Annotated in this window: 410 protein-coding genes, 4 tRNA genes, 3 rRNA genes, 2 other RNA genes and 1 pseudogene (1 of these 420 running past the window's edge); 233 read left to right on the top strand and 187 right to left on the bottom strand. The window is 63.1% G+C overall.

Features of this window, described 5'->3' with window-relative positions; genetic code table 11:
- From livM to IMX18_RS00280, 4 genes are all read left to right on the top strand, one after another.
- Window positions 1–1,296 carry the 3' portion of a high-affinity branched-chain amino acid ABC transporter permease LivM gene (livM, locus tag IMX18_RS00265; protein WP_015271987.1) on the top strand. The gene continues 6 nt to the left of window position 1, outside the view, so only the last 1,296 of its 1,302 coding nucleotides appear in the window; the start codon falls outside the window, past its left edge; its stop codon occupies window positions 1,294–1,296.
- A complete protein-coding gene (locus IMX18_RS00270) occupies window positions 1,293–2,168 on the top strand; it encodes an ATP-binding cassette domain-containing protein (protein WP_010955466.1) in 876 nt (291 codons plus the stop codon). Before livM ends, IMX18_RS00270 begins: the two co-directional genes overlap by 4 nt.
- Window positions 2,165–2,881, top strand: a complete 717-nt coding sequence (locus IMX18_RS00275; protein WP_015271986.1) for an ABC transporter ATP-binding protein — start codon at window positions 2,165–2,167, stop codon at window positions 2,879–2,881. Before IMX18_RS00270 ends, IMX18_RS00275 begins: the two co-directional genes overlap by 4 nt.
- Before the next feature lie 697 nt (window positions 2,882–3,578).
- Window positions 3,579–4,346, top strand: a complete 768-nt coding sequence (locus IMX18_RS00280; RefSeq protein WP_003259040.1) for an SDR family oxidoreductase — start codon at window positions 3,579–3,581, stop codon at window positions 4,344–4,346.
- A gap of 116 nt (window positions 4,347–4,462) precedes the next feature.
- Here IMX18_RS00280 and IMX18_RS00285 read toward each other — a convergent pair whose 3' ends face one another.
- From IMX18_RS00285 to IMX18_RS00295, 3 genes are all read right to left on the bottom strand, one after another.
- Entirely contained in the window at window positions 4,463–5,560 is a 1,098-nt protein-coding gene (locus tag IMX18_RS00285; protein ID WP_015271985.1) for an AGE family epimerase/isomerase, read from the bottom strand.
- A 93-nt stretch (window positions 5,561–5,653) separates the two neighbouring features.
- Window positions 5,654–6,286: an HTH-type transcriptional repressor FabR gene (fabR, locus tag IMX18_RS00290; protein ID WP_015271984.1), complete on the bottom strand. Its 633-nt coding sequence runs from the start codon at window positions 6,284–6,286 to the stop codon at window positions 5,654–5,656.
- 122 nt (window positions 6,287–6,408) lie between these two features.
- Entirely contained in the window at window positions 6,409–6,951 is a 543-nt protein-coding gene (locus IMX18_RS00295; RefSeq protein WP_085720926.1) for a phage infection protein, read from the bottom strand.
- 341 nt (window positions 6,952–7,292) lie between these two features.
- Here IMX18_RS00295 and IMX18_RS00300 point away from each other — a divergent pair, with 341 nt between their 5' ends.
- Window positions 7,293–9,359 carry an AsmA family protein gene (locus IMX18_RS00300; protein WP_085704298.1) on the top strand — a complete coding sequence of 689 codons (2,067 nt, stop codon included), beginning with the start codon at window positions 7,293–7,295 and terminating at the stop codon, window positions 9,357–9,359.
- A gap of 129 nt (window positions 9,360–9,488) precedes the next feature.
- Here IMX18_RS00300 and IMX18_RS00305 read toward each other — a convergent pair whose 3' ends face one another.
- Both IMX18_RS00305 and osmE read right to left on the bottom strand, forming a co-directional pair.
- Window positions 9,489–10,019, bottom strand: coding sequence for a ferritin-like domain-containing protein (locus IMX18_RS00305; RefSeq protein WP_015271981.1), 531 nt, complete (start codon window positions 10,017–10,019; stop codon window positions 9,489–9,491).
- 48 nt (window positions 10,020–10,067) lie between these two features.
- Complete coding sequence (gene osmE / locus IMX18_RS00310) at window positions 10,068–10,409, bottom strand: osmotically-inducible lipoprotein OsmE (RefSeq protein WP_003258245.1); 342 nt, start codon at window positions 10,407–10,409, stop codon at window positions 10,068–10,070.
- A 123-nt stretch (window positions 10,410–10,532) separates the two neighbouring features.
- Between osmE and IMX18_RS00315 the strand changes: the two genes are divergently transcribed.
- A complete protein-coding gene (locus IMX18_RS00315) occupies window positions 10,533–11,423 on the top strand; it encodes an esterase/lipase family protein (RefSeq protein WP_015271979.1) in 891 nt (296 codons plus the stop codon).
- Here the strand turns inward: IMX18_RS00315 and IMX18_RS00320 are convergent.
- A complete protein-coding gene (locus tag IMX18_RS00320; RefSeq protein WP_054572742.1) occupies window positions 11,420–12,292 on the bottom strand; it encodes a DMT family transporter in 873 nt (290 codons plus the stop codon). The genes IMX18_RS00315 and IMX18_RS00320 overlap by 4 nt on opposite strands.
- Before the next feature lie 214 nt (window positions 12,293–12,506).
- Here IMX18_RS00320 and IMX18_RS00325 point away from each other — a divergent pair, with 214 nt between their 5' ends.
- The 3 genes from IMX18_RS00325 to IMX18_RS00335 all read left to right on the top strand — a co-directional run bounded on the left by IMX18_RS00325 (window position 12,507) and on the right by IMX18_RS00335 (window position 14,724).
- A complete protein-coding gene (locus tag IMX18_RS00325; protein WP_025340807.1) occupies window positions 12,507–13,295 on the top strand; it encodes an AraC family transcriptional regulator in 789 nt (262 codons plus the stop codon).
- A 62-nt stretch (window positions 13,296–13,357) separates the two neighbouring features.
- On the top strand, window positions 13,358–13,645 hold the full coding sequence (locus IMX18_RS00330) for a PsiF family protein (RefSeq protein ID WP_102083525.1): 288 nt from the start codon (window positions 13,358–13,360) through the stop codon (window positions 13,643–13,645).
- 71 nt (window positions 13,646–13,716) lie between these two features.
- A complete protein-coding gene (locus IMX18_RS00335; RefSeq protein WP_015271976.1) occupies window positions 13,717–14,724 on the top strand; it encodes an AI-2E family transporter in 1,008 nt (335 codons plus the stop codon).
- Between the two features lie 134 nt (window positions 14,725–14,858).
- Here IMX18_RS00335 and IMX18_RS00340 read toward each other — a convergent pair whose 3' ends face one another.
- Window positions 14,859–16,130, bottom strand: coding sequence for an Hsp70 family protein (locus IMX18_RS00340; RefSeq protein ID WP_013974398.1), 1,272 nt, complete (start codon window positions 16,128–16,130; stop codon window positions 14,859–14,861).
- Window positions 16,131–16,294: 164 nt separating this feature from the next.
- On the opposite strand from IMX18_RS00340, the gene cbpA reads away from it, so the two are divergent.
- Entirely contained in the window at window positions 16,295–17,248 is a 954-nt protein-coding gene (cbpA, locus tag IMX18_RS00345) for a curved DNA-binding protein (RefSeq protein ID WP_217189973.1), read from the top strand.
- A 2-nt stretch (window positions 17,249–17,250) separates the two neighbouring features.
- Window positions 17,251–17,556 carry a chaperone modulator CbpM gene (locus IMX18_RS00350; protein ID WP_015271974.1) on the top strand — a complete coding sequence of 102 codons (306 nt, stop codon included), beginning with the start codon at window positions 17,251–17,253 and terminating at the stop codon, window positions 17,554–17,556.
- Between the two features lie 154 nt (window positions 17,557–17,710).
- Here IMX18_RS00350 and IMX18_RS00355 read toward each other — a convergent pair whose 3' ends face one another.
- From IMX18_RS00355 to cbiE, 17 genes are all read right to left on the bottom strand, one after another.
- On the bottom strand, window positions 17,711–18,226 hold the full coding sequence (locus IMX18_RS00355; protein WP_015271973.1) for a GNAT family N-acetyltransferase: 516 nt from the start codon (window positions 18,224–18,226) through the stop codon (window positions 17,711–17,713).
- A 31-nt stretch (window positions 18,227–18,257) separates the two neighbouring features.
- A complete protein-coding gene (gene urtE / locus IMX18_RS00360) occupies window positions 18,258–18,956 on the bottom strand; it encodes an urea ABC transporter ATP-binding subunit UrtE (RefSeq protein ID WP_013974394.1) in 699 nt (232 codons plus the stop codon).
- Window positions 18,957–19,114: 158 nt separating this feature from the next.
- Window positions 19,115–19,972, bottom strand: coding sequence for an urea ABC transporter ATP-binding protein UrtD (gene urtD / locus IMX18_RS00365; RefSeq protein WP_023660839.1), 858 nt, complete (start codon window positions 19,970–19,972; stop codon window positions 19,115–19,117).
- A complete protein-coding gene (gene urtC / locus IMX18_RS00370; RefSeq protein WP_015271970.1) occupies window positions 19,969–21,048 on the bottom strand; it encodes an urea ABC transporter permease subunit UrtC in 1,080 nt (359 codons plus the stop codon). The genes urtD and urtC overlap by 4 nt, the downstream gene beginning before the upstream one ends.
- A complete protein-coding gene (urtB, locus tag IMX18_RS00375) occupies window positions 21,048–22,577 on the bottom strand; it encodes an urea ABC transporter permease subunit UrtB (RefSeq protein WP_371857134.1) in 1,530 nt (509 codons plus the stop codon). The genes urtC and urtB overlap by 1 nt, the downstream gene beginning before the upstream one ends.
- Window positions 22,578–22,674: 97 nt before the next feature.
- On the bottom strand, window positions 22,675–23,940 hold the full coding sequence (urtA, locus tag IMX18_RS00380) for an urea ABC transporter substrate-binding protein (protein ID WP_013974390.1): 1,266 nt from the start codon (window positions 23,938–23,940) through the stop codon (window positions 22,675–22,677).
- A gap of 487 nt (window positions 23,941–24,427) precedes the next feature.
- Entirely contained in the window at window positions 24,428–25,834 is a 1,407-nt protein-coding gene (gene cycA / locus IMX18_RS00385; RefSeq protein ID WP_015271968.1) for a D-serine/D-alanine/glycine transporter, read from the bottom strand.
- A gap of 237 nt (window positions 25,835–26,071) precedes the next feature.
- Window positions 26,072–27,439, bottom strand: a complete 1,368-nt coding sequence (locus tag IMX18_RS00390; protein WP_182328901.1) for a PepSY-associated TM helix domain-containing protein — start codon at window positions 27,437–27,439, stop codon at window positions 26,072–26,074.
- A 58-nt stretch (window positions 27,440–27,497) separates the two neighbouring features.
- Window positions 27,498–29,549, bottom strand: coding sequence for a TonB-dependent copper receptor (locus IMX18_RS00395; RefSeq protein WP_054573583.1), 2,052 nt, complete (start codon window positions 29,547–29,549; stop codon window positions 27,498–27,500).
- A gap of 68 nt (window positions 29,550–29,617) precedes the next feature.
- Window positions 29,618–30,049: a DUF2946 domain-containing protein gene (locus tag IMX18_RS00400; protein ID WP_217189972.1), complete on the bottom strand. Its 432-nt coding sequence runs from the start codon at window positions 30,047–30,049 to the stop codon at window positions 29,618–29,620.
- A 23-nt stretch (window positions 30,050–30,072) separates the two neighbouring features.
- A complete protein-coding gene (locus IMX18_RS00405; protein WP_054573584.1) occupies window positions 30,073–30,558 on the bottom strand; it encodes a copper chaperone PCu(A)C in 486 nt (161 codons plus the stop codon).
- Between the two features lie 47 nt (window positions 30,559–30,605).
- Window positions 30,606–30,995 (bottom strand): DUF2946 domain-containing protein, encoded by a 390-nt coding sequence (locus tag IMX18_RS00410; protein WP_024087799.1) that lies wholly within the window; start codon window positions 30,993–30,995, stop codon window positions 30,606–30,608.
- 214 nt (window positions 30,996–31,209) lie between these two features.
- Window positions 31,210–32,064: an SPFH domain-containing protein gene (locus tag IMX18_RS00415; RefSeq protein ID WP_013974384.1), complete on the bottom strand. Its 855-nt coding sequence runs from the start codon at window positions 32,062–32,064 to the stop codon at window positions 31,210–31,212.
- Window positions 32,065–32,090: 26 nt separating this feature from the next.
- Window positions 32,091–32,528 (bottom strand): NfeD family protein, encoded by a 438-nt coding sequence (locus IMX18_RS00420; RefSeq protein ID WP_003257542.1) that lies wholly within the window; start codon window positions 32,526–32,528, stop codon window positions 32,091–32,093.
- Window positions 32,529–32,660: 132 nt separating this feature from the next.
- Window positions 32,661–33,383 (bottom strand): cobalt-precorrin-6A reductase, encoded by a 723-nt coding sequence (locus IMX18_RS00425; RefSeq protein WP_015271962.1) that lies wholly within the window; start codon window positions 33,381–33,383, stop codon window positions 32,661–32,663.
- Complete coding sequence (locus tag IMX18_RS00430) at window positions 33,380–34,474, bottom strand: cobalt-precorrin-5B (C(1))-methyltransferase (RefSeq protein WP_191472088.1); 1,095 nt, start codon at window positions 34,472–34,474, stop codon at window positions 33,380–33,382. Before IMX18_RS00430 ends, IMX18_RS00425 begins: the two co-directional genes overlap by 4 nt.
- Entirely contained in the window at window positions 34,467–35,678 is a 1,212-nt protein-coding gene (gene cbiE / locus IMX18_RS00435) for a precorrin-6y C5,15-methyltransferase (decarboxylating) subunit CbiE (protein WP_182328905.1), read from the bottom strand. Before cbiE ends, IMX18_RS00430 begins: the two co-directional genes overlap by 8 nt.
- Window positions 35,679–35,905: 227 nt before the next feature.
- On the opposite strand from cbiE, the gene cobG reads away from it, so the two are divergent.
- From cobG to IMX18_RS00465, 6 genes are all read left to right on the top strand, one after another.
- On the top strand, window positions 35,906–37,237 hold the full coding sequence (cobG, locus tag IMX18_RS00440; RefSeq protein WP_170977521.1) for a precorrin-3B synthase: 1,332 nt from the start codon (window positions 35,906–35,908) through the stop codon (window positions 37,235–37,237).
- The gene (locus IMX18_RS00445; protein ID WP_003257545.1) at window positions 37,230–37,856 is read left to right on the top strand and encodes a precorrin-8X methylmutase; all 627 of its coding nucleotides are present in this window, start codon (window positions 37,230–37,232) and stop codon (window positions 37,854–37,856) included. Before cobG ends, IMX18_RS00445 begins: the two co-directional genes overlap by 8 nt.
- Window positions 37,853–38,587 carry a precorrin-2 C(20)-methyltransferase gene (locus IMX18_RS00450; protein WP_182328907.1) on the top strand — a complete coding sequence of 245 codons (735 nt, stop codon included), beginning with the start codon at window positions 37,853–37,855 and terminating at the stop codon, window positions 38,585–38,587. The genes IMX18_RS00445 and IMX18_RS00450 overlap by 4 nt, the downstream gene beginning before the upstream one ends.
- Window positions 38,575–40,272 carry a precorrin-3B C(17)-methyltransferase gene (gene cobJ / locus IMX18_RS00455; RefSeq protein ID WP_217189971.1) on the top strand — a complete coding sequence of 566 codons (1,698 nt, stop codon included), beginning with the start codon at window positions 38,575–38,577 and terminating at the stop codon, window positions 40,270–40,272. Before IMX18_RS00450 ends, cobJ begins: the two co-directional genes overlap by 13 nt.
- 93 nt (window positions 40,273–40,365) lie before the next feature.
- A complete protein-coding gene (locus IMX18_RS00460) occupies window positions 40,366–41,046 on the top strand; it encodes a hypothetical protein (RefSeq protein ID WP_061303513.1) in 681 nt (226 codons plus the stop codon).
- A 59-nt stretch (window positions 41,047–41,105) separates the two neighbouring features.
- Complete coding sequence (locus IMX18_RS00465) at window positions 41,106–41,759, top strand: hypothetical protein (RefSeq protein ID WP_224765893.1); 654 nt, start codon at window positions 41,106–41,108, stop codon at window positions 41,757–41,759.
- Window positions 41,760–41,766: 7 nt separating this feature from the next.
- Here IMX18_RS00465 and IMX18_RS00470 read toward each other — a convergent pair whose 3' ends face one another.
- The 9 genes from IMX18_RS00470 to IMX18_RS00510 form a co-directional block, all read right to left on the bottom strand.
- Window positions 41,767–42,363, bottom strand: coding sequence for a MarC family protein (locus IMX18_RS00470; protein ID WP_013974374.1), 597 nt, complete (start codon window positions 42,361–42,363; stop codon window positions 41,767–41,769).
- A gap of 174 nt (window positions 42,364–42,537) precedes the next feature.
- Window positions 42,538–45,309, bottom strand: a complete 2,772-nt coding sequence (locus IMX18_RS00475) for a hybrid sensor histidine kinase/response regulator (RefSeq protein WP_100413359.1) — start codon at window positions 45,307–45,309, stop codon at window positions 42,538–42,540.
- A 144-nt stretch (window positions 45,310–45,453) separates the two neighbouring features.
- Window positions 45,454–46,749, bottom strand: a complete 1,296-nt coding sequence (gene purD / locus IMX18_RS00480) for a phosphoribosylamine--glycine ligase (protein ID WP_015271953.1) — start codon at window positions 46,747–46,749, stop codon at window positions 45,454–45,456.
- 182 nt (window positions 46,750–46,931) lie between these two features.
- Entirely contained in the window at window positions 46,932–48,539 is a 1,608-nt protein-coding gene (purH, locus tag IMX18_RS00485) for a bifunctional phosphoribosylaminoimidazolecarboxamide formyltransferase/IMP cyclohydrolase (protein ID WP_015271952.1), read from the bottom strand.
- 81 nt (window positions 48,540–48,620) lie between these two features.
- Window positions 48,621–48,941 (bottom strand): DNA-binding transcriptional regulator Fis, encoded by a 321-nt coding sequence (gene fis / locus IMX18_RS00490; RefSeq protein ID WP_012274390.1) that lies wholly within the window; start codon window positions 48,939–48,941, stop codon window positions 48,621–48,623.
- A complete protein-coding gene (dusB, locus tag IMX18_RS00495; RefSeq protein WP_015271951.1) occupies window positions 48,938–49,951 on the bottom strand; it encodes a tRNA dihydrouridine synthase DusB in 1,014 nt (337 codons plus the stop codon). Before dusB ends, fis begins: the two co-directional genes overlap by 4 nt.
- A 253-nt stretch (window positions 49,952–50,204) precedes the next feature.
- On the bottom strand, window positions 50,205–51,560 hold the full coding sequence (locus IMX18_RS00500) for a DUF3426 domain-containing protein (RefSeq protein ID WP_054573588.1): 1,356 nt from the start codon (window positions 51,558–51,560) through the stop codon (window positions 50,205–50,207).
- 42 nt (window positions 51,561–51,602) lie between these two features.
- On the bottom strand, window positions 51,603–52,481 hold the full coding sequence (gene prmA / locus IMX18_RS00505; RefSeq protein WP_015271949.1) for a 50S ribosomal protein L11 methyltransferase: 879 nt from the start codon (window positions 52,479–52,481) through the stop codon (window positions 51,603–51,605).
- Window positions 52,482–52,679: 198 nt separating this feature from the next.
- Window positions 52,680–53,135 carry a MaoC family dehydratase gene (locus tag IMX18_RS00510; protein WP_054573589.1) on the bottom strand — a complete coding sequence of 152 codons (456 nt, stop codon included), beginning with the start codon at window positions 53,133–53,135 and terminating at the stop codon, window positions 52,680–52,682.
- 143 nt (window positions 53,136–53,278) lie between these two features.
- Between IMX18_RS00510 and IMX18_RS00515 the strand changes: the two genes are divergently transcribed.
- Genes IMX18_RS00515 through IMX18_RS00525 form a run of 3 tightly spaced genes read left to right on the top strand, consistent with a single transcriptional unit; the run spans window position 53,279 to window position 54,954 of the window.
- Window positions 53,279–53,641: a CidA/LrgA family protein gene (locus IMX18_RS00515; RefSeq protein WP_003257558.1), complete on the top strand. Its 363-nt coding sequence runs from the start codon at window positions 53,279–53,281 to the stop codon at window positions 53,639–53,641.
- The gene (locus tag IMX18_RS00520; RefSeq protein ID WP_013974365.1) at window positions 53,638–54,354 is read left to right on the top strand and encodes an LrgB family protein; all 717 of its coding nucleotides are present in this window, start codon (window positions 53,638–53,640) and stop codon (window positions 54,352–54,354) included. The genes IMX18_RS00515 and IMX18_RS00520 overlap by 4 nt, the downstream gene beginning before the upstream one ends.
- Before the next feature lie 9 nt (window positions 54,355–54,363).
- Window positions 54,364–54,954: an LON peptidase substrate-binding domain-containing protein gene (locus tag IMX18_RS00525; protein WP_054573591.1), complete on the top strand. Its 591-nt coding sequence runs from the start codon at window positions 54,364–54,366 to the stop codon at window positions 54,952–54,954.
- A 111-nt stretch (window positions 54,955–55,065) separates the two neighbouring features.
- On the opposite strand, the gene IMX18_RS00530 is transcribed toward IMX18_RS00525, so the two are convergent.
- Window positions 55,066–56,382, bottom strand: a complete 1,317-nt coding sequence (locus IMX18_RS00530) for a bifunctional DedA family/phosphatase PAP2 family protein (RefSeq protein WP_061303521.1) — start codon at window positions 56,380–56,382, stop codon at window positions 55,066–55,068.
- Window positions 56,383–56,385: 3 nt separating this feature from the next.
- The gene (locus IMX18_RS00535) at window positions 56,386–57,054 is read right to left on the bottom strand and encodes a DNA-3-methyladenine glycosylase (RefSeq protein ID WP_015271945.1); all 669 of its coding nucleotides are present in this window, start codon (window positions 57,052–57,054) and stop codon (window positions 56,386–56,388) included.
- A gap of 327 nt (window positions 57,055–57,381) precedes the next feature.
- Between IMX18_RS00535 and IMX18_RS00540 the strand changes: the two genes are divergently transcribed.
- The 13 genes from IMX18_RS00540 (at window position 57,382) to IMX18_RS00600 (ending at window position 69,803) form a co-directional block, all read left to right on the top strand.
- On the top strand, window positions 57,382–58,653 hold the full coding sequence (locus IMX18_RS00540; RefSeq protein ID WP_015271944.1) for a glutamate-5-semialdehyde dehydrogenase: 1,272 nt from the start codon (window positions 57,382–57,384) through the stop codon (window positions 58,651–58,653).
- Window position 58,654: 1 nt separating this feature from the next.
- Window positions 58,655–59,314: a nicotinate-nucleotide adenylyltransferase gene (gene nadD / locus IMX18_RS00545; protein ID WP_217189970.1), complete on the top strand. Its 660-nt coding sequence runs from the start codon at window positions 58,655–58,657 to the stop codon at window positions 59,312–59,314.
- A gap of 43 nt (window positions 59,315–59,357) precedes the next feature.
- Entirely contained in the window at window positions 59,358–59,777 is a 420-nt protein-coding gene (gene rsfS / locus IMX18_RS00550; protein ID WP_013974359.1) for a ribosome silencing factor, read from the top strand.
- Between the two features lie 10 nt (window positions 59,778–59,787).
- On the top strand, window positions 59,788–60,255 hold the full coding sequence (rlmH, locus tag IMX18_RS00555) for a 23S rRNA (pseudouridine(1915)-N(3))-methyltransferase RlmH (protein ID WP_003249722.1): 468 nt from the start codon (window positions 59,788–59,790) through the stop codon (window positions 60,253–60,255).
- Window positions 60,256–60,271: 16 nt separating this feature from the next.
- Window positions 60,272–62,161, top strand: coding sequence for a penicillin-binding protein 2 (mrdA, locus tag IMX18_RS00560; protein WP_015271942.1), 1,890 nt, complete (start codon window positions 60,272–60,274; stop codon window positions 62,159–62,161).
- A 38-nt stretch (window positions 62,162–62,199) separates the two neighbouring features.
- Complete coding sequence (gene rodA / locus IMX18_RS00565) at window positions 62,200–63,303, top strand: rod shape-determining protein RodA (RefSeq protein WP_015271941.1); 1,104 nt, start codon at window positions 62,200–62,202, stop codon at window positions 63,301–63,303.
- Window positions 63,304–63,320: 17 nt separating this feature from the next.
- Window positions 63,321–64,331, top strand: coding sequence for a lytic murein transglycosylase B (mltB, locus tag IMX18_RS00570; protein ID WP_015271940.1), 1,011 nt, complete (start codon window positions 63,321–63,323; stop codon window positions 64,329–64,331).
- A complete protein-coding gene (locus tag IMX18_RS00575) occupies window positions 64,331–65,332 on the top strand; it encodes a septal ring lytic transglycosylase RlpA family protein (RefSeq protein ID WP_013974354.1) in 1,002 nt (333 codons plus the stop codon). Before mltB ends, IMX18_RS00575 begins: the two co-directional genes overlap by 1 nt.
- Window positions 65,333–65,601: 269 nt before the next feature.
- The gene (locus tag IMX18_RS00580; protein WP_013974353.1) at window positions 65,602–66,762 is read left to right on the top strand and encodes a D-alanyl-D-alanine carboxypeptidase family protein; all 1,161 of its coding nucleotides are present in this window, start codon (window positions 65,602–65,604) and stop codon (window positions 66,760–66,762) included.
- Between the two features lie 73 nt (window positions 66,763–66,835).
- Window positions 66,836–67,111: a DUF493 domain-containing protein gene (locus IMX18_RS00585; RefSeq protein WP_003249736.1), complete on the top strand. Its 276-nt coding sequence runs from the start codon at window positions 66,836–66,838 to the stop codon at window positions 67,109–67,111.
- Window positions 67,111–67,758: a lipoyl(octanoyl) transferase LipB gene (gene lipB / locus IMX18_RS00590; RefSeq protein WP_013974352.1), complete on the top strand. Its 648-nt coding sequence runs from the start codon at window positions 67,111–67,113 to the stop codon at window positions 67,756–67,758. The genes IMX18_RS00585 and lipB overlap by 1 nt, the downstream gene beginning before the upstream one ends.
- A gap of 2 nt (window positions 67,759–67,760) precedes the next feature.
- Window positions 67,761–68,777: a lipoyl synthase gene (lipA, locus tag IMX18_RS00595; RefSeq protein WP_015271939.1), complete on the top strand. Its 1,017-nt coding sequence runs from the start codon at window positions 67,761–67,763 to the stop codon at window positions 68,775–68,777.
- Window positions 68,778–68,864: 87 nt separating this feature from the next.
- Entirely contained in the window at window positions 68,865–69,803 is a 939-nt protein-coding gene (locus IMX18_RS00600) for a S66 peptidase family protein (RefSeq protein ID WP_015271938.1), read from the top strand.
- 134 nt (window positions 69,804–69,937) lie between these two features.
- Here IMX18_RS00600 and IMX18_RS00605 read toward each other — a convergent pair whose 3' ends face one another.
- The 5 genes from IMX18_RS00605 to leuS form a co-directional block, all read right to left on the bottom strand.
- Window positions 69,938–71,254 (bottom strand): lytic murein transglycosylase, encoded by a 1,317-nt coding sequence (locus tag IMX18_RS00605; protein ID WP_015271937.1) that lies wholly within the window; start codon window positions 71,252–71,254, stop codon window positions 69,938–69,940.
- A gap of 60 nt (window positions 71,255–71,314) precedes the next feature.
- Entirely contained in the window at window positions 71,315–71,479 is a 165-nt protein-coding gene (gene arfA, locus IMX18_RS00610; protein ID WP_003257578.1) for an alternative ribosome rescue factor ArfA, read from the bottom strand.
- Window positions 71,480–71,682: 203 nt separating this feature from the next.
- The gene (holA, locus tag IMX18_RS00615) at window positions 71,683–72,720 is read right to left on the bottom strand and encodes a DNA polymerase III subunit delta (protein ID WP_024087789.1); all 1,038 of its coding nucleotides are present in this window, start codon (window positions 72,718–72,720) and stop codon (window positions 71,683–71,685) included.
- Between the two features lie 39 nt (window positions 72,721–72,759).
- Complete coding sequence (locus IMX18_RS00620; RefSeq protein ID WP_015271935.1) at window positions 72,760–73,365, bottom strand: LPS-assembly lipoprotein LptE; 606 nt, start codon at window positions 73,363–73,365, stop codon at window positions 72,760–72,762.
- Between the two features lie 60 nt (window positions 73,366–73,425).
- A complete protein-coding gene (leuS, locus tag IMX18_RS00625; RefSeq protein WP_015271934.1) occupies window positions 73,426–76,032 on the bottom strand; it encodes a leucine--tRNA ligase in 2,607 nt (868 codons plus the stop codon).
- A gap of 227 nt (window positions 76,033–76,259) precedes the next feature.
- On the opposite strand from leuS, the gene IMX18_RS00630 reads away from it, so the two are divergent.
- Together IMX18_RS00630 and IMX18_RS00635 are read left to right on the top strand one after the other, a co-directional pair.
- Window positions 76,260–76,574, top strand: coding sequence for a hypothetical protein (locus IMX18_RS00630; RefSeq protein ID WP_003257582.1), 315 nt, complete (start codon window positions 76,260–76,262; stop codon window positions 76,572–76,574).
- Between the two features lie 135 nt (window positions 76,575–76,709).
- Window positions 76,710–77,471 carry a YdcF family protein gene (locus IMX18_RS00635; protein ID WP_015271933.1) on the top strand — a complete coding sequence of 254 codons (762 nt, stop codon included), beginning with the start codon at window positions 76,710–76,712 and terminating at the stop codon, window positions 77,469–77,471.
- A gap of 155 nt (window positions 77,472–77,626) precedes the next feature.
- Here IMX18_RS00635 and lnt read toward each other — a convergent pair whose 3' ends face one another.
- The 4 genes from lnt to IMX18_RS00655 are packed head-to-tail and all read right to left on the bottom strand — an operon-like array spanning window position 77,627 to window position 81,482.
- Complete coding sequence (gene lnt, locus IMX18_RS00640; RefSeq protein ID WP_013974344.1) at window positions 77,627–79,144, bottom strand: apolipoprotein N-acyltransferase; 1,518 nt, start codon at window positions 79,142–79,144, stop codon at window positions 77,627–77,629.
- Between the two features lie 8 nt (window positions 79,145–79,152).
- A complete protein-coding gene (locus tag IMX18_RS00645) occupies window positions 79,153–79,992 on the bottom strand; it encodes a CorC family transporter (RefSeq protein ID WP_003257584.1) in 840 nt (279 codons plus the stop codon).
- Between the two features lie 25 nt (window positions 79,993–80,017).
- Window positions 80,018–80,491, bottom strand: a complete 474-nt coding sequence (ybeY, locus tag IMX18_RS00650; RefSeq protein ID WP_015271932.1) for an rRNA maturation RNase YbeY — start codon at window positions 80,489–80,491, stop codon at window positions 80,018–80,020.
- Complete coding sequence (locus IMX18_RS00655; RefSeq protein WP_013974342.1) at window positions 80,484–81,482, bottom strand: PhoH family protein; 999 nt, start codon at window positions 81,480–81,482, stop codon at window positions 80,484–80,486. The genes ybeY and IMX18_RS00655 overlap by 8 nt, the downstream gene beginning before the upstream one ends.
- A gap of 276 nt (window positions 81,483–81,758) precedes the next feature.
- Here IMX18_RS00655 and IMX18_RS00660 point away from each other — a divergent pair, with 276 nt between their 5' ends.
- On the top strand, window positions 81,759–82,085 hold the full coding sequence (locus IMX18_RS00660) for a DUF1820 family protein (RefSeq protein ID WP_013974341.1): 327 nt from the start codon (window positions 81,759–81,761) through the stop codon (window positions 82,083–82,085).
- A gap of 3 nt (window positions 82,086–82,088) precedes the next feature.
- Here IMX18_RS00660 and IMX18_RS00665 read toward each other — a convergent pair whose 3' ends face one another.
- The 4 genes from IMX18_RS00665 to IMX18_RS00680 form a co-directional block, all read right to left on the bottom strand.
- The gene (locus IMX18_RS00665) at window positions 82,089–82,634 is read right to left on the bottom strand and encodes a tetratricopeptide repeat protein (protein ID WP_003257587.1); all 546 of its coding nucleotides are present in this window, start codon (window positions 82,632–82,634) and stop codon (window positions 82,089–82,091) included.
- Between the two features lie 289 nt (window positions 82,635–82,923).
- Window positions 82,924–84,207, bottom strand: coding sequence for a glutamate-1-semialdehyde 2,1-aminomutase (gene hemL / locus IMX18_RS00670; RefSeq protein WP_013974339.1), 1,284 nt, complete (start codon window positions 84,205–84,207; stop codon window positions 82,924–82,926).
- Window positions 84,208–84,222: 15 nt separating this feature from the next.
- Entirely contained in the window at window positions 84,223–84,846 is a 624-nt protein-coding gene (gene thiE, locus IMX18_RS00675) for a thiamine phosphate synthase (RefSeq protein WP_003257589.1), read from the bottom strand.
- Window positions 84,847–84,859: 13 nt separating this feature from the next.
- Entirely contained in the window at window positions 84,860–85,657 is a 798-nt protein-coding gene (locus IMX18_RS00680) for a hydroxymethylpyrimidine/phosphomethylpyrimidine kinase (RefSeq protein WP_015271931.1), read from the bottom strand.
- Between the two features lie 265 nt (window positions 85,658–85,922).
- Here IMX18_RS00680 and IMX18_RS00685 point away from each other — a divergent pair, with 265 nt between their 5' ends.
- The 4 genes from IMX18_RS00685 to IMX18_RS00700 all read left to right on the top strand — a co-directional run bounded on the left by IMX18_RS00685 (window position 85,923) and on the right by IMX18_RS00700 (window position 92,044).
- Window positions 85,923–87,911: a sensor histidine kinase gene (locus tag IMX18_RS00685; RefSeq protein ID WP_054573599.1), complete on the top strand. Its 1,989-nt coding sequence runs from the start codon at window positions 85,923–85,925 to the stop codon at window positions 87,909–87,911.
- Window positions 87,912–88,067: 156 nt separating this feature from the next.
- On the top strand, window positions 88,068–89,720 hold the full coding sequence (locus IMX18_RS00690) for an acyl-CoA dehydrogenase family protein (RefSeq protein ID WP_054573600.1): 1,653 nt from the start codon (window positions 88,068–88,070) through the stop codon (window positions 89,718–89,720).
- 215 nt (window positions 89,721–89,935) lie between these two features.
- On the top strand, window positions 89,936–91,399 hold the full coding sequence (gene amn, locus IMX18_RS00695; protein ID WP_015271928.1) for an AMP nucleosidase: 1,464 nt from the start codon (window positions 89,936–89,938) through the stop codon (window positions 91,397–91,399).
- A gap of 6 nt (window positions 91,400–91,405) precedes the next feature.
- Entirely contained in the window at window positions 91,406–92,044 is a 639-nt protein-coding gene (locus IMX18_RS00700; protein WP_015271927.1) for a pseudouridine synthase, read from the top strand.
- Between the two features lie 136 nt (window positions 92,045–92,180).
- Here IMX18_RS00700 and IMX18_RS00705 read toward each other — a convergent pair whose 3' ends face one another.
- Together IMX18_RS00705 and IMX18_RS00710 are read right to left on the bottom strand one after the other, a co-directional pair.
- Window positions 92,181–92,384, bottom strand: coding sequence for a DUF2788 domain-containing protein (locus IMX18_RS00705; protein WP_013974331.1), 204 nt, complete (start codon window positions 92,382–92,384; stop codon window positions 92,181–92,183).
- Between the two features lie 54 nt (window positions 92,385–92,438).
- Window positions 92,439–92,915 carry an Lrp/AsnC family transcriptional regulator gene (locus IMX18_RS00710; RefSeq protein WP_003249795.1) on the bottom strand — a complete coding sequence of 159 codons (477 nt, stop codon included), beginning with the start codon at window positions 92,913–92,915 and terminating at the stop codon, window positions 92,439–92,441.
- A 394-nt stretch (window positions 92,916–93,309) separates the two neighbouring features.
- On the opposite strand from IMX18_RS00710, the gene IMX18_RS00715 reads away from it, so the two are divergent.
- The gene (locus IMX18_RS00715; protein ID WP_015271926.1) at window positions 93,310–94,095 is read left to right on the top strand and encodes a DUF6515 family protein; all 786 of its coding nucleotides are present in this window, start codon (window positions 93,310–93,312) and stop codon (window positions 94,093–94,095) included.
- A 207-nt stretch (window positions 94,096–94,302) separates the two neighbouring features.
- Here the strand turns inward: IMX18_RS00715 and IMX18_RS00720 are convergent, their stop codons facing one another.
- The gene (locus IMX18_RS00720; protein WP_100413350.1) at window positions 94,303–95,175 is read right to left on the bottom strand and encodes a cation diffusion facilitator family transporter; all 873 of its coding nucleotides are present in this window, start codon (window positions 95,173–95,175) and stop codon (window positions 94,303–94,305) included.
- 22 nt (window positions 95,176–95,197) lie between these two features.
- Complete coding sequence (locus IMX18_RS00725) at window positions 95,198–95,617, bottom strand: hypothetical protein (protein WP_013974328.1); 420 nt, start codon at window positions 95,615–95,617, stop codon at window positions 95,198–95,200.
- A 116-nt stretch (window positions 95,618–95,733) separates the two neighbouring features.
- Between IMX18_RS00725 and hrpB the strand changes: the two genes are divergently transcribed.
- A complete protein-coding gene (gene hrpB / locus IMX18_RS00730) occupies window positions 95,734–98,262 on the top strand; it encodes an ATP-dependent helicase HrpB (protein ID WP_054573602.1) in 2,529 nt (842 codons plus the stop codon).
- Between the two features lie 36 nt (window positions 98,263–98,298).
- On the opposite strand, the gene IMX18_RS00735 is transcribed toward hrpB, so the two are convergent.
- A complete protein-coding gene (locus IMX18_RS00735; protein WP_015271922.1) occupies window positions 98,299–98,955 on the bottom strand; it encodes a YciC family protein in 657 nt (218 codons plus the stop codon).
- A 166-nt stretch (window positions 98,956–99,121) separates the two neighbouring features.
- Here IMX18_RS00735 and IMX18_RS00740 point away from each other — a divergent pair, with 166 nt between their 5' ends.
- From IMX18_RS00740 to IMX18_RS00750, 3 genes are all read left to right on the top strand, one after another.
- Window positions 99,122–99,877 (top strand): DUF2076 domain-containing protein, encoded by a 756-nt coding sequence (locus IMX18_RS00740; protein WP_054573604.1) that lies wholly within the window; start codon window positions 99,122–99,124, stop codon window positions 99,875–99,877.
- A gap of 162 nt (window positions 99,878–100,039) precedes the next feature.
- Window positions 100,040–100,519, top strand: coding sequence for a LabA-like NYN domain-containing protein (locus tag IMX18_RS00745; RefSeq protein ID WP_015271920.1), 480 nt, complete (start codon window positions 100,040–100,042; stop codon window positions 100,517–100,519).
- 9 nt (window positions 100,520–100,528) lie between these two features.
- Entirely contained in the window at window positions 100,529–101,134 is a 606-nt protein-coding gene (locus IMX18_RS00750) for a 3'-5' exonuclease (RefSeq protein WP_039613572.1), read from the top strand.
- On the opposite strand, the gene IMX18_RS00755 is transcribed toward IMX18_RS00750, so the two are convergent.
- Window positions 101,131–101,580, bottom strand: a complete 450-nt coding sequence (locus IMX18_RS00755; protein WP_015271918.1) for an Lrp/AsnC family transcriptional regulator — start codon at window positions 101,578–101,580, stop codon at window positions 101,131–101,133. The two genes, IMX18_RS00750 and IMX18_RS00755, sit on opposite strands and share 4 nt — an antisense overlap.
- Window positions 101,581–101,734: 154 nt before the next feature.
- Between IMX18_RS00755 and yedA the strand changes: the two genes are divergently transcribed.
- Both yedA and rhlE1 read left to right on the top strand, forming a co-directional pair.
- On the top strand, window positions 101,735–102,655 hold the full coding sequence (gene yedA, locus IMX18_RS00760) for a drug/metabolite exporter YedA (protein WP_054573605.1): 921 nt from the start codon (window positions 101,735–101,737) through the stop codon (window positions 102,653–102,655).
- A 55-nt stretch (window positions 102,656–102,710) separates the two neighbouring features.
- Complete coding sequence (gene rhlE1, locus IMX18_RS00765; protein WP_013974320.1) at window positions 102,711–104,042, top strand: RNA helicase RhlE1; 1,332 nt, start codon at window positions 102,711–102,713, stop codon at window positions 104,040–104,042.
- Between the two features lie 126 nt (window positions 104,043–104,168).
- On the opposite strand, the gene IMX18_RS00770 is transcribed toward rhlE1, so the two are convergent.
- The 3 genes from IMX18_RS00770 to pmrG form a co-directional block, all read right to left on the bottom strand.
- A complete protein-coding gene (locus IMX18_RS00770) occupies window positions 104,169–105,410 on the bottom strand; it encodes a TIGR03862 family flavoprotein (protein WP_100413347.1) in 1,242 nt (413 codons plus the stop codon).
- Between the two features lie 148 nt (window positions 105,411–105,558).
- Window positions 105,559–106,473, bottom strand: coding sequence for a histone deacetylase family protein (locus tag IMX18_RS00775; protein ID WP_061303542.1), 915 nt, complete (start codon window positions 106,471–106,473; stop codon window positions 105,559–105,561).
- 173 nt (window positions 106,474–106,646) lie between these two features.
- Entirely contained in the window at window positions 106,647–107,333 is a 687-nt protein-coding gene (pmrG, locus tag IMX18_RS00780) for a lipopolysaccharide core heptose(II)-phosphate phosphatase PmrG (protein WP_100413346.1), read from the bottom strand.
- A gap of 179 nt (window positions 107,334–107,512) precedes the next feature.
- Here pmrG and IMX18_RS00785 point away from each other — a divergent pair, with 179 nt between their 5' ends.
- The 4 genes from IMX18_RS00785 to IMX18_RS00800 all read left to right on the top strand — a co-directional run bounded on the left by IMX18_RS00785 (window position 107,513) and on the right by IMX18_RS00800 (window position 110,860).
- Window positions 107,513–108,082 carry a GNAT family N-acetyltransferase gene (locus IMX18_RS00785; protein WP_013974316.1) on the top strand — a complete coding sequence of 190 codons (570 nt, stop codon included), beginning with the start codon at window positions 107,513–107,515 and terminating at the stop codon, window positions 108,080–108,082.
- 147 nt (window positions 108,083–108,229) lie between these two features.
- On the top strand, window positions 108,230–109,099 hold the full coding sequence (gene tesB / locus IMX18_RS00790; protein ID WP_025340733.1) for an acyl-CoA thioesterase II: 870 nt from the start codon (window positions 108,230–108,232) through the stop codon (window positions 109,097–109,099).
- Window positions 109,096–109,686 carry an HAD family hydrolase gene (locus tag IMX18_RS00795; protein WP_013974314.1) on the top strand — a complete coding sequence of 197 codons (591 nt, stop codon included), beginning with the start codon at window positions 109,096–109,098 and terminating at the stop codon, window positions 109,684–109,686. Before tesB ends, IMX18_RS00795 begins: the two co-directional genes overlap by 4 nt.
- Before the next feature lie 163 nt (window positions 109,687–109,849).
- Complete coding sequence (locus IMX18_RS00800) at window positions 109,850–110,860, top strand: zinc-dependent alcohol dehydrogenase family protein (protein WP_054573609.1); 1,011 nt, start codon at window positions 109,850–109,852, stop codon at window positions 110,858–110,860.
- A gap of 148 nt (window positions 110,861–111,008) precedes the next feature.
- Here IMX18_RS00800 and IMX18_RS00805 read toward each other — a convergent pair whose 3' ends face one another.
- Window positions 111,009–111,716: a FadR/GntR family transcriptional regulator gene (locus IMX18_RS00805; RefSeq protein ID WP_217189969.1), complete on the bottom strand. Its 708-nt coding sequence runs from the start codon at window positions 111,714–111,716 to the stop codon at window positions 111,009–111,011.
- 261 nt (window positions 111,717–111,977) lie between these two features.
- On the opposite strand from IMX18_RS00805, the gene IMX18_RS00810 reads away from it, so the two are divergent.
- The 3 genes from IMX18_RS00810 (at window position 111,978) to gabP (ending at window position 116,640) form a co-directional block, all read left to right on the top strand.
- Window positions 111,978–113,330: an MFS transporter gene (locus IMX18_RS00810; RefSeq protein WP_015271909.1), complete on the top strand. Its 1,353-nt coding sequence runs from the start codon at window positions 111,978–111,980 to the stop codon at window positions 113,328–113,330.
- A 19-nt stretch (window positions 113,331–113,349) separates the two neighbouring features.
- On the top strand, window positions 113,350–114,696 hold the full coding sequence (gudD, locus tag IMX18_RS00815; protein ID WP_054573611.1) for a glucarate dehydratase: 1,347 nt from the start codon (window positions 113,350–113,352) through the stop codon (window positions 114,694–114,696).
- A gap of 552 nt (window positions 114,697–115,248) precedes the next feature.
- Window positions 115,249–116,640: a GABA permease gene (gene gabP / locus IMX18_RS00820; protein ID WP_217189968.1), complete on the top strand. Its 1,392-nt coding sequence runs from the start codon at window positions 115,249–115,251 to the stop codon at window positions 116,638–116,640.
- Window positions 116,641–116,697: 57 nt separating this feature from the next.
- On the opposite strand, the gene IMX18_RS00825 is transcribed toward gabP, so the two are convergent.
- Entirely contained in the window at window positions 116,698–117,561 is an 864-nt protein-coding gene (locus IMX18_RS00825; protein ID WP_217189967.1) for a LysR family transcriptional regulator, read from the bottom strand.
- Window positions 117,562–117,764: 203 nt separating this feature from the next.
- On the opposite strand from IMX18_RS00825, the gene IMX18_RS00830 reads away from it, so the two are divergent.
- A complete protein-coding gene (locus IMX18_RS00830; protein ID WP_217189966.1) occupies window positions 117,765–119,303 on the top strand; it encodes an MFS transporter in 1,539 nt (512 codons plus the stop codon).
- Window positions 119,304–119,369: 66 nt separating this feature from the next.
- On the opposite strand, the gene IMX18_RS00835 is transcribed toward IMX18_RS00830, so the two are convergent.
- Window positions 119,370–120,245, bottom strand: a complete 876-nt coding sequence (locus IMX18_RS00835; protein ID WP_054573615.1) for a BrxR family helix-turn-helix transcriptional regulator — start codon at window positions 120,243–120,245, stop codon at window positions 119,370–119,372.
- Window positions 120,246–120,365: 120 nt separating this feature from the next.
- Here IMX18_RS00835 and IMX18_RS00840 point away from each other — a divergent pair, with 120 nt between their 5' ends.
- The 3 genes from IMX18_RS00840 to IMX18_RS00850 all read left to right on the top strand — a co-directional run bounded on the left by IMX18_RS00840 (window position 120,366) and on the right by IMX18_RS00850 (window position 122,582).
- Window positions 120,366–120,626, top strand: coding sequence for a hypothetical protein (locus IMX18_RS00840; RefSeq protein WP_054573616.1), 261 nt, complete (start codon window positions 120,366–120,368; stop codon window positions 120,624–120,626).
- A gap of 127 nt (window positions 120,627–120,753) precedes the next feature.
- Entirely contained in the window at window positions 120,754–121,221 is a 468-nt protein-coding gene (locus IMX18_RS00845) for a hypothetical protein (RefSeq protein WP_054573617.1), read from the top strand.
- Complete coding sequence (locus IMX18_RS00850; RefSeq protein ID WP_054573618.1) at window positions 121,218–122,582, top strand: hypothetical protein; 1,365 nt, start codon at window positions 121,218–121,220, stop codon at window positions 122,580–122,582. Before IMX18_RS00845 ends, IMX18_RS00850 begins: the two co-directional genes overlap by 4 nt.
- A 450-nt stretch (window positions 122,583–123,032) precedes the next feature.
- Here IMX18_RS00850 and IMX18_RS00855 read toward each other — a convergent pair whose 3' ends face one another.
- From IMX18_RS00855 to IMX18_RS00880, 7 genes are all read right to left on the bottom strand, one after another.
- A complete protein-coding gene (locus tag IMX18_RS00855; RefSeq protein WP_054573619.1) occupies window positions 123,033–123,296 on the bottom strand; it encodes a DUF3077 domain-containing protein in 264 nt (87 codons plus the stop codon).
- 23 nt (window positions 123,297–123,319) lie between these two features.
- Complete coding sequence (locus IMX18_RS27880; protein WP_054573620.1) at window positions 123,320–123,562, bottom strand: hypothetical protein; 243 nt, start codon at window positions 123,560–123,562, stop codon at window positions 123,320–123,322.
- A 353-nt stretch (window positions 123,563–123,915) separates the two neighbouring features.
- Window positions 123,916–124,310: a transfer-messenger RNA gene (ssrA, locus tag IMX18_RS00860) on the bottom strand.
- A gap of 99 nt (window positions 124,311–124,409) precedes the next feature.
- A complete protein-coding gene (locus tag IMX18_RS00865; RefSeq protein WP_013974305.1) occupies window positions 124,410–124,706 on the bottom strand; it encodes a hypothetical protein in 297 nt (98 codons plus the stop codon).
- 275 nt (window positions 124,707–124,981) lie between these two features.
- Complete coding sequence (locus IMX18_RS00870; protein WP_061551375.1) at window positions 124,982–127,792, bottom strand: FAD-binding and (Fe-S)-binding domain-containing protein; 2,811 nt, start codon at window positions 127,790–127,792, stop codon at window positions 124,982–124,984.
- Window positions 127,793–127,867: 75 nt separating this feature from the next.
- Complete coding sequence (gene lldD, locus IMX18_RS00875; RefSeq protein WP_013974303.1) at window positions 127,868–129,013, bottom strand: FMN-dependent L-lactate dehydrogenase LldD; 1,146 nt, start codon at window positions 129,011–129,013, stop codon at window positions 127,868–127,870.
- Window positions 129,014–129,076: 63 nt separating this feature from the next.
- Window positions 129,077–130,747: a lactate permease LctP family transporter gene (locus tag IMX18_RS00880; RefSeq protein WP_015271872.1), complete on the bottom strand. Its 1,671-nt coding sequence runs from the start codon at window positions 130,745–130,747 to the stop codon at window positions 129,077–129,079.
- A gap of 256 nt (window positions 130,748–131,003) precedes the next feature.
- Here IMX18_RS00880 and IMX18_RS00885 point away from each other — a divergent pair, with 256 nt between their 5' ends.
- A complete protein-coding gene (locus IMX18_RS00885; RefSeq protein ID WP_013974301.1) occupies window positions 131,004–131,771 on the top strand; it encodes an FCD domain-containing protein in 768 nt (255 codons plus the stop codon).
- 126 nt (window positions 131,772–131,897) lie between these two features.
- Here the strand turns inward: IMX18_RS00885 and smpB are convergent, their stop codons facing one another.
- Window positions 131,898–132,380, bottom strand: a complete 483-nt coding sequence (gene smpB / locus IMX18_RS00890) for an SsrA-binding protein SmpB (RefSeq protein ID WP_013974300.1) — start codon at window positions 132,378–132,380, stop codon at window positions 131,898–131,900.
- A 162-nt stretch (window positions 132,381–132,542) separates the two neighbouring features.
- On the opposite strand from smpB, the gene IMX18_RS00895 reads away from it, so the two are divergent.
- Window positions 132,543–132,977, top strand: coding sequence for a type II toxin-antitoxin system RatA family toxin (locus IMX18_RS00895; RefSeq protein WP_003258078.1), 435 nt, complete (start codon window positions 132,543–132,545; stop codon window positions 132,975–132,977).
- Window positions 132,978–133,038: 61 nt separating this feature from the next.
- On the opposite strand, the gene IMX18_RS00900 is transcribed toward IMX18_RS00895, so the two are convergent.
- Entirely contained in the window at window positions 133,039–133,572 is a 534-nt protein-coding gene (locus IMX18_RS00900; protein ID WP_015271871.1) for an outer membrane protein assembly factor BamE, read from the bottom strand.
- A 97-nt stretch (window positions 133,573–133,669) separates the two neighbouring features.
- On the opposite strand from IMX18_RS00900, the gene fur reads away from it, so the two are divergent.
- On the top strand, window positions 133,670–134,074 hold the full coding sequence (gene fur, locus IMX18_RS00905; RefSeq protein ID WP_012274258.1) for a ferric iron uptake transcriptional regulator: 405 nt from the start codon (window positions 133,670–133,672) through the stop codon (window positions 134,072–134,074).
- Window positions 134,075–134,280: 206 nt separating this feature from the next.
- On the opposite strand, the gene recN is transcribed toward fur, so the two are convergent.
- A complete protein-coding gene (gene recN / locus IMX18_RS00910; protein ID WP_061551376.1) occupies window positions 134,281–135,954 on the bottom strand; it encodes a DNA repair protein RecN in 1,674 nt (557 codons plus the stop codon).
- Window positions 135,955–136,145: 191 nt separating this feature from the next.
- On the opposite strand from recN, the gene grpE reads away from it, so the two are divergent.
- The 8 genes from grpE to IMX18_RS00950 all read left to right on the top strand — a co-directional run bounded on the left by grpE (window position 136,146) and on the right by IMX18_RS00950 (window position 146,560).
- Entirely contained in the window at window positions 136,146–136,703 is a 558-nt protein-coding gene (gene grpE, locus IMX18_RS00915) for a nucleotide exchange factor GrpE (RefSeq protein ID WP_003258073.1), read from the top strand.
- A 101-nt stretch (window positions 136,704–136,804) separates the two neighbouring features.
- Window positions 136,805–138,730, top strand: coding sequence for a molecular chaperone DnaK (dnaK, locus tag IMX18_RS00920; protein ID WP_025340708.1), 1,926 nt, complete (start codon window positions 136,805–136,807; stop codon window positions 138,728–138,730).
- 197 nt (window positions 138,731–138,927) lie between these two features.
- On the top strand, window positions 138,928–140,052 hold the full coding sequence (gene dnaJ, locus IMX18_RS00925; RefSeq protein WP_013974296.1) for a molecular chaperone DnaJ: 1,125 nt from the start codon (window positions 138,928–138,930) through the stop codon (window positions 140,050–140,052).
- Window positions 140,053–140,065: 13 nt separating this feature from the next.
- Complete coding sequence (gene dapB, locus IMX18_RS00930) at window positions 140,066–140,872, top strand: 4-hydroxy-tetrahydrodipicolinate reductase (RefSeq protein ID WP_061303584.1); 807 nt, start codon at window positions 140,066–140,068, stop codon at window positions 140,870–140,872.
- A 327-nt stretch (window positions 140,873–141,199) separates the two neighbouring features.
- Window positions 141,200–142,336, top strand: coding sequence for a glutamine-hydrolyzing carbamoyl-phosphate synthase small subunit (gene carA, locus IMX18_RS00935; RefSeq protein ID WP_013974294.1), 1,137 nt, complete (start codon window positions 141,200–141,202; stop codon window positions 142,334–142,336).
- A gap of 105 nt (window positions 142,337–142,441) precedes the next feature.
- Window positions 142,442–145,663: a carbamoyl-phosphate synthase large subunit gene (gene carB / locus IMX18_RS00940; RefSeq protein WP_015271865.1), complete on the top strand. Its 3,222-nt coding sequence runs from the start codon at window positions 142,442–142,444 to the stop codon at window positions 145,661–145,663.
- Window positions 145,660–146,142, top strand: coding sequence for a transcription elongation factor GreA (greA, locus tag IMX18_RS00945; protein WP_170976259.1), 483 nt, complete (start codon window positions 145,660–145,662; stop codon window positions 146,140–146,142). The genes carB and greA overlap by 4 nt, the downstream gene beginning before the upstream one ends.
- The gene (locus IMX18_RS00950; protein ID WP_052261053.1) at window positions 146,120–146,560 is read left to right on the top strand and encodes a hypothetical protein; all 441 of its coding nucleotides are present in this window, start codon (window positions 146,120–146,122) and stop codon (window positions 146,558–146,560) included. Before greA ends, IMX18_RS00950 begins: the two co-directional genes overlap by 23 nt.
- A gap of 141 nt (window positions 146,561–146,701) precedes the next feature.
- Here the strand turns inward: IMX18_RS00950 and yhbY are convergent, their stop codons facing one another.
- Entirely contained in the window at window positions 146,702–147,010 is a 309-nt protein-coding gene (gene yhbY / locus IMX18_RS00955) for a ribosome assembly RNA-binding protein YhbY (protein ID WP_003249945.1), read from the bottom strand.
- Between the two features lie 102 nt (window positions 147,011–147,112).
- On the opposite strand from yhbY, the gene rlmE reads away from it, so the two are divergent.
- The 16 genes from rlmE (at window position 147,113) to IMX18_RS01035 (ending at window position 163,094) form a co-directional block, all read left to right on the top strand.
- Entirely contained in the window at window positions 147,113–147,739 is a 627-nt protein-coding gene (gene rlmE / locus IMX18_RS00960; RefSeq protein ID WP_015271862.1) for a 23S rRNA (uridine(2552)-2'-O)-methyltransferase RlmE, read from the top strand.
- 203 nt (window positions 147,740–147,942) lie between these two features.
- The gene (ftsH, locus tag IMX18_RS00965) at window positions 147,943–149,847 is read left to right on the top strand and encodes an ATP-dependent zinc metalloprotease FtsH (RefSeq protein ID WP_015271861.1); all 1,905 of its coding nucleotides are present in this window, start codon (window positions 147,943–147,945) and stop codon (window positions 149,845–149,847) included.
- A gap of 8 nt (window positions 149,848–149,855) precedes the next feature.
- Window positions 149,856–150,707, top strand: a complete 852-nt coding sequence (gene folP, locus IMX18_RS00970; RefSeq protein WP_015271860.1) for a dihydropteroate synthase — start codon at window positions 149,856–149,858, stop codon at window positions 150,705–150,707.
- Between the two features lie 16 nt (window positions 150,708–150,723).
- Complete coding sequence (glmM, locus tag IMX18_RS00975; RefSeq protein WP_061551381.1) at window positions 150,724–152,064, top strand: phosphoglucosamine mutase; 1,341 nt, start codon at window positions 150,724–150,726, stop codon at window positions 152,062–152,064.
- Window positions 152,065–152,129: 65 nt separating this feature from the next.
- Entirely contained in the window at window positions 152,130–152,885 is a 756-nt protein-coding gene (gene tpiA / locus IMX18_RS00980; protein WP_217189965.1) for a triose-phosphate isomerase, read from the top strand.
- Between the two features lie 4 nt (window positions 152,886–152,889).
- Entirely contained in the window at window positions 152,890–153,288 is a 399-nt protein-coding gene (gene secG / locus IMX18_RS00985) for a preprotein translocase subunit SecG (protein WP_015271857.1), read from the top strand.
- Window positions 153,289–153,309: 21 nt separating this feature from the next.
- A tRNA-Leu gene (locus tag IMX18_RS00990) sits at window positions 153,310–153,395 on the top strand.
- A gap of 100 nt (window positions 153,396–153,495) precedes the next feature.
- Window positions 153,496–153,572, top strand: a tRNA-Met gene (locus tag IMX18_RS00995).
- Between the two features lie 130 nt (window positions 153,573–153,702).
- Window positions 153,703–154,161, top strand: coding sequence for a ribosome maturation factor RimP (gene rimP / locus IMX18_RS01000; RefSeq protein ID WP_003249960.1), 459 nt, complete (start codon window positions 153,703–153,705; stop codon window positions 154,159–154,161).
- Window positions 154,162–154,220: 59 nt separating this feature from the next.
- Window positions 154,221–155,702: a transcription termination factor NusA gene (nusA, locus tag IMX18_RS01005; RefSeq protein ID WP_003258062.1), complete on the top strand. Its 1,482-nt coding sequence runs from the start codon at window positions 154,221–154,223 to the stop codon at window positions 155,700–155,702.
- A 27-nt stretch (window positions 155,703–155,729) separates the two neighbouring features.
- Window positions 155,730–158,270, top strand: coding sequence for a translation initiation factor IF-2 (gene infB / locus IMX18_RS01010; protein WP_015271856.1), 2,541 nt, complete (start codon window positions 155,730–155,732; stop codon window positions 158,268–158,270).
- A 116-nt stretch (window positions 158,271–158,386) separates the two neighbouring features.
- On the top strand, window positions 158,387–158,785 hold the full coding sequence (gene rbfA, locus IMX18_RS01015) for a 30S ribosome-binding factor RbfA (protein WP_015271855.1): 399 nt from the start codon (window positions 158,387–158,389) through the stop codon (window positions 158,783–158,785).
- Window positions 158,786–158,788: 3 nt separating this feature from the next.
- A complete protein-coding gene (gene truB, locus IMX18_RS01020) occupies window positions 158,789–159,706 on the top strand; it encodes a tRNA pseudouridine(55) synthase TruB (protein ID WP_013974284.1) in 918 nt (305 codons plus the stop codon).
- Between the two features lie 147 nt (window positions 159,707–159,853).
- Window positions 159,854–160,123, top strand: coding sequence for a 30S ribosomal protein S15 (gene rpsO, locus IMX18_RS01025; RefSeq protein ID WP_003249971.1), 270 nt, complete (start codon window positions 159,854–159,856; stop codon window positions 160,121–160,123).
- A 250-nt stretch (window positions 160,124–160,373) separates the two neighbouring features.
- A complete protein-coding gene (gene pnp, locus IMX18_RS01030; RefSeq protein ID WP_015271854.1) occupies window positions 160,374–162,479 on the top strand; it encodes a polyribonucleotide nucleotidyltransferase in 2,106 nt (701 codons plus the stop codon).
- A gap of 264 nt (window positions 162,480–162,743) precedes the next feature.
- On the top strand, window positions 162,744–163,094 hold the full coding sequence (locus IMX18_RS01035; protein ID WP_013974282.1) for a BON domain-containing protein: 351 nt from the start codon (window positions 162,744–162,746) through the stop codon (window positions 163,092–163,094).
- Between the two features lie 78 nt (window positions 163,095–163,172).
- Here IMX18_RS01035 and IMX18_RS01040 read toward each other — a convergent pair whose 3' ends face one another.
- Window positions 163,173–163,475 (bottom strand): heme-binding protein, encoded by a 303-nt coding sequence (locus tag IMX18_RS01040; RefSeq protein ID WP_100413849.1) that lies wholly within the window; start codon window positions 163,473–163,475, stop codon window positions 163,173–163,175.
- A gap of 60 nt (window positions 163,476–163,535) precedes the next feature.
- Here IMX18_RS01040 and IMX18_RS01045 point away from each other — a divergent pair, with 60 nt between their 5' ends.
- Window positions 163,536–163,949, top strand: a complete 414-nt coding sequence (locus IMX18_RS01045; RefSeq protein WP_010955354.1) for a VOC family protein — start codon at window positions 163,536–163,538, stop codon at window positions 163,947–163,949.
- Window positions 163,950–164,070: 121 nt separating this feature from the next.
- Here IMX18_RS01045 and IMX18_RS01050 read toward each other — a convergent pair whose 3' ends face one another.
- From IMX18_RS01050 to dksA, 13 genes are all read right to left on the bottom strand, one after another.
- Window positions 164,071–167,007 (bottom strand): DUF748 domain-containing protein, encoded by a 2,937-nt coding sequence (locus IMX18_RS01050; protein WP_100413850.1) that lies wholly within the window; start codon window positions 167,005–167,007, stop codon window positions 164,071–164,073.
- Window positions 167,008–167,085: 78 nt separating this feature from the next.
- The gene (locus tag IMX18_RS01055; RefSeq protein WP_015271851.1) at window positions 167,086–167,955 is read right to left on the bottom strand and encodes an oxygenase MpaB family protein; all 870 of its coding nucleotides are present in this window, start codon (window positions 167,953–167,955) and stop codon (window positions 167,086–167,088) included.
- A 42-nt stretch (window positions 167,956–167,997) separates the two neighbouring features.
- On the bottom strand, window positions 167,998–169,932 hold the full coding sequence (gene acs / locus IMX18_RS01060) for an acetate--CoA ligase (protein ID WP_054573645.1): 1,935 nt from the start codon (window positions 169,930–169,932) through the stop codon (window positions 167,998–168,000).
- 242 nt (window positions 169,933–170,174) lie between these two features.
- Window positions 170,175–171,839 carry a glucose-6-phosphate isomerase gene (pgi, locus tag IMX18_RS01065; RefSeq protein WP_015271849.1) on the bottom strand — a complete coding sequence of 555 codons (1,665 nt, stop codon included), beginning with the start codon at window positions 171,837–171,839 and terminating at the stop codon, window positions 170,175–170,177.
- Window positions 171,840–172,066: 227 nt separating this feature from the next.
- Complete coding sequence (gene panC, locus IMX18_RS01070) at window positions 172,067–172,930, bottom strand: pantoate--beta-alanine ligase (protein ID WP_013974275.1); 864 nt, start codon at window positions 172,928–172,930, stop codon at window positions 172,067–172,069.
- Entirely contained in the window at window positions 172,927–173,727 is an 801-nt protein-coding gene (panB, locus tag IMX18_RS01075) for a 3-methyl-2-oxobutanoate hydroxymethyltransferase (RefSeq protein WP_015271848.1), read from the bottom strand. The genes panC and panB overlap by 4 nt, the downstream gene beginning before the upstream one ends.
- A 262-nt stretch (window positions 173,728–173,989) precedes the next feature.
- The gene (gene folK, locus IMX18_RS01080; RefSeq protein WP_013974273.1) at window positions 173,990–174,469 is read right to left on the bottom strand and encodes a 2-amino-4-hydroxy-6-hydroxymethyldihydropteridine diphosphokinase; all 480 of its coding nucleotides are present in this window, start codon (window positions 174,467–174,469) and stop codon (window positions 173,990–173,992) included.
- Complete coding sequence (locus IMX18_RS01085) at window positions 174,466–175,854, bottom strand: polynucleotide adenylyltransferase PcnB (protein ID WP_015271847.1); 1,389 nt, start codon at window positions 175,852–175,854, stop codon at window positions 174,466–174,468. The genes folK and IMX18_RS01085 overlap by 4 nt, the downstream gene beginning before the upstream one ends.
- A gap of 839 nt (window positions 175,855–176,693) precedes the next feature.
- On the bottom strand, window positions 176,694–178,136 hold the full coding sequence (locus IMX18_RS01090; RefSeq protein ID WP_100413853.1) for a sigma-54-dependent transcriptional regulator: 1,443 nt from the start codon (window positions 178,134–178,136) through the stop codon (window positions 176,694–176,696).
- Window positions 178,137–178,140: 4 nt separating this feature from the next.
- Window positions 178,141–181,116 (bottom strand): sensor histidine kinase, encoded by a 2,976-nt coding sequence (locus IMX18_RS01095; RefSeq protein WP_167506607.1) that lies wholly within the window; start codon window positions 181,114–181,116, stop codon window positions 178,141–178,143.
- Entirely contained in the window at window positions 181,100–181,276 is a 177-nt protein-coding gene (locus tag IMX18_RS01100) for a hypothetical protein (RefSeq protein ID WP_003250005.1), read from the bottom strand. Before IMX18_RS01100 ends, IMX18_RS01095 begins: the two co-directional genes overlap by 17 nt.
- A gap of 245 nt (window positions 181,277–181,521) precedes the next feature.
- Window positions 181,522–182,409 (bottom strand): tRNA glutamyl-Q(34) synthetase GluQRS, encoded by an 888-nt coding sequence (gene gluQRS / locus IMX18_RS01105; RefSeq protein WP_015271844.1) that lies wholly within the window; start codon window positions 182,407–182,409, stop codon window positions 181,522–181,524.
- Between the two features lie 64 nt (window positions 182,410–182,473).
- The gene (gene dksA / locus IMX18_RS01110; protein WP_003259209.1) at window positions 182,474–182,917 is read right to left on the bottom strand and encodes an RNA polymerase-binding protein DksA; all 444 of its coding nucleotides are present in this window, start codon (window positions 182,915–182,917) and stop codon (window positions 182,474–182,476) included.
- 210 nt (window positions 182,918–183,127) lie between these two features.
- Between dksA and IMX18_RS01115 the strand changes: the two genes are divergently transcribed.
- Together IMX18_RS01115 and sfsA are read left to right on the top strand one after the other, a co-directional pair.
- Window positions 183,128–184,300 (top strand): pyridoxal phosphate-dependent aminotransferase, encoded by a 1,173-nt coding sequence (locus tag IMX18_RS01115; RefSeq protein ID WP_015271843.1) that lies wholly within the window; start codon window positions 183,128–183,130, stop codon window positions 184,298–184,300.
- Window positions 184,300–185,013, top strand: a complete 714-nt coding sequence (gene sfsA / locus IMX18_RS01120; RefSeq protein ID WP_013974266.1) for a DNA/RNA nuclease SfsA — start codon at window positions 184,300–184,302, stop codon at window positions 185,011–185,013. Before IMX18_RS01115 ends, sfsA begins: the two co-directional genes overlap by 1 nt.
- Here the strand turns inward: sfsA and IMX18_RS01125 are convergent.
- Window positions 185,003–185,320: a Rieske (2Fe-2S) protein gene (locus tag IMX18_RS01125; protein ID WP_015271842.1), complete on the bottom strand. Its 318-nt coding sequence runs from the start codon at window positions 185,318–185,320 to the stop codon at window positions 185,003–185,005. The genes sfsA and IMX18_RS01125 overlap by 11 nt on opposite strands.
- A gap of 148 nt (window positions 185,321–185,468) precedes the next feature.
- On the opposite strand from IMX18_RS01125, the gene IMX18_RS01130 reads away from it, so the two are divergent.
- The 4 genes from IMX18_RS01130 to IMX18_RS01145 all read left to right on the top strand — a co-directional run bounded on the left by IMX18_RS01130 (window position 185,469) and on the right by IMX18_RS01145 (window position 189,203).
- Window positions 185,469–186,353 (top strand): heme/hemin ABC transporter substrate-binding protein, encoded by an 885-nt coding sequence (locus IMX18_RS01130; protein WP_043935916.1) that lies wholly within the window; start codon window positions 185,469–185,471, stop codon window positions 186,351–186,353.
- Between the two features lie 50 nt (window positions 186,354–186,403).
- A complete protein-coding gene (locus tag IMX18_RS01135) occupies window positions 186,404–187,387 on the top strand; it encodes a FecCD family ABC transporter permease (protein WP_161551540.1) in 984 nt (327 codons plus the stop codon).
- Window positions 187,387–188,154 carry a heme ABC transporter ATP-binding protein gene (locus tag IMX18_RS01140; protein WP_015271839.1) on the top strand — a complete coding sequence of 256 codons (768 nt, stop codon included), beginning with the start codon at window positions 187,387–187,389 and terminating at the stop codon, window positions 188,152–188,154. Before IMX18_RS01135 ends, IMX18_RS01140 begins: the two co-directional genes overlap by 1 nt.
- Before the next feature lie 167 nt (window positions 188,155–188,321).
- Window positions 188,322–189,203, top strand: coding sequence for a ChaN family lipoprotein (locus IMX18_RS01145; RefSeq protein WP_054573648.1), 882 nt, complete (start codon window positions 188,322–188,324; stop codon window positions 189,201–189,203).
- 178 nt (window positions 189,204–189,381) lie between these two features.
- Here the strand turns inward: IMX18_RS01145 and IMX18_RS01150 are convergent, their stop codons facing one another.
- Together IMX18_RS01150 and IMX18_RS01155 are read right to left on the bottom strand one after the other, a co-directional pair.
- On the bottom strand, window positions 189,382–189,660 hold the full coding sequence (locus IMX18_RS01150) for a TfoX/Sxy family protein (RefSeq protein WP_013974260.1): 279 nt from the start codon (window positions 189,658–189,660) through the stop codon (window positions 189,382–189,384).
- 177 nt (window positions 189,661–189,837) lie between these two features.
- A complete protein-coding gene (locus IMX18_RS01155; RefSeq protein WP_054573650.1) occupies window positions 189,838–191,400 on the bottom strand; it encodes a bifunctional aminoglycoside phosphotransferase/ATP-binding protein in 1,563 nt (520 codons plus the stop codon).
- Window positions 191,401–191,516: 116 nt separating this feature from the next.
- On the opposite strand from IMX18_RS01155, the gene mrcB reads away from it, so the two are divergent.
- From mrcB to yfiB, 20 genes are all read left to right on the top strand, one after another.
- Complete coding sequence (gene mrcB, locus IMX18_RS01160; RefSeq protein ID WP_023661650.1) at window positions 191,517–193,838, top strand: penicillin-binding protein 1B; 2,322 nt, start codon at window positions 191,517–191,519, stop codon at window positions 193,836–193,838.
- A gap of 15 nt (window positions 193,839–193,853) precedes the next feature.
- Window positions 193,854–194,672, top strand: coding sequence for a tetratricopeptide repeat protein (locus IMX18_RS01165; RefSeq protein ID WP_039615235.1), 819 nt, complete (start codon window positions 193,854–193,856; stop codon window positions 194,670–194,672).
- A complete protein-coding gene (locus IMX18_RS01170; protein WP_015271835.1) occupies window positions 194,672–195,004 on the top strand; it encodes a YqcC family protein in 333 nt (110 codons plus the stop codon). Before IMX18_RS01165 ends, IMX18_RS01170 begins: the two co-directional genes overlap by 1 nt.
- A gap of 408 nt (window positions 195,005–195,412) precedes the next feature.
- Window positions 195,413–197,137 (top strand): acetolactate synthase 3 large subunit, encoded by a 1,725-nt coding sequence (locus IMX18_RS01175; RefSeq protein WP_015271834.1) that lies wholly within the window; start codon window positions 195,413–195,415, stop codon window positions 197,135–197,137.
- A gap of 1 nt (window position 197,138) precedes the next feature.
- Window positions 197,139–197,630 carry an acetolactate synthase small subunit gene (gene ilvN, locus IMX18_RS01180; RefSeq protein WP_003250040.1) on the top strand — a complete coding sequence of 164 codons (492 nt, stop codon included), beginning with the start codon at window positions 197,139–197,141 and terminating at the stop codon, window positions 197,628–197,630.
- 53 nt (window positions 197,631–197,683) lie between these two features.
- Window positions 197,684–198,700 carry a ketol-acid reductoisomerase gene (ilvC, locus tag IMX18_RS01185; protein ID WP_013974255.1) on the top strand — a complete coding sequence of 339 codons (1,017 nt, stop codon included), beginning with the start codon at window positions 197,684–197,686 and terminating at the stop codon, window positions 198,698–198,700.
- A 150-nt stretch (window positions 198,701–198,850) separates the two neighbouring features.
- Entirely contained in the window at window positions 198,851–199,702 is an 852-nt protein-coding gene (gene pssA / locus IMX18_RS01190) for a CDP-diacylglycerol--serine O-phosphatidyltransferase (RefSeq protein ID WP_100413855.1), read from the top strand.
- Window positions 199,703–199,781: 79 nt separating this feature from the next.
- On the top strand, window positions 199,782–200,795 hold the full coding sequence (msrP, locus tag IMX18_RS01195; protein ID WP_015271833.1) for a protein-methionine-sulfoxide reductase catalytic subunit MsrP: 1,014 nt from the start codon (window positions 199,782–199,784) through the stop codon (window positions 200,793–200,795).
- Window positions 200,795–201,391 carry a protein-methionine-sulfoxide reductase heme-binding subunit MsrQ gene (msrQ, locus tag IMX18_RS01200; protein WP_015271832.1) on the top strand — a complete coding sequence of 199 codons (597 nt, stop codon included), beginning with the start codon at window positions 200,795–200,797 and terminating at the stop codon, window positions 201,389–201,391. Before msrP ends, msrQ begins: the two co-directional genes overlap by 1 nt.
- A gap of 672 nt (window positions 201,392–202,063) precedes the next feature.
- Window positions 202,064–203,600, top strand: a 16S ribosomal RNA gene (locus IMX18_RS01205).
- Window positions 203,601–203,685: 85 nt separating this feature from the next.
- A tRNA-Ile gene (locus IMX18_RS01210) sits at window positions 203,686–203,762 on the top strand.
- 24 nt (window positions 203,763–203,786) lie between these two features.
- A tRNA-Ala gene (locus tag IMX18_RS01215) sits at window positions 203,787–203,862 on the top strand.
- Window positions 203,863–204,105: 243 nt separating this feature from the next.
- Window positions 204,106–206,997 (top strand): 23S ribosomal RNA (locus IMX18_RS01220).
- Window positions 206,998–207,128: 131 nt separating this feature from the next.
- Window positions 207,129–207,244 (top strand): 5S ribosomal RNA (gene rrf / locus IMX18_RS01225).
- The 16S, 23S and 5S rRNA genes sit together here with 2 tRNA genes alongside, the layout of an rRNA operon.
- A 178-nt stretch (window positions 207,245–207,422) precedes the next feature.
- The gene (recC, locus tag IMX18_RS01230; protein WP_015271831.1) at window positions 207,423–210,905 is read left to right on the top strand and encodes an exodeoxyribonuclease V subunit gamma; all 3,483 of its coding nucleotides are present in this window, start codon (window positions 207,423–207,425) and stop codon (window positions 210,903–210,905) included.
- Entirely contained in the window at window positions 210,902–214,579 is a 3,678-nt protein-coding gene (recB, locus tag IMX18_RS01235; RefSeq protein ID WP_191472133.1) for an exodeoxyribonuclease V subunit beta, read from the top strand. The genes recC and recB overlap by 4 nt, the downstream gene beginning before the upstream one ends.
- Entirely contained in the window at window positions 214,576–216,651 is a 2,076-nt protein-coding gene (gene recD, locus IMX18_RS01240; protein WP_015271829.1) for an exodeoxyribonuclease V subunit alpha, read from the top strand. Before recB ends, recD begins: the two co-directional genes overlap by 4 nt.
- 195 nt (window positions 216,652–216,846) lie before the next feature.
- Entirely contained in the window at window positions 216,847–217,413 is a 567-nt protein-coding gene (yfiR, locus tag IMX18_RS01245; RefSeq protein WP_043935908.1) for a regulatory sequestration protein YfiR, read from the top strand.
- Entirely contained in the window at window positions 217,410–218,681 is a 1,272-nt protein-coding gene (gene dgcN / locus IMX18_RS01250; protein WP_015271827.1) for a diguanylate cyclase DgcN/YfiN, read from the top strand. The genes yfiR and dgcN overlap by 4 nt, the downstream gene beginning before the upstream one ends.
- A 4-nt stretch (window positions 218,682–218,685) precedes the next feature.
- On the top strand, window positions 218,686–219,177 hold the full coding sequence (gene yfiB, locus IMX18_RS01255) for an outer membrane lipoprotein YfiB (protein WP_015271826.1): 492 nt from the start codon (window positions 218,686–218,688) through the stop codon (window positions 219,175–219,177).
- 904 nt (window positions 219,178–220,081) lie between these two features.
- Here the strand turns inward: yfiB and IMX18_RS01260 are convergent.
- Window positions 220,082–221,032 (bottom strand): LysR family transcriptional regulator, encoded by a 951-nt coding sequence (locus IMX18_RS01260; RefSeq protein ID WP_100413988.1) that lies wholly within the window; start codon window positions 221,030–221,032, stop codon window positions 220,082–220,084.
- A gap of 132 nt (window positions 221,033–221,164) precedes the next feature.
- Here IMX18_RS01260 and IMX18_RS01265 point away from each other — a divergent pair, with 132 nt between their 5' ends.
- Together IMX18_RS01265 and mmsB are read left to right on the top strand one after the other, a co-directional pair.
- Window positions 221,165–222,691: a CoA-acylating methylmalonate-semialdehyde dehydrogenase gene (locus IMX18_RS01265; RefSeq protein WP_061303619.1), complete on the top strand. Its 1,527-nt coding sequence runs from the start codon at window positions 221,165–221,167 to the stop codon at window positions 222,689–222,691.
- A 10-nt stretch (window positions 222,692–222,701) separates the two neighbouring features.
- Complete coding sequence (mmsB, locus tag IMX18_RS01270; RefSeq protein WP_015271823.1) at window positions 222,702–223,589, top strand: 3-hydroxyisobutyrate dehydrogenase; 888 nt, start codon at window positions 222,702–222,704, stop codon at window positions 223,587–223,589.
- Window positions 223,590–224,069: 480 nt separating this feature from the next.
- Here mmsB and IMX18_RS01275 read toward each other — a convergent pair whose 3' ends face one another.
- From IMX18_RS01275 to dmeF, 4 genes are all read right to left on the bottom strand, one after another.
- Window positions 224,070–225,047 carry a hypothetical protein gene (locus IMX18_RS01275; protein ID WP_015271821.1) on the bottom strand — a complete coding sequence of 326 codons (978 nt, stop codon included), beginning with the start codon at window positions 225,045–225,047 and terminating at the stop codon, window positions 224,070–224,072.
- Window positions 225,048–225,057: 10 nt separating this feature from the next.
- Complete coding sequence (locus IMX18_RS01280) at window positions 225,058–225,546, bottom strand: Hcp family type VI secretion system effector (RefSeq protein ID WP_003258410.1); 489 nt, start codon at window positions 225,544–225,546, stop codon at window positions 225,058–225,060.
- A gap of 307 nt (window positions 225,547–225,853) precedes the next feature.
- Window positions 225,854–226,198, bottom strand: coding sequence for a cupin domain-containing protein (locus tag IMX18_RS01285; RefSeq protein WP_003258412.1), 345 nt, complete (start codon window positions 226,196–226,198; stop codon window positions 225,854–225,856).
- Between the two features lie 96 nt (window positions 226,199–226,294).
- Window positions 226,295–227,236: a CDF family Co(II)/Ni(II) efflux transporter DmeF gene (gene dmeF / locus IMX18_RS01290; RefSeq protein WP_015271820.1), complete on the bottom strand. Its 942-nt coding sequence runs from the start codon at window positions 227,234–227,236 to the stop codon at window positions 226,295–226,297.
- Between the two features lie 70 nt (window positions 227,237–227,306).
- Between dmeF and IMX18_RS01295 the strand changes: the two genes are divergently transcribed.
- Window positions 227,307–227,582, top strand: a complete 276-nt coding sequence (locus tag IMX18_RS01295) for a metal/formaldehyde-sensitive transcriptional repressor (RefSeq protein WP_015271819.1) — start codon at window positions 227,307–227,309, stop codon at window positions 227,580–227,582.
- 216 nt (window positions 227,583–227,798) lie between these two features.
- On the opposite strand, the gene IMX18_RS01300 is transcribed toward IMX18_RS01295, so the two are convergent.
- The 7 genes from IMX18_RS01300 to IMX18_RS01330 all read right to left on the bottom strand — a co-directional run bounded on the left by IMX18_RS01300 (window position 227,799) and on the right by IMX18_RS01330 (window position 234,532).
- Window positions 227,799–228,731: a phosphatidate cytidylyltransferase gene (locus IMX18_RS01300; protein ID WP_015271818.1), complete on the bottom strand. Its 933-nt coding sequence runs from the start codon at window positions 228,729–228,731 to the stop codon at window positions 227,799–227,801.
- Between the two features lies 1 nt (window position 228,732).
- Window positions 228,733–229,356 carry a lysophospholipid acyltransferase family protein gene (locus IMX18_RS01305; RefSeq protein ID WP_015271817.1) on the bottom strand — a complete coding sequence of 208 codons (624 nt, stop codon included), beginning with the start codon at window positions 229,354–229,356 and terminating at the stop codon, window positions 228,733–228,735.
- 10 nt (window positions 229,357–229,366) lie between these two features.
- A complete protein-coding gene (locus IMX18_RS01310; RefSeq protein WP_015271816.1) occupies window positions 229,367–229,798 on the bottom strand; it encodes a hypothetical protein in 432 nt (143 codons plus the stop codon).
- A complete protein-coding gene (locus IMX18_RS01315) occupies window positions 229,795–231,126 on the bottom strand; it encodes a phosphatase PAP2/dual specificity phosphatase family protein (protein WP_015271815.1) in 1,332 nt (443 codons plus the stop codon). Before IMX18_RS01315 ends, IMX18_RS01310 begins: the two co-directional genes overlap by 4 nt.
- Window positions 231,127–232,881 carry a bifunctional alpha/beta hydrolase/class I SAM-dependent methyltransferase gene (locus IMX18_RS01320; RefSeq protein WP_217190101.1) on the bottom strand — a complete coding sequence of 585 codons (1,755 nt, stop codon included), beginning with the start codon at window positions 232,879–232,881 and terminating at the stop codon, window positions 231,127–231,129.
- A 30-nt stretch (window positions 232,882–232,911) separates the two neighbouring features.
- On the bottom strand, window positions 232,912–233,517 hold the full coding sequence (locus IMX18_RS01325) for a CDP-alcohol phosphatidyltransferase family protein (protein WP_015271813.1): 606 nt from the start codon (window positions 233,515–233,517) through the stop codon (window positions 232,912–232,914).
- Window positions 233,518–233,650: 133 nt separating this feature from the next.
- A complete protein-coding gene (locus IMX18_RS01330) occupies window positions 233,651–234,532 on the bottom strand; it encodes a LysR substrate-binding domain-containing protein (protein WP_100413986.1) in 882 nt (293 codons plus the stop codon).
- 77 nt (window positions 234,533–234,609) lie between these two features.
- Here IMX18_RS01330 and IMX18_RS01335 point away from each other — a divergent pair, with 77 nt between their 5' ends.
- Window positions 234,610–235,374 carry a sulfite exporter TauE/SafE family protein gene (locus tag IMX18_RS01335; RefSeq protein WP_015271811.1) on the top strand — a complete coding sequence of 255 codons (765 nt, stop codon included), beginning with the start codon at window positions 234,610–234,612 and terminating at the stop codon, window positions 235,372–235,374.
- On the opposite strand, the gene IMX18_RS01340 is transcribed toward IMX18_RS01335, so the two are convergent.
- A complete protein-coding gene (locus IMX18_RS01340; protein WP_003258316.1) occupies window positions 235,364–235,678 on the bottom strand; it encodes a putative quinol monooxygenase in 315 nt (104 codons plus the stop codon). The two genes, IMX18_RS01335 and IMX18_RS01340, sit on opposite strands and share 11 nt — an antisense overlap.
- A 156-nt stretch (window positions 235,679–235,834) precedes the next feature.
- On the opposite strand from IMX18_RS01340, the gene mdaB reads away from it, so the two are divergent.
- The 3 genes from mdaB (at window position 235,835) to ggt (ending at window position 239,179) form a co-directional block, all read left to right on the top strand.
- Window positions 235,835–236,425: an NADPH:quinone oxidoreductase MdaB gene (gene mdaB, locus IMX18_RS01345; RefSeq protein ID WP_015271810.1), complete on the top strand. Its 591-nt coding sequence runs from the start codon at window positions 235,835–235,837 to the stop codon at window positions 236,423–236,425.
- Window positions 236,426–236,497: 72 nt separating this feature from the next.
- Window positions 236,498–237,394, top strand: a complete 897-nt coding sequence (locus tag IMX18_RS01350) for a LysR family transcriptional regulator (protein ID WP_015271809.1) — start codon at window positions 236,498–236,500, stop codon at window positions 237,392–237,394.
- A gap of 117 nt (window positions 237,395–237,511) precedes the next feature.
- Window positions 237,512–239,179: a gamma-glutamyltransferase gene (gene ggt, locus IMX18_RS01355; RefSeq protein ID WP_217190100.1), complete on the top strand. Its 1,668-nt coding sequence runs from the start codon at window positions 237,512–237,514 to the stop codon at window positions 239,177–239,179.
- Window positions 239,180–239,313: 134 nt separating this feature from the next.
- Here ggt and IMX18_RS28310 read toward each other — a convergent pair whose 3' ends face one another.
- The 3 genes and pseudogenes from IMX18_RS28310 to ypfJ all read right to left on the bottom strand — a co-directional run bounded on the left by IMX18_RS28310 (window position 239,314) and on the right by ypfJ (window position 242,367).
- Window positions 239,314–240,177: a methyl-accepting chemotaxis protein gene (locus tag IMX18_RS28310; protein WP_404940927.1), complete on the bottom strand. Its 864-nt coding sequence runs from the start codon at window positions 240,175–240,177 to the stop codon at window positions 239,314–239,316.
- Between the two features lie 39 nt (window positions 240,178–240,216).
- Window positions 240,217–241,233, bottom strand: a pseudogene (locus IMX18_RS28315) (methyl-accepting chemotaxis protein); the annotation flags it as partial.
- 246 nt (window positions 241,234–241,479) lie between these two features.
- Window positions 241,480–242,367: a KPN_02809 family neutral zinc metallopeptidase gene (gene ypfJ, locus IMX18_RS01365; protein WP_015271806.1), complete on the bottom strand. Its 888-nt coding sequence runs from the start codon at window positions 242,365–242,367 to the stop codon at window positions 241,480–241,482.
- 227 nt (window positions 242,368–242,594) lie between these two features.
- Between ypfJ and pcaH the strand changes: the two genes are divergently transcribed.
- Window positions 242,595–243,314 (top strand): protocatechuate 3,4-dioxygenase subunit beta, encoded by a 720-nt coding sequence (gene pcaH, locus IMX18_RS01370; protein ID WP_003251597.1) that lies wholly within the window; start codon window positions 242,595–242,597, stop codon window positions 243,312–243,314.
- Window positions 243,315–243,324: 10 nt separating this feature from the next.
- Entirely contained in the window at window positions 243,325–243,930 is a 606-nt protein-coding gene (pcaG, locus tag IMX18_RS01375) for a protocatechuate 3,4-dioxygenase subunit alpha (protein ID WP_015271805.1), read from the top strand.
- Window positions 243,931–244,057: 127 nt separating this feature from the next.
- Here the strand turns inward: pcaG and trmA are convergent, their stop codons facing one another.
- From trmA to IMX18_RS01390, 3 genes are all read right to left on the bottom strand, one after another.
- The gene (gene trmA, locus IMX18_RS01380) at window positions 244,058–245,143 is read right to left on the bottom strand and encodes a tRNA (uridine(54)-C5)-methyltransferase TrmA (RefSeq protein WP_015271804.1); all 1,086 of its coding nucleotides are present in this window, start codon (window positions 245,141–245,143) and stop codon (window positions 244,058–244,060) included.
- Window positions 245,140–246,435: an NCS2 family permease gene (locus IMX18_RS01385; protein ID WP_015271803.1), complete on the bottom strand. Its 1,296-nt coding sequence runs from the start codon at window positions 246,433–246,435 to the stop codon at window positions 245,140–245,142. Before IMX18_RS01385 ends, trmA begins: the two co-directional genes overlap by 4 nt.
- Before the next feature lie 281 nt (window positions 246,436–246,716).
- Window positions 246,717–247,937, bottom strand: a complete 1,221-nt coding sequence (locus IMX18_RS01390) for an MFS transporter (protein WP_015271802.1) — start codon at window positions 247,935–247,937, stop codon at window positions 246,717–246,719.
- Window positions 247,938–248,281: 344 nt separating this feature from the next.
- Here IMX18_RS01390 and IMX18_RS01395 point away from each other — a divergent pair, with 344 nt between their 5' ends.
- From IMX18_RS01395 to IMX18_RS01405, 3 genes are read left to right on the top strand one after another with little or no spacing between them, the layout of a single operon-like run.
- Window positions 248,282–249,718, top strand: coding sequence for a cytochrome ubiquinol oxidase subunit I (locus tag IMX18_RS01395; RefSeq protein ID WP_023662143.1), 1,437 nt, complete (start codon window positions 248,282–248,284; stop codon window positions 249,716–249,718).
- A 3-nt stretch (window positions 249,719–249,721) separates the two neighbouring features.
- The gene (cydB, locus tag IMX18_RS01400) at window positions 249,722–250,729 is read left to right on the top strand and encodes a cytochrome d ubiquinol oxidase subunit II (protein WP_015271800.1); all 1,008 of its coding nucleotides are present in this window, start codon (window positions 249,722–249,724) and stop codon (window positions 250,727–250,729) included.
- Window positions 250,730–250,738: 9 nt separating this feature from the next.
- Window positions 250,739–250,894 (top strand): DUF2474 domain-containing protein, encoded by a 156-nt coding sequence (locus IMX18_RS01405; protein WP_013974218.1) that lies wholly within the window; start codon window positions 250,739–250,741, stop codon window positions 250,892–250,894.
- Window positions 250,895–251,213: 319 nt separating this feature from the next.
- Here IMX18_RS01405 and IMX18_RS01410 read toward each other — a convergent pair whose 3' ends face one another.
- Window positions 251,214–252,338 carry a methyltransferase gene (locus IMX18_RS01410; protein WP_217190099.1) on the bottom strand — a complete coding sequence of 375 codons (1,125 nt, stop codon included), beginning with the start codon at window positions 252,336–252,338 and terminating at the stop codon, window positions 251,214–251,216.
- 96 nt (window positions 252,339–252,434) lie between these two features.
- Window positions 252,435–253,142 (bottom strand): autoinducer binding domain-containing protein, encoded by a 708-nt coding sequence (locus tag IMX18_RS01415; protein WP_054572788.1) that lies wholly within the window; start codon window positions 253,140–253,142, stop codon window positions 252,435–252,437.
- Window positions 253,143–253,354: 212 nt separating this feature from the next.
- Here IMX18_RS01415 and IMX18_RS01420 point away from each other — a divergent pair, with 212 nt between their 5' ends.
- Entirely contained in the window at window positions 253,355–254,131 is a 777-nt protein-coding gene (locus IMX18_RS01420) for a ferredoxin--NADP reductase (RefSeq protein ID WP_217190098.1), read from the top strand.
- 134 nt (window positions 254,132–254,265) lie between these two features.
- On the opposite strand, the gene mscL is transcribed toward IMX18_RS01420, so the two are convergent.
- On the bottom strand, window positions 254,266–254,685 hold the full coding sequence (gene mscL, locus IMX18_RS01425; RefSeq protein WP_015271796.1) for a large-conductance mechanosensitive channel protein MscL: 420 nt from the start codon (window positions 254,683–254,685) through the stop codon (window positions 254,266–254,268).
- 176 nt (window positions 254,686–254,861) lie between these two features.
- On the opposite strand from mscL, the gene radA reads away from it, so the two are divergent.
- A complete protein-coding gene (gene radA, locus IMX18_RS01430) occupies window positions 254,862–256,232 on the top strand; it encodes a DNA repair protein RadA (protein WP_003251626.1) in 1,371 nt (456 codons plus the stop codon).
- A gap of 176 nt (window positions 256,233–256,408) precedes the next feature.
- Here radA and IMX18_RS01435 read toward each other — a convergent pair whose 3' ends face one another.
- Window positions 256,409–257,926: a nucleobase:cation symporter-2 family protein gene (locus IMX18_RS01435; RefSeq protein WP_013974213.1), complete on the bottom strand. Its 1,518-nt coding sequence runs from the start codon at window positions 257,924–257,926 to the stop codon at window positions 256,409–256,411.
- Between the two features lie 263 nt (window positions 257,927–258,189).
- Window positions 258,190–258,552 (bottom strand): PilZ domain-containing protein, encoded by a 363-nt coding sequence (locus IMX18_RS01440; RefSeq protein ID WP_013974212.1) that lies wholly within the window; start codon window positions 258,550–258,552, stop codon window positions 258,190–258,192.
- A 178-nt stretch (window positions 258,553–258,730) separates the two neighbouring features.
- On the opposite strand from IMX18_RS01440, the gene IMX18_RS01445 reads away from it, so the two are divergent.
- The 3 genes from IMX18_RS01445 to yjiA all read left to right on the top strand — a co-directional run bounded on the left by IMX18_RS01445 (window position 258,731) and on the right by yjiA (window position 262,171).
- A complete protein-coding gene (locus tag IMX18_RS01445) occupies window positions 258,731–260,797 on the top strand; it encodes a carbon starvation CstA family protein (protein ID WP_217190097.1) in 2,067 nt (688 codons plus the stop codon).
- Window positions 260,798–260,810: 13 nt separating this feature from the next.
- A complete protein-coding gene (locus IMX18_RS01450) occupies window positions 260,811–261,008 on the top strand; it encodes a YbdD/YjiX family protein (RefSeq protein ID WP_013974210.1) in 198 nt (65 codons plus the stop codon).
- Between the two features lie 185 nt (window positions 261,009–261,193).
- On the top strand, window positions 261,194–262,171 hold the full coding sequence (yjiA, locus tag IMX18_RS01455; RefSeq protein WP_015271793.1) for a GTPase: 978 nt from the start codon (window positions 261,194–261,196) through the stop codon (window positions 262,169–262,171).
- On the opposite strand, the gene IMX18_RS01460 is transcribed toward yjiA, so the two are convergent.
- Window positions 262,131–263,618 carry a methylenetetrahydrofolate reductase C-terminal domain-containing protein gene (locus IMX18_RS01460; protein WP_015271792.1) on the bottom strand — a complete coding sequence of 496 codons (1,488 nt, stop codon included), beginning with the start codon at window positions 263,616–263,618 and terminating at the stop codon, window positions 262,131–262,133. The genes yjiA and IMX18_RS01460 overlap by 41 nt on opposite strands.
- A 315-nt stretch (window positions 263,619–263,933) precedes the next feature.
- On the opposite strand from IMX18_RS01460, the gene metE reads away from it, so the two are divergent.
- On the top strand, window positions 263,934–266,225 hold the full coding sequence (gene metE, locus IMX18_RS01465) for a 5-methyltetrahydropteroyltriglutamate--homocysteine S-methyltransferase (RefSeq protein ID WP_217190096.1): 2,292 nt from the start codon (window positions 263,934–263,936) through the stop codon (window positions 266,223–266,225).
- A gap of 136 nt (window positions 266,226–266,361) precedes the next feature.
- On the opposite strand, the gene IMX18_RS01470 is transcribed toward metE, so the two are convergent.
- Entirely contained in the window at window positions 266,362–267,540 is a 1,179-nt protein-coding gene (locus IMX18_RS01470; protein ID WP_054572760.1) for an acetyl-CoA C-acetyltransferase, read from the bottom strand.
- A 176-nt stretch (window positions 267,541–267,716) separates the two neighbouring features.
- Here IMX18_RS01470 and IMX18_RS01475 point away from each other — a divergent pair, with 176 nt between their 5' ends.
- From IMX18_RS01475 to IMX18_RS01490, 4 genes are all read left to right on the top strand, one after another.
- Window positions 267,717–267,983 carry a PepSY domain-containing protein gene (locus IMX18_RS01475; protein ID WP_003260712.1) on the top strand — a complete coding sequence of 89 codons (267 nt, stop codon included), beginning with the start codon at window positions 267,717–267,719 and terminating at the stop codon, window positions 267,981–267,983.
- Window positions 267,980–268,513: a cytochrome b/b6 domain-containing protein gene (locus tag IMX18_RS01480; RefSeq protein WP_015271788.1), complete on the top strand. Its 534-nt coding sequence runs from the start codon at window positions 267,980–267,982 to the stop codon at window positions 268,511–268,513. The genes IMX18_RS01475 and IMX18_RS01480 overlap by 4 nt, the downstream gene beginning before the upstream one ends.
- 243 nt (window positions 268,514–268,756) lie before the next feature.
- Window positions 268,757–269,968 (top strand): enoyl-ACP reductase FabV, encoded by a 1,212-nt coding sequence (gene fabV, locus IMX18_RS01485; RefSeq protein WP_015271787.1) that lies wholly within the window; start codon window positions 268,757–268,759, stop codon window positions 269,966–269,968.
- A 167-nt stretch (window positions 269,969–270,135) separates the two neighbouring features.
- A complete protein-coding gene (locus IMX18_RS01490) occupies window positions 270,136–271,044 on the top strand; it encodes an alpha/beta hydrolase family protein (RefSeq protein ID WP_015271786.1) in 909 nt (302 codons plus the stop codon).
- 128 nt (window positions 271,045–271,172) lie between these two features.
- Here the strand turns inward: IMX18_RS01490 and IMX18_RS01495 are convergent, their stop codons facing one another.
- From IMX18_RS01495 to IMX18_RS01510, 4 genes are read right to left on the bottom strand one after another with little or no spacing between them, the layout of a single operon-like run.
- Complete coding sequence (locus IMX18_RS01495; protein ID WP_003260709.1) at window positions 271,173–271,514, bottom strand: HopJ type III effector protein; 342 nt, start codon at window positions 271,512–271,514, stop codon at window positions 271,173–271,175.
- A complete protein-coding gene (locus tag IMX18_RS01500; protein WP_003260708.1) occupies window positions 271,507–271,803 on the bottom strand; it encodes a DUF1244 domain-containing protein in 297 nt (98 codons plus the stop codon). The genes IMX18_RS01495 and IMX18_RS01500 overlap by 8 nt, the downstream gene beginning before the upstream one ends.
- 9 nt (window positions 271,804–271,812) lie before the next feature.
- On the bottom strand, window positions 271,813–272,550 hold the full coding sequence (gene folM / locus IMX18_RS01505; RefSeq protein WP_015271785.1) for a dihydromonapterin reductase: 738 nt from the start codon (window positions 272,548–272,550) through the stop codon (window positions 271,813–271,815).
- Window positions 272,551–272,583: 33 nt separating this feature from the next.
- On the bottom strand, window positions 272,584–273,144 hold the full coding sequence (locus tag IMX18_RS01510) for a putative antibiotic biosynthesis monooxygenase (protein WP_015271784.1): 561 nt from the start codon (window positions 273,142–273,144) through the stop codon (window positions 272,584–272,586).
- A 219-nt stretch (window positions 273,145–273,363) separates the two neighbouring features.
- On the opposite strand from IMX18_RS01510, the gene IMX18_RS01515 reads away from it, so the two are divergent.
- On the top strand, window positions 273,364–274,296 hold the full coding sequence (locus IMX18_RS01515) for a MerR family transcriptional regulator (RefSeq protein WP_015271783.1): 933 nt from the start codon (window positions 273,364–273,366) through the stop codon (window positions 274,294–274,296).
- Here IMX18_RS01515 and IMX18_RS01520 read toward each other — a convergent pair.
- Entirely contained in the window at window positions 274,281–274,898 is a 618-nt protein-coding gene (locus IMX18_RS01520; protein ID WP_015271782.1) for a hypothetical protein, read from the bottom strand. The genes IMX18_RS01515 and IMX18_RS01520 overlap by 16 nt on opposite strands.
- A gap of 56 nt (window positions 274,899–274,954) precedes the next feature.
- The gene (locus tag IMX18_RS01525; RefSeq protein ID WP_054572763.1) at window positions 274,955–275,383 is read right to left on the bottom strand and encodes a PAS domain S-box protein; all 429 of its coding nucleotides are present in this window, start codon (window positions 275,381–275,383) and stop codon (window positions 274,955–274,957) included.
- A gap of 128 nt (window positions 275,384–275,511) precedes the next feature.
- Between IMX18_RS01525 and IMX18_RS01530 the strand changes: the two genes are divergently transcribed.
- Window positions 275,512–275,967 (top strand): flavodoxin, encoded by a 456-nt coding sequence (locus tag IMX18_RS01530; protein ID WP_217190095.1) that lies wholly within the window; start codon window positions 275,512–275,514, stop codon window positions 275,965–275,967.
- 147 nt (window positions 275,968–276,114) lie between these two features.
- Here the strand turns inward: IMX18_RS01530 and IMX18_RS01535 are convergent, their stop codons facing one another.
- The gene (locus IMX18_RS01535; RefSeq protein WP_015271779.1) at window positions 276,115–276,996 is read right to left on the bottom strand and encodes a LysR family transcriptional regulator; all 882 of its coding nucleotides are present in this window, start codon (window positions 276,994–276,996) and stop codon (window positions 276,115–276,117) included.
- 96 nt (window positions 276,997–277,092) lie between these two features.
- Here IMX18_RS01535 and IMX18_RS01540 point away from each other — a divergent pair, with 96 nt between their 5' ends.
- The 4 genes from IMX18_RS01540 to IMX18_RS01555 all read left to right on the top strand — a co-directional run bounded on the left by IMX18_RS01540 (window position 277,093) and on the right by IMX18_RS01555 (window position 280,372).
- Window positions 277,093–277,479 (top strand): CidA/LrgA family protein, encoded by a 387-nt coding sequence (locus IMX18_RS01540; protein ID WP_015271778.1) that lies wholly within the window; start codon window positions 277,093–277,095, stop codon window positions 277,477–277,479.
- Window positions 277,469–278,155: an LrgB family protein gene (locus IMX18_RS01545; RefSeq protein WP_015271777.1), complete on the top strand. Its 687-nt coding sequence runs from the start codon at window positions 277,469–277,471 to the stop codon at window positions 278,153–278,155. Before IMX18_RS01540 ends, IMX18_RS01545 begins: the two co-directional genes overlap by 11 nt.
- A 176-nt stretch (window positions 278,156–278,331) precedes the next feature.
- Entirely contained in the window at window positions 278,332–279,237 is a 906-nt protein-coding gene (locus IMX18_RS01550; protein WP_039613040.1) for an alpha/beta fold hydrolase, read from the top strand.
- A gap of 220 nt (window positions 279,238–279,457) precedes the next feature.
- Window positions 279,458–280,372 (top strand): SDR family oxidoreductase, encoded by a 915-nt coding sequence (locus IMX18_RS01555; RefSeq protein ID WP_015271775.1) that lies wholly within the window; start codon window positions 279,458–279,460, stop codon window positions 280,370–280,372.
- 353 nt (window positions 280,373–280,725) lie between these two features.
- On the opposite strand, the gene IMX18_RS01560 is transcribed toward IMX18_RS01555, so the two are convergent.
- Window positions 280,726–281,508 carry an IclR family transcriptional regulator gene (locus tag IMX18_RS01560; RefSeq protein ID WP_054572766.1) on the bottom strand — a complete coding sequence of 261 codons (783 nt, stop codon included), beginning with the start codon at window positions 281,506–281,508 and terminating at the stop codon, window positions 280,726–280,728.
- A gap of 174 nt (window positions 281,509–281,682) precedes the next feature.
- On the opposite strand from IMX18_RS01560, the gene hmgA reads away from it, so the two are divergent.
- The 3 genes from hmgA to maiA are packed head-to-tail and all read left to right on the top strand — an operon-like array spanning window position 281,683 to window position 284,925.
- A complete protein-coding gene (gene hmgA / locus IMX18_RS01565; RefSeq protein WP_100412784.1) occupies window positions 281,683–282,984 on the top strand; it encodes a homogentisate 1,2-dioxygenase in 1,302 nt (433 codons plus the stop codon).
- A 3-nt stretch (window positions 282,985–282,987) separates the two neighbouring features.
- Window positions 282,988–284,280: a fumarylacetoacetase gene (fahA, locus tag IMX18_RS01570; protein ID WP_015271772.1), complete on the top strand. Its 1,293-nt coding sequence runs from the start codon at window positions 282,988–282,990 to the stop codon at window positions 284,278–284,280.
- 12 nt (window positions 284,281–284,292) lie between these two features.
- Window positions 284,293–284,925 (top strand): maleylacetoacetate isomerase, encoded by a 633-nt coding sequence (gene maiA, locus IMX18_RS01575; protein ID WP_015271771.1) that lies wholly within the window; start codon window positions 284,293–284,295, stop codon window positions 284,923–284,925.
- Here the strand turns inward: maiA and IMX18_RS01580 are convergent.
- Window positions 284,919–285,725: a SirB1 family protein gene (locus IMX18_RS01580; RefSeq protein ID WP_013974185.1), complete on the bottom strand. Its 807-nt coding sequence runs from the start codon at window positions 285,723–285,725 to the stop codon at window positions 284,919–284,921. The two genes, maiA and IMX18_RS01580, sit on opposite strands and share 7 nt — an antisense overlap.
- Before the next feature lie 124 nt (window positions 285,726–285,849).
- Between IMX18_RS01580 and IMX18_RS01585 the strand changes: the two genes are divergently transcribed.
- Window positions 285,850–286,869: a Leu/Phe/Val dehydrogenase gene (locus IMX18_RS01585; RefSeq protein WP_015271770.1), complete on the top strand. Its 1,020-nt coding sequence runs from the start codon at window positions 285,850–285,852 to the stop codon at window positions 286,867–286,869.
- A 238-nt stretch (window positions 286,870–287,107) separates the two neighbouring features.
- Here IMX18_RS01585 and IMX18_RS01590 read toward each other — a convergent pair whose 3' ends face one another.
- A complete protein-coding gene (locus IMX18_RS01590; protein ID WP_003260692.1) occupies window positions 287,108–287,371 on the bottom strand; it encodes a YebG family protein in 264 nt (87 codons plus the stop codon).
- Between the two features lie 600 nt (window positions 287,372–287,971).
- On the opposite strand from IMX18_RS01590, the gene IMX18_RS01595 reads away from it, so the two are divergent.
- Window positions 287,972–288,442 (top strand): phosphate-starvation-inducible protein PsiE, encoded by a 471-nt coding sequence (locus tag IMX18_RS01595; protein WP_013974183.1) that lies wholly within the window; start codon window positions 287,972–287,974, stop codon window positions 288,440–288,442.
- 3 nt (window positions 288,443–288,445) lie between these two features.
- Here the strand turns inward: IMX18_RS01595 and IMX18_RS01600 are convergent, their stop codons facing one another.
- Entirely contained in the window at window positions 288,446–288,736 is a 291-nt protein-coding gene (locus tag IMX18_RS01600; RefSeq protein WP_015271769.1) for a DUF3509 domain-containing protein, read from the bottom strand.
- Window positions 288,737–288,857: 121 nt separating this feature from the next.
- Window positions 288,858–289,205: an HPF/RaiA family ribosome-associated protein gene (locus IMX18_RS01605; RefSeq protein WP_003260689.1), complete on the bottom strand. Its 348-nt coding sequence runs from the start codon at window positions 289,203–289,205 to the stop codon at window positions 288,858–288,860.
- 233 nt (window positions 289,206–289,438) lie between these two features.
- Between IMX18_RS01605 and IMX18_RS01610 the strand changes: the two genes are divergently transcribed.
- The 6 genes from IMX18_RS01610 to IMX18_RS01635 all read left to right on the top strand — a co-directional run bounded on the left by IMX18_RS01610 (window position 289,439) and on the right by IMX18_RS01635 (window position 295,814).
- Window positions 289,439–289,744: a DUF3649 domain-containing protein gene (locus tag IMX18_RS01610; RefSeq protein WP_013974181.1), complete on the top strand. Its 306-nt coding sequence runs from the start codon at window positions 289,439–289,441 to the stop codon at window positions 289,742–289,744.
- Entirely contained in the window at window positions 289,741–291,318 is a 1,578-nt protein-coding gene (locus IMX18_RS01615) for a PepSY-associated TM helix domain-containing protein (protein WP_217190094.1), read from the top strand. Before IMX18_RS01610 ends, IMX18_RS01615 begins: the two co-directional genes overlap by 4 nt.
- Window positions 291,318–291,644 carry a DUF3325 domain-containing protein gene (locus IMX18_RS01620; protein ID WP_015271767.1) on the top strand — a complete coding sequence of 109 codons (327 nt, stop codon included), beginning with the start codon at window positions 291,318–291,320 and terminating at the stop codon, window positions 291,642–291,644. The genes IMX18_RS01615 and IMX18_RS01620 overlap by 1 nt, the downstream gene beginning before the upstream one ends.
- Window positions 291,645–291,666: 22 nt before the next feature.
- On the top strand, window positions 291,667–292,224 hold the full coding sequence (locus IMX18_RS01625) for an RNA polymerase sigma factor (RefSeq protein WP_015271766.1): 558 nt from the start codon (window positions 291,667–291,669) through the stop codon (window positions 292,222–292,224).
- Window positions 292,221–293,204: a FecR family protein gene (locus tag IMX18_RS01630; RefSeq protein WP_054572769.1), complete on the top strand. Its 984-nt coding sequence runs from the start codon at window positions 292,221–292,223 to the stop codon at window positions 293,202–293,204. Before IMX18_RS01625 ends, IMX18_RS01630 begins: the two co-directional genes overlap by 4 nt.
- Window positions 293,205–293,423: 219 nt before the next feature.
- On the top strand, window positions 293,424–295,814 hold the full coding sequence (locus IMX18_RS01635; RefSeq protein ID WP_015271764.1) for a TonB-dependent siderophore receptor: 2,391 nt from the start codon (window positions 293,424–293,426) through the stop codon (window positions 295,812–295,814).
- A gap of 90 nt (window positions 295,815–295,904) precedes the next feature.
- On the opposite strand, the gene IMX18_RS01640 is transcribed toward IMX18_RS01635, so the two are convergent.
- Window positions 295,905–296,780 carry a helix-turn-helix transcriptional regulator gene (locus tag IMX18_RS01640; RefSeq protein ID WP_015271763.1) on the bottom strand — a complete coding sequence of 292 codons (876 nt, stop codon included), beginning with the start codon at window positions 296,778–296,780 and terminating at the stop codon, window positions 295,905–295,907.
- Window positions 296,781–297,053: 273 nt separating this feature from the next.
- On the opposite strand from IMX18_RS01640, the gene IMX18_RS01645 reads away from it, so the two are divergent.
- Window positions 297,054–297,956: a DMT family transporter gene (locus tag IMX18_RS01645; RefSeq protein WP_061303666.1), complete on the top strand. Its 903-nt coding sequence runs from the start codon at window positions 297,054–297,056 to the stop codon at window positions 297,954–297,956.
- Window positions 297,957–298,082: 126 nt separating this feature from the next.
- Here the strand turns inward: IMX18_RS01645 and IMX18_RS01650 are convergent, their stop codons facing one another.
- The 3 genes from IMX18_RS01650 to IMX18_RS01660 form a co-directional block, all read right to left on the bottom strand.
- Window positions 298,083–298,628: a hypothetical protein gene (locus tag IMX18_RS01650; protein WP_015271761.1), complete on the bottom strand. Its 546-nt coding sequence runs from the start codon at window positions 298,626–298,628 to the stop codon at window positions 298,083–298,085.
- A 204-nt stretch (window positions 298,629–298,832) separates the two neighbouring features.
- Window positions 298,833–299,807, bottom strand: a complete 975-nt coding sequence (locus IMX18_RS01655; RefSeq protein ID WP_061303668.1) for a 2-hydroxyacid dehydrogenase — start codon at window positions 299,805–299,807, stop codon at window positions 298,833–298,835.
- 216 nt (window positions 299,808–300,023) lie between these two features.
- Window positions 300,024–300,971, bottom strand: a complete 948-nt coding sequence (locus tag IMX18_RS01660) for a LysR family transcriptional regulator (RefSeq protein WP_015271759.1) — start codon at window positions 300,969–300,971, stop codon at window positions 300,024–300,026.
- A gap of 191 nt (window positions 300,972–301,162) precedes the next feature.
- On the opposite strand from IMX18_RS01660, the gene IMX18_RS01665 reads away from it, so the two are divergent.
- Genes IMX18_RS01665 through IMX18_RS01680 form a run of 4 tightly spaced genes read left to right on the top strand, consistent with a single transcriptional unit; the run spans window position 301,163 to window position 305,942 of the window.
- Window positions 301,163–302,692 carry an efflux transporter outer membrane subunit gene (locus tag IMX18_RS01665; RefSeq protein ID WP_015271758.1) on the top strand — a complete coding sequence of 510 codons (1,530 nt, stop codon included), beginning with the start codon at window positions 301,163–301,165 and terminating at the stop codon, window positions 302,690–302,692.
- Entirely contained in the window at window positions 302,689–304,866 is a 2,178-nt protein-coding gene (locus IMX18_RS01670) for an FUSC family protein (RefSeq protein WP_015271757.1), read from the top strand. The genes IMX18_RS01665 and IMX18_RS01670 overlap by 4 nt, the downstream gene beginning before the upstream one ends.
- A gap of 4 nt (window positions 304,867–304,870) precedes the next feature.
- A complete protein-coding gene (locus IMX18_RS01675) occupies window positions 304,871–305,071 on the top strand; it encodes a DUF1656 domain-containing protein (RefSeq protein WP_003257154.1) in 201 nt (66 codons plus the stop codon).
- A 10-nt stretch (window positions 305,072–305,081) separates the two neighbouring features.
- Complete coding sequence (locus tag IMX18_RS01680; protein ID WP_013974168.1) at window positions 305,082–305,942, top strand: efflux RND transporter periplasmic adaptor subunit; 861 nt, start codon at window positions 305,082–305,084, stop codon at window positions 305,940–305,942.
- A 105-nt stretch (window positions 305,943–306,047) separates the two neighbouring features.
- Here IMX18_RS01680 and IMX18_RS01685 read toward each other — a convergent pair whose 3' ends face one another.
- The gene (locus tag IMX18_RS01685; RefSeq protein WP_015271756.1) at window positions 306,048–306,497 is read right to left on the bottom strand and encodes a universal stress protein; all 450 of its coding nucleotides are present in this window, start codon (window positions 306,495–306,497) and stop codon (window positions 306,048–306,050) included.
- Between the two features lie 272 nt (window positions 306,498–306,769).
- Between IMX18_RS01685 and IMX18_RS01690 the strand changes: the two genes are divergently transcribed.
- The 5 genes from IMX18_RS01690 (at window position 306,770) to IMX18_RS01710 (ending at window position 312,919) form a co-directional block, all read left to right on the top strand.
- A complete protein-coding gene (locus tag IMX18_RS01690; RefSeq protein ID WP_015271755.1) occupies window positions 306,770–307,678 on the top strand; it encodes a LysR family transcriptional regulator in 909 nt (302 codons plus the stop codon).
- A 227-nt stretch (window positions 307,679–307,905) separates the two neighbouring features.
- Window positions 307,906–309,447, top strand: a complete 1,542-nt coding sequence (locus tag IMX18_RS01695; RefSeq protein WP_100412777.1) for an MFS transporter — start codon at window positions 307,906–307,908, stop codon at window positions 309,445–309,447.
- 28 nt (window positions 309,448–309,475) lie between these two features.
- Window positions 309,476–310,537 carry an HlyD family secretion protein gene (locus tag IMX18_RS01700; protein WP_015271753.1) on the top strand — a complete coding sequence of 354 codons (1,062 nt, stop codon included), beginning with the start codon at window positions 309,476–309,478 and terminating at the stop codon, window positions 310,535–310,537.
- Entirely contained in the window at window positions 310,534–311,985 is a 1,452-nt protein-coding gene (locus IMX18_RS01705; RefSeq protein ID WP_015271752.1) for an efflux transporter outer membrane subunit, read from the top strand. Before IMX18_RS01700 ends, IMX18_RS01705 begins: the two co-directional genes overlap by 4 nt.
- A 139-nt stretch (window positions 311,986–312,124) precedes the next feature.
- Complete coding sequence (locus tag IMX18_RS01710) at window positions 312,125–312,919, top strand: SDR family NAD(P)-dependent oxidoreductase (RefSeq protein WP_217190093.1); 795 nt, start codon at window positions 312,125–312,127, stop codon at window positions 312,917–312,919.
- A 68-nt stretch (window positions 312,920–312,987) separates the two neighbouring features.
- On the opposite strand, the gene IMX18_RS01715 is transcribed toward IMX18_RS01710, so the two are convergent.
- The 15 genes from IMX18_RS01715 to yaaA all read right to left on the bottom strand — a co-directional run bounded on the left by IMX18_RS01715 (window position 312,988) and on the right by yaaA (window position 332,305).
- Window positions 312,988–313,800 carry an SDR family oxidoreductase gene (locus IMX18_RS01715; protein WP_100412776.1) on the bottom strand — a complete coding sequence of 271 codons (813 nt, stop codon included), beginning with the start codon at window positions 313,798–313,800 and terminating at the stop codon, window positions 312,988–312,990.
- 151 nt (window positions 313,801–313,951) lie between these two features.
- A complete protein-coding gene (locus IMX18_RS01720; RefSeq protein ID WP_100412775.1) occupies window positions 313,952–314,416 on the bottom strand; it encodes a multidrug transporter in 465 nt (154 codons plus the stop codon).
- A 98-nt stretch (window positions 314,417–314,514) separates the two neighbouring features.
- Window positions 314,515–315,969: a mannose-1-phosphate guanylyltransferase/mannose-6-phosphate isomerase gene (locus tag IMX18_RS01725; protein ID WP_015271748.1), complete on the bottom strand. Its 1,455-nt coding sequence runs from the start codon at window positions 315,967–315,969 to the stop codon at window positions 314,515–314,517.
- A gap of 35 nt (window positions 315,970–316,004) precedes the next feature.
- The gene (locus IMX18_RS01730) at window positions 316,005–316,652 is read right to left on the bottom strand and encodes an alginate O-acetyltransferase AlgF (RefSeq protein ID WP_013974158.1); all 648 of its coding nucleotides are present in this window, start codon (window positions 316,650–316,652) and stop codon (window positions 316,005–316,007) included.
- 16 nt (window positions 316,653–316,668) lie between these two features.
- Window positions 316,669–317,826, bottom strand: a complete 1,158-nt coding sequence (locus tag IMX18_RS01735) for an alginate O-acetyltransferase (protein WP_015271747.1) — start codon at window positions 317,824–317,826, stop codon at window positions 316,669–316,671.
- 10 nt (window positions 317,827–317,836) lie between these two features.
- The gene (locus IMX18_RS01740; RefSeq protein ID WP_015271746.1) at window positions 317,837–319,294 is read right to left on the bottom strand and encodes an MBOAT family O-acyltransferase; all 1,458 of its coding nucleotides are present in this window, start codon (window positions 319,292–319,294) and stop codon (window positions 317,837–317,839) included.
- 195 nt (window positions 319,295–319,489) lie between these two features.
- Window positions 319,490–320,593 (bottom strand): mannuronate-specific alginate lyase, encoded by a 1,104-nt coding sequence (locus tag IMX18_RS01745; protein ID WP_217190092.1) that lies wholly within the window; start codon window positions 320,591–320,593, stop codon window positions 319,490–319,492.
- Window positions 320,594–320,600: 7 nt separating this feature from the next.
- Window positions 320,601–322,043 (bottom strand): alginate O-acetyltransferase, encoded by a 1,443-nt coding sequence (locus IMX18_RS01750; RefSeq protein WP_013974155.1) that lies wholly within the window; start codon window positions 322,041–322,043, stop codon window positions 320,601–320,603.
- Window positions 322,044–322,056: 13 nt separating this feature from the next.
- The gene (gene algG, locus IMX18_RS01755) at window positions 322,057–323,616 is read right to left on the bottom strand and encodes a mannuronan 5-epimerase AlgG (protein WP_015271743.1); all 1,560 of its coding nucleotides are present in this window, start codon (window positions 323,614–323,616) and stop codon (window positions 322,057–322,059) included.
- Window positions 323,617–323,631: 15 nt separating this feature from the next.
- Window positions 323,632–325,110, bottom strand: a complete 1,479-nt coding sequence (locus IMX18_RS01760; RefSeq protein WP_013974153.1) for an alginate export family protein — start codon at window positions 325,108–325,110, stop codon at window positions 323,632–323,634.
- The gene (gene algK, locus IMX18_RS01765; RefSeq protein ID WP_039613016.1) at window positions 325,107–326,534 is read right to left on the bottom strand and encodes an alginate biosynthesis TPR repeat lipoprotein AlgK; all 1,428 of its coding nucleotides are present in this window, start codon (window positions 326,532–326,534) and stop codon (window positions 325,107–325,109) included. Before algK ends, IMX18_RS01760 begins: the two co-directional genes overlap by 4 nt.
- Before the next feature lie 12 nt (window positions 326,535–326,546).
- Window positions 326,547–327,713, bottom strand: coding sequence for an alginate biosynthesis protein Alg44 (locus IMX18_RS01770; RefSeq protein WP_013974151.1), 1,167 nt, complete (start codon window positions 327,711–327,713; stop codon window positions 326,547–326,549).
- A 36-nt stretch (window positions 327,714–327,749) separates the two neighbouring features.
- Window positions 327,750–329,231 (bottom strand): glycosyltransferase family 2 protein, encoded by a 1,482-nt coding sequence (locus IMX18_RS01775; RefSeq protein ID WP_031324250.1) that lies wholly within the window; start codon window positions 329,229–329,231, stop codon window positions 327,750–327,752.
- 73 nt (window positions 329,232–329,304) lie between these two features.
- Complete coding sequence (locus tag IMX18_RS01780) at window positions 329,305–330,621, bottom strand: nucleotide sugar dehydrogenase (protein ID WP_003257136.1); 1,317 nt, start codon at window positions 330,619–330,621, stop codon at window positions 329,305–329,307.
- 904 nt (window positions 330,622–331,525) lie between these two features.
- Window positions 331,526–332,305 (bottom strand): peroxide stress protein YaaA, encoded by a 780-nt coding sequence (gene yaaA, locus IMX18_RS01785; RefSeq protein WP_013974148.1) that lies wholly within the window; start codon window positions 332,303–332,305, stop codon window positions 331,526–331,528.
- A 136-nt stretch (window positions 332,306–332,441) separates the two neighbouring features.
- On the opposite strand from yaaA, the gene IMX18_RS01790 reads away from it, so the two are divergent.
- From IMX18_RS01790 to moaE, 5 genes are all read left to right on the top strand, one after another.
- The gene (locus tag IMX18_RS01790) at window positions 332,442–333,569 is read left to right on the top strand and encodes a polysaccharide deacetylase family protein (protein WP_137137707.1); all 1,128 of its coding nucleotides are present in this window, start codon (window positions 332,442–332,444) and stop codon (window positions 333,567–333,569) included.
- A 365-nt stretch (window positions 333,570–333,934) separates the two neighbouring features.
- Window positions 333,935–335,329 carry a PhoH family protein gene (locus IMX18_RS01795; RefSeq protein ID WP_013974146.1) on the top strand — a complete coding sequence of 465 codons (1,395 nt, stop codon included), beginning with the start codon at window positions 333,935–333,937 and terminating at the stop codon, window positions 335,327–335,329.
- A 116-nt stretch (window positions 335,330–335,445) separates the two neighbouring features.
- A complete protein-coding gene (moaC, locus tag IMX18_RS01800; RefSeq protein WP_013974145.1) occupies window positions 335,446–335,916 on the top strand; it encodes a cyclic pyranopterin monophosphate synthase MoaC in 471 nt (156 codons plus the stop codon).
- Complete coding sequence (gene moaD, locus IMX18_RS01805) at window positions 335,916–336,161, top strand: molybdopterin converting factor subunit 1 (protein WP_015271739.1); 246 nt, start codon at window positions 335,916–335,918, stop codon at window positions 336,159–336,161. Before moaC ends, moaD begins: the two co-directional genes overlap by 1 nt.
- A gap of 2 nt (window positions 336,162–336,163) precedes the next feature.
- Entirely contained in the window at window positions 336,164–336,610 is a 447-nt protein-coding gene (moaE, locus tag IMX18_RS01810; protein WP_013974144.1) for a molybdopterin synthase catalytic subunit MoaE, read from the top strand.
- 128 nt (window positions 336,611–336,738) lie between these two features.
- Here moaE and rhlB read toward each other — a convergent pair whose 3' ends face one another.
- Together rhlB and IMX18_RS01820 are read right to left on the bottom strand one after the other, a co-directional pair.
- Window positions 336,739–338,202: an ATP-dependent RNA helicase RhlB gene (gene rhlB, locus IMX18_RS01815; RefSeq protein ID WP_054573302.1), complete on the bottom strand. Its 1,464-nt coding sequence runs from the start codon at window positions 338,200–338,202 to the stop codon at window positions 336,739–336,741.
- Window positions 338,203–338,303: 101 nt separating this feature from the next.
- Window positions 338,304–338,960 (bottom strand): alpha/beta hydrolase, encoded by a 657-nt coding sequence (locus IMX18_RS01820; protein WP_015271737.1) that lies wholly within the window; start codon window positions 338,958–338,960, stop codon window positions 338,304–338,306.
- A 331-nt stretch (window positions 338,961–339,291) separates the two neighbouring features.
- Between IMX18_RS01820 and IMX18_RS01825 the strand changes: the two genes are divergently transcribed.
- The 4 genes from IMX18_RS01825 to IMX18_RS01840 all read left to right on the top strand — a co-directional run bounded on the left by IMX18_RS01825 (window position 339,292) and on the right by IMX18_RS01840 (window position 343,449).
- Entirely contained in the window at window positions 339,292–340,320 is a 1,029-nt protein-coding gene (locus IMX18_RS01825) for an amino acid ABC transporter substrate-binding protein (protein ID WP_015271736.1), read from the top strand.
- 67 nt (window positions 340,321–340,387) lie between these two features.
- Entirely contained in the window at window positions 340,388–341,566 is a 1,179-nt protein-coding gene (locus IMX18_RS01830; RefSeq protein WP_085721005.1) for an amino acid ABC transporter permease, read from the top strand.
- Between the two features lie 10 nt (window positions 341,567–341,576).
- The gene (locus tag IMX18_RS01835) at window positions 341,577–342,674 is read left to right on the top strand and encodes an amino acid ABC transporter permease (protein ID WP_013974139.1); all 1,098 of its coding nucleotides are present in this window, start codon (window positions 341,577–341,579) and stop codon (window positions 342,672–342,674) included.
- A gap of 10 nt (window positions 342,675–342,684) precedes the next feature.
- Window positions 342,685–343,449: an amino acid ABC transporter ATP-binding protein gene (locus IMX18_RS01840; RefSeq protein WP_003251792.1), complete on the top strand. Its 765-nt coding sequence runs from the start codon at window positions 342,685–342,687 to the stop codon at window positions 343,447–343,449.
- 121 nt (window positions 343,450–343,570) lie between these two features.
- On the opposite strand, the gene algW is transcribed toward IMX18_RS01840, so the two are convergent.
- A complete protein-coding gene (gene algW / locus IMX18_RS01845; RefSeq protein ID WP_015271734.1) occupies window positions 343,571–344,731 on the bottom strand; it encodes a Do family serine endopeptidase AlgW in 1,161 nt (386 codons plus the stop codon).
- Window positions 344,732–344,898: 167 nt separating this feature from the next.
- Between algW and IMX18_RS01850 the strand changes: the two genes are divergently transcribed.
- The 3 genes from IMX18_RS01850 to cysN all read left to right on the top strand — a co-directional run bounded on the left by IMX18_RS01850 (window position 344,899) and on the right by cysN (window position 348,806).
- Window positions 344,899–345,657, top strand: a complete 759-nt coding sequence (locus IMX18_RS01850) for a Nif3-like dinuclear metal center hexameric protein (RefSeq protein ID WP_015271733.1) — start codon at window positions 344,899–344,901, stop codon at window positions 345,655–345,657.
- A gap of 313 nt (window positions 345,658–345,970) precedes the next feature.
- On the top strand, window positions 345,971–346,888 hold the full coding sequence (gene cysD, locus IMX18_RS01855; protein WP_013974136.1) for a sulfate adenylyltransferase subunit CysD: 918 nt from the start codon (window positions 345,971–345,973) through the stop codon (window positions 346,886–346,888).
- A 16-nt stretch (window positions 346,889–346,904) separates the two neighbouring features.
- Entirely contained in the window at window positions 346,905–348,806 is a 1,902-nt protein-coding gene (cysN, locus tag IMX18_RS01860; RefSeq protein WP_015271732.1) for a sulfate adenylyltransferase subunit CysN, read from the top strand.
- A gap of 212 nt (window positions 348,807–349,018) precedes the next feature.
- On the opposite strand, the gene IMX18_RS01865 is transcribed toward cysN, so the two are convergent.
- From IMX18_RS01865 to IMX18_RS01875, 3 genes are all read right to left on the bottom strand, one after another.
- Window positions 349,019–349,282, bottom strand: a complete 264-nt coding sequence (locus tag IMX18_RS01865) for a bacteriocin immunity protein (RefSeq protein ID WP_015271731.1) — start codon at window positions 349,280–349,282, stop codon at window positions 349,019–349,021.
- Window positions 349,279–351,537, bottom strand: coding sequence for an S-type pyocin domain-containing protein (locus tag IMX18_RS01870; protein WP_217190091.1), 2,259 nt, complete (start codon window positions 351,535–351,537; stop codon window positions 349,279–349,281). Before IMX18_RS01870 ends, IMX18_RS01865 begins: the two co-directional genes overlap by 4 nt.
- A 112-nt stretch (window positions 351,538–351,649) precedes the next feature.
- The gene (locus IMX18_RS01875; RefSeq protein WP_015271729.1) at window positions 351,650–352,129 is read right to left on the bottom strand and encodes an Lrp/AsnC family transcriptional regulator; all 480 of its coding nucleotides are present in this window, start codon (window positions 352,127–352,129) and stop codon (window positions 351,650–351,652) included.
- A gap of 127 nt (window positions 352,130–352,256) precedes the next feature.
- Here IMX18_RS01875 and IMX18_RS01880 point away from each other — a divergent pair, with 127 nt between their 5' ends.
- Entirely contained in the window at window positions 352,257–353,453 is a 1,197-nt protein-coding gene (locus tag IMX18_RS01880; RefSeq protein WP_015271728.1) for a methionine gamma-lyase, read from the top strand.
- Between the two features lie 162 nt (window positions 353,454–353,615).
- Here IMX18_RS01880 and IMX18_RS01885 read toward each other — a convergent pair whose 3' ends face one another.
- Window positions 353,616–354,050 carry a Z-ring associated ZapG family protein gene (locus IMX18_RS01885; protein WP_003257164.1) on the bottom strand — a complete coding sequence of 145 codons (435 nt, stop codon included), beginning with the start codon at window positions 354,048–354,050 and terminating at the stop codon, window positions 353,616–353,618.
- A gap of 135 nt (window positions 354,051–354,185) precedes the next feature.
- Here IMX18_RS01885 and IMX18_RS01890 point away from each other — a divergent pair, with 135 nt between their 5' ends.
- The 3 genes from IMX18_RS01890 to zapE all read left to right on the top strand — a co-directional run bounded on the left by IMX18_RS01890 (window position 354,186) and on the right by zapE (window position 357,457).
- The gene (locus tag IMX18_RS01890) at window positions 354,186–354,821 is read left to right on the top strand and encodes an alpha/beta hydrolase (RefSeq protein WP_015271727.1); all 636 of its coding nucleotides are present in this window, start codon (window positions 354,186–354,188) and stop codon (window positions 354,819–354,821) included.
- A 25-nt stretch (window positions 354,822–354,846) separates the two neighbouring features.
- Complete coding sequence (locus IMX18_RS01895) at window positions 354,847–356,196, top strand: tryptophan--tRNA ligase (protein ID WP_015271726.1); 1,350 nt, start codon at window positions 354,847–354,849, stop codon at window positions 356,194–356,196.
- A gap of 166 nt (window positions 356,197–356,362) precedes the next feature.
- Window positions 356,363–357,457, top strand: a complete 1,095-nt coding sequence (gene zapE / locus IMX18_RS01900) for a cell division protein ZapE (protein WP_015271725.1) — start codon at window positions 356,363–356,365, stop codon at window positions 357,455–357,457.
- A 119-nt stretch (window positions 357,458–357,576) separates the two neighbouring features.
- Here the strand turns inward: zapE and IMX18_RS01905 are convergent, their stop codons facing one another.
- Together IMX18_RS01905 and IMX18_RS01910 are read right to left on the bottom strand one after the other, a co-directional pair.
- The gene (locus tag IMX18_RS01905; protein ID WP_169774643.1) at window positions 357,577–358,497 is read right to left on the bottom strand and encodes a GlxA family transcriptional regulator; all 921 of its coding nucleotides are present in this window, start codon (window positions 358,495–358,497) and stop codon (window positions 357,577–357,579) included.
- A 310-nt stretch (window positions 358,498–358,807) separates the two neighbouring features.
- Window positions 358,808–359,848, bottom strand: coding sequence for an NADP(H)-dependent aldo-keto reductase (locus IMX18_RS01910; RefSeq protein WP_015271724.1), 1,041 nt, complete (start codon window positions 359,846–359,848; stop codon window positions 358,808–358,810).
- A gap of 257 nt (window positions 359,849–360,105) precedes the next feature.
- Between IMX18_RS01910 and rplM the strand changes: the two genes are divergently transcribed.
- The 7 genes from rplM to IMX18_RS01945 all read left to right on the top strand — a co-directional run bounded on the left by rplM (window position 360,106) and on the right by IMX18_RS01945 (window position 364,970).
- Window positions 360,106–360,534 (top strand): 50S ribosomal protein L13, encoded by a 429-nt coding sequence (gene rplM / locus IMX18_RS01915; RefSeq protein ID WP_003260798.1) that lies wholly within the window; start codon window positions 360,106–360,108, stop codon window positions 360,532–360,534.
- A 14-nt stretch (window positions 360,535–360,548) separates the two neighbouring features.
- On the top strand, window positions 360,549–360,941 hold the full coding sequence (rpsI, locus tag IMX18_RS01920; RefSeq protein WP_003260797.1) for a 30S ribosomal protein S9: 393 nt from the start codon (window positions 360,549–360,551) through the stop codon (window positions 360,939–360,941).
- 262 nt (window positions 360,942–361,203) lie between these two features.
- The gene (gene petA / locus IMX18_RS01925) at window positions 361,204–361,797 is read left to right on the top strand and encodes a ubiquinol-cytochrome c reductase iron-sulfur subunit (protein ID WP_015271723.1); all 594 of its coding nucleotides are present in this window, start codon (window positions 361,204–361,206) and stop codon (window positions 361,795–361,797) included.
- A complete protein-coding gene (locus IMX18_RS01930; protein ID WP_003260795.1) occupies window positions 361,797–363,008 on the top strand; it encodes a cytochrome b in 1,212 nt (403 codons plus the stop codon). The genes petA and IMX18_RS01930 overlap by 1 nt, the downstream gene beginning before the upstream one ends.
- The gene (locus IMX18_RS01935; protein ID WP_013974125.1) at window positions 363,008–363,787 is read left to right on the top strand and encodes a cytochrome c1; all 780 of its coding nucleotides are present in this window, start codon (window positions 363,008–363,010) and stop codon (window positions 363,785–363,787) included. Before IMX18_RS01930 ends, IMX18_RS01935 begins: the two co-directional genes overlap by 1 nt.
- Window positions 363,788–363,904: 117 nt before the next feature.
- Window positions 363,905–364,528: a glutathione S-transferase N-terminal domain-containing protein gene (locus IMX18_RS01940; protein ID WP_015271722.1), complete on the top strand. Its 624-nt coding sequence runs from the start codon at window positions 363,905–363,907 to the stop codon at window positions 364,526–364,528.
- Between the two features lie 10 nt (window positions 364,529–364,538).
- Entirely contained in the window at window positions 364,539–364,970 is a 432-nt protein-coding gene (locus tag IMX18_RS01945; protein WP_015271721.1) for a ClpXP protease specificity-enhancing factor, read from the top strand.
- Between the two features lie 51 nt (window positions 364,971–365,021).
- Here IMX18_RS01945 and IMX18_RS01950 read toward each other — a convergent pair whose 3' ends face one another.
- The 5 genes from IMX18_RS01950 to IMX18_RS01970 form a co-directional block, all read right to left on the bottom strand.
- Window positions 365,022–365,240, bottom strand: coding sequence for a YgdI/YgdR family lipoprotein (locus tag IMX18_RS01950; protein WP_003260792.1), 219 nt, complete (start codon window positions 365,238–365,240; stop codon window positions 365,022–365,024).
- Between the two features lie 163 nt (window positions 365,241–365,403).
- The gene (locus IMX18_RS01955) at window positions 365,404–365,982 is read right to left on the bottom strand and encodes a BON domain-containing protein (protein WP_015271720.1); all 579 of its coding nucleotides are present in this window, start codon (window positions 365,980–365,982) and stop codon (window positions 365,404–365,406) included.
- The gene (locus IMX18_RS01960) at window positions 365,979–366,572 is read right to left on the bottom strand and encodes a phosphoheptose isomerase (RefSeq protein WP_012274070.1); all 594 of its coding nucleotides are present in this window, start codon (window positions 366,570–366,572) and stop codon (window positions 365,979–365,981) included. Before IMX18_RS01960 ends, IMX18_RS01955 begins: the two co-directional genes overlap by 4 nt.
- Before the next feature lie 86 nt (window positions 366,573–366,658).
- The gene (locus tag IMX18_RS01965; RefSeq protein ID WP_039613002.1) at window positions 366,659–367,030 is read right to left on the bottom strand and encodes a YraN family protein; all 372 of its coding nucleotides are present in this window, start codon (window positions 367,028–367,030) and stop codon (window positions 366,659–366,661) included.
- On the bottom strand, window positions 367,030–368,847 hold the full coding sequence (locus tag IMX18_RS01970; protein ID WP_015271717.1) for a penicillin-binding protein activator: 1,818 nt from the start codon (window positions 368,845–368,847) through the stop codon (window positions 367,030–367,032). Before IMX18_RS01970 ends, IMX18_RS01965 begins: the two co-directional genes overlap by 1 nt.
- A 267-nt stretch (window positions 368,848–369,114) precedes the next feature.
- Between IMX18_RS01970 and rsmI the strand changes: the two genes are divergently transcribed.
- The 18 genes from rsmI to lpxC all read left to right on the top strand — a co-directional run bounded on the left by rsmI (window position 369,115) and on the right by lpxC (window position 388,453).
- Window positions 369,115–369,909: a 16S rRNA (cytidine(1402)-2'-O)-methyltransferase gene (gene rsmI, locus IMX18_RS01975; protein WP_230384974.1), complete on the top strand. Its 795-nt coding sequence runs from the start codon at window positions 369,115–369,117 to the stop codon at window positions 369,907–369,909.
- A 67-nt stretch (window positions 369,910–369,976) separates the two neighbouring features.
- Window positions 369,977–370,336, top strand: an RNA gene (gene rnpB, locus IMX18_RS01980) — RNase P RNA component class A.
- A gap of 308 nt (window positions 370,337–370,644) precedes the next feature.
- Entirely contained in the window at window positions 370,645–371,100 is a 456-nt protein-coding gene (gene mraZ / locus IMX18_RS01985; RefSeq protein ID WP_004575120.1) for a division/cell wall cluster transcriptional repressor MraZ, read from the top strand.
- Window positions 371,097–372,044 (top strand): 16S rRNA (cytosine(1402)-N(4))-methyltransferase RsmH, encoded by a 948-nt coding sequence (rsmH, locus tag IMX18_RS01990; protein WP_015271715.1) that lies wholly within the window; start codon window positions 371,097–371,099, stop codon window positions 372,042–372,044. The genes mraZ and rsmH overlap by 4 nt, the downstream gene beginning before the upstream one ends.
- Window positions 372,041–372,334, top strand: coding sequence for a cell division protein FtsL (gene ftsL, locus IMX18_RS01995; RefSeq protein WP_003260787.1), 294 nt, complete (start codon window positions 372,041–372,043; stop codon window positions 372,332–372,334). The genes rsmH and ftsL overlap by 4 nt, the downstream gene beginning before the upstream one ends.
- A complete protein-coding gene (locus IMX18_RS02000) occupies window positions 372,334–374,076 on the top strand; it encodes a peptidoglycan D,D-transpeptidase FtsI family protein (RefSeq protein ID WP_161551483.1) in 1,743 nt (580 codons plus the stop codon). Before ftsL ends, IMX18_RS02000 begins: the two co-directional genes overlap by 1 nt.
- Window positions 374,073–375,563 (top strand): UDP-N-acetylmuramoyl-L-alanyl-D-glutamate--2,6-diaminopimelate ligase, encoded by a 1,491-nt coding sequence (murE, locus tag IMX18_RS02005; RefSeq protein WP_170976258.1) that lies wholly within the window; start codon window positions 374,073–374,075, stop codon window positions 375,561–375,563. The genes IMX18_RS02000 and murE overlap by 4 nt, the downstream gene beginning before the upstream one ends.
- Window positions 375,556–376,923: a UDP-N-acetylmuramoyl-tripeptide--D-alanyl-D-alanine ligase gene (locus IMX18_RS02010; protein WP_191472157.1), complete on the top strand. Its 1,368-nt coding sequence runs from the start codon at window positions 375,556–375,558 to the stop codon at window positions 376,921–376,923. The genes murE and IMX18_RS02010 overlap by 8 nt, the downstream gene beginning before the upstream one ends.
- A complete protein-coding gene (gene mraY, locus IMX18_RS02015; RefSeq protein WP_015271711.1) occupies window positions 376,923–378,005 on the top strand; it encodes a phospho-N-acetylmuramoyl-pentapeptide-transferase in 1,083 nt (360 codons plus the stop codon). Before IMX18_RS02010 ends, mraY begins: the two co-directional genes overlap by 1 nt.
- Window positions 378,006–378,011: 6 nt before the next feature.
- Window positions 378,012–379,358 (top strand): UDP-N-acetylmuramoyl-L-alanine--D-glutamate ligase, encoded by a 1,347-nt coding sequence (gene murD / locus IMX18_RS02020; RefSeq protein WP_061303698.1) that lies wholly within the window; start codon window positions 378,012–378,014, stop codon window positions 379,356–379,358.
- Window positions 379,355–380,569: a putative lipid II flippase FtsW gene (ftsW, locus tag IMX18_RS02025; RefSeq protein ID WP_233467730.1), complete on the top strand. Its 1,215-nt coding sequence runs from the start codon at window positions 379,355–379,357 to the stop codon at window positions 380,567–380,569. Before murD ends, ftsW begins: the two co-directional genes overlap by 4 nt.
- Complete coding sequence (gene murG / locus IMX18_RS02030) at window positions 380,559–381,638, top strand: undecaprenyldiphospho-muramoylpentapeptide beta-N-acetylglucosaminyltransferase (RefSeq protein WP_015271708.1); 1,080 nt, start codon at window positions 380,559–380,561, stop codon at window positions 381,636–381,638. Before ftsW ends, murG begins: the two co-directional genes overlap by 11 nt.
- Window positions 381,631–383,079, top strand: coding sequence for a UDP-N-acetylmuramate--L-alanine ligase (gene murC / locus IMX18_RS02035; protein ID WP_013974110.1), 1,449 nt, complete (start codon window positions 381,631–381,633; stop codon window positions 383,077–383,079). Before murG ends, murC begins: the two co-directional genes overlap by 8 nt.
- Entirely contained in the window at window positions 383,076–384,032 is a 957-nt protein-coding gene (locus IMX18_RS02040; RefSeq protein ID WP_015271707.1) for a D-alanine--D-alanine ligase, read from the top strand. The genes murC and IMX18_RS02040 overlap by 4 nt, the downstream gene beginning before the upstream one ends.
- Before the next feature lie 4 nt (window positions 384,033–384,036).
- Window positions 384,037–384,906: a cell division protein FtsQ/DivIB gene (locus IMX18_RS02045; RefSeq protein ID WP_012274056.1), complete on the top strand. Its 870-nt coding sequence runs from the start codon at window positions 384,037–384,039 to the stop codon at window positions 384,904–384,906.
- Between the two features lie 14 nt (window positions 384,907–384,920).
- Window positions 384,921–386,177: a cell division protein FtsA gene (gene ftsA, locus IMX18_RS02050; RefSeq protein WP_015271706.1), complete on the top strand. Its 1,257-nt coding sequence runs from the start codon at window positions 384,921–384,923 to the stop codon at window positions 386,175–386,177.
- A gap of 55 nt (window positions 386,178–386,232) precedes the next feature.
- Window positions 386,233–387,429: a cell division protein FtsZ gene (ftsZ, locus tag IMX18_RS02055; RefSeq protein ID WP_003260772.1), complete on the top strand. Its 1,197-nt coding sequence runs from the start codon at window positions 386,233–386,235 to the stop codon at window positions 387,427–387,429.
- A 112-nt stretch (window positions 387,430–387,541) separates the two neighbouring features.
- A complete protein-coding gene (gene lpxC / locus IMX18_RS02060; RefSeq protein WP_003260771.1) occupies window positions 387,542–388,453 on the top strand; it encodes a UDP-3-O-acyl-N-acetylglucosamine deacetylase in 912 nt (303 codons plus the stop codon).
- A 47-nt stretch (window positions 388,454–388,500) separates the two neighbouring features.
- On the opposite strand, the gene IMX18_RS02065 is transcribed toward lpxC, so the two are convergent.
- On the bottom strand, window positions 388,501–388,956 hold the full coding sequence (locus tag IMX18_RS02065; RefSeq protein ID WP_015271705.1) for a DUF721 domain-containing protein: 456 nt from the start codon (window positions 388,954–388,956) through the stop codon (window positions 388,501–388,503).
- A gap of 392 nt (window positions 388,957–389,348) precedes the next feature.
- Between IMX18_RS02065 and secA the strand changes: the two genes are divergently transcribed.
- The 4 genes from secA to IMX18_RS02085 all read left to right on the top strand — a co-directional run bounded on the left by secA (window position 389,349) and on the right by IMX18_RS02085 (window position 395,216).
- Window positions 389,349–392,084 carry a preprotein translocase subunit SecA gene (gene secA / locus IMX18_RS02070; protein WP_015271704.1) on the top strand — a complete coding sequence of 912 codons (2,736 nt, stop codon included), beginning with the start codon at window positions 389,349–389,351 and terminating at the stop codon, window positions 392,082–392,084.
- Window positions 392,085–392,280: 196 nt separating this feature from the next.
- Window positions 392,281–393,498, top strand: coding sequence for a bifunctional glutamate N-acetyltransferase/amino-acid acetyltransferase ArgJ (gene argJ / locus IMX18_RS02075; RefSeq protein ID WP_023662147.1), 1,218 nt, complete (start codon window positions 392,281–392,283; stop codon window positions 393,496–393,498).
- A 144-nt stretch (window positions 393,499–393,642) separates the two neighbouring features.
- Complete coding sequence (locus IMX18_RS02080) at window positions 393,643–394,275, top strand: glutathione S-transferase family protein (RefSeq protein ID WP_054573312.1); 633 nt, start codon at window positions 393,643–393,645, stop codon at window positions 394,273–394,275.
- Window positions 394,272–395,216 carry a Nudix family hydrolase gene (locus tag IMX18_RS02085; RefSeq protein ID WP_015271701.1) on the top strand — a complete coding sequence of 315 codons (945 nt, stop codon included), beginning with the start codon at window positions 394,272–394,274 and terminating at the stop codon, window positions 395,214–395,216. Before IMX18_RS02080 ends, IMX18_RS02085 begins: the two co-directional genes overlap by 4 nt.
- A 143-nt stretch (window positions 395,217–395,359) precedes the next feature.
- On the opposite strand, the gene IMX18_RS02090 is transcribed toward IMX18_RS02085, so the two are convergent.
- The 3 genes from IMX18_RS02090 to IMX18_RS02100 are packed head-to-tail and all read right to left on the bottom strand — an operon-like array spanning window position 395,360 to window position 398,914.
- Window positions 395,360–395,926 (bottom strand): cob(I)yrinic acid a,c-diamide adenosyltransferase, encoded by a 567-nt coding sequence (locus IMX18_RS02090; RefSeq protein ID WP_015271700.1) that lies wholly within the window; start codon window positions 395,924–395,926, stop codon window positions 395,360–395,362.
- A gap of 1 nt (window position 395,927) precedes the next feature.
- Window positions 395,928–397,958 carry a sensor histidine kinase gene (locus IMX18_RS02095; protein ID WP_013974101.1) on the bottom strand — a complete coding sequence of 677 codons (2,031 nt, stop codon included), beginning with the start codon at window positions 397,956–397,958 and terminating at the stop codon, window positions 395,928–395,930.
- A 38-nt stretch (window positions 397,959–397,996) separates the two neighbouring features.
- A complete protein-coding gene (locus tag IMX18_RS02100) occupies window positions 397,997–398,914 on the bottom strand; it encodes a putative 2-dehydropantoate 2-reductase (RefSeq protein WP_217190090.1) in 918 nt (305 codons plus the stop codon).
- 100 nt (window positions 398,915–399,014) lie between these two features.
- Between IMX18_RS02100 and IMX18_RS02105 the strand changes: the two genes are divergently transcribed.
- From IMX18_RS02105 to IMX18_RS02115, 3 genes are all read left to right on the top strand, one after another.
- Entirely contained in the window at window positions 399,015–399,500 is a 486-nt protein-coding gene (locus tag IMX18_RS02105; protein WP_013974099.1) for a YajQ family cyclic di-GMP-binding protein, read from the top strand.
- 114 nt (window positions 399,501–399,614) lie between these two features.
- Window positions 399,615–400,457 carry a mechanosensitive ion channel family protein gene (locus IMX18_RS02110; protein WP_015271698.1) on the top strand — a complete coding sequence of 281 codons (843 nt, stop codon included), beginning with the start codon at window positions 399,615–399,617 and terminating at the stop codon, window positions 400,455–400,457.
- 211 nt (window positions 400,458–400,668) lie between these two features.
- The gene (locus IMX18_RS02115; protein ID WP_015271697.1) at window positions 400,669–401,913 is read left to right on the top strand and encodes an MFS transporter; all 1,245 of its coding nucleotides are present in this window, start codon (window positions 400,669–400,671) and stop codon (window positions 401,911–401,913) included.
- A gap of 115 nt (window positions 401,914–402,028) precedes the next feature.
- On the opposite strand, the gene IMX18_RS02120 is transcribed toward IMX18_RS02115, so the two are convergent.
- Window positions 402,029–403,576, bottom strand: coding sequence for an AmpG family muropeptide MFS transporter (locus IMX18_RS02120; RefSeq protein ID WP_013974096.1), 1,548 nt, complete (start codon window positions 403,574–403,576; stop codon window positions 402,029–402,031).
- Between the two features lie 43 nt (window positions 403,577–403,619).
- A complete protein-coding gene (locus tag IMX18_RS02125; protein ID WP_003260756.1) occupies window positions 403,620–403,973 on the bottom strand; it encodes an MGMT family protein in 354 nt (117 codons plus the stop codon).
- 166 nt (window positions 403,974–404,139) lie between these two features.
- On the opposite strand from IMX18_RS02125, the gene IMX18_RS02130 reads away from it, so the two are divergent.
- From IMX18_RS02130 to groL, 5 genes are all read left to right on the top strand, one after another.
- A complete protein-coding gene (locus IMX18_RS02130; protein ID WP_043935899.1) occupies window positions 404,140–405,150 on the top strand; it encodes a DUF481 domain-containing protein in 1,011 nt (336 codons plus the stop codon).
- 149 nt (window positions 405,151–405,299) lie between these two features.
- Window positions 405,300–406,031 (top strand): HugZ family pyridoxamine 5'-phosphate oxidase, encoded by a 732-nt coding sequence (locus IMX18_RS02135; RefSeq protein ID WP_015271695.1) that lies wholly within the window; start codon window positions 405,300–405,302, stop codon window positions 406,029–406,031.
- 67 nt (window positions 406,032–406,098) lie between these two features.
- Entirely contained in the window at window positions 406,099–406,560 is a 462-nt protein-coding gene (locus tag IMX18_RS02140; protein ID WP_015271694.1) for an FxsA family protein, read from the top strand.
- Window positions 406,561–406,807: 247 nt separating this feature from the next.
- Entirely contained in the window at window positions 406,808–407,101 is a 294-nt protein-coding gene (locus IMX18_RS02145) for a co-chaperone GroES (protein WP_003260750.1), read from the top strand.
- Between the two features lie 48 nt (window positions 407,102–407,149).
- On the top strand, window positions 407,150–408,790 hold the full coding sequence (groL, locus tag IMX18_RS02150; RefSeq protein WP_013974091.1) for a chaperonin GroEL: 1,641 nt from the start codon (window positions 407,150–407,152) through the stop codon (window positions 408,788–408,790).
- Window positions 408,791–408,991: 201 nt separating this feature from the next.
- Here the strand turns inward: groL and IMX18_RS02155 are convergent, their stop codons facing one another.
- Complete coding sequence (locus IMX18_RS02155) at window positions 408,992–409,720, bottom strand: phosphatase PAP2 family protein (protein ID WP_015271693.1); 729 nt, start codon at window positions 409,718–409,720, stop codon at window positions 408,992–408,994.
- Between the two features lie 183 nt (window positions 409,721–409,903).
- Here IMX18_RS02155 and colR point away from each other — a divergent pair, with 183 nt between their 5' ends.
- The 5 genes from colR to IMX18_RS02180 all read left to right on the top strand — a co-directional run bounded on the left by colR (window position 409,904) and on the right by IMX18_RS02180 (window position 413,616).
- Window positions 409,904–410,587: a two-component system response regulator ColR gene (gene colR / locus IMX18_RS02160; protein WP_003255215.1), complete on the top strand. Its 684-nt coding sequence runs from the start codon at window positions 409,904–409,906 to the stop codon at window positions 410,585–410,587.
- Window positions 410,577–411,887, top strand: a complete 1,311-nt coding sequence (locus tag IMX18_RS02165) for a sensor histidine kinase (RefSeq protein WP_015271692.1) — start codon at window positions 410,577–410,579, stop codon at window positions 411,885–411,887. Before colR ends, IMX18_RS02165 begins: the two co-directional genes overlap by 11 nt.
- A gap of 107 nt (window positions 411,888–411,994) precedes the next feature.
- Window positions 411,995–412,678 carry a class I SAM-dependent methyltransferase gene (locus IMX18_RS02170; protein ID WP_013974088.1) on the top strand — a complete coding sequence of 228 codons (684 nt, stop codon included), beginning with the start codon at window positions 411,995–411,997 and terminating at the stop codon, window positions 412,676–412,678.
- 6 nt (window positions 412,679–412,684) lie between these two features.
- Window positions 412,685–413,386: a lipopolysaccharide kinase InaA family protein gene (locus IMX18_RS02175; protein WP_013974087.1), complete on the top strand. Its 702-nt coding sequence runs from the start codon at window positions 412,685–412,687 to the stop codon at window positions 413,384–413,386.
- Window positions 413,383–413,616 carry a hypothetical protein gene (locus tag IMX18_RS02180; RefSeq protein WP_025340525.1) on the top strand — a complete coding sequence of 78 codons (234 nt, stop codon included), beginning with the start codon at window positions 413,383–413,385 and terminating at the stop codon, window positions 413,614–413,616. Before IMX18_RS02175 ends, IMX18_RS02180 begins: the two co-directional genes overlap by 4 nt.
- 107 nt (window positions 413,617–413,723) lie before the next feature.
- On the opposite strand, the gene IMX18_RS02185 is transcribed toward IMX18_RS02180, so the two are convergent.
- The 11 genes from IMX18_RS02185 to IMX18_RS02235 form a co-directional block, all read right to left on the bottom strand.
- Entirely contained in the window at window positions 413,724–416,768 is a 3,045-nt protein-coding gene (locus IMX18_RS02185) for a multidrug efflux RND transporter permease subunit (RefSeq protein ID WP_015271690.1), read from the bottom strand.
- A gap of 12 nt (window positions 416,769–416,780) precedes the next feature.
- Entirely contained in the window at window positions 416,781–417,929 is a 1,149-nt protein-coding gene (locus IMX18_RS02190) for an efflux RND transporter periplasmic adaptor subunit (protein ID WP_015271689.1), read from the bottom strand.
- Between the two features lie 230 nt (window positions 417,930–418,159).
- Window positions 418,160–419,257 (bottom strand): DUF1513 domain-containing protein, encoded by a 1,098-nt coding sequence (locus tag IMX18_RS02195; protein WP_015271688.1) that lies wholly within the window; start codon window positions 419,255–419,257, stop codon window positions 418,160–418,162.
- Window positions 419,258–419,259: 2 nt separating this feature from the next.
- Complete coding sequence (locus tag IMX18_RS02200; protein WP_015271687.1) at window positions 419,260–420,324, bottom strand: imelysin family protein; 1,065 nt, start codon at window positions 420,322–420,324, stop codon at window positions 419,260–419,262.
- 20 nt (window positions 420,325–420,344) lie between these two features.
- Entirely contained in the window at window positions 420,345–421,772 is a 1,428-nt protein-coding gene (locus IMX18_RS02205; protein ID WP_015271686.1) for a di-heme oxidoreductase family protein, read from the bottom strand.
- Window positions 421,773–422,049: 277 nt separating this feature from the next.
- Window positions 422,050–423,387, bottom strand: coding sequence for an imelysin family protein (locus tag IMX18_RS02210; protein ID WP_013974080.1), 1,338 nt, complete (start codon window positions 423,385–423,387; stop codon window positions 422,050–422,052).
- A 156-nt stretch (window positions 423,388–423,543) separates the two neighbouring features.
- Entirely contained in the window at window positions 423,544–425,598 is a 2,055-nt protein-coding gene (locus IMX18_RS02215; RefSeq protein ID WP_015271685.1) for a putative bifunctional diguanylate cyclase/phosphodiesterase, read from the bottom strand.
- Window positions 425,599–426,023: 425 nt separating this feature from the next.
- Window positions 426,024–426,992 carry a TauD/TfdA family dioxygenase gene (locus IMX18_RS02220; protein WP_054573316.1) on the bottom strand — a complete coding sequence of 323 codons (969 nt, stop codon included), beginning with the start codon at window positions 426,990–426,992 and terminating at the stop codon, window positions 426,024–426,026.
- A 29-nt stretch (window positions 426,993–427,021) separates the two neighbouring features.
- The gene (locus IMX18_RS02225) at window positions 427,022–427,759 is read right to left on the bottom strand and encodes a TSUP family transporter (protein WP_043935892.1); all 738 of its coding nucleotides are present in this window, start codon (window positions 427,757–427,759) and stop codon (window positions 427,022–427,024) included.
- A gap of 190 nt (window positions 427,760–427,949) precedes the next feature.
- Window positions 427,950–430,406 (bottom strand): membrane-bound PQQ-dependent dehydrogenase, glucose/quinate/shikimate family, encoded by a 2,457-nt coding sequence (locus tag IMX18_RS02230; RefSeq protein WP_191472165.1) that lies wholly within the window; start codon window positions 430,404–430,406, stop codon window positions 427,950–427,952.
- A gap of 212 nt (window positions 430,407–430,618) precedes the next feature.
- On the bottom strand, window positions 430,619–431,521 hold the full coding sequence (locus tag IMX18_RS02235) for a GntR family transcriptional regulator (protein WP_015271681.1): 903 nt from the start codon (window positions 431,519–431,521) through the stop codon (window positions 430,619–430,621).
- A gap of 92 nt (window positions 431,522–431,613) precedes the next feature.
- Between IMX18_RS02235 and IMX18_RS02240 the strand changes: the two genes are divergently transcribed.
- Window positions 431,614–432,363, top strand: a complete 750-nt coding sequence (locus IMX18_RS02240) for a hydroxypyruvate isomerase family protein (RefSeq protein WP_217190089.1) — start codon at window positions 431,614–431,616, stop codon at window positions 432,361–432,363.
- Between the two features lie 117 nt (window positions 432,364–432,480).
- Here the strand turns inward: IMX18_RS02240 and IMX18_RS02245 are convergent, their stop codons facing one another.
- Both IMX18_RS02245 and IMX18_RS02250 read right to left on the bottom strand, forming a co-directional pair.
- The gene (locus IMX18_RS02245; protein WP_013974076.1) at window positions 432,481–433,077 is read right to left on the bottom strand and encodes a superoxide dismutase; all 597 of its coding nucleotides are present in this window, start codon (window positions 433,075–433,077) and stop codon (window positions 432,481–432,483) included.
- A gap of 283 nt (window positions 433,078–433,360) precedes the next feature.
- Entirely contained in the window at window positions 433,361–433,960 is a 600-nt protein-coding gene (locus IMX18_RS02250) for a LysE/ArgO family amino acid transporter (protein ID WP_003258234.1), read from the bottom strand.
- A 97-nt stretch (window positions 433,961–434,057) separates the two neighbouring features.
- Here IMX18_RS02250 and IMX18_RS02255 point away from each other — a divergent pair, with 97 nt between their 5' ends.
- The 3 genes from IMX18_RS02255 to IMX18_RS02265 all read left to right on the top strand — a co-directional run bounded on the left by IMX18_RS02255 (window position 434,058) and on the right by IMX18_RS02265 (window position 436,950).
- On the top strand, window positions 434,058–434,948 hold the full coding sequence (locus IMX18_RS02255; protein WP_015271679.1) for a LysR family transcriptional regulator ArgP: 891 nt from the start codon (window positions 434,058–434,060) through the stop codon (window positions 434,946–434,948).
- Between the two features lie 49 nt (window positions 434,949–434,997).
- On the top strand, window positions 434,998–435,993 hold the full coding sequence (locus tag IMX18_RS02260; protein ID WP_015271678.1) for an NAD-dependent epimerase/dehydratase family protein: 996 nt from the start codon (window positions 434,998–435,000) through the stop codon (window positions 435,991–435,993).
- Window positions 435,994–436,080: 87 nt separating this feature from the next.
- Entirely contained in the window at window positions 436,081–436,950 is an 870-nt protein-coding gene (locus IMX18_RS02265; RefSeq protein ID WP_015271677.1) for a hypothetical protein, read from the top strand.
- 123 nt (window positions 436,951–437,073) lie between these two features.
- Here IMX18_RS02265 and IMX18_RS02270 read toward each other — a convergent pair whose 3' ends face one another.
- Both IMX18_RS02270 and IMX18_RS02275 read right to left on the bottom strand, forming a co-directional pair.
- On the bottom strand, window positions 437,074–438,123 hold the full coding sequence (locus IMX18_RS02270) for an alkene reductase (protein WP_015271676.1): 1,050 nt from the start codon (window positions 438,121–438,123) through the stop codon (window positions 437,074–437,076).
- Between the two features lie 17 nt (window positions 438,124–438,140).
- Window positions 438,141–438,443, bottom strand: a complete 303-nt coding sequence (locus IMX18_RS02275; protein WP_015271675.1) for an ArsR/SmtB family transcription factor — start codon at window positions 438,441–438,443, stop codon at window positions 438,141–438,143.
- Between the two features lie 150 nt (window positions 438,444–438,593).
- Here IMX18_RS02275 and IMX18_RS02280 point away from each other — a divergent pair, with 150 nt between their 5' ends.
- Window positions 438,594–439,178 carry an acyl carrier protein phosphodiesterase gene (locus tag IMX18_RS02280; protein WP_015271674.1) on the top strand — a complete coding sequence of 195 codons (585 nt, stop codon included), beginning with the start codon at window positions 438,594–438,596 and terminating at the stop codon, window positions 439,176–439,178.
- A 61-nt stretch (window positions 439,179–439,239) separates the two neighbouring features.
- On the opposite strand, the gene IMX18_RS02285 is transcribed toward IMX18_RS02280, so the two are convergent.
- Window positions 439,240–440,028 carry a lysophospholipid acyltransferase family protein gene (locus tag IMX18_RS02285; protein ID WP_085721029.1) on the bottom strand — a complete coding sequence of 263 codons (789 nt, stop codon included), beginning with the start codon at window positions 440,026–440,028 and terminating at the stop codon, window positions 439,240–439,242.
- Window positions 440,028–440,783 (bottom strand): L-ornithine N(alpha)-acyltransferase, encoded by a 756-nt coding sequence (gene olsB / locus IMX18_RS02290; RefSeq protein WP_015271672.1) that lies wholly within the window; start codon window positions 440,781–440,783, stop codon window positions 440,028–440,030. The genes IMX18_RS02285 and olsB overlap by 1 nt, the downstream gene beginning before the upstream one ends.
- A 160-nt stretch (window positions 440,784–440,943) precedes the next feature.
- On the opposite strand from olsB, the gene IMX18_RS02295 reads away from it, so the two are divergent.
- The 6 genes from IMX18_RS02295 (at window position 440,944) to IMX18_RS02320 (ending at window position 445,791) form a co-directional block, all read left to right on the top strand.
- Window positions 440,944–441,831 (top strand): acyl-CoA dehydrogenase middle domain-containing protein, encoded by an 888-nt coding sequence (locus IMX18_RS02295; RefSeq protein WP_015271671.1) that lies wholly within the window; start codon window positions 440,944–440,946, stop codon window positions 441,829–441,831.
- 172 nt (window positions 441,832–442,003) lie between these two features.
- The gene (locus IMX18_RS02300; RefSeq protein ID WP_102083291.1) at window positions 442,004–443,083 is read left to right on the top strand and encodes a serine hydrolase domain-containing protein; all 1,080 of its coding nucleotides are present in this window, start codon (window positions 442,004–442,006) and stop codon (window positions 443,081–443,083) included.
- Entirely contained in the window at window positions 443,080–443,376 is a 297-nt protein-coding gene (locus tag IMX18_RS02305) for a hypothetical protein (protein WP_013974066.1), read from the top strand. Before IMX18_RS02300 ends, IMX18_RS02305 begins: the two co-directional genes overlap by 4 nt.
- A 44-nt stretch (window positions 443,377–443,420) precedes the next feature.
- Window positions 443,421–444,002, top strand: a complete 582-nt coding sequence (locus IMX18_RS02310; protein ID WP_015271669.1) for a YceI family protein — start codon at window positions 443,421–443,423, stop codon at window positions 444,000–444,002.
- 1 nt (window position 444,003) lies between these two features.
- Window positions 444,004–445,161 (top strand): phospholipase D-like domain-containing protein, encoded by a 1,158-nt coding sequence (locus IMX18_RS02315; protein ID WP_015271668.1) that lies wholly within the window; start codon window positions 444,004–444,006, stop codon window positions 445,159–445,161.
- A gap of 51 nt (window positions 445,162–445,212) precedes the next feature.
- Window positions 445,213–445,791 (top strand): DJ-1/PfpI family protein, encoded by a 579-nt coding sequence (locus IMX18_RS02320; protein ID WP_015271667.1) that lies wholly within the window; start codon window positions 445,213–445,215, stop codon window positions 445,789–445,791.
- Window positions 445,792–445,915: 124 nt separating this feature from the next.
- Here IMX18_RS02320 and IMX18_RS02325 read toward each other — a convergent pair whose 3' ends face one another.
- Window positions 445,916–446,314: a nuclear transport factor 2 family protein gene (locus tag IMX18_RS02325; protein ID WP_015271666.1), complete on the bottom strand. Its 399-nt coding sequence runs from the start codon at window positions 446,312–446,314 to the stop codon at window positions 445,916–445,918.
- Between the two features lie 115 nt (window positions 446,315–446,429).
- On the opposite strand from IMX18_RS02325, the gene IMX18_RS02330 reads away from it, so the two are divergent.
- Together IMX18_RS02330 and IMX18_RS02335 are read left to right on the top strand one after the other, a co-directional pair.
- Entirely contained in the window at window positions 446,430–447,020 is a 591-nt protein-coding gene (locus IMX18_RS02330; RefSeq protein ID WP_013974061.1) for a GNAT family N-acetyltransferase, read from the top strand.
- The gene (locus IMX18_RS02335; RefSeq protein ID WP_015271665.1) at window positions 447,017–447,895 is read left to right on the top strand and encodes a carbon-nitrogen hydrolase family protein; all 879 of its coding nucleotides are present in this window, start codon (window positions 447,017–447,019) and stop codon (window positions 447,893–447,895) included. The genes IMX18_RS02330 and IMX18_RS02335 overlap by 4 nt, the downstream gene beginning before the upstream one ends.
- A 121-nt stretch (window positions 447,896–448,016) precedes the next feature.
- Here IMX18_RS02335 and IMX18_RS02340 read toward each other — a convergent pair whose 3' ends face one another.
- Window positions 448,017–449,540: a fumarate hydratase gene (locus IMX18_RS02340; protein WP_013974059.1), complete on the bottom strand. Its 1,524-nt coding sequence runs from the start codon at window positions 449,538–449,540 to the stop codon at window positions 448,017–448,019.
- Window positions 449,541–449,788: 248 nt separating this feature from the next.
- On the opposite strand from IMX18_RS02340, the gene IMX18_RS02345 reads away from it, so the two are divergent.
- Window positions 449,789–450,709 (top strand): iron-sulfur-binding ferredoxin reductase, encoded by a 921-nt coding sequence (locus tag IMX18_RS02345; protein ID WP_061303721.1) that lies wholly within the window; start codon window positions 449,789–449,791, stop codon window positions 450,707–450,709.
- A gap of 139 nt (window positions 450,710–450,848) precedes the next feature.
- On the opposite strand, the gene pyk is transcribed toward IMX18_RS02345, so the two are convergent.
- Window positions 450,849–452,303 carry a pyruvate kinase gene (gene pyk / locus IMX18_RS02350; RefSeq protein WP_013974057.1) on the bottom strand — a complete coding sequence of 485 codons (1,455 nt, stop codon included), beginning with the start codon at window positions 452,301–452,303 and terminating at the stop codon, window positions 450,849–450,851.
- Window positions 452,304–452,446: the final 143 nt, after the last annotated feature.

The following is a 452,446-nucleotide window of genomic DNA, read 5'->3' on the forward strand; positions in this document are numbered from 1 at the left end:
ATTGCCAAAACTGCCTCTGTTCCTGAAACCAAAAGTTTCGATATCAAACGCAGCCTGCTGGAGACCATCGTCGCCGGCCTGCTGGCACTCATCGTGTTCGGTCCTGTCGTTGGCGTGGTGCTCGACGGCTACACCTTCAACGCCGAGCCGCGGCGTGTGGCCTGGCTGGTTGGCGGGGTGATGCTGGGGCGCTTCCTGCTCAGCCTGTACCTGCAGACGGCCGCCGGCTCGCGCATGCTCCAGGGCTTCGAAAGCGGTGGCTCGGGAGTGCATGTGCGCGCGCCGAACTACGTATCGCGGCTGCGCTATATCATCCCGGCGCTGGTGGTGATCGCCATTGTCTTCCCGATCTTCGCCAACAAGTACCTGCTGACCGTCGTCATCCTCGGCCTGATCTACGTGCTGCTGGGCCTGGGGCTGAACATCGTGGTCGGCCTGGCCGGCCTGCTCGACCTGGGCTATGTGGCGTTTTATGCCATCGGCGCATATGGCCTGGCGCTGGGTTATCAGTACCTTGGCCTGGGCTTCTGGAGCGTGCTGCCACTGGCGGCCATAGCTGCGGCGCTGGCGGGGTGCATACTCGGTTTCCCGGTGTTGCGGATGCACGGCGACTACCTGGCGATCGTGACCCTGGGCTTCGGCGAGATCATCCGCCTGGTGCTGAACAACTGGTTGTCGTTCACCGGCGGCCCCAACGGCATGCCGGCACCGGCGCCGACCTTCTTCGGCCTGGAGTTCGGCCGTAGGGCCAAGGACGGTGGGGTACCTATCCACGAGTTCTTCGGCTTCGATTACAACGCCAACCTCAAGTTCGTGTTCATCTACGCGGTGCTGTTCATCGTCGTGCTTGCAGTGCTCTACATCAAGCATCGCCTGACCCGCATGCCGGTCGGCCGTGCCTGGGAAGCGCTACGCGAAGACGAGATCGCCTGCCGCTCGATGGGCCTGAACCACGTACTGGTCAAGCTCTCGGCGTTTACCCTGGGTGCCTCCACCGCCGGCTTGGCCGGGGTGTTCTTTGCCACCTACCAGGGCTTCGTCAACCCGTCGTCGTTCACCTTCTTCGAGTCGGCGCTGATCCTGGCCATCGTCGTGCTCGGTGGTATGGGCTCGACCGTAGGCGTGGTGATTGCCGCCTTCGTGCTGACCGTGGCACCCGAGCTGCTGCGCAGCTTCTCCGAATACCGCGTGCTGCTGTTCGGTGTGTTGATGGTGCTGATGATGATCTGGCGACCGCGTGGGCTGATCCGCATCAGCCGTACCGGTGTGACCCCGCGTAAAGGAGTGGCGCCATGAGCGACGATATCATTCTCTCGGTCGACAACCTGATGATGCAGTTTGGCGGCATCAAGGCGCTCAGCGATGTCAGCCTGAAGGTCCGGCGCAACCAGATCTTCGCCCTGATCGGCCCCAACGGTGCGGGCAAGACCACCGTGTTCAACTGCCTGACCGGGTTCTACAAGGCCAGTGGCGGGCGCATCGAGCTGAACGTGCGCGGTAGCCACACCAACGTCATCCAGCTGCTCGGCGAGCGCTTCCAGGCGGCAGACTTCGTCTCCCCGGCGCGCTTCGCCAACCGCATGTACTACAAGATGTTCGGCGGTACCCACCTGGTCAACCGCGCCGGCCTGGCACGCACCTTCCAGAACATTCGCCTGTTCAAGGAAATGTCGGTGGTGGAGAACCTGCTGGTGGCGCAGCACATGTGGGTCAACCGCAATCTGCTGGCCGGGGTACTCAACACCAAGGCCTACCGCAAGGCCGAGAGCGACGCGCTGGACCACGCGTTCTACTGGCTGGAAGTGGTCGACCTGGTCGATTGCGCCAACCGCCTGGCTGGCGAGTTGTCGTACGGCCAGCAGCGCCGCCTGGAAATCGCCCGGGCCATGTGCACGCGGCCGAAGATCATCTGCCTGGACGAACCGGCGGCTGGCCTGAACCCACAGGAAACCGAGGCCCTCAGCCGCATGATCCGCGTGCTGCGCGACGAGCACGACATTACCGTGGTGCTGATCGAACACGACATGGGCATGGTCATGAGCATTTCCGATCATATCGTGGTGCTCGACCACGGCAACGTGATTGCCGAAGGCGCGCCGCAGGATATCCGCCACAACCCGACGGTGATCGCCGCCTACCTGGGTGCAGATGAAGAGGAACTGGTATGAGTGCACCCATTCTGGAATTGAAGGACCTGGACGTGTTCTACGGCCCTATCCAGGCGCTGAAGAAAGTCTCGATGCACATCAATGAAGGTGAGACGGTCAGCCTGATCGGCGCCAACGGCGCTGGCAAGTCGACCCTGCTGATGTCGATCTTCGGCCAGCCGCGGGCGGCGTCGGGGCATATCGTGTACCGCGGCACCGACATCACTCGCAAGTCGTCGCATTACATTGCCTCCAACGGCATCGCCCAGTCGCCGGAAGGGCGCCGGGTGTTCCCCGACATGACGGTCGAGGAGAACCTGATGATGGGTACCATCCCCATCGGTGACAAGCATGCCGACGAAGACATGCAGCGCATGTACGAGCTGTTCCCGCGCTTGAAAGAGCGGCGTAACCAGAGGGCCATGACCATGTCTGGTGGCGAGCAGCAGATGCTGGCAATTGCCCGCGCGCTGATGAGCCGGCCAAAGTTGTTGCTGCTGGACGAGCCATCGCTGGGGCTGGCGCCGATCGTGGTCAAACAGATCTTCTCGACCTTACGTGAATTGGCCAAGACTGGGATGACCATCTTCCTGGTGGAGCAGAACGCCAACCATGCGCTGAAACTGTCGGACCGGGCTTATGTGATGGTCAACGGGCAGATTCGCATGAGCGGGACGGGTCAGGAGCTGTTGGTCAACGAAGAAGTGCGCAACGCCTATCTCGGCGGGCATTGAGTTGCATTCGGGGGCCGCTTTGCGGCCCATCGCGACACAAGGCCGCTCCTACAGGCAATCTGCGATTCCATGTGGTATCGCGGCCCCTTGTAGGAGCGGCCTTGTGTCGCGATGGGCTGCAAAGCAGCCCGATTCCAAATGTGGACAACTTGTAGCGGGCCTGCCTCCATACACTCCAGCATCCCTTCGCAAGCCCTTGTTTCCACAGGCCCGATCTTTTCCACGGTTAATGTGGAACCGCCTGTGGAAAACATGGTGGCATCTCGCTCAAACCCTTTGATACCAAGCCCTGCAGAGTCATGATCGTTTTTTGATCAATTGCACCTTGTGGATTATTTTCCAAGGTTTTTCAAAGCCCTGCATTCATTCCAGGCGTTGCGAAAAGCCTGTGGATAACCCTGTGAAAAAGCCTTGGACAGACCGCTGCAGACGGCATGCTTGAAAGCCTTGCGCCATCACCGAAAAGATATCCACCGACCATAAGTCGCTGAAAGGGTTCCGTACCGTGGACAAGTTGCCCCCAATCCGTGGGGAAAGCCTTGTGGATAACGTGCGCATAGCTGGTGCCGAGCCGTCTGCTGTAAGGGTTTGCCACATATGATCAAAAAATGAACAGTATCCCGGGCGGGTTGCTGCAAGCACGCGGCGCGGGCATGCTGCAAGACTGCCGATGACAATCCACCGTGAGGAACAGAGCATGACGTCCACCGTATTCATCACTGGCGCGACTTCCGGTTTTGGTGAGGCCACTGCCCGCCGTTTTGCCGAAGCTGGTTGGAAGCTGGTGCTCACTGGCCGCCGCAAGGAGCGCCTGGACGCCCTGTGCGCCGAATTGTCGGCCAAGACCGAAGTACACGGCCTGGTACTCGACGTGCGTGACCGCAAAGCCATGGAGCAGGCCATCGCCAACTTGCCGGCTGGCTTCGACAAGTTGCGCGGCCTGGTCAACAACGCAGGCTTGGCGCTAGGGGTGGACGCGGCGCAGAACTGCAGCCTGGACGACTGGGAAACCATGGTCGACACCAACATCAAGGGCCTGATGTACACCACCCGCTTGCTGCTGCCACGGCTGATCGCCCATGGCCGTGGGGCGTCGATCCTCAACGTAGGTTCAGTGGCGGGCAACTACCCGTACCCAGGCAGCAACGTGTATGGCGGCACCAAGGCCTTCGTCGGCCAGTTCTCGTTGAGCCTGCGCTGCGACCTGCGGGGTACGGGCGTGCGCGTGAGCAATATCGAGCCGGGCCTGTGCGAGAGCGAGTTCTCGCTGGTGCGCTTTGGCGGTGACCAGGCCAAATACGACGCCACCTACGCCGGTGCCGAGCCGATCCAGCCGCAGGACATTGCCGAGACCATCTTCTGGATCCTCAACCAGCCGGCGCATATCAATATCAACAGCCTCGAGCTGATGCCGGTGAGCCAGGACTGGGCAGGGTTCTCGATCGACCGGTCGGCCAAGGCCTGATCAAAAGGCGGGGCCGCTTTGCGGCCCATTCGCAGCACAAGGCTGCTCCTACAGGATTGGCACTGGTTTCAGGTGCGCCGCTTTCCCTGTAGGAGCAGCCTTGTGCTGCGAAAGCGTCAGCCCAGGCGCTGCAACCCTTCCAGGCAAGTCGCCAAGTGGTAGGGAGTAGTCGAAGGCATATCATGCCGGCTGACACTGCCTTGCCCATCCCGGCACTCATACCAGCCCGCCTCACGCAGGAACCGCGTTTCCAGAGCCTGCAACTGCCCGGCAAGCTTGCTCTCGCCCCCTGTCCGCAACACCAGCGCCCGCAGGTATTCCGCCTGTGCCCAGATCCGCTGGGTGGCGTCGAGCACCCGGCCATCCACATCCAGCATCGCCAGCACAGCGGCATCCTTCACCCCGTATTGCTCGGCGTAGCCGAAAGCCCGGTCGATGGACGCATGCAGCGGCGTATCTCGCAGCAGTGGCGAGGTATGCAGGAGGTAGAACCACTCGAACTGGTGCCCCGGCTCGAACCAGTTATCCACAGTGCCGCGTGGCTTTTCCAGCATCAGGCCGTGGGCGGGGTCGATGAAGTGTTCCTGCAGCGCGTCGCACAGGTGCAGCAACGACTGCTGGGCATGCTTGTCGTCACGCACCGCCAGCACCTGCAGGAAGGCTTCGGCCAGGTGCATCTGCGGGTTTTGCAGCGGGCCGCTGCCAAGGTCTGCCCAGTCTTCAGCGAGGCTGGCTTCGTACAGGCCGTCGTCGCGGGCGAACTGCTGGTCGATGATGTCCAGCGCGGCGTTCAGCGTGGACTCCACCAGGTTTTCACGCACCTTGCCCCAGTAGTGCGCACAGGCGAAGACGATGAACGCGTGGGTGTAGAGGTCCTTGCGTCGGTCCAGCGGTTTGCCCTGGGCGTCGATGCTATAGAACCAGCCGCCGTGTTCGGCGTCGTGGAAGTGCTTCTGCAGCGAGCGGAACAAGGCGGCCGCACGCTCGGCTGCACCCGGTTGCCCGATGCGGCTGCTGAACAGGTAAAGCTGCCTTGCGCAGGCCATGGCCCGGTAGCGCTGCACCGGCAATGGCTGGTGCTGGGCATCCAGTGCCTCGTAAGGCAGGGCCATGTCGGCGTTCCAGCCCGGGCCTTGCCACAACGGCACGATGCGTTCGGCGAAGTGCTGGTTGAAGCGGGCCAGTTCGGGCAGGGTGGGGCGGGGGTCGGACATTTCGGCGCTCGTCGCTGTCGGGCAGGGCGCCATGGTAGCAGAACTGGGTTGTGGGTAGCCTGTGCCAGCCTCTTCGCGGGCACAGGCTACCGATCAGCCCGGGTTGCCAAGCCCCTGCCAATGCCGCGCCCCTACGAAGATGAAGCGCAACTGCTGGGTGATCTTTTCCTGGGGCGTCAACGCCTGTGGATAACCCGCTTCGGGGCTGTCGATAAGCTCTGGCAGGGTGGCGAACACGGTTTTCACCACCAGGTCGGCCATCACCGCCAGCGCGGCGCTGTCCAGGTGCTGCCAGCGCTTCATCCGCGCCAGGTCGGTGGCCAGGTCGTCGCTGATGTCCTGGCGCAAGCGGGCAATGGCCTGGCGTACGGCCTGTGAACCGCCGTACTGCTCACGGGCGAGGAACAGGAACTGCGCACGGTGGGCGGCGACCACATCGAGAAAGATGCGCACCGAGGCGTCGGTGATGCCGCCCAGTTCGAATTCGTTCTGGCGCACCAGGCGGATGGTCTGGCGGAAGGTAGTGTCGACCTCGGCAACCAGGGCCAGGCCCAGGGCGTCCATGTCGGAAAAATGCCGGTAGAAGCCGGTGGGTACGATGCCGGCCGTCTTTGCCACTTCGCGCAGGCTGATACTGCCGAAACCACGGCCACTCTCCATGAGCTGGCAGGCAGCATCGAGTAGGGCCTGGCGGGTCTGTAGCTTCTGTTCGGCGCGCGGCAGCATGGTGCGGGTTTCTATGGCGGTAAGGCAGGGCACTCTAGTGAAAAAAACAAAGCCCGGTCAATGGACCGGGCCTGGAGGGGAGCTGGCGTTGTGACATAGATTGTTCTTTTCGGTCATGGCGATCAGCTCACACGGCTGATTTCAACCAGGCGATCGGAACCACCCTCGGCAACACGGCCAGTACGTTCGATCAGGCGATCGGAACCACCCTCGGCAACGCGGCCAGTACGTTCGATCAGGCGATCGGAACCACCCTCGGCAACGCGGCCAGTACGTTCGATCAGGCGATCGGAGCCACCCTCGGCAACGCGGCCAGTACGTTCGATCAGGCGATCGGAGCCACCCTCGGCAACGCGGCCAGTACGTTCGATCAGGCGATCGGAGCCACCTTCGGCAACGCGGCCACTACGTTCGATCAGGCGATCGGAGCCACCTTCGGCAACGCGGCCACTACGTTCGATCAGGCGATCGGAGCCACCTTCGGCAACGCGGGCACTACGTTCGATCAGGCGATCAGCACCACCTTCAGCAACGGTCTTCAGCGGCTGGGCGATTTCAGCAGCGCTGGAGCGCGATTCGGCGGTCAGGTGTTGCTCGTCGGCTGGCAGGGCAAAAGCGTTGGCAGCCAGGATGGACAGGGTCAGGGTCAGCAGATGGCGTTTCATGATTTCGGTGCTCCTCTCGGGGGCTGGAAAGTGGGTACGGAGCCAATGCTACGCCGCGTAACGCCAGAGAGAAGTTCATACGGGTAATGGTAACAATCGACCGTATTGATAGAGATTTGAAACTGCTCTAGAAAGCACTTTACAGGCCGTTAGATGGCAATTTGATGGTGCTTTTTGCAGGTAACACGCACGGTCTGGCGCGACGATTTGCTGAGCAAAAGGCCAGGAAAAACTTCGCTATCATGGCGCCATCGATAAAACCCCACGGGTTTTCATCAGTCCGAGATATTGAGTGCCACCGCTGCACCTGTTCTGTGCCATACCGCAAGGAGAATCACGCAATGACGCGTCCCGCCAGAATCCTCGTCTGGACCTTCACCAGCCTGCTGACCCTGCTGGCGATCCTGGTGGTGGTGATTGCCACCTTCGACTGGAACCGCGTCAAGCCCCTGCTCAACGAGAAAGTCTCCGAGGCCCTGCAGCGGCCCTTCGCGATCAATGGCAACCTTGCCGTGGACTGGCGCACCGAACCAGAAGAGGGGGGCTGGCGTGCCTGGGTGCCCTGGCCGCACTTCATTGCCGAAGACCTGACCCTGGGCAACCCCGAGTGGCTCAAGGAACCGAAGATGGTCGGCCTGGAGCGCGTGGCGTTCCGCCTGGCGCCGCTGCCGCTGCTGTTCCAGCAGATCAGCATCCCGCGCATCGACCTGACCAAGCCCACAGCCAGCCTCACCCGCCTGGCCGATGGCCGCGCCAACTGGGCCTTCGACTTCGGCCCCAAGGATGAAAACGCAGAGCCTTCCAAATGGCAGCTGGACATTGGCGCCATCGGCTTCGACCAGGGCAATGTCAGCTTCGATGACCAAACCCTGAAAACCAGCATGAAGGTGCAGATCGACCCGCTGGGCAAGCCTGTCCCGTTCAGCGACATCGTTGGCAAGGCCAGCGCCGAGAAGGCCGGTGCCGCACAGGACTACGCCTTCGGGCTCAAGGCCCAGGGCCGCTACAAAGGCCAGCCAGTGTCCGGCACCGGCAAGATCGGCGGCCTGCTGGCCCTGCAGGACGCCAGCCAGCCGTTCCCGCTGCAGGCTGACGTGCGCATCGCCGACACCCATGTGGTGCTCGCCGGCACCCTGACCGACCCGCGCAACCTAGGTGCCCTCGACCTGCGCCTGCGCCTGTCCGGGGCCAGCCTGGGCAACCTCTACCCGCTGACCGGCGTAACCTTGCCCGACACCCCGGCCTACTCCACCGACGGCCACCTCAGCGCCAACCTGCACGCGGCGCAAGGGGCGACCTTCAACTACCAGGGCTTCAACGGCAAGATCGGTGACAGCGATATCCACGGCGACCTGGCCTTCGTTGCCAGCCAGCCACGGCCCAAGCTGTCCGGCAACCTGGTGTCCAACCAGTTGCTGTTCAAGGACCTGGCGCCGCTGATCGGCGCCGACTCCAACGCCGAGCAGAAGGCCCGTGGGGGTGCCAGCAAACAGCCGGCGGGCAAGGTGCTGCCGGTGGAAGAGTTCCGCACCGAGCGCTGGCGCACGATGGACGCCGACGTCACCTTCGCCGGCAAGCGCATCGTGCACAGCGCGCAACTGCCGTTCAACGACCTGTCGGCCCACGTGATCCTGGAGGACGGCCTGCTGCGCCTGGAGCCCCTGCGTTTTGGCGTGGCTGGCGGCAACCTGGCTTCCAGAATCCGCCTGGATGGGCGCAACGTACCGTTGCAGGGGCGTGCCCGGCTGACGGCGCGGGGCTTCAAGCTCAAGCAGTTGTTCCCCTCCTTTGCGCCGATGCAGACCAGCTTCGGTGAGTTGAATGGCGATGCCGATATCACTGGCCGGGGCAACTCGGTGGCCGCCTTGCTGGGCACGGCCAATGGCGACCTGCGCATGCTGATCAACGATGGTGCCATCAGCCGCAGCCTGATGGAGATTGCCGGGTTGAACGTGGGCAACTATGTGGTCGGCAAGCTGTTTGGCGATGAGGATGTGAAGATCAACTGCGCGGCGGCTGACGTGGGTATCAAGGATGGCCTGGCGACCACGCGCCTGTTCATCTTCGATACCGAGAACGCGATCATCTACATCAACGGCACGGCCAATTTCGCCACGGAGCAGCTGGACCTGAAAATTACCCCCGAATCGAAAGGGTTGCGGCTGTTCTCGCTGCGTTCGCCGCTGTATGTGCGCGGGCCGTTCGCCAAGCCCAGTGCCGGGGTGCAGGCGGTGCCGCTGGCATTGCGCGGAGCGGGAATGGTGGCGTTGGGCGTGGTTGCCGGGCCGGCGGCGGGGTTGCTGGCGCTGATTGCGCCTAGCAGCGGGGATGATCCCAACCAGTGCACGCCGCTGTTGCAGCAGATGAAGGCGGGCAAGGCGCCGGCGGTGGTGAAAGAGCGGAAATAGCAGGGGGCCGCTTCGCGGCCCATCGCGACACAAGGGCGCTCCTACAGGGAATCGCGCAAATCTGCCGAGACGTGATCCCTCTGTAGGAGCGGCCTTGTGTCGCGATGGGGCGCAAAGCGCCCCCAGCAATTACAAGCCTTGCAACAGGTCGGACATATCGTCCGCGTGCTCTTCTTCCTGCGCGAGGATGTCTTCAAAAATCCGCCGCGTAGTCGGGTCTTTATCCCCAATGTACCGAATGATCTCGCGATAGCTATCGATGGCGATCCGCTCCGCCACCAGGTCTTCCAGCACCATCTCTTTCAATGAAGTGCCCGCCACATATTGGGCATGGGACCGCTTGCTCAGGTTGTCCGGGTTGAAATCCGGCTCTCCACCTAACTGCACGATCCGTTCGGCAAGCTTGTCGGCGTGCTCGGCTTCCTGATTGGCATGCTCGAGGAATTCATCGGCAGCCACGCTGGCCTTGATGCCGCTGGCCATGAAGTAGTGACGCTTGTAGCGCAGCACGCAGACCAGTTCGGTGGCCAGTGAATCATTGAGCAGGCGCAGGATCTGTTGGCGATCAGCATCGTAACCCTCGGTCACCGCGCCTTGCTCGACATGCTGACGGGCACGTTCGCGCAGGGTTTGTACATCGGTCAGTTCATTCGCATTCATGTTCATCTCCTGGAACATCAGGGTGGTCATGGATATGGCCTGGAAGGCTTAGGCGCCGTGGACGGCGTCGCTGTCTTCTTCGCGTTGTTTGCAAGTCTTGAAGCCCTTGGCGTCGACATGGCCGGTGGCGTCGAAGCGCACGTAGTAGGGCTGCTGGTGGCCATCGTGGTTGAGGATGTAGTCGTTGCAGGTGCCGCCATGGGGGAGGTCGATGACGTTGGACGGACTGCCGCCGATGGCGATGACTTTCTGCATGGTCATGCCTTTTTCCACCTGCTTGACCAGCGGTTCGTCGCGGTAGGTGACGTAGTCCACCGGGTTTTCCGGGCGGCTGCCGCAGGCGACGAGGGTGGCGCTTGCCAGAAGGATTGCCAGGGTCTGCTTGTACATGGTCCCGCTCCTTGCAAAGGGTCTGTGTGGTTTGGAACCGCAGCGCGCGCCGGGAGTTCGATTGCGATGGTCATCAAGGCCGCTGTAGTGTTGGCCGGTCGTCCACGGAAAGGGGCTGGGGCAATGCAGCAGGAATTGGCCACGCGATACCCGTTGGTGCTGGTGCCGGGCATGCTCGGTTTTGTCCGGGTAGTGCTCTACCCCTACTGGTTCGGCATCGTGCCGGCCCTGCGCCAGGGCGGGGCGCAGGTGTTCCCGGTGCAGGTTTCGCCACTGCATTCCAGCGAGGTGCGCGGCGAGCAGTTGCTGGCCATCATCGAAGACATCTGCCTGCGCACCGGAGCGGAAAAGGTCAACCTCATCGGCCACAGCCAGGGTGCCCTGAGCGCGCGCTACGCGGCTGCCAGGCGGCCCGGGCGGGTGGCTTCGGTCACTTCGGTGGCGGGGCCCAACCATGGCTCGGAACTGGCCGACTACCTGGAGCGTACGGCACCGGGCGATTCCCCGCAGGGGCGCATCCTGAAGGCTGTGCTGCATGGCTTGGCCGTGCTGCTGGTGTGGCTGGAAACCGGCTGGCGCCGCGACCCGCTGCCGGTGGATGTACACGCCTCGCACCAGTCGTTGACCAGCGCCGGGGTGGCGCTGTTCAACCAGGCTTATCCACAGGGGTTGCCAGACACCTGGGGTGGGGAAGGGGCCTATGAGGTCGATGGCGTGCGTTATTACTCCTGGTCCGGCACCTTGCAGCCCGGCCTGACCGACCAGCGGCGCAACCGTTTCGACGGCAGCAGCCACTTCTGCCGCCTGTTCGCGCGCAGCTTTGTCAAGGAAAAGGGCTATTGCGACGGAATGGTCGGGCGCTTCAGTTCGCACCTGGGGCAGGTGATCGGCGACGATTACCCGCTCGACCACCTGGATATCGTCAACCAGTCGCTTGGTGCGGTGGGCAAGGGTGCCGAACCGGTGCGGCTGTTCACCGAACATGCCGCCCGGCTCAAGGCGGCAGGGCTCTAGCGACGGATCGGTGTGGTCCAGCGCTCGGCCAGCACCACGCCCGCCAGGGTCAGCAGGCCGCCGACCAAGTGATAGCGGGCCAGCTGCTCGTCGAGCACCACGGCGGCGATCAGTGCCGTGACCAGCGGCAGCAGGTTGAAGAACAGCGTGGTGCGGCTGGGCCCCAGGCGGTGCACGGCCTGCATCCACACCAGGGGCGCGATCATCGAGGCCAGCACGCAGGCGTACAGCACCAGGCCGACGTTGCGGCTGTTCAGGCCAGTCTTGTCCGACAGCAGGAACAGCGGCAGCAACACGACGATGGCTACCAGCACCTGCAGGTACAGCAGCTGCATCGGCGGCAGGCGCAGCTGCCATTTCTTCAGCAGGAAGCTGTATAGCGCATAGGCCAGTGTAGCCACGAGCATCAGCAGGTCGCCGCTGTTCAGGCCTTGTTGCAGCAGGCTGGCGGGGTGGCCGGCGCTGACCACTTCAAGCACGCCGAAAAATGACACCAGCGCGCCCAGCAGGGCACCGTAGCTCAGGCGCTGGCCCAGCCAGGCGATGGACAATGCCAGTGACATCAGTGGCATCAGCGAAAGGATGATGCCCATGTTGGTGGCGCTGGTGATGCCGGCGGCAAAGTAGGCCAGGCTCTGGTACAGCGCCATGCCCAGCACGCCCAGCACGAAAACCTTGCCCAGGTGCGGGCGAATGGCCGCGCGATTGCGCCACACGGCGGGCAGCAGGAACGGGGTGAACAACAGCGCGGCCAGCAGCCAGCGGTAGAAGCCGATCTCGGCGGGGTGGATGGCGCCGGCGGACATCTTGGTGACCACGGTGTTGCCGGCCCATATCAGGATGGCGGTCAGGGGGAAGAGGTAGTTCATGTAGCAGGTTACTCGTTTTGGACTGATTGGGGCTGCTTTGCAGCCCATCGCGACATACAGGTATCGCACAGGCCCGGAAGGCAACGCGGGTCCCTGTAGGAGCGGCCTTGTGTCGCGATGGCCTGCGCAGCAGGCCCCGATGGCAGCCATTATCAACTGTCTGTCCACAAGCCTATACTCCTATCCAGACAACCCACCCCGCAAAGCAGACAGCATGCCGCGCAAATACCTCGATATTCCCCAGTTCACCCGGCTCCCGGCCCCGGTGTACTTCCGCCACGACGAGTTCGGTGCCGACACCCGCAGCGCCCTGCATCGCCACGCCTGGGGCCAGCTCAACTACACCGCCCACGGCGTGATGCACCTGGAGGTAGCTGGCCAGCACTTCCTGTCGCCGCCGCAATACGCCGTGTGGGTGCCGCCCGACACCGAGCATGGTTGCTACAACCCGCAGGCCATCGTCTACCGTTCGGTCTACCTGGACCGCAGCCTGTGCGCCGCACTGCCGCAGCAACCGTGCAGCCTGATGATCAGCGACATCCTCAAGGCCATCCTCGCCGACTTCGCCCGGCGCGACCTGCGGGTGGCCGAGGGCGAGCGCGACCAGCGCCTGGTGCAAGTGCTGCTCGACCAGTTGCTGCTGGCGCCCACCCAGGCCTGCTACCTGCCGTTTGCCCACAGCGAAGGCTTGCGCCAGGTGCTCGATGCCCTCGGTGCCGAGCCGGGCGACAACCGCCCGCTGGCCGACTGGGCCGCCAAGGTGCATGTCAGCGAACGTACCCTGGCCCGCCAGTTCCTGCGTGAACTGGGCATCAGTTTTGGCGAATGGCGCCTGCGCCTGCGCTTTCTGCGCGCCATCGAAGCGCTGGAGGCCGGCCAGCCGATCCAGGCCATCGCCTTCGACCTGGGTTACAGCAGCGCCTCTGCGTTCATCGCCATGTTCCAGCGCCAGGCCCAGTGCACGCCCGAGCAATACCGCCGCCAGGCACGGGCAGGGCGTTGAAATTCTTGGCTACACTCAGCTCGACCCCCGTGCATCGGGCGCGGAGCCAAGGAGACTACTCCATGAAAGTGCTGCAAATCCCCTTACTGGTGTTGGCGGTGTTGTTCAGCGCCCAAGGCTTCGCCGCCAATACCGCGCAGCAGGAAAAGATGAAAACCTGCAACGCCGACGCCACCGCCAAAGCCCTCAAGGGCGATGAGCGCAAAGCCTTCATGAGCACCTGCCTGAAGAAGGAAGTGCCGCAAACCCAGCAAGAAAAGATGAAAACCTGCAACGCCGACGCCACCACCAAGGCCCTGAAGGGTGACGAGCGCAAAGCGTTCATGAGCGACTGCCTGAAGAAGAAATGACCTGCGCCTATGCCTGCAGACGTAAGGCTGGCAGACTGCGGGTCTTTCCCGTTGTCTGCCGTTGAGGCTGTATGACCTTCACCCCCCGCCAGGTCACCCTGGCCAGCTGGATCATCGTGTTTGCCGGCCTGTTGCTGGCGTTGCCCCTGAAATTGCTGCCAAGCCTGCTGGCCGGCCTGCTGGTGTTCGAGCTGGTCAACATGCTCACGCCGCGGCTGCAGCCGCTGCTCGCCGGGCAGCGCGCCCGCTGGCTGGCTGTGGCGCTACTTGGCACGCTGGTGGTCAGCACCCTGACCCTGCTGTTTGCCGGTGCCTTCAGCTTTTTGCTGCACGAGGCGGAAAACCCCGGGGCCTCGCTGGACAAGTTCATGGCCCTGGTGGAGCGCGCCCGTAGCCAGCTGCCGCCGTTCATCGAAGGCTACCTGCCGGCCAGTGCGGCGGAGTTCAAGGTGGCCATCGGTGACTGGATCAAGAGCCACCTGAGCGACCTGCAGCTGGTGGGCAAGGGTATGGCGCACATGTTCGTCACCTTGTTGATCGGCATGATCCTCGGTGCCATAGTCGCCTTGCAGCGCATCCCCGACATATCCCGGCGCAAGCCGCTGGCAGCGGCGCTGTTCGAGCGCCTGAGCCTGCTGGTGAAGGCGTTTCGCAACATCGTCTTCGCGCAGATCAAGATTTCGCTGCTCAACACTACGTTCACGGGCATCTTCCTGGCCGTGGTGCTGCCGATGTTCGACGTGCACCTGCCGCTGACCAAGACGCTGATCGTGCTGACCTTCCTGCTGGGCCTGCTGCCGGTGATCGGCAACCTGATGTCGAATACCCTGATCACTATCGTCGGCCTGTCGCTGTCGATCTGGGTGGCGGCGGCGGCGCTGGGTTACCTGATCGTCATCCACAAGGTCGAGTACTTCCTCAACGCGCGGATCGTGGGCGGGCAGATCAGTGCCAAGTCTTGGGAACTGCTGCTGGCGATGCTGGTGTTCGAGGCGGCATTCGGGCTGCCGGGGGTGGTGGCGGGGCCGATCTACTATGCCTACCTGAAGAGTGAGCTGAAGCGGGCCGAACTGGTCTGATCTTCACCAGCCTGTACCGGCCTCTTCGCGGGCTTGCCCGCTCCCACAGGTACTGCACAGGCCTTGGGTACTGTGCGGTCCCTGTGGGAGCGGGCAAGCCCGCGAAGAGGCCGGCACAGGCTGAAGAGCCTGGCTCAGGCTACGCCGTAGCGCTTGCGCGCCTCGATGGCCAACCCGCTACCAATGCTGCCAAAGATGTTGCCTTCCACATGCCGCGCATTCGGCAGCATCGCCGACACGCTGTTGCGCAGCGCCGGAATCCCGCTGGAACCGCCGGTGAAGAACACCGTATCGACCTGGGTCTCGCTCACTCCAGCCTTGGCCAGCAGTTCGCTCACGCTACCACGCACCCGCTCCAGCAACCCTTCGATAGCCCCCTCGAACAGCGCTCGGGACAGGTCCACGCCCAGATCGCGCTCGATGCGGCCTAGGTCGACGTGGCGGCTCTGCTGCTCGGTCAGCTCGATCTTGCTGGCCTCCACTTCCATCGCCAGCCAGTGCCCGGCACGCTCTTCGATCAGCTTGAACAGGCGGTCGATGCCCAGCGTGTCCTCGATGTCATAGCGCATGCTGCCCAGCGCCAGCTGCGACTTCTGCGAGTACAGGGCGTTGATGGTGTGCCAGGTGGCGAGGTTGAGGTGATAGCTGGTCGGCATCAGCGCGCCGCTCTTCATGCGGCTGCCGTAGCCGAACAGCGGCATCACGCCCTGCAGGCTCAGCTGCTTGTCGAAGTCGGTACCGCCAATGTGCACACCGCCGGTGGCGAGGATGTCGCTCTGGCGCTCGGCCACCAGGTGGCGCTCGGGCGACAGGCGGATCAGGGTGAAGTCCGAGGTACCACCGCCGATGTCGACGATCAGCACCAGCTCTTCGCGGCTGATGCTCGACTCGTAGTCGAAGGCCGCGGCAATCGGCTCGTACTGGAACGACACATCCTTGAAGCCGATCTTGCGCGCCACTTCGGCCAGGGTGTCCTCGGCCTCCTGGTCGGCGGCCGGGTCTTCGTCGACGAAGAACACCGGGCGGCCCAGCACCACCTGCTCGAACTCCCGCCCAGCAGCGGCCTCTGCGCGTTTTTTCAGCTCGCCGATGAACATGCCCAGCAGGTCCTTGAATGGCAGGGCACTGCCCAGCACGCTGGTGTCGTGCTTGATCAGCTTGGAGCCCAGCAGGCTTTTCAGCGAACGCATCAGGCGGCCTTCGTAGCCTTCCAGGTATTCGTGCAGTGCCAGGCGGCCATATACCGGGCGACGCTCCTCGATGTTGAAGAACACCACCGAGGGCAACGTGATCTTGCCGTCTTCCAGGGCAATCAGCGACTCGGCGCCTGGGCGGTGCCAGCCGACCGTGGAGTTGGAGGTGCCAAAGTCGATGCCCAGGGCGCGGGCCGGGGATACGTCAGACATGGGGAATGAGCTTCCGGAGGCAAAACGGCCGCGCAGTGTATGCCAGTTGGCTACAGAATCAAGACCGATCGTCTGCCATGGAGCAACCCCAAGGTGGTCTTGAAAGGCTATGCTTGACCCCTATCTTCTCTTGCAACACGCACATTCACATTGGTGATCCATAGATGGACTTCAAAGACTATTACAAGATACTCGGCGTAGAGCCCGCGGCGGACGAAAAGGCGATCAAGGCCGCGTACCGCAAGCTGGCGCGCAAGTATCACCCCGATGTCAGCAAGGAGCGCGACGCCGAGGAAAAATTCAAGGAGGCCAACGAGGCCTACGAAGTGCTGGGCGACGCGCAGAAACGTGCCGAGTACGATGAAATCCGCAAGTACGGTGGCCAGCATGGCCGGCCGTTCCAGGCGCCACCGGGCTGGGAGAATCGTGGCGGTGGTGGCGGTTTCGAAGGCGGCGATTTCTCCGACTTTTTCAGCTCGATCTTTGGTGGCCGGGGGGGCAACCCGTTCGGTGGTGCCCGGCAGCAGCAACGCAGCGCCGGCAGGCGGGGGCAGGACGTGGAGCTAGAACTGGCGGTATTCCTTGAAGAGACCCTGAGCAAGGAGTCCAAGCAGATCAGCTTCCAGGTGCCGCAGACCAATGCCATGGGCCAGCGCACCGGCTTCACTACCAAGACCCTGAACGTGAAGATCCCGGCCGGTGTGACCGACGGCGAGCGTATCCGCCTGAAGGGCCAGGGCGCGCCGGGTAGTGGTGGCGGGGCCAATGGCGACCTGTTCCTGACCATTCGCATGGCACCGCACCCGCTGTTCGATGTCGAAGGTCATGACCTGATCATCACCGTGCCGCTGGCACCGTGGGAGGCAGCACTGGGCGCCAAGGTGGCCGTGCCGACCCTGGACGGCAAGATCAACCTCACCATCCGCCCCGACAGCCAGAGCGGCCAGCGCCTGCGCGTACCGGGCAAGGGCTTGGCCAACAAGAGTGGCGAGCGTGGCAACCTTTACGCGCAACTGAAAGTGGTCATGCCACCAGCATCCGACGAGTCTGCCCGCGAACTGTGGAGCAAGCTTTCCGAGAAGGCTGCGTTCAACCCGAGGACACAATGGAGTAAGTGATCATGAGCAGCACCCTGATCGTTCAACTGGACATGCGTACCTTGTGTCAGGAGGCCGATCTCACGGCTGACTGCGTGATCGAAATCGTCGAGCACGGCATTGTCGAACCTTCCGGGCGAACGCCGGAGGACTGGTTGTTCGACGATCAGGCGCCGTTGCTGGCCAAACGCGCGGCGAAGCTGCATCAGGAGCTGGAACTGGAGTGGGAAGGGGTGGCGCTTGCGCTGGAACTGCTGCAGGAAGTGCGGCAGCTGCGCAGCGAGAACAGCATGCTGAGGCAGCGGTTGGGCAGGTTTACCCAGATGTAGGCCGTTGCGGCTAACCCCTGTAGGAGCGGCCTTGTGTCGCGATGGGCTGCGCAGCAGCCCCGGCAATCTTGAGATGAAGCAAAGATCTGGGGCCGCTTCGCAGCCCATCGCGACACAAGGCCGCTCCTACAGGGATCGTGTGAGGCCTGGTTTCTCAACTGGGTTCTGCCCCCGGGTTCAGCACCAGCTGCATGAAGGTCAAGTCCAGCCACCGGCCAAACTTCACCCCCACCTGCGGCATCTGCCCGGTCACCACGAAGCCCAGCCGCTCGTGCAGGCGCACCGACGCTGCATTGCCGCTCTCGATGGCCGCCACCATCACATGCTTGCCACACTCGCGCGCACGCTCGACCAGCGCTGCCATCAGCACTGGCCCCAATCCCTTGCCGCGCTGATCGCCACGGATATACACCGAGTGTTCCACGGTGTTGCGAAAGCCCTCGAACGGCCGCCAGTCGCCAAACGACGCATAGCCCAGCACACCGCTCCCGTCCACCGCCACCAGGATCGGGTAGCCCTGCTGCGCCCGTGCGGCGAACCAGGCCAGGCGGTTGGCCAAATCCACCGGGGTTTCGTTCCAGATCGCCGTGGTGTTGCGCACCGCGTCGTTGTAGATGTCGAGGATGCCTGGCACGTCGGTAGGCAGGGCGTCGCGGATTTCATGACTCATGACAGCGTCTCGCAGGGTCGTTGCTTGCAGATTAAATGGTTACCAGCCCACGCACACCCTCGGCTTGCATGTTTTCGCCACGGCCCCGCTGGATGATCTCGCCACGGGCCATCACCAGGTACTGGTCGGCCAGCTCCTCAGCGAAGTCGTAGAACTGTTCCACCAGCAGGATGGCCATGTCACCGCGCTCTGCCAAGCGACGGATGACAGCCCCAATTTCCTTGATGACCGAAGGCTGGATACCCTCGGTGGGCTCATCGAGGATCAGCAGCCGCGGGCGGCTGGCCAGGGCACGGCCGATTGCCAGCTGTTGCTGCTGGCCGCCGGACAGGTCACCGCCACGGCGTTGCTTCATTTGTTCCAGCACGGGAAACAGTTCGTAGATGAAGGGCGGTACCTCCCGAGCTTCACGGGCGGGGAAGCGCGAAAGGCCCATCAGCAGGTTTTCCTCGACGGTGAGGCGCGGGAAGATCTCGCGGCCTTGGGGCACGTAGGCGATGCCGGCGTGGACCCGTTGCTGGGGCTTGAGGCTGGTGATCGGCTTGCCTTCCCATTCGATGCTGCCGTCGCGGGCCGGGACCAGCCCCATCAGGCAGCGCAGCAGGGTGGTCTTGCCCACGCCGTTGCGGCCCAGCAGGCAGGTGACTTCGCCGACCTTGGCTTCGAAAGACAGGCCCCGGAGGATGTGGCTGCCGCCGTAATACTGGTGCAGGGTGTCGATCTTGAGCATGTGTGTATTCCTGAAATTGTTGCTGTGCCTGTGCCGGCCCTTTCGCGGGCTTGCCCGCTCCCACAGGTACTACACAGGGCTCGAAAACTGTGGGTTTCCTGTGGGAGCGGGCAAGCCCGCGAAGAGGCCGGTACAGGCTTCAAAAATTCAAATGCCGGTCACCGGCCCAAGTAGACCTCGACCACCCGCTCATCCGCCTGCACCTGCTCCAGCGACCCTTCCGCCAGCACGCTGCCTTGGTGCAGCACGGTCACATGGTCGGCAATGCTGCCGACAAACCCCATGTCGTGCTCCACCACCATCAGCGAATGCTTGCCAGCCAGCCCCTTGAACAGCTCGGCGGTGAACTCGGTCTCGGCATCGGTCATGCCCGCTACCGGTTCGTCCAGCAACAGCAGTTGCGGCTCCTGCACCAGCAGCATGCCGATCTCCAGGAACTGCTTCTGCCCATGCGACAGCAAGCCCGCCTGGCGCTGGGCCAGCGGCAGCAGGCGCAAGGTGCCCAGCACCTCCTCAATGCGTTGGCGCTGCTCCCCACCCAAGCGCGCTGCCAGGCTGGCCCATACCGACTTGTCGGTCTTCAGCGCCAGCTCCAGGTTTTCGAACACCGTCAGCGCCTCGAACACCGTGGGCTTCTGGAACTTGCGGCCTATGCCGGCCTGGGCGATCTGGTATTCGCTCATGCGGGTCAGGTCGAGGGTGTCGCCAAAATAGGCCGTACCGCTGTCAGGCCTGGTCTTGCCAGTGATCACATCCATCATCGTGGTCTTGCCGGCACCGTTGGGGCCGATGATGCAACGCAGCTCGCCCACGCCGATGTACAGGTTCAGCGCGTTCAGCGCCTTGAAGCCATCGAAGCTGACGCTGATGTCTTCCAGGCTCAGCACCGTGCCGTGGCGGGTGTCGAGGCCGGTCTTGCGGCTTTGGCCCAGGCCGATGGCGTCGCGGCTGGCGCCGAGGTTGTCGAACACCGGTTCGAGCATGAATTCCGGGTGTACCGGGGGCACGCCTCTCATGGCTGGCTCCTTTTCTTCAACAGGCCGACCACGCCCTTGGGCAGGTACAGGGTGACGAGGATGAACAACGCGCCGAGGAAGAACAGCCAGAACTCCGGGAAGGCCACGGTGAACCAGCTTTTCATGCCATTGACCAGACCGGCGCCGAGCAGCGGGCCGATCAAGGTGCCGCGCCCGCCCAGGGCCACCCACACGGCGGCTTCGATGGAGTTGGTCGGCGACATCTCGCTGGGGTTGATGATGCCCACCTGCGGTACGTACAGCGCACCGGCCAGGCCGCACAGTACGGCGCTGAGCACCCACACCAGCAACTTGAAACCACGTGGGTCGTAGCCGCAGAACATCAGGCGGTTTTCGGCGTCGCGCACGGCGGTGAGCAGGCGGCCGAACTTGCTGCGGGTCAGGCCCCAGCACAGGTACAGGCTGGCCAGCAGCAGGCCGACGGTGAGCAGGAACAGCACTGCACGGGTGCCTTGGGCGGCAATGTCGAAGCCAAGGATGGTGCGGAAGCTGGTAAAACCGTTGTTGCCGCCAAAGCCGGTTTCGTTGCGGAAGAACAGCAACATGCCGGCGAAGGTCAGCGCCTGGGTCATGATCGAGAAGTACACGCCCTTGATTCGCGAGCGGAAGGCGAACCAGCCGAACACCAGCGCCAGCAGCCCGGGCGCCAGCACCACCAGGCACAGGGCCCAGGCGAAATGCTGGGTGCCAGCCCAGTACCACGGCAGCTCGCTCCACGACAGGAAGGTCATGAACCCTGGCAGGCCGTCACCGGCGGCCTGGCGCATCAGGTACATGCCCATGGCGTAGCCACCGAGGGCGAAGAACAGCCCGTGGCCCAGTGACAGCAGCCCGGCGTAGCCCCAGACCAGGTCCAGGGCCAGCGCGACGATGGCGTAGCAGAGGATCTTGCCGACCAGGGTCAGGGTGTAGGCCGACACTTGCAGGGCATGGTCCGCCGGCAGCAGCGACAGCAGCGGCAGGGCCACAAGCAACAGGACGACGACGGCGGCGATGGCCAGGGTCAGGCGTGGCCCGGCCTTTTGCGTAGCGGTGACAAGCAGTGGCTGGTTCATCAGTCGATTACCCGTCCCTTGAGGGCGAACAGGCCTTGCGGGCGCTTCTGGATGAACAGAATGATCAACGCAAGGATGAGGATCTTGCCGAGCACGGCGCCGATCTGCGGCTCCAGCAGCTTGTTGGCGATGCCAAGGCCGAAGGCTGCCCACAGGCTGCCGGCCAACTGGCCGACGCCGCCGAGCACCACCACCAGGAACGAGTCGATGATGTAGCTCTGGCCCAGGTCCGGGCCGACGTTGCCGACCTGGCTCAGGGCCACGCCACCAAGCCCGGCGATGCCCGAGCCGAGGCCGAAGGCGAGCATGTCGACGCGCCCGGTGGACACGCCGCAGCAGGCGGCCATGTTGCGGTTCTGGGTGACCGCGCGCACGTTCAGGCCCAGCCGCGTGCGGTTGAGCAGCAGCCAGGTGAGCAGTACCACGGCCAGGGCGAAGCCGATGATCACCAGGCGGTTGTATGGCAGTACCAGATTGGGCAGCAGCTGGATGCCACCCGACAGCCAGGCCGGGTTGCTGACTTCGACGTTCTGCGCGCCGAACAGCAGGCGGATGGCCTGGATCAGGATCAGGCTGATTCCCCAGGTCGCCAGCAGGGTTTCCAGAGGGCGGCCATACAGGTGGCGGATTACCGTGCGCTCCAGCGCCATGCCGACGCCGGCACTGACGGTGAAGGCCACCGGCAGGGCGATCAGTGGGTAGAACTCGATGGCGCCAGGGGCGTAGCGTTGCAGCAGTACCTGGACCATGTAGGTGCTGTAGGCGCCGAGCATCAGCATTTCGCCGTGGGCCATGTTGATCACCCCGAGCAGGCCGAAGGTGATGGCCAGGCCAAGGGCTGCCAGCAGCAGGATCGAGCCCAGCGACAGGCCGCTGAAGGCCTGGCCGAGCAGTTCGCCGGCCAGCAGCTTGCGCTGCACCTGGGCCAGGCTGGTTTCGGCGGCGGTGCGCACGCCCGGGTCGGTTTCCGCGTTGGGTTGCAGCAAGGCTTCGAGGCGGGTGCGGGCCAGCGGGTCACCGGTTTCGCCGAGCAGGCGAACGGCGGCCAGGCGTACTGCCGGTTCGCTGGCGCCCAGCTGCAGGTTGGCCAGGGCCAGGCCGAGGGCGGCATGCACGGCGGCATCCGGTTCGCTGGCGAAGCGCCGGTCGAGGAAGGCCATTTGCGCCGGTTGCGCGCTTTTCTGTAGTTGTTGGGCAGCGGCCAGGCGGATGTCGCTGTTGTCGCTGAGCAACTGGTGGCTGGCCAAGGCATTGTCGATCAGGCCACGCAGGCGGTTGTTCAGGCGCACCTTGCGCGTGTCGTCGGCGGCGATGCGGCCTTGGCGCAGGTTGTCCAACAGGGCCAGGCGTGCGGTATCGGGTTGTGCGGCCCAGCCTTCGAGCAGGCGGGCTTGCTCGGCGGGCTTGGCAGCGAGAAAGAATTCGCCCTCGCTGGCCTGGGTTGCCAAGGGCATCAGCAGGAGCAGGGTGAGCAGCAGTCTGAGCATGCGGGTAATCCTGGAAATCGGCGGTGGATTCTTCGCGGGCATGCCCGCTCCCACAGGTACGGTGCACAGTTTGAAAATTGTGCGGTCCCTGTGGGAGCGGGCGTGCCCGCGAATGGGCTGCAAAGCAGCCCCAGTGCACTCAGTTACCTTTCACGGCGTAATCAGGGCGCTTGTCGTTGCCGGGAATGAACGGGCTCCATGGCTGCGCCCGCAGCGGTTGCTCGGTTTCCCACACCACGCTGAACTGCCCGTCATCCTGGATCTCGCCGATCATCACCGGCTTGTGCAGGTGGTGGTTGGTCTTGTCCATGGTCAGGGTGAAACCGGACGGCGCCTCGAAGCTTTGCCCGGCCAGTGCCTCGCGCACCTTGTCGACATCGGTGGACTTGGCTTTCTCCACCGCCTGCGCCCACATGTGGATGCCCACGTAGGTGGCCTCCATCGGGTCGTTGGTCACCGCCTTGTCGGCGCCTGGCAGGCCCTTGGCCTTGGCGTAGGCTTTCCAGTCGGCGACGAACTTCTGGTTGACCGGGTTATCCACAGACTCGAAGTAGTTCCACGCCGCCAGATGGCCCACCAGAGGCTTGGTGTCGATGCCGCGCAGTTCTTCCTCGCCCACCGAGAAGGCCACCACTGGCACATCGGTGGCCTTCAGGCCCTGGTTGGCCAGCTCCTTGTAGAACGGCACATTGGAATCGCCGTTGACGGTGGAAATGACGGCTGTCTTGCCGCCAGCAGAGAACTTCTTGATGTTGGCGACGATGGTCTGGTAATCGCTGTGGCCGAACGGGGTGTACACCTCTTCGATGTCCTTGTCGGCCACGCCCTTGCTGTGCAGGAAGGCACGCAGGATCTTGTTGGTGGTGCGCGGGTAGACGTAGTCGGTGCCCAGCAGGAAGAAGCGCTTGGCGCTGCCGCCGTCCTCGCTCATCAGGTACTCAACGGCCGGGATGGCCTGCTGGTTGGGCGCGGCGCCGGTGTAGAACACGTTCGGCGACATCTCTTCACCCTCGTACTGCACCGGGTAGAACAGCAGGCCGTTGAGCTCTTCGAACACTGGCAGCACCGATTTGCGCGACACCGAGGTCCAGCAACCGAACACCACTGCCACCTTGTCCTGGGTTAGCAGCTGGCGGCTCTTTTCGGCGAACAGCGGCCAGTTGGAGGCCGGATCGACCACCACCGGCTCGAGCAGCTTGCCGTTCACGCCGCCCTTTGCGTTGATCTGCTCGATGGTCATCAGCGCCATGTCCTTGAGCGAAGTCTCGGAAATGGCCATGGTCCCCGAAAGCGAATGCAGGATACCGACCTTGATGGTTTCGGCGGCCTGGATGCTCCAGCTCAGGCCCATTGCGGCGATCGATGCGCTAAGGGTGAAGGCCTTGATCAGACTGCGTCGCTTCATGTGCTCTCTCCGCTGAGTTTTTATGTGTTGGGCAAGCGGGGAGGGGTGTTGCAAGGGGTGTGCCTAACGGCGGAAGGTGCGCAATAGAGGGGTTGTGCGAGGTGTTGGGGCGTTGGCTGGATCCAGGTTGGTGCCTGATGGATTTATGTGCACAGGATTGGGGCCGTTGCGCGGCCCATCGCCGGCAAGCCAGCTCCCACCTAGACCGCATCGGCCTCGAGCCATGCGCTGTCCCTGTGGGAGATTGCCCAGCCCTTTGGGCTGCGCTGTCGCGCAGAGAACCAATATCGCTCGTCTGACGCGTCCTTTGTAGGAGCAGCCTTGTGCTGCGAAGAGGCCGGTAAAGCCAATAGACAGGCTTTGTCAGCCCCGGCCTCTTCGCAGCACAAGGCTGCTCCTACAGGACTTCGCCGAACCAATGAGTCATGTGTTGTTCTATGAGAGCTGGCTTGCCGGCGAAAGGGCTGCAGAGCAGCCCCCAGGGGCATCAGCCGTTACGCACAGCCGTGCGCGGATGACGCTTGCTGCGCACCCCCTGATAGGTCACCGCCAGCAGCACAAACCAGATCGGCGTCACCAGCAATGCCGCGCGGGTATCGTCTTCCAGGCTCAGCAACACCAGGATGAAGGCAAAGAACACCAGGCACACGTAGCACATGAAACGCCCGCCGGGCATCTTGTACTTCGACGCATGGTGCAGTGCCGCGCGGTGCTTGCGGTACTGCAGGTACGACAGCAGGATCAGCGTCCAGACGAACATGAACAGCACCGCCGAAACGGTGGTGACCAAGGTGAATGCCTCGATCACGTTCGGCACCAAATAGATCAGCACTGCACCCAGCAGCAGGCAGGTGCAGGAGAAATACAGGCCGTTGGCAGGTACCGAGCGGCTCGACAGTTTTTCGAAGGCCTTGGGCGCGTCACCTTCCTGGGACAGGCCGTAGAGCATGCGGCTGGTGGAGAACACGCCGCTGTTGGCCGACGAAGCCGCCGAGGTCAGCACCACGAAGTTGATGATGCTCGCCGCCGCCGGCAGGCCGGCCAGCACGAACAACTCCACGAACGGGCTCTTGCCTGGCACCACGTCGCGCCATGGGGTCACGGCCATGATCGCGATCAGCGCCAGCACATAGAACACGATGATGCGTACCGGGATCGAGTTGATCGCCCGCGGCAGGGTGCGCTCCGGGTTCTTCGCTTCGGCGGCGGTTGTACCCACCAACTCGATGCCGACGAAAGCGAACACGGCGATCTGGAAGCCGGCGAAGAAGCCCATCAGGCCATTGGGGAACATGCCGCCGTCATTCCACAGGTTGGCCAGTTGTGCGGTGCGCCCGCTGGGCGAGGTGAAGCCGGTGATGACCATGTACAGGCCGGTGGCGACCAGGCCGATGATGGCGACGATCTTGATCAGGGCGAACCAGAACTCCATTTCACCGAACATCTTCACCGTCACCAGGTTCAGCGACAGCAGCAGCCCTACGCAGGTCAGCGCCGGTATCCACTGCGGCAGTTCAGGGAACCAGAACTGTGTATAGGCCGCGATCGCGACCACGTCGGCGATGCCGGTGACCACCCAGCAGAACCAGTAGGTCCAGCCGGTGAAGTAGCCTGCCCAGGGGCCGAGCAGGTCGGCGGAAAAATCGATGAACGACTTGTAGTTGAGGTTCGACAGCAGCAGTTCGCCCATGGCGCGCATGACGAAGAACAGCATGAAGCCGATGATCATGTAGACGAAGATGATCGACGGCCCGGCCAGGCTGATGGTCTTGCCCGAGCCCATGAACAGGCCGGTACCGATCGCTCCACCGATGGCGATCAGCTGGATGTGGCGGTTGGTCAGGTTGCGTTGCAGATGCTGTTCATCTGGCGCTGTGGGTGAGGTTTGCGTCATAGGCTGCATTCCGTTGGACGGTCGGTCGTCTTGTCAGAGGTAGCCGGCTAGGCTAACACGCGCGTTCCAGTTCGGGGCGCGACAGATCGACTCGACTTTTGGGTAGCAGAGTTGTGCCTGTGCCGGCCTCTTCGCGGGCTTGCCCGCTCCCACAGGGACCGCGCTGCCCTCAGGCTTGGCGCAGAAACTGTAGGAGCGGGTTTACCCGCGAAAGGGCCGGCACAAACGAAGCAAGGCTCAAGCGCTGGCCAGCACCCGGCCGCGCCTCACCACCAAGCTATCCACCATCCACATCACCACCATCGACACCCCCACCAGCGGGAACATCAACCCCAGCACCAGCATCACCCCCACCGCTACTTTCCAGCGCGGCAAGTCATGGCGCAGCGGCGGCACACCCAGCCCGCCGGCCGGCCTGCGCTTCCACCACATCACCAGCCCGCTCACCGAGCCCAGCAAGATCATCAGGCACACCAGCAGGATGATGATCTGGTTGAACGCCCCGAACATCTTGCCTTCATGCAGCATCACACCCAGCTCGGTGGCACGGGCGACCGGGCTGTAGTCCTGCCAGCGCACATCGGCCAGCACCTTGCCGGTGTACTGGTCGACATGCAGGGTGGCGTCGTTGCGCGGGTCGTCGGCGAACACAGCAATGGTGAACACGCCATCGGCCGTGGTCGGCGCGGTAATGCTGTAACCCGGTTCGACCTGGCGCGCGGTAGCGATGTCTTCGACCTGCTGCAGGCTTATCTGTGGCGCTGCCGGCGCGCTCGACATCATGTGATGCCCGGCATGTTCGGCGTGTGCACCGGACTGCGGCATCGGCGTGTTTTCCATCGCCCACGGCACGGTCTGGCGGTGCGCGCTGTTGAGTTCACCCGCCTGTTGGTCCGACTTGGGCACGTCGTTCCACATGGCCGCCGGAAAGCGGTTCCACAAGTCGGCGTACTGCTTGCCCCACAGGCCGGTCCAGGTCATGCCGCTGACCAGCATCAGCAGCAACAAGGCTGAGCCCCAGAAACCGGTCACCGCATGCAGGTCGCGCCAGAACAGTCGGCCGCGTGCCGAGAGCCGTGGCCACAGCACGCCAGCGCCATTGCGCCCGCGTGGCCACCACAAGTACAGGCCCGACACCACCAGCACGATGCCCCAGCCCGCGGCCAGTTCTACCAGGCGGTCACCGACCGTGCCGACCATCAGTTCGCCATGCAGGGCGCGGGCGATGGCCTGCAGGTTCTGCTTGCCATCCTGTTCGCCAAGGACTTTGCCGCTGTAGGGGTCGACGAACACGTTCAGTTCGCGCCCGGCGTCATGCACCACGAATTGTGCGCTGCGTTCGGCGTCCAGCGGCGGCAGGTACTGGCCAACGTGGCCCTCGGGGTAGGCCTTGCGCACCTCGGCCAGCATCGTGTCCGCGCCCTGTCGGTGGTGGCCGGCTTCGACCACCATCAGCTCGCGGTACAGCAGCGGGTCGAGCTGCGGCTTGAACAGGTAGATGATCCCGGTGATTGCCAGCAGGATCATGAACGGGGCCACGAACAGCCCCGCATAGAAGTGCCAACGCCAGGCCAGGTTGTAGAAGTTGATGCGTGTTCCTCTCATGGGAACCTCCTGTTTGACCAGCAGATGGGCGCGACCTGCGCCGCGCCCGTTGTTGTTGTCAGAAGCTGAAGTCGACCTTGGTCCAGAAGGTCCTGCCTGGCTCGTTGACCGGCTGTGGATCGCTAGCCGGGTAGCCGAACCCGGCGTTCCCGGCCAGGTTCAAGTGCTCGGCGTAGGTCTTGTCGAACAGGTTGTCGACCCCCGCGCTGAGCTTGAGGTGGTTGCTTACCTTGTAGGCGCCATTGATTGAGAACACGCCGAAGCCGGCGCTGTTGTCGTAGTCCTTGCCGACCACGTTGCCCTGGTTCTCGGCGATGCGGTTCTGCGCCGCCACCAGCCGCCACAGTGCGCCGACGCTCCAGACATCGCGGCTGTAGGTCAGGCCCAGGCGGCTTTCCAGAGGCGGCATTTGCGGCAGTGCTGTGCCGTCACTGCTGTTCTTGCCCCAGGCGTAGGCCAGCGTGGCGTCGGCCTTCCAGTTTTCCGTCAGCTGGTAGGCCGCGCCCAGTTCGCCGCCCATGATGCGGGCGTCGATGTTGCGAGCCTGGGAGCTCATTCCCTGGTAGTCGAACAGGATGTAGTCGCGGATCTGCCCGATGTAGCCAGATGCCCAGGCTTCCATGCGCTCGTCACGGTACTGGACACCGAAGTCGAGCTGGGTGGTCTTCTCTGGTTTGATACCGTCGAAAGCATTGGCCGCACCGGGTGGTGCCAGCTTGGGCGAGAACAGCTCCCAGTAATCGGGGAAACGCTGGGCATGACCAAGGCCGATGTACGTGGTGGCCGGGATGGCTGCCAGGTCGTGCTCGTAGCGGACGAAACCGCTGGGCAGGGTATCGGCGCGGGTGTCGCCGTTGGTGGCGCTGGTTGCGCGGAAGTCGCGGGCCGAGGCGCGGTCCAGGCGGGCACCGGTAATCATGCGGTCCTCACCGCTGACGTACCAGGTCAGCTCGCCGAAGGCACCGTAGTTGTGGAAGTCGGCGTCCTTGGTCCAGGCCTGGCCCTTGTGCGCGTCCACACCCATGCCGCCGCGTTTGCGATGTTCGTTGGTCTGCGCGTCGATGCCGCCGATCAGTTGCACATCGGCCCAGCGCCAGGTGGCCTTGATGCGTGCGCCCATGGTGCGGCGGTCGACGTTGCTGACCATCGGCATGCCCATCATGCCGCTGCCCGAAGGCGTGCGCAGGCTGTAGTTGTCCATCACGTGGTCGGCGTAGTTGTAGTAGACCTGCGCCTCGACCTTGTCGAGCACCTCGCCGAGGTTGGATTTTTCGAAACGCAGGCCCAGGCTTTCGCGTTTGAACTGCGAGCCGTCCATGCCACGCCCGGCATAGCGGGCCTCACCATCGCCCTTGCCGGCGGTGAGTTCCAGCAGGGTGTCCTGGTCGGGGGTCCAGCCGAGGGCGACATCGCCATTCCACTTGTCCCAGCGTGACGGCACGGTGTTGTCATCGCCGTCATGGTAGTCGTCCGAGCGCGACTGGTTGCCGACGAAGCGGGCGTAGGCCTGGTCGTTGCCGGCGGCGGTGTCCAGCACCTTGTCGAAGCGGCCGTTGGAGCCGGCCAGCAGGCTGGCGTTGACCCGGCTGCCGAGGGTGCCGAACTTCTCCGGCTCGCGCTCGAAGAGGATGGTGCCCGCCGAGCCGCCCGGGCCCCAGATCACGCTTTGCGGGCCTTTGATCACGGTCAGGCGGTCGTAGGTTTCCGGCGAAATGTACGACGTGGGGGCATCCATGCGGTTGGGGCAGGCGCCCAGCATCAGGCCGCCATTGGTGAGGATGTTCAGGCGCGAACCGAACATGCCGCGCAGTACCGGGTCGCCGTTGGTGCCGCCGGCGCGGATGGCCGAGAAGCCGGGGATGGTCTTCAGGTAGTCGGCGCCGTCGCTGGCCGGCACCGGCTGGCGCGGGTCTTTCGGGTTGGTGACCACGGTCAGCGGCGAGCTCGGGGCCACGGCGGTGATCACCGTCGGGCTCAGCTCGGGGGCGTCGTGTGCATGGCCTTCATGGCCTGGGTCGGCGGCCAGGGCCACGGGCGCGAGCAGCGAGCCGCACACGGCGGCGATGGTCCCACGCAGGGACAAGGCAAAAACAGGGGTGCAGCCGGACATAATGATTCCAGTCGATCAGTCATGAGTCAGCGCGAAGCCTCCTGGCTTCGTGCGCAAAAAGTGTGGGTTCAGACGTTGATCGAGGAAGGTGGGGCGCGGCTGCGCGCGCCGGGGAATACAGCCTGCCGGGCATGGCCCTGGCGCGTGGGTGCGAACAGGTGGGTGGTGGGTACGACGCTGCCGGCACTGAGCGGGCTGAGGGCCTGGGGCAGGGCCGGGCAGTTGAACAACAGGCTGCAGTAACCGCACTTTTCCCACATCACATGCAGCTGGCCATCGCCAGTCTGGCCGTGATGGGTGTCGCCGCCATGCTGATGGGCGGTGGCCATCGGCATGTCCATCGGCATGCTCATGCCGGCGTGGTGGTCCATCGGCATCGACTGGGAAATCAGCGGGCCGATGAAGATCATCCACATGGCGAACAGGCTCAGCCATCCGCCACCGGCGCGCCTGCGGTCAGGGCGAGTGGTACGGCTGATGCTGTTGCGCGGCAGGCTCATGGCGAGTGCCTTTCAGCGGCTGATCAGTGCGCGTGTTCGTGGGCTTGCGGCTGGTCCGTCGGCGCCTGCTTCTGCACGGCCACATCGACGGTGATATCGCCGGCCTTTTCGAAGTGCAGGGTCAACGGGAAGCGCTTGCCGTCGCTGAGCAGGCTGCGGTCCTTGGGCTGCATCAGCATCACATGGTAGGCGCTGGGGGCGAAGGTCAAGTCCTTGCCGGCGGGCACCACCACGCTGGGTATCTGCTGCATCTTCATGGCACCGCTGGCGCTCATGGCATGCTCGTGCAGTTGTGCGTCATCGCTGATGGGGCTGTCGACACCGAGCAGGCGGTCGTCGGCCTGGCCATTGTTGTGCACCACGAAATACGCCGCGACGTTGGGGGCGTTGGGGGGCAGTTGCAGTGACCAGGGGTGGGCGATGTGCAGGTCACCCACGCTGTATTCGTGGGCATTGGCAAAGGCGCCGGGCAGCAACAGGGCGGCCATGACGAGGGCGTGCTTGAGCATGGTGAATCTCCGTTTCTGTTCAGGTTCAGGCAGACAGCGTGAAGAACTCAGGCCAGCGGAGAGGCACGGGGGTTGAGCGCCGGCCAGAGTTGGCGCGGCGTGGCGTGGTAGTCGGCGGGTGGCGGCAGCAGGCCGGCCAGCAGTATCGGCGGGTTGTGCAGCTGCGGCGGGTAGCCGGGCAAGGCCAGCAGTGGCGCGGCACCGGAGCAGCACCAGCAATTCATCATGCTGGCGCTGTCGTCGCTTTGCGGGCCGAGGTCGATCTTGGCCAGGGCCTGGACGTCGACCTTGGCCTTGTTGGCCATGCTGGAACAGAAGGCCCCCCACAGCAGCTGCTCGGCCGGGCCCTTGGGCGCGGCGGAAGACAGCGGCATGGCCAGCAGGTTGAACAGCACTGCAAGGCAGGCTATCCAGGCGATGTGCCGACGTGGGGGCATGGAGAGATCCGGTCAGGAATCGTGGTGGGTATTGTAAGGCGGAGTATAGGTAAAAATGGCGGGGTGCGGTGAAGTGACGCAGGCCGGGCCCTTCGAGGGGCAGCTTTGCAGCCCAATCGCCGGCAAGCCAGCTCCCACAGGGACCCGCACAGATTTCAGGGCCTGTGTTAAACCTGTGGGAGCTGGCTTGCCGGCGATGAAGATCAAGGTACCCTCAAGCCTTGTTGCGGCCCATCAACCCACGCACGGTCTCCTGCAGGTCTGCCGGCAGCACCACCACCTTGGCATTGCTGCTGCCCGCCAGGTTCTCCATGGCCCCCACATAGCGCTCGCCCAACAGGTACATCGCCGGCACGGTCTCGTTGCCGACCGCGTCCTTGACCAGCGAAATCGCCCGCGCCGAGGCCTCGGCCAGGCTGATCTGCGCTTCGGCATCCAGCCTGGCAGCCTGCAAGCGTGCTTCTGCTTCCAGAATCGCCGCCTGCTTGGCCCCTTCGGCACGGGTCACGTCGGCCTTGCGCTCACGCTCGGCTGCCGCCTGGCGCTCCATGGCCAGTTGCATGTTCTCCGAGGGTTTGATGTCCTGGATTTCCACCGAGCGTACGGTCACGCCCCAGTCTTCGGTCTGCTCGGACATCGCCTCGCGCAGGCGCGCCTTGATCTGCTCGCGGCTGGACAGCGCTTCGTCCAGGTCCATGGCCCCGACGATGGCGCGCAGCGAGGTCATGGTCAGGCTGGTGACGGCGAACGAGAAGTCCTGCACGCCATAGGAGGCCTTCTGTGGGTCGACCACCTTGGCGAAGCACAGGGCGTTGGCGACGATCACGGCGTTGTCCCGGGTGATGATTTCCTGCTGCTGCACATCGAGGATGATGTCCTTGGTAGGCAGGCGATAGGCGACCACGTCCATGTACGGGATGACGATGTTCAGGCCGGGCTTGAGCGTGCTCTGGTAGCGGCCCAGGCGCTCGACGACCCATTCTTCGCCCTGGGGCACGATGCGCACCCCTTTGAACACGGTGATCAGGACGAACAGGGCGATGGCGACGACGACGATGAGGCTGGTCATGATGCGAAATTCCTTTTAGTGCGGATTCAGGCCCGAATGACCCGGGCGGTGTTCCCTTCGATGGCGGTCAGGCGTACCCGCTCGCCGGCCGCGATCTCGCTGTCGGCGATGCAGGTCCATTCCTCGTTGCCGAGGATAGGCTTCTGGAAGCGCACACGGCCTTTCTGGAACTCCGAGACACCAGCAGTCAGCAGCCCCACTTCACCGATCACGCTTTCGGCGGTCCAGCGCACGTCTGGTTGCTTGCGCCGGAACAGCTTGAACCACAGTGCCGTGGTGACTGACGACATCAAAACCCACAGCAGCACCTGCATGTCCAGTTGCAGGCTTGGGGCGGCCAGCGAAATGAGCGATACCAGCACGGCGCCGATGCCGAACCAGAGGATGAAGAACGTCGGCAGGACCAGTTCGAGCAGGATCAGCGCGATGCCGAAGACCAGCCAGATCCACCATTGCATTTCCATATGGGTAGCGCCTTCCGGGGGAGAGTGCCGAGTTTAAGGCAGCAGTGCGGCACATGGCCACTTCATGGTTTGCAAGAAAAGTCCGAACATACTGTAGGCCACAGGGGGGCTGCAGTGTGCTTGCGACATTTGTTACTGCAGGTCGAGTGCCGCAGCCAGGTCGGCTGGCGAATCGAATGCCCGGTCCACATCCGGCAAAGCCGGTCGCTTCAGGATCAGCACAGGTATCCCCAGCTCCCGCGCCACCTCCAGCTTCGGTTCGGTCGCTACGCTGCCGCTGTTCTTGCTGATCAGCACATCGATCTTGCGGCGCTGGAACAACGCCCGCTCATCCTCGATATGGAACGGCCCGCGCGCGCCAATCACTTCGCAGCGATCGTTGCCAGGGCACGTTTCCAACGCACGCAAGGTCCAGAACTGCTCCAGCGGTATCTCGTCCAGATGTTGCAGCGGCTCACGCCCGAGCGTGAACAATGGCCTGCGAAACGGCTTGAGTGCCTCGATCAACCCCGCCCAATTCTCGACTTCGCGCCAGTCGTCCCCCGCTTGTGTCTGCCAGGCCGGGCGGCGCAAGGCCCAGCACGGAATACCGGCCAAGCGTGCGGCGTTGGCCGCGTTGCGGCTGATCTGCGCGGCATAGGGATGGGTAGCATCGATCAGCAACGTGATGCCTGCATCGTGCAGGTAGTTCGCCAGCCCTTCGGCACCGCCAAAGCCGCCGACCCGAACCTGGCATTGCAGGTCCTGCGGCACCCGGCCGATGCCCGCCAGGCTGTAGACATGCTGCGGGCCCAGGCGGCGAGCGATGGCCAGGGCTTCGGTGACGCCGCCCAGCAGCAGGATGCGCCCGTTCATTGCACACCCGCCCGGCCGACGATGCCACCCTGGCGATCGATGGCGAACACCTCCACCTGCACCTGCGCCGGCACCACGCTGCGGGCGAAGGCCAGGGCGTGGGCGCACACCGCGTCACCCAAGGGAATGCCGGCTGCATGGGCCAGTGCCAGGGCCTGTTGGCTGGTGTTGGCAGTAATGATCGATGCCTGCAGCGCTGCGTCGGCGCCGATGTCCGCCGCCCAGCCGGCCAGTTGCGGCAGGTCGATGCTGGAATGACGGCTGTGCAGGTCCATGTGCCCGGCAGCCAGTTTGCTGATCTTGCCGAAACCGCCGCACAGGGTCAGGCGTGGCACCGGTACCTTGCGCAGGTGCTTGAGCACCGCACCGACGAAGTCGCCCATTTCGATCAGGGCTATTTCCGGCAGGCCATAGACGCGGCGCATGGTGTCTTCGCTGGCGTTCCCGGTGCATGCGGCGATATGCGTGTAGCCGTTGGTGTGGGCGACATCGATGCCTTGGTGGATCGAGGCAATGTAGGCCGCGCAGGAAAACGGCCGCACGATGCCGCTGGTGCCGAGGATCGACAGACCGCCGAGGATGCCCAGCCGCGGGTTCATGGTCTTCAGGGCCAGTTGCTCGCCGCCCTGCACATTGACCGTGACTTCGAAACCGCCGGGGTAGCTGCATTCGTCTGCCAAGCGTTGCAGGTGGTCGCTGATCATGCGCCGTGGCACCGGGTTGATGGCCGGCTCACCCACCGCCAGCACCAGCCCCGGGCGGGTCACGGTGCCGACGCCGGTGCCGGCGACAAAACGGATGCCCGGTTCGGCCATCAGGCGCACCTGGCTATAGAGCAGGGCGCCATGGGTCACGTCCGGGTCGTCGCCGGCGTCCTTGAGCGTGCCCGCTTCGGCACCTTGGCTGGTGAGGCGGCAGAACTCCAGGCGCATCTGCACCACCTTGCCCTTGGGCAGGGTGATGCTGACGGCGTCGCTGCTCTCGCCTCCCAGCAGCAAGCGCGCTGCCGCCAGGCTGGTGGCAGTGGCGCAGCTGCCGGTGGTCAGGCCGCTGCGCAGGGGGGCGGGCTGTTCGCGGGTTTCTTCACGCATTGGCGGGTTTCACCACGTCCAGCAAGGTGATCGGCAGCGCCTGGCGCCAAGTGTCGAACGCGCCCAATGGCTGGGCATGGGCGACATGGATGCGGGTCAGCTCGCCACCGTGGCGTTCACGGAAATGCGCCAGGGCCAGTTCGCTTTGCAGGGTCACCGCATTGGCTACCAGCCGGCCGCCGGGGCGCAGGCTTGCCCAGCACAGGTCGAGCACACCTTCGCGGGTGACGCCGCCACCGATGAAGATCGCATCCGGTTGCTCCAGGCCTTCCAGCGCCGCTGGTGCCTTGCCGCGGACCAGTTGCAGGCCGGGTACACCCAACGCATCGCGGTTGTGTTCGATGAAGCCCTGGCGGCCTTCGTCGGCCTCGATGGCCAAGGCGCGGCAGGCCGGGTGGGCGCGCATCCATTCGATGCCGATCGAGCCGCAGCCGGCGCCCACGTCCCACAGCAACTCGCCGGGCTGTGGTGCCAGGCGGGCCAGGGTGATGGCGCGGACATCGCGCTTGGTCAGTTGGCCGTCATGCCGGAAGGCGCTGTCCGGCAACCCGGCCAGTCGGTGCAGGCGCGGGGCCTCGGGCGTGGCCAGGCACTCGATGGCTACCAGGTTGAGCGCGGCGACATCGCTGTGCGGCCAGTCCTGGGCGGTGCCGGCCAACTCACGTTCGTCCACGCCACCCAAGTGTTCGAAGACTCGCAGGCGGCTTGGCCCGAAGCCCCGCTCGCGCAGCTGCGTGGCAATTGCTGCCGGGCTGTCGCCGTCGTTGCTCAGCACCAGCAGGCGCACGCCGCTGTGCAGATGGGCATTGAGCGCAGCCAGGGGCCGAGCGACCAGCGATACCACCTGCACGTCCTGCAGTGGCCAGCCCAGGCGGGCGGCGGCCAGGGCGCAGGAGGAGGGCATCGACAGCACGCGTATTTCAGCGGCGGGCAGTTGGCGCGCCAAGCTGGCGCCGACGCCGTAGAACATCGGGTCGCCGCTGGCCAGCACGCATACTGGCTCACCGCGCAGAGCCAGGACCGGGGCCAGCGAGAACGGGCTTGGCCAGCCCAGCCGTTCGCCGGCCACGCAGCGTGGCAGCAAGGCCAGCTGGCGCGGGCTGCCGAAGATCCGCGCAGCGCCCAGCAGCGCGCGCCGGGCCTGCTTGCCCAGGCCGCTGAAGCCGTCTTCGCCGATACCTACTACTGTCAGCCAGGGTGCCATGGATACCTCTTCAAGACCCTGGGGCTGCTGTGCAGCCCATCGCGACACAAGGCCGCTCCCACAGGGAATGGTGATCCCTGTGGGAGCGGCCTTGTGTCGCGATGGGGTGCGCAGCGCCCCCAAAATTTCTGCTCAAACTCGAATGATGCTCGACCACCGGCTTTTCATGCCGCCGGACAAAGCAGGCATAATACCGCGCCTTCTACACTCAAGCGCATTTTCACAGATTGCCGGACGCCCCTTTGACCCAGGCCCATGCCTCCCATGTATCGCCCCGTCCCTCGGCCTGCCCGGGGTTGTGGCGCATCGTCAGTGCCCGTGATGGCGGCATCTGCCGCATCAAGCTGCCGGGCGGCCTGCTGCTGGCCGACCAGGCCGACGCAGTGGCGGCGGCTGCCGAGCGTTTCGCCGGTGGCGTGATCGAGGCCACCAACCGCGGCAACCTGCAGATTCGCGGCATCGGCAGCGACCATCGCGGCCTGGTCGAGACACTGCTCGCTGCCGGCCTGGGCCCACGTGATGCCGCCGGTGACGATGTGCGCAACCTGATGCTCAGCCCGCTGGCCGGGCATGACCCGGCGATGCTGCTGGACGCTCGACCGTTGGCCGGGCAGATCCTCGACCTGCTGGAGGGCACCCCGCGCTTTCACCAGTTGTCGGCCAAGTTCGCCGTGCAGCTGGATGCCGGCGAAAACCTGGCCATGCTCGAACACCCCCATGACCTGTGGCTGTCTGCCCTGCGCCTGGGGCAGCAGACCTGGCTGGCGTTTGGCCTGGCAGGTTGCCCGGCAGACGGCCAGGTGCTCGGTGCGGTGCCGGCGGACCAAGGCCTGGTGCTGGTGCGTGCGGTGCTGGAGCGCTTCCTCGACCTGGCCACCCCGGCACAGTCGCGCATGCGCCAGTTGCTCGAGGTATGTTCGGCAACCGATTTCATCGACGGGCTTGGCCTGGCCATCCGCCGCGATGCCGCCGTGCTCGCATGGCGACGTGAACCGCGCAGCGCCTCGTGGCTGGGCGTTCTGCCCCAGGCGCAGGGCATCGCCTTGGGCGTTGCCCCGCCGCAGGGGCGCCTGACCCCGGCCATGCTGCGTGGCGCTGCGCGCGTTGCCCGTGAACATGGCGATGGCAGCCTGCGCCTGAGCCCCTGGCAAAGCCTGGTGCTGACCAACTTGCAAGCGCAACACATCGACCACGCCCAGGCCGGGTTGTCCGCACTGGGCCTGCTATGCCATGACCATGAGCCACTGGCACGCATAAGCGCCTGTACCGGCGCCAGTGGCTGTGCCAAGGCCCTGGGCGAGACCAAGGCCGACGCCGTCACCCTGGCCGCACTGCTCGGCCCTGGTGTGCCCGGCAGCGTGCACTTGTCCGGTTGCCCCCGATCCTGCGCCGTGGCCCATGTTGCCCCGGCCACCCTGCTGGCCCGCGCGCCGGGCCGTTACGACCTGTACCTGCGTGATGCGCGCCAGCCGGGCTTCGGCGCCCTGCGCGCCACCGACCTTACCTTGAATGAAGCAGGCGCCATGCTCGACCTGCCGACGGAGCACCTTGATGATTGACTACATCCGCGATGGTCAGGAGATCTATCGCAATTCCTTCCGGATCATCCGCGAGGAAGCCCGACTCGAGCGGATCCCCGCAGACCTCGAAAAGCTCGCCGTGCGCGTGATCCACGCCTGTGGCATGGTCGACGCCATCGATGGCCTGCAGTTCTCCGAAGGCGCCGGCCGGGCCGGACGCGAGGCGTTGCTGAACGGCGCGCCGATCCTGTGCGATGCGCACATGGTCGCCGAAGGCATCACCCGCGCCCGGCTGCCCGCCGACAACAAGGTCATCTGCACCCTGCGCGACCCGAGCGTACCGGGCCTGGCGAAAGACGCCGGCAACACCCGTTCCGCCGTGGCCCTGGAACTGTGGCGGCCGCACCTGGAAGGCAGTGTGGTGGTGATCGGCAATGCGCCTACCGCACTGTTCTATCTGCTGGAAATGCTCGACGCCGGCGCCCCGAAACCAGCACTGATCCTCGGCTTCCCGGTCGGCTTTGTCGGTGCCGCCGAGTCCAAGGCGATGCTCGCCGCCGACAGCCGTGGCGTGCCGTTCGTGATCATGCAGGGCCGCCTGGGCGGCAGCGCGATGGCCGCAGCTGCGGTCAACGCCTTGGCCACGGAGGTGGAATGATGGCGCCGCGTGGACGTCTGCTGGGCCTGGGCGTGGGCCCTGGCGACCCAGAACTGATTACCCTCAAGGCCCTGCGCCTGCTGCGTGAAGCGCCAGTGGTTGGCTACTTCGTGGCCAAGGGCAAGCGCGGCAACGCCTTCGGCATCATCGAGGCGCACCTGCAGCCCGAGCAGACCCTGCTGCCGCTGGTCTACCCGGTAACCACCGAAGCGCTGCCAGCGCCGCTGTCCTATGAACAGGTGATCAGCGACTTCTACGACGAGGCCAGCGTGCAGGTAGCCGAGCACCTGGATGCCGGCCGCGACGTGGCGGTTATCTGTGAAGGCGACCCGTTCTTCTATGGTTCCTACATGTACCTGCACGACCGCCTGGCGCAGCGCTACGAGGCCGAAGTGATCCCCGGCGTCTGCTCGATGCTCGGTGGCGCCTCGGTACTGGGCGCGCCGCTGGTTTACCGCAATCAGAGCCTGTCGGTGCTGTCTGGCGTGTTGCCGGCCGAAGAGCTCAAGCGTCGCCTGGCCGACGCCGACGCGGCGGTGATCATGAAGCTTGGCCGCAACTTCCCCAAGGTGCGCGAAGTGCTGGCCGAACTGGGCCTGGACGGGCGTGCGCTGTATGTGGAGCGGGCGACCATGGCCAACCAGAAAATCGTGGCGCTGGACCAGGTCGACCCACAGTCGTCGCCGTACTTCTCGCTGATCATCGTGCCGGGTGAAAAATGGCAGGGCTGAACATGCACCAGGCACCGGCGATCGTCATCCTTGGCCAGGGCAGCCTGGCCACGGCGCAGCGTATCCAGCAGTGTTATCCACAAGCATCGATCCATGGCCTGGAAGGCCGGGTCGAGGGTGCCGACCTTTGCTACACCGCGTTCGGCGATACCCTGCGTGGGCTGTACCAGCAGAACACGCCGATCATCGCCCTGTGCGCGGCGGGTATCGTCATCCGCAGCCTGGCCAGCCTGCTCAGCGAGAAAGGTGTCGAGCCACCGGTACTGGCCGTGGCCGAAGACGGCAGTGCCGTAGTGCCGTTGCTTGGTGGCCTTGGCGGTGTGAACGTGATGGCGCGCGAAATCGCTGAAGCACTGGGCGTTGCTGCGGCCATCACCACCAGTGGCGAGCTGCGTTTCGGCACCTGTCTGCTGAACCCGCCACAGGGCTATGCGCTGGCGGATATCGAGCAAGGCAAGCGCTTTGTCTCCGACCTGCTGGCTGGCGAGGCGGTGCGCATCGAAGGTGACGCGCCGTGGCTGCAACAGGCGCAGTTGCCTGCCAGCGAGGCGGCTCGGCGTACCATCCATGTGGGGCACCAGGCCCGCCCGGCCAGCCGCGACGAGCTGCTGATCCACCCGCGTTCGGTGGTAGTGGGTGTTGCTGGCGGTAGCCTGGCCAGTATCCGGGCGGCATTGCAGCAGGCCGGCATCGCCGAGCCTGCAGTGGCCTGCCTGCTGGCCGATGAGCAAGCCATGGCCGACAGCGCCCTGCATGAGGCCGCACAGACCCTGGGTGTTGCCTTGCGCTTTGCTGCCAGGACGCATGATCTGGCCGGGATGGTTGCTGCGGCATTGCCTGCTGCGCAGCTGATCGAGGTGGCAGACGTGGTCATCGCGGTGGCGCCTGCCCCGGTCGAGGTGGCGCAGATCGGTCGTCGTCGGGGTCGTCTGGCGGTCATCGGCCTGGGGCCGGGTGCAGCCGAGCTGATGGTGCCGGCGGTCAAGGCCGAGCTGGCGCAAGCCGAGGATGTGCTCGGTTACGAAACCTACGTGCGCATGGCCGGGCCGTTCCGTGACGACCAGGTGCTGCACTGCACCGACAACCGTGAAGAGATGCAGCGTGCCCGGCATGCCTTCGAACTCGCGGCCCAGGGCCGTTCGGTGGTGGTGGTGTCGTCGGGCGACCCGGGTGTGTTCGCCATGGCAGCTGCGGTACTTGAAGCGTTGCACGCGTCCACGGACCCGGCCTGGCACCGGGTGGATCTCGAGATCCTGCCGGGGGTGTCGGCCTCGCTCGCGACCGCCGCCCAGGCGGGTGCGCCGCTGGGGCATGACTTCTGCGTGATGTCGCTGTCGGACAACCTCAAGCCGTGGTCGATCATTGAAAAGCGCCTGGACCTGGCGGCCCAGGCTGACCTGGTGCTGGCGTTCTACAACCCGATTTCCAAGGCAAGGCCGCACCAGCTCGGGGTAGCGCTGGAGGTCGTGCGCCGGCACCGCGAGGGTAACACGCCTGTAGTCCTTGGCCGTGACATCGGTAGGCCGGGGCAGACGCTGAAGGTCGTCACATTGGCCGAACTGCTGCCGGAAATGGTCGACATGCGCACCATGGTGCTTGTCGGCTCATCTACAACCTGCGTGTTTCCTCGCTTGTCGGGCGGGGCGTGGGCCTACACCCCGCGTTGGTACCCGTCGGCTGACTAGTTGCACCGGAAACCCTTCAGCGCGCTGCATCCTGGGCGCGCTGGCTAAGGTGGTCGCCCCTGACTCGGGGGGCAACCATCTAGGAGTTTCCACATGTCCACAGAAACACAAGTCACTGCGACCGACACAGCCATCCTGGTCGAAGGCAACCTGCTGGCCTGCGGCGCAGGCATGTCTTCGCAAAGCCGTCATGACGTAAAGAACGCCTTCCACTTTGCCACCTTGGTGGCTGACAAGTCCTTCGATGCCGAAAAACAGAGCAGGGAGTGGTACGACCGGTTCATCGATGTCATGCGTGATCTTGGCTTTACCATCCCTCGTCGCACCTTCGAGCTGGAAACCTCTGCCGAGTTGTCTGTCACCGTAGGCGCTGTCGCTATACGGGCGATCGGTGCGGTCGGCAATGCAGTGCTGGGTGGTACCAAGTTGGGTGTGCTGGCCAAGGCGGCTTTCGACAAACTCACCACCGTCGAAAATGACGTCAAGGTGGTCGATCACAAGCGCAAGAACAAGGTCAGGGGCATGGTCGGGATGGCCGCCTGCGTCGAAACCGACAACAACGATGTGGTCATGGTGGTGAGCTGCATCCAGGCCTCTGCCCCCAAACTGGAGGATGACATCCTGGGTATCCAGTGGAAGCTGGAAAAGACCGAGTACTACGCCGGCATGGCTGTGCTCACCCTCAACACTTTCGTCTACGACAAGGTCCGCGAAACCGTGGAAAACAAACTCGGCGTGCGCAGCGTCGAGAACGTTCTCCAGTACGACATCTGATTGCAGGGCGGCGTTGTTGCAACGCCGCCTTGTTCGGCTCTTTGTGACGAGGCAATGCAATGGACAGAACAGCTGAACAACTGATGTTGATTGGCGGGACGGCATTACTGTATCGCGCGGACGCTGGCCAGATTCAACGCCAGGCTGCCTTCGACTCCATCCTTTACGCCCAGTTGGTGGCCAACAGGAATGCGGGGTCACGCTTTGACAACTATGAAGCCTGGTATGACGCCTATCGCGAGGCATACCGGCAACTGGGCTGGATCAAGCTGGCCAGTACGCATGACTTGAAACAGCTGGGGCAGCCCGCGCGCAGCGCGCAGATACAGCCACTCGAGGCGTGGCTGACGATGCGCTCGATCCGTCATGAGGCTGTGCTGGCTGCAGTAAGAAGTGGCCTGGGCCGATCGATCGAAGGTTTTCGTCACCAGCTGAAGTTCAGCACGCAGGGTTCGCAGCTGGTGATCGAGCTTGGCTTGCTCAAGCCGGGCCCGGTCCTCGATCTTTGCAGTATCACCTTCCAATTCGACGCACCGATCGCCGGCATACCCCAGGACATGCTGCTGGTCGAAAAGGCGCTGGAGGGTGAAGCCGGGTTCAATGGCGTTTCCTTGCAGCTGGATAACGGGCGTTTCCAACATCAGCGAGATGAGCTGGAGGCATTGATGAAAACCAAGGATGCACAAGGGGAGTATCGGTTCGACCTGCATTAGGCAATGGCTATGGCGCCAGGTAGCCTTTGATACCGGTAAAGATGATTTGCGCAGCCAGGGCGCAGACGAACAGCCCCATCAGCCGGCTGACGATCTGCAGGCCCTGGTCGCCGAGTATGCGCTCGATACGGTGCGACAAGTACAGCACCAGGCCGACGGTGAAGCTGGCCAGGGCGATGCTGATGATGGCCAACAGCTTGTCGTCCCAGTGCGGGTGGCCGACGCCCATTACCAGCAGTGCACCGATGGTGCCCGGGCCGACGGTGAGCGGGATGGTCAGCGGCACGATGGTGACATCCTGCTGGACGTTGTCGGCCTGTACCGCAGACTTGCCTTGGGCCATGCCCAGTGCCGAAATGAACAGCACACTGCCAGCGCCGATGCGGAAGGCGTCGGCGGTGATGCCGAAGATGCCGAAGATCGCCCGACCGAACAGGTACAGCAGGACACTGGCGATGAGTGCGGCGATGGCCACCTTCCATGCCAGCTGCTTGCGCTCCTTGCTGGAATGGCCGCGGGTCAGGCTGATGAAGCACGACAGCACGAAGAACGGGCTGTAGAGCACGAGCATTTTCAGGTAGACGCTGAACAACTCATGGAGCATGGGGAAGCCCCTGGCAGGAAAGGTGAGGGGAAGTGTATCAGTAGGATCGTGGTTGTCTTCACTGGCCTAATCGCCGGCAAGCCAGCTCCCACAGGTACTGTGCATATCTTGAGATCGGTGCGGTCGGTGTGGGAGCTGGCTTGCCGGCGATGAGGCCAGTACAGGCAGTACAGGTCAGGAACTATGCACCGGATCCACCTTGGCTTCCCGGTGGTTGGCCCAGTACTGGATCAGCTCTCGCAACTGCGACAGTTCCACCGGTTTGGCCATGTGCCCGTCCATGCCCGCCAGGCGGGCGCGTTCCTTGTGTTCGGCAAGTATGTGCGCGGTCAGCGCCACCACCGGGGTGCGCTGGCGCTGGTTGGCGGCTTCCCAGGCGCGCAGCTGCTGGGTGGCCGAGAAACCGTCGAGTATCGGCATTTCGCAGTCCATTAGCACCAGGTCATAGCGCTGCGCCTTCATCGCCTGCAAGGCCTCTTCACCATTGCTGGCGGTGTCGGGCTCGAGGTTGAGCTTGCCAAGCATGCCGCGGATCACCTTGGTCGAGATGCTGTTGTCCTCGGCGACCAGCACGCGGAAGTCGTCGGGCAGGTCCAGTGCCTGGGGGATGCCAGGCAAACTGGCCGGTACGGCTTGCTCGCGGCCGCGCTGGGCCAGCTCTTCGGCCAGGGTGGTTTTCAGTGTGTAGCCGGCCACCGGCTTGGCGAGGATCCGCTTGACCCCTGCGTTGCGCGCAATGACCTTGCTCGGCGCGTTGCTGATACCGGTGAGCATCACCACCAGGATGTCGTGGTTCAGGCTCGGGTCTTCCTTGATCTTGGCGGCCAGCTGCATGCCGGTCATGCCCGGCATGTTCTGGTCCAGCAGCACGGCATCGAAGTAGTCGCGCAGGTGGGCCTTGGTGCGCAGCAGGGCCAGTGCTTCCTTGCCCGACGGGACCGCGCTGACGTTCATGCCCCAGGCGCTGCACTGCTGTACCAGCACCTTGCGGCAGGTGTCGTTGTCGTCCACCACCAGTACGCGAGCATCACGCAGCGGGCTGTCGAGGTCGGCCGGTGGTTGTTCCAGGCGCGAAGGGTCCAGCGGCAGGGTCAGCCACAGGGTATTGCCCATGCCGCTGCTGCTCTTGATGCCGAACTCGCCCTGCATCAGCCCGATCAGCTGCTTGGCGATGACCAGCCCCAGGTGGCCGCCCAGCTTGTTGCTGGACAGGAAGTGGTGGCTGTGCAACTCGGCCTGCAGCAAGGCTTCGCGGTCAGCGGCCGGCAACGGTTCGCCGCTGTCCTGCACGGCGATGCGCAGGCGCGGTACCTCGCCGCGCTGGTCCAGCGCCACTACCAGCAGGATCTCGCCCTGGTCGGTGTTTTTCAGGGCATTCTCCAGCAGGCTCGACAAGGCCTGGCGCAGGCGCGTCGGGTCGCCGCTGATCACCCGTGGTACCTGCGGTTGGGTGAAGCTGATCAGTTCGATGTTCTGCTGTTCGGCCTTGGCGCGGAAGATGTTCAGGCAATCTTCGATCAGCGCGTTGAGGTCGAACTGCACGTCATCGAGTTCGATCTGCCGGGATTCGAGCTTGGAAATGTCGAGAATCTCGTTGATCAGCGTCAGCAGTTCGTTGCCGGCGCTGTGAATGGTCTGCACGTAGTCGCGTTGCTTGACCGACAGCGGCGTGCCCAGAAGTAGCTCGGTCATTCCCAGCACACCGTTCATGGGGGTACGGATTTCGTGGCTGATCTTGGCCAGGAACTCGGCCTTGGCGTTGATTTCGGCATCGCTGGCGGCCAGTGCGCGGCTGGCGCTGAAGCGCTCCTCGCTAATGCGCCGCAGGCGTTCACTGACGGCCAGGTTGAGCAGCAGGCCGCTGGCCACGGTCAGGCCCAGCAGGATGCACAGCAGCCAGGGCGTCGAGGTACGGGTCAGGCCCAGCAGCGCTGGCAGCAGCACCAGGCCACCGAGGTTGAACACCACCATGGCCAGACTGAACAGACGTGCGGGCGCATAGCCCTTGTACCAGTGGTAACTGCTGACCAGCAGCATGCTCACGCTGCCCAGGGCCATCAGGGCGTAGGTCATCAGGTTGAGGGGCAGGGTGTCGACGAACAGCAGCACCAACCCGCTCACCCCGACCAGCAGCATCTCGCCCTGCAGCAGACGGTTTAGCCGTGGCGAGTTGCATGGCGAGAAGAAATGCTGGGTGAAACCCAGCCCCGCCAGGCCGGCCAGGACCAGCGTCAGGTATGCGGCGGGTGTTTGCGCGCTATGCCAAACGTGCCACCAGGGGCCACTGAGGTTCAGCAGGATCAGGCCGCTGAGCAGCATCAGGCCGTGGTACAGCGCCAGAATCAGGGTGGTGCTGGAGCGGCTGTAGAGGAAGCGGATCAGGTTGTGCATGATCAGCATCACCAGGCCGCCGAACAGCATGCCGAACAGCAGTGGCTGGCGTTGGTCGGAGGCTGCCACGGCCGCAGGCTCCAGGCTGATGGCCGGGCGCAGCTGGTGCTCGGAAACCAGGCGCAGGTAGATATCCAGGGGTTGCTTGCTGTTGGGCAGGGGTAGTACATGGTCGCTGCCACGCAGGGTCGGGCTGGCATTGCCGGCCTGGCGCCCGTGGTGCAGCTGACGCAGAAGCTTGTCGCCCTCGAGGGCGTAGAGGTCCAGGCCAGAAAGGTCTGGGGCGAAAACCCGCAGCAGTTTTTCCTGCTCGCCGGGCTCCAGGCGGTAGTGCAGCCACAGGGCCTGTTCCGCAGGAGCGGCATCCAGGTCGGCCAGTACCAGCGGGCTGAACTGGTTGCGGTAACGTTCGGAGCGCACGTCGCTCAGTTGCAGGTTGGCCTGTTCGTCGAGCATAACGGCCCAGCCTCCGTCATGTTCGGCCGCCGCCGGGAACATGCAGAGCAAGGTCAGCAAGCTGACGATCAGAGCTGAGGCAATCCGAAGCCGACGCACTACGAAATCCCTTCTTAGCCTAGGTGCCGGGTATTAACTATGCGCGGCGCGCCAAGTCGAAGGCAAGGCCCCTTTGGGCCCTGTCGACGAGCCGGATGCCGCAGGCGCAAGGTGCTGGAGCGCACTGCGGCAGCCCGGTACAACTTACTGCTGGTGCTCACCGCGTTCGCGGGCGATGGCCCGGTAGCCGATATCGGTGCGGTAGAAACTGCCGTTCCAGCTGATTTCCTTGGCCAGGCGGTAAGCCTGCTGCTGCGCGTCGGCAACGGTGCTGCCCATGGCGGTGGCACACAGCACGCGCCCGCCGTTGGTAGTCACCTTGCCATCCTTGAGCGCAGTACCGGCGTGGAACACCTTGCCTTCGATCTTCGCGGCAGCGTCCAGGCCGTTGATCACGTCACCCTTGGCGTAGTCGCCCGGGTAGCCGCCGGCAGCCAGCACCACGCCCAGGCTCGGGCGCGGGTCCCACTGTGCTTCGACCTTGTCCAGCGCCTTGGCGAAGGCGGCCTCGACCAGCAGCACCAGGCTCGACTCCAGGCGCAGCATGACTGGTTGGGTCTCAGGGTCGCCGAAGCGGCAGTTGAACTCGATGACCTTGGGGTTGCCCGCCTTGTCGATCATCAGGCCGGCGTAGAGGAAACCGGTGTAGACGTTGCCTTCCTCGGCCATGCCGCGCACGGTCGGCCAGATCACCTGGTCCATCACGCGCTGGTGCACTTCGGCGGTGACCACCGGGGCAGGGGAGTAGGCACCCATGCCGCCGGTGTTCGGGCCGGTGTCCTGGTTGCCGACGCGCTTGTGGTCCTGGCTGGTGGCCATGGGCAGCACGTTCTGGCCGTCGACCATGACGATGAAGCTGGCTTCCTCGCCGTCGAGGAACTCCTCGATCACCACGCGGGAGCCCGCATCGCCGAAGGCGTTGCCGGCCAGCATGTCACGCACGGCGGCTTCGGCTTCTTCCAGGGTCATGGCGACGATCACGCCCTTGCCCGCGGCCAGGCCATCGGCCTTGATCACGATCGGCGCGCCTTTTTCCTGCAGGTAGGCCAGCGCCGGCTCGATTTCGGTGAAGTTCTGGTAGTCGGCGGTCGGGATCTTGTGTCGCGCCAGGAAGTCCTTGGTGAAAGCCTTGGAGCCTTCCAGCTGGGCCGCGCCCTTGGTCGGACCGAAGCAGTCCAGGCCGCGGCTGCGGAACAGGTCGACCACGCCGATGACCAGCGGTGCTTCCGGACCGACGATGGTCAGGTCGACGTTCTTCTCGGCGAAGTCAGCCAGTTGCTCCAGGGCGCACACGTCGATGGCGACGTTCTCGCACTTGGCTTCAATGGCGGTGCCGGCGTTGCCCGGGGCAACGAAGACTTTCTCGACGCGTGGGTCCTGGGCGACTTTCCAGGCCAGGGCGTGCTCACGGCCGCCGCTGCCGATGATCAAAACTTTCATGTCAAAACCTCGAATTTTGTCTGGCCGATCCCGCTTCCTGTAGGAGCGGCCTTGTGTCGCGAAAGGGGCGCGTAGCGGCCCCAGGTTTTCAGCTTCACAGCAGAAATTGCTGGGGCCGCTTTGCGGCCCTATCGCGACACAAGGCCGCTCCTACAAGGGCCGGCGATCGGCCCTGCATCTGTTTAGTGGCGGAAGTGGCGCATACCGGTGAAGACCATGGCGATGCCGGCTTCGTCAGCGGCAGCAATCACCTCGGCATCACGCATCGAACCACCCGGCTGGATCACGGCGCTGATACCCACTTTAGCCGCATTGTCGATGCCATCACGGAACGGGAAGAACGCATCCGACGCCATGACTGCACCCTGCACCTGCAGGCCGGCATGCTCGGCCTTGATTGCAGCAATGCGCGCGGAGTTGACGCGGCTCATCTGGCCGGCGCCGACGCCGATGGTCTGGCGCTGCTTGGCGTAGACAATGGCGTTGGACTTGACGAACTTGGCCACTTTCCAGGCGAACACCAGGTCGTTGATCTCTTGCTCGGTTGGCGCACGCTTGGTGACGATCTTCAGGTCATCGGCAGTGATCATGCCGATATCGCGGCTCTGCACCAGCAGGCCACCGTTGACGCGCTTGAAGTCCCAACCGGCAGCGCGCTCGGCAGGCCACTCGCCGCACTCCAGCAGGCGTACGTTCTGCTTGGCGGCAACCACTTCGCGGGCAGCCTGGGAAATTTTCGGGGCGATGATCACTTCGACGAACTGGCGGTCGACGATGGCCTTGGCGGTTTCGCCGTCCAGTTCGCGGTTGAAGGCGATGATGCCGCCGAACGCCGACTCGGTGTCGGTTGCGTAGGCCAGGTCGTAGGCCTTGCGGATGCCGCCTTCGTCTTCAGGTACCACGGCCACGCCGCACGGGTTGGCGTGCTTGACGATGACGCAGGCCGGCTTGACGAAGCTCTTCACGCACTCCAGCGCGGCATCGGTGTCGGCCACGTTGTTGAACGACAGTTCCTTGCCCTGCAGCTGGATGGCGGTGGAAACGCTGGCTTCGCCTTTCTTCGCTTCTACGTAGAACGCCGCGCTCTGGTGCGGGTTTTCGCCGTAACGCATTTCCTGGGCCTTGACGAACTGGCTGTTGAAGGTGCGCGGGAACTCGCTGCGGCCTTCAGTGCTCAGGGTTTCTTTGGCCTGGTCGATGGTGCCCATGTAGTTGGCGATCATGCCGTCGTAGGCAGCAGTGTGCTCGAACGCCTTGAGCATCAGGTCGAAGCGCTGGGCGTAGGTCAGGCCACCGGCCTTGAGGCCTTCGATGATGCCGGCGTAGTCGCTGGCGTTGACCACGATGGCCACGTCCTTGTGGTTCTTGGCAGCCGAGCGGACCATGGTCGGGCCGCCGATATCGATGTTCTCGATGGCGGTCGGCAGGTCACAGCCAGGCTTGGAGATGGTGGCTTCGAACGGGTACAGGTTGACTGCTACCAGGTCGATCGGCTTGATGCCGTGCTCATTCATGATGGCGTCGTCGGTGCCGCGACGGCCGAGGATGCCACCGTGGATTTTCGGGTGCAGGGTCTTGACCCGGCCATCCATCATTTCGGCGAAGCCGGTGTAGTCGGCCACTTCCACCGCGTTGACGCCGTTGTCCTTGAGCAGCTTGTAGGTGCCGCCGGTGGACAGGATCTCGACACCGAGCTGCTGCAGCTCACGGGCAAATTCGAGGATACCGGTCTTGTCGGAGACGCTGATCAGGGCGCGGCGGACTGGCAGGCGGGTAGTCTGGTCGGTCATTTCGGGTTCCAATAACGCGGTGGAGTCAGCAAAAAAGGCGCCTCTGTTCAGGGAGCCGCCTTTTCTGGTTGGGATTCTGGCTTACAACAAGTCGTACTGCTTGAGCTTCTTGCGCAGGGTGCCTCGGTTCAGCCCGAGCATCTCGCTGGCCTTGGTCTGGTTGCCCTTCACGTAGTTCATCACGCTTTCGAGCAGGGGCGCCTCGACTTCGGAGAGCACCAGGTTGTACACGTCCGTCACGGTCGCGCCTTCCAGGTGGGCGAAGTAGTTGTGCAGCGCCTTCTCGACGCTGTCGCGAAGGGTCTGGCCCTCCTCGCTCGGCGTGTTGAGGTGCTGTTTCAGGTTGGCGTTGTCGCTCACGGGCGTTGTTCCACTCACAAATGTCTCGGTCATCATCGTCATGCGGCCACCCCTTGTCCGTCCTCTGTCTCAAGGCTCTGTCGACGTTCGCTGAAAAACGCGCGAACGTTGGCGCACTGCGCTTGTGTGTCTTCCAAAGCGTTGAACCGGGAGCGAAACTCCTTGCCGCCGGGTCGTGTTGCCAGGTACCAGCCAACGTGCTTGCGGGCGATACGTACGCCCATCACATCGCCATAGAAGGCATGCAGCGCGGCCAGGTGCTCCAGCAGGATGCGTTCCACTTCCTCCAGCTGCGGCGCTGGCAGGTGTTCGCCAGTGCGCAGGTAATGCTCGATCTCGCGAAAGATCCATGGCCGCCCTTGGGCGGCCCGGCCGATCAACAGGCCATCGACCCCGGTGGCGTCCAGCACCGCCCGGGCCTTTTCTGGCGAGGTGATATCGCCGTTGGCAAAAACCGGGATCGACACCGCCTGCTTGATGGCAGCGATGGTGTCGTATTCGGCTTCGCCGGTGTACAGGTCGGCGCGTGTGCGGCCATGCACCGCCAGCGCCTGGATGCCGGCCTGCTCGGCAATCTTCGCCACGTTCAGGCCGTTCTTGTTCGCCCGGTCCCAGCCGGTGCGGATCTTCAGGGTCACCGGGACGTCCACGGCGCCGACCACGGCGTGGAGAATCTCGCTGACCAAGGCTTCATCTCTCAATAAAGCAGAGCCTGCGGCTTTGTTGCAGACTTTTTTTGCCGGGCAGCCCATGTTGATATCAATGATCTGGGCGCCTGCTTCGACGTTGGCCTTTGCCGCCGCTGCCATCATCTGCGCATCACCACCGGCGATCTGTACCGAGCGTGGCTCGGGATCACCTTCATGGATGCGGCGCAGGCTCGACTTGCGGCTGTTCCAAAGGCTCATGTCACTGGAGACCATTTCCGACACCACCATGCCGGCGCCCAGGCGCTGGCAAAGTGTACGGAAAGGCTGGTCCGTGACCCCGGCCATGGGCGCGAGGATCAGGTTGTTGCGTAGTGTGTATGGGCCGATGCGTACCGCCGACATAGGTGATCCCTGTTGTGGGGCCGAATCTTGGAGTTCGAAAAAGGGTTGGCATGATACCCGCTCTCGGTGACCGGATAAAGATGGATTTGGATAAAATCTGAACAGTTGTCGGCTTATGACTTTTGGTATGGGTGAGGTCCAGGACCTTGCGCGGCCCCTGTGGGAGCGGGCCTGCCCGCGAAGCAGGCGGCGCAATGGATGGCACGGGCTTCGCCCGTGTTCGCGGGCACGCCCGCTCCCACAGGGCTGCTGGTTATTCCGGCGAACGGAAGCTCAGGCTGTAATTAACGGCCTTCGGCCCTGGGTCGAGGATGTCCAGGGCGATATGGATCGGGGTCTGGCTTGGCATTTCGCCGCGCCCGGCCAGTTCGCCGGACAGGTATTCGCTGGGCTTGAAGCGACGGCTGGCGATCAGCTGGCCATTGAGGTCGGCGAAGCGCAGCTCCAGCAGCGGGAACGGCTGGGCGAACGGCGCGCGGTTGTAGATGATCGCATCGACGATCAGAGCGCCCTTGAAGTCCGGGTGGCTACGAACCACCAGGTTGCTGCTCTTGATTCGGGCGATATCGACGCGGGTCGGCACCTCGCAGCCGACCAACGGGCAGATTTGCTGGAAGATCGGCCGGTATTGGTCCTGGCGGGCCATTTCGTCGAAATGGAACCAGACGTACTGGAACGCAAGCAAGCCAGCGGCCAGCAGTGTCAGGAAGCCCCACAACAAGCGCTTGCCCCAGTTGGGTGCGGGCTGTTCCCAGCCTAGTTGCAGGGGGTCGTCGACCACATCTACCAGCGGCTCCTTGCGCGCCGGGCGCTCGGCTTTGCCGGCTAGGCCTGGTTCAAGACGTTCGCCGGGCAGCGGCTCGACAGGTTCGTCGTCGCGCGCTGACAGGTGCAGCTCCAGTGGCTCGTCGTCGCGGGCGCTCAGGCCCCGTACAGGGGCCTCATCATCGGCGGCCCGCAGCGGTTCGTTGAATTCGGGGTGGTCATCGATTGCGGCGGTACGGTGTACCGGTGGTTCGTCGTCGATGTCCAGGTCAAGATTGCCACCTAACGTCGGCTCGGTACGCGCGCCTGGGGCGGGTTCCAGGTCCAGCTCCAGGGGCTCCGGCTCCCGCAGCACGGGCGTGGGTTCTACTGCCTGTTGCGGCTCGAACGGCTCATCGGTTGCCGTACCGAACAGGTCGTCGGCATGTTCGTCCGGGTGCAGTTCGTCACGCCTCGCCTGCAGGCCGTCGTCCTGGCTTGCCGGGCGAGCCGAGGCCGGTTGGCCGCGGCGCTCCAGGCGCTCCAGTTCCATGTCGAGGTCGAGCGCTTCCAGCGCCTGGGTGGTGAGCGCCCAGTCCTCGTCCGAGGGGGCGCTGGGCTCGCTGGCGACTGGCTGGGGTGCGATCGCCGGTTCGACCAGCGGTTCGGCAGGTGCAGCTGGCATCGGCACCGCAGGTGCGCTGGCTCCGCTGGCGCGGTTCTGCTCCAGCAGCTGCCTGGCGGCGTTGAACACCTGCAGGCAGTGGCCGCAGCGCACTACACCGCGGGCCACGCTCAACTGGTGGTGGGTGACGCGAAAGCTGGTCTGGCAATGCGGGCACTGGGTGACGAAACTGTCGGTCATGCGGCAATCCGGGAGCTGTGCAGAAAAGTATTCTAGGCCCGCTTAACGGCGGCGACCACTGATGCGCACCCAGCCATCGCGAACGACGATCGGGTCCAGTTCGAAGTCGGCGGCATAGGCTGCGGCCACTTCCTCACCTTGCTCGGCGAGGATGCCCGACAGCGCCAGCAGGCCACCTGGGCGGACCAGGCCGGACAGTTGCGGTGCCAGCGACACCAGCGGGCCGGCGAGGATGTTGGCGACCAGCACATCGGCCTGCATGGCCGGCATGTTCTCTGGCAGGTACAGCGCCAGCTTCTCGTCGGCGATGCCGTTGCGCTGGGCGTTGTCGCGCGAAGCCTCGATGGCCTGTACGTCGATGTCGGTACCGACCGCCTCACGGGCGCCCAGCAGCAACGCGGCGATGGCCAGAATGCCGGAGCCGCAGCCGAAGTCCAGCACCTGGGTGCCTTCGAGCTGCTGGCCGTCGAGCCATTCCAGGCACAGTGCGGTGGTGGGGTGGGTACCGGTGCCGAACGCCAGGCCGGGGTCGAGCAGCAGGTTCACCGCGTCCTGTTCCGGGGCCTCGTGCCAGCTTGGCACGATCCACAGGCGGCGGCCGAAGCGCATCGGCTGGAAGTTGTCCATCCAGCTGCGTTCCCAGTCCTGGTCCTCGATCACCTCGGCCTGGTGCTCGGGCAGTTCGGCAGCGGTCAGCAGGCGCAGGTGGGCGAATACCTGCTCAGGATCGGCATCGGCCTCGAACAGGGCCAGCAGGTGGGTGTGCGACCACAGCGGAGTGGTGTTGAGGTCTGGCTCGAAGATCGGTTGATCCTCGGCATCCATGAACGTGACCGAGACGGCACCCACTTCGAGCAGGGCATCTTCGTAGGTTTCGGCTTGTTCCGGGCTGATGGCCAGGCGTACTTGCAGCCAGGGCATGGCGGGCACCTTTGGTAAATCGACAGGGGCAGCCCTAGGCTGCGCGAAGGCTGGCAGTTTACGCGAGTGCGGGGGATTTGTGGATCTGGGCTGCTGTGCAGCCCGTTCGCAGCACAAGGCTGCTCCTACAAGAGATCACATACCCCTGTAGGAGCAGCCTTGTGCTGCGAATAGGGCGCGAAGCGCCCCCGGAATGCGTCAGACAAAACAGAGGGAAAGCGACTCAGCTATATAAGCAGGCTTCTCTTCTCCCTCGATCTCCAGCGTGGCAATCGCCTTTAGCAGCCATTGCCCTGGTTTCTTTTCCGTCACTTCGGCCAGGTCCACCTTCAGCCGTACCTGGCTGTCGACCTTGACCGGCTGGATGAACCGCACGCTGTCCAGCCCATAGTTCACCACCATCTTCAGCCCTTCCGGCAGAACCAGGATGTCCTCGATCAGCTTGGGAATCAGCGACAATGTCAGGAAACCGTGGGCGATGGTGCTCCCGAACGGGGTTTTTGCCGCCTTTTCCGGGTCAACATGGATGAACTGGAAATCGCCCGTGGCTTCGGCGAACAGGTTGATGCGTTGCTGGTCGATCTTCAGCCAGGCCGAGCGGCCCAGTTCCTTACCAACGTACTGCGAAAGCTCTGTAACCGGTACATGGGGCATCGCGGACTCTCCGGGCTGTCAGTTGGTACGAAAGTGCAAGATCAGCACGGCGAACCGTTTCAGTCAAGTTGCACGTTTTTCGACGAATATCGGTATATGACGGCACATGCTTATAATGGCGGCCATGCCCGAGGGAGATGCTTATGCTGTTGCGTGGTTTGACCTGGCTGGTGCTGTTCCAGCTGCTGGGGACGGCAATCAACCATCTGTTGGTGCCGTTTCTGCCGGGGCCGATCATCGGCCTGTTGCTGCTTTTGTTCTTCCTCATGGCCCGTGGTGAGGTGGGCAAGCCGCTGAACGAGGCCGCCAGCAGCCTTCTGCGTTACCTGCCGCTGTTGCTGGTGCCGCCAGCGGTGGGGGTGATGGTGTATGCCAGGGATATCGCCGCCGACTTCTGGGCCATTGCCGGTGCCTTGCTGATCTCCTGCCTGGTGACCCTGGTGTTCGTCGGCGTGTTGATGCAAAAGCTCATCCACCGTCAGGGCCGGAGCGAGGAGCAGCCATGATGCTCGACTGGCAAGGCGCACTGGATGCGGTCGTTCATCATCCCTTGTTCGGTATCGGCATCACGCTTGGGGCCTACCAGGTGGTGCTGGCGGCCTACGAGAAGACCCGCTGGATCTTCCTGCAGCCGGTACTGGTCTCGATGCTGCTGGTGATCGGCGTGTTGCTGGTGTGTGGCATCGACTACAGCGAATATCGCAAGAGCACCGAAATCATGAACATCCTGCTGGGGCCTGCCACCGTAGCCCTGGCTGTGCCGCTCTACCTCAACCTGCGGCGTATCCGACAGCTGTTCTGGCCCACATTTACTACGCTGGTAGTCGGAGGCCTGTTCGCCACGCTGTGCTGCCTGTTGCTGGGCTGGTGGTTCGGTGCCGAGCACATGATCCTGATGACCATGGCGCCGAAGTCGGTCACTTCGCCGATCGCCATGCTGGTGGCTGAGCAGATTGGCGGCGTGGCTGCCCTGGCGGCGGTGTTCGTGCTGATTACCGGGGTTATCGGGGCAATCTTCGGTCCGGCGCTGCTGAGCCGTTTTGGCGTGCATAGCCCCGAGGCCCGTGGCATGTCTTTGGGCGTGACCGCGCATGCAGTGGGCACTTCGGTGGCCCTGCAGGAAAGTGACGAATGCGGCGCCTTTGCCGCGCTGGCGATGAGCCTGATGGGGGTGGCCACGGCGGTGTTCCTGCCGCTGGCGGTCAGCCTGGTGGCTTGAGGACTTGTGATGACGCTACCGCTGTTTCCTCTCAATACCGTGCTGTTTCCTGGTTGTTTCCTCGATTTGCAGATATTCGAGGCACGCTATCTGGACATGATCGGGCGCTGCATGAAGCGGGGCGAAGGTTTTGGTGTGGTGTGCATCCTCGAAGGCGAGCAGGTCGGCAAGGCGCCGCCGGTGGTCGCCTCGATCGGCTGCGAGGCAGTGATCCGTGACTTCGTGCAGCAGGATAACGGCTTGCTGGGGATCCGCGTCGAAGGTGTGCGGCGCTTCAACCTGGACAGTACCGAGGTGCAGAAGGACCAGTTGCTGGTGGGGCAGGTGCAATGGCTGGCGGAGCAGGCGGACAGCCCGTTGCTGGAGGCGGACGAAGACCTGCTGGCGTTGCTGGTGGCCCTGGGCGAGCACCCCATGGTCGAAGCGCTAGACATGCCGCGCCCGGTGGATGGGCGCCAGGCGTTGTCCAATCAGTTGGCGTACCTGCTGCCGTTCATGGAAGAGGACAAGCTGGATTTGCTGAGCCTCGACTCGCCGCAGGAGCGGTTGGGGGAGATCCAGAAGCTGCTGGAGCGGATTCAGGGTGAATTGTTTGCCTGATACTGCTGTGTTGCCAGTGCCGGCCTCTTCGCAGCACAAGGCTGCTCCTACAGGCTGACGAGAGCCCTGTAGGAGCAGCCTTGTGCTGCGAAGAGGCCGGTAAACGCGACATCAATATTGATACCGCAGCAAAGCCTGCGGCAGCGCATGCATGGCAAAGAACGCCAGCAACGCGACACACGCCGGCAACACCAGCCACCACACCCGCAGCGGCAAGGCTGGCAGGGTCTGGTGACGCTGCACCAGTGCCAGGCTGAGCGCGCACACACAGCACGCCAGCAAGGCCCCGGCGAGGATGTCGGTCGGCCAGTGCGCCCCCAGGTACACCCGTGACAGGGCAATCGCCAGCGCTGGAATACAGCCCAGCATCACCCAGGTCAGGCGCATCCGCGGCGGCTGCCCGCGACCGGCCAGCACTGCCATTACCAGGAAGAACGCAAACGACGCCGAACTGTGCCCACTGGGCATGCTGTAGCTGGTCAGCGGGTCGCTCAGCACTTCCGGGCGGGCCCGGGCGAACAGCCACTTCAGCGTGCCGTTGGCAAACGCCGTACCCATCAGTGCGCCCGCAGCGAACATGGCATGCCGCCACTGCCGAGCAAGCAGCAGCAGGCCCGTCAGCAGCCCGCCGAGGAATAACTGGGTGCGGAAATCGCCCAGCCGGGTCACCAGCACCACGGCGCCATCGATGGCCTGGCTGCGGTGCTCCTGCACCAGTGTCATCACGCCCTGGTCGAACTCGTGCAGGTAGGGCCAGCCGAGGAAGACCCCGGTCAAGGCCAGGAAACTCATGCCTGCGATCAGCCGGGTGCCGTGGCGTTGATCACGAATGCTGGTGTTCAGGCTCAGCCCGATGATGACTGCCAGGGTGCCGGCGATGATCCCGGCATCCAGCCAGAAGCCTTCCGGCAAGGGCAGGCGCATGGCTGCGCCGGTAGCCCAGCCGGGCAGCAGGTAGGCCACTGCCCAGCCGGCACCGGCCACCAGGCTGACGGCGATGAAGCGCGGCAGCGGCATGTCGAACATGCCGGCGACCATTGGCAGCATAGGCCGCAGCGGCCCGATGAAGCGCCCTACCAGCAGGCTGGCGATGCCGTAGCGCTGGAAGTAGGCCTCGGCGCTGCCGATCCATTCCGGATGGTGGCGCAGCAGGGGCAGCCTGCGAATGTTCTGGTGGAAGTACTTGCCCACCGTGTACGACAACGCATCGCCCACCAGGCCACCGAGAAAGCCCAGCAGCAGCGTTTCGCCCAGGCTGAAGGCGCCGCTGCCGGCCAATACCGCGACCGCGAACAGCAGCACGGTGCCTGGCACGATGATGCCGGCAATGGCCAGGCACTCGATGCAGGCCACCAGGAATATCGCCAGGCCAAGCCACTGCGGGTTGGCGCTGAGCCAGCCAGTCAGGCTGTCGAGCCATTGGCCCATGGTTCAGCTTCCTTGTTCCAGAATGAAGAAGTCGCGGCCTTCGACTTGGCCGCGACGTAACGGGTTCCGCGTGCAGAAACGGGCGTACTCAGCATCGACGAAACGGTAGGGCAGGTGCTCGTCGCGGCCATGCGGGATGCCCAGGCGGGCGGCCTGGATCACCCGTGGCACGATGTTGCCGCAATCCTCCACGTACAGGCGCTCGGCGTCAAAACGCTGGGCGTCCCAGTGCGGCACCTTCAGGCCCAGGGCCCGGCACAGCAAGGTCTGGCCCGCGCACAGGCGCTCGGGCGGGCGGAGGTTGCCGCTGGCATCGGGGTTATTCAGTTGCATCTGTGCCAGGCTGTTCGGCCCCGAGCGGGCGTCCTGCCAAGGATAGGCCGACTTGATGAGCACCGCGTTGCCTGGCCCGTGGGCGCTGAAGTTCAGCGAGTCGCCGCCGCGCGCGTAGTACATATAGATGTGCCCGCCATCGAGGAACAGCGCCTTGCGCTTTTCGGTGTAGCCGAGCGAGGCGTGGCTGCCTTTGTCGGTGAGGTAGTAGGCCTCGGTCTCGATGATGCGCGCGGCCAGCCACAGGTCGCCGTGGCGATGGCGGATGACTTTGCCCAGCAGGGCCTTGGCCAGGGTCTGGGCGTCGCGGTCGAAAAAGCTGTCGGGCAAGGCTGGCATGCGGGCGGTTCGTGGCTGGGACGGCGGGGATGATAGCAATGAATAGCTTAATCGAGGCTGAATCGAGTGGGATGTTGGCAGTGCCGGCCCTTTCGCGGGCTCGCCCGCTCACAGGTACCTCGGAGGTCCCAGGCCTTGTGCAATCCCTGTGGGAGCAGGTTTACCCGTGAAAGGGCACTGACAGGAGATAGAAATTTCGATAACCCCGGTTACATCTTTCCTACACAATGCCCCAGCCATTTTCTACCATCCGCCACCCGCCGCTGGGCGTACACCTGCGCGCCAGTTATAATCAGCCGATTTCCCCTTCGCCAAGACACCGAACCCATGACTGAGTCCGTTCTTGACTATATGACCCGCCTGGGTCGCGCTGCCCGTGAGGCTTCCCGGGTGATCGGCCGTGCCAGCACCGCGCAGAAGAACCGCGCCCTGCAAGCTGCCGCCGATGCGCTGGACGCCGCTCGTGCAGAGCTGACCGCTGCCAACGAGCTGGACCTGGCCGCCGGCCGTGCCAATGGCCTGGAGCCCGCGCTGCTCGACCGCCTGGCGCTGACCCCGGCGCGTATCGACGGCATGATCACCGGCCTGCGCCAGGTGGCCAGCCTGCCGGACCCGGTCGGTGCCATCCGCGACATGAGCTACCGCCCATCCGGTATCCAGGTCGGCAAGATGCGCACGCCGCTGGGGGTGATCGGGATCATCTACGAATCGCGCCCGAACGTGACCATCGATGCCGCCAGCCTGTGCCTGAAGTCGGGTAACGCGACCATCCTGCGTGGCGGCTCCGAAGCCATCCACTCCAACCGCGCCATCGCCACCTGCATCCAGCGTGGCCTGGCCGCCGCCGGCCTGCCGGCAGCCGTGGTGCAGGTGGTCGAGACTACCGACCGCGAAGCCGTGGGCGCGCTGATCAGCATGCCGGAATTCGTCGACGTCATCGTGCCGCGCGGTGGCCGTGGCCTGATCGAACGCATCAGCCGCGATGCTCGCGTGCCGGTGATCAAGCACCTGGACGGTATCTGCCACGTCTACGTCAGCCAGCATGCCGACCTGGACAAGGCCTGGCGTGTGGCGTTCAACGCCAAGACCTACCGCTACGGCATCTGTGGCGCCATGGAAACGCTGCTGGTCGACCAGCAGGTGGCCGAGCGCTTCCTGCCGGAAATGGCCCGCCGCTTCCAGGAGAAGGGCGTCGAGCTGCGTGGCTGCGAGCGCACCCGGGCGATCATCGAGGCCAAACCGGCCACCGAGGCCGACTGGCACACCGAGTACCTGGACGCGATCCTGTCGATCCGTGTGGTCGACGGCCTGGACCAGGCCATCGAGCACATCAACCACTATGGCTCGCACCACACCGATTCGATCATCAGCGAACACCAGGCTGAAGCCCGCCAGTTCATGGCCGAGGTCGACTCGGCGTCGGTCATGCTCAATACCCCGACCTGCTTCGCCGACGGCTTCGAGTACGGCCTGGGTGCGGAAATCGGCATTTCCACCGACAAGCTGCATGCCCGCGGCCCAGTCGGCCTGGAAGGCCTGACCTGCGAGAAGTACGTGGTGATCGGTGACGGCCAGCTGCGCGGCCAGGAGTCCTGCTGAGTTGAGCAAGGCCCAGGCAGTCCGGCGCATCGGCATTCTTGGCGGCACCTTCGATCCCGTGCACATCGGCCACCTGCGCAGCGCGCTGGAAGTGGCCGAGTTCATGGGGCTGGACGAACTGCGCCTGCTGCCCAACGCCCGGCCGCCGCACCGCGACACCCCGCAGGTGGCCGCGCAGGACCGCCTGGCCATGGTGCAAGGCGCTGTACAGGGCGTGCCCTGCCTGAGCGTGGATGCCCGCGAACTGGCGCGCGACAAACCGTCGTACACCATCGACACGCTGGAATCGATCCGCGCCGAACTGGCCGCTCACGACCAGTTGTTCCTGGTGCTGGGCTGGGATGCCTTCTGTGGCCTGCCCGGCTGGCACCGCTGGGAAGAATTGCTGCAACACTGTCACATCCTGGTGCTGCAACGCCCGGATGCCGACGTAGAACCCCCTGACGAGCTGCGCAACCTGCTGGCTGCGCGCTCGGAGAGCGATCCCACCGCCTTGTCCGGCCCGGCGGGAAACATTTCGTTCGTCTGGCAGACGCCGCTTGCGGTGTCGGCTACACAGATCCGACAGCTGCTGGCCAGCGGCAAATCGGTGAGGTTCCTGGTGCCGGACGCCGTACTGGCCTACATCGAGGCGCACGAACTGTATCGTGCACCTAACTGACGGTGCCTCTGGCGCCTCATCCAACGAGTTGAACGAGTTTTATATGACCAAGCAGAAAATCCACGGCGAAGAACTGGTTGCCCTGACCAAGGCAGCGCTGGAAGACGTCAAGGCCCAGGACATCCAGGTCATCGACGTGCGCGAAAAGCACAGCCTGACCGACTACATGATCATCGCCACCGGTACTTCCAACCGCCAGATCAATGCGATGCTGGAAAAGGTCCGCGAAGCGGTCAAGGCCAAGGGTGCCCAGCCGCTGGGTGAAGAAGGCAAGGGCGACAGCGACTGGGTGCTGCTGGACCTGAACGATGTCATCGTGCACATGATGACCGCCGCTGCCCGCCAGTTCTACGACCTGGAGCGCCTGTGGCAGGGTGCCGAGCAAAGCCGTGCCGCCGATGGCAAGCACCACAGCCCGGACCATGCCCACGAGTACTCCGATAAGCTCAAGGACCGGGAATAAGGAAAGCGCTGTGCGTCTGCGCCTGATCGCGGTCGGCTCGCGCATGCCGAAGTGGGTCGAGGAAGGCTGGCATGAATATGCCAAGCGCCTGCCCGCCGAGCTGTCGCTGGAGCTGGTGGAAATCCCGCTGAACACCCGTGGCAAGAATGCCGACGTCGCCCGCCTGATCCGTCAGGAGGGCGAAGCCATGCTGAGCAAGGTTCAGCCAGGGGAACGCATCGTCACCCTCGAGGTCCATGGCAAGCCCTGGAGTACCGAGCAGTTGGCGACCGAGCTGGACCGCTGGCGCCTGGATGCGCGCACGGTGAATTTGATGGTGGGCGGCCCGGAAGGCCTGGCGCCCGAGGTCTGTGCGCGCGCCGAGCAACGCTGGTCGCTGTCGCCGCTGACCTTGCCGCACCCATTGGTAAGGATACTCATCGGCGAGCAGATCTACCGCGCCTGGACCGTGCTGTCCGGGCATCCTTACCATAAATGAGCCTGTAAGCAGTCCGATGTCGCAGCCGATCCGTCTCAAGGACCACGAGAAAGACGCCCGCCTGGTGCGCAACCGCGTCGTGGTCGGCGCAGTCGCGATCATGCTGCTTATCTGCGTGCTGATTGCGCGTCTGTACTACCTGCAGGTCATCCAGCACGACTATCACTCGACGCTGTCGGAGAACAACCGGGTGCATGTGCAGCCGATCCCGCCGACCCGCGGGCTGATCTTCGACCGCAACGGGGTGATCGTCGCCGACAACCGGCCCAGCTTCAGCCTGTCGATGACCCGCGAACGTGCGGGTAACTGGCAGGAAGTGCTGGATACCATCGTCGAAGTGCTGGAGTTGACGCCTGACGACCGCGCCCTGTTCGAGAAGCGCATGCGCCAGGGCCGCAGGCCGTTCGAGCCGGTGCCGATCCTGTTCGAACTCAACGAAGAGCAGATCGCCCGTGTGGCGGTGAACCAGTTCCGCCTGCCGGGCGTGGAAGTGGTGGCCCAGCTGGTGCGCCATTACCCGCAGGGCGCGCATTTCGCCCATTCGGTGGGGTATGTGGGGCGGATCAACGAGAAAGAGCTGAAAACCCTCGACCCGGTGAACTACAGCGGCACCCACCACATCGGCAAGACCGGCATCGAGCGCTTCTACGAAGCCGACCTGCATGGCCAGGTGGGCTACGAGGAAGTCGAGACCAACGCCCGAGGCCGTGTGCTGCGGGTGCTCAAGCGCACCGACCCGAAACCGGGCAAGGACATCGTGCTGAGCCTGGACATCAAGCTGCAGGAGGCCGCCGAGGCTGCCCTGGGGGGCCGGCGTGGTGCGGTGGTGGCGCTCGACCCGCGTACCGGCGAGGTGCTGGCGATGGTCAGCCAGCCCAGCTTCGACCCCAACCTGTTCGTCACCGGCATCGGCTTCAAGGCCTATGCCGAACTGCGCGACTCGATCGACCGACCGCTGTTCAACCGCGTCCTGCGCGGCCTGTACCCGCCAGGTTCGACCATCAAGCCGGCGGTGGCCATCGCCGGCCTGGACAGCGGCGTGGTCAATGCCGGCAGCCGGGTGTTCGACCCGGGCTACTACCAGCTGCCCAACTACGACCACAAATACCGTAACTGGAACCGTTCGGGCGATGGCTGGGTCGACCTGGACACCGCGATAATGCGCTCCAACGACACCTACTTCTACGACCTCGCCCACAAGATGGGCATCGATCGGCTGTCCAGCTACATGAACAAGTTCGGCATCGGCCAGCGGGTTTCCCTCGACATGTTCGAGGAATCCGCCGGGCTGATGCCATCGCGTGAATGGAAGCGCGCCACCCGCCGCCAGGCCTGGTTCCCCGGCGAAACCCTGATCCTCGGCATCGGTCAGGGCTACATGCAGGCCACGCCGCTGCAACTGGCCCAGGCCACTGCGCTGATCGCCAACAAGGGCGTGTGGAACCGCCCGCACCTGGCCAAGACCATCGAAGGCCAGCCGCCGGTGGACGACAACCCCATGGAAAACATCGTGCTGCGTGACAAGTCCGACTGGGCCAAGGTTACCCATGGCATGGAGCAGGTGATGCACAATGCCCGCGGTACCGCACGCAAGGCGGCCATCGGCTCGCAATATCGCATTGCCGGCAAGAGTGGTACCGCCCAGGTGGTGGCAATCAAGCAGGGCGAGAAGTACGACCGCAACAAGCTTCAGGAGCGCCACCGCGACCACGCCCTGTTCGTCGCCTTCGCCCCGGCCGAGGACCCGAAGATCGTGGTTTCGGTGATGGTCGAGAACGGGGAGTCCGGCTCGGGCGTCGCCGCCCCGGTGGTGCGCCAGGTGATGGACGCCTGGTTGCTCGACGAAAACGGCCGGCTCAAGCCCGAGTTCGCGCCTGCCACGGTTACCCAGGAATCAGCCCTGTGATGAACAATTTCGATCGCATGCTCTCCAGCGAGGATGTGATGCGTCGGCGCGCCAGCTTTCTGCAGCGCATCCACGTCGACGGCCCTTTGCTGATCATTCTGCTGACCCTCGCGGCCGGCAGCCTGTTCGTCCTGTATTCGGCCAGTGGCAAGAACTGGGACCTGCTGCTCAAGCAGGCCACCTCGTTCGGCATCGGCCTGGTGTCGATGTTCATCATCGCCCAGCTGGAGCCGCGCTTCATGGCTCGCTGGGTGCCGCTGGCCTACCTGGCCGGGGTGCTGTTGCTGGTGGTGGTGGACGTGATGGGCCACAACGCCATGGGCGCCACGCGCTGGATCAACATCCCCGGGGTGATCCGCTTCCAGCCCTCGGAGTTCATGAAGATCATCATGCCGGCGACCATCGCCTGGTATCTGTCCAAGCGCACGTTGCCGCCGCATCTGAAGCATGTGGCGATCAGCCTGGTGCTGATCGGCGTGCCGTTCATCCTGATCGTGCGCCAGCCCGACCTGGGTACGGCGCTGCTGATCCTCGCCTCCGGGGCTTTCGTGCTGTTCATGGGCGGGCTGCGCTGGCGCTGGATCCTCAGCGTACTGGCGGCTGCGGTGCCAGTGGCGGTGGCGATGTGGTTCTTCGTCATGCATGACTACCAGAAGCAACGGGTACTGACCTTCCTCGACCCGGAAAGCGACCCGTTGGGCACTGGCTGGAACATCATCCAGTCGAAGGCGGCGATCGGCTCGGGCGGTGTGTTCGGCAAGGGCTGGCTGCTCGGCACCCAGTCGCACCTGGATTTCCTGCCGGAAAGCCACACAGACTTCATCATCGCCGTGCTCGGCGAGGAATTCGGCCTGGTCGGCATCTGCCTGCTGCTGATCGTCTACCTGCTGCTGATCGGCCGTGGCCTGATGATCACCGCCCAGGCGCAGACCCTGTTCGGCAAGCTGCTGGCGGGCAGCCTGACCATGACCTTCTTTGTGTACGTGTTCGTCAATATCGGTATGGTCAGCGGCCTTCTGCCCGTGGTGGGCGTGCCGCTGCCCTTCATCAGCTATGGCGGAACTTCGTTGGTGACGCTGCTGTCAGCGTTTGGCGTTCTGATGTCGATCCACACGCACCGCAAATGGATCGCTCAGGTTTGAATAAGGTGAAGAATTTCATGCAAGCAGTGCGTAACTGGGCTGCCCGTTGTGCGCCGTGGATCGGCGCGGTGGGCCTGTTCGGCGCTGTACAGCTGGCCCATGCCGGCGATTATCAGGGCTCGCCGCAGGTGGCCCAGTTCGTTGGCGAAATGAGCCGCGACTATGGCTTTGCCCCTGAGCAGCTGATGGGTGTGTTCGCGGAGGTGCAGCGCAAGCAGTCGATCCTCGACGCCATTTCGCGCCCGGCCGAACGGGTAAAGCCGTGGAAGGACTACCGGCCGATGTTCATCACTGACGCGCGTATTGCCCGCGGTGTGGACTTCTGGCGCCAGCACGAAGCGGTGCTGGCCCGTGCCGAGCAGGAATATGGCGTGCCGGCGCAGTACATCGTTGCCATCATCGGCGTGGAAACCTTCTTTGGCCGCAACACCGGTAACTACCGGGTGATCGATGCCTTGTCGACCCTGGGCTTCGACTACCCGCCACGGGCGGAATTCTTCCGCAAGGAGCTGCGCGAGTTCCTGCTGCTGGCCCGTGAGGAACAGCTCGACCCGCTGACGCTCAAAGGCTCCTACGCTGGTGCAATGGGCCTGCCGCAGTTCATGCCGAGCAGCTTCCGCAACTTCGCGGTGGACTTCGACGGCGACGGCCACATCAATATCTGGAACAACCCGGACGATGCCATTGGCAGCGTGGCCAGCTACTTCAAGCGCCACGGCTGGGTGCCCGGCGAAGGTGTGGTCAGCCGCGCCTGGGTGGACGGTGGGCGCGCCGACGAAGGCCTGACCACCGGCATCGAGCCGGTAAAAACCGTTGGGGAGTTGCGCACGCTTGGCTGGTCGGTCCATGATTCGTTGCGCGATGATCTGCCGGTTACCGCCTTCCGTCTCGAGGGCGACAATGGCCCCGAGTACTGGATGGGCCTGAAGAACTTCTACGCGATCACTCGCTACAACCGCAGCGTGATGTATGCCATGGCGGTGCATCAGCTATCGGAACAGCTGGTTCAAGCACGGGGCGTCAAGTAATGCGCGCAATCATCTCTGGCAAATCTTTCAAGCTGCTCACCTGCCTCGCCGTGGGCGTGGTGCTGGCCAGCTGTTCGTCCAACCGCCCGCCCCAGCAAAGCAGTGGCAACGTGGTGCGCACCCAGCCGGGCCTGGACATCAACCGCGCGCACAAGGACGGCGCGCCGTGGTGGGACGTGGATGTGAACAAGATCCCCGACGCCACGCCAACCGTGCACACCGGCAACTACAAGGCCAACCCGTACACGGTATTGGGCAAGACCTACTACCCGATGCAGGACTCGCGCAATTATCGCGCGGAAGGTACCGCGTCGTGGTATGGCACCAAGTTCCACGGCCAGAACACCGCCAACGGCGAGCTGTACGACCTGTACGGCATGAGCGCGGCGCACAAGACCCTGCCGCTGCCGGCCTACGTGCGGGTGACCAACCTGGCCAACGGCCGTAGCGTGATCTTGCGGGTAAACGACCGTGGGCCGTTCTATTCGGACCGCATCATCGACTTGTCCTATGCCGCGGCGAAAAAGCTCGGTTATGCCGAGATTGGCACCGCGCACGTGCGCGTCGAAGGTATCGACCCGCAGCAGTGGTGGGCCCAGCGTGGCCAGACGCCACCGATGGTGCTGAAGGAGCCCCAGGTGGCCCAGACCCAGGCGATCCCGGCCAGTACCGGGCGCGTCGAGCAATGGACCCCGCCGCCCCAGCAGCATGCAGCGCCGGTGGTGCCGGTGCAGGTGGCCGGCAACAACGTGCCGGCCGGCAGTGGCGGCAGCTTCCTGCAGGTGGGTGCCTTCGCCAACCCGGACGCCGCCGAACTGCTGCGCTCCAAGCTCAGCAGCATGGTCAGCGCGCCAGTGTTCATCAGCTCGATCGTGCGTAACCAGCAGACCCTGCACCGCGTGCGCCTCGGGCCGATCAACAGCCAGGGCGAGATCCAGCAAGCGCAGGACAGCATCCGCCTGGCGAACCTTGGGCAGGCCAAGCTGGTCACAGCTGACTGACCGCGTTGCCTTCTTCGCGGGCACGCCCGCTCCCACAGGGCATGCGAAACCCTGTGGGAGCGGGCGCGCCCGCGAAGAAGGCAACACCAAACTGTCGGTTTTGTCATGAATTGACGGGCGCGGGCATGTACAATGTCGGCTTTTGCCCGCAGCGACATAAAGCCGCACATTGCGAGCCAGGCCTACGGCCGCAAAAACTAGACTGACTGGCGCTGGGCACATGATCTTGCCCAGGGAACATCAGACCATTAGCGATTTTCGAGAGACGGATGAACATCACCAACCTTGCCAAACGACTTTGCCTGCCCGTACTGCTGATGATCACGCCTGCCGCCTTCGCGGCTGAGCAGATGACGCCGGCGCCACCGCAACTGGCAGCCAAGTCCTACGTACTCATGGATGCGTCCAGCGGCAACGTGCTGGTCGAGAACAACGGTGACGAGCGCCTGCCGCCTGCCAGCCTGACCAAGCTGATGACGGCCTACATCGCCACCCTGGACATCCGTCGCGGCCAGATCGGTGAAAACGACCCGGTTACCGTCAGCGAAAACGCCTGGCGGACCGGCGGTTCGCGCATGTTCATCAAGGTGGGCAGCCAGGTGACCGTCAGCGACCTGCTGCACGGCATCATCATCCAGTCCGGCAACGACGCCTCGGTCGCCCTGGCCGAGCACATCGCCGGCAGCGAAGACGCCTTCGCCGACATGATGAACAAGACCGCTGCCGACCTGGGCATGGCCAACAGCCACTTCATGAACCCGACCGGCCTGCCGCACCCGGACCATTACTCGTCGGCCCACGACATGGCTACCCTGGCCCGTGCGATCATCAATGTCGACCCGGCCCACTACGCCATCTACTCGCAGAAAGAGTTCTTCTGGAACAACATCAAGCAGCCAAACCGCAACCTGCTGCTGTGGCGTGACAAGACTGTCGACGGCCTGAAGACCGGCCACACAGACGAAGCCGGCTACTGCATGGTGGCTTCGGCCGTTCGCGATGGCCAGCGCCTGATCGCCGTGGTCTTCGGCACCAACAGCGAGCAGTCGCGTGCTGCCGAGACCCAGAAGCTGCTGACCTATGGCTTCCGCTTCTTCGAAACCCAGACCTTCTACCAGAAGGGTACCGAGCTGACCAAGTCGCCGGTCTGGAAGGGCGCGACTGGCGAAGTGAAAGCTGGCCTGGCCAACGACCTGACCCTGACTATGCCTAAAGGCCAATTGAAGCGCCTGCAGGCTTCGATGACCATGAACCCGCAGCTCACCGCGCCAATCGCCAAAGGTGACGTGATCGGCAAAGTGGAAGTCAAACTGGACGAGAAAGTGGTTCACAGCGCCGACCTGATCGCCCTCGATGGCGTCGAGGAAGGTGGTTTCTTCCGCCGTATGTGGGATAGCATCCGTCTATTCTTCTACGGGTTGTTCAACTGATACGTGACCTGCATGCCCCCGCGTATCCTGCGGGGGCGTTGTTGTTGCCACGGCTTACGAGGCCGTTTCCGCCATGAGCGAACCAGACGTCAAGTCGCACAAGATCGAATTCCCCTGCGACGATTACCCGATCAAGGTCATCGGTGACACCGTTGTCGGCTTCAAGGACACGGTGATCGAGATCCTGAGCAAGCACGCGAAGGTCGACCTTTCCACCCTGGCCGAGCGCCAGAGCAAGGAAGGCAAGTACACCACCGTGCAATTGCACATCGTTGCCGAAAGCGAGAACCAGCTGCACGATATCAACAGCGCCCTGCGCGCTACCGGCATCGTGAAAATGGTGCTCTGATGTCCGCCTGCCTCGGTTTTCGCGAGCTTGGCCTGCAGCCCTACGAACCGGTGCTGGAGGCCATGCGTCGCTTCACCGAGCAGCGCAGCCCGGACAGCCAGGATGAAGTCTGGCTGGTCGAGCACCCCGCGGTCTTCACCCAGGGCCAGGCCGGCAAGGCCGAGCACCTGCTGGTGCCGGGCGACATCCCGGTAGTGCAGACCGATCGCGGTGGCCAGGTGACCTACCATGGCCCCGGGCAGCTGGTGGCCTACCTGCTGCTGGATGTGCGCCGGCTGGGCTTTGGCGTGCGTGAGCTGGTCAGCCGTATCGAGCAGACCCTCATCGACCTGCTCGCCAGTTACGATGTCCAGGCCGCGGCCAAACCCGATGCCCCGGGCGTCTATGTCGACGGAGCGAAAATCGCCTCCCTCGGCCTGCGAATCCGCAACGGCCGTTCGTTCCACGGCCTTGCCCTGAACGTGGACATGGACCTCGCGCCATTCCGCCGAATCAACCCCTGCGGCTATGCGGGGCTGGCGATGACCCAGCTGCGCGACCTGGCAGGCCCGATCGAACTCGACGAGGTCAGGACAAGGCTGCGCGGACAGCTGGTCAAGCACCTCGACTACGCTGAGCAGACGACCCTCACGGGCGGAATCGACTGAATATGACAACTGTGCAAGAAGCCGTGCCGAACCTGATACCTACCCAGGATGCCACCCCGCGCCAAGCGCCGAAGAAGGTGGAAGCCGGGGTTAAGCTGCGTGGTGCCGAAAAGGTGGCGCGCATTCCGGTGAAGATCATCCCCACCGAAGAGCTGCCGAAGAAGCCCGACTGGATCCGCGTGCGTATCCCGGTGTCGCCCGAGGTAGACCGCATCAAGCAACTGCTGCGCAAGCACAAGCTGCACAGCGTATGCGAAGAGGCATCCTGCCCGAACCTGGGCGAGTGCTTCTCCGGTGGTACCGCCACCTTCATGATCATGGGTGACATCTGCACCCGTCGTTGCCCGTTCTGCGACGTTGGCCACGGCCGGCCGAAACCGCTGGACCTGGACGAGCCGAAGAACCTGGCCATCGCCATCGCCGACCTGCGCCTGAAGTACGTGGTGATCACCTCGGTGGACCGCGACGACCTGCGTGACGGTGGTGCCCAGCACTTTGCCGACTGCATCCGCGAAATCCGTGCGCTGTCGCCGGGCGTACAGCTGGAAACCCTGGTGCCGGACTACCGTGGGCGCATGGATATTGCCCTGGAGATCACCGCGCAAGAGCCGCCGGATGTGTTCAACCATAACCTCGAGACCGTACCGCGCCTGTACAAGGCCGCGCGCCCGGGTTCGGACTACGACTGGTCGCTGGACCTGCTGCAGAAGTTCAAGCAGTTGGTGCCGCACGTACCGACCAAGTCGGGCCTGATGCTCGGCCTGGGCGAGACCGACGAGGAAGTGATCGAAGTGATGCACCGTATGCGCGAGCATGACATCGACATGCTCACCCTCGGCCAGTACCTGCAGCCGTCGCGCAGCCACCTGCCGGTGCAGCGTTTTGTTCACCCGGACACCTTCGCCTGGTTCGCCGAGGAAGGTTACAAGATGGGCTTCAAGAACGTCGCTTCCGGCCCGCTGGTGCGTTCTTCGTACCACGCTGACCAGCAGGCTCACGAAGCCAAGATCAAGCTCTGAGCCAAGCACAGAGCCACGCATGCCGATGCGCGCCGAAGGGCGGCATCGGCATTTTTGTTTGTGCCACACGCGCTGCAAGGAGCCGCGATGAATTGCGCCGAAACCTTCCAACCCAGCCTGCCAGCCGCGCTGCCGCGTGATGCCTGTTTTGCCATTGTCGCCCCGGCGGGCGCGGCGCGGCTGGATACGCACAAGGTCAACCAGTGGTTCGTTGATAGAGGCTACAGCTGCCGCATCTATCCGGGAGCCCTTCAGGCCCAAGGCTATCTGGCGGGGCCGGACCGGCAGCGGTTACAGGACCTGCATGATGCCTTTGCCGACCCGGCCATCGACGCCATTCTGTGCATGCGTGGGGGGTACGGCAGCATGCGCCTGCTCGACCAGCTCGATTTCGAACTGATCCGGCGCAACCCCAAGCCACTGATCGGTTACAGCGACATCACCGCGCTGCACACGGCGATCTACCGGCATACCGGGCTGCTCACCTTCCATGGCGGGATGCTCAATGCCGACCTGCTGGGGGCCAAGTTGCCGCCAACCGAGACTTCGTTGCTGGCGCAGCTGGGTGGGCATGTGCGGGCAGGGGAGCAGATCGTGCACCCTGCTGACTTCGCATTGAGCAGCGTGCTGCATGGGGTGGCCAGCGGGCCGCTGCTGGGCGGCAACCTGTCGATGCTGGGCGCGACCCTGGGGACGATTGCCGAGCTGGATACGCAGGGCTGCATCCTGTTCATCGAGGACGTCAACGAGCCGCTTTACCGGGTGGATCGCTTGCTGACCCAGCTGCGCCTGGCAGGCAAGCTGGAGGGGGTGAAGGGTGTGCTGGTGGGGGACTTTGCCGGGATTACCACTGCGGCGTTGACGCCCCTGCTGGAGGATATCTTCGCGCCGCTGGGTGTGCCGGTGCTGGCCGGGTGGCGCAGTGGGCATTGTGACCCGAATGTGTGCTTGCCGTTGGGGGCTCGTGTAAGGCTGGACAGTGATCGGCAGAGCTTGCTGCTGGAGCAGGATCTTTTCCAGGCTTGAGATTGTCGGGGCTGCTTTGCAGCCCATCGCGACACAAGGCCGCTCCTACAGGAGACCGCGTTACCCCGATGGTTCGCGATCGCTTGTAGGAGCGGCCTTGTGTCGCGATGGGCTGCAAAGCAGCCCCAAGATTCTCACTGCTGACGCAGGCTCTCGAGCAGCTTGTGCGTCGGATACCCATCTGCCGGCCACCCCAGCCCCTGCTGGGCATTGCGGATCGCCTTGCGGGTATTGGCGCCAATGATGCCATCGGCATTGCCGGCTTCGTGCCCATTGCTGTTCAGCAGGTTCTGCAGCTCCATGCGCTCGCTGCGGCTGAGCGGCAGGTCTTCTTTCGGCCAGCTGCCGGCAATGAAGCCCCAGCCCGTGAAGCGATCACCCAGCAGGCTTACCGCCAGCGCGTAGGATGACGAGTTGTTGTACTTGAGGATGGCGCGGAAGTTGTCCAGCACCAGGAACGCCGGGCCACGCGCGCCCGCTGGCAGCAGCAGGGCGGCAGACAGCTGGTTGCTGCCCACTGGCAACTGGGTACCGGCAGGCAGTTTCACGCCCATCGCCAGCCACTCGCTCACCGGCTTGCGCAGGGCGCCATCGGCCTGCCAGTAATCGAAGCCAGGCGGCACCTGGACCTCGAAGCCCCACGGCTGGCCACGTTTCCAGCCCGAGCTCTGCAGGTAGTGCGCGGTCGATGCCAGGGCGTCTGCCGTGCTGTTCCAGATGTCACGGCGGCCATCGCCGTCGAAGTCCACGGCATGGGTGTTGTAGGTGGTCGGGATGAACTGGGTCTGGCCCATGGCGCCGGCCCACGAGCCACGCATGGCCTCAGGCTGGATGTCGCCATGCTGGATGATCTGCAGCGCAGCGATCAGCTGGTCCTGGGCGAACTGCGGGCGGCGGCCCTCATAGGCCAGGGTGGCCAGCGAGCGGATCACCGATTTGCTGCCCTGGAACTGGCCGAAGTTGCTCTCCATGCCCCATACCGCGACCAGCACCTGGCGATCGACGCCATAGCGTTGCTCGATGCGGGTCAGCAGTTCGGCGTTCTGCTCCAGCAGCTTCTTGCCGTTGCGTACACGCAGGGGCGACAGGGCGCCTTCGAGGTATTCCCATACCGGGCGGGTGAACTCCGGCTGGCTGCGATCAGCCTTGATCACGTCCATGTCGGGGGTGACGCCGAGGAAGGCGCGGTCGAAGGTGTCCTGCGAAATGCCGGCTTGCAGGGCTTGCTGGCGAAAGCCCGCTTGCCATTGCGCGAAGGTTTGCAGAGGCTGGATTTCAGTGTTGGTGTCGGGCGTCGTGCCGGGCAGGGTCACCACCGGGGCAGGCTGGGCGGGGGCGAGCGGCAGGGCATCGGCGGCGGTGGGCTTTTCTGCGCAGGCCACGAGCAGGATGAAACTGGAGGCCGCGATCAGCTGACGGGTTTTCCAGCGGGGGAGAAGACTGAGGAGCATTCACAGATCCAGAATTGCAGGTCAGGTGATGACCATACCATGCCTGCGCTTTCGATGCTTTCATGCAGCCAAAAAGTAGGAAGCCTCCCAATCTCTCGATTGGAAGGCTTCGCGGCGGTAGCTGCCTTTGCCCTTGTTCGGCTGTTCCTGGCGGCAGCGGAACAGCGGTTGGGCGATGATCGACTTGGCCTTGTTGGGGCCGTGCTTTTTCGGCTTTTTGCTCATGGCGGGATTCCCGGGTTGGGTGGGTTTCGCGGCGCACTGTAGGGCTTGGGGCAGGGTGGGGCCAATTGATTGTGTTTATGGTTCGAGATGTTGGGGACATTGCAGCCCTGTGGGAGCGGGCGTGCCCGCGAACACCGGCGAAGCCGGTGCCATCCACCGTGTCGCCTGATTCGCGGGCATGCCCGCTCCCACAGCGGCCCCAGTTACTCGGGAGGCAGTGCCAGGCGCTGGCCGGCCATCAGCAGCGACAAGCGCGCCAGGCCGGTCCACGGCGAGCCCTCTGCCTGGCCCTTGATCTGTGCATCAATACGCTGGGCATCCTGCAGCAACTGCGCCCAACGCTGCGCCGACAGGCGCTGCAGGGCCTTGCTGACCAGTGGCCGGCGTTTGTCCCAGACCGGTGGGCGGGCCTGGCTGAAGGCCTTGTCCAGCGGTACACCCTGGCTGAACTGCTGGGCCAGCCCCGCCAGTTGGCGCAGCTCTCGGGCCAGGGCCCAGAGAATCACTGGTGGCTCCACGCCTTCACCGCGCAAGCCTTCGAGCATACGCAAGGCATGCGCAGCTTCGCCGTTGAGAATGGCATCGACCAGGCCGAAGACATCGAAGCGGGCGCTGTCGGCGACGGCGGCCTGCACGGTCTCCACGGTGATCTGGTTGCCCTCGGCAAGCAGTTTGAGCTTTTCGATTTCCTGTGCGGCCGCCAGCAGGTTGCCTTCCACGCGCGCGGCAATCAGGTCGACGGCGTCACGCTGTGCCGACAGGCCGGCCTGCTGCAGGCGCTGGTTGATCCACTGCGGCAGCTGGTGCACATCCACCGGCCAGATCTGGATGAACTGGCAGTGGGCACCTTCGATCAGCGCCTTGCCCCACTTGGTCTTCTGTGCGCTGCCGTCGAGCTTGGGCAGGCTGACCAGCAGCAAGGTGTCTTCGGCAGGGTTGGCGCAGTATTCCATCAGCGCAGCAGCGCCCTTGTCACCGGGCTTGCCCGAGGGCAGGCGCAATTCCAGCAGGCGGCGCTGGGCGAACAGGGACAGGCTGGCGCCAGCCTGGAGCAGGGTGCCCCAGTCGAAGTTGGCGTCGGCACTGAAGACCTGGCGTTCGTCGAAGCCCTGCTGGCGCGCGGCGTTGCGGATGGCGTCGGCGGCTTCCTGGCACAGCAGCGGGTCGTCGCCGCTGACCACGTAGACCGGTGCCAGGGCGCCTTGCAGGTGCTTGTTGAGTTGGGCGGGGGCGAGCTTCATGGGGAACAGGCGGGGCACCCGAGGGTACCCCGCTCGGGCTTAGTTGCCCGGTACTTCCAGTGGCGACTGCTGAGGCGTTTCGGCCTGCTGGCGGCGAGCGGCCTCCAGCGCAGCGGCTTCGGCTTTGGCACGCTCGTCGGCTTGACGCTGCAGCTCGTCCAGCTGGGACGGGGTCAGCATCTGCAGGCGAACGACCATGGCGTTGACCAGGTCGCGACGCATTTCTTCACGGGCACGGTTGGCTTCCTGTTCGGAGCCGGTGATGTTCGAGCCGTCCCGCAAGTAGATCTTGCGCACTTCCACCTTGTCGCTCATCAGCTCCAGGTTGTTCAGGCCCTGGATGCTGTAGTTCAGCACGGTGGTCAGCTCGTACTCGGCGGTACGGTTGCCACTGTTGTAGGTCGCCGAGCGCTCGCGCTCCTGCTCGTTGGTCAGCACCAGGCGGTACGGTGCACCAGCGTGCACGTTGACGCCGCTACGCTGCAGTACTTCACGCAGCTGGACCACGGTCGGGCCGTAGGCGTTGCGTGCGCTTACGTCCATTTCCTTCACGCTCAGCTCGGTGGAGCCGGTGCCACGCAGCTGGAAACCGCAGGCGCTGAGCATGACCGCCAGGCCAATTACCAGCAAATTGCGTTTGATCATGTTGTTGCTCCCTTGTGGGCCTGTTCGCCCGCCCGCAGTGCCTGCGGGCGGGCGTTGCCATCAGTTGGCGACGATGTTGACCAGCTTGCCCGGAACCACGATGACCTTGCGGATGGTCAGGCCATCGATGAAGCGCAGGACGTTCTCGTTGCTGCGCGCGGCGGCTTCGATTTCTTCGCGGCTGGCGGCGGCCGGCATTTCGACCTGGCCACGCAGCTTGCCGTTGACCTGCACCACCAGGGTGACGGTGTCCTGTACCAGGGCTGCCTCGTCGACGGCTGGCCAGCTGGCGTCGATGACTGCCTGCTGGTGGCCCAGCTGTTGCCACAGCTCGTGGGAGATGTGCGGGGTGATCGGAGCCAGCAGCAGGGTAACGGCCTCGAGGCCTTCCTGCAGCAGGGCACGGTCCTGCTCAGTGGCCTGCGGGGCCTTTTCCAGCACGTTCATCACGGTCATCACCTGGGCGATGGCGGTGTTGAACTTGTGGAACTGGCCTACGTCGGTGCTGGCCTGCTTGATGGCGGTGTGGATGGCGCGGCGGATGACCTTCTGCGCGTCGTCCAGGGCGGCGACATCCAGCTTGCCCGGCAGGCCTTGGGCCACGTGGGCCTGGGCCAGGCGCCAGACGCGGCGCAGGAAGCGACTGGCGCCTTCGACGCCGGAGTCGGACCATTCCAGGCTCATGTCGGGCGGCGAGGCGAACATCATGAACAGGCGGCAGGTGTCGGCGCCGTACTGGTCGATCATCGATTGCGGGTCGACGCCGTTGTTCTTCGACTTCGACATCTTCTCGGTGCCACCGATTTCCACCGGCAGGCCGTCGGTCTTCAGGCGGGCGCCGATGATCTTGGCCTTGGCATCGCGCTCGACCTCGACATCGGCCGGGTTGAACCAGTCCTTGCCGCCGTTGCTGGCCACACGGTAGTAGGTTTCGGCGACCACCATGCCCTGGGTCAGCAGGTTCTTGAACGGCTCGTTCGAGGTGACCAGGCCTTCATCACGCATCAGCTTGTGGAAGAAGCGCGCGTACAGCAGGTGCAGGATGGCGTGCTCGATACCGCCGATGTACTGGTCGACCGGCAGCCAGTGGTTGGCCGCTTTCGGGTCGACCATGCCACCTTCGTAGTTCGGCGAGGCGTAGCGGGCGAAGTACCAGGACGACTCGACGAAGGTGTCCATGGTGTCGGTTTCGCGCTTGGCCGCGGTGCCGCATTTCGGGCAGCTGCACTCGTAGAATTCAGGCATGCGCGCCAGTGGCGAACCGGCACCGTCCGGCACCACGTTTTCCGGCAGGGTGACCGGCAGCTGGTCTTCCGGCACCGGTACGTCGCCGCAGGACGGGCAGTGGATGATCGGGATCGGGCAGCCCCAGTAGCGCTGGCGGCTGATACCCCAGTCACGCAGGCGGAACTGGGTACGCGATTTGCCCAGCTCCTTGCGGATCAGGGCGGCTTCGATGGCGTCGAAGGCACCGGCAAAGTCCAGGCCGTCGAATTCGCCGGAGTTGATCAGCTGGCCGTGCTCGCCATAGGCGGCCAGCCACTCGCTGCCGACTTCGTCGCCAGCGCTGGTGCGCACCACGGCCTTGACCGGCAGGTTGTACTTGTGGGCGAACTCGAAGTCGCGCTCGTCGTGGGCCGGCACGGCCATTACGGCGCCATCGCCGTAGTGCATCAGCACATAGTTGGCGACCCATACCGGCAGCTTCTCGCCGGTCAGCGGGTGCTCGACCAGCAGGGAAGTGGCCATGCCCTTCTTCTCCTGGGTGGCCATGTCGGCTTCGGCAACGCTGCCGCTCTTGCACTCTTCGATGAACGCCTGCAGCGCCGGGTTGCCCTGGGCGGCCTGGGTGGCCAGCGGGTGTTCGGCGGCGACGGCGACGTAGGTGGCGCCCATCAGCGTATCGGGACGGGTGGTGAACACCTTGAGGGTGCCTTCGTGGCCGATGCTGGCCATGTCGTACGGGAACTGCACTTCCATGCCGCGCGACTTGCCGATCCAGTTGCGCTGCATGGTCTTGACCTGCTCAGGCCAGCCCGGCAGCTCGTCGAGGCTTTCCAGCAGCTCGTCGGCGTAGTCGGTGATGCGGAAGTAGTACATCGGGATTTCGCGCTTCTCGATCAGCGCGCCCGAACGCCAGCCACGGCCGTCGATGACCTGCTCGTTGGCCAGTACGGTCTGGTCCGCCGGGTCCCAGTTCACGGTACCGTTCTTGCGGTAGATGATGCCTTTCTCGAACAGGCGGGTGAACAGCCACTGCTCCCAGCGGTAGTAGTCGGGCTTGCAGGTGGTGACTTCACGTGCCCAGTCGATGGCCAGGCCCAGGCTCTTGAGCTGGGTCTTCATGTAGTCGATGTTTTCGTACGTCCACTTGGCCGGGGCGACGTTGTTCTTCATCGCCGCGTTTTCCGCGGGCATACCGAATGCGTCCCAGCCCATCGGCTGCAGGACGTTCTTGCCCAGCATGCGCTGGTAGCGGGCAATCACGTCACCGATGGTGTAGTTGCGCACGTGGCCCATGTGTAGCTTGCCGCTCGGGTACGGGAACATCGACAGGCAGTAGTAGGTGTCCTTGCCTGGCTGTTCGGTAACAGCGAACGATTGTTGCTCGTCCCAGAACTTCTGGGCGGCGGCTTCGATATCACGGGGCGTGTATTGTTCGTGCATGGCTACTTTTTGCTGAGAGGGAAGAGACCTTGTTCCAGGCAGCGGAACCTCGCTGCGTCCGGCACTCCGGTGTCGTTTAGAGTGAACGCCGTAGCATACAGCAGCGCCGCGCATCGTGGGAAACCTTCGTTGCGAATGCCCGCTGGTCGCGGCACACGGCTGCTTTTTTCAACGACGCTAAGCTCAGGTGTGGGGGGAGATATTCTTATCTTCAATGAGGTGAACGGATGGGAGAGACGCAGCTACCCGCAATCAGACCGGAGCTATACGAACGCCTGATCGACCGGCTTGGCCTGGCGCTGGAAGTGGCCAGGACCTCGGTGCGATTGCGCGACGAAATGCCAGCCGAGCTGGAGTTGCGTGGCCTGAGCCACGCAGAGTTCGAACTGATCAAGGCCTACCTGGATTCTCTCCCGGAGCGCCACAATGCCTGTGTCGGCAGTTACCCACAAGCGGAGCCGACATCGGCCAAGATCATCTGGCTCAAGGACAAGAAACGCCCCGCCAGCACGGCGAGATCCAGGACGCTGCCGCATCGCTAGCCGTTCAGGACGCCAGGCGCAGGCTATCGCGCGCCGGTTCTTAAATTTTGCACAGCTCACGATCGGCGCCGGCCACACCCTTGTTGACCGGCGTCGATCCTTCTAGGCTGCACACCTGCCAAGGAGGTGTGGCCAATGTCGATCCGATTCTTCGTCAAACAATGGCTGATGCCGCCAGGCGTCCTGTTCCTGCTGCTGCTTGTGGCGTGGTGGCTGCGCCGCCGTCGGCCCCGGCTGGCAGCGCTGTGCTTTGCCCTGGGCCTTGGTGGCCTGTGGCTGATGAGCCTGCCGCTGGTGGTACAGGAAACCGCTCGTGTGCTGGAGACGGAAGCGCCGTTGGCGGTAAGCGATTGGGCCGGCCTGGCAAGCCGGGCAGATGCCATCGTGCTGCTGGGCGCGGGGCGTGAGCGGGGTGACCCGGCCTGGGGTGGTGGCGACCAGCCCACAGCCACGGCGCTGGAGCGCATGCGCTTTGCCGCACGGCTGGCCAAGGCTTCGGGCTTGCCGGTGTTGACCAGTGGCGGGTTGCACTATGGCTCGCCGCCGAGCGAGGCGCAGTTGATGGCTGATCGCCTGCGTGAAGATTTCGGTGTCGAGGTGAAATGGCGAGAGGAGGGCAGCCGCACGACCTGGGAAAATGCCCGGCTGACGGCCAAGGTGCTGCAGCCGTTGGGGATTCGCCGGGTGGTCGTGGTGACCCAGGCCTGGCACATGCAGCGCTCGCGCTGGAGCTTCGAGCAGGCGGGGTTCGAGGTGGTGCCGGCGCCAGTCGGGTTCCTCGGGCGCGATCATGCGCGGCCGTTCGGCGGGTTGCTACCGGAGAGCCGGGCGATGTGGCAGAGCGGGCAGTTGCTCAATGAAGTGGCTGGGTTGGTGGGGTATCGGCTGTTCTACTGATTTACCGGCTTACGCGATCCCTTGTAGGAGCGGCCTTGTGTCGCGATGGGCTGCATGGCAGCCCCAGATTTCAGCTTCTATGCCGGGAATGCCGGGGCCGCTTTGCGGCCCTATCGCGACACAAGGCCGCTCCTACAGTGATCTGCGTCGCCTGGTTAAACAGTCTTGGCTATTCGCCCAGCCAGCAACGCCCAACCCAGCAGCAATGCACAGACTATCGCCAGCGGCCACGACCGCCATTGCAGGTACGGCGTCAGCTTCTGCATCGGCACCACCTCGCCATACAGCACCGCCTGCTGGAACTGCGGTACCTGCGTGGTAATGCGGCCAAACGGGTCGATCAGCGCGGTCACGCCATTGTTGGTGGCGCGGATCATCCAGCGCCCGGCTTCCAGCGCGCGCATCTGTGCCATCTGCAGGTGCTGCAGCGGGCCGATCGAGGTACCGAACCAGGTGTCGTTGCTGATGGTCAGCAGCAGGTCGCTGCGGGCCGCCAGGCCTGCGGCGAATTCGGGGTAGACCACTTCGTAGCAGATGTAAGGCGCAATCTGGTAGCCCTTGGCCTGCAGCAGCGGCTGGTCTTCCGGCCCGCGGGCGAAGTCCGACATGGGCAGGTTGAAGAACTCGATCAGGCCACGCAGCATGTCCTGCAGCGGCACATACTCGCCAAAAGGCACCAGCTTCTGCTTGAGGTAGGTGCCATCGCCTTCACCAGTGACAGTGATGCCGTTGTAGTAGCGGCGCTGGTGATGCACCACTTCACGCACCGGCACGCCGGTAATCAGCGCCGAATGCCGCTCGGCGGCAAACCGGCCCATCACGTCGATATAGCCTTGGGCCTGGTCCTTGAGCACCGGCACCGCGGTTTCCGGCCACACCAGCAGGTCTACCGGCCTGGAGCTGAAGCTCAGGTCACGGTACAGCGCCAGTTGCGCATCGATGTGCGCCGGGTCCCATTTCAGGTCCTGCTCGACGTTGCCCTGGATGGCCGCCACTTTCAGTGGGTCGCCCGCCGGCTTGGTCCAGGCATGGCCCTTGAGCGCCAGGCCCAGCACCCACGGGGCCAGCAACAGCAGGCAGCCCACCGCGAGGAACGAGGGGCGGGCGCGCAGGCGGTGCACGTTGCACAACAGGGCAGCGGTCAGGGCCAGTGCGAAGGAAATCAGCCACACGCCACCCAGCGGTGCCAGGCCGGCGAGCGGGCCGTCCAGCTGGCTGTAGCCGGCGTAGAGCCAGGGGAAGCCGGTCAGGAACCAGCCGCGGAAGGCCTCTTGCAGCAGCCACAGGGCGGCAAAGCACAAGGCGTCGGCCAGTGGTGCTTCGGTGCGGCGCAGCCAGCGTGCCCACAGCCAGGTGGGCAGGGCGAAGAACCAGGCCAGGGCGGCGAAGAAGGCCAGCAGCAGCAGGATCGCCAGCAGCGGCGAGGCACCGCCGTAGGTATTCATGCTGACGTAGATCCACCAGGTACCGGCACCGTACAGGCCGAAGCCGAACCACCAGCCGCGCCACATGGCCTGGCGCGGGCTGAGCTCGCGCAGGCCGAGGTAGAGCAGGGCGATGGACAACACGGCCAGGGGCCAGATGTCGAAAGGCGCCAGGGCCAGGAGGGTGGAGGCACCGGCCGCCAGGGCCAGCAGGTTACCGGGCCAGCCGGGGCGGGTGATCCAACGCATGTTTGTCCTTAACGGGTGATCGGTGTCAGGCGCAGCAAGTGTATCCGCCGGCTGTCGGCATTGAGAATACGGAACTTGTAAGGGCCGATCTCGGTGGTCTCGTTGCGCTTGGGCAGGTGACCGAAGGCGCTCATTACCAGGCCGCCGACAGTGTCGAACTCGTCATCGGAGAATTCGCTGTCGAAGAACTCGTTGAAGTTTTCGATCGGGGTAAGCGCCTTGACCAGGAAGTCACCGCTGGGCAGCGGTTTGATGTAGCTGTCTTCCTCGACGTCGTGCTCGTCCTCGATGTCGCCGACGATCTGCTCCAGCACGTCCTCGATGGTGACCAGGCCGGCCACGCCGCCGTACTCGTCGATGACGATGGCCATGTGGTTATGGTTGGCGCGGAACTCGCGCAGCAGCACGTTCAGTCGCTTGGACTCGGGCACGAAAGTGGCCGGGCGCAGCAGGTCCTTGATGTTGAAGCTGTCGCCATTCTCCTTAAGGATCAGCGGCAGCAGGTCCTTGGCGAGCAGGATCCCGAGCACATCGTCATGGCTTTCGCCGATCACCGGGTAGCGCGAGTGCGCGGCGTCGATCACCGCCGGCAGGAACTCGCGGGGCGACTGGCTGGCCTTGATGCTGATCATCTGCGAACGCGGCACCATGATGTCGCGAACCTGCAGGTCGGCCACCTGGATGGCGCCTTCGACGATGGTCAGCGCTTCGCTGTCCAGCAGTTTGTTCTGATGGGCTTCGCGCAGCAGTTCAAGGAGTTGCTGGCGGTTTTTCGGCTCATGGGCAAAAGCCTGGGTCAGTTTACCCAGCCAGGACTTCTGCCCGTTGCTCGATCGATCTTCGCTCATGGCGGTTCTCGTGATCCTTCGTGTATCAGTGTGTGATGGTGTCGGTTTCATCGTCGGCGTACGGGTCTGGATGACCCAGTTCTGCCAGCAATTCCCGTTCCAGGCCTTCCATTTCCTCGGCTTCCTCATCTTCGATGTGGTCGTAGCCGAGCAGGTGCAGGCAACCGTGTATGACCAGGTGCGCCCAGTGCGCTTCCAGCGACTTGCCCTGTTCGGCGGCTTCGCGCTCGACCACTGGCACGCAGATCACCAGGTCGCCCAGCAACGGGATATCGAGCAGGTCGTCGGGGACGTCGGCCGGGAACGACAGCACATTGGTCGCGTAGTCCTTGTGCCGGTAGGTGTGGTTCAGCTCGCGGCCTTCGGCTTCGTCGACCAGGCGAATGGTCATTTCCGAATCGGCGCTGCGCTGGCGCAGGGCCAGTTCGCACCAGCGGCGAAAGGCGGTGTCATCCGGGGCGGCAGCATCCGTGGCCCGTTGAATATCGAGTTCAAGCATCTTTGCCGGGCGCCTCGGGCTTGGCCTGGCGGGCATCGAAGCGGTCGTAGGCCTCGACAATGCGCTGCACCAGTGGGTGACGAACCACATCTTTGGGTTGGAAGTGGGTGAAGCTGATCCCCGGAACGTCCTTTAGCACCTCGATGACGTGTGCCAGGCCTGACTTGGTACCGCGGGGCAGGTCAACCTGGGTGATGTCACCGGTGATGACCGCGGTGGAGCCAAAGCCGATACGGGTAAGGAACATCTTCATCTGTTCCAGCGTGGTGTTCTGGCTCTCGTCGAGGATGATGAAGCTGTTGTTCAGGGTGCGGCCACGCATGTAGGCCAGCGGCGCGATCTCGATCACCTGGCGCTCGATCAGCTTGGCCACATGTTCGAAGCCGAGCATTTCGTACAGGGCGTCGTACAGCGGGCGCAGGTACGGGTCGATCTTCTGGGCCAGGTCGCCGGGCAGGAAGCCGAGCTTTTCGCCCGCCTCTACCGCAGGTCGCACCAGCAGGATCCGGCGCACCTGTTCGCGTTCCAGCGCGTCCACGGCGCAGGCCACGGCCAGGTAGGTCTTGCCGGTACCGGCCGGGCCGATGCCGAAGTTGATGTCGTTGGCCAGGATTTCCTTGACGTAGCGTTGCTGGTTGACCCCGCGCGGGCGGATGTTGCCCTTTCGCGTGCGCAGCGACACGCTGACCTCGTTGACGGCCGGGTTGTCGATGTTCTCGACGGTCGATTCCTGCAGGTACAGATGCACGGTTTCCGGCGACAGGTCGCTGGCCTTTGTCTCGCGGTAGAGACGGCGCAGCAGTTGTTCGGCAGCGGAGGTGGTCTTGGGTTCGCCGATCAGTTCGAACTGATTGCCGCGGTTGCGGATCTCGATGGCCAGGCGCTGTTCGATCAGGCGCAGGTGCTCGTCGAACTGGCCGCACAAGTTGGCGAAACGGTGGGCCTCGAAGGGTTCGAGGATGAAGCGATGGGGTTGTATGGGTGCGTTCAAGGTCGTTTTTAGCCGCTCGACGGCAATGGATGTGAACTCAAGAATAACCCTTGAATGGCAGTGGCGAAAGCACTGAAACGTTCAACGGTATGTATGGCCTGTTCCGGCCCTATCGCCGGCAAGCCGGGCTCCCACAGATACTGCACAGGCCTGAAGCTTGCGCAGTACCTGTGGGAGCTGGCTTGCCGGCGATCAGGCCGGGACAGGCAACACAGATCAGCAAACCTGTCTGCTATGATGCCCGTCTTTTCTTACGCATGTGTTATCCCGACGAACATGAGCAAACGCGAACCTGCCATCTATAAAGTGATCTTCCTCAACCAGGGGCAGGTCTTCGAGATGTATGCCAAGCAGATCTACCAGAGCGACCTGTGGGGGTTCCTGGAAATCGAGGAGTTCGTGTTCGGCGAGCGTTCGCAGCTGGTGGTGGACCCGAGCGAGGAGAAGCTCAAGAGCCAGTTCGATGGGGTGATCCGCAGTTTCGTGCCGATGCACTCGATCGTGCGCATAGACGAGGTGGAGCGCCTGGGTACGGCGAAGATCAGCGAAGCCAAGGGCGGCGGCAACGTGATGCCGTTCCCCATGCCGATGCCGGAAAAGTAACCCTCAGGGGAGTGGCGAGAACGGCGTGCGCCCTTCGGCGTTCTGCAGTTCCAGCAGGTACTTGCGGAAGATCTGGCCAAGCACCTGGGTGGCATGCTCCAGCTCGTCGCGGGGCATTTGCTCGGTCACTTCGTCGGCCATGTCCAGCGCATCCTCGGCGCCGTTGACCGCGGCCATCTTCAGCAGGATGTAGGCCTGCACATTGTTGGCCTTGACCCCTTCGCCACGGAAGAACATGGCGCCCAGGCGATACTGGGCCTCGGCATGGCCTTGCAGCGAGGCCTTTTCGAACCAGTTCAGGGCTTTGCCCAGGTTTTTCGGCGTTTGCGTGTAGTAGTACTCGCCCAGTTCGAATTGCGCCTGGGCATCCCCCGCCGTTGCCGTCTGCTCACAAGCCTTGAGGGCGTTTGCCAGGTCTTCAGGCTGGACATTCAAGGTGCAGCGGCCCGTCGCCGGAATCAGCAACGAGTTACCGCCCTCCGCCAGGGCCAGCAGGGGCTGAAGAAGCAACAGGCAGCCCAGGGTCAGGGCGCGGCCGGTGCGGTTCATGGGGATCGACTTACCTCTGCAAAGCTGCGGCCAATGTCTCTGGTGGCACATTATGGGATAAGCAGCGCCAACCTTACAAAGTTTTACTCGAATTTCTGCTTGGTTGGGGAAGTCAGCTGATTGTGCATGGGTATTTGTTGCCTGTGCCGGCCTCTGTGGGAGCGGCCTTGTGTCGCGAAAGGGCTGCGAAGCAGCCCCAGCAATCTGTGCATTACTGCTGAAGTGCTGGGGGCGCTTTGCGGCCCTTTCGCGACACAAGGCCGCTCCCACAAAAGCGCGGTGCTGCGCGCTATTTCAGGGCTGCAAAGGCCTTTTCAGCCGCATCCAGGGTGATCTGCAGCTCCTTGTCGCCATGGGCGATGGAGGTGAAGCCGGCCTCGAACGCGCTCGGCGCCAGGTACACGCCACCATCGAGCATCAGGTGGAAGAAGCGCTTGAAGCGCTCGGCATCGCTGGCCATCACGTCTTCGAAGGTGACGATGTCGTCGGCACCGCTGAAGTACAGGCCGAACATGGCTCCGGCCTGGGTGGTGACGAACGGCACGCCAGCGGCATCGGCGCGCTGTTGCAGGCCGTCGAGCATGCGGCTGGTGTAGTCGGTCAGCTCGGCGTGGAAGCCCGGGCGGCTGATCAGCTTCAGGGTGGTCAGGCCGGCGGCCATGGCCAGCGGGTTACCCGATAGGGTACCGGCCTGGTAGACCGGGCCGAGCGGGGCGATGCAGCCCATGATTTCACGCTTGCCGCCGAAGCAGCCGACCGGCATGCCGCCGCCGACGATCTTGCCGAAGGTCGACAGGTCCGGCTTGATGCCGTAGTGGCCCTGGGCGCCGCCGAGCGAAACGCGGAAACCGGTCATCACTTCGTCGAAGATCAACACCACGCCGTGCTTGTCGCACTGCTCGCGCAGGCCTTCGAGGAAGCCTGGCGCCGGCGGTACGCAGTTCATGTTGCCGGCTACCGGCTCGACGATGATGCAGGCTACGGTCTGGCCGACTTCGGCCAGGGTTTTCTCGACGGCGGCTATGTCGTTGAACGGCAGGGTCAGGGTGTGCTTGGCGAAGTCCGCCGGCACGCCCGCCGAGCTTGGCACGCCCTGGGTCAGCAGGCCGGAGCCGGCTTTTACCAGCAGGCTGTCGGAGTGGCCGTGGTAGCAGCCTTCGAACTTGATGATGGCGTCACGGCCGGTGTAGCCACGGGCCAGGCGGATGGCGCTCATGGTGGCTTCGGTGCCCGAGCTGACCATGCGCACCATCTCCATGGATGGCACCAGCGAGCAGACCAGGTCGGCCATCTCGGTTTCCATGGCGGTCGGGGCGCCATAGGACAGGCCGTGCTCCAGCTGCCTGCGTACCGAGTCCAGTACCTCCGGGTGGCCGTGGCCGAGGATCATCGGGCCCCAGGAGCCGACGTAGTCGACGTAGCGCTTGTCATCCTCGTCAACGACGTAGGCGCCTTCGGCATGCTTGAAGAACAGCGGCGTGCCGCCAACGCTCTTGAAAGCGCGGACCGGTGAGTTGACGCCACCGGGGATGTGCTTCTGGGCTTGGGCGAACAGGGCTTCGGAACGGGACATGGGGGTTCTCTCGAATCAGGATGCGAACAAGGCGTTGAAGGCGCGGGCGCGGCGGGTGACTTCCTGAGCGCTGTCGGCACCGAACAGGCCGTGGATCACCGCCAGCAGGTCGGCGCCATGGGCGACCAGCGGGGCGGCGTTGTCGAGGGTAATGCCGCCGATCACCGCGATCGGCAGTTTCACCTGGGCGCGGGCCTGCTCCAGCAGTTCGATGTTGGCAGCGGGTGCACCCGGCTTGGTGACGGAATTGAAGAAGCGGCCAAAGGCCACGTAGCTGGCGCCTTCGCTGGCAGCCTGCGCGGCCAGCTCGAGGCTGGCGTGGCAGGTGGAGCCGATGATTGCCTGGCGGCCGAGCAATGCGCGGGCCGGGGTCAGCGGGCCGTCGGTCTGGCCCAGGTGCACGCCGACGCCCAGGCGCGCGGCCAGTTCGGCGTCGTCGTTGATGATCAGCTGAGTGCCGTAGCGCTCGCAGAGCTGCATAAGCCCTTCAGCTTCGCGCAGGCGGCGTGCCGCGTCGTCACTTTTGTCGCGGTACTGCAGCAGGCATACGCCGCCTTCGAGTGCCGCCTCGACATGGGACAGGAAACGGCCAGCGAGCAGCTGGCTGTCGGTGATGGCGTACAGACCGCGTAGCTTCATTGGAGGCCTCGTGTCAGGAGCAGAAATCCAGCGGCAGGCGGCGCGGCACGAACTGGCCCTTGCCCAGCTGTTCGGCGTCACGCAGGGTGCGCCAGGTGTAGTCCAGGGCGCTGCGGACGGCGCTTTCCAGCTGCTCGCCAAGGGCCAGGCGGCCGGCCAGGGCGCTGGCCAGGGTGCAGCCCGAGCCGTGGTAGCTGCCCGGCAGGCGCTGGCAGGTCCAGGTGTGGTGCTGGCCGTCGCGGCTGTACAGGCGGTTGTGAATTTCGTCTTCGTCGCCGTGACCGCCGGTAATCAGCAGGTGTCTACAGAACGGCAACAGTTTCTCGGCACACTCGTCGGCAGTGCCTTCGGGCAGTTCGGCAAGGATGCGGGCTTCGGGCAGGTTCGGCGTGGCGATGGTCGCCAGCGGCAGCAGGCGTTCGCGCAGGGCGTAGCCCACTTCGTCCTTGCCCAGGCGGCCACCACCACCGGCACGCAGCACTGGGTCGCAGACCAGTGGCAGGTGCGGGTGGGCGGCCAGCAGTTCGGCGACGGTGTCGACCATTTCGATCGAACCGAGCATGCCGAGCTTGACGGCGGCCACCGTAGAGTCGGCCAGCACTGCGTTGGCCTGGGCCAGCACCCACTCGCGGTCGAGCACGCGGAAGTCGGAAACGTTGACGGTATCCTGCACGGTCAGGGCGGTCACTGCGGGTGCGGCGTGACAGCCTTGGGCGATCAGGGCTTCGATATCTGCCTGCAGGCCGGCGCCGCCACTGGGGTCGTGGCCGGAGAGACAGAGGACAACGGGGCGGGAGCTGTAGATATTCATGGTCGGCGAGCTTACCACCAATCCTGTTTGGGCGGATCGTCCTACAAATGAGTTTTGTTGATCATAAGGTCAGATTTTTGCCGGTTGAATTTCTGAAAGCATTGATTTAGAGCCTTTTCTTTGTGATTGGATATGGTCGATTGCCAGCTTGCGAAGCTATGCTAGAGTGCTCGGATAACTCTACAAACGGGTTCTGCCGGATCGTGTCGTCTCAAACGGATGGGAGGCAACCGCGACTCGACTGGACAGGCCATGCTGGGGCTGTATGCGCTATTTGCTGATTGTGCTTCTGGGCTTGCTGCCCGTGCTGGCCGGGGCAGTCGATTTCGACGCAGCTACCCGGCATCTTCCGCTGGGCAAGGCCATGCAGGTTTATGAAGACCCTGATGGCAGTGCCAGCATCACCCAGGTCAGTGCCCCTGATTTCGCCAAGCATTTTCGCCCCCACCACAAAGACGTGTTGAACGCCGGTTATTCCACCTCGGTGTTCTGGCTCAAGGTCGAACTGCGCCCTGTCGCCGCGCCTGACGCCGCCCCACGGCAATGGCTGCTGGAGTTGGCCTACCCGCCGCTGGATCACCTCGAGCTCTACCTGCCCGACGGCAGCGGCAGTTACCGCCTGGCCCGGCGCACCGGCGACGCCTTGCCCTACCACAGCCGTCAAATACTGCAGAACAACTATCTGTTCGAACTGCAGCTGCAGCCTGGCCAGGTGACCACCGCCTACCTGCGCCTGCACAGCCAGGGCTCGGTGCAGGCGCCGCTGGCGCTTTGGTCTGCCCAGGCCTACATGGAGGAGCAGCCCACGCGCCTGTATGTGCTGGGGATGATCTACGGCGTGTTGCTGGTGATGCTGGTGTACAACCTGTTCATCTACCTCAGCGTGCGCGACGTCAGCTACCTCTACTACATCCTCTATATCGCCTCGTTCGGCTTTTACCAGGTGTCGGTTAATGGCGCCGGTGTGGCCTACTTCTGGCCGGACAGCCCGTGGTGGGCAAATGCCTCGACGCCATTGTTCATCGGTTCCGCAGGCCTGTTCGGTTGCCAGTTCGCCCGGCATTTCCTGCAACTTGGCAGCATCAGCCGTGCTTTCGATCGGCTGCTGCAGTTGCTGATGCTGGGTGGCGCGCTGGTCATGGTGCTGGCGGTGACCATGCGCTACGGTGTCGCTTTGCGCATGGCCACGGTGCTGGCGTTGCTGTTTACCGTGAGCATCTTCGCTGCCGGGCTGTATGCCTGGTGGCGTGGCTTGCGCGTGGCACGCTGGTTCATCATCGCCTGGACTGCGTTCCTGCTCGGTGGGCTGGTCAACACCCTGATGGTGTTGGGCTACCTGCCGAACGTGTTCATCACCATGTATGCCAGCCAGCTGGGGTCGGCGCTCGAGGTTGCCTTGCTGTCGCTGGCGCTGGCTGACCGCATCAACAGCCTGCGCGAGCAGCAGGCGCAGGCCTTGCGTGAAACCGGGCGCACGCTGGAGCAACTGAACCTGCAACTGGCCAGGAGCAACCGGCTGAAAGACGAATTCCTGGCCAGCGTTACCCATGAGCTGCGCACGCCGATGAATGGCGTTATCGGCTCGCTGGAGCTGATGCATACCCTGCCGATGGAGGCCGAGATGGCCCAGTACCACCGCACGGCGGTGGGCTCGGCCCAGGGCATGATGGATATGGTCGATGCCATACTTACCCTCTCCGAACTACAGGCCGGCCGCCTGCGCGCGCAGCCGGCGCCATTCAGCCTGCGTGACCTGCTGCAGGGCGTACGTGCCGGTTATGCCGGGCAGGCTTTGGGCAAAGGCTTGTACCTGAGCCTGGACATCCCGGCCGATGTGCCGGACGGGTTGCAGGGCGATGCTCAGAAGCTGGCCCGCTGCCTGGGGTGCCTGGTGGACAACGGTTTGAAGTTCACCCACCAGGGCGGGGTGATGATCCAGGTGCGCGGGCGCCGGGTGGGGCCGGACGACCTGGCGCTGACCTTCATGGTCAGCGACAGCGGTATCGGCTTCGATGATCTCGATCAGGCGACCCTGTACCAGCGCTTCTTCCAGGTCGATGGCTCGATGACCCGGCGTTATGGCGGGCTGGGGATTGGTTTGTCGATTTGTCGGCAGATGGGGGAGTTGCTGGGGGCGAAGTTGTCGCATGAATCGACGCGGGGGTTGGGCAGCCGCTTCGAGTTGAGTTTGAACATGGCTATTGCGCAGGTGCAGATGAGCCCGCACATACTGCAGGCGCGGCAGTCGCTGTGAAGGCATGGCATTTGGTTGTGGCAAACACCTCTCAGCCCCGCTGCATCCTCAACATATGCGCCCCCCACCACATGTTTAGTCATTAATGTCACTTTGACTGACCCACGGGGAGTGCTTCACTGGGGCTCTCAAGCTACCCGGATCCAGGAGCCCCCGATGAACCTGCACCAGTACGCTGAAACCCACGAAGTCACCAACCAGCCACCGCCCCTCGACGGTGCCAACCTGTACCGTCTCGACCTTCCGCTACAGGAATGGTCGCGGCGTTTCGGTGCGGGTTGGGCCGAATCGCGGATCGATGCCTACGGGGCACTGGCCGGCGGCCCGCTGATGCAGGCGGGCTTTCTGGCCAATGCGCACAAGCCGGAGTTCAGTAGCCACGACCGCTACGGCCATCGCATCGACCTGGTCGAGTTCCACCCCGCCTACCACGAACTGATGCGCACCGCCGTCGAGCACGGCCTGCCGTCGCTGCCATGGGCCGAACCCCGCCCAGGCGCCCATGTGGCACGGGCTTCGATGACCTATCTGCACAGCCAGGCCGAGGCCGGTACCGGCTGCCCGCTGACCATGACCTTCGCCGCCGTGCCAGCGCTGCGGCTGCAACCCGAACTGGCCGAATACTGGCTGCCGAAAATCCTCGCCTGCGAGTACGACCCGCGTAACGTCGGCGACCGTCACAAGGCCGGAGTCACCCTGGGCATGGCCATGACCGAGAAGCAGGGCGGCACCGATGTACGGGCCAACACCACCCGGGCTTATCCAGTCGGCGCCGCAGGCCCGGGCCAGGCCTACGAACTGGTTGGGCACAAGTGGTTCTGCTCGGCGCCGATGTGCGATGCCTTCCTGACCCTGGCCCAGACCGAAAAAGGCCTGAGCTGCTTCCTGCTGCCGCGTCACCGCCCGGATGACAGCCGTAACCAGTTCTATATCCAGCGCCTGAAGAACAAGCTGGGCAACAGTTCCAACGCCTCCAGCGAGGTGGAATTCCGCGGTGCCCTGGCTTGGATGGTCGGGGAAGAAGGGCGGGGCGTGCCGACCATCATCGAAATGGTGGCCATGACGCGCTTCGACTGCATGGTCGGCTCCAGCGCCCTGATGCGCCAGGCGCTGACCCAGGCGACCCACCATTGCGCGCACCGCAAGGTCGGCGGGCGGCTGCTGAGCGAGCAGCCGTTGATGCAGAACGTGCTGGCCGACCTGGCGTTGGAAAGCGAGGCCGCGCTGGCCCTGAGCCTGCGCATGGGGCAGGCGCTGGAGCAGCTGGAAGACCCGCAGCAGGCGCATTTCGCCCGGCTGGTCACGGCGGTGGGCAAGTACTGGATCTGCAAGCGCGCCCCGGCCATGATCAACGAGGCCGCCGAGTGCCTGGGCGGGGCGGGTTATGTGGAAGACAGCATCCTGCCACGGCTGTACCGCGAAGCGCCGGTCAACTCCACCTGGGAAGGCTCGGGCAATGTGCAGTGCCTGGACGTGCTGCGGGCCTTGTCCAAGGAGCCGGGGGTGCTCGATGCGCTGTTTGCCGAGCTGGGCGATGGGCACGGGGACCCGCGCCTGGCGGCGCACATCGGCAACCTCAAGGGGGCGTTTGCCGACACTGGCGACATGCAGTACCGCGCGCGGCAGCTGACCGAGGATATTGCCCTGGCGCTGCAGGCCAAACTATTGCTGGAGGCGGGCAATGCGGTGGTCAGTGATGCGTTTATCGACAGCCGCTTGACGGGGGGCGGGCGCGTGTACGGGGCGTTGCCGCGGGGTGTGGATGTGGAGGCATTGGTGGCCAGGGCTACGCCAACACAGGACCTGTAGGAGCGGCCTTGTGTCGCGATAGGGCTGCGAAGCAGCCCCAGGGGATCAGCGCAGATGCACAAATTGCCGGGGCTGCTTTGCAGCCCTATCGCGACACAAGGCCGCTCCTACAGGGACCAGCGCAGGCCTGCTGATTAACACCGATCAATGGGGGTGTATTTAGCCAAGAAGGCAGGCAAGATGGTTCACATGCATGTCCAGACAGGAAGCACAGTGTGAGCCAAGCTTTTGTAGTCGTTGATACCCCCGAACAGGCCGTCGACCGTCTGGCGGCCCTGCATGACCAGGCCACCGGGGCCCTTAGCCAGGCCCTCAAGCGTTACCTGAAGGACCGTACCGAGCCGGGCGCCGAAGAGCGCGACCTGTTCCGCTACCCGGCGCTGCGCCTGACCTATTACAGCCATGGTGAAGTCGCCGCTACCACGCGGGCCTACGCCAAGGTCCAGGTGGCCGGTACCTACAGCGTCACCATCACCCAGCCGGCTGCTTTCCGTGGCTACCTGCTGGAGCAACTGCGCCCGCTGATGCACGACTACACCGTCACGGTAGAGGTCGGCGTCAGTGAACAGAACATCCCTTACCCCTACGTGGTCGACCAGGGCGACGAACTGGCCGGCAGCGGCATCACCGCCGCGCAGCTGGCGCGGGTGTTCCCCAGCACCGACCTGTCGGCTGCGACCGACAACATCGCCGACGGCCTGTATGACTGGGGCAGTGCCGAGACTCTGCCGCTGGCGCTGTTCGATGCCGCGCGGGTCGACTTCTCGCTGCGCCGTCTGGTGCACTACACCGGCAGCGACTGGCGCCATGTGCAGCCATGGATCCTGTTGACCAACTATCACCGCTATGTCGACCAGTTCATCAGCCACGGCCTCGACCAGTTGCGTGACGACCCACGCTTCGTGCGCATGGTGCTGCCGGGCAACGTGGTGATCGAAAAGGGCATGGACCACGGTGAAACCCAGGCCCTGGTGGCAAGCGTGGTCTGGCACCGCTACCAGATGCCGGCGTACCACCTGATCGCCGCTGATGGCGACGGCGTCACGCTGGTCAACATCGGCGTCGGCCCGTCCAATGCCAAGAACATCACCGACCACCTGGCCGTGCTGCGCCCGCACTGCTGGCTGATGATCGGCCACTGCGGCGGCCTGCGGCAGTCGCAGACCATCGGCGATTATGTGCTGGCACACGCCTACATGCGCCGTGACGGCATTCTTGACCGGGTGGTGCCGCCGAACATCCCGATTCCGGCCCTGGCCGAAGTGCAGCTGGCCTTGCAGGAAGCCGCCGCGCAGGTCACCGGCGAGCGTGGCGAACAGCTGAAGAAGCGCCTGCGCACCGGCACCGTGCTGACCTACGACGACCGCAACTGGGAGCTGCGCTGGGCCCAGGAGCGGCCGCTGATCAACCTCTCGCGTGCCGTGGCGGTGGACATGGAAAGCGGTACCATTGCCGCCCAGGGTTACCGCTTGCGCGTGCCGTACGGCACCTTGCTGTGTGTGTCCGACAAACCGCTGCACAGCGAGATCAAGCTGCCGGGTTCGGCCAACGCCTTCTATAACCGGGCGGTCAGCCAGCATCTGAAGATCGGCATTGCCGCCCTCGACTTGCTGCGCACCGAGCTCAACTCGCTGCACTCGCGTAAACTGCGCAGTTTCGATGAGCCGCCGTTCCGCTGAGGATCCATGTCACTGCCACCCCGTTCCAAGCCGCGCCGCCCCCAGGCGCGGCCTGCCGCAGGCCCGCGTCGCCAGCCCAAGGCGCCACCGGCCGAGCCGCGCCTGATCCTGTTCAACAAACCGTTCGACGTGCTGACCCAGTTCAGCGACGGCGACGGGCGCGCGACGCTCAAGGACTACATCGACATCCCCGGCGTGTACCCGGCCGGGCGGCTGGACCGCGACAGTGAAGGCCTGTTGCTGCTGACCAACGATGGCGGCCTGCAGGCGCGCATTGCCGACCCGAAGCACAAGCTGGCCAAGACTTACTGGGTTCAGGTGGAGGGGGAGCCGAGCGAGGAGCAGTTGCAGCGCTTGCGCGATGGCGTGGAACTGAACGATGGGCCGACCTTGCCGGCCGAGGCGCGGCACCTGGACGAGCCCGAGCTGTGGCCGCGCAACCCGCCGGTGCGTTTTCGCAAGAGCGTGCCGACCAGCTGGCTGGAGCTGGTTATTCGCGAAGGGCGTAACCGCCAGGTGCGGCGGATGACGGCGGCGGTGGGGTTGCCGACCTTGCGCCTGGTGCGGGTGCGGATTGGCGACTGGGCGCTGGATGGGTTGGAACAGGGCTGCTGGCGCGAAGTCCCGGCGAAGTTGCAGCGCTAGCGGGGGCCGCTTTGCAGCCCATCGCGACACAAGGCCGCTCCTACAGGTGCAGCGCGAACTCAGGCATTGTGCGATCCCTGTAGGAGCGGCCTTGTGTCGCGAAAGGAGCGCAAAGCGCTCCCGGCTTTCTTGAGCCTTACACCCCTTCGAGAAACCCCACCACCACGCTCTTGATGATAAAGGCCAACACCCCCAGCCCCAGTACGAAGAACAGGATCAGCGTCCCGAACCGCCCGGCCTTGGACTTTTTCGCCAGGTCCCAGACGATGAAACCCATGAAACCGATCAACACGGTGACCAGGATGATCATCATCCACTCTTCGAATACGGCGGGATCCATCGGTGTTCTCCAGGCGGGTTGAGCGTCCGATTATACGCCTGCTGGCGCAGGCAATTAACGCAGGTGGGTCAAGGGCAGCTCGGTGCTGGCCAGCACCTGGTTCAGCACGAAGCTCGAACGCACGCTGGTGACGCCTTCAATGCGGGTCAGGCTGCCTAGCAGCAGTTTCTGGTAGTGGTCCATGTCGGGCACCACCACCTTCAGCTGGTAGTCGGCATCCATGCCGGTGACCAGGCTGCATTCGAGCACCTGTGGCAGGTTGCGGATGGCCGCCTCGAAGGTTTCGAAACGTTCCGGGGTGTGGCGGTCCATGCCGATCAGCACGTAGGCAGTCAGGCTCAGGCCCAGCTTCTTGCGGTCGAGCAGGGCTACCTGGCGCGAGATGTAGCCATCGTCCTCCAGTTGCTTGACCCGACGAGAGCATGGCGAAGGCGACAGGCCGATGCGTTCGGCCAGTTCCTGGTTGGAAATGCGCGCATCGCGCTGCAATTCGGCGAGGATACTCAGGTCGTAGCGGTCAAGTTTGCTCATGGGTTATGCCTTTTCTGTTCAGATTGCGATGAATTATCAATCCAGGGTGAAAAATTGCGCAAGTGCTATTTATCTGAGCAATCTTCGCAATCATCTGTCGCAACCTGTCCGGTATCTTTATCCACAGAATCACTGCCCGGACATCAGTCCACGGCGACGCGCCCTAGGCGGGCGGTCGCGGCCAGCCATCCAACAGGATCTGCAGGCCCCCGGGCTACATACCTTCCAGAAGACGGTGTGAGGTGAGCCGGCGCCACAAGTGCCGAGCACGGACGACAATTCCTGAAGGGAGGCCCTGTGGCCTCCCTTTTTTCATGTCCGGAATTTAATTGGCGTGCGTGACAGGCGCGGTAGACTGGCTGTGGTTGCCGTATTTTCTACCGAGAGGAACAGCATGAAGTCGCGCATCTGGCAGTTGGCAGGTGTTGGTGTGTTGGGGTTGAGCATCAGCCTTGGGGCCATGGCCGAAGGGCCGGGCGAGGGGGCGCCGGGCCGCTCGCTCAATTCGCGTGACGAAGTGCAGCAGACCCAGCCGCCACGACAGGGCTATTACCAGGATATTCCCCGCCGTCATGGCGATAACCGCCATGGGGAAGCCGGTGGCCCGGGGCAACGGCCCGGCGGTGACTGGCAAGGGCGCCCGGATGGTCATGGCAATGGCTGGGGGCCGGGGCCGCAGTATCGCCCGGGGCACACCATCGATCATTTCCCGGACCGCTACTGGAAAGTGCCCTACCGTGGCGATGACTACTTCTACTCCGGTGGTTACTGGTATCGCCCCCATGGTGGCCGTTATGTCGTGGTGAGCCCGCCCTACGGCGTGCGGGTCGACTACCTGCCGCCTTATGCGCGGGAAGTCTGGTTGGGCGGGGCGCTGTTCTTCCTGGTGGCCGATACCTATTACCAGTACCTGGCCGACAGCCGCGAGTACGTGGTGGTCAACCCGCCGGTTGCGGCGCCGGCACCTGTAGGCGGTGGGTATGACGTGGTGGCCTACCCGATGTATGGGCAAGGGCAGGAGCAGCAGGACCAGGACCGTTACCAGTGCCACCGCTGGGCGGTGAGCCAGTCAGGCTTCGACCCGGCGACGGCGGCTTATGCGCCGCCGGCCAATGTGGCGGACAACTACCGGCGGGCGCTGGGCGCTTGTTTCAGCGGCCGAGGCTACAGCATCAACTGAGCCAGATGTGCTGCCTGTCCCGGCCCTATCGCCGGCAAGCCAGCTCCCACAGGAACTGCACCGGCCTGAAGCCATGTGTAGTGCCTGTTGGAACTGCCTGTCCCGGCCCTATCGCTGGCAAGCCAGCTCCCACTGGTATTGCGCATGCCTTCAGGCCGGTGCGGTTCTTGTGGGAGCTGGCTTGCCGGCGATAGGGCCCTTGCAGGTTCACACCGGATCCGCGTGCACCATCACATCCGCCTGTGGATAACGCTGGCGGATCACCTTCGAGGCCTCCACGCACAAGGCATGCGCCTCATGCAGCGGCAACTGCCCCGGCATCTCCAGATGCAACTGCACGAACCACTGGTTGCCCGACACCCGTGTACGCAGGTCGTGCACGCCTTTGACCCCAGGAATGGCCAGCACCAGCGCAGCCATGGCCTCGCCGACATCGCCGGGCAGTTCCTGATCCATCAGGATGGCCGTGCTTTCCCGTGCGATCTGCAGCGCGCTCCAAAGGATATAGACAGCGATGCCCAGGCCGAACAGCGCATCCAGCTGCGGCCAGCCAAAGCGTGCCAGCAGCAGGGCCAGCAGGATGCTGCTGTTGAGCAGCAGGTCCGAGCGGTAATGCAGGGAGTCGGCCCGCACCGCCGTGGAGCCGGTCAGGCGGATGACCTTGTGTTGCAGTGCCAGCAGGGCAAGGGTCAGCACCAGCGACAGCAGCATTACCCCGATACCGACGGCGGTATCGCCCAAGGGTTGCGGGGTGTGCAGGCGTTCAACCGCCTGCACCCCGATCAGCACCGCACTGACCCCGATGAACAGCGCCTGCGCCATACCGGCCAGGGCTTCGGCCTTGCCATGGCCGAATCGGTGGTCGTCGTCGGCCGGGCGCAGGGCATAGTGCACGGCGAGCAGGTTGAGGAACGACGCAACGGCATCCAGTGCCGAGTCGGTCAGCCCGGCCAGCAGGCTGACCGAGCCGCTCAGCCACCAGGCCAGCGCCTTGCTCAGGACCAGGATACTGGCCACCGCCAGCGATGCGCGCGTGGCCAGGCGTAGCAGGCGCTGGTGTTCAGCCGAGGTGGTCATCATCCGTGGGCAGTGTCCTTGTGCTTCAGGCTGCCGGCACCAGGCCCAGGCTGGCCAACTGCTCGATGCTGCCGCGATGCTGGATCAGCCGTGGGTCGTTCAGCGGCAGGCGCTGGCCCAGTTCGCTTTCCAGAATGGCCTGCAACTTCAGGTTGTCGACCTTGCCATCGGGGCTCACGGCCTCGCGCAGTTTGACCGGGTCAACCTGGGCGGATCGCCCGCCCGAGTAATAGATGGCGCCCGTGGCAAAGTCGATACCGAAGGCGATCAGCCCCGGGATCACGTAGAACAGGATGCCGATCGCATCCATTGCGGCAACCACTGGGTCGATCTTGCCGCCGATCTGGCCGCGCCGTTCCGGGTAGAGAATGGTGCCGCAGGCGGTCAGTTGGGTCAGCAAGGTGACGATGAGGGCGCCACCGATGACGCGGGTTGGGATGCGCATGTAAATCTCCGAAAAGGTATCCAGCAGGGCAAGCGAAGCGCCTGCACCTGAAGCTAAGACCATGATAGAGCAGGCTGGGTTCGCCGTTATACTCGCGGGACTGTTCGAGGACCACCATGATTTCATTACCGATCGATGCTGTCTTGCCCGCCCTGCGCCAGGCCCTGGAAAACCGTGACGAAGCGGTGCTCGAGGCGCCACCTGGCGCGGGCAAGACCACCCGCGTGCCGCTGGCGCTGCTCAACGAGCCGTGGCTGGCCGGGCAGAGCATTCTCATGCTCGAGCCCCGCCGCCTGGCAGCGCGGGCTGCGGCCGAGCGCCTGGCCAGCGAGCTGGGCGAAAAGGTCGGCGAGACCGTGGGCTATCGCATCCGCCTGGACAGCAAGGTCGGGCCGAAAACCCGCATCGAGGTAGTGACCGAAGGCATCCTCACCCGCCGCCTGCAGGCCGACCCGGCGCTGGAGGGTGTGGGGCTGGTGATTTTCGACGAATTTCACGAGCGCAGCCTTGATGCCGACCTGGCCCTGGCATTGAGCCTGAATGGCCGGGAGTTGCTGCGGGACGACCCGCCGCTGAAGGTTTTGCTGATGTCCGCGACCTTGGAGGGCGAGCGCCTTTCGCGGCTGCTGAATGATGCCCCGGTGGTGAGCAGCGAAGGCCGCATGTACCCCGTCGACATCCGTTGGGGGCGGCCTTTCCAGCCGGGTGAGTTCATCGAGCCTCGGGTAGTGGACAGCGTGTTGCAGGCACTGGCTGACCAGACCGGCAGTTTGCTGGTATTCCTGCCGGGTCAGGCCGAGATCCGCCGGGTGCACCAGAGCCTGCAGGAAGCGTTGGGCGAGCGTCCCGAGGTCCTGCTCTGCCCGCTGCATGGCGAGCTCGATCTCGACGCCCAACGTGCGGCCATCGACCCGGCGCCCAAGGGCCTGCGCAAGGTGGTGCTGGCCACCAACATTGCCGAGACCAGCCTGACCATCGACGGCGTGCGCGTGGTGATCGACGCAGGCCTGGCCCGGGTACCGCGTTTCGACCCCGGCAGCGGCATGACCCGCCTGGACACCCAGCGCATCTCCCGCGCCAGTGCTACCCAGCGCGCCGGTCGCGCCGGCCGCCTGGAACCCGGCGTATGTTATCGCCTTTGGTCCGAGGCCCAACATGACCAGCTGGCCGCCCACGGCAGCGCCGAGATCATGCAGGCCGACCTGGCCGGCCTGGCCCTGCAACTGGCACGCTGGGGCGTTACGCCCGAGCAGTTGCGCTGGCTCGACCAGCCCCCCACTGCAGCCTTCACCCAGGCCCAGGACCTGCTGGCACGGCTCAATGCCTTCAAGCCCGGCAGCCGTGACAACCTCAGCGAACACGGCCTGGCCATGGCCGAGCTGCCCGCGCATCCACGTATTGCGCATTTGCTGTTGCGCGGCCAGGACCTGGGCCTGGCACAGATGGCCTGTGATGTGGCTGCGCTGCTGGGCGAGCGGGATATCCAGCGCGGCGGTGGCGCCGACTTGCACAGCCGGCTGGCGCTGGTCAGTGGCGAGAGCAGGACCGCCCGTGGCAGCCACGGTGGTGTGCAGCGTGCGCGCCAATTGTCCCGCCAGTACCGTGGCATGCTGCGTGGCAAACCAGGCGTGCCGGTTGCGGACCCCGATCACCCGCGCTGGCTGGGCGCGCTGCTGGCGCTGGCCTACCCCGACCGCGTCGCCCAGCAGCGCCGCGAGGGCGGTGCGGAATACCGGCTGGCCAACGGCCGGGCGGCGCTGTTTGCCGAAGTCGATGCACTGATGAAGTGCCCGTGGCTGGTGATCGCCGACCTGGGTAGCCGCCAGGGCCAGCGCGAAGAACGCATCTATCTGGCCGCCGAGTTCGATCCGGCGCTGTTCGAGGGCGTGCTGGCCGAGCAGGTCGAGCGGGTCGATATCCTCGATTGGGACGAACGCGAGCAGGTGTTGCGCGCAGAACGTCAGGTCAAAGTCGGCGAGCTGGTGCTCAGCCGCGAACCGCTGCCCGGCCTGGATGACGAAGCGCGGGCTCGCGCACTGCTTGGGCTGGTCCGGCGCAAAGGCCTGAACCTGCTGACCTGGACCCCCGAGCTGCGGCAATGGCAGGCGCGCGTGGCCTTGCTGCGTCAACTGGACCTGGCCAAAGACGGCCACAGCGAATGGCCCGACCTGGCTGACGAGGCCTTGCTCGCCAGCCTGGAAGACTGGTTGCAGCCCTACCTGGGCAAGGTGTCGCGCCTCAGCCATTTCGCCGCACTGGACTTACCGTCGATGCTGCGCAACCTGTTGCCCTGGCCGCTGCCGCAGCGCCTGGAGGAGCAGGCCCCCGCGCACCTGGCGGTACCGTCCGGCTCGAACATCCGCCTGGACTACAGCGAAAACCCGCCGATCCTCGCGGTGCGCCTGCAAGAGCTGTTCGGCCTGGCCGAAACTCCACGCATCGCCAATGGCCGCCAGCAGGTCAAGTTGCACCTGCTGTCACCGGCACGCCGCCCGGTGCAGGTGACCCAGGACCTGGCCAATTTCTGGCGTACGACCTATGCCGAGGTGAAGAAGGATCTGAAGGGGCGTTATCCGAAGCATTACTGGCCGGATGATCCGCTTGTGGCCGAAGCCACCGCTCGGGCCAAGCCTCGAGGGACGTGACAACAGCGTTTTCCGGTCAAGCGATGAGCCTGGGCATCACGCCCCGGCTTCGCCTTCCAGCAACATGAACAGGCGGTACAGCACCACGGTGCTGAACAACTGCAGGAAGCCGCTGAGGCTGTCCATGGCCAGCTCCATGCCAGGCGATGGCTCGGGGAAGGCCATCAGCAGCAGGCCGTCGATCAGCCAGATCGGCGCCAGCACACCTACGACACAGATCATGATGCGCATGAAGTGGCCGGTGGTCATGCGTGCGCTCTCGCGCATCGACTGCACCACCGGCAGGCCGCGCAGCACCAGCAGGTACTCGGCGAACACAAGGTTGATCATGATCCACACGCCCGGAAAGATGAACAGCGCCAGGCCGGCCATGATCAGCAGCGAGCTGATCAGGATCAGCAGGGCCAGCTGCGGCCACAGTTGCACGGCGCGGGCGAACAGGTCGCGCTTGGCGATTTCCTGGCCGTTGCTGCGGGTGTCGAGGTACAGGATCAGCGCGGCGCTGTACAGCGGGTAGAACAGCAGGCTGATCAGCATGCCGTAGGCCGGCGATGCCTGGTCGCCCATCTGCCGGTACAGCAGCTGGGTGAGCAAGGCTTCCAGCACCACCAGCGGCAGGCACAGCTGGAGGATGCTCGGCAGGTGGCGGCGGAAGAAGTACAGGGAGTCGCGCAGGACGCTCAGCGGATTCATCAGTCTACATCGCATGGCAGTAAAAACAGGGGCATAACTTTAGCCCAAAGCAGGCCTGGGGCTGTCACTTGCTGAAAAAAGTTTCACGCCGCCGGTGATTGAATCCCACGCCTGTACGCCCCATCTTTGACGCTGTCCGTTGTCCGCTACCCCACGAGGTCGCCCCATGAATACTGAAGAACAAACCCTGATCGACGGCCTGTTCGGCCGCCTCAAGCAAGCCGAGGACCCGAGCCAGCCACGCGATGCGCAGGCCCAGGCATGCATCGAGGCGCATGTGCGTCAGCAGCCGGCGGCGCCTTATTACATGGCCCAGGCGATCCTGGTGCAGGAGGCAGCGATCAAGCGCCTCGACGAGCAGAACAAGCAACTGGAAGCCGAACTGAAGCAGGCCCGTGCCCAGGCCGAGGCCGCCCGTGCCGGCAGCGCGCCGAGCAATGGCGGTGGTGGTTTCTTGTCCAGCATCTTTGGTTCGTCTGGGCGCAATGCGGCCCCGGCCGTGCAACCGCAGCGTCCCGCTGCAGCCCCCGTGGCATCTGGCGGTGGCTGGCGTGAGCCGTCGGCGCCGGGCTTCTCCCAGCCACAAGCGCAGCAGCCTGGCTTTGGCGCTGCGCCGGCCCGCAGTGGTGCCAGCAGCTTCCTCGGCGGCGCGATGCAGACTGCGGCCGGTGTGGCGGGTGGTGTGTTGCTGGCGCAGGGCATCAGCAGCCTGTTCAACCACAACTCGCAGCCGGAGGAGGTGGTAGAGGTGATCAAGGAAGAGCCGGCGCCGGCCAGCGACAGCGGTGGCTGGAACGACTCGGGGGCGCAGCAGCAGGTGGCTGACAACAGTGGTTGGGGCAGCGACCAGGGTGGTTATGCCGACAGCGATTATGGCAGCGATGATGGCGGGTTCTTCTCGGACGACGATTCGTACGTCTGACAGGTCTGGCATACTGCTGGCAATTTTGGGGGCGCTTTGCGCCCCTTTCGCGACACAAGGCCGCTCCTACAAGGGTACGCGAACCCCTGTAGGAGCGGCCTTGTGTCGCGAAAGGGCTGCAATGCAGCCCCCAGCATTCCAGGCCGACCAAGGGGTTCCAAGGTGAAAAAGATCGCGCTGTTCGCCGATGTGCAGAACCTCTACTACACCGTGCGCCAGGCCCACGGCTGCCATTTCAACTACACCGCCCTGTGGGCCGATGTCAGCAGCGAAGGTCAGATCGTCGAGGCCGTGGCCTATGCCATCGACCGTGGCGACAGCAAACAGCAACAGTTCCAGCAGATCCTGCGCAACCTCGGTTTCGATGTGCGCCTCAAACCCTTCATCCAGCGCAGCGATGGCTCGGCCAAAGGTGACTGGGATGTGGGTATTACCCTGGATGTGATCGACGCCGCCAGCCGCGTCGACCAAGTGGTACTGGCCTCCGGCGATGGCGATTTCGACCTGCTGCTGGAGCGGGTGATACAGCGCCATGGCACCGAGGCAGTGGTGTATGGTGTGCCCGGGCTTACCGCACTGTCGCTGATCCGTGCCGCCACCCGTTATGTGCCCATCGAGGGTGCGCTGTTGCTCAAACACTGAGGCCCCTGCATGGAACGTATCGCTGTCATCGACTTTGAAACCACCGGCATCAGCCCCGGCGCCGGCTGCCGCGCCACCGAGGTGGCGGTGGTGATGCTGGAGGGCGGGCGCATCGTCGAGCGCTACCAGAGCCTGATGAACGCGGGTGTGCCGGTACCGGCATTCGTCGCCGGGCTCACTGGTATCACCACCGCCATGCTGCGCAGTGCGCCGCCGGTGGACAAGGTGATGAACGAAGTGGCCGAGTTCGTTGGTGGCACCCCGTTGCTGGCACACAATGCCGCCTTCGACCAGAAGTTCTGGGACTACGAACTGGGCCGCATCGGCCGTAGCCGCAGCCAGGCCTTCGCCTGCTCCTTGCTGCTGTCACGGCGCCTGTTGCCGGCGGCACCGAACCACAAACTGGGCACCCTGACCCGCTGGGCCGGGCTGCCGGATACCGGTACCGCGCACCGGGCCATGGCCGATGCCGAAATGGCCGCCAACCTGCTGCAACACCTGGCTGGTGTGCTGCGCCAGGGCCATGGTGTACAGCAACTCTCGCACGACCTGCTCTGCCGCCTGCAGAAAACCCCGGCCGCCAAGGTTCGTGAAACCCTGGCCAGGTTCTGTTAGGGCTTCTTCTCCAGTTGCGCCAGCGGCACCCGCCGCTCCACAGCGCTGGAGAGAATGATCGAGGTCTTGCTGAAGCCGAACTGCGCGACCCGGTTGATCAGCTCTTCAAGCTCCGGCATCGAACCCACCGCTGCCTGCATGATGACGCAGGGGTCGCCGGTTACCCGGTGGCATTCGGTCAATTGGGGGATCTGGGTCAACGCTTCGTAGGCCTGCTGGTTGCCGTGGCTGGCCAGGCGCAGTTCGATCACGCACTGGATCGGCAGGCCGATCTTGCTCATGTCGACCTTGGCCTGGTAGCCGGTGATAACCCCGCTGGCCTCGAGCTTGGCCACCCGCTCGGCCACCGCCGGCGCCGACAGGTTCACCTGGCGCGCCAGTTGCGCGAAGGTGGCGCGGCCATTGTCGAGCAGGGCGGCGAGCAGCATGCGGTCGTACTTGTCCATGGGTTATTCCTGCCTGGTTTCGATTCGATTGAAAAGCATCCGAATAACCATGCAATGCAAAGTGTTCGGGTAATTTAAAGCTGTTTTGTAACTTAAGTTTACACGGTGGCCTTTCTAAACTAAGCCACCCGTAAACGGATTTCGAGTGTTTCCCATGCCTGCCTCCCGTCGCTTCCCGTTGTTGCTCATTGGCGCTTTCCTGGCTTTGTACCTGGTCTGGGGCTCCACCTACCTGTTCATTCGCATAGGCGTCGAGAGCTGGCCACCGATGCTCATGGCCGGGGTGCGCTTCCTGATTGCCGGGGGCCTGCTGTATGGCTTCTTGCGCTGGCGCGGTGTGCCGGCACCGACCTGGCCGCAGTGGCGGGCTGCGGGGGCGATCGGTTTCCTGCTGCTCAGCTGTGGTAACGGTGGCGTGACCGTGGCCGAGCATGCCGGTGTGGCCTCGGGCGTCGCTGCGCTGGCGGTGGCGACGGTGCCGCTGTTCACGTTGCTGTTCGGCCTGCTGTTCGGGCACCGCAATTCGAAGCTGGAGTGGGCGGGGATCGCCCTCGGGTTGGTGGGTATCGGCCTGCTGAACCTGGGCTCCAACCTTCAGGCAAGCCCGATTGGCGCGGCGCTGATCATCTTTGCGGCGGCGTCGTGGGCGTTCGGCTCGGTGTGGAGCAAGACCTTGCCGCTGCCCCAGGGGCCCATGGCCAGCGCCGCGGAAATGCTCGTTGGTGGCGCTGTGCTGCTGCTCGGCAGCGCGCTGTCTGGCGAGCGCATGACGCAGATGCCGACCGCTGCCGGCTGGGGGGCACTGGCCTACCTGGTGTTGTTCGGTTCGATCCTGGCGTTCAGTGCCTACATGTACCTGCTCAAGCACGTGCGCCCGGCAGCTGCCACCAGCTATGCCTACGTCAACCCGGCAGTGGCCGTGCTGCTGGGTATCGTCTTTGCCGGTGAGCAGATTGGTGCCGAAGAGTGTGTGGCCATGGCGGTGATCATCGGCGCGGTGGTGCTGATCGGCCTGCCGCAGTGGCGCAAGGCACCTGAGCCGGCGCAGCCATTGAAAGGCGAAATCTGCAAGTAGGCAGGGGTGATGCGGTAAACTTGCCGCCTTCGCTGAACCCCCTGACGGTATTGCCATGAATTTCGCCAAACTCGGCCTGATCGAACCGCTGCTGCGCACCCTGCAGCAACTGGACTACACCACCCCGACCCCGGTGCAGGCCAAGGCCATCCCCGCCGTGCTGGCCGGCCGCGACCTGATGGCCGCGGCCCAGACCGGCACCGGCAAGACCGCGGGCTTTGCCCTGCCTGTGCTGCAGCGCCTGGCGCTGGAAGGCGAAAAGGTGGCCAGCAACTCGATCCGCGCGCTGGTGCTGGTGCCCACTCGTGAGCTGGCCGAGCAGGTGCACAACAACGTGCGCGAGTACGCCGAGAACCTGCCGCTGAGCACCTACGCGGTGTATGGCGGGGTCAGCATCAACCCGCAGATGATGCGCCTGCGCCGTGGCGTCGACCTGCTGGTGGCCACCCCGGGGCGCTTGCTCGACCTGTTCCGACAGAACGCCGTGAAGTTCAACCAGGTGCAGACCCTGGTGCTGGACGAAGCCGACCGCATGCTCGACCTGGGCTTTGCCGAAGAGCTGCAGTCGGTGTACGCCGCGCTGCCACGCAAGCGCCAGACGTTGCTGTTCTCCGCCACTTTTTCCGACCAGATCCGCATGCTGGCGGGGCTGGCCCTGAACGACCCGCTGAGCATCGAAGTCAGCCCGCGCAATGCCACGGCCACCAGCGTCAAGCAGTGGCTGGTGCCTGTGGATAAAAAACGCAAGGTCGACCTGTTCTGCCACCTGCTGCGCAAGCAGCGCTGGAAGCAGGTGCTGGTGTTCGCCAAGACCCGTAATGGCGTCGATCAACTGGTGGAGCGCTTGCTGGCCGAGGGTGTGAATGCCGACGGTATCCACGGTGACCGCCCGCAGGCCACTCGCCAGCGCGCGCTGGACAGCTTCAAGGCCCGCGAAATCCAGGTGCTGGTGGCGACCGATGTGGCGGCCCGCGGCCTGGATATCGATGACTTGCCGCTGGTGGTCAACCTTGACCTGCCGATCGTTGCCGAGGATTACGTGCACCGCATCGGGCGTACCGGGCGGGCGGGCAACAAGGGCGAGGCTATCTCGCTGGTGTGTGCCGATGAAGTGCAGCTGCTGGCGGCGATCGAAGTGCTGACGCGGCAGACCCTGCCGCGTCATGAAGAGCCGGACTTCATCCCTGACCACCGGGTGCCGATGACCGACGCCAGTGGCCAGGTGATCAAGAAGCCGAAGAAGCCCAAGAAGCCGAAGGAAAACAGCGCCAAGCGCGGGTTGGGGCGCTGGATGGACAGCGCTGAATCAGGCAGTGCGGAGCCGGCGGTGAAGGCAGTGCGCAAGGTGCCGAGCTTCAATGGTGGGGCGCGCAAGCGTAAGCCTTGATTGCCTGACCTGGCCTCATCGCCGGCAAGCCGGCTCCCACAGGTACTGCGCTGCTCTCAAGGCCACTGCTGTACCTGTGGGAGCTGGTTTGCCGGCGATGGGTTGCAAAGCAGCCCCGACAATCTGTCAGGAAACCCGCATAACCCAATTCGCCGCCGCCCGTCCGGCGCGCAAGCCGCTGGCAAAGCACGCTGTCAGCAGATACCCCCCAGTCGGCGCCTCCCAGTCCAGCATCTCGCCTGCACAGAACACCCCCGGCATGCCCTTGACCATCAAGCCTTCATCCAGCCCCTCGAAACGCACCCCACCCGCGCTACTGATCGCTTCATCCAGCGGCCGCGTGCGTACCAGTGTTATCGGCAAGGCCTTGATCGCTTTCGCCAAGGCATCAGGGTTGGCAAAGGTCGCCTGATCGGTCAGCTCGCGCAGCAGCGCAGCCTTGACCCCATCGATACCCAGCTGGCTGTGCAGGTGCTTGGCCATGGAGCGCGAACCCCGTGGTTTGGCCAGCGCCTGGGCAATCTTGTCCACAGGCTTGTCCGGCAACAGGTCGAGCAGCAACACCCCGTGGCCCTCACGGTTGATGGCCTCGCGCACCGGCGCTGACCATGCATACACCAGGCTGCCTTCCACACCCTGCGCGGTGAGGATGAACTCGCCCTTGCGCGGCACGCTGCCAGGAACGCTAAGGGCAATGTTCTTCAACGGCGCACCGGCGAACTTGTCCTTGAGCAGCGCGCTCCAGCCTGCCACTTCAAAACCGCAGTTGCTGGGCTGCAAGGGTGAGATATCCACAGCCCGTTCGGCCAGCAGCGGCTGCCAGCTACCGTCCGAGCCCAGTCGCGCCCAGCTGCCGCCACCCAGCGCCAGCACCACCACGGCAGCCTTCACCAGCCGCTCGCCTTGTGGATAAGCAACCCGCAATGCACCTTCGGCATTCCAGCCCAGCCAGCGGTGACGGGTGTGGATAACTACTCCGTTGTCGCGCAGGCGCTTGAGCCAGGCGCGCAGCAGTGGCGCGGCTTTCATGTCGGTGGGGAACACCCGGCCCGAGGTGCCGACGAAGGTTTCGATGCCCAGGCCGTGAATCCACTGGCGCAAGGCGTCGGCATCGAAGTCGTGCAGCAGCGCAGCGATTTCGCCCTGGCGCTCGGCATACCGGCTGACGAACGCCGGGTAGGGCTCGGAATGGGTGATGTTCATGCCACCGACACCCGCCAGCAGGAACTTGCGGCCCACCGAAGGCATGGCATCGAACACCTCGACCGCCAGGCCCGCCTGGGCCAGTGCTTCGGCGGCCATCAGGCCGGCTGGGCCGCCGCCGATGACGACAGCGAGGGGAGGGGAGGCGGGGCTCAGATCAGGCATGGTGGGCAGCAGGCTGTGGAAAAGAGGCGCATTCTAGCGCAGCGCGGCCTGCAGAAGTACTGCTCAAAAAATGATCAGAGCTTTGCAGGCCTTGCCTGTAAAGGGCTGCAGCGCCTTTCCCGCAGGTTATCCACAAGCGGTTCCACAGTCATTGTGAACAACCGATGACGCGTGCCGCGCTGTGATGAAGGATGCCGTGGCGCCTGGCCAGGGCTGCGCGGTCCTTGCTGTAGCCACCGCCGATCACGCCCACCACCGGGATGTCGCGGCCCAGGCAGTGGCGCAGCACCGCTTCGTCACGGGCGGCAACACCTGCATCGGTCAGTTGCAGATAGCCCAGGGCGTCGTCCTTGTGCACATCGACCCCGGCGTCGTACAGCACCAGGTCGGGTCGATAGAGTGGCAGCAGGTAGTTGAGGGCGTCGTCCACCACCTTCAGGTAGGCCATGTCGCCCATGCCGCGCGGCAGGGGGATGTCCCAATCGCTTTGTGCCTTGCGCGCCGGGAAGTTCTGTTCGCAGTGCAGCGACACGGTGATGGCGTCTGGTGTGTCGTGCAGGATGCGCGCGGTGCCGTCACCCTGATGCACATCGCAGTCGAAGATCAGCACCCGGTGTACCCGGCCAGCCTCCAGCAGGTAGTGGCTGATCACGGCCAGGTCGTTGAAGATGCAGAAGCCGGCAGGGTGGTCGTAATGGGCGTGGTGGGTACCGCCGGCAAGGTGGCAGGCGATGCCGTGCTGCAGCGCCATCTCGGCGCTCAGCAGCGAGCCGCCTACGGCGCGCACGGTACGCCGGGCCAGGGCCTCGCTCCAGGGCAGGCCGAGGCGGCGCTGGTCCTCGCGTGACAGGTCACCGTTCATGTAGCGCTCGATGTAGCTGCGGTCGTGGGCCAGGGCGAGGATGTCGTTGGGGCAGATGTCCGGGCGCAGCAGGGCTTGGTCGGTGGTCAGTCCGCTGTCGATCAAGTGGTCGTGCAGCAGGCGAAACTTGTCCATGGGGAAGCGGTGTTCGGCAGGGAACTCCGGGCTGTAGTCTTCGTGGTAGATCAGCGGCAACGGCATGGGTGGGGTCGCAATCGGGGCCAGTGCTGATCTTGCCATGGCTGGAGACTGCTGTGGGAGAACCTGCCTGGCATCAATCTCCTGGCCAGCGCCGGCCTTTGTAGGAGCGGCCTTGCGTCGCGAAAGGGCTGCGCAAGGCCGCTCCTACAGGGCGTGTTTGCCACGAGGGGGCGTTATTTCGTGGTACTGGCCAGCACCCGTTGCCAGTCCGGCTCGTTCAGGCGGCCGAGGATGCGCGTCTTGCCATTGCCATCCACCGAAACGAACAGCGCACTGGCATAGCCGCTCTCACGCTCGCCCCCCGCAACTTTCTGCTGGCGGGCAAAATGGTCGATGCAGCCGTTGTGGGTCACCAGCACCAGGTTATGCCCCGGTCGTTTGTGTGCCAGCGCTTCGCTGGCGAACTGGCTGTCACAGCTTTCCAGCCAGTCCTCACTGGCCACCGCCTGGCCAAGGATGAAATGCGCGGTTTGCCGTGTGCGCAGTTTCGGGCTGCTGAGCATATCGGCGTTGTTCAGGCCCAGCTGGTGCAGCCCTTGGCCAACATGTCCGGCAGCCTGGCTGCCGGCCACGGTGATGCCGGCGGGGTCGTCCAGGCACGGGCCGGGGGCGCTGTCGCAGCGCTCGGCGTGGCGGATCATCACGATCACCGCACCGTCGGCCCAGTCCTGCAGCAGGCCGCTGTCACTCAATTGTCGTTCGTTGCCAAGGTCCACGATGTGCGTCCTCGTCGCCAGCCAGGTGCTCAACGCCGCCACGACCATGCACAGGCCAAGGGCGGCACCGAGGGCTTTGCGGGTCAGGCGTCGCTTGCGCCGGGCGTGGATGGCAGGGTGCCCCAGGGTGTTGCTCGATAGCATGCGTTGCTCCGTTGGCATGGTCGCGGCTGGCGCGACGGTGTTGGCTGGCATCCTGCCAACAGGCCTGTCGGGGGGCGGTGAAGGGCGTGTGAAAATTGCATTCGGGCACGCCGGCTAGGTGAAACCTGCACCCGCGCCTACGCTGTAAACTGCAAGACGGTAAAACCGGAGCACGCCCGATGACCCCTATCCTGCAACTGGAAAGCGCGCGGCTGGTACTGCGCCAATGGCACGACGACGACCTGCGCGAGTTCGCCGCCCTGTGTGCCGACCCGCAGGTGATGCGCTACTTCCCGGCGCCGCTGACACGCCTGGAGGCAGCCGCGCTGATCGGCCGCGTGCGCGGGCATTTCAATGAGTACGGCTTTGGCCTGTGGGCCCTGGAGCGCAAGGACAGTGGTGCCTTCATCGGCATGACCGGGTTGTTGCACGTGGGCTTCGATGCCGATTTTGCGCCGGCGGTGGAGATCGGCTGGCGCCTGGCACGCCGCCACTGGGGCCTGGGTTTCGCCAGCGAGGCGGCGTGGACATGCCTGCGCTGTGCTTTCGCCCAATTGCGCCTGGAGGAAGTGGTGTCGTTCACTAGCGAGAGCAACCTGCCCTCGCAGAAGGTCATGCAGGCCATCGGTATGCAGCAGGACCTGAATGGCAGTTTCGAACACCCGCGCCTGCCCGTGGGCCATCCGCTGCGCCCGCATGTGCTGTACCGCATCGATCGAGCTCACTGGGAGCGTACCCTGCGCGCCTGAATGCATGGCCATGCCCGGCGCGAATGACAAACCCTGTATCATTTCCCTAATGGAGGGCGCTTGCCGCAAGATGTTCAGCGCCTATGAGATCGAGCGCCGCCTGGACGGCGCATCGCGAGCAAGACTCGCTCCTACGGAGAACCCCCGATGAGTCATGTGTTGGACGACCTGGTCGACCTGTTGAGCCTCGAGTCCATCGAGGAGAACCTGTTCCGTGGCCGCAGCCAGGACCTGGGCTTTCGCCAGCTGTACGGCGGGCAGGTACTGGGCCAATCGTTGTCGGCGGCCAGCCAGACGGTCGAGGATGCACGCCATGTGCATTCGTTGCACGGCTACTTCCTGCGCCCTGGCGATGCCAGCCTGCCGGTGGTGTATTCGGTGGACCGTGTGCGCGATGGCGGCAGCTTCAGCACCCGGCGGGTGACTGCGATTCAGAAGGGCCAGCCGATCTTCACCTGCAGCGCCTCGTTCCAGTACGACGAGGAAGGTTTCGAGCATCAGGCGCAGATGCCCGAGGTGGTCGGCCCGGAGAACCTGCCCACTGAAGTCGAGCTGGCCCGGGCCATGGCCGACCAGTTGCCCGAACGCATTCGCGACAAGGTGCTGTGCGCCAAGCCGATCGAGATCCGCCCGGTCACCGAGCGCGACCCGTTCAACCCCCAGCCTGGCGACCCGGTGAAGTACGCCTGGTTCCGCGCCGACGGCAACCTGCCCGATATTCCCGCCCTGCACAAATACATGCTGGCCTACGCCTCGGACTTCGGCCTGCTGACCACTGCGTTGCTGCCCCATGGCAAATCGGTGTGGCAGCGTGACATGCAGATCGCCAGCCTCGACCATTCGCTGTGGTTCCATGGCAACCTGCGTGCCGACGAGTGGCTGCTGTACGCCACCGACAGCCCCTGGGCGGGCAATGCCCGTGGCTTCTGCCGCGGCAGCATCTTCAACCAGGCCGGGCAACTGGTGGCGTCGTCGTGCCAGGAAGGCCTGATTCGCCACCGCAAGGACTGGGCATGAGCCTGGGCGAGGTGCGCAACTGGGTGTTCGACATGGACGGCACCCTGACCGTGGCCGTGCACGATTTTGCCGCCATCCGCGTGGCGCTGGATATCCCGGCCGAGCACGACATCCTCACCCACCTGGCAGCTTTGCCGGCGGACGAGGCGGCGGCCAAGCATGCCTGGCTGCTGGAGCACGAGCGTGATCTGGCAATTGCCTCCACGGCGGCCACCGGGGCGGTGGAACTGGTGCGCGAGCTGGCCCAGCGTGGTTGCCGGCTGGGCATTCTGACCCGCAATGCCCGTGAGTTGGCGCATGTGACGCTGGAGGCCATCGGCCTGGCGGACTGCTTCCCGGTGGAGCACATTCTGGGGCGTGACGAAGCAGCGCCCAAGCCAAGCCCGGATGGGCTGCTGAAGATTGCCAATGCCTGGGGTGTGACACCGGGTGAGTTGGTGATGGTGGGGGATTACCGGTTTGATTTGGACTGTGGGCGTGCCGCAGGGGCGCGCACGGTGCTGGTGAACCTGCCGGACAATCCGTGGCCGGAGCTGGTGGATTGGCATGCGGCCGATTGCCGGGCGCTGAAGGTGATGCTGGGCTGAATCTTGTGTTGGGAATGTGGGCCCTATCGCCGGCAAGCCAGCTCCCACAGGGACACCACTAGAGCTGAGACTTGTGTAATACCTGTGGGAGCTTGCTTGCCGGCGATAGGGCCGGACCTGTCTATGCTGAACCCCAATCTTTTCCCTGAACGGAGACCTATCCATGACCAGCAAGGCCATCTACGTAAAACCCGGCGGCGGCTACGACAAGGTCGAGGTCGGCACCTGCGAGGCCTCTTCACCCGAGGCCGGCGAGATCACCGTGCGCCTGCACGCCAGCTCTCTCAACTACCACGATTTCGCCGTTGTCAGCGGCATGTGGGGCCCGAGCGAGCGGCGCATCCCCATGGCCGATGGCGCTGGCGAAGTGGTCGCGGTGGGGAGCGGCGTCACCGAGTTTCAGGTCGGCGACAATGTGGTCAGTACCTTTTTCCCCGACTGGCTCGACGGCCAGGCAAATGTGGAAGGCTTCGCCAAGGTGCCCGGCGACGGTATCGATGGTTACGCCCGTGAACAGGTCACCGCTCGCGCCACCGCCTTCACCCTGGCGCCCAAGGGCTTCAGCCATGCAGAAGCTGCCACGCTGACCACGGCCGGTCTCACGGCTTGGCGCGCGCTGATGTGCGACGACCACCTCAAGCCCGGCGATACGGTGCTGGTGCAGGGCACCGGCGGTGTGTCGATCTTCGCCCTGCAGTTTGCCAAGCTGGCCGGCGCGACGGTGATCGCCACCTCTTCCAGCGACGCCAAGCTGGAGCGCCTGAAGGCCCTGGGTGCCGACCACCTGATCAACTACAAGAGCGTCCCGGCGTGGGGTGAGAAAGTGCGCGAGCTGACCGGCAACCGCGGCGTCGATCATGTGATCGAAGTGGGTGGCGCGGCGACGCTGGAGCAATCGATGATTGCCGCGCGCATTGGTGGGCACGTGTCGTTGATCGGCATCCTCACCGGCGTGGCCGGGCAGTTGCCGCTGGTGCAGGCGCTGGTGCGGCAGATACGCCTGCAAGGCGTGCTGGTGGGCAGCCGCGCCCAGCAGCAGGCGATGGTGCGGGCGATCGATGCCAACGGCCTGCGGCCGGTGGTGGACAAGCATTTCGAGCTGGAGCAGATCGTCGAGGCGTTCCGTTATCAGGAGAGCAACCGGCATTTCGGTAAAATCTGCCTGACCTGGTAACAGGGCCTGATGCGGTTCTCTTTGTAGGAGCGGCCTTGTGTCGCGAAAGGGCCGCAAAGCGGCCCCCGGCCTGCAATTCTGTAGCTGAAATCGAGGGGCTGCTGTGCAGCCCTTTCGCGACACAAGGCCGCTCCTAAAGGGGATCGTGTCAGGCCTGTTCGGGCAGTAGTCGGTCGCGGCTATTGGACAGGTGCAGGCACACCGCTGCCCGCGCCGCGTCCGGATCCTGCCGGCGGATGGCATTGAGGATCGCCTCATGCTCGAGGTTGGCCAGGTACGCCTGCCGCGCCAGCTTCGCCCCGCTGCGTTCGGCCAGGGCCATGCGGTTGCGCGGGATCAGGCCGTTGCCCAGCTGCAACAGCATTTCAGTGAAGTACAGGTTGCCAGTGGCCTCGGCAATCAACAGGTGAAAGCGCCGGTCGGCCTCGATGCAGCTGTCGCCAGCGGCGGCCAGGTCCTGGTAGTCATCCAGCGCCTGGCGCATGCGCCTCAGGTGCCCCTCATCACGACGTAGCGCGGCCAAGGCGGCGGCCTGGCCTTCCAGGCCGATGCGCAGCTCCAGCAGGTCGCGCACATTCGCCGCGCTTTCCGCAGCGATGCGCAGGCCGGCCTGGGCCTGGCGCTCCATCACGAACGTACCGATACCGTGGCGTGGCTCCACCAGCCCCGAGGCCTGCAATTTCGACAGGGCCTCGCGGACCACGGTGCGGCTCACCCCGTGCTCGCGCACCAGGCTGTTCTCCGAGGGCAACTTGTCGCCTGGCTTGAAGGTGCCCAGCAAGATCTGTTGGGTCAGGCTGGAGACCAGGTCATGGGCACGGCTGTGGCCGCGCTTGTAGGCTTGTTCGGTGGCCATGGTGTGATCCGATTGTTGTTGTACTTGTACGACAAGTTAATCGATAAAAATATTTTTTGCCGATTTTTCCTGCGGTCAAGCCAGCGAGTAGTTTGTCTGTTTTTGCAAGATCGACGCATATAGGCTTTGCGTTAGCTTGTATTTTGTGATTTTGCCGATGTTGTTGATCTTGTCGTACAACTTCGCTGCGCATATGCTCCTCCCCACTGCCATGTCAGACAACCTCGACCCGCACAAAAACAATTAGTGGGAGATCCGCAAGTGAACGATACCCTCGCTCCGTCTGCCCGGAATGAAGGCGACGCCCTGGCCAGCGCCGTGGCCAAGGTCAAGCGCCACGTCCTGCCGCTGTTCGTCATCATGTTCATCGTCAACTACCTGGACCGCGTCAACATCGGCTTCGTCCGCCCCCATCTGGAAAGCGACCTGGGCATCAGCGCCGCGGCCTATGGCTTTGGCGCCGGCCTGTTCTTCATTGGCTACGCGTTGTTCGAAGTGCCCTCGAACATGCTGCTGCAGAAGGTCGGCGCAAGGCTGTGGCTGACCCGCATCATGTTCACCTGGGGGGTGGTGGCCACGGCCATGGCCTTCGTGCAGAACGAAACCCAGTTCTACGTGCTGCGCTTTCTGCTGGGGGTTGCCGAAGCGGGCTTCTTCCCCGGGGTGATCTACTACTTCACCCGCTGGCTGCCGGCCGCCGAGCGTGGCAAGGCGATTGCCATCTTCCTCAGCGGCTCGGCATTGGCGTCGCTGATTTCCGGGCCGCTGGCCGGCGCGCTGATGCAGATCCAGGGCCTGGGCATGCATGGCTGGCAGTGGATGCTGTTCATCGAAGGCATGGCCTCGGTGACGCTGTGCTTCTTCGTGTTCTTCTGGCTCGACTCCAGGCCGCAGGACGCCAAGTGGCTGAGCCAGGCCGAGCAGGAAGCACTGGTGGCCGCCATCGATCGCGAGCAACTTGAGCGCGAAGCGGTCGGCGCGGTCAGGCCATCGGCCTGGAGCCTGCTCAAGGACCGCCAGATCCTGCTGTTCTGCCTGATCTACTTCTGCATCCAGCTGACCATCTACGCCGCGACCTTCTGGCTGCCGAGCATCATCAAGCGCATGGGTGACCTCAGCGACCTGCAGGTCGGCTTCTTCAACTCGATCCCGTGGCTGATCTCGATCCTGGCCATGTATGCCTTCGCCGCCGGCTCGGCGCGCTGGAAGTTCCAGCAGGCCTGGGTCGCAGGTGCGCTGGTGATCGCTGCCATCGGCATGTTCATGTCCACCACGGGTGGGCCGGTGTTCGCCTTTGTCGCGGTGTGCTTCGCGGCCATCGGTTTCAAGTCGGCGTCGTCACTGTTCTGGCCGATCCCGCAGGGCTACCTGGATGCCCGCATCGCCGCAGCGGTGATCGCGTTGATCAACTCGGTCGGCAACCTCGGCGGCTTCGTCGCCCCCACCACCTTCGGCCTGCTGGAGCAGCAGACCGGTTCGATCCAGGGCGGCCTGTACGGCCTGGCGGTGACCTCGGTGCTGGCGGCCATTGCCATCTTCTTCGTACGCACTCGCCCAAAGGGCGTCCCTTCCGATGACCTCAAGGCCCCTTCGGCCCTGGGTCAGAGCCATTGATGACTGCGAGACAACAACCATGAACATGCAGACCCTTCACACCAGCACCCCCGTGGTCACTGATCTGCGCGTGATCCCCGTCGCCGGGCACGACAGCATGCTGCTCAACCTCAGTGGTGCCCATGGCCCGTTCTTCACCCGCAACGTAGTGGTGCTGCGTGACAGCGCCGGCAATACCGGGTTGGGCGAGGTGCCCGGCGGCGAGAAGATCCGCCAGACACTGGAGGACGCCCGCAGCCTGGTGGTCGGCCAGCCGATCGGCCATTACCAGCGCGTGCTCAATGCCATGCGCCAGACCTTCGCCAACCGTGACTCGGCTGGTCGCGGCCTGCAGACCTTCGACCTGCGCATCACCGTGCATGCGGTGACGGCCATAGAGTCGGCGCTGCTCGACCTGCTCGGCCAGCACCTGAACGTGCCGATAGCGGCACTGCTGGGCGAGGGGCAGCAGCGCGAGGCGGTGAAGATGCTCGGTTACCTGTTCTACATCGGCGACCGCCAGCAGACCGACCTTGCCTACCGCAACGAAGCCGATGCCGAGGATGACTGGTTCCGCCTGCGCCACGAAAAGGCCCTGACCCCGGACGCGGTGGTGCGCCTGGCCGAGGCCGCCAAGGCGCGCTATGGCTTCAGCGACTTCAAGCTCAAGGGCGGGGTGTTGCGCGGCGAGGAGGAGATGGAAGCGGTAACGGCGCTGGCCGAGCGCTTCCCCGAAGCCCGCATCACCCTCGACCCGAATGGTGCCTGGTCATTGAAGGAAGCCATTGCCCTGTGCCGCGACAAGCACGATGTGCTGGCCTATGCCGAAGACCCGTGCGGTGCCGAGAACGGCTACTCGGGCCGTGAGGTGATGGCCGAGTTCCGCCGCGCCACCGGCCTGCCCACCGCCACCAACATGATCGCTACCGACTGGCGGCAGATGGGCCATGCGATCCAGTTGCAGTCGGTGGACATTCCGCTGGCCGACCCGCACTTCTGGACCTTGCAGGGTTCGGTACGGGTGGCGCAGATGTGCAACGACTGGGGGCTGACATGGGGTTCGCATTCCAACAACCACTTCGATATCTCGCTGGCAATGTTCACCCAGGTGGCGGCTGCGGCGCCGGGGGAAATCACTGCGATCGACACCCACTGGATCTGGCAGGACGGTCAGCGCCTGACCCGCGAGCCACTGCGCATCGTCGACGGGCATGTGCACGTGCCGGCGCGGCCGGGGCTTGGGGTGGAGCTGGATGAAGACCAGTTGGCCAAGGCGCATGAGTGCTACCGCAACATGGGGTTGGGTGCGCGGGATGACAGCGTGGCAATGCAGTTCCTGATTCCGGGGTGGAGCTTCGATAACAAGCGGCCTTGCCTGGTGCGTTGAGGCATAGGGCCCTTTCGCGATTCCTGTTGCTAGTCCGGTGCTTCGAGCGTACCGGGCAGGCGTAGGCAGACGCCTGGCAACAGAGGCCCCGGGAGACCGGGGCTTTTTTGTGGCTGGCAGAAAGTGGTGATGGCTGCACCGGCCCTTTCGCGGGCTTGCCCGCTCCCACAGGTACACCACAGGTTTGAGGGGCGTGGAGTAACTGTGGGAGCGGGCGAGCCCGCGAAAGGGCCCGTACAGCCACAACACACCCAAATGAAAAACAAAAGCTCCAGACGGCCTGGTGACGGGATCGGGTATGCCATTCACGACTTCTGACGTTAATGGGGATGCCCTGTCGTGATCGAACAGTTCCGGGGCGTTCTCGTGTAATTTCCCACAGCCCTGCGGGGCTTAAATGAAGCCCGACCTGCACTGACACGTTGCTCTGTGACGCGTGCCAAATATCAACAACAGAGCGCGAGTAACGTGTCGACTTATTGATTTCAAAGGAGATATTTTCGCCTACACCTGCCCGTCCATCCTTGTGTCAGTAAAAAGAGAACAACATCAATGAACACCGTGGGATCTGATGGCAACCTTGCACAAGGTTTCAAGCCACGTCACGTAACGATGCTGTCCATCGCCGGCATCATCGGCGCCGGACTTTTCGTCGGCTCTGGCCACGCCATCGCGGCAGCCGGGCCAGCTACCATAATTTCCTATTTCGTGGCCGGGACCTTGGTGGTACTGGTCATGCGCATGCTTGGCGAAATGGCCGTGGCACACCCGGACACCGGATCGTTTTCCACCTACGCCGAGCAGGCCATCGGCCGCTGGGCCGGCTACACCATCGGTTGGCTGTACTGGTGGTTCTGGGTACTGGTAATCCCGATCGAAGCGCTGGCCGCCGGGCATGTGCTGAACGCCTGGTTCCCGCAGGTGGACAGCTGGATATTCGCCCTGGCTTCGGTGCTGCTGCTGGCTGGTACCAACCTGTTCAGCGTGGCCAAGTACGGTGAGTTCGAGTTCTGGTTCGCCATTCTCAAGGTCACGGCCATTCTCGGTTTCATCGGCCTGGGTTTCGCCGCAATTATGGGCTGGCTGCCCAACCGCGAGGTCAGCGGCCTGAGCGGCTTGATGGCCGAGCACGGCGGCTTCGCGCCGAAGGGCTGGTCGGCCGTGGTTGGTGCGTTCATCACCGTGATGTTCAGCTTCATCGGCACCGAAGCGGTGACCATCGCCGCGTCCGAATCGAGCGACCCGTCGCGCAACATCGCCAAGGCCACTCGCTCGGTGATCTGGCGCATCAGTACCTTCTACATCCTGTCGATCTTCGTGATCATTTCGGTGGTGCCGTGGAACGACCCGCAGCTGGCGGTGGTGGGCTCTTACCAGCGTGCGCTGGAGATCATGAACATCCCCAACGCGGCCTTCATGGTCGACCTGGTGGTGCTGGTGGCAGTGACCAGCTGCATGAACTCTTCGATCTACATTGCCTCGCGGATGATGTACTCGCTGGCCAAGCGCGGTGACGCACCGGCCATGCTCAACAAGACCTCCAAGGTCGGTGTGCCACGCGCTGCGGTATTCGGCAGCACGTTGATCGGCGCGGCCATTGCCATCCTCAACTACTTCGCGCCGAAGGGCGTGTTCGAGTTCCTGCTGGCCAGCTCCGGCGCCATTGCCTTGCTGGTGTACATGGTCATCGCCATTTCGCAGCTGCGCATGCGCCGTCGCCTGGAGCGGGAAAACACCGAGCTGAAGTTCCGCATGTGGCTGTTCCCGTACCTGACCTGGGCGGTGATCCTTTTCATTGGCGGGGCACTGGCGGTCATGATGTTCACGCCTGAACACCGGGCGGAAGTGAGCTCGACATTGGGCCTGGCGATCGTGATTTCCTTCCTGGGGATCGTGACCACGCGGGGCAATGCGCAGCCTGTGGGGGTGCGTTCGATGGGGTGATTGAGTTCACCTGGCGGTAGGGCAAAGGGCACCAGTGGATGGGTGCCCTTTGTTTTTTCAGCCTTTCATCATCTTGATGTATCTGATTGCCGCCGGCGCTTTCTCGAAGCGCCGGTGGATCAGGCTAAGCCACGAGCTGGCCTGGCAGTCGACAATACGCCGGTAGTGCACCTGCGGCAGGCTGATGCGCTGCACCACCGATTCTGGCACCACTGCGATGCCTTGGCCGAGTGACACCAGGGTGATCACCGCCACCAGGCTGCCCGGCTGGGGGCCGAGCCTCGGGACGAAACCACCTTGTGCTGCCACTTCCAGCGTGCCGGAGATCTGTTCGGGCAGGATGAAGGTTTCATTGGCCAGGCGCGAGGCCGGGATCTGCGGCACTTCATTTATCCGTGAGCTGGCGGGCAGGGCGAGGACGAAACCTTCCTGGTGCAAGGCGATAGCTTCGAGTTCCTCGGGCAGCTCCATCGGTGAGCGCACATAGGCAAGGTCAAGCAGGCCGTCGCGGACCATGCCGGGCAGTTCGGCCATGGGCAGTTCGCGAATGTTCAGGCGTACGCGGGGGCAGGTTTCGCTGTAGCGGCTGACTTGCTGCTGGAGCATGCCCGAGTACGCGGCCGAAGCCACATAGCCCAGTTCGATGCGCCCGCTTTCGCCTCGGGCGGCCCGTTGCGCGCCCAGTTGTGCAGCATCGAACTGGCGCACGGCATGTTCGGCTTCGATCAACAGCGCCTGGCCCGCTGCGGTGAGGTTGACCTCGCGCTGGTTGCGCTCGAACAGGCGCACGCCCAGTTCGCGCTCCATGTCCTGGATCTGCCGGCTGAGGGTGGGCGGGGCGATGCCCAGCTGTTCGGCAGCACGGGTGAAATGACCGTGGCGGGCGACGCAGATGAAGTAGCGGAAATGGCGGATTTCCATGAGTGTTACCTGCAGGGTAATGACGCGAGCCGCCGTGGCTAACAAGCCTGGGGGCTGGTGGCGTTATGGTGAGGCCAACACTACAAGGCTGGTGGCTTGGCGGCAAAGGCTGCCTGGGAATTGCAGGGGACCGCTTTGCGGTCCATCGCAGGCAAGGCAGCCCCGGCGATTTGACCAACCAGCCCTGCATCCGGAGCCTCACCATGCCCTCTGCGCGTTTCACCCTGCTCACCGCCTCCCTGGTCTGTGCCCTGATCATCCTCGACACCAACATCGTCGCGGTCAGCCTGCCCAGCATCGCCCGCGACTTGTCCGGCTCGTTTGCCGATATCGAATGGGTGGTCAGCGCCTACCTGCTGGCCTTTGCCGCCTGCCTGCTGCCCGCTGGCAGCCTGGCCGACCGCTTTGGCCGCCGCCGCATGCTGCTGCTCGGCCTGGCCCTGTTCGGCATCGCCTCGCTGGCCTGTGGCGCGGCGCCCAACCTGCTGTTCCTCGACCTGGCCAGGGCAGCCAAGGGCGTTGGCGCGGCATTGCTGCTGACCTCGGCCCTGGCCGCGATCGGCAACCGCTTCCACCAACCCCAGGACCGCATGCGCGCCTGGGCCTTCTGGGGCGCCTGCATGGGCGCCACCATCACCTTTGCGCCGCTGCTGGGCGGGTTGATCGCCAGCACCCTTGGCTGGCGCTGGATCTTCTACATCAACCTGCCGTTGGTGGCAGTGCTCGCAGTGATGGTGTTGCGCAGTGTCGAAGAGTCCCGCGACACCGCTGCGGCCCGGCTCGACCCATGGGGCAGCCTGACTTTCGCCGGCAGCCTGGGTTACCTGATCTGGGCAATGATCGATGCCAACCAGGTGGGCTGGGGCAGTGCGCAAACCCTGGGACGGCTGGTGATCAGCGCCTTCCTGTTCGGCCTGTTCGTCATGGTCGAGCGCAGCCAGGAACGGCCGATGATCGACCTGCGGCTGATGCGCAGCGGGCGCTTCGTTGGCGCCTTGCTGGGGATGTTTGCCTATGCTGCCTGCGCCCAGGTGATGATGACCCTGCTACCGCTTTACTTGCAGAACGGCCTGCAGCTGTCGGCCCTGGCCGCAGGGGCGGGCATGCTGCCGTTTGCCGTGGCCATGCTGCTGACGCCACGCCTGGGTATGCGTCTGGCTGCACACTTGAGCCCGGCGCAGGTGTTCGCGCTAGGCCTGGTATTGGTCGGGGCGGGTAACCTGCTGTGTGCCTGGGCCACGCAGCAGGGCGGTTACGGTGCATTCGCCCTGGCCAGCCTGGTGCTGGGTGCTGGCGCCGGGCTGCTGAATGGCGATACGCAGAAGAACATCATGGCTTGCGTGCCGCGTGAGCGCACCGGCATGGCTTCGGGGTTGAGCACAACCACGCGGTTCGGGGCGATTGTGCTGGCAATCGGAGGGCTGGGTGGTGTGCTGGCTTCGCGTAGTGGGCAGTTGCTGTATGAGGCCATGGCTGCCGTGGCGCCTGGGCAATCGGGCCAGGTTGCCGCGATGACTACCCGGGTTGCTGCGGGTGATTTGCAGGCGGCGTTGGCGTTGCTTGAGCCTGGGTTGCGGGAAACGCTGGCACCTTTGGCTCGCCAGGCGTTCGTCGGGGGCTTCGAAGCTGTGTTGCAGGTCGCCGGTGTGGCGGCGCTGCTGTTCGCGATGCTGGTTGGCGTGTTGCTGAGCCGGCCGCTGCCGGCCGTGCCGGAAGTGTTGCTGGCTGAGAGGCAGTCATGAAGCGGGCGGCGGGGCATCACGACACAGCGACTGGGGCATCAAGCCCCTCGACGCGGCATTCGACAATCAGTCATTCAACAGCCATGGCTTCAGTTCCTTGAGGTTGCTCACCACCAGTTGCTGCGCCTCGGGGAGTACTGCCAGGTTGCGGTGGTCGATCAGGTAACGCTGCAACACGTACTTCACCAGTGCCCTGCGGCTGGGCACCACCAGTTGCCCCTGCGTCATGCCGAAGTCGGTTTCGATGATTGCCTTCTGCGCCGCGTTCAATCGCCCGTCAGGTTCGAAGATGATCGGCACCTCGACATTCCAGTCTTCGTCCTGCTCGCGTGTGTTCGGCGATTGGTCGAGCAAGTCTGGTTGCCCACGCAGGCGGCTGAGGACGAAGTCGCGATACTGGCCGTTCTTTTCGCAGTAAGCCCTCACGTGCCAGCGCATGCCGGTGTAGACCAGCGTGTGCGGGGCGATGAGGCGCACTTCCACGTTGGGGGTATTGAAGGACACGTATTCGGTTTCCAGGCGCAGGCCTTCACGGCAGGCCTTGAGCAAGGGACGCAGGACTTCTGGTCGGATGGGGCGGTCCGGCACTTCCAGCACCCGGGTATGCGCGTAGGCCAGTGCCAGCCCGTCGATGTGCGGGGCCCGCTCATTGTTCTGATAAAGCAGGTGCAGGTAGGCGCTGGCGCTGTCGTCGATGAACAGCGGCTTGAACTGCTTGCTCGGTACATAGCCCTTTAGCTGCTTGTCATATGTCAAGTTCTTGGGCGCATGTTCGGTGATGTAGGTATTGATGTCCTTCGACGCCTGCTGGCGGCTGATGCCAAAGCTCTGTATCAGGTGGCCCGTTGTCAGCCGGCCTTCCCACCAGGCAACGGTCTCGATCAAGCGATAGCGAAGTGCCAGGTCCCAGCGTACCTGCTCGATGGATTGCTTGCGTTTCATACCCTCTCCATGTGCGCGATTACTTTACCTGTATAAGTCTACATTCTAGACCTGTCGTTTAACATTACATATCGTGTCGCTGTCTTTGAAACGAATTGAAGTCAGCAAAGGAAAGTGGACATGACTATGTCTGAAGCGGTTTCGACAGGGGCGTTGGTGTTGATTGGGGTAATCCTGGCGGTGCTCCTGATGCAGTACATGAAGTTGCGTGAGCTCTGGCAGCTGGCCCTGGCATGCCGTCACAACGCACGATGGGCACGGATTAGGGAGATGGAAAACCGTGAGCTGCGTTCGGCGCGGCGTGCCGACCAGGCGCACATCGCGCAGTTGCAGCGCAAGTTGGTGTTGTTGCAGAGCCTAGTCGCTGCAGAAAAAGGGTAGGGACCTTATCAACAGGCTTGGATGAGTCAAAGGATCATATTTTCAATTCTATGGTAGGGGGTGATGGCATTTTGCCTTGCCATAGGGTATTTCTTAGTCTCCCGCAACATTTCAGCCAAGGATGCATATGGACAACGTTGAGATCAATCGAGTCAAGACTGAAGCTTCTCGCCAGGTTAAAAACATTCTGGATCAGCTTGAGAATGACTATCCAGGGATTACGGAAGGGCTTGCAGCGGCACTGGGCTCGTCAGCGGGTGCTGCAGGTTCACTGGGTGCCTTGTATTTGCTTGGCTATACAGGCCTTTCTGCGGCAGGCATCAGCTCCGGCCTTGCTACTGCAGGTGCCTTGGTGGGCGGTGGGATGGTAGCGGGTATCGGTGTATTGGCAGCCCCCATTGCCCTGCTGGGTGTGGGTGGTTATGCGCTGATGAAAAAACGTAAAAACGCGAAGCTTGCGGCGTCTTTGGGCGAAGCTATCGCGAAGCTCTATAACATTCAGGAGCGCTTGCTGAGTAACGCCGAGACATTCAAGGCTGAAATTGCCATGATCAAGCAAACCATCGAAATGCTTACTCGGAAGAAACCGTCGTGAGTAATGAGCTGTATCAGGATGAATTGAGCGCTCTTGCCTTGTTGAATCAGCGCTCGCAGGCGATTGAAACGTCACATGCAGAGATTGCCACCGATATACAGCTCCTCCAGGCACAATTGTTGGCACTTGCCGGTACGTTGGATACCACGACTGATAGTTTGAACACTGTCGTGACCGAAATACCCCTCACTGTTATAGCTTCCAGTGAGCCGATCACACTGGATGATATCTATGCGCAAGCGCGTCAGAACCATCCGGATGCCAGGCTCAAGGACGTTCTGGACGAAAGCGATTTTGATGCTATCGACGCAAGACTCACCGCTCGCTTAGGCGCATTCAATGCGAAGTACAACCTCGATGAGTGGGACTATGCGATAGCGGGTTGCAGCGGGTTATTAGCGGGAGTGCTCGATCTGCTTTTTGTGCGGCCTCCGCCTAAACCTGGAACGAAATGGGATACGCCGGTAGACGGTACCTTCAACAAATGGGTACAAGACACTTTGAACACTTGGCTACCTCCAGAGCTTTCCAAAAAGTTAGGTGAGAAATACAAGATCGGCGCTCCGGACAGCTCTGTCTGGACTGATCTTATTGGTGCCCCGGATAAGGTCCTCAACCCGATCAACCACCGACTTCGTTCGTTGGCTCATGACCCCGTTCTCGGTTTTTTCTACGGGGTGTATGACATGATTCATGGAACTTGCACCGTGGTGGTCAACGGCGAGGTACGCCAGATCCCGAGCACGAAGGGGCCGACTGAGGGAGGCCTGTTCCAGCTGCTGGGAAGAATGTTTGGCCATCTGCTTTCCGATGTAAATGCCCCTTCAGCCAAGGGGAACCGAGGGATGGGCTTACCGGCCCCCTTCATGGGGCTGCTGCGGATGTTCGAGAACGTGAACATCAACGGCGAATCCTTCGGCAAGCAGATCGAGTGGATGTACGTGAAAGGCTACGATTTCAGACAGTTCCTTGTGACGAGCATCCCGGCTGCGATCATGGAAGTCATCATGAGGGTGTTCTACGTAGTCAAACAGGTTGCGGTCAACGGGGCCACTATTGCAGATGCATTATTGGACACGCTGCCCGGAAGAATGAACCCGCGCTTTCGCATCATGTTAGCGCTTGCCTACGGTGCCAGCAGCGCGGTGAATGCCGGGCGGATGTACGCCACGCAAAATCTTTTAAACCTGAACTATGCGGCGTGGATGGGGCTTTTCTGGAATGGCGCTCACGCTATCAAATGGACCTTGTACGGTCGGCATATGAAGTTCTGGAGTGAAGTCGAGCTTGCGGAGATTGATGAGTTGCTGGATTACACGCAAAAGCTGAATGGTTTGGCTGAGCGTGCCGCTAAGCTCTAGGGCGACGGGTATCCCAAGGACGGCGCTTCTATCAAACAAAAGTAACCACAGTTCTTACCAAAGAAAAACAGGTGCGCGGGGTCAATGGCGGCGAAGTGTTCGCTCTTTTATACGATGTAGTCACAGCAAGCTGTGCCGACAGGTACTAATGCCAATGTCATTTGGACACTCTCTCATTCGGGAGCAAAGCTGCACACCAGTGCAGACTAAGACCTCTTTCCCGCTAATTGGGAACCATAGCAAAGCAATCGGCGGCTGACCTATCCGGATCAGTCACCGAATCCACATAACGCACTGTTCGGCGGATAATTTGTGCGGTTTCATCCGCGAACACCGGCGCAGCCGGTGCCATGTACCGCGTTGGATTATTCGCGAGTAAAACCGCAGGGTAATGAGCGAACCCGTCTGTGAACTGGTTGCTCTGCAGCTGCGCTGGCTGAAGTGAGATGGCTAGCGCATCATGCCCAGCTCCGCATCATCCAGCAGCGCCTTGCCCAAAGCGCAAAGGTAATGCGCGGCCCAGATCAGTTTTGGCTTGTCTTCCATCAAACCGTCGATGGTCAGGTCCCGCGCATAGCCCATCAGTTCCGAAGCTTGCTCGCGGGCGTTCTGGCAGGGAATGCCGGACTCGATGCGGAACAGTGGGTGAGTCTGGTTTTCACCTTGGTAGAAGATGGTTTTACCGACTGTGCATTTGGTGTCTTCGATGTCCATTGATCGATCTCCCTGGTAGTGATTCAGTGCACGGCTTGCGGGCCCGCTGGCTTGTGTATGTGTGCCAGCGCTGACTCTAGAAGTTTGCGCAGAGCTTCAAGCTCTTGCGTTGACGCCATGATCAACAATGACGCAGGCGATCGCGGCTGCATCAGCATTGCCTGCCGGGCTACGGCTTCGGCACAGAGTGCGTAGTCCGAGGCCAACATGATGGTGTCTTCCAAGGAAAGGGGAAGGTGGGGTGGATCGGGGACTATTTTCAGCATTTTTGGTCCTCAGTGGAGCGACCAGCGCTTGCTGTCAAACAAGTGGTGGCAGCCGTGTATGGGTTGACAGACCGGTGAAGACCAAACCGGCGCACACGAGGTGCCCCACACACAGCCGCCATAGGCAAAACCGTGTGCTTGGTCGTCATCAGCCTGTCAAAGCTGGTCGTTGATGTACAACGACCCGACGAGACTAAAACTCTGAAAAAACGACCGCAACGGAAAACAGGCGCTGGGAGTATCTTTGGGAAACGTCCTACGCGGAAGGGGTTAAATCTGATTTTCCGGGCTCGCTCAACTCAAAAAACCAGGCACAAAAAAAGACGCCCGAGGGCGTCTTCTTCTTTGGAATTTGGTGGAGCCGGGGGGATTTGAACCCCCGTCCGCCAGTACTCCGCTGTCGGTACTACATGCTTAGCCGTGTCTACTGAGTTAATCCGCAGCCGCCCGACGGGCAGGGTGCTTTGGACGAGTTGGGTAAGTTTTAGTCGCTTTGCCCCCAACGTGCTACACGACGATCCTGTTCTGTATGACAATCATTTCGGGTTTACAGGCATCCCCTGATGATTGCTGGAGCCGAAGCTACCAGAAGGTCGGGCTCGGCTGCTTACGCAGCGAGAGCGTACTCCGCCTCGAAGTTTTCGTCATTGGCAACTATAGAAAGTTGCAACAGTGGATTTACGAGTTCTGTTACCAACTCGGCATGCACCTAGAGTTTCGCTACCGGCGTCGAATCCTGATCGGCCCCACACTAGCTCTAAGCTAACGCACCTTACGGTACGTGAGGCTGAGTATACGCCATTGCGCGGGCGACGTCGACAGCCGGTCCGGTCGCCCGCTTTTGGGCTCACGCGCCGCTACCGCCGCCGCTGGTGCCGCTGCCTTTCTCCGTTTTTTCCAACCGCTCCAGGACTTTGCTGGTGATGGCGATGCATTCCTTGGTGTCCCCCGATGCCTGGGCAGCCTTGGCTTTGTCGACGTGCTCGGTGATGGCCTTGTCCAGGCCTTCGGAGGTAGCGCCGGCGGTGGCCATGCTGTCATCGATCTTTTGCAGGTTGGCGGTGCAGAGGTCTTCGGCGGCGAATACCGGCGAAGCCAGCAGGGTGGCGGCCGCGAACAGGGCCGAAAGCGCGGTACCTTTCATGGGAGTCTCCTTCTGGGCCTCTGGAAGGTGGGCCTGTAAGGGTGGACTGCGGGGGATTGGCGGGGGTTCAATCGGGATGGTACCGGCTTTGCCGGTGTTCGCGGCTGAAGCCGCTCCTACAGGTACAGCGTGGGCCCAAAGCCGGCGCGGTACTTGTGGGAGCGGGCGTGCCCGCGAAGCAGGCTGCGCGGTGTATGGCACCGGCTGCGCCGGTGTTCGCGGGCATGCCCGCTCCCACAGGGATTGCGGCAGCTATCAGGTTTTGCGTTAAACGGTCATATGCTGCGTGGCCGGGTGACGCGGTCTACAAGGTAGACCAGCCCGTGGTAATCGATGCCACTATGGCTGGACAGGCCGATCTCGCAGGTGCGGCTGGTGGAGATGCCTTCGCTGCAATATTGCACCGCATCCTTCAGGCTGCGCAGCGAGTGGGCGTTGAGCTCGGGGGTGGTGAAGCCTTTGTCACCGGCAAAGCCGCAGCAATGTATGCCCTCCGGGATCACCACCTGTTTGCTGCACCGCCGCGCCAGGTCGATCAGCGCCTGGCTTTCGCCCAGGTGCTGGGTGCTGCAGGTCACATGCACGGCCACTGGTTCGTCCTGGGGGGTGAACTCCAGGCGCTCGAGCAGGTGGGTGCGGATGAAGCGCACTGGGTCGTACAGGTCCAGCCGGGTGTCGTCCAGGTCCTGCACCAGGCGCAGAGTGCAGGGGCTTGTATCGCAGTAGATAGGGTCGAGGCCGCCGCGGCTGGCGTGCAGCAGGGCGGCAAGCAGTTCCTGGCGTTTGTGTTCGGCCTGCTCGGGGTAGCCCTTCGAGGCGAACGGTTGGCCGCAGCACAGGCTGTCGGCGTTGTCAGGGAACACCACCTGGTAGCCGGCCTTTTCCAGCAGGGCGCGGGTCTTGTCCAGCAGCGAACTCTGCTCACGGTCGGCATAGGCCGGGCCCATCACCCGCGAGACGCAGGCAGCCAGGTACACCACGCGAGGGCGGGCGTCGTTGCTGGCCGGGCCGAAGTCCAGTGGGCGCAGTGGTTGTGGCATCGCCGGGGTCCACTTTGGCAGGCGGCCTTTGCTGGCTTTGTGCAGCGAGGCGCTCAGGCGGCCCAGGCGTGGGGCGCCGAGCAGCTTGCGTGCGGTATTGGCGGCGGTCAGGGTCAGGCGCGCGCCGCCCAGGGCGGTGTGGAAGTGTTCGGCCAGCCAGTCGGCGGTTTTTTCGTGTTCGGCGGCCTGGCTGCGCAGTTTCTTCACCAGTTCGCCGGTGTTGATGCCAACCGGGCAGCGCTGTGCGCACAGGCCGGTGGCGGCGCAGGTGTCGATGCCCTGGTACTGGTAGGTCTGGCGCAATTCCCGGGTGTCGATGCCGGCGCGCTGTTTGGCCTGGATGTCACGCCACATGACGATGCGCTGGCGTGGGCTGAGGGTCAGGCCTTTGGAAGGGCACACCGGTTCGCAGAAGCCGCACTCGATGCACTTGTCGACGATCTCGTCGGCAGCGGGCAGCGGCTTGAGGTTCTTCAGGTGAATGTCCGGATCTTCGCTCAGCACCACGTCGGGGTTGAGGATGCCGTTTGGGTCGAGCAGGCGCTTCAGCTTCCACATCAATTGGTAGGCGTCATGGCCCCATTCCAGCTCCACAAACGGTGCCATGTTGCGCCCGGTGCCGTGCTCGGCCTTGAGCGAGCCGCCGAACTCCACCGCCACCAGTTGCGCCACATCGTCCATGAAGGCCTGGTAGCGTGCGACTTCCTCGGCGCTGTTGAAACCCTGGGTGAAGACGAAGTGCAGGTTGCCTTCCAGGGCGTGGCCGAAAATGATCGCTTCATCGTAGCGATGCTTGTCGAACAGCTGGATCAGGCGGTTGACGCCTTCGGCCAGTTGCTCGATGGGGAAGGTGACGTCTTCGATGATGACGGTGGTGCCGGTCTGGCGTACGGCGCCGACGGCGGGGAAGGTGTCCTTGCGGATTTTCCACAGCTGGTTGTACACGGCGGGGTCTTCGCTGAAGTCCACCTGCTGTTCCAGTGGGAAGTCGGCGATCGAGGCCATCACCTGTTGCAGCTGTTCATGCAGCAGGCTCTGGCTGGCGGCACGGGACTCGATCAGCAGGGCGCAGGCGTTGTCCGACAGGCCTTTTACCCACAGTGGCATGCCGGGCATGTTCTGCACCGAGCGAAGGCTGCGGCGGTCGAGCAGTTCAACGGCCGAGACCGGCTGGCGCTTGAGCACGGTCACCGCGCGGCAGCAGCTTTCCACGCTGGGGAAAACCAGCAGTGCGCTGGCTTTGTGCGGGTGGTCGGGCACGGTGTCGTAGGTGACGGCACTGATGAAGCCCAGGGTACCTTCGGAGCCGACCAACAGGTGCTGCAGGATATCCAGCGGTTGGTCGTAGTCCACCAGTGCGTTCAGCGATAGGCCAGTGGTGTTCTTCAGCCGGTATTTGTGCCGGATGCGCTCGGCGAGTGCAGTGTTGGCGCGGGTCTCGCGGCCCAGGCGGGCCAGTGCTTCCAGCAGGCCGGCGTGGCTGGCCTCGAACGCGGCGACGCTGGCCGGGTCTTCGCTGTCCAGGCGCGTGCCGTCGGCCAGCACCAGGCGCAGGCCGGCCAGGGTGTGGTAGGTATTCTGCGCGGTGCCGCAGCACATGCCGCTGGCGTTGTTGGCGACGATGCCGCCGATCTTGCAGGCGTTGATCGACGCCGGGTCGGGGCCGATCTTGCGCCCGAAGGGAGCCAGCCAGGCATTGGCCTGGGCACCGATGACGCCGGGCTGCAAGCGGATCTGCTCGCCTTGGCCGCGGATTTCGCGGCCGTTCCAGTTATCGCCCAGCACGATCAGCACCGAGTCACTGATGGCCTGGCCGGACAGGCTGGTGCCGGCGGCGCGGAAGGTGACCGGCACCCGCTCGCGCTGGGCCAGTTTGATCAGGCCGACCACTTCGTCTTCTGACTCGACGCGCACCACCAGCTTGGGGATCAGCCGGTAGAAGCTGGCATCGGTGCCGAAAGCCAAAGTGGAGGTGGGGTCGTCGAAGCGGCGTTCGGCGGGGATCAGGCGCTCGGCATCACGCAGGAACGCGGCGGGCAGGCTCATGCAGTCTCCTCGCGGGGCCGTGGCGTCTGTGCGCCCCATGCCCCGGGTCAATCAGGCGGTCGTTCTTGCGGGCGGTCAGGCGCCCAGTTCGCGTACCAGCGAGTCGCGGGTGATCTCGCTGATCGACTTGGCGCCGGTCAGCACCATCGCTACGCGCATTTCCTTTTCGAACAGCTCCAGCAGGTTTTTCACCCCGGCCTGGCCGTGCACGGCAAGGGCGTAGAGGAAGGCGCGGCCGATCAGTACGGTGTCGGCGCCGAGGGCGATCATGCGCACCACGTCGAGGCCGCTGCGGATGCCGGAATCGGCGAGGATCTTCAGGTCACCTTTGACCGCATCGGCAATTGCCGGCAGGGCGCGGGCGCTGGACAGCACGCCGTCGAGCTGGCGGCCGCCGTGGTTGGACACGACGATGCCGTCAGCACCGAACCTGACCGCATCGCGGGCGTCATCGGCATCGAGAATGCCTTTGATGATCATCGGGCCGTCCCAGAACTCGCGGATCCACTCCAGGTCTTTCCAGGAGATCGACGGGTCGAAGTTGTTGGCCAGCCAGCCGATGTAGTCGGCAAGGCCGGTGGGGTTGCCACGGTAGGTGGAAATGTTGCCCAGGTCGTGTGGGCGCCCCATCACACCGACATCCCATGCCCACTCGGGGTGGGTCATGGCTTGCAGCACGCGGCGCAGCGGGCCGTTCTTGCCGCTCATGCCAGAGTGGGCGTCGCGGTAGCGGGCGCCGGGTGTCGGCATGTCGACAGTGAACACCAGGGTCTTGACCCCGGCGGCCTTGGCCCGCTCCAGGGCGTTGCGCATGAAGCCGCGGTCCTTCAGCACGTACAGCTGGAACCACATCGGCCGGTCGATGGCCGGGGCCACTTCTTCGATCGGGCACACCGACACCGTGGACATGGTGAACGGAATGCCGTGGGCCGCCGCCGCACGTGCCGCCTGCACTTCACCACGGCGGGCGTACATGCCGGTGAGGCCGACCGGGGCCAGGGCCACCGGCATGCTCAGGGTTTCGTCGAACAGCTTGGTCTGCAGGCTGAGCTCGGACATGTTCTTCAGCACGCGCTGACGCAGGGCAATGCTGGCCAGGTCCGAGACGTTGTGGCGCAGGGTGTGCTCGGCGTAGGCGCCGCCGTCGGCATAGTGGAACAGGAAGGGAGGCAGCTTGCGTTGGGCCGCGGCGCGATAGTCGGTAGAGGCAGAAATGATCATGGATTCTCGCAGCGTTGCGTGTGGGGATTGCCGGGCGCGCGACGGCGCCCGGCCCCTTTCACTTTAGTGATGAACCAGCATGCCGGTCAGCCAGTAGGCCTGGATCAGAGTGATCAGGCCGACGATGGTGGCGAAGAACAGGCTGTGCTTGACGGTGAAGCGGAACAGGTCGGATTCCTTGCCAACCAGGCCGGTGGCGGCGCAAGCCACGGCGATCGACTGCGGCGAGATCATCTTGCCGGTCACGCCGCCGCTGGTGTTGGCCGCTACCAGCAAAGTGTCGTTGACCCCGATCTGGTGCGCGGTGGTGGCCTGCAGCGAGCTGAACAGGGCGTTGGACGAGGTGTCGGAACCGGTCAGGAACACACCCAGCCAGCCGAGGAACGGCGAGAAGAACGGGAACGCGGCACCGGTACCGGCCAGCACCAGGGCCATGGTCGAGGACATGCCCGAGTAGTTGGTGACGAAGGCGAAGGCCAGCACCATGCCGATCGACAGGATTGGCCAGCGCAGCTCCCAGAAGGTTTCCTTGAAAGTGGTCAGACCAGTTTTGAAGTTGATCTTCAGCACGGCCATGGAGATCAGCGCCGAGAGGAAGATCGCGGTGCCGGTGGCAGAGATCGGGTCGAGCTTGAACACCGCTGGCATGGCGGTTGGCGCGGCGACGATCGGTGCGGTCTTGATCACCAGTTGGTCGAGGTGCGGGATGGCGAAGTTGAACACGAAATTGTACATCGCGCCGCCCGGGGCGAAGGCCGCCTTGAACGGTTTCAGGGTCCAGATGGTGACCAGCACGGTGAGGATCAGGAACGGCGACCAGGCCTTGAAGATCTCGCCAAAGCTGTAGGGGCTTGGTTGGCTGCCGCTTGGCTGGACCACGGCGGCACCGACGCTGCCCTTGGCTTCGGCGAACGAACGCTTTGGCTGCCAGACTTTCAGGAACAGGGTCAGGGCGATCAGGCTGGCCAGGGCCGAGGTGATGTCCGGAAGCTCCGGGCCGATGAAGTTCGAGGTGAAGTACTGGGTGACGGCGAAGCTCAGGCCGGCGACCAGGGCGGCAGGCCAGGTTTCCTTCACGCCACGCAGGCCGTCCATCATGAATACCAGCCAGAACGGTACGAACAGCGACAGCAGCGGCAGCTGGCGACCGGTCATGGCGCCAATGTGGAAGGCGTCGATACCGGTGACCTGGCCGGCCACGATGATCGGGATGCCCAAGGCGCCAAAGGCCACTGGCGCGGTGTTGGCGATCAGGCACAGGCCGGCGGCGTACAGCGGGTTGAAGCCCAGGCCCACCAGCAGCGCGGCAGTGATTGCCACCGGTGCACCAAAGCCCGCCGCACCTTCCAGGAACGCACCGAAGCAGAAACCGATCAGCAGCACTTGCAGGCGCTGGTCGTCGGTAATCGACAGCACCGAACTGCGGATCACTTCGAACTGGCCGCTCTTGACCGTGAGTTTGTACAGGAACACCGCGGCAACGATGATCCAGGCAATCGGCCAGAGGCCGTAGAGGAAGCCATAACCTGCAGCGGCGAATGCCATGTCGACAGGCATCTGGAAGGCGAAGATCGCCACCAGGATCGACAATGCGAGGGTGATGCTGCCGGCCACGTGGCCTTTGAGGCGGAACACCGCGAGGGCAAGGAAGAAGAAGACGATGGGGATGACCGCCGCCAGTGCGGACAGGCCAAGACTACCAAGCGGACTATAGATTTGTTGCCAGGTTTGCATATGGGGTGGCCCCTAATTGTTGTTGGTCAGGCACTGGCATTGGATAATTGGTAAGACCAATTTACAATGGCTGGGCGCTAGGTTAAAAGCGTCTTCGTGGGTGTGTCAATTTGTCCCGTGCAAAACTTTGGTCGTGTGCCGATGAGTGGGCATCTGATGGGCGGGGAAAATCGTCGCCTGGTGGGTGTTTGCAAGGCCCGGATCGGCGAGAATAGGCGCCCCCTGAAATCTGCCGGGGGTTTGTGGAGAGCATGTGATGGTTTTTGATCAGGTCCGCCAACGGCGCCTGTCCGACGACATCGTCGATCGGTTGGAAGGGATGATTCTGGAAGGTACGCTGACCTCGGGTCAGCGGCTGCCGGCCGAGCGCGTCCTTGCCGAGCAGTTCGGCGTGTCCCGCCCATCACTGCGTGAGGCGATCCAGAAGCTGGTGGCCAAGGGGCTGCTGGTCAGCCGCCAGGGTGGGGGCAATTTTGTCGCCGAGTCTCTGGGGTCCACTTTCAGCGACCCATTGCTGCAACTGCTTGAGCACAGTGCCGAGGCGCAGCGTGACCTGCTCGAATTCCGCCATACCCTGGAGGCGTCCTGCGCCTACTACGCGGCCCAGCGCGCCACCCAGCCGGACCGGGCGCGCCTCAAGGCGGCCTTCGATGCGCTGCAGGACTGCTATGCCAGGGCCGACGAAGTGACCCGGGCGGAGGAAGGCGCGGCCGATGCGCGCTTCCACCTGGCGATTGCCGAGGCTAGCCATAATGCCGTGTTGCTGCACACCATTCGGGGCTTGTTCGACCTGCTCAAGCGCAACGTGGTGACCAACATCGGCGGCATGTACCAGCAACGGACCGAGACCCGGGACATGCTGATCAGCCAGCACCGGGAGCTGTACCTGGCGATAGTCGAGGGCAGGGCGGAGGATGCGCGGGAAGTGTCCAGCCGGCACATTCTGTATGTGCAGGAGGTGCTGGAAGAGGCGCATGAAGAAGCGCAGCGAGTGGCGCGGGCGGAGCGGCGTAGCGGGCGTTGAGATCGGTGTTGGATTCTTCGCGGGCTTGCCCGCTTCCACAGGATATGCGCCGGACCCGAAGGCGGCGCGATACCTGTGGGAGCGGGCGAGCCCGCGAAGAGGCCGGAGCAGGCTGAAGAAGAGGTATTACTCTTCCTTGCCCTTGTTCCGCACAGCCCGCTGCAGCTCGCGGTTGGAATCGCGCTCGCGCATGGTGTCGCGCTTGTCGAATTCCTTCTTGCCCTTGCCGAGTGCGATTTCGCACTTGATCAGGTGCTTGCTCCAGTACAGCGCCAGGGCCACGCAGGTGTAGCCTTTTTGCGCCACGGCCGCTTCCAGGCGCTCGAGCTCGCGCTTGTTCAGCAGCAGCTTGCGAGTGCGGATGGGGTCGGCTATGACGTGGGTGCTGGCCGTGGTCAGCGGGGTGATGTGGCTGCCGAACAGCCAGGCCTCACCGTCCTTCAGCAGCACGTAGCTGTCAGTCAGGTGCGCCTTGCCGGCTCGCAGGCTTTTTACTTCCCAGCCGGACAGGACCAGCCCGGCCTCGAACTTGTGTTCGATGAAGTAATCGTGTCGCGCCTTCTTGTTCTGCGCGATGGTCCCGGTCGGATGTTTCTTTTGTTTAGCCATAGGGGCGGCATTATAGGCAGTCGCCGCGTCGTCGGCTATGGGATTTCGGTGTGCTTGAGCCACTGCAATGAATACCGGACAATACAGCCCCTGTCTTTGCGACAGAACCTGTTTTCGGCACGCTGCGAAGCGCCGCCACCCAGCCTTGGAAGTGATGCCTGGATGACTACCCATATTCAACGCTCCGCCCTGCTGCCGTATCCCGCCCAGGCGCTCTACGATCTGGTCAACGATGTGGCCAGCTACCCGCAGTTTCTGCCTTGGTGCTCGGCCTCGACGGTGATCGAAGCCAGCGACACGCACATGCGTGCCAAGCTCGAAGTGGCCAAGGGCGGCATGAGCCAGCACTTCGTCACGCGCAATGTACTGGTGCCGGGGCAGTCTATCGAGATGAACCTGGAGGAGGGGCCGTTCACCCAGTTGCATGGCCTTTGGGTGTTCAAGCCGCTGGGTGAAAAGGCCTGCAAGATCAGCCTGGACCTTTCGTTCGACTATGCTGGCCCGCTGGTGCGCGCGACTTTGGGGCCGCTGTTCAACCAGGCGGCAAATACGCTGGTGGATGCCTTTTGCCAGCGTGCCAAGCAACTGAATGCCTGACTGAAACAGCGGCAACAAAAAGCCCGGACCAGGTCCGGGCTTTTTTGTATCTGCTCGCCGCTTATTGAGGCGAGGTTTCCAGCGGCGCTGGAGTCGGGACCGGGGTGGTCTCGATGGTGTCGATTTCGCGCTGGATGGATTCTTCCACCGAGCCTGGCTTGGCCGGTTTTTCTTCAGGCTGCGCGGTTGGCTGCTCTGGCTGGTTGGCCGGGCTGACCGTGGTGTCGCTGCTGCCGCCGAGGATTTCCTGGTCGCGGCTGACGCCTGGCATGAAGTCGCCGGACAGACTCACCAACTGGTCGCTTTCGTTGAAGAACACGCTCATGCGTTCTTGCTGGCGTTTGCCGCCGCCTGGCTGCAGGCTGTACAGGTAATCCCAACGGTTGGTGTTGAAGGTGTCCTGGATTAGCGGGTTACCCATGATAAACCTTACTTGCCGGCGGGTCATTCCGGGGCGCAATTGGTCTATCATGTCTTGCGTAACGACATTGCCCTGCTGGATGTCGATTTTGTAAACCCCGGGAAACGAGCAACCGGCGAGTGCGAGCAGTCCCACTAGGGTGAGGCTGGTTAGCAAGAGCTTGGTGTTTTGCATCGGTGGGCGACTTCCACTATCTTGGCTGGACAACGTAAACCCCGATCATACCCGTATTAAGAGAAGCTGCGAAGCAGCATCGGCGAGAAAGCTGACCATGGTTGAAAATAGCGAATTGCGCAAAGCCGGTCTCAAGGTGACCCTGCCTCGAGTCAAGATCCTTCAGATGCTCGACTCTACCGAGCAGCGTCACATGAGCGCCGAGGATGTCTACAAGGCGCTGATGGAGGCTGGCGAGGACGTGGGCCTGGCCACCGTCTACCGCGTACTGACCCAGTTCGAAGCGGCGGGTCTGGTGGTTCGCCACAACTTCGACGGCGGTCATGCGGTGTTCGAACTGGCCGATGGCGGTCATCACGACCATATGGTCAACGTGGATACCAGTGAAGTCATCGAGTTCATGGATGCCGAGATCGAGAAACGCCAGCGCGAAATCGTGGCCGAGCATGGCTACGAGCTGGTGGATCACAATCTGGTCCTGTACGTACGTAAAAAGAAGTAACGATTTTTATCGTTATGAATGACAAAGGCGACCTTCGGGTCGCCTTTGTGCTTTCGGGGATCTTGAGCGCGGCGATGGGCCTTGTAGGAGCGGCCTTGTGTCGCGAAAGGGCTGCGCAGCGGCCCCAGGTTTTCAGCTTCGCAGCATAGATTGCCGGGGCCGCTTTGCGGCCCTTTCGCGACACAAGGCCGCTCCTACAGGGAGTGTCAGGCCTTGCCGCTTACCACCATCTTGCGCGCATGCGCCAGGGATTCCTTGGTCAGGTCTATGCCGCCCAGCATCCTCGCCACTTCCTCGACCCGCTCGCGCTTGCCCAGATTGGCCACGGCGGTGTGGGTAGTGTCGCTATTGCGCACCTTGTGTACGAACAGGTGGTGATGACCTTGTGCTGCTACTTGCGGCAGGTGGGTTACGGTCAGCACCTGGCCTCGCTCGCCCAGGCGGCGCAGCAATTGGCCGACGATTTCGGCAGTAGGCCCGCCGATACCGACGTCGACTTCGTCGAACACCAGGGTGGGAATGCGCGAGGTCTGCGCGGTAATCACCTGGATCGCCAGGCTGATGCGGGACAGTTCACCGCCTGAGGCCACCTTGGCCAGGCCCTTGAGCGGTTGGCCAGGGTTGGCGCTGACCAGTAGCTCGATCTGCTCCAGGCCATGGGGCGAAAGGTCTGCTCCTTCATTGGGTGTAAGTGCGATACAGAAGCGCCCGCCAGGCATGCCCAGGCGCTGGATCTCCTGCTCGACGGCCACCGCCAACTGCTGGGCAGCCTGCTGGCGCAGCGCGCTGAGCTCGAGCGCCTTCTCTTTATAATGCTGGGCGAAAGCGGCCAGTTCTTCACCCAACCGCTCGATCGACTCGTCACTGGCGTTCAGGCCCTCCAGCTCTTCCATCAGTTGCTGCTGCAGGTGGGGCAGTTCGGTTGGGTGCACTCGGTGTTTGCGTGCCAGCGTATAGATAGTGTCGAGGCGTTCTTCCAGTGCCTGCAAGCGCATGGGGTCGGCGTCGAAGTTGTCGAGGAAACGGTTGAGCTCGCCCACGGCTTCCTCGACCTGAATCTGCGCGCTGGCGATCAGGTTGGCCGCTTCGCCCAGTGCCTTTGGCGAGTTGGGGGCGGCACCCAGGCGGTTGAGGCTGGAGGTGAGGGCGCTGAGCACGTTGCCCGAATCGCTTTCGCTGCACTGGTCGATGACCTGGCGGCAGATGCCGAACAAGGCTTCGGCGCTGGTCAGGTTCTTGTGTTCCTGCTCCAACTGCTCCAGTTCGTATTCACCCAGGCCGAGGTTGTCCAGTTCCTCCAACTGGTAGCTCAGCAGCTGATGGCGGGCGCGCTGCTCATCGCCGGAGTTGGACAGGCGCTCCAGCTCCAGGCGGGTCTGGTTCCAGCGCTTGGCCGCCAGCTGTACCTGACGGGCCAGGTCGACGGCGCCGGCGTACTCGTCGAGCAGGCGGCGATGGGTGTCGGTCTTGAGTAGTGACTGGTGCTCGTGCTGGCTGTGGATATCGATCAGCAGCTCGCCCAGTGCCTTGAGGTCGCCGAGCGGGCAGGGGGTGCCATTGATGTAGCCGCGGCTGCGGCCTTCGGCGGTGATCACCCGGCGCAGGATGCACAGGCCGTCGTTGTCCAGGTCACGCTCGGCCAGCCAGGCATGCGCCTCGGGGATGTCCACCAGGTCGAAGGTGGCGAGGATGTCTGCCTTGTCCGTGCCGGGGCGCACCACGCCACTGTCGGCCCGGTCGCCCAGGGCCAGACCGAGGGCATCAAGCATGATCGATTTGCCTGCACCGGTCTCACCGGTGATGACGGACATGCCTCGGGCGATCTCGAGGTCGAGGTGCTCGACAATCGCGTAGTTGTGAATGGACAGGTGCACCAGCATGGGGCGGCTCCCGAAAGTCAGGTCTGGTTATTTATACAGTACTTTTTTCAGGCCTGCCAATGCCCCTTGGCAGATTCTGTTGCAGCCGGGAAAACGACCTTGCCCCTTGAAGCTGGTTTTTCCGGCCCCATATAGCCGACATCAAAGGCGAGCCTGGCTCGCAGTCCACAAAATTGCGCAGGAGAGACCCCATGGCTGACGAACAGCTGAACGAGAAAGACCTTAACGTCGAAGAGACCGGTGCAGGTAATGCTGCCGATGCCCGCGTCCTGGAACTCGAGGAGCAGCTGGCCGCCGCCAAGGACCAGGCGCTGCGCGCCGTTGCCGACGTGCAGAACGCTCGTCGTCGTGCCGAGCAGGATGTCGAGAAAGCCCACAAGTTTGCCCTCGAGAAGTTCTCGGGCGACCTGCTGCCGGTGATCGACAGCCTGGAACTGGCCCTGGCGCACTCCAGTGCCGACGATGAGCATGTCAAGCAGATCCGCGAGGGTGTCGAGCTGACCCTGAAGATGTTCCAGGACACTCTCAAGCGCTACAACCTCGAAGCAGTCGACCCGCACGGCCAGCCGTTCAACCCAGAGCACCACCAGGCCATGGCCATGCAGGAAAACGCCGAAGTGGAGCCGAACAGCGTGCTGAACGTGTTCCAGAAGGGCTATCTGCTCAACGGTCGTCTGCTGCGCCCCGCCATGGTGGTGGTCAGCAAGGCGCCAAGCGCGGCGCAACCCTCGATCAATGAAAAGGCTTGAAATCCATCCGGGCATCCCCATCTAGGTGTCAAGCCTTCAAGTATTACCGCAGTTGGCCAAAGTAGTCGCTGCTACCAAATTCAAGTTTCGGGAGAGTTAACATGGGTAAAATCATCGGTATCGACCTGGGGACCACCAACTCGTGCGTCTCTGTTCTGGAAAACGGTAACGTCAAGGTCATCGAAAACGCCGAAGGTGCGCGTACCACCCCTTCGATCGTGGCCTACGCCAATGACGGCGAAATCCTGGTTGGTCAGTCGGCCAAGCGTCAGGCGGTCACCAACCCGCACAACACTCTGTTCGCAGTGAAGCGCCTGATCGGCCGCCGCTTCGAAGAAGATGTTGTACAGAAAGACATCAAGCTGGTGCCTTACAAGATCGTCAAGGCCAGCAATGGCGACGCCTGGGTACAGGCCAGTGGCAAGGACATGGCTCCGCCGCAGATCAGCGCCGAAGTCCTGAAGAAAATGAAGAAAACCGCCGAAGACTACCTCGGCGAGCCAGTTACCGAAGCGGTCATCACCGTTCCGGCCTACTTCAATGACAGTCAGCGTCAGGCCACCAAGGATGCCGGTCGCATCGCTGGTCTGGATGTAAAACGCATCATCAACGAGCCGACTGCCGCTGCACTGGCTTACGGCATGGACAAGGCCAAGGGCGACCACACCGTCATCGTTTATGACCTGGGTGGTGGTACCTTCGACGTTTCGGTCATCGAGATTGCCGAAGTCGACGGTGAGCACCAGTTCGAAGTACTGGCTACCAACGGCGACACCTTCCTGGGTGGCGAAGACTTCGACATGCGCCTGATCGACTACCTCGTCGACGAGTTCAAGAAAGAGTCCGGCATGGACCTGAAGAACGATCCGCTGGCACTGCAGCGTCTGAAAGAAGCCGCTGAAAAGGCCAAGATCGAACTGTCCTCCGCTCAGTCGACCGACGTAAACCTGCCTTACATCACTGCAGACGCTACCGGTCCGAAGCACCTGAACGTGAAGATTTCCCGCGCCAAGCTGGAATCGCTGGTCGAAGACCTGGTTGCCCGTACCATCGAGCCTTGCCGTATCGCCCTGAAGGACGCCGGTATCGATGCAAGCAAGATCGACGACGTGATCCTGGTCGGTGGCCAGACCCGTATGCCGCTGGTGCAGAAAGCCGTTGCCGACTTCTTCGGTAAAGAAGCGCGCAAGGACGTCAACCCGGACGAAGCCGTGGCCATGGGTGCTGCCATCCAGGGCGCGGTGCTGGCTGGTGACGTCAAAGACGTACTGCTGCTGGACGTCAGCCCGCTGACCCTTGGTATCGAAACCATGGGTGGCGTGATGACTTCGCTGATCGAGAAGAACACCACCATCCCGACCAAGAAGTCGCAGGTGTTCTCGACTGCCGACGACAACCAGGGTGCCGTGACCATTCACGTGCTGCAGGGTGAGCGCAAGCAGGCTGCACAGAACAAGTCGCTGGGCAAGTTCGACCTGGCTGACATTCCGCCGGCTCCACGTGGCGTTCCGCAGATCGAAGTAACCTTCGACATCGACGCCAACGGCATCCTGCACGTCAGTGCCAAGGACAAGGCTACCGGCAAGTCGCAGTCGATCGTGATCAAGGCCAACTCCGGCCTGTCGGACGAAGAGATCGAGCGCATGGTGCGTGACGCCGAGGCCAACGCCGAGGAAGACCGCAAGTTCGAAGAGTTGGCCGCTGCCCGTAACCAGGGTGATGCGCTGGTTCACTCGACCCGCAAGATGGTCGCTGACGCTGGTGACAAGGTTACCGCTGAAGAGAAAACCGCCATCGAGGCTGCCGTTGTTGCCCTGGAAGCCGCTGTCAAAGGCGACGACAAGGCTGCCATCGACGCCAAGGTCGAAGAGCTGTCCAAGGTATCGGCACCGGTTGCCCAGAAGATGTACGCCGAGCAGTCGGCCGAACAGCCACAGGGCGGCGCACAGCAGGCCGAGCCGGAAGCCAAGCACGATGACGTGGTTGACGCTGAGTTCGAAGAAGTGAAAGACAACAACAAGCAGTAATCCCTGCATGTTGTCGGCCGGTTCACCGCCGTTTGGTGGTGAGCTGGTAGGATGTCGCCGCGCGGGGGCTTGCTCCCGCGTTGGCGTATCTGGAATTCGAGAATTTTTACAGCATCTGTCGGTGGCCCTGGTGGGCAAAGGGCGGGTGCTGATGGCGCGGCGTAGATGCCAGACGCCCAACAAGGTGCAAATGACCTATGTCCAAGCGTGATTATTATGAGGTATTGGGTGTCGAGCGCGGCGCCAGCGAATCAGACCTCAAGAAGGCTTACCGTCGCCTGGCGATGAAGTACCATCCGGACCGCAACCCAGGCGACAAAGAGTCGGAAGACAAGTTCAAGGAGGCCAACGAGGCCTACGAAGTGCTGTCTGACGCCAGCAAGCGTGCTGCGTTCGACCAGTACGGTCATGCGGGTGTGGACCCGAGCATGGGTGGTGGTGGCGCAGGTTTCGGTGGTGCCAACTTCTCCGACATCTTCGGCGATGTGTTCAGCGACTTCTTCGGGGGTGGCCGCGGCGGCTCGCGTGGTGGTGCCCAGCGCGGCAGTGACCTGCGCTACACACTGGAACTGAACCTGGAAGAAGCGGTACGTGGCACCACGGTCAGCATCCGTGTGCCCACGCTGGTCAACTGCCAGCCGTGCGACGGCTCCGGTGCCAAGAAGGGCTCGACCCCGTCTACCTGTCCGACTTGTGGCGGTATCGGCCAGGTGCGCATGCAGCAAGGCTTCTTCTCGGTACAGCAGACCTGCCCGCGCTGCCATGGCCAGGGCAAGATCATTACCGATCCATGCACCTCGTGCCACGGCGAAGGCCGTGTCGAGGAATACAAGACGCTGTCGGTCAAGGTGCCGGCAGGTGTCGATACCGGCGACCGCATCCGCCTGTCGGGCGAGGGCGAGGCCGGTACCCATGGAGGCCCGACTGGCGACCTGTATGTGGTGATCAACGTGCGTGAGCACGAGATCTTCCAGCGTGATGGCAAGCACCTGTACTGCGAAGTGCCGATCAGCTACACCGATGCCGCCCTGGGTGGCGAGCTGGAAGTGCCAACCCTCGATGGTCGGGTGAAGCTGAAGATTCCGGAAGGTACCCAGACCGGCAAGCAGTTCCGCCTGCGCGGCAAGGGTGTTGCCCCGGTGCGCGGTGGTGGTGCGGGTGACCTGCTGTGCCGCGTGGCGGTGGAAACCCCGGTCAACCTCAGCCGCCGCCAGCGCGAGTTGCTCGAAGAGCTGCGTGATTCGCTGGAAGGCGATAGCTCCCACTCGCCCAAGGCCAGTGGCTGGTTCGATGGCGTGAAGCGCTTCTTCGGCGATCTCTGACAAGGAAATGGCTATGCGACGTATTGCAGTGATGGGCGCGGCAGGGCGGATGGGCAAGACCCTCGTCGAAGCCGTGCAGCAGCAGGCTCCCCAGGCGGGCCTGACGGCGGCGATCGACCGCCCGGACAGCTCGCTGGTAGGGGCTGATGCTGGTGAGCTGGCGGCCTTGGGCCGTATTGGTGTGCCGATTTCCGACGACCTGAGCAAGGTGGTCGATGAGTTCGACGTGCTGATCGACTTCACCCACCCTTCGGTAACCCTGAAGAACCTGGCGTTCTGCCGCAAGGCGGGCAAGGCCATGGTCATCGGCACCACTGGCTTCACCCCAGAAGAGAAGCAGCAGTTGGCCGAAGCCGGCAAGGAAATCCCGATCGTCTTCGCCGCCAACTTCAGCGTCGGCGTCAACCTGTGCCTGAAGCTGCTGGATACCGCAGCGCGCGTGCTGGGTGACGATGTGGATATCGAAATCCTCGAAGCGCACCACCGGCACAAGGTCGATGCGCCGTCGGGCACCGCACTGCGCATGGGTGAAGTGGTTGCCCAGGCACTGGGTCGCAACCTGCAGGAAGTGGCCGTGTATGGCCGTGAAGGGCAGACCGGTGCACGTGACCGTAAGACCATCGGCTTTGCCACCGTGCGTGCCGGTGATGTGGTGGGTGACCATACCGTGCTGTTCGCTGCTGAAGGCGAGCGCGTCGAGATTACCCACAAGGCTTCCAGTCGCATGACCTTCGCCAAGGGCGCCGTGCGTGCGGCGCTGTGGCTGGACGGGCGTGTGCCTGGCCTGTATGACATGCAGGATGTGCTCGAGCTGCGTTAAGCAGTTGGAGTGGTGTTGGCTTCTTCGCGGGCTTGCCCGCTCCCACAGGGATAGCGCCATGCCTGAGGGCAACGCTGTACCTGTGGGAGCGGGTTTACCCGCGAAGAAGCCGGCGCCGATGTCAGCCTGTCGCATTGATGTGTTTTAGAGGCACATCCGCGGTAGACCGAAAACGCACTTTTCTGTAAGCTACAGCTTTAGTGTGTCCACTAAAAGCGCGCAGCGAATTGAATTCAGCACATGAAAGCGGGGTGACGTGTCCATACGTCACTCCGCTTTTTTGCAACCTGCGATCGCCCTTTCATGCTTGATTTACGGGAGGTCTTCTTGACAAAGCCAGCCATACTCGCCCTTGCCGACGGCAGTATTTTCCGCGGTGAAGCTATCGGTGCCGACGGTCAGACCGTTGGTGAGGTGGTATTCAACACCGCTATGACCGGCTACCAGGAAATCCTTACAGACCCTTCCTATGCGCAGCAAATCGTTACCCTGACCTACCCGCACATCGGCAATACCGGTACTACCCCGGAAGACGCCGAGTCGAACCGCGTCTGGTCCGCTGGCCTGGTCATTCGTGACCTGCCGCTGCTGGCCAGCAACTGGCGTAACACCCAGTCGCTGCCTGAGTACCTCAAGGCCAACAACGTCGTCGCCATCGCCGGCATCGACACCCGTCGCCTGACCCGAATCCTGCGTGAAAAGGGCGCTCAGAACGGTTGCATCCTCGCCGGTGACAACATCAGCGAAGAAGCCGCCATCGCCGCTGCCCGCGCTTTCCCGGGTCTGAAGGGCATGGACCTGGCCAAGGTCGTTTCCACCAAGGAACGCTACGAGTGGCGCTCCAGCGTGTGGGAACTGAAGACCGACAGCCACCCGACCATCGAAGCCGCTGACCTGCCTTACCACGTGGTCGCCTTCGACTACGGCGTCAAGCTGAACATCCTGCGCATGCTGGTTGCCCGTGGCTGCCGCGTGACCGTGGTGCCGGCCCAGACTCCGGCCAGCGAAGTGCTGGCACTCAACCCGGACGGCGTGTTCCTGTCCAACGGCCCTGGTGACCCCGAGCCTTGCGACTACGCCATCCAGGCGATCAAGGAAATCCTCGAGACCGAGATCCCGGTATTCGGTATCTGCCTGGGCCACCAGCTGCTGGCCCTGGCTTCTGGCGCCAAGACCGTGAAAATGGGTCATGGCCACCACGGTGCCAACCACCCGGTCCAGGATCTGGACACCGGTGTGGTCATGATCACCAGCCAGAACCACGGCTTTGCCGTTGACGAGGCCACCCTGCCGGGCAACGTCCGCGCCATCCACAAGTCGCTGTTCGACGGCACCCTGCAGGGTATCGAGCGTACCGACAAGAGCGCGTTCAGCTTCCAGGGCCACCCTGAAGCGAGCCCAGGCCCGACCGACGTCGCGCCACTGTTCGATCGTTTCATCGATGCCATGGCCAAGCGCCGCTGAGCATCCTGCTTCAAGGCCCCGGGCCGGCTTGCGCCGCGCCCGGAAGCGCCTGACCCAGATTGTTCAAAGCGGCTTGCCGACTGACCCCGGATTTGAGTGACAACCATGCCAAAACGTACAGATATCAAAAGCATCCTGATTCTCGGCGCTGGCCCGATCGTGATCGGCCAGGCCTGCGAATTCGACTACTCCGGCGCCCAGGCCTGTAAAGCCCTGCGCGAGGAAGGTTTCCGCGTCATCCTGGTGAACTCCAACCCAGCCACCATCATGACCGACCCGGCCATGGCCGACGCCACCTACATCGAGCCGATCAAGTGGCAGTCGGTGGCCAAGATCATCGAGAAAGAGCGCCCGGACGCACTGCTGCCGACCATGGGTGGCCAGACTGCACTGAACTGCGCCCTGGACCTGGAGCGCCACGGCGTTCTGGAAAAGTTCGGCGTGGAAATGATCGGTGCCAATGCCGACACCATCGACAAGGCCGAAGACCGCTCGCGCTTCGACAAGGCCATGAAAGACATCGGCCTGGAGTGCCCGCGCTCCGGTATCGCCCACAGCATGGAAGAAGCCAACGCCGTCCTCGAGCGCCTGGGCTTCCCGTGCATCATCCGTCCATCGTTCACCATGGGCGGCACCGGTGGTGGTATCGCCTACAACCGTGAAGAATTCGAAGAAATCTGCGCCCGTGGCCTGGACCTGTCGCCGACCAAGGAACTGCTGATCGACGAATCGCTGATCGGCTGGAAGGAATACGAGATGGAGGTGGTCCGCGACAAGAAGGACAACTGCATCATCGTCTGCTCGATCGAGAACTTCGATCCGATGGGCGTGCACACCGGTGACTCGATCACTGTCGCCCCGGCACAGACCCTGACTGACAAGGAATACCAGATCATGCGCAACGCCTCCCTGGCGGTGCTGCGTGAAATCGGTGTTGAAACCGGCGGTTCCAACGTGCAGTTCGGTATCTGCCCGAACACAGGCCGCATGGTCGTGATCGAGATGAACCCGCGCGTTTCGCGTTCCTCGGCGCTGGCCTCCAAGGCCACTGGCTTCCCGATCGCCAAGATCGCTGCCAAGCTGGCTGTCGGCTACACCCTCGACGAACTGCAGAACGACATCACCGGCGGCCGCACCCCGGCGTCCTTCGAGCCGTCGATCGACTACGTCGTCACCAAGCTGCCGCGCTTCGCCTTCGAGAAATTCCCGAAAGCCGACGCCCGCCTGACCACCCAGATGAAGTCCGTGGGTGAAGTCATGGCCATCGGCCGTACCTTCCAGGAGTCTCTGCAGAAAGCTCTGCGCGGCCTGGAAGTCGGCGCCTGCGGCCTCGACCCGAAAGTCGACCTGGCCAACCCCGAAGCCAGCAGCATCCTCAAGCGCGAGCTGACCGTACCGGGCGCCGAGCGTATCTGGTACGTGGCTGACGCCATGCGTGCCGGCATGACCTGCGAGCAGATCTTCGACCTGACCGGCATCGACATGTGGTTCCTGGTGCAGATGGAAGACCTGATCAAGGAAGAAGAGAAGGTCAAGACCCTGGCCCTGTCGTCGATCGACAAGGACTACATGCTGCGCCTCAAGCGCAAGGGCTTCTCTGACCAGCGCCTGGCCAAGCTGTTGGGTATCACCGACAAGAACCTGCGCCGTCACCGCCACAAGCTGGAAGTGTTCCCGGTGTACAAGCGCGTCGACACCTGCGCTGCCGAATTCGCTACCGACACCGCCTACCTGTACTCCACCTATGAGGAAGAGTGCGAGGCCAACCCGTCGACCCGCGACAAGATCATGATCCTGGGTGGCGGCCCTAACCGTATCGGCCAGGGTATCGAGTTCGACTACTGCTGCGTACACGCCGCACTGGCGCTGCGTGAAGACGGTTACGAGACCATCATGGTCAACTGCAACCCGGAAACCGTCTCCACCGACTACGACACATCCGACCGCCTGTACTTCGAGCCGCTGACCCTGGAGGACGTGCTGGAAGTGTGCCGTGTCGAGAAGCCGAAAGGCGTGATCGTCCACTACGGTGGCCAGACCCCGCTGAAACTGGCCCGCGCCCTGGAAGAAGCCGGCGTACCGATTATCGGTACCAGCCCGGATGCCATCGACCGCGCTGAAGACCGCGAGCGCTTCCAGCAGATGGTTCAGCGCCTGAACCTGCTGCAGCCGCCAAACGCCACCGTACGCAGCGAAGAAGAAGCCATCAGCGCTGCTGGCGGCATCGGCTATCCGCTGGTAGTGCGCCCGTCCTACGTACTGGGCGGCCGTGCCATGGAAATCGTCTACGAGCTGGACGAGCTCAAGCGCTACCTGCGCGAAGCCGTGCAGGTGTCCAACGACAGCCCGGTACTGCTCGACCACTTCCTCAACTGCGCCATCGAGATGGACGTGGATGCGGTGTGCGACGGCACCGATGTGGTGATCGGCGCCATCATGCAGCACATCGAGCAAGCCGGCGTTCACTCCGGTGACTCGGCGTGCTCGCTGCCACCTTACTCGCTGAGCAAGGAAGTGCAGGACGAAGTCCGCGTACAGGTCAAGAAAATGGCCCTGGAACTGGGCGTGGTCGGCCTGATGAACGTGCAGCTGGCCCTGCAGGGCGACAAGATCTACGTCATCGAAGTCAACCCGCGCGCTTCGCGTACCGTGCCGTTCGTCTCCAAGTGCATCGGCACCTCCCTGGCGATGATCGCGGCCCGCGTCATGGCCGGCAAAACCCTGAAAGAGCTGGGCTTCACCCAGGAAATCATCCCTAACTTCTACAGCGTCAAGGAAGCCGTCTTCCCGTTCGCCAAGTTCCCGGGGGTTGACCCGATCCTCGGCCCTGAGATGAAATCGACCGGTGAAGTCATGGGTGTCGGTGACAGCTTCGGTGAAGCCTTCGCCAAAGCCCAGATGGGTGCCAGCGAAGTACTGCCGACCGGCGGTACCGCATTCATCAGCGTGCGTGACGACGACAAGCCGCAAGTGGCTGGCGTTGCCCGCGACCTGATTGCCCTGGGCTTCGAAGTGGTCGCCACTGCCGGCACCGCCAAGGTTATCGAGGCGGCCGGCCTTAAAGTGCGCCGCGTGAACAAGGTGACCGAGGGTCGCCCGCACGTGGTCGACATGATCAAGAACGACGAGGTGTCGCTGATCATCAACACCACCGAAGGCCGCCAGTCGATCGCCGATTCCTACTCGATTCGTCGCAATGCGCTGCAGCACAAAATTTACTGCACCACCACCATTGCGGCCGGTGAAGCCATCTGCGAGGCGCTGAAATTTGGTCCGGAAAAGACCGTTCGCCGCCTGCAGGATCTGCATGCAGGACTGAAAGCATGAGCATTACCAAGTACCCGATGACCGTCCAGGGCGCTCGCGCCCTGGAAGAGGAGCTGCTCTTCCTGAGCAAGACCGAGCGCCCGCGCCTGAGCCAGGCCATTGGTGAAGCGCGCGAACTGGGTGACCTGAAGGAAAATGCCGAGTACCACGCTGCTCGTGAAGAGCAGGGCATGGTCGAGGCGCGTATCCGCGATATCGAAGGTCGCCTGCAGAACTCGGTGGTGATCGATGTGACCACCATCCCTCACACCGGCAAGGTGATTTTCGGTACCACCGTGGTACTGGCCAACACCGAAACCGATGAAGAGGTGTCCTACCAGATCGTCGGCGAGGATGAAGCCGACGTGAAACAGGGCAAGCTCTCGAGCGGAGCGCCGATTGCCCGTGCCATCATCGGCAAGGAAGAAGGTGATACTGTCGTCGTCAAGACGCCTAGCGGCACGGTCGAGTACGAGATTGTCGAAGTCAAGCACATCTGACCGGCGCCTGCGGGCGCCATCCCTCGAGGGGATCCTCTGGCAGCTGGCCCAGGTTTTCTGGGTCGGCGGCTTGTGGGTGTTTCACGTGGGGTTGGTGCCCGCGCTCAAGGTCAGTGGCCTGGCGCCGCTGCTGGTGCAGGATGTCGCCGGGCAGATCGACCGCTGGTTGATCGGCGTGGCGCTGCTTGGCTTGTTGACCCAGCTGGCAGTGCTGGCAAGGGTGGACGGCCTGTCGGCCTGGTGGCGGCAGTTCCGCGGCCAGATGCTGCTGCTCGGCTTCGGTGCCTGCGTGGGGTATTACACCTTGCGCTACGGTATTTCCGTTGGCGAGCGTTGGCAGCTGCTCTGTTTCCTGGTGCTGGGCTTTTCCGGCATCGTGCTGGTGGCCCAGCCGGTTCCGGTCAAGGTGCGCCGCTAAGCGGCTCGAGATCGCTGGGGCCGGTTCGCGGCCCATTGCCGGCAAGCCGGCTCCCACACCGACCGCATCGAATTCAGGCCATGCGCCGTACCTGTGGGAGCTGGCTTGCCGGCGATGGGCTGCGCAGCAGCCCCTTTGCCGTTACTTGTAACGGTGGATATTGGACAGTTGCTTGTTCGGCTGTGGGTTCTTGCGGTAGATCAGCGCTTTCTTGCCGATGGTCTGCACCAGTTCGGCACGGCCGGCCTTGCACAGTTCGGCAATGGTCTCGGCGCGCTCTTCGCGGTCTTCCGAGCGAATTTCGACCTTGATCAGCTCATGGTCGACCAAGGCGCGCTCCAGTTCGGCGATGACGCCTTCATTCAAACCGTTGCCAGCGACGATCAGGACCGGCTTCAGGTCATGACCAATGGACTTGTATTGCTTCTTCTGCTCGTTATTGAGCGGCATAATCTGACCCTTTCCGTCTGATTCTGTAAAATTGACCGGCATTTTACCCGAGGGCCACCGGCTCCGCCCAGTCAATCACGACGCATATCATCGAGGTGCCCCGTGGTACAACGTTCCAAAAGCAGCGCAAACTGGCTGCGAGAGCATTTCAACGATCCTTTTGTGAAACAGGCACAAAAGGACGGCTACCGCTCGCGTGCGAGCTACAAACTGCTGGAGATCCAGGAAAAGGACCGGCTGATCCGCCCAGGTATGAGCGTGATCGATCTCGGCGCTGCTCCTGGTGGCTGGTCGCAGGTGACCAGTCGTCTGATTGGTGGCCAGGGCCGCCTGATCGCGTCCGACATCCTGGAGATGGACTCGATCCCCGATGTGACCTTCATCCAGGGCGATTTCACCCAGGATGAAGTGCTGCAGCGCATTCTCGAGGCCGTCGGCGATTCGCACGTAGACCTTGTGATTTCCGACATGGCCCCCAATATGAGTGGTACGCCTGCGGTGGACATGCCGCGTGCCATGTTCCTCTGCGAGCTGGCCCTCGATCTGGCAACCCGCGTGCTAAAGCCCGGCGGCGATTTCCTGATCAAGATTTTCCAGGGCGAAGGTTTTGACGTGTACCTCAAGGACGTGCGCAGCAAGTTCGACAAGGTACAGATGCGCAAGCCGTCGTCGTCGCGTGACCGTTCCCGCGAGCAGTACCTGCTGGGCAGGGGTTTCAAAGGGGCATGAAAGGCGTGAAGCGTGGTCGCCGATAGTTATTTCCAATCGGCCGCCGCGTCAGGATCGTCCGAACTTCGTGTAGTCTTGCTTTCACAAAGGGTTACAGACGGTGCCTGCGGCTGCGTAGGTAATGTAGTAAGTTAGGGCGATGAATATCATGCGAGGAACGGCTGCGTCGTGCGCCGACCTCAGAGGGTAGCGAATTGAACGACATGGCAAAGAATCTGATCCTGTGGTTGATCATCGCAGCTGTCCTGGTGACAGTGATGAACAACTTCTCCAGCCCTAACGAGCCGCAGACCCTCAACTATTCCGACTTCATCCAGCAGGTCAAGGATGGCAAGGTCGAGCGTGTGACCGTCGACGGCTACATCATCACCGGCAAGCGCGCCGATGGCGACAATTTCAAGACCGTGCGTCCGGCCATTACCGACAACGGCCTGATTGGCGACCTGGTCGACAATCACGTCATCATCGAAGGCAAGCAGCCTGAGCAGCAGAGCATCTGGACACAGCTGCTGGTAGCGAGCTTCCCGATCCTGGTGATCATCGCCGTGTTCATGTTCTTCATGCGCCAGATGCAGGGCGGAGCGGGGGGCAAGGGCGGGCCGATGAGCTTCGGCAAGAGCAAGGCGCGCCTGTTGTCTGAAGACCAGGTCAAGACCACCCTGGCCGACGTTGCAGGTTGCGACGAAGCCAAGGAAGAAGTCGGCGAGCTGGTCGAGTTCCTGCGCGACCCGGGCAAGTTCCAGCGCCTGGGCGGTCGTATCCCGCGCGGCGTGCTGATGGTCGGCCCGCCCGGTACCGGTAAGACCTTGCTTGCCAAGGCCATCGCCGGCGAAGCGAAGGTGCCATTCTTCACCATTTCCGGTTCGGACTTCGTGGAAATGTTCGTCGGTGTCGGTGCCAGCCGTGTGCGCGACATGTTCGAACAGGCCAAGAAACACGCCCCGTGCATCATCTTCATCGACGAGATCGACGCCGTTGGTCGGCACCGTGGCGCAGGCATGGGTGGCGGTCACGACGAACGTGAGCAAACCCTCAACCAGTTGCTGGTGGAGATGGACGGCTTCGAGATGAACGATGGCATCATCGTCATCGCCGCTACCAACCGTCCGGACGTGCTCGACCCGGCGCTGCTGCGCCCCGGCCGCTTCGACCGTCAGGTAGTGGTGGGCCTGCCGGACATTCGTGGTCGTGAACAGATCCTCAAGGTACACATGCGCAAGGTGCCGGTCGGCGAGAACGTCAACCCGGCGGTCATTGCCCGTGGTACCCCTGGCTTCTCCGGTGCGGACCTGGCCAACCTGGTCAACGAGGCCTCGCTGTTTGCCGCGCGCGCCAACAAGCGCCTGGTCGAAATGAAAGAGTTCGAACTGGCCAAGGACAAGATCATGATGGGCGCCGAGCGCAAGACCATGGTCATGTCCGAGAAAGAAAAGCAGAACACTGCCTACCACGAGGCTGGCCACGCCATTGTCGGTCGCCTGGTGCCTGAGCACGATCCGGTCTACAAGGTTTCGATCATTCCGCGTGGCCGTGCCTTGGGCGTGACCATGTTCCTGCCGGAAGAAGACCGCTACAGCCTGTCCAAGCGCGCACTGATCAGCCAGATCTGCTCGCTGTACGGCGGCCGTATCGCCGAGGAAATGACCTTGGGCTTCGACGGCGTCACTACCGGTGCGTCCAACGACATCATGCGTGCCAGCCAGATCGCCCGCAACATGGTGACCAAGTGGGGCCTTTCCGAAAAACTCGGGCCGCTGATGTACGCCGAGGAAGAAGGTGAGGTGTTCCTGGGTCGCAGTGCTGCGAGCCAGCACGCCAGCGTTTCCGGCGAAACCGCCAAGCTGATCGACTCGGAAGTGCGCAGCATCATCGACCAGTGCTACGCCACGGCCAAGCAGCTGCTCACCGACAACCGTGACAAGCTCGATGCCATGGCCGAAGCGCTGATGAAGTACGAGACCATCGACGCCGAGCAGATTGACGATATCATGGCTGGCCGTACCCCCCGCGAACCGCGCGACTGGGATGATGACTCGGCTTCGGGCAAACCAGCTGCCCAGGGTGATCGCCCGGAATCGCCGATCGGCGGTCCAGCGGCTCAACACTAAGGGCATCTATGAGCTCAGTGCAGTACCCGACCCGGTTGCCTTGCGGCAACCGGGTTCTTGATTTGTCGCGTACCCATGTCATGGGTATTCTCAATATCACCCCTGATTCCTTCTCCGATGGCGGGCGCTTCAACCAGCGTGATGAGGCGTTGCGTCATGCCGAAGCTATGGTTGCCGCAGGTGCCACGCTGATCGACATCGGCGGAGAGTCCACGCGGCCGGGTGCGCGCGCGGTATCGGTGACCGAGGAGCTGGAGCGGGTAGCTCCCATGGTCGAGGCGATCAACAGCCGCCTCGATGTGGTCATCTCGGTCGATACCTCCACGCCAGCCGTCATGCGTGAATCGGCACGCCTCGGTGCAGGGTTGATCAACGACGTGCGTGCCCTGGAGCGCGATGGCGCCCTGGACGCAGCCGCGGATACCGGCCTGCCGGTGTGCCTCATGCACATGCGTGGCGAGCCGGGTAACATGCAGGACGACCCGCATTACGAAGATGTGACCGCCGACGTTACGCGCTACCTTGAACAGCGAATGGTCGCCTGCGCCGCGGCGGGCATCGACGCAAACAGAATCATCCTTGATCCGGGCTTCGGTTTCGCCAAGACACTGTCGCACAATCTGAGCCTGTTCAAGCACATGGAAGCGCTCTATCGCCTTGGGCGCCCGCTGCTGGTGGGTGTTTCACGCAAGAGCATGATCGGCCTGACGCTGGAACGTCCGGTTGGCGAGCGGTTGTATGGCAGCCTTGCGCTGGCGGCGTTGGCCATGACCAAGGGGGCGAGCATCCTTCGTGTCCATGACGTGGCCGAAACCGTTGATGTGGTGCGCATGATCGCTGCGGTGCAAAACGCCGAATAAGAACATTGGAGTCCCTATGAGCAGAAAATACTTTGGTACCGACGGCATTCGTGGCCGCGTCGGCGAATACCCGATCACGCCTGACTTCATGCTGAAGCTTGGCTGGGCGGCCGGCATGGCCTTCCGCAAGCAAGGCCACTGCCGAGTTCTGGTTGGCAAGGACACGCGTATCTCCGGCTACATGTTCGAGTCCGCACTCGAAGCCGGCCTGTCCGCGGCAGGTGCCGATGTGATGCTGCTCGGGCCGATGCCTACGCCGGCCATCGCCTACCTGACGCGTACCTTCCACGCCGAAGCCGGCATCGTCATCAGCGCCTCGCACAACCCGCACGATGACAATGGCATCAAGTTCTTCTCGGGCCAAGGGACCAAGCTACCGGACGAAGTCGAGTTGATGATCGAGGAATTGCTCGATCAGCCGATGACCGTTGTCGAGTCGGGCAAGCTGGGCAAGGTTTCGCGCATCAACGATGCAGCCGGCCGCTACATCGAGTTCTGCAAGAGCAGTGTGCCGACCAGCACCAGCTTCGACGGCCTCAAGCTGGTTGTCGATTGCGCCCACGGTGCCACCTACAAGGTCGCGCCAAGCGTTTTCCGCGAGCTGGGTGCCGAAGTGACCGTGCTGCATGCCCAGCCAGACGGCCTTAACATCAACGAAGGCTGCGGCTCGACTCACATCGAATCGCTTCAGGCAGCAGTGCTGGTAGGCCATGCCGACCTGGGCATTGCCTTTGACGGTGATGGCGACCGCGTGCTGATGGTCGACCACACCGGCGCCATCGTTGATGGTGACGAACTGCTGTTCATCATTGCTCGCGACCTGCAGGAGCGTGGCAAGCTGCAGGGCGGGGTGGTGGGCACGCTGATGAGCAACCTGGGCCTGGAGCTTGCGCTGAAGGAACTGGATATCCCGTTCGTGCGGGCCAAGGTCGGTGACCGTTACGTCATGGCTGAGTTGCTGGAGCGTGAGTGGCTGGTCGGTGGTGAAAACTCCGGTCACGTCGTGTGCTGCAATCACACCACCACTGGTGACGCGATCATCGCTGCGCTGCAGGTGCTGATGGCACTCAAGCGCCGTGGCGAAACCCTGGCCCAGGCTCGTCAGGCCCTGCGCAAGTGCCCGCAGGTGCTTATCAACGTGCGCTATGGCGCCAGCAAGGTCGACCCGCTGGAGCACCCGGCGGTCAAGGAAGCCAGTGCCAAGGTGACCGAGGCCTTGGCAGGCCGCGGCCGCGTGCTGCTGCGAAAATCCGGTACCGAGCCGTTGGTGCGGGTGATGGTCGAGGGCGAGGACGAAAGCCAGGTGCGTGCGCACGCAGAAGCGTTGGCCAAACTGGTCGGCGAAGTTTGTGTCTGAAGGCGCTTGCCAGCGCAGATAGGGTTGGGTACTATCTGCGCCCACTTTGACCGACGAGGTAAAGCATGCGTCGCCCTATGGTAGCTGGTAACTGGAAGATGCACGGTACCCGCGCTAGCGTCGCTGAGCTGACCGAAGGCTTGAGAAATCTGGCCTTGCCGAGCGGAGTGGAAGTCGTTGTATTTCCACCGGCCTTGTTCATCAATCAAGTGATCGATGGTCTGGCAGGTAAGGAAATTACTGTCGGCGCACAGAATTCTGCAGTACAACCCGAACAGGGTGCGCTGACCGGAGAAGTTGCTCCGGAACAGCTGGTTGAAGCAGGCTGCAAGTTGGTGTTGATTGGTCATTCGGAGCGTCGCCAGGTCATTGGTGAAACCGAGGAAGTGCTCAATCGCAAGTTTGCAGCGGCCCAGGCCAAAGGTTTGAAGCCAGTGCTTTGCATCGGGGAAACCCTTGAAGAGCGCGAGGCTGGCAAAACGCTCGAAGTTGTCGGGCGTCAACTAAGCAGTATCATCGAGGCATTCGGTGTTAAGGCTTTTGCCAATGCAGTAATTGCCTATGAGCCTGTATGGGCCATCGGTACCGGCCTTACGGCCACGCCACAGCAGGCCCAGGATGTGCACGCAGCCATCCGTAGCCAGTTGGCGGCAAAAGATGCTGAAGTGGCTGCGAAGGTGCAGTTGCTCTACGGCGGCAGCGTGAAGGCGGCCAATGCGGCCGAACTGTTCGGCATGCCGGATATCGATGGGGGGCTCATTGGTGGAGCTTCCCTGAACGCAGACGAATTCGGTGCAATTTGTCGCGCCGCAGGAAACTGAACAAATGCTGGAAACAGTCATCGTTGTTTTTCATCTGTTGGCAGCGCTGTCGCTTGTAGTGCTGGTTCTGTTGCAACAGGGTAAAGGTGCGGAAGCAGGTGCATCTTTCGGCGCGGGTGCTTCAAATACCGTGTTCGGGAGCCAGGGTTCTGCAACGTTTCTGAGTAAATTAACTGCTATACTCGCTGCCACTTTCTTTTTGACAGCACTTGGGTTAGGATACTTCGCGAAGCAACAAGCTCACCAGCTTAGCCAAGCAGGTCTTCCAGATCCAGCAGTGCTAGAAGTGAAAGAGCCGCAGAAACCGGCAGTTAATGATGATGTACCGGTGCTCCAGCAGCAGAAGAGCGAAACCACTCCTAACACGGGTGATGTACCTCCTCCGGCACAAGAGCAGAAGTAACGGGTTTCAAGTAGTAGTATTGCCGAGGTGGTGGAATTGGTAGACACGCAACCTTGAGGTGGTTGTGCCCATAGGGTGTAGGGGTTCGAGTCCCCTTCTCGGTACCAATTAAAGCTTGAGAGCCCGCTTTAGCGGGCTTTCTTGCAGGTGAAGGTTCGGATTTGACCCTCAAGAGGGTTCGGTCTTATACTTTTGCCCCAGCTTTGTCGCGGGGTGGAGCAGCTTGGTAGCTCGTCGGGCTCATAACCCGAAGGTCGTTGGTTCAAATCCAGCCCCCGCAACCAGCTTCAGCGGAGCCCCTTTTCAGGGGCTTTTTGCTAACCGAACAGTTTTCGGCGTCGTTGTCCAACGGCGCTTTCAGGGATGGGCGCTTCGCCCATTTTTTATTTGCACAGCATGCACGAGGGGGTTCAGGTGTCGAGCAAGCTAGAACAGTTGCAGGCCTTGTTGGCCCCGGTTGTCGAGGGTCTGGGCTATCAATGCTGGGGGATCGAATACGTTTCCCAGGGTAAGCATTCGGTACTGCGCATCTACATCGACAAGGAAGGCGGCATCCTGGTGGACGACTGCGAAGCGGTCAGCCGTCAGGCCAGCGCAATTCTCGATGTGGAAGATCCGATCAGCAGTGAATACACCCTCGAGGTGTCTTCTCCAGGCATGGATCGCCCACTGTTCACTCTGGAACAGTTTGCCTCGCATGCCGGCGAACAAGTGAAGATCAAGCTGCGCTCACCCTTCGAGGGTCGTCGTAACTTCCAGGGCCTTCTCCGCGGTGTGGAGGAGCAGGATGTGGTGGTCCAGGTGGACAATCAAGAATTCCTGTTGCCGATCGACTCGATCGACAAGGCCAATATTATTCCCAGTTTTGACTGAGACGTGCCGGGCCCGGCGGACTATCCGGGCCCAATGGCTTGCGCAAGGCGAGGCGTACGATGAGCAAAGAAGTACTGCTGGTTGTTGAATCGGTATCCAACGAAAAAGGTGTACCGCCCGGCGTCATTTTCGAAGCGCTGGAAGTGGCACTGGCCACTGCAACCAAAAAACGTTTTGAAGACGAAGTCGACCTGCGTGTGGAAATCAACCGCCACACCGGTAGCTACGAGACCTTCCGTCGCTGGACCGTGGTCGACGAAGCCGATCTTGATGATCCGGCGATCGAGACCTGGTTGAGCAAGATTCACGAAACCCACCCTGAAGCCAAGGTTGGTGACGTGATCGAAGAGAAGATCGAGTCCATCGAATTCGGTCGTATTGCCGCCCAGACCGCCAAGCAGGTCATCGTGCAGAAGGTCCGTGAGGCCGAGCGTGCCCAGGTGGTCGATGCCTACCGCGAGCGCGTTGGCGAGATCATCTCCGGTACCGTCAAAAAGGTTACCCGCGACAACGTCATCGTTGACCTGGGCAACAACGCCGAGGCCCTGCTGGCCCGCGAAGACATCATTCCGCGCGAGACCTTCCGTGTTGGCGTGCGCCTGCGTGCGCTGCTCAAGGAAATTCGCACCGAGAACCGTGGCCCACAGCTGATCTTGTCGCGCACCGCGCCACAGATGCTGATCGAGCTTTTCCGCATCGAAGTGCCGGAAATTGCCGAGGGCCTCATCGAAGTCATGGCTGCATCCCGTGATCCGGGTTCGCGAGCCAAGATCGCCGTCCGCTCCAAGGACAAGCGCATCGACCCGCAAGGCGCCTGTATCGGCATGCGTGGTTCGCGCGTCCAGGCCGTATCCGGGGAGTTGGGTGGTGAGCGTGTGGATATCGTCCTGTGGGACGATAACCCGGCGCAGTTCGTCATCAACGCCATGTCGCCGGCTGAAGTCGCGGCGATCATCGTTGATGAAGATGCCCATGCCATGGACATCGCCGTTGCCGAGGACAACCTGGCCCAGGCCATTGGTCGTGGCGGTCAGAACGTTCGCCTGGCCAGTCAGCTGACCGGCTGGACCCTGAACGTGATGACCGAGAAGGACATCCAGGCCAAGCAGCAGGCCGAAACCGGTGACATCCTGCGCAATTTCATCGATGAACTGGAAGTCGACGAGGAGCTGGCCCAAGTGCTGGTCGACGAAGGCTTCACCAGCCTCGAAGAAATTGCCTACGTACCGTTGGAAGAAATGCTCAACATCGATGGCTTTGACGAAGATATCGTCAACGAGCTCCGCGCTCGAGCCAAGGACCGTTTGTTGACCAAGGCCATCGCTACCGAAGAAAAACTGGCAGACGCCCATCCGGCTGACGACCTGCTCTCCCTCGAGGGTATGGACAAGGACCTGGCGGCGGAACTGGCGGTGCGCGGCGTGGTTAACCGCGAAGACCTGGCCGAGCAGTCGATCGACGATCTGCTCGACATCGACGGCATCGACGAAGAGCGTGCCGGCAAGTTGATCATGGCCGCCCGAGCCCACTGGTTCGAGTAATTAGGCGCGGCCTGAGGAGAGAAGTGCATGACGCAAGTCACGGTGAAAGAACTGGCCCAAGAGGTCGAGGCACCGGTAGAGCGCCTGCTGCAGCAGATGCGTGAGGCAGGTCTGCCGCACACCGACGCCGGTCAGGTAGTGACCGACAATGAGAAGCAGACCTTGCTGACTCATTTGAAGAGCAGCCACAAGAGCAAGGCGGAAGAGCCGCGCAAGATTACCTTGCAGCGCAAAACCACCAGCACCCTGCGTGTCGCCGGTAGCAAGAGCATCAGCGTAGAAGTACGCAAGAAGAAAGTATTCGTGCAGCGCAGCCCGGAAGAAATCCAGGCTGAGCAGAAGCGTGAGCTGGAAGAGCGCCGCGCGGCTGAAAACGCCGCTCGCGACAAGGTCGAGGCCGAAGTTCGCCAGCGCAACGAAGAGCAGGCTCGCCGTCAGGCCGCCGAAACCGCTGCTGCAGCCCCTGCGCCTGCCGCCAAGCCAGAGGCGGCACCTGCCGCTGCCCCGGCCCCGGTAGTTGCCGACGCCCCGGCGTCCGAAGACGCCGCAGCCCGTGCTGCCGAGCGCAAGAAGGACGAAGCCCGTCGCAACGAAGGCCGCACCCGTGACGAAGACCGTCGTGGTGGCGAGCGTCGTGGCGAGGCCCCGCGCGTGTCGATCAAGGTCAAGGTCAAGGAGAAGGAAAAGGCTCCGACTCCTCGCGCCGCACCGCGCACCACCGATGAAGAGAGCGATGGCGTACGCCGTGGCCGCGGTGGCAAGAGCAAGCTGAAGAAGCGCAACCAGCACGGCTTCCAGAACCCGACCGGTCCAGTCATCCGTGACGTGACCATCGGCGAGACCATCACCGTCTCGGAACTGGCCCAACAGATGTCGGTCAAGGCCGCTGAAGTGGTCAAGTTCATGTTCAAGCTGGGTACCCCGGTCACCATCAACCAGGTGCTCGACCAGGAAACCGCTCAGCTGGTCGCCGAAGAACTGGGCCACAAAGTGACCCTCGTCAGCGATACCGCCCTGGAAGACTCCCTGGCCGAATCGCTGAAGTTCGAAGGTGAAGTCGAATCGCGTGCGCCGGTCGTTACCGTCATGGGTCACGTTGACCACGGTAAGACCTCGCTGCTCGACTACATCCGTCGTGCCAAGGTTGCCGCTGGCGAAGCCGGTGGTATTACCCAGCACATCGGTGCCTACCACGTGGAAACCGACCGCGGCATGGTCACCTTCCTCGATACCCCAGGCCACGCTGCGTTCACCGCAATGCGTGCCCGTGGTGCCAAGGCTACCGACATCGTCATCCTGGTGGTGGCAGCGGACGACGGCGTGATGCCGCAAACCCGCGAAGCCGTTCAGCATGCCAAGGCAGCTGGCGTTCCGCTGGTGGTTGCAGTGAACAAGATCGACAAGCCGGGTGCCGATATCGATCGCATCCGCAACGAGCTTGCTGTCGAAGGCGTGACCTCCGAGGACTGGGGTGGTGATACTCCGTTCGTCAAGGTTTCGGCCAAGATGGGTACCGGCGTCGACGAACTGCTCGAGGCTGTCCTGCTGCAGGCCGAGATCTTGGAACTGACCGCTACCCCGACCGCTCCAGGTCGTGGTGTGGTTGTCGAATCTCGCCTGGACAAGGGCCGTGGCCCGGTGGCGACCATCCTGGTTCAGGACGGTACCCTGCGTCAGGGCGACATGGTCCTGTGCGGTTCCAACTATGGCCGCGTGCGCGCCATGCTCGACGAGAACGGCAAGCCTGTGAAGGAAGCCGGCCCGTCGATCCCGGTCGAAATCCTCGGCCTTGACGGTACCCCGGAAGCCGGTGACGAGCTGTCCGTGGTTGCCGACGAGAAGAAGGCTCGTGAAGTTGCCCTGTTCCGTCAAGGCAAGTACCGCGAGGTCAAGCTGGCCCGTGCTCACGCTGGCAAGCTGGAAAACATCTTCGAGACCATGGGTCAGGAAGAGAAGAAGACCCTCAACATCGTCCTCAAGACCGACGTGCGTGGTTCCCTGGAAGCACTGCAGGGTTCGCTGTCGGGCCTGGGCAACGACGAAGTTCAGGTGCGCGTGATCGGTGGCGGCGTCGGTGGTATCACCGAAAGCGACGCCAACCTGGCGCTGGCTTCGAATGCAGTACTATTCGGCTTCAACGTGCGTGCCGATGCCGGCGCGCGCAAGATCGTCGAGCAGGAAGGTCTGGATATGCGTTACTACAACGTGATCTACGACATCATCGAAGACGTCAAGAAGGCCCTGACCGGCATGCTCGGCAGCGATGTTCGCGAGAACATCCTGGGTGTCGCCGAAGTACGTGACGTGTTCCGTTCGCCGAAGTTCGGCGCCATCGCTGGCTGTATGGTCATCGAGGGTACCGTGTACCGCAACCGTCCGATCCGCGTACTGCGCGAAGACGTTGTGATCTTCGAAGGCGAACTGGAGTCGCTGCGTCGCTTCAAGGACGACGCCTCCGAAGTGCGTAACGGCATGGAGTGCGGTATTGGCGTGAAGAGCTACAACGACGTCAAGGTCGGCGACAAGATCGAAGTCTTCGAGAAAGTCCAGGTTGCTCGTACCCTTTAAGGGTGAGCAGGGCGCCAGCCCCCGCCGCAGGGCGGTGGGCAGTGCCTCAGTAGGTAGCGCCCGGTCAGGCTTCAGCCTGACCGGGCGTTTGCCGCTTTAAGTTACAGGTAGCAAGAATGGCAAAAGAATATAGCCGTACCCAACGCATCGGCGACCAGATGCAGCGCGAGCTGTCGGAGCTGATCCGCCGTGAAGTCAAAGACCCGCGCGTCGGCCTGGTGACCATCACGGCCGTCGATGTCAGCCGTGATCTTGGCCACGCCAAGGTGTTCATCACCGTGATGGGCCAGGACGGCGCCGACGCCGTACCGCAGACCCTCAAGGCCCTGACCAGCGCCGCGAGCTTCCTGCGCCTGCACCTGGGCCGTGTGATGCAACTGCGCAGCGTGCCGCAACTGCATTTCCACTTCGACGAAAGCGTCAGCCGTGGTGCCCACCTGTCGGCACTGATCGAGCGCGCGGTCGCCGAAGACCGTCTGCACAAGGATGGCGACAAGCTGGACGCCGAGGAGTAAGCGGTGGCCCAGGTCAAACGTATCCGCCGCAACGTCAGCGGCATCATCCTGCTCGACAAGCCGCTGGGCTTCACCTCCAACGCCGCCCTGCAAAAGGTGCGCTGGCTGCTCAATGCGGAAAAGGCCGGGCACACCGGCAGCCTCGATCCGCTGGCAACCGGCGTGCTGCCGCTGTGCTTTGGCGAAGCGACCAAGTTTTCGCAGTACCTGCTCGATTCCGACAAGGGCTACGAAACGGTCATGCAGATGGGGCAGACTACCAACACCGGCGATGCCGAAGGTGAAGTGCTGCAGACCCGTGAGGTGACCGTTGGTCGCGCCGACATCGAGGCCCTGCTGCCGCGTTTTCGTGGCCAGATCAGCCAGATACCGCCGATGTACTCGGCGCTCAAGCGTGATGGCCAGCCGCTTTACAAGCTGGCACGTGCAGGAGAGGTAGTGGAGCGCGAGGCGCGTTCTGTTACTATTGGCCGCTTGGAGTTGCTCGAGTGCGAAGGCACCCGTGCACGGCTGAGCGTAGGATGCAGCAAAGGCACCTATATCCGCACCCTGGTGGAGGATATCGGTGAGGCCCTTGGCTGCGGCGCCTATGTCGCCGAGCTGCGCAGGACCCAGGCCGGGCCTTTCGCGCTGGCACAGACGGTCACCCTCGAGGAACTCGAACAGGCCCACGCCGAAGGTGGCAACGAAGCGCTCGACCGCTTCCTGATGCCTTCGGACAGCGGCCTGCAGGACTGGCCACTGGTGTGCCTGTCCGAGCACAGTGCGTTCTACTGGCTGCATGGGCAGGCGGTACGCGCGCCGGATGCGCCACAATTTGGCATGGTCCGGGTACAGGATCACAATGCGCGCTTCATCGGTATCGGTGAAGTGAGCGAAGACGGGCGCATTGCGCCGCGTCGACTGATTCGGTCGGAATGACCGAAACCGCGGGGTCGGGCAATTGCCAGGCCCCACGGCACCAAGGGTGGCTGTCAGTAGGCACGGTCACACCTTTTTTATTAATACAGGGATTTGTCCCTGGCCTATTGGACCCCGCATGCGGGATCCGTTATCAGGAGAAGCCAAATGGCCCTCAGCGTTGAAGAAAAAGCTCAGATCGTTGCCGAATACCAGCAAGCCGCCGGCGATACCGGTAGCCCGGAAGTGCAGGTTGCTCTGCTGACCGCCAACATCAACAAGCTGCAAGGCCACTTCAAGGCCAACGACAAAGACCACCACTCCCGTCGTGGTCTGATCCGTATGGTCAACCAGCGTCGTAAGCTGCTGGACTACCTGAAGGGCAAAGACACCACTCGTTACAGCGCCCTGATCGGTCGCCTGGGTCTGCGTCGCTAATAGCGGCTTGGCCAGTGGTGTGCATGGCGTGTCGCAGGCTTCGGCAGGGCTGTTTTGCAGTGCTGCCGTTGGACACGCCACGCGTATCTCCGAGGTTGGCAGCCTGGCAATGCTGAGCGGATTTTCCGCTTGGTGCCAGGCTCCCAGCCTCGTGTTGTATCTGGACGGTCAATGGGGCCGATTCCCCGTTCTGCCCAAGAATTCGCAAGAAACCAGTTCCCCCAGAGCCACTGAAAAAAGGTAGGAAACCGTGAACCCGGTAATCAAGACATTCCAGTTCGGTCAGTCGACCGTTACTCTCGAAACGGGCCGTATTGCCCGTCAGGCAACCGGCGCCGTGCTGGTTACCGTCGACAACGACGTCACCGTGCTGGTGACCGTGGTCGGTGCCAAACAGGCCGATCCAGGCAAGGGCTTCTTCCCGCTGTCGGTCCACTACCAGGAAAAGACCTACGCCGCCGGCAAGATCCCGGGTGGCTTCTTCAAGCGTGAAGGCCGTCCTTCCGAGAAAGAGACCCTGACCTCGCGCCTGATCGACCGTCCGATCCGTCCGCTGTTCCCGGAAGGCTTCATGAACGAAGTGCAGGTTGTCTGCACCGTGGTTTCCACCAGCAAGAAGACCGACCCGGACATCGCTGCGATGATCGGTACCTCGGCCGCCCTGGCCATCTCCGGCATTCCGTTCGAAGGCCCGATCGGCGCCGCTCGCGTTGCCTTCCACGAAAGCACCGGCTACCTGCTGAACCCGACCTACGAGCAACTGGCTGCCTCGAGCCTGGACATGGTCGTTGCCGGTACCGAATCGGCTGTACTGATGGTTGAGTCGGAAGCCAAAGAGCTGACCGAAGACCAGATGCTGGGCGCCGTGCTGTTCGCCCACGACGAATTCCAGGCCGTGATCCAGGCCGTCAAGGAACTGGCTGCCGAAGCCGGCAAGCCGACCTGGGACTGGCAGCCAGCCCCGGCCAACGTCGAGCTGATGAACCTGGTACGCGCCGAGTTCGGCGAAGCCGTTTCGCAGGCCTACACCATCATTCAGAAGGCTGACCGCTACAACCGCCTGGGCCAGCTGCGCGACGAGGCTGTTGCCCGTCTGAGCAACGAAGAGACCGGCCCGTCCGCCAGCGCCATCAAGGAAATCTTCGGCGAGCTGGAATACCGCACCGTCCGTGAGAACATCGTCAACGGCAAACCGCGTATCGACGGTCGTGACACCCGCACCGTGCGCCCGCTGAACATCGAAGTCGGCGTATTGCCGAAGACTCACGGTTCGGCGCTGTTCACCCGTGGCGAAACCCAGGCCCTGGTCGTTGCGACCCTGGGTACTGCCCGTGACGCCCAGCTGCTGGACACCCTGGAAGGCGAGAAAAAAGACCCGTTCATGCTGCACTACAACTTCCCGCCATTCTCGGTGGGTGAGTGCGGCCGCATGGGCGGCGCTGGCCGTCGTGAAATCGGCCACGGCCGTCTGGCCCGTCGTGGCGTGCAGGCCATGCTGCCGAGCGACAGCGAGTTCCCGTACACCATCCGCGTGGTATCGGAAATCACCGAATCCAACGGTTCCAGCTCCATGGCTTCGGTCTGTGGTGCTTCCCTGGCCCTGATGGACGCTGGTGTACCGATGAAGGCACCGGTTGCCGGTATCGCCATGGGCCTGGTCAAGGAAGGTGACAAGTTCGCCGTCCTGACCGACATCCTGGGTGACGAAGACCACCTGGGCGACATGGACTTCAAGGTAGCCGGTACCGCCAAGGGTGTTACCGCGCTGCAGATGGACATCAAGATCAACGGTATCACCGAAGAGATCATGGAGATCGCCCTGGGCCAGGCCCTGGAAGCGCGCCTGAATATCCTCGGCCAGATGAACCAGATCATCGCCCAGTCGCGTAGCGAGCTGTCGGCCAACGCCCCGACCATGATCGCGATGAAGATCGACACCGACAAGATCCGTGACGTCATCGGTAAAGGCGGCGCCACCATTCGCGCCATCTGCGAAGAGACCAAGGCTTCGATCGACATCGAAGACGATGGCTCGATCAAGATCTTCGGCGAAACCAAGGAAGCGGCAGATGCTGCCAAGCAACGCATCCTGGGCATTACCGCCGAAGCCGAGATTGGCAAGATCTACGTCGGCAAGGTCGAGCGCATCGTCGACTTCGGTGCGTTCGTAAACATACTGCCTGGCAAGGACGGACTGGTGCACATCTCCATGCTGAGCGATGCTCGCGTCGAGAAAGTCACCGACATCCTGAAAGAAGGCCAGGAAGTCGAAGTACTGGTACTGGACGTGGACAACCGCGGCCGTATCAAGCTGTCGATCAAAGACGTTGCCGCGGCCAAGGCCTCGGGCGTCTGATGATTGCCTCGTAGTAGAAAGAAAGGCCCCGCAAGGGGCCTTTTTTTATGGCTGTACGGAACCTTTTGCGGACTTGCATCTTGCAAGTAGTTTTATCGTGCGGATTGCAGAATGCACGACATCGGCCAAATCTAAATTTGGCTAACTTGTTGATTTAAAAGGAAACAAGCGAGACGGAAAAGCTGGCACAGCGCATGCAACTACCTCCATATCTGACGCCAGGACATACGGCGCAGACCTTTCGAAAAAACAGGAGTGACTCACATGAAGAAGTTCGCCATTGCTGCCGCTACTGCTACCGCCCTGACCCTGACCATGGCTAACGGCGCATTCGCTGCGGAGCCAACCCAGGCTCCAGTCATGTTGGCTGCCAACACCGTGGATAACGCCAAGCAGGAAGGTTCCGACACCTGGATCACTACCAAGGTGAAAGCGGACCTGCTGACTGAAAAAGGTATTCCAGGCAGCGACATCAAAGTCGAGACCAGCCAAGGCGTCGTCTCGCTGTCGTCTGACGTGGCGATCACTCAATCCCAGAAAGAAGAAGCAGTACGCATCACCAAGAACATCAAAGGCGTGAAAAGCGTCATGTCTGACGGCCTGAAAGCCGAATAAGGAATGTCCCGTCGGCCAAACGGATTTGGCCACCTTCGCTCCGAGCCCCGGCTATTTGCCGGGGCTTTTCATTGGCGGCTAGTACACCGGGTTACGCGCGATCACATCGCTCTCGAAGCATTCTTGCTCGACGATCAGCGGCTCGACCAATGGCCGGCTATCGCGAAAGTGCGCGGTTTGGGTATGCGCTTCATAGGCTGCATCGTCGCGGTAGATCTCGTACAGGTAGATCACCTCCGGGTCGACCCGGTCTTGCGACACATCGAATGCCAGGCAACCAGGTTCAGTGGCGACTGAGGCCGCGGCATTGACCTTGATCGCAGTGAGAAAATCCTCGGCGCAACCGGGCTTCACTCGGGTCTTGATGAACAGGCTATACACAAGGTTCTCCTTTTGTTTTAAATTCTACTGTGAATTGTATACAAAAATGGAGCTTCGCCAATGTCCGAATTGCCTGCACGCCCTGGTCGCTTGAACGGCCTGCGCCATATTGCCTTGTTGGTGCCCAACCTGGAGGAGTGCGAACGCTTCTACGTCGATGTGCTGGGCATGGAGGTGCTGAACCGCGCCAACGAAGACCTGGTGTATCTCACTTGTGGTAACGACAACCTGTCGCTGGGGCGCGGGGCAGGGGCGGCCAATGGTTTGCAGACCCTGGACCACTATGGGTTCATCGTCGATAGCGTGGAGGAGCTGGAGGCCTGGTACCAGTATTTCAAGGCCCATGGAGTGACCCTGCTGGACCGGCCGTTCAACCATGGTGACGGGGCGCGCAGCTTCCACCTGCTGGACCCGGCAGGGAACAAGGTGCAGCCGTTGTACCACCCGGCGGTGTCGGGGCAGCGGTTGGTGTGAAGCCTGTACCGGCCTCTTCGCGGGCTTGCCCGCTCCCACAGGGACCGTACACAGTTCAAGGCCTGTGCAGTACCAGTGGGAGCGGGCAAGCCCGCGAAGAGGCCAGACCTGCTAGTAGAAGTTATTCGGCATCCAGATGCATCGGCGTCACCACCCGACCATCGCTCTCGGCCTGGCCCAGACTGGTATCGATGAAGTACACCCGGTCATCTTCCAGCTGGCCTTTGTCTACCAGGTAATCCTTGATGCTGCTGGCCCGCTCCTGGCCAAGTGTGCGCAGCAGCGCAGTACTTTCGGCCCAGGACTTGATCACCGCCTCGCGCAGCTTGGCGGTGCGCTCGTCGCGGCCCAGTTGCTCCCATTCCGCAGGCGGCTGTTGCTTCAGGCGGTTACGGTAGATGCCTTCGAGCATCGCCGGTTTTTCGCTGTCGTCGACCACCAGCATCGAGGCATTGGCCGGCACCTTGTCACCGCGGCGCTGCAGGATCTTGTACCAGGTGGCCTGGTACTCACGCTCCAGGCGCTGCTGGGCGATCAGCGGGCCGTCGCTGGCCTGGGCGCTGGTGCCTTCGATTTCCAGGCGCAGCTCCGGGCGTTCCTTCAGGGCCGACGCCAATTTGTCCAGCGATGCCTGGGCGTCGCCACTAAGCTCGCTGGAGCCCGGGGCGAAGGACACATTGCCCAGATCTTCCGAGCCACCGCCGGCAACCAGCCCGCCAATGAACTTGAACGGCGCCTGCGCCGCACGCAACACCAGGTTGCGCAGGGTTTGCCAGACGATCGGCATCACGCTGAACTGCGGGTTGTTGAGGTCTCCGGATACCGGCAGCTCGATCGAGATCTTGCCTTCTGTATCCTTCAGCAGTGCCACCGCCAGGCGGATAGGGAGGTCCACTGCGTCCGGGCTGTCGACCTTCTCGCCCAACTGCAACTGCTCAACCACCACCTTGTTCTCGGCCTTCAGCTGGCCATTGGTGATCAGGTAATGCAGGTCGAGGTTGAGCCGGCCCTTGCGGATACGGAAGCCGGCGAACTTGCCGGAGTAGGGGGTGAGTGTGGTCAGCTCGACCCGCTTGAAGCTGGTGGCGATGTCCAGGCTGGCCAGCGGGTTGAACGGGTTGAGGGCGCCTTTGATGGTGACCGGCGCGTAGCGGTCGACCTTGCCCTTGACGTCGACCTTGGCCGGCACAGGCTTGCGGTTGTCGATGGTGCCGATTCGACCGTTCAGCTGCTGGATGGCCGTGGCGAAGTTGGGGGTGAGGGACAGGTCGGCGAAGTTGGCCGAGCCGTCGTTGATGTCGATCTGGCCTATGTGGATGCCCAGCGGCTTGTCGTTGCCGGCGGAGGCCGGCTTGGCCTGGCTGGTCGCCGGGGCGCCGGCCGGCTGCGGGATCAGCAGGTCGTTGATGTTGGTCGTGCGGTCTTCGTTGATGATGAAACGCGCATAGGGTTGCAGCAGGGTCACTTTGTCGATCGACAGCGCATCGCCGTGCACGTAGGACAGGCCGTCGACGTTCACCTGTTGCCATTTGACGAAGTCACGGCTCTTGATGGTGTCGAGGGTGTGCAGCTGGCTGACCTGTGCCTTGCCGGCAACACTGAAGGCCAGTGGTGAGGTGTTCTTCAGGTCGACCTTGAGGTCGCTGGCGAGCATGCCGCTGCGCAGCTCCAGCAGGATGAACGGGCTGATATAGGCCTGGGCCACTCGCAGGTCGATATCGCGGGTGCTCACGTCCAGCTTGGCCCAGATGGGCGCCAGGTTGACCTGGCCGGCCGCCTGAAGCTTGCCTTGCTTGCCCACGCCGGTATCGAGCTTGAGGGTAAAGGGCGACTTGTTGAGACTGTCGAAACCTTGCAGGTCGGCGTTGAGCGGGCCGACGTCGAGGGCCACCGGCTCCTTCTGAGTACGGTCCGCCAGGTGCACCAGGTAGTTACGCAGTTGCACGTCCTTGAGCAGCACCTGCCAGGGTTTGCTCGGCTCCTTGGCGGCTTGCTGTTCGGGCGTGGGCTCGGCGGCGGCCGGTTCGGCCTTTTCCTTCGGCGTAGCCTTGGCCGGCTGGCTGGCGAACAGTTTCTGCCAGTCGAGCTGGCCGTCCTTTTCCAGCGCGGCCCAGGTTTCCAGTTTTTCGCTGCGGATCTTGCCCACGGTGACCAGCTGCTTGACCAGGTCGACCGAGGTTTCGCTTACTTCCAGGCTGGCCAGGCGTGCCAGCGGGCGGCCATCCGGGGCCTTGATGGCAAAGGGGGCGATGCGCACCGACGCGTTGTCCAGCAACAGTTCGGTCTGCTTGGCGAGGTTGAGCTTGTAGTGGGTGTCGAGGCTGACCACGCCGTCTTCCAGCACCAGTGGCACGGCATCGCGCACATAGGGCCAGAATGCCTTCATCTTGCCTTCGGTGATCTTCAGTGTGCCTTCAGAGGCGATTGGCGCCAGGCTAAGGGTGCCTTTCCAGTCGATGCGCCCGCCGTTGGGGCCGATGGCCACCAGGGTCATGTCGGCATTGTCGTTGGGCAGGGTGCTGAGGTTTTTCAGCTCCAGGTTCATGTTGTCGTAGAGGAACTCGATCGGCTCGCTCGGGCGCAGGTCCTCGAAGTGCAGGTAGCCATCGCTGAGCTTGATGCTGCCGATGCGTAGCGGGAACGGGTCGCTGGGTGGCTCGTCAGGCTTGGCTTCGCTGGCTGGCAGTTTGAACAGGCGGGTCAGGTTGAGAGTACCGTCCTTGGCGAACAGCACTTCGTTGCGCGGTTTGACCAGTTCCACTGCATCCATGTGCAGGGCACCGCTCCACAGGCTGTCGAGCGAAAGGTTGGCGTACAGCCGGTCGAAGCCGACCTGCTCCTTGCCAGGCTCGCCGATCTGCAGGCCCCACAGTGTCAGTTCGAGGCTGAAGGGGTTGAGTTCGATCCGTTCGAGGTGGGCAGGCACGGTTGCGTATTGGGCCAACTGTTGGTTGGCGATGCGCAGCGCGACACCGGGGAGAACGAAAAAGCCAAGAAGGCTGTAGAGGGCTACCAGGGCCAGCAGTGCGCCAGCGGCGCGAGTCAATCCTTTGTACATGTGTCGCTTCGTCTGTCTAAGCAGGAGAGCTTGGAGTATGGCACGTTAAATCAGTTCCGCTGAGGCGACCAGTTGACCTCATTCGATGCCCATGCGCCGTTTGGCCCGGTGCGCTGAGCCGTCGCGCATCGCCCAGCGCAGTACTGGCGCGGTGCGTTGCAGGCCCAAGCGGATCATGCGCCGCTGCAACGGACCGTGCTGTAGCCCGAGCATGGTCTGGGCCCAGCCCGGCAGCAGGTCGATGCCGGCGTGCAGCATCAGCTTGCCCACCGGCTGTGCCAGGCGGCTGGGGGCGGGGGCATCGAGCAGGATGCCGACCACCTCATGGCTGCGTGCGTCGCAGTGCAACTGGGGGCGCATGCGCTGCAGATAGTCCTCGACCTGCTGGCACGAGCGCGGCACGTCGCGGGCGCCAAGGCGCTCGGCAATCAATGCGATCTCTGCGTAGTAGGCATCCTGCTCGGCGCGCGCTAGTTGCGGGTTGCGGTAACGCAGGTGGGCGGCGAGAAAGCTGCTGACTTCCGCCACGTGCACCCAGGTCAGCAGGTCCGGGTCGCTGGCCGCATACGGGCGGCCATCCGGCGCGGTGCCGGTTACCTGCAGGTGGATGGTGCGCACCTTGTCGATCAGCCACTCGGCATCGCGGGTGGCGCCGAAGGTGGTGCCGGAGATGAATTGGCTGGTACGGCGCAGGCGGCCGAGCAGGTCTTCACGGAAGTTGGAATGGTCCCACACCCCGGCCAGGGCCAGCGGGTGCAGCAACTGCAGCATGAGGGCACTGATGCCACCGACCAGCATGCTCGGGAAGTCGCCATGTACCCGCCAGCTGATGCTGTGCGGGCCGAACAGCCCGGGGTCGCCCTTGGGCGATTCCAGGTCGAGCTGGCCGAGGGCCAGCCCGGTAAGGCTCATGACCTGGGTTTCGATGCGGCGGCGAAGGGCTTCCATGGCGACCTGTGGTTCAGGGCGGCCATGGGCAACGGCCGCCGGTTACTGGTTGAGGCGTTTGTCGATCAGGCCCTGCACCACGCTGGGGTCGGCCAGGGTCGAGGTATCGCCCAGGTTGTCGAGTTCGTTGCAAGCGATCTTGCGCAGTATACGCCGCATGATCTTGCCTGAGCGTGTCTTGGGCAGCGCCGGAGCCCACTGGATCAGCTCGGGTTTGGCGAAACTGCCGATTTCCTTGCTGACCAGGGCCAGTAGCTCGGCCTTGAGCGCGTCGTCCGGCGTTACACCATTCATCGGTGTGACGAAGGCGTAAACGCCTTGGCCCTTGAGGTCGTGGGGGTAACCGACCACCGCCGCTTCGGCAACGCTGTCATGCAGCACCAGCGCGCTTTCCACTTCGGCGGTACCGATACGGTGACCGGAAACGTTGATCACGTCATCGATACGCCCGGTGATCCAGTAGTCTCCATCGGCATCGCGGCGGGCACCGTCGCCGGTGAAGTAATAGCCGGGCATCGGCTTGAAGTAGGTGTCGACCATGCGCTGATGGTCGCCATAGACGCTACGGATCTGCCCGGGCCAGCTGGCCTTGATCACCAGCAAGCCGGCACCGGGGCCTTCGATGAGCTTGCCCTTTTCGTCCAGCAGCACTGGTTGCACGCCGAACATGGGCTGGGTGGCACAGCCGGGCTTGAGCGACTGCGAGCCGGGCAACGGGGTAAGCATGATGCCGCCGGTTTCGGTCTGCCACCAGGTATCGACGATGGGGCAGCGCTTTTGCCCGACTTCTTCGAAATACCACTCCCAGGCTTCCGGGTTGATTGGCTCGCCGACGCTGCCCAGCAGGCGCAGGCTCTGGCGTGAAGTACTCTGCAGCGGCGCGGAGCCTTCGCGCATCAGCGCGCGCAGGGCGGTCGGGGCGGTGTAGAAGATGTTCACCTTGTGTTTGTCCACCACTTGCCAGAAGCGCGAGGTGTCCGGGTAGTTGGGCACGCCTTCGAACATCAGCGAGATCGCGCCATTGGCCAGCGGACCATAGACGATGTAGCTATGGCCGGTGACCCAGCCGACATCGGCGGTGCACCAGAACACCTCGCCGTCACGGTAGTCGAACACCACCTTGAAGGTGAGGGTGGCCTGCAGCAGGTAGCCGCCGGTAGTGTGCAGCACGCCTTTGGGTTTGCCGGTGCTGCCGGAGGTGTAGAGGATGAACAGCGGGTCTTCGGCACCCATCGGCTCGGGACTGCAGTCGTCGCCGGCCTTTTCCGTTGCCTCGTGGTACCAGAAGTCACGGCCTTCGGCCCAGACGACATCGCCGCCGGTGCGGCGCACCACAAATACGCTGCTGACCGCAGGGCAGCTGGCCAGGGCCTTGTCGACGTTCTGTTTCAGCGGGATGCGTTTGCCGCCGCGCACGCCTTCATCGGCAGTGATCACCGTACGGCAGTCGGCATCAAGGATACGGTCGCGCAGGGCATCTGGCGAGAAGCCGCCGAACACCACCGAGTGGATGGCACCGATGCGGGTGCAGGCAAGCATGGCGAAGGTGGCCTCGGGGATCATCGGCATGTAGATGCACACCCGGTCGCCTTTCTTTACCCCGCGTGCTTTCAGCGCATTGGCCAGGCGGCAGACCTGGCGGTGCAGTTCGCGGTAGGTGATGGCCTTGGAATCCTTGGGATCGTCGCCTTCCCACAGCAGGGCAGTCTGTTCGCCGCGTCGGGCCAGGTGGCGGTCGATGCAGTTGTAGCTGACGTTGAGCTGGGCGCCGTCGAACCAGCGGGCGCTGCCGGTCTTCAGGTCGCATTGCTGCACGCTCGACCAGGGCTTGATCCAGTCCAGGCGCTTGGCCTGTTCGGCCCAGAAGGTGTCGGGGTCATCCACCGACTGGCGGTAGAGGCGGCGGTACTCGTCGGGGGTTAGGGCGGCGGACTGGCTGACGGCCAGGGCCTGAGGGTAGTTGCGGATATCGAACATGGCGGGTGGTCCTGCTCTTGTAAGGGGCGATGGACTGCAACGGCTATTCGATAGGACAGTGTAGCCAGAGGTGATGTTCCTTGAGGGTAGACTCGGTCCCTGTAGGAGCGGCCTTGTGTCGCGATGGGCCGCAGAGCGGCCCCGGGATTTCAGCGCTGGCGCATCAATTGTTGGGGCCGCTCTGCGGCCCATCGCGACACAAGGCCGCTCCTACACGGAGCGACCGTGTGACGGCTTTGGGATCAACCGCGGTGACGGCCGCGGAAGTAGTTGATCAGGCCTTGGGTGGAACCATCTTCGGCGCTTTCTTCCAGGCTGCCGACCAGGCGTTGGTAAACGCCCTTGCCCAGCTCCTTGCCTAGCTCCACGCCCCACTGGTCGAAGGCGTTGATGCCCCAGATCACGCTCTGCACGAACACCTTGTGCTCGTACATCGCCACCAGCGCGCCCAGGCGGCGCGGGCTGATGCGTTCCACCACCAGGGTGTTGCTCGGACGATTGCCTGGGATCACCTTGTGCGGGGCCAGCTTTTCGATGTCCGCTTCGTTCAGGCCTTTGCCACGCAGCTCTGCCTCGGCTTCCTCGCGGGTTTTGCCCAACATCAGCGCCTGGCTCTGCGACAGGCAGTTGGCGTACAGCCACTGATGATGGTCGGCCACCGGGTTGAAGCTCACCACCGGCACGATGAAGTCGGCCGGAATCAGCTGGGTGCCCTGGTGCAGCAGCTGGTGGTAGGCATGCTGGCCGTTGCAACCGACGCCACCCCAGATAACCGGACCGGTGTCGGTCTTCACCGGGGTGCCGTCCTGCAGCACGCTCTTGCCGTTGGACTCCATGTCCAGCTGTTGCAGGTGCTTGGTAATGTTGCGCAGGTAGTGGTCGTACGGCAGGATCGCGTGACTCTGGGCGCCCCAGAAGTTGCCGTACCACACGCCCAGCAGGGCCAGCAGCACCGGCATGTTCTTGTCGAACGGCGCGGTCTGGAAGTGCTGGTCCATGGTGTAGGCACCGGACAGCAGTTCCTTGAAGTTGGCGGTACCGATGGCCAGGGCGATCGGCAGGCCGATGGCCGACCACAGCGAGTAGCGCCCGCCCACCCAGTCCCACATCGGGAAGATGTTTTCTTCGCGGATGCCGAAGGCCACGGCGGCGGCCTTGTTGCTGGAAACGGCGATGAAGTGGCGATACAGCTCGGCTTCCGAACCGCCCTGGGCCAGGTACCAGGTACGGGCGGCTATGGCGTTCTTCAGGGTCTCGAGCGTGTTGAACGACTTCGACGAGACGATGAACAGGGTGGTTTCGGCGCGCAGGTTGGCCGACAGCTCGTGGAACTCACTGCCGTCGATGTTCGCCAGGTAGTGGCAGCGCACGCCGCGCTGGGCGTAGGGCAGCAGCGCCTCGGACACCAGTTCGGGGCCGAGGAACGAGCCGCCGATGCCGATGTTGACCACGTCAGTGATCGGCTTTTCGCTGTAGCCACGCCACAGGCCGTCGTGAATGCGGCCGACCAGTTCGGTGATCTGGTTGAGCACCTTGTGCACTTCCGGCATGACGTTCACGCCGTTGACGCTGAGCTTGTCGCCTACCGGACGGCGCAGGGCGGTGTGCAGCACCGGGCGACCTTCGGAGGCGTTGATGATTTCGCCGCTGAACATCGACTTGATGGCGTCCTGCAGGCCCACTTCGTTGGCCAGGTTCACCAGCAGGTCGCGGCTTTGTTCGGTGATCAGGTTTTTCGAATAGTCGAGGAACAGGCCGCAGGAGCTCAGGGAGAACTGGTCGAAGCGCTTGGTATCGGCGGCGAAAGCTTCGCGCATGCTGAAACCTTGCATGGCGTCGCGGTGTTGCTGAAGCGCCTGCCAGGCGGGCAGGGCCGTGACATCGTGGGGTGTGCGGTAATACGCCATTGCGCGGGGTTCCCTTGGTGCGTGGTGAGACCTTGGACACGGCACTCATTGCCGGGTTCAGGCTGGCACCATTATAGGCAAAGGCCACTTGCAGGGAATGGGTAAGGCGGGGGAATTTGGGGGCGCTTTGCGCCCCACTCGCAGCACAAGGCTGCTCCTACAGAAGAAGGTGGTTTCTGTAGGAGCAGCCTTGTGCTGCGAATGGGCTGCAAGGCAGCCCCAGGCCGTTACGCGGTCTTCTCTTCCAGATGAAGGTACAGGTTGTCGATCAACCGTGTGTTACCCAGGTAAGCCGCCGCAATCACCACCAGATCACGATCATCGATCATCGCGGGTCGCAGGCTTACCGCATGACGCACCTCAAGGTAATCCGGGCGGAAACCCGCGGCGGTCAACTGCGCCTTGCCTTCGGCAACCAGTGCGGCAAAGTCCCGCTGGCCATGGCGGATGGCCCCAGCGATATGCTGCAGCGTGCGGTACAGCGCAGGTGCCGTAGCACGCTGCTCCGGCGTGAGGTAGCCGTTACGCGACGACAGCGCCAGGCCGTCCTCGGCCCGCACGGTGGGCTCGCCGATGATCTGGATCGGCATGTTCAGGTCGCGCACCATGGCGCGGATAACCGCCAGCTGCTGGAAGTCCTTTTCACCGAACACGGCAAGGTCGGGCTGGACCATGTTGAACAGCTTGCTGACCACGGTGGCCACGCCTTCGAAATGACCGGGCCGGCTGGCGCCGCACAAGCCTTCGGAAAGGTGGGGTACGCTGACGCGGGTTTGCACGCTCATGCCGTCGGGGTACATCTCTTCGACGCTGGGCGCGAACAGCAGATTGCAGCCAGCCTGAAGCAGGCGCTCCTGGTCGGCGGCGAGGGTGCGCGGATACTTGTCGAGGTCTTCGTTGGCGCCGAACTGCAGCGGGTTGACGAAGATGCTGGCGACCACGAAATCGGCGCGCTGCGCAGCCTTGGTTACCAGGGCGGCATGGCCGCTGTGCAGGTTGCCCATGGTCGGCACGAAGCCGATGCGCTTGCCTTCACCGCGGGCGCGGGCGACAGCGGCGCGCAGTTCGCGGACGGTCTTGACTGTATTCATGCACTGAACCCGTGTTCGCTGCCTGGGAAGCTGACTTGCTTGACCGCCTCGACGTATGCGACGAGGGCGCTGTGGATATCCGGCTGGCCTTGCATGAAGTTCTTCACGAACTTCGGTACGCGGCCGCTCAGCGACAGGCCGAGCATGTCGTGCAGGACCAGTACCTGGCCATCGGTGCCGCTGCCGGCGCCAATGCCGATCACCGGGATGGATACGGCACTGGTGATTTCCGCCGCCAGTTCGCTGGGCACGCATTCGAGCAGCAGCATGGCCGCACCGGCCTGTTCCAGGGCGATCGCGTCGGCGCGCATCTGCCGGGCCTGGGCTTCCTGGCGGCCCTGGACCTTGTAGCCGCCCATCACGTTGACAGTCTGCGGGGTCAGGCCCATGTGCGCGCATACTGGCACACCACGCTCGGCCAGCAGGCGGATGGTCTCGGCAAGCCAGGCAGCGCCTTCGATCTTGACCATGTGGGCGCCGGCCTGCATCAGCGTGGCGCTGTTGGCAAAGGCCTGCTCCGGGGTGGCATGCGCCATGAACGGCAGGTCGGCGAGGATCAGCGCGCCGTCGTTGCCACGTTTGACGCTGGCTGTATGGTAGGCCATGTCCGCGGTGGTTACCGGCAGTGTGCTGTCGTGGCCTTGCAGGACCATGCCCAGCGAGTCGCCCACCAGCAACACTTCGACACCGGCCTGGCTGGCGGCCTTGGCAAAGGTGGCGTCGTAACAGGTCAGCATGGTGATTTTTTCACCCTTGGCCTTGAGGCCATTGAGGGTGGTCAGGGTTACTTCAGGCATGTAGGAAATTCCTCGTTCAGGCGCTGTAAGAAACGACTGCATTCAACGCGTGTAGTCATTTTCCGGAGCGGCACATCATCGCGCGTGATGTTCGGGCACAGGTCCGTCCGGGCCTAAATACGGGTATGCGGCACTTTGGTGCCACACGGGACGCCTATAGTCGTGAGCGAGGTGGGGGAAGTCAATCACCCTGTTACCGCATTGTTACGATCAGGGTGTTACTGGCGTTACCGCGCCAGTGTGCAAGGCTGGAACGCCCGGTTTACAGGCGTTCCAGGCCGACGAACGGGCAGTCGTCAAGCAGTTGCGCAAGGGCGCGGCCGTCGGCCAGGCGGAAATCGCCCGGTACCAGTTCCGCCAGCGGGTACAGCACAAAAGGCCGGGCATGCATGTGGTAATGCGGCACTTTCAGGCGCGGCTCATCGAGCACCTGGTCGCCGAACAGCAGGATGTCCAGGTCCAGTGTGCGCGGGCCCCAGCGTTCCTTGCGCACGCGGCCCTGATCGTTCTCGATGGCCTGCAGTGCATCGAGCAGGGCCAGCGGTGGCAGGGCGGTGTCCAGGGCGGCGACGGCGTTGGTGTAGCGCGGCTGGCCGGGCAGCAGCGAATCGCTGGTATACAGGGCCGAGGCCGCCACCAGGCGTGTGGCTTCGACCTGGTCGAGGGCCTGCAAGGCGCTGCGCAGCTGCTCGGCAGGTGCGTCCAGGTTGCTGCCCAGGCCGATATAGGCGCGGGTACTCACTCGAACGCCTCGTCGCCACTGCGCTTGCGCTTGCCACCGCTGCGCTTGCGTTTGCGCGGGCCGGCGCCGGTGCCTTCGTCACGGCTGCCCAGTTCGCGGATCATCTCGCGACGCTCGCTGTCGTTGGCATCCTGGTAGTCGGTCCACCACTGGCCGAGGTCGTCGGTTTCTTCCCCGGCGCTTTCGCGCAGCAGCAGGAAGTCGTAGCCGGCGCGGAAGCGCGGGTTGTCCAGCAGCATGTCGGCGCGCTTGCCGCTGCGGCGTGGCAGGCGCTCCTGCATGTCCCAGATCTCGCGGATCGGCAGGGTGAAGCGCTTGGGGATGGCGATACGTGCGCATTGTTCGGCGATCAGGTCGTGGGCCGCACCGTTCATGGCCGGGATAGGCGGCACGCCTTGGTTCTGCAGGTGCAGCACGCGAGCCGGGAGGGCTGGCCACAGCAGCGCGGCGAAGAGGAAGGCCGGGGTTACCGGTTTGCCTTGCTTCACGCGCAGGTCGGTGTTGTTCAGCGCTTGGCTGATCAGCGTGTGGGTGTAGGTCGGGCGCTCGTCCAGGGCATGCGAACTGGCCGGGAACAGCGGCTCGAACAACTGAAGGTCGACCAGCATTTCGAAGACGATGGCGCCCTGGCCGGAGAGGAACAGCTTGAGGCTCTCTTCGAACAGGCGCGCTGGCGGAATTTCCCGCAGCAGTGGGGCCAGCTCTCGAATCGGCTGGACCGTGTGTTTTTCGATGCCGAAGTCGAGCTTGGCGGCGAAGCGCACCGCGCGCAGCATGCGCACCGGGTCTTCCTGATAGCGGTGGGTAGGGTCGCCGATCAGGCGCAGCAAGCGGTTGCGGATATCGTGCACGCCGTTGGCGTAGTCGAGGATGCGCTCGCTGACCGGGTCGTAGTACAGGGCGTTGATGGTGAAGTCGCGACGTTGCGCGTCCTCTTCCAGGGTGCCGTACACGTTGTCACGCAGAATGCGGCCACTGGCATTGTGCGACGAACGGTGGCTGTCGCCCTGGTCGTCTTCCGAATGGTGGGCGCGGAAAGTTGCGACTTCGATGATTTCACGTCCGAAATGCACGTGGACCAGCTTGAAGCGGCGGCCAATGATGCGTGCGTTGCGGAACTCGGCACGGACCTGTTCAGGGGTGGCACTGGTGGCGACGTCGAAGTCTTTCGGCGTGATGCCCAGCATCAGGTCGCGGACACAGCCACCGACCAGGTAAGCCTGGTAACCGGCGCTCTGCAGGCGTTCCACGATGTTCACCGCATGGCGGCTGAATTGGTGGCGTTGCAGCGAGTGCTGGCTCTTGTTGATCACCTCAGGCGTGGTGCGCCTGTGGTGCGGGCCCGGTACGGGCGGGCGGAACGACTGGAACAGCTTCTTCAGCATGGGATGCACTGTTTGAAGGAATGTTCGGCCAAGAATAGGAGAATGGCCGCATGATGGGCGGGGATTCTAGCATTTACTCAAGGAATGGTGTAGGCGGGTAGCAGGATGCCTGCCAGAAGGGTAGAAACGACAAGGGGAGCCTAAGCTCCCCAAGAAGTCGTTGCGTGCTCTTATTGTTTTTCTGCTGGGCTTCTTGTTTTTGTTGAGTGCCCTGTCCACAAATCTCGAAGCTTGTGGACGACCCCCAATCCAGGGGTTAAGAGCAAACGGATTGCTTTGGTCGCTGATGTCACGTTGATCTGTCGATCCAACCAGTTCAGGCGCTGCTTTTTAGTGCAGTTTTTGTTGTTCTCTGCCTGGTTGTGGGGCAAGCCCCAAACACGCATCCTCTCCAAAAGAATCAGTTAGCTGCGCCTCCGCCGTCTTGTTTTTATTGTGCGTGAGCCGTTTCGTCTTGTTCTTATTCTGAGTTGCAGTGCTTGTTATTGTTCTTGTACCAGACATATAGCAGGTGCCGTGCCAACTTTTGCAAACCCAGTAAGATCAAGGGCTTGGAGGTGGTGAGCAGTTTTTCAGCGGTCGAAAATGTCGAAATTTCGTTACCGTACGCCTCGGGAACTGTTACGGCGGAAAGCTTGGGTAACAGATTTTTGCGGGGGCTAATGTGTTACCGGGGTGTGTGCGCTGGCTTTGCTGGCCCTTTCGCGGGCACGCCCGCTCCCACAGGGGATGCACCACCCTTTAGGGCAGTGAAATTCCTGTGGGAGCGGGCATGCCCGCGAAGAGGCTGGAGAGGTTGTAGATAGGGGCAGGAGGAACCTCCCGCCCAGGCAGCGTGGTTATTCGCTGGTAGCGTTGCTCTTGCGTCGCGGGATGCCCAGGCGCTGGCGGCGTTCCCACAGGCACTTGCGGCTGACCCCGAGCTTGCGGGCCAGCTCGGTCTCGGTCATGTGGTCCTGGTGCTCGAGCACGAAGTGCTGGAAGTAATCTTCCAGCGACAGGTCCTCGGTAGGCTCATGGCTGGCATTGGCCGTACTGGCCCCGACCAGGGCGTTATCGAGGATTTCGTCCTCCTCCAGGTCACCCAGCTCGATGTCGATGCCCAGCAGGTCGGCGGAAATTTCTGCGCTCTCGCTGAGGATCACCGCACGCTCCACGGCGTTTTCCAGCTCTCGCACGTTACCCGGCCAGCTGTAGTGACGAATGGCCTGCTCGGCTTCGGCCGAGAAGTGCAGGTCGTCGCGGCCAATGCGCGCGCTCTGGCGGGCGAGGAAAGCGCTGGCGATCTCGTTGACGTCGCTGCCGCGCTCGCGCAGGGCAGGCAGTTTCAGGGCGATCACGTGCAGGCGGTAATACAGGTCTTCACGGAACTGGCCGGCCTTGGCCAGGTTCTTCAGGTCGCGGTGGGTCGCGGCGATCAGGCGTACATCGACCTTTTGCGACTGTACCGAACCCACCCGGCGAATCTCGCCTTCCTGCAGCACGCGCAGCAGGCGGGCCTGGGCTTCCAGCGGCAGTTCGCCGATTTCGTCGAGGAACAGGGTACCGCCATCGGCAGCCTCCACCAGGCCAGCGCGCCCGGCGCTGGCGCCGGTGAACGCGCCTTTCTCGTGGCCGAACAGCTCGGACTCGATCAGTGTCTCGGGGATGGCCGCGCAGTTCACCGAAATCATTGGTGCCTTGGCCCGACGCGACAGGTTGTGCAGGGCGCGTGCGACCAGCTCTTTGCCGGTGCCCGACTCGCCCTGGATCAACACATTGGAGTCGGTGGGCGCGACCTTGCGGATCTTGCTGTACATGTCCTGCATCGGCGGGCACGAGCCGATGATGCCGATTTCGCCATTGGCGGCCGCCGCGCCGCCTTTGTCGGCGGTGGCGGCCTTGCCATTGGTGGCGCGTGGCTCGGCCGCCGGTGCGGCAGCCGGGGCGTTCTGCCGGTCGCGCAGGATACGCGCCACCGCTTGCAGCATCTCGTCGTGGTCGAAGGGCTTGGCGATGTAGTCCACCGCGCCCATTTTCATCGAGTCTACCGCCGAGCGCAGGCTGGCGTAGCTGGTCATGATCAGTACCGGGGTGCCTTGGCCGAGCTTGATCAGTTCGGTGCCGGGTGCGCCTGGCAGGCGCAGGTCGCTGACGATCAGGTCGAAGGTGGCAATGCTGAAGCGTTCCTGGGCTTCCTGCACCGAGCCGGCTTCGCTGACCTGGTACTGGTTCCGTTCGAGCAGGCGACGCAAGGCCGAGCGGATGATGGTTTCGTCTTCGACGATCAGAATGTGCGGCATTGATTCAATTCTCTCGACGGTCTCGAATTTCAGGGGACGTCGCTACGACATGCCGGGGCAGGGTCACGCGGATCCGGGTGCCACGTTGCCGTTCGATATCGGCCGGGCTGTCGATGGTGATTTGCCCATAATGCTCTTCCACGATGGAATAGACCAGAGCAAGCCCCAGTCCGGTTCCTTCGCCCGGGTCCTTGGTGGTGAAGAAGGGTTCGAACAAGCGGTCCATGATGTTCTTCGGGATCCCGCTGCCCTCATCTTCGACGATCAGGTCGACGGTGTGCTCGCTGACTTCGCTGCGCACGCGCACGGCGCTGCCAGGCGGCGAGGCGTCGCGGGCGTTGGAGAGCAGGTTGATCAGCACCTGGGCCAGGCGCTGCGGGTCCCCTTCGGCCCAGTGCTCCGGGTCGCAGAGGTTGAAGAACTGTACTTCGAAATTGCGCCGGTTCAACGCCAGCAGACCGATGGCGTCCTGCGCCACTTCGGCCAGGCATACCGGTTCTTCGCTGTTCTGGTGGCTGCCGCCGGCATGGGCGAAACTCATCAGCGACTGGACGATGCGCGATACCCGCTTGGTCTGTTCGAGAATCTGGCTGGACAGCTCGATGATTTCGCCATCGCCCTCACGCTCTTCGCGCAGGTTCTGCGCCAGGCAGGCGATGCCGGTGATCGGGTTGCCGATTTCGTGGGCCACGCCGGCGGCCAGACGGCCGATGCTGGCCAGGCGTTCGGAGTGCACCAATTTGTCTTCCAGGGCCTGGGTTTCGGTAAGATCCTCCACCAGCAGTACCAGGCCGCTGTTGCCCGGGGCCAGCGGCTCGTCGATGGCCGCCTTGTGCAGGTTCAGCCAGCGCGGCTGGCCGTCCAGCGCCAGGCGCTGCTTGTGCAGGTGCTCGTCTGGCACGTTGATGAAGCCTTGTAGCAGGCCGCGCCAGGGTTCGCTGATGGTGACCAGGCGCGAGCCGACCACGTGCTTGGCGGCGATGCCGGTGAGCTCTTCCATGGCCTTGTTCCACATCAGGATTTCCTGGTCCTTGGCCAGCGAGCAGACGCCCATGGGCAGTTCCTGCAGGGTCTGGCGGTGGTAGCGGCGCAGGGCGTCGAGCTCGGCGGCCAGGCCGGTCAGGCGGGAGTGGTAGTCTTCCAGGCGGCTTTCGATGAAGTGGATGTCCTCGGTCACGTAGTTTTCGTTACCGGACTTGTACGGCAGGAAGGTCTCGACCATGTCCTGGGCCACGCTCGGCCCCATCAGGCCGGACAGGTTGGCCTCGATGCGGTCGCGCAGGCGGCGCAAGGCATAGGGGCGGCGCTCGTCGAACGGCAGGTAGAGATCGCGCAGGGCCTGTTCCACTTCCTTCTGTGCGGCCTTGGCGCCCAGCGGCTTGGCCAGTTGAGTGGCGAACTCCTGTGGCGAGGCGGCGTGCAGCTCGCGGCGTTGCGGGCGGCGCACATTGTCCACTGCGCAGGCTTCGGCGGCGCTTACCTCTTCGTTGCTGGCGTTGGTGAACAGCGAGATCAGGGTGAACAACAGCACGTTGGCCGCCAGCGAGGCGATGGCCGCCATGTGCCAGCTGGTGTCGTCCAGCACGTAGATCATGTCCAGCAGCGGGATGTAGAAGCCCTGCAGGTTGCCCAGCAATGGCAGCAGCATGGTCACCATCCACACCAGGGTGCCGGCCAGCAGGCCGGCGATGAAGCCACGGCGGTTGGCAGTCGGCCAGTACAGCACCGACAGCACGCCCGGCAGGAACTGCAACGTGGCCACGAAGGCGACGATGCCCAGGTTGGCCAGGCTCTGGTGGTTGTTCTGGGTTAGGTAGAACATGAAGCCCGCAGTGATGATGGCGACGATCAGCGCGCGGCGGGTCCACTTCAGCCAGCGGTAGATGTTGCCTTCGGCCGGCGGCTGGTACAGCGGCAGCACCAGGTGGTTGAGGGCCATGCCCGACAGCGCCAGGGTTGTGACGATGATAAGCCCGCTGGCGGCCGACAAGCCGCCGATGTAGGCCAGCAGCGCCAGTGCCTGGTTGTTGGCGGCAAGCCCCAGGCCCAGGGTGAAGTATTCGGGGTTGGTGGTGGCGCCCAGGCGCAGGCCGGCCCACAGCACCAGCGGCACGGCCAGGCTCATCAGCAGCAGGAACAGCGGCAGGCCCCAGCTGGCGCTGACCAGCGAGCGCGGGTTGAGGTTTTCGGTGAAGGCCATGTGGTACATGTGCGGCATGACGATGGCCGAGGCGAAGAACACCAGTAGCAAGGTGCGCCATGGACCTTCCTGCAGCGGCGTATGCAGAGCGGCCAGGGCGGTCTGGTTCTGCAGCAGCCACACTTCCAGTTCGTGCGGGCCGCCGAACACGCCATACAGGGCATACAGGCCGATACCGCCCAGGGCCAGCAGCTTGATCACCGACTCGAAGGCGATGGCGAACACCAGCCCTTCGTGCTTTTCGCGTGTGGCGATGTGCCGCGAGCCGAAGAAGATGGTGAACAGGATGATGAGCGTACAGAAGGCGAAGGCCACACGTGCCTTGACCGGCTCACCGGTAAGGATACTGATCGAGTCTGCTACCGCCTGGATCTGCAGGGCCAGCAAGGGCAGAACGCCGATGAGCATGATGATGGTGGTCAGCGCCCCGGCCCAGGTGCTGCGAAAGCGGAACGCCAGCAGGTCGGCCAACGAGGACAGCTGGTAGGTACGGGTGATCTTCAGGATCGGATAGAGCAGCACTGGCGCCAGCAGGAACGCGCCGGACACCCCCAGGTAACAGGCAAGGAAGCCGTAGCCGTACTGGTAGGCCAGGCCCACCGAGCCATAGAAGGCCCAGGCACTGGCGTATACGCCCAGCGACAGGGTGTAGGTCAGCGGGTGGCGAATGATCGAGCGCGGGATCAACCCCCGCTCGCTGATCCAGGCCACACCGAACAGCACCATGAGGTACGCGGCGCTGATCAGGATCATCTGGGTCAGGCTAAAGCTCATCGGCATCTCGTTGGCTCTGCAGGATGAAGGTGACGACGATCAGGATCAGCCAGAGCAGGTAAGGGCGGTACCAGGCTCCGGTCGGTTCGATCCACCAGTCCATGATGGCCGGGGAGAACAGGTAGATCCCCACGACCAGAAGCAGGACCAAACGATAGATGTACATGCTGGCCTCGATGGTTGGGCGCTGCGGGCTTGGACTTATTATTGGCGCAAATGGCTGGGCGGATGCTAGCGGGAATCCATGGTGTTCGCCAAGAGGTTGAATTTATTGGGCTTTTGTTTTTGAGGGGTGGGTTGCCTGTTCTGGCCCTATCGCCGGCAAGCCAGATCCCACAGGGTCACCACAGGATCTGAGTGCTGCGCTGTACCTGTGGGAGCTGGCTTGCCGGCGATAGGGCCGGGCCTGCCTCAGCGCAAATCAGCCTCTGGCACCGTGGTCCGCTGCGCAATCGCCTCGGGCCGCCACTGCTTGCGAGCTACCGCCAATACCTCCGCCGGCGTTGCCTGCAACAACTCGGGGTCGGCTTTCTGCCCCAGCGCCCGCAGCGCCCGCAGCAACAGCGGTGTCGCCTGGTCCGCCTGCAGCGGCGGCGAGCGGTACGACTTGCCCAGCTTGTGCCCGTCCGGCTGCACGATCAGCGGAATATGCAGGTAACGTGGCTGCGAGAAGCCCAGCAACTCTTGCAGGTACAGCTGGCGCGGGGTGTTGTCGAGCAGGTCGGCGCCACGCACGATGTCGGTAACACCTTGCCAGGCATCGTCCAGTACCACCGCCAGTTGGTAGGCATACAGCCCGTCGCGGCGCTGGATGACGAAATCGCCCACTTCACGCCCCAGGTGCTGCTGGAACTCGCCCTGTACGCGGTCGGTAAAGCGGTAGATCAGCTCTGGCACGCGCAGGCGGATCGCCGCGCCATCCCTAGCATGCCCGGCATTGCGGCAAAGGCCCGGGTAGATACCGTTGTAACCCTCAAGCTGCTTGCGCGAGCAGGTGCAGGCGTAGGCCAGGCCCATGTTGAACAGGCGGTCGACTACCGCGGCATAGGCATCGTGCCGCTGGCTCTGGAACACCACTTCGCCGTCCCACTCCAGGCCGTAGCGCTCCAGGGTCTGCAGGATCGCATCGCGAGCACCGGGCATTTCCCGAGGCGGGTCGGTGTCTTCCATGCGCAGCAGCCAGCGGCCGTTCACGGCGCGGGCATCGAGCCAGGAGGCGAGGGCGGCGACCAGCGAGCCGAAGTGCAGGAAGCCGCTGGGCGTGGGGGCGAAACGCCCGATGTAGCTTGAGTGGGTCATGGTCAGGCTGGGCATATAAATGAAACGGGGCGCATGATGCGCCCCGTTCAGGTGGAAAGAAAGATCAGCCTTTGCCGACCGTCTTTTCCTTTTTCTCGGCGATTTCCTTGCAGTCGAAGCACAGGTCGGCGGTAGGGCGGGCCTCCAGGCGACGCAGGCCGATCTCGATGCCGCACGATTCGCACCAGCCGTACTCGTCGGCCTTGATCTTGTCGAGGGTCTTGTCGATTTTCTTGATCAGCTTGCGCTCGCGATCGCGGTTGCGCAGCTCCAGGGCGAATTCTTCTTCCTGGCTGGCACGGTCGGCCGGGTCGGGGAAGTTGGCTGCCTCGTCCTTCATGTGGTCCACAGTGCGGTCCACACTGGTCATCAGCTCTTGCTTCCAGGCGCCGAGAAGCTTGGTGAAGTGCTTCTTCATGGGCTCGCCCATGTACTCTTCACCTTTGGATTCTACGTAGGGCTCGACACCGTACATGGTCTGGGCTTTTTGCTTTTCTACGGTGGACATGAATAGACCGCCTCTCACTCATCTGATCCAATGCGCAGGCTGCTCCATCTCCGGCACCCGCCGGCCCTGCGACTGCGAGCCGCCGAACTTACCAGATAGATCGGGGGTGCGCTACCCCGCCCGATCCTGGTAATTGACAGCGGCCTGAGCCGCACGTTCGGTGGCGTGCAGAGGTAGAATCTCCAGTTTAGACCCAATTGAGAGAAGGTCATGGCCCACCCCTACAGTGCGCGCAGCCGCGCCATCGAACCCTTCCACGTCATGGCGCTGCTGGCCCGGGCCAACGAGCTGCAGGCGGCCGGGCACGACGTGATCCACCTGGAAATCGGCGAGCCGGACTTCACCACGGCCACGCCCATCGTTGCCGCCGGCCAGGCAGCATTGGCCGCCGGGCACACCCGCTACACCGCCGCACGCGGCCTGCCGGCACTGCGCGAAGCCATTGCCGGGTTCTATGGCCAGCGTTACGGCCTGAGTGTCGACCCTGAACGCATCCTCATCACCCCGGGTGGCTCCGGTGCGCTGCTGCTGGCCAGCAGCTTGCTGGTAGACCCAGGCAAGCACTGGCTGCTGGCCGACCCAGGCTACCCGTGCAACCGCCACTTCCTGCGCCTGGTCGAGGGCGGGGCGCAGCTGGTGCCGGTGGGCCCGGACGTGAATTACCAGCTGACTGCCGACCTTGTCGACCGCTACTGGGACAAGGACACGGTCGGAGCCCTGGTCGCCTCGCCGGCCAACCCGACCGGTACCGTGCTGGGGCGTGACGACCTGGCCAGCCTGTCCCGCGCCACCCGTGAACGGCACGGCCATCTGGTGGTGGACGAGATCTATCACGGGCTGACCTATGGCATGGACGCGCCCAGCGTGCTGGAAGTGGACGACTCGGCATTCGTCCTGAATAGTTTTTCCAAGTATTTCGGCATGACCGGTTGGCGCCTCGGCTGGCTGGTGGCGCCTCCTGGCGCGGTGGCCGACCTGGAGAAGCTGGCACAAAACCTGTACATCAGTGCGCCAAGCATGGCCCAACATGCCGCGCTGGCGTGTTTCCAGCCCGAAACCCTGGCCATTTTCGAGGAGCGCCGCGCCGAGTTCGCCCGCCGCCGCGATTACCTGTTGCCTGCCTTGCGCGAACTGGGCTTCCGCATTGCCGTCGAGCCGCAGGGGGCGTTTTACCTGTATGCCGATATCAGTGCCTTTGGCGGTGACGCGTTCGCCTTCTGCCGGCACTTCCTGGAGACCGAGCACCTGGCCTTCACCCCGGGCCTGGACTTCGGCCGTCACCTGGCCGGCCACCATGTGCGCTTTGCCTACACCCAGAGCCTGCCGCGCCTGGAAGAGGCGGTGCAGCGGATTGCTCGCGGCCTGCGGAGCTGGCAAGGCTGATGCAGTTCCATCCCCCACTCGAACAGGGCCGCCTGCTGCGCCGCTACAAACGCTTTCTGGCGGATATCGAACTGCCCGGCGGCGAACAACTCACCATCCACTGCCCCAACACCGGCTCCATGCTCAACTGCATGCGTGAAGGCGGGCAGGTGTGGTTCAGCCGCTCCAACGACCCCAAGCGCAAGCTACCGGGTACTTGGGAAATCAGCGAAACCCCGCAGGGGCGGCTGGCCTGTGTGAATACCGGGCGGGCCAATGCGCTGGTCGAAGAGGCCCTGCGTGCCGGCATCATCGCCGAACTGGCCGGCTTCAGTGCGCTAAGGCGTGAGGTGGCCTACGGCGAGGAAGGCAGCCGCATCGACTTTCGCCTGGAGTTCGACGGTGCCCCGGCCTATGTCGAGGTCAAGAGCGTGACCCTGGGCTACCCAGCCAGCACGGTCGCGGCCTTTCCTGATGCGGTGACCCAGCGCGGCGCCAAGCACCTGCGAGAGCTGGCGAAGTTGGCCAGGCAAGGCGTGCGGGCTGTGCAACTGTATTGTGTGAACCTGACCGGTATCGACGCGGTGCGCCCGGCCGAGGAAATCGATGCGGCTTATGCCCAGGCCCTGCGCGCGGCAGTTTCAGATGGAGTGGAGGTGCTGGCCTACGGCGCACGCCTGGACTCCGAAGGCATTGTCATCGACCGCCGCCTGCCGGTGCTGCTTACCCCTTGAGCCAGATGCCCTGGCTGTCCTCGTGGCAGCCCAGGGCCTGCAGTTGCTCGCCCTCGCACGGCCCGGCCACGCATTCTCCACTTTCGATCAGAAACAGCGCGCCATGATGGGCGCAGTGAATCAGGCTGGCGCTGTCATCGAGAAACGCATCTTCCACCCAGTTCAGCGGGATACCGCGGTGCGGGCAACGGTTGCGGTAGAGGTACACCTGGCCCTGGCGGCGCACGCCGAACAGTTCGATGCCGTCTACGCTGAAGGCTCGGCTATGGCCTTCGGCCAGGCCGTGGGAGGTACAAAGGAAGTGCATGGCAAGGACGACTCGTGGAACAAGTGATGGCTTGACGCTTCAATGCGAATAATTATCAAATTGTCCATATTCGCTGCGCCCGGCTGCCTATGGTGCGCAGTTCCGTCGCTCGCCACAAGGCGCGCGGCTCGCCTGCAGAAGGAACCCGATGATGCGCCGTCCTGTCGCCTTGCTCGCTCTGTGCGCGAGCGTTGTGCTGTCCACCCAGGCCCTGGCGGCCGAGCTGCCGCAGCGTTGGGTCAGCGCTGGTGGCGCACTGAGCGAATGGATCAGCGCTCTTGGCGGTGAAGCGCGCTTGGTGGGTGTGGACACCACCAGCCAGCACCCGCAATCGCTGAAGTCACTGCCTAGCGTCGGCTACCAGCGGCAGTTGTCTGCGGAAGGCATTCTCAGCCTGCGCCCAGATGTGCTGGTGGGCACCGAAGAAATGGGGCCGCCACCGGTACTGGCGCAAATCCGCAAGGCTGGCGTGCGGGTCGAACTGTTCTCCAGCAAAGCCGAGGTGGCGGCGGTGGATGAAAACCTCAAGCATCTGGGGCAATTGCTGGGCGCAGAAGAGCAGGCCGCGGTCTTGGCGTCGGGTTACCACCAGCAGCTCGATGCCTTGCAGGCCAGGGTCAGGCAGGCCCAGGCCGGGCAGAAGGCGCCAGGAGTGTTGCTGCTGGTCGGGCATGCGGGTGCCAAGCCGCTGATCGCCGGGCAGGGTACCGCCGGCGACTGGCTGCTGAGCCAGGCAGGCGGGCGCAACTTGGCAGAACATCAGGGCTACAAGAATTTCTCCAGCGAAGCACTGGCTGCGCTGGACCCGGATGTGATCGTGTTTTCCGACCGGGCGCTGGCCGATGACGAAGCCTTGAAGGCGTTGCTGAAAGAAAACCCCGCGCTGGCGACCTCGCGCGCCGTGCGAGAGAAACGCCTGGTATCGCTTGACCCGACACTGTTGGTCGGCGGGCTCGGGCCACGCCTGCCGGCAACACTTCAGTTGCTTGCGGCTACCTTCTATCCGGCCGCCAAGATCAGCCTCTCCCAATGAAACAACGCGTCCAGCCACGCACACTGTTCGTTTGCCTGAGCCTGTTGTGCCTGTTGGCGGTGTGGTTGTCTTTGGCCCTGGGGCCGGTCAGCCTGCCGCTGTTCGATACCCTGCGTGCCGGCTTGCGCCTGCTGGGGTTGCCCATTGCCGCTGACGGCCTGCAGCAGGCCGAGATGATCCTCGGCCAGATCCGCCTGCCGCGCACCTTGCTGGGGTTGGCGGTGGGCGCGGTGCTGGCGCTGTCTGGTGTGGCCATGCAGGGGCTGTTCCGTAACCCGCTGGCCGACCCCGGGCTGGTAGGGGTTGCCGCCGGAGCAGCGGTGGGCGCGGCGGTGGCCATCGTTGGCGGCAGTTGGCTGGGCGGCATGCCGGATGTGCTTGCCCCTTACCTGTTGTCGGTGTGCGCTTTCATCGGCGGGCTGGGCGTGACTGCGCTGGTTTATCGTCTGGGGCGACGCGACGGCCAGACCAACGTCGCCACGATGCTGCTGGCCGGTGTGGCCATGACCGCGCTGGGCGGTGCTGCCGTGGGGCTGTTCTCCTACCTGGCCGACGACGCCACGCTGCGCACGCTGACCTTCTGGAACCTGGGCAGCCTCAATGGTGCTAGTTACCAGCGGCTGTGGCCTTTGCTGCTGGTGGCTGCGGGCGTGGCAGTGTGGCTGCCACGTCGGGCCAAGGCGTTGAATGCCATGCTGCTTGGTGAATCGGAGGCGCGTCACCTGGGCATTGACGTGGAGCGGCTCAAGCGCGAGCTGGTGTTCTGCACGGCGCTCGGCGTGGGTGCGGCGGTGGCGGCAGCAGGGCTGATCGGTTTCATCGGCCTGGTGGTGCCGCACCTGGTGCGCCTGCTGGCCGGGCCTGATCACCGTGTGGTGCTGCCAGCTTCCTTGTTGGCTGGCGGTGTGCTGATGCTGTTCGCCGATTTGGCGGCGCGGCTGCTGCTGGCGCCTGCCGAGCTGCCGATCGGCATCGTCACGGCCTTTATCGGCGCACCGTTCTTCCTGTTCCTGCTGATACGAGGGCGCAGTTGATGTTGCAAGCCGAGGGGCTGTACTTGCGGCGGGGCAGCAACGAAGTGCTGCATGACATTCATCTGCAGCTGAGCCAGGGGCAGGTGGTGGGCGTGCTCGGCCCCAACGGTGCCGGCAAGAGCAGCCTGCTAGGAGTACTGTGTGGTGAGCTGGCGCCCGATCACGGGCGGGTGACGCTACAGGGCAGGCCACTGGCGGACTGGGCAGGGCAGGAGCGGGCCAGGCGCCTGGCGGTGTTGCCGCAGGTGTCCAGCCTGGGGTTCTCGTTCCGGGTCGAGGAAGTGGTGGGCATGGGGCGCATGCCCCATGGCACCGGGCAGCGGCGCGATGCTGAAATCGTCGAAGCGGCCTTGCGGGCAGCGGATGCCTGGCACCTGGTGGAGCGCAGTTACCTGGCGTTGTCTGGCGGCGAGCGGCAAAGAGTGCACCTGGCTCGGGTGCTGGCGCAGCTGTGGCCGGGCGAGGCGGGTACAACCCTGCTGCTGGACGAGCCAACCTCGATGCTCGACCCGTTGCACCAGCACACCACCCTCGAAGCCGTGCGCCGCTTTGCCGACCGTGGCGCCGCGGTGCTGGTGATCCTGCATGACCTGAACCTGGCGGCGCGCTACTGTGATCGTATCCTGCTGCTGGAGCAGGGGCGCTGCCATGCCTTTGCCGCACCGTCAGCAGTGCTGACGCCGGCGGCGTTGAAGGCGGTATACGGGATCGACGTACTGGTACAGGCGCACCCGGAGCGTGGGCATCCGCTGATCATCACTCGCTAACGCTGGCGCGATCTTTGTAGGAGCGGCCTTGTGTCGCGAAAGGGCTGCAGAGCAGCCCCGGCAATTTGTGCATCACTGCTGAAAATCTGGGGCCGCTTTGCGGCCCTATCGCGACACAAGGCCGCTCCTACAAGGGCTCGTGCAGACCATGAATGGAGATACTGCCCATGCGACATCCGCTGCTGTCCGCTTTCTTGCTGTGCCTGGTGCTGGTACTGGGTGGCTGCCAGGCCAGCCTGCCACCGCCGCCCGCCTGGCAGAGCAGTGAGGGGCGCAGCCATGCCGAGCTGGGGCATATCGTCGATCTTGCCAAAGGCCAACTGATCAGCCCTGAGCAACTGGTGCAGCGCCTGTCTGCCGCCCCCCGGGTGCTTGTCGGCGAGAAACACGACAACCCTGACCATCACGCACTGCAGCTGTGGCTGCTGCGCGCCCTGCAAGACCAACGTGTGCAGGGCAGCCTGCTGCTGGAAATGCTGCAGCCTGAGCAACAACCGCTGCTGGACAAGCTCGCGGGGCAACCATTACCGGCAGACCTGCCCAGGGCCATGGCTTGGCAGGACGGCTGGGATTGGCAGCTGTACGGGCCAATCGTGACCGAGGCTTTGCAGCAGCGGGTGCCTGTGCTGGCCGCCAACCTCTCGCCCGGCGAGATGCGCCAGGCCTATCGTCAGCCGGCTTTGTTACCGGGCGAACGCTCCAATGCGCCGACGGTCAAGGCCGCCTTGCTGGAGCATGTGCGTGCCGGGCATTGCGGGATGCTGCCAGAAAGCCAGTTGCCGGCGATGCTGGCCGTGCAGCAGCAGCGCGACCGGCGCATGGCCGAGCGCTTGCTGGCGGCGCCGCAGCCAGCACTGCTGCTGGCCGGGGCCTATCACGTGCGCAAGGACCTGGGTGTACCGTTGCACTTGGCTGACCTGCAAGCGCAGGGGGAGAGCAAGGTGCTACTGCTAGCTGAGGTTGGTGAGCAGGTCGAGGCAGGCGAGGCTGATTTTGTGTGGTACACGGCAGCGATGCCGGAGCAGGACTATTGCGCGCAACTGCGGTGACGGGGCTGTAAAAGGCAAAAAAAGACCCGGCAAATTGCCGGGTCAATAACCGTGATTAGCCTGATGAGGAGATAATCTGAGAGTCCGAACCAGGGGCTCTTAGCTTATCCAACCAGTCTCGCGACCAGTTGTGATAATCATAACTATTCTCATTTCGACGTCAATCCCTTTCCCGAGATTATTTCTGATTTTTTTGCGCAGGGCTTTTCGCATCCAGTTGTTGGTTGAGCGCTTCTTTGCGCTCCAGCGGCAAATCGTTCCAGTGCATGTCCAGCAGGGCGCCTTCAATGGCATACAACAGCACCTTCGATGCGCGGAACCCTCGTGTCTTCACGGCCTGGTACGCACCTACCGCGCCCAGGCGGCGCAGATCCGATGCACTGTGGATGCCGGCTGCATGCAGCCACTGCGCAGAGGTCTTGCCAAGGTTCTTCAGATGCTGCAATTCATCGTTCATCGAGCCTCCTTGCGATGGCTGAACGGGGATTGGGGGATAAATCGCGAGCAGGTCAGAGAGGAGTGTAGCGGGGGATAGGAAATGCGCGGCCTTTTGCCATAGGGGGCGACGAGATGTCCTGTGCCGGCCTATTCGCGGGTTCATCCGCGAAGTGGCCGGTCCAGGAAAACGCTGAACTTACAGCCCAGGCAAGCGCTGGCGAATCTGCTCGATCACTTGGTCCATGCTCCCGGCGCTCTGGGTATCGACGCGGGTGCTCTGCACCAGCTCTTGTGCACTCAGCGGCTCACGGCTGGCCTGCTGGGTCTTGACCACTTCCAGGGTGGCATCCGACGGGTCGGTGTTTTCTGCCCGGCGCTGTTCCAGCCAGCTGGCGATGACCGCTTCTGGCGCATGGCAGTCGAGGATCAGGAACGGCACGCCCGTCTGGCTGGCGATGTCCGCCGCGGCCTGGCGCTGATCACGTTTGAGGTAGGTGGCATCCAGCACCACCGGGAAGCCGGCCCGCAGTACGGTCGCTGCCACCTCGTGCAGGCGCTGGTAGGTCGCGACACTGGCGTCCTGATCATAGATGCCGGTACTCAGCTGGCCAGCCTCAGCCTGCTGCTGTTCACCGAACAGGCGCTTGCGCTCCACATCCGAACGCACGCGGACGGCGCCAAGGGCTTCGACCATGCGCATGGCCACGTGGCTTTTGCCCACAGCCGAAACACCGTGGGTAATGGCCAGCAGGCGCGACGGGATGGCGCTGTAGCTTTCTGCCAGGTTGGCATAGTTGCGGTAGGTGCGAAGAGTGGTGGCGCGCTGCACGCCATCGGCATCGGCTGGCATGCTGAACAGTGCAACCTTGGCCCGCACCAGCGCGCGGTAGGCTTTGTAGAAGTTGAGCAGTTCCAGGCCTTCGTAGTCGCCGGTCAGTTCCAGGTACTGGCTGATGAAGCGGCGGGCCAGGCATTTCAGGCCGCGGTCTTCCAGGTCCATGGCCAGGAAGCCGGTATCGGCGTACACATCGGTCAGGCGGAACGGTTCGTTGAACTCGATGCAGTCGAAGATCACCACCTTGCCGTCGATCAGGGTGGCGTTGCCCAGGTGGATGTCACCGTGGCACTCACGGATGAAACCATTGGCCTTGCGCTTTTCCAGCAGGCCATGCAGGCGCTCGAAGCTGCTGCGTGCCCAGGCCTGCAGGGCGTCGAGTTGCTGCAGGTCGGCCTTGTCGCTGAGGAACGGGCGAATCTGCTCGAAGTTCTGCTCCACAGGTGCCATCACGCTGTCCGGCGTGCCCAGTGGGTGCTCCACCGGCACGCGTGGGGCCTGCAGGTGGAACTCGGCGATCTGCCGGGCCATCTGGTCGATGTGCGCGGCGTTCAGTTCACCATTGGCCTGCAGGGTGTTGAGCATCTGCCCCTGGGGGAACTGACGCATCTTCAGCACGTACTCGATGGCTTCGCCTTCACCGCCGATCTGCGGCGCATCGACGCTACCGGTTATCGGCAACACTTCAAGGTACAGGCCGTCGGTCAGGCGCTGGTTCAGGCGCAATTCTTCGTTACAGAAATGCCGGCGCTGGTCCAGGCCAGTGAAGTCGAGGAAGCCGAAGTTCATCGGCTTCTTGATCTTGTAGGCATACTCGCCGGTGAGCAGGACCCAGGAGATATGCGTCTCGATGAGCTGGAACCCATCCACGGGGTGAGGGTACAGGGCTGGGTTCTGCAACGCAGTGATAAGGGCTTGGCTCACGGGAAATCCTTCCGGGGGCAGGGAATTCGAATGCGCCATTATGGTCAATGGTGCCGTCCCTGCCTACCGCCGGGGGCGTCTGCCCAGCCTTTATAAAGTGCGTATAATCCGCCGCCATGACCCGAACTCGAAATCCCCGTACCCCTCAGAAACGCCCGACCGGCCGCTCCCGCGCCTGGCTGGGCTGGGCTTTGAAGCTCAGCCTGGTCGGCCTGGTGATAGTCGCCGGCTTCGCGGTTTACCTCGATGCCGTTGTCCAGGAAAAGTTTTCCGGCAAGCGCTGGACCATCCCGGCCAAGGTGTATGCCCGGCCGCTGGAGCTGTTCACCGGCCAGAAACTGAGCAAGAACGACTTCCTCACCGAGCTGGACGCGCTCGGCTACCGGCGTGAAAGCGCGGCCAACGGCCCGGGAGCGGCGGCAGTCAACGGCAACACCGTCGAGCTCAATACCCGTGGCTTCCAGTTCTACGAGGGCATGGAGCCGGCGCAGTTCGTGCGTGTGCGCTTCTCCGGCGATTACGTGGCGGGCCTTTCCGGCGCCAACGGCAAGACGCTTGACGTAGTGCGCCTGGAGCCGCTGATGATCGGCGGCATCTACCCGAAAAACCTCGAAGACCGCATCCTGATCAAGATCGACCAGGTACCGCCCTACCTGCTCGAAACTCTGGTGGCGACGGAAGACCGCGATTTCTACAGCCACTTCGGGGTGTCGCCCAAGTCCATCGCCCGAGCCATGTGGGTCAATACCTCGGCAGGTTCCATGCGCCAGGGTGGCAGCACCCTGACCCAGCAGTTGGTGAAGAACTTCTACCTCACCAGCGAGCGCAGCCTCAGCCGCAAGCTGACCGAGGCGATGATGGCTGTGTTGCTGGAGCTGCACTACGACAAGCGCGAGATCCTCGAGGCCTACCTCAACGAGGTGTTCGTCGGCCAGGATGGTCAGCGTGCAGTGCACGGCTTCGGCCTCGCCAGCCAGTTCTTCTTCAGCCAACCGCTGTCGGAGCTGAAATTGCACCAGATCGCTCTGCTGGTGGGTATGGTCAAGGGGCCGTCCTACTACAACCCGCGTCGCTATCCGGACCGCGCCCTGGCCCGCCGCAACCTGGTGCTCGACCTGGTGGCCGAGCAGGGCGTGGCCAGCCAGGCAGAAGTCGATGCAGCGAAGAAGATGCCGCTGGGCGTGACCAAGCGCGGCAGCCTGGCAGACAGCTCGTTCCCGGCCTTCCTCGACCTGGTCAAGCGTCAGCTGCGCCAGGACTACCGCGATGAAGACTTGACCGAAGAAGGGCTGCGCATCTTCACCAGCTTCGACCCGATCCTGCAGATGAAGGCCGAAACCTCGATGAGCGAGACCTTCAAGCGCCTCGCGGGGCGCAAGGGGGCGGACGAGGTTGAGTCGGCGATGGTCGTGACCAATCCGGAAACCGGTGAGGTGCAGGCGCTGATCGGCAGCCGCCAGGCCGGCTTTGCCGGCTTCAACCGCGCCATTGATGCCGTGCGGCCGATCGGTTCGCTGGTCAAGCCGGCGGTGTACCTGACCGCGCTGGAACAACCGACCAAGTACACCTTGACCAGTTGGGTGCAGGACGAGCCGTTCTCGGTCAAAGGTGCCGACGGCCAGGTCTGGCGCCCGCAGAACTACGATCGTCGCCCGCATGGCACCATCTACCTGTACCAGGGGCTGGCCAACTCCTACAACCTGTCGACTGCCAAGATCGGCCTGGAAGTGGGTGTGCCCAACGTGATCAAGACCATTGGCCGGCTGGGAGTGAACGTTGACTGGCCAGCCTTCCCGGCCATGCTGCTGGGTGCCGGCGGCATGTCGCCAATGCAGGTCGCGACGATGTACCAGACCATCGCCAACGGCGGCTTCAATACCCCGATGCGCGGTATCCGCAGCGTGCTCACCGCCGAGGGCGAGCCGCTAAAACGCTACCCGTTCCAGATCCAGCAAACCTTCGACCCGGGGGCTATCTACCTGGTGCAGAACGCCATGCAGCGGGTGATGCGCGAAGGCACCGGCCGCTCGGTGTACAACACTTTGCCGCGCAATCTCACCCTGGCGGGCAAGACCGGTACCAGTAACGATTCGCGCGACAGCTGGTTCTCCGGGTTCAGTCAGGACCTGCTGGCCGTGGTATGGATGGGTCGTGACGACAACGGCAAGACGCCATTTACTGGTGCCACCGGCGCCCTGCAGGTGTGGACCAGCTTCATGAAGAAGGCCGACCCGCTGCCGCTGGACATGCCGCAACCGGACAACGTGGTGCAGGCCTGGATTGACCCGTACAGTGGCCATGGGTCTGATGGCAGCTGTCCGGGAGCGGTGCAGATGCCGTATATTCGCGGGAGTGAACCGCCCGCCGGCGCGACCTGTGGCGGCGAGCAGGATCCAGTTGAATCGGTCATGGACTGGGTCAAGGGCTGGATGAATTAAGCACAGGCTGCATTGATGAGGTGTGACGTGAACAAGTGGCTGTTTCCTGCCGTGACGGCGCTGGCTGTGCTCCAGGGGTGCGCCAGCGTCCCGCGCGGCAATATTCCGGTGGTCGACTCGAGCACCCGGGTGTCCAACAGCGAACGCGTGACGGCCAATCGCTCTGCGGGTGGCTATAACGCAGGTACCGCGCAGGCTCAAACGCTGCCTGAAGACTCCGGCGTGACCGTGATGATCCCACAGGGCGCTGGCGCTTCGGGCATCCAGACGTTCCCGGCGGCCAATGGCGCGGCGCCAATCAGCACCTCGCCGATTACCCCGGGGCCGATCACCCCAGGCCCAATTACCACTGGTCCGGTCACTTCGGCACCAATGACCACCAATCCAAACCCGATCGCCGACGAACCCTTCGACATCGCGGCGATGAACAGCGCCCCGCAAAGCACCAGCGCGCCAACCGGTATTCCGCGTAGCGGTGCTGCTACCGGTGGCCTGTCGGCCGACGAGCAGCTGGACGGCCCGGTGCTGGCGCTGCTGACCACCGCGAAGACCCAGCAGGGCAGCGGTGACTTCAACGGTGCCGCATCGAGCCTGGAGCGTGCTCAGCGCATTGCCCCGCGCGAGCCACAGGTACTGTACCGTCTGGCCCAGGTACGCCTGTCGCAAGGTGATGCACCGCAGGCCGAGCAGTTGGCGCGTCGTGCTTTGACTTACGCCAACGGCCGCCCGAGCCTGCAGGCCGAGCTGTGGAACACCATCGCCCAGGCCCGCGAGAAGCAGGGTGACAGCGCTGGTGCCGCACTGGCCCGGCAAAAGGCACGGGTCAATTCGTGATGATCGAGCAGCGCATTCTGGATGTTGCCGACCACCTGCTGCTGATCGAACGAGAGCTGCAGGTGCAAGGCTGGTGGGATGACGAGCCGCCAAGCGATGAGGCACTGGCCAGCACGGTGCCTTTCGCAGTCGATACCCTCAGTTTCGAGCAGTGGCTCCAATGGATCTTCCTGCCGCGGATGAAGATCATCATCGAGCTGGGCCACCCGCTGCCTAGTGCGTCCGGCATCCTGGTAATGGCTGAAACGGTATTTACCGACCGGCCAGAGCAAAGTCGTGAGCTACGCCGCCTGTTGGCAGCATTTGACCAATTGATTGCTCCTTCCGCCTGATTTCTTCAGTTTTTCCTTCAAGGGCCGCAGATTGTGGCCCTTTTTTGTGGAAATCTTATTTATTCTGCTGCTGAAGCGATTTTTAGTGGTGGCAGGGATTCATCTTGGGGAAAAATTGGCAATAATTTTTCTTGACTTGTTGGCGCCGAATCAGAAGAATCCAATCTCCGCTGTAGAGGGACTGCCAGAAGCAGACCCGCTAAGCAGATCATGAGGCGCACACCCGCGCCGACCTGTTACACCCCGCAACGCGTTACCTCGCGCTGGGTGGGAAAACCCCGCAACACTCTGGGGCGCTCCCAATACTTGCTCAGTCAGTGCTGACGTTCGCTCATGCTCTGCTTGGCAGTAAACCTATTAAGACCCGTCCAGTGAGGGCGGTATTCTGGCGTTTTAGAGGTGAACAACGTGGAGCTTTTATCTGGCGCTGAGATGGTCGTCCGCTTCTTGCGTGACGAAGGCGTTAAGCACATCTACGGGTACCCTGGTGGTGCTCTCCTGCATGTTTACGACGCGCTGTTCAAGGAACCGGAAGTCGAGCACATCCTGGTTCGTCATGAGCAGGCAGCTACCCATATGGCGGACGGCTACGCCCGCGCCACCGGCAAGGCCGGCGTGGTGCTGGTAACCTCCGGCCCGGGCGCGACCAATGCCATTACCGGTATTGCCACCGCCTACATGGATTCGATTCCGATGGTCATCCTGTCCGGGCAGGTGCCTAGCACCATGGTGGGTACCGATGCCTTCCAGGAAACCGACATGATCGGTATTTCGCGGCCGATCGTGAAGCACAGCTTCATGATCAAACATGCCAGCGAAATCCCCGAAGTTCTGAAAAAAGCTTTCTACCTGGCGCAATCCGGTCGCCCAGGTCCGGTCGTGGTCGACATTCCAAAAGATATGACCAACCCGGCCGAGAAGTTCGAATACGTCTATCCGAAAAAGGTCAAGCTGCGCTCCTATAGCCCAGCGGTACGCGGCCACTCCGGCCAGATCCGCAAGGCTGCAGAGATGCTGCTGGCGGCCAAGCGCCCGATCGTCTACTCCGGTGGCGGCGTGATCCTCGGTGGTGGCTCCGAAGCCCTGACCGAAATCGCCAAGTCGCTGAACCTGCCAGTCACCAATACCCTGATGGGGCTGGGTGGCTTCCCGGGTACCGACCGCCAGTTCCTCGGCATGCTCGGCATGCACGGCAGCTTCACTGCCAACATGGCCATGCATCATGCCGACGTCATCTTCGCCGTCGGTGCCCGTTTCGACGACCGCGTGGTCAACGGCCCGGCCAAGTTCTGCCCGAATGCCAAGATCATCCATATCGACATCGACCCGGCGTCGATCTCCAAGATGATCAAGGCCGACGTGCCGATCGTCGGCCCGGTCGACAGCGTGCTCAGCGAAATGCTCGGCATCCTCAAGGAAATCGGCGAGCAGCCTGACAAGGCGGCGCTGGATGCCTGGTGGAAGCAGATCGACGAATGGCGTGGCAATGGCGAGCTGTTCCCTTACGACAAGGGTGACGGCAATGTCATCAAGCCGCAGAAAGTCATCGAGACTCTGTGCGAAGTGACCAATGGCGATGCCTTCGTCACCTCCGACGTGGGTCAGCACCAGATGTTCGCGGCGCAGTACTACCGCTTCAACAAGCCGAACCGCTGGATCAACTCCGGTGGCCTGGGCACCATGGGCTTCGGTTTCCCGGCGGCGATGGGCGTCAAGCTCAACTTCCCGGACCAGGACGTGGCCTGCGTGACCGGCGAAGGCAGCATCCAGATGAATATCCAGGAGCTGTCCACCTGCATGCAGTACGGCCTGCCGGTGAAGATCGTCAACCTGAACAACGGTGTGTTGGGCATGGTCCGTCAGTGGCAGGACATGGCCTACAACGGTCGTCACTCGCACTCGTACGTCGAGTCGCTGCCTGACTTCATCAAGCTGGCCGAGGCCTATGGCCATGTGGGTATCCGCATCACCAGCCTGAAGGACCTCAAGCCGAAGCTGGAAGAAGCGTTTGCGATGAAGGACCGCCTGGTGTTCATCGACATCGCGGTTGACCGCAGTGAGCACGTCTATCCGATGCAGATCAAGGATGGCTCGATGCGTGACATGTGGCTGAGCAAGACGGAGCGTACCTGATATGCGGCACATCATCTCCCTGCTGCTGGAAAACGAACCAGGTGCGTTGTCCCGCGTGGTCGGCCTGTTCTCCCAGCGTAACTACAACATTGAAAGCCTGACCGTGGCGCCGACCGAAGACCCGACCCTGTCGCGTCTGACGCTGACCACCGTTGGCCATGACGAAGTGATCGAACAGATCACCAAGAACCTGAACAAGCTGGTCGAAGTGGTCAAGCTCGTCGACCTGTCGGAAAGCGCTCACATCGAGCGTGAACTGATGCTGGTCAAGGTCAAGGCCACCGGTGCCCAGCGCGCCGAGATCAAACGCACCACGGATATCTTCCGTGGCCAGATCGTCGATGTGACTGCCAGCGTGTACACCGTGCAGCTGAGCGGCACCAGCGACAAACTGGACAGCTTCATCCAGGCGATCGGCACTGCATCGATTCTCGAAACCGTGCGCAGCGGCGTTACCGGCATTGCCCGTGGCGACAAAGTGCTCAGCATCTGAATTCAAATTAGCGATGGCTCCGCAGGGGCCGAGATATAACCAGGGGTATTTTCATGAAAGTTTTCTACGATAAAGACTGCGACCTTTCCATCATCCAGGGTAAGAAAGTCGCCATCATCGGTTACGGTTCCCAGGGCCACGCTCAGGCGTGCAACCTGAAGGACTCCGGTGTAGATGTCACCATCGGTCTGCGTAAAGGTTCGGCCACCGTTGCCAAGGCAGAAGCCCATGGCCTGAAAGTGACCGACGTTGCCTCTGCCGTCGCTGCTGCCGACCTGGTCATGATCCTGACCCCGGACGAGTTCCAGGGCCAACTGTACAAGCAGGAAATCGAGCCGAACATCAAGAAGGGCGCTACCCTGGCCTTCTCCCATGGCTTCTCGATCCACTACAACCAGGTTGTTCCTCGTGCCGACCTCGACGTGATCATGATCGCGCCGAAGGCCCCGGGCCACACCGTTCGCTCCGAGTTCGTCAAGGGCGGCGGTATCCCTGACCTGATCGCCATCTACCAGGACGCCTCCGGCAACGCCAAGAATGTTGCCCTGTCGTACGCTTCGGGCGTAGGCGGCGGCCGTACCGGCATCATCGAAACCACCTTCAAGGACGAGACCGAAACCGACCTGTTCGGTGAGCAGGCTGTTCTGTGCGGCGGTACCGTAGAGCTGGTCAAGGCCGGTTTCGAAACCCTGGTCGAAGCTGGCTACGCGCCGGAAATGGCCTACTTCGAGTGCCTGCACGAACTGAAGCTGATCGTTGACCTCATGTACGAAGGCGGCATCGCCAACATGAACTACTCGATCTCCAACAACGCCGAGTACGGTGAGTACGTAACCGGTCCGGAAGTCATCAACGAAGAATCCCGCAAGGCCATGCGCAACGCCCTGAAGCGCATCCAGGACGGCGAGTACGCGAAGATGTTCATCTCCGAAGGTGCTACCAACTACCCATCGATGACCGCCAAGCGCCGCAACAACGCCGCTCACGGCATCGAAATCATCGGCGAGCAACTGCGCTCGATGATGCCGTGGATCTCGGCTAACAAAATCGTCGACAAGACCAAGAACTAAGTCTTATCGAAAGATGAAAAACGCGGCTTCGGCCGCGTTTTTTCGTTCTGACAGTCAGCTTCTGGTATAAAGCAGACCAGTGGCCTGCCGTCAGAACCTGTTTTGCAGGTCCGTGTCGAACATTTTCCATCCTGTTGCAAGGTACCCTCCATGAGCGAACGTCCCGAAGAGCCGAACAAGCCCTCCGACGCCGAAAGCCTGCTACCTGTCGATGAGCACGTTGAAGAAGGGCATGACGCCGAAGGGCGCAAGGTACGCCATCGTGGCATCTACCTGCTGCCCAACCTGTTTACCACCGCCAACCTGTTTGCCGGTTTCTATTCCATCATCAGCTCGATGAGCGCGCAGAGCGCCCTGAGCGCCGGTGACCCTCGCGAGGCGAGCAAGTACTTTGCCTTCGCTGCGATCGCCATCTTCGTGGCCATGGTGCTCGACAGCCTGGATGGTCGTGTCGCGCGCATGACCAACACACAGAGCGCCTTTGGTGCCGAGTACGACTCACTGTCGGACATGGTTGCCTTTGGTGTCGCTCCGGCCTTGCTGGCCTTTGGCTGGGCGCTGGGCGACATGGGCAAGGTTGGCTGGATGGTTGCCTTCATCTATGTGGCCGGTGCAGCACTGCGCCTGGCACGCTTCAATACCCAGGTCGGCACCGCCGACAAGCGCTACTTCATCGGCCTTGCCAGTCCTGCTGCTGCGGGTGTGGTCGCGGGTACCGTGTGGGCGTTCAGCGACTACGGCATCCAGGGCTCCAAGCTGTCGTTCCTGGTGGCGCTGCTGGTGGCTGCTGCCGGCATGCTGATGGTCAGCAACATCAAGTACAACAGCTTCAAGGAGCTGGACCTGAAGGGGCGTGTGCCGTTCGTGGCTATCCTGGCCGTGGTGCTGGTGTTTGCCGTGGTGTTCAGCGACCCGCCGCGTATCCTGCTGCTGATCTTCCTCGCCTATGCGGCTTCGGGCCCGATTCAGTTCCTGCTGAAGTCACGCCGTCGCAAAGCGTGACAATCATTTAATGCTGGAATAACCCGCCGGCTCCATAGTCTTACTGGTACATCCGTTATCCAGTGCTGTGGAGCCGCTCATGCTCATCAAGCTTCCCAGGTCTTCCGAGTGCAAGGCGTCGGAGATCACCCCCGAAGGCATCTATCTCTCCCGTCGTACCCTGCTGGGTGGCTCGTTGGCTGGCCTGGCCCTGGGCGCTTTGCCGAGCATGGCGCGCGCAGCTGAAGCCAGCCGATACGCCGATGTCGAGGCGGGCAGGGCGCCTGGTTGGTTCAATGAAAAGCTCGCAGCTACCCGATGGCAGGCAGTAACGGTCAAGGGTGAGGCAATCACGCCGTTCAAGGATGCCACCCACTACAACAACTTCTACGAGTTCGGGCCTGACAAGGGCGACCCGGCGGCCAATGGCGACAGCCTGAAGACCGAACCGTGGAGCGTTGTGGTCGATGGCGAAGTGGGTAAGCCCGGCCGCTATGCGCTGGAGGACTTCGTCAAACCGTACCAGCTCGAGGAGCGCATCTACCGGCTGCGGTGCGTGGAGGCGTGGTCGATGGTCATTCCGTGGCTGGGCTTCCCGTTGGCGCAGGTGCTCAAGCAGGTCGAGCCGACATCCAAGGCACGTTATGTGCGCTTCGAAACCCTGAAAGACCCGGAGCACATGCCGGGGCAGCGTTCGGGTTTCGCCTTGATCGACTGGCCTTATAGAGAAGGCTTGCGCCTGGATGAGGCAATGCATCCTTTAGCGATCCTGGCGGTCGGGATGTATGGCCGGGAGCTGCCCAACCAGAATGGCGCGCCGTTGCGGCTGGTGGTGCCGTGGAAGTATGGCTTCAAGAGCATCAAGTCGATCGTGCGTATCAGCCTGGTGGCGGAGCAGCCGGGCACCACCTGGGAAGGGCTGGCGCCGGATGAATATGGGTTCTATGCCAATGTGAACCCGACGGTCGACCACCCCCGTTGGAGCCAGGCGCGTGAACGGCGGCTGCCCAGCGGGCTGTTCAGTCCCAATGTGCGGGAAACCCAGATGTTCAATGGCTATGCCGATGAAGTGGCGTCGCTGTATACCGGGCTTGATCTGCGGAAGAACTATTGATGCGTTACCCCTGGTTTCGTCTGGCCATTTTCATCGTGGGATGCCTGTTCCCAGTCTGGTGGTTGTATGAGGCGGCGATGAATGTGCTAGGGCCTGATCCCGGAAAGATCATGATGGACCGGCTTGGGCTCGGGGCGCTGACCTTCCTGCTGGTTACCTTGGGCATGACGCCGCTGCAGAAGCTGACGGGATGGTCGGGCTGGATCGTGGTGCGCCGGCAGTTGGGGTTGTGGGTGTTTGCCTATATCGTGCTGCACGTCCTGGCTTACCTGTTCTTCATCCTTGGGTTGGACTGGGGGCAGTTGGCGGTGGAGTTGCGCAAGCGGCCATACATAATTGTGGGTGCGCTTGGGTTTCTTGGATTGCTGGCCCTGGCGGTTACCTCGAATCGGTATAGCCAGCGGCGGTTGGGAGCGAGGTGGAAGAAGCTGCACCGGTTGGTGTACGTGATACTTGGGTTGGGTTTGCTGCATTTTCTGTGGATCGTGCGCTCGGATTTGCGGGAGTGGGCGATTTATGCGGTTATTGGGGCTGTGTTGATGGTGTTGCGGGTTCCTGCTGTTGCGCGGGTGCTGCCCAGGATTGGCCGGAGATAGGGGAGGGGCAAGGGCCTGTCTTGAGATGGCATTGCCTTTGAAATGTGCCTGCCTTGAGTTTTCTGGCGCCTGTGAGATCGAGCGCCGCCCGCGCGGCGCTCGATCTCACAGGCGCAGAAGGTGTTGTGGCGAGCACCTGGTAGCCTTGATAAGGTCTTCGCCTGGAACATTTCAAATAAATGAAATTAACCCTTGACCGCCTTCTGAATCCCCTTATAATGCGCCCCACTTCCAGCGACGCCGGAACGACAAACTCCTTGATTTTCAAAGAGTTAGATAGTTGAAGCGAAGTTGAAAGGGCTACGATCAAATGATCGGCAGCGGTTGAGATGATGGTTGACAGCGCTTCTAAACGCTGTATGATTCGCCTCCCGCTGCGAGAGATCGCGGTAAGTCAAGTGTTTGAAGCTAAACGAGTTTCTCGCAAAAAACTTCAAAATAAACGCTTGACAGCAAATGAGGAAAGCGTAGAATGCGCGCCTCGGTTGAGACGAAAGGCTCTTAACCAAACGCTCTTTAACAAATCGAATCAAGCAATTCGTGTGGGTGCTTGTGAGTACGGACTGATAGTCACAAAGATTATCAGCATCACAAGTGGCCATGCGAGAAATCACATAGTCATTTGAGATTGCTGAGCCAAGTTTAGGGTTTCTTAAAAACCCAAGCAGTATTGAACTGAAGAGTTTGATCATGGCTCAGATTGAACGCTGGCGGCAGGCCTAACACATGCAAGTCGAGCGGATGACGGGAGCTTGCTCCTTGATTCAGCGGCGGACGGGTGAGTAATGCCTAGGAATCTGCCTGGTAGTGGGGGACAACGTTTCGAAAGGAACGCTAATACCGCATACGTCCTACGGGAGAAAGCAGGGGACCTTCGGGCCTTGCGCTATCAGATGAGCCTAGGTCGGATTAGCTAGTTGGTGAGGTAATGGCTCACCAAGGCGACGATCCGTAACTGGTCTGAGAGGATGATCAGTCACACTGGAACTGAGACACGGTCCAGACTCCTACGGGAGGCAGCAGTGGGGAATATTGGACAATGGGCGAAAGCCTGATCCAGCCATGCCGCGTGTGTGAAGAAGGTCTTCGGATTGTAAAGCACTTTAAGTTGGGAGGAAGGGCAGTAAGTTAATACCTTGCTGTTTTGACGTTACCGACAGAATAAGCACCGGCTAACTCTGTGCCAGCAGCCGCGGTAATACAGAGGGTGCAAGCGTTAATCGGAATTACTGGGCGTAAAGCGCGCGTAGGTGGTTCGTTAAGTTGGATGTGAAAGCCCCGGGCTCAACCTGGGAACTGCATCCAAAACTGGCGAGCTAGAGTACGGTAGAGGGTGGTGGAATTTCCTGTGTAGCGGTGAAATGCGTAGATATAGGAAGGAACACCAGTGGCGAAGGCGACCACCTGGACTGATACTGACACTGAGGTGCGAAAGCGTGGGGAGCAAACAGGATTAGATACCCTGGTAGTCCACGTCGTAAACGATGTCAACTAGCCGTTGGAATCCTTGAGATTTTAGTGGCGCAGCTAACGCATTAAGTTGACCGCCTGGGGAGTACGGCCGCAAGGTTAAAACTCAAATGAATTGACGGGGGCCCGCACAAGCGGTGGAGCATGTGGTTTAATTCGAAGCAACGCGAAGAACCTTACCAGGCCTTGACATGCAGAGAACTTTCCAGAGATGGATTGGTGCCTTCGGGAACTCTGACACAGGTGCTGCATGGCTGTCGTCAGCTCGTGTCGTGAGATGTTGGGTTAAGTCCCGTAACGAGCGCAACCCTTGTCCTTAGTTACCAGCACGTTATGGTGGGCACTCTAAGGAGACTGCCGGTGACAAACCGGAGGAAGGTGGGGATGACGTCAAGTCATCATGGCCCTTACGGCCTGGGCTACACACGTGCTACAATGGTCGGTACAGAGGGTTGCCAAGCCGCGAGGTGGAGCTAATCTCACAAAACCGATCGTAGTCCGGATCGCAGTCTGCAACTCGACTGCGTGAAGTCGGAATCGCTAGTAATCGCGAATCAGAATGTCGCGGTGAATACGTTCCCGGGCCTTGTACACACCGCCCGTCACACCATGGGAGTGGGTTGCACCAGAAGTAGCTAGTCTAACCTTCGGGAGGACGGTTACCACGGTGTGATTCATGACTGGGGTGAAGTCGTAACAAGGTAGCCGTAGGGGAACCTGCGGCTGGATCACCTCCTTAATCGACGACATCAGCCTGCTGATGAGCTCCCACACGAATTGCTTGATTCATTGTAAAAGACGATGCTGTAACGCGACCCTGTTATAGGTCTGTAGCTCAGTTGGTTAGAGCGCACCCCTGATAAGGGTGAGGTCGGCAGTTCAAATCTGCCCAGACCTACCATTACATGGTTCAGCCGTAGAATACGGGGCCATAGCTCAGCTGGGAGAGCGCCTGCCTTGCACGCAGGAGGTCAGCGGTTCGATCCCGCTTGGCTCCACCACTTTCGCCGTACGCAGTAGCTTGTCAGAACTTAGAAATGAACATTCAGTTCGAATGTTGATTTCTGACTTTTGTCAGATCGTTCTTTAAAAATTCGGATATGTGATAGATATAGACTGATGACCAGTTTCACTGCTGGTTAATCAGGCTAAGGTAAAATTTGTGAGTTCTGCTCGAAAGAGCAACATGCGAATTTTCGGCGAATGTCGTCTTCACAGTATAACCAGATTGCTTGGGGTTATATGGTCAAGTGAAGAAGCGCATACGGTGGATGCCTTGGCAGTCAGAGGCGATGAAAGACGTGGTAGCCTGCGATAAGCTTTGGGGAGTCGGCAAACAGACTGTGATCCAGAGATCTCTGAATGGGGGAACCCACTCAGCATAAGCTGAGTATCTTGTACTGAATACATAGGTGCAAGAGGCGAACCAGGGGAACTGAAACATCTAAGTACCCTGAGGAAAAGAAATCAACCGAGATTCCCTTAGTAGTGGCGAGCGAACGGGGACCAGCCCTTAAGTTGATTTGAGATTAGTGGAACGCTCTGGAAAGTGCGGCCATAGTGGGTGATAGCCCCGTACACGAAAATCTCTTATCAATGAAATCGAGTAGGACGGAGCACGAGAAACTTTGTCTGAATATGGGGGGACCATCCTCCAAGGCTAAATACTACTGACTGACCGATAGTGAACCAGTACCGTGAGGGAAAGGCGAAAAGAACCCCGGAGAGGGGAGTGAAATAGAACCTGAAACCGTATGCGTACAAGCAGTGGGAGCCTACTTTGTTAGGTGACTGCGTACCTTTTGTATAATGGGTCAGCGACTTATATTCAGTGGCGAGCTTAACCGAATAGGGGAGGCGTAGCGAAAGCGAGTCTTAATAGGGCGTTTAGTCGCTGGGTATAGACCCGAAACCGGGCGATCTATCCATGGGCAGGTTGAAGGTTAGGTAACACTGACTGGAGGACCGAACCGACTACCGTTGAAAAGTTAGCGGATGACCTGTGGATCGGAGTGAAAGGCTAATCAAGCTCGGAGATAGCTGGTTCTCCTCGAAAGCTATTTAGGTAGCGCCTCATGTATCACTCCAGGGGGTAGAGCACTGTTTCGGCTAGGGGGTCATCCCGACTTACCAAACCGATGCAAACTCCGAATACCTGGAAGTGCCGAGCATGGGAGACACACGGCGGGTGCTAACGTCCGTCGTGAAAAGGGAAACAACCCAGACCGTCAGCTAAGGTCCCAAAGTCATGGTTAAGTGGGAAACGATGTGGGAAGGCTTAGACAGCTAGGAGGTTGGCTTAGAAGCAGCCACCCTTTAAAGAAAGCGTAATAGCTCACTAGTCGAGTCGGCCTGCGCGGAAGATGTAACGGGGCTCAAACCATGCACCGAAGCTACGGGTGTCATCTTTGATGACGCGGTAGAGGAGCGTTCTGTAAGCCTGTGAAGGTGAGTTGAGAAGCTTGCTGGAGGTATCAGAAGTGCGAATGCTGACATGAGTAACGACAATGCGAGTGAAAAACTCGCACGCCGAAAGACCAAGGTTTCCTGCGCAACGTTAATCGACGCAGGGTTAGTCGGTCCCTAAGGCGAGGCTGAAAAGCGTAGTCGATGGAAAACAGGTTAATATTCCTGTACTTCCAGTTATTGCGATGGAGGGACGGAGAAGGTTAGGCCAGCCTGGCGTTGGTTGTCCAGGTTTAAGGTGGTAGGCTGAAATCTTAGGCAAATCCGGGATTTCAAGGCCGAGAGCTGATGACGAGTTGCCTTTAGGCGACGAAGTGGTTGATACCATGCTTCCAAGAAAAGCTCCTAAGCTTCAGATAACTGGGAACCGTACCCCAAACCGACACAGGTGGTTAGGTAGAGAATACCAAGGCGCTTGAGAGAACTCGGGTGAAGGAACTAGGCAAAATGGCACCGTAACTTCGGGAGAAGGTGCGCCGGCGAGGGTGAAGGACTTGCTCCGTAAGCCCATGCCGGTCGAAGATACCAGGCCGCTGCGACTGTTTATTAAAAACACAGCACTCTGCAAACACGAAAGTGGACGTATAGGGTGTGACGCCTGCCCGGTGCCGGAAGGTTAATTGATGGGGTTAGCGCAAGCGAAGCTCTTGATCGAAGCCCCGGTAAACGGCGGCCGTAACTATAACGGTCCTAAGGTAGCGAAATTCCTTGTCGGGTAAGTTCCGACCTGCACGAATGGCGTAACGATGGCGGCGCTGTCTCCACCCGAGACTCAGTGAAATTGAAATCGCTGTGAAGATGCAGTGTATCCGCGGCTAGACGGAAAGACCCCGTGAACCTTTACTATAGCTTTGCACTGGACTTTGAATTTGCTTGTGTAGGATAGGTGGGAGGCTTTGAAGTGGGGACGCCAGTTCTCATGGAGCCATCCTTGAAATACCACCCTGGCAACTTTGAGGTTCTAACTCAGGTCCGTTATCCGGATCGAGGACAGTGTATGGTGGGTAGTTTGACTGGGGCGGTCTCCTCCCAAAGAGTAACGGAGGAGTACGAAGGTGCGCTCAGACCGGTCGGAAATCGGTCGTAGAGTATAAAGGCAAAAGCGCGCTTGACTGCGAGACAAACACGTCGAGCAGGTACGAAAGTAGGTCTTAGTGATCCGGTGGTTCTGTATGGAAGGGCCATCGCTCAACGGATAAAAGGTACTCCGGGGATAACAGGCTGATACCGCCCAAGAGTTCATATCGACGGCGGTGTTTGGCACCTCGATGTCGGCTCATCACATCCTGGGGCTGAAGCCGGTCCCAAGGGTATGGCTGTTCGCCATTTAAAGTGGTACGCGAGCTGGGTTTAGAACGTCGTGAGACAGTTCGGTCCCTATCTGCCGTGGACGTTTGAGATTTGAGAGGGGCTGCTCCTAGTACGAGAGGACCGGAGTGGACGAACCTCTGGTGTTCCGGTTGTCACGCCAGTGGCATTGCCGGGTAGCTATGTTCGGAAGAGATAACCGCTGAAAGCATCTAAGCGGGAAACTTGCCTCAAGATGAGATCTCACTGGGATCTTGAATCCCCTGAAGGGCCGTCGAAGACTACGACGTTGATAGGTTGGGTGTGTAAGCGCTGTGAGGCGTTGAGCTAACCAATACTAATTGCCCGTGAGGCTTGACCATATAACACCCAAGCAATTTGCTAGCGCAGATTGCGGTGGTGAAGACGAAACAACCGAAAGTTCGCAACATCACAAATATCGCATATCCGAATTCGCTGGGCTGTCCATCTGGACATTCTGGCAACAGAATTTCTTGACGACCATAGAGCATTGGAACCACCTGATCCCATCCCGAACTCAGCAGTGAAACGATGCATCGCCGATGGTAGTGTGGGGTTTCCCCATGTGAGAGTAGGTCATCGTCAAGATTCATTTCGCAAAACCCCTATCTGCACATGCAGGTAGGGGTTTTGTCTTTCTGGCCAATAAGCCCAGACCTGTACAACTCTCCTCTGTGGGAGCTTCAGCCTGATGGCACTCGGCCCTATCGGGCATCCGCGTGATATCGTGCCCTCTCAGCCCCCAGCGCCAGCCAGAGACCTCCCGATGCCCAACAGCACTCACCTCCACCCCGGCTTCATGATCGTCCACGGCAACCGCCTCGACGACCTGCGCAGCCTGGTGGTGAGCTGGATGCGTCGCTATCCCTTGGCACCTCTGGAAAACGAAATCGCCCTGGTGCAAAGCAATGGCATCGCCCAATGGCTCAAACTGGCGCTTGCCGAAGACCCTCAGGACGATGACCAGGGCGGCTGTGGCATCGCCGCCGCCATCGATGTGCAACTGCCAGGCAGCTTCATGTGGCAGCTTTACCGCAGCGTGCTGGGCCGTGACGAAATTCCCGAAGTCTCCCTGCTCGACAAGGCACCGCTGACCTGGCGTCTGATGCGTCTGCTCCCGGCTTTGATCGAACGTCCCCATTTCGAGCCGTTGCGACGCTTCCTCACCGACGACAGCGACCTGCGCAAGCGTTACCAGCTCGCCGAGCGCCTGGCCGACCTGTTCGACCAGTATCAGGTCTACCGCGCCGACTGGCTCAAGGACTGGGCCGCTGGCGAGCACATCCTCAACACCGCCCGCGGTGAACGCAAGGCGCTGCCCCCGGGCAACCGCTGGCAGGCCGAGTTGTGGCGTGCATTGCTGGAGGATGTTGGTGAGCAGGGCATGGCGCAGAGCCGTGCCGGCGTACATCAACGCTTCATCGAACGGATCAACAGCCTGAAGCAGGCACCTGCCGGTCTGCCGGCCCGGGTGATCGTATTCGGTATCTCCTCGCTGCCAGCCCAGGCCCTCGAGGCACTGGCCGGCCTGGCACGCTTCAGCCAGGTGCTACTGTGCGTGCACAACCCCTGCCGCCACCACTGGGCCGATATCGTTGCCGACAAGGACCTGCTGCGCCACCAGTACAAGCGCCAGCAACGCAAGCAGGGCATGCCCTTGCAACTGGACGACCAGTCGCTACACCAACATGCCCACCCTTTGCTGGCCGCCTGGGGCAAACAAGGCCGCGACTACATCAACCTGCTCGACAGCTACGATGACCCCGGCAGTTACCAGGGCGTGTTCAGCGACGGTCGAATCGACCTGTTCAGTGAGGGCTCGCCCACCACGCTGCTCAACCAGTTGCAGGACGACATCCTCGAACTGCGTCCGCTCGCCGAAACTCGTGAGCAGTGGCATCCAGTCGACCCAGCGAAGGACCGCTCGATCCGCTTCCACATCGCCCACAGCCCGCAACGCGAAGTGGAGATCCTCCACGATCAGTTACTGGCCCGGTTCAGCGCAGACCCAACCCTGCGCCCACGTGACGTGATCGTCATGCTGCCGGCCATCGATACCTACGCGCCACATATTCGCGCCGTATTCGGCCAGTTGCAGCGCAACGATCCGCGCTACATCCCGTTCACCCTGACCGACCAGGGCCAACGTGGCCGCGAACCCTTGTTGATTGCCCTCGAACACCTGCTCAAGCTGCCGGACAGCCGCTTTGCGGTCAGCGAAGTGCTCGACCTGCTGGATGTGCCGGCAGTCCGCGCCCGTTTCGGCATACGCGAAAACGATCTGCCCACACTGCACCGCTGGATCGAGGGTGCCGGCATCCGTTGGGGCCTCAATGCCGAGCAGCGGGCCAGCCTGGGCTTGCCTGCTGGGCTGGAACAGAACAGCTGGCGGTTCGGCCTGCGCCGCATGCTGCTGGGTTATGCCGTAGGCGTGGGTGAGGCCTGTGACGGCATCGAACCCTACGATGAAATCGGTGGCCTGGATGCGGCGCTGATTGGCCCGCTGGTCGCCTTGCTCGACGCGCTCGAAGTGGCCGGCCAGGCCTTGTCCGAGCCTGCCACTGTCAGCCAGTGGGGGGAACGCCTGCATGCCTTGCTGCAAGTGTTTTTCCTGGCCGAGGGCGAGCGCGACGAGTTCCTGCTGGTGCAGTTGCAGGATCTGCGTGATAGCTGGCTCGAGGTGTGCGAGGCCGTCGGCCTGCAAGACCCATTGCCGCTGACCGTAGTGCGCGAAGCCTGGCTGTCGGGCCTCGACCAGGGCAAGTTGTCCCAGCGCTTCCTCGCCGGCTCGGTGAACTTCTGTACCCTCATGCCGATGCGCGCCATCCCGTTCCGGGTGGTCTGCCTGCTGGGCATGAACGATGGCGATTATCCCCGCGCCCAGCAGCCGCTGGACTTCGACCTGATGGCCAGCGACTACCGCCCCGGTGACCGCTCGCGCCGTGAGGATGACCGCTACCTGCTGCTCGAAGCGCTGTTGTCGGCCCGCGACCAGCTGTATGTCAGCTGGGTCGGGCGCAGTATCCGCGACAACAGCGAACGCCCGGCCTCGGTGCTCATCGGCCAGTTGCGCGATCACCTTGCAGCCGGCTGGCAGCTGGCAGGCGCGGAGCAGGGGCAGCCGGCAGAACCAGGCGAGCAACTGCTGCACGCACTGACCCAGGAGCACCCGCTGCAACCGTTCAGTTCACGCTACTTCCAGAAGGGCAGCCCGCTGTTCAGCTTTGCTCACGAATGGCAGGTGTTGCACCAGCAGGGCCAGGAGGACCAGCAGGCTGACCCCGGCCTACCGCCATACCATGACGAGGAGGCCTTGAGCCTGACCCAGCTGAATGACTTCCTGCGCCACCCGGTGCGGCATTTCTTCAGCCAGCGTCTGAAGGTGTACTTCGAAGCGCTGGAAGCACCGACCCCGGACGAGGAACCCTTCGTCCTCGATACCCTGCAACGATACGGCGCCAGTGAAAGCCTGTTGGGTGCAGCGCTGGCCGAGCCGGACAATGCCGAACAGGCCCTGCAGGCGCAAGCCCGGCGCTTGCAGGGCTGTGGCGTGCTGCCACTGGCCGGCTTTGGCGAACTGCTGCAGCGCGAGCTGATCGAGCCCCTGCCAGACCTGCTGCAACGCCACCGCCAGCTATTGCAACGCTGGCCGCAGCTGGTCGAGGGGGCATTGCCCGTGCATTTCGAGCACGGCCCACACCGCCTCGAAGGGTGGCTTGGGCGGGTATTCCAGGCAGATGACCAGAGCCTGCTCAGCATCACCACCGTACCCAACACTATCAGTGCCGGGCGTAACGCCCTCAAGTGGCACCGCCTGATCGCGCCCTGGGTCACGCACCTGGCGGCCTGCGCGGCGGGCTACCCCTATAACAGCGCGCTGGTGGCCAGCGACCTGACCCTGCTGCTTGAGCCACTGCCGCAAGCGCAGGCGGCGCAATTGCTGGGCGACCTGCTGGTAGCCCGTCAGGCGGCGATGAATGCGCCGTTGCCGGTCGCGGCCAAGACCGCGTTCGCTTGGCTGGCCCAGGACGATAGCGACAAAGCCCTGGCTGCTGCCGCCCGCGCCTACGAAGGCGACGAGCGCACCAGCTTCGGCGAGCGCAGTGAAAGCATCGCCCTGGCCCGGCAGTTCCGCGACTTTGCCGCACTCACCGCTGATGAAACCTTCGAAGGCTGGTGCGAAGCCTTGTACCGCCCATTGTTCAACGCCCCGTGGCAGACCCTGGGCAACCCGGAGAAAGGCGCATGACCCAGGACCGTCCCCTGGCACTGAGTTTCCCCCTGCATGGCAGCCAGCTGATCGAGGCCAGCGCCGGCACGGGCAAGACCTTCACCATTTCGGCGCTGTACCTGCGTCTGATCCTCGGTCACGGTGGCGAGCAGGGCTTCAACCGCGAGCTGCTACCACCGCAGATCCTCGTGGTGACCTTCACCGACGCCGCCACCAAAGAGCTGCGCGAACGTATTCGCGCCCGCCTGGCCGAAGCTGCGCGGTTCTTCCGTGGCGAGCTGGAGGCGGCCGACCCGCTGTTACACCAACTGCGTGACGACTATCCGGAAGAAGCCTGGCCACGCTGTGCCGGGCGCCTGGAAATTGCCGTGCAGTGGATGGACGAGGCAGCGGTATCGACCATCCACGGCTGGTGCCAGCGCATGCTGCGCGAACATGCCTTCGACAGCGGCAGCCTGTTCACCCAGACCCTGGAAACAGACCACAGCGAACTGCTGGGTCAGGTCATGCGCGACTACTGGCGGCGCTTCTGCTACGGCATGCAAGGCGACGCGCTGGCCTGGGTGCGTGGCCACTGGGGCAGCCCCGACGACTTGCTGCCGCGGATCCGCCCGCTGTTCGGTCGCGTGCGCGTCCAGCACGATGGGCCCGAGCCGGCGGCACTGATCCAGGCATCGCTGCAGCAGCGTGGCGAGCAGTTGGCCCGGCTCAAGGCGCCTTGGGCGCAATGGGCCGAGGAATTGCGCCAGATCTGCCGTGATGCACTGGCCGCCAAACAGGTCGATGGCCGCAAGATGCAGGCCCGTTACTTCGAGCCCTGGTTCGACAAACTCTGCGCCTGGGCCGCAGACGAACAACTGGTGGAACTTGACCTGGGCACCGGCTTTACCCGCCTGACCCCAGCGGGCATGGCCGAAGCCTGGAAGGGCGAGCCACCCGAGCACCCGGCCCTCAATGCCATGCAGAGCTTGCAGCAACAGTTACAGGCCCTGGACAGCCCGGATGCCCCATTGCTCGAGCATGCCGCCAACTGGGTAGCGGCACGCTTCGAAGTGGAGAAGCGTCGGCGTGCGGAAATGGGCTTCGACGACATGCTCCTGCGCCTGCAGCATGCCCTGGCCAGCGAGGCCGGCGAGCGCTTGGCCAGCCTGATCCGCGAACAGTTCCCGGTGGCGTTGATCGACGAGTTCCAGGACACCGACCCGGTGCAGTACGGCATCTTCGAGCGCATCTACCAGATCAGCGAAAACCGCGCCGAGACCGGCCTGTTCATGATCGGCGACCCCAAGCAGGCGATCTATGCCTTCCGTGGCGCCGACATCTACACCTACCTTGCCGCCCGCCGTGCCACCAGTGGTCGCCTGCACAGCCTGGACACCAACTACCGCTCCAGCAAGGCCATGGTCGCGGCGGTCAACCAGGTGTTCCTGCAGGCCGAGGCGCGTGAGGCAGGGCGTGGCGCATTCCTGTTCCGCGAGGCTGATGACAACCCGCTGCCGTTCATCGAGGTCCGCGCCAAAGGCCGTGGCGAACAGCTGTTGATCGACGGTGAAGCCTGCGCAGCCCTGCAATGCTGGCATCTGGAAAGCGAAGAGCCGGTCTCCGGCAGCGTTTACCGGCAGCAGCTGGCAGCCAGTTGCGCCAGCCATATCGTCGCCTTGCTCAATGGCGGCCAGCAAGGCACGGCTGGTTTCCAGAATGCCGAGGGCGAACTACGCCCGTGCCTGCCATCGGACATCGCCATCCTGGTGCGCGATGGCCATGAAGCGCAGATGGTCCGCGCCGAGCTTGCCGCGCGCGAGGTGCGTAGTGTGTACCTGTCCGACAAGGACTCGGTATTCGCCGCCCAGGAAGCCCACGACCTGTTGGCCTGGCTAAAGGCCTGTGCCGAACCCGACTCGGAGCGCCTGCTCAAGGCCGCCCTGGCCAGCCTTACCCTCGATCTGTCGCTGGCTGCGCTGGACCGCCTGAACCAGGACGAGCGGGTCTGGGAAGACTGGGTCATGCGTTTTCGCCGTTACCGCGACACCTGGCAGCGCCAGGGCGTGCTGCCGATGCTGCGGCACCTGCTGCATGACTTCCAGCTGCCGCGCACGCTGATCCGCCGCAGCGATGGCGAGCGGGTGCTGACCAACCTGCTGCACCTGGCCGAGCTGCTGCAACAGGCCGCCGGCGAACTGGACGGCGAACAGGCGCTGATCCGCCACCTGGCCGAGCACCTGGCCAGTTCCGGCCAAGCTGGTGAAGAGCAGATCCTGCGCCTGGAGAGTGACGAGCAGTTGGTGAAAGTGGTAACCATCCACAAATCCAAGGGCCTGGAATACCCCTTGGTCTACCTGCCGTTCATCTGCACCAGCAAACCGGTGGACGGCAGCCGCCTGCCGTTGGCCTGGCATGATAGCCAGGGCAACGCCCATCTCACTCTCACACCAGACCAGGAACAGATCGACCGCGCCGACGACGAGCGCCTGGCCGAAGACCTGCGCCTGCTCTATGTGGCCCTGACCCGTGCCCAGCATGCCTGCTGGCTGGGTGTCGCCGACCTCAAGCGGGGCAACCAGAAGAGCTCGCAACTGCACCGCTCGGCGTTCGGCTACCTGCTGGGAGGCGGCCTCGCCCTGCCGGGCTCGCAACAACTGACAGACTGGTTGCAGGCCTTGGCTGCAACTTGCCCGCACATCAGCTGCCCGGGCCTACCGTCGGCAGATGAGCAGGTATATCGCATGCCGCACGCCGAGCATGAGCTGCTGCCTGCCCGCAAGCCGCGCCGCGCGGCGGGGGCCGAGCATTGGTGGATTGCCTCGTACAGTGCCCTGCGCGTCGGCGACCAGACCCTCGGTGCCGACAGTTCCCAGGCCCAGCAGTTACTGGATGATGAAGTGGTCGATACCCAGATGCTGCGCGAGGTCCCGGCCGACAGTGGCGATATTCACCGCTTCCCGCGCGGGCCCAACCCCGGCACCTTCCTGCATGGTTTGCTGGAATGGGTTGGCCGCGAGGGTTTCAGCCAGGTCAGCGGCAATGCACGGCTGATCGAGCGAACCGTTGGCCAGCGCTGCAACCGTCGTGACTGGACCGGCTGGATCCCCACCCTGACGCACTGGCTGCAGCGCCTGCTGGGCGAAGCGCTGCCGTTGCCGGGCAACCACCTCGGTGTGACGCTCGGGCAGCTGCGCCACTACCAGATCGAAATGGAGTTCTGGTTCGCCAGCCACCAGGTCGATGCCGAACAACTCGACCGCCTGGTGGCACGCCACACCCACCCCGGCCTGGCCCGCCCGGCGGCGCAGCCGACTGTGCTCAATGGCATGTTCAAAGGTTTCATCGACCTGGCTTTCGAGCTGGACGGGCGTTACTACGTGACTGACTACAAGTCCAACTGGCTGGGCCCGGACATTCAGGCCTACGATGCCCCGGCCATGGAAAAGGCCATCCTCGAACATCGCTACGACCTGCAGTACGTGCTGTACCTGCTGGCCCTGCATCGGCAGTTGCGCGCCCGCCTGCCTGACTACGACTACGACCGCCATGTCGGCGGCGCCCTGTTCATCTTCCTGCGAGGTGCCAGCAGCAGCGGCCACGGCGTTTACCACGCCAAGCCACCGCGTGAGCTGATCGAAAGCCTCGATGCGCTGTTCCGTGGTGAGCACCCGCCCGTGCAGCAGGACCTGTTTGCCGGAGCCGTGATATGAGCCGAAGCCTAGTCGACCTGTTGCCCACCCCGCTGCACGCCGAGCACCTGCTTGCATTGGCGCCACAGCATGACAGCGGTGACCTGTTGCAACTGCTCGACCGCTGGGTAGAGCGCGGCTGGCTGCGTGCCCTGGACCGAGCGTTCGTATCATTCCTGGAGGAGCTAGCCCCCGGTAGTGACCCACTGCTGTTGCTGGCCGCCGCCCTGGCCAGCCACCAACTGGGCCACGGCCATGTCTGCCTCGACCTGCAGCAGACCCTGGCCGAGCCCGATTTCGCCCTGTCCTTGCCGCCTGAAGGCGACGCCTTGACCGGCCCCTTGCTGCTGCCTTCGCAGTTGCTCGCCGACCTCGACCTGCACGCCTGGCGCCAGCGCATTGCCGCCAGTCCGCTAGTGGCCGCCGGCGATACTTCGGGGCAGCAAGCGCGGCCTTTGGTGCTCAGCGGAGAGCGCCTGTACTTGCGCCGTTACTGGAGTTACGAGCGGCGCATCGACCATACACTTCGCCAGCGCCTGACCCAGTCCGAAGCGCCCCCGGCCGACTTGCGTGGCCGCCTGGCGCAGCTGTTTGACGGTGGTACGCCGGCTGGCCAGGTGGACTGGCAGAAGCTCGCCTGCGCCCTTGCCACCCGCGCAGGCTTCAGCATCATCACCGGCGGCCCCGGCACGGGCAAGACCACTACCGTGGTACGCCTTTTGGCCTTGCTGCAGGCGCCGGCGGTGGAGCAGGGCAGGCCATTGCGCATTCGCCTGGCCGCGCCGACCGGCAAGGCGGCTGCGCGCCTGACCGAATCCATTGGCCAGCAGGTCGAGCGCCTGCAGGTCAGCGCCCAGGTGCGCGGGCAGATCCCCACCGAGGTCAGCACCGTGCACCGCCTGCTCGGCAGCCGCCCCGGTTCGCGGCACTTCCGCCACCATGCCGGCAACCCGCTGCCGTTGGACGTGCTGGTGGTCGACGAAGCGTCGATGATCGACCTGGAAATGATGGCCAACCTGCTCGATGCCCTGCCGCCACGGGCACGCCTGGTACTGCTGGGCGACAAGGACCAGCTGGCCTCCGTCGAGGCCGGTGCGGTACTGGGTGACCTGTGCCGGGATGCCGAGGAGGGGTGTTACTCGCCAGAGACCGAGGCATGGCTGGAGCAGACCGGTGGCGAATCGCTGGCGGGCATCGGCCTCAAGGCCGGCGATGAGCAACGTAATCCGCTTGCCCAGCAAGTGGTGATGCTGCGCTTCTCGCGGCGTTTTGGCGAAGGTAGCGGCATTGGCCAACTGGCCCGGCTGGTCAATCGCCAGGACTCCCACGCGGCCCGCAACCTGCTGGCCACGCCGCCGCCCGATGTGCATAGCCTGGCCCTGAAGCACGAACAGGACCGCGCCTTCGACCGCCTGCTGCTCGACGGCCTGAACCGCGGCAGCGACGGCCCGCAGGGTTATCGCAGCTACCTGCGTACCCTTGGCCGTTTCCGCCCGGCACTCGATACCGCCGTTGATGACCCCGCGTGGGAGCAATGGGCGGGCAAGGTGCTGCACAGCTTCGAAGACTTCCAGTTGCTGTGTGCGGTACGCCGCGGCGCCTGGGGTGTCGAAGGCCTCAACGAGCGGGTGGCGCGGGTACTGCACAATGCCGGGCTGATCGACAGCCAGCAGCCCTGGTACGAAGGGCGGCCGGTGCTGGTCACCCGCAATGACTACGGCCTGGGCCTGATGAACGGTGACATCGGCATCGCCCTGCGTCTGCCGGATGAGCGCGGCGAACCCTTGCTGCGCGTGGCCTTCCCGCGTAACGACGGCAGTGGGGGCGTGCGCTTCGTCCTGCCCAGCCGGCTGAACGAAGTGGAAACGGTATTCGCCATGACCGTGCACAAGTCCCAAGGCTCAGAGTTCAGCCACACCGCGCTGGTGCTGCCGGATGCGCTCAACCCGGTGCTGACCAAGGAACTGGTATACACCGGCATCACCCGCGCCAAGCATTGCTTCAGCCTGGTCGAGCCTCGTCAGGGTATTTTCGAAGAGGCGGTGGCGCGCAAGGTGCGGCGTATTTCCGGGTTGATGCTGGAGCAGGTGTAGGACCGATAAGGCCCTATCGCCGGCAAGCTCCCACAGGTGCAGCGCAGTTTTCAAGGGCTGTGGAGTCCTTGTGGGAGCTGGCTTGCCGGCGATGGGGCCATCAATCCCCATGCACAAAGCTGCTCGTACCTACATTGATGCGGCCATGTGCTATCGTTGCGCCGATATCGGAAAGGACCTTAAGAGATTTCCCACATGAACGTGGCCGCAAGGCGAGTGACGAGATGTGTGCTTTCGCTATTGCTGGCCGCCCTGTTCCTTTCCGCAGGTCCGGCCCAGGCAGACCCCGCCATGACTGCCGCCCAGGCGCAGCAACGTGCCAAGGCGGTCACCCAGGTGGTGTTGGGCATCTTCAGCTACGCCCGCTGGCCCGTCGAACCTTCGCCCTTGCGCCTGTGCCTGGTCGGCCCGACCGAATACGCCGATGACCTGATCAAAGGCCATGTGCAGGAGTCTGGCCGACCGCTGCAGGTGCGGCGGCTGCTGGCAGACGATAGCCAGGTCGCCCAGGCCTGCGACGCCATCTACATTGGCAAACTCGACCAGGGCCAGCGCGACCGGCTGTTCGAGCGCGTCAGTGGCCACCCGGTGCTGAGCATCAGCGAGGCAGACGACCCGTGCACGGTCGGTAGCCTGTTCTGCTTGCGGGTCAGCGACCAACAGGTAGCCTTTGAAGTCAACCTGGACTCGGTGGCACGCTCCGGCGTGCACATTCATCCCAGCGTGCTGCAATTGTCGCGGCGCCGGGCGGTGCAACCATGAAACCAACCCGCAAGCGCGGCGTGCGCCCGACCCTGCGCTCGGTGCTGGGCCGTGGCCACCTCAGCGTCGCCTTGCTCGCCGTGGGCCTGGCCGGCATATCCCTGACCCTGCTGGGCGTGCTCGCCTTGCGTGTCTACGCCAACGACAACCTGCACCTGATCGCCCGCTCGATCAGCTACACCGTGGAAGCGGCGGTGGTGTTTGACGACAGCGCTGCGGCCAATGAGTCGCTGGCGCTGATTGCCAGTACCGAGGAAGTGGCCGAAGCCAGGGTCTTCAACAACGAAGGCGAGCAGCTGGCGCATTGGCAGCGCAGCGATACCGGCGTGCTCGCGCGGCTGGAGGCGCAGGTGGCCACCGCCTTGCTGGATGAGCCGATCAACCTGCCGATCACGCACCAGCAACAGCAGGTCGGGCGCATCGAGCTGGTTGGCCAGGGGAGAAGCCTGTTGCTGTTCCTGTTCAGCGGGTTGGCCGGCATTCTGTTCTGCACGGTGCTCAGCGCCCTGGCTGCCCAGTACCTGTCGCGGCGTCTGCTAAGCGATATCGTCCGCCCGCTGCGCGGCCTGGCCAGTGTCGCCCACGCTGCCCGCCGCGAGCGCCGTTTCGACCGGCGCGTGCCGGAAGCGCCGATTGCCGAGCTCCACGAACTGGGCAATGACTTCAATGCCCTGCTGGATGAGCTGGAGGTATGGCACAGCCACCTGCAGAACGAAAACCAGACCCTGGCGCACCAGGCCAGCCACGACAGCCTGACCGGCCTGCCCAACCGCACCTTCTTCGAGGGGCGCCTGAGCCGCAGCGTGCGCAATGCCGAACGGCAGCAGGATCACCTGGCGCTGCTGTTCCTCGACAGTGACCACTTCAAGCAGATCAACGACACCCTCGGCCATGCTGTCGGCGACGAAGTGCTGATAAGCGTGGCCGACCGCGTTCGCGCCCAGCTGCGCGAGCACGACCTGGTAGCGCGCCTGGGTGGCGATGAGTTCGCCGTGCTGCTGACGCCTTTGCATTCGCGCCAGGACGCCGAGCACATTGCCGAGAAGATCGTTGCCAGCATGAAGTTGCCGGTGCAGCTGGACAGCGGTCGCAGTATCGCCACCTCGTTGAGTGTCGGTATTGCCTATTACCCGGATGACGGCGCCGACCCCGCCAGTCTTCTGAATGCCGCCGATGCGGCGATGTACCAGGCCAAGCGCAAACGCCGTGGCCATTGGCAAGTGGCGCAGACGGAACGGTCCGCCAGCGAAATCAAGAACAGGAGTTGAACCCGTGATACAGGCTTTGCGTTTCCCCCTTTGGGTCTTGTTGCTCGCCGTGCTGGGGCTGACCGGCTGCCAGAGCGCTCCGCCCAAAGGCCTGACCGCCGAGCAGATTGCCGTGCTCAAGCGTGAAGGCTTTACCCCGACCGACGAAGGCTGGGCCTACGATTTGTCCGGCAAGGTGCTGTTCGGCAGCGACCTGGACAGCCTCAACAGCCAGAGCCAGGCGATTGTCGAACGCATTGGCAAGGCACTGCTCGGCGTTGGCATCCAAGGTGTGCGGGTGGATGGGCATGCCGACTCGTCCGGCAAGGTGGCGTATAACCAGCAGCTGTCCGAGCGCCGCGCACAGAGCGTTGCCAAGGCGCTGGTCGGGGTAGGCATGCCGGCGCAGAACATCCAGTCCCGCGGGCTGGGCAGCAGCCAGCCGGTGGCGAACAACCGCACCAGCGCCGGGCGCACCGAGAACCGGCGGGTGTCCATTGTGGTGGCTTCCTACTGACCACAGCCTCCCAGGCCAGCATATCCGCGTGTAGGGGCGGGCTTGCCCGCGAAGCAGGCAACGCGTTGTCTGGCACCGGCTGTTCCGGTGATCGCCGGCAAGCCGGCTCCCACAGGTACAGCACCTGTCTTGAATCCAGCACAGTACCTGTGGGAGCGGGCAAGCCCGCGAAGCAGGCGACTCGGTGTCTGGCACCGGCTGTTCCGGTGATCGCCGGCAAGCCGGCTCCCACAGTTACAGCACCTGTCTTGAATCCAGCACAGTGCCTGTGGGAGCGGGCAAGCCCGCGAAGCAGGCGACTCGGTGTCTGGCACCGGCTGCGCCGGTGATCGCCGGCAAGCCGGCTCCCACAGTTACAGCACCTGTCTTGAATCCAGCACAGTGCCTGTGGGAGCGGGCAAGCCCGCGAAGCAGGCGACTCGGTGACTGGCACCGGCTGCGCCGGTGTTCGCCGGCAAGCCGGCTCCCACAGGTACAGCGCCTGTCTTGAATCCAGCACAGTGCCTGTGGGAGCGGGCAAGCCCGCGAAGCAGGCGACTCGGTGACTGGCACCGGCTGCGCCGGTGTTCGCCGGCAAGCCGGCTCCCACAGGTACAGCACCTGTCTTGAATCCAGCACAGTGCCTGTGGGAGCGGGCAAGCCCGCGAAGCAGGCGACTCGGTGACTGGCACCGGCTGCGCCGGTGTTCGCCGGCAAGCCGGCTCCCACAGGTACAGCACCTGTCTTGAATCCAGCACAGTGCCTGTGGGAGCGGGCAAGCCCGCGAAGCAGGCGACTCGGTGACTGGCACCGGCTGCGCCGGTGTTCGCGGGCACGCCCGCTCCTACAGGTCCTGCGCATGCCTTGAATCCGGCGCAGACCTTGTGGGAGCTGGCTTGCCGGCTATGGGCTACGCAGCAGCCCCTCATTCCTGAGCAAAGCGCATCTCCCGTGTCTCCCCCATCAACAACGGTGCATTCGCCTCGGTCACCCCTCGGATGTAATCCCACAGCAGGGTAATCCGCTTCAACTTCCTCAAATCCTCCCGGCAATACATCCAGAACTGCCGCGTCACCTCGATCTCCTCCGGCAGCACCGTCACCAACCGCGGGTCCTGTGCGGCGAGGAAGCACGGCAGAATTGCCAACCCACGTCCTTGCAAAGCTGCCGTGTACTGGGCAATCACGCTGGTACTGCGCAAATGCGCGCTGGCGCTGGGGATCAGGTTGGCCAGGTACAGCAGCTCCGAACTGAACGCCAGGTCGTCCACGTAGCTGATGAACGGGTGCCTGGCCAGGTCCGCGATCTGGTTGATCGGTGCATGGCTGTCCAGGTAGTCCTGGGTCGCGTAAAGCCGCAAGCGGTAGTCGCACAGCTTGCAGCACACATAAGGCCCATGCTCCGGCCGCTCCAGGGCGATGACGATGTCCGCCTCGCGCTTGGACAGGCTGATGAAGTGCGGCAGCGGCAGGATGTCCACCGAAATCGCCGGGTAGGCATCGACGAAGTGGCTTAGCTGCGGGGTGACGAAGAAGCTGCCGAAGCCTTCGGTGCAGCCCATGCGCACATGCCCCGACAACGCCACGCCCGACCCGGATACCTGCTCGCAGGCCATGTGCAGCGTGCTCTCGATCGACTCGGCATAGCCCAGCAAGCGCTGGCCCTCGGCGGTGAGGACAAAGCCGTTGGTCCGGGATTTCTCGAACAGCAAGGTGCCCAGCGCCCCCTCCAGCGAGGTGATGCGCCGCGACACAGTGGTGTAGTCCACGCTCAGGCGCTTGGCGGCGCTGCTGGCCTTGCGCGTACGCGCCACTTCAAGGAAGAACTTCAGGTCGTCCCAGTTGAGCGCGCTCAGGGATGTAAGGTCTTTTTGCATGATGATCCGGTTTTTTTGTGCGTTCTTGTTGGATGTTTGCACATCTATACTCGAAACAAGCCTCAGGACGCCACCTCGCGTTTGCACGGCGCTGGCGATCTCGTCCCGACAATAATTCCAAGGAGAACGCAGATGAACGCACCGCAATCCCCTACCCAGACCAAAATCGAGCAGGTCAAGCTGCTGATCGACGGCCAATGGGTCGAGTCCGCGACCACCGAATGGCGCGACATCGTCAACCCGGCCACCCAAGAGGTGCTGGCGCGCGTACCGTTCGCCACCGTCGAAGAAGTCGACGCGGCCGTGGCCGCTGCCCAACGTGCCTTCCAGACCTGGCGTAACACGCCGATCGGTGCGCGCATGCGCATCATGCTCAAGCTGCAGGCGCTGATCCGCGAAAACACCAAACGCATCGCCCAAGTCCTCAGTGCCGAGCAGGGCAAGACCCTGGCCGACGCCGAAGGCGATATCTTCCGCGGCCTGGAAGTGGTCGAGCACGCCGCCTCCATCGGCACCCTGCAGATGGGCGAATTCGCCGAGAACGTTGCCGGCGGCGTCGATACCTATACCCTGCGCCAGCCGATCGGCGTGTGCGCCGGCATCACCCCGTTCAACTTCCCGGCGATGATCCCGCTGTGGATGTTCCCCATGGCCATCGTCTGCGGCAACACCTTCGTGCTCAAGCCGTCCGAGCAGGACCCGCTGTCGACCATGCTGCTGGTCGAACTGGCGCTGGAAGCCGGCATACCGGCTGGCGTGCTCAACGTGGTGCATGGCGGCAAGCAAGTGGTGGATGCCATTTGCACCCACCAGGACATCAAGGCGATTTCCTTCGTCGGCTCCACTGAAGTGGGCACCCACGTGTACAACCTGGGCAGCCAGCACGGCAAGCGCGTGCAGTCGATGATGGGCGCCAAGAACCACGCGGTGGTGCTGCCCGATGCCAACCGCACGCAAACCGTCAACGCCCTGGTCGGTGCCGCCTTCGGTGCAGCAGGCCAGCGCTGCATGGCCACCTCGGTGGCGGTGTTGGTGGGCAAGGCCCGTGAATGGCTGCCGGATATCAAGGAAGCGGCCAGCAAGCTCAAGGTCAATGCCGGCTGCGAGCCAGGCACCGATGTCGGCCCGGTGGTCTCCAAACGCGCCAAGGAGCGTGTGCTGGGCCTGATCGAAAGCGGCATCAAGGAAGGCGCCAAGCTGGAACTCGACGGCCGTGACGTCACGGTACCGGGCTACGAGCAAGGCAACTTCATTGGCCCGACCCTGTTCTCGGGCGTGAAGACCGACATGCAGGTCTACACCCAGGAAATCTTCGGCCCGGTGCTGGTGACCCTGGAGGTCGACACCCTCGACGAGGCCATCGCCCTGGTCAACGCCAACCCGTTCGGTAACGGTACCGGCCTGTTCACCCAGAGCGGCGCGGCAGCGCGTAAGTTCCAGAGCGAAATCGACATCGGCCAGGTCGGTATCAACATCCCGATCCCGGTACCGGTACCGTTCTTCAGCTTCACCGGCTCGCGTGGCTCCAAGCTCGGCGACCTCGGCCCGTACGGCAAGCAAGTGGTGCAGTTCTACACTCAGACCAAGACCGTCACCGCCCGCTGGTTCGATGACGACAGTGTCAACGATGGTGTGAACACCACCATCAGCCTGCGCTAAGGAGAGAGTCATGCGTATCGCATTCATTGGCCTGGGCAACATGGGCGCACCCATGGCCCGCAACCTGATCAAGGCCGGGCACCAACTGAACCTGTTCGACCTGAACAAGGCTGTGCTGGCCGAGCTGGCAGAACTGGGCGGGCAGGTCAGCCCGTCGCCCAAGGACGCGGCGGCCAACAGCGAGCTGGTGATCACCATGCTGCCGGCTGCTGCCCATGTGCGCAGCGTGTACCTGAACGAAGACGGTGTGCTGGCGGGCATTCGCCCCGGCACGCCGACCGTGGATTGCAGCACCATCGACCCGCAGACGGCGCGTGATGTGTCCAAGGCCGCAGCGGCCAAGGGCGTGGACATGGGCGATGCACCGGTGTCCGGTGGCACCGGCGGCGCGGCGGCAGGCACCCTGACCTTCATGGTCGGTGCCAGCACCGAGCTGTTTGCCACCCTCAAGCCGGTACTGGAGCAGATGGGCCGCAACATCGTGCACTGCGGTGAAGTCGGCACCGGGCAGATCGCCAAGATCTGCAACAACCTGCTGCTGGGTATCTCGATGATCGGCGTGTCCGAGGCCATGGCCCTGGGCAACGCGCTGGGCATCGACACCAAGGTGCTGGCCGGCATCATCAACAGTTCGACCGGGCGTTGCTGGAGCTCGGACACCTACAACCCGTGGCCGGGCATCATCGAAACCGCGCCGGCATCGCGTGGCTATACCGGTGGCTTTGGCGCCGAGCTGATGCTCAAGGACCTGGGGCTGGCCACCGAGGCTGCACGCCAGGCGCATCAACCGGTGATCCTGGGGGCCGTGGCCCAGCAGCTGTATCAGGCCATGAGCCTGCGCGGCGAGGGTGGCAAGGACTTCTCGGCGATCGTCGAGGGTTACCGCAAGAAGGATTGACGAGCGAGGACTTTATCGCGGGCCGGGCGGCCTTCCCTCTGTAACTGCGCACCAGAGGGGAGGGGGCCCGTACTGCGATGTTTTTTGAGCATTATTTAGGCATGGGGGGTAAGTAATACATGAAAATTCCCAAACCAAAAAATGCGATAGTCAATATCAAAAGCGAGGAGCCTATGAAGATTAGGAGGGTCTTGATTTTTGAAGGTAGATTATTTATTTCCTTGATGTCAATGAGGTTTTTTCGTGCATAGATTTTAGGAATGAGCAGTATGAATGATATATTCGTTAGTCGAAAGAATTTTCCCATCAAGCCAGCATGTAGCCAGAGTTTTTTTTCGCCGGTTATTGCATTGCAATTTAATAAAAATCCTTCAATGTAATCAATTTTGCGATGAGCGATATATATTGTTAATGCCAGGTTCAAGAAAAGTAAAGTTGTGACTGTCATGCTGTAGACTAAAAAAATCCAGTGCATGATTGTCATTTTGCGACTGCCTCGTATAGAAGTTCCCCAGCCCAGGCGCCTGCTTCATTCCCAAATTTTCCGCCTGCCATTCCCCCCACTGTACCGCCGAATATCCCACAAGCGAGTGCTCCGGTTCCACCTGTCGCTACGCCAAACACCACGCTGCAAGCAGCACCAAGAATAAGCTTGCCACTGGCTGCCCCAGCAGTAGTACCCAACAAGCCCAAGGTTAATGAACTAATCTCGACATAATGCGCCTTTTTGCATTCCTCCTCGCGTCCGAGCGTACAGGCTTTATGTATCTCCAGGCCCGTGGCAGCGACGTCTAATGCAATCCCTACATACGTTCCTTTCTTGATCAAATTAGCAGCCGTCGCCACGCCTGAGACTTTGTTGGCATATCCTGCAATCTCGCCGGTATGCAAATAACTCTTTGTGGATATCCCCAGCGTCCTTTTGATCGAGCCTTTGTTCCTTATCCCGGAACCATAAGCCGCCAGCTTGTTCAGCTGCTCATCCAACTTCATGAACAAGACGGCACGCTTTGCATAGAACTGATCGCGAGCCGCCATGGCCCCTGACCCGAGATGCTGTTGATGCAGCTTCTCGATATCCATCAAGGTGGCCTCGATAGCTTTCAGGTGCTTGCTCCACCCTTCACTGACTACACCAGCGCCCACAGATGCATGCGCGATGAGGCTCTTCAAGGTCTCGAAATTGTCCAGGAAAAAGTTATCCACACCTTGGCCGTTGCGCATCAGCCCCATGTGCGCAATCGTCGCCTGTCTCATCATCCAGGCTTCCTGGCTGGTGCAGGAAGCCGTGGTGGGATCGCCGATGATGATAAGTTCACCGCTACGGACCACAGTATTGGCGATGTGCGAATTCAGCACGTCAAACTTTTCCAGGGAATGACCGGTCAGCGCCAGGTCGGATTTCAGCCTATGATAGTTTTGCAGCTTGAGATTGAGAAACGCCCGGGCTTCAGACATAGCCTTGTCCTCACGCGTATTTCTTGTTGCCGATCCGGTCCCAGCCGCCGGCGATATTGCCGCCACCGGCGCCATCAATGCGCCGCTGCTGGGTATAGGTGGTCTTGATCCGGCCGTAGTTGAGCTGCACTACTTCAAGCGGTACGCCGGTGTCCACGCTCTGCGAATACTCGGCGATGATCACTTCCTCGAGGATGATTTCGTAGTACTTGAGTTTGTCACCACCCGCGCGGCAGAGTGCCAGTTTCACTTCCTTGAGGTGCTGCCCGGTGCAACTGGCCTCCATCAGTTTGCAACTGGCACTGTCGAGGTATTTGGTGAAAGTGAAGTTGGTGACAGAGGTACGGCCGGAAGTGGCTCCGCCAGTAGAACTTGCAGTGGCAGATGTGCTTTGGCTGACGCCGAAATCGTAGCCAAGCACTTCAATCCATTTGCTGTATTGCTTGTCCAGTGCTTCGCCTGGAATGTTGTCGATCTGAATGTAGGCGTCGAAAGCCACGTTTTCTTCTCCCTGGCAATTGAATCAATTGGGTATTGCTGCCCGGTGACCCGGATGATGTGCAGAGCCTAGGCCTGCGATGAGTCGGGGGCAATACTTCAGGGGATGAAGAGGTGCAGTTCAGAAATGGACTACAAATGAAGGGGGGAAGCTGAATTCATATGTCAAAAAATGTAACTGTTATCCTTGCAATAGGGTGATGTTTATTAAACTTCTGGTTGCCTTATTCATCATGTTGAATTGCGAGCAGAGTCATGTGGGAGTTTTCACTCATCCCACATGACCCAAACCAAGGTCCGCTTATGAATCAAGCAAAGACAAAGTACTTGCGCACGGTCTCGACCACTTCCCAGGTGCCTTTCATCCCCGGTTCGATCACGAACACATCACCCGCTTTCAGGTGCTTCGGCTCTTCGCCTTCCGGGGTGATGATACAGTAGCCATCAAGGAAGTGGCAGAACTCCCACTTCTCGTAGTTGACCTCGAACTTGCCCGGGGTGCAGATCCAGGTGCCCATGATCTTGCTGCCGTCGGCCGACAGGTAGGCGTTGAGGTTGACGGTGTGCGGATCGCCGCCGATGCGCTTCCACTTGGTGGCGTCCACGACCGGCGTCGGGCAGGTTTCGCGCAGGACGGTGATGAAATCGGACATGGCACAACTCCTGGTGACTGGCTGAATGACTCGTCACCATAGGGCCATCGGCCGAGCCGCAGTTGCCTGGGCTCGACGTCCAGCTGTCTGGTCGCGCTATGCCAGGCGGTTGACCTCGACGGTGATGTGTGCCAGTTCTTCGTGTACGCCCAGGGACTGGCGCACGCTGTCGGCGCTGAGTTCGGCCCGGGCGGCCAGGCCGAGAATGCAGGCGTACTGGTCTTTGCCCACGCGCCACACGTGCAGGTCGGTGATGCTGGCCGGCACCGGCAGCTGCGCGACCACCTCGCGGATTTCCTCCACTACCGGCGCGTCCATCTCCGCATCCAGCAGCACTCGCCCGGTATCGCGCAGTAGCCCGCGGGCCCACAGCGCCACCAGCAGCGCACCGACCAGGCCCATGACCGGGTCGAGCCAGCCGGCGCCCCAGTACTTGCCGGCCAGCAGGGCGACGATAGCCAGCACCGAGGTCGCGGCGTCGGCCATCACGTGCAGGTAGGCCGAGCGCAGGTTCAGGTCGTGGTGATGGTGGCCATGGTCATGGTGATGGTCGTGGCCATGGTGGTGATGATCGTGATGGTGATGGTCGTCACGCAGCAGCCAGGCGCAGATCAGGTTGACGGCCAGGCCCACGGCGGCGATGAAGATCGCCTCGTCATAGTGGATCGGCCCCGGTGCCAGCAGGCGCTCCACCGACTGGAATGCCATCAGCCCGGCCACGCCCAGCAACAGCAGGGCGCTGGAGTAGCCGCCGAGAATCTCGATCTTCCAGGTGCCGAAGGCAAAGCGCCGGTCGCCGGCATAACGCCGCGCGGCGGCATAGGCCAGCAGCGACAGGCCCAGGGCCAGGGCGTGGGAGCTCATGTGCCAGCCGTCGGCTAGCAACGCCATGGAATTGAAGAACCAGCCCCCGGTAATTTCCGCCACCATCATTACCGCGGTCAGCCACACGGCCAGGCGCGTCTTGCGCTCGGCGCTCAGGTTGCTGGTATGGAACTGGTGGCTGTGCTGCCAGCGGTCTGAGGTTTGTGTTGCCATGGTTTATCATGCTCCCGGAACGTCGAGAAATATACTATACCCCAGTATACCTAGCATGGTGTGAAACCCAATGGCACATACCCTGAAGAGCAAGAAGCAGCTGCTGACCCGGGTGCGCAAGATCAAAGGCCAGGCCGCCGCCCTGGAGACAGCGCTGGAGCAGGACAAGGACTGCCTGGCGATACTGCAGCAGATCGCCGCCGTGCGCGGTGCGGTGAACGGGCTGATGGCCGAAGTGATGGAAGGGCATATCCGCGAACACCTGGTGGCGGAAGGGCTGAGTGCCGAGGAGCGGCAGGACGAGGCGGACAAGGTGGCGACGTTGCTGCGGTCGTACCTCAAGTAGCAGACCGGCCAAGCTATGGCGATACGGATACTCCTGGGGGGTATAGGTGCCCGATGGTACTTGCTGATTTCTTACGTGTCAGAAGGCATGTGCTTACTTTGCCATCCGATCAGTCCGCTTAGTGCTCGCCTTTAGTTTTCCAGTGCCTGTGAGATCGAGCGCCGCGCGGGCGGCGCTCGATCTTACGGGTACTAGAAAGTTCAAGGCGAACACGTTCTACGCCCACCAATACCGCACAAAGTGGAAGAACACCGGCGCGGCAAAGCACACCGAATCCATGCGGTCGAGCATGCCGCCGTGGCCTTCGATCATGTGCCCCCAGTCCTTCACCCCACGGTCGCGCTTGATCGCCGACATCACCAGCCCGCCGAAGAAGCCCATGGCGTTCACCGCCAACGCCATCAGCGCGGCCTGCCAGAAGGTGAACGGGGTGATCCAGCACAGCAGGGCGCCGATCAGGGTGGCCAGTGCCACGCCGCCGGCCAGGCCTTCGACGGTCTTGGATGGCGACAGGTTGGGCGCTACCTTGTGCTTGCCGAACAGCTTGCCGCACACGTACTGCAGCACGTCGCTGATCTGCACCACAAGGATCAGCCAGGCAATCAGCAACAGGTTGCGGCCCTCGTAACCCGGGATGTCCAGGGTCATCAATGCCGGCACCGACGACACGCAGTACACCGCGATCATCAGCCCCCACTGCACCTTCGAGGCGCGCTCGAGAAAGCGCGTGGTGTCGCCGCCGAAGCTGGCCAGGATCGGCAGCAACAGGAACAGGTACACCGGGATGAAGATACTGAACAACCCGTACCAGTCCATGGCGATCAGCACGTACTGCACCGGCAGTGCCACATAGAACGCAGCCACCAGTGCCGGGTAGTCGCTGCGCCGGGTCGGGGTGAGCGTCATGAACTCGCGCAAAGCATAGAACGACACGCCGTAGAACAGCACGATCACGCCGTACTTGCCGAACAGGAAGGCGATGCCGATCACCAGCACCATCACCCACCAGGCGTTGATGCGGGCGTTGAGGTTGTCGATCACCGCGTGCGGTGCCGGGCCGGCGCGCCATTTGAGCAGGCGGCCGATCACGCTGGCGAGCAGCAGCAGGGCGCCGATGCCGGCAAACAGGGAAAGGGTGTTGTCGTCCATCTCAGGCATCCTTGGGGGCCAGGTTCAGCAGGGCCTGGCTGGCCCGCTCGAGAAAGGCTTGCTTGCTTTCATCCGCCTGCAGGTGCAGCGGCTCGCCAAAGCTCAATGTGCACAACAACGGCAACGGCAGGGCGCGCCCCTTGGGCATCACCCGGTTGAGATTGGCGATCCACACCGGCACCAGTTCGACTCCAGGGTTGGCTGCTGCCAAGTGATACAACCCGCTCCTGAACGGCATCAGCGGCTCGTCGCCGAGATTGCGGGTGCCCTCCGGAAAGAAGATCAGCGAGTCGCCCTGGGCCACTGCTTCGAGGATCGGCTGCAACGGGCTGCCCTGGCCGGGGCTGTGTTGCCGGTTGATCAGCACACCGTTGAAGACCTTGCGGATAAGAAAATCGCGAATGCCCGGCTTGGCCCAGTAATCGGCACCGGCTACCGGACGGGTACGCTTGCGCAGCGGCTGCGGCAGCGAGGCCCACAGCAGTACGAAATCACCATGGCTGCTGTGGTTGGCGAAATACAGGCGCTGCACCGGCAGCGGCGTGCAGCCCAGCCACAGGGCGCGGGCGCCGGTGATCAGGCGGGCGGCGGAAGTGATGAGGTAGGCGGTCAGGTTGGCGAGCATGGATCGGTAGTCATCCCTTCAAAGGCAGTGTCAGCAGGGTAGCCAAAGCCAGCGACAGCTGCAGGCCCAGGTACACTGCCTGGCGGCGTAACAGGGTCAGCGCGGCCCGGCTACGGGCAGGCCATGCTCGGGTGTCGGCGGCCTGCGGTTTGAGTTTCAGCTCGAACAGTGCGTGGTCCAGGGCCTGGGTGTCCGCCGCCAGGTCGCGGCTGGCGGCGAGGTGGGCGAACAATTGGGCATCGATGGCCACACGGATGGCCCAGTACTTGTGCAGCACGCCTAGTACCAGCAGCGCAATGCACAGCAGGCTGGCCAGCGGTTGCAACTGGGCTCCCAGCAAGGGCGCCAGGCCGTAGGCCAGGGCCAGCAGGGTGAGGCCGTCCGACAGGCGTTCCAGTTGTTTGCCACAGCCCAGCAGGCTGGCCACCACGTACAGCGTCATGGTTGTGTCCCTAGCCGTTGCAAGGCTTGGCGATGTGCGCTGTGCAGGACCACGCCGGGGCGGGCCTTGCGGATCAGCGCCTCGGCCTGGCGAGCATCACTGCAGCGGCCCGTGAGTACCAGCCAGGCTGCCACGGCGCTGGCGCTGCGCGAATAGCCCAGGGCGCAGCAGACCAGCACCGGGCCTTGCGAGCGCAGGCGTTCGATGGTGACGGCGGCTTGGTGCAGCAATGGGCTTTCCGGGGCGATCAGGTCCAGGGTAGGAAAACATGCGTAGCCAACGGCGGACGCGACCTGTGTAGGAGCGCTGTCCTGAACATGGCACGGTAGCTCTGCGCACAAATCGACTACCGCAGCGAACTGCGCGTCACACCCAGGAATCCGCCCAAGGTAGACGCCATCACACACTTCATCCGCCTGCGTGTGCCGCCATGTCCACAACCGCGAGTTGACCCACGCCCCAATCAGGTAGGGTGCCAGCAGCCAGCTGGCTGCATTCGACAAGCGCCCATCGGCGCCTTTCTGGAACCCGCCCGCACCGAGCACGCCATAGTTCAGCGCCACCAAAGCCAGCGACACGGCCGGCCAGGTCAACCACAGCCAGGCGCCGCCCAACGCAACGGCAGGCACTGCGCACAGCAGCCCACCCACTGTATAGAACAACGCCAACCGCCAACACTTGGCATCCCGCGCAAGGCGCACCTGCTGCCAGGGCAGTTGCCCTTGATGTGGCCACAACCAGACGCAGACGAACCCCGCCAATGCCCCTGTCGGCACGTCGATGAAATGGTGCTGCCAGGTGGTCAGTACCGAGACCCCGATCAGTGCCATCCAGCCATGCATCAGCCAACGCCAGGGCTGGCGCTGCACGTGCCGGGCAAACATCGTCCAGATGATCACCAGCAGGGCAATATGCAGCGAAGGCGCCTGGTTGAACGGCTTGTCGAAGCCCATCAGCACATCGAACATCCAGCCGAACACCCCGCCCAGTTCCGGCCGCTCGAAGGTGAAGCGCAGCGGCCAGAGCAGGAAGCAGCTGACGCTGATCAGCTGCGCGGTTAGCAGCGCCAGCGCGTGCCGGTCCATTTCCTGGCGCGTGCGTGGCAGCAGGAAGGACAAACCGTAGAGCAGGTCGATCGACCAGTACGGGATGATCGTCCACGGCCACAACGGCATGCGGCTTTCCCAGCCGAACACCAGGCTGCCGACATCACTGCGCCCGGCGGTATGGTTGTTCGCCAGCCCGTAACTAAGAAAAAACAGCGGCCCCAGCAAAAGAAGCCAGAACACGCCTCGGCGGATCAGCCGGGGCTCGCGTGATGGGCTCATTCAGCGCACCCGTTGTGCCAGGCTGACGCTGAAAATGCCCCATTCATCGATGCGTTGGGCCAGCTTGCGGAACCCCGCCGCTTCTACCAACTGGTCCATTTCGGCCTGGCTGCGGCGACGCATGACCCAGGCCTCCCCGCCGCGGTGGCTGGTGAGGGCGCGGGCGATCATTTCCAGTTGCGGGTGCCACGGCTGGCCGGTGTAGACCAAATAGCTGCCATCTTCCAGCGCATCGGCCAGGCCGGCCAGCGAGTTACCTGCCAACTGGTTGCTGGCGAACAGTTCGTACAGGCCGGAGACCACGGCCAGGGTCGGTGGTTGTTCCAGGGTCGCCAGGCTCTGGCGGTCGAAGGCATCGCCCTGGACGAAGCGGGCGATGTCGGTCAGGCCTTTTTCTGCAATCAGTGCGCTGCCTTGCTGCACGTTCAGTTCGCTGTAGTCACGCAGCAGGATCGAATCCGGCAGTTGTTCGAGCTCCTGCAGGGCCTCGAGAATGTAGCGGCCATGGCCGGCGGCGATATCGACGATGTGCACCGGCCGCTGCTGGTCGCGCAGGCGGACGATGGCCAGGCGCAGCAGTTCCTCTACGTGCAGCTTGCGCTGGCGGATGCCGCGCCAGCCGATGGCGTCGAGGTAGTTCTGGTCGATCAGGCGACCGAGCTTGCCTTTGCCGGTCGGCTGGTTGCGGTACACGTAGTCCAGGGTACTGCCCGAATCGAAACCGGTATCGAAACCCAGCTTCACACCTTCGGACAGCCCCTTGCCCAGCCGCAGCCCGGCACGGGTAGCACGCCAGTAAAGGTCGCGGGGCGAGTTGCGCGGCAGCGGTGCGGCCAGGCTTTCGGCCTCGGCGCAGCTGGCGCCGGTCTTGTCGGCATCGAGCAGTGATGGCAGGGCGGCGGGGCTGGCGAAGCAATGTTCGACAAACCGCTCGATGCGCCGCAAGGCATGGGCCCTGTCACGCTCGCCAAGGGTGTCGTGGAAAAAACCTGGCAGGATGTGCATTTCCTTGCGCGCACTGCCCAGGCGTTCGAAGAAGCGTTCCTGCGGTTGGCGTTCGACCACGAAGTCGGCACCGGACACCAGCAGTTGGGTTGGCAACTGAATGGCCTGGGCATCCGCCACCACCCGGTCGGCGGCTTCGTACAGGCCCAGCAGCATGGTTACCGAAATCGGCCGGCTGATCAGCGGGTCGGCCACGTACGACATGACCCGTTCGGGGTCGTGGGTGAGCAGGCGGGGCTTGACGTAGCTGTTTACGAAGAAGTTTCCGCGCAAGGCTTTCAGCAGTTTCAGGCCGGTGCGGGCGAACGGCACATACAGTTTGACCTTGAACGCTGGCGAGGCCAGCACCAGGCAGCGCACCTTGGGCGCGTAGTCGTGGGCCCAGGTGGCGACGAGCACGGCCCCTACGCTCTGCGCCAGCACCACCAGGTCCTGTTCGGCGATGCCATGGCTGGCCTGGATGTGCTCGATGAAGGTCTGCACATCGCGCACGCTGGTGGCGAAGCCCGGGCTGTCGCCACGCGCGCCCGGCGAATGGCCGTGGCCGCGGGCATCCCAGGCGAAGAAATCGTAGCCCGGCATGTCCAGCTCGTCGGCCAGGTGTGCCATGCGCCCGCCGTGTTCGTGGCCGCGATGGAACATCACCACGGCCCGGCGTGGCTGGTGTTGGTTACGCGTGGCAGGCCAGTGACGGTAATACAGCTCGACGCCGTCATGGGTGGAGAAGTGCAGCGCTTGCGCTTGGCGCATGGTCGACATCCTTTTGCGACGGCAGTGGGCTCAGCGGGTTTCGGCCAGCCCCTGGCGAACCCGGTTGTAGAGGGTATAGAGCGAGAGTGCGAGGATGACCAGCAACAAGCCGTTGAGCCAGGTGCCATTCAGCAGGCCTAGGGCGACACCGGTACCCAGCACACCGAAGGCAAAGGCCCGGTCGCTCTTGCCCATTGGGCCATCGTAGCGCCGTGAAGCACCGGCCAGTGGGCCCATGACACCGGCGTATTCGCTGAAGGTGGCGCTGAGCACCACGAGCACGACCAAGGTTGGCGATACACCGGCCAGCAGGGCGAAGGGCAGGTACAGCGCGGCATCGGCGATCACGTCGCACAGTTCGTTGAGGTAGGCACCGAGGGTGGATTGCTGGCCGAACTCACGGGCGAGCATGCCGTCGACGGCGTTCAGTGCCATGCGCAGCAGCATCCAGACTGGCACCAGAATGAACAGCCAGGTGAGATGGGGCAGGGCAGCCAGCAGCAGGCCCAGCAGGATCGACAGCAGGGCGGCGGCGACAGTGACCTGGTTGGCGGTGACACCGCGGTCGTGGAGGCGCTGGACAGCAGGGCGGAGCATGGCCTGGAAGCGCGGTTTGAGCTGGTAGATCGATGCCACTGGAAAGTCCTTTTCGGTGGTGCGATGGGAGGATTGTGTGCGAGCGGCTAAAAAAATGCACTTACTGTGCACGCTCCTACATCGATCGCGTTGGCTTCAAGTCATGCGCAGTACATGCAACATACTGATCGGGTCAGCGGGTGAGGGTGGTTACCAACCCTGCGGCATACCCCGGCAATGCCGCAAAATCGCGTGCACACACCAGCAACCGGCGATTGGCCCATGGTTCCGTCAGCGCCACCCAGTGCAACGGCAACACCCCTTGCCAACGCTTCACCGCCGCCAGCGGCACCACCCCCACCCCGGCCCCGCCCGCAACCATGCGGATCACGCCATCGAACCCTTCGGCACGCACCCGAACCCGCATGCGCCGCCCCTCGCGCAGCGCCTGCTCTTCCAGGTACAACGCCAGTGCACTGCCGGTACCCAGGCCGACATAGCCATGGGCCAGGCTATCGATAAAGCTCGGCGCTACCTCGCTGGCCAGTGGATGGCGCTGCGGCGTTACAAGCACCAGTGGGTCTTCGCGAAACGGCCGGGTCTGCAGGTGCTCGCTGGGGGCGGCGGTCGAAACTATGCCCAGGTCCGCCATGCCCTGGGTAATCGACTGCACGATGCGCAGGCTCGGCAACTCCTGCACATCCACGCTGACGCCTGGGTTTTCAGCCAGGTAGCCGGCCAGCAGCTCCGGCAGGTACTCCGTGAGTGCAGCCGTGTTGCACAGCAGGCGCACCTGGCCCTGCTGCCCTTGAACGTACTGGCCCAGGTCGAACTGCAGGCGCTCGACCTGCTGCGATATCAGCCGGGCATGCTGCAGCAGTGCCTGGCCGGCCAGAGTTGCTTGCACGCCACGGCGGTTGCGTTCCAGCAAAGGGATGCCCAGCGAAGCCTCCATGGCGCGGATCCGCGCACTGGCTGCTGCCAGCGAAAGATGGCTGCGGCTGGCACCGGCGGTGATGTTGCCGCACTCCAGGGTGTGCTGGAACAGCCTGAGGTCGATCAGATCGAAATGCATGTGGCTCTGTCCTGGCAAGAGTCTGGCTGAGTATATGGCAGATTTTCAGCCCGGCTGGCGCACGCCATTATCGGCCTATGAATACCTTGCTCGCTTTCTACCAGAACATTGGCCCAGCGCTGTCGCTGCTGGTGGTACTGACTTTCCTGCTGGCCGGCGCGGTGAAGGGCTTGATCGGCCTCGGCCTGCCGACAATCGCCATGGGCCTGCTGGGCCTGGCTATGTCACCGGCGCAGGCTGCGGCATTGCTGATTGTGCCTTCGACCCTCACCAACCTCTGGCAGCTGGCCAGTGGGGGGCACCTGCGGAGGTTGCTGGCACGCCTGTGGCCGATGCTGGCGATGATCTTCGTCGGTACCTTGCTGGGCAGCGCCTGGCTGGGGATCAACAGCGGCCCTTGGGCCGCACATGCACTGGGCGCGGCCTTGATGGTGTATGCGCTGTACGGGCTGGTCGGTCCGGGTCTGCGCCTGGCACCGGGGCGGGAGCCTTGGCTGGCGCCGCTTTGCGGGCTGGTCACGGGCGTGGTCACGGCGGCGACCGGGGTGTTCGTGATACCGGCTGTGCCCTACCTGCAGAGCCTGGGTTTGAATCGGGATCAGATGGTCCAGGCCCTGGGCCTGTCGTTCACGGTTTCGACCCTGGCCCTGGCCGTTGGCCTGGCCGGGCAGCATGTCCTGGGTGGCCAGGCGCTGGGTGCTTCGCTGCTGATGCTGGCGCCGGCCTTAGTCGGCATGCTGGCCGGCCAGTGGCTGCGTCAGCGCATCAGTACGCCGCTGTTCAAACGGTGCTTCTTCATCGGCCTGGCCGCGCTCGGCGGCCATTTGCTGATCAGCGGTTAGCGCTTGATGCGCTGAGCATGTCGATCATCTGGATGTCGAAATCGCGTTCCAGGTAGTCCATGCGTTTTTCGAAGAACGCGGTCATGTGCGGCAGTGCCGAATGCACATCCAGCGCTGCCTTGTCGGCCCAGACCTCGAAGAACACGAACAGGCTCGGGTCCTGCTTGTCGCGCAGCATGTGGTACTCGATGCAGCCCGGCTCCTGGCGGCTTGGCTCGACGTAAGCGCGGAACAGCGTTTCGAACGCTTCAGCCATTTCCGGGCGGGTCTTGGCTTTGAGGATGAAGGCGTACTGCTCACTCATGGGTCGCTACTCGGTGATGGGAGGTGATGCGATTCTAAGGCAATAATGCATTATTGATTCGTGACTTCAGGTCAATTGTATTTTGCCGCTGCATTACTGTATCCCGCGCCCGCGAGCCCCTAACCTGCCGGCCTGAATTTTTTCCGCGAGGCCCGCATGAAGAAGATCCTTTTGCTCAACGGTGGTAAACAGTTCGCCCACTCCGACGGTCGTCTGAACACGACCTTGCACGAAGCGGCCATCGCTCACCTGGACCGGGCCGGTTTCGATGTACGCCAGACCTTCATCGACGGTGGCTATGATGCCCAGGAAGAGGTGGAGAAGTTCCTCTGGGCCGATGTGGTCATCTACCAGATGCCCGGCTGGTGGATGGGTGCGCCATGGACCGTTAAAAAGTACATCGACGAGGTGTTCACCGCCGGCCACGGTAGCTTGTATGCCAACGACGGCCGTACCCGTGCGGACCACTCGCAGAAGTACGGCAGTGGTGGCCTGGTGCACGGCAAGCAGTACATGCTTTCGCTGACCTGGAATGCACCGCAGCAGGCATTCGACGACCCTAGCGATTTCTTCGAGGGCAAGGGGGTGGACGCGGTGTACTTCCCATTCCACAAGGCCAACCAGTTCCTCGGCATGACCGGGTTGCCGACTTTCCTGGCGGTGGATGTGATGAAGCGGCCTGATGTGCCGGCTGCTTTGGCAGCCTATGAGGCGCATCTGGACAAGGTGTTTGGCAAGGCACAGTAAGGTTTTTCTGTGCTGGACTTGGCCTAGACAAGCGGCTATCTATTCCGGCAGAGACCAACCGCAGGCGCAGATGTGAAAACCCGATCCGAAGAGCTCCAGGTATTCGTCACCGTCATCGACTGCGGCTCGATTTCCGCTGCTGCCGAGCAGATGGGCCAGACCCCGTCTGCCGTCAGCCGTACCCTGTCGCGCCTTGAAGGCAAGCTGGGTACCACGCTGGTCAACCGCACCACCCGGCGCATGGACCTGACCGAGGAGGGCCGCTTCTTCCTCGAGCGCGCGCGGTTGATCCTGGAACAGATGGACGAGATGGAAGAGCGACTGTCGATGAACCGCCAGACCCCTACCGGGCGCCTGCGCATCAACGCCGCCGCGCCGTTCATGCTGCATGCCATCCTGCCGTGGATCGGCGAGTTCCGCCGCCAATACCCTGGTATCGAACTGGAACTCAATACCGACGACTTGATCATCGACCTGCTGGAGCAAAGCACCGATGTGGCGATCCGCATCGGTGAACTGGCCGACTCCAGCCTGCACGCACGCAGCCTGGGATGCAGCCCGGTACAGGTGCTGGCCAGCCCGGCCTACCTCGAGCAACACGGCACGCCGCAGCGGGTCGAGGACCTGGCCAACCACTGCCTGCTCGGCTTCAGCCAGCCCGAATCGCTCAACCATTGGCCACTGCGCCATGCCCAGGGGGACCGCTGGAGCATTCGCCCGTCGCTGATCGCCTCCAGCGGCGAGACCTTGCGCCAATTGGCGCTGGCCGGCGAGGGCATCGTCAGCCTGTCGCACTTCATGACCCACGAGGACATTCGCGCCGGGCGCCTGCAAGTGCTGCTGAGCGAAGCCAACAACGGCTATCGCCAGCCGATCCATGCGGTGTACTACCGCAACACCCAGCTGGCGCTGCGTATCCAGTGCTTCCTCGATTTCATCCAGCGCAAGTTGGCGATGTACGCCAGCTGAGTTGCCTGAACGCGACAGGTCCTGTCCACGGGCGGCGAAACTTCCTGCGGTTGATTGCACAGTCGAAGCGCTTCGGCCTTACTGACTGCTCAACAAAAACAACACCAAGGAAGTGTCATGCGTATTGCTCCGTTCCAGTACCTGGCTCTCACAGCCACGATCCTGAGCTGTTCCACGGTCCATGCCGCCAATCTTGAGGGCGGCGCAGTGGCCGCGCCCGATCAATATGGTGCACAGGTGGCCGCCGATATCCTCAAGAAAGGCGGCAACGCGGTGGATGCGGCAGTGGCCACGGCTTTCACCCTGGCGGTGACTTATCCCGAGGCTGGCAACATCGGCGGTGGCGGGTTCATGACCCTGTTCGTCGACGGCAAACCCTACTTCCTCGATTACCGCGAAGTCGCGCCCAAGGCCGCCACGCGCAACATGTACCTGGACGAAAAGGGTGAGGTCATCGAAAACCTCAGTCTGGTCGGGGCACGTGCTGCTGGCGTTCCGGGCACGGTGATGGGGTTGTGGGAGGCGCACCAGAAGTTCGGCAAGCTGCCCTGGAGCGAACTGCTGACCCCGGCCATCGGCTATGCGAAAAACGGCTTCAAGGTTGCGGCCAAGCAGTACCAGTACCGCAACGACGCCCAGGGCATGTTCAAGACCGCGACCAATTTCAACGACTACTTCGGCAACATGAAGGTCGGCGAGCTGTTCAAGCAACCGGAAATGGCCCAGACCCTGGAGCGCATCGCCGACAAGGGCGTGAGCGAGTTCTACCAGGGCAAGACCGCAGACCTGCTGGTGGCGCAGATGCAAGCCGACAAGGGCCTGATCACCAAGCAAGACCTGAAGGACTACAAGGCCGTATGGCGCGAGCCAATGGCCGTGAGCTGGCGTGGCAATGTGGTCTATACCGCGCCACCGCCAAGCTCCGGTGGTGTAGCCCTGGCCCAGCTGCTGGGTATCAAGGAAAACCGCGCGGCGGACTTCAAGGGTGTGGCGCACAACTCGGCGCAGTACATTCACCTGTTGGCCGAGATCGAGAAGCGCGTGTTCGCCGACCGCGCCGACTACCTTGGCGACCCGGCCTTCACCAAAGTGCCGGTGGATCAGCTGGTGGCCAAGGACTACCTGGCCAAGCGCGCCGCGCAGGTCAACCCGAAGGCCATTTCCGATACCGACAAGGTCAAGCCGGGCCTGGAACCGCACCAGACCACGCACTTCTCGATCGTCGACAAGCAGGGCAATGCGGTCAGCAACACCTACACCCTCAACCTCGACTACGGCAGTGGTGTGGTGGTGAAAGGCGCCGGCTTCCTGCTCAACGACGAGATGGACGATTTCAGCGCCAAGCCGGGGGCGGCGAACGCCTTTGGTGTGGTAGGTGGCGATGCCAATGCTATCGCCCCGGGCAAGCGCATGCTGTCGTCCATGAGCCCCAGCCTGATGACCCGCGATGGCAAGGTCGAGCTGGTCATCGGCACTCCGGGTGGCTCGCGGATCTTCACCTCGATCTTCCAGGTGATGAACAACCTGTACGACTACGACATGCCGCTGGACAAGGCGGTGGCGGCGCAGCGCGTGCACCATCAGTTGCTGCCCAAGGACACCATCTACTTCGACAGCTATGCGCCGCTGACCGGGCCGGTGGCTGATGAACTGAAGAAGATGGGCTATGTGCTGGAGGACCAGGGCTGGGAGATGGGGGATATCCAGGCGATCCGGGTTGATGGGACGAAGCTGGAGACCGCTTCGGATCCGCGTGGGCGTGGGGTAGGGATGGTCATCAAGTAAGCGGTCGTCAGTGCCGGCCCTATCGCCGGCAAGCCAGCTCCCACAGGTACGGCGCAGCCCCGAGGCTTGTGCTATTCCTGTGGGAGCCTGGCTTGCCGGCGATGGGCCGCAAAGCGGCCCCCGGGGTCTTCAGGTCAGACGCGGAACTGGCTGACCAACGTCTGCAACTGCCCACCCAACCGCGCCAACTCCACGCTGGACGCCGCCGTCTCGTCACTGGCCGCCGCCGTCTGCTCCGACACATCGCGTACATTCAGGATGCTGCGGCTGATCTCCTCCGCCACCGCACTCTGCTGTTCCGCCGCCGCGGCAATCTGCTGGTTCATCGACTGGATGCTCGACACCGTGCTGGTGATGCTCTCCAGCGAAGCCCCGGCCTTGCGCGCCAACTCGACGCTGCTGTCGGTCAGGGTACGGCTGCCGTGCATGGCCGTAGCCACTTGCTGGGTCCCATGCTGCAGGCTGGCGATCAGTTCTTCGATCTCTTCGGTGGATTTCTGCGTGCGTTGGGCCAGGCCGCGCACTTCATCGGCAACCACGGCAAAACCACGGCCTGCCTCGCCAGCACGCGCCGCCTCGATCGCTGCGTTCAGCGCCAGCAGGTTGGTCTGTTCGGCCACCGACTTGATCACGTCCATCACGCTGCCGATCTTCTGGCTTTCCTGCTGCAACAGGTTCATGGCTTCGGTGGAACGGTGCATTTCTTCGGCCAGGCGTTCGATCTGGCCAATTGCTTCGCCTACCACGCGGTCGCCGGCACGGGCTTCGTCATCGGCACCGGTGGCAGCATGCGAGGCCTGCTCGGCATTGCGTGCCACTTCCTGAACGGTAGCGGCCATTTCGTGCATTGCGGTGGCCACCTGGTCGGTCTCGACCTTCTGGCTGTTGGCGCCGGCGCTGGTCTGCTCGGTCACTGCCGACAATTCCTCGGCAGCGCTGGCGATCTGGGTGACGCCATCGCGGATGCCGCTGATCAGCTCGCGCAAAGTGGTGCCCATGCGGGCGATGCCTTGTTGCAGCACGCCCAGTTCGTCGCGGCGGGTGACGCGCAGGTGCTGGGTGAGGTCGCCGCTGGCGATCTTTTCAACTGCCACCATGGTGTCGCGCAATGGGCGGGTGATCTGCCGGGTGATCAGCACTGCCGCCAGCACGCCGACCAACAGCGCCAGCAGCGTGGCGATGGCCTGCAGGCTGCGGGCCTGGGTACTTTCCATGTCGCGGCGCTGCAGCTGGATCTGGTACAGAGCGTCGCTGCGCTTGACGATGTCGGCACCCTGAACGGTCATCTCGGCGCGCGCAGTGGTGATGTTGGCGACCGCATCGCGGAATTGACGCACGGCTTCACGGTAGGCCAGCACCGAGCCTTCGAACTGTCGCAGGCGCGTGTCTTCGGCCGGCAGCTGGCGCTTGAGGTTGTCGATTTCGGCCAGGGCGGTGTCCAGCTGGCGCAGGGCTGCCTGCTCGTTGGCAGCGCTGTTTTCGGCAATGTAGCCGCGTACGTCGATGCGCACCTGCAGCAGTTGCTGGCGGGCCTTGCTGATCAGCTGGTACTGGGCCAGGCGCACGCTGTCGGCTTCGGGGCGCGCCATGACTTCCTGGCTGAGGGCGTCCATGGCCTGGTCGGCACGGCTGGCCGAGCCGTCCATGGCCGTGCGCGCGGTGCGGGTGGCATCGTAGCCCTGGCGCATCTTGTTCAGCGACACCTTGTAGGCGCTGATGGTCTCGCCCAGTTCACCCAGCAGCTTGATGTTTTCCGGGCTCTTGAAGGTGCTGGCCAGGTAGGCCTGTTGCTTGCTGAAGGCGTCAAGCTTGGTCTGGGTGTTGGCGGCGGCAGCATCGTCACCGTTGGCGATCATGTACTGCAGGCGCGCAATGCGCAGGTCGGTCAGGTCCTTGTTGAGCTGGCCGATATCGCCCATCCAGTTGCTGCGGTCAATCAGGCTGCCCAGGCTGGTCCAGCCGGTCAGGGCCAGCAGGCCGGTGAGGATCAGTACCAGGCCGAAGCCCAGGCCTAGTTTGAGGTTGACGCTGATGTTGGCGAACCAGCTGTTCATGCACGCTCTCCAGAAGTTGTTTTCGCTCGCTTGATCTTCGATCGCCAGGCGTTGTTGTTCTGGATGCCCGCTGATTCGTGCAGGGGTTATCGGCAGTGATGGAGGAAGCTGAAACGCTTTTTCAGCAGATTTGTAACTGGCTTGATTGGGGCTGCCTTGCAGCCCTTCGCGGTGGATGGCACCGGCTTTGCCGGTGTTCGCGGCTAAAGCCGCTCCTACAGGGATCGCGTCGGTTTTGGAAGCTATTCAAAGGTTGCGCGCGCTGAAGGTATCGCAGCGGTTCACCTCACCCTCGGCAAACCCGGTCTTGAACCAGCGCACCCGTTGCGCTGAGGTGCCGTGGGTGAACGAGTCTGGTACCACGCGCCCGCGGCCTTGCTGCTGCAGGCGGTCATCGCCGATGGCATTGGCCGCGTTCAGGGCCTCTTCGACGTCGCCCGGCTCCAGCCAGTTCAGGCGCTTCTGCGCCTGGTAGGCCCATACACCGGCCAGGCAGTCGGCCTGCAGTTCCTGACGCACCAGCAGGCCATTGTCGCCTTCCATGCGCTGGCCGCTGCGGCGCGCGGCATCGACCTTGGCCGACACGCCCAGCAGGGTCTGCACGTGATGGCCGATTTCGTGGGCGATCACGTAGGCCTGGGCAAAGTCGCCGGCGGCGGCGAAGCGGGTTTCCATTTCGCGGAAGAACGACATGTCCAGGTAGACCCGTTGGTCTGCCGGGCAGTAGAACGGCCCCACCGCCGCCGAGGCAAAGCCACAGGCCGAATTGACCTGGCCGCTGAACAGCACCAGCTTGGGGTCGCGGTACTGCTTGCCGCCCTCGGCGAACAGGGCTTTCCAGGTGTCTTCGGTATCGCCCAGGATCGAGGCGACGAACTCGGCCTGCTGGTCGTTGGCCGGCGGCGCCTTGCCGCCCGCGCTGCTCGGTGCCTGCTGTTGTTGTTGCTCCATCTGGCCGGCGAGCTGGCCAAGAATCTGCAACGGGTCCTGGCCGGTGAGCCAGCCGATGCCGACAATCAGCAGCACCGCACCAAGCCCTAGCCCCTTGCCGCCGCCGAAACGCATGCCGCCGCCACCACCTTCGCCTCGGGCATCGACCACATTGTCGCTGCGTCGACCTTTTCGCCAATCCATGAATGCTCTCCGGAGCGTGAAACAAGAAGACAAAGATTAGTCCACGACAGCGGCGAGTGTCAGGCCAAGGTGCTTATGCATAACCAAATGGTTATGTTTGATGTGGCTGATTTCAATATTCATTGCGCGCTACCTGCCTGAAACTGCATGTGGGAGCGGGCTTGCCCGCGACAGGGTTTCAAATAATCCCCCCGCGCATTTCCATAATTCCAAGAGAGGAAACCGGCATGCCCGCCCAGGACAACAGCCGCTTCGTGATCCGTGATCGCAACTGGCACCCGAAAGCTCTTACGCCTGACTACAAGACGTCCATTGCCCGTTCGCCACGCCAGGCACTGGTCAGCATCCCGCAGTCGATCAGCGAAACTACCGGCCCGGACTTTTCCCACCTGGGCTTCGGCGCCCATGACCATGACCTGCTGCTGAACTTCAACAACGGCGGCTTGCCGATCGGCGAGCGCATCATCGTTGCCGGCCGTGTCGTCGACCAGTACGGCAAGCCTGTGCCGAACACCCTGGTGGAAATGTGGCAAGCCAACGCCGGCGGCCGCTACCGTCACAAGAACGACCGCTACCTGGCGCCGCTGGACCCGAACTTCGGTGGCGTCGGCCGCTGCCTGACCGACCGTGATGGCTACTACAGCTTCCGCACCATCAAACCGGGCCCGTACCCATGGCGCAACGGCCCGAACGACTGGCGCCCGGCGCACATCCACTTCGCCATCAGCGGCCCGTCGATCGCCACCAAGCTGATTACCCAGCTGTACTTCGAGGGTGACCCGCTGATCCCGATGTGCCCGATCGTCAAGTCGATCGCCAACCCGCAAGCCGTGCAGCAGTTGATCGCCAAGCTCGACATGAGCAACGCCAACCCGATGGACTGCCTGGCCTACCGCTTCGACATCGTGCTGCGCGGCCAGCGCAAGACCCACTTCGAAAACTGCTGAGGACCCCGCCATGCCAATCGAACTGCTGCCGGAAACCCCTTCGCAGACCGCCGGCCCCTACGTACACATCGGCCTGGCCCTGGAAGCGGCCGGCAACCCGACCCGCGACCAGGAAATCTGGAACCGCCTGGCCAAGCCGGACGCGCCGGGCGAGCACATCCTGCTGATCGGCCAGGTGTATGACGGTAACGGCCACCTGGTGCGCGATTCGTTCCTGGAAGTGTGGCAAGCCGATGCCAACGGCGAGTACCAGGATGCCTACAACCTGGAAAACGCCTTCAACAGCTTTGGCCGCACTGCCACCACCTTCGATGCAGGTGAATGGACCCTGCACACGGTCAAGCCGGGTGTGGTGAACAACGCTGCGGGCGTGCCGATGGCGCCGCACATCAACATCAGCCTGTTTGCCCGGGGGATCAACATCCACCTGCACACGCGGCTGTATTTCGATGACGAGGCCGAGGCCAATGCCAAGTGCCCGGTGCTCAACCTGATCGAGCAGCCGCAGCGGCGCGAGACCCTGGTGGCCAAGCGTTGCGAGGTGGACGGGAAGACGGCATATCGCTTCGATATCCGTATTCAGGGGGAAGGGGAGACGGTGTTCTTCGACTTCTGAGTTGGACCTCGGGGGCCGCTTTGCGGCCCATCGCGACACAAGGCCGCTCCTACAGGGAATCGCGTTCCTCCTGTAGGAGCGGCCTTGTGTCGCGATGGGCTGCAAAGCAGCCCCGGCGATCTGAAGGTCAGCGCCGAACCAGCAAAACCCCACTCTCCATATGGTGGGTATACGGGAACTGGTCAAACAACGCACACCGCTCGATGCGGTGAGTGTCCTGCAGCTGGGCAATGTTCGCCGCCAGCGTCTCCGGGTTGCACGAGATGTACAGGATCCGCTCGAAACGCCGGGTCAGCTCGCAGGTATCCGGGTCCATCCCCGCCCGCGGCGGGTCGACGAACACCGTACCGAACTCGTAGCTCTTAAGGTCGATGCCTTCCAGCCGGCGGAACGGCCGCACCTCATTCAGCGCCTGGGTCAGCTCTTCTGCCGACAGGCGCACCAGCCGCACGTTATCTACAGCGTTCTCGTCGAGGTTGCTCAGCGCGGCATTGACCGAGGTCTTGCTGATTTCCGTGGCCAGCACCTGGCGCACGCGGGTGGCCAGCGGCAGGGTGAAGTTGCCGTTGCCGCAGTAAAGCTCCAGAAGGTCGTCCTTGCGTTCGCCCATGGCCTCGAAGGCCCAGCTCAGCATCTTCTGGTTCACCGCGCCGTTGGGCTGGGTGAACGCGCCTTCCGGCTGGCGGTAGCTGAACACACGGCCAGCGACTTCGAGTTTTTCCACCGCGTAGTCTCGGCCGATGACCAGGCGTTTGCCCTTGGAGCGGCCGATAATGCTGACGCCCAGGTCTTCGGCCAGCTGCCGTGCGGCCGTTTCCCACGCCTCGTCCAGCGGGCGGTGGTAGCACAGGGTGACCATGGCATCGCCAGCCAGGGTGGTGAGGAACTCCACCTGGAACAGGCGGTTGCCCAGCTCCTCGCTGGCCTGCCAGGCCGCCTTCAGGCGCGGCATCAGTGCATTGATGCGCTGGCTGGCGATAGGGAAGTCCTCGATCAGGATCGCCTTGTGCTTCTCGCCCGGGGCGAACATGGCGTAGTGGCGCTGGCCATCCTCGCGCCACAGGCGGAATTCGGCGCGCAGGCGGTAATGCTCGCGCGGCGAGTCGAAAACAGCCGGCTCCGGCGCGCCGAACGGCGCCAGCAGCTCGCGCAGCCGGGCCACCTTGGCGTCCAGCTGGGTGGTGTAGGAGGAGGGGTCGAAAGCAGCACTCATGCGTTGAACCAGCCCAGCTTGATGACGAACAGGATGGAAAGGATCACCAGGGCCGGGTTCAGGTCGCGGTGGCGGCCGGAGATCAGCTTGACGGCGGTCCAGGAAATGAAGCCGAAGGCGATGCCGTTGGCGATCGAGTAGGTCAGCGGCATGGCCAGGGCGGTCACTACCACCGGTGCGGCTTCGGTGACGTCGTCCCAGTTTATTTCCGCCAGGCCCGAGGCCATCAGCACCGCGACGAACAGCAGCGCCGGGGCGGTGGCGAAGGCCGGCACGCTACCGGCCAGCGGGGCGAAGAACAGCGCCAGCAGGAACAGCACGGCGACCACGATGGCGGTCAGGCCGGTGCGGCCACCGGCGCTCACGCCCGCTGCGGATTCGATGTAGCTGGTAGTGGTCGAGGTGCCCAGCAGGGAACCGGCCATGGCGGCGGTACTGTCGGCGATCAGGGCACGGCCCATTTTCGGCATGTGGCCGTCCTTGCCCATCAGCCCGGCGCGCTTGGCCACACCGATCAGGGTGCCGGAGTTGTCGAACAGGTCGACGAACAGGAAGGCGAAGATCACGCTGACCAGGCCCACGTCCAGCGCGCCGGCGATGTCCAGTTGCAGGAAGGTCGGGGCCAGCGAAGGCGGCATGGAGACCACGCCGCCGAAGGGCGTCACGCCCATCAGGATCGAGGCGATGGTTACGGCGAGTATGCCGATCAGCACGGCACCGCGCACTTTCAGCGACTCAAGGCCGACGATCAGGAAGAAGCCCAGGGTGGCGAGGATCGGTGCCGGCTGCTTGAGGTCGCCCAGGCCCACCAGGGTGGCTGGGTTATCGACGACGATGCCTGCGTTATGCAGGGCGATCAGTGCCAGGAACAGGCCGATACCCGCGGCAATGGCCGAACGCAGCGGCAGCGGGATGCTGTTCACGATCCATTCGCGGATGCGGAAGATCGACAGCAGGAAGAACATCACCGCCGACAGGAACACCGCACCCAGTGCCACCTGCCAGGTGTGGCCCATGTGCAGGACCACGGTGTAGGTGAAGAACGCGTTCAGGCCCATGCCCGGCGCCAGGGCGATCGGGTAGTTGGCGATCAGGCCCATGGTCACCGAGCCGATGGCCGCGGCCAGGCAGGTGGCGACGAAGATCGCGCCCTTGTCCATGCCGGTCTCGCCGAGGATGCTCGGGTTGACGAACAGGATGTAGGCCATGGCCAGGAAGGTGGTGACGCCCGCGAGAATCTCGGTGCGCACATTGGTGTTGTGTGCTTTTAGTTGAAACAGCCTTTCCAGCATGCCCGCTCCCCAAGGCGCCCCCGGCGCCATGAATATATCGACCCCATCAGCAAAGCACAGACCGTACCGGTTGCCGTGGTTTTGTGTGGGGCGGAAAAAAGCCGCGCATCATACCAGCATGCTCGGCGGGGGCCTATGGCCGTTGGGGAATGGGTTCTCTATAGCCTGTACCGGCCCTATCGCCGGCAAGCCAGCTCCCACAAGTACTGCACAGGGTTCGGAAACTGTGGTGTACCTGTGGGAGCTGGCTTGCCGGCGATAGGGCCAGAACAGGCCTACGATCAACCGTTATGCAATCGATCTCGCTTGGCCAGTGTCGGGAACAGCTTTATCCACACCCCAGTCACCACCAAAGTGCCCACCCCACCCAGCACCACCGCCGGCACTGTGCCAAACCAGTGCGCGGTCACCCCCGATTCGAACTCGCCGAGCTGATTCGAGGCACCAATGAACAAGCCGTTCACCGCACTCACCCGCCCGCGCATTTCATCCGGCGTCTCCAATTGCACCAAAGCGCCGCGGATGACCATGCTGATCATGTCCGCCGCGCCCAGCACCACCAGCACTGCCAGCGAGAACCAGAACGAGGTAGACAGGCCGAAGGCAATGGTCGCCACGCCGAACACGCCCACTGCCGTGAACATGGTCCGCCCCACGTTGCGCTCGAACGGGAAGCGCGCCAGCCACAGCGACATCAGCAACGCCCCCACCGCTGGCGCAGAGCGCAGCAGGCCGAGGCCCAGCGGGCCGGTCAGCAGGATGTCCTTGGCGAACACGGGCAGCAGCGCGGTGGCCCCACCCAGCAGTACGGCGAACAGGTCCAGCGAGATGGCGCCGAGGATGTCGGGCCGGCTGCGGATGAAGCGGATGCCGGCCAGCAACGATTCGATGCTGGCGCGCCCGCGCTGTGCCACCTGGCCGCGTGCCTGCAGGCTCAGGGTCAGCACGCAGGCGATGGCGTAAAGGGCCACGGTGGGGCCGTATACCCAGATGCTGCCGAAGGCATACAGGAAGCCGCCTACCGCCGGCGCCACGATGGTTGCCGATTGGGTGGCCGATGCCGAAGCCGCCACCGCGCGTGGGAAGAGCCCGGCTGGTACCACGTTGGGCAGCAGCGCCTGGGTCGCCGGCATTTCGAACGAACGCGTGGCACCGAGCAGGAAGGCAAGAGCAAAGATCAGCTCGCGGGTAACGTTGTCGGTGGCACTGCCCAGCGCCAATGCCAGGGCTATCAGCCCCTGCAGGCTCTGGCACAGCGCAGCGACCTTGCGCCGGTCATAGCGGTCGGCGACATGCCCGGTGTGCAGCATGAACAGCACCCGTGGGGCGAATTCGACCAGGCCGACCAGGCCCAGGTCCAGCACATTGCCGGTCAGCTGGTAGAGGTGCCAGCCAATGGCCACGGTGAGCATCTGGAAGCCGCTGGCGGTGAACACGCGGGCCAGCCAGAAGGCCAGGAAAGGGCGGTGGTGACGCAACAACTGCGGTGCGGAATCGGACATCGGAAACCAGGGGCCTCGGCGCAGTAGAGGGGGGCGCAGCGTATCATCTGTTTGTAACAAACAGTTACTGTTTGCCGGGGACGGCACTTTTTCTCGTCTCATGAAAGGGGGTGGGGCAACCGGTCACGCGGCAATCAACCACACGGCCCGGCGGGCCATTCAGGACTATGCTTCCTAGCAATCGTTGATCTGGGTCAATCGTTCCAGATGTAACGATCGGGCCCTTGGGCCGAAATCCCTGCGATCGAACAGAACAATTCCAACGCGCCGCACTCGACTACCGTGGGGGCAGTGGGCGACGGGGCCAGCGGCCCGGACGCCGGATTATCTGAAGAGGAAGCACCATGTTCGGAATAGAGGCCTTAGAGCTCGCCCGAATGCAGTTTGCCTTTACCGTGTCGTTCCATATCCTGTTCCCGGCCATTACCATTGGCCTGGCGAGCTACCTGGCAGTCCTCGAAGGCCTCTGGCTGCGGACCAATAACCAGGTCTACCGTGACCTCTATCACTTCTGGTCGAAAATCTTCGCCGTCAACTTCGGCATGGGGGTGGTCTCCGGCCTGGTCATGGCCTACCAGTTCGGTACCAACTGGAGTCGTTTCTCCGACTTCGCCGGCGCTATCACCGGCCCGCTGCTCACCTACGAGGTATTGACCGCGTTCTTCCTGGAGGCTGGCTTCCTGGGGGTCATGCTGTTTGGCTGGAACCGTGTCGGCCGTGGCCTGCACTTCTTCTCCACGGTGATGGTGGCGCTCGGCACCTTGGTCTCGACCTTCTGGATCCTCGCCTCCAACAGTTGGATGCAGACCCCGCAAGGTCACGAGATCATCGACGGCCGGGTTGTGCCGGTGGACTGGCTGGCAGTGGTATTCAACCCCTCGTTCCCCTACCGCCTGATGCACATGGCCACTGCCGCATTCGTTTCCACCGCGTTCTTCGTCGGTGCCTCGGCGGCCTGGCACCTGCTGCGCGGACGTGACAACCCGGCCGTGCGCAAGATGCTGTCTATGGCCATGTGGATGGCGCTGATCGTCGCCCCGATCCAGGCGGTGATCGGTGACTTCCATGGCCTGAACACCCTCAAGCACCAGCCGGTGAAAATTGCTGCGATCGAAGGCCACTGGGAGAACGTGCCCGGCGAGCCGACCCCGCTGATCTTGTTCGGCATCCCCGACATGCAGGCCGAAACCACCCGCTTCAAGCTCGAGATCCCGGCACTCGGCAGCCTGATCCTGACCCACAGCCTGGACAAGCAGGTGCCGGCGATGAAGGAGTTTCCGCCCGAAGACCGGCCCAACTCGACCATCGTCTTCTGGTCGTTCCGGATCATGGTCGGGCTGGGTTTCCTGATGATCTTCGTCGGCCTGTGGAGCCTCTGGCTGCGCAAGCGCGGCACGCTCTACACCTCGCGGCCGTTCCTGTACCTGGCCCTGTGGATGGGCCCTTCCGGACTGATCGCGCTGCTGGCCGGCTGGTTCACCACCGAAATCGGCCGCCAGCCCTGGGTGGTGTATGGCCTGATGCGCACGGCAGACGGTGTGTCCAACCACAGTTACGCCCAGCTCGGCTTCACCTTGGTGGCCTTCGTGGTGGTGTACTTCGCCCTGTTCGGTACCGGTCTTGGCTACATGATGCGCCTGGTGCGCAAAGGGCCGCGGACCGGTGAGGGTGACGAGCACAACCCTGGTGGCCCTGGCACCAAACGCACGCCGGCGCGGCCGCTGTCCGCCGCCGATGATGGCCGAGAGGCCAACTCCGCCAGCCTGAGCAAGGGGAACTGAGCCATGGGTATCGACCTTCCGCTGATCTGGGCCGTGATCATTATCTTCGGCGTCATGATGTACGTGGTGATGGATGGTTTCGACCTGGGGATCGGCATGCTCTTCCCGTTCGTCAAGGGCGAGCATGACCGTGATGTGATGATGAACACCGTCGCCCCCGTTTGGGATGGTAACGAGACCTGGCTGGTGCTGGGCGGTGCCGGGCTGTTCGGGGCGTTCCCGATGGCTTACTCGGTAGTGCTGGAGGCCCTGTACCTGCCATTGATCCTGATGCTGATCGGTCTGATCTTCCGCGGCGTGGCCTTCGAGTTCCGCTTCAAGGCCAAGGCCGACAAGCGCCACATCTGGGACAAGGCGTTCATCTGGGGCTCGTTGATCGCCACCTTCTTCCAGGGCGTGGCGCTGGGTGCGTTCCTCGAAGGTTTCAAGGTGGTCGACCGGCATTTCGCCGGTGGCACCCTTGACTGGCTGACCCCGTTCAGCCTGTTCTGTGGCCTGGGGCTGATCGTTGCCTACACCCTGCTGGGCTGCACTTGGCTGATCATGAAGACCGAAGGGGCGCTGCAGCAGAAGATGCACGACATTGCCCGGCCGCTGGCGCTGGTGCTGCTGGTGGTGATCGGCATTGTCAGCCTGTGGACACCGATCGCCTACCCGCAGATCGCTGAGCGCTGGTTCAGCATGCCTAATCTGGTCTGGTTCATGCCAGTGCCGATCCTGGTGCTGGTAACCTTCTACGGGTTGCTCAAGGCGGTGGCGCGCAATGCGCACTACACGCCGTTCCTGCTGACGTTGGTGCTGATCTTCCTCGGCTACAGCGGCCTGGGCATCAGTCTGTGGCCGAACATCATCCCGCCGTCGATCTCGATCTGGGATGCCGCGGCGCCACCGCAGAGCCAGGGCTTCATGCTGGTGGGCACACTGTTCATCCTGCCGTTCATCCTCATGTATACCTTCTGGAGCTACTACGTGTTCCGCGGCAAGGTGACCCATGAAGACGGCTATCACTAGGAGGGCTGCATGATGACCGGCAAGCCTGGCTTGGAGGAGAAGAAACCCCTGTGGCAGCGGTTGGGCTGGCTGCTGCTGATCTGGGCGATGAGCGTGGCGGCCCTGGGCGTGGCGGCCTACGTGATGCGCCTGTTCATGGGGGCTGCGGGGCTGACCACCCATTGAGGTAAGCCTGCTCTGGCCCTATCGCCGGCAAGCCAGCTCCCACAGGTAAGTCACTGTCCTTGAATGCAGTGCAGTACCTGTGGGAGATTACCCAGCCCTTTTGGGCTGTGCTGTCGCGCAGAGAACAAATATCGCTCGTCTGACGCGGCCTTTGTAGGAGCAGCCTTGTGCTGCGAAGAGGCCGGTACAAGCAACAGACAGGCTTTGTCAGTACCGGCCTCTTCGCAGCACAAGGCTGCTCCTACAGAACCTCGCCGAACCAATGAGTCATGTGTTGTTCTATGAGAGCTGGCTTGCCGGTGATAGGGCCGGTACAGGCTTACTTGCGGGCTTTCAGGATAACGAACTTGGGCGTTGCCGCCACCTGTTCCACCCCCCGGAACAACCGCGCCAGCTTGCTGTGATAGCCCAGGTGCCGGTTACCCACGATATACAGCGCCCCGCCCACCACCAACGCCTCACGCGCCTGCTGGAACATGCGCCAGGCGAGGAAATCGCCCACCACCTGCTGCTGGTGGAACGGCGGGTTGCACAGCACCACGTCCAGCGACTGCTTCTCTACCCCCGCCAACCCATCGGCTGCCTCGAACACCGCCGGGCGCTCGCCCAGCGCGGCCTGCCAGTTCTCCCGCGCCGATTGCACCGCCATGTACGACTCGTCGACCAGGGTGTACTGGGCATCCGGGTTGGCCAGGGCGCTGGCTATCGCCAGCACGCCGTTGCCGCAGCCCAGGTCCGCCACCCGCGCGCGGCCCAATTCGCGGGGCAGGTGCGGCAGGAACGCCCGCGTGCCGATATCGAGCCCCTCCCGGCAGAACACGTTGGCGTGGTTGAGCAGCTCCAGCGCCGGCGCGTCGAGGCGGTAGCGGCTAGGGTAGGGCGAGCGGGCGACCGGCCGTTCGGCCACCGTCGCGGTCAGCAAGCGGGCCTTTTTCTGCGCCAGCGAGGCTTGCACCGGGCCGATGTACTTCTCCATCAGGTCTCCGGCCGCCCGTGGCAGGTGCTTTATCATCGCCCCGGCAATCACCTGCGCACCGGGTGCCAGGTGGCCCTGCAGGCGGATCAGCTGTTCTTCGAGCAGGGCCAGGGTCTTGGGCACGCGCACCAGTACCCGGTCGAACGGGCCTTGCCAATGTTCGCTGGCCGGCACGAACGGCACGCTGTCGAACGGCAGGCCATTGCGTGCCAGGTTCTTTTCCAGTGCCAGGTGCGCCAGGTGCGAATCGCCACTGCTGACCACCTGCAGCTTGCCTGCCAGGCTGGAGGCCAGGGCACCGAAGCTGTCATTGAGCACCAGCACCCGGCAGTCGGCCCCTGGGGCCTGTTCGTGCAGCTGCGCAAGCAGGTACTCGTCGGCGGCATCGAAAGCCTGCAGCGGGTCGTTGGCCTGTTCCGGCTGGCGGATCAGGTCGAGTTCGGCGTAGGGGGTGGTCAACAGGGGCATGGCGTCTGGCTCGGGTACGAAACTGCCCGTTGCGGTTCGCCCCGGGCTTTGCCGGGCGATTCTACAGGGCTTTGCCCAAGGTCGCAGGTTTGAAGGTCAGATCCAGCCACGCATGACGGCGATGGCGATGGCGCCGGCCTTGTTGGCGGCGTTGGTCTTGGTGATGACACTGCGGATATGGAAGTTCACCGTGCTTTGCGACAGTGACAGGATGCAGGCGCACTCGGCGGCGGTCTTGCCGGCGGCCGACCATTTCAGCACTTCCAGCTCCCGCTCGCTCAGTTTCGGCTGCGGCGGGCATAGTGCAGTGAGGTGATGTGCGCTGATCACCTCATGCAGTTTGTGACTCAACCACTGCACATTGCCGGCTTTTCTGTAGAGTTCGACAATACTGATGGGCCTGGTGGACCTGGCCACGCTTATCTGGCTTTCGTTGTGCTGCTGGTCGTGCAATGACTGCGTCCAGCCATGGCGCAAACCGCTCTGGCAGGCAGCTTCACGAAATAGCGGAGCCCCGCGATACAGGTCATCGGTCCATAGCACAGGCATGGTGGATTTGTGGCTCAAATCGGCAGCCGGGTCCTGCTTGTGCAGGTCATCGCGCTGGTAGCGCTCGATCCATTCTTGGGGGTAGTTGCTGTACAGGAACAGGTGGGGTGTTTGCGTAGCGATCTGGATGCGAATGTTCAACCCCAAGTACTCCATGCCCAGATCCTGCACCATATGTACGGCCATGCCGAACAACTTCTGTGGGCAGCGTTCGGCGTCGAACGCACGAAGATACTCGGGTCTCCAGTGGCGCATCTGAAATACTCCTTGAGCCTCAGGTCCAGTCCGTTTGGGTGCCCGCATGATTGTAGGAAAGGACCTACCAATGTGCTGAGATTTTTTTGTTATAGCGGTCAGGATCCGATGCGACTTCGGCAGGATCGCCGCAGACGAGGCCCTACAAAGCAGTGGTTTTTATCCGCGTCACTTTGCGCGACACTGTGCGCACGCCAAACCTGGAGCCCGATATGACCGCTAGCGCCGAAAAGTTCACCCGCCAGACCCTGCTCGATGTTCAGCCACTCACGCCGAACCTCTTCAGCCTGCGGGTTACGCGCGATGCGGGGTTCCGCTTCCGTTCCGGCCAGTTTGCCCGCCTGGGTGTGACCAAGGCCGATGGCAGTGTGGTGTGGCGCGCCTATTCCATGGTCAGCGCGCCCCATGACGAGCACCTCGATTTTTTCTCCATCGTGGTGCCAGGCGGCGAGTTCACCAGCGAACTGAGCCGGCTGGGGGCAGGCGATACCCTGCTGATCGACCGCCAGGCCTTCGGCTTCCTTACCCTCGACCGCTTCGCTGGTGGCCGTGACCTGTGGTTGCTGGCGACCGGTACTGGTATTGCGCCGTTCATGTCGATCCTGCAGGACTTCGAGGCCTGGGAGCGTTTCGAAAACATCAAGCTTGTGTACTCGGTGCGCGAAGCGAAAGAGCTGGCCTATGTGGACGAGATTGCCGGGCTGGAGCAGCGCGATTACCTGTCCGAATTCGCCGGCAAGTTGCAGTTCATTCCGGTGGTGACCCGTGAACAGCACCCAGGGGCGTTGAACCAGCGGATTACCACGCTGATCGAGAATGGCGAGCTGGAGAAGGCGGCGGGGCTGGAACTGTCGCCGGAACATTCGCGGGTGATGCTGTGTGGCAACCCGGAGATGATTGATGAGACGCGCAAGGTACTGAAGGCGCGCGACCTGCAATTGAGCCTGAGCAAGCGGCCGGGGCAGGTGGCTGTGGAAAACTACTGGTAAGGCCGTTGGGGCCGCTTTGCGGCCCATCGCGACACAAGGCCGCTCCTACAGGAACCGCGATTCCTGGGAGATGCAAAAACCTTGTAGGAGCGGCCTTGTGTCGCGATAGGGCTGCAAGGCAGCCCCCGGCAATCTCAAGGCAAGCGGTTCTGGTTCTGCGCCTTGAGAAGGTCGCGAATCTCGGTCAGCAAGGTCTCTTCTGCAGTTGGCACAGGCGGTGCAGTCGGCGCCACGGCCTCTTCACGCTTGAGCTGGTTGATCGCCTTCACCCCCATGAAGATGGCAAAGGCCACGATCAGGAAGTCGATCACGGTCTGGATGAACTTGCCATACGCCAGCATCACCGCCGGAACGTCACCTTCGGCAGCCTTCAGGGTAATTGCCAGGTCGCTGAAGTCCACGCCACCGATCAACAGGCCCAATGGCGGCATGACCACGTCACCGACGAAAGACGAGACGATCTTGCCGAAGGCCGCGCCGATGATGATACCAACCGCCATGTCGACGACATTGCCTTTGACCGCGAAGGCCTTGAATTCACTGATCATGCCCATGTTTGGTTCCTTGTAACAAAAGGTAAGGTTTACGCAGTGTAAGCCACTCAAACGCTTCATGCGTTGTGTTCAGGGCCACAGACCGCTGTTAGAACGAATAGTTTTGTCGCATCCCGAGGCGTTCGAGGCACGTCCAGCTCGGCTATCATGGCGGTTTTTTCCAGGAGACCCCAGCCATGGCCAAGGCCAAGCGCTTGTATGGCTGCACCGAGTGCGGTGCGACCTTCCCCAAATGGGCCGGCCAGTGTGGCGAATGCGGGGCCTGGAACACCCTGGTCGAGACCATGATCGAAAGCGGCGGTGCCGCTGCGCCCAGTAGCGGCCGTGCCGGCTGGACCGGGCAGCAGGCGCAGATCAAGACCCTGGCCGAAGTCAGCGTCGAGGAGATCCCGCGCTTCACCACCAGCAGCACCGAACTGGACCGCGTGCTGGGCGGTGGCCTGGTGGATGGCTCGGTGGTGTTGATCGGTGGTGACCCCGGCATCGGCAAATCGACCATCCTGCTGCAGACCTTGTGCAACATTGCCGTGGGCATGCCGGCGCTGTATGTGACCGGCGAGGAGTCGCAGCAGCAGGTGGCCATGCGCTCCCGGCGCCTGGGCCTGCCCCAGGACCAGCTCAAGGTGATGACCGAAACCTGCATCGAGACCATCATCGCCACGGCCCGCGTCGAGAAACCGCGGGTCATGGTGATCGACTCGATCCAGACCATTTTCACCGAGCAGCTGCAATCGGCACCCGGCGGCGTGGCCCAGGTGCGCGAAAGCACGGCGTTGCTGGTGCGCTACGCCAAGCAGAGCGGCACGGCGATCTTCCTGGTCGGCCATGTGACCAAGGAAGGTTCGCTGGCCGGCCCGCGGGTACTCGAGCACATGGTCGACACCGTGCTGTATTTCGAGGGCGAGTCCGATGGCCGCCTGCGCCTGCTGCGGGCAGTCAAGAACCGCTTTGGCGCGGTCAACGAGCTGGGTGTGTTCGGCATGACCGACCGGGGCCTGAAGGAGGTGTCCAACCCCTCGGCGATCTTCCTCAACCGCACCCAGGAGGAAGTACCGGGCAGCGTGGTGATGGCGACCTGGGAGGGCACCCGGCCGATGCTGGTGGAGGTGCAGGCGCTGGTCGACGACAGCCACCTGGCCAACCCGCGCCGGGTGACCTTGGGCCTTGACCAGAATCGCCTGGCAATGTTGCTGGCGGTGCTGCACCGCCACGGCGGTATTCCCACCCATGACCAGGACGTGTTCCTCAACGTGGTGGGTGGGGTGAAGGTGCTGGAAACCGCTTCTGACCTGGCGTTGCTGGCGGCGGTGATGTCCAGCCTGCGCAACCGGCCCCTGGCCCATGGCCTGCTGGTGTTTGGCGAGATCGGCCTGTCTGGCGAGGTACGGCCGGTGCCCAGTGGTCAGGAGCGTTTGAAGGAGGCCGCCAAGCATGGTTTCAAGCGGGCCATCGTGCCCAAGGGCAATGCCCCGAAAGAGGCTCCGGCCGGGTTGCAGGTGATTGCCGTTACCCGGCTGGAGCAGGCTCTGGATGCGTTGTTCGAATAGTTTGTCGCCTGTACCGGCCTCTTCGCGGGCACGCCCGCTCCCACAGGATCACCTCAGTCTCCGAAACTTGTGCAGTCCCTGTGGGAGCGGGCGCGCCCGCGAAGAGGCCGGTACAGGTAAATGAAAAAGGGGCCGACGATGCGCATCGGCCCCCCACCTCACCGCTCAGTCAGCGGTCAATGCTCGGCAACCGCACTGCGCCTGACCGTTTCATTGCCATGCTCGTCCAGTTCCAGCATCGGCACCTCATTACCCTCGGCATCGAACAGCTTGCCATCCTTGAAGTAGTCGCCATCACGCAGCGCTGAAATGTCCGAGTACTGGATGGTGCGCTCGTACGCGGCGGCAAACACCGACTGCTGGTCCGAGTTGCCGGCGGTGAAGTGGTTGAAGATCAGGTTCAGCAGGATGGCCATGATCGCCGCCGAGCTGATGCCCGAGTGGAAGATGGTCTCGAACCAGTTCGGGAAGTGGTGGTAGAAGGTCGGTGCGGCAATCGGGATCATGCCGAAGCCCAGCGAGGCAGCGACGATGATCAGGTTGACGTTGTTCTTGTAGCTGACCTTGGACAAGGTGCGGATACCGCTGGCTGCCACGGTGCCGAACAGCACGATGCCCGCGCCACCCAGTACCGGAGTAGGGACTGCGGCAATCACCCGGCCCATGATCGGCAGCAGGCCGAGCACCACCAGGATCAAGCCACCGGTGGCCACCACGTAGCGGCTCTTGACCCCGGTCACGGCTACCAGGCCGACGTTCTGGGCGAACGCGCTCTGGGTGAACGAGCCGAAGATTGGCGCCAGGATGCTCGATGCCATGTCGGCGCGCAGGCCATTGCCCAGGCGTTTGGAGTCGACCTTGGTGTCGATGATCTCACCCACGGCGAGGATGTCGGCCGAGGTTTCCACCAAGGTCACCATGATCACGATGCACATCGACAGGATCGCGGCGATGTGGAATTCCGGCATGCCGAAATGGAACGGCGTGGGGAAGGCGAACATCGGGCCCTCTGTGACCTTGCTGAAGTCGGCCATGCCCAGCGCCCAGGCGATCAGGGTGCCGACCACCATGGCCAGCAGGATCGACAGGCGTGAAATCGCCGCGCTGCCCAGCTTGCTCAGCAGCAGCACGATGGCGAAGGTCAGGGCCGCCAGGCCGATGTTGGCCACGCTGCCGAATTCCGGCGAGGCGCTGTTGCCACCCATCACCCAGCGAGCGGCCACGGGCATCAGGGTCAGGCCGATGGTGGTGATGACGATGCCGGTCACCAGCGGCGGGAAGAACTTGGTGATGCGCGAGAACACCGGGGTGATCAGAAAGCCGATCAGCGATGCTGCCATGACCGCACCGAGCACGCCCGGCAGACCACCGCCGCCCTCGCTGCTGAGGATTGCACCCATGGTTGCCACGCCGGCGAACGAAACGCCCTGCACCAGCGGCAACTGGCAGCCGAAGAACGGCAGACCGAGGGTTTGCAGCAGGGTGGCCAGGCCACCGGCAAACAGCGAAGCGGCGATCAGCATGCCGATTTCGGCACCGTTCAGGCCCGCGGCCTGCCCCAGGATCAGGGGTACCGCGACGATCCCCCCGTACATGGTCAGCACATGCTGCAGACCATAGGCCAGGTTGGCACCAAGGCCGAGGTTTTCATCCTCGGGGCGCTTGGCGGGAGACGTGCTAGGGGACGTAGTCATGGAGCAGGCTCTCTGTTTATTGTTGTGGTGCTACTGTAGACACTTCCTACAAATGATTGCCACAAGAATTGTATACAATATTTTGATCGGAGCGCGCACAAGAGCGCCCGCAAGGTGTGCGAGAGCTCAATGCAGAAGGCGTACCAACTTGTCAGAGGCTGTACTAGAGGGGTGTGTACAAAGCGCTGCTACCCAGGCTTAAAGCTGTCTGGGTAGACAGGAAACAAAAGGTGGGGAAGCGATTAGCTAGCTAAGAGATTTCATTATTCGATCAGTTCGCGCAGCTCACGCATCATTTCGGTGCTGTCGGCCACGTTCAATTCCACAAGACGGTGCAGATGGCTCATCGAATCGAGGTCGATGTACAAGCAGATGAAACCCAGGCGGTCTGGTTCCTCATGGCGTAGTTCAACCTGCATCTGCACGCGTGCATCGGGGCCCAGGTGAATGATGGCATCGAAGTCCTGGGTCAGGTCGACATCCCAGTTGGCCGGTCGTTCGATCAGCAAACCCTTGAGGGAAAGGTCCAGCAGCTTCGCAGGCCAGCGTCGCAGGCCCTGGCGCAGCTCGGTGGGGGCGTCGAAATCGATGCGCTGGAAACGGCGGCGTTCGTCGTGGTCGCTCATGGGTTAGATCCTCGCATAGGTCTTCAGGTGACATCCTGACTATAGTTAGAGTGGTATGTACATCAGGTACCGCAATCTGGCCGCAGAGGCTCTAGACCAAAGCAAGTGTGGCAATGCGCGATGACTCGCCCTAGACTCGATGGGCGGTCTTTTCCAATCCACCAGCTGGAAGCAAACCATGAACAACAATAATAGCCTGCTACGCCACATTCCGTGGCTGGCGCTGGCAGTCATAGGAGCCTGTGCGCTGGGTGTGGTTGCCCTGCGTCGCGGCGAGGCGATCAATGCCTTGTGGATCGTGGTCGCGGCAGTGGCCATCTACCTGGTCGCCTATCGTTACTACAGCCTGTTCATCGCCACCAAGGTGATGCAGCTCGACCCTCGCCGTGCCACCCCGGCGGTGCTCAACAACGACGGCCTGGACTACGTTCCGACCAACAAACACATCCTCTTCGGTCACCATTTCGCCGCCATCGCTGGCGCAGGCCCCTTGGTCGGCCCGGTACTCGCCGCGCAGATGGGCTACCTGCCCGGTACGCTGTGGCTGATCGCCGGCGTGGTGCTGGCCGGTGCGGTGCAGGACTTCATGGTCCTGTTCCTGTCCACCCGCCGCAACGGCCGCTCGCTGGGCGACATGGTGCGCGAGGAGATGGGCCGCATTCCAGGCACCATCGCGCTGTTCGGTTGCTTCCTGATCATGATCATCATCCTTGCGGTGCTGGCATTGATCGTGGTCAAGGCCCTGGCCGAAAGCCCTTGGGGCATGTTCACGGTGATGGCGACCATCCCGATCGCGATGTTCATGGGCATCTACATGCGCTACATCCGTCCGGGCCATATCGGTGAGATATCGGTCATCGGCGTGGTGCTGCTGCTGGCTTCGATCTGGCTGGGGGGCCAGATTGCCGCAGACCCGACCTGGGGCCCGGCGTTTACCTTTACCGGTGTGCAGATCACCTGGATGCTGGTGGGCTACGGTTTCGTCGCCGCGGTACTGCCTGTATGGCTGGTACTTGCGCCACGTGACTACCTTTCGACCTTCCTCAAGATCGGCACCATCGTCGGCCTGGCCATCGGTATCCTGATCATCGCGCCCGAGCTGAAGATGCCGGCGCTGACCCAGTTCACCGACGGCACTGGCCCGGTGTGGAAGGGCACCCTGTTCCCGTTCCTGTTCATCACCATCGCCTGTGGTGCGGTGTCCGGCTTCCACGCGCTGATCTCCTCGGGGACCACGCCGAAGCTGCTGGACAACGAAACCAACGCTCGCTACATCGGCTACGGCGGCATGCTGATGGAATCGTTCGTTGCCATCATGGCCATGGTCGCCGCCTCGGTGATCGAACCAGGCGTGTACTTCGCCATGAACAGCCCGGCCGCGTTGGTCGGTGCCGATGTGGCGTCGGTGGCGCAGACGGTCAGCAGCTGGGGCTTCCTGATCACCCCTGAGCAACTCGAGGCCACTGCCCGCGACATTGGCGAGCACACCGTGCTGGCTCGTGCCGGTGGTGCGCCGACCCTGGCTGTGGGTATCGCGCAGATCCTGCACCAGGTGCTGCCGGGTGAAAACACCATGGCCTTCTGGTACCACTTCGCGATCCTGTTCGAGGCGCTGTTCATCCTCACCGCAGTGGACGCCGGCACCCGTGCCGGGCGCTTCATGCTGCAGGACCTGCTGGGCAGCTTCGTGCCGGCGCTCAAGCGCACCGAATCGTGGACTGCCAACCTGATCGGTACTGCCGGCTGCGTGGCCCTGTGGGGCTACCTGCTGTACCAGGGCGTGATCGACCCGCTGGGTGGCATCAATACCCTGTGGCCGCTGTTCGGCATTTCCAACCAGATGCTGGCGGGTATCGCCCTGATGCTCGGCACCGTGGTGCTGATCAAGATGAAGCGTCAGCGCTACGTCTGGGTCACCCTGCTGCCGGCCGTGTGGCTGCTGATCTGCACCACCACTGCCGGCCTGATCAAGCTGTTCGATCCGAACCCGGCAGTGGGCTTCCTGGCCCTGGCCAAGAAGTACAGCGCCGCGCTGGACGCCGGCCAGGTACTGGCCCCGGCCAAGGACATCGGGCAGATGCAGCACGTGATCTTCAACGCCTACACCAATGCCGGCCTGACCGTGCTGTTCCTGGTGGTGGTGTTCAGCGTGCTGTTCTTCGCTGTAAAGGTCGGCTTCGCCGCCCTCGGCCGCAAAGAGCGCACCGACAAGGAAACCCCGTTCCAGGCCCTGCCTGACGCTTGAGAGGACTGCTGCGATGTTCAACGACCTGGGTCGACTGGGTAAATACCTGGGGCAGGCAGCCCGCCTGATGGTCGGCATGCCCGACTACGACAACTACGTCGAGCACATGCAGACCAAGCACCCGGACAAGCCGGTCATGACGTACGAGGAGTTCTTCCGCGAACGCCAGGAAGCGCGTTACGGCGGCAAGTCCGGGCCCAAGTGCTGCTAAGTCCAGGCTAGCGCGGTGCTATGTAGGAGCGGCCTTGTGTCGCGATCGGGCCGCAACGCGGCCCCGGCAATTTTGGCTGCGAAGCTGAAAATCCGGGGCCGCGTTGCGGCCCGATCGCGACACAAGGCCGCTCCTACATGGATCGCGCTCTCCCCGTCCATTTCACTGCACAGGAGATGTTCTGCGTGCAGACGCCTATCCCCGTAACCGTACTCACTGGCTTCCTCGGTGCCGGCAAGACCACCTTGCTCAAGCACATGCTCAAGGCCGAGCACGGCCTGAAGATCGCCGTGATCGAAAACGAATTCAGCGAGGCCGGCATCGACAGCCAGCTGCTGGGCGACGAGCCGGTGCAGGTGATGACCCTGGCCAATGGCTGCGTGTGCTGCAGCATCCACGGCGACCTGACCCGCGCCTTGTACCTGCTGCTCGAACGCCTGGATGCCGGCGAGATCGCCTTCGACCGCCTGGTAATCGAATGCACCGGCCTGGCCGACCCGGCGCCGGTGGCCCAAACCTTCTTCATCGACGAGGAACTGCGTGAGCGCTACATCCTCGATGGCATCATCACCCTGGTCGATGCCGCCCACGCCGAGCTGCACCTGACCCAGACCATCGCCCAGGCCCAGGTCGGCTTTGCCGATCGCCTGCTGCTGAGCAAGACCGACCTGGTCGAGCCCGCTGCGGTGGAGGCCCTGCGCGAGCGCCTGGCCCGCATCAATGGCCGGGCGGCGATCCGCGTGGTCGAGCATGGTCGCATCGACCTGGCCGAGCTGCTGGATGTGCGTGGTTTCAACCTCAACCCCGATCTGGGCGCGAACCTGAAGCCAGCGCTACGCCCGTTGCTCAAGCCCGCTACCCCGGACCGGATCTCCACCTTGGTGCTGCGCACGGAAAGCGCGCTGGACATCGACCGCCTCAGCGACTTCATGAACGAACTGCTGGAAACCCACGGCAAGCAGCTGCTGCGCTACAAGGGCGTGCTGAACATTGCCGGTGAAGCGCGCAAGCTGGTGTTCCAGGGTGTGCTCAAGCTCTATGGCTTTGACTGGGACGCCGAGTGGGCCGAGGGTGAAACTCGCGAGAGCGTGATGGTGTTCATCGCTGACGAATTGCCCGAGGCTACGATTCGGGCTGGGTTCGAGGCGCTGGCTGCGGGCTGAGCTGACGCGGCGTCTGGGCCTGGAACCACTGCGGCCATGAGCTGCGGTGGCGTGTCTCGAGCTCGATGCACGGGATCAGGCGCTCGGTCAGCAGCGCCGTCTGCCGCACCGCCTTGGCGGTGCGGTACTTGACGCTGTGGATGCATTCGCGGTCGCCGAACTCGCAGCGGTTCAGCGCGGTGCCGCCGCAGGGGCCGTTGGCCAGGCCCTTGGGGCAGGTTTCCGGGCAGATGTACAGGGTGTCTTCCAGGCGGCAGCGGCCACAGGTTTCGCAGCCTACCAGCGGGTGCTTAACCGCGTGTTCCACCTTGTGCAGCACCTGTGCGCCAAGGCGTGTAGCCCACATCGGTTGGCGCACGGCCCAGCCAAATGCCTTGCTCAGGCTATTGCGGCGGCTGAACAGCAGCGAATGCATGCCGTGCATCAGGTGATAGCGCGCTTTCTCCTTGAACGAGGCATCGACCCGTGACTCGCCCTGGCGCCAGCTTGCCTGCGGCGGATGGAAGCTGACTGCCGGCAGGCCGGGCATCTGCCAGCTGGCCTGCCAGGCCGGCGCCCATTGTTCCAGTGTGTGGATTTGCGCCTGCCAGTGCTCGATGCGTGCCTCCAGGGCCAGCAGTTGCTTGAGTTCGTGAACCCCCGACAGATGCACGCCGGCGTAGCCCATCAGCTTCACGCCGATGATCTGCAAGGCCAGGCGGTCGACGCTGCGCGCCTGGGCAAAGGCCTTGGACTGCGCCGCTTCCGCTTCCAGCATGTCGCGCATGGACGGCGTGACGGTCACGCCGGCCACGTGTTCGAGCATCGTCGCGCGCCCGTGAGTGAGGCTCATCAGGCAGGCCAGCATCGGCCTGGGCGCGGCCTGGCGGTTCATCCAATGCATGGCTTCCTGGTGTTTGCCGGCATCGAAGCCCAGTTGCAGGGTGAGGAAGTCGGCGCCCGCCGCCAGTTTTTTCTCGGCCTTGAAGTATTGGGCACCGCCTTCGTCCTCGCAGTACTTGAACGGGTTGAGCGCCGCGCCAAGCAGCCAGTGTGGGCAGGCCTGGCGGGCGATCTGCAGGGCTGCGACCGATTCCAGGTAGCGCACCGGGCGTTGGCCAGGCTGGTGGCCGGGCAGGCGGTCGCCGGTAAGCAGCAACAGTTGGTCGAGGCCTGCGGCATCCATGCGTTGCAGTTGGGCGAGCAGGTGGTGGCGTTCGCGGTCCTTGCCGGAGAAGTGCGGCAGGGCGGGTACCGGGTTGCTGAACGAGGCGAGGGCGTCCAGTGGCGACATGTCCAGCGGGCTGCCGACGCGGTCGCCGATTGCCACGGTCATCGGCCAGCCGCACAGGTGCGCACGGGCCAGGATCGCGTCCATGGCGGCGAAGCGCTCTGTGGAGGGCTTGGGGACGAACTCCATGACGCAGACGAAGGTTTTTTCGCGCAGCGCGGTTTTCAGCAGGCTCATGGGGCCGGGTACCTGATTTGGTCAGGCTGGCATTGTGCGGCAGTAGGCGGGTGCGGTCATGTCCGGATGCGCAGGCTGGTGCTCTGAATGAGACATCCGGGCTTGCCTGTGCCGGCCCTTTCGCGGCTAAAGCCGCTCCCGCAGGGTGGCGCGGTACCTGTAGGAGCGGCTTTAGCCGCGAAAGGGCCCGTACAGGCAGTACAAATTCACGAACATGAATAAATCTTGAGTTCATATCAAATTTAATGAGTTTGTCTCAAGATGAAAGTGCCCGGAAAATCCCCTCATTCATTTATGCATGCTGAGGGACAAGACATGGCACTGGCACACAACCTGGGCTTTCCACGTATCGGCCGCGACCGCGAGCTGAAAAAGGCCCAGGAAGCCTTCTGGAAGGGCGAACTCGACGAAGCCGGCCTGCGCGCCGTCGGCCGCGAGCTGCGTGCCCGCCACTGGCAGGTGCAGAAAGACGCTGGCATCGAACTGCTGCCGGTTGGCGACTTCGCCTGGTACGACCAGGTGCTCACCCACTCGCTGACCTTCGGCGTGATCCCGCAGCGCTTCCGCAGCCACGACGCTGCCAGGCCCACTCTCCAGACCCTGTTCGCCATGGCCCGTGGCGCCGTGGGTGACAATTGCTGCGGCGGCGCGCACGCCCAGGAAATGACCAAGTGGTTCGACACCAACTACCACTACCTGGTCCCCGAATTCACTGCCGACCAACAGTTTGCCCTGAGCTGGGAGCAACTGTTCGAAGAAGTGGCTGAAGCCCAGGCCCTGGGCCATGCGGTCAAACCGGTGGTAATCGGCCCGCTGACCTACCTGTGGCTGGGCAAGGCCAAAGGTGGCAATTTCGACAAGCTGGAGCTGCTCGACCGCCTGCTGCCGCTGTATGACCAGATCCTCAACCGCCTGGCTGCCCAGGGCGTGGAGTGGGTGCAGATCGATGAGCCGATCCTGGCCCTGGACCTGCCTCAGGACTGGAAGAATGCCTACGAGCGCGTCTACAACATCCTTCAGCGGGCGCCACTGAAGAAGCTGATCGCCACCTACTTCGGCGGCCTGGAAGACAACCTGGGCCTGGCCGCCAACCTTCCAGTCGATGGCCTGCACATCGACCTGGTGCGGGCGCCCGAGCAGTACCCGACCATCCTCGACCGCCTGCCGGCCTACAAGGTGCTGTCGCTGGGCCTGGTCAACGGCCGCAACGTCTGGCGCTGCGACCTGGAAAAGGCGCTGGAGGTACTGCGCCATGCCCATGAGCGCCTGGGTGAGCGGCTGTGGGTGGCGCCGTCCTGCTCGCTGCTGCACAGCCCGGTGGACCTGAACCGTGAAGACCAGCTCGATGCCGAACTGCACAGCTGGCTGGCCTTCGCCGTGCAGAAGTGCCATGAAGTGGCGCTGCTGGCCAAGGCCATCAATGCCCCGCACGCCGCCGACGTGGCCGCCGCATTGGCCCAGAGCCAGGCCGTGCAGGCCAGCCGCGCCGCTTCGCCGCGTATTCACAAGCCTGGCGTGCAGGCCCGCCTGGCAACCATCAAGCCCGCTGACAGCCAGCGAAAATCAGCCTTTGCCCAACGTATCGTCAAGCAACGTGCGGGGCTCGACCTGCCGGCGTTCCCGACCACCACCATCGGTTCGTTCCCGCAGACCTCGGCGATTCGTCTGGCACGCCAGGCCTACAGGCAGGGCAAGCTGACCGAGGCCGATTACGTCGAGGCCATGCACAGCGAGATCCGCCATGCGGTGAAAATCCAGGAGGACCTGGGCCTGGATGTGCTGGTGCACGGCGAGGCCGAGCGCAACGACATGGTCGAGTACTTCGCCGAGCAGATCGATGGCTATGTATTCACCCGTTTTGGTTGGGTGCAGAGCTATGGTTCGCGATGTGTGAAGCCTGCGGTGATCGTTGGCGACCTGAGCCGGCCGAAGGCCATGACCGTGGAGTGGATCACTTATGCCCAGGGCCTGACCAGCAAGGTGATGAAGGGCATGCTGACCGGCCCGGTGACCATGCTGATGTGGTCGTTCCCGCGTGAGGACGTGAGCCGCGAAGTGCAGGCGCGCCAGTTGGCGCTGGCGATCCGCGACGAAGTGGTCGACCTGGAAGCGGCGGGTATCAGGATCGTGCAGATCGACGAAGCGGCGTTCCGTGAAGGCTTGCCGCTACGCCACGGCGCCTGGGCCCATTATCTGGAGTGGGCCACCGAGGCCTTCCGCCTGTGTGCTTCGGGGGTGCGTGACGAAACCCAGATTCACACCCACATGTGCTACAGCGAGTTCAACGACGTGATTGAGTCGATCGCGGCGATGGATGCCGACGTCATCACCATCGAGACCTCGCGGTCCGACATGGAGCTGCTGGCGGCTTTCGAACGGTTCGCCTACCCCAACGAGATCGGCCCGGGTGTGTATGACATTCACTCGCCACGGGTGCCGACCCGTGAGGAAATGGTCAAGCTGCTGCACAAGGCTGCCCAGCGTATCCCGGCCGAGCGCCTGTGGGTCAACCCGGATTGCGGGCTGAAGACCCGCGGCTGGCCGGAGACCGAGGCAGCGCTGGTGAACATGGTCGTAGCTGCCCGCGAGCTGCGTGCCACTGCCTGATTTTCTTGTTGCCTGTACCGGCCTCTTCGCGGGCTTGCCCGCTCCAACAGGGATATCACTGGATTCAGCTCAGTGGGGTCCCTGTGGGAGCGGGCAAGCCCGCGAAGAGGCCGAGCCTGCTTGAGTCAGTCCGAGATCACCGCTCGATTGCCAAGGCCACGCCTTGCCCGCCACCAATGCACAGGGTTGCCAGGCCTTTCCTGGCGTCCCGCTTGATCATCTCGTGCAGCAGGGTCACCAGCACCCGGCACCCGGACGCACCAATCGGGTGGCCAAGGGCAATCGCCCCGCCATTCACGTTGACCCGCGTGGCATCCCATTCCAGCGCCTTGCCCACGGCCAGCGCCTGCGCGGCAAAGGCTTCATTGGCTTCGATCAGGTCCAGCTCGGCCAGTTGCCAGCCGGCCTTGTCCAGGCAGCGCTGGGTGGCCGACACCGGGCCGATGCCCATGATCGCCGGATCTACACCGGCACTGGCGTAAGCCGCGATCCTGGCCAGCACCGGCAGGCCCAGGGCCTTTGCCTTGGCGGCGCTCATCAGCAGTACGGCGGCGGCACCGTCATTCAGGCTCGAGGCGTTGCCAGCGGTGACGCTGCCGTCCTTCTTGAACGCCGGGCGAAGTTTGCCCAGGGATTCAGCGGTGGTATCCGGGCGTGGCTGTTCGTCCCGCGCGAACACCTTGGGTTCTCCCTTCTTCTGCGGCAGCACGATCGGGGTGATTTCATCATCGAAGCGGCCGGCTTCCATCGCCGCCACCGCCTTGCGCTGCGACTCGGCGGCGAAGGCATCCTGCTGCTCACGGCTGAGGCCGTACTGGTCCACCAGGTTTTCGGCGGTGATACCCATGTGGTAGTCGTTGAAGGCATCCCACAGGCCGTCGCTGATCATGCTGTCGATCAGCTGGCCATGGCCCATGCGCTGGCCGGTGCGGGCCGCCGGCATCACATAAGGGGCAAGGCTCATGTTCTCCTGGCCACCGGCGATTACCACCTCGGCATCACCGCAGCGAATGGCCTGAGCGGCTAGGTGCAGTGCCTTCAGGCCCGAGCCGCAGACCTTGTTCAGGGTCATTGCCGGCACGCTGAAGGGCAGGCCGGCCTTGATCGCGGCCTGGCGTGCCGGGTTCTGCCCGGCGCCGGCGGTAAGCACCTGGCCGAGGATGACTTCATCGACCTGCGCCGGGGCCAACCCGGTCTGTTCCAGCAGGCGCTTGATCACGGCGGCACCGAGGTCTACTGCAGGCACAGTGGCCAAGGCGCCCTGGAAGCTGCCGATGGCGGTACGGGTTGCGGCGACGATGACCACGTCGTTCATGTTGTTGTTCTCCGTGCGATGGGCGTAATGCCTCAAGCATCGGTGGCTTTGGCTCATTTGTTAAGTTTGTTTTTCTTTGCGATTGATGTGTAAAGCAAATGAATGAGCGCGAAGCGACCTGCGGAACTATGCTCAGGGATGCGCTATTACACTCATCTGGATGGGAGCACATGCCCATGCGTACATTGATCGCCATGACCCTCCTGATCGGCAGCAGCGCCGCATTCGCCGCCACCGAATGCACCACCGCTGACAAAAGCACCTGGCAGGATCAGGAAAAATTCCAGGCGCAGCTCAAGGAGCAGGGCTACAAGATCAACAAGTTCAAGGTCACCAAGGGTAACTGCTACGAGATCTACGGTTTCGACAAGGATGGCAAGAAGGTCGAGATCTACCATGACCCAGTGACGGGCAAGGCAGTCAAGACCGAGTACCACGATTGAACAGCGACGGCACGGTACAGCTGTGGGACCCCCTGCTGCGGCTGTGCCACTGGTCGATCGCCGTGGTGTTCTTCGCCAACTACTTCTTCAACGAAGAGGGTGAAGGCTGGCACCAGTGGCTGGGCTACTACGCACTAGCCGTTGTGGTGGTGCGTGTGGTCTGGGGCTTTGTCGGGCCACGCAGCGCGCGCTGGGCCGATTTCTGGCCATCCCCGGCAAGCCTGGTCGGACATGCCCGTGCGCTGCTGCATGGGGGGCTTGACCATCATATGGGGCATTCGCCGATTGGCGCCCTGGTGATGGTGCTGATGCTGACTTGTATCGCCGGCCTGGGCCTTACCGGGTGGGCGTCGCAGGAGGTGGACGCACTGTTTGGTGTCGACTGGCCGATGGACCTGCACAGCTGGCTGGCCAACGCGCTGCTGGTGCTGGTTTGCGTGCATGTGCTGGCGGCAATCTACGAGAGCGTGCGCATGCGGGAAAACCTGCCGTGGTCGATGATCACGGGGCGCCGTCGGCACCGCGATTGACGTTGGCAGCCACTTCCCGGCTGAACCTGCTCCCACAGCTACTGCGCAGCCCTCAAGATCTGCGCGGTCTCTGTGGGCAGGTTTACCCGCGAGGAGGCCGGCACAGGCAAACCTTGGTTTTGAATCCCTTTGATCACCCCGTAATATGTGTCGGATAACCTGCGGGGGTAGTCTCACCCTCTGATCAACCGGAATCGCCCATGGCGGCGCTTCCCCCGGCATAAACCTGACGAGGTACAGACATTGGCCATCATTCATCCTAAGGTCCGCGGTTTCATCTGCACCACGACTCACCCGAAGGGCTGCGAGCTCAACGTCCGTGACCAGATCGAAGCCACCCGCAAGCTGGGCGTGCGCGAGGATGGCCCGAAGAAGGTTCTGGTCATCGGTGCTTCCAGCGGCTACGGCCTGGCAGCTCGCATCACCGCGGCGTTCGGCTTCAAGGCCGACACCTTGGGCGTGTTCTTCGAAAAACCAGGCACCGAGACCAAGGCCGGCACCGCTGGCTGGTACAACGCTGCAGCCTTCGACAAGTTCGCCAAGGCCGAGGGCCTGTACAGCAAATCGATCAATGGTGACGCCTTCTCCGACGAAGCTCGTGCCAAGGTCATCGAACTGATCAAGAACGAAATGGGCGGCAAGGTCGACCTGGTCATCTACTCGCTGGCCTCGCCAGTGCGCAAGCTGCCGCAGACCGGTGAACTGGTGCGTTCGGCCCTGAAGCCGATCGGCCAGCCGTACAAGTCGACCGCCATCGACACCAACAAGGACACCATCATCGAGGCCAGCATCGAGCCGGCTACCGAGCAGGAAATCGCCGATACCGTCACCGTCATGGGTGGCCAGGACTGGCAGTTGTGGATCGACGCCCTGGCTGGCGCCAACGTGCTGGCCGAAGGCGCCCGCACCGTGGCCTTCAGCTACATCGGCAGCGACATCACCTGGCCGATCTACTGGCACGGTGCGCTGGGCCAGGCCAAGCAGGACCTGGACGAAACCGCCCTGCGCCTGGACAAGAAGCTGGCCGGTGAAGTCAAGGGCGGCGCCAACGTGGCGGTGCTGAAGTCGGTGGTTACCCAGGCCAGCTCGGCAATCCCGGTGATGCCGCTGTACCTGTCGATGGTGTTCAAGATCATGCAGGAGAAGGGTGTTCACGAAGGCACCCAGGACCAGCTGGACCGCATGTACCGCGACCGCATGTACCGTGCCGACGGCGCGCCGGCCGAGGTCGACGAGAAGGGCCGCCTGCGCCTGGACGACTGGGAACTGCGTGATGACGTGCAGGACGCTTGCAAGGCGCTGTGGCCACAGGTGACCACCGAGAACCTGTTCGAGCTGACCGACTATGCCGGTTACAAGAAGCAGTTCCTCAACCTGTTCGGCTTCGAGCGCGCTGACGTCAACTACGACGAAGACGTGGCTACCGATGTGAAGTTCGACTGCATCGAGCTGTAATCGCTGCCGGCCTGTACCGGCCCTTTCGCGGGTAAACCCGCTCCCACAGGGATCCCTTTTAACTTGAGGGCTATGGAGTACCTGTAGGAGCGGGTTTACCCGCGAAGAGGCCGGTACAGGCTATAAAATCTTTGCTAGCTTTGGCGCACAACAACAGGGAATGTGCCATGAGCAGCCTCACCCAACCCGCCACTGCCTTTCGCCACACCGCAGCCGACGGCTACAGCCTCGGCGGTTTCCGCTGGCGCCACGCCCGACCTGACCCCCAGCGCCCGCTGGTGATCATCAACGCTGCCACTTCGGTACGCTGCCACTACTACTCGCGTTTCGCCGACTACCTGTTCGCCCAGGGGTGCGATGTGCTGACATACGACTACCGTGGCATCGGCGAATCCCGTCCGGCCTCGCTGCGTGGCTTTCAGGCATCCTGGAGCGACTGGGGCCGGCTGGATTTCGAAGCCATGCTGGTGAATGCAGCAGAACATTTCCCCGGCCAGCCGGTGGATGTGGTGGGGCACAGTTTTGGCGGCTGCGCAGTGGGGCTGGCACCGTCGGCGCACAAGGTACGCCGGGTGGTGATGGTTGGCGCGCAATTCGCCTACTGGCGCGATTATGCGGCTGACCAGCGTTGGCAGCTGTTCTGCAAGTGGCATGTGGTAATGCCGCTGCTCACCCGTGTGTTCGGTTATTTTCCCGGCAAGCGTCTGGGTTGGCTGGAGGATACGCCATCCGGCGTGGTGCACGATTGGACCACCCGTACCCCGCGCTATGAGCACCGACCCAGCGGGCGTGCACTGGAGGCACTACCGTTCGCCCAGGTGCGGGCGGCGACGCTGGCCATCAGCCTGACCGATGATCCCTTTGGTACCGTGGCGGCGACCGAGCGTTTGCTGGGTTATCTGCAGGGCGCCGAGCGCCAGCACCTGCGTATTGCGCCTGTGGATATCTCGGTCGATGAAATTGGCCATTTCGCGTTCTTCCATGACCGCTTTCGCGAAAGTTTGTGGCCGGTGGCCTTGCAGTGGTTGCAGCAGGGTGGCTTGGCGGGAGGGGTGCCGGGAACCATCATCAGCTGAGGTTGGTTTCGAGATTTTGGGGCCGCTCTGCGGCCCTATCGCGACACAAGGCCGCTCCTACAAGGGAACGCGGTCTTCTGTAGGAGCGGCCTTGTGTCGCGATGGGCTGCAAAGCAGCCCCGGCTATCTCAAGCCTTGCGCGCAAGCGGCAGCTCGGCGAACTTGACGCCCGCCAGCCCATGCTTGATCAGCGCACGGATATTGCCATGGTCGCTGCCCTCGGGCGTGGCCACCACGTCACGGTAGTGCTCGCCAAAGGCCAGCAGCGCTTCCTGGTCGCTCAGCCCTTCCAGCAGCGCCAGGCCCAGGGTCTTGCACGAACCTTCGTTCTGCCCGGCTGCATTCGCCACGCCGCCATTGTCGAAGGCCTGTGGCTGGTAGCTGTAGTTGTCGGCAATGAACGCCAGGGTGTCGGCAAACACGTGTTGGCCGCTGGCCAGGCTGGCGCGCAGGGTGTTCAGGTCAGTCACGAGGTTTTCCTTTTTCGAACGCCGCTTGTTGGTCGGCGCTGGCTTCTTTCTGGTATTGGGCTTTCCACTCGGCGTAAGGCATGCCGTACACCGCTTCGCGGGCGTCATCCAGGCTCAGGTCGAGCTGGCGCTCGTCAGCCGCGGCCTTGTACCACTTGGACAGGCAGTTGCGGCAGAAGCCGGACAGGTTCATCAGGTCGATGTTCTGCACGTCGGTGCGCTTCTGCAGGTGTTCGACCAGGCGCCGGAACGCGGCGGCCTCGAGTTCGAGCTGTTGCTGTGGGGTCATGGGCTTCTCTCAGGTCATGCGGTTCTTCAGGTGGCGGCCACCGTTGATGACCACCTGGCTGCCGGTGCTGTACTGGCTGGCGAGCAGGTACTTGACCGTCTCGATCAGCGGGCCGGCGCCGGGTTCGAACTCCAGCAGGGCCTTTTTCAGGGTCTGCTGGCGGTAGGTTTCGTCACCCCCTTCCTTGAGGATCAGCAGCCCGGGCAGGATACCGTTCACACGCACCTTGGGCGCATATTTTTCGGCGAAAGACAGCACCATGTTCTGCAACGCGGCCTTGGTCGCGGCGTAGCCGATGTGGCTTTTGCTGCCGCGCGAAGAGGTTTCGTCGCAAATGTGGATGATGTCGGCCTTTTCCACCTTGGCCAGCAGGTCGCCCAAGGCCAGGTTGAGGTGGTAGGGCGCTTCGACGTGAAGGCGGAACATGGTCTCGAGGTTGTCGAGGCCATCGTCGAGCCACAACGAGGCGTTGTGGATGATCGCGCGCAGGCCGTCGTAATGGTTGTGCAAGTAGTCGATCAGGGCCTGTCGATCGGCCAGCTGGCACAGGTCAGCCTGGAACTGCACGATGTTCGGGTGAGCCGCTTGTGGCTGGACGCTGCGGCTGGCACTGACCACCGTATGGCCGGCCTGCGCCAGTTCAAGGGCCAGGGCCAGCCCGACGCGCTGGCTGGCTCCGGTAACGAGAATGGGGCTGTTCATGTTCGGGGCGGTCAACTTGTCTGTCCTTTGGTTGCCGCCCAGCATACCCGAACTGTCTACCGCGTGTACGGCCTGGCCTCAGCGGCTGCGCAGGGCGCCGGCAGGGGCGGGGGACGCATGCAGCCAGCCGGCCAGCAGACGGGTGGACAGGGGGATGAACAGGTAGACCATCACCGGCGTCAGGCCCAGGGTGCTGAGCAATACCCGTGGTACCAGGTCCAGCGCAGCGAGCCAGTGGCCGAACACCAGGTTGAACACCAGCGAGACCGGGAAGAAGGCCAGCCAGATGGCCACAGCCTGCTTCCAGCGTGGTGGTTTTTGCACCATGTTGGTGCCAAACCAGTCGTCGATGCCGCTCACGCGCGCTTCCTTGGGGCGTTCGAAAAGGCCGTTGCCGCGTTGCAACCAGGCCCGACGCGAGGCGGAATGTTCCCAGGCATGCAGAGTCGGCTCGTCGCTGAAACGGAAGATGATCTGGAATTCGTCGCTGTCGCGGGGTGGCGCGAGGATGCCCGAGCCAAGGTAGCCGGGGAAGTCGGTGGCCAGCTGCTCGCCTTCATGCAGCCAGGCCAGCAGGTCCTGGTAGCGGCCATGGGCGGCGCGGCGCGACACCATCAAGGTGACGGGTGGGGTAGACATCGTGTATCTCCTGGCAACGGGGCTGGCGGGTAGCCGGCCCCTTTGGCTGAGTGGCCCGGGGTGGTGGGCGACACAGGCATGCATGCAAGAATCGGGCGCGGATTATCGCCCATCTGCGATCTTCGGCAACTGTAAGCCGGCAAACGGTTGCGCCCCAGCGCCTGGTATTGCCGTAGTAGACTAGGTGTTCAACTTGGACACACAGGGAACCCCGTGCAGATGAACGAACAGGGACTGAATCCGGTAATCGATGCGGGCCTCGCGCAGGACCTGTTTCCGATCCGTGAGGTTTCCCGCCTGACTGGCGTCAATGCCGTGACCTTGCGCGCCTGGGAGCGCCGCCACGGTCTGATCCAGCCTACCCGCACCGACAGCGGCCACCGCCTGTATTCCCAGGCCGACATCGATGACATCCGCCGCATCCTTGGCTGGCTGGAGCGCGGCGTTGCGGTAAGCAAGGTTGCCAGCATCCTCGCGCGCGACCATGCCCGTGCCGGGCAGGCAGGTGTCGCGACTGGCGCATGGGGGCGCTGGCAGCAGCAAATTCGCCAGGCGTTACAACGTTTTGACCTTGTCGGCCTGGACCGCCTGTTCGACGAGGTATTTGCCGCCTGCACCCTGGACCAGGTATTCAGTGAAGTGTTCATGCCTGTGTGGCATGACCTGGCGGCCGGTCAGGGCGGCTACGGGCAGGCCAGCGAGTGGCTGTTCCTCGATCAGTTCCTGCGTGGCCGGGTGTATACCCGCTTGCAACTCGCCCGCGCGCCGCGCAGCCGCATGGTGCTGCTGGCGCCATTGCCGGGGCAGTGCCACGAGTTGGATTTGCTGGTGACCAGCCTGACCTTGGGCTGCGATGAAGTTGGCGTGACGCCACTGGCGAGCGCGCAGCCGCTGGCAGAACTGGCACTGGTCTGCGAACGCCTGAAACCGGATGCCCTGGTGCTGTTTTCCCATCAGCCGCCCACGACGGAGCTCACACGGCGGCTGACGCGCCTGGTGGCTGGGCTGGAGTGCCCGTTGTTACTGGCGGGTGAAGCGGCGGAACTGGCACAGGACAGCCTGGCTGGCAGCCCGATCGCTTGCCTGGGTGCGCAGGGTAGCGTGATGCGCCAGCGTTTGCGGCAGTTTCTGGCCGGTCAGTTCGATACCTGAGTGTGTAGCTCGGGGTGGGCCCGGCGATGGGCCTGGAGGATGTAGTCGCGCAGGCGTTCGATCTCTTCGGCCGGGCTTTGGCTGAGGTCGTAGGCTGCCAGGTCCGGGCCGATGCGCCGGCCCAGCACGCCATGCAGTTCGATGGGGGGGATGCCATCAGGGGCGAAGCGCAATTCGAAGTGGGCTGGTGCCGCTGGCAGGCCACGGACTTCCAGCAATGTACCCTTGAACGAGATCTCGCGAACCCACAGGCCAGTTTCCTGCCCATGGGCATCGAGCAGTGCGCTCGGCTTCTCCATCGACAGGCGCCAGGGGCGCAGCATGGGGCCGTCCTCGTAGATTTCCGGTGAGCCCAGTTGCAGGTGCAGGGCGTGGAACTCGTCTTCCACCAGTTGCAGCGGGAAGCTGATTTGCTGGTTGTTGAACTGGGCCTGCAGGGTTACCTGCTCGTTGGCCACCAAGCGGGTGAGCAAGCTCTGGATGCGGCGGTCGCCATTGACCAGCAGGCTCGACATGGGGTCGGCCAGGTTCAACTGCGGCGAATGCTGCATGTTCTGTATGAAATCCAGCTCGTCCTGGGTCAGGAGCGCTTCTGCTTGCATGATCGAACTCGATGGCGATTTCTTCAACGGGATTGACCGTGCGTGGCGTACTTGGTTCAGGTGCGTTCGTCGGGTTTCGGACGAACGCGCAGTTGCGCCAGTTCCCGCTCCAGTTCGACCTGGCGAGTGACGTCTTTCTGGATACCGATGAAGTAGGTGCGCTGTTCGGCGTCGTGCCTTACCGGGGTGATCGACAGTTCGTTCCAGAAAGCGCTGCCATCCTTGCGGTAGTTGCGCAGCACTTCGCGGCACGGTCGGCCTTCGGCCAGGGCCTTGCGGATGCGGGCGCGGCCAAGCTGGTCGCGGTCGTCGGCCTGCAGGAAGCGGCAATCCTGGTAGAGGATTTCGTCACGGCTGTAGCCGGTCAGGCGTTCGAAGGCCGCGTTCACGTAGATGAGGATGGTGTCGTCGCCTTCCTGTTCGGCGACCACGATGCCGTCATTGGACGCATCGACCATGGATTGCAGTAGTTGCGCGTTGATCATGTTCGGGCCATTGAATAAACAAGGGTGCGAAGCAGGGCTTAGGATGGTGACTTTGGTAGAGGCGGCCTTTTGCCAGCGCCGGATGCTAGTATCCTACGTTTTCACTCAGTTTCGGAATCCACTACCCGATGAAAGTCGCCATTATTTCCGGATCGGTCTACGGCACCGCCGAAGAAGTCGCCCGTCACGCTGAATCGCTGCTCAAGGCTGCGGGCCTGGAGGTCTGGCATGCGGCGCGCGCCACCTTGCAGGACCTTGAAGGTTTCGCCCCCGACGCCTTGCTGGCCGTGACCTCGACCACTGGCATGGGCGAACTGCCGGACAACCTCATGCCGTTGTATTGCAGCATTCGCGATACCCTGCCTGCGGCCTGGCGTGGTCTGCCGGGTGCGGTGATTGCCTTGGGCGACAGCAGTTATGGCGATACCTATTGCGGTGGTGGCGAGCAGATGCGCGAACTTTTTGCCGAACTGGGCGTGCGCGAAGTGCAACCGATGTTGCGCCTGGATGCCAGCGAGACGGTGACTCCGGAGGCGGATGCAGAGCCTTGGTTGGCTGAGCTTGTTCAAGCACTGAAGGCCTGACTCGAGGCTTCACGCGAGCCCTTGTAGGAGCGGCCTTGTGTCGCGAAAGGGCTGCAAAGCAGCCCCTGGATTCGGCAGCGCAGCAGATATTGCTGGGGCTGCTTTGCAGCCCTTTCGCGACACAAGGCCGCTCCTACAGGGATCGCGTCAGCCGTGATGTTTGCGTAGTAAAGACAACCACGCCTGCGCCGCCCGTGACAGATACGCCCCGCGCCGCCAGATGAACGCGATATCCCAACGCAAATCCGCCGGTGAGCGAAGGGGCAGGCGCACCACACCGGGGCGCCCCAGCGCTTTCGCCACCACACGGGGCAGCAACACCACACCCTGGCCCGCCGCTGCCAGCGCCGTGAGGAAATCCGCCTGGCCACTGCGACCGCCTTCCTTGGGGGTAAAACCCTGCTGCTGGCACGCCTTCAGCAGCCGGTCATTGAGCACGAAGCTGCGTTGGTAAAGCAGGAACGGGGTATCGGCCAGCTGCCACAGATCTACCGCTTCCTGGCCTGCCAGCTCGTGCCCGGCAGGCAACAGTGCATCCATTGGCTCGTTGCAGAACGGCTGGTAGTCGAACGCCTCGTCACTGGGCGTCAGGCTGCCTCCCAGTTCCAGTTCGCCACTTCTGACCGCCTGTTCGATGCTGCGACTGCCACCTTCTAGCAAGTGGATTGCAATGTTCGGGTGACGCCGCCGATATTCGGCGAACAACCCGGCGAACAGCGCGTCGCTGCCCAGCATCGGCAGGCCCAGCCGCAGTTCGCCGCGGCTCATCTGGCTGAGGTCGTCCAGTTCGCCGAGCAATGCCTGACGTTGACGCAGCAAGGCTTCGCCGCGCTCCAGGACGATGCGCCCGGCAGCGGTCAGGTGCAACTGCGAGGCCTGGCGCTCCAGCAGCGGCTGGCCCACATCTTGCTCCAACTGAGCCACCTGCTTGCTCACCGCCGACTGGCTGATGTGCAGGGTCTGCGCGGCCTGGGTAAAACCGCCGCGGTGGACCACTTCGATAAAGCTGCGCAGCTGTTTGAATTCCATGATCACAATTCCATTCTGGAATGTTGTTCAGTCTAACAATTCGCTTCTGGCCTAGGCAGCCAAAACTTAAAATGAGGGCCTGTAGAGGACCCCCCCATGAAACCTGCGTTGTTGAAAAAAGCCCTGCGCCTGCTCGTCGAGCTGGCGATCCTCTGTGCTCTGTTCCTGCTCGGTGGCCAGCTTGCCACTTGGTTGGGCTGGCCGATTCCTGGCGGAGTGATGGGCTTGGCATTGCTGCTGTTGCTGTTTGCCTCAGGTGTGCTCAAGCCAGCCATGCTGCAACTGGGCGCAGGCTGGCTGATGGCTGAGATGCTGCTGTTCTTCATTCCGGCGCTGATGAGCCTGCTCGATTATGGCGCTCTGATCCGTGACGAGGGCTGGCGCATCCTGCTGGTGATTGCCGTGAGCACCCTGACGGTAATGGTGGTGACCGCGTTGACTGTGGAACTGGTGTGCCGCTGGAGGTTGCGCCATGAGCCTTGAACCCATGCCGCTGTTCTGGCTGGCCCTGACCTTGCTGGCGTACCTGGGCAGCCGCTGGCTGTACCGGCGCAGCGGGCGCTACCTGCTGTCGCCGCTGATCCTGGTGCCGGTACTGTTGCTGGCGGTGGCCGTGCCGCTGCACACCGCTTATGCCGAGTACGCCCGCAACACCCACTGGCTGATGAGTGTGCTTGGCCCGGTGACCGTGGCATTTGCGGTGCCGATCTGGCAGCAACGGGCCATGCTGGCGCGCCACTGGCCGGCACTGATGATGGGTATGGTCGCCGGTAGTAGCGCTTCGATCGCCAGTTCCTGGGGGTTGGCTCATATGTTGGCGCTGGACAGCGCGACCAGCCTGTCGCTGGTGCCGCGTTCTATCACCACGCCCTTTGCCATGCCACTGGCCCATGACCTGGGTGGCGTACCGGAGCTCACGGCGGTGTTCGTGATGTTCACCGGCGTACTGGGCGCCATGCTCGGCGGCGTGCTACTGCGCTGGTTGCCGTTGCGCACGCCGCTGGCGCGGGGCGCGCTGTTCGGTGTGGGCGCCCATGGTGCCGGTGTCAGCCGGGCACAGGAGGTAGGCCGGGAGGAGGGTTCGGTGGCCGGCCTGGTCATGGTCCTGACCGGGCTGTTGAACCTGTTCGCGGCACCGCTGCTGGCTGTGCTGCTCTGACCGTTCGTGCCACTGACTCGCCAAGTCATCAAGCTGGCTGGCAACGCAAGTTCCAGCCCATGGGCTGCTGGCTAGACTCAGCCTCGACATAGAGAGCACATGTAAGTGCCGAGGTGACATGCAATGACCGCAGCCTTGCTCTATTCCGCCAACACCACTTCACCGGGACCGTTCTGATGCCCATGGCCGAAATTCCATTGTGCGTCTGGCGTACCCGGGGACAGAGTTTCAGCTTCCGGGGCCAGAGCATCCGTTACTGGACCGCAGGGCAAGGAGAGCCCCTGCTTCTGTTGCACGGTTTCCCCACCGCCAGCTGGGATTGGCACTACCTTTGGGGGCCTTTGGCCCAGCGCTTCCGGGTTATCGCCTGTGACATGCTCGGCTTTGGCGATTCGGCCAAACCGGTCGATCACGTGTATAGCCTGATGGAGCAGGCCGACCTGCAGCAGGCTTTGCTCGCCGAGCTGAAGGTCGACCAGCCGGTGCATCTGTTGGCCCATGACTACGGCGGCAGTGTGGCCCAGGAAATGCTGGCGCGGCATCATGAACAGCGCGCCAGCATTGCCAGCTGCGTGTTCCTGAACAGCGGGCTGTTCCCCGAAAGCTGCCGCATGCTGCTGGTACAGAAGCTGTTGCTCAGCCGCCTGGGCTGGCTGGTAGGGCGCTCGTTCGGTCGCGACGACCTGGTGCGCAACGTGACCCAGGTCTACGGCCCTTGCACCCACCCTAGTGAAAGTGCGCTGGATGACTTCTGGAGCCTGATAGCCGCCAACCGTGGCACGCGCATCCTGCACAAGCTGGTGGGTTATATGCCAGAGCGCAGGTTGCACCGGGACCGCTGGGTTGGCGCGATGCAGCACGAAGGCGTGCCGCTGCGTTTCATCAATGGCGTGGACGACCCGCTTTCCGGCGCACACATGGTGGAGCGCTACCGGCAACTGGTGCCGGAGCCGGACACCGTGCAGTTGCAGGGCATCGGCCATTACCCGCATACCGAAGCGCCGGTGCAGGTGCTACGCCATTACCTGGCCTTTCGTGAACAACCGCTGAGCTGTTTCCAGCAGAAAGTGGCGTGGTCCTGACAGGGCCTCATCGCCGGCAAGGCGGCTCCCACAGGTACAGCGCATGCCTGGAGGCCGGCGCGGTTGGTGTGGGAGCTGGCTTGCCGGCGATGGGCCGCAAAGCGGCCCCATAACCATCGTGCTGCGTTATTGCCAGGCATTCAGCCTGCGTGAGCTTGATTGTCCGCCCGCCGCTGGCGGCGGACACTCGGCCTACCTGAACCTGCCTGGAGCCATGAGCATGAGCGAGCCTGTCTGTCTGCAAGATCGCGTGGTGATAGTCACCGGAGCCGGGGGCGGCCTGGGCCGTGCCCATGCGCTGCTGTTCGCTGCCCGTGGTGCGCGGGTGGTGGTCAACGACCTCGGCGGGTCCACCCACGGTGAAGGTGCCAGCGCCTCCGCCGCCGACCGGGTAGTAGAGGAGATCCGCGCTGCCGGGGGCAGTGCCATTGCCAACCATGATTCGGTCAGCCACGGCGCGCGTATTGTCGAGCAGGCCCTGGACAGCTTCGGCCGGGTCGATGTGCTGGTGAACAATGCCGGCATCCTGCGTGACAAAACCTTCCACAAGATGGAAGACAGCGACTGGGAGCAGGTGTATCAGGTGCATGTCGAGGGGGCTTACAAGGTCACCCGCGCCGCCTGGCCGCACCTGCGCGAGCAGAACTGGGGGCGGGTGATCTTCACCGCTTCCACGTCCGGCATCTACGGCAACTTCGGCCAGGCCAATTACGGCATGGCCAAACTGGGCCTGTATGGGCTGACACGTACCCTGGCGATCGAAGGGCGCAAGCACGGCATCCTGGTCAACGCCATCGCCCCCACGGGGGGCACCCGCATGACCGAAGGGTTGATCCCGCCCCAGGTGTTCGAGCGGCTCAAGCCTGAGCTGGTCAGCCCGCTGGTGGTGTATTTGGGCAGCGAGCAGTGCCAGGGCAGTGGTGAGCTGTTCGAAGTGGGTGGCGGTTGGGTGGGCAAGGTGCGTTGGGAGCGCAGCCTGGGGGTAGGCTTCGATCCGCGTGAAGGCTTTACTCCGGAGCAGGTGGCGGAGAACTGGGCACGGATTGGCGACTTCGACGGGGCAGTGCACCCACAGGACAGCTTGCAGGCGTTGCAGCAGATGATGGCCAACTTGCAGAAGTATCCGCTGGGCTGAGCTTTGTACTACCTGTGCTGGCCTCTTCGCGGGCTTGCCCGCTCCCACAGGGATATCACTGCCCTCAGGCTTGGTGATATCCCTGTGGGAGCGGGCAAGCCCGCGAAGAGGCCAGCACAGGCGACGGAAATTTTCAGGGCAGATAAAAAAGGCCGCTGCAAGCCGCAGCGGCCAATCGAGACGTCAGATCAAGGAGCTTCAAAATCTACGTCGGTGAACCTCGCAGGCCTGAAAGGCGGGGGGGAGAGCCCTTCATGCCGGCCAGTGAGTTAAGAATAAGCGCCTGATCCTGCAGGAAAAATAGCCGCTTATGACATTCACCTTTACGTATCGGGCAATAGTGCCGAAGGCGCTCAGTCGGCGGGCGAATAGCCCATGCGCCAGCTGGTTTCCCGTGCTGCTGCCAGCAACCGTTGCGCCGCCGGACCATGCTCGTCGGCATGGAAGATCGAGGTCGGCCCGACCACCGTCATCACCGCGGCGATCTGCCCCATGGCATTGAACACCGGGGCCGACAGCGCATCCACGCCCGGCATCAACAGCCCGTGCACATGGTGCAGGCCACGTTCACGAATGCCCGCCAGTACTGCCTGGTAGTCGGCGGCGCTGTGCTGCAGGGCGGCCAGTTCCCGGTCACGCAACTCCACGGTCTCGCGCTCGGGAAGATAGGCGGCGAACACCAGCCCGGTGGACGAAGTGAGCAGCGGCAGAACCGAGCCGATCTGCGTTACCACCGTGACCGCGCGTACTGCCGGCTCGATGCTGACCACTGTCGCGCCCTGGTTGCCCCATACGGCAACGAAGCAGCTCTCGTTCAGTTCATCGCGCAGCTGTGACAATGGCAGCGCGGCAATCTTCAGCACATCGATGCTGCCCAGCGCCGCCAGCCCTACCCGAAGAGCCTCGCGCCCCAGGGCGTAATGGTTGGTGGCCGCATCCTGTTCGGCAAAACCGCTGGCGATCAACGCCTGCAGGTAACGGTGCACCTTGCTCGCTGGCATCTGCACATGTTCCGCCAGACGCGACAGGGAGGTGGACGGGGAGAGCTCGGCAAGAGCCTTCAGGATGTCGGTGCCGACCTCCGCCGAGCGGACTTTCTGCTTGCCGTTGTCGGCGGGGGAGCTGGCTTTTGCCATGGACATCTTCTTCCGGATTCTTCGAGTCGCGCCTTTATAGCTTGACGCATTGCCCGTAGCAAATTACGTTATTCGTAATCTGATTACGATAAAAACAATGCAGACGCGCTGCCACCCCGCCCCGGGCCAGCAGCCAGCTGCCAGCAACGGCTCGGCCAGAGCCCGGAGGCATCGATGAATCGCGATACGTCACCCGACCTTCACTACCTCAGCGGCTTCGGCAACGAGTTTGCCAGCGAAGCGCTGCCAGGGGCCTTGCCGGTCGGGCAGAACTCGCCGCAGAAGGCGCCCTATGGGCTGTACGCCGAGCTGCTCTCGGGGACGGCGTTCACCATGACCCGCAGCGAACTGCGCCGCACGTGGCTGTACCGTATTCGCCCATCTGCCTTGCATCCCCGTTTCGAGCGCCTGGCGCGCCAGCCGCTGACCGGCCCGCTGGGGGCCATCACCCCCAACCGCCTGCGCTGGAACCCCCAGCCGATCCCCGACGAACCGACCGATTTCATCGAGGGCTGGCTGCCCATGGTGGCCAACGCCGCTGCGGAAAAACCGGCCGGCGTGAGCATCTACATCTACCGCGCCAACCGGTCGATGGAGCGGGTGTTCTTCAACGCCGACGGTGAACTACTGCTGGTGCCGCAACAGGGCCGCCTGCGCATTGCCACCGAACTGGGGGTGATGGAAGTCGAGCCGCTGGAAATCGCGGTCATCCCGCGTGGCATGAAGTTTCGGGTGGAACTGCTCGACGGCGAGGCCCGCGGCTATATCGCCGAAAACCACGGCGCGCCGCTGCGCATCCCGGACCTGGGCCCGATCGGCAGCAACGGGCTGGCCAACCCGCGCGACTTCCTCACCCCTGTGGCGCGCTACGAAGAGGCCGATGGCCCGGTGCAGCTGGTGCAGAAGTTCCTGGGCGAACATTGGGCCTGCGAACTGCAGCACTCGCCACTGGACGTGGTCGCCTGGCATGGCAGCAACGTGCCGTACAAGTACGACCTGCGTCGCTTCAACACCATCGGTACGGTCAGCTTCGACCACCCGGACCCGTCGATCTTCACTGTGCTGACCTCGCCGACCAGCGTGCATGGCATGGCCAACATGGACTTCGTGATCTTCCCGCCACGCTGGATGGTGGCCGAGAACACCTTCCGTCCACCATGGTTCCACCGCAACCTGATGAACGAGTTCATGGGCCTGATCAATGGTGCCTACGACGCCAAGGCCGAGGGCTTCCTGCCGGGTGGCGCCTCGCTGCACGGGGTTATGAGCGCCCATGGCCCCGACGCCGAAACCTGCGAAAAGGCTATTGCTGCCGACCTGGCACCGCACAAGATCGACAACACCATGGCCTTCATGTTCGAGACCAGCCAGGTGCTGCGCCCGAGCCTGCAAGCCCTTGAATGCCCGCAGTTGCAGGCCGACTACGATAGTTGCTGGGCCACCTTGCCGAGCACCTTCAACCCGAACCGGAGATAACCCATGAATCAGACCGCCATTGCCCGTAGCTGGGTCGAGCACGCCAACGGGCACAGCGACTTCCCGCTGCAGAACCTGCCGTTGGGCATCTTCAGCCGGCCGGGTGAAGCCAAGCGCTGTGGCGTGGCCATCGGCGACGCGATCCTCGACCTGGAGGCGGTGCTGGCCGCAGGCCTGTTCGACGGTGCCGCCAAGGCCGCGGTCGAGGCCACCCGTGGTGGGGTCTTGAACGCATTCTTCGCCCTCGGCCGCGGTGCCCGCGTCGCCCTGCGCGAGCGCCTGCTGGTGCTGCTGGGCGAACACAGTGAACATAAGGCGGCACTGCAGGCCGCCCTGTACCCGGCCAGCGCCTGCCAGCTGCATGTACCGGCGCAGATCGGTGACTACACCGACTTCTACGTGGGCATCGAGCACGCCAAGAACGTGGGCAAGCTGTTCCGCCCCGACAACCCGCTGCTGCCCAACTACAAGTACGTGCCGATCGGTTATCACGGCCGTGCCTCGACCATCCGCCCGTCCGGCACCGATGTGCGCCGGCCCAAGGGCCAGACGCTGCCGGCCGGGCACACCGAGCCAAGCTTCGGCCCCTGCGCGCGCCTGGACTACGAGCTGGAGCTGGGTATCTGGATCGGCCAGGGCAACGACATTGGTCAGGCGATCCCGGTAGGCGATGCCGCCGAGCACGTGGCTGGCCTGTGCCTGCTCAACGACTGGTCGGCGCGCGATATCCAGGCCTGGGAATACCAGCCGCTGGGGCCGTTCCTGTCCAAGAGCTTCATCACCACCATCTCGCCTTGGGTAGTTACCGCCGAAGCGCTTGAGCCGTTCCGTTGTGCCCAGCCCTCACGCCCGGAAGGCGACCCGCAGCCACTTTCGTACCTGCTGGACAAGCGCGACCAGGCCGCTGGTGCATTCGATATTGAGCTTGAGGTACTGCTGCTGACCGAGCGCATGCGCGAGCAGGATCTTGCCCCGCACCGCCTGACCCTGAGCAACACCCGCAGCATGTACTGGACCGTGGCGCAGCTGGTCGCGCACCACAGCGTCAACGGCTGCCAGTTGCAACCGGGCGACCTGTTCGGTTCGGGCACGCTGTCGGGCGCCACTCCAGGTTCGTTCGGCAGCCTGCTGGAGATAACCGAAGGGGGCAAGCACCCGGTGGAACTGGCCAGTGGCGAGGTGCGCAAGTTCCTCGAAGACGGCGACGAGATCATCCTGCGTGCCCGCTGCGTGCGTGATGGCGTGGCCAGCATCGGTTTCGGTGAATGCCGCGGCACGGTCATCGCGGCCAACTGAGGAGGCACGGGCATGGAGCTGTACACCTATTACCGTTCCACCTCGTCCTACCGGGTGCGCATTGCCCTGGCGCTGAAGGGGCTGGCCTACCAGTCCGTGCCGGTCAACCTGTTGCAGGGTGAGCAGCGCGGTTCGGGCTATGTCGCGGTCAACCCGCAGGGCCGCGTGCCGGCCTTGCGCACCGATGGCGGTGAGCTGCTGGTGCAGTCGCCGGCGATCATCGAGTACCTGGAGGAGGTTTATCCACAGCCCGCGCTGCTGCCTTCTGCGGCCGAGGCGCGCGCCAAGGTACGGGGCGTGGCGGCGATCATCGGCTGCGACATCCACCCGCTGCACAACGTAAGCGTGCTCAACCGGCTGCGCCAGGCCGGCCAGGACGAAAGCCAGGTCAACCAGTGGATTGGTCACTGGATCAGCCAAGGGCTGGCGGCAGTTGAGCAACTGATAGGCGATCATGGCTTCTGCTTCGGCGATGAGCCGGGCCTGGCGGATGTCTATCTGATCCCGCAGTTGTACGCGGCCGAACGCTTCAACATCGACCTCGACAGTTTCCCGCGCATCCTTCGGGTTGCCGCCCTTGCGGCCGAGCACGCGGCGTTCGCCCAGGCCCACCCCGCCCTGCAGCCGGACAGCCCGGCTCAGTGAATGGAACGGTTCGCCGCCGGAAGCTTGCCGATACGTTCGGAAAGCTTCAGGCGCTGGACCGGGTCCTCTGTCAGCAATAACGCATGCTCCAGATCAAAGCGCTCGGCCTGCGGGCAATCCAGATGCTGGTATAGCGAAGCGCGAGTCACATAGTCGCTGACCTGCACCGGGCCCAGTTGCATGACCCGCTCGGCATCGATCAGTGCCGCCAGGTGGTTGTCGTTGCTTATATGCAACTGGCGCAGGTTGCGTGACAGGCGTTGCAGCATCTGCAGCGGGCTGGCACTGCGCATGTGTTCGGCAGTCAGCGCTACATGCGGGCCGAACTGGCGAGCCAGCAGCTCACGGCAGTCGTTGGGGTAGAGACGCCGGCCGCCACAGGGGTCAAGCAGGTGATCGGCACCCGGCACGCGCAGCAGGAAATGGCCAGGGAAGCCTACGCCCTCAAGGGGTATGGACAGACGCCGGGCCAGTTCCAGGGCGAGGATGGCAAGTGTCAGTGGTTGGCCACGGCGGCGTTGCAGCACCTTGTCCATCATCGCGGCATGCGGGCGCAGCGGGTGATATTCATCCTGCTGGAAGCCCAGGGCATTGAGTTGGCGCAGCAGTGGCTGTGCCAGTTCGCACAGCGGCAGCATCGGCAGATTGGTGCTTATCTCACGCTGCAGGTCATGCAGCTTGGCAAGGCTGGCCGCGGGCTCGACGCTTCGGTCGTGCTCGGCGGCAATCCATAATGCGGCTTCCAGCAGGGCGACGGGCTCGCGTTCCAGGCAGGCCAGGCAGGCTTGACGTGGCTTCATGGGGCTTCTCCACACACGTTTGAGTATTAGCCGTGGCGCGCGGTTTCGTCCAGTGGTCCGGCGGCGCTACCAGCCCAAGGGCCGTGCCTATACTGGAAAGAGCACCTCGTAGGGGAGCCTGTCGATGTTCGCGCTGATGCAAAGCACCCGTACCCAGTCGCTGCACTTGTTCACCGATCCGCCTACCGGCCTGAAGGCTGTGGTGGTGATCCACAGCGAGCAGTTGGGCCCCGCCATGGGCGGTTGCCGCTACCTGCCTTATGCCGATGATGAAAGCGCCATGACAGACGCCATTCGCCTTGCCCAGGGTATGAGCTACAAGGCGGCGCTGGCTGGCCTGCCATTGGGGGGCGGCAAGGCGGTGATCATGCGCAACCCGCATGTGGAAAACCGTGCCGCGCTGTTCGAGGCCTTTGGCCGCTTCATCGACACCTTGCAAGGGCGCTTCATCATCGCCGTGGACAGCGGCACCTCGACCCTGGACATGGACTGCATTGCCCAGAGCACACCGCATGTGACCAGCACCACGGCCTCGGGTGACCCCTCACCGCATGCGGCGATGGGGGTTTTTGCTGGCATTCGTGCCACCACTTCGTTCCGCCTTGGCAGTGATGACCTGCAAGGGCTGCGGGTTGCGGTGCAAGGGCTGGGCAATGTCGGTTATGCGCTGGCGGAGCAGCTGCATGCGGCAGGGGCGGACCTGCTGGTGAGCGATCTGGACCCTGGACGAGTGCGGCTGGCGGTGGAGCAGTTCAATGCCCATCCGGTGACCAACGATGCGTTGATCAGCACCCCTTGCGACATCTTTGCCCCTTGCGGTGTGGGGCCGGTGTTGAACGGGCAGAGCGTGATGCAGTTGCGTTGTGCGGCCGTGGCGGGGGCGGCGAACAACCAGCTGACCACCTTGCAGGTAGCCGACCAGTTGGAGTCGCGCGGGATACTGTATGCGCCCGATTACGTGATCAATGCCGGTGGGTTGATCTACGTGGCACTTACCCATCGTGGCGAAGACCTGGGCACCATCACCGCGCACCTGGCGCGGATACCTTCACGGCTGACCGAAGTGTTTGGCCATGCACAGGCAGAGAAGCGCTCGCCGGCGCGGGTGGCGCAGATGTTGGCGGAGCGGTTGCTCTACGGCTGATGTAATTTGTGTTCTTGCACTGGCCCTATCGCCGGCAAGCCAGCGCCCACCCCTGTCGCGCCGACTTGTAGGAGCAGCCTTGCGCTGCGAAGAGGCCATTACTGCCGAAGAATATCTGTTGCTCAACTACCCTCTTCGCAGCACAAGGCTGCTCCTACAGGGTAATGAGGTGACCTGAGCAATGGAGCAAGCCATGTACCCCCGTGGAGCTTGCTGGCGATGAGGCCAGTGCAGGCAATTACTCGGCCGCTGGCGCTTCGAGCAACTCGGCCAGCGCATCCGGCTGGCTCTTGAACGCCCGGGCGAACACATCGCGGTTTTTGGCCATGTAGATACCGGCTTCCTCGACCTGTTTCTCGCTCAGCGAGGGCACTGCCTTGTGCAGTACTTCGGCCAGGCGCTCGGCCAGTTCGAGCATCTTGTCGTGACGGTCTGCTTCGGCCTTATCCATGAACAAGCGCTCCGGGTCGCGGCTGCTGCGGTACACCACTTCGACGGCCATTCATCACCTCTATGCCTTTTGCTGGTTGCGTTTCGATTTGCTGTATCTATATACAGTAATGGCAATGTTGATTGCTTCGCAAGCAGAAATTGTAGCGTGGTGCAGAGCGCTTACTGCTTCATGCCCAACTCAGCATCATCCATCAGCGCCTGGCCATCCGGGCACTTTCGCGGGTTTACCCGCGAAGAGGCCAGCCCAGACAACGCAACACTCAAACCTCAGTGCAAACTCCGAGGCTCAGCGGGCATCTGCACCTGAACCAGTGCCGACTCAAGCAAAGCCCGCAACGTCTCCAGCTCATGCATTGAGGTCATCATCAAATCAAAGCCGGTCGCTGTTTGGCAGCGACGATCCGAGACTAGTGCTCATCCCCGAACACCACAATGGCAGGGAGTATCTTTGGGAAATGCCCTACAAGGAAGGGGTTAAATCTGATTTTTCCCCAGCGCATGGTCGTGTTTCTGGCAACTTGCCACGCCTCAAGGTGCCTTGCGGCAATCGGTCGCCTTCCAAGGCAGGGGCCTGGCCCTTTAACTGCATGGCACAAGCGTCACACCGGTGACGCATCATCCTTCAAGACGTATCGGGGAATGGAACATCGTGAACATCAAATGGGCAGAAAAGCTGCGAAAGGGGCTGCACGGCTCGGCCGACTCGCTGGGAAACCTGTGCGTCGAGGCATTCCATTACCTGGCGCTGTTCGGCATTGGCGCGATCACCGCCTATGCGGCGGTGATGACGTTCCTCGACATGCTCGGCAAGGGCGGGGTCAGTGTCGATGACATCCTGCTGCTGTTCATCTACCTGGAGCTGGGGGCGATGGTCGGTATCTACTTCAAGACCAACCACATGCCGATCCGCTTCCTGCTGTACGTGGCCATCACCGCGCTGACCCGCCTGCTGATCGGCGACGTCTCGCACCACAAGGCGCCGGACGTAGGGCTGTTGTACCTGTGCGGTGGCATCCTGTTGCTGGCGTTCGCGATCCTGGTGGTGCGCTACGCCTCGTACCGCTACCCCTCGACCAAGGTACTGGATGCCAGCGGCAAGGAAGTGGAGGAGGGCAAGTAGCCCTCAGTTGGCGATGAAAAGGCGCGGCTCGTGGCGGGCGTCACGGGTCAGCGCGGCCAGCACCTGAAGGGGGTTCTGGTTGTGCTCGATGGCCAGGCCCAGGCGGATGCTGTCGATCACCCGCTGCAGGCGCACCGGGTCATTGCGCTGGGCCTGGGTGATGAGGCGCTTGGCGACCACGCCAGCGTCGTCGGACAGGGTCAGCATGATGCTGCCGTCGAGGTTTGCAATGCTCAGGTTGACCCGGTATTCGGGGGCGAATGCAGCACTGATTCGTTCGAATGGGTTGTTCATGGTCATGCTTCTGCGCTGAATGAATGCAGAAGTTGACCGGGGAAATTACCTGTTGGTTCAGCGCCATCGATCGATACAAACGAAAACGCCCGGCATCAGGCCGGGCGTCTTGTGTTGCCGATCAGGCGTCTGGGTCACTCAGTTCCAGGGCGCCGCGCTTGCTGCGCAGTTTGCCGTAGAAGTGTTCCAGCGCGTGGTTGAGCTTGGTGGCGGCACCATCGACCGCCTGGTCCAGCGAAGTGGCGGTGTGGGTCACGGAAATCGGTTGATGGCCTTTGGGGCGAGCCTCCATCTGGCAGCGTTTGTCATGCGGTCCGGGCTTGGCGCCGTTCTCGTCGCGCAGGTGGACCTCGATGCGGGTGAGGTCGTCTTCGTAACGTTCCAGCGAGTTCTGCAGTGTGCTGCGGACCCACTGGTCGAGCCGGGCGTTGCCTTCGAAATGGTTGCTGCTGTTGACCTGGATTTGCATGATTCAATCCTTATTCAGCTTGCTCGCATGGAGACGCGCCTAGGCCTCTGAGACCCTTGGTATTTCTGCGTCTCTTGACTCTAAGGTCAGGCAACGGCGAAACGAATTCAAGCCCTTTTTGAAAATAAATTTCTTGTTGCATTCAAGGCAGCAGGCGACTCATCGCGTGGCCTTTGCTTATGAGAATTGAAATCATTATTATTGCAGCCCCGAAAACGCCCGGACCATCGCACATGACGCGCAAAACCGCCGGTCTCTCGCTCAGCTATCGCCTGGCCGTGACGTCACGCAGCCTTGCCGCGCTGCTGGGTGGCTACCTGCTGGCGTCCGTGGCCAGCGTCTGCATTTCCCTGGTAGCGCCGCTGCCACGGGTCGATGCCACGCTCACCGGCCTGCTGCTGTCATTCGTTTTCTACCTGCTGGCGTTCATCTGGTGCTTTGCCTGCCGCAGCGCTTTGCGCGCCTGGCTGGGCGTACTGGCGCCAAGCGTGCTGCTGGGGGTGATCAGCGGGTTGGCATACTGGATGAAAACCCCATGAAAGAAGGCTTCCGCCAGGCCATGGCCTGGCTGCACACCTGGACCGGCCTGATCTTCGGCTGGCTGTTGTTCGCCATCTTCCTCACCGGCACGCTGTCGTATTTCAAGGAAGAAATCACCCACTGGTCGCAGCCAGAAGTGCGCAGCCATGCATTGGACCCGACCCATAGCCTGGAGGTGGCCCAGCGGTACCTGCAGGACAACGCCGGGCATTCGGGCACCTGGCTGATCCGCATGCCCAACGCACGCGAGGCCGCCTTGAACGTGGGTTATCGCGACCCAAATGGCGGGCCACGCGGTTTCGTCACCAAGACCCTTGATACCCAGACCGGGCAGCCGGTGGCGGCACGCGACAGTCGCGGTGGCGAGTTCTTCTACCGTTTCCACTTCCAGTTGCAGATGCCACACCCTTTCGGCCGATGGCTATCGACGTTGTGCGCCTTCATCATGCTGTTGGGGCTGGTCACCGGCATCATCACCCATAAGAAAATCTTCAAGGAGTTCTTCACTTTCCGTCCAGGCAAGGGCCAGCGCTCCTGGCTGGACGGGCACGACGCCATTGGCGTGCTGGTGCTGCCCTTCCACCTGATGATCAGCTACAGCAGCCTGGTGTTGTTCATGTACATGGTGATGCCGGCGGGCATCATGGCCAGCTACGGCAATGACACCGGCAAGTACTTCAACGAACTGTTCGGCCGTAACAATGCGCCCAAGGCGGCCCATGTGGCCGCGCCGCTGGTACCGTTGCCGAGCCTCTATGCCAAGGTGCAGGACCTGCAACCGGGCGCGCGTATCGGCCGTATCCAGGTGGAAAATGCCGGCGACAGCAATGCCCGCGTTACCTTCACGCAATCGGCTGCCGACCACGTGGCTTACCGGCGTAGCGCCAACTGGACCTTCGATGGCGTCAGCGGTGCTCTGCTGGGCCAGGGCAAACCGGAGAGTGGGGCAATGATGACCGCCTTCAGCTTTGCTGGCCTGCACATGGGCAATTTCGCCGGGCCCTGGCTGCGCTGGCTGTACTTCTTCTTTGGCGTGGCCGGTACTGCGGTGATTGGCACCGGCCTGGTGATGTGGCTGGGCAAGCGCCAGCTCAAGCATGCCAGAAGCGAACGCCTGCCGGGCGAACTGCGCCTGGTCGAGGTGCTCAATATCGCCAGCATGAGCGGCCTGTTGCTGGCCGTGGCGGGCTTCTTCTGGGCCAACCGCCTGATCCCGATGGGCGTCGAAGGCCGCGCCGATTGGGAGGTCAATGCCTTCTTCTGCGCCTGGGGCCTGTCGCTGGTGCACGCCGTTCTGCGCAGTGGGCGGCGGGCATGGGGCGAGCAACTGGCACTGGGCGCGCTGGCCTTCGCCTTGCTGCCGCTGCTTAACGGCCTGACCACCGGCCAGGGCCTGAACCATTCGCTACCTGCGGGTGACTGGGCCATGGCTGGTTTCGACCTGACAGCGCTGGGCACCGGCCTGTTCCTGGCCTGGTTGGCCGGCAAGATGTTACACAGCCCGAAGGCTGTGGCCATGCGGGCCCCTCGTGCGGCAAGGAAGCCAAGCACTGAGACGGCGGAGGCGAGCTGATGCTGGGTAATGCACTGATCGCTTACGCCGGCTTCGTTGCCCTGTGCCTGGCCATGGAGAAGCACTTCGTCGACCTGCTCGGGCGCAAGCCGCGCCCCGGGCAGTTGCGCCTGTTGCGCAGCGCCGGTTGGCTGTTGCTGGTGCTGTCGCTGGTGCTCAGCGTGCACCTGCGGGGCTGGGCCCATGGCTTGGTGGAGTGGACCGCAGTGATGATGGCCGGGGTGACCCTGTGGGTGTTCGGCCTGCCATACCAGCCCCGCCTGTTGCTGGGCCTGGCCGCCGCCAGCGTGGTGCTGGGGCCGTTGCTGGCCGTGTTCGCCGAGTGACCAGGTGAGCGAGCCGGGCGACATGATCGAGGCGGATGCCGAAAGCGGCGGTGGGCGTGCGCGCTTCGTCCAGGTGTTCCAGGCCCAGCGGGCACGCATGGAGGCCCTGGTGAGCCGCCGGGTAGGCTGCCGGGCCACGGCATCGGACCTGGTCCAGGAGCTGTTCCTGCGCTTCTGGCGTCGCCCTGAGGTCAAGGTCGAGGCGCTGGATACCTACCTGCTGCGTTGCGCCGGGAACCTCGCCATCGACCACCTGCGCAGCGAAGGCAGCCGCGAGCGCGCAGCCGAAGCTGTGTTGCCGCTGGATGAAGCGGCCATGGCCCAGGCCCCGGAACAGGCCGTGGAGGTCGATCACGACTTGCAGCGCATCGACGCTGCCTTGCGCGCCTTGCCCGAGCGCACCCGGCAGATCTTCCTGCTCAACCGTATCCACGGCTGCAAGTACGGCGAGATCGCCAAGGCCATGCAACTGTCCCAGAGTGCTGTGGAAAAGCATATGATGCGCGCCCTCGAAGCGTGCAAGGCGAGTGTTGCCGAGCCCGCGTCCACCCCACGCCGGCCAGGGAGTGCCCGTCGATGAGCCGATTACCGCCGATCACCGAGGCGCAGTCCCGGGCTGCACTGCAATGGCTCAGCCGCATCAACGAGCAGCCTGCGCAAGCCGAGGGCGCGGCGTTCAAGCGCTGGCTGCTGGCCGAACCTGGGCACCGTGAGGCCTACGCCCAGGCCCAGGCGCTGTGGCAGAACAGCGCCGCCCCGGCGGCGCGCCTGGCCGCTGAAGAACAGGAAAGCCTGCAACGTTACCTGGATGCGATGGCCACGCCACCGGCCAGGCACCCCTGGCGGCAGCGGGTCGCGGCGCTGGCGGTGGCTGCGTGCCTGGTACTGGCCGTGGGCGTTGCCGGTGGTTGGCACCCGGCCCTGTGGCTGCAGGACCTGCAGGCCGACTACAGCAGTGCTGGTCAAGTTCGCCAGGTGACCTTGGCCGACCAGTCGCAGGTGACGCTGGATGCGGGGAGCGCGATTGCAGTCGATTTTGTGCAGGGCGAGCGCCGCGTGCGGTTGTTGCATGGCGCGGCGTACTTCCAGGTCACGCATACCGGCACGCCGTTCGTAGTGGAAGCTGCCGGTGGCGAGGTGCGCGTGCTTGGCACCCAGTTCGAAGTGCGCGAGCAGGACGAGGGAGCCCAGGTCACTGTGAGCAGCGGGCGGGTGGCGGTGAGCCCGGCGCCGGGCGCAGCAGCGCGTGAACTGACGGCCAACCAGCAGGTGGCCTATGCTGCCGGCCAAGTCGGCGACACCCTGGCGGTGGATAGTGACAACCGCCTGGCCTGGCGCCAGGGCTGGCTGAATTACTACCAGGTGCCGCTGGCTCAGGTGGTCGAAGACCTGGGGCGCTATTACCCGGGGCGCATCCTGTTGCTCGAGGATGAGTTGGGGCAGCGCAAGGTCAGTGGCAGTTTCCCCGTGGCCGAGCCGTTGCTGGCGCTGGATTCGCTGGGCAAGGTGATGGGCTTTTCGCGGCAGACTTTGCTGGGGCGGTTGACTGTCATCCGTTAGTCGCCTGTGCCGGCCTCTTCGCGGGCACGCCCGCTCCCACAGGTACTGCACTGGATTCGAAACTTGTGCAGTCCCTGTGGGAGCGGGCGTGCCCGCGAAGGGGCCGGCACAGGGAAAAAATTTTTTCAGGCAACGGGTGAGGTAACAGGACGTGGCATCCGTGTAATGAGTGGAAGTGCGATTCATTCGCAGTCACATCCCTCTCACAGGTCAGCGTCCATGAAGTTCACCCCGCGTTGCGTCCCTCTCTGGTTCGGCCTTTCCGCGTTCCCGGCATTCGCTGCCGCTCCCCTGGCCTGCGCCGTCGAGCAACAGCAGGTGTACCCCTTCGCCCAGCCGGCGCAACCCCTTGCCCAGGCACTCAGCGCCTTCAGCCGCACCACCGGCCAGAGCGTGGTCTACACCCTGGAACTGCCAGGTGTGCAGGCGCCGGCATTGAACGGCAGGTTCAGCGCCGAACAGGCCCTGCAACAGCTGCTGGGCACTACCGGGCTGGCCTGGCGCCGCGTCGATGCACGCACGCTCACCCTCGAAGCAGTGGACACCTCCGGCGCCCTCAACCTGCAGGCCATCACCGTGACCTCGCAACTGGACGACTACAGCTACCAGCCCCCGGCTACCGCCTCGATCATGCGCGGGCAGGGCCCGAGCCAGGACATCCCCCAGGCCATCAATGTGGTGCCGGCCCAGGTCATCCGTGACCAGGCCCCACGCAATCTTGATGACGCTCTGGCCAATGTCAGCGGCATCACCCAGGGCAACAATTTCGGTGGCACCTCCGATACCGTGATGAAGCGCGGCTTCGGCGACAACCGCGACGGCTCGATCATGCGCGATGGCATGCCCATCGTGCAGGGCCGCAGCCTCAACGCCAGCACCGAGCGGGTCGAAGTGCTCAAGGGCCCGGCCTCGCTGCTGTACGGCATCCAGGACCCGGGCGGGGTGATCAACGTGGTCAGCAAGCGCCCGCAACTCGAGCAGTACAACGCCCTGACCGTGCGCGGGTCGACCTACGGCAGCGGCAAGAACGGCAGCGGTGGCGGGTTCGACAGCACCGGCGCGCTGGGCGACAGCAACTTCGCCTATCGCCTGATCGTCGACCACGAAGATGAGGACTACTGGCGCAACTACGGCGTGCACCGCGAATCGCTGGTAGCGCCGTCGCTGGCCTGGCTGGGCGAAGACACCCAGGTGGTACTGGCCTACGAGCATCGCGAGTTTCTCTACCCCTTCGACCGTGGCACGGCGTTCGGCAACAACGGCCACCCGCTGGACATCCCTGCCACGCGGCGCCTGGACGAGCCCTTCAACGACATGGAAGGGCGCTCCGACCTGTACCGTCTGGAAGTCGACCACCGGTTTGCCGATGACTGGAAGCTGCACTTCGGCTACAGCTTCAACCGCGAAACCTATGATGCCAGCCAGGTGCGGGTGACCGGCGTGAATGAAAAAAGCGGCACGCTGTCGCGCAGCATCGACGGCACCCACAACGCCATGAGCCGTGACCAGTTCGCCACCCTGAGCCTGGCCGGTAATGTGCAACTGGCCGGGATGCAGAACGACCTGCTGTTCGGCATCGATCACGAGGACCGCAAGATTTTCCGCGGTGACATGATCCGGCAGACCGCCCAATCCACCTTCAGCTATATGAACCCGGTCTACGGGCAGGAAGTGGAGGGCACCACCGTCAAAGCCAGTGACAGCGACCAGACCGACAAGCTGCGCACCGACGCGTTGTTCGTGCAGGACGCGCTGCACCTGGATGATCACTGGATCCTGGTGGCTGGTGCGCGCTTCCAGCAGTTCGACCAGTACGCTGGCCGTGGCCGCCCTTTCAAGGCCAACACCGACATCAATGGCCAGGCGTGGGTGCCGCATGCAGGTATCGTCTACAAGGTCGATGATCAACTGTCGTTTTATGGCAGCTATAGCGAGTCGTTCAAGCCCAACTCGACTATCGCGCCGCTGGTCGGCAATGTGGTGCTCGACTCGTCGGTGGCGCCGGAGGAGGGCAAATCGTGGGAACTGGGCGCCAAGCTCGACATGCCGGGCCGCCTGACAGGCACTCTGGCGTTGTTCGATATCACCAAGCGCAACGTGCTGGTTTCCAACTTTGATACCAGTACTCGTGAAACGGTGTACAGCAATGCCGGGGAGGTCGGTTCACGGGGCGTTGAGCTGGACCTGACTGGCCAGCTGAGCGAGCGATGGAGCCTGATTGGCAGCTATGCCTACACCGATGCCAAGGTGACCAAGGACCCGGCCCTGCAGGGCAACCGCCTGCAGAACGTGGCCCGGCACAGTGGTTCGCTGTCGGCGGTGTATGACTACGGCAGCCTGTTCGGTGGCGACCGCTTGCGTCTCGGTGCCGGTGCAAGGTATGTCGGCGAGCGCGCGGGTAACTCGACCAACACCTTCGACCTGCCGTCCTATACCGTGGCCGATGCCTTTGCCAGCTACGAGACCAGGCTCGACGAGCACAAGGTGCTGCTGCAGCTGAACGTGAAGAACCTGTTCGACAAGGTTTACTACAGCTCGGCGGTGAACCAGTACTTTGTGGCCATTGGCGATGCGCGGCAGGTGAGCTTGTCCAGTACCTTCGAGTTCTAGGCCAGCCTGAACCGGCCTCTTCGCGGCTAAAGCCGCTCCCACAGGTACTGCACTGCCCTTGAGGGTGGCGCGGTCCCTGTGGGAGCGGCTTTAGCCGCGAATGGCCGTACGGTATTCGCCAGGCGTTGCTCCGACCGCCTGGCGGAACCGGTTGCTGAAATGGCTGGCACTGGCAAACCCGCACAACAGGGCAATTTCCCCCAGCGGCATTACCCCCAGCCGCAGTAGCTGGCAGGCCCGATGCAGCCGCCGGGCCAGCAGGTACTGATGCGGCGGCAGCCCGAAACTGGCGCGGAACATGCGCGCAAAGTGGTATTCGGACAGGTTGCAGCGCAAGGCCAGTTCACCCAGGGTGATGGGCTGGTCGAGATGCGCTTCGATGTAGTCGACCATTTGCCGGCGCAGGCTCGGTGCCAGCCCGCCTTTCAGGCGCAGGCCCTGGCGCAGCCCAACCTGGTTGAGCAGCGCATGGTCGACGATCTCGTGCGCCAGGCTGCTGGCCAGCAAGCGTTCGCCAGGTTCATCCCAGTCCAGGGTTATCAGCTGGCGAAAGCGCTTGGCTTGCTGCGGGTCGTCGAGAAAGGTCGCTTCCCGCAGTTGCAGCTCACGCGGTTCACGGTCGAGCAGGCGCACGCAGCCCAGGGCGAATTGCGTTTCGCTGACATACAGGTGCGCCAGGCGGATCGCGCCATTGACCACCCAGTTCGATTCCTGCCCGGCCGGCATCACGCACAGCTTGTCGGGCGCCCCTTTATCGCCGGGGCGCTGGCGGCGGAAGGTGCCGGTGCCGTCGGCGATGTAGCACGACAGGGTGTGATGGCTCGGTGCCTGGTAGTCGCGGGCATCGTCGCGGTTGCTCCACAACGCCGCCGCCAGCCCGTCGCCCAGGTGCGCGCTCAGCTCCAGCCGGGCGTGGGGCGAGGCGTGCATGGCGTTGAACACTTGCAGCTGGGTGAGTGGGGTCATGGGCGGTTCCTCTTGCCAGCCATCCTACTGCGCCTTGGGCAGGCTTACAGCAACCCGCGGGACAAATGCGCAAGTTTGTGCAAGCCGGGGAGGGGCCCCCGGAAGAAACTGGAGGCCTCGGCGAGGGCTGCGCCCTCGATCGCAGGCAAGCCAGCTCCTACAGGGACCGCGCCAGCCTGGAGCTTGGCGCTGTACTTGTGGGAGCTGGCTTGCCGGCGATTGGCCGCATCGCGGCCCCGGGATGCATGGTCGATCGCCTGAGGAGCTCCACCGATGAACCTGTCACTCTACTTGCTAACGGTCCTGATCTGGGGCACTACCTGGATCGCCCTGAAACTCCAATTGGGCGTGGTCGCCATTCCGGTCTCGATCGTCTACCGCTTCGCCCTGGCCGGGCTGATCCTGTTCGCCTTCCTGCTGCTCACCCGCCGCCTGCAGCCAATGAACCGGCGTGGCCACCAGATCTGTCTGGCCCAGGGCCTGTGCCTGTTCTGCGTCAACTTCATCTGCTTCCTCAGCGCCAGCCAGTGGATTGCCAGCGGCCTGATCGCCGTGGTGTTCTCCACCGCCACCCTGTGGAATGCGCTCAACGCGCGGATCTTCTTCGGCCAGAAGATCGCCAGCAATGTGCTCGGCGGCGGCGCCCTGGGGCTCCTTGGCCTGGGGCTGCTGTTCTGGCCCGAGCTGTCCCACCACGCGGCCAGCCGCGAAACCCTGTACGGCCTTGGCCTGGCCCTGCTCGGCACGCTGTGCTTCTCGGCTGGCAACATGCTGTCGAGCATGCAGCAGAAGGCCGGGCTCAAGCCCATGACCACCAATGCCTGGGGCATGGTCTACGGGGCGGTGATGCTGGCGGTGTTCTGCGTGGTCAGCGGTGTGCCATTCAGCATGGAGTGGAACGTGCGGTACATCGGCTCGTTGCTTTACCTGGTGGTGCCGGGCTCGGTGATCGCCTTTACCGCCTACCTGACCCTGGTCGGGCGCATGGGGCCGGAGCGGGCAGCTTACTGCACCGTGCTGTTCCCGTTGGTGGCATTGAATGTGTCGGCGGTGGCCGAGGGGTATCAGTGGACGGCGCCGGCCTTGTTGGGATTGGTGGCGGTGATGGCGGGGAATGTGCTGGTGTTTCGCAAGCCCAAGAGCCGAGTCATTAAGGCCGCTGGGCTAGCGAAGTGAAGCGTACATAGCTTGCACCGGGCACCTCTTGAGCTTGCCAAGAGGTGCCTAGTGCAGGAAGTTCTCAAAAGAGATTGTTCTTGACTCCGGGGCCTCGAGCCATAAGCAGCTCTGCCGCGGGAATATCTAGTCAGCGTCAAGGATGATTACTGCAAACCCCGGAATTTTATCGTGGCGTTTGTCGAATGCAAGAATGGCTGTAGGTGTAGGCTGGTCGCCGGAACTATAGTAATCGCCGTTCTGCTTCATTCGGCCATTACCGGCCAGTGTATACCAAGCTGTATGTTCTTCTGGGACTTTCGTCCATCCGCTATCGAAGATGTTTACGAGAAATTCCAGCCGTTTCTGGTCGTTGTCGGTCTTTAGCTCAAGCTTGTAACTGACCGGTCGAGGGAGGTTGGATATTAGTATGGTCGCATTGTAATATTTTCCATCTTCGAAAGCCGTCACAATGTCCTTTTTGAAAAACGAAATGATATCGGAGCTATCTCCCTTTGCAATACTATCTGGGGCGGTGTAAGTGGCAGCTCCTCCGTCCTTTCCCAGCAGTGTCCCTAGCTTCTCTCCTTCTAGAACCCATTCTGGGTTCTTCAAGGATGAAAAGAGGCTGATTTCGTATTGCGGGCTTACAAAGCTAATGTCTGGTCTGATAGTGCCAAGATTAGATTCCATCATACACCTCCAATTTTTGAGGTGTTATTGTTGCTGCGGTTCGCTAGAAGATGAACTGGCAGTTTTATCAGTTGCGGAACAGCTTCAGATACGTTCCTGTCGCGTATGGCTTTGAATCTTATTCGTGGCGCGCTCCGTACACACACACACACAGAGCGCGCCGTAAAAGTTAGGTGGCCCGTTTCAACAGATGTGGGGAAGCGATCAACTCCTCCACACCTGCGGGTTCACGAGGTCCCGCGGCCGTTCACCCAGCAGCGCCGCACGCAGGTTGTCGATTGCCCGGTTGGCCATGGCCTCGCGGGTTTCGGCAGTGGCCGAGCCAACGTGTGGCAAGGTCAGGGCATTGGGCAGTTTGAACAGCGGCGAGTCGCTCAGCGGCTCTTTCTCGTATACATCCAGGCCCGCACCGCGAATGGTGCCGTTCTGAAGCGCCTCTATCAGCGCCGCCTCGTCCACCACCGGCCCGCGGGCGATGTTGATCAGGAATGCGCTTGGCTTCATCAGTTGCAACTCACGCGCACCGATCAGCTTGCGGGTGGCATCGGACAACGGCACAACGATGCAGACGAAGTCGGCTTCGGCCAGCAGTTGCTCCAGGCTGCGAAACTGCGCGCCCAGCTCTTGTTCCAGCGCGGTCTTGCGGCTATTGCCGGAATAGATCACCGGCATGTTGAAACCGAACCGGCCGCGACGTGCAATGGCGGCACCGATGTTGCCCATGCCGACGATACCCAGGGTCTTGCCGTGCACATCGCTGCCGAAATGGGCCGGACCTACGGTGGCCTGCCAGTTGCCGGCCTTGGTCCAGGCATCCAGCTCGGCGGTGCGGCGGGCGCAGCCCATGATCAGCGAGAAGCCCAGGTCGGCGGTGCTTTCGGTCAGCACGTCGGGGGTATTGGTCAGGGCGATGCCGCGTTCGTTGAAGTAGTCCAGGTCGTAGTTGTCGTAACCGACCGACACGCTGGATACCACCTCCAGCCTGGCCGCCCCTTCGAGTTGCGCCCGGCCGAGCTTGCGGCCAACGCCGATCAGGCCATGGGCCTCGGGCAGGGCTTCGTTGAACTGGGCGTTGATATCGCCGAGCTTGGGGTTCGGCACGATCACGTTGAAGTCTTGCTGCAGGCGTTCGGCCATGGCCGGGGTGATACGGCTGAAGGCCAGGACGATCTTTTTCATCGGCAACTTCTTCTCTGCAAGGCTAGGGGAATGCCGGGCAGTTGACCGCGATGCGGTCATTCGCAGCACAAGGCTGCTCCTACAAGGGGCAGGCGCTGGGCCTTCTGTAGGAGCAGCATTGTGCTGCGAATGGAGGGCGGAGCCCTCCCAGGGGCCTGGCGCTGGAAACAATGGTTAGCAACCTACCATTGTCCGCCCCCGCAATGCAGCAGCTTTTTAGTTGGCGATCATCACCTGATGGGTTTTCAGGTCTGCCTCATGCGCCGCGAGAATCTCCGGCAGCGAGTTGCGCAGGTACTCCACCCAGGTCTTGATCTTGGCATCCAGGTACTGCCGCGACGGGTAGATGGCGTACAGGTTCAGCTCCTGCAGCCGGTACTCGGGCAGCACCCGTACCAGGCTGCCATCGCGCAGGCCGTCGATGGCCGAATAGATCGGCAGCACGCCCACGCCCATGCCGCTGCGGATGGCGGTCTTCATGGCATCGGCAGTATTGACCATGAACGGCGAGCTGGTGATGTTGACCATCTCCTGGCCTTCCGGCCCGTCGAACAGCCATTTCTCCAACGGGATCACCGGGCTGACCATGCGCAGGCAGGCGTGCTTGAGCAGGTCGGCAGGCTTGTGCGCAACGCCGTGGCGGGCAATGTAGGCGGGCGAGGCGCAGACGATGCTGTAGGTGATGCCCAGGCGCTGGGACACGAACCCCGAGTCGGGCAGTTCGGTGGCCAGCACGATGGACACGTCATAGCCCTCGTCGAGCAGGTCAGGCACGCGGTTGGCCATGGTCAGGTCGAAGGTCACGTCCGGGTGCGATTCGCGGTAGCGGGCGATGGCGTCGACCACGAAGTGCTGACCGACCCCGGTCATCGAGTGCACCTTCAACATCCCGGCCGGGCGGGCATGGGCGTCGCTGGCCTCGGCCTCGGCTTCTTCGACATAGGTAAGAATCTGTTCGCAACGCATCAGGTACCGCTTGCCGGCTTCGGTCAGCGCAATGCGGCGGGTGGTACGGTTGAGCAGCCTTGTTTGCAGATGGGCTTCCAGGTTGGAGACCGCCCGCGACACGTTCGCGGTGGTCGTATCCAGTTGCCCGGCGGCAGCGGTAAAGCTGCCGAGTTGGGCTACGCAACTGAAAGCACGCATGTTTTGCAGGGTGTCCATGGGTCACTCTCGATGTAGAGGACAAAATTGTGTCACGAAGTAACGTAAAAGAGATGAAAAGTTGCCTTCGACCAAAGGCGGATTATCGCCGTTTTGGTAACAAAGATTCGCAGGAATCCACGCTTATCGCCAGTGCTGACGCCCCCTAGAATTGCCCGGCCTCTTCACCTCTTCCTCGGGAAATCGCAGCTGTGCCGCGTCGCATCATCAGAACGCTCAATGCGTTCAGTGCCTGTGCCCTTGCCCTCACCTTGAGCGGCTGTATCGGAACCTGGGGCATTGCCCCGCAAAGCAAGACGCTGCAAGCCAACACCCTGACCACCGACGCGGCCATACGCGAAGCCGCGACCGACGCCCACTGGCCCGATCAACAATGGTGGCGCGCCTATGGCGACCCACAGCTGGACCGCTGGGTTGCCCTGGCCGTGGCCGGCAGCCCGAGCCTGGCCATGGCTGCGGCGCGGGTACGCGAAGCCAGGGCCATGGCCGGTGTGGTCGAATCGGCGGAAAAGCTCCAGGCCAATGGCCAGGCCGCGCTCAAGCGCCACAACTGGCCTGAAGACCAGTTCTACGGCCCGGGCGCACTGTCCGGCGCCAACACCTGGGACAACAACGCCGCGATTGGCTTCAGCTACGCGCTCGACCTGTGGGGCCGCGAACGCAATGCCAGCGAGCAGGCCGTGGACCAGGCGCACATGAGCGTGGCCGAAGCCCGCCAGGCGCAGCTGGAGCTGCAGAACAACGTGGTGCGCGCCTACATTCAGCTGAGCCTGCACTTCGCCCAGCGCGATATCGTCAAGGCCGAGCTGGAACAGCAGGAGCAGATCCTGGCCCTGGCCAAGCGCCGTCTGGATGCCGGCATCGGCACCCACTTCGAAGTCAGCCAGGCTGAAGCGCCGTTGCCGGAAACCCACCGCCAGCTCGACAGCCTGGACGAAGAAATTGCCCTGGCCCGCAACCAGCTGGCCGCCCTGGCCGGCAAGGGCCCGGGGGAGGGCGCGCAGTTGCAGCGCCCGAGCCTGGCCCTGGCCGCGCCGCTGAAGCTGCCGTCGAACCTGCCGGCCGAACTGGTCGGCCAGCGCCCCGACGTGGTCGCCAGCCGTTGGCAGGTGGCCGCCCAGGCGCGTGGCATCGATGTTGCCCACGCCGGCTTCTTCCCCAACGTCGACCTGGTCGGCGGCCTTGGCTTCATGGCAACCGGTGGTGGCCCGCTGGAATTCCTCACCGGGCGCAAGTTCAACTACAACGTCGGCCCGGCCATCAGCCTGCCGGTCTTCGATGGTGGCCGCCTGCGTTCGCAACTGGGCGTGGCTTCGGCGGGCTATGACGTGGCCGTGGCGCGCTACAACCAGACCGTGGTCGGTGCGCTGAAGAACATCTCCGACCAGCTGATCCGCCGTGAGTCGATGAAGGAGCAGTCGCACTTCGCCGCCGAGTCGGTCGCGGCCGCGCAGAAAACCTACGACATCGCCATGGTTGCCTTCCAGCGTGGCCTTACCGACTACCTCAACGTGCTCAATGCGCAGACTTTGCTGTTCCGCCAGCAGCAGGTGCAGCAGCAGGTGCAGGCCGCGCGCCTGATTGCCCATGCCGAGCTGGTCACTGCCCTGGGCGGTGGCTTGCAGGCTGGTCAGGATGCGCCGAAAGAGGAGCGCCAGGCCGCACCGAAAACCCCGGCCACCCTGGCCATTTTCGACAAGAAGCCGGATAACGCCGAATGAGCACTTCCAGTTTGCCCGTGCGCTGGCTGCAGAGCCTGGAATGGCGCCGGGGTTTCTTTGCCTGGGCGCGCACCGACGGGGTGACCTGGGTGTACATCTTCAAAGTGCTGGCCGCTGCGTTCATCACCCTGTGGCTGGCCATGCGCCTGGAGTTGCCGCAACCGCGCACGGCGATGATCACCGTGTTCATCGTCATGCAGCCGCAAAGCGGGCATGTGTTCGCCAAGAGCTTCTACCGAGTGCTCGGCACCCTGGCCGGCTCGGCGATGATGGTGGCGCTGATCGCCATATTCCCGCAGAACACCGAGCTGTTCCTGCCCAGCCTGGCCCTGTGGGTAGGCCTGTGCTCGGCCGGTGCCATGCGCTACCGCACTTTCCGCGCCTATGGCTTCGTGCTGGCCGGCTATACAGCGGCGATGATCGGCCTGCCGGTGCTGCAGCACCCCGACCAGGCTTTCATGGCGGCGGTATGGCGGGTGCTGGAAATTGCCCTGGGCATTCTGGTGTCGACCTTTGTCAGCGCCGCGATCCTGCCGCAGTCGGCCAGTGCCGCCATGCGCAACGCCCTGTACCAGCGCTTTGGCGTTTTCGCGGGGGTGGTGGTCGAGGCCCTGCGCGGCGAAAGCCAGCGGGACCGCTTCGAGAGCAGCAACGTGCGCTTCGTCGCTGAAGCAGTGGGCCTCGAGAGCCTGCGCAACGTCACCGCCTTCGAAGACCCGCACATGCGCCGGCGCTCTGGTCGCCTGGTGCGCATGAATAGCGAGTTCATGGCCATCACCACGCGCTTCAATGCCCTGCACCGTTTGCTGGAACGCCTTCGCGCCCGCGGCCCGCTGCAGATCGTCGGCGCCATCGAGCCAGGCCTGAACACCCTGGTGGAGCTGTTGCAGCCTTACGTGGGCCGGGCGCTGACCGACGCCGATGCGCTGCGCCTGACCCTGGAGCTGGCCGCCTACAAGGAAGGCTTGCAGGCACAGGTGCGCGGCTTGCGCGCCGAGTACCTGGCAACCGAGCCGAGCGAGTCCGACCTGCTCGACTTCCACACTGCCTTCGAGCTGCTCTACCGCTTCGTCGACGAGATGTACAGTTATGCCGAAACCCATGCCTCGCTAGCCGCGCACCGGCACGAACGCGAGCAGTGGGATGAGCCCTACGTGGCGCAGACCAGCTGGCTGGTATCGTTGGCCGCCGGTGTGCGCGCCTCGGCGGTGCTGTTGTTGCTGGGCAGCTATTGGCTGCTCAGCGACTGGCCCAGCGGCGCCATGATGACCCTGATCGCCACCGTCACCGTGGGCCTGTCGGCGGCCTCGCCGAACCCCAAGCGCATGTCGTTCCAGATGGCCTGCGGCACGGCGATTGGTGCCGTCGTCGGCTTCTTCGAAACCTTCTTCGTGTTCCCCTGGATCGACGGTTTCCCACTGCTTTGCATGGTCCTGGCGCCGGTGTTCGTGCTGGGCGCGTTCCTTTCGTCTCGGCCGGCGTATGCCGGCTACGGCATCGGCCTGCTGGTGTTCTTCGCCATCGGCTCGGTGCCGAACAACCTCACCGTGTATGACCCGTACACCTTCATCAACGACTACATCGGCATGGTCATCGGCATGTTCGTCTGTGCCGCTGCCGGGGCGATCATCCTGCCGCCCAACAGCCGCTGGCTGTGGAGCCGCCTGGAGCAGGAACTGCGCGAGCAGGTGCTGTTCGCCATCAGCGGGCGCCTGCGCGGCCTGGGTTCAGCCTTCGAAAGCCGCACCCGTGACCTGCTGCACCAGGCCTATGGCCTGGCAGCCGGCAAGCCACAGGTACAGAGCCAGTTGATGGGCTGGATGTTCACCGTGCTGGAAATCGGCCATGCCATCATCGAGCTGCGCAAGGAGCAGGCCCGCGCGCCGGTGCATCCGGCCTACGCCGAGTCGCAGCCCTGGCGCCAGGCGATCCGCGTGATGGGCCGTGCCCTGGCCCGGTTGTTCCTGCAGCCCAGCGCCAGCAACCACGAACGCGCGCTGGTGGCAGTGGACCACGCCATCGCCCGCGTGCAGGCCACCGACGAGCCCTTCGCCCGCCACTTCGACACTTCGGTGCTGCGCCGCGCGCAAAGCTACCTGCACTTCATCCGATCTTCCCTGCTCGACCCACAGTCGCCGTTGGCACCGGCGAAAGGACTGCACGATGCTCCCTGAAACCATGCCCCGTGAAATCGCCTTCCATGGCGTGTACATGCCCACCATGACCTTGATGTTCCTGTTCGCCCTGGGCCTGGCCTGGGGCCTGGACCGGTACATCGCCAGCCATGATGGCTACCGCTTCTTCTGGCACCCGGCGCTGCTGCGCCTGAGCCTGTTCGTCTGCCTGTTCGGCGCCCTGGCGCTGTCGCTCTACTGGTGAGAATCCTTCGATGAAAAAGTTCTTCAGCCTGATCGCCACCCTGTTGGTGCTTGCCGCTGCCGTGGTGATCGGTCGCCAGTTGTGGCTGCATTACATGACCACGCCTTGGACTCGCGACGGCCGTGTGCGTGCCGACATCATCAACGTCGCTGCCGACGTGCCTGGTTATGTGGTGGATGTGCCGGTCAAGGACAACCAGCGGGTGAAGAAGGGCGACCTGCTGATCCAGATCGACCCTGAGCACTACCAGCTGGCGGTCGACCAGGCAAAGGCGCAGGTTGCGTCGCGCAAGGCCACCTGGGAGATGCGCAAGGTCAACGCCAAGCGCCGTGCCGACATGGACAACCTGGTGATCTCCAAGGAAAACCGCGACGACGCCAGCAACATCGCCAACTCCGCCCAGGCGGACTACCAGCAGGCCCTTGCCGAGCTGGCTGCCGCCGAACTGAACCTCAAGCGCACCCATATCGTGGCCACGGTGGACGGCTACGTGACCAACCTGAATATCCACAAGGGTGACTATGCGCGTACCGGTGAAGCGGTGATGGCGGTGGTCGACGAGAATTCGTTCTGGGTATACGGGTTCTTCGAGGAGACCAAGCTGCCGCATGTGAAGGTGGGTGACCAGGCCGAGCTGCAGATGATGAGCGGCGAGCGCATCAAGGGCCATGTGGAGAGCATCGCCCGCGGCATCTACGACCGCGACAACCCACAAAGCCGCGAGTTGATCGCCGATGTGAACCCGACCTTCAACTGGGTTCGGCTGGCGCAGCGGGTGCCGGTGCGCATTCATATCGATGAAGTGCCGGACGGGTTTTTGCTGGCGGCGGGGACGACTTGTACGGTGGTGGTGAAGCCGAGCGAGGGATGATCCGGGGTGAGGTGGTGCAGCTACTGGCCTCTTCGCGGGCTTGCCCGCTCCCACAAGTGATGCGCCGCTCTTGGGGCTGGCGCAAATCCTGTGGGAGCGGTGCAGTTAGCTCGCTGCCCCTACCAATACTGGCACCTTCACCCGATCAATCACCTTCGTGCTGATCGACGGGTCCAGCATCCGCCCCAACCGCGACAGGTGGCGGTGGCCCATGATGATCAGTTCACAATTCAGTTCCTGCGCCTTGGCCACGATCGCCTCGACCGGATGCCCGGCCACCATGCAGCCCTGGCTGGCGAAGCCGGCTTGCTGCAACTCGCGCACCGCCTCGGCCACGGCCTGGTCGGCCTGGTGCTGCTCTTTGCAGGCGGCGGGGTATTCTTCCAGTTCTTCTGTGGTGTAAGGCGCGGGTTGGTCGTGGACGGCGAAGGTAGAGTCGATGGCCAGCAGCACATGCAGTTCGTGTTCGCCGGGGCGGCAGTAGTGGCGGGCGAGGGTGAGCAGGGCAGTGGATGCAGGGGAGGCGTCGATGGCGATCAGGACGGGGCTGGGCATGCGGAATCCTTGTTTCAGGCTGGCTAATCATTTGCCTGTACCGGCCCTATCGCCGGCAAGCCGGCTCCCACAGGTACTCCGCATTGCCCAAGGGCTGTGTTGACCCCGTGGGAGCTGGCTTGCCGGCGATAGGGCCAGTACAGGCACTGCAAATCTTATGACCCAATCACCGTCCAAAATAAATGCCCCACCACGCACGAGCGCATTGCGTCTGGTGCAATCCAGCAACCTGCTACCATCGCCATCTCCCACAGCTGTAACGGAAAACGGCCATGCAACTCCCGGACATGAACCTGCTCGTCGCCCTCGATGCCCTGCTCGACGAAGGCAGCGTGGTCGGCGCGGCGCAGCGCATGAACCTCAGCCCGGCGGCGATGAGCCGGACCCTGGGGCGTATCCGCGATGCGTTGGGTGACCCGATCCTGGTGCGCGCCGGCCGTGGCCTGGTGCCGACGCCGCGGGCGCTGGCCCTGCGCGAGCAGGTGGCGGCGTTGGTGGAGCAGGCCGGCGAGGTGTTCCGCAGTGGCGACGAGGTCGACCTGCCCAAGCTTGACCGGGCCTTCAACATCCGCACCAACGACCTGTTCATCGCCCTGTACGGTGCCCAGTTGCTGCGGCGCATGCACGAACAGGCACCGCGCACGGTGCTGCGCTTCGTGCCGGAAAGCCCCGGCGGCGATGACGACAGCGTGCTGCGCGACGGGCGTACCGACCTGATCATCAGCTCGACCGTGGACCTGGGGCCGGAGATCAAGGTACAGAGCCTGTTCCAGACCTACTATGTGGGCCTGGCGCGGCGCGACCACCCGATCTTCGAGCAGCCGATCACGGCGCACAGTTTTGCCAGTTATCCACAGATCAGCGTGTCCCGCCGTGGACGGGCCAATGGGCCGATCGATGTGGAGCTGGCCAACTTCAAGGTGCAGCGGCGGGTGGCGCTGATTACCCCGAGTTTTCACTCGGCGCTTTTCTCGCTGCCGGATTCCGACCTGATCCTGCCGATGCCGGCCAACATCCTCAACAGCGTGCACAAGCTCGGGCTGCCGCTGCGCTCGTTCGAGATCCCGGTGCCGCTGGAGCGAGTGACCGTGCTGCAGGCATGGCACCCACGGTTTCACAATGACCCGGCACATCGGTGGTTGCGGCAGACCCTGAAGGCCTGTTGCAGCGTTGACCCTTGATTGCCTATGAGGGCCTCATCGCCGGCAAGCCAGCTCCCACAGGATCGTTGCATATCTCGAAAACTACGCAGTACCTGTGGGAGCTGGCTTGCCGGCGATAGGGCCAGACCTGCAAAAGGCGGATTGCGTCCAGCGCAACATAAACCTACCGATAAGTCAGTTTTCGTCAGCATTCGACCTTCTTAGACTTGCTCCAGTCGCAAATTTGTTGCTGGAGATGTCTGCCCATGAGTTCCCTGTCCGCCCCGTCTGCCGCGATTGCCGCCGCCCCCGCGCCGGCCGCGCCTGCGCAGACTGCGTTCGGCCTGCAGGTAGTGGTCGGGCTGTTCGGTGTGCTGCTGGCCGTGTTGTGCGCGGGCCTCAACGAGTCGGTAACCAAAATCTCCCTGGCCGATATCCGTGGGGCCATGGGCATCGGTGCCGACGAAGGCGCCTGGCTGCTGGCGGCCTACAGCGCCGCCTCGGTTTCGGCCATGGCCTTCGCGCCATGGCTGGCCACCACGTTCTCGCTGCGGCGCTTCACCATGAGCGCCATCGGCCTGTTCGCGGTGCTCGGCCTGCTGCAACCGTTCGCCCCCAACCTGCACAGCCTGATGCTGCTGCGTGTGCTCCAGGGCTGCGCCTCTGGCGCCTTGCCGCCGATGTTGATGAGCGTGGCCCTGCGCTTCCTGCCTCCGGGCATCAAGGTCTATGGCCTGGCCTGCTATGCCCTCACCGCCACCTTCGGCCCCAACCTCGGCACACCGCTGGCAGGGCTGTGGACCGAATACGTCGGTTGGCAGTGGGCGTTCTGGCAGATCATCCTGCCCTCGGCGCTGGCCATGTTCTGCGTCGGTTGGGGCCTGCCGCAGGACCCGCTGCGCCTGGAGCGCTTCAAGCAGTTCGACTGGCGCGGCGTGCTGCTCGGCCTGCCCGCCATCAGCTGCATCGTACTGGGCCTGTCGCTGGGTGACCGCTGGGGCTGGTTCGATTCCCCGCTGATCTGCTGGCTGCTCGGCGGTGGCCTGCTGTTGCTGGTGCTGTTCATGTACAACGAATGGTCCGAGCCGTTGCCATTCTTCCAGTTGCGCATGCTGTCGCGGCGCAACCTGAGTTTCGCTCTGGTGACCCTGGCCGGTGTGCTGATCGTGCTCTCGGGCGTGGGCAGCATTCCGTCGGCCTATCTGGCGCAGATTCAGGGCTACCGCCCGGCGCAGACCAGCCCGCTGATGATGCTGGTGGCCATGCCGCAGCTGGTGGCCCTGCCGTTGACGGCGGCGCTGTGCAATATCCGCGCAGTGGACTGCCGCTGGGTGCTGGGGATAGGCCTGGCGATGCTGGCTGTGTCCTGTGCCGGCAGCAGCCTGCTGACCAGCGAGTGGATCCGTGGCGATTTCTACCCGTTCTACCTGCTGCAGGTGTTCGGCCAGCCAATGGCAGTGCTGCCGCTGCTGATGCTGTCCACCAACGGCATGACCCCGCAGGAAGGCCCGTTCGCCTCCAGCTGGTTCAACACCGTCAAGGGCCTGGCCGCGGTGATCGCCGGTGGCCTGCTGGACGCCCTTGGCACCCTGCGCCGGCACTTCCATTCCAACCACCTGGTGGACAGCCTGGGCAACGCCCCGCTGGTCGACGGTAACGCAGCCGGCCTGGCCAGGCGCATCCACGACCAGGCGCTGGTGCTGACCTCGGCCGACCTCTACCTGGTCATGGCCTGCATTGCCGTGGCCCTGATCTGCCTGATTCCTTTCGTGCCTACCCGGGTCTATCCGCCGCGCGCGGTGGCCTGAACCCTGGATGAATTCGAGAACCACTTAAATGACCAACAACCGCAAAACCCTGTTCATCGGCTCGGTGCTTGCCGTGGCCGTCCTGGCTGCCATCGTCGGCCCGTGGATGTTCGGCAGCGACCACCGCCAGAGCACCAATGACGCGTATGTTGTCGCCGACTACACCGTGGTCGCGCCCAAGATCGCCGGTTTCATCAAGGAAGTGCTGGTGGAGGACAACCAGCAGGTCAAGGCTGGCCAGTTGCTGGCTACCATCGATGCCCGTGACTACCAGGCCGCGCTGGATGCCGCGCAGGCGCAGTTGCTGGTGGCCCAGGCGCAAAGCGCCGATGCCCGTGCCACGCTCGAGCGCCAGGCGTCGCTGATTGCCCAGGCTGAGGCTGCAGTGAAAGCGGCCCAGGCCGAAGCTGCGTTCGCCGACCATGAGGTCAACCGCTACAGCCGCCTGGCCGAGCAAGGTGCCGGCACCGTGCAGAACGCCCAGCAGGCACGCAGTGGGGTCGACCAGGCCCGCGCACGCCTGGCCAATGCCCAGGCGGCACTGGTCGCGGCGCGCAAGCAGGTGGATATCCTTACCGCCCAGGTGGCCAGTGCCGACGGCCAGCTGAAGCGGGCCGAGGCAGGGCTGGAAAAGGCCCAGCTCGATCTGTCCTACACCCGCATCACCGCACCGGTGGACGGCATGGTCGGCGAGCGTGCCTTGCGTGTCGGTGCCTACGTCAACCCGGGCGCCCGCCTGCTGTCGGTGGTGCCGTTGCAGCAGGCCTACGTGGTCGGAAACTTCCAGGAAACCCAGCTGACCCACGTACAGCCTGGCCAGGCCGTGAGCATCAGCGTCGACACCTTTGCCGGTGAGAAGCTGCAAGGCCATGTGGAAAGCATCGCCCCGGCCACCGGCGTGACCTTCGCCGCGGTCAAGCCGGACAACGCTACCGGCAACTTCACCAAGGTGGTGCAGCGCATCCCGGTGAAGATCGTTTTCGATGACGGCCAGCCGCTGCTTGCCCGCCTGCGCGTGGGCATGTCGGTGGAAGCGACCATCGACACCCGTGGTGACAAGCTGGACGGCAAAGAGGTAAGTGCACGATGAAAGCGGCGTTACGCTTGAGCCCGTTGCTGCTGGCCGTATTGATGGCCGGCTGCACCTTGGGCCCTGACTTCCAGCGCCCTGACAGCCAGGCCCCGCAACAGTGGGCGCCGCTGCAAGGCGAGGCGGCGGCCAGCCAGCCCCAGGCCGAACCGCTGGAACTGCGCTGGTGGGAGAGCTTCCACGACGCCCGCCTGAGTGCTTTGATCCAACGCGTTGCCGAGCGCAACCTCGACCTGCAGATGGCCAGCGCCCGCCTGCTGCAAAGCCGCGCCCTGCGCAGCACCGTGGCTGCCGACGAAGTACCGTCAGTGGACGTGAACGCCGGCTACAGCCGCTCGCGCAATAGTGCCGAAGGCCTGAGTGACCCGTCCGGCAAGGCGGGCAAGGAAGCCTTCAACCTCTGGCAGGGTGACCTTGTGGCCGGCTGGGAGCTGGACCTGTGGGGCCGTGTGCGGCGCCAGGTCGAGGCAGCCGATGCCACGGTCGAAGTGGCCGAGAACGACCGCCGCGGCGTGCTGTTGGCATTGCTTTCGGAAACCGCCGGCAACTATATCCAGTTGCGCGCTGTGCAGCACACCATCGATGTGACCCGCGACAACCTCAAGGTCGCCCAGCACAGCCTGAAATTGTCCGAAAACCGCCAGGCCGAAGGTGTCGCCACGCGCCTGGACGTGGCTCAGGCCAGTGCCCAGGTCGCCTCTATCGAGTCACGCCTGCCTAGTCTGGAAGCGCGGCGCGACGACCTGATCAACGCCCTCAGCCTGCTTGCCGCCGAACCACCGCGCAGCCTGCAGGCCGAGTTGCTGCAGGGCGGCGAACTGCCTGCGCCACAGCAGAAGTTCGCCATTGGCTTGCCGTCCGAACTGGCCGAACGCCGCCCGGACATTCGCCAGGCCGAGGCTCGTTTGCATGCTGCCACCGCCAGCATTGGCGTGGCCAAGGCCGACTTCTACCCCAGCATCCGGCTGTCGGGCAGTGTCGGGTTCCAGGCCATGCAGCTGTCCGATTTCGGCGCCTGGGATTCACGCCGCTTCGCCTTCGGGCCGCAGCTGTCGCTGCCGATCTTCGAGGGTGGCCGGCTCAAGGGCACCTTGGAGCTGCGCGAGGCGCAGCAGCAGGAAGCGGCGCTGAACTACCGCAAGGTGGTGCTGGGTGCCTGGCATGAAATCGACGATGTGCTGCGCCTGTACAACGCCAGCCAGCTGCGCCGCGACCACTTGGCCGAGGCGGTGCGGCAGAACCGCATCGCCCTGGAAACTGCCCAGCGGCAGTATGTGGAAGGGGCGGTGGACTTTCTCAATGTACTGACGGTGCAGGGGGCTTTGCTGGCCAGCGAGGAGCAGTGGATCGACAGTTCTGCGGCGGTGTCGCAGGCGCTGGTGGGGCTGTACAAGGCCCTGGGTGGTGGCTGGCAGGCGTTTGACGAGCAGCCTGTGAAGAAAGTGTGATGTTTTGGGGCCGCTTTGCGGCCCATCGCGACACAAGGCCGCTCCTACAGGAGATCGCGTCCGCATGTAGGAGCGGCCTTGTGTCGCGATGGGCTGCAAAGCAGCCCCGGCAATTGTCCTGATTACCGAGGAGGCACAGATGCACATTTCCCTGAACGGCAAGCGCGCCATCGTCAGCGGCTCCACCGCCGGCATCGGCCTGGCCATCGCCATCGGCCTGGCCGAGGCGGGGGCCGAAGTGGTCCTCAACGGTCGCACCCAGGCCCGGGTCGACGAAGCCCTCAAAGTAGTGCGCGAGCGCCTGCCGCAGGCGCGCATCATCGGCATCGCTGCCGACCTGAGCACCCAGGCCGGTGCGCAGACGCTTTTCAAGCAGGTGCCGCACACCGACATCCTGGTCAACAACCTGGGCATCTTCGAGCCCAAGCCGTTCTTCGAGATCGAGGATGAGGACTGGCAGCGTTTCTTCGACGTCAATGTGCTCAGTGCCGTTCGCCTGTCACGCCACTATGCCCCGGGCATGGCCGAACGCAAATGGGGGCGAGTGATGTTCCTGTCCAGTGAGTCGGCGCTGCAGATCCCGACCGAGATGATTCATTACGGCATGACCAAGACTGCGTTGCTGGCGGTGTCGCGCGGGCTGGCCGAGACCCTGGCCGGCACCGGGGTGACGGTGAATTCGGTGCTGCCGGGGCCTACGCGTTCGGAAGGTGTGGGCGACTTCTTTGCCAAGCTGGCCGAGGAGCAGGGGGTGTCGACTGAAGAGCTGGAGGCCAACTTCCTTGCCGAGCACCGGCCGACCTCGCTGATCAAGCGACTGGCGACAGTGGAGGAGGTGGCGAACATGGTGGTGTACCTGGCGTCGATGCAGGCCAGTGCCACTACCGGGGCTGCCTTGCGGGTGGATGGCGGGGTGCTGCGTTCCATTGCCTGATCTGTTTTGCCTGTACTGGCCTCTTCGCGGGTTTACCCGCGAAGAGGCCAGTACAGGCAACCAATCAATCAGAGCGGGCGCAGCAGGCCAAACCGCTTGCGCAACGCCCAATCCATCACCCGTCGCGGCAGTAACCGGGCCATCAACGGCAAAGCCGTACTGCCGTTCCCCAACCGCACCACCGCCGGCACCGGCGACTTCCCGACCGCTGCCAACACGCCCTGGGCAAACACTGCCGCCGAGGTGGGCTTGTCCTGCGAAGCCCGTGCCCGTGCCTGCACGTGCTCGCGCAACGGCCACCACGCCGAATCCGCCGCCAGCACCTGCTCGGCCTGGCGCTGGGCATTGCTGGCGAACTGCGAGGCAATCGCCCCTGGCTGCACTTCCATAACCTGCACACCAAACGGCGCCAGTTCCAGGCGCAAAGCATCGCTCAGGGCATGCACGGCGGCTTTCGAGGCGCAGTAGGCGCCGGCGAACGGAGTGACCAGCACGCCTGATACGCTGCCGATGTTCACCACCAGGCCCCGTGAGCGGCGTAGCTGTGGGAACAATGCGCGGGTAACGCCGACCACGGCGAAGACATTGGTTTCGAACTGCTGGCGCAGGGCATCCACACCGCCATCGAGCAGCGGGCCCATGGCGCCGTAGCCAGCGTTGTTGATCAGGATATCGAGGTTTTCCAGTTCCTCGGCCAGGCGGCCCAGTGCCTCGCTGTCGTTCACATCAAGTAGCCGGGCGGTGAAGCCGGCGGCGTTCAGTTGCTCGACATCCTCAGGTTTGCGGGCGGTGGCCCAGACGTGGTGGCCGGCATCGCGGAAGGCGTCGGCCAGGGCGCGGCCGATGCCGCTGGAACAACCGGTGATCAGGACGGTGGGCATGGTTGGGGCCTGTTGTCAGGGGAAGTTGGTGTTGCCTGTGCCGGCCCTTTCGCGGGCTTGCCCGCTCCCACAGGAACTCCACAGCTCTTGAGTACTGTGCAGTACCTGTGGGAGCGCGCAAGCCCGCGAAAGGGCCGGTACAGGCGATACATTAGTTGGCAAACGTACCTTGCAGATGCTCTGCACGAAACTCCAGGGTCTGCGGCCGGTACCCGGAGCGCAGTGGCGGCAGCGGCAGGCAGTCCTTCCACTCGGCCCCTGGCTGCAGTTCACCCGGCCCACGGTAGCGCGGGGCGTTGTAGGTGTTCTCCGCCAGGTTCACGGTATCGCCCGGCGCATACGCCGCCACCCGCCAGCGCAGCTCGGTCAGCGGCACGTCGTTACCGTTCTTCATGCGCACCTGCAGGGCGCGGTCGGCGGGGCAGTGTTCGGGGGCGTAGCTCAGGCGCAGGTCCAGGCGGGCCAGTTGCGAGGTTTCGCGGGTGTCCTGCCAGACGACGAACAGGGCCACCAGGCCCAGGCCACAAACGGCTGCCAGCGAGATCGGCAGGGCCTTGGCCGGGTAGCGCAACAGCAGCACCAGCCAGGTGAGGATGAGGAAGGCACCGATGATCATGGGACGTGCAGACCTTGATTGCGCGGGGTCTGACCATCGTAGCCCGAAATGGAGAGTGGCTCAAAAAGCGGGGCCGCAATGCGGCCCCAGGGGTTGCATTACTGCGCGATGGTCTTCACCGAAACACCACGCTCGATGGGTGTAGAGGTACGTCCATACACATCCTCGAAGCGCTCGATGTCATCCTCGCCCAGGTAGCTGCCGGATTGCACTTCGATGATCTCCAGCGGGATCTTGCCCGGGTTGCGCAGGCGGTGCACCGATGCGATCGGGATGTAGGTCGACTGGTTCTCGGTCAGCAGGAACACGTTCTCGTCACAGGTCACCTCGGCGGTGCCGGACACCACGATCCAGTGCTCGGCACGGTGGTGGTGCATCTGCAGCGACAGGCTGGCGCCCGGCTTGACGGTGATGTGCTTGACCTGGAAGCGGCCGCCCATGTCCACCGAGTCGTACGAGCCCCACGGGCGATACACTTCCAGGTGGTTCTGGGTTTCGCTGCGGCCCTGCTCGTCGAGGGTCTTGACCATCTGCTTGACGCCCTGGACCTTGTCCTTGTGGGCAATCATCATGGCGTCCTTGGTCTCGACCACCACGATGTTCTCCAGGCCGATCACCGACACCAGCTTGCCGTTGCCGTGGATCATGCAGTTGTGGCTGTCCTGCACCACCACATCGCCCTTGGTGACGTTGCCGTTGTCGTCCTTCTCGTGCACTTCCCACAGCGACGACCAGCAGCCCACGTCGCTCCAGCCGGCCGACATCGGCACCACGCAGGCGCGCTGGGTCTTTTCCATCACCGCGTAGTCGATGGAGTTGTCCGGGCAGCAGGCGAAGGTGGCTTCGTCGATGCTCAGCACATCACCGTCTTCCTGGCTGCGCTCCAGGGCCAGCACGCAGGTGTCGTAGATGTCGCCGTCGTGCTTCTTCAGCTCTTCGAGGAAGCGGCTGGCACGGAACAGGAACATGCCGCTGTTCCAGAAGTAGCCGCCGGCCTGGACGAACTCGGCGGCGCGTTTTTCGTCGGGCTTTTCGACGAACTGCGCCACGCGCGCCACGCCTTCAGGCAGCAGGGCGTCCTGGCTGGAACGGATGTAGCCGTAGCCGGTTTCCGGCTTGGTCGCCGGCACGCCGAACAGCACCATCTCGCCACGCTCGGCGGCCACGGTAGCCAGGGCCAATGCGCGCTGCAGGGCCTTCTGGTCATCGATCACGTGGTCGGCGGGCAGCACCAGCATCAGCTCGTCGCGGCCTTCGTTGACCAGTTTCATGGCAGCCATGGCCACGGCCGGCGCGGTATTGCGGCCGAACGGTTCCATCAGGATGCCTTGGGTTTGCAGCTTCAGTGCGGCCAGTTGCTCCTGGACGATGAACTTGTGGTCCTTGTTACAGACCACGATCGGCGTGTCCATGCCTTCGAACACCAGGCGCTCGAGGGTTTGCTGGAACAGTGTGTGTTCACCGGTCAGGGCCAGGAACTGCTTGGGGAACTGCTTTCGCGACAGAGGCCACAGACGGGAACCGCTACCACCAGAAAGAATTACCGGGATCATCATGTTTCTCCAATAGTCGTTGAGAGGCAGGGGAATCAGTTGCTAGCCACGGGGCGAGTTACCCACACCGGCGACAAGGCGTTGCCGGAACCCGTTACGTACAGCACTGCGGCTTCGCCGCGCTCCAGGGCGACGGGTTTGACGTCACCCACTTTCTTGTCTCCTTGGAACAGCGCCAGGTTGACCTTGACCGGGTTGATTTCGCGTTCGCCGCGGCCGTTGGCGGCCACCGGCTTGACCACTTCGGTCTTGCCGTCGGCGGTCTTCAGGGTCAGTTGCTGGTCACTCAGGTTCTGCACGCGAACCAGGGCTTTCTGCTTGTTCTTGAACGGCGGCTCTTCGATCAGCTGCGGGTTGCCGCTGGCGCTGTTGACCAGGGTGTAGTACTTGTCCGCAGCCAGCTTGACCGGCACGCTCTTGCCACCGACCTGAGCGGTGTAGTCACCCCCTGGCAGGAAGCTGAAGTCACTGCTGCCCTGTGCACCAACCTGTTTGATCTGGGTGTTGCCGACCGAAGCTGCCGCCGGTGCGCTGGAAGCGTTGTAAAGGCGCACGAAGGTCGAGCCTTTCGGCGCGCTCGGGCCATACAGTGCGGCGTCGGCGCCGGCGAAGGCCTGCATGGAGGCCAGGGACAGGCCGGCAGCGAGGGTGAGGGCTTTGGCAATGGAAGTCTTGGTAGTCATATGTATGTTCCTCTGATTAGTGGTTAGTCCGGGTGGACGACAAAGCCAGGTTTTCTTCGGATTTACGGGTGTTCTTCAGCTGGGCGATCCACTGTGGATCGAAGCTGCTGAGGTCGTTCTTCATTGGCAGATAACGTTCGGGGAATTCCCACACCACCACTTGGGGTGCGGCGTTCTTGAAGGCATCGCTTTGCAGGTACTTGAGCATCGGCAGCAGCGGGCCATGGCCGTCTTCGGCGTAGTTGGCCACATCGCTGCGCAGGGCCTGCTGCAGCGCGCCGAGGAAGTTCCAGTGCGGGTTGGCGCTGTAGCTGGTGCCCACCAGTGCAACCGGGATCTGCGTGTCGGCGAACAGTGCGTCACCGGCTTCACCTTCGGTCTCGACCGGGCGAGTGGTGCGCTGCTGCAGGTTGTCCGGGGCCGGCAGCAGGTTGCTGAACAGCGGGTCCAGTGGCAGGAAGTTGGTCAGGTCGCCCTTGTATGGCGCGGTGCTGCCGGCTTCGGTGATGAACGCCTGCGGGTCGCCGTTGAGCAGGCTCTGGCGGCTGACCGCTTCGGCCAGTGCCTGCGCAGCCACTTCGGCGCCCATCGGCGTCCAGTGGGTGTCGGTGCGCAGGAACACCTGGCCGCGCGCCTTGGCCTGCTCCATGGGTGCCAACAGGTCCGGGGCGAACACGTTGGCCTGGCGTGCCTGGGCATGGAACTGGTTGTACAGGTCGTCATGCAGACTGGTCGGCAGTTCCGTGCCCAGGTATTCGGCGTACACCCGCGCCTTGGCTGGCACGATCGCCAATACAAGCTGGCTGCCGTGCTGCTGCAAGGTGTCACGCACGCCACGGATCAGCGCCAGGTTTTCCTGCATCAGCTGCTCGGCACCGGCGGTGGGCTTGAACTCTTCGTCACTGAACAGCCACTGGTCGCGGCCCAGTACCACGCCGGGGCGGCCTTCGTTGAACAGCTTGAAGTCCATCGCCGCCCAAAGGTTGGTGCCCAGGCGCTTGATCGGGAACTGCTCGTCGTAGTGGGTCTCGGCAGCCTTGGCCAGCTTGCCGTTGAGCAGGGTCATCTGCTCGGTACGCTGGAAGCTTTGCAGGCCACCGGTGGACCAGACGCCCATGCCCACCAGCAGGCCGAGGAACGACAGCGAATAGGTAATGCGTAATGTCCGGGTCATGTCATCAACCTCAGAACTGGAAGTAAAGGAACGGCGAGTAGCTCTGCGCCGAAAGCTTGAGGATCGAGGCCACGAACAGCAGCAGCACCAGGGCGCGGGTCATCACCCGGGTCCAGTCCAGGCCGATCGAACCGTCGCTGTTGACCTGCACCGGGGTGGCCTTGGGCGTTGGCCGGGCGTTGCGGTAGAAGTCGCGCAGGCCGAAGAACGCCAGGGTGATGTAGGCGACCACCAGGGTGGCTACCTGCAGGCCGGTGAGCTGGGCACGGTTGAGTTCCGACAGCTGCCAGTCGCCGAAGCTGAACATGGCGCCGTACATGCGACCGGCCACTTCCAGGTTCTCGGCACGGAAGATCACCCAGCCGACCACCACCAGCAGGAAGGTGAATGCCCACTTCACCGGGTTGAAACGCTGCGGGTTGGTGTCGATGCCCAGCGCGCGCTCGATGGCCAGCCACATGCCGTGCCAGGCGCCCCAGATGATGTAGGTGAAGTTGGCGCCGTGCCACAGGCCACCCAGCAGCATGGTCAGGAACAGGTTGCGGTAGGTGTTGAAGGTGCCTTTGCGGTTACCGCCCAGGGTGATGTACAGGTAGTCGCGCAGCCAGGTCGACAGGCTGATGTGCCAGCGCCGCCAGAACTCGGTGATCGACTGGCTGATGTACGGCTGCTTGAAGTTCTCCATGAAGCGGAAGCCCATCATCAGGCCCAGGCCGATGGCCATGTCGCTGTAGCCGCTGAAGTCGAAGTACAGCTGCGCGGTGTAGGCCAAAGCGCCGAGCCAGGCATCCCCGGTGGTCGGGTTCTGCAGGGCGAAGCAGTGGTCGGCCACTACCGCCAGGGTATCGGCGATGAACACTTTCTTGATGAAGCCCTGCATGAAGCGGGTGCAGCCTTCGGAGAACTTGTCCAGGGTGTGGGTGCGGTTGTTGAACTGGTCGACCAGGTCCTTGAAGCGCAGCACGGGGCCGGCGATCAGGTGCGGGAAGATCGCCACGAACGCCGCGAAGTCGATCAGGTTGCGGGTGGCCGGGGTGTCGCCGCGGTACACGTCGATGATGTAGCTGATCGACTCGAAGATGTAGAACGAGATACCGATCGGCAGCAGCACGTGGGTGAGGATGAACGGCTCCAGGCCGAACGAGGAGATGATCGCGTTGAGGCTGTCGACGCCGAAGTTGGCGTACTTGAAGTAGCCGAGAATCGCCAGGTCCACACCGACGCCGAGCAGCAGCCAGCGCTGTGCCGGCTTGGTACGCACGCCGGCGGCGCCGACTTTCAGGCCGATCCAGTAGTTCCACAGGGTCACGCCGGCGAACAGGGCGAGGAAGTCGACCCGCCACCAGGCGTAGAAGATGTAGCTGGCGACCAGCAGCAGCAGGTTGCGATAGCGTTGCCCGCTCAAGTAGTACAGGCCGAGGAAGATCGGCAAGAACAGGAACAGGAACACGTTGGACGAGAAGACCATCCCGGTTCTCCTTTTTGTTCACAGCATCCGGGGCAAAGCGCCCCCCAAACCCCCCACTCAAAAAGTGGGGGAAGCCTTGGTACCTGTGGGAGCGGGCATGCCCGCGAACAAGGGCGAAGCCCTTGCCATGCACCGCGGTGCTTTCTTCGCGGGCATGCCCGCTCCCACAGGTTCCGACCCCAAAAGGGGTTCAACTCATTTCTTGCTCTCTGCGCTCGGGTCATAGACCCGGGTCAGGTCGCCGCCCAGCCGGAAGCTGTTGAACGGCTGCATACCGCGCTTGCGCTGCAGGGTGTCGCCACTGCACGCATACAGGCTGCAGTAGGGCTCCATCCACGAGTACTTGCTGTCGATCTTCAGGTCTTTCATGTCCTGTTTCTCGCCATTGCGGGCCTTGAACGCGCTTGGGTCCTTCGAACCGTTCAGTACCCGCTGCGCCAGGCGCTGCAGGGCGTTGTTGTTCTCGCCGCGCACGTCCACGCCATTGACCTGGGCGAAGCTGGCGATCATCGTCAACGGCGGCAAGGCGTAGTTGTGGTAGGCCAGGGCGCGTTGCTTGCGCTTCAGTTCGTTGGGCAGGAAGCCCTGCTCGTCTACCTGGTTGGCGCCAACCCGGTATTCCTTCACGGCCCAGTCGAACAGGTCGCGACGGTCGGTGGCCACGGCGGTGGCCATTACCGCCCAGGCCGCCCAGTAGCTGTGGTTGTTGATCTTCTCCAGTGGCAGGTCGCTCCAGTCGCGCACGGTCTGCTCGGCCAGGCGGGCGAACCATTTTTCGATCAGCTCGGCCTCGGCCTGGTGCGCGGCCAACGGCTGCGAATTGGAGAACTTCAGGCGCAACCACGAACCACTCATGCTGCCCAGCGCCCATTTGCGCATCGACTTGCCGGTGTGGTTGTAGTCGGTGGACATCAGCGCATCGGCGCGGGCCCAGCTGCCCAGCCAGGCCAGGGTGCAGTCGAGTTGCGCCGGGCGGCCGTCACGCATGTACTGGCCGATCATCTTGCTCACGCCTTTCTCAAGGGTGGTGATGTCTTCGGTGGACTTGCGAAAGGCCTTTTCCGAGTCCGCGTTGAGTGTTGCCCGCGCCTTGTCCGAGCCTTCGTACTTGCTGCGGAACTGCAGGGCACCGGTATACGGTTTGGGGGCAGCTTCGCAGCGGAAGTTGCCGTCGCCGGTCTTGAGCTTTTCGATCCCCTCGTAGTAACCCTGGGGCGGTACCAGCGCGGCGTGCGCGGCACCGCTGCACAACGCCAGGGCAAGCAGGGCGGGGCGGGAAATTCGCTTGAACGGGATCATGGTCGCCTCACTGGCCGGCCTGCGCGGTCTGCGCAGGCACGGCGAAGTTGTTGCGTTTGCAGAGCTTGGCTTCGACCTTCTGGGTACCGCTTTCCGGTCCCTGCACCTCGAACGCCAGCAGGCTCTGGCTGGCCCAGTCCTCGTCTTCGCGCATCTGGAAGACGAAGCGGCCGTCGGTGTCGGAGGTTTCCGGTTTTTCCAGCTTGATGTCCTCGTGGCGGCCGTTGAGGTACCAGAGGGTCGCTTGCAGCACCTTCACCGACGGGTCTTCGAACTTGATGTCCATCTGCATGTTGCGGTTGATCAGGTCTTTGATCACGCCGCCCTTGCCATTGACCATCAGCTCGTTCTTGCCGGGCTTGAGGGTGGCGCTGGCGCTCATCAGGGCCGGGCGGTCATCGCAGCCGTCGTCGAGCAGGCCAAGGATTTGCCGCCAGATGGTTTCCTGGTCCAGGCGATATAGCGGGGAGAATTCCCAGATCAGGATCTTCGGCGGGTTCTTCTGGAATTCTTCGCTGCCCAGGTACTGGATCATCGAACCTTCCAGGCCACCACCAGGGAAGGCCACGTTGAGCACGTCGGCGCCGATGTACTGCTCGAGGAACCCGGAGAAGTTGTAGTTCTTGCCACTGTGGCTGGTGCCGACCAGGGTGATCTGCGCGTTGCCGCCGTCACCGAACAGGTCGTCGCCGCCGCCGGTGGAACCTTTCGGCTCGGTGGCGAACTGGTCCATGTATTGGACGGCATAGCTGGTGCCGCACAGCTGGCCGGCCACGTTATGCAGGGTGCCGGTCTTGCCCATGCGCCCGGACTTTTTCGTTTCGAATTCCTTGCGCGGGATGCCTTCGAAAGCCGGCATCTTGTGCACGGTATCGGCCACGATCCTGGCCGCGCGCTCGGCGCCATAAGGCGTCCAGTGCTGGTCGCCACGGAAGTAGAAGTCCTTGCCCTGGTCGGCAGCGGCCAGCTGTTCGTTGGTCAGCGGCGACAGGTCGGGCACGTTGTAGCCCATGCTGGCAAAGCGCTTGAGCATGGCCTGGTAGTTGCCCAGGGCCTTCTGGTAGTCGAAGGCAGCCTTTTCCGCCGGGTTGAGCATGTTGCGGTTCACCAGGCCGCGGGTCGGCTGGTACACCACCACCAGTTCCACGCCGCGCTTCTTGAATGCGTCGTGCACTTGCTGCAGGCGCTTGTAGCCGGCCGGGGTGGTATTGAACTCGGTGCGCAGGTCTTCGCGGGTACGGAACAGCCAGTCGCCCTTCGCCTGCACCAGCGTGGTGAAGTTTTGCTGGTAACGGGTTGTGTAGCGGCTTGGGTCGTGCGCTTCAGGGCACAGCTGGCAGCAAGGCTCGGCGCTGAAGGTGGGGGCCTTGACGTCTTCGGCGCGCACGCCCTGGCTGATCGCCAGAAGGGCGGCGGACAGGCCCAGCAGTTTCATCAGATGTGGAGTCATGGTCTGGGCTTCCTTAATCGATCATTTCGGTCTGGCGTTCGACCGGGTCGATCAGCACAGCCTTTTGCTGGCGTACCAGCAGGTCGAGGATTTCGTCCTGGCGTTCGCCGAGGATGCCGTTGAGGCTGATGCCGTTGGCCTTGCGCGGGGCGAGCATGGATACCTTGTAAAGCTCGACCGACAGCGGCGAGTCGATCGACAGCGGGCCGGAGCCGTTGGCCGCCAGTTCGCCACCGACCAGGATCAGCGACACCTTGGTGTCGAACGGGTCGAGGGCGATGTCGCGGTCGGTGTTGGACAGGTCCTTGATGTGGCCGTACACGCCGACCAGGCCGTTGGCTATTGCGACGTTTTCGTACAGGCGGATGTTCACGCTGTTACGTACGCGGATGCCGTGGCGGCGGTTGTTGATCAGCTTGTTGCCCCAGATCAGGTTGTCGCCACTTTCGTACAGGGTGATGCCGTCGGTGTGGTTGCGGTAGATCTCGTTGTAGGCAATCAGGTTGTTGACGCTGTTACGGTCGATCACCACGCCCGAGAGCTTGTTGTCGAAGCTCTTGTTGTTGATGATCCAGCTGTCGTTGACCTCACGCGAGACGATGATGCCGTGCTTCTTCTTGGTGCCGTACACCGTGTTGCCGGCGATGATCAGCCGGTGCGAGCGGTCGTGCGGGTCGATGCCGTAGACGATGTTGTCGCGGTAGGTGCTGTCCTTGACCACGAAGTCCTGGGTCTCGTAGCAGTAGAAGCCGTACCACATGTCGCTGAACTCAGAGCCGATGATCCAGCCGGTGGGTTCCGGGCGGCCCATGCGCTTGGCCATGTTCGGCGTGTACTGCGAGATGCTCACGCCGTACGACTTGGACTTGGCGTAGCCGAAGCTGGCCATTTTGGTGTTGACGATGTAGGTCTCGGTACCGCCCCACGACAGCAGGAACGGGCGGAACTCCTTGGGCGAGCGGAAGGTTGCCGGGCCGTTTTCCTTTTCCCGCCAGCCGGTCACCTGGGTGTCGGTGACGAACAGCTTGCCGTCGTTGACCAGGAACGAACCGCCTTCCTGGGACAGGCGCAGTTGCTTGACCTTGCCGTCGATCTCGAGGATGCCCTTCTGCCCGACCACGATCGGCAGGCGCGCCAGGTAGACCCCTGGCTCGACTTCGCTGAGGTACTGCTTGGGTACCTTCTTGCTCAGCTCGACCAGGTCGACATGGCCGTCATCGACGAAGATCGCCTGCGGAATGCCATGCTGGCGCTGGACCCACTCGGCCGCCTTGTTGTCGCCGCCAACGAATTCCTTGAGGGTGTCCTCCTGGAACATGCGGCGCAGGCTGACCTTGCCTTTGTGGCGACGGTCGATTTTCTTCTGCACCGCCTCGGCGGTGTAGCCGGTCAGGTCAGGCAGCTTCGGCGGGTCCATGTGCAGCGGCTCGACCGGTGCACTGGAGACCGTGTAGGTCTTGGCCTGCTGCAGTTCCTTGGCGATCACCTGGGGCTCTGCGGCAGCCACCAGGCCGCTGGCCAGCAGCAAGGCGCTGGCCAGGAGGCTGTGACGTAAGTGCGGGTGAAGGTTCATCAGGGTCTCCCGGCCTCAGAAGCGCCAGATCACGTCGACGAAGGCGCGGTGCATGTACGAGTCCGCTTCCTTGCCGTAGGCGTCACCCGGCTTGAACACACCGGCGCGCAGGCGCACCAGGGCAGATGGCTCGTCGATGGCCTGGCTCATCGAAGCCGGCAGCAGGCCTTGCTTGAAGTACTTGGTCACGACCACGTCCATTTCCTGGCCAAGGTCTTTTTCACCATCGACCAGCGGGCGGTTCACGCCGTTGTCATTGACTACCGCGTTGATGCCGCTGGAACCGATGTTCTGGTTGCCATCGACACGCCAGAACTTGTGGTAGATGAAGCTGGCGTCGTAGTCGTCGCGCAGCTGCCAGGAGGCGAACAGGGTGGCCGCCTGCAGGTTGCCCAGCTCGCCACGGAAGGCTTCACCGAAGCGGTGCACGCGCGAACGGGTGCCGGTGTAATTGGAGCGGTTGCTCTCGAGGCCGGTCTGCTCGTAGTTGCTCGAACCGTCGTCGCCACCACCACCGCTGCCACGGGCGTAGGCCGCACCGACCTGCCATTGCGGGTCGAGGCGCAGGCGGATGCCGAGGTCGGTGGCCCAGGCGTTGACGTCACCGCTCTGCTTGCCGGTGGCCACGGTTTCGTCACCGACGACCTGGCTGCTGAGGGTGTCGCGGTCACCGGTCAGCCAGGTGACGCTGCCCCAGTAGTTGACGGTGTGGTCGTTGCGCCAGTTGTAGGCGTCGCTGTTGGCTTCCAGGCCCAGCCAGGTGAGGTCGCCGGTGCGGGTCTTGTCCAGCGCATCGACGGTTTCGCCCGGGTTCTTCAGGCTGCCGCCGTCGTGGGTGTGGTGGGCGCGAACGCCGACCCAGTGGCCAGGGGTCCACTGCGTGGCGACGTTGCCGTAGAGGTGTGTGCGGTCCTTGTCTTCCGGGGCCAGTTCGGTGAGGTCGGTGCGGTATTCGCTGAAGCGCTGGGCCACGCCCAGGTCGGCCTTGAGCAGGGTGGTGTCGAAGGTCCAGTTCAGCGCCTCGATATTGGTGTCACGCCACATGCCATCGTCGCTGCGCAGGCGCTGGCGGCCGAAACGCAGCTGCTCGCCGGGGTAGGCGGTCAGGCCGCTGTAGCCGACCCAGAATTCGCGCATGGCCAGGTAGCTCTTGTCCTGTTCACGGCCGTCGGCAGCGGTATCGGTACTGGTGCCGTCGTCGTTCTGGCGCAGGGTGTCGGTTTCGATGGTGTCGGTGGCGGTGACTGCCTGGCCCATGGCATAGGCGCTCCAGTTGCCACGCTCGCCATATACCCAAGGGCGCAGATCAAGACCGAGGCCGTTGACGTCGCCGCCGGAGCGGGTGCCCAGGTCACGGTCGTCTTCCGACTGGCCGGTGATCTTCACATCCAGGCCGAAGTTCTTTTCAGCGGTCATTTCCGCCAGGGTCGGGCAGGACCACAGCAGGGCGAAGCTCAGGCCGATGCCAGCTTTCACGAAGGGATTGAGCGTCATAGCGAGTCCTCACCGGTTACTTCTTTTTCGTCGTCTTGCAGGGCTTCGATGGCCAGGGTGCTGTTTGCGCCTTGCGCCATGCTGCCGCGCGCCTGCTTCTCTTGTGCCAGCAGTTGCTGGGCCTGGCTGCGTTGGTCAGGCGTAAGTTGCTGATCGAGCTGCTGCAACAGTTCAGCGGACTGCGGCGACGGGTTGGCCTGGGCCAGCTGGGCGAATACCCAGGCGTTACCTGGTTGCGGGCGAATGCCGTGGCCTTCGCTGAACAGCTGGGCCAAGGCGTAGTCGGCGCTGTTCTGTCCGCCACGGGCGGCGGCCAGCAGGTGGTCGACGGCCTTCTGCGGCTCGACGTTGCCCAGGTAACCGCGGCGGTACAGCTGGCCCAGGTAGTAATGGGCGCTGACTTCGCCGGCGTCGGCGGCAGCCTGCAGGTGTTCTTCGGCTTTGGCCGCGTCCGCAGGCACGGTCTTGCCTTCGTAGTACAGGCGGCCCAGCAACAGTTCGGCGCGTGGCTGTTCGGCTTCGCGGCCCTTGTCGATGTAGGCCATCAGCTGGTCGGTATCGCCCAGCTCGGGGAAGTCGTACACCAGTTGCGCCAGGCTGACCCAGGACGCCGGGTTGGCCGGGGCCACCTGCTCGAGCAGGTCCTTGGCGGTTTTTTCGTCGGTCTGGCCGAGGCTGCGGTCAGCCAGTACCCGGGCAACGCTGTCGACCCGGGTGGCCGGCACTGCGCCACGGGCGTAGGCAGCCTTGAGTTGGCCGAGCAGGGCAGCCTGCTGGTCGGCCTGGCCACGCTTCTGGTACACGGTGGCCAGTTCGACGTAGCAGATGTCGGTGGTGTTCAGGGCGGCCTTGCAGATTTTCTCCACTTCGCCCAGGTGCTGGTCGTAGGTGCCCTGGGTGCGGTACAGCAGCACCTGGGCCAGGCCCGCTTCCGGGTTACCGGCGGCGCGCCACTGGTCGATCTGCTGCTGCGCGTTGACCTTGGGGAAGCTCTGCGGGTAGGTCAGGTAGAGCATCGCCAGCGGGATCAGGGTGTTGCTTTCGCCCTGCTTGGCGGCTTGCTTGAGCAGGGTTTCGGCTTCTTCGCGCTCGGCCTGGGTGCTGTCGGGCTTGGCCACCAGCAGGCGGCCAAGGCGCGCCTGGGCACGCGGCGAAATGGCGGCCGCGGCGCGGTAGGTGGCCTCGGCTTCCTTGATTTTCGCCGGATCGCGGGTGGCGACCTTGATGTCGGCCAGGCCCACTTGCGCTTCGCTGTAGCCCAGGTCGGCCAGCGCCTTGTAGTTGCGCTCGGCCAGTGCCGTGTCACCGCGCTTCATGGCTTCGTTGGCCAGGCGCTGGTCGGGCAGGCCTGCACAGCCGGCCAGGGTGATGGCTGCAGCCAGGGCACACAGGCCCAGGCTGGCGCTTTTCTTGTGGGGAATCATGTTGTGGCCCTCTTACAGCCCACGGGCCATGGCTTTGTCGATCAGCCAGTTCAGCGATGGGCCACGGTCGCTGTTGACCGAAGCCGGGCGGCCGGCGAGTTCGGCGGGCAGGGCGCTGTCGGGCTTGATCTGCACGCGGATGTCGGCGGCCAGGTCTTCGCTGTTGAGGCTGGCGCTGCTGACGATCTGGCCGGTACGCACTTCGTCTTCGCCGGCTACCTGGAAGTTGACGCGGGTGCCTGGCTTGACCTCGTCGAACTGGCGGTAGGTGAAGCGCGCCTCGACCATCGGGTTGGTGGTGCGCGGGATCAGCTGGAAGATCGGCTGGCCCTTGGCGGCGTACTGGCCGTTGTCCACCAGCTGGCGGGCAACCACGCAATCACACGGGCTGGTGAGGGTGCCGGACAGCTGCTTGCCGAACAGTTCCTCGATCTTCGCCGGCTCCAGTTGTGCGTCTTCCAGGTTGCCCTTGAGCATGTCCAGCATGCTGGTGGTGAAACTGGCCAGTGGCGCGCCCTTGGCGATCTGCCCACCGCTTTCGACCAGGCTGTTCACGGTGCCGTCGCGCGGCATGGTGACGTTGGTGGTGGGTACCGCGACCACGCCGGCTTCGGCATGGCTGACGAAGTACATGCCGTACAGCGACTTGGCGATGAAGCCGAAGGCGGCGACACCGACCACGAACACGCCGAGGGTGACGGTGACCGCCTTGAGGCGGCCGAAGGCGCTCAGGCCGGCACCGCCGTCCTTTTGCTTGCGCGCCTTGGTGAAGTTGTCGCGCTGCAGGGTGCTGAGCACATCGCCAGCAGTGATCAGCTCACCCGACAGGTGCGAGGTGATGATGTGGCGCAGCGTGGCGATGTCGCGGAGCTCGAGGTTCTGGAACTGCGCGCCGGTACGGCCGCTGCCCGGGTTGTAGGAGCGCACCTGGAACTCGATGTCCATCGACAGGCCGAGGTTGTCGACCGTGAACTGCAGCCGCCCGCGGAGCACGTCGCCAACCGACAGTTGTTGCTTGGTGTGGAAGCTCAGGCCACCGGCGGAGAGGTCGTCGACCTTCACATCGTGGGCCTGGCGCTGAGGGTCGAGGAACCGCAGCTTGGCGGGGATGCGTACCCGGGCATGCTGGCGCTGGGCTTCGGACTCATGCACGACGTTGACGTTCACGGCGGTATTCATGTGGTTTGTTCCTGTTAGTTCCGATCCGGGTTGGGCTCACACGACCATGAACAGCACAGCAACGAAGATGCTGGCAGCCGAGAAGGTCATGGTCCGCGAGGACCAGGTGTTGAACCATTGTTGAAAGCTGGCGAGGTCACGCTTGAGGGCAGTGGGCTGACGCGTCCAGGACTGCTTGTCGAGGCGGAAGAACACGTAGATCTTCATCAGCGCGCCGATGATCTGGTTGTAATAGAGAATCAGCGGGTAGGCCGGGCCTACGTTGTGGCCGGAGCACAGCAGCATGATGGTGAGAATCAGGCGGGTGATGCCGATCCACAGCAGATACACCAGCAGGAAGCCCAGGCCGAACTTGAGGCTGGCGATCACCGCCACGGTCAGGCCCAGCAGGCTGGTCCACATCGACACGCGCTGGTCGAACAGCACGATGCTGGTGAACAGCCCCAGGCGGCGCAGGCCCAGGCCAAGCGCGCGGGAGTTCTGCCGCAGGTTGTTGCCGTACCAGCGGTACATCAGCTTGCGGCTGGCCTTGAGGAAGCTCTTCTCCGGCGGGTGCTCGACCGTGTTGATGGCGGCGTCCGGCACGTAGAAGGTGTCGTAGCCCAGGCGCATCAGGCTGAACCAGCTGGACTTGTCGTCACCGGTGAGGAACTTGAAGCGGCCCAGGCGCCAGTGCATCAGCGAGTCGCTTTCGACGTCGGCGATGAACTCGGGGTTGGTCACCACGCTGGCGCGGAACATCGACATGCGTCCAGTCATGGTCAGCACGCGCTTGGACAAGGCCATCGAGCACATGTTGATGTGGCGCTGGGCGAAGCGCAGCTTGTGCCACTCGCTCATGATGTAGCCGCCACGCACTTCGCAGAACTCGTTGGTGGTCAGGCCGCCGACGTTGGGGAACAGCTTGAACCACGGCACGGTCTTGCGTACCACGCCATCGCCCAGCACGGTGTCACCGTCGATTACCGCCACCACGGCGTTCTCGTCCGGCAGCATGCGCGAGATCGCACGGAAACCGTAGGCCAGGCCGTCACGCTTGCCGGTACCGGCGATGCGCACGATGTCCAGTTTCACGTGGGCTGGCGGGTTGTATTTGGCCCACAGGCTTTTCACCAGCAGTTCGTCCGACATCTCCACCAGCGAACAGACCACGGTGGTGGGGAAGCCACAGTTGATCGCCTCGCGGATCACCGAGCTGTACACCTGAGCAGTGGTGAGAGCTTCGATGCGGAAGCTGGTCACCATCAGGTACACGTGGGACGGGTCGGCGTCCTTGCCCATTTTCTGAACCTTGCGGCGCAGGTATGGGTATACGCCGTAGAGGAAGATCATGCCGCGGATGAAATGCGTGGCGCCCATGGAGTAGCGCCAGATGCCGACTGCGCCGACCAGGAAGATGAAGTGCTTCGACTGCGAGTCGAAGATATCGGCTGGCAGGGCCAGGGCGATCAGCATGAGCAGACTCACGTAGAGCAGCCAACCGGCGCACTGCAACAGCACTGTCTGGATCCTTTGCATGTTCAGCATCCGTCGAGAATTCGGGAAAAGGTGGGCAGCGGGGGTGGGGAGGCCCCCGCTGCCCGGCCAGCACTTACCAGCAGATGCCTTCGGTGCGGCTGGTAGCGCAGGTCGGTTTGCTCATGAAACCGACCAGGTCGATCACGTGCTTGCCGGCCGGCGCTTGCTGGGCCAGTGCACGGAACTGCTCGTCACGGTTGCCCAGGACGATGATGTCGGCGTTGTCGATCACCTTCTGGAAGTCGGCGTTGAGCAGCGACGACACGTGCGGGATCTTCGACTCGATGTAGTCCTTGTTGGCGCCGTGTACGCGGGCGTACTGGACGTTCTCGTCGTAGATATCCAGCTGGTAGCCCTTGCCGATCAGGCGTTCGGCCAGTTCCACCAGCGGGCTTTCACGGAGGTCGTCGGTGCCGGCCTTGAAGCTCAGGCCGAGCAGGGCGACCTTGCGCTTGTCGTGGGCTTCGATCAGCTCGAAGGCGTTCTGCACCTGCGATTCGTTGCTGCGCATCAGCGAGTCGAGCAGCGGTGCGCGTACATCGAGGCTGGCGGCGCGATAGGTGAGGGCGCGCACATCCTTGGGCAGGCACGAGCCGCCGAAGGCGAAGCCAGGGCGCATGTAGTACTGGGACAGGTTCAGCACTTTGTCCTGGCAGACCACGTCCATCACGTCACGGCCATCCACGCCTACGGCCTTGGCGATGTTGCCGATCTCGTTGGCGAAGGTGACCTTGGTGGCGTGCCACACGTTGCAGGTGTACTTGATCATCTCGGCCACTTCGATCGGCTTGCGGATGATCGGTGCGTCGAGCTCTTCGTACAGGGCCTGCAGGATGTCGCCGCTGGCGCTGTCCAGTTCGCCGATGACGGTCATCGGTGGCTGGTCGTAGTCCTTGATCGCGGTGCTTTCACGCAGGAATTCCGGGTTGACCGCGACGCCGAAGTCGACGCCGGCTTTCTTGCCCGAGCAGTCTTCGAGGATCGGGATCACCACGTTCTTCACGGTGCCCGGCAGCACGGTGCTGCGTACCACGATGGTGTGGCGGCGCTCGCTGTCACGCAGCACGTAGCCGATTTCTCGGCACACCGACTCGATGTATTCGAGGCCCAGGTCGCCGTTCTTCTTGCTTGGGGTACCCACGCAGATCATCGATACGTCGCTGGCACGGATGGCTTCGGCGAAATCGGTAGTACCGCGCAGGCGGCCGTTGGCGATGCCCTGTTGCAGCAGTGCTTCCAGGCCAGGTTCGACGATGGGCGACTTGCCCTGATTGATCAGGTCGATCTTGGTGCTGGACACGTCCACACCGATCACTTCATGGCCACGCGCCGTCAGGCAGCCTGCACAGACTGCACCCACATAACCCAAACCAAAGATGCTGATACGCATCGCTATCACCTCATGTGTTTATCACGCCGGCGCCTCCGGAGAGAGCCGGACTGGGTTGATTAACAACAGTTTTCGGGCGCACGGATCCATGGCGAAATGCACACTTCGCCGAGCGCAGGCAAAATAAATCCGGAGCGCAAAAAGTTATGCACTCAAATGTGGCAGTAAAAAGCCATTAATTAAAAAACGTGCCCTGGAATGCAGCCGTCTTTATTGCAATGCGCTACGTGGCGCTTTGCTGTGCTTGTTTTTTCAAGTGGAAAAATCCTTTGAAATCAACCACTAGGACGAATTGAAAGGGACGCGTCTCTCCTGCATGGACAGGTCTTCGGGGGTTGCCCGTCATACCTGTCGAAGTTGTTGAGGCCGGTAGTGGATACCTGCCGTTGTCATATGTAAGTCATCTCTCACAGCCCAAGGGCAGGAAAATCGTTACGGCACTATGAGCGAATCGTCGTAGCAGAAGTTCCGAGGTGGGTTCGACGTGGATGAAAGATTTCTAAATATTTTTTCAGTGGCGGACAATTTCAATCTGATAGCACTCGGGGGTTTTGCCCCGATATATAAAGGGCGAAACTGTTGCGAGATATTTTTATGCCAGCATCGAAAAATATTTTAAAAAAATAGTCAAAAAAGCTACGAACGGTCTTATGGCGTTTGGCTATAAGTGGTGGTGTGTCGATTTTTTGGCGTCGGATTTGTGGCGTGATGGCGCTTTGCGTCGTGCCCTGTTGCGGGGCGGAGGGGGTAAGGAGGGAGGCGCTTTTTGTAGGAGCGGCCTTGTGTCGCGAAAGGGCCGCGCAGCGGCCCCAGGATTTCAACATCAAAGCAGAAATTGCCGGGGCCGCTATGCGGCCCTTTCGCGACACAAGGCCGCTCCTACAGGGGATTGTGTATTGCCTGACTATTCGGAAGGATGATCCCGCAGGAACACCAGGTGGTCCGGCTTCGACTGTTCGGCACTGTAGTAGTACCCCTGCACATCGAATTGCTTGAGCTGCTCCGGGTCGCTGATGCGCTGCTGGATCACGAAGCGGCTCATCATGCCGCGGGCTTTCTTGGCGTAGAAGCTGATGATCTTGTACTGGCCGTTCTTCAGGTCCTTGAAGTCGACGTTGATCACCCGGGCCTTGAGCGCACTGCGTTTCACCGCGCTGAAATACTCGTTGCTGGCCAGGTTCAGCAGCACGTCATCGCCCTGTTCGGCCAAGGCCTGGTTCAGCCATTCGCTGATGCGCGTGCCCCAGAACGCATACAGATCCTTGCCGCGGGCGTTGGCCAGCTTGGTGCCCATTTCCAGGCGGTAAGGTTGCATCAGGTCGAGCGGGCGCAGCAGGCCATACAGGCCCGAAAGCATGCGCAAGTGCTGCTGGGCATAGCTGAAATCGTCCTCGCCCAGGCTTTCGGCGTCGAGGCCGGTATACACGTCACCCTTGAACGCCAGCAGCGCCTGCTTGGCATTGGCCGGGGTGAAGTCCGGGGTCCAGCTGCCGAAGCGCGCGGCATTCAGGCCGGCGAGCTTGTCGGACAGGTGCATCAGTTCGCTGATCTGCGCTGGCGACAGGTCGCGCAACTGCTGGATCAGCTCCTGAGAGTCGTCCAGGTACTGGGGCAGGGTGAAACGCTCGGTCACCGGCGGGGTTTCGTAGTCGAGGGTCTTGGCGGGTGATATCACCGTCAGCATCGGGTCGGCTCCTGGCATCGTAGGCCGGGAATTCTACGGGCTGGGCGGTGCAAGTCCAAACTATGGCGACGATAGTCACAGACCATGGCCGGTGCAGAGGCTATAGTGCGCGTTTCGCCGTTGCGGAGCTTCAACCGTGCGTATTGCCTCTGCCTTGTTGGCCGCTCTGCTGAGCCTGGCCGTGCAAGCCGCCCCTTCAACCCAGGTGAGCCTGGACCGCAGCCTGTGGCCCGAAAAGCTGGACAGCCCGGCGTTGTTCGATGTGGCCTCGCGGGCCGAGATCCTCTCGTTCGCCCAGGTGCTGCATGAAAGCGAACTGCTGGACGACGCGGCGCTGGCGGCACGCTTGGGGCTACGGCAGGTCAACCTGCAGAAGGTGCGCCTGGTGCGGGCGCGCATGTGGCAGCGGTTGCGGGAAGGTTATCAACAGGCGCAGCGCAGTTGCGAACAGGATGCGTCGTTCTGCTATCCGGTTACGTCGATGGCGGAGTTGCGCACACAGGCAGCGACGTTCGCTGCCGATGTCGGCACGTTCTACACGGGCTGGATCGAGCCGAGCCACCAGTTCCATGTGCGGTACCTGGACGAACAACTGCGCAAGGCTGCGTTGCTGCCGCAGACCAGCAGCGAGGTGGAGCGGTTGTCCTCACGCGAGCGCAATGGGGATGAGCTGAACGATCGCATGTTCCTGCTGACCTTCGTCGGCGGGCCCGGGCCGGATGGCGGCAGTACCGATCTGCTGACTGATTATCTGCGCCGGCAAAAGCTTGAAGGCACGTTCTTCGTGCTCGGCAACCGCCTGCAGCAACGCCGCGACGCCGGTGCGGCAGATGCCTTGCGCCAGCTCTATCGTGGGCATTGTGTGGGGATTCAGGGTTGGGAGTACCGCTCCCATGCGCAGTGGACAGACTGGCAGGATTCATTGCGGCGCAGCCAGGCTCGGGTGCAGGCCGACTTGCCGGAGCAGTATGTACCGTTGTTTCGGCCGCCCTACGGGCAGCGCCGGGCCGATGGCGAGGCGTTCATGGCCAGCCAGCAGTTGCAAGTGTCGTTGTGGGACATCGATGCCCAGGATGATGGCGCACTGAGCGCCGAGGCCTCTGCCCAGCGGGTGCTGACCTTGATGCTGCTGTGGCGCAAGGGGGTGATCCAGTTCCATGACAGCCTGCCCAGGGCGCAGCCGGCGGTGGAGTGGTTGTTGCGCAATACGGCGCAGAGCGGGATTGGTTGGGAAGATTGCCAGGGATATGCCAACCGAGGGTGAGAGGGGGCTGCTGCGCAGCCCATCGCCGGCAAGCCAGCTCCCACAGGTACCGTGCACGGCTTGCTGGCGATAGCCCCTGCAATGGCAGCCTGATTTTTGACTGTAGTCCTCACGCGCCCCCTCGCCAACCCCTGTTCGTCATTTGGAAAAATAAACTTCACCTACGCGTAAAAAGACTTTTTTTAGTCATCATTTTTGCGGTATGAAGAAACCAGACAGCCGATTCCTGCAGCACAGGTGGCGTCATCCAGGCCCACCTAGCCAGGTTCGCTTCCCGCCCGTAACAACGCGGATACGGGGACAGCGGCAGTCACTCTGCGGCGTAACAGACCACGCCGTGTGGCTTCGACATAAGGTGACCGAGTATGGATGACCAAGGACGCAACCCTTCCTCCAGCAAGCCTATCCTGTATGTGCTCGATACCAACGTCCTGATTCACGACCCCAACGCGTTACTGAACTTCGAGGAGCACCATGTCGCCATCCCGATGACGGTGCTGGAGGAACTCGACAAGCTCAAGACCGGCAAACAGACCATCGCCGCCGAATGCCGCCAGGCCATTCGCCTGATCGACCAGACCCTTGGTGACGCCTCGCCCAGCGATGTCGAGCAGGGCGTGCCGATCCAGCGTGGCAAGAGCGGGCCCAAGGGCTTCCTGTCCATCCTGATGACTCCGCGCAACGAGCCGAACAAGCTGCTGCCGGAAAACCTCAACGACAACATCATCATCAACCAGTTGCTCGAAGTACGGGCCCGGCGCACCGACCTGGACGTTGTGCTGGTCACCAAAGACATCAACATGCGCCTGAAGGCACGTGCCTGTGGCATCGCGGCCGAGGACTACAGCACCGACCAACTGGTCGATGACGTGTCATTGCTGTCCAAGGGCTACCATTCGGTCACCGGCTCGTTCTGGGACCGGGTGAGCAAGGTCGATACCCGCCAGGAGCGCGGCCGCACCTGGCACCGCGTGCAATTGATCGACAACCTGCCGGCGGTTCACGTCAACGAGTTCATCATCGATGAACAGGGCTTCGTAGGCTGGATCAAGGGTATCCGCAACGACGAACTGCTGTTGCTGGACCTGCACCAGGAACCGCTGCTGCACCAGGAAGCCTGGGGCCTGAAGCCGCGTGACATCCACCAGAGCCTGGCGTTGTTCGCCCTGCTTGACCCGGATATCCACCTGGTCAACCTGACCGGCGCCGCCGGTTCCGGCAAGACCATCCTGGCCCTGGCCGCAGCCATCGAACAGACCATGGTAAGCAAGCGCTACCGGCGCATCATCGCCACCCGCAGTGTGCAGGGGCTGGACCAGGAGATCGGCTTCCTGCCGGGCACCGAGGCCGAGAAGATGGAACCTTGGCTGGGCGCCATCACCGACAACCTCGAAGCCTTGCACATGGATGACGAAAGCACCCATGGCAGCGTCGAGTACATCCTCGAGCGCGTGCCGTTGCAGTTCAAGTCACTGAACTACATCCGTGGCCGTAGCTTCCAGCAGAGCCTGATCCTGATCGACGAGTGCCAGAACCTGACGCCGCACCAGATGAAAACCATCATCACCCGTGCCGGCTCCGGGTCCAAGGTGGTCTGCCTGGGCAACCTGGCGCAGATCGATACCCCCTACCTGTCCGCGACCAGCTCGGGCCTGACCTACCTGACCGAGCGCTTCAAGGACTTCCCCCATGGCGTGCACATCACCCTGCAGGGCGTGCCACGCTCGGTGCTGGCCGAGTACGCCGAGTCGCATCTGTAACCCTCTCCGCCGGGCGGTTCGCCGCCCGGCTTTTTCGCGGGCACGGTTGACGCACCCCTCTGCTCAAACCTGACTCACAGGTTTACACTGCGAGTTCCCTTCACAGGAGCAGAGCAGTGCTGACACATCTTGATTCCCAGGGGCGGGCCAACATGGTCGACGTCACTGAAAAGGCCGTGACCGAGCGTGAGGCCACCGCCGAGGCGCGGGTGCGCATGTTGCCGCAGACCTTGCAGATGATCGTCGACGGTGAACACCCCAAGGGCGACGTGTTCGCCGTGGCGCGCATTGCCGGGATCCAGGCGGCGAAGAAGACCAGCGAACTGATCCCGCTGTGCCACCCGCTGATGCTGACCAGCGTCAAGGTCGAGCTGAGTGCCGAGGGGCAGGACGCTGTGCGTATCGTCGCCCGCTGCAAGCTGGCCGGGCAGACCGGCGTGGAGATGGAGGCGCTGACTGCAGCCAGCGTGGCTGCGCTGACGATCTATGACATGTGCAAGGCTGTGGATAAAGGTATGGTCATCGAGCAGGTGCGCCTGCTGGAAAAACTCGGCGGCAAGAGTGGCCACTACAAGGTGGAGGCGTGATGAAGGTCAAGGTGATGTACTTCGCCCGTTACCGCGAATTGTTGGGCGTGGATGCCGAGCGGGTGGAGGGTGCGTTCAAGGTGCTCGACGATGTGCGCCAGGCCTTGGTGGCCAAGGGCGGGCAGTATGAAGTGCTGGCCGAGCGGAACCTGATGTGTGCGCGCAACGAAGAACTGTGCAAGCTCGATGAGCCGCTGGAAGAGGGCGATGAAGTGGCGTTCTTCCCGCCGGTGACCGGAGGCTGAACATGGCTGTGCGAGTACAGGAGGGCGCGTTCGATCCGGGAGCCGAGACCAATGCCATGCACGCGGCGAATGTCGGTGTGGGCGCGGTGGTCGGTTTTGTCGGCTACGTGCGGGATTTCAACGATGGCCGCGAGGTGGCGGGGATGTTCCTCGAGCACTATCCGGGCATGACCGAAAAGGCCTTGGCCAAGATCGTGGTGGAGGCAGAGCAGCGCTGGCCGTTGCTCAAGGTGGAGGTGCTGCACCGCATCGGTGCGCTCGAGCCGGGTGAGCCGATCGTGTTCGTCGGCGTGGCCAGTGCCCATCGGCAGGCGGCGTTCGATGCCTGCAACTTCATCATGGACTATCTGAAGACGCGGGCGCCGTTCTGGAAGAAGGAAAATACCCAGGAAGGGGCGCGGTGGGTGGAAGGGAAGCAGAGTGATCAGGATGCGGCGGAGCGCTGGTAGACAGAGTATTTCTGGCCGGGGCTTTGCCCCGGTTCGCGGGCTTGCCCGCTCCCACAGGGGCTCCACAGCTTCCGGAAGCTGTGGAGCCCCTGTGGGAGCGGGCAAGCCCGCGAAGAATCCAACACCACTCAGTGGTGCTTGCGCGGCACCGGCTTCAGCAGTTCATCCGGCGGCATTTCACACTTGATCTTGCGCCCCAGCAGCTCTTCGATCGCTGGCAGCTGGTACGAGTCATCCTCACCGGCAAAGCTGATCGACACACCACTGGTGCCAGCACGGCCTGTCCGGCCAATGCGGTGCACGTAGTCGTCCGGGTCTTCCGGCAGGGTGAAGTTGATCACGTGGCTGATGCCATCGATATGAATGCCCCGCCCCGCCACGTCGGTGGCCACCAGCACGGTGATGCGCCCTTCGCGGAAGTTTTCCAGGGTACGGATACGCTTGTGCTGCGGCACGTCACCCGACAACTGCGCGGCATTGATGCCGTCGCGCACCAGTTTTTCCTCGATGCGCCGCACTTCGTCCTTGCGGTTGGCGAACACCATCACCCGTTCCCACTTGTTCTGGGTCACCAGGTTGTACAGCAGCTTGTACTTGTCGCTGCCGGCCACCGCATAGACGTGCTGCTCCACCGTTTCGCTGGCAACGTTCTCCGGCTCGATCTCGACGATGGCCGGGTTGGTGGTCCACTGCTTGGCCAGGTTCATCACGTCGTCGGTGAAGGTGGCGGAGAACAGCAGGGTCTGGCGTTCGCTTTTCGGCGGCGTCTGGCGAATGATCTGGCGCACCTGGGGAATGAAGCCCATGTCGAGCATGCGGTCGGCTTCGTCCAGCACCATCACTTCGACCATGTCCAGGTGCACCTCACCGCGCTGGTTGAAGTCCAGCAGGCGCCCCGGAGTGGCCACCAGGATGTCGCAATGGCGCGCTTCCAGGGCCTTGAGCTGCTTGTCGAAGTCCATTCCGCCGACGAAGCTCATCACGTTCAGGCCGGTGTACTTGGTCAGGGCGATGGCGTCCTTGGCGATCTGCACCACCAGCTCACGGGTGGGCGCGATGATCAGCGCACGTGGCTCGCCCATGTAGCGTTCCTTCGGCGGCGGCGTCTGCTGCAGCTGGGAAATGATCGAGATCAGGAACGCCGCAGTCTTGCCGGTACCGGTCTGGGCCCGGCCGATGGCGTCCTGACCGCGCAGGGTGTAGCCCAGCACCTGTGCCTGGATCGGCGTGCAGTACGGGAAGCCCAGGTCGTGGATGGCATGCATCAGCTCGTTGGACAGCTTGAAGTCGTGGAAGCGGGTCTTGCCTTCCTGTGGCTCGACCACGAAGTCTTCCGGTTTCCACAGGCTGGCCTGCGGCTTGGGCTTGCGCTCGCGACGCGGTTTGTCCTTGGCCGGCTTGTCGGCGGCTGGCGTAACGGCGGCAGGCTGTTCGGCCTGGGGAGTGGGGGTGGCGCGTGGTGCGGCCGGTTTTTCCGCAGGCCGGGCCTCGCTGGTGGGTGCGGGCGCAGGCGGCGTCACGCTGGCAGCAGGAGCGACGGCCTGTGGCGCGGCGTCTCCCTTGCCGAAAATTTTCTTGAGTGCCTTGAGCACGATCGTCTCATCAACTGGTTAAGGAATGTACGCCGGGCAGTGTAATGCAAGATTCAGGCGCGGCGTAGTGGAATAGCCTTACAACTACAGACAGCCCTGGCTTATTGCAATTGCTTGCTCAGCCAGTCGTGGATGTCGCTCAACTCTTCCACCACCACTTCGTGTTCCATCGGGTATTCGTGCCAGCGGGCGGCAACGCCCCAGGTATTGAGGTACTCGAAGGCGGTGCGGCCCATGGAAGGAATCACCACCGGGTCGTGCACACCATGCAGGCACAGGGCCGGGGTGCGTTGCTGGCAGGCGCTCAACTGATGCTGGTCGTTGAAGGTGGGGGCGTAGGTGGACAAGGCGATCACGCCACCCAGCGCTTCTTGCCACTTTATATAGGCAGTGTGCAGCACCACCGCGCCACCCTGGGAGAAGCCAGCCAGGAAGATCCGCGACAGGCTGATGCCTTTGGCCTGCTCGGCCTTGATCATGCTGATGACCTGTTCGGCCGATTCCTCCAGCTGCGCCTCGTCGATGGCGCGGGCCGGGGTCATGGCCTTGATGTCGTACCAGCTGGGCATGGCGTAGCCGCCGTTGATGGTTACCGGGCGGGTGGGAGCCTGGGGCATGACGAAACGGGTGCTGAGCAGGCGTTCCTGCATGAATTCGGCCACTGGTAGGAAGTCGTAACGGTCGGCACCCAGGCCGTGCAACCAGATCACACAGGCGTCTGCGGTTTTCTGCGGTTCGAGAATCAGCGGGTTGGTCATGACTGCTCCGAAAGTGTGCGGGTCTTGTTATGGCGTGCGTGAAAAGAAGGCGCTGGAAATGATTGTCGGAAAAAGAATGTCGCAACGATACAACTTTCCCTACTTGACGAGCGCTTAAACGCTACAGCCGTAAATTCTGGTACGCGCTTTGCAATTCAACCAATGATGCAAAGGGCAGGCCGTGACGGTAACACCCTTTGCACGCGAAGGCTGTCACAGAACAGTCCATTGCGCCATTGACCCAATAACAAGCCAATACGGGTCGGATACGCCTCAAAAGGGTGCGGTGCAATTCCGGCTCGATACAACAAGAGCGATTTGGAGGTTGTGAATGAAGATGTTGAAAACCACCCTGGCAGTCCTGACCGCTGCCGCCGCGCTGGGCGCCGTGAGCAACGCCCAGGCCGGCGCCACCCTCGATGCGGTAAAGAAGAAGGGCTTCGTCCAGTGTGGCGTGAGCGACGGTCTTCCAGGCTTCTCGGTACCTGATGCGCAGGGCAAGATCGTTGGTATCGACGCCGACGTGTGCCGCGCCGTAGCCGCCGCTGTATTCGGCGATGCGACCAAGGTCAAGTTCAGCCAGCTCAACGCCAAGGAACGCTTCACCGCACTGCAGTCGGGCGAAGTCGACGTACTGTCGCGCAACACCACCTGGACCAGCTCGCGTGATGCCGGCATGGGCCTGGTGTTCGCCGGTGTTACCTACTATGACGGCGTCGGCTTCCTGGTCAACAAGAAACTCGGTGTTTCCAGCGCCAAGGAGCTTGATGGCGCGACCATCTGCATCCAGGCCGGTACCACCACCGAGCTGAATGTGTCGGACTTCTTCCGCGCCAATGGACTGAAGTACACGCCGATCACTTTCGATACCTCCGACGAAAGCGCCAAGTCGCTGGAGTCCGGCCGTTGCGACGTGCTGACCTCGGACAAGTCGCAGCTGTTCGCCCAACGCTCCAAGCTGGCCGCGCCGACCGAATACGTGGTACTGCCGGAAACCATCTCCAAGGAGCCGCTGGGCCCGGTGGTGCGCAAAGGCGATGAAGAGTGGTTCAGCATCGTCAAGTGGACCCTGTTCGCCATGCTCAACGCCGAAGAGGCAGGCATCACCTCGAAGAACGTCGAGGCCGAGGCCAAAGGCACCAAGAACCCGGACGTTGCTCGCCTGCTGGGGGCGGACGGCGAGTATGGCAAGGACCTCAAGCTGCCCAAGGACTGGGTAGTGCAGATCGTCAAGCAAGTCGGCAACTATGGCGAAGTGTTCGAGAAGAACCTGGGCCAGGGCACCGACCTGAAGATCGACCGTGGCATGAACGCCCTGTGGAACAACGGCGGCATCCAGTACGCGCCACCTGTGCGCTGATGGCTGCACCCTGCGGCGGCATCCCGCCGCCGCAGGCTGTTCGGAACCCTACTTTCCGGGGCACTTCATGCAAAATCGAATCGGCGCACAAAAGGGTTTATCCCTGAGCGATCCACGTGTGCGCGCGTGGCTGTTCCAGATTCTCACGATAGTCTTCGTGGTCGGTCTGGGCTGGTATCTGTTCCACAACACGCAAACCAACCTGCAACACCGGGGTATCACCTCGGGCTTCGACTTTCTCGACCGCAGTGCCGGCTTCGGCATCGCCCAGCACCTGATCCCCTACGTGGAATCAGACAGCTATGCGCGGGTGTTCATCATCGGCCTGCTCAACACCTTGCTGGTGACGTTCATCGGCGTGGTGCTGGCGACCATCCTTGGCTTCATCATCGGTGTGGCGCGGTTGTCGCCGAACTGGATGATCAACAAGCTGGCGACCGTGTATGTGGAAACCTTCCGCAACATCCCGCCGTTGTTGCAGATCCTGTTCTGGTACTTCGCCGTGTTCCTGACCCTGCCGGGACCGCGGGGCAGCATCAATATCGACGACACCTTCTTCATCAGCAACCGTGGCCTGAACATGCCCGGCGCGTCCATGGCCGAAGGCTTCTGGCCGTTCGTCGTGGCCCTGGTCCTGGCGCTGCTGGCCATCGTGGTGATGGTGCGTTATGCCAACAAGCGCTTCGACGAGACGGGTGAGCCATTCCACAAGTTCTGGGTGGGGCTGGCGCTGTTCATCGCCATCCCAGGCGTTTGCGCACTGCTGTTCGGCAGCCCGGTGCACTGGGAAGTGCCGCAATTGAAAGGATTCAACTTCGTCGGTGGCTGGGTACTGATCCCCGAGCTGCTGGCGCTGACCCTGGCGTTGACCATCTACACCGCTGCGTTCATCGCCGAGATCGTGCGCTCCGGTATCCGTTCGGTCAGCCATGGCCAGACCGAGGCCGCGCGTTCGCTGGGCCTGCGCGAGGGGCCGACCCTGCGCAAGGTGATCATCCCCCAGGCACTGCGGGTGATCATTCCGCCGCTGACCAGCCAGTACCTGAACCTGGCGAAGAACTCGTCGCTGGCGGCCGGTATCGGCTACCCGGAGATGGTCTCGCTGTTCGCCGGTACCGTGCTCAACCAGACCGGCCAGGCCATCGAGGTGATCGCCATCACCATGAGTGTCTATCTCGCCATCAGCATCAGTATTTCGCTGCTGATGAACTGGTACAACAAGCGCATTGCGCTGATCGAGCGGTGAGGATACGCCCGTGAATGCCCATGTTTTCAAACCCGACATGCCGCCACCGGTGAAAACCGTCGGCGTGCTCGCATGGATGCGTGCCAATCTGTTCTCCAGCTGGCTCAATACGCTGCTGACCCTGTTTGCCATCTACCTGGTTTGGCTGATCGTGCCGCCGCTGCTGCAGTGGGCGTTGCTTGATGCCAACTGGGTCGGCACCACCCGCGCCGACTGCACCAAGGAGGGCGCCTGCTGGGTGTTCGTGCAGCAGCGTTTCGGCCAGTTCATGTACGGCTACTACCCGGCCGAGTTGCGCTGGCGCGTGGACCTGACCGTGTGGCTTGCCGTGCTTGGCGCCGCCCCGCTGTTCATCAAACGCTTCCCACGCAAGGCCTTCTACGGCCTTGGCTTCCTGGTGGTGTACCCGCTGCTGGCCTACACCCTGCTGCACGGGGGCATGCTGGGCCTGGAAAGCGTACCTACCAGCCAGTGGGGCGGGCTGATGCTGACCCTGGTGATTGCCACCGTGGGCATTGTCGGCGCATTGCCGCTGGGAATCCTGCTGGCCCTGGGGCGGCGCTCGAAAATGCCTGCGGTGAAGGTGGTGTGCGTGACCTTCATCGAGTTCTGGCGCGGCGTGCCGCTGATCACCGTGCTGTTCATGTCATCGGTGATGCTGCCGTTGTTCCTGCCTGAGGGTATGAGCTTCGACAAGCTGCTGCGGGCGATGATCGGCGTGATCCTGTTCCAGTCGGCGTATATCGCCGAGGTGGTGCGTGGCGGCCTCCAGGCCATCCCCAAGGGCCAGTACGAAGCTGCCGCGGCCATGGGCCTTGGCTACTGGCGGGCGATGGGCCTGGTGATTCTGCCGCAGGCGCTCAAGCTGGTAATTCCCGGCATCGTCAACACCTTCATTGCCCTGTTCAAGGACACCAGCCTGGTGATCATCATCGGCCTGTTCGACCTGCTGAACAGCGTCAAGCAAGCTGCTGCCGACCCGGCCTGGCTGGGTATGGCTACCGAGGGCTACGTGTTCGCCGCCCTGGTGTTCTGGATTTTCTGTTTCGGTATGTCCCGCTACTCCATGCATCTGGAGCGCAAGCTGGACACTGGCCACAAGCGTTAGGAGTTTCGAAATGAGTGAAGCGATCAAGCAGCCTGCCGGCCCCGAAGGCATCATCCAGATGCAGGGCGTGAACAAGTGGTACGGCCAGTTCCATGTGCTCAAGGACATCAACCTGAACGTGCGCCAGGGCGAGCGCATCGTGCTGTGCGGGCCGTCCGGCTCTGGCAAGTCCACCACCATCCGTTGTCTCAACCGCCTTGAAGAGCACCAGCAGGGGCGCATCGTGGTCGATGGTGTGGAGCTGACCAACGACCTCAAGCAGATCGAGGCCATCCGCCGCGAAGTGGGCATGGTGTTCCAGCACTTCAACCTGTTCCCGCACCTGAGCATCCTGGAGAACTGCACCCTGGCGCCGATGTGGGTGCGCAAGATGCCGCGGCGCAAGGCCGAGGAAATCGCCATGCACTACCTGGAGCGGGTGCGTATTCCGGAGCAGGCGCACAAGTACCCGGGGCAGTTGTCCGGTGGTCAGCAGCAGCGTGTGGCGATTGCCCGCGCGTTGTGCATGAAACCGAAGATTATGCTGTTCGACGAACCGACCTCGGCGCTGGACCCGGAAATGGTCAAGGAAGTGCTCGATACCATGGTGGGCCTGGCCGAGGACGGCATGACCATGCTCTGCGTGACCCACGAGATGGGCTTTGCCCGGACCGTGGCGAACCGGGTGATCTTCATGGACAAGGGCGAGATCGTCGAGCAGGCGGCGCCGGATGACTTCTTCGACCGGCCACGCAGTGACCGGACCAAGTTGTTCCTGAGCCAGATCCTGCATTGATGTAGCCGGGGCCGCTTTGCGGCCCATTCGCAGCACAAGGCTGCTCCTACAAGGGAAATGCGATCTCCTGTAGGAGCAGCCTCGTGCTGCGAAGCAGCCCCCCAGAGACCAGATCGCAGCCTTACTTCTCTTCCTTGGCGACTGCCGGCGCCGGTGGTGGCCGCAGGCCCACCTCGGCGATCAGCTTCAACTGCTGCCCATTGCGCATCACCTCGATGGTGATCTTCTCGTTGGGCTTGATCCGCGCCACCTGGTTCATCGACTTGCGCCCGTCACCGGCCGGCTCGCCGTTGATGCTCAGGATCACGTCACCCAGCTGCAGCCCGGCCTTTGCCGCCGGCCCTTCGCGGAAGATGCCCGCCACCACGATGCCCGGGCGGTCCTTCATGCCGAACGATTCGGCCAGTTCCTGGCTCAGTGGCTGTACTTCGATGCCCAGCCAGCCACGGATCACCTGGCCGTGCTCGATGATCGACTTCATCACCTCCAGTGCCAGTTTCACCGGGATGGCGAAGCCGATACCTTGCGAACCGCCGGACTTGGAGAAGATCGCCGTGTTGATGCCGATCAGGTTGCCGTTGGCATCCACAAGCGCACCGCCGGAGTTACCCGGGTTGATCGCCGCGTCGGTCTGGATGAAATCTTCGTAGTTGTTCAGGCCCAGCTGGTTGCGGCCAGTGGCGCTGATGATGCCCATGGTCACGGTCTGGCCGACCCCGAACGGGTTACCGATGGCCAGCGACACGTCACCGATGTGAATGTTGTCGGAGCGGCCGATGGTGATTGCCGGCAGGCTCTTCAGGTCTATCTTCAGCACCGCCAGGTCGGTTTCCGGGTCGCTGCCGATGACCCGGGCCAATGTCTCGCGGCCATCCTTCAGGGCCACGACGATCTGGTCGGCGCCGCTGGTGACATGGTTGTTGGTCAGCAGGTAGCCTTCGGGGCTCATGATCACCGCCGAGCCCAGGCTCGACTCCCAGCGGCGCTGCTTGGGCAGGTTGTCGCCGAAGAAACGGCGGAACTGCGGGTCTTCGAACAGCGGGTGGGCGCTCTTGTTCACCACCTTGGTGGTGTACAGGTTGACCACCGCCGGGGCGGCCAGGGTCACGGCGTCGGCGTAGGATACCGGGCCCTGCATGATCCGCGTGGTCTGCGGTGCCTGCTGCAGGTTGACGTCCTGGCTGGGCAGGCCGACCCACTCCGGGAAGCGCTGGATGATCAGCATGGCGATCAGTACGCCGGTAAGCAGGGGCCAGCCAAAATAACGCAAAGCCTTGAACATGAATGAATCCTGGAAATAGCCGGGGACGATGACCGTGCGGTGGGCATGAGCGCGCGCGATCATACACCGGTTCCCCCAGTGCCGGCGACGGCCCATAATGGCCGGCATTATACGGGCGTTGCATGGGCGTTGTGCCCGAGAAAAACGCAGATTTCGAGGAGATTTTCATGGCCGTCGCTCTGAACACCCTGGTCGAGGAAGCCGAGCGTTACCTGGGCAGCGCGAAGATCCAGGATTATTGCCCCAACGGCCTGCAGGTCGAAGGCCGGCCGCAGGTCAGCCGCATCGTCAGCGGCGTTACCGCCAGCCAGGCGTTGCTGGATGCGGCAGTCGAAGCCGAGGCCGACCTGGTGCTGGTGCACCATGGCTACTTCTGGAAGGGAGAGAACCCTTGCGTCACCGGCATCCGGCAGCGCCGGCTGAAAACCCTGTTGAACAACGACATCAGTCTGCTGGCGTTCCACCTGCCGCTGGACGTGCACCCGGACGTGGGCAACAACGTGCAACTGGCGCGGCAACTGGACATCACCGTCGAAGGGCCGCTGGACCCGGAGAACCCCAAGGTGGTCGGCCTGGTCGGCTCGCTGGCCGAGCCGATGACTGCGCTCGACTTCGCCCGGCGAGTGCGGGAGGTTCTGGGGCGTGAGCCTTTGCTGGTAGAGGGTGAGCAGATGATCCGGCGGGTCGGCTGGTGCACCGGAGGCGGGCAGGGCTACATCGACACGGCGATCGCGGCCGGGGTGGACCTGTACCTGACCGGCGAGGCGTCGGAGCAGACCTACCATAGTGCCCGCGAGAATGGCGTCAGCTTCATTGCCGCCGGGCACCATGCCACCGAGCGGTATGGGGTGCAGGCGCTGGGTGATTACCTGGCGCGGCGCTTTGCCGTGGAGCACCTGTTCATCGATTGCCCAAACCCGATCTGACATCGGCGTCGCCTTCTTCGCGGATACAGTGTTGATGGCGCGGTCCCTGTAGGAGCAGCCTTGTGCTGCGAAGAGGCCAGTGAGGCAAAAGAGCTTTTTGGGCAGTAACGGCCTCTTCGCAGCACAAGGCTGCTCCTACAGATCCTGTGCATGTCCAGAGACCAATACCGGGCCTGCCAGCCCAAACCCCCAGTCATATCGTTAGACTTTTTCGATCTAGCCAGCCTCCTAAATAGAAGCAGCCGCTGTGATAAAGTGGCTCGCTCGAACACGGCCCGCAGGCCGTCCATAAGATCGTTTTTCGTGAGTAGCCATGGTCGACAAACTGACGCACTTGAAACAGCTGGAGGCGGAGAGCATCCACATCATCCGCGAGGTGGCCGCCGAGTTCGACAACCCGGTGATGCTGTACTCGATCGGCAAGGACTCCGCCGTGATGCTGCACCTGGCGCGCAAGGCCTTTTTCCCAGGCAAGTTGCCGTTCCCGGTGATGCACGTCGACACCCAGTGGAAATTCCAGGAGATGTACAGCTTCCGCGACAAGATGGTCGAGGAAATGGGCCTGGAGCTGATCACCCACGTCAACCCCGAGGGTGTGGCGCAGGGCATCAACCCGTTCACCCATGGCAGCTCCAAGCACACCGACATCATGAAGACCCAGGGCCTGAAGCAGGCGCTGGACAAGCATGGTTTCGATGCCGCCTTCGGTGGTGCGCGCCGCGACGAAGAGAAGTCGCGGGCCAAGGAGCGCGTGTACTCGTTCCGTGACAGCAAGCACCGCTGGGACCCGAAGAACCAGCGCCCGGAACTGTGGAACGTGTACAACGGCAAGGTCAACAAGGGCGAGTCGATCCGCGTCTTCCCGCTGTCGAACTGGACCGAGCTGGACATCTGGCAGTACATCTACCTCGAAGGCATCCCGATCGTGCCGCTGTACTTCGCCGCCGAGCGTGAAGTCATCGAGAAGAACGGCACCCTGATCATGATCGACGACGAGCGCATCCTCGAACATCTTACCGATGAAGAGAAAGCGCGCATCGTCAAGAAAAAGGTGCGTTTCCGTACCCTTGGCTGCTACCCGTTGACGGGTGCTGTCGAGTCGGAAGCCGAGACGCTCACCGACATCATTCAGGAAATGCTCCTGACGCGCACTTCAGAGCGCCAGGGCCGAGTCATCGACCACGATGGCGCCGGTTCCATGGAAGACAAGAAACGTCAGGGCTACTTCTAATTTTCAGGGTTACTCCATGTCGCACCAATCCGATTTGATCAGCGAAGACATCCTCGCTTATCTGGCTCAGCACGAGCGCAAAGAACTGCTGCGTTTTCTCACCTGCGGCAACGTGGATGACGGCAAGAGCACCCTGATCGGGCGCTTGCTGCATGACTCGAAGATGATCTACGAGGACCACCTCGAGGCCATCACTCGCGATTCGAAAAAGGTCGGCACCACCGGCGAGGAAGTCGACCTGGCGCTGCTGGTCGACGGTCTGCAGGCCGAGCGCGAGCAGGGCATCACCATCGATGTCGCCTACCGCTATTTCTCCACCGCCAAGCGCAAGTTCATCATTGCCGACACCCCGGGCCACGAGCAGTACACCCGCAACATGGCTACCGGCGCGTCCACCTGCGACCTGGCGATCATCCTGGTCGATGCCCGCTACGGCGTGCAGACCCAGACTCGCCGCCACAGCTACATTGCCTCGTTGCTGGGCATCAAGCACATCGTCGTCGCGGTCAACAAGATGGACCTCAAGGGCTTCGATCAGGGCGTTTTCGAATCGATCAAGGCCGACTACCTGAAGTTCGCCGAAGCCATCAACCTGGTGCCGAGCAGCCTGCACTTCGTGCCGATGTCGGCGCTCAAGGGCGACAACGTGGTCAACCACAGCGAGCGTTCGCCGTGGTATACCGGCCCGACGTTGATGGAAATCCTCGAAACCGTCGAAGTGTCGGCCGACCGCAACTTCACCGACCTGCGCTTCCCGGTGCAGTACGTCAACCGTCCCAACCTGAACTTCCGCGGTTTCGCCGGCACCATCGCCAGCGGCGTGGTGCACAAGGGTGACGAAATCGTCGTGCTGCCGTCGGGCAAGAGCAGCCGCGTCAAGTCCATCGTCACCTACGAAGGCGAGCTGGAAAACGCAGGCCCCGGCCAGGCCGTGACCCTGACCATGGAAGACGAGATCGACATCTCCCGTGGCGATCTGCTGGTGCATGCCGACAACGTCCCGCCGGTCACCGACCAGTTCGACGCCATGCTGGTGTGGATGGCCGAGGAGCCGATGCTCCCGGGCAAGAAATACGACATCAAGCGCGCCACCAGCTACGTGCCGGGCTCGATTGCCAGCATCACCCACAAGGTCGATGTGAACACCCTGGAGCAGGGCGCTGCCAGCGCGCTGCAGCTGAACGAGATCGGCCGCGTCAAGGTGTCCCTGGACGCCTCGATTGCCCTGGACGGTTACGAAAGCAACCGCACCACCGGTGCGTTCATCGTCATCGACCGGCTGACCAACGGCACGGTCGGCGCCGGCATGATCATCGCCCCGCCAGTCCTGCCGCACGGTAGCACCGGCCATCATGGCAAGCTGTGCCATGTGGCCACCGAAGAGCGCGCCCTGCGCTTCGGCCAGCAGCCTGCCACCGTGCTGTTCAGTGGCCTGTCCGGCGCTGGCAAGAGCACCCTGGCCTACGCCGTGGAGCGCAAGCTGTTCGACATGGGCCGTGCAGTGTACGTGCTCGACGGCCAGAACCTGCGCCATGACCTGAACAAGGGCTTGCCGCAGGACCGTGCCGGCCGCACCGAGAACTGGCGCCGCGCCGCCCATGTGGCGCGCCAGTTCAACGAAGCCGGTCTGCTGACTCTGGCCGCGTTCGTGGCCCCGGATGCAGAAGGCCGGGAACAGGCCAAGGCATTGATCGGCAAGGAGCGCCTGGTGACCGTTTACGTCCAGGCCTCGCCGCTGGCCTGCCGTGAGCGTGACCCGCAAGGCTTGTACGCTGCTGGTGGCGACAACATCCCGGGCGAAAGCTTCCCGTACGATGTGCCGCTGGATGCCGACCTTGTGATCGATACCCAGGCCACGAGCGTGGATGAGGGCGTGAAGCAGGTGCTGGACGTGCTGCGTCAGCGTGGCGCGATCTAAGCGCCCCTGCAAGAAAAAACCCGCCTCGGCGGGTTTTTTTATCCTGCTATTTATAGCCGCCAAAGCCAGCGGCCTTGAGATACTGGTCGGTAAATAGGCGACCGTTGCGGCCATTGCCCAAAACGCGCTTGGCGCAGCCTTCCTGTGGATGTTTGGAAATTTTTACTGAGTTGCGCTTTGGTGGTACACCCCGCGTGAGCGGGGTGTCGAATTCATTCTGGTTTGAATCCTGGCTTGCCGTTGGCTGCACGCCACTCTTTTATTATGCGTAGAATTTCTTCAGGCGTGTCAAGGCCGTCTGCTTCAGGCCAATAAATTAGGTCTGACCCGTTGGGGTGTTCGCTCAGAGTCTTGAATGCCATGATTTGTGCATCAAGTTCTTGATCGCTTATGTTGTCTGGTGGGTTGATTATTGATTTGATGAAATTCAAGAAGTCAAGTTCTGTATATTCGGAGATCGTGGCTTTTTGAGTCATTCGGAGGCCCCATAGTGAATGGCATGATGCGCCGCTGGTGTAACTACTCTTAAGTTGTCTACGTCGTATACAGCCCCGCTCTCGGAAATTGGAATCACGTGGTGGAGTATGAAGGTTGCGTGACCTTTGTGGTGATCTTTGTCACGCGCTCTGGGCGCGCGCCCTTTGGCGATGAGACTCTTGTTTGCATCATTGAATTGGCTAGAAAGCTCTGGGGTATCGGATAACGCCTTCCAGAATGCGGTTCTGAACTCATCGAAGTCTCGAAACTCTCTTCCCCTCAGCGCATTTGCAATTTGTGTCGGGATTTTTGCTCCGGCCCCTCTGGTTATGTCCCCAAGCCAGATGCCATCGATCTCCGCCCCTGAGCCCATGACAATACCTGGCTCATATCGCGGACTCTTGAACACCACCAGAATAGGCGGTAATCCCGAGTCCATGGGGAAGGTAATGATCAGTCGTTCCTGATCCAGCAGATCAAGCGCGGGGTAGCCTTCCTGTTCGTTATTCACAGGGTTCAGGCTGCTACCGGCATAGACGATGGTGCCTGGGGGTAGTTGCGGAAGGCTGGTGGAACTTCCTTGCTCACCACCCGGAGCACTGGCAGGTGTCCACGTCAGAACCCGCTGAGGATTGTCCAGCGCCAGGCTGTACACCTGCCGTTCCGTGTCGAACGTTGCTGCACGAACCGCTACCGGTTTGCCGCCTGGCACCACATACAGGTCCAGGGTGTCTTCGCTTTCGGCCCCTGCCATGAGATACGGTAAGTCGATACTGGTGGATGTTGCGGCCAACGCGGCAATGTCTGGCCCGTCAGGTGGTACCAGGCTGGATAGTGGGGTGCTGATGAGGTAGTGGCGTTCGCTGTTGCCCAGTGTCGATGGCCAGGCCATTGCGAGGGTGCCAACGGAAAGCGAGCGAAGAGAAACAGCAACCAGACGACTGATCGCCGAAGTTATTGCTTTGCTCAACGCTGTGTACGATGTTTCGGCAATTGCAAAGGTTGCAGCGCCGATGGGGATTACGGCTGGCGCTGATCCTGCAAGCTGCGCCTGGTGGTTATAGCGCACGCGCTGGCGTATAGCCTCCTGCCATTGTTGCTCGGCTTCCGCCGCCGAGCGCTCAGCTTCGGCCTGCTGGCGCGCAGCTTCTTCTTGTGCGGCGAGTTGCCCTTGCAGGCTCTCTACCTCAACGGCGCGCTGCACCAGGTTTTGCGTGGCACTTGTGTAGACACCCAGAAACCGGATCGATTCGGTCAGAGCAAGCGCCTGGTGATACTCCTTCCAGCGTGGACCGGCACGCCGTAACCGCTGCTCATCCACGAGGTGCAGAAGCCCTTCGAGTTGCGGCTTTGACAGAGGGCCATTGATTTGAGGGTTTTGGTCCGGGTATGACGGGATTTGCGATTGTTTGCCCTGGATCAGGGCAACAGCAGTGGCTAGATAAGCACTGAGTGCCTGAACGAGCGAGAGTGCGTCGTCAATGACTGTCTGCCCCAACTCGTGCTGAATAACACTGGGCAAGCAGTTGAAATGAATTTGCCGCTCTGCATGGATTTGCGCTGTTCTTCGGGCAATGGCCTGCGACAAGTCCATCGGCTGATGACTCAGCTCATCCTGATCCACTTGTGTTGCCAGGCTTTCCAGGTCATCTGCCAGTGCCTGAATCTTGAGTGCTTCAAGATGCAGGCGATAGGCGCCATCCCATGAACTGTGCAGTTTGGCGCCCCATTCTGCCCCCAGTTCTTCACCCGTTGTTGCGGCGAAAAAGCCCGGGTCGAGAAATCGGCTCATCATTGAATCACCGCGTTTATAGAACGCGGGTGCGCCGAAATAACTGTTGGCGTCGGGCAGGATCTGTAGATAAAGATCACGCATCTCATTGATGCGTGTGGTGAGAATGACCTGCTCGGCTGATGCCGCTGTCAGAGGGGCGCCTGCCTGGCTCGCTTCCGCTTTTATTTGGGACTTCAATGCTGCAATTGTGCTTGGCAGCTGGTTCGTCTCTTGACGGTATTTTTCCAAATAATCTTTTTCAATGACATGGTATTCCTCTGCGAACACCTTTCGAGTGGAAATTACGCGTGCAATATCGCTTTTGGTTGGACTGGTCCCGCGAGGATACCCGTCGCTAAGCCCCCAGCCACCTCCCCCCGGCCCACCACCACCGCCAATATAATGCAGCTCAATGCCCGTTGGTGGCTGCGCACTGATGTATAGCGCTTCATCGAGATAATATGCGTTGTCTTTAGCCATGTAGGTTCTCCTGATCGCTACATGGGCTAGCTTTCCGTAAATGTAACTCGCTGTATGTCGGCTGCGGTTCGGTAATCAGTAGGACCGTTCCTGGCGTGCTGAAAGACCTGTCCTAGATATGTTTTTCCGACACCGGTATCACCCGTTTTTCCTTCACCGCTTTGTACGAAAAACTCGAATAGATCTCCTTCACCCCCGGTAACCGCTGCAGCACTTCGCGGGTGAATTCGCCGAACGACTCCAGGTCCCGCGCCAGGATCTCCAGCAGAAAATCATACCTCCCGGAAATGTTGTGGCAGGCAACGATCTCGGGAATCTCCATCAACCGCTGCTCGAACGCCAGCGCCATGTCCTTGGTGTGCGAGTCCATCATGATGCTGACGAACGCGGTCACGCCAAATCCCAGCGACTTGGGCGAGAGGATGGCCTGGTAGCCGGTGATGTAGCCGTTGTCCTCCAGCAACTTGACCCGCCGCCAGCACGGCGAGGTTGTTAGCGCTACCTGGTCGGCAAGTTCGGCAACGGTGAGGCGGGCATTGTCCTGCAGGGCAGCGAGCAGGGCGCGGTCGGTGCGGTCGAGGCGTGAAGGCATGTTTTGCCCTCCTGGTCCGGTAATTATTGTTTTTATTCCAACAAGTACGCGTATGCGTGGGCCATTTTGGAAAAAATCGGGCAGCTCGGTGGCATAAGCTTATAGCAAACCACAAGAGGCTGTTGCCATGCGCGACTCCCATAACAACACCGGTTTTTCCACGCGGGCCATTCACCATGGCTACGATCCGCTTTCCCACAATGGCGCCCTGGTGCCGCCGGTGTACCAGACCGCTACCTATGCCTTCCCCACAGTCGAATACGGTGCTGCTTGCTTCGCCGGGGAGGAGCCGGGGCATTTCTACAGCCGCATTTCCAACCCTACCTTGGCTCTGCTGGAGCAGCGCATGGCCTCGCTGGAGGGCGGCGAGGCGGGGCTGGCATTGGCGTCGGGCATGGGGGCCATCACCTCGACGATCTGGACCCTGTTGCGCCCTGGTGATGAGCTGATCGTCGGGCGCACATTGTACGGCTGCACTTTTGCTTTCCTGCACCATGGCATTGGTGAATTCGGGGTGAAGATCCGCCATGTCGACCTGAACGATGCCAAGGCCCTGAAAGCGGCGATCAACAGCAAGACGCGGATGATCTACTTCGAAACGCCGGCCAACCCCAACATGCAGCTGGTGGATATCGCCGCGGTGGCCCAGGCGGTGCGCGGGCATGATGTGCATGTCGTGGTCGACAACACCTACTGCACGCCCTACCTGCAGCGGCCGCTGGAGCTGGGAGCGGACCTGGTGGTGCATTCGGCGACCAAGTACCTGAGTGGCCACGGCGATATCACTGCCGGTCTGGTGGTGGGGCGCAAGGCGCTGGTCGACCGCATTCGCCTGGAAGGGCTGAAGGACATGACCGGGGCGGTGCTGTCACCCCACGATGCGGCGCTGCTGATGCGCGGTATCAAGACCTTGGCCCTGCGCATGGACCGACATTGCGCCAATGCCCAGCAGGTGGCGGAGTTTCTGGCTCGGCAGCCGCAGGTGGAGCTGATTCACTACCCAGGTTTGCCGTCGTTTGCCCAGTACGAGCTGGCGCAGCGGCAGATGCGTTTGCCGGGCGGGATGATCGCCTTCGAGCTCAAGGGGGGGATCGAGGCCGGGCGCAGGTTCATGAATGCTCTGCAACTGTTTGCGCGGGCGGTGAGCCTGGGCGATGCCGAGTCGCTGGCGCAGCATCCGGCGAGCATGACGCACTCCAGCTATACCGCGAAGGAGCGGGCGCATCACGGGATATCGGAGGGGCTGGTGCGCCTGTCGGTGGGGCTGGAGGACTTGGAGGACCTGCTGGCGGATGTCGAGCAGGCATTGCAGGCCTGCAGCTAGGTTGCCTGGGCTGACCTCTTCGTGGGTAAACCCGCTCCTACAGGTCAGGCGCAGTATTTGAAACCTGCGCCGCCCCTGTGGGAGCGGGTTCACCCGCGAAGAGGCCAGTGAATCCAGCCCATGAAAAAGGCCTCTTGCGAGGCCTTTGTCATTTTCTGCAGATCAGCGCTTCAGCCCGTAGCTCTCGTCAAGCATGCCCGGCGAGTTCGGTGCTTTCGGCGCGTAGTCGCGTGGCACTTCGGCGTCCTTCGGCGGGGTCAAACGGTCGCGTGGGCCTTGCGCTGCCTCGGAGTGCAGGGCTGCCAGCAAGCGTTGGCGAGTGACGTCGTCCAGGGCCAGGCTGTTGGCGCCTTCGGCCAGGTGGTCCTGCACGTCCTGATAGCTTTGGGTCAGTTTCTTGACCAGCACGGCCGTGCTGTTGAAATGAGTAACCACTTCGTTCTGATAGCTGTCGAAGCGCTTCTGGATATCATCCAGTTGACGCTGGGTGCTGCTCGGCGCGGCATTGGGCAGCAGGCGAGCGACGACGAACCCAACCACCACGCCGATGACCAGGGCCAGGGTCGGCAACAACCAAACAAGGAGCGAGAGTTCCACGAGTCCTTCCTCTATAAACGGCTTTGCTTTACGTTAACGGCTCAGACCTGCGCTGTATACCGCGAGCGATCGCAAATCAGAACAGAATTCCTCATCTAGACGAATCGACCCCTCCCGAGGTCACGGAGTAGTGCCTTGCTTGTCCGCGAAACCCCCTTGTTCATCGATGGCCCCAGCGGCCAGCTGGAAGCCTTGTACCTGGACGTGGCCAATGCCCGTGGCGTGGTGCTGATCTGCCACCCCAACCCGGTCCAGGGCGGCACCATGCTCAACAAGGTGGTCTCGACCCTGCAGCGCACCGCCCGTGACGCCGGCTATGTGACCCTGCGTTTCAACTACCGTGGCGTCGGGCAGAGCGCCGGCAGTCATGACATGGGTGCTGGCGAAGTGGCCGATGCCGAGGCCGCTGCGGCCTGGCTGCGCGAAAAGCACCTGGGCCTGCCGCTGGTGCTGATGGGTTTCTCGTTCGGCGGCTTCGTCGCCACCAGCCTGGCCGGCCGCCTGGAAGCTGCCGGAGTAGAGCTGCAACAGCTGTTCATGATCGCCCCGGCGGTCATGCGCCTGACGGCGGAGTTCCCGCTGCCGCAGCGCTGCCCGATCACCGTGGTGCAGCCGGACGCCGACGAAGTCGTCGCGCCGCAGCTGGTTTACGATTGGTCCGACAGCCTGTCGCGCCCCCATGAGCTGCTGAAAGTGGCAGAATGCGGACACTTCTTCCATGGCAAGCTGACCGATCTGAAGGATCTGCTGCTGCCGCGCCTTTCGAACTGAGCCAAGCCTGAATAAGCGAACACCCATGACCACGCGCATTCTCACCGGTATCACCACCACCGGCACTCCGCACCTGGGCAACTACGCCGGCGCCATCCGCCCGGCGATCCGTGCCAGCCAGCAGCCCGGTGTCGACTCGTTCTACTTCCTGGCCGACTACCACGCCCTGATCAAGTGCGACGACCCGCTGCGCATCCAGCGTTCGCGCCTGGAAATCGCCGCCACCTGGCTGGCCGGCGGTCTCGATGCGGACAAGGTGACCTTCTACCGCCAGTCCGATATCCCGGAAATCCCCGAGCTGACCTGGCTGCTGACCTGCGTCAGCGCCAAGGGCCTGCTCAACCGTGCACACGCCTACAAGGCCTCGGTGGACAAGAACCTGGAAAATGGCGAAGACCCGGATGCCGGCGTGACCATGGGCCTGTACAGCTACCCGGTGCTGATGGCTGCGGACATCCTGATGTTCAATGCCAACAAGGTGCCGGTCGGTCGTGACCAGATCCAGCACGTGGAAATGGCCCGCGACATCGGTCAGCGCTTCAACCACCTGTTCGGCCAGGGCAAGGACTTCTTCGCCCTGCCGGAAGCGGTGATCGAGGAGAGCGTGGCGACCCTGCCGGGCCTGGACGGGCGCAAGATGTCCAAGAGCTACGACAACACCATCCCGCTATTCACCAGCGCCAAGGAGATGAAAGACGCCATCTCGCGCATCGTCACCGACTCGCGTGCGCCTGGCGAAGCCAAAGACCCGGACAACGCGCACCTGTTCACCCTGTTCCAGGCCTTCTCTACGCCGGCGCAGTGCGCGGAGTTCCGTGACGAGCTGCTGCAGGGCCTGGGCTGGGGCGAGGCCAAGCAGCGGCTGTTCCAGCTGCTGGACGGCCAGCTGGCCGAGAAGCGCGAGTACTACCACCAGCTGATCGCCCGTCCGGCGGACCTGGAAGACATCCTGCTGGCCGGCGCTGCCAAGGCTCGCAAGATCGCCACGCCATTCCTCGAGCAGCTGCGCGAGGCCGTTGGCCTGCGTTCGTTCCGTAGCAGCGTGCAGGCCAGCACCGAAGTGAAGAAGAAGGCCGCCAAGAGTGCGCGTTTCGTCAGTTTCCGCGATGAAGACGGCAGCTTCCGCTTCCGTCTGCTTGCCGCTGATGGCGAGCAACTGCTGCTGTCGCGCAGCTTCGCCGACGGCAAGAGCGCCGGCGCCGTGAGCAAGCAGCTGCAGCAAGGTGGCGAGGCGGATGTACGCGTCGAAGGCCTGGGTTTCGGTCTGTGGCTGAACGGTGAACAGGTTGCCGACGGGCCGCAGTTCGACAGCGCCGAAGCCCGTGATTCGGCCATCGAAAGCCTGCGTGCAGCGCTTGCGCCACAACCGGACTGAAGATGGTGAAACTGTGGGAGCGGGCGTGCCCGCGAAACAGGCGCCGCGTTGCATGGCACCGGCTTTGCCGGTGTTCGCGGGCACGCCCGCTCCCACAGACTGATTGCCATTAAGCGGGCCTGTCGCTACAGTGACGGCCCGTTTTTTGTTGCCTCGCTAACGAATCATGACGCCCCTAGAACGATATCAAGCAGATCTGAAACGTCCCGACTTCTTCCATGACGCGGCGCAGGAAACTGCGGTGCGTCACCTGCAGCGCCTGTACGATGACCTGGTACACGCGCAGAACAACAAGCCGGGCGTGTTCGGCAAGCTGTTCGGCAAGAAGGAGCAGACCCCCGTCAAGGGCCTGTACTTCTGGGGTGGGGTAGGGCGCGGCAAGACCTATCTGGTCGATACCTTCTTCGAGGCGCTGCCGTTCAAGCAGAAGATGCGCACGCACTTCCACCGCTTCATGAAGCGTGTGCACGAGGAAATGAAAACCCTCAAGGGCGAGAAGAACCCGCTGACCATCATTGCCAAGCGCTTCAGCGAAGAAGCCAAGGTCATCTGTTTCGACGAATTCTTCGTGTCGGACATTACCGACGCGATGATTCTCGGCACCCTGATGGAAGAGTTGTTCAAGAACGGCGTATCGCTGGTGGCTACCTCCAACATCGTGCCTGACGGCCTGTACAAGGACGGCCTGCAGCGCGCGCGCTTCCTGCCGGCCATCGCCATGATCAAGCAGTACACCGACGTGGTGAACGTCGACAGCGGGGTCGACTATCGTCTGCGTCACCTCGAGCAGGCCGAACTGTACCACTACCCGCTCGATGAGGCGGCGCACCAGAGCCTGCGCGCCAGCTTCAAGGCCTTGACTCCTGAGTGCACCCAGGCGGTCGAGAACGACGTGCTGATGATCGAGAATCGCCCGATCCAGGCCCTGCTGACCTGTGACGATGTGGCCTGGTTCGACTTCCGCGCGCTGTGCGACGGCCCTCGTAGCCAGAACGACTACATCGAACTGGGCAAGATCTTCCATGCCGTGCTGTTGAGCAACGTGGAGCAGATGGGCGTCACCACCGACGACATCGCCCGCCGCTTCATCAACATGGTGGACGAGTTCTACGACCGCAACGTCAAGCTGATCATCTCGGCCGAGGTGGAGCTGAAGGACCTGTATACCGGTGGGCGCTTGGCCTTCGAGTTCCAGCGTACCCTGAGCCGCTTGCTGGAGATGCAGTCGCACGAGTTCCTGGCGCGGGCGCACAAGCCCTGAAATTGCCGGGGCCGCTTTGCGGCCCTTTTGCGACACAAGGCCGCTCCTACAGGATCACGCGATTCCATGTAGGAGCGGCCTTGTGTCGCGAAAGGGCTGCAAAGCAGCCCCAGAAGGCCTCAAGCCTCCTGCATGAACTGCTGCCGATACTGGTTCGGCGACAGCTCGGTATGCTGACGAAACAGCCGCGCAAAGAAACTGGCATCGTCATAGCCCACCTCATAACTGATGGTCTTGATGCTCTTGCGCGTGCTCGACAACAAGCCCTTGGCCGTCTCGATCCTCAACCGTTGCAGGTAGTGCAGCGGCTTGTCACCCGTAGCGCTCTGGAAACGCCGCATGAAATTGCGAATACTCATGCCGTGGTTGCGAGCCACGTCCTCGAAGCGGAACTTGTCGGCGAAGTGTTCTTCCAGCCAGTGCTGTATCTGCAGGATGATCAGGTCCTGGTGCAGCTTCTGCCCGCCAAAGCCCATGCGTCCCGGGGTGTAATTGCGCTGCACTTCGTAGAGGATGTCGCGGGACACGGCGCGGGCCACGTTGGCGCCGCAGAAGCGTTCGATCAGGTAGATGTACAGGTCGCAGGCTGAAGTGGTCCCGCCGGCGCAATAGAGGTTGTCTGCATCAGTCAGATGCTTGTCCTGGTTCAGCCGGATCTTCGGGAAGCGTTCGGCAAAGCTGTTGAAGAAGCGCCAGTAGGTGGTCGCTTCCTTGCCATCGAGCAGGCCGGACTCGGCCAGCCAGAATACGCCACTGGCCTCGGCGCACAGCACCGAGCCACGGGCATGCTGTTCACGCAGCCAAGGCAGTACCTGTGGATAACGTTGCAGCAGGTTGTCGAAGTCATCCCAGAAGGCCGGAAGGATGATCACGTCTGCGTCGTCAAGGCCGCCTTCGACTGGCAACTGCACATTGCTGAAGCTGTCCACGGGCTGGCCGTCCGGGCTCACCAGGCGAATCTCGAACATGGGCTGCAGGCCCAGGCCCAGTTGCTTGCTGTAGCGCAAGCTGGCGAGGTGGAAGAAATCCTTGGCCTGCATCAAGGTCGAAGCGAACACCTTGTCAATGGCCAGGATGCTGACGCGCCGCAGCGACGCGGAGGGTTGGGTAAACATCATTGTCATTGTTCTTATAGGGTAGAGTGGTCAATCACCGGCTGGATCGTCTTATTTTTTGGCGATTGTGTCTAGCCTGTGCAGCAGAGGGGCAGCGCCAACCGGTAGGAGCAGCCTTGTGCTGCGAAGAGGCCATTACTGCCACAGGCAACCTTCAGCCATACAGACCTCTTCGCAGCACAAGGGCTGCTCCTGCAGGTGTCCCACAGGCCTCGAAGTGGGCACAGGGTCCGGCTCAAGGCGCCGGGTTCGGTTGCTCCTGGTGAATCGCCTCGATCGCCGCCAGCAGTTCATCACTCAGGCTCAGCTCGAGGCTGGCAAGGTTGCTGTCCAGCTGTTCGAGGCTGGTCGCGCCAATGATATTGCTGGTCACGAACGGCTGCCGGGTAACGAACGCCAGGGCCATCTGCGCCGGGTCCAGGCCGTGCTCGCGGGCCAGCTGCACATAGCGGCTGCAGGCCGCCACGGTCTGTGGGTTGGAATAGCGGGCAAAGCGGCTGAACAGGGTCAGGCGTGCGTTTTCCGGGCGTGCGCCGTTCTCGTATTTGCCGGAGAGCATGCCGAACGCCAGCGGCGAATAGGCCAGCAGGCCGCATTGCTCGCGGATGGCCACTTCCGCAAGGCCCACCTCGAAGCTGCGGTTGAGCAGGTTGTAAGGGTTCTGGATTGATACCGCTCGCGGCCAGCCGCGGCTTTCAGCCAGTTGCAGGAACTTCATGGTGCCCCACGGCGTTTCGTTGGACAGGCCGATGTGGCGGATCTTGCCCGCGCGTACCTGCTCGTCGAGCACTTCGAGGGTTTCTTCCAGCGGGGTGAAGTGGTCCTGTGGCAAATGCTGGTAGCCCAGCTTGCCGAAGAAGTTGGTGCTGCGCTCGGGCCAGTGCAGCTGGTACAGGTCGATGCGGTCGGTCTGCAGGCGCTTGAGACTCTCGTCCAGCGCCGCGACGATATGCTGGCGGTTGTGCTTGAGCTGGCCGTCGCGAATGTGGCTGATGCCGTTGCCGGGGCCGGCGACCTTGCTGGCCAGCACCCAGTCGTCGCGATCGCCATTGTCACGGAACCAGTTGCCTATGATGCGCTCGGTGGCGGCGTAGGTTTCGGGGCGGGGCGGCACCGGGTACATTTCGGCGGTGTCGATGAAGTTGACCCCGGCGGCCTTGGCCCGGGCAATCTGCTCGAAGGCCTCGGCCTGACTGTTCTGTTCGCCCCAGGTCATGGTTCCAAGGCACAGGGCGCTGACATTGAGGTCGGTACGGCCAAGCTGGCGGTATTCCATCGGATAGACACTCCTTGGCAAAGAAGCCCATCAAAGCAGGTTGAAATTTTTCGCGCAATCTGGATAATTCGGCACCTCTCCGTGTGGCGGAAGTGATGCACCACCACGCAGGAAGAACCCCGTCGAACATTGGCGTGCCTGACCCGAGCCCCCAAAAGCGTCAGCGTTCGGCTGCGCGCTTGCCCTTGGCAAGCTGTGCACTATCCAGTAAGATTCGCCGTCTATTTTTCGCTGGGCGGCCTCTGAGGCTTTAGAGAATGAAAACTTTTACTGCTAAACCGGAAACAGTAAAGCGCGAGTGGTTCGTAGTCGACGCCGCTGGCCAGACCCTGGGTCGTCTGGCTACCGAAATCGCTAGCCGTCTGCGTGGCAAACACAAGCCAGAATACACCCCTCACGTTGACACCGGCGACTACATCGTCGTTATCAACGCCGAGCAGGTTCGTGTGACTGGTGCCAAGTCTTCCGACAAGATGTACTACTCCCACTCCGGTTTCCCGGGCGGTATCAAGGAAATCAACTTCGAGAAGTTGATCGCCAAGGCCCCTGAGCGTGTTATCGAAACTGCGGTCAAAGGCATGCTGCCGAAGAACCCGCTGGGTCGCGACATGTACCGCAAGCTGAAAGTGTACGCGGGTGCTGCTCACCCACACACTGCTCAGCAGCCTCAAGAACTGAAGATCTAACGGGATAGTTCATTATGTCGGCGACTCAAAACTACGGCACTGGCCGTCGCAAGACCGCAACCGCTCGCGTATTCCTGCGTCCGGGTACTGGTAACATTTCCATCAACAACCGTTCTCTGGACGTGTTCTTCGGTCGCGAAACCGCTCGCATGGTTGTTCGTCAGCCGCTCGAGCTGACCGAAACCGTTGAGAAGTTCGACATCTACGTCACCGTTTCCGGTGGTGGTGTCAGCGGTCAAGCCGGTGCGATCCGTCACGGTATCACCCGCGCTCTGATGGAATACGACGAAACCCTGCGTGGCGCTCTGCGTCGTGCTGGCTACGTCACCCGCGACGCTCGTGAAGTCGAGCGTAAGAAAGTGGGTCTGCGTAAAGCGCGTAAGCGTCCTCAGTACTCCAAGCGTTAATACCGCTTCGGCAGTCGAAAAAAGCCCGGTTCTTTGGAACCGGGCTTTTTTTATGTCTTGAACTAACCTGTCAGCATGTCCGTGACGACTTGCCGCATAGACGCAGATCAAGCAAAGCGAGGGTTGTAGCCCGTTCCCCGGGTAATCACCTTGTCAGTGTGTGGATTTGTTTCTTACCATGGCGGCCAATTTTTAGTGCACAGACATTACCTAAGTACAGGCCAGGTCCAACTGGTCAAGCAAGCTGATGGGAGAGGACTGAATGAGCAATGACGGCGTCAACGCAGGCCGGCGCCGCTTCCTCGTAGCCGCGACATCCGTAGTCGGGGCGGCGGGGGCAGTGGGGGCTGCGGTACCGTTCGTGGGGTCATGGTTTCCCAGTGCCAAGGCGAAAGCCGCGGGTGCACCGGTGAAGGTCAATATCGCCAAGGTCGAGGCCGGCCAGCAGATGGTGGCCGAGTGGCGCGGTCAACCAGTGTTCATCGTGCGGCGAACGGACGAGATCCTCGGTAACCTGAAAAAGGTCGTAGGTGATCTGGCTGACCCCGAGTCCAAGGCCTCGGTGCAGCCCACCTACGTCGATCCGCAGGTTCGTTCGATCAAGCCGGAAATCCTCATCCTTGTTGGCCTGTGCACACACCTGGGCTGCTCGCCCACCTTCCGCCCGGAAGTCGCACCCGCTGACCTTGGCCCGAAATGGGTAGGTGGCTATTTCTGCCCGTGCCACGGTTCCCACTACGACCTGGCCGGCCGTGTCTACAAGTCGCAGCCGGCGCCACTCAACCTGCCCGTGCCACCGCACTCTTACGAGTCGGACGAGATCGTCGTCATCGGCGTTGACCAGGAGAACGCATGATGAGCAAGTTCATGGACTGGATTGATGCTCGCTTCCCCGCGACCAAGATGTGGGAAGACCACCTGAGCAAGTATTACGCACCCAAGAACTTCAACTTCCTGTACTTCTTCGGCTCGCTGGCGTTGCTGGTACTGGTCAACCAGATCGTCACCGGTGTGTGGCTGACCATGAGCTTCACACCCTCGGCAGAAGAGGCGTTCGCCTCGGTCGAGTACATCATGCGCGATGTGGAATACGGCTGGATCCTGCGCTACCTGCACTCCACCGGTGCATCGGCGTTCTTCATCGTCGTCTACCTGCACATGTTCCGCGGCCTGCTCTACGGTTCCTACCAGAAGCCGCGTGAACTGGTGTGGCTGTTCGGCATGCTGATCTACCTGGCGCTGATGGCCGAAGCCTTCATGGGCTACCTGCTGCCGTGGGGCCAGATGTCGTACTGGGGTGCCCAGGTGATCATCTCGCTGTTCGGTGCCATTCCGGTGATCGGTGGCGACCTTACCCAGTGGATCCGTGGTGACTACCTGATCTCGGGTATCACTCTGAACCGCTTCTTCGCCCTGCACGTGGTTGCCTTGCCGATCGTGATTCTCGGCCTGGTGGTCCTGCACATCCTCGCCCTTCACGAAGTGGGTTCGAACAACCCCGATGGCGTCGACATCAAGAAGAAAAAGGACGAAAACGGTATCCCGCTGGACGGTATCCCGTTCCACCCGTACTACACCGTCAAGGATATTGTCGGCGTGGTGGTGTTCCTGTTCGTGTTCTGCGCCGTGGTGTTCTTCTTCCCGGAAATGGGTGGTTACTTCCTGGAGAAACCTAACTTCGAGCAGGCGAACGCCTTCAAGACCCCCGAGCACATTGCGCCGGTGTGGTACTTCACGCCGTTCTACGCGATCCTGCGTGCGGTGCCTGACAAGCTGATGGGCGTCATCGCCATGGGTGCGGCCATTGCCGTGTTGTTCGTCCTGCCCTGGCTCGACCGCAGCCCGGTCCGCTCCATGCGCTACAAGGGCTGGATCAGCAAGCTCTTCCTGCTGGTGTTCTGCGTGGCCTTCGTCATCCTCGGCATACTGGGCGTGCTGGCGCCGACACCTGGGCGTACCTTGCTGTCGCAGGTGTGCACGGTGTTGTACTTCGCCTACTTCCTGCTGATGCCGTTCTACACAAGGCTCGAGAAGACCAAACCGGTTCCGGAAAGGGTGACTGGCTGATGAAAAAGTTGATTGCAGTATTTTTGCTGGCAGTGATGCCTGCCTTTTCCTTCGCGGCCGAAACGGGCCTGGAGCTGGACAAGGTCGACATCGACCTGAGCGACAAGGCCGCCATGCAGGACGGTGCGCGTACCTTTGCCAACTATTGCATGGGCTGCCACAGTGCGAAGTTCCAGCGTTACGAGCGGGTTGCCGATGACCTGGGCATCCCCCACGAGCTGATGCTCGAGAAGCTGGTGTTCACCGGTGCCAAGATCGGTGACCACATGCAGATCGGCATGAAGCCCAGTGACGCCAAGACCTGGTTCGGCGCCGCACCGCCCGACCTGACCCTGGTGGCCCGTGTGCGTGGCACCGACTGGTTGTACACCTACCTGCGCAGTTTCTATGAGGACCCGTCACGGCCTTATGGGGTGAACAACAAGGTGTTCCCGAACGTCGGCATGCCTAACGTGCTGGTCGGCTTGCAGGGCAACCAGGTGGTTGGCTGCAAGCAGGTGCAGACCGTGACCGATGGCAAGAAGCAATTCGACCCACTGACTGGTAGCCCGCTGACTCATGAAGCCTGCGACCAGCTGACCATTACGCCGAATTCCGGTACCCTGACGACCGAGCAGTTCGACGAGAAGGTCAAGAACCTGGTGACCTTCCTGGCCTATTCGGCCAACCCGGTCAAACTGGAAAGCCAGCGCATCGGTACCTATGTGTTGCTGTACCTGGCTTTCTTCTTCGTATTCGCCTACTTGCTCAAGCGTGAATACTGGAAGGACGTGCACTGATCACGCAGTAGTTTCTGGTTGTTGAACGCGCCCGTGGTGGCCTGGCAGATCTGCCAGGTCACCACGGGCGCGTTTTCATTTACAGTTTTACAAGCATCCCGTACGAGGAGGCGCTACATGGGCGCAACCAACAGGTTAGCCTGCTATTCCGACCCCGCTGATCACTATTCTCATCGGGTACGCCTCGTGCTGGCCGAGAAGGGCATCAGCGTGCAGGTCATCGATGTCGATCCCGGTCGACTGCCGCCCAAGCTGGTCGAGGTGAATCCTTACGGCAGCGTGCCGACCCTGGTCGACCGTGACCTGGCGCTGTATGAATCGACCGTGGTGATGGAGTACCTCGAGGAGCGTTATCCACATCCGCCGCTAATGCCGGTGTACCCGGTTGCGCGGGGGAACAGTCGCTTGCTGATGCACCGCATCCAGCGCGACTGGTGCTCCCTGGCCGATACCGTGCTCGATCCGCGCAGTAGCGAGGCTGCCCGAACCGAAGCGCGCAAGGCATTGCGTGAGAGCCTGACCGGGGTCTCGCCGTTGTTCGGCGAGTACGCCTGCTTCATGAGTGAGGAGCAAAGCCTGGTCGATTGTTGTCTACTGCCCATCCTCTGGCGTCTGCCGGTGTTGGGTATCGAGTTGCCGCGGCAAGCCAAGCCGCTGCTGGATTACATGGAGCGGCAGTTCGCCCGCGAGCCTTTCCAGGCGAGCCTGTCCTCTGTAGAACGTGAAATGCGCAAGCTTTAAGGAGCCGTTGATGAACTCCAGTCGCCCCTATCTGGTTCGAGCACTGTACGAGTGGATCGTCGACAACGATTGCACGCCCCATATGCTGGTCAATGCCGAATTCCCGAAGGTCCAGGTGCCGGACGGTTTCGCCAGTGATGGCCAGATCGTCTTGAACATCTCGCCAAGTGCCGTGCGCAGCCTGCACATGGACAACGACGCGGTCAGCTTCGAGGGCCGCTTCGGTGGCGTGGCTCACTCGCTGTACGTGCCGGTTGGTGCCATTCTGGGTATTTACGCCCGCGAGAATGGCCAGGGTATGGTCTTCGAGCTGGAGTCGTCCATGATGGATGACGATGAGCAGGAAGATGATGAAGTGCAGCCGGATGACGATGGCCCGCCAGAGGGTGGTGGCCAGCCGCCACGCCCGACTGGTCGACCAAGTCTGAAAGTGGTCAAGTAATAAAAAAGGCGATCCAACCGGATCGCCTTTTTTTAATTACGCCAGCCCTGCTTACAGGTCGCTGATGGTACGTACCTGGTCCTTGTTGATGCGGGTACGCTTGCCGTCGAGTTGCTGGAACTCATAGAAGCCGGCGTCACGGTCGAACTTCGGTACGTCGACGGCCTGGATTTCACGGCCATCGTTGAGGGTGATCAGGCTTGGTGTAGAGCAGCCGGCCAGGGTGGCGAAAGTGCCGAACAGCAGGGCAGGCAGCAGAAGCTTTTTCATGCGGTGTTTCCTGGATTTCTGAAGGGTGGGGCAGTGTTGTCGCCTGTGCTGGCCTTTTCGCGGGTAAACCCGCTCCCACAGGAATACAACAAGTCTCGAAAGCTGTGAGATCCCTGTGGGGGCGGGTTTACCCGCGAAGAGGCCGGTGCAGGCAATCAGTGAATCAGTCGATGTACTCGAACAGCTTGACGATCTTCTGCACACCCGACACGCCCTGTACCACGGCAGTGGCCGAGTTGGCCTCCTGCTGGGTCACCAGGCCGAGCAGGTAAACGATGCCATTCTCGGTAATCACCTTGATGCGCGAGCTGGGCACGGCATTGTCGGTCAGCATCTGGGTCTTGATCTTGGTGGTCAGCCAGGCGTCGTTGTTGCGCGCCAGGATGGAGGAGGGTTGCATCACCTGCAGCTCGTTGTGCACTTTCTTGACGCGCTGTACCTGGCTGGCAGTCTGCTCGGCGAGGCTCTTGAGGTCGGCGCGCGGTGTCTGGCCGGCCAGCAGGACGATGCCGTTGTAGCTGCTGACAACGATGTGCGAACCTTTGTCCAGGTCAGGGCTGGCCTTGGCGATGTTGACCGAAGCCTTGGTTTCGATCAGCGAGTCGTCGATCTTGCTGCCGATGGTGCGCGTTCCGCGATCGTCCTCGATCGGCGAATTGCGGGTAGAGGTCAGTACCGAGCTGCAACCAGTGACGCTCAGGCACAGTGTCAGGGCCATAAGGCCGAGGCGCATAGGGGTCATTCTTCACTCCCGAACAGTTGGCTGTCGATCAGATCACACAGGCAGTGGATCGCCAGCAGGTGGACTTCCTGGATACGCGCGGTAACCGTCGAAGGTACGCGGATTTCCACGTCTTCGGGCAGCAGCAGCGAAGCCATGCCGCCGCCATCGCGACCAGTCAATGCTACGACAATCATTTCGCGGTCATGTGCGGCCTGGATCGCCTGGATCACGTTGGCCGAGTTGCCGCTGGTGGAGATCGCCAGCAGAACGTCACCGGGCTGGCCCAGCGCGCGGATCTGCTTGGAAAAGACTTCGTTGTAGCTGTAGTCGTTGGCGATCGAGGTCAAGGTCGAGCTGTCGGTGGTCAGCGCGATGGCCGGCAGGCTCGGGCGTTCGCGCTCGAAGCGGTTGAGCAGCTCGGAGGAAAAGTGCTGGGCATCGCCGGCCGAGCCGCCGTTGCCACAGGCGAGCATCTTGCCCTCGTTGAGCAGCGCGTTGACCATGACCAGGCTGGCCTGCTCGATGTGCGGTGCCAGGATGTCCATTGCCTGTTGCTTGGTATCGATGCTGGCCTGGAATAGCCGGCGAATTCGGGATTGCATGTCCATCTGGTGACCTTAAGTGGGGCGGTGGCCTTTGCTACGCGCAACAACGACCAGCCCGCGAAACATAGAGCAAAAAAATCGGAATGGGTTCAGCATTCGAAGGCGTTTTTCAGCCATTGAAGCGGTCTGCCTGCATGGTGGCTGCCCTGTAGGGCGACTACGTCGAAGCGGCAGGGGTGGTTGCCCCAGTGGGGCTCCTTCTGCAGGAACAGGCTGGCGGCGAGCACCAACCGTTTCTGCTTGCGCCCGTCGATACTGCCAAGGGCGCCACCGAAGCCCGCGTGCAACCGGTAGCGGACTTCGACGAATACTACTGTATCGGCGTCGAGCATGACCAGATCAAGCTCACCGCCTTTGCATCGCCAGTTGCGCGCCAGCAGTTGCAGGCCCTGCCCTTGAAGATATTCAAGGGCCTGGCTTTCCGCTGCCTGCCCGGCGCTGGTGGGCGACGCTGCTGCCATCAGCGAGGAGTGTCAGGCAGGCGCTGGACCTGGCCACCGACGAACTCGGCCCAAGGTAGCTGGCGCTCGACACGCTGGTTGGCGTTCATGCTCAGGCTGCCCGAAAGGCCCAGTACGCGGTTGTCCGGTAGTGCTTTCAGCTGGCCCAGGCGCGGCGCCAGGCTGTAGGCGTCGACGCCCATGGCATACAGGCGGCCCAGGCTGCCTGCCGCTTGCGGCCATTGCTGCACGACCTGCTGGCGCAGGCTGTTGCTGGTATCGAGCAGCCACGGGGTTTCGCAGAAGCGGATACCGTTCATGTCGTTGTACTGGTTGACGTCACCACTGGCGCTGTACAGGTTCGAGGTGGCGTAGACCGGTACGTCACCGGCGTACTGGAAGTTCAGGGTCGGCTTGATCTGCTGGGCCTGTTGCGGGGTCGAGGCGAGGAAGATGAAGTCGATGTCCTGGCGGCGCGACGGCTGCGCGGCGATGCTGCCACCTACCGTGCTCTGCAGGCTCTTGGCGCGGCCTTCGCTCTGGCGCAGCTGGAACAGGTCGGCAATCTGCTGGGCCAATGCGACCGGCTGGGCGATGCGTTCGGCGGCGAGCAGAGTGCCACCGTTGCCTTCCCAGTCCTGGCGGAAGGCGGCAAGCACACGATCGCCCCATTCGCCGCTCGGCACCAGGGCAACTGCGCGGACCATGCCATCGGCGCGGGCGCGACGGGCCACTTCACGGGCTTCGTCTTCGGCAGCGAGGCCGAACTGGAACAGCTGCGGTGGAGCCTTCTGGCCGGCGTCGGCGTAGTTCAGGGCCAGGGTGGTGATCGGCAGTTGTGGCTTGGCAGCCAGTTGCTTGACCAGCGGTTTTTCCAGCGGGCCGATGACCAGCTGTACGCCTGCGGCCTGGGCCTGGCGATAGAAGTCGTCGAGCGAGCCGATGCGCGAGCTGTCGAATACCTGCACGGCTGGCGCCTGCTGGCCGGCTTGCTGGGCCTGGAAGTGTGCAGCCATGAAACCGTCACGCAGGGCGCGGGCAACACCGGCAAGCGGGCCTTCCTGAGGCAGCAGCAGGGCAATTTTGGTCAGCGGTTGGCTGGCCAGCTCCTTGAGCTTGGTCAGAGCCAGCGGCAGTTGCTGGGCGGCCGGGTGGTCCGGGTGCTGCTTGACCCAGGCGTCGATCGCCGCTTGCTGCTGCTCCAGGGTGCCGGCGCTTTTTACCGCGAAGGCCAGGCTGGTCCAGCCGGCAAGGGGCTGGTCGTTGCCTGGCTGCTGCAGTTGCTCTGCCGGCAGCGAGGCGACCAGTGCCCAGATGGCGTCATTGTTGGCGCTGGCGGCCTGGCCGCTGAGCAGCGGGGCCAGCAGCACGCGCTGTTGCGCGGCGGCGAGGGCCTGGCCATCGGCTTCGAGGGCGGCCGCGTGCACGCTGTAGGTGCGCGCTTGCTGTTCTTGCGGCAGTTCGGCGACGCGCTGCAGGCTGGGGTGGGCCAGGGCAGCCAGGGCAGCCTTGGGCTGGTTGCGGCTCATGGCCAGCTCGGCTCCGAGGGTGCTGGCGAACACTTGCTGGGCCGGCTTGAGCGTGTCCAGCGGCACCTGCTCGAGGATGCGTGCGGCGCGTGGGAAGTCCTTCTGCCTGTAGGCCAGGTCGGCTGCGCTCAGGCGCAGCAGGGCGGCGTCTTCCGCGGACTTGCTGGAAGCAGCCTTTTCGAGCAGTTGCTCGATGCTGGCGTCCGGGGTGCGTGGCAGTTCGCCCAGGCTGGATGAGGGCGAGCTGGCGCAGGCTGCCAGCAAGGCAGCAAGGCAGAGGGCTGTGAACAGCCGCAGGCAAGCGATCATGTAAAGGTCCTGTTACTCGATCAAGGTGGCCGGCAATTGTACCCAAGCGCTGGCCGGGGCGCGATGTTGCCGTGTCGATCCTTCACTATAGGAGGCCTGCCATCGGTCGTCGGCGAAGTTCTTTGCGCCCTGTTGCAGGCGCTCGGGCTACAATGGCGCCTTTGATCCGAACGACAGGTGTGCGCAGTGACTGATGTGGCAGGGGCTTCGAAATCCACGGTGGGGACGCTGTATGTGGTCGCAACCCCTATCGGCAACCTCGACGACATGAGTGCCCGGGCGCTGAAGGTGCTGGCGGACGTGGCCCTGATCGCGGCGGAAGATACCCGTCATTCGATCCGTCTGCTGCAGCACTTCGGCATCGACACGCCGCTGGCGGCCTGCCATGAACACAACGAGCGTGACGAGGGCGGGCGTTTTCTCACCAAGCTGCTGGCGGGCGAGAATGTGGCGTTGGTTTCCGATGCCGGCACGCCGCTGATTTCCGATCCGGGGTACCACCTGGTGCGCCAGGCGCGTGCTGCGGGGGTAAATGTGGTCCCGGTGCCGGGCGCCTGCGCTCTGATCGCCGCGCTGTCGGCAGCCGGCCTGCCGTCGGACCGTTTCATCTTCGAAGGCTTCCTGCCGGCCAAGGCGGCGGGACGGCGGGCGCGCCTGGAGCAGGTAAAGGAAGAACCGCGCACGCTGATCTTCTACGAGGCCCCGCACCGTATCCTGGAATGCCTTGAAGACATGGAAGCGGTATTCGGTGGCGAGCGCCCGGCGTTGTTGGCGCGTGAACTGACCAAGACCTTCGAGACCCTCAAGGGCCTGCCCCTGGCCGAGCTTCGCGCCTTCGTTGCTGGTGACAGCAACCAGCAGCGCGGTGAGTGCGTGGTACTGGTTGGTGGCTGGAGTGCGCCGGAGGGCGAACAGGCGATCAGTGCCGAAGCGCAACGGGTGCTCGACCTGCTGCTGGCCGAGCTGCCACTCAAGCGGGCGGCGGCGCTGGCTGCGGAAATTACCGGGGTGCGCAAGAACCTGCTGTATCAACTTGCACTGGAAAAGCAGAAAGCCGAATAGTGGCATATTGATATAAATGCCGGTATTGCTTGTTCTTGGGCGCGCGTGCCGTTAATCTTGGCGGCGGAGAGTCGATCGGACAGTCGCTGCCTGCTTTTGTTCCGCAAAAGCAGGGGGAGGAAAGTCCGGGCTCCATAGGGCAGAGTGCCAGGTAACGCCTGGGAGGCGCGAGCCTACGGAAAGTGCCACAGAAAATAACCGCCTAAGCACTTCGGTGCCGGTAAGGGTGAAAAGGTGCGGTAAGAGCGCACCGCACGGCTGGCAACAGTTCGTGGCTAGGTAAACCCCACTCGGAGCAAGACCAAATAGGGTTCCATCAGGCGTGGCCCGCGTCGGAACCGGGTAGGTTGCTAGAGGCGTCCAGTGATGGCCGTCGTAGAGGAATGACTGTCCTCGACAAAACCCGGCTTACAGATCGACTCTCCACCTTTCCCTCCCTGCTTTATTCGATAGCAGATGCCCTCTGGTAATACCGAAAAAATCTTACTCTTAATAAATCACTTTAACTTCGAACTCCATTCGCCTGCGTGGGTTTGATTTTTCTCGTGTTTTTTTCTGCTCGGTAGTCCTTCCGCATTCCTTTATTGCGCTAAATCTCGGTCCTGTAAGGCTTTTCCTTCCGAACGTGCCTTGACGGTGCTGCGGGCGGATTCCTATAGTGTGCGCAAGTGGCAGAAAGTGGGATGAAGTGGGTTTTCTGGCACAAAAAAGCTAACATTGTGGGGAATCGCAGCCGTGTTCCGCGGAGCCAACGCCGTCAGCCTCGATGCCAAGGGCCGTCTCGCCATGCCGAGCCGGTACCGTGACGAGCTCGATTCGCGTTGCAATGGTCAGCTGATCGTGACCATCGACGCCGTTGACCCCTGCTTGTGTGTTTATCCCCTCGATGAGTGGGAACAGATAGAAGCCAAGTTGCGTGCTTTGCCATCGTTGCGTGAGGAAAACCGCCGCCTTCAGCGTTTGCTGATCGGTAACGCGGTTGACCTGGAGCTCGATGGCAGTGGGCGTTTCCTGGTACCGCCCCGTCTGCGTGAGTACGCCAAGCTCGACAAGAAGGCGATGCTGGTGGGGCAACTGAACAAATTCCAGCTGTGGGATGAAGATGCCTGGAACGCGGTTTCGGCAGCAGACCTTGCAGCTATTCAACAACCGGGCGCCATGCCCGACGAATTGCGTGACCTGATCCTGTGACCATAGATAGCGGCTTCAACCACATTACCGTCCTGCTCGACGAAGCTGTCGAGGCATTGGCCCTGCGCGCCGACGGTTGCTATCTGGACGGCACCTTTGGCCGTGGCGGGCACAGCCGGCTGATTCTCAGCAAGCTCGGGCCGCAAGGGCGGCTGCTGGGTTTCGACAAAGATCCACAGGCGATTGCCACGGGGCAAGCGCTGGCGGCCGAAGACGGCCGCTTTGTCATTGTGCAGCGCAGCTTTGCCGAGCTGGGCGCGGAAGTGGCCGAGCGTGGCCTGGATGGCAAGGTCAGCGGCGTATTGCTGGACTTGGGCGTTTCCTCGCCGCAGCTGGATGACCCCGAGCGGGGCTTCAGCTTCCTCAATGATGGCCCGCTCGACATGCGCATGAACCCGGACCAGGGCATCAGCGCCGCCGAGTTCATCGCCACTGCACCTGAAGAAGAAATAGCCCGTGTGTTCAAGGAGTACGGCGAAGAGCGTTTCGCCAAGCGCATGGCTCGCGCCGTGGTGCAACGCCGCGAACAGCAACCGTTCACCCGCACCGGCGACCTCGCCGAGGTGCTGAAGGTGGCCAACCCGGCCTGGGAGAAGGGCAAGAACCCGGCGACCCGCGCTTTCCAGGGCCTGCGTATTCACGTCAACAACGAATTGGGTGATCTCGAGGCAGGCCTGGAGGCCGCGATCGATGCGCTGGAAGTGGGCGGCCGCCTGGCAGTGATCAGCTTCCATTCGCTGGAAGACCGCATCGTCAAGCTGTTCATGCGCAGGCTGGCCAAGGGCGAGGCTGACAACCTGCCGCGCAACCTGCCGGTACAGCACAAGGTCTTCGAGCCGAAAATCAAGCTCATCGGCAAGGCTCAGTTCGCTTCCGACGCCGAGCTCAAGGCCAACCCGCGGGCGCGCAGCGCCGTTATGCGGGTGGCGGAGAAGCTGCGGTGAGCAGGCTGTTTGCCAAACCTTTGCCAGGCGGAAGCTTCCTGATGCTTCTGCTGTTCGTTGCCGTGCTGGTTTCGGCCATCGCCGTGTCCTACAGCGCGCACTGGAACCGTCAGTTGCTCAACACGCTGTACGGCGAATTGAACGAACGTGACAAGGCCCAGGCCGAATGGGGCCGGCTGATTCTCGAACAAAGCACCTGGACCGCCGCCAGTCGCATCGAGAACCTGGCTTCCGAGCAACTGAAGATGCGCGTACCTTCGGCTGACGAAGTGCGGATGGTGGCGCCATGATGAAGCTCGAAGGCGCACTCTACCCCTGGCGCTTCCGCGTGGTGATCGGCTTGCTGGCGCTGATGGTCGGTGCCATCTGCTGGCGCATCATCGACCTGCAGGTAGTCGACCGTGATTTCCTCAAGGGGCAGGGCGATGCGCGCAGCCTGCGTCACATCCCTATCCCGGCTCACCGCGGCCTGATCACCGACCGTAACGGTGAACCGTTGGCGGTCAGTACCCCGGTCACCACCCTGTGGGCCAACCCCAAGGAAATGCAGGCCTCCAAGGACCGCTGGCCGCAGCTGGCAGCAGCACTGGGGCAGAACCCGCAGCAGCTGACCGAGCGCCTGACCCAGCAGGCCAGCAAAGAGTTCATCTACCTGGTCCGCGGCCTGACCCCGGAGCAGGGCCAGCATGTGCTCGACCTGAAAGTGCCGGGCGTGTATGGCCTGGAAGAATTCCGCCGCTTCTACCCGGCCGGTGATGTCACCGCGCACATGGTCGGCTTCACCGACCTCGACGACCACGGTCGCGAAGGGGTGGAGCTGGCCTATGACGAATGGCTGGCTGGCGTACCCGGCAAGCGGCAGGTCATCAAGGACCGGCGCGGCCGGCTGATCAAGGACATCCAGGTAACCAAGAACGCCAAGGCCGGGAAGACCTTGGCGTTGTCGATAGACCTGCGCCTGCAGTACCTGGCCACCCGCGAGCTGCGCAACGCCATTGCCGAACAGGATGCCAAGGCCGGCAGCCTGGTGATCATGGACGTCAAGACCGGTGAGGTCCTGGCCATGGTCAACCAGCCGACCTACAACCCCAACAACCGCCGCAGCATGTTCCCGGCCGCCATGCGTAACCGCGCGATCATCGACGTGTTCGAGCCGGGCTCCACGGTCAAGCCGATCTCCATGAGTGCGGCACTGGAAAGTGGCCGCTGGAAGCCGACCGACAAGGTCGAGGTGTACCCGGGCAGCCTGCAAATTGGTCGCTACACCATCAAGGACGTGTCCAGGAGCGAAGGCCCGATCCTCGACCTGACCGGTATCCTGATCAACTCCAGTAACGTCGGCATGAGCAAGATCGCCTTCGACATCGGCGGCGAGGCCATCTACCGGGTCATGTCCCAGGTCGGCCTGGGTCAGTACACCGGCCTTGGCTTCCCCGGCGAGCGCGTCGGCAACCTGCCCAACCATCGCGAGTGGCGCAAGGCCGAGACTGCGACCCTGTCCTATGGCTATGGCGTGTCGGTGACCGCCCTGCAGCTGGTGCATGCATACGCGGCGCTGGCCAACGACGGCAAGATGGTGCCGCTGTCGATCCTCAAGGTCGACAAGGCCCCGGAAGCGGTGCAGGCCATTCCGAAGGAAACCGCCGAAACCATTCAGGGCATGCTGCAGCAGGTGATCGAAGCGCCGCGCGGGGTGTTCCGTGCCCAGGTTCCGTTCTACCACGTGGCCGGCAAGTCAGGTACCGCCCGTAAGGCCACCGTCGGTTCCAAGGGCTACACCGAAAACGCCTACCGCTCGCTGTTCGCCGGCTTCGGGCCGATGAGCGACCCGCGCTATGCCATCGTCGTGGTAATCGATGAGCCTGGCAAGGGCGGTTACTTCGGTGGCCTGGTTTCGGCACCGGTGTTCAGCAAGGTCATGTCCGGCACTCTGCGCCTGATGAACGTTCCGCCAGACAACCTGCCTCCACCGGCACCTGTAGAACAATCGCAAGTCAATGCTGCTGCAACCGCCAAGGGAGGGCGTGGATGATGACAATGCCATTGAGCAAGCTTTTCGCTCACGCCAGCCGTGACCCGTTGATCCGTGAACTGACGCTGGACAGCCGCAATGTGCGTCCGGGTGATCTGTTCCTGGCTGTTCCGGGCGCCAAGGTCGATGGCCGCGAGCATATCGCCGATGCCCTGGCGCGTGGCGCTGCCGCTGTAGCCTATGAAGAGCAGGGCACGAGCGTCCTGCCAATCACCGATGTGCCGCTCATCCCGGTCAAGGGCCTGATCGCCCAGCTTTCGGATATCGCAGGTCGCTTCTATGGCGAACCGAGCCGCCAGCTGAACCTGGTGGGCGTTACCGGTACCAACGGCAAGACCAGCGTCACCCAGCTGGTGGCCCAGGCGCTGGACTTGCTTGGCCAGCGTTGCGGCCTGATCGGCACCCTGGGTACCGGCTTCTATGGTGAGCTGCAGAGTGGTCGCCTGACCACGCCCGACCCGATCGCCGTACAGTCGACCCTCAACGACCTCAAGAAAGGTGGCGCCAAGGCCGTGGCCATGGAGGTTTCCTCCCACGCCCTGGAGCAGGGCCGGGTCGCCGCTCTGGAATTCGACATCGCGGTCATGACCAACCTGTCCCGCGACCACCTGGACTACCACGGCAGCATGGAGGCCTACGAGGCCGCCAAGGCCAAGCTGTTCGCCTGGCCGAGCCTGCGTTGCCAGGTGGTCAACCTGGATGACGATTTCGGCCGTCGCCTGGCCGCCGATTTTGCCCGCCGCCCGAGTGTCGACCATATCGAGACCCGGTTGCTCAGCTACAGCCTGGAGAACCCGGAGGCCTCGCTGTACTGCCGTGAAGCCGTGTTCAATGACGATGGCGTGCGCGCCACCCTGGTCACCGCCCAAGGCGAACGTACCCTGCGCAGCCAGTTGCTGGGCCGCTTCAACCTGAGCAACATGCTCGCCGCCGTGGCGACCCTGTTGGCGCTGGACTACGCGCTGGACGAAATCCTCAAGGTCACCCCGCAGCTGCAGGGGCCGATCGGCCGCATGCAGCGCCTGGGTGGGGGCGACAAGCCGCTGGTGGTGGTCGACTATGCGCACACCCCGGACGCCCTGGAGAAAGTGCTCGAAGCCCTGCGCCCGCATGCGCACGGCAAGCTGCTGTGCCTGTTCGGCTGCGGCGGCGACCGAGACCGCGGCAAGCGTCCGCTGATGGCCGAAGTGGCCGAGCGCCTGGCCGACCGCGTGCTGGTAACTGACGACAACCCGCGTACTGAAGACCCGCTGCGCATCTTTGACGACATCCGCCCGGGTTTCGCCAAGCCTGCCGAGGTCGAGTTCGTTGCCGGTCGTGGCGAAGCCATTGCGCACCTGATCGCCACCGCCGCTGCCGACGATGTGATCGTGCTGGCCGGCAAGGGGCACGAGGATTACCAGGAGATCAATGGCGAGCGCCATGATTTCTCCGATTTGACCGAGGCCGAAAAGGCACTTGCAGCCTGGGAGGCTCCACATGCTTAAGCCGATGTCACTCAGCCAGCTGACCAAAGCGCTGGGTGGTCAACAAGTCGGTGCCGACGCCACCTTCACCGGCGTCAGCATAGACAGCCGCAGTGTTGGCGCCGGGCAACTGTTCGTGGCCCTGGCCGGCCCGCGCTTCGATGGCCACGACTACCTGGCCGATGTGAAGGCCAAGGGCGCTGTCGCTGCCCTGGTCGAGCGTGAAGTGGCCGATGTCGACCTGCCGCAGCTGCTGGTCGCCGATTGCCGCCTGGCCCTCGGCCAGCTTGGCGCGCTGAACCGTGCTGCATTCGACAAACCGGTGGTGGCCATCACCGGTTCCAGCGGCAAGACCACGGTCAAGGAGATGCTCGCCAGCATCCTGCGCACCCGTGGCCTGGTGCACGCCACCCGCGGCAACCTGAACAACGACCTCGGCGCGCCGCTGACCCTGCTGGAGATCGCTCCCGAGCACAGCGCCGCGGTGATCGAGCTGGGCGCCTCGCGCATTGGCGAGATCCGCTACACCGTCGGCCTGACCCGGCCCCAGGTGGTCATCATCAACAACGCCGGCACCGCCCACGTTGGCGAGTTCGGCGGCCCGGAAAAGATCGTCGAAGCCAAGGGCGAGATTCTCGAAGGCCTGGGCGAGGGCGGTATCGCCATCCTCAACCTGGACGACAAGGCCTTTGATATATGGAAGGCACGTGCCGGCGCGCACAAAGTCTTCAGCTTTGCCCGCAACAATCCAAAGGCCGATTTCCATGCCTCTGACATCGGCCGCGATGCCCGTGGTTGCCCTTCGTTCAAGCTGCATGGCGCTGGCGACACGGTAGACGTGCAACTCAATGTGCTCGGTGAGCACAACGTCAGCAATGCCCTGGCCGCCGCTGCCGCTGCCCATGCCGTTGGTCTGAGCCTGAGCGGCATCGCCGCAGGCCTGGCTGCCGTGCAACCGGTCAAGGGCCGTACCGTGGCGCAGATCGCGCCGAGCGGCGTGCGGGTGATCGACGACAGTTACAACGCAAATCCCACCTCCATGTGCGCGGCCATTGATATACTCGCCGGCTTTTCCGGGCGCACCGTCTTGGTGCTTGGGGATATCGGCGAACTGGGGCAATGGGCGGAAGAAGGCCACCGTCAGGTGGGTGACTACGCGCGTGGCAAGGTCGACGCCCTGTACGCAGTGGGTTCCAACATGACACACGCGGTCAAGGCATTCGGAGCCAATGGCCGCCATTTCGCTACTCAAGCTGAGCTGATCGACGCGGTTGGCGCCGAGAATGCCAGCGACACCACTATCTTGATCAAGGGCTCGCGCAGTGCTGCGATGGAAAACGTCGTGGCGGCATTGTGCGGTGCCAGCGGGGAGAAACATTAATGCTGCTGCTGTTGGCCGAGTATCTGCAACAGTTCCACAAAGGCTTCGCGGTCTTCCAGTACCTGTCCCTGCGCGGGATTCTGGGTGTGCTGACCGCGTTGTCCCTGGCGCTGTGGCTGGGGCCGTGGATGATCCGTACCCTGCAAATCCGCCAGATCGGCCAGGCCGTGCGTAACGACGGCCCGCAATCGCACCTGTCCAAGTCCGGCACCCCGACCATGGGTGGGGCGCTGATCCTGTCCGCCATCGCCGTCAGCACGCTGCTGTGGGCCGACCTGACCAACCGCTATGTGTGGGTGGTGCTGATCGTTACCCTGGCATTCGGTGCCATCGGCTGGGTCGATGACTACCGCAAGGTGATCGAAAAGAACTCGCGTGGCCTGCCAAGCCGCTGGAAGTACTTCTGGCAGTCGGTGTTCGGCCTGGCTGCAGCCGTCTTCCTGTACAAGACCGCGCCGACCAGCGTCGAAACCACGCTGATCCTGCCGTTCATCAAGGATGTCACCATTCCGCTGGGCATCGGCTTCGTCGTGCTGACCTACTTCGTCATTGTCGGTTCGAGCAACGCGGTCAACCTCACTGACGGCCTCGACGGCCTGGCGATCATGCCGACGGTGATGGTCGGCGGCGCCCTGGGCATCTTCTGCTACCTGTCGGGCAACGTTAAGTTCGCCGAATACCTGCTGATCCCCTATGTGCCGGGCTCGGGCGAGCTGATCGTGTTCTGCGGCGCGCTGATCGGTGCCGGCCTGGGCTTCCTGTGGTTCAACACCTACCCGGCGCAGGTATTCATGGGTGACGTCGGCGCGCTGGCGCTGGGCGCCGCGCTGGGCACCATCGCCGTGATCGTTCGCCAGGAAATCGTGCTGTTCATCATGGGCGGCGTGTTCGTCATGGAAACCCTGTCGGTGGTGATCCAGGTTGCCTCCTTCAAGCTGACCGGCAAGCGCGTGTTCCGCATGGCGCCGATCCACCACCACTTTGAACTCAAGGGCTGGCCAGAGCCACGGGTGATCGTCCGCTTCTGGATCATCACCGTGATCCTGGTGCTGATCGGCCTTGCAACCCTGAAACTGAGGTAGATGAGCGTGTCCTTGATCGCTTCCGACCAATTCCGCATCGTTGTCGGCCTCGGCAAGAGCGGCATGTCCCTGGTTCGCTTCCTGGCGAGCCGGGGCATTGCCTTTGCGGTCGCCGACACCCGCGAGCAACCGCCGGAACTGGACACCCTGCGCCGTGATTACCCGCAGGTGGAAGTGCGCTGTGGTGAACTGGACGTGGACTTCCTGTGCCGCGCCAACGAGCTGTATGTCAGCCCCGGCCTGGCCCTTGCCACCCCGGCCCTGCAGCAGGCGGCCGCGCGTGGGGTGAAGTTGTCCGGTGACATCGAACTGTTCGCCCGCCACGCCAAGGCCCCGATCATTGCCATCAGCGGCTCCAACGCCAAGAGCACCGTCACCACCCTGGTGGGCGAAATGGCCGCCAAGGCGGGCAAGCGCGTGGCGGTGGGCGGCAACCTCGGTACCCCGGCGCTGGACCTGTTGGCCGATGATGTCGAGCTGTACGTGCTGGAACTGTCCAGCTTCCAGCTGGAAACCACCGATCAGCTCAACGCCGAAGTGGCCACCGTGCTGAACATCAGCGAAGACCATATGGACCGCTACAGCGGCCTGCCGGCTTACCACCTGGCCAAGCACCGGATCTTCCGTGGTGCCCGCCAGGTCGTGGTCAACCGCCAGGATGCCCTGTCCCGGCCGCTGCCGGTGGAAGGCCGCCCATGCTGGACCTTCGGTCTCAACCAACCGGATTTCAAGGCCTTCGGCCTGCGTGAAGTGGACGGCGAAAAATACCTGGCGTTCGAGTTCCAGGCGCTGATGCCGGCACGTGAGCTGAAGATTCGTGGCGCCCACAATCAGAGCAACGCCCTGGCGGCTCTGGCTCTGGGGCACGCTGCCGGCCTGCCGTTCGAACCGATGCTCGAGGCACTGCGCGAGTTCGGCGGCCTGGCCCACCGTTGCCAGTGGGTGCGCGAGCGCAACGGCGTGAACTGGTACGACGATTCCAAGGCCACCAACGTCGGTGCTGCCCTGGCCGCGATCGAAGGCCTGGGTTCCGACATCGAAGGCAAACTGGTGCTGATCGCCGGTGGCGACGGCAAGGGCGCCGACTTCGCCGCGTTGCGCGAGCCGGTCAAGCGCTTCTGCCGCGCCGTGGTGCTGCTTGGCCGTGATGCCGAGCGCCTGGCCGAAGCCCTGGGCGATGGCGTGCAACTGGTCCGCGTAAAGTCTCTCGACGAGGCTGTACAGCAATGCGCCGAACTGGCCCGGCCGGGTGATGCCGTGCTGCTGTCGCCGGCGTGCGCCAGCCTCGACATGTTCAAGAACTTCGAAGAACGCGGGCGCCTGTTCGCCCAGGCAGCGGGAGGCCTTGCATGATCTTTGGCATCCTCAAGCCCTATCCGTCGCCGCTGATCAGCGGCCGTGGCATCGACCTGGACTTCGCGATGCTCGCCGGCTGCCTGGCTTTGCTGGGCCTGGGCCTGGTGATGATCACCTCGGCGTCCTCGGAAGTGGCTGCGGTGCAGTCTGGCAACCCGCTTTACCACATGTTCCGCCACTTGGTGTACGTGTTCCTTGGGCTGGTCGCCTGTGGCGCCACCATGATGGTGCCGATCGCCACCTGGCAGCGTATGGGCTTCCTGATGCTGCTGGGGGCCTTCGGCCTGCTGGTGCTGGTGCTGGTGCCGGGTATCGGCCGCGAAGTGAACGGTTCCATGCGCTGGATCGGCTTCAGCTTCTTCAACGTGCAGCCTTCGGAAATAGCCAAGGTGTTCGTGGTCATCTACCTGGCCGGCTACCTGGTGCGCCGGCAGACCGAGGTACGCGAAACCTGGATGGGCTTCTTCAAGCCATTCATCGTGCTGCTGCCCATGGCTGCCCTGCTGCTGATGGAGCCGGACTTCGGTGCCACCGTGGTGATGATGGGCGCGGCGGCGGCCATGCTGTTCCTCGGCGGGGTGGGGCTGTTCCGCTTCAGCCTGATGGTGGTATTGGCGGTGGTTGCGGTGTTCGTCCTGGTACAGGCGCAGCCTTACCGTATGGCTCGCCTGATTACCTTTACCGACCCGTGGTCCGACCAGTTCGGCTCGGGCTACCAGCTGACCCAGGCGCTGATTGCCTTCGGCCGTGGCGAGTGGTTCGGCGTTGGTCTGGGCAACAGCGTGCAGAAGCAGTTCTACCTGCCTGAAGCGCACACCGACTTCGTGTTCTCGGTACTGGCCGAAGAACTTGGCGTGGTCGGCTCGCTGCTGACTATCGCGCTATTCGTATTCGTGACTGTGCGTGCCTTGTATATCGGCCTGTGGGCTGAAAAAGCCAAACAGTTCTTTGCCGCTTATGTTGCGTTCGGCCTGGCCTTCCTGTGGATCGGCCAGTTCCTGATCAACATCGGTGTGAACGTCGGCCTGCTGCCGACCAAGGGCCTGACCCTGCCGTTCCTCAGCTACGGGGGCAGCTCGCTGGTGATCTGCTGTGCCTGCGTGGGCCTGTTGCTGCGCATCGAGTGGGAAAGCCGTACGCACCTGGGTAGTGAGGAGCACGAATTCAGCGAAAGCGATTTTGCCGAGGAGACCAATTATGGCCGCTGACGGCAGGAACGTACTGATCATGGCGGGCGGAACCGGGGGCCACGTGTTCCCGGCCCTGGCCTGCGCTCGTGAATTCCAGGCGCGCGGTTACAGCGTGCACTGGCTGGGCACCCCGCGTGGCATCGAGAACGAACTGGTGCCCCAGGCCGGCCTGCCGTTGCATCTGATCCAGGTCAGCGGCCTTCGCGGCAAGGGCAAGCTGTCGTTGCTCAAGGCGCCGTTCACCCTGGTCAAGGCCGTGCTGCAGGCGCGGCGTATCGTGCGTGAGCTCAAGCCGGTATGCGTGGTCGGCTTCGGTGGCTATGTGACCGGCCCAGGCGGCGTGGCCGCACGCCTGTGCGGCGTACCGCTGGTGATCCACGAGCAGAACGCGCGCGCCGGTACTACCAACCGCCTGCTGCTGCCGCTGGCTGCGCGTGTTTGCGAAGCCTTCCCGGCCACCTTCGCCGCCAGCGACAAACTGCGCACCACCGGCAACCCGGTGCGCCCGGAGCTGTTCATGGACGCCCTGCGCGCGCCGCTGGCCGAGCGCCGTGCGCGCCTGCTGGTGATGGGCGGCAGCCTGGGGGCGGAACCATTGAACAAATTGTTGCCTAAGGCCCTGTCCGAAGTGCCCCCCGCGCTGCGGCCAGAGGTATTCCACCAGGCCGGCAAGCAACACGCGCCAGCCACCGCCGAGCGTTATCGCGAGGCGGGCGTCGAGGCTCAGGTAGAGCCCTTCATCAAGGACATGGCCCAAGCCTATGGCTGGGCCGACATTGTGGTGTGCCGGGCCGGCGCCTTGACCGTCAGTGAGCTGGCGGCAGCGGGCCTGCCTTCGATGCTGGTGCCATTGCCCCATGCGATCGACGACCACCAGACCCACAACGCCCAATATCTGGCCCGGGAAGGCGCTGCCTTCCTGATGCCACAAGCGACAACTGGCGCAGCGCAGCTCGCTGAACGCCTGAACGAGGTGCTGATGCAACCCGAGAAACTCAACGTCATGGCAGGCACCGCACGGCGCCTGGCCAAACCTGCCGCAACCAGCACCGTGGTCGATATCTGCCTGGAGGTGGCCCATGGTTGAAAGCCAGAAAGCCATGCCCCAGCCAAAGATGGGCCGTATCCGCCGTATCCACTTCGTCGGTATCGGCGGCGTGGGCATGTGCGGCATTGCCGAAGTGTTGCTGAACCTGGGCTATGAAGTGTCCGGTTCCGACCTGAAGGCTTCGCCGGTCACCGAGCGTCTGGAGTCGTTCGGCGCCGAGATCTTCGTCGGCCACCGTGCCGAGAACGCCGCCACCGCCGATGTGCTGGTGGTGTCCAGCGCCATCAACCCGGCCAACCCGGAAGTCGCCACCGCTCTCGAGCGGCGCATTCCGGTGGTGCCGCGTGCCGAGATGCTCGCCGAGCTGATGCGCTATCGCCATGGCGTGGCCGTTGCCGGCACCCACGGCAAGACCACCACCACCAGCCTGCTGGCTTCGGTGTTCGCCGCTGGCGGCCTGGACCCGACCTTCGTCATCGGTGGCCGCCTGACCGCTGCCGGCACCAATGCCCAGCTGGGTACCAGCCGCTACCTGATTGCCGAAGCGGACGAGAGCGATGCCAGCTTCCTGCACCTGCAGCCGATGGTGGCCGTGGTCACCAACATCGACGCCGACCACATGGCGACCTACGAAGGTGACTTCAACAAACTGAAGAAAACCTTCGTCGAGTTCCTGCACAACCTGCCGTTCTACGGCCTGGCCGTGATGTGCCTGGACGACCCGGTGGTGCGCGAGATCCTGCCACAGGTCAAGCGCCCGACCGTGACCTATGGCTTCAGCGACGAGGCCGACATCCGCGCCATCAACGTGCGCCAGATGGGCATGCAGACCCACTTCACCGTGCTGCGTCGTGATCGCGAGCCGCTGGAGGTGTCGGTGAACATGCCCGGCAACCACAACGTGCTCAATGCCTTGGCCACCATCGCCATCGCCACCGACGAAGGCATCACCGACGAAGCCATTGTCCAGGGCCTGTCCGGCTTCCAGGGCGTCGGCCGCCGCTTCCAGGTGTACGGCGAACTGCCGGTCGAAGGCGGCAGCGTGATGCTGGTCGACGACTACGGCCACCACCCGACCGAAGTGGCTGCGGTGATCCAGGCCGTGCGCGGCGGTTGGCCAAGCCGTCGCCTGGTGATCGTCTACCAGCCGCACCGCTACAGCCGTACCCGCGACCTGTACGACGATTTCGTCCAGGTGCTTGGGGATGCCAACGTGCTGCTGCTGATGGAGGTCTACCCGGCCGGCGAAGAGCCGATCCCCGGCGCCGACAGCCGCCAGCTGTGCCACAGCATCCGCCAGCGCGGCAAGCTGGACCCGATCTACATCGAGCGTGGCGTCGACCTGGCGCCGCTGGTCAAGCCACTGCTGCGCGCTGGCGACATCCTGATCTGCCAGGGTGCCGGTGATGTCGGCGGCCTGGCCCCTCAATTGATGAAAAGCCCGCTGTTCGCTGGCGCCAAGCAGGAGAAGTCGAAATGACCAGCGCCTACGACAAGCTGCACTCGACCCTGGACGTCAAGGCGTTCGGCCGCGTCGCGGTGCTGTACGGCGGCAAGAGCGCCGAGCGCGAAGTGTCGCTCAAGTCCGGTGCCGCAGTGATCGACGCGCTGACCACCGCCGGTGTCGACGTGGTCGCCATCGACGTGGGTGACGACCTGCTCGACCGCCTGCAAAGCGAGAAGATCGACCGCGCCTTCATCATCCTCCACGGCCGTGGCGGTGAAGACGGCAGTATGCAAGGCCTGCTCGAGTGCCTGGGCATTCCCTATACCGGCAGTGGCATCCTTGCCTCGGCACTGGCCATGGACAAGCTGCGCACCAAGCAAGTGTGGCAGAGCCTGGGCATTCCGACCCCGCGCCACGCGGTGCTGGCGAGCGAAAGCGATTGTTTGCAGGCCAGTACGGAACTGGGCTTCCCGCTTATCGTCAAACCCGCCCATGAAGGCTCCAGCATCGGCATGGCCAAGGTGAACAGCGCCCAGGAACTGGTCGCCGCCTGGCAGGATGCCGCCCGATACGATTCCCAGGTACTGGTGGAGCAGTGGATCCACGGGCCGGAGTTCACCGTCGCGGTATTGCGCGGCCAGGTACTGCCGCCGATCGCCCTGGGTACGCCGCACGTGTTCTACGACTACGACGCCAAGTACATCGCCAACGATACCCAGTACCGCATTCCCTGCGGCCTGGACAGCGTCAAGGAACAGGAACTGATCGACCTGACCGCGCGTGCCTGCGATGCCATCGGCATCGAAGGCTGGGGGCGGCTGGACGTGATGCAGGACGAGCAGGGCCGGTTCTGGCTGCTCGAAGTCAACACCGCACCCGGCATGACCGACCATAGCCTGGTGCCCATGGCGGCCCGCGCGGCCGGCCTGGACTTCCAGCAACTGGTGCTGGCGATCCTGGCCGAGAGCGTGGCGACGCGAGGTTAAAACCATGCAAGGCGCGATGATACGTCAGCAGCAACCCGTTACCGGCCGTAGCAAGCCGGTGCCGCGTGGTGCCAGCCGGCTGGTGGCCGACGAGCCCGTATCGGCGCGCCTGCCGCGGCCAAGCCTGGGTGGTCTCAAGCGCCTGCTGTGGCCGGTGCTGCTGGTGGCGGCCGGGTTTGGCGCCTACGAGGGCGCCATTCGCCTGATGCCGTATGCGGACCGGCCGATCACCAAGATCGACGTGCAGGGCGACCTCAGCTACATCAGCCAGCAGTCGGTGCAGCAGCGTATCGCGCCCTATGTGGCAGCGAGCTTCTTCAGTGTCGACCTGCCGGCGATGCGCGCAGAGCTCGAGCAGATGCCGTGGATCGCCCACGCCGAAGTGCGCCGGGTGTGGCCCGACGAGGTGGTGATCCGCCTGGAAGAGCAGTTGCCGGTAGCGCGCTGGGGTGACGAAGCCTTGCTCAACAACCAGGGCCAGGCCTTCACCCCGCGCGAACTGGCCAACTACGAGCACCTGCCGCAGCTGGCCGGGCCGCAGCGTGCTCAGCAACAAGTCATGCAGCAGTATCAGGTATTGAGCCAGATGCTGCGCCCCCTGGGCTTTTCCATCGCTCGCCTGGAGCTGCGCGAGCGAGGCAGCTGGTTCCTGACCACGGGCGCGAGCAGCGCCGGGCCGGGCATCGAGCTGCTGCTGGGGCGCGACCATCTGGTGGAGAAGATGCGCCGTTTCATTGCCATTTACGACAAGACACTCAAAGACCAGATCACCACTATCGCCCGCATTGATCTGCGTTACTCCAACGGACTTGCCGTTGGTTGGCGGGAACCGATTGCACCGACGACGGCCCAACCCGCCGTTGCGAAGAATTAGAGAGAGGCAGGACCATGGCAAACGCGCATAGCGGCAAAATGATCGTCGGGCTGGACATCGGCACCTCCAAGGTGGTGGCGCTGGTGGGTGAAGTGGGCGAGGACGGCACCCTGGAAATCGTCGGGATCGGTACTCATCCGTCCCGCGGCCTGAAAAAAGGCGTGGTGGTGAACATCGAGTCCACCGTGCAGTCGATCCAGCGCGCCGTGGAAGAAGCGCAGCTGATGGCCGGCTGCCGCATCCACTCGGCCTTCGTCGGCGTGGCCGGCAACCACATCCGCAGCCTGAACTCCCACGGCATCGTCGCCATCCGCGACCGCGAGGTCAGCCTGGCCGACCTGGAGCGCGTACTCGACGCCGCCCAGGCCGTTGCCATCCCGGCCGACCAGCGCGTGCTGCACACCCTGCCGCAGGACTACGTGATCGACAACCAGGAAGGCGTGCGCGAGCCGCTGGGCATGTCTGGCGTACGTCTGGAAGCCAAGGTCCACGTGGTCACCTGCGCGGTCAACGCGGCGCAGAACATCGAGAAGTGCGTACGCCGTTGCGGCCTGGAAATCGACGACATCATCCTCGAGCAGCTGGCCTCGGCCTACTCGGTGCTGACCGACGATGAAAAAGAGCTGGGCGTGTGCCTGGTGGACATCGGCGGTGGCACTACCGACATCGCCATCTTCACCGAGGGCGCGATCCGTCACACCGCGGTGATCCCGATTGCCGGCGACCAGGTGACCAACGACATCGCCATGGCGCTGCGTACTCCGACCCAGTACGCCGAAGAAATCAAGATCCGCTACGCCTGCGCCTTGGCCAAACTGGCTGGCGCCGGCGAGACCATCAAGGTGCCGAGCGTGGGCGATCGCCCACCGCGCGAGCTGTCGCGCCAGGCCCTGGCCGAGGTGGTGGAGCCACGTTACGACGAGCTCTTCACCCTGATCCAGGCCGAACTGCGCCGCAGTGGCTACGAGGACCTGGTGCCGGCCGGCATCGTTCTCACCGGCGGCACCGCGAAGATGGAAGGCGCCGTGGAACTGGCCGAGGAAATCTTCCACATGCCGGTACGCCTGGGCGTACCGCACAGCGTTCGGGGGCTCAGCGACGTGGTTCGCAACCCGATCTATTCCACCGGCGTGGGCTTGCTCACCTACGGCCTGCAGAAGCAGACCGAAGACCTGCCCCTGACCGGTAACAGCAGCAACAACAGCTATGGCGATGAACCGAAGGCTCCAGTGCTTGAACGCTTCAAGCGCTGGGTCCAGGGCAATTTCTAAGTTTCAAAGCAGTAGTGGTAGGCGCGACAACTAGAGAACTGTAAGGAGAGGGAAAATGTTCGAGCTCGTAGACAACGTCCCGCAAAGCCCGGTCATCAAAGTGATCGGTGTTGGCGGTGGTGGCGGCAACGCCGTCAACCACATGGTCAAGAGCAGCATCGAAGGCGTGGAATTCATCTGCGCCAACACCGATGCCCAGGCGCTGAAGAACATCGGCGCGCGCACCATCCTGCAATTGGGTACTGGTGTGACCAAGGGCCTGGGTGCCGGTGCCAATCCGGAAGTCGGCCGTCAGGCCGCGCTGGAAGACCGTGAGCGCATCGCTGAAGTGCTGCAGGGTACCAACATGGTGTTCATCACCACTGGCATGGGTGGCGGTACCGGTACCGGTGCAGCGCCGATCATCGCCGAAGTGGCCAAGGAAATGGGCATTCTCACCGTTGCCGTGGTGACCCGTCCGTTCCCGTTCGAAGGCCGCAAGCGCATGCAGATCGCCGATGAAGGCATCCGCATGCTGGCCGAAAGCGTCGACTCGTTGATCACCATCCCCAACGAGAAGCTGCTGACCATCCTGGGCAAGGATGCCAGCCTGCTGTCTGCCTTCGCCAAGGCCGACGACGTACTGGCCGGTGCCGTGCGCGGTATCTCCGATATCATCAAGCGCCCGGGCATGATCAACGTCGACTTCGCCGACGTGCGTACCGTGATGGGTGAAATGGGCATGGCCATGATGGGTACTGGCTGTGCCAGCGGCCCGAACCGTGCGCGTGAAGCCACCGAGGCAGCGATCCGCAACCCGCTGCTGGAAGACGTCAACCTGCAGGGCGCCCGCGGCATCCTGGTGAACATCACCGCAGGCCCTGACCTGTCGCTGGGTGAGTACTCCGATGTGGGTAGCATCATCGAAGCCTTCGCCTCCGACCACGCCATGGTCAAGGTCGGCACCGTGATCGACCCGGACATGCGTGACGAGCTGCACGTGACCGTGGTGGCTACTGGCCTGGGCGCGCGCATCGAGAAGCCTGTGAAGGTGGTCGACAACACCCTGCAGACTGCCCAGCAGGTGTACGAGGCCTCCAACCCGGCGCCGGTTCGCCAAGAGCAGCCTGCGGTCAACTACCGTGACCTGGAGCGCCCGACCGTAATGCGCAACCAGGCTCATGCAGGTGCTGCTGCAGCCGCTAAACTGAACCCTCAGGATGACCTGGACTACCTCGATATCCCGGCATTTCTGCGTCGTCAGGCTGATTAATGGAATTTATCAGGGGTATAAAGGTGATTGGTATTCATCAAAGGTTGGGTCTGTTATCATCCCCAGCCTTTGTTGATACCTGTTCGCAATTTGCGCTGAAGCGGCCAATGCCATGATTAAACAACGCACCCTGAAGAATACCATCCGTGCCACAGGTGTCGGTCTGCACTCCGGGGAGAAGGTTTACCTGACCCTCAAGCCTGCACCTGTTGACACCGGCATCGTCTTCCGCCGCGCCGACCTCGACCCTGTGGTCGAAATCCCGGCGCGCGCGGCCAACGTCGGCGAGACAACCATGTCGACGACGCTGGTCAACGGTGACGTCAAGGTCGATACGGTCGAGCACCTGCTCTCCGCCATGGCGGGCCTGGGCATCGATAACGCCTACGTCGAGCTCTCCGCCTCGGAAGTGCCGATCATGGATGGCAGCGCCGGACCCTTTGTATTTCTGATTCAGTCTGCCGGCCTGGAAGAACAGGACGCAGCCAAGAAGTTCATCCGCATCCTGCGTGAGGTAACCGTGGAAGAGGGCGACAAGCGCGCCACTTTCCTGCCTTTCGACGGCTTCAAGGTGAGCTTCGAGATCGACTTCGATCATCCGGTCCTCAAGGGCCAGACCCAGAGTGCGGTCGTCGACTTCTCCAGCACCTCGTTCGTGAAGGAAGTCAGCCGCGCCCGTACCTTCGGCTTCATGCGTGACATCGAGTACCTGCGCAAGCACAACCTTGCGCTGGGTGGCAGTGTCGAGAACGCCATCGTGGTCGACGAGACCGGTGTGCTCAACGAAGACGGCCTTCGTTCCGATGACGAATTCGTCAAGCACAAGATCCTCGACGCCATTGGCGACCTTTATCTGCTGGGCAACAGCCTGATCGGCGAGTTCAAGGGCTACAAGTCCGGCCACGCGCTGAACAACCAGCTGTTGCGCAAGCTGATTGCCGAAACCGATGCCTGGGAAGTGGTCACCTTCGAAGATGCCAGCACGGCACCGATCTCGTACATGCGCCCTGTTGCGGCCGTGTAAGTTCGAACACTCTCTAGTTCATTAAGGCCACCTTCGGGTGGCCTTTTTTATGGCTTGTCCCGGGCGTGGGCGGCCAATCGTTCCAGTGCTGCGCGCAGCTTGGGGTCAGTGATGCCCTCGGCGGTATCGCGCAGGCTCTCGGCTGCGTTATTGGACAGTTCTGCGGCATTGCCGCCACGCTTGGCTGGCACCAGCGGGGGCTGGACCTTGTACAGGATGCGCCTGAGGTTGGCGAATGCCTCCATGGCCTGTAATGCAGAGATCAAGCGTTTCTGCTGATAGCGCAGGCGGGTTGCCCAATGGCCGTCGGTCACCACCAGCAACAATGTGCCATCGCGCCACGACGCCACATGGCAGTGCTCGCGGGCGGCCGGTTGCAGCTGGCTTTCCAGCAGGCGCTGCAGGTGCTCCAGGCGTTCGGCCTGGTTCAGCAGCAGGCGCAGCGGGCGGACCTGGCGGAGCAGGGCCGAGGGCGGCTGGGCGGGGGAGGGTTTGTAGGCCATGGGTATGTGCATGAGGTTACAAGATCGGCAGTTTAACACCTCTTGTAGCCTGTGCCGGCCTCTTCGCGGGCTTGCCCGCTCCCACAGGTATTACGCAACACTTGAGACCTGTGGTGATCTTGTGGGAGCGGGCAAGCCCGCGAAGAGGCCGACACAGGCAACCAAGGACAAGACTCATTCTCGATACGTTTCATCTTCCCGAACCTTGAACTCAGGGAAAATGCCCCTATCTAAAACAAGCCCCCGCCAAAACGCTGTCCAAGCATCGTGGAAATCCACCACTTTCCTCACCATCGTTTCCGGGTAGAATGCTCGTTCGCATGCGGCCTCAGGGCTGCACGGGCGACTCATGGGGCCGCCCTCCATCCCTACGTGTGGAAGATCCTGCCGATATGTTTGCGCCTTTGTTAAAGAAACTTTTTGGAAGCAAGAACGAGCGTGAAGTCAAACGCATGCTCAAGACGGTGAACATCGTCAATGCTCTCGAAGAGAAGATGGTGGCCCTCTCCGACGAGCAACTGCGGGGCAAGACCGCAGAGTTCAAGGAGCGCCTGGCCAAAGGCGAGACACTGGACCAGTTGCTGCCTGAAGCCTTCGCCGTGGCCCGTGAGGCCGGCAAGCGCGTGATGGGCATGCGCCACTTCGACGTGCAGCTGATCGGTGGCATGACCCTGCACGAGGGCATGATCGCAGAAATGCGTACCGGTGAAGGCAAGACCTTGGTCGGTACCCTGGCCGTGTACCTCAACGCATTGTCCGGCAAGGGCGTGCACGTGGTCACCGTCAACGACTACCTGGCCCGCCGCGACGCCAACTGGATGCGCCCGCTGTACGAGTTCCTCGGCCTGTCGGTCGGCATCGTCTCGGCCTTCCAGCCGCCGGAAGAAAAGCGTGCCGCCTACGCGTCCGACATCACCTACGGCACCAACAACGAATTCGGTTTCGACTACCTGCGCGACAACATGGCGTTCAGCCAGGAAGAGAAGTTCCAGCGTGAACTGAACTTCGCCGTGATCGACGAAGTCGACTCCATCCTCATCGACGAAGCGCGTACCCCGCTGATCATTTCCGGCCAGGCCGAGGACAGCTCCAAGCTGTACATCGAGATCAACCGTCTGATCCCGCGCCTTACCCAGCACATCGAGGAGGTGGAAGGCCAGGTCACCCAGGAAGGCCACTTCACCATTGACGAAAAGAGCCGTCAGGTCGAGCTGAACGAAGCCGGTCACCAGTTCATCGAAGAGATGCTCACCCAGTCCGGCCTGCTGGCCGAGGGCGAGAGCCTGTATTCGGCGCATAACCTGAGCCTGCTGACCCACGTCTATGCTGGCCTGCGCGCGCACAAGCTGTTCCACCGCAACATCGAATACATCGTCCAGGACGGCCAGGTCCTGCTGATCGACGAGCACACCGGCCGTACCATGCCAGGCCGTCGTCTGTCCGAAGGCTTGCACCAGGCCATCGAAGCCAAAGAGAACCTGAACATCCAGGCCGAGAGCCAGACCCTGGCTTCGACTACCTTCCAGAACTACTTCCGCCTGTACACCAAGCTGTCCGGCATGACCGGTACCGCTGACACCGAAGCGTTCGAGTTCCAGTCGATCTATGGTCTCAACGTGATGGTCATTCCGCCGAACAAACCGTTGGCACGTAAAGACTTCAACGACCTGGTGTACCTGACCGCCGACGAGAAATACGCCGCGATCATCGCCGACATCAAAGAAAGCATGAAGCAGGGTCGCCCGGTGCTGGTGGGTACTGCGACCATCGAAACCTCCGAGCACATGTCCAACCTCCTGAAGAAGGAAGGTATCGACCACAAGGTGCTCAACGCCAAGTACCACGAGAAGGAAGCCGAGATCATCGCGCAAGCCGGTGCGCCAGGTGCCCTGACCATCGCCACCAACATGGCCGGCCGTGGTACCGACATTCTGCTGGGCGGTAACTGGGAAGCCGAAGTGGCAGCCCTGGAAAACCCGACCGCCGAGCAGATCGCCCAGATCAAGGCCGACTGGCAGAAACGTCACCAGCAGGTGATCGAGTCGGGTGGCCTGCACGTGATCGCTTCCGAGCGCCACGAATCGCGCCGTATCGACAACCAGCTGCGTGGCCGTTCCGGCCGTCAGGGCGACCCGGGCTCCAGCCGCTTCTACCTGTCGCTGGAAGACAGCCTGATGCGTATCTTCGCCTCTGACCGGGTGAAGAACTTCATGAAAGCGCTGGGCATGCAGTCCGGCGAGGCCATCGAGCACCGCATGGTCACCAACGCCATCGAGAAGGCCCAGCGCAAGGTCGAAGGCCGCAACTTCGACATCCGCAAGCAGTTGCTGGAATACGACGACGTGGCCAACGAGCAGCGCAAGGTGATCTACCACATGCGCAACAGCCTGCTGGCCGCCGAGAACATCGGCGACACCATCGTCGAATTCCGCAAGGAAGTCCTGGACGCTACCATCAGCCAGCACATTCCGCCGCAGTCGCTGCCGGAACAGTGGGACGTGGCCGGCCTGGAGGCTTCGCTGGCCAGCGATTTCGCCATGAAGCTGCCGATCCAGCAGTGGCTCGACGAGGACGATCACCTCTACGAAGAGACCCTGCGCGAGAAGCTGCTGAACGAAATCACCACCGCGTACACCGAGAAGGAAGACCAGGCCGGTATCGAAGCCCTGCGTACCTTCGAGAAGCAGATCCTGCTGCGTGTGCTGGATGACCTGTGGAAAGACCACCTGTCGACCATGGACCACCTGCGTCACGGTATCCACCTGCGTGGTTATGCGCAGAAAAACCCGAAGCAGGAGTACAAGCGCGAATCCTTCAGCCTGTTCCAGGAGCTGCTCGAGTCGATCAAGCGCGACACCATCCGCGTGCTGTCGCACGTTCAGGTACGCCGCGAAGACCCGGTCGAAGAGGAAGCCCGCCTGCGCCGCGAGGCCGAGGAACTGGCCAGCCGCATGCAGTTCCAGCATGCCGCTGCTCCGGGCCTGGAAAGCGAGCAGCTGAACGAGGAGGGCGCCGAAGTGGCTGTTGCCTCGGCACCGGTGCGCAACGAGCAGAAGCTGGGCCGCAACGAGCCGTGCTGGTGTGGTTCGGGCAAGAAGTTCAAGCATTGCCACGGGCAGATCGAGTGATCTGACCAGGCTGTTGTAAGCTGAAACATCCGGGGCCGCTTTGCGGCCCATTCGCGGCACAAGGCCGCTCCTACAGGGACCGCGCCCGCCCCAATGGTTGCGATGTCCTTGTAGGAGCGGCCTTGTGCCGCGAATGGGGCGCGAAGCGGCCCCGCTCTTCCATCACCTGTTCACCGTATTTTCTAGGAGCGCTCTAATGGCTGTTGGTCTTGGTCCTTTGCCCACCCTGCACCCGGTTCCGGGTTTTGAACTCGGCATCGCTTCTGCCGGCATCAAGCGCCCGGGGCGCAAGGATGTGGTGGTCATGCGCTGCGCCGAAGGCTCCAGCGTGGCTGGCGTGTTCACCCTCAACGCCTTCTGCGCAGCGCCGGTGATCCTGTCCAAGCAGCGTGTGCAGGGCACCGTGCGCTATCTGCTGACCAACACTGGTAACGCCAACGCCGGCACCGGCGCGCCAGGCCTGGCCGCCGCCGAGCGCACCTGCGCCAAGCTGGCCGAACTGGCCGGCGTACCGGCCGAGTCGGTACTGCCATTCTCCACCGGCGTGATCGGCGAGCCGCTGCCGGTCGAGAAGATCGAAGGCGCACTGCAGGCCGCCCTCGACAACCTGTCGGAAAACCACTGGGCTGAAGCTGCCACCGGCATCATGACCACCGACACCCTGCCCAAGGGGGCCAGCCGCCAGTTCCAGCACGATGGCGTGACGGTTACCGTCACCGGCATCAGCAAGGGTGCAGGCATGATCCGCCCGAACATGGCCACCATGCTCGGCTACATCGCCACCGACGCCAAGGTTGCCCCGGCGGTGCTGAAGGACCTGATGCTGGACGGCGCCAACAAGTCGTTCAACCGCATCACCATCGATGGCGACACCTCGACCAACGACTGCTGCATGCTGATTGCCACTGGCAAGGCCAACCTGCCGGAAGTCACCGAAGCCAGCGGCGCACTGTTCGAAGCGCTGAAGAAGGCAGTGTTCGAAGTGTGCATGGAAGTGGCCCAGGCCATCGTCCGTGACGGCGAAGGCGCCACCAAGTTCGTTACCGTGCAGGTCAACGGCGGTGGCAACCACCAGGAATGCCTGGACGTCGGCTACGCCGTGGCCCACTCGCCGCTGATCAAGACTGCGCTGTTCGCTTCCGACCCCAACTGGGGCCGTATCCTCGCCGCCGTCGGCCGTGCCGGCGTACCGGAGCTGGACGTGAGCCTGATTGATGTGTACCTGGACAGCGTTTGCATTGCCAGCAAAGGCGGCCGTAGCCCGAGCTACACCGAAGACCAGGGTGCCAAGGTTATGGCCCAGGAAGAGATCACCATCCGTATCGAGCTGGGCCGTGGCCAGTGCAGCGAAACCATCTGGACCACCGACCTGTCCCACGAGTACGTGAAGATCAACGCCGAGTACCGTACCTGATGTAGCTGGGGCCGCTTTGCGGCCCGATCGCTTCACAAGGCCGCTCCCACAAGCACCTGCTTACACCGCCCCATGTGGGAGCGGCCTTGTGTCGCGAAAGGGCTGCAAAGCAGCCCCAGAATTCCCAAACGATGGAGCCGAACCATGAGCTATCACCTGATCATCGGCGACAAGCTGTATTCCTCCTGGTCGCTGCGTGGCGCCCTGGCCCTCGAGCTGGCTGGCGTGCCTTACGAAGAAACACTGATCAAGCTGAACCAGCCTGACACCCGTCAGCGCATCCTCGCCTTCTCGGCTACCGGCAAGGTACCGCTGCTCAAGACAGAGCACGGTGTGATCGCCGACTCGCTGGCCATTGCCGAATACCTCAACGAACGCCATTCCGACGCCCAGCTGTGGCCTGCCGACGTGGCGGCCCGGGCCCAGGCCCGTTCGGCCTGCGCGCAGATGCACAGCGGCTTCTTCGCCCTGCGCGGCGCGATGCCGTTCGACCTGTCGCGCGACCAGGCGCTGGACAGCGTGCCGCTGGAGGTTCAAATCGATATCGACCGTATCGTTGCACTGTGGTCGGAATGTCGCCTTGCGGCCAAGGACAGCGGCCCGTTCCTGTTCGGCAGGCCGAGCCTGGCTGATGCCTTCTTCGCCCCGGTGGCGGTGCGCCTGCGCACCTACCGTGTGGAAGTGCCTGCGGAGGCGGCGACTTATATCGAGACCATTTATCAGTGGCCAGCCTTCCAGGCCTGGCAAAAGGCTGGCCTGGCGGAGCGTGAAGGGTGAAACGGATTCATGTTGTAGCTGCTGTCATTCGCGGTACTGACGGCCGTATTCTGATCGCGCGGCGCGCCGATACCCAGCACCAGGGCGGTCTGTGGGAATTCCCGGGTGGCAAGGTAGAAGAGGGTGAGGGCGTCGAGGCGGCGCTGGCCCGCGAGCTGCGAGAGGAGCTGGGTATCGAGGTGAGTCGTTCGCGCGCGCTGATCAAGGTCAGCCACGATTACCCGGACAAGCAGGTGCTGCTGGATGTGCGCGAAGTCGAGGCATTCACCGGCGAGCCGCATGGCGCCGAAGGGCAGCCGCTGGAATGGGTTGCTCCACGCGATTTGCCCCAATACGAATTCCCCGAGGCCAACAAGCCGATCGTTGCAGCCGCGCGCCTGCCGGATCAGTACCTGGTCACCCCCGATGGCCTGGAAGTGCCGCAGATGCTCAAGGGCATCCAGAAGGCAGTGGCCAGTGGCATTCGCCTGATCCAGTTGCGTGCCCCGGACATGTACGATCCCAAGTATCGCGATGTGGCGGTGGATGCGGTCGGCCTTTGCGCGGGCAAGGCGCAGCTGATGCTCAAGGGGCCGCTGGAGTGGCTGGGTGACTTCCCAGCCGCGGGTTGGCACCTGACGGCTGCACAACTGCGCAAGTATGCCGCCAACGGCCGGCCGTTCCCCAAGGAGCGCTGGCTGGCGGCGTCCTGCCACAGTGCCGAAGAGCTGGCGCTGGCGGAGCAGATGGGCGTGGACTTTGTCACTTTGTCGCCGGTGCAGGCAACCCGGACACACCCTGAGGCGGTGCCGCTGGGGTGGGACGAGGCGCAACGTTTGATTGCCGGCTTCAACAAGCCGGTCTACCTGCTGGGTGGGGTAGGGCCGGGTGAGCGCGAGCAGGCCTGGGAAGCGGGGGCACAGGGTGTGGCCGGGATCCGGGCGTTCTGGCCTGAGATCTGAGCCGCCTGAAATTGGGGCCGCTTTGCGGCCCATCGCGACACAAGGCCGCTCCTACAAAGGAATCGCGTAATCCTGAATGAATCGCGACCCCCCTGTAGGAGCGGCCTTGTGTCGCGACGGGCTGCAAAGCAGCCCCGGCACTTTCAGCCTTTAGGCTTTTCAGCAGGTTGCCACAAAACCTCAGCCACCCCCTGCCGCCGCCCAATGATCCGCGCCGCCACGAACAGCAGATCCGAAAGCCGGTTGATATACGCCAACCCAACCCCCGCCAACGGCTCCAGCGCATTCAGCTGCTGGCACCGCCGCTCCGCACTGCGCGCCAGGCTCCGGCACACATGCGCCTGCGCCACCAGCGCCGAGCCACTGGGCAAGATAAAGTTTTTCAACGGCCCCAGCTCTTCATTCCACACATCGATCGCTGCCTCAAGCCGCGCCACCTCCGCCAGGTCCAACGCCTGATAACTGGGCATCGCCAGCTCACCGCCCAGGTCGAACAGGCGGTGCTGACACGGCGCCAAAACCGCGCTCACTTCATCCAGCCCTTGTTCGGCTAGCCCCGCCAGCAGCAAACCCAGCTGGCTGTTCAGGCTGTCCACCTCGCCAATCGCCTCGATCCGCGGGTGATCCTTGGGCACCCGGCGCCCATCGCCCAGGCCGGTTTCGCCTTTGTCGCCGGTGCGGGTGTAGATCTTCGACAGGCGGTAGCCCATGTCATTTCTCCATTTTGGCCGGCGCCACCGCTGCCGGCTGGCCAAGGGGCAAGCGCAGGGTGAAGCAGGTGCCCTGGCCGGGCGTGGACTGCACTTCCATCTGGCCCTTGTGGTTGTTGGTGATGATGAAGTACGAGACCGACAGCCCCAGCCCGGTACCCTGGCCGATTTCCTTGGTGGTGAAGAACGGCTCGAAGGTGCGCTTGCGCACCCCTTCGGGCATGCCGACGCCGTTGTCCTCGACCTGGATTTCCGCCCATGGCGGGCTCAAGCGGGTACGCAGGGTGATGCGCCCGGGCTCGCTCGGCTGCGGCCGCTGGTGGATGGCCTGGGCCGCGTTTTTCAGCAGGTTGAGCAGCACCTGCTCCAATTCGTTGGCGGTGCACGGCACCGGCCCCAGGTCGGGGTCGAACTGACGCACGATGGCCTGGCCCTTGAAATCGAAGCCTATGGCCAGGTCGAAGTCGTTGCTGGCAATCTCCACCGCCTGATCGATCAGCGCCGGCAGGTCGCACGGCGCCAGCTGACGGTTGCTGCGGCGGCTGAAGCTGAGCATGTGGGTGACGATCTTCGCTGCCCGGGCACCGGCCTGCTGGATGCCGTCGAGCAATTGTGGCACTTCGCGGCTCTCCAGGTAGCGGTTGACCGTGGGCAGGTCGATGCCCAGCTCCTCTGCCTGTTCCTGATTGCGCGGCAGTTCTGGTGACAGGCGCCGGCGGATGTTCTGCACGTTATGCAGGATCGCGCCCAGCGGATTGTTGATCTCGTGGGCCATGCCGGCGGCCAGGCCGCCGACCGAAAGCATCTTTTCCGATTGCACCATCATTTCTTCCAGCGACAGGCGCTGGGTGATGTCGTCGATACGGATGACAACGCCACGGCCGCCGCCACCGGTCAGCGGGTAGAAGGTCAGGGCGTAGTGGCGCAGGTCGTCACCCTTGGGCCAGGTGACCCGTTCGATCTTCGCCACCCGGTGCTTTTCCACTGTTTCCTTCAGTTGCGGCAGGAACGGCTTGAGCGGTTCGAAGGCAATGAAGATCGGCTGATTCAGCGCCTCGTCCAGAGGCGTGCCGGAAAGTACCGTGGCTTCGTGGTTCCATTGGGTCACGTAGAGCTGCTCATCGAGGGCGATCAGTGCCGAGGGCATCGAGTCGATGATGCTGTTGAGGTAGTTCTGGAAGCCGGTGAGTTTTTTCTCGATCTTGCTGCGCACCTGAACTTCCAGTTCCAGCTTGCGGTTGGTGTGGCGGGTTTCCTCGGCCAGGCCCTGGGCCTGGTCGTAGGCCTCCTGAAACTCGTCGCGGGTGCGCTTGAGTTGCTGTTCGCGGGCTTCGATGCGCGAGAGCATGGTGTTGAACGCTTCGGCCAGGCTGCCGATTTCGTCGTCGTTACCGCGCTGCGCACGCAAGGCATAGCTCTCTTCGCGGGTGACCTGGCGGCTGAGCTCTTCGAGCTGGTTGATCGGCTGGGTGATCAGGCGTTTTATCTGTCGGGCTATGACGATCCACAGAAGGATGCTGAACACCAGGATGCCCAGGCTGGCGCTGAGGGTGCCGGTGTAGAAAGCCGTGGGCAGTTCACTGCTGGCCACCAGCAGCAGGTGTGCGGGCGGGTTGGCGTCACGTGGCATGCGGATCAGCTGGGTGCTGCGAAACTCCATCAGGCGCCAGCCGTCGATGTTGCGAAAACGCTTGGGCAGTGCCAGCGGCTCGCCGTGCTGCAGCTGCGCCAACATGCGGCCATCGCCACCGTAGACGGCAGCGGCGCGCAGCGGCGTGTAGCTGTCCAGCTCCTTCAGCAGGGCGCTGGCGGTGTCCGGTGTATCGCCGGCGCGCGCTGCCAGTTGCGGGTTGGCCACCAGCCGGCCGATGGTGTGCAGCGCCTGTGGCGCCATGCTTTCCTGGGTGATCCAGTAGGCGGCGCTGATGAAGGTGAGGTTGGCCACCAACAGGATGGTCACCAGCAACACCAGCAGGGCCGCCAGCAGCTTCTGCCCGACCGGGAGGTTTTCCAGGCGTTGGCGCAAGGTCATGGGCTAGGCAATATCCGTATCCGGTTGAAAGGGCTGCGTCAGTCGCAGGGCAAACCACGCACACGCAGGTTATCGACCAAGTGCTGCAGCAGGCGTTCCAGCTCTGGCAGCTGCAGGCCATGACGGCCGGCGGCGCGGCAGGCATGGCCAAGCAGGTAGTGCACCTCGGTGCGGCGGCCTGCGCGTACATCCTGGTACATGGAAGAGTAGTTGGCCGCAGTGGCGAGGATCACCCGCTGCACTTCTTCGTTCAGCCCGTCTGCCGCTTCTGGCTGGCCACAGCGGTGCAGCAGTTGGGCCAGCTCGGCGCACAGCGCATCCACTTCGCCCAGGTGCCCCAGCAGCCCGCCGTTCTGGCAGTCGTGCAGCACGGTCAGCGGGTTGATGGCGCAATTGAGTGCCAGTTTGCGCCACAGGCGGGTGAGGATATCCACCGTCCACTCGGCAGGGATGCCAGCCTGATGCAGGTCATCGAACCAGGCCGGGATCGTCGGGTTGCGTGGGTCACCCAGCCAGTTGAAGCCGTGGCCGGCAAAGCGTACGTGCCAATCTCCCTCGCGGAACGCGCCTTCGGTACTGGAGGCGAAGATGCAGCGTGCATTGGGCACCAGGTCGGCGACCTCGTCCTGGCTGCCCAGGCCGTTCTGCAGCAGAACCACCTCGGCGTCTTCGGCCAGGCGAGGTGCCACGCCGGCGATGGCCGGGGCGGCGTCGTAGGCCTTGCAGGCCACCAGCAGGCGATGGATCGGGCCGCGTGCCTGCGCGGTTTCGGCGGGGATGGCGTAGTGGCGGGACTGGTCCTGTTCGACCAGGGTCAGGCCGCCGGCCTGCTGGTAGGCCTGCAGCCGCTGCCCGTCACGCAGGATCAGGCGCACTGCCTTGCCCGCGCGCGCCAGGCGGCAAGCCCACAGGCTGCCCAGGCTACCGGCGCCGAGAATATGCCAGGTGCTGCTCATATGCGTTTCGCAACCCGTTATAATGAGCCCGCATTTTAACCGTCAAACCCAGCGCGCTCCATCTTCAGCCTGAGCGCGCTTTTATTTTGGGAGAACAACCATGCCTTCGTTCGACGTGGTATCGGAACTGGACAAGCACGAAGTGCAGAACGCGGTCGACAACGCCATCAAGGACCTGGACCGTCGCTACGACCTCAAGGGCAAGGGCACCTTCGAGTTCAAGGACAAAGAGCAGACCGTGATGCTCACCGCCGAGGAAGAGTTCCAGCTCGAAGCGATGTTGGAAATCCTGCGCCTGGCGCTGGTCAAGCGCAAGATCGACGTGAAGTGCCTGGAAACCAAGGACCCGTACGCCTCGGGCAAGGAAAAGAAACAGGAAGCCAAGTTCCGCGAAGGTATCGACAAGGATCTGGCGAAGAAGATCGTCGCCACCATCAAGGATGCCAAGCTGAAAGTGCAGGCCGCCATCCAGGGCGAGCAGGTACGCGTTACCGGCAAAAAGCGCGACGACCTGCAGGAAGCCATTGCGCTGCTGCGTACCAAGGAATTCGACATGCCATTGCAGTTCAACAACTTCCGCGACTGATGTGGGCATCGCCCGGAACCCCGATGGCCAAATGATGTCCATGGGGACCGGGGCTGCGCCATCGCGCGTGGCCAGTTCTACCGTGTACTTGCCGCTCGGCATCAGGAGATGAATATGGATTTGAACGCTGAAGTCGATCAGCTGGTCCGCCAATCCCAGACCTGGATCCCCTTGATCATGGAATATGGCAGCCGTGTGCTGCTGGCGCTGCTGACCCTGGCGGTCGGCTGGTGGATCATCAACAAGGTCAGCGCCCGCCTGGGCAAGCTGGTTGGCCTGCGCAACGCCGACCTGGCGCTGCAGGGCTTCATCAGCACCTTGTCGAATATCGTGCTGAAGGTGCTGCTGTTCGTCAGCGTGGCGTCGATGATCGGTATCGAGACCACCTCGTTCGTTGCCGCCATCGGTGCCGCGGGCCTGGCCATCGGCCTGGCCTTGCAGGGCAGCCTGGCGAACTTCGCCGGCGGTGTGCTGATCCTGATGTTTCGCCCGTTCCGCATCGGTGACTGGATCGAGGCGCAAGGCGTGGCCGGCACCGTCGACAGCATCCAGATCTTCCACACCGTGCTGCGCACTGGTGACAACAAGACGGTGATCATGCCCAACGGCAGCCTGTCCAACGGCATCATCACCAACACCAACCGCCAGCCGACGCGCAAGGTGGTGTTCGATGTGGGCGTGGACTACGAGGCCGACCTGCAGAAGGCCCGCAACGTGCTGCTGGAGCTGGCGCAGGACCCGCGCGTGCTGCCCGACCCGGCGCCGCAGGCGGTGGTCGCGACCCTGGGCGACAGCTCGATCACAGTGTCCTTGCGCTTGTGGACCAAGACCGCCGATTACTGGGATGTGATGTTCATGCTCAACGAGCATGCGCGTGACCGGTTGAAGGCCGAAGGGATCGACATTCCGTTCCCGCAGCGGGTGATTCGCGTGGTGCAGGAGACTGCAGCGCAGTAATACCGCGTTGAAGCCGGGGCCGCTTCGCGCCCCATCGCCGGCAAGCCAGCTCCCACAGGGTTATCACAGTCTTCAGGCCTGTGTCCCTGTGGGAGCTGGCTTGCCGGCGATGGGGCGCGAAGCGGCCCCGACTTTTTACACTTGTTCACAGCAATACCCCGCCATTTCTGGCATATAGCCTGACCCCACCTGCCACACCCGATACGCCATCATGAAACCACTGCTGTACATCACCCCCCTGCGTGCCTTGCTGTTCGGCCTGACCCTGGCCCTGTTCGAGCTGCTCACCTACCTGGCCAGCGATGCCGTCATGCCGGCCATGCCGGTGGTGGTCGGCGACCTGGATGCCAGCCCCGAATACATTCCCCACGCCCTCAACCTGTACCTGCTGGGGGGCGTGGTGCTGCAATGGCTGATCGGCCCGTTGGCCGACCGCTATGGCCGGCGCCCGTTGCTGCTGATCGGCTGCGCGTTCTTCGGCCTGGCCTGCCTGGCCACCTTCTGGGTCCACGACATCGGCCTGTTCAACTTGCTGCGCCTGCTGCAAGGCATCGGCCTGGGGTTTGTGGTCACGGTCAGCTACCCGGCCCTGAACGAAGCCTTCAGCGAAGCCGACGCCGTGCGCATGATGGCCCTGCTGGCCAATATCGCCTTGCTCTCGCCTTTGCTCGGGCCGTTGGTGGGCACCTTGCTGTTGCAGTGGCTGGACTGGCGTTGGCTGTTCGTGGCCTTCGCCATTGGCGCGGTTGTGGCCTGGCTGCTGCTGTACCGGCTGATGCCGGAGACCTTGGGCGTGGAGCGCCGTGACGGCTCGCGCCTGGCATTCACGCCGATCCACCTGCTGCCACTGCTGGCCGGCTACGGCCAGTTGCTGGGCAACCGCCGCTTTGTCGCTGGCAGCGCGGCCCTGGGCCTGGTCGGTCTGCCGCTGATTGGCTGGATCGGCCTGTCGCCGGTGCTGCTGATCCACGACGAGGGGCTGAGCACCATGGAGTACGCCTTGTGGCAGTTGCCGGTGTTTGGCGGGCTGATCCTGGGCAACCTGATCATCAACCGCATTGCCGATCGCTATCCGTTGGCGGCGCTGGTGCGTGGTGCATTGTGGCCATACCTGGCCGGCCTGTGCCTGATGGGACTGGCGACATGGTACTGGCCGAGTGTGACCAGCGTGGTGGCGGGCATGTCGCTGTACGCGCTGGGGTTGGGCGTGGCCAACGCGGTGCTGTATCGCATGACGCTGTTCGCCAGCGAGCAGAGCAAGGGCCTGGTCTCGGCCATGCTGGGGATGATCACCATTGCCTTGCTGGGGTTGGGTGGGGCGCTGCTGGCGATGATTGGGGCCGGGACCAGCTTGCTGCACTTTGCCCTGGCGGCGGGTGTGGCGGGGGCCTTGGCGCTGTGGCCGCTGTGGTTTGTGGTGGGTGGAAGGCCTGGTGAGGGGGCTGTTGCTCAGTAAACTTTATTGCCTGTACCGGCCTCTTCGCAGCACAAGGCTGCTCCTACAGAGCTGTGGTGTATCTGTAGGAGCAGCCTTGTGCTGCGAAGAGGCCGGTACAGGCAATACAAAACTGTCAGGGCCGCTCGGCCGCCGAACCTTCCTCTGCAACCGGTTTGCCCGGCCCGGCCTCCTGGCGCCACTGCAGGGCAATCAGGATCAGGGTCGGCACGCCAAGGAGGGCAGTGATCAGGAAGAAGTCGTGGTAACCGAATTTCTCCACCATGACCCCCGAATAACCCCCGATCAGCCTTGGCAACAGCAGCATGATCGAGCTGAGCAACGCGTACTGGGTAGCCGAGAACTTCAGGTTGGTCAGGCTCGACAGGTAGGCAACGAAGGCCGAGGTGGCCAGGCCGGAGCTGAAGTTGTCCAGCGAGATGGTCACCACCAGCATTTGCAAGTTCGGGCCCATGTCGGCCAGCATCAGGAACAGGATGTTGGTGCCCGCGGAGGCCGCACCGCCGATGAACAGGATCGGCATGATGCCGAAGCGCACGATCAGCAGGCCGCCAACACCGGCGCCGACCAGGGTCATGATCAGGCCGAAGATCTTGCTGACGCTGGCGATCTGGTCCTTGGTGAAGCCCATGTCGATGTAGAACACGTTGGCCATCACGCCCATTACCGTGTCCGACATGCGATAGGTGGCGATCAGGCCGAGCAACAGCAGGGCCTGCCAGCGGTAGCGGGCGATGAAGTCGTTGACCGGGGTCAGGACCGGCGCGAGGCCGCGACGGCCCAGGCTCGACAGGCACGCCCATGTCAGCAGCACATAGAGGATCAGGCGCAGGAAGGCGCGGTCTTCCAGCAGCAGGTCCAGTGGCGTTGCATCACCGGAGATGACGCTGGACCAGCCGGTATTGAACATCTGGGTGAAGCTGGCCGGTACCGATACCAGCAAGATTATCAGCACGAACACCGAGGCCAGCTGGTGCACCAGCCCATAGCGCGCTGCCGACAGCTGGGTACGCATGGGTACGGGCGGTTCGCGCATGATCAGGGTGGTGAACACGGCGGGCAGCATCATCACCGCGAACATGACGTAGGTGCCGGCCCAGGCCTTGTGCAGGTAGCTGAAGCCAGTGGAGCCGAACCACTCGGCGAAGAACAGGGCACCAGCCGTGGCCAGCAGGGCCGCCACGCGGTAGCCGGCCATATAGCTGGCGGCGAGTGCAGCCTGGCGCTGGTCGTCGGCGATTTCCAGGCGGTAGGCATCGACCGCGATGTCCTGGGTGGCCGAAGCGAAGGCCACCAACACCGCCAGGGCGATCAGCCAAGACAGATGCTGCTGCGGGTCGCACAGGCTCATGCCGACCAGCCCGATCACCACCAGCGCTTGCGACAGCAGCAACCACGAACGCCGGCGCCCCAGGCTGCCGAGCAGCGGCAGGCGCCATTGGTCGAGCAGTGGCGACCACACCCACTTGAAGGCGTACGCCAGGCCGATCAGGCTGGCGTAACCAATGGTCTCGCGGGCCACGCCAGCTTCGCGCAACCACACCGAAAGGGTGGAGAACACCAGCATATAGGGCAGACCGGCGGCGAAGCCGAGCAGCAAAAGTACCAAGGTTGACGGGCTGGCATAGGCAGCAAGCGCAGCGCGCCAGGTTTTACGGGGCATGGGCCAACATCTGCCTCAAGTTTGCGAAAACAAAGCGCGCACTCTAACCGCTGTGCTCCATCGGGCGCCAGCCATGGCGCGTCATATCCACACGATTGTTGGTTACATTTACACCCTCCGCACGCAGGCGCGCCCGTTGTTCATCCCCAGACGGGGTACCCAGTGCCAGGCTCAGGCGGCCGCCTGCGCCGAGCACCCGGTGCCAGGGCAGGCGAGTGTCCGCGGGCAGTTGCCCGAGGGTACGTCCGACCCAGCGTGCCGCCCGCCCAAGCCCTGCCAGTTCGGCCAGTTGGCCATAGCTGACCACCTTGCCGGCCGGAACTTGGCCAAGTACCGAATACAGCACCGTCCGTCGGCCCTCGGCGGAGTCGAGGGCGTGCTCATATCCGTCAGACATCAGGCCCCCTCTGGGCTGCAGATGAAACCGGACCGGCGGTCTGGCAAATGAGAGTTGAACTCAACGGCATGCTCCCGGTCTTTTCTTGCTCTGGTCGTCGTTATCCGGATAATGCCCGGCTTTTTTCGCCAAATCGAACCTGTAGTCCGAAAATCATAGCCCGCTTATGTATTCTAGATCCTTGTTGTGCCTGCTTGCTGCTTCCCTATGCGCCTCCCCGGTGTTCGCCGACACCGTATGGATGAAGAACGGTGACCGTCTCAGCGGCAAGATCAAAGTCTTCGACGGCGGCAAGCTGCTGCTGGAAACCCCCTATGGCGGTTCCATCGCCCTGGACTGGAAAGAGGTCCAGACCCTGGAGAGCGACCAGGAGATGCTGGTCAAGCAGGACGCCTACAGCGGTGAGCGCGCCAAGGCGCTGAAGGCCGCCGAGCCCGGCAAGGTGACCTTGGCCAATGGCGAGGCGCCAAAGACCGTGGAGCTGGCCAGCATTGAGCAGATCATGAAGCCCAAGCCCCTGGTCGAGGATTTCGTGTGGAAGGGCAACGTCGACGTGGCGCTGGACTACAAGCGCGCCGAGAACGACACCGACGACTACGACGTCGGCTTCAAGACCAGCGCCCGCCATGGCCGCTGGCGGCACAATGCCGAAGGCGAATACAACCGCGAGACCAAGGACGACGTCACCACCACAGACAACTGGAGTGCCGAGTATGCCCTGGACCGCTTCCTCACCGAGAAGTGGTTCTGGCAAGGGCGCATGGAGTACAAGCGCGACCGCATCGAAGACCTTGCTCGCCAGCGCACCGTGGGTACCGGCCCGGGTTACCAGTTCTGGGACAACGAACTGGGCGCGTTTTCGCTGGGGTCGCTGATCAACCGCACCGACTTTGAATACCAGGATGGCGCCAAGGACAACTTCTATTCTGCGGCGGTGAAGTGGGACTACACCCGCTACCTGATTGGCAAGAACGTGCAGCTGTTCACCAACGGCGAGTTCGCCAAGCCGCTGGGTGGCGTGGCCGACTATGCGCTGGATGCCGAGGTTGGCCTGCGCTACAAGGTCACTGAATGGGCCTCGCTCAACCTCAAGGCGGAGAAGGACATCATCACCGGTACCCGTGAGAGTGACCTGGACAAGACCCGCTATACCGCAGGCTTCGGCGTTACCTGGTAAATCTTTGCGGCCCATCGCGACACAGGATGTACGCGATCCCTTGTAGGAGCGGCCTTGTGTCGCGATGGGCTGCAAAGCAGCCCCATTGGCACTGGATCTGATAATGCTTATCTTGTCCCATCCAGCCCGATATCAGGAGCCGCCCCCAAGTGAGTACCAATGCCATCCGTCCCGCCCGGGAGCTGCTGCTCAAGGAATACCGCGGCGTGCTCTCGACCCATTCCAAGTCGATGCCCGGCTACCCCTTCGGCTCGGTCGTGCCGTACTGCCTGGACGCCCAGGGCAACCCGTTGATCCTCATCAGCCGCATCGCCCAGCACACGCACAACCTGCAGAAGGATCCCAAGTGCTCGCTGCTGGTAGGTGAGCGCGAAGCCGAGGACGTGCAGGCCGTGGGGCGCCTGACGGTGATGGCCGAGGCGCACAAGCTGGTGGAGGAGGCCGCCATCGAGGCTGCCGCAGAGCGTTACTACCGCTATTTCCCGGACGCGGCCAACTACCACAAGGCCCACGACTTCGACTTCTGGGTGCTGCAGCCGGTGCGCCACCGCTACATCGGCGGCTTCGGCGCGATCCACTGGCTTGACCAGGTAACTCTGGCCAACCCGTTCGCCGGTAAAGCCGAGGCAAGCATGGTCGAGCATATGAACAGCGACCACGCCAACGCCATCGCCCACTATGTGCAACTGACCGAGCTGCCAAGCCATGCGCCAGCGCAGATGGTCGGGGTAGACAGCGAAGGCATGCACCTGCGTATCGGCCAGGCGGTGCACTGGTTGCCCTTCCCAAGTACTTGCAACACGCCGACACAAGTCCGCGAAGCCCTGGTTTTGCTGGCTCGCGCCGACCAGTGGCCGGTTGCGACGGAAGTCGAGGGTTGAAAACCCGAGCGCACGCATCCATCTGTTGGTCTTACAGGAAGGTTCTCTTCCGACGAGGAATGCTTTGATGCGTGCTTTTCTACTGCTGTTTCTCCTGTTTCCCGTGCTGGAGCTGTTCGTCTTCGTGAAGGTCAGTGCCGCCATCGGTTTCTTCCCAGCACTGCTGCTGATCATCGCCGGCTCCGCCCTGGGTGTGCTGGTGATGCGCGTGGCCGGGCTGGCAACCGCACTGCGCGCCCGTGAAAGCCTGCAGCGTGGCGAACTGCCCGCCGAGGACATGTTTCAGGGCATGATGCTGGCCGTTGGTGGTGGCCTGCTGTTGCTGCCAGGTTTCATCAGCGACGTGCTGGGCTTGCTCTGCCTGCTGCCATTCACCCGTCACCTGGCCGCGCGCAAGATGCGCGAGCGTGCCGAGGCCCAGGCCATGCGACAGCGCGCCTTCCAGGACGACCCGTTCCAGGCCCGGCCGAGTGATGGCGGGCATAGGCCGAATGTGATCGAAGGCGAGTACGAGCGCCGCGACAAGTAATAACCGGGGGCCGCTTTGCGGCCCCAGCTTTTTGCGGGGCCAAGGCGCTAATGAAAAATTTTCTGAAGCAAGCCTTGTAATTGAATATGGCGGCCTCATGTAGTGGTCACCGCAAGGTTTCTGGTGGCAACACCAGGCATAACTCAGGTGGTTCGCCCATTGCGGGCCACCCCGGCAACGCCGGACAGCAACAACCCGCCGGTGTCGACACCGGCCGATGAAAACCACAATTTGGGAGAGATCGACAATGAAGCTTCGTCCTCTGCATGACCGCGTCGTTATCCGTCGCAGCGAAGAAGAATCGAAAACCGCTGGCGGTATCGTCCTGCCGGGTTCGGCCGCTGAAAAACCAAACCGCGGCGAAGTCGTCGCCGTCGGCACCGGTCGCATCCTGGACAACGGCGAAGTTCGCGCACTGGCCGTGAAAGTGGGTGACAAAGTGGTTTTCGGCCCTTACTCGGGCAGCAACACCGTGAAAGTCGATGGCGAAGACCTGCTGGTCATGGCCGAGAACGAAATCCTCGCCGTTATCGAAGGCTGATTTCCCCGACTTCCCGTTACTCCAAAGAATTCCAAGGATTAAACGATCATGGCTGCTAAAGACGTAAAATTCGGCGATTCCGCTCGTAAGAAAATGCTGGTTGGTGTCAACGTTCTGGCTGACGCGGTAAAAGCGACCCTGGGCCCGAAAGGCCGTAACGTGGTGCTGGCCAAGAGCTTCGGCGCTCCGACCATCACCAAGGACGGCGTTTCCGTCGCCAAGGAAATCGAGCTGAAAGACGCCTTCGAGAACATGGGCGCCCAACTGGTCAAGGAAGTTGCTTCCAAGGCCAACGACGCTGCCGGTGACGGCACCACCACCGCTACCGTCCTGGCTCAGGCCATCGTCAACGAAGGCCTGAAAGCCGTCGCTGCCGGCATGAACCCGATGGACCTGAAGCGCGGCATCGACAAGGCCACCGCTGCCGTCGTCGCCGAGCTGAAGAACCTGTCCAAGCCATGCGCCGACTCCAAGGCCATCGCCCAGGTAGGTACCATCTCCGCCAACTCCGACAACTCCATCGGTGAAATCATCGCCGAAGCCATGGAAAAAGTCGGTAAAGAAGGCGTGATCACCGTTGAAGAAGGCTCGGGCCTGGAAAACGAACTGTCGGTCGTTGAAGGCATGCAGTTCGACCGCGGCTACCTGTCCCCGTACTTCGTCAACAAGCCGGACACCATGGTTGCCGAGCTGGAAGGCCCGCTGCTGCTGCTGGTCGACAAGAAGATCTCCAACATCCGTGAGCTGCTGCCAGTTCTGGAAGCCGTTGCCAAGGCCGGCCGCCCACTGCTGATCGTTGCCGAAGACGTTGAAGGTGAAGCCCTGGCTACCCTGGTAGTCAACAACATGCGCGGCATCGTCAAGGTTGCTGCGGTCAAGGCTCCGGGCTTCGGCGACCGCCGCAAGGCCATGCTGCAGGACATCGCCGTCCTGACTGGCGGCCAGGTCATCTCCGAAGAAATCGGCCTGTCGCTGGAAACTGCTACCCTGGAGCACCTGGGTAACGCCAAGCGCGTCATCCTGTCCAAGGAAAACACCACCATCATCGACGGCGCTGGCGCCGACACCGAGATCGAAGCACGCGTCAAGCAGATCCGTGCCCAGATCGAAGAGACTTCCTCGGACTACGACCGTGAGAAGCTGCAAGAGCGTCTGGCCAAACTGGCTGGCGGTGTTGCCGTGATCAAGGTCGGTGCCGGCACCGAAGTTGAAATGAAAGAGAAGAAAGCCCGCGTTGAAGACGCCCTGCACGCAACCCGTGCAGCCGTTGAAGAAGGCGTGGTACCTGGCGGTGGTGTAGCCCTGGTTCGCTCCCTGGCTGCCATTGCCAACCTCAAAGGCGACAACGAAGACCAGAACGTCGGTATCGCCCTGCTGCGTCGCGCTGTTGAAGCGCCGCTGCGCCAGATCACTGCCAACGCCGGCGACGAGCCAAGCGTTGTCGCTGACAAGGTCAAGCAAGGTTCGGGTAACTTCGGTTACAACGCTGCTACCGGCGAATACGGCGACATGATCGAGATGGGTATCCTGGACCCAGCCAAAGTCACCCGCTCGGCGCTGCAAGCTGCTGCTTCGATCGGCGGTCTGATGATCACCACCGAAGCCATGGTCGCTGACCTGCCAGAAGACAAGCCAGCTGCTGGCATGCCTGACATGGGCGGCATGGGTGGCATGGGCGGCATGATGTAAGCCAGCCTTACCCCCTGCACCATGAAAAGCCCCGGTTCGCGAGAACCGGGGCTTTTTTGTTTTCCTGTGAGGGCCATTGGGGCTGCTTTGCAGCCCATCGCGACACAAGGCCGCTCCTACAGGATTGCGCCAACACTGGGACTTGCGCTGTACCTGTGGGAGCTGGCTTGCCGGCGAAAGGGCCGCAAAGCGGCCCCTGGGTCAGGCAACGCTACGCTCGGCAGCAGGCACCTCAGCCATTCCCCGCCGATACAGAACCAGGTAATACGACCCCAAGCCGATCAACCAGCAGAACACCGCCGTCCACACGTTGTGCGACAGGAAATGCGCTCCCTGCATCATCCGCCCCAGCGACAGCACCGACCCGGCGACGAAGGCCACCGTCAACGCCACTCGCGCCAGCCTTGGCTTGCGATCACGCAACATGAAAAACAGCCCGAACAGGCAGAACCCGGTGGCGGCATGCCCGCCCGGCCAGCACAGCCCGGGCTTGTCGGTTGCCGGCCGCGGCTCCAGCAGCTTGCTGTAGGTTTCCTTCCCGCCAAACTGAGTCAGGCTCCACGGGCATTGCACCTGGGTCACTTTCTTCAACGGTGTGACAAACGCCGTGGACAGGCCCAGTGCCAGCACCAGGCAGCCCAGCTCACGGCGCCAGCCGAACAGGCGCTTCCAGAAGAAGCTGGCAGCAAAGGTCACCAGCGACATCACTCCCAGCAGGATCACCCCCTGCTTGACCCTGTCATGCAGGATGTTCTCCAGCAAATAGCTGTGGCGGCCGATGAACTGCCCGGCAGCAGGGTCGAAGAACAGGTTGGCAATGTCCATGTCGACCGAGGTCAGTTCCAGCAGAATCAGGCCGATTGCGGTCGCCAGGGGTAGCCCCAGATAAAGCCAGAAATTGATCGGGCGGGGGCGATTTGGTTGCTGCATGGCGGCTCCAGGGCGCGAAAAAGATCGGGCATTGTCGGCCGCCCGCTATCCTGTGTCCGTGAAGGATCAGTGAAAAAACCGTCAAGTGCGCTGAATTTTCCCTGGGGCTGGCACCCTGCAGGCATAGGCCTTAAGCTGCGCCTGCCGCGCACCACAGCGAGAAGCGCCGCACAGGAGAAACCGATGCGCATTCTTTTGGTTGAAGACAACCGCGATATCCTGGCCAACCTGGCCGATTACCTGGGCATGAAAGGCTATACCGTCGACTGTGCCCAGGATGGCCTGTCCGGCCTGCACCTGGCTGCCACCGAGCACTACGACCTGATCGTGCTCGACATCATGTTGCCGGGCATCGACGGCTACACCCTGTGCAAGCGCCTGCGCGAAGACGCCCGCCGCGACACGCCGGTGATCATGCTCACCGCCCGCGACCAATTGGACGACCGCCTGCAAGGCTTCCGCTCCGGTGCCGACGACTACCTGCTCAAGCCCTTCGCCCTGTCGGAGCTGGCCGCCCGCATCGAAGCGGTGCTGCGCCGGGCCCAGGGCGGTGGGCGCCGCACCTTGCAGGTGGCCGACCTCAGTTATGACCTGGACACCCTCGAGGTCACCCGCCAGGGCCGCTTGCTCAAGCTCAACCCGGTCGGCCTCAAGCTGTTGGCGGTGCTGATGCAGAAAAGCCCGCACGTATTGCGTCGCGAAGTGCTGGAAGAAGCCCTGTGGGGAGATGATTGCCCTGACAGCGACAGCCTGCGCAGCCACGTGCACCAGCTGCGCCAGGTGATCGACAAGCCGTTTGAAAAACCGCTGCTGCATACCGTCCATGGCGTCGGCTATCGCCTCGCCGAGGGCCGTGATGGAGTTTAAGCAAAGCCTTGCCCAGCGCATCATCATCGCCTTTGCCCTGATGAGCGCGCTGGTGGCCGGGGCCTTCGCCTTTGGCATCGTCGGCACCGTGCACCTGGTCGAAGAGCGGCTGATTTCCTCGGTGCTGGGCGGTGACTTGCAGCGCTTGCTGCGCATGGACAGCGTCAGCGACTGGAGCCACCGCCCCCGCCCCGACCAACTGTTCTATTTCAGCGGCGGGCGCGACGACTTCGAACTTCCCAAGGACCTGCGCCACCTTGACCGCGGCTTCCACGAGGTATTCCGCGATCAACTGTCGTACCACGCCATGGTCGAGATCGTTGATGGCCGTCGCTATGTGCTGTTGCAGGACCAGAGCGACTTCGAAGAGCGCGAGCGCTTGCTGTTCGCTGTGGTGGTGGTGGGCTTCGTGCTCAGCCTGGTACTGGCGGTGATCCTCGGCTGGCTGGTGGCGCGCCGGGTGATGGCGCCGGTGATCCGCCTGGCGCGCCAGGTACGCCACCGTGACCAGTTGCTGGGGCTGGCCCCGCCGCTGGCACCGGACTATGCCGCGGACGAAGTCGGCCAGCTGGCGGTAGCCTTCGACGATACCCTGGGCCGCCTGCGCGATGCCCTGACCCGCGAACGGTTGTTCACCAGCGACGTCAGCCATGAATTGCGCACACCCTTGATGGTGCTGGCCACCTCGTGTGAGCTGCTGATGGAAAACCCGACGCTGGACGCCCGCTCGCGCAGCCAGGTGGAGCGTGTGGCGCGGGCCACGGAAGAAATGCGCGAGCTGGTCAAGACCTTCCTGATGCTGGCCCGGGCACAGCGCGACGAGGGTGCGGTGGCATCGCGGGCCACCCTGCGGGAGGTGGCTGACGAACTGGTCGGGGTTTGGCGCGACACCATCGAGCAGAAGGGCCTGGCCTTGTATTACGATGGCCGCGTCAGTGCCAGCCCGGTACTGTACAACGCCACCTTCCTGCAGTCGGTAATGGGCAACCTGCTGCGTAATGCCGCGCACTACACCGACAGCGGCTACATCCGCCTGAGCCTGGAAGCCAACGGCTTCAGCGTGGAGGACAGTGGCGTGGGTATCCCGGAGGAACAGCGCGAGGCGATGTTCCGGCCGTTCGTGCGCGGCGATGAGCGGCGCGGTGAGGGCCTGGGCCTGGGCCTGTCGTTGGTACAGCGCATCTGCGATGACCAAGGTTGGCATGTCACCCTCACATCAACCTTGCCCCACGGCTGCCGTTTCGTGGTCGACCTGAGCAATACCGCGGCCAAGGGCGATCCGGAGGCTTTGGTCGAGTAATCTGTGGTAACAGGTCATTCGGCGCTCAACATATTTTTCACACCAGCATGACCTGATTCATACGCTTGCTTACCTAATGTGGGCGGAATGGAGTCAGGAGATGCCCAATGCGTAGCCCCATCAAGCTTGAATTTTCCGAGAAGTACGACAAAGAACATGCCCGCGAGTACTTTCTCAAGCACCAGGATGGCCTGGCGCGACGCCTTTCCCACAAGCGTGATGAGCAACTGGCGCGTCGTGCCTTGGCATTGGCTGGTGAGCCTGGGCTGGTCCTCGACCTGCCATGCGGTGCTGGCCGCTTCTGGCCGTTGCTGGCAGAAAAGCCCAACCGGGTGATCATCGGCGCCGACAACTCAGAAGCGATGATCGAGACAGCCTGTACCGCGCAAGCGCCAGAGGTGGTGGCACGGGTACGCCCTTTGCAGACTTCGGCATTTGCCATCGACTTGCCGGACAATTCGGTGGACAGCATCTTCTGCATGCGCTTGTTCCACCACATCGGCGAAGCGGCGCACAGAAAGACCATTCTTTCGGAGTTTCAACGGGTTAGCCGTGATAGTGTGATCCTGTCATTGTGGGTGGATGGTAATTTCAAGGCCTGGCGCCGGAAAAAACTGGAACAGCGCCGCAGGTCCAGGAAGGGCGACCAGGACAACTACCAGAACCGTTTTGTGTTACCGGCCGATACGGTCGAAGAAGAATTCCGAGCCGCCGGCTTCAGAATCCAGGAACGCCTCGATTTCCTGCCGTTCTATGCCATGTGGAGGGTATATGTATTGCGTAAGGGGTAGTGTTTGATGGCTGTAGCCCAGAGCGGGGAGTCGCGGTTCGATTTTTACTGGCGCCAGCAGGGCGAGTGGGTCGAGGAGCCTAACCAGCGCCGTGGTGGCGAGAGCGGTGTGCAACGCCTCGACGATGGCAATGGCAAGCTGCTGTATGCCAAGCGCCAGGTCGGGCATATCTACCGTAGCCTGCTGCACCCTTTCGGCCGGCCGACCGTATTGCGTGAGCTCGATGCGTTGAACAGCTTCGAGCAACTGGGGGTGCGTGTACCGCGCATCGTCTTCTGTGGCGCCGAACGTGGTGCCGACAAGCAGTGGCGTGCGCTATTGGTGAGCGAAGCACTCGACGGTTTCGTCGAACTCGATACCTGGCATGCCGAAGGTGCCCGCGAGCGTTACCCGCAGGTGGTGCATGAGCGCATGCTCAAGGACCTGGCGGACAACCTGGCGCGCATGCACCTGGGGCACTGGCAGCACGGTTGCCTGTATGGCAAGCATGTGTTCGTCAAGGTGATTGGCGAGGGCGAGCAGGCCCGGGTCGAAGTCGCGCTGCTGGACCTGGAAAAATGCCGTCGGCGCATCAGCTGCCAGCGTGCGGCGGGCAATGACCTGCGCCAGCTGCGCCGCCATTCGTCGATGAATGACGCGGAATGGCAAACACTGCTCTATTTTTACCAGATGGCGTTTGGCAGCGCTGTCAAAGGGTTAGGGCAATGAAACTAGAAATAGCTCGAGCTTTGTTCCTGGTAGCTGGCCTGGCGGTGACCACCGTGGCGGTGGCTGCCTGGGAGGAGCCGAGGCCGACGGTGTTCAGCAAGGCCGAACTGGCCGACCAGTGCGCGTTGCCGCGGGATGTGAAACCGCAGCAACAGGCCGAGGCCGCGCCGGATCAGGACCTGTTGCTGTTCCTGTTCGGCATGCGCCAGGGGTTGCGGCCGTTCGGTTGAACCCGGTGGTAGGTGGGAATGCCAGAGGCCTCGCGATCGCGGGGCCTATGGCATTTTTGCCTCTGCCTTGCCGGCCTCTTCGCGGGTTTACCCGCGAAGAGGCCGTTTCAGGCAACCGATGTTTCCCTGGCAACCGCCTTGTGCGCCAGCAGGGTGTAGATACAAGGCAACACGAACAGGGTAAATAGCGTACCAATCGACATCCCGGTGGCAATCACCGTACCGATGTCAAAGCGGCTGACCGCCCCCGCACCAGTCGCCAGGATCAGCGGTACCATGCCAAATACCATCGCTGCCGTAGTCATCAGCACCGGCCGCAGCCGAATCGCCGCGGCTTCCTCGATCGCCTCGCGCACACTCATGCCGCGCTCCTCACGTAACTGGTTGGCGAACTCGACAATCAGGATGCCGTGCTTGCTGATCAGCCCAATCAGTGTCACCAGCCCGACCTGGGTGTAGATATTCATGCTCGATACGCCAAGGAACAGTGGCAGCAGCGCGCCACAGATCGACAACGGCACCGTCACCAGTATTACCAGTGGGTCGCGGAAGCTTTCGAACTGCGCCGCCAGCACCAGGAAGATGATCGCCAATGCCAGGCCGAAGGTCACCCACAGCGCGCTGCCTTCCTGCACGTACTGGCGCGCCACGCCGGCATAGTCGAAGGCGAAACCTTCCGGAGCCTCCTCGCGGGCGAGGCCCTGTACGGTCTGCAGCGCCTCGCCCAGGCTGACCATGGGCACGCCCTGGATGATCGCCGAGTTCAGCTGCTGGAACTGGTTGAGCTGGCGCGGGCGGGCGCGGTCGGTGAGGGTGATCAGGGTGGATAGTGGCAGCAGCTGGCCCTGGTCGTTCTTCACGTAGTAGTTGTTCAGCCAGCCGGGGTTGTCGCGGTAAGGCCGCTCGACCTGGGCAATCACCTTGTAGCTGCGGCCTTCGAGGGTGAAGCGGTTGATTTCCGCCTCGCCCAGCAAGGTCGCCAGGGTGCTGCCCAAGGTGTCCATCGACACCCCCATCTGCGCCGCCTTGGCCCGGTCGATATCCACCACCACCTCGGGCTTGTCGAAGGCCAGGTCGATGTCGAGGAAGGCGAACTTGCCGGATTCCTGGGCGCGGGCCTTGATGCGCTGGGCCACATCCAGCAGTGCCGGGTAGTCGCCAGCGCTGTTGATCACGAACTGGAATGGCAGGCCCTCGCCGGTGCCGGGCAGCGACGGCAGGTTGAAGCCGAAGATCTGCAGGCCACTGATTTCTTCGAGCTTGCTCTGCACCAGCGGCAGCAGCTCCATCTGCGTGCGCTCGCGCTCGTTCCAGGGTTTGAGCAGGAAGCCGCCGATGCCGGTCTGCACGCCATTGAAACCGTTGATCTGGAACGACGAGTAATACTCGGGGAAAGCCTTGAACAGCGGGGTGAATTCGTCGGTATAGGCGTTGAGGTAATCAAGGTTGGCCGGCTGGGGTGAACTGCTCATCATGAAGATCACCCCCTGGTCTTCGTTGGGCGCCAGTTCGTTCTGGGTGAACTTCAGCAGTACCGGAATCAGGCACAGAATGATCACGGCAAACACCAGCACGACGGGCCGGCTGTCGAGGGTGGTGTGCAGCAGGCGCTGGTAGCGCACCTTCAGGCGTTCGAACAGCACGTCCAGGCGGTGGGCAAGGCCGCTGGGGTTCTGTTCCTGACGCAGCAGCAGCGCGCACATCATTGGTGACAGGGTCAGGGCAACGATGCCGGATATGATCACCGCACCGGCCAGGGTCAGGGCAAATTCCTTGAACAATGCGCCGGTCAGCCCGGTGAGGAAGCCGATCGGTGCATACACCGCCGCCAGGGTGATGGTCATCGACACCACCGGCATGGCGATTTCGCGGGCGCCCTCGAGGGCGGCGTCGAACGGCGACTTGCCTTCTTCCATGTGACGGTGGATGTTCTCCACCACGACGATCGCGTCGTCCACCACCAGCCCGATGGCCAGCACCATTGCCAGCAGGGTCAGCAGATTGAGCGAATAGCCCATCATCTGCATGAAGAACAGCACGCCGATCATCGACAGCGGAATGGTCACCACCGGAATCAGCACCGAACGCAGGGCACCGAGGAACAGGAACACCACCACGATGACGATCAGTACAGCTTCGCCGAGGGTCTTGATCACTTCGTCGATGGAGGCCTGGATGAAAAGCGTGGCGTCATAGGCGATCGATACCTTCAGCGCCGAGGGCAGCTGGCTTTCCAGCTCGGGCATGATGCGCCGCACTTCCTTGATGACGTCCAGCGGGTTGGCGGCTGGTGTGGCCTTGATGCCGATGTACACCGATGGGGTGCCGTCGAACGAGCTGACCGTATCGTAGTTTTCCGCCCCCATCTCGACCCGCGCCACATCGCCAAGCAGCACGCGGCTGTCGCCACTGGTCTTGACCGGCAGGGCGGCGAACGCCTCGGCCGACTTCAGCTCGGTGCTGGCGTTGATGCTGGTGACCACGTATTCACCCTTCACCTCGCCGGCCGCGGAAAGGAAGTTGTAGCGGCGCACGGCATTGGTCACGTCGATGGCAGACAGGCCATAGCCCGCCAGTTTCACCGGGTCGATCCAGATGCGCATGGCGAATACCTGGTTGCCGAGGATTTCCGCTTCGGCCATGCCCGGCAGGGTCGCCAGCTTGGGCTGGATCACCCGCGACAGGTAGTCGGTGATTTGCGGGTTGCTCATCTCTTTGCTGTAGAAACTGATGTACATAAGCGCCGAAGCATCGGCGGCTTCCTTGCTCAGTACCGGGTCTTCCGAGTCCTGGGGCAGCTTGTTGCGCACTTCGTTGGCCTTGGCCAGCAGTTCGGTGAACAACCGGTCGCTGTCGGCGCCGATGCGGGCGTAGATGGAAATGATCGAGAAGTTCTGTCTGCTCACCGAGGTCATGTAGTCGATGCCTTCGGCGCTGGCCAGGCTTTGCTGCAGCGGCTGGGTGATATAGCCCTGGATGGTCTCGGCGTTGGCGCCGGGGTAGGCGGTGGTTACCGTGATCAGGGCATTTTCCATTTGCGGATACTGGCGGATCTGCAGCTTGTTCCAGGCCTGGAAGCCCAGCAGCAGGATCAGCAGGCTCACCACGCTGGCCAGCACCGGGCGGCGGATGAACGGGTCGGTGAACGCCATGCCAGCCTCCTGTCAGTCCTTGCCCGGCGTGCCCTGTGCGGGCTTGAGGGCTTTGTCCTGGCCGATGCGGATCGCGGCGCCGGGGGTGAGCTTCAGTTGGCCGGCGGTGACCACCTGTTCCCCGGCCTGCAGGCCCTTGCTGACCACCACCACGCCGTCACGGCGCTCGCCGGTCTGCACCGCGCGCTGCTCGGCGGTGAGCTGCGGCTGGCCCTTGTCGTCGTTTAGTGGCTTGCCGTCCTTGTCCTTTTTCGGCGTTGCGACATACACCGAGTTGCCATACAGGGTGTAGGTGATGGCGCTTTCAGGCACCACCACTTGTGGCTGCGGGTTGGGTAACAGGATCAGCAGGCTGGCGAACATGCCCGGCAGCAGCTTGCTGTCCGGGTTGGCCATGGTTGCGCGCACCAGCAGGTTGCGCGTGGTTTCCTCGACCTTGGGGTTGATGGCGCTGAGGCTGGCGGGGAAGGTCTGGCCCGGGTAGGCGGCCACCTGCACCAGCACCTGCTGGCCCAGGCTGAGGTGTGGCAGGGCCTGTTCCGGTACGTTGAAGTCGACGTAGAGGCTGGATGTGTCCTGCAGGGTGGCGATCACCGTGCCGGCGGCCAGATAGTCGCCGACGTCCACTTGGCGAATGCCGATGGTGCCGCTGAACGGAGCGCTGATGCTCTTCTTGGTCTTCGATGCCTTGAGCTGGTCGACCACCGCCTGATTGCGCCGGTACTGGGCGGTGAGGCGGTCGAATTCGCCGCGGGAGATGGCCGAGTCGCCGACCAGCTGGCTGCCACGGCCGAAATCTACCTTGGCCAGGCCCAGGTCGGCCTGGGCGGTGCCGAGCAGGGCGGTTTCCTGGTCGTCGTTGAGTTGCAGCAACAGTTGCCCGGCCTTGACCTGCTGGCCTGAGTCGAAATGCAGGGCCTTGACGATGCCTTCCACTTCCAGGCTCAGTTCAACGCCCTGTAGCGCCTTGAGGCTGCCGACGGCGGGCAGGCGCTCTTGCCACGGGCGCTGTTCGGCCAAGGCGGCCGCCACGGTGATGGGCGGCTTGGGGGCAGTGAACATCTGGATCTGCTGGTAGATCGAAAAGGCTTTGTAGCCCCCCAGGGCCAGCACGATCAGCAGAACCACGGCCAACATGATGAGCATGCGGCGGCGCAGCATAGGTCCGGTTCCTTGGATGCGGTTGTTATTCGCTTAGACACGACAACGGGCGATCCTGCCCACGTGTGGATGGGGGAAGTATTGACTGTTTTTTGGGGGAAGGGGAGTGGAATGCCTGGGCCGGCCCCTTCGCGGCTAAAGCCGCTCCCGCAGGGGCCGCGCAGTCAGCGGGTTGCGCTATTCCTGTGTGGGCTTTAGCCGCGAAGGGGCCAGTACAGCCAACCCGAAAATCAGACGAGATGCAGGTGGTTGTCCCAGAAACCGGACGGCAGGTTCATCGGTTGCCCGACCAGTTCGGCCTTGCGGCAATCATAGAACCGGCAACGGCCCTGCCCGGAGGTGACGACAAAGCCGTCCTGTACCGCGCCCACCCCCGCGCAATCGGGCATTGGCGCATCCAGTCGCACCGCGCCGCTGTCCAGGTCCCAGACAAACAGGCGGTTGGCCCGTGGCGCGGTCAGCGCGACCAGCCGCAGCTCGCTGTGGATAGCCACGCTGGCGGTGTACTGGGCCATGGCCTGCAACTGCCGCTCCGGTACCGGGAAGGCCTTGAACGGCTCGCCAGGGCGCTTGATCGCCAGCAATTCGGCGGTTTCATCGGCATCGCCCATGAACTGCTGGCAGGCGGCGATGGTGCCATCGCTGCCCACCGCCAGGTGGCGCACGCTGTTCATCTGCTGGGCCAGGGTTTCCTTGCTCAGCAGGGTGCCGTCGCGCTGCATCAGCACCAGGCTCGGTTCCATGGCGTCGAGGTTCATCTCCACCCGGCTTTCGGCTTCGGTGCGGATACCGCCGTTGGCCACGATCAGCGTTTCGCCGTCCGGCAGCCAGGCCACTTCGTGCGGGCCGATGCCGTGGGTCGGAATCTCCCCGCTGTGCACCAGGCGCTCGCCTTCGAAGCGGTACACGCCGAGTACGCCACGCCCCGGGTCGGTGGTGTCGTTCTCGGTGGCATACAGCCATTCGCCACCTTTGTGGATGACCGCGTGGCCGTAGAAGTGCCGGTTCGGCTGCGAGGTGACGGTTTGCAGCAGGCGCCCGTCGCGCAGGTCGACCAGGTAGCTTTCGGTGCCGGGACGGCGGGCGACGAACAGGGCGATCGGCAGGTCCGGGTGATGGATGATGGCATGGCAACGTTGGGCGACCTGGGTGCTGAACACCTGGGTGCCGTCCAGGCGGAACGCGACCGCATAGTGCTTGCCGTCGCCGTCGTCACGCGCCGACAGCAGCAGGGGCTCGCTGCCTTTGTTGCGGAACAGGCTCCAGCCGCCCAGGGTGAGGGCGCTGAGCAATACGCTACCGAGTTTGAGGGCCTGGCGTCGCAGCATGATCAGTCACCGTCGTTGGCATTGAAGCCCAGCTGGATGTTCAACGCCTTGGCCAGCTCGCCTTCGTGCAGGCGGTGGACGACGTTGAGGCTGTCGTAGATCTGGTTCAGGGTTTGCTGGCCAGCGTCGTCGGCCAGCAGCTCGCCCAAGGTTTTCTGGTTGTCGGCCAGCAGTTTGAGCGAGGCAGCGTAGGCGACGTCGATCTTGTCTGCCAGGGCTTTCTGATCGCTGGACAGCAAGCCGCGCAGGCCTTGGTTGTCGACCCCGACCCAGACCGCTTCGGCGGCCTTGAGGCTGGCCTCCAGGCTCTTGAGCGAGCTGTGGCTGCGCCAGGCTTCGGCCTGCAGTGGCTGCGGAATGCCCTTGCTCTGGCGGCCCATCGGCGCACCGAGCTTTTTCTTCAGGCTGTCCAGGGCGGTGACCTGGGCGCGCAGCAGGTCGGCGATGGCCTCGTGGGAGTCGGCGTAGCGCTGGTTGGGGAACTTGGTCATCTGCGAGAGCATGCCGTCGGTGCTGTTCCAGCCCTTGAGGATCTCTTCGGCCAGGGTTTTCTGGTGTTCACCGATGGCCACCAGCAACGGGCAGTAGCGGGCTTTCTGCTCGGCAGTGGCGATGTCCGGCTTGCTGTCGAACAGGATGTACTCGTAGGCCGACAGGCCACGCACCACCACGCTGGCCTTGCCCAAGGCCGCGGCATCGACCGGCTGGTCTGCGTTGACCAGCTGCTCGACCTGGCGGCCGACCAGGTTCTTCTTGTCGGGCCAGAACTGTACTTGCCAGGCGCGGTTGCCTTCGGCCAGCGGGCCGACCAGCAGCGGTTGCAGCTCGGCCCAGGCTTTTTGCGCATTGAGGAAGTCGGCACGGGCCTTGTCCAGGGTTTCCTTGCCTTCGCAGTAGGCCAGGGCGCTGGCGGCCAGCGTGCGGTCGGCTTCGACCCAGCGGCTGTAGGTGGGCAGGATCACCTGCTTGGCGATGGCAGCGGAGGTCACGGCTTGCGGGTCCTGCGGCGAGCAGGCGCCGAGGGCGAGTGCGGCGAGGCTGGTGAACAACAGTTTGGGTCGGAACATGCCCGGCTCCTTTGCGCTTTTTAAAGTGAGTTCAGGAAAGCCAGCAACGCGGCACGCTGCTCGGCATTGAAAGTGAGTACGAAATTGCGTGCCGACTCGGCCTCGCCACCGTGCCAGAGCACGGCCTCGAGCAGGTTGCGGGCGCGGCCGTCGTGCAGGAACTGGCTGTGGCCACTGACCGTTTCGCTCAGGCCGATGCCCCACAGTGGCGGGGTGCGCCAGTCCTGGCCGTTGGCGGCGAATTCGGTGCGCTCGTCGGCCAGGCCCGGGCCCATGTCATGCAACAGCAGGTCGCTGTAAGGACGGATCAACTGGTTGGCCAGCTCCGGCTCGGCGGCATTGGCGGCTGTGGTGAACTGCGGTGTATGGCAGCCCTGGCAGCCGGCCTGGTAGAACAGGTTCTTGCCCGCCAGCACCTGCGGCGAGCCCACGTCGCGTCGGGCCGGTACGGCCAGGTTGCGCGTGTAGAAGGTAACCAGGCGCAGGATGTTGTCGCTGACCTCCTTTTCGCCATCGGCACCGTCGCCGTTGGGCGCGGCCAGGCAGTCGGACTGCGCCTGGGTGCAGTCATCGTTGGGCTGCAGGGTGGTGGTCAGGCCCATGTCGCCGGCAAAGGCATGCACGTTCTGCTGGTTGACGTTGGGCTGCCCGGCCTTCCAGCCGAAGCGGCCGACCACGGTTTTGCCCTGGGCGTCATCCCACACCCGGTTGGCCCGGCCGCGGATGCCGTCGCGGTTGCGGTCGTCGGGATCCTCGTTGGCCAGCAGGTCGGCCTCGGGGATGGCTTCGAGCAGGCCCAAGCCGATCATCGGCGGCGCCACCCGCGCCGAAAAGCGCGTGTCGGGGTGCATCACGCCATAGCCGAGCTGGGTGATCTGCAGGGCCGGCTTGCGCAGCTCGACCTGGTGGCCATCCTCGAACGACACCGTTTCGCTGGTGTAGCTGACCCGCACCTTGCCTTCCGGCGTCACGCCGGGGATGGCCATGTCCTGCAGCTGGGTGCCATAGACCGGCTCCGGCACCACGCCGAGGCGTTCGACCACCTTGGCCAGGTAGGGCTGGTCGGGGATCGACAGGCGTACCAGCATCGATACGGCGTTGCTGTCGCCCGGCTCTGGCGGGTGGCCGCGGCCGTCGCGCACGTGGCAGTTCTGGCAGGCATTGGTATTGAACAGCGGCCCCAGGCCGTCACGGGCGGTGGTAGTGGACGGGGCGATCACCCAGGGGTTGCGGAAGAAACTGTTGCCTACGGCGAAATCCAGGCGCCGCTCGGGCGAGAGGTTGGCCGAGGGCAGGGAATAGGCATTGCGGTCAGTGCGCTGCACGGTGGCTTTGCCGCCCGACAACGCTTCGCCGGGCTCGGCCTGGGTGAAACGCGGGGCGTCATCGCAGGCGGCAAGGGCAAAGGCCAGCAGCAGGGGGGAGAGTCGGGACAGCGACAAGGACATCGAAAATCCTGGGCGTGAGCGAAAAACCGGCGTGCAAGCTTAGCAGGGTGAGGGAGTTTGAATAAGAGCAATTTGCAATTGCTGGATGAAATCGGTGTCAGTTGGCCATGGTTTGTGGTTGCCTGGTCGGGCCCTATCGCCGGCAAGCCAGCTCCCACAGGTACCCCACAGCTTCTGAGCCCAGTGGGGAACCTGTGGGAGCTGGCTTGCCGGCGATAGGGCCGGAAGCAAAAAAGGCGACCCGAAGGCCGCCTCTTTCAGAACCGCTACAGCAGGATCAGAACTCGTGATCCGCGGTATCCGGGTTCAGGTTGGCAATGCCCAGCTTGCCCGCGGCCTGCTCGATCGCACCGGTCTGCTTGACCAGGGAGGCGATGGCGTCACGCACGATCTGGTTGCCGGCTGCGTTGTCGGCAGCGATCAGCTGGTCGTAGTGCTCGCCCTTGAGCGCGTGGTCGACGATCACCTGGATCTTGGCTTCGGTGGCTTCCAGGTCGGCCTTGAGGGTGGCGTCGGCAGCCGGGTCTACTTTGGCCACCAGCGACGACAGGCTCGGGCCGGTCACCTTGCTGCCGTCCGGGCGGGTGTACTCGCCCAGGTAGACGTTGCGGATGCCCTTGGCATCGTAGAAGTGCGAGTAGTGGGTGTTGTCGCTGAAGCAGTCGTGCTCGTCTTCCGGCGAGTTGGCCTCCAGCGAAACCTTCATGCGCTCGCCAGCCAGTTCGCCCAGCGACAGGCTGCCCATGCCGAACAGCATCTTGCGCAGGCCGTCGTTGACCGACTCGGCTTCCAGCTTGGCGCGGTAGTTGTCGGCAACGTTCGGTGCCCAGTTGCCGACCATCTCTTCGAGGTCCTTGACCAGCAGGTCGGTGACCGCTTTCAGGTAGGCACGGCGGCGGTCGTTGTGGCCACCGGTGGCGCCCTTGCCTTCCAGGTAGTCCGACGCCGGACGGTTGCCAGCGCCCGGGCCGGTGCCGTTCAGGTCCTGGCCCCAGAGCAGGAACTCGATGGCGTGGTAGCCGGTGGCGACGTTGGCTTCAGAGCCGCCCAGTTCGTTCAGGCTGGCCAGCTTCTCGGGGGTGATGTCCTTGACGTCGATCTTCTCTTCGCCCACCTGGATCTCGGTGTTGGCGATGATGTTGGCGTTGGCCGCCGGGTTGCCCAGGGCGTGCTCATAGCTCTTGTCGACGTAGTCGATCAGGCCTTCGTCCAGCGGCCAGGCGTTCACCTGGCCTTCCCAGTCGTCGATGATGGTGTTGCCGAAGCGGAATACTTCGCTCTGCAGGTACGGTACGCGCGAGGCGACCCAGGCTTCCCTGGCTGCTTTCAGAGTTTCGTCGTTCGGCTTGGCCAGGAACGCGTCGACTGCGGTCTGCAGGGTCTTGGCGGTGCTCAGCGAGTCGCTGTACACGGCGTAGACCAGCTCGGCGTAATGCTTGACCACGGCTTTGCCGGCGGCTTCGTCGACAGCCCCGGGCGCTGCAGCGGTGGTGCTGGCGGCAGCAGGTGCCTGGGCTTGCGGCGCGGCGGCCTTGTCGTCCTTGCCTTCGCCGCAACCGGCGAGAGCGATGGCAATGGCCAGCAGACTGGCGGAGGCCAGAGGCATTCGAATCATTATTGGTTTCCTGCGTCGTGTGGTTGGACCAAGGGGTGGACGGTGCGCCGTGGCACGCGAAACGACAACATCATGCGAAAGATTTGCATTTGCTGTAAAGGGGCGGGCATGCAATTCGTGTAAATGCCGGTCACGGGCTGTAATCGGGCAGGCGGCTCAGAACATCGAAACCTGGTTTCGCTGTGCCTGCTTGAGGAAGTTGGTCAGCTCACGGGCCGACAGCGGCTTGCTGTAGTGGTAGCCCTGGCCCTCGTGGCAGCCCTGGGCGACGATGTAGGTTTCTTGTTCGGCGGTTTCCACGCCTTCGGCGATTACCTGCATTCCCAGGCTCTTGCCCAGCTGGATGATGGCGCGGACGATGGTGGCGTCGTCATCGTCGTCCAGCAGGTCCTGGACGAAGCTCTTGTCGATCTTGATCTTGTCCAGCGGCAGCGATTTCAGGTAGCTGAGCGACGAGTAGCCGGTGCCGAAGTCGTCGATGGCAATCAGTGCTCCGGAGCGGCGCAGGCTCAGCAGGTGCTGGGCGGCGGTGCTGATGTCTTCCATCAGGCCGGTCTCGGTGACTTCCAGTTCCAGGCTGCGTGGTGGCAGGCGGTAAGCCTGCAGCAGGTTGTTGACCACCCGCGGCAGCTCGTTGTGGTGCAGCTGTACGGTGGACAGGTTGACCGCCATGCGCAGGTCGCTGAAGCCCATGTCGTGCCATTCGCGCAATTGCCGGCACGCCTGGTCGAGCACCCATTCGCCGATGCCGATGATGCTGCCGTTCTGTTCGGCCAGGGGGATGAACTGGTCCGGGGGCACCATGCCCAGCTCCGGATGTTGCCAGCGCAGCAGTGCTTCGACACCGACCACGCGGTGGTCGCGGTAGCTGATCTGTGGCTGATACACCAGGTACAGCTGGTTGCGTGGCAGGGCTTCGCGCAGGTCCTTTTCCAGTTCGCGACGGCGGCGCATCTCGCTGTCGACGCTGGCGATGTAGAACTGGTAGCGGTTGCGCGAACGGGCCTTGGCCAAGGTCATGGTCTGTTCGGCTTTCTGCAGCAGCTTCTCGGTGCTGTCGCCGTCTTCCGGGAACAGGGTGATGCCGATGGTGGCGCGCAGGCGGATCTGCTGGTGGTGGTCGAGGTCGAACGGCACTTCCAGGTCGTCGAGGATACTCTGCGCCAGTTCGGCGGCCTCGTAGGGCTGCTCGATATTGGCCTGCACCAGGGCGAACTGGTCACCGCCCAGGCGTGCCAGGGCGCCCAGTCGGCCGCTGTGGGCGCGCAGGCGGTCGGCCAGGGCCAGCAGCAACTGGTCGCCGACCTGGTAGCTGAACTGCTCGTTGATGCCCTTGAAGTCGTCCAGGCCTACGCACAGTACCGCCACGCGGTGTTGCAGGCGGCCACCGTCGACGAGGATCTTGTCCAGTTGCTGCTGCAGTTGCTGGCGGTTGGGCAGGCCGGTGAGGAAGTCGTACTGGGCCATGCGTTGCAGGCTGTTTTCCGCCTCGTGACGCAGATGGGTGTTGCGCTCGATCGAGGCCAGCAGCTGGTTGGCGGTATTTACCCACAGGCCCAGCTCGTTCTTCTCGTGGCCCTTGAGCAGCGGTAGCTGATGCTGGCTGGGGCGGTCGGGGTTGATCTGGGTGAGGTGCTCGATGATCTTCGACAGCGGTTTGGTCAGCAGCCAGTGGTAGACCAGGTACAGCACCAGGCCCATGGCCAGGGCCCGCAACACGCCGGAAATGAAGATGATCACGGCGTTGATCAGGAAATCTTCGCCGTAGGACGAGGTGTCGAGGGTGATGCTCAGGTCGCCGTAGTATTCGCTGTAGGGGCCGCGGCCGACCAGTTGCGTGCTGTAGGTACGTTCCTGGCCGAGGATCAGGTCGGTCAGCCAGCGCATGGACATGTCCTGCAGCGGGCGGGACTTTTCTGCGAGCATGGTTTCGTTGGGGTGGCCAATGGAGGCCATGCGTACCGATTCATCCTGGAACAGGCCTTCAATCACCTGCATGCCCATTTCGCGGTCGAGGCTATATACCGCCTGGGTCGAGGGGTCGCGGAACATGTCGAGGATGCGTTGGGCATCGCTGTTCACGGCTTGGCGGGTCTTGTAGGTGTCGTAGACGATTTGCGCACAGCTGAGCACGACACCGACCGCTAGCGCCGACAGCAGCACGACCCTGAGCAACTTGACCGACAAGCTGTTCCGCAATTCCAGCTTCAATGGGGGTTTCCTTAATCCATGCGCATGGCATCATTTTGCCATCAACGATGACGATACACTATCGGCCGACCATCAGAAGTGTATCGGTTGCCTGACCCCGCAACTTGAATGCGCCGTGACAATCTTCCAGAGGTTTGATGTTAGCGTGGTATGCGGGCTGAGCAAGCGTTTTGCGGGTGGGGCGTGGATGAAAACCGTGTCGACCGCTTCGCGGGCAAGCCCGCCCCCTCAGGCATGGCACATTCCTCCAAATGGAGTAGCGCCTGTGGGGCGGGTCTGATTTACACGCCGCTGGAGAAGCGGACGGATCCCTGCGATGAAAGGCAACCACCTGTGTACGCATGCAGACGAGCACAGCATCCGCCATCAGGCAGGCACTGTGAAGGCACGCGTTATCGGGCAGTTACAGTAGTGCGGGGAAAGGGTTATTGGCGATTGGCACTGCTGGCCGGCCATTGTTCAAGTTCGGCACAGGGCGGGGTCAGGAACATGTCCGACTGAAACCGAATCCCGCAACTGTAATCGATGAAGGCAGGCGCGTTCTCGGCGGCGGCAATATTGTATTTCTGGAACGGCAACATGGCCCTGCGCACCGGCGACTGGTTGAGAATATTCTTGAATACCATGCTTGTGTCATCGGCAATCCACAGCCTACGGACTTTTCTTTTCATGTTGCCGTCAGTGAACTGGTGGCGTGCATGCAATACTCGCAAGTTGTCCATGACCAGGATTTCGCCGGGTTCCAGGCTAATGTTGGTGATGTAGTCCGGGTTGGTTGAATATTTATCCTGGATATACTGGAAGGCGGAACTGGCCCATTCCGGACTGAACGCAGTGCTGTCATACCGGTAGCGAATACGCAGTTTGTTCTCATTGACCTTTTCGAAGACAGAACAATCGATCGACAGCAGGTCATCACGGCAGTACGTGACACTGCCACTGGTCATCAGGATCCTCAGGATGTCGGGATGATTCACCAGCAGGTCATTATAAATGCGTTGCCCATCCACCAGGAAGTTGTCACCGCCAAACTGCGGTTTGGAAACGCACTGCAGAATGACGTATTTGGGCGGGGTAATCTTCCTGGCAACCCCATCGATATACGCCATGCCATTGAGGAACGAGCCATCCGTATGGGGATAGAAGTCGCTCGACAGTTCGCCGTGGTAGTCGTCCCTGAACGCTTGCCAGTCCTTGTTGATCGGATCGCCGCCGCCGACCACGCCAGTCTTGTCGGATTTGGTATGGAACTGGATCAGGCCGAACCGGCCTGCCACCGCGCGAAAGGCCTCGAGCGAATCGTCCTCGGGGTTGATTACGCAGTATCCATGTTCATGAAGAAAAGTCGAGATCCCCTGGCTGTCCTTGGAATCAAACTTTTTACGCGCGATCATTTCAAACTCCTTGTTTGAATGGATGAAGCTCAGACGTTTTGAATAAAGTGGTCCACAATCATTTTCAAACCGAAGAACGTCACCCCGGCTTTAAGCAGGATGGCGCCAACACGTTGCGATATTCGATTTCGAAGAAAGCCGCCCAGGTAGGAACCGGCGGTGGAGGCGGTGATCATGATGATGATCAACTGGGCATAGTCCATGAAGGCAAAGCCGGCAAAGACAAAGGCAGCTACTTTCAGGCCGTGCAATACACTCATCTGCATGGCGTGGGTGACGATGACCTGATCCTTGTTGATGTTCATCCTCATCAGGATCGGCTGGGAAATAAGCCCGGTGACGGCAACGAACAGTGATAGAAACGTTTGCAGGAAACCAACGATGGCAAAGTTTTTCAGGACAAAGCCGAGCGAGGCGACCAGCTTGGTCCAGGTAATCGCCAGGATGAAGATGCCGAGAATCAACGACAGGTACTTTTCCGGGAAATGCCCAATGAAGAAGTAACCGATGGCTGCCCCTGAAAGGCAGCCGATGACATAACGCGGGAGAATCTCGATTTTTGCGTGCTTGTAATCGAAGGCGAAGCGGCTGCCGTTGCTGACCATCTGAATCAGGCCATGCACCGGCACAACGGCAGAAATGGGCAGGAACTGCGGCATGACTGCCAATAGGCCAATCCCGCCGCCTACGCCGATAGCGGCAGTCATCAAAGAAGTTAGAAAACTGACGCCCACCAAAACATATAGGCCAGCGGATAGTTCAAACATTGTCACTCCTGTCTGATTGACATGAATTCAAGCGGGCACTTCTGTACCGCAGTTGCTCGTTGCTGTTTGTGGCGCGCACGCAGCCACCCGACGGCGCACGGCGCGCCATCGGCTGTCGATGATTGGTTGATAGCGGGTATGTCAGCGCCTGGCTTTCAGTGCCGAGCAGCGCCTTTACGCAGCGGGCGCGCTATTTTTCCGGCAGCGCCCAGGCAATGATGCTGTCACCCAGCTTGGTCGGAATCCGGTCATGCCCGCCGACCACGGCAACAACGTACTGCCGCCCTTCGCTCATGTAGGTCAGGGGCGAAGCCTGGTTGCCGGCCGGTAGGCGCTCTTCCCACAGCAATTCACCACTTTCGCTGTTGTAGGCGCGCATGAAACGGTCGATGGCAGCGCCAATGAAGGTCACGCCTCCTGCTGTAGCCACGCCAGTGGCGTCGCTCGGAGTGCCGATTTCGAAGCGCAGTTTCGAGGCGATGCCCAAGGGCCCACTGTCATAGCCGGTGCCGAACGGGCGGCTCCAGCGCACTTCACGTGTGCGCAGGTCGATAGCGGAGATGAACCCCCAGGGTGGTGCGATGCACGGCTGTTCCAGCGCTGACATCCATGGGTCCTTGATTGCCCCGAACGGCAGACCGGCCTGGACGCGGAACCCCTGGTTATTGCCCGGCGACTCCTGGAACGACTTGGCATTGATCGCATCGAGCTGTTCGCGTGGAACCAGCCCCTGCATGTACGGCAACCGCTGGTTGTTGATGATCAGCAGGCCTCGCTGCAGGTCCACCATCACTCCGCCCCAGTTCAGGCCGCCGTGATGGCCGGGAAAGATCAGGCTTTGCTGGCCGACTACCGGCGGTGTAAAGATCCCTTCGTAACGCGCCTGGCGAAACTCGATGCGGCATTGCAACTGATCGAACGGCGTCAGGCCCCAGGCGTCGGCTTCGTTCAGCACTTCCGGTCTTTTCGATGGGCGGCCCATGGTGCTCGGCATGCTTGGTGACAGCGGCTGCGTCGCCGCGGTGTAGTCTCCAGGGGCAGTGCCCTGCGGGACGGCAGCCTGCACCACGTCGACCAGCGGTTCGCCGGTGGCGCGGTCGAGGACGAACAACTGGCCCGATTTGGTCGCTTGAATGACGGCCGGGCGTGGGCCGCTGCTCGTGGGGAAATCGATCAGCGCCGGTTGTGGGCTCAGGTCGTAGTCCCAGAGGTCGTGATGGACGGTCTGGAAATGCCATTTGACCTTGCCGGTGAGCGCATCCAGGGCCACCAGTGAAGAGCTGAACTTGTCTTCCTGTTCGGTACGGGTACCGCCATAGAAGTCGCCTGCAGCATTGCCGGTGGTGATGTAGACCAGCCCCAGTTCGTCGTCGGCGGAAATCGGCGCCCATGAGTTGGGCGTGCTGAGCGTATAGGTTTCATCGGCGTCGGCAGGCGCAGTGCTGTCGGGGCGACCGAGGTCCCAGGCCCACTTCTGTTTGCCGCTGACTGCGTCGTAGGCGCGAACCACACCTGATGGCGCCGGGCGCACATCCGAGTCAAGCACGCGGCCACCGGTAATGACCACACCACGGATTACCAGTGGTGCAGAAGTGATGCCGGTGGAGCCTTTGCGGAACGTGCCCAGGCCGTCCTTGAGGTCGGCAAAGCCTGCCGTGCCGAAATCTGGGCAGGCCTGCCCGGTGAGCGCATCAACTGCACCCAGGCGGATGTCGTTGGTGCCCCAGATGATGCGTTTGGCGCATAGGCCACTGGCATTGGGTACTTCGTAGTACGAGACACCACGGCAATAGGCACCACCGTTGGCGAAATAGTCCGGGTCGACTTTCGAGTCGTAGCGCCAGTTCTCTTTGCCGGTAGTGGCGCTCAACGAAATGATGATTTGCTTGGGCGTGCAGGTATACAGCGAGTCGCCAACCTTGATTGGCGTGGCCTCGTTCAGATACTTGGTTTTTTCGCCAGGCTGTTTCACATCGCCATGATGATACTCCCAGGCCTTGACCAGGCCGGAAACGTTGCTTGGGGTAATCTGCGCCGCAGCGGAATAGTGGTTGCCGAGGTTGGAGCCGGCATAGGCGGTCCAGTTGGTCTTGTCGTGGGACGCGGCGACATTGGCGTCCGGTGAGGTCACGGTACTGCGGCTGAAGGGTTGCTGTGTATGTGCGGTGATAGCGGGCGAGTCGGCCAGGTGAACGGTGTTGGGGAAGAACAGCGGTGTCAGGATGGTGGCCGCCATCAGCAGCGGCAGCCCCCCCATGACGCTGAAATACAGTGCCTTGTTGACTTTGGCAAAGTCGCGCCGGACAAGAGGCCAGAAGGCCAGAAAGATCACACTGAGAAGTACCAGCCATGCCAGACGTGGGATATAGGCCCAGCCGTTGTAGCCGGATTCCCAGATTGCCCAGCCGTAGGTGGCCAGGGATGCTGCACCGTAGAGATAGATGCCGAGCGACTTCTTCAGGCCCATGAGTGCGGCTGACAGCAGCAATGCGGTACCCATCATTGCGTAGTAAGGCGAGCCGCCGGCACTGACCAGCGTGCTTCCCTGACAGGCCAGCGTCAGGCCAAGCAGGGCCAGCAGAATCGTGTACACCCCGAACAGCAGGCTGGAGACCCCCGTCCCGTTAGCCAACGTTCCTTGTTTCATTGCAATCATCCCTGTGTGATTCGGTGCCACAGTGCGTCCGAGCGGCGCGCATAATTGCTTATTCTTACAATGAAATACAATAAGTGGCGCGAAATTTACTCATGGCGCTGAATCTCAGGGCGGTTTTGTATCTTGCGTAAAAAGAAGGCAATGTCTAAGCTGCCTTCCCTGATCTGAACGCGCGGGTAATGAAAGGAAGGCGGGGGAAGGGGTTACGCCTGCTGGCTTTCCAGCAAGGCATCCTGACGGGTCTTGAGCCGGCCGACTTCGTCCAGATGTTTCCAGAGAAACTGAGCGGCTTCTTCACGCCGACCGGACTCGATCAAGTCGAGCAGGTGCAGGTGCTCCAGGCATTGCGTCATCAGGCGACTGCGGTCGACGTTGGCTTTGTAGCTCATGAAGCGTCTGAGCTGGTTTTGCCGACGTATGGCATCTATGAAGAAGAGATTGCCCGAGCACTGCACGATCATTTCGTGAAACTGGGCGCCAATTTCGAACAGTTGGGCACGTGACAGCTGGTGAATTTCGCCGTCGAGCATGGCCTGCTGTTGCTCCCGGGCTTTGGCAAATGCGGCCTGGTTGACCTTGTAGCCTGGTTCGCGCAGTGCGGCCGGCTCGATGGCCATGCGGAAGCGGTAGCTCTGGATGTGGGTCTGGGCGTTGTGTACGAATTCGTTAAGGCTCCAGCCTTGCCCGGGCTTGCGCTCGACCATGGCTTCGCTGGCCAGCCGGTTGAGGACCTTGAGCAGTTGCCCGCGGGGCACGGAGTAGCGTCGCAGTAATTGGGCCTCAAAGAATTCGGCAGGGACTTCCCCGCTGAGGATGTCGTCCACCACGCGCAGGTAGAAGTCTTCGAATGGGTCGCAGGTGGGCGGTACAGTGGTTTCCTGGATCTGCCCGGCGTCCTGTTTCAGAAAGTAGCCGCGATTGGGCTCCTGCACCGCGATGTTCCACTCGGCGAGCAGGGCAAATACCCTGCGAATGGGGGAGCGGGAGACATCGAAGGCTTGGGCGAAGGTCTGCTCGCGCAATGGCTCGCCGGCCTTCATCGACCGGGCGCGGATCATCTCGATGACGCGAGGGGCCAACTGCAGGGCGAGATCTTTCTTTATCACAGGCTGTATTCCGAATGGTTATCTTCAGTCGATCCAGCAGATTCGGGTCGGACTGGGGCAGGAAAATACCACACACGGATGGATCTATACGCATGCTCAAATTCAATGCTCATCTCGGCTTCCAGTTCAATGAACTGCCTTTTCTGCAGCGTATCGAAGCCGCTGCCGCCGCCGGATTTCGCGCGGTGGAATTCCCGTCGCCCTATGAATTCGATGCGAGTTTGTTGGCTGATCAACTGGCGCAATATGGGTTGCCATTGGTCCAGTTCGCTGCGCCGGCTGGCGTTTCCAAGGGTATTGCCGCGGTGGCGGGCAAGGAGCCCGAGTTCCGTGACGGGTTACGCCAGGCCGTCAGCTATGCCCGCGCACTGGCGTGTGCGGATGTGCACCTGATGTCCGGGGTAACCCACGAGGATGGCGCCGACAAGGTGTACGCGAGCAACCTGGACTATGCCGTGAAGTATTTTGAAGACCAGGGGCTGCGGCCATTGATCGAGGTGATCTGCACGCAGGCAATGCCGGGGTATTACATGTCCGATTTCGGCAAGGCGCAGCAGGTACTGGAGGCGCATCCCGGTATGGGGCTGATCCTTGATCTTTATCATGCACAGTTGCTGACCGGAAATGCTGCCGATGTGCTGGCGCAGTTCTTTGAACGGACGGTGCATGTGCAGGTGGCCGACTGCCCGGGGCGGCATCAGCCGGGGACGGGGCAGATGGATGTTGCAGGGTTGCTGGCGGCGCTGGAGCAGCGCGGGTATGCAGGGTGGGTTGGATGTGAGTATCGGCCTACGGGTGCCACTGTAGATAGCCTTGGCTGGCTTGATCGGTACGTTTCCTGAAAATACGGCGTTCTGGCCCCTCGCATGCCCCGAAAAAAATCCGATACCAGAGGACTGGCATCGGATTTTCGAAGAGCCCCGGCGTGGCGCCGGGGTTCTGTCTCAAGGCTGGATGACTCAGGCCTTGAAGGTCTTGCCTTCGAACTGTTCGGCAACGAAGGCCCAGTTGACCAGGTTCCAGAACGCCTCGACGTACTTCGGACGCAGGTTGCGGTAGTCGATGTAGTAGGCGTGTTCCCAGACGTCGCAGGTCAGCAGCGGGGTGTCGCCGCTGGTCAGCGGGCAGCCGGCGCCGATGGTGCTGGCCAGGGCCAGGGAACCGTCAGCCTTCTTCACCAGCCAGCCCCAGCCGGAACCGAAGGTGCCAACCGAAGTCTTGGTGAACTCTTCCTTGAACTTGTCGAAGGAACCGAAAGCGGCGTTGATGGCGTCAGCCAGGGCACCGGTCGGCTGGCCACCGGCGTTTGGTGCCAGGCAGTTCCAGTAGAAGGTGTGGTTCCAGACTTGAGCGGCGTTGTTGAAGATGCCGCCCGAAGAGCTCTTGACGATCTCTTCCAGGGTCTTGCCTTCGAATTCGGTGCCTGGGACCAGGTTGTTCAGGTTCACGACATAGGTGTTGTGGTGTTTGTCGTGGTGATACTCCAGGGTTTCCTTGGAGATGTGCGGCTGCAGGGCATCGTGGGCGTACGGCAGCGGCGGCAATTCAAAAGCCATGGTGGATCTCCTGATTCAGGTCTGTTTGCGGTTTGCGCAAGGCCGATCACGGGCGGCCCGATGAGCGTCGGCGAGTTTGTACTCTTTGCGACGCAAGGGCTGGATCATAGCACCGGGCCCGGCGCATAACCACGCAACAAAGATAGGGAATAGAGGTTCCAGAGCGGTTGGGGTGTGCCGACCGGTGGTGTTCGGCTTACCCCTTGTGGCGCCTGGCAGATCGAGCGCCGCCCGCGCGGCGCTCGATCTGCCAGGCGCTAGAAATGTTGTGACAAGCCCAGGGTCAGTTGAAGATCAACTGCGCCGCCACCGCGAACATCATCACCGCCACCATCAGGTCGAGCATGCGCCAGGTCGCCGGCCTGGCCAGCCACGGCGCCAGCCAGGCCGCACCGATCGCCAGGGTCGAGAACCACAGCAGCGAGGCGCTGGCAGCGCCGGCCACGTAGGCGCCAGGCGCAGCCTGCTGGGCGCCCAGCGAGCCGATCAGCAGCACCGTGTCGAGGTACACGTGCGGGTTCAGCAGGGTCACCGCCAGGGCACTGAGCAACACCGCGCGGCGTGAGCGCGCACCCTGGCCTTGCTGGTGCTGCAGGCTCTGCCTGGAGCAGGCGCTGCGCAAAGCCTTGGCGCCGTACCAGATCAGGAACACCGCGCCGCCCCAGCGGGCGATCGCCAGCAAGGTCGGGTTGTGCGCCAGCACGGTGGCCAGGCCGAACACTCCGGCAGCCACCAGGATGGCGTCACAGACGATGCACAGTGCCGCCACCGGCAAATGATGCTCGCGGCGCAAGCTCTGGGCGAGGACGAAAGCGTTCTGTGCACCGATGGCCATGATCAGGCCGAAGGCCACGAGCATGCCGTTGAGATAGCTTTGCCACATGGCGCGCTCTCCAAAGCGTCTAAAAGATGCTGGCCATTGTGATGAACCACGCTGTATAAGAAAAACAAATAGAGCTGATCCGTCATTAGGAAAATCGATGTTCGACTACAAGCTGCTGGCCGCCCTCGCCGCCGTGATCGAGCAGGGTGGTTTCGAACGCGCGGCGCAGGTGCTGGGCTTGTCGCAGTCGGCCATTTCCCAGCGCATCAAGCTGCTTGAGGCGCGGGTCGGCCAGCCGGTGCTGGTGCGTGCCACGCCGCCAAGCCCGACCGAAGTCGGCCGCCAGTTGCTCAACCATGTGCAGCAGGTGCGCCTGCTTGAGCGCGACCTGCAGCGCCAGGTGCCGGCGCTGGACGAGGAGGGCATGCCGGAGCGCTTGCGCATCGCCCTCAATGCCGACAGCCTGGCCACTTGGTGGGCCGGTGCGGTGGGTAACTTCTGCGCACAGCAGAATGTGCTGACCGACCTCGTGGTGGAAGACCAGGAAGTGGGCCTGAAACGCATGCGTGCGGGCGAGGTGGCGGCCTGCCTGTGTGGCAGCGAGCGGCCAGTGGCCGGGGCGCGCAGCCTGCCACTGGGTGCCATGCGCTACCGGGCGCTGGCCAGCCCCGGGTTCATGGCGCGGCATTTTCCGCAGGGCTTCGCCGCCAGCCGCCTGGCCCGTACCCCGGCGATCGTGTACGGCCCGGACGACTTCCTGCAACACCGCTACCTGGCATCGCTGGGCATCGAGGATGGCTTCCTGCACCACCTGTGCCCGTCGTCCGAAGGCTTCCTGCGCATGACCGAAGCTGGCCTGGGCTGGGGCCTGGTGCCTGAACTGCAGGCCCGCGAGCAACTGGCCAGCGGCCGGCTGGTGGAAATCTGCAGCGATACCCCCATCGATGTGCCGCTGTACTGGCATCATTGGCGCAATGGCGGGCAACTGCTCGCGCAACTGACCGACCACCTGCGGCACTCCGCACGGCAATGGCTGGTGCCCTTGTAGCCACGGCTGGCGTCAGTTGCATCTGAAATCTGGCAAGACGGAGTCTTACATGCGAATTCTGGTCACCGGCGCGAGTGGCTTCATTGGCGGGCGCTTTGCGCGCTTTGCCCTGGAGCAGGGCCTGGACGTGCGGGTCAGCGGCCGTCGAGCCGAAGGGGTCGAGCACCTGGTCAAGCGCGGCGCCCAGTTCATCCCCGGCGACCTGGGGGATGCCGAGCTGGCCCGCCGCCTGTGCCAGGGCGTCGAGGCGGTAGTGCACTGCGCTGGCGCAGTGGGCAACTGGGGGCGCTACCAGGACTTCTATCAAGGCAATGTGGTGGTCACCGAAAACGTGGTCGAGGGCTGCTTGAAGGAGCACGTACGGCGGCTGGTACACCTGTCGTCGCCGTCGATCTACTTCAATGGCCGCTCGCGCCTGGACATCCGTGAAGACCAGGTGCCTCGCCGCTTCCACGACCACTACGGGCAGACCAAGTACATGGCCGAGCAGAAAGTGTTCGGTGCCCAGGAGTTCGGCCTCGAGGTGCTGGCGCTGCGCCCACGCTTCGTCACCGGCGCTGGCGATGCCAGTATCTTCCCGCGGCTGATGCAGATGCAGCGCAAGGGGCGCGTGGCGATCATCGGCAACGGCCTGAACAAAGTCGATTTCACCAGCGTGCACAACCTTAACGAAGCACTGCTCAGTGCCCTGTTCGCTGACGACCGGGCGCTGGGCCAGGCTTACAACATCAGTAACGGCCAGCCGCTGCCGCTGTGGGATGTGGTCAACTACGTGATGCGCCAGATGCAGCTGCCGCAGGTTACCCGTTACCGTTCCTACGGCCTGGCCTACAGCCTGGCCGCGCTGAACGAGGCGGCCTGCATGTTGTGGCCGGGACGCCCGCAACCGACCCTGTCGCGCCTGGGGATGCAGGTGATGAGCCGCGATTTCACCCTGGATATCAGCCGCGCCCGACAGTACCTGGACTACCAGCCCAAGGTCAGCCTGTGGACGGCATTGGATGAATTCTGTGCCTGGTGGAAGCACCAGCCGCCGGGGCAGTAAAGCCGGCCGGCCGACAATGGTCATCAACCCGCCGCGCTGGCGGTTTATACTCGTGCCTCTTTGCGACTACCGCGGTTGAATGTATCCATGCGTAACCATGCTCACGATGACTACGATGACGTGCCTAGCCTGCGGGCGGGCACCCATGACGATGACGAACTGATGCCGGCGCACGTGGTGCGCAGCCGCCAGAAGGCCGCTCGCGGTGCCAGCACGGCGCCGCTGTGGGCATTGCTCGGGGCCTCGTTCATCGCCTTGGCGGGCCTTGGCTGGTGGAGCTTCCAGCAGATCTCGCTGATGGAGCAGCAACTGGTGGCGACCCAGGAAAGCTTCGCTCGCATCAGCGAAGAGGCTGCCGGGCGCCTGCAGGCGATCAGCGGCAAGGTGGCGGCCAGCGAATCCGGCGCCACTACCAACAGCGAGGCGTTGAAGCTGCAACTGCGTCAGTTGCAGCAGGGGGTGGCCGGGCAGACCGGCGATCTGGGCAAGCGCCTGGAGCAGGTACTGGCTGATACCCGCGAACAGCAGAAGGCCGTGACCCAGCTGCAAACCCAGTTGCAGGCGCAACTGAAGGCGGTGAATGGTGAGCTGGCCGCATTGCGCTCGGGCCAGGTCGATGGTGGCAAGCTGGATACCCAGTTCAAGGGCCTGAACGAACAGGTTGCTGCGCTGAAGGCCGCGCAGGTGGATGGCGCCAAGCTGGATGCGCAGCTCAAGAGCCTGGGCAGCGAGGTTGCTGCGCTGAAGAAGCAGGGTAACCCGAGCGCGGCCATCCAGGACCTGGAGCAGGACATCCTGGTGCTCAAGAGCCAGATCGATAACCGCCCGGCCGCGGCGGCGTCCAGTGGTGCTTCGGTGCAGGAATTCGACGCCTTCCGGGCGCAGACGACACGCAACCTGAATACCTTGCAGAGCCAGATCCAGAACCTGCAGCAGCAGATCAATGCCCGGCCGTGACATTGCAGGGGAGGGCTTTGCCCTCCTATCGCGACACAAGGCCGCTCCTACAGGAAATCGCGTTCCCCTGTAGGAGCGGCCTTGTGTCGCGATAGGGCCGCAAAGCGGCCCCGGCGATTTCAGTTACAACCGCGGATAGTCGATGTACCCCACCGGCCCCTTGCCATAGAAAGTCTCCGGCCGCGCCTCGTTCAACGGCGCATCCGCCGCCAGCCGCGCCGGCAGGTCAGGGTTGGCGATGAACGGCACGCCAAACGCCACGGCGTCGGCCTTGCCGCTGGCCAGGGCGGCATTGGCACTGGCCTTGTCAAACCGCTCGTTGACGATGTACGGGCCGCCGAACGCTTCCTTGATCAGCGGGCCGATACTGTCATCGGCTTCCTTTTCCCGCGAGCAGATGAAGGCAATACCACGCTTGCCCAGCTCACGGGCCACGTAGGTAAAGGTTTCGGCACGGTCGGCATCGCCCATGTCATGGGCATCGGCCCGCGGCGCCAGGTGCACGCCCACGCGGTTTGCGCCCCACACCTCAATGGCCGCATCGGTCACTTCCAGCAGCAGCCGCGCACGGTTTTCCAGCGAACCGCCGTAGCGGTCGGTGCGCTGGTTGGTGCTGCTCTGCAGGAACTGGTCGAGCAGGTAGCCGTTGGCGCCGTGGATTTCCACGCCATCGAAACCGGCAGCCTTGGCATTCTCGGCACCGCTGCGGTAGGCCTCGACGATGTCGATGATTTCTTCGGTTTCCAGCGCGCGTGGGGTGGGGTAGTCACTGAGCGGGCGCACCAGGCTTACATGGCCCTTGGGCTGGATCGCGCTGGGGGCCACCGGCAGCTCGCCGTTCAGGTAGCTGGGGTGGGAGATGCGGCCAACATGCCACAGCTGCAGGAAGATGCGCCCGCCGGCGGCATGCACGGCCTTGGTCACGTTGTTCCAGCCACGCACCTGTTCGTCGTTCCAGATACCAGGGGTATCCGGGTAGCCGACGCCCATGGCGCTGACCGAGGTCGCCTCGCTGAGGATCAGCCCGGCGCTGGCGCGCTGTACGTAATACTCGGCCATCAGCGCGTTGGGCACGCGGCCTTCGTCGGCCCGGCAGCGGGTGAGCGGGGCCATGATGATGCGGTTGGGCAGTTGCAGGTCGCCCAGGGTGATCGGATCGAAAAGCGTGGTCATTACGGTTACCTGCCTGTTCAGAGTGCTTGGCGCAGTTGTTCGAGAAACGCCTGGATGGTGGCTTCGTTGCGTTTGAAGAAATGCCATTGGCCGATCTTCTGGCTGCTGATCAGCCCGGCGCGCTGCAAGGTGGCCAGGTGGGCGGAGACGGTCGACTGCGACAGACCGCAGCGTTGGTCTATCTGCCCGGCACATACACCGTTCTCGGTGCTGTGGTACTGGTCGGGGAATTGTGTCGCCGGGTCCTTCAGCCAGCTGAGGATTTCTCGCCTGACCGGGTGGGCCAGCGCTTTTATGATTTCGTCGAGATCGATAGGCATGGGTTGAGGCTCGTTGTAGCGGTATATCGCGATAGAACGAAATGTAAATCGTGGTTTCCCGATATACAAATATGAAGAGGTTCTGAGCTGAGCACGAATCGCTATATCGCGTTATAACGATATATGGGCCGGCGGTGCTAGACTGCGCTCATGAACTACCTCGCACACCTGCATCTTGGCGGCCCGGCGCCGCACCAACTGCTTGGCAGCCTGTATGGCGACTTCGTCAAAGGCTCGCTGGAAGGGCGCTTCCCGCCAGCGCTGGAGGCGGCCATCCGGCTGCACCGGCATATCGACAGCTATACCGACCAGCACCCGTTGGTGTTGGCGGCTCTTGCGCGTTTTCCGCGTGAGCGGCGGCGCTTTGCCGGTATCGTTCTGGATGTGTTTTTCGACCATTGCCTGGCCCGGCATTGGCAGGATTATGCCGAGCAGCCGCTGGAGCAGTTCACCGGGGACTTTTATCGGGTATTGCTGGCGGAGCCCGAGTTGCCGGGGCGGCTGGCGCGGATTGCGCCGTTCATGGCTGCGGATGACTGGCTGGGGGCGTATGGCGATTTTGCCACGCTGGAGCAGGTGTTCAACGGTATTGCCCGGCGCTTGTCGCGGCCGGAGGGGATGGTTGGGGTGATGGGGGAGCTGGAGCGGCTGTATGAGCCATTGCTGGCGGACTTCAGGGAGTTTTATCCACAGTTGCAGGCGTTTGCAGCGGCTGGCCGGTTGTCTGGCAGTTAGTCCTGCGCTGGCCTCTTCGCGGGCAAGCCCGCGAAGAGGCCGGTACTGGCAGTGCAAGAGTTCAGGCAGCCCGCGCCTGCCGCCGTGGCGCCAGCTCGACTCCTTCAACCCCGAACAACGCCAGGTGAATCGCCTGCTGCGCCTGCAACGCCAGCACCGCTCGCTCCTTGCCCACGCTGCCGATCGGCTGCAGCAGGTGAATGCATACCTCGCCCCGCGGCAGGGCAAACAGGCGCATCAGGTGCGACACCAGGTCATCGTCACCAATGAACGGTGCAATCGGGTCGATCTGGCCATCGCGCAGGTACTGGATGGCGACCGGCTGCACCGCCACGCCACGGTCGATGGCACCTGCCAGCAGGCGACCATGGAAGGTGCGCAGGGTACGGCCACTGGTGGTGGTGCCCTCCGGGAAGATCAGTAGCGGCCGGGAAAGACCCAGTTGCCCGGCGATCTGCTCACGCAGGCGCTGGCTGTCGCCCCCGCCACGGCGGATGAACAAGGTGCCGGCCTTTTCCGCCAGCCAGCCGGCCACCGGCCAGTGCCGCACTTCGGCCTTTGACAGGAACGACAGCGGCAGCAGCATGCCAAGCAACGGGATATCGGTCCAGGACACGTGGTTGCTGACCCACAGCATTGGCCGTTGGGGCAGCTCTCCGATCACCCGCACATCGAAGGGAAGGGCCGCGACCAGGCGCTTCATGAACAGGCAGGTCCAGCGCTGGCGGCGCTCGATGGGCGCCTTGAACCCCAGGCGTTCGCCCAGGGCGATCACGCTGGCCATCAGCATGCCCAGCAGCAGTACCAGCAGCAGTCGAGTCAGGCGGGCCATTACCCGCAGCTTCGGCATCAGACCGCTGCCTTGAAGTGGCGGGCGTAGCGTGGGCACAGTTCGTCGCGCTTGAGCAGGATGAACACATCGGCCACCTGGAAGTCTTCGTCCCAGCACGGCTCGCCGCAGATCTTCGCGCCCAGGCGCATGTACGCCTTGAGCAGCGGTGGCATCTCGGCGATGACGTTGTTCGGCAGGGCCAGGTTGGGCAACGGGTTCTTCGGCTCGGCGCGCAGGTGCTCGGTGCACAGGTAGCGGTCACGCAGGCGCTGCATCACCGCGTGGGCCTGCACCCCGCCATCCTGCATGGGGATGCTGGCGCAGCCCATCAGGTAGCTGTAGCGGCCTTCGTTGAGCACTTCGGCCAGTTCGCCCCAGAGCACGGCGATGGTGCCGCCGTTGCGGTAGTCGGGAGCTACGCAGGTTCGGCCCAGCTCCAGGATCGGGCCCTGCAGCTGCAACAGGCCGTGCAGGCTGAATTCTTCTTCGCTATAGAAGCGGCCCAGGCTGCTGGCGGCCTGATGGTCGAGCAGGCGGGTGGTGGCAACCAGCTCGCCGGTGCTCAGGTCGCGTACGCCAATGTGGCGGCAGTGCACGTCGTAGTCGTCCATGTCCAGGCCTTGCTCGGCTCCTTTGAGCTTGGCCTTGAATTCGGCGCTGAACACTTTGTAGCGCAGGGCCTGGGCTTCCTGCAGGGCCGCGGCGCCAACCAGGCGTTCGGCTTGCAGACGGCGTTCGGTGCTGTTGTCGCCAGCGTGAGCGATCCGAGTCATTACGAGTCTCCATAAGCCAGCCATGAAGGGTTGCGGCCGGTCGGCTTTGTTGTGCAAAGTCAGCCTAGGTAGATGGGGTGTCACCCCTGTGAATCTTTGGTGATGCTTGCGTGACACCCCCTGAGCCACAACTGAAAGCCCTTCAGCAAGGAGCCGACCGATGGCCTGGTTGCAACGACTCAACGACCCGCTTCGCCAAGCGCTGGCGGGCACCCTGGGCGAAACCTATGCCGCGCTGCTCGAGCGCCTTGGCCCGGTTGCCCCGTTCGAACTGGCGGTGCTCGGCGGGCGCGCGATGGCCACCCCCGGCCTGGCCTTCCTGGTCGGCTACCAGGCCGCCTTGCGCGTGCTGTGGCCCAGTGCTCCACCCAGCCTCGGCGCCCTGTGCGCCACCGAACGGCGCAGCGTGCGGCCGGCGGACATGCGCACGCGCCTGGACGGCTTGCGGCTGACCGGCAGCAAGGACTTCGTCACTGCAGGCCTGGAGGCGGAATGGCTGCTGGTGGCGGCGCGCTGCGAGGCGACGGGCGCGGCGCCGCAGTTGAACCTGGCGGTGGTCTACCCCGGGGAGCCAGGTGTGACGCTGGAAGCGCTGCCGACCCTGCCGCTGATGCCGGAGGTAGGCCATGGGCGACTGGTGCTGGAGCACGCGGCGTGCGAGTTATTGGCCGGTGATGGTTGGGATGCCTATGTGAAGCCGTTCCGTTCGCTTGAGGACTTGTATGTGCTTACGGCGTTGACGGCCTGGCTCTATGGCGTGGGGCAGGAGTGCGCCTGGCCGCAGGCCCTGCGCCTGCAGCTGCTTGGGCTGCTGGCCGGGTGTGCCGAAGGTAGCCGGCAGTGCGCCGATAGCGTTGGTTGCCATTTGTTGCTGGGAGGATTGTTTGCACAGTTCCAGGCGCTGCGAGGGGAGATCGATGCCGCGTTGGCGGCGGGGCCGGCGCAGTGGGCGCAGATCTGGCAGCGTGACCAGGGGGTGATGGCGCTGGCGGCGGCGGCGCGGGAGAAGCGGCTGAACAAGGCTTGGGCTGCTGCGGGATTGTCATGAATGCCTGATAGGTTTGTGTGATCCGATGAATCCTGGGGCCGCTTTGCGGCCCTTTCGCGACACAAGGCCGCTCCTACAGGGGAACGCGTCAAGTTCAGGCTGACGCTGTACCTGTAGGAGCGGCCTTGTGTCGCGATAGGGCTGCGCAGCGGCCCCAATAACGGCGATCACGATGAAGGTACTGTTGATCATCCTGATAATGGTTGCGGGTTGTGCCCGGGCCGAAGACTGGCCTGAACCCGACTGGCCAATCGACAACACCCCCCTCGACTGGCAAGCCGTCGACGCCTACGCCTTCCCCGCACGCACCACCCCCGAACGCAGCGGCATCCGCACCGACGCCCTGCTGATCATCCGCGACGGCCGCATCCTCCACGAACGCTACGCCGCCCCCAGCACTGCCGCCACCGCCCACCTGACCTGGTCGATCAGCAAGAGCGTACTCGCCACGCTATTGGGCATAGCCCAGGGCGAAGGCCGCTTCCAGTTGCAGGACCCGGTGACCCATTTCTACCCGGCCATGCACGCCCATCCCGGCGTGCGCATGGCCGATCTGCTGCATTGGGCCAGCGGCCTGGACTGGCAGGAAGACTACGAGTACGCCCCGCTCAAGTCCTCGGTGGTGGCCATGCTGTATACCCGTGGCCGCGAGGACATGGCGGCCTACACCGCGGCGCGGGAAGCGGTGGCCAGCCCGGGCCAGCGGTTTCTCTATTCCAGTGGCGACAGCAACCTGCTGGCCGCGGCGTTGCGCGGCATGCTCGATGCCGGTCAGTACCCCGACTACCCCTGGCATGCGCTGTTCATTCCGTTGGGGATCGACAGCGCGGTATGGGAGCGGGACCGCGCGGGTACCTATGTGGGTTCGTCCTACCTGTACCTCAGCGCTCGCGACCTGGCGCGCATCGGCCTGCTGATGCAGCGCGACGGGCGTTGGCAGGATCGGCAATTGCTGCCCAAGCCCTGGGTGGCTTTCAACCGCACGCCGTTTGCCAAAGCCGAAGCACTGCCCGGCGAGGCCAACCCCGGTGGCCACTGGTGGCTCAATCAGCCGCTGGTCGGCGCTGCCCGGCCTTGGCCGAGTGCTCCCGCGGACACCTACGCAGCCCTTGGCCACTGGGGCCAGGCGCTGTACGTGCTGCCCGCGCAAAAGCTGGTGATCGTGCGTTACGCCGATGACCGCGACGGCAGCTACCAGCACGATGAACTGCTCAAGCGGATACTCGCGGCGCTGGCTGGGGAGGGGGCATGAAGCGGGTGCTGCTGGTGGTGCTGCTGGGGGTGGTCTACTGGGCCTGGCATGAGCGCCAGGCCCTGGCGGACTTCCCCGGTATCCTTTCGGCCTACTCGGCCAAGGAATATTGCTCGTGCCGCTTCGTCATGGGGTTCGAGCCGGCGTATTGCCAAGGCTACGTGAAGCAATGGCTGCCGCTGAGCCTGCTGGAGGAAGACAGCCAACAGCGGCAGGTCACCGCCGAAGGCCTGGGCCGTCGCAATCAGGCTGCCTGGCAAGGCCCGCGCGAGGGCTGCCGCTTGCTGCCGTGAAGGCGGGCGGGTAAGGTTGGCGGCCTGGTTTCACGAGATCTGTCATGTTCAAGCTGCCCCGCCTGCTGCCCGCTTTGTTGCTGGCTTTTTGCCTGCCCGCCCACGCCAACTGGCACCTCGATGGCGAGTCTTCGCGCCTTTCGTTCATTACCGGCAAGAACGGTAACACCGCCGAAGTGCACCGCTTCCTGGTGCTGCATGGAACGGTCGACCGCAAGGGAGTGGCCGCGTTGAGCATCGAGATGGACTCGGTGAGCAGCGGTATTCCGCTGCGTGATGAACGCATGCGCGAGGACCTGTTCGAGGTCGAGCGCTTTGCCGAAGCCAAGGTGCAGGCGCAACTGGACCTACGGCCGATCAACGACCTGGCCAACGGTGCCCAGATCGAACTACGCCTGCCATTGACCGTGACGCTGCATGGCCAGTCCCACAGCTACAACGCCCTGCTGCTGGCCACCCGCCTGGACGAGCGACGCTTCCAGGTGGTGACCCTGGAGCCCTTGGTGCTGCGCGCCGAGGATTTCGGCCTGCTGCCGGGGCTGCAACGCCTGCGCAAGTTCGCCGGACTCAAGTCCATCAACCCGTCGGTGCCGGTTAGCGCGGTGCTGATCTTCACCGCCCGCTGACATGCCGGGGCCGGTCTTTCCCTGGCGGGATGGCAACCAGTTCGAACTGCTGATCGACGGCCCCGAGTTTTTTCCGCGCATGCTCCTGGCGATCATGCGCGCCGAATTCCAGGTCGACCTGGAACTGTACCTGGTCGAGGCCGGTGACTGCGCGGATGCGGTGGTCGAAGCGCTGGAGCAGGCTGCCCGACGTGGCGTGCGGGTGCGCTGCCTGTTCGACGACTATGGCTCGCTGGCCTTCAACAGCAAGTTGCGTCAGCGCCTGCTGGACGCAGGTGTGTACCTGCGCTGGTACAACCGCCTGCGCTGGAAGCGTGGCTTGCGCAACCTGTACCGCGATCACCGCAAGTTGCTGCTGGTGGACGAACGCTGGGCAGTGGTGGGCGGCACGGGCGTCACCGACGAGTTCTGGACGCCGGGCGAGGCGACCAGTGAATGGCACGAGGTGATGGTGCAGATGCAGGGGCCGGTGGTAAGCGACTGGCAGTTACTGTTCGACCGCCAGTGGCACGCCAACAACCGTCGCACAGCCTGGCGCCCCGCCGAGGGCTTTGGCCTGCCGCGCCTGCCCAAGGTGCCTGCACAGGGGCAGGGCATGGGCCGGGTAGCCTATGCCGACGCCCGCCAGCACCAGGACATCCTGCATTCGCTGGTGCGCGCGATCAACAGCGGCAAGCAGCGAGTGTGGCTGGCCACGCCTTACTTCCTGCCGACCTGGAGCGTGCGTCGGTCGCTGCGCCGGGCTGCCGGCAAGGGGGTCGATGTGCGGCTGCTGCTGACCGGGCCGCGCACCGATCATCCATCGGTACGTTACGCCGGGCATCGCTATTACCCGCGTCTGCTGCGCGCCGGGGTGCGTATCTACGAGTACCAGCCGTGTTTCCTGCACCTGAAGATGGTGTTGATCGACGATTGGGTCAGTATCGGCTCATGCAACTTCGATCACTGGAACTTGCGCTTCAACCTCGAGGCCAATATCGAGGCACTCGACCCGCCGCTGACGGCTGCCGTGCAGGCCAGTTTCGAGCGTGATTTCGCGTTGAGCGAGGTGGTCGACCTGGGCCACTGGAATGCCCGGCCGCTGTGGCGCCGGGTGAAGCAGCGGTTGTGGGGGTGGCTGGACCGGTTGGTGGTCAACTTGCTCGACCGTCGCGACTGAGACCAGCTATCGTGCAGTGATTGGCTCAAGGCAATCGAAGGAGTGGGTGCGATGACGGCAAAGAAAATTCTCATGTTGGTCGGCGACTACGTCGAAGATTACGAAGTCATGGTGCCGTTCCAGGCGCTGAGCATGGTCGGGCACACGGTGCATGCGGTATGCCCGGAAAAGGTCGCGGGGCAGACGGTGCGTACCGCGATTCATGATTTCGAGGGCGAACAGACCTACAGCGAAAAGCCGGGGCACAACTTTGCCTTGAATTATGACTTCGTGCGTGTACGGCCCGAGAGTTACGACGCGCTGCTGATCCCGGGTGGTCGTGCACCGGAGTACCTGCGCCTGGATGAGCGGGTGCTGGAGCTGGTGCGGGCGTTCGACCAGGCCGGCAAGCCGATCGCGGCGGTTTGCCATGGTGCCCAGTTGCTGGCGGCGGCCGGCGTGCTGGAAGGGCGCGAATGCAGTGCGTACCCGGCGTGCGCCCCGGAAGTGCGCTTGGCGGGCGGGACATTCATCGATATCGCGGTGGACCAGGCGCATGTGGACGGCAACCTGGTGACGGCACCGGCATGGCCGGCGCATCCGGCGTGGTTGGCGGCATTCCTCAAGGTGCTTGGTACCCGTATTGCCTGATACGGCCTTATCGCCGGCAAGCCAGCTCCCACAGGTTTAGCGAAGGTTTCAAGACCTGTGGAGTACCTGTGGGAGCTGGCTTGCCGGCGATGAGGCCAGTGCAGGCAACACAGCTCAACCAGGCTTAACCCACCTGCTCGACCCAGTCATTGAGGTTGTAGTAGTTGGTCACCCGGGCAATCTTCCCGCAATGGATATAGAAGAACGCCCCTGCCGGCAGCACATAGGTCTGCCCGTTGGCCGCCGGCAACCCTTCGTCATCGGCCAGATATTCCCCATGCACGGTGAACTCCGCCGCCGCGCGGCTGCCGTCGGCGTTCTGCATCACCACGATATCGGCCAGGCGCTCGCGGTAGCAGCGGTTCATCTTGTCCATGAACGCTGCAAACCGGGCCTTGCCCATCTGCCGCTCGCCCTGGTTGATGTCGTGGATCACATCCTCGCTGAGCAGGGCGAGAAAGGCCGGCATGTCGCCCGCATTGAAGGCGGCGTAGTAAGCATTTACCAGTTCGGTAGCGGTCATGGAACAATACCTGTCGTGGAGGGAAAAGGCGGGTCGTCGCTCCGGATGATAGGGTTTCCCCTCAAGCCCGGCTTAGCCGAGCGCGTCATCCACATCGACAAAACGACCGCCAAGCATGGAAATACGCCTGTTGCACGGCGCCGCTATCGCGCCTTACATCGATGACCTCGCTCGCCTGCGCCTTACCGTGTTTCGCGAGTTTCCCTACCTTTATGACGGCACCCCGGAGTACGAGGCCGACTACCTGGCCACTTATGCCCGCTCCGGGCGCAGCCTGGTGGTGCTGGCGCTGGACGACGGCAAGGTGGTCGGTGCCTCCACCGGCCTGCCGCTGGTGGATGTCGCCCCCGAGTTCCAGCAGCCGTTCCTGGCCCAGGGGCGCGACCCGGCCAGCGTGTACTACTTTGGTGAATCGGTGGTACTGCCCGAGTACCGTGGCCAGGGCCTGGGGGTGCGCTTTTTCATCGAGCGCGAGTCCTACGCACACAAGCTGGCCGAGTTCGACTATTGCGCGTTCTGTGCGGTCGAGCGGCCAGGTGTGCATCCGCGGCGGCCTGCGGACTACAAGCCGTTGCATGGCTTCTGGCGTAACCGCGGCTTCCTGCACGACCCGTCGCTGCGCACCAGCTACGCCTGGCGCGACCTGGACGAGCAGGAAAGCTCCGACAAGCTGATGTCGTTCTGGCTCAAGGAACTGCCGATATGATCCGCCTGGCGGCCTGCCAGTACGCCATCGAGCTGCATGAAACCTGGGAGGCCTACGCCGATCATCTGCAAGCCCTGTGCGCCAAGGCGGTGGACGCGGGGGCCCGCTTGCTGCTGTTGCCGGAGTACGCCGGCCTGGTGCTCAGCGGGCAGCTGAGTGCCGAGCAGCGGGGTGACCTGAAGGCTTCCATCGCCGGTATCCAGCCGCTGATCGAACCCTGGAGGGCCTTGTGCGAGAGCCTTGCCCGGCGCTGGGGTATCTACCTTCAACCGGGTAGCGTACCGGTGCTGGACAGCGATGGGCGCTACCGCAACCGTGCCTGGCTGTTCGGCCCCCAAGGTGTGCTGGGCTACCAGGACAAACTGATGATGACCCGTTTCGAACGGGAGCAGTGGGACATAGCCGCGGGCCAGGGGCTGCAGGTGTTCGACACTGAACTGGGGCGCCTGGGCATCCTGATCTGCTACGACAACGAATTCCCGATGCTGGCGCGGCGCCTGGCGGAGGGTGGTGCCGACCTGATCCTGGCGCCGAGCTGTACCGACACCGAGGCGGGTTACCACCGGGTGCGCATCGGTGCCCAGGCGCGGGCGCTGGAGAACCAGATTGCGGTGTTGCAGAGCCCCACGGTCGGGCTGGCGCCCTGGTCGCCGGCGCTGGACGAGAATATCGGCCGGGCAGGGCTGTTCGTGCCGCCGGATCATGGGATGCCGGGGGATGGGGTGGTGGCCTTGAGTGAAGAATCGAGCCCTGCCACTAGTCAGTGGCTGGTCTGTGAGGTGGACCTTGAGGAAGTACGGAGGGTGAGGCGGGAAGGGCAGGTGTTTACCCGCAGGGACTGGCCGGAGCAGTTTGACCGGATCTGCCCCCTGTAGGAGCAGCCTTGTGCTGCTAATGGGCCTGTGCTCACCCAAATATCTGTGGGTGACACAAGGCCTCTTCGCAGCACAAGGCTGCTCCTACAAAGAGCAGGGCCGTGACGCTTTTGCAGCAGATTTACTTCACTTCGACTGCCAGGCTCTGGGCAATCTTGCTCTGCCACAGGGCAGGGCCAGTGATGTGTACCGACTCACCGTTGCTGTCCACGGCGACGGTCACCGGCATGTCCTTGACCTCGAACTCGTAGATCGCTTCCATGCCCAGCTCGGCGAAGGCCAGGACCTTCGACTTGCGGATGGCCTGGGCCACCAGGTAGGCAGCACCGCCGACGGCCATCAGGTACACGGCCTTGTTGTCCTTGATCGCTTCGATGGCGGCAGGGCCGCGCTCGGACTTGCCGATCATGCCGAGCAGGCCGGTCTGCTCGAGGATCTGGCGGGTGAACTTGTCCATGCGGGTGGCGGTGGTCGGGCCGGCTGGGCCTACCACTTCGTCACCGACCGGGTCGACCGGGCCAACGTAGTAGATGAAGCGGCCTTTCAGGTCCACCGGCAGCTCTTCGCCACGGTTGAGCATTTCGACCATGCGCTTGTGCGCGGCATCGCGGCCGGTCAGCATCTTGCCGTTGAGCAGGATGGTTTCGCCCGGCTTCCAGCTGGCGACTTCTTCCGGGGTGATGGCGTCGAGGTTGACGCGACGGGCGCTCGGGCCGGCTTCCCAGACGATTTCCGGGTAGGCGTCCAACGACGGCGCTTCCAGCTCGGCCGGGCCGGAGCCATCGAGCACGAAGTGGGCGTGGCGGGTGGCGGCGCAGTTGGGGATCATGCACACCGGCAGCGAAGCGGCGTGGGTCGGGTAGTCCATGATCTTGACGTCGAGCACGGTGGTCAGGCCACCCAGGCCCTGGGCGCCGATGCCCAGCTGGTTGACCTTCTCGAACAGCTCCAGACGGATTTCTTCCAGGCGGTTCTGCGGGCCACGGGCTTTCAGTTCGTGGATGTCGATGGACTCCATCAACACTTCCTTGGCCATGACGGCGGCCTTCTCGGCGGTACCGCCGATGCCGATGCCGAGCATGCCAGGCGGGCACCAGCCAGCGCCCATGGTCGGGACGGTCTTCAGTACCCAGTCGACGATCGAGTCGGACGGGTTGAGCATGGCCATCTTCGACTTGTTCTCCGAGCCGCCGCCCTTGGCTGCGACATCGACCTCGACCTTGTCGCCGGGGACGATGGAGTAGTGGATCACTGCCGGGGTGTTGTCCTTGGTGTTCTTGCGGGCACCGGCCGGGTCGGCCAGGATCGAAGCGCGCAGGACGTTTTCAGGCAGATTGTAGGCGCGACGCACACCTTCGTTGATCATGTCGTCGACGCTCATGGTGGCGCCGTCCCAGCGCACGTCCATGCCCACGCGGATGAACACGGTGACGATACCGGTGTCCTGGCAGATCGGGCGATGGCCAGTGGCGCACATGCGCGAGTTGATCAGGATCTGGGCGATGGAATCGCGCGCAGCAGGCGATTCTTCACGCAGATAGGCCTCGTGCATGGCCTGGATGAAATCGACGGGGTGGTAGTACGAGATGAATTGCAGGGCGTCGGCGACGCTCTGAATCAGGTCGTCTTGCTTGATCACGGTCATGCAGCGCGCTCCTCTTAAAGACGGGAACATTCATTACGGCGCTCGACGGTGCCGACCAGCGTGTCGAAGCGCCTTGCAAGGCGCCGGCAGGTCAGGCCGACGGAAAAAGGCGCGGCAGTATAGCGCGCATCCGTGCCGGGCACACCTGCGGTCGGTCTGGACCATGGTCGGCAGTGGTTGGGCATCCTTTTTGCTGCCGTTGCGTGCTTGGCTTAAAGTGCACTGTGATATGTGGAGAAAGACCGACCATGCCCGTACTTTGCGTGGGCGAGCGCCGCTGGGCGGTGCCGACCGGCAACAACCTGCTCGATGCCTTGAACGAGGCCGGGCTGAACGTACCCTACAGTTGCCGCGCCGGCAGTTGCCATGCCTGCCTGGTGCACTGCCTGGGCGGGCAACCGCTGGATGCCATGCCCGAGGCCCTGGCGCCGGACAAGCATGCCCAGGGCTGGCGGCTGGCCTGTCAGTGTCGGGTAGTCGAAGATCTGCGCGTGGCGCTGTTCGACCCGCAGCAGGATGGCCTGCCGGCGCAGGTCTGTGCCCTGGACTGGTTCGGCGATGTGCTGCGCGTGCGGCTGCGGCCCGAACGGGCAATGCGTTACCAGGCGGGGCAGCATGTGGTGCTGTGGAATGGCGCGGTGGCGCGGCCTTACTCCTTGGCCAGCTTGCCGGGCGAAGATGATTTCCTCGAGTTTCATATCGACTGCCAGCACCCCGGCGCCTTTTGTGACAAGGCCCGTGGCTTGCAGCTGGGTGATGTGCTGCGCCTGGGCGAGCTCAGGGGAGGGGCCTTGCACTACGACCCGGACTGGCAACAGCGGCCGCTGTGGTTGCTGGCGGCGGGGACCGGGCTGGCGCCGTTGTGGGGCATCTTGCGCGAGGCTCTGCGGCAGGGGCACCAAGGGGAAATCAGGGTCATGCATGTGGCGCACGAGGACGCTGGGCATTATCTGGCCGAGCCGTTGCGCAAGATGGCGGATGTGAGTGTCGAGTTGGTACTGGCAGAGCGGCTGGATGAAGCGTTGGCCGGGTTGCGGCCGTCATCGCGGCAGACGGTGGCGCTGGTGTGCGGAGCGCCGGGGAGTGTCGAGCGGTTTGCCCGGCGGCTGTTCATTGCCGGAGTGCCACGGGGGCAGGTGTTTGCCGATGTGTTTGTCGAGCATGCCTGAGGCATTTGTGTAATCTGGGCTGGCCCCATCGCCGGCAAGCCAGCTCCCACAGGATTGCAACAGACCTGGGCCTGCGCAGTAACCTGTGGGAGCTGGCTTGCCGGCGATGGGGCCGCAGTGCGGCCCCGTTTGGAGCAGATCAACCGACCAGCGGATCACCGACATGCAGGATCTTCATGCCATTGGTGCCACCGATGGTGTGGTAGCTGTCACCCTTGGTCAGGATTACCCAGTCACCTTGCTCCACCAGGCCACGCTTGAGCAGTTCGTCGACCGCTGCCTGACTCACCTTGTCGGCCGGCAGCGAGGCCGGATCGAAGGCAATCGGGTACACGCCGCGGAACATGTTGGCACGTGCCTGGGTAGCGCGGTGCGGCGACAGGGCGAAGATCGGCACGTGCGAACGCAGGCGCGACATGATCAGCGGGGTGTAGCCACTCTCGGTCAGCGCAATGATCGCCTTCACGCCCGGGAAGTGGTTGGCGGTGTACATGGCCGCCAGCGCGATGCTCTCGTCGCAGCGCTCGAAGGTAGTGTGCAGGCGGTGGCTGGACTTCTGGCTGGTCGGGTGCTTTTCGGCACCCAGGCAGATACGGGCCATGGCCTGGACAGCTTCGATCGGGTAGGCACCGGCGGCACTCTCGGCCGACAGCATCACCGCGTCGGTGTTGTCCAGCACGGCGTTGGCCACGTCGGACACTTCGGCACGGGTCGGCATCGGGTTCTGGATCATCGACTCCATCATCTGGGTCGCCACGATCACTGCCTTGTTGTTGCGGCGGGCGTGCTGGATGATCTTCTTCTGGATGGCGATCAGCTCGGCGTCGCCGATTTCCACGCCCAGGTCGCCACGGGCGACCATGACGGCGTCGGATGCGAGGATCAGCTTGTCGAGGGTCTCGTCGTCGGCCACCGCTTCGGCGCGTTCGATCTTGGCCACCAGCCAGGCGCTGCCGCCAGCTTCGTCACGCAGCTTGCGGGCGTATTCCATGTCGCTGGCGTCACGCGGGAAGGACACGGCCAGGTAGTCCAGGTCCATTTCCGCGGCCAGCTTGATGTCGGCCTTGTCTTTCTCGGTCAGGGCCGGTGCGGTAAGGCCGCCACCTTTACGGTTGATGCCTTTGTGGTCCGACAGCGGGCCACCGATGATTACCACGCAGTGCAGGGCATCTGCGGTGGCGGTCTCGACGCGCATCACCACGCGGCCATCGTCGAGCAGCAACTCGTCACCAACGCCGCAGTCCTTGACCAGGTCGGGGTAGTCGATACCGACGATGTCCTGGTTGCCTTCGGTCAGCGGGTGGGCGGTGGAGAAGGTGAACTTGTCACCGATCTTCAATTCGATACGCTTGTTGGCGAACTTGGCGATGCGGATCTTCGGACCCTGCAGGTCGCCCAGCAGTGCAACATGGCGGCCGTTCTTGGCGGCGATGTCACGGATCAGGCGCGCGCGGGCCTTGTGCTCGTCCGGAGTGCCGTGGGAGAAGTTCAGGCGTGCCACGTCCAGGCCGGCGAGGATCAGCTGTTCGATCACTTCCGGCGAGTTGCTGGCGGGGCCAAGGGTGGCGACGATTTTGGTACGGCGGATGCTCATGCACAGACTCCTATAGTGAAGCGCAGCGAAAGGCTACTCCTGAATCTCGCTGTAGTCATTGTTCCGTTGCACTACCTGCGACCGAGGCAGGGTGGCATTTGAACGGGCAGGGCATCATTGCAAAAGGGTGTGAAGATTTGCCG

The sequence above is a fragment of the Pseudomonas shirazica genome (assembly GCF_015168335.1).
GTDB classification, from domain to species: domain Bacteria; phylum Pseudomonadota; class Gammaproteobacteria; order Pseudomonadales; family Pseudomonadaceae; genus Aquipseudomonas; species Aquipseudomonas asiatica.

Excerpts from the sequence above, each read along its gene's own strand:
- IMX18_RS00270 (WP_010955466.1), top strand. The coding sequence starts at position 1,293 with ATGAGCGACGATATCATTCTCTCGGTCGACAACCTGATGATGCAGTTT.
- IMX18_RS00275 (WP_015271986.1), top strand. The coding sequence starts at position 2,165 with ATGAGTGCACCCATTCTGGAATTGAAGGACCTGGACGTGTTCTACGGC.
- IMX18_RS00280 (WP_003259040.1), top strand. The coding sequence starts at position 3,579 with ATGACGTCCACCGTATTCATCACTGGCGCGACTTCCGGTTTTGGTGAG.
- IMX18_RS00285 (WP_015271985.1), bottom strand. The coding sequence starts at position 5,560 with ATGTCCGACCCCCGCCCCACCCTGCCCGAACTGGCCCGCTTCAACCAG.
- fabR (WP_015271984.1), bottom strand. The coding sequence starts at position 6,286 with ATGCTGCCGCGCGCCGAACAGAAGCTACAGACCCGCCAGGCCCTACTC.
- IMX18_RS00295 (WP_085720926.1), bottom strand. The coding sequence starts at position 6,951 with ATGAAACGCCATCTGCTGACCCTGACCCTGTCCATCCTGGCTGCCAAC.
- IMX18_RS00300 (WP_085704298.1), top strand. The coding sequence starts at position 7,293 with ATGACGCGTCCCGCCAGAATCCTCGTCTGGACCTTCACCAGCCTGCTG.
- IMX18_RS00305 (WP_015271981.1), bottom strand. The coding sequence starts at position 10,019 with ATGAATGCGAATGAACTGACCGATGTACAAACCCTGCGCGAACGTGCC.
- osmE (WP_003258245.1), bottom strand. The coding sequence starts at position 10,409 with ATGTACAAGCAGACCCTGGCAATCCTTCTGGCAAGCGCCACCCTCGTC.
- IMX18_RS00315 (WP_015271979.1), top strand. The coding sequence starts at position 10,533 with ATGCAGCAGGAATTGGCCACGCGATACCCGTTGGTGCTGGTGCCGGGC.
- IMX18_RS00320 (WP_054572742.1), bottom strand. The coding sequence starts at position 12,292 with ATGAACTACCTCTTCCCCCTGACCGCCATCCTGATATGGGCCGGCAAC.
- IMX18_RS00325 (WP_025340807.1), top strand. The coding sequence starts at position 12,507 with ATGCCGCGCAAATACCTCGATATTCCCCAGTTCACCCGGCTCCCGGCC.
- IMX18_RS00330 (WP_102083525.1), top strand. The coding sequence starts at position 13,358 with ATGAAAGTGCTGCAAATCCCCTTACTGGTGTTGGCGGTGTTGTTCAGC.
- IMX18_RS00335 (WP_015271976.1), top strand. The coding sequence starts at position 13,717 with ATGACCTTCACCCCCCGCCAGGTCACCCTGGCCAGCTGGATCATCGTG.
- IMX18_RS00340 (WP_013974398.1), bottom strand. The coding sequence starts at position 16,130 with ATGTCTGACGTATCCCCGGCCCGCGCCCTGGGCATCGACTTTGGCACC.
- cbpA (WP_217189973.1), top strand. The coding sequence starts at position 16,295 with ATGGACTTCAAAGACTATTACAAGATACTCGGCGTAGAGCCCGCGGCG.
- IMX18_RS00350 (WP_015271974.1), top strand. The coding sequence starts at position 17,251 with ATGAGCAGCACCCTGATCGTTCAACTGGACATGCGTACCTTGTGTCAG.
- IMX18_RS00355 (WP_015271973.1), bottom strand. The coding sequence starts at position 18,226 with ATGAGTCATGAAATCCGCGACGCCCTGCCTACCGACGTGCCAGGCATC.
- urtE (WP_013974394.1), bottom strand. The coding sequence starts at position 18,956 with ATGCTCAAGATCGACACCCTGCACCAGTATTACGGCGGCAGCCACATC.
- urtD (WP_023660839.1), bottom strand. The coding sequence starts at position 19,972 with ATGAGAGGCGTGCCCCCGGTACACCCGGAATTCATGCTCGAACCGGTG.
- urtC (WP_015271970.1), bottom strand. The coding sequence starts at position 21,048 with ATGAACCAGCCACTGCTTGTCACCGCTACGCAAAAGGCCGGGCCACGC.
- urtB (WP_371857134.1), bottom strand. The coding sequence starts at position 22,577 with ATGCCCGCGAAGAATCCACCGCCGATTTCCAGGATTACCCGCATGCTC.
- urtA (WP_013974390.1), bottom strand. The coding sequence starts at position 23,940 with ATGAAGCGACGCAGTCTGATCAAGGCCTTCACCCTTAGCGCATCGATC.
- cycA (WP_015271968.1), bottom strand. The coding sequence starts at position 25,834 with ATGACGCAAACCTCACCCACAGCGCCAGATGAACAGCATCTGCAACGC.
- IMX18_RS00390 (WP_182328901.1), bottom strand. The coding sequence starts at position 27,439 with ATGAGAGGAACACGCATCAACTTCTACAACCTGGCCTGGCGTTGGCAC.
- IMX18_RS00395 (WP_054573583.1), bottom strand. The coding sequence starts at position 29,549 with ATGTCCGGCTGCACCCCTGTTTTTGCCTTGTCCCTGCGTGGGACCATC.
- IMX18_RS00400 (WP_217189972.1), bottom strand. The coding sequence starts at position 30,049 with ATGAGCCTGCCGCGCAACAGCATCAGCCGTACCACTCGCCCTGACCGC.
- IMX18_RS00405 (WP_054573584.1), bottom strand. The coding sequence starts at position 30,558 with ATGCTCAAGCACGCCCTCGTCATGGCCGCCCTGTTGCTGCCCGGCGCC.
- IMX18_RS00410 (WP_024087799.1), bottom strand. The coding sequence starts at position 30,995 with ATGCCCCCACGTCGGCACATCGCCTGGATAGCCTGCCTTGCAGTGCTG.
- IMX18_RS00415 (WP_013974384.1), bottom strand. The coding sequence starts at position 32,064 with ATGACCAGCCTCATCGTCGTCGTCGCCATCGCCCTGTTCGTCCTGATC.
- IMX18_RS00420 (WP_003257542.1), bottom strand. The coding sequence starts at position 32,528 with ATGGAAATGCAATGGTGGATCTGGCTGGTCTTCGGCATCGCGCTGATC.
- IMX18_RS00425 (WP_015271962.1), bottom strand. The coding sequence starts at position 33,383 with ATGAACGGGCGCATCCTGCTGCTGGGCGGCGTCACCGAAGCCCTGGCC.
- IMX18_RS00430 (WP_191472088.1), bottom strand. The coding sequence starts at position 34,474 with ATGCGTGAAGAAACCCGCGAACAGCCCGCCCCCCTGCGCAGCGGCCTG.
- cbiE (WP_182328905.1), bottom strand. The coding sequence starts at position 35,678 with ATGGCACCCTGGCTGACAGTAGTAGGTATCGGCGAAGACGGCTTCAGC.
- IMX18_RS00445 (WP_003257545.1), top strand. The coding sequence starts at position 37,230 with ATGATTGACTACATCCGCGATGGTCAGGAGATCTATCGCAATTCCTTC.
- IMX18_RS00450 (WP_182328907.1), top strand. The coding sequence starts at position 37,853 with ATGATGGCGCCGCGTGGACGTCTGCTGGGCCTGGGCGTGGGCCCTGGC.
- cobJ (WP_217189971.1), top strand. The coding sequence starts at position 38,575 with ATGGCAGGGCTGAACATGCACCAGGCACCGGCGATCGTCATCCTTGGC.
- IMX18_RS00460 (WP_061303513.1), top strand. The coding sequence starts at position 40,366 with ATGTCCACAGAAACACAAGTCACTGCGACCGACACAGCCATCCTGGTC.
- IMX18_RS00465 (WP_224765893.1), top strand. The coding sequence starts at position 41,106 with ATGGACAGAACAGCTGAACAACTGATGTTGATTGGCGGGACGGCATTA.
- IMX18_RS00470 (WP_013974374.1), bottom strand. The coding sequence starts at position 42,363 with ATGCTCCATGAGTTGTTCAGCGTCTACCTGAAAATGCTCGTGCTCTAC.
- purD (WP_015271953.1), bottom strand. The coding sequence starts at position 46,749 with ATGAAAGTTTTGATCATCGGCAGCGGCGGCCGTGAGCACGCCCTGGCC.
- purH (WP_015271952.1), bottom strand. The coding sequence starts at position 48,539 with ATGACCGACCAGACTACCCGCCTGCCAGTCCGCCGCGCCCTGATCAGC.
- fis (WP_012274390.1), bottom strand. The coding sequence starts at position 48,941 with ATGACGATGATGACCGAGACATTTGTGAGTGGAACAACGCCCGTGAGC.
- dusB (WP_015271951.1), bottom strand. The coding sequence starts at position 49,951 with ATGTCGGCGGTACGCATCGGCCCATACACACTACGCAACAACCTGATC.
- IMX18_RS00500 (WP_054573588.1), bottom strand. The coding sequence starts at position 51,560 with ATGACCGACAGTTTCGTCACCCAGTGCCCGCATTGCCAGACCAGCTTT.
- prmA (WP_015271949.1), bottom strand. The coding sequence starts at position 52,481 with ATGCCCTGGCTGCAAGTACGCCTGGCCATCAGCCCGGAACAAGCCGAA.
- IMX18_RS00510 (WP_054573589.1), bottom strand. The coding sequence starts at position 53,135 with ATGCCCCATGTACCGGTTACAGAGCTTTCGCAGTACGTTGGTAAGGAA.
- IMX18_RS00515 (WP_003257558.1), top strand. The coding sequence starts at position 53,279 with ATGCTGTTGCGTGGTTTGACCTGGCTGGTGCTGTTCCAGCTGCTGGGG.
- IMX18_RS00520 (WP_013974365.1), top strand. The coding sequence starts at position 53,638 with ATGATGCTCGACTGGCAAGGCGCACTGGATGCGGTCGTTCATCATCCC.
- IMX18_RS00525 (WP_054573591.1), top strand. The coding sequence starts at position 54,364 with ATGACGCTACCGCTGTTTCCTCTCAATACCGTGCTGTTTCCTGGTTGT.
- IMX18_RS00530 (WP_061303521.1), bottom strand. The coding sequence starts at position 56,382 with ATGGGCCAATGGCTCGACAGCCTGACTGGCTGGCTCAGCGCCAACCCG.
- IMX18_RS00535 (WP_015271945.1), bottom strand. The coding sequence starts at position 57,054 with ATGCCAGCCTTGCCCGACAGCTTTTTCGACCGCGACGCCCAGACCCTG.
- IMX18_RS00540 (WP_015271944.1), top strand. The coding sequence starts at position 57,382 with ATGACTGAGTCCGTTCTTGACTATATGACCCGCCTGGGTCGCGCTGCC.
- rsfS (WP_013974359.1), top strand. The coding sequence starts at position 59,358 with ATGACCAAGCAGAAAATCCACGGCGAAGAACTGGTTGCCCTGACCAAG.
- mrdA (WP_015271942.1), top strand. The coding sequence starts at position 60,272 with ATGTCGCAGCCGATCCGTCTCAAGGACCACGAGAAAGACGCCCGCCTG.
- rodA (WP_015271941.1), top strand. The coding sequence starts at position 62,200 with ATGCGTCGGCGCGCCAGCTTTCTGCAGCGCATCCACGTCGACGGCCCT.
- mltB (WP_015271940.1), top strand. The coding sequence starts at position 63,321 with ATGCAAGCAGTGCGTAACTGGGCTGCCCGTTGTGCGCCGTGGATCGGC.
- IMX18_RS00575 (WP_013974354.1), top strand. The coding sequence starts at position 64,331 with ATGCGCGCAATCATCTCTGGCAAATCTTTCAAGCTGCTCACCTGCCTC.
- IMX18_RS00580 (WP_013974353.1), top strand. The coding sequence starts at position 65,602 with ATGAACATCACCAACCTTGCCAAACGACTTTGCCTGCCCGTACTGCTG.
- IMX18_RS00585 (WP_003249736.1), top strand. The coding sequence starts at position 66,836 with ATGAGCGAACCAGACGTCAAGTCGCACAAGATCGAATTCCCCTGCGAC.
- lipB (WP_013974352.1), top strand. The coding sequence starts at position 67,111 with ATGTCCGCCTGCCTCGGTTTTCGCGAGCTTGGCCTGCAGCCCTACGAA.
- lipA (WP_015271939.1), top strand. The coding sequence starts at position 67,761 with ATGACAACTGTGCAAGAAGCCGTGCCGAACCTGATACCTACCCAGGAT.
- IMX18_RS00600 (WP_015271938.1), top strand. The coding sequence starts at position 68,865 with ATGAATTGCGCCGAAACCTTCCAACCCAGCCTGCCAGCCGCGCTGCCG.
- IMX18_RS00605 (WP_015271937.1), bottom strand. The coding sequence starts at position 71,254 with ATGCTCCTCAGTCTTCTCCCCCGCTGGAAAACCCGTCAGCTGATCGCG.
- arfA (WP_003257578.1), bottom strand. The coding sequence starts at position 71,479 with ATGAGCAAAAAGCCGAAAAAGCACGGCCCCAACAAGGCCAAGTCGATC.
- holA (WP_024087789.1), bottom strand. The coding sequence starts at position 72,720 with ATGAAGCTCGCCCCCGCCCAACTCAACAAGCACCTGCAAGGCGCCCTG.
- IMX18_RS00620 (WP_015271935.1), bottom strand. The coding sequence starts at position 73,365 with ATGATCAAACGCAATTTGCTGGTAATTGGCCTGGCGGTCATGCTCAGC.
- leuS (WP_015271934.1), bottom strand. The coding sequence starts at position 76,032 with ATGCACGAACAATACACGCCCCGTGATATCGAAGCCGCCGCCCAGAAG.
- IMX18_RS00630 (WP_003257582.1), top strand. The coding sequence starts at position 76,260 with ATGGGAGAGACGCAGCTACCCGCAATCAGACCGGAGCTATACGAACGC.
- IMX18_RS00635 (WP_015271933.1), top strand. The coding sequence starts at position 76,710 with ATGTCGATCCGATTCTTCGTCAAACAATGGCTGATGCCGCCAGGCGTC.
- lnt (WP_013974344.1), bottom strand. The coding sequence starts at position 79,144 with ATGCGTTGGATCACCCGCCCCGGCTGGCCCGGTAACCTGCTGGCCCTG.
- IMX18_RS00645 (WP_003257584.1), bottom strand. The coding sequence starts at position 79,992 with ATGAGCGAAGATCGATCGAGCAACGGGCAGAAGTCCTGGCTGGGTAAA.
- ybeY (WP_015271932.1), bottom strand. The coding sequence starts at position 80,491 with ATGCTTGAACTCGATATTCAACGGGCCACGGATGCTGCCGCCCCGGAT.
- IMX18_RS00660 (WP_013974341.1), top strand. The coding sequence starts at position 81,759 with ATGAGCAAACGCGAACCTGCCATCTATAAAGTGATCTTCCTCAACCAG.
- IMX18_RS00665 (WP_003257587.1), bottom strand. The coding sequence starts at position 82,634 with ATGAACCGCACCGGCCGCGCCCTGACCCTGGGCTGCCTGTTGCTTCTT.
- hemL (WP_013974339.1), bottom strand. The coding sequence starts at position 84,207 with ATGTCCCGTTCCGAAGCCCTGTTCGCCCAAGCCCAGAAGCACATCCCC.
- thiE (WP_003257589.1), bottom strand. The coding sequence starts at position 84,846 with ATGAAGCTACGCGGTCTGTACGCCATCACCGACAGCCAGCTGCTCGCT.
- IMX18_RS00680 (WP_015271931.1), bottom strand. The coding sequence starts at position 85,657 with ATGAATATCTACAGCTCCCGCCCCGTTGTCCTCTGTCTCTCCGGCCAC.
- IMX18_RS00685 (WP_054573599.1), top strand. The coding sequence starts at position 85,923 with ATGCGCTATTTGCTGATTGTGCTTCTGGGCTTGCTGCCCGTGCTGGCC.
- IMX18_RS00690 (WP_054573600.1), top strand. The coding sequence starts at position 88,068 with ATGAACCTGCACCAGTACGCTGAAACCCACGAAGTCACCAACCAGCCA.
- IMX18_RS00700 (WP_015271927.1), top strand. The coding sequence starts at position 91,406 with ATGTCACTGCCACCCCGTTCCAAGCCGCGCCGCCCCCAGGCGCGGCCT.
- IMX18_RS00705 (WP_013974331.1), bottom strand. The coding sequence starts at position 92,384 with ATGGATCCCGCCGTATTCGAAGAGTGGATGATGATCATCCTGGTCACC.
- IMX18_RS00710 (WP_003249795.1), bottom strand. The coding sequence starts at position 92,915 with ATGAGCAAACTTGACCGCTACGACCTGAGTATCCTCGCCGAATTGCAG.
- IMX18_RS00715 (WP_015271926.1), top strand. The coding sequence starts at position 93,310 with ATGAAGTCGCGCATCTGGCAGTTGGCAGGTGTTGGTGTGTTGGGGTTG.
- IMX18_RS00720 (WP_100413350.1), bottom strand. The coding sequence starts at position 95,175 with ATGATGACCACCTCGGCTGAACACCAGCGCCTGCTACGCCTGGCCACG.
- IMX18_RS00725 (WP_013974328.1), bottom strand. The coding sequence starts at position 95,617 with ATGCGCATCCCAACCCGCGTCATCGGTGGCGCCCTCATCGTCACCTTG.
- hrpB (WP_054573602.1), top strand. The coding sequence starts at position 95,734 with ATGATTTCATTACCGATCGATGCTGTCTTGCCCGCCCTGCGCCAGGCC.
- IMX18_RS00735 (WP_015271922.1), bottom strand. The coding sequence starts at position 98,955 with ATGAATCCGCTGAGCGTCCTGCGCGACTCCCTGTACTTCTTCCGCCGC.
- IMX18_RS00740 (WP_054573604.1), top strand. The coding sequence starts at position 99,122 with ATGAATACTGAAGAACAAACCCTGATCGACGGCCTGTTCGGCCGCCTC.
- IMX18_RS00750 (WP_039613572.1), top strand. The coding sequence starts at position 100,529 with ATGGAACGTATCGCTGTCATCGACTTTGAAACCACCGGCATCAGCCCC.
- IMX18_RS00755 (WP_015271918.1), bottom strand. The coding sequence starts at position 101,580 with ATGGACAAGTACGACCGCATGCTGCTCGCCGCCCTGCTCGACAATGGC.
- yedA (WP_054573605.1), top strand. The coding sequence starts at position 101,735 with ATGCCTGCCTCCCGTCGCTTCCCGTTGTTGCTCATTGGCGCTTTCCTG.
- rhlE1 (WP_013974320.1), top strand. The coding sequence starts at position 102,711 with ATGAATTTCGCCAAACTCGGCCTGATCGAACCGCTGCTGCGCACCCTG.
- IMX18_RS00770 (WP_100413347.1), bottom strand. The coding sequence starts at position 105,410 with ATGCCTGATCTGAGCCCCGCCTCCCCTCCCCTCGCTGTCGTCATCGGC.
- IMX18_RS00775 (WP_061303542.1), bottom strand. The coding sequence starts at position 106,473 with ATGCCGTTGCCGCTGATCTACCACGAAGACTACAGCCCGGAGTTCCCT.
- pmrG (WP_100413346.1), bottom strand. The coding sequence starts at position 107,333 with ATGCTATCGAGCAACACCCTGGGGCACCCTGCCATCCACGCCCGGCGC.
- IMX18_RS00785 (WP_013974316.1), top strand. The coding sequence starts at position 107,513 with ATGACCCCTATCCTGCAACTGGAAAGCGCGCGGCTGGTACTGCGCCAA.
- tesB (WP_025340733.1), top strand. The coding sequence starts at position 108,230 with ATGAGTCATGTGTTGGACGACCTGGTCGACCTGTTGAGCCTCGAGTCC.
- IMX18_RS00795 (WP_013974314.1), top strand. The coding sequence starts at position 109,096 with ATGAGCCTGGGCGAGGTGCGCAACTGGGTGTTCGACATGGACGGCACC.
- IMX18_RS00800 (WP_054573609.1), top strand. The coding sequence starts at position 109,850 with ATGACCAGCAAGGCCATCTACGTAAAACCCGGCGGCGGCTACGACAAG.
- IMX18_RS00805 (WP_217189969.1), bottom strand. The coding sequence starts at position 111,716 with ATGGCCACCGAACAAGCCTACAAGCGCGGCCACAGCCGTGCCCATGAC.
- gudD (WP_054573611.1), top strand. The coding sequence starts at position 113,350 with ATGAACATGCAGACCCTTCACACCAGCACCCCCGTGGTCACTGATCTG.
- gabP (WP_217189968.1), top strand. The coding sequence starts at position 115,249 with ATGAACACCGTGGGATCTGATGGCAACCTTGCACAAGGTTTCAAGCCA.
- IMX18_RS00825 (WP_217189967.1), bottom strand. The coding sequence starts at position 117,561 with ATGGAAATCCGCCATTTCCGCTACTTCATCTGCGTCGCCCGCCACGGT.
- IMX18_RS00830 (WP_217189966.1), top strand. The coding sequence starts at position 117,765 with ATGCCCTCTGCGCGTTTCACCCTGCTCACCGCCTCCCTGGTCTGTGCC.
- IMX18_RS00835 (WP_054573615.1), bottom strand. The coding sequence starts at position 120,245 with ATGAAACGCAAGCAATCCATCGAGCAGGTACGCTGGGACCTGGCACTT.
- IMX18_RS00840 (WP_054573616.1), top strand. The coding sequence starts at position 120,366 with ATGACTATGTCTGAAGCGGTTTCGACAGGGGCGTTGGTGTTGATTGGG.
- IMX18_RS00845 (WP_054573617.1), top strand. The coding sequence starts at position 120,754 with ATGGACAACGTTGAGATCAATCGAGTCAAGACTGAAGCTTCTCGCCAG.
- IMX18_RS00855 (WP_054573619.1), bottom strand. The coding sequence starts at position 123,296 with ATGGACATCGAAGACACCAAATGCACAGTCGGTAAAACCATCTTCTAC.
- IMX18_RS27880 (WP_054573620.1), bottom strand. The coding sequence starts at position 123,562 with ATGCTGAAAATAGTCCCCGATCCACCCCACCTTCCCCTTTCCTTGGAA.
- IMX18_RS00865 (WP_013974305.1), bottom strand. The coding sequence starts at position 124,706 with ATGAAAGGTACCGCGCTTTCGGCCCTGTTCGCGGCCGCCACCCTGCTG.
- IMX18_RS00870 (WP_061551375.1), bottom strand. The coding sequence starts at position 127,792 with ATGAGCCTGCCCGCCGCGTTCCTGCGTGATGCCGAGCGCCTGATCCCC.
- lldD (WP_013974303.1), bottom strand. The coding sequence starts at position 129,013 with ATGATCATTTCTGCCTCTACCGACTATCGCGCCGCGGCCCAACGCAAG.
- IMX18_RS00880 (WP_015271872.1), bottom strand. The coding sequence starts at position 130,747 with ATGCAAACCTGGCAACAAATCTATAGTCCGCTTGGTAGTCTTGGCCTG.
- IMX18_RS00885 (WP_013974301.1), top strand. The coding sequence starts at position 131,004 with ATGGTTTTTGATCAGGTCCGCCAACGGCGCCTGTCCGACGACATCGTC.
- smpB (WP_013974300.1), bottom strand. The coding sequence starts at position 132,380 with ATGGCTAAACAAAAGAAACATCCGACCGGGACCATCGCGCAGAACAAG.
- IMX18_RS00895 (WP_003258078.1), top strand. The coding sequence starts at position 132,543 with ATGACTACCCATATTCAACGCTCCGCCCTGCTGCCGTATCCCGCCCAG.
- IMX18_RS00900 (WP_015271871.1), bottom strand. The coding sequence starts at position 133,572 with ATGCAAAACACCAAGCTCTTGCTAACCAGCCTCACCCTAGTGGGACTG.
- fur (WP_012274258.1), top strand. The coding sequence starts at position 133,670 with ATGGTTGAAAATAGCGAATTGCGCAAAGCCGGTCTCAAGGTGACCCTG.
- recN (WP_061551376.1), bottom strand. The coding sequence starts at position 135,954 with ATGCTGGTGCACCTGTCCATTCACAACTACGCGATTGTCGAGCACCTC.
- grpE (WP_003258073.1), top strand. The coding sequence starts at position 136,146 with ATGGCTGACGAACAGCTGAACGAGAAAGACCTTAACGTCGAAGAGACC.
- dnaK (WP_025340708.1), top strand. The coding sequence starts at position 136,805 with ATGGGTAAAATCATCGGTATCGACCTGGGGACCACCAACTCGTGCGTC.
- dnaJ (WP_013974296.1), top strand. The coding sequence starts at position 138,928 with ATGTCCAAGCGTGATTATTATGAGGTATTGGGTGTCGAGCGCGGCGCC.
- dapB (WP_061303584.1), top strand. The coding sequence starts at position 140,066 with ATGCGACGTATTGCAGTGATGGGCGCGGCAGGGCGGATGGGCAAGACC.
- carB (WP_015271865.1), top strand. The coding sequence starts at position 142,442 with ATGCCAAAACGTACAGATATCAAAAGCATCCTGATTCTCGGCGCTGGC.
- greA (WP_170976259.1), top strand. The coding sequence starts at position 145,660 with ATGAGCATTACCAAGTACCCGATGACCGTCCAGGGCGCTCGCGCCCTG.
- yhbY (WP_003249945.1), bottom strand. The coding sequence starts at position 147,010 with ATGCCGCTCAATAACGAGCAGAAGAAGCAATACAAGTCCATTGGTCAT.
- ftsH (WP_015271861.1), top strand. The coding sequence starts at position 147,943 with ATGGCAAAGAATCTGATCCTGTGGTTGATCATCGCAGCTGTCCTGGTG.
- folP (WP_015271860.1), top strand. The coding sequence starts at position 149,856 with ATGAGCTCAGTGCAGTACCCGACCCGGTTGCCTTGCGGCAACCGGGTT.
- glmM (WP_061551381.1), top strand. The coding sequence starts at position 150,724 with ATGAGCAGAAAATACTTTGGTACCGACGGCATTCGTGGCCGCGTCGGC.
- tpiA (WP_217189965.1), top strand. The coding sequence starts at position 152,130 with ATGCGTCGCCCTATGGTAGCTGGTAACTGGAAGATGCACGGTACCCGC.
- secG (WP_015271857.1), top strand. The coding sequence starts at position 152,890 with ATGCTGGAAACAGTCATCGTTGTTTTTCATCTGTTGGCAGCGCTGTCG.
- nusA (WP_003258062.1), top strand. The coding sequence starts at position 154,221 with ATGAGCAAAGAAGTACTGCTGGTTGTTGAATCGGTATCCAACGAAAAA.
- infB (WP_015271856.1), top strand. The coding sequence starts at position 155,730 with ATGACGCAAGTCACGGTGAAAGAACTGGCCCAAGAGGTCGAGGCACCG.
- rbfA (WP_015271855.1), top strand. The coding sequence starts at position 158,387 with ATGGCAAAAGAATATAGCCGTACCCAACGCATCGGCGACCAGATGCAG.
- rpsO (WP_003249971.1), top strand. The coding sequence starts at position 159,854 with ATGGCCCTCAGCGTTGAAGAAAAAGCTCAGATCGTTGCCGAATACCAG.
- IMX18_RS01035 (WP_013974282.1), top strand. The coding sequence starts at position 162,744 with ATGAAGAAGTTCGCCATTGCTGCCGCTACTGCTACCGCCCTGACCCTG.
- IMX18_RS01045 (WP_010955354.1), top strand. The coding sequence starts at position 163,536 with ATGTCCGAATTGCCTGCACGCCCTGGTCGCTTGAACGGCCTGCGCCAT.
- IMX18_RS01050 (WP_100413850.1), bottom strand. The coding sequence starts at position 167,007 with ATGTACAAAGGATTGACTCGCGCCGCTGGCGCACTGCTGGCCCTGGTA.
- IMX18_RS01055 (WP_015271851.1), bottom strand. The coding sequence starts at position 167,955 with ATGGAAGCCCTTCGCCGCCGCATCGAAACCCAGGTCATGAGCCTTACC.
- acs (WP_054573645.1), bottom strand. The coding sequence starts at position 169,932 with ATGTTCGATATCCGCAACTACCCTCAGGCCCTGGCCGTCAGCCAGTCC.
- pgi (WP_015271849.1), bottom strand. The coding sequence starts at position 171,839 with ATGGCGTATTACCGCACACCCCACGATGTCACGGCCCTGCCCGCCTGG.
- panC (WP_013974275.1), bottom strand. The coding sequence starts at position 172,930 with ATGAATACAGTCAAGACCGTCCGCGAACTGCGCGCCGCTGTCGCCCGC.
- panB (WP_015271848.1), bottom strand. The coding sequence starts at position 173,727 with ATGCCTGAAGTAACCCTGACCACCCTCAATGGCCTCAAGGCCAAGGGT.
- IMX18_RS01085 (WP_015271847.1), bottom strand. The coding sequence starts at position 175,854 with ATGCTGAAGAAGCTGTTCCAGTCGTTCCGCCCGCCCGTACCGGGCCCG.
- IMX18_RS01090 (WP_100413853.1), bottom strand. The coding sequence starts at position 178,136 with ATGCCGCACATTCTGATCGTCGAAGACGAAACCATCATCCGCTCGGCC.
- IMX18_RS01095 (WP_167506607.1), bottom strand. The coding sequence starts at position 181,116 with ATGCCGATGAGCTTTAGCCTGACCCAGATGATCCTGATCAGCGCCGCG.
- IMX18_RS01100 (WP_003250005.1), bottom strand. The coding sequence starts at position 181,276 with ATGTACATCTATCGTTTGGTCCTGCTTCTGGTCGTGGGGATCTACCTG.
- gluQRS (WP_015271844.1), bottom strand. The coding sequence starts at position 182,409 with ATGACCCACTCAAGCTACATCGGGCGTTTCGCCCCCACGCCCAGCGGC.
- dksA (WP_003259209.1), bottom strand. The coding sequence starts at position 182,917 with ATGTCCACCGTAGAAAAGCAAAAAGCCCAGACCATGTACGGTGTCGAG.
- IMX18_RS01115 (WP_015271843.1), top strand. The coding sequence starts at position 183,128 with ATGGCCCACCCCTACAGTGCGCGCAGCCGCGCCATCGAACCCTTCCAC.
- sfsA (WP_013974266.1), top strand. The coding sequence starts at position 184,300 with ATGCAGTTCCATCCCCCACTCGAACAGGGCCGCCTGCTGCGCCGCTAC.
- IMX18_RS01125 (WP_015271842.1), bottom strand. The coding sequence starts at position 185,320 with ATGCACTTCCTTTGTACCTCCCACGGCCTGGCCGAAGGCCATAGCCGA.
- IMX18_RS01130 (WP_043935916.1), top strand. The coding sequence starts at position 185,469 with ATGATGCGCCGTCCTGTCGCCTTGCTCGCTCTGTGCGCGAGCGTTGTG.
- IMX18_RS01140 (WP_015271839.1), top strand. The coding sequence starts at position 187,387 with ATGTTGCAAGCCGAGGGGCTGTACTTGCGGCGGGGCAGCAACGAAGTG.
- IMX18_RS01145 (WP_054573648.1), top strand. The coding sequence starts at position 188,322 with ATGCGACATCCGCTGCTGTCCGCTTTCTTGCTGTGCCTGGTGCTGGTA.
- IMX18_RS01150 (WP_013974260.1), bottom strand. The coding sequence starts at position 189,660 with ATGAACGATGAATTGCAGCATCTGAAGAACCTTGGCAAGACCTCTGCG.
- mrcB (WP_023661650.1), top strand. The coding sequence starts at position 191,517 with ATGACCCGAACTCGAAATCCCCGTACCCCTCAGAAACGCCCGACCGGC.
- IMX18_RS01165 (WP_039615235.1), top strand. The coding sequence starts at position 193,854 with ATGAGGTGTGACGTGAACAAGTGGCTGTTTCCTGCCGTGACGGCGCTG.
- IMX18_RS01170 (WP_015271835.1), top strand. The coding sequence starts at position 194,672 with ATGATCGAGCAGCGCATTCTGGATGTTGCCGACCACCTGCTGCTGATC.
- ilvN (WP_003250040.1), top strand. The coding sequence starts at position 197,139 with ATGCGGCACATCATCTCCCTGCTGCTGGAAAACGAACCAGGTGCGTTG.
- ilvC (WP_013974255.1), top strand. The coding sequence starts at position 197,684 with ATGAAAGTTTTCTACGATAAAGACTGCGACCTTTCCATCATCCAGGGT.
- pssA (WP_100413855.1), top strand. The coding sequence starts at position 198,851 with ATGAGCGAACGTCCCGAAGAGCCGAACAAGCCCTCCGACGCCGAAAGC.
- msrP (WP_015271833.1), top strand. The coding sequence starts at position 199,782 with ATGCTCATCAAGCTTCCCAGGTCTTCCGAGTGCAAGGCGTCGGAGATC.
- msrQ (WP_015271832.1), top strand. The coding sequence starts at position 200,795 with ATGCGTTACCCCTGGTTTCGTCTGGCCATTTTCATCGTGGGATGCCTG.
- recC (WP_015271831.1), top strand. The coding sequence starts at position 207,423 with ATGCCCAACAGCACTCACCTCCACCCCGGCTTCATGATCGTCCACGGC.
- recB (WP_191472133.1), top strand. The coding sequence starts at position 210,902 with ATGACCCAGGACCGTCCCCTGGCACTGAGTTTCCCCCTGCATGGCAGC.
- recD (WP_015271829.1), top strand. The coding sequence starts at position 214,576 with ATGAGCCGAAGCCTAGTCGACCTGTTGCCCACCCCGCTGCACGCCGAG.
- yfiR (WP_043935908.1), top strand. The coding sequence starts at position 216,847 with ATGAACGTGGCCGCAAGGCGAGTGACGAGATGTGTGCTTTCGCTATTG.
- dgcN (WP_015271827.1), top strand. The coding sequence starts at position 217,410 with ATGAAACCAACCCGCAAGCGCGGCGTGCGCCCGACCCTGCGCTCGGTG.
- IMX18_RS01260 (WP_100413988.1), bottom strand. The coding sequence starts at position 221,032 with ATGCAAAAAGACCTTACATCCCTGAGCGCGCTCAACTGGGACGACCTG.
- IMX18_RS01265 (WP_061303619.1), top strand. The coding sequence starts at position 221,165 with ATGAACGCACCGCAATCCCCTACCCAGACCAAAATCGAGCAGGTCAAG.
- mmsB (WP_015271823.1), top strand. The coding sequence starts at position 222,702 with ATGCGTATCGCATTCATTGGCCTGGGCAACATGGGCGCACCCATGGCC.
- IMX18_RS01275 (WP_015271821.1), bottom strand. The coding sequence starts at position 225,047 with ATGTCTGAAGCCCGGGCGTTTCTCAATCTCAAGCTGCAAAACTATCAT.
- IMX18_RS01285 (WP_003258412.1), bottom strand. The coding sequence starts at position 226,198 with ATGTCCGATTTCATCACCGTCCTGCGCGAAACCTGCCCGACGCCGGTC.
- dmeF (WP_015271820.1), bottom strand. The coding sequence starts at position 227,236 with ATGGCAACACAAACCTCAGACCGCTGGCAGCACAGCCACCAGTTCCAT.
- IMX18_RS01295 (WP_015271819.1), top strand. The coding sequence starts at position 227,307 with ATGGCACATACCCTGAAGAGCAAGAAGCAGCTGCTGACCCGGGTGCGC.
- IMX18_RS01300 (WP_015271818.1), bottom strand. The coding sequence starts at position 228,731 with ATGGACGACAACACCCTTTCCCTGTTTGCCGGCATCGGCGCCCTGCTG.
- IMX18_RS01305 (WP_015271817.1), bottom strand. The coding sequence starts at position 229,356 with ATGCTCGCCAACCTGACCGCCTACCTCATCACTTCCGCCGCCCGCCTG.
- IMX18_RS01310 (WP_015271816.1), bottom strand. The coding sequence starts at position 229,798 with ATGACGCTGTACGTGGTGGCCAGCCTGCTGGGCTGTGGCAAACAACTG.
- IMX18_RS01315 (WP_015271815.1), bottom strand. The coding sequence starts at position 231,126 with ATGAGCCCATCACGCGAGCCCCGGCTGATCCGCCGAGGCGTGTTCTGG.
- IMX18_RS01320 (WP_217190101.1), bottom strand. The coding sequence starts at position 232,881 with ATGCGCCAAGCGCAAGCGCTGCACTTCTCCACCCATGACGGCGTCGAG.
- IMX18_RS01330 (WP_100413986.1), bottom strand. The coding sequence starts at position 234,532 with ATGCATTTCGATCTGATCGACCTCAGGCTGTTCCAGCACACCCTGGAG.
- IMX18_RS01335 (WP_015271811.1), top strand. The coding sequence starts at position 234,610 with ATGAATACCTTGCTCGCTTTCTACCAGAACATTGGCCCAGCGCTGTCG.
- IMX18_RS01340 (WP_003258316.1), bottom strand. The coding sequence starts at position 235,678 with ATGAGTGAGCAGTACGCCTTCATCCTCAAAGCCAAGACCCGCCCGGAA.
- mdaB (WP_015271810.1), top strand. The coding sequence starts at position 235,835 with ATGAAGAAGATCCTTTTGCTCAACGGTGGTAAACAGTTCGCCCACTCC.
- ggt (WP_217190100.1), top strand. The coding sequence starts at position 237,512 with ATGCGTATTGCTCCGTTCCAGTACCTGGCTCTCACAGCCACGATCCTG.
- IMX18_RS28310 (WP_404940927.1), bottom strand. The coding sequence starts at position 240,177 with ATGGGCACCACTTTGCGCGAGCTGATCAGCGGCATCCGCGATGGCGTC.
- ypfJ (WP_015271806.1), bottom strand. The coding sequence starts at position 242,367 with ATGGATTGGCGAAAAGGTCGACGCAGCGACAATGTGGTCGATGCCCGA.
- pcaH (WP_003251597.1), top strand. The coding sequence starts at position 242,595 with ATGCCCGCCCAGGACAACAGCCGCTTCGTGATCCGTGATCGCAACTGG.
- pcaG (WP_015271805.1), top strand. The coding sequence starts at position 243,325 with ATGCCAATCGAACTGCTGCCGGAAACCCCTTCGCAGACCGCCGGCCCC.
- trmA (WP_015271804.1), bottom strand. The coding sequence starts at position 245,143 with ATGAGTGCTGCTTTCGACCCCTCCTCCTACACCACCCAGCTGGACGCC.
- IMX18_RS01385 (WP_015271803.1), bottom strand. The coding sequence starts at position 246,435 with ATGCTGGAAAGGCTGTTTCAACTAAAAGCACACAACACCAATGTGCGC.
- IMX18_RS01390 (WP_015271802.1), bottom strand. The coding sequence starts at position 247,937 with ATGTCCGATTCCGCACCGCAGTTGTTGCGTCACCACCGCCCTTTCCTG.
- IMX18_RS01395 (WP_023662143.1), top strand. The coding sequence starts at position 248,282 with ATGTTCGGAATAGAGGCCTTAGAGCTCGCCCGAATGCAGTTTGCCTTT.
- cydB (WP_015271800.1), top strand. The coding sequence starts at position 249,722 with ATGGGTATCGACCTTCCGCTGATCTGGGCCGTGATCATTATCTTCGGC.
- IMX18_RS01405 (WP_013974218.1), top strand. The coding sequence starts at position 250,739 with ATGATGACCGGCAAGCCTGGCTTGGAGGAGAAGAAACCCCTGTGGCAG.
- IMX18_RS01410 (WP_217190099.1), bottom strand. The coding sequence starts at position 252,338 with ATGCCCCTGTTGACCACCCCCTACGCCGAACTCGACCTGATCCGCCAG.
- IMX18_RS01415 (WP_054572788.1), bottom strand. The coding sequence starts at position 253,142 with ATGCGCCACTGGAGACCCGAGTATCTTCGTGCGTTCGACGCCGAACGC.
- IMX18_RS01420 (WP_217190098.1), top strand. The coding sequence starts at position 253,355 with ATGACCGCTAGCGCCGAAAAGTTCACCCGCCAGACCCTGCTCGATGTT.
- mscL (WP_015271796.1), bottom strand. The coding sequence starts at position 254,685 with ATGGGCATGATCAGTGAATTCAAGGCCTTCGCGGTCAAAGGCAATGTC.
- radA (WP_003251626.1), top strand. The coding sequence starts at position 254,862 with ATGGCCAAGGCCAAGCGCTTGTATGGCTGCACCGAGTGCGGTGCGACC.
- IMX18_RS01435 (WP_013974213.1), bottom strand. The coding sequence starts at position 257,926 with ATGACTACGTCCCCTAGCACGTCTCCCGCCAAGCGCCCCGAGGATGAA.
- IMX18_RS01440 (WP_013974212.1), bottom strand. The coding sequence starts at position 258,552 with ATGAGCGACCACGACGAACGCCGCCGTTTCCAGCGCATCGATTTCGAC.
- IMX18_RS01445 (WP_217190097.1), top strand. The coding sequence starts at position 258,731 with ATGAACAACAATAATAGCCTGCTACGCCACATTCCGTGGCTGGCGCTG.
- IMX18_RS01450 (WP_013974210.1), top strand. The coding sequence starts at position 260,811 with ATGTTCAACGACCTGGGTCGACTGGGTAAATACCTGGGGCAGGCAGCC.
- IMX18_RS01460 (WP_015271792.1), bottom strand. The coding sequence starts at position 263,618 with ATGAGCCTGCTGAAAACCGCGCTGCGCGAAAAAACCTTCGTCTGCGTC.
- metE (WP_217190096.1), top strand. The coding sequence starts at position 263,934 with ATGGCACTGGCACACAACCTGGGCTTTCCACGTATCGGCCGCGACCGC.
- IMX18_RS01470 (WP_054572760.1), bottom strand. The coding sequence starts at position 267,540 with ATGAACGACGTGGTCATCGTCGCCGCAACCCGTACCGCCATCGGCAGC.
- IMX18_RS01475 (WP_003260712.1), top strand. The coding sequence starts at position 267,717 with ATGCGTACATTGATCGCCATGACCCTCCTGATCGGCAGCAGCGCCGCA.
- IMX18_RS01490 (WP_015271786.1), top strand. The coding sequence starts at position 270,136 with ATGAGCAGCCTCACCCAACCCGCCACTGCCTTTCGCCACACCGCAGCC.
- IMX18_RS01500 (WP_003260708.1), bottom strand. The coding sequence starts at position 271,803 with ATGACCCCACAGCAACAGCTCGAACTCGAGGCCGCCGCGTTCCGGCGC.
- folM (WP_015271785.1), bottom strand. The coding sequence starts at position 272,550 with ATGCTGGGCGGCAACCAAAGGACAGACAAGTTGACCGCCCCGAACATG.
- IMX18_RS01510 (WP_015271784.1), bottom strand. The coding sequence starts at position 273,144 with ATGTCTACCCCACCCGTCACCTTGATGGTGTCGCGCCGCGCCGCCCAT.
- IMX18_RS01515 (WP_015271783.1), top strand. The coding sequence starts at position 273,364 with ATGAACGAACAGGGACTGAATCCGGTAATCGATGCGGGCCTCGCGCAG.
- IMX18_RS01520 (WP_015271782.1), bottom strand. The coding sequence starts at position 274,898 with ATGCAAGCAGAAGCGCTCCTGACCCAGGACGAGCTGGATTTCATACAG.
- IMX18_RS01525 (WP_054572763.1), bottom strand. The coding sequence starts at position 275,383 with ATGATCAACGCGCAACTACTGCAATCCATGGTCGATGCGTCCAATGAC.
- IMX18_RS01530 (WP_217190095.1), top strand. The coding sequence starts at position 275,512 with ATGAAAGTCGCCATTATTTCCGGATCGGTCTACGGCACCGCCGAAGAA.
- IMX18_RS01535 (WP_015271779.1), bottom strand. The coding sequence starts at position 276,996 with ATGGAATTCAAACAGCTGCGCAGCTTTATCGAAGTGGTCCACCGCGGC.
- IMX18_RS01540 (WP_015271778.1), top strand. The coding sequence starts at position 277,093 with ATGAAACCTGCGTTGTTGAAAAAAGCCCTGCGCCTGCTCGTCGAGCTG.
- IMX18_RS01545 (WP_015271777.1), top strand. The coding sequence starts at position 277,469 with ATGAGCCTTGAACCCATGCCGCTGTTCTGGCTGGCCCTGACCTTGCTG.
- IMX18_RS01550 (WP_039613040.1), top strand. The coding sequence starts at position 278,332 with ATGCCCATGGCCGAAATTCCATTGTGCGTCTGGCGTACCCGGGGACAG.
- IMX18_RS01555 (WP_015271775.1), top strand. The coding sequence starts at position 279,458 with ATGAGCGAGCCTGTCTGTCTGCAAGATCGCGTGGTGATAGTCACCGGA.
- IMX18_RS01560 (WP_054572766.1), bottom strand. The coding sequence starts at position 281,508 with ATGGCAAAAGCCAGCTCCCCCGCCGACAACGGCAAGCAGAAAGTCCGC.
- hmgA (WP_100412784.1), top strand. The coding sequence starts at position 281,683 with ATGAATCGCGATACGTCACCCGACCTTCACTACCTCAGCGGCTTCGGC.
- fahA (WP_015271772.1), top strand. The coding sequence starts at position 282,988 with ATGAATCAGACCGCCATTGCCCGTAGCTGGGTCGAGCACGCCAACGGG.
- maiA (WP_015271771.1), top strand. The coding sequence starts at position 284,293 with ATGGAGCTGTACACCTATTACCGTTCCACCTCGTCCTACCGGGTGCGC.
- IMX18_RS01580 (WP_013974185.1), bottom strand. The coding sequence starts at position 285,725 with ATGAAGCCACGTCAAGCCTGCCTGGCCTGCCTGGAACGCGAGCCCGTC.
- IMX18_RS01585 (WP_015271770.1), top strand. The coding sequence starts at position 285,850 with ATGTTCGCGCTGATGCAAAGCACCCGTACCCAGTCGCTGCACTTGTTC.
- IMX18_RS01590 (WP_003260692.1), bottom strand. The coding sequence starts at position 287,371 with ATGGCCGTCGAAGTGGTGTACCGCAGCAGCCGCGACCCGGAGCGCTTG.
- IMX18_RS01600 (WP_015271769.1), bottom strand. The coding sequence starts at position 288,736 with ATGAACAACCCATTCGAACGAATCAGTGCTGCATTCGCCCCCGAATAC.
- IMX18_RS01605 (WP_003260689.1), bottom strand. The coding sequence starts at position 289,205 with ATGCAAATCCAGGTCAACAGCAGCAACCATTTCGAAGGCAACGCCCGG.
- IMX18_RS01610 (WP_013974181.1), top strand. The coding sequence starts at position 289,439 with ATGACGCGCAAAACCGCCGGTCTCTCGCTCAGCTATCGCCTGGCCGTG.
- IMX18_RS01615 (WP_217190094.1), top strand. The coding sequence starts at position 289,741 with ATGAAAGAAGGCTTCCGCCAGGCCATGGCCTGGCTGCACACCTGGACC.
- IMX18_RS01620 (WP_015271767.1), top strand. The coding sequence starts at position 291,318 with ATGCTGGGTAATGCACTGATCGCTTACGCCGGCTTCGTTGCCCTGTGC.
- IMX18_RS01625 (WP_015271766.1), top strand. The coding sequence starts at position 291,667 with ATGATCGAGGCGGATGCCGAAAGCGGCGGTGGGCGTGCGCGCTTCGTC.
- IMX18_RS01630 (WP_054572769.1), top strand. The coding sequence starts at position 292,221 with ATGAGCCGATTACCGCCGATCACCGAGGCGCAGTCCCGGGCTGCACTG.
- IMX18_RS01635 (WP_015271764.1), top strand. The coding sequence starts at position 293,424 with ATGAAGTTCACCCCGCGTTGCGTCCCTCTCTGGTTCGGCCTTTCCGCG.
- IMX18_RS01640 (WP_015271763.1), bottom strand. The coding sequence starts at position 296,780 with ATGACCCCACTCACCCAGCTGCAAGTGTTCAACGCCATGCACGCCTCG.
- IMX18_RS01645 (WP_061303666.1), top strand. The coding sequence starts at position 297,054 with ATGAACCTGTCACTCTACTTGCTAACGGTCCTGATCTGGGGCACTACC.
- IMX18_RS01650 (WP_015271761.1), bottom strand. The coding sequence starts at position 298,628 with ATGGAATCTAATCTTGGCACTATCAGACCAGACATTAGCTTTGTAAGC.
- IMX18_RS01655 (WP_061303668.1), bottom strand. The coding sequence starts at position 299,807 with ATGAAAAAGATCGTCCTGGCCTTCAGCCGTATCACCCCGGCCATGGCC.
- IMX18_RS01660 (WP_015271759.1), bottom strand. The coding sequence starts at position 300,971 with ATGGACACCCTGCAAAACATGCGTGCTTTCAGTTGCGTAGCCCAACTC.
- IMX18_RS01670 (WP_015271757.1), top strand. The coding sequence starts at position 302,689 with ATGAGCACTTCCAGTTTGCCCGTGCGCTGGCTGCAGAGCCTGGAATGG.
- IMX18_RS01675 (WP_003257154.1), top strand. The coding sequence starts at position 304,871 with ATGCCCCGTGAAATCGCCTTCCATGGCGTGTACATGCCCACCATGACC.
- IMX18_RS01680 (WP_013974168.1), top strand. The coding sequence starts at position 305,082 with ATGAAAAAGTTCTTCAGCCTGATCGCCACCCTGTTGGTGCTTGCCGCT.
- IMX18_RS01685 (WP_015271756.1), bottom strand. The coding sequence starts at position 306,497 with ATGCCCAGCCCCGTCCTGATCGCCATCGACGCCTCCCCTGCATCCACT.
- IMX18_RS01690 (WP_015271755.1), top strand. The coding sequence starts at position 306,770 with ATGCAACTCCCGGACATGAACCTGCTCGTCGCCCTCGATGCCCTGCTC.
- IMX18_RS01695 (WP_100412777.1), top strand. The coding sequence starts at position 307,906 with ATGAGTTCCCTGTCCGCCCCGTCTGCCGCGATTGCCGCCGCCCCCGCG.
- IMX18_RS01700 (WP_015271753.1), top strand. The coding sequence starts at position 309,476 with ATGACCAACAACCGCAAAACCCTGTTCATCGGCTCGGTGCTTGCCGTG.
- IMX18_RS01705 (WP_015271752.1), top strand. The coding sequence starts at position 310,534 with ATGAAAGCGGCGTTACGCTTGAGCCCGTTGCTGCTGGCCGTATTGATG.
- IMX18_RS01710 (WP_217190093.1), top strand. The coding sequence starts at position 312,125 with ATGCACATTTCCCTGAACGGCAAGCGCGCCATCGTCAGCGGCTCCACC.
- IMX18_RS01715 (WP_100412776.1), bottom strand. The coding sequence starts at position 313,800 with ATGCCCACCGTCCTGATCACCGGTTGTTCCAGCGGCATCGGCCGCGCC.
- IMX18_RS01720 (WP_100412775.1), bottom strand. The coding sequence starts at position 314,416 with ATGATCATCGGTGCCTTCCTCATCCTCACCTGGCTGGTGCTGCTGTTG.
- IMX18_RS01725 (WP_015271748.1), bottom strand. The coding sequence starts at position 315,969 with ATGATCCCGGTAATTCTTTCTGGTGGTAGCGGTTCCCGTCTGTGGCCT.
- IMX18_RS01730 (WP_013974158.1), bottom strand. The coding sequence starts at position 316,652 with ATGACTACCAAGACTTCCATTGCCAAAGCCCTCACCCTCGCTGCCGGC.
- IMX18_RS01735 (WP_015271747.1), bottom strand. The coding sequence starts at position 317,826 with ATGACCCGGACATTACGCATTACCTATTCGCTGTCGTTCCTCGGCCTG.
- IMX18_RS01740 (WP_015271746.1), bottom strand. The coding sequence starts at position 319,294 with ATGGTCTTCTCGTCCAACGTGTTCCTGTTCCTGTTCTTGCCGATCTTC.
- IMX18_RS01745 (WP_217190092.1), bottom strand. The coding sequence starts at position 320,593 with ATGATCCCGTTCAAGCGAATTTCCCGCCCCGCCCTGCTTGCCCTGGCG.
- IMX18_RS01750 (WP_013974155.1), bottom strand. The coding sequence starts at position 322,043 with ATGACTCCACATCTGATGAAACTGCTGGGCCTGTCCGCCGCCCTTCTG.
- algG (WP_015271743.1), bottom strand. The coding sequence starts at position 323,616 with ATGAACCTTCACCCGCACTTACGTCACAGCCTCCTGGCCAGCGCCTTG.
- IMX18_RS01760 (WP_013974153.1), bottom strand. The coding sequence starts at position 325,110 with ATGACGCTCAATCCCTTCGTGAAAGCTGGCATCGGCCTGAGCTTCGCC.
- algK (WP_039613016.1), bottom strand. The coding sequence starts at position 326,534 with ATGATTCCCCACAAGAAAAGCGCCAGCCTGGGCCTGTGTGCCCTGGCT.
- IMX18_RS01770 (WP_013974151.1), bottom strand. The coding sequence starts at position 327,713 with ATGAATACCGCCGTGAACGTCAACGTCGTGCATGAGTCCGAAGCCCAG.
- IMX18_RS01775 (WP_031324250.1), bottom strand. The coding sequence starts at position 329,231 with ATGCAAAGGATCCAGACAGTGCTGTTGCAGTGCGCCGGTTGGCTGCTC.
- IMX18_RS01780 (WP_003257136.1), bottom strand. The coding sequence starts at position 330,621 with ATGCGTATCAGCATCTTTGGTTTGGGTTATGTGGGTGCAGTCTGTGCA.
- yaaA (WP_013974148.1), bottom strand. The coding sequence starts at position 332,305 with ATGCTGACGGTGATATCACCCGCCAAGACCCTCGACTACGAAACCCCG.
- IMX18_RS01795 (WP_013974146.1), top strand. The coding sequence starts at position 333,935 with ATGGATGACCAAGGACGCAACCCTTCCTCCAGCAAGCCTATCCTGTAT.
- moaD (WP_015271739.1), top strand. The coding sequence starts at position 335,916 with ATGAAGGTCAAGGTGATGTACTTCGCCCGTTACCGCGAATTGTTGGGC.
- moaE (WP_013974144.1), top strand. The coding sequence starts at position 336,164 with ATGGCTGTGCGAGTACAGGAGGGCGCGTTCGATCCGGGAGCCGAGACC.
- IMX18_RS01820 (WP_015271737.1), bottom strand. The coding sequence starts at position 338,960 with ATGACCAACCCGCTGATTCTCGAACCGCAGAAAACCGCAGACGCCTGT.
- IMX18_RS01825 (WP_015271736.1), top strand. The coding sequence starts at position 339,292 with ATGAAGATGTTGAAAACCACCCTGGCAGTCCTGACCGCTGCCGCCGCG.
- IMX18_RS01830 (WP_085721005.1), top strand. The coding sequence starts at position 340,388 with ATGCAAAATCGAATCGGCGCACAAAAGGGTTTATCCCTGAGCGATCCA.
- IMX18_RS01840 (WP_003251792.1), top strand. The coding sequence starts at position 342,685 with ATGAGTGAAGCGATCAAGCAGCCTGCCGGCCCCGAAGGCATCATCCAG.
- algW (WP_015271734.1), bottom strand. The coding sequence starts at position 344,731 with ATGTTCAAGGCTTTGCGTTATTTTGGCTGGCCCCTGCTTACCGGCGTA.
- IMX18_RS01850 (WP_015271733.1), top strand. The coding sequence starts at position 344,899 with ATGGCCGTCGCTCTGAACACCCTGGTCGAGGAAGCCGAGCGTTACCTG.
- cysD (WP_013974136.1), top strand. The coding sequence starts at position 345,971 with ATGGTCGACAAACTGACGCACTTGAAACAGCTGGAGGCGGAGAGCATC.
- cysN (WP_015271732.1), top strand. The coding sequence starts at position 346,905 with ATGTCGCACCAATCCGATTTGATCAGCGAAGACATCCTCGCTTATCTG.
- IMX18_RS01865 (WP_015271731.1), bottom strand. The coding sequence starts at position 349,282 with ATGACTCAAAAAGCCACGATCTCCGAATATACAGAACTTGACTTCTTG.
- IMX18_RS01870 (WP_217190091.1), bottom strand. The coding sequence starts at position 351,537 with ATGGCTAAAGACAACGCATATTATCTCGATGAAGCGCTATACATCAGT.
- IMX18_RS01875 (WP_015271729.1), bottom strand. The coding sequence starts at position 352,129 with ATGCCTTCACGCCTCGACCGCACCGACCGCGCCCTGCTCGCTGCCCTG.
- IMX18_RS01880 (WP_015271728.1), top strand. The coding sequence starts at position 352,257 with ATGCGCGACTCCCATAACAACACCGGTTTTTCCACGCGGGCCATTCAC.
- IMX18_RS01895 (WP_015271726.1), top strand. The coding sequence starts at position 354,847 with ATGACCACGCGCATTCTCACCGGTATCACCACCACCGGCACTCCGCAC.
- zapE (WP_015271725.1), top strand. The coding sequence starts at position 356,363 with ATGACGCCCCTAGAACGATATCAAGCAGATCTGAAACGTCCCGACTTC.
- IMX18_RS01905 (WP_169774643.1), bottom strand. The coding sequence starts at position 358,497 with ATGCAGGCCAAGGATTTCTTCCACCTCGCCAGCTTGCGCTACAGCAAG.
- IMX18_RS01910 (WP_015271724.1), bottom strand. The coding sequence starts at position 359,848 with ATGGAATACCGCCAGCTTGGCCGTACCGACCTCAATGTCAGCGCCCTG.
- rplM (WP_003260798.1), top strand. The coding sequence starts at position 360,106 with ATGAAAACTTTTACTGCTAAACCGGAAACAGTAAAGCGCGAGTGGTTC.
- rpsI (WP_003260797.1), top strand. The coding sequence starts at position 360,549 with ATGTCGGCGACTCAAAACTACGGCACTGGCCGTCGCAAGACCGCAACC.
- petA (WP_015271723.1), top strand. The coding sequence starts at position 361,204 with ATGAGCAATGACGGCGTCAACGCAGGCCGGCGCCGCTTCCTCGTAGCC.
- IMX18_RS01930 (WP_003260795.1), top strand. The coding sequence starts at position 361,797 with ATGAGCAAGTTCATGGACTGGATTGATGCTCGCTTCCCCGCGACCAAG.
- IMX18_RS01935 (WP_013974125.1), top strand. The coding sequence starts at position 363,008 with ATGAAAAAGTTGATTGCAGTATTTTTGCTGGCAGTGATGCCTGCCTTT.
- IMX18_RS01940 (WP_015271722.1), top strand. The coding sequence starts at position 363,905 with ATGGGCGCAACCAACAGGTTAGCCTGCTATTCCGACCCCGCTGATCAC.
- IMX18_RS01945 (WP_015271721.1), top strand. The coding sequence starts at position 364,539 with ATGAACTCCAGTCGCCCCTATCTGGTTCGAGCACTGTACGAGTGGATC.
- IMX18_RS01950 (WP_003260792.1), bottom strand. The coding sequence starts at position 365,240 with ATGAAAAAGCTTCTGCTGCCTGCCCTGCTGTTCGGCACTTTCGCCACC.
- IMX18_RS01955 (WP_015271720.1), bottom strand. The coding sequence starts at position 365,982 with ATGACCCCTATGCGCCTCGGCCTTATGGCCCTGACACTGTGCCTGAGC.
- IMX18_RS01960 (WP_012274070.1), bottom strand. The coding sequence starts at position 366,572 with ATGGACATGCAATCCCGAATTCGCCGGCTATTCCAGGCCAGCATCGAT.
- IMX18_RS01965 (WP_039613002.1), bottom strand. The coding sequence starts at position 367,030 with ATGGCAGCAGCGTCGCCCACCAGCGCCGGGCAGGCAGCGGAAAGCCAG.
- IMX18_RS01970 (WP_015271717.1), bottom strand. The coding sequence starts at position 368,847 with ATGATCGCTTGCCTGCGGCTGTTCACAGCCCTCTGCCTTGCTGCCTTG.
- rsmI (WP_230384974.1), top strand. The coding sequence starts at position 369,115 with ATGAGTGCCCGGGCGCTGAAGGTGCTGGCGGACGTGGCCCTGATCGCG.
- IMX18_RS02000 (WP_161551483.1), top strand. The coding sequence starts at position 372,334 with ATGAAGCTCGAAGGCGCACTCTACCCCTGGCGCTTCCGCGTGGTGATC.
- murE (WP_170976258.1), top strand. The coding sequence starts at position 374,073 with ATGATGACAATGCCATTGAGCAAGCTTTTCGCTCACGCCAGCCGTGAC.
- IMX18_RS02010 (WP_191472157.1), top strand. The coding sequence starts at position 375,556 with ATGCTTAAGCCGATGTCACTCAGCCAGCTGACCAAAGCGCTGGGTGGT.
- mraY (WP_015271711.1), top strand. The coding sequence starts at position 376,923 with ATGCTGCTGCTGTTGGCCGAGTATCTGCAACAGTTCCACAAAGGCTTC.
- ftsW (WP_233467730.1), top strand. The coding sequence starts at position 379,355 with ATGATCTTTGGCATCCTCAAGCCCTATCCGTCGCCGCTGATCAGCGGC.
- murG (WP_015271708.1), top strand. The coding sequence starts at position 380,559 with ATGGCCGCTGACGGCAGGAACGTACTGATCATGGCGGGCGGAACCGGG.
- murC (WP_013974110.1), top strand. The coding sequence starts at position 381,631 with ATGGTTGAAAGCCAGAAAGCCATGCCCCAGCCAAAGATGGGCCGTATC.
- IMX18_RS02040 (WP_015271707.1), top strand. The coding sequence starts at position 383,076 with ATGACCAGCGCCTACGACAAGCTGCACTCGACCCTGGACGTCAAGGCG.
- IMX18_RS02045 (WP_012274056.1), top strand. The coding sequence starts at position 384,037 with ATGCAAGGCGCGATGATACGTCAGCAGCAACCCGTTACCGGCCGTAGC.
- ftsA (WP_015271706.1), top strand. The coding sequence starts at position 384,921 with ATGGCAAACGCGCATAGCGGCAAAATGATCGTCGGGCTGGACATCGGC.
- ftsZ (WP_003260772.1), top strand. The coding sequence starts at position 386,233 with ATGTTCGAGCTCGTAGACAACGTCCCGCAAAGCCCGGTCATCAAAGTG.
- lpxC (WP_003260771.1), top strand. The coding sequence starts at position 387,542 with ATGATTAAACAACGCACCCTGAAGAATACCATCCGTGCCACAGGTGTC.
- IMX18_RS02065 (WP_015271705.1), bottom strand. The coding sequence starts at position 388,956 with ATGGCCTACAAACCCTCCCCCGCCCAGCCGCCCTCGGCCCTGCTCCGC.
- secA (WP_015271704.1), top strand. The coding sequence starts at position 389,349 with ATGTTTGCGCCTTTGTTAAAGAAACTTTTTGGAAGCAAGAACGAGCGT.
- argJ (WP_023662147.1), top strand. The coding sequence starts at position 392,281 with ATGGCTGTTGGTCTTGGTCCTTTGCCCACCCTGCACCCGGTTCCGGGT.
- IMX18_RS02080 (WP_054573312.1), top strand. The coding sequence starts at position 393,643 with ATGAGCTATCACCTGATCATCGGCGACAAGCTGTATTCCTCCTGGTCG.
- IMX18_RS02090 (WP_015271700.1), bottom strand. The coding sequence starts at position 395,926 with ATGGGCTACCGCCTGTCGAAGATCTACACCCGCACCGGCGACAAAGGC.
- IMX18_RS02095 (WP_013974101.1), bottom strand. The coding sequence starts at position 397,958 with ATGACCTTGCGCCAACGCCTGGAAAACCTCCCGGTCGGGCAGAAGCTG.
- IMX18_RS02100 (WP_217190090.1), bottom strand. The coding sequence starts at position 398,914 with ATGAGCAGCACCTGGCATATTCTCGGCGCCGGTAGCCTGGGCAGCCTG.
- IMX18_RS02105 (WP_013974099.1), top strand. The coding sequence starts at position 399,015 with ATGCCTTCGTTCGACGTGGTATCGGAACTGGACAAGCACGAAGTGCAG.
- IMX18_RS02110 (WP_015271698.1), top strand. The coding sequence starts at position 399,615 with ATGGATTTGAACGCTGAAGTCGATCAGCTGGTCCGCCAATCCCAGACC.
- IMX18_RS02115 (WP_015271697.1), top strand. The coding sequence starts at position 400,669 with ATGAAACCACTGCTGTACATCACCCCCCTGCGTGCCTTGCTGTTCGGC.
- IMX18_RS02120 (WP_013974096.1), bottom strand. The coding sequence starts at position 403,576 with ATGCCCCGTAAAACCTGGCGCGCTGCGCTTGCTGCCTATGCCAGCCCG.
- IMX18_RS02125 (WP_003260756.1), bottom strand. The coding sequence starts at position 403,973 with ATGTCTGACGGATATGAGCACGCCCTCGACTCCGCCGAGGGCCGACGG.
- IMX18_RS02130 (WP_043935899.1), top strand. The coding sequence starts at position 404,140 with ATGTATTCTAGATCCTTGTTGTGCCTGCTTGCTGCTTCCCTATGCGCC.
- IMX18_RS02140 (WP_015271694.1), top strand. The coding sequence starts at position 406,099 with ATGCGTGCTTTTCTACTGCTGTTTCTCCTGTTTCCCGTGCTGGAGCTG.
- IMX18_RS02145 (WP_003260750.1), top strand. The coding sequence starts at position 406,808 with ATGAAGCTTCGTCCTCTGCATGACCGCGTCGTTATCCGTCGCAGCGAA.
- groL (WP_013974091.1), top strand. The coding sequence starts at position 407,150 with ATGGCTGCTAAAGACGTAAAATTCGGCGATTCCGCTCGTAAGAAAATG.
- IMX18_RS02155 (WP_015271693.1), bottom strand. The coding sequence starts at position 409,720 with ATGCAGCAACCAAATCGCCCCCGCCCGATCAATTTCTGGCTTTATCTG.
- colR (WP_003255215.1), top strand. The coding sequence starts at position 409,904 with ATGCGCATTCTTTTGGTTGAAGACAACCGCGATATCCTGGCCAACCTG.
- IMX18_RS02165 (WP_015271692.1), top strand. The coding sequence starts at position 410,577 with ATGGAGTTTAAGCAAAGCCTTGCCCAGCGCATCATCATCGCCTTTGCC.
- IMX18_RS02170 (WP_013974088.1), top strand. The coding sequence starts at position 411,995 with ATGCGTAGCCCCATCAAGCTTGAATTTTCCGAGAAGTACGACAAAGAA.
- IMX18_RS02175 (WP_013974087.1), top strand. The coding sequence starts at position 412,685 with ATGGCTGTAGCCCAGAGCGGGGAGTCGCGGTTCGATTTTTACTGGCGC.
- IMX18_RS02180 (WP_025340525.1), top strand. The coding sequence starts at position 413,383 with ATGAAACTAGAAATAGCTCGAGCTTTGTTCCTGGTAGCTGGCCTGGCG.
- IMX18_RS02185 (WP_015271690.1), bottom strand. The coding sequence starts at position 416,768 with ATGGCGTTCACCGACCCGTTCATCCGCCGCCCGGTGCTGGCCAGCGTG.
- IMX18_RS02190 (WP_015271689.1), bottom strand. The coding sequence starts at position 417,929 with ATGCTGCGCCGCCGCATGCTCATCATGTTGGCCGTGGTTCTGCTGATC.
- IMX18_RS02195 (WP_015271688.1), bottom strand. The coding sequence starts at position 419,257 with ATGCTGCGACGCCAGGCCCTCAAACTCGGTAGCGTATTGCTCAGCGCC.
- IMX18_RS02200 (WP_015271687.1), bottom strand. The coding sequence starts at position 420,324 with ATGTTCCGACCCAAACTGTTGTTCACCAGCCTCGCCGCACTCGCCCTC.
- IMX18_RS02205 (WP_015271686.1), bottom strand. The coding sequence starts at position 421,772 with ATGTCCTTGTCGCTGTCCCGACTCTCCCCCCTGCTGCTGGCCTTTGCC.
- IMX18_RS02210 (WP_013974080.1), bottom strand. The coding sequence starts at position 423,387 with ATGATTCGAATGCCTCTGGCCTCCGCCAGTCTGCTGGCCATTGCCATC.
- IMX18_RS02220 (WP_054573316.1), bottom strand. The coding sequence starts at position 426,992 with ATGATCGCGCGTAAAAAGTTTGATTCCAAGGACAGCCAGGGGATCTCG.
- IMX18_RS02225 (WP_043935892.1), bottom strand. The coding sequence starts at position 427,759 with ATGTTTGAACTATCCGCTGGCCTATATGTTTTGGTGGGCGTCAGTTTT.
- IMX18_RS02230 (WP_191472165.1), bottom strand. The coding sequence starts at position 430,406 with ATGAAACAAGGAACGTTGGCTAACGGGACGGGGGTCTCCAGCCTGCTG.
- IMX18_RS02240 (WP_217190089.1), top strand. The coding sequence starts at position 431,614 with ATGCTCAAATTCAATGCTCATCTCGGCTTCCAGTTCAATGAACTGCCT.
- IMX18_RS02245 (WP_013974076.1), bottom strand. The coding sequence starts at position 433,077 with ATGGCTTTTGAATTGCCGCCGCTGCCGTACGCCCACGATGCCCTGCAG.
- IMX18_RS02250 (WP_003258234.1), bottom strand. The coding sequence starts at position 433,960 with ATGTGGCAAAGCTATCTCAACGGCATGCTCGTGGCCTTCGGCCTGATC.
- IMX18_RS02255 (WP_015271679.1), top strand. The coding sequence starts at position 434,058 with ATGTTCGACTACAAGCTGCTGGCCGCCCTCGCCGCCGTGATCGAGCAG.
- IMX18_RS02260 (WP_015271678.1), top strand. The coding sequence starts at position 434,998 with ATGCGAATTCTGGTCACCGGCGCGAGTGGCTTCATTGGCGGGCGCTTT.
- IMX18_RS02265 (WP_015271677.1), top strand. The coding sequence starts at position 436,081 with ATGCGTAACCATGCTCACGATGACTACGATGACGTGCCTAGCCTGCGG.
- IMX18_RS02270 (WP_015271676.1), bottom strand. The coding sequence starts at position 438,123 with ATGACCACGCTTTTCGATCCGATCACCCTGGGCGACCTGCAACTGCCC.
- IMX18_RS02275 (WP_015271675.1), bottom strand. The coding sequence starts at position 438,443 with ATGCCTATCGATCTCGACGAAATCATAAAAGCGCTGGCCCACCCGGTC.
- IMX18_RS02280 (WP_015271674.1), top strand. The coding sequence starts at position 438,594 with ATGAACTACCTCGCACACCTGCATCTTGGCGGCCCGGCGCCGCACCAA.
- IMX18_RS02285 (WP_085721029.1), bottom strand. The coding sequence starts at position 440,028 with ATGCCGAAGCTGCGGGTAATGGCCCGCCTGACTCGACTGCTGCTGGTA.
- olsB (WP_015271672.1), bottom strand. The coding sequence starts at position 440,783 with ATGACTCGGATCGCTCACGCTGGCGACAACAGCACCGAACGCCGTCTG.
- IMX18_RS02295 (WP_015271671.1), top strand. The coding sequence starts at position 440,944 with ATGGCCTGGTTGCAACGACTCAACGACCCGCTTCGCCAAGCGCTGGCG.
- IMX18_RS02300 (WP_102083291.1), top strand. The coding sequence starts at position 442,004 with ATGAAGGTACTGTTGATCATCCTGATAATGGTTGCGGGTTGTGCCCGG.
- IMX18_RS02305 (WP_013974066.1), top strand. The coding sequence starts at position 443,080 with ATGAAGCGGGTGCTGCTGGTGGTGCTGCTGGGGGTGGTCTACTGGGCC.
- IMX18_RS02310 (WP_015271669.1), top strand. The coding sequence starts at position 443,421 with ATGTTCAAGCTGCCCCGCCTGCTGCCCGCTTTGTTGCTGGCTTTTTGC.
- IMX18_RS02315 (WP_015271668.1), top strand. The coding sequence starts at position 444,004 with ATGCCGGGGCCGGTCTTTCCCTGGCGGGATGGCAACCAGTTCGAACTG.
- IMX18_RS02320 (WP_015271667.1), top strand. The coding sequence starts at position 445,213 with ATGACGGCAAAGAAAATTCTCATGTTGGTCGGCGACTACGTCGAAGAT.
- IMX18_RS02325 (WP_015271666.1), bottom strand. The coding sequence starts at position 446,314 with ATGACCGCTACCGAACTGGTAAATGCTTACTACGCCGCCTTCAATGCG.
- IMX18_RS02330 (WP_013974061.1), top strand. The coding sequence starts at position 446,430 with ATGGAAATACGCCTGTTGCACGGCGCCGCTATCGCGCCTTACATCGAT.
- IMX18_RS02335 (WP_015271665.1), top strand. The coding sequence starts at position 447,017 with ATGATCCGCCTGGCGGCCTGCCAGTACGCCATCGAGCTGCATGAAACC.
- IMX18_RS02340 (WP_013974059.1), bottom strand. The coding sequence starts at position 449,540 with ATGACCGTGATCAAGCAAGACGACCTGATTCAGAGCGTCGCCGACGCC.
- IMX18_RS02345 (WP_061303721.1), top strand. The coding sequence starts at position 449,789 with ATGCCCGTACTTTGCGTGGGCGAGCGCCGCTGGGCGGTGCCGACCGGC.
- pyk (WP_013974057.1), bottom strand. The coding sequence starts at position 452,303 with ATGAGCATCCGCCGTACCAAAATCGTCGCCACCCTTGGCCCCGCCAGC.